This is a genomic window from Paenibacillus sp. D2_2, from assembly GCF_031199965.1.
Taxonomy (GTDB): Bacteria; Bacillota; Bacilli; order Paenibacillales; family Paenibacillaceae; genus Fontibacillus.
Map to the genome: position 1 here is coordinate 67,501 of NZ_CP133605.1, position 461,373 is coordinate 528,873.

339 protein-coding genes, 20 tRNA genes, 4 rRNA genes, 1 other RNA gene, 78 pseudogenes, 2 riboswitches and 1 other annotated feature (1 of these 445 only partly in view) are annotated in these 461,373 nt (G+C 45.5%); of the genes and pseudogenes, 311 read left to right on the forward strand and 131 right to left on the reverse strand.

What is annotated here, in order from left to right; all coding sequences use genetic code 11:
- The 16 genes from RE628_RS00330 to RE628_RS00405 all read left to right on the forward strand — a co-directional run.
- Positions 1 to 1,694, forward strand: a 23S ribosomal RNA gene (locus tag RE628_RS00330) (it extends 1,236 nt beyond the left edge of the window).
- A 63-nt stretch (positions 1,695 to 1,757) separates the two neighbouring features.
- Positions 1,758 to 1,849, forward strand: a tRNA-Ser gene (locus RE628_RS00335).
- A 33-nt stretch (positions 1,850 to 1,882) separates the two neighbouring features.
- Positions 1,883 to 1,959, forward strand: a tRNA-Met gene (locus RE628_RS00340).
- Positions 1,960 to 1,968: 9 nt separating this feature from the next.
- Positions 1,969 to 2,044: transfer RNA gene (locus tag RE628_RS00345), tRNA-Val, on the forward strand.
- Between the two features lie 13 nt (positions 2,045 to 2,057).
- A tRNA-Thr gene (locus tag RE628_RS00350) sits at positions 2,058 to 2,133 on the forward strand.
- 15 nt (positions 2,134 to 2,148) lie between these two features.
- Positions 2,149 to 2,225: transfer RNA gene (locus RE628_RS00355), tRNA-Asp, on the forward strand.
- Positions 2,226 to 2,306: 81 nt separating this feature from the next.
- A tRNA-Phe gene (locus RE628_RS00360) sits at positions 2,307 to 2,379 on the forward strand.
- A 40-nt stretch (positions 2,380 to 2,419) separates the two neighbouring features.
- Positions 2,420 to 2,504 (forward strand) — tRNA-Tyr (locus RE628_RS00365).
- A 7-nt stretch (positions 2,505 to 2,511) separates the two neighbouring features.
- Positions 2,512 to 2,584 (forward strand) — tRNA-Lys (locus RE628_RS00370).
- A gap of 218 nt (positions 2,585 to 2,802) precedes the next feature.
- A complete protein-coding gene (locus tag RE628_RS00375; protein ID WP_309156896.1) occupies positions 2,803 to 3,909 on the forward strand; it encodes a PucR family transcriptional regulator in 1,107 nt (368 codons plus the stop codon).
- A 125-nt stretch (positions 3,910 to 4,034) separates the two neighbouring features.
- Positions 4,035 to 5,156 (forward strand): ABC transporter ATP-binding protein, encoded by a 1,122-nt coding sequence (locus RE628_RS00380; RefSeq protein ID WP_309156897.1) that lies wholly within the window; start codon positions 4,035 to 4,037, stop codon positions 5,154 to 5,156.
- 246 nt (positions 5,157 to 5,402) lie between these two features.
- A complete protein-coding gene (hprK, locus tag RE628_RS00385) occupies positions 5,403 to 6,344 on the forward strand; it encodes an HPr(Ser) kinase/phosphatase (protein ID WP_309156898.1) in 942 nt (313 codons plus the stop codon).
- Positions 6,345 to 6,355: 11 nt separating this feature from the next.
- Entirely contained in the window at positions 6,356 to 7,411 is a 1,056-nt protein-coding gene (lgt, locus tag RE628_RS00390) for a prolipoprotein diacylglyceryl transferase (RefSeq protein ID WP_309156899.1), read from the forward strand.
- A 9-nt stretch (positions 7,412 to 7,420) separates the two neighbouring features.
- Positions 7,421 to 8,071, forward strand: a complete 651-nt coding sequence (gene ppaX, locus RE628_RS00395) for a pyrophosphatase PpaX (protein ID WP_309156900.1) — start codon at positions 7,421 to 7,423, stop codon at positions 8,069 to 8,071.
- Positions 8,072 to 8,590, forward strand: coding sequence for an acyltransferase (locus RE628_RS00400; protein ID WP_309156901.1), 519 nt, complete (start codon positions 8,072 to 8,074; stop codon positions 8,588 to 8,590).
- Positions 8,591 to 8,796: 206 nt separating this feature from the next.
- Positions 8,797 to 10,017, forward strand: a complete 1,221-nt coding sequence (locus RE628_RS00405; RefSeq protein ID WP_309156902.1) for an acyltransferase — start codon at positions 8,797 to 8,799, stop codon at positions 10,015 to 10,017.
- A gap of 161 nt (positions 10,018 to 10,178) precedes the next feature.
- Here the strand turns inward: RE628_RS00405 and RE628_RS00410 are convergent, their stop codons facing one another.
- A complete protein-coding gene (locus RE628_RS00410; protein ID WP_309156903.1) occupies positions 10,179 to 10,814 on the reverse strand; it encodes a LysE family translocator in 636 nt (211 codons plus the stop codon).
- A gap of 262 nt (positions 10,815 to 11,076) precedes the next feature.
- On the opposite strand from RE628_RS00410, the pseudogene RE628_RS00415 reads away from it, so the two are divergent.
- The 13 genes and pseudogenes from RE628_RS00415 (at position 11,077) to trxB (ending at position 23,101) form a co-directional block, all read left to right on the forward strand.
- Positions 11,077 to 12,231: pseudogene (locus RE628_RS00415) on the forward strand (ATP phosphoribosyltransferase regulatory subunit).
- Between the two features lie 93 nt (positions 12,232 to 12,324).
- A pseudogene (hisG, locus tag RE628_RS00420) lies at positions 12,325 to 12,952 on the forward strand (ATP phosphoribosyltransferase).
- 97 nt (positions 12,953 to 13,049) lie between these two features.
- Positions 13,050 to 14,259, forward strand: a pseudogene (gene hisD / locus RE628_RS00425) (histidinol dehydrogenase); the annotation flags it as partial.
- Between the two features lie 114 nt (positions 14,260 to 14,373).
- Positions 14,374 to 14,988, forward strand: coding sequence for an imidazoleglycerol-phosphate dehydratase HisB (gene hisB, locus RE628_RS00430; protein WP_309159319.1), 615 nt, complete (start codon positions 14,374 to 14,376; stop codon positions 14,986 to 14,988).
- Positions 14,989 to 14,990: 2 nt separating this feature from the next.
- Complete coding sequence (hisH, locus tag RE628_RS00435) at positions 14,991 to 15,623, forward strand: imidazole glycerol phosphate synthase subunit HisH (protein ID WP_309156904.1); 633 nt, start codon at positions 14,991 to 14,993, stop codon at positions 15,621 to 15,623.
- An 88-nt stretch (positions 15,624 to 15,711) separates the two neighbouring features.
- Entirely contained in the window at positions 15,712 to 16,449 is a 738-nt protein-coding gene (hisA, locus tag RE628_RS00440) for a 1-(5-phosphoribosyl)-5-[(5-phosphoribosylamino)methylideneamino]imidazole-4-carboxamide isomerase (protein ID WP_309156905.1), read from the forward strand.
- A gap of 42 nt (positions 16,450 to 16,491) precedes the next feature.
- The gene (gene hisF, locus RE628_RS00445) at positions 16,492 to 17,250 is read left to right on the forward strand and encodes an imidazole glycerol phosphate synthase subunit HisF (RefSeq protein ID WP_309156906.1); all 759 of its coding nucleotides are present in this window, start codon (positions 16,492 to 16,494) and stop codon (positions 17,248 to 17,250) included.
- A pseudogene (gene hisIE, locus RE628_RS00450) lies at positions 17,247 to 17,947 on the forward strand (bifunctional phosphoribosyl-AMP cyclohydrolase/phosphoribosyl-ATP diphosphatase HisIE). The gene hisF and the pseudogene hisIE overlap by 4 nt, the downstream one beginning before the upstream one ends.
- An 18-nt stretch (positions 17,948 to 17,965) precedes the next feature.
- On the forward strand, positions 17,966 to 18,802 hold the full coding sequence (hisJ, locus tag RE628_RS00455) for a histidinol-phosphatase HisJ (RefSeq protein ID WP_309156907.1): 837 nt from the start codon (positions 17,966 to 17,968) through the stop codon (positions 18,800 to 18,802).
- Positions 18,803 to 18,884: 82 nt separating this feature from the next.
- A complete protein-coding gene (locus tag RE628_RS00460) occupies positions 18,885 to 19,832 on the forward strand; it encodes a ribose-phosphate diphosphokinase (RefSeq protein WP_309156908.1) in 948 nt (315 codons plus the stop codon).
- 460 nt (positions 19,833 to 20,292) lie between these two features.
- Positions 20,293 to 21,414, forward strand: a complete 1,122-nt coding sequence (locus RE628_RS00465) for a tetratricopeptide repeat protein (protein WP_309156909.1) — start codon at positions 20,293 to 20,295, stop codon at positions 21,412 to 21,414.
- Positions 21,378 to 22,028: a helix-turn-helix domain-containing protein gene (locus RE628_RS00470; RefSeq protein ID WP_309156910.1), complete on the forward strand. Its 651-nt coding sequence runs from the start codon at positions 21,378 to 21,380 to the stop codon at positions 22,026 to 22,028. Before RE628_RS00465 ends, RE628_RS00470 begins: the two co-directional genes overlap by 37 nt.
- A 124-nt stretch (positions 22,029 to 22,152) precedes the next feature.
- Positions 22,153 to 23,101, forward strand: a pseudogene (gene trxB / locus RE628_RS00475) (thioredoxin-disulfide reductase).
- Positions 23,102 to 23,210: 109 nt separating this feature from the next.
- Here trxB and RE628_RS00480 read toward each other — a convergent pair.
- The 6 genes from RE628_RS00480 to RE628_RS00505 are packed head-to-tail and all read right to left on the reverse strand — an operon-like array spanning position 23,211 to position 26,606.
- Entirely contained in the window at positions 23,211 to 23,813 is a 603-nt protein-coding gene (locus RE628_RS00480; protein WP_309156911.1) for a response regulator transcription factor, read from the reverse strand.
- Positions 23,810 to 24,529: a sensor histidine kinase gene (locus RE628_RS00485; protein ID WP_309156912.1), complete on the reverse strand. Its 720-nt coding sequence runs from the start codon at positions 24,527 to 24,529 to the stop codon at positions 23,810 to 23,812. Before RE628_RS00485 ends, RE628_RS00480 begins: the two co-directional genes overlap by 4 nt.
- Positions 24,496 to 24,933, reverse strand: coding sequence for a hypothetical protein (locus RE628_RS00490; protein ID WP_309156913.1), 438 nt, complete (start codon positions 24,931 to 24,933; stop codon positions 24,496 to 24,498). The genes RE628_RS00485 and RE628_RS00490 overlap by 34 nt, the downstream gene beginning before the upstream one ends.
- A gap of 28 nt (positions 24,934 to 24,961) precedes the next feature.
- Positions 24,962 to 25,699 carry an ABC transporter permease gene (locus tag RE628_RS00495; RefSeq protein ID WP_309156914.1) on the reverse strand — a complete coding sequence of 246 codons (738 nt, stop codon included), beginning with the start codon at positions 25,697 to 25,699 and terminating at the stop codon, positions 24,962 to 24,964.
- Complete coding sequence (locus tag RE628_RS00500; RefSeq protein ID WP_309156915.1) at positions 25,696 to 26,241, reverse strand: AAA family ATPase; 546 nt, start codon at positions 26,239 to 26,241, stop codon at positions 25,696 to 25,698. The genes RE628_RS00495 and RE628_RS00500 overlap by 4 nt, the downstream gene beginning before the upstream one ends.
- An 11-nt stretch (positions 26,242 to 26,252) precedes the next feature.
- Positions 26,253 to 26,606 (reverse strand): ATP-binding cassette domain-containing protein, encoded by a 354-nt coding sequence (locus tag RE628_RS00505; RefSeq protein ID WP_309156916.1) that lies wholly within the window; start codon positions 26,604 to 26,606, stop codon positions 26,253 to 26,255.
- A 169-nt stretch (positions 26,607 to 26,775) separates the two neighbouring features.
- Here RE628_RS00505 and RE628_RS00510 point away from each other — a divergent pair, with 169 nt between their 5' ends.
- From RE628_RS00510 to RE628_RS00535, 6 genes and pseudogenes are all read left to right on the forward strand, one after another.
- Complete coding sequence (locus RE628_RS00510; RefSeq protein WP_309156917.1) at positions 26,776 to 27,414, forward strand: cupin domain-containing protein; 639 nt, start codon at positions 26,776 to 26,778, stop codon at positions 27,412 to 27,414.
- Positions 27,390 to 27,527 (forward strand): annotated as a pseudogene (locus RE628_RS00515) (hypothetical protein); the annotation flags it as partial. The gene RE628_RS00510 and the pseudogene RE628_RS00515, both read left to right, overlap by 25 nt.
- A 92-nt stretch (positions 27,528 to 27,619) precedes the next feature.
- Complete coding sequence (locus RE628_RS00520; protein ID WP_309156918.1) at positions 27,620 to 29,311, forward strand: GH39 family glycosyl hydrolase; 1,692 nt, start codon at positions 27,620 to 27,622, stop codon at positions 29,309 to 29,311.
- A 195-nt stretch (positions 29,312 to 29,506) separates the two neighbouring features.
- Positions 29,507 to 30,853, forward strand: a complete 1,347-nt coding sequence (locus tag RE628_RS00525; protein WP_309156919.1) for an MFS transporter — start codon at positions 29,507 to 29,509, stop codon at positions 30,851 to 30,853.
- A pseudogene (locus RE628_RS00530) lies at positions 30,810 to 33,105 on the forward strand (beta-glucosidase). The gene RE628_RS00525 and the pseudogene RE628_RS00530 overlap by 44 nt, the downstream one beginning before the upstream one ends.
- A gap of 71 nt (positions 33,106 to 33,176) precedes the next feature.
- Positions 33,177 to 35,446: pseudogene (locus RE628_RS00535) on the forward strand (glycoside hydrolase family 3 N-terminal domain-containing protein).
- A 319-nt stretch (positions 35,447 to 35,765) separates the two neighbouring features.
- Here RE628_RS00535 and RE628_RS00540 read toward each other — a convergent pair.
- The 8 genes and pseudogenes from RE628_RS00540 to RE628_RS00570 all read right to left on the reverse strand — a co-directional run bounded on the left by RE628_RS00540 (position 35,766) and on the right by RE628_RS00570 (position 40,300).
- Complete coding sequence (locus tag RE628_RS00540) at positions 35,766 to 36,500, reverse strand: ABC transporter permease (protein WP_309156920.1); 735 nt, start codon at positions 36,498 to 36,500, stop codon at positions 35,766 to 35,768.
- 1 nt (position 36,501) lies between these two features.
- Positions 36,502 to 37,214: pseudogene (locus RE628_RS00545) on the reverse strand (ABC transporter permease).
- Positions 37,189 to 38,124 (reverse strand): ABC transporter ATP-binding protein, encoded by a 936-nt coding sequence (locus tag RE628_RS00550; RefSeq protein ID WP_309156921.1) that lies wholly within the window; start codon positions 38,122 to 38,124, stop codon positions 37,189 to 37,191. The pseudogene RE628_RS00545 and the gene RE628_RS00550 overlap by 26 nt, the downstream one beginning before the upstream one ends.
- A 101-nt stretch (positions 38,125 to 38,225) precedes the next feature.
- Complete coding sequence (locus RE628_RS00555) at positions 38,226 to 38,897, reverse strand: sensor histidine kinase (RefSeq protein WP_309156922.1); 672 nt, start codon at positions 38,895 to 38,897, stop codon at positions 38,226 to 38,228.
- Between the two features lie 18 nt (positions 38,898 to 38,915).
- Positions 38,916 to 38,975 (reverse strand): annotated as a pseudogene (locus tag RE628_RS29380) (hypothetical protein); the annotation flags it as partial.
- On the reverse strand, positions 38,947 to 39,420 hold the full coding sequence (locus RE628_RS00560; protein WP_309156923.1) for a hypothetical protein: 474 nt from the start codon (positions 39,418 to 39,420) through the stop codon (positions 38,947 to 38,949). The gene RE628_RS00560 and the pseudogene RE628_RS29380, both read right to left, overlap by 29 nt.
- Positions 39,421 to 39,446: 26 nt before the next feature.
- On the reverse strand, positions 39,447 to 39,620 hold the full coding sequence (locus RE628_RS00565) for a hypothetical protein (protein WP_309156924.1): 174 nt from the start codon (positions 39,618 to 39,620) through the stop codon (positions 39,447 to 39,449).
- On the reverse strand, positions 39,617 to 40,300 hold the full coding sequence (locus RE628_RS00570; protein ID WP_309156925.1) for a response regulator transcription factor: 684 nt from the start codon (positions 40,298 to 40,300) through the stop codon (positions 39,617 to 39,619). Before RE628_RS00570 ends, RE628_RS00565 begins: the two co-directional genes overlap by 4 nt.
- Positions 40,301 to 40,471: 171 nt before the next feature.
- On the opposite strand from RE628_RS00570, the gene RE628_RS00575 reads away from it, so the two are divergent.
- The 13 genes and pseudogenes from RE628_RS00575 to RE628_RS00635 all read left to right on the forward strand — a co-directional run bounded on the left by RE628_RS00575 (position 40,472) and on the right by RE628_RS00635 (position 53,272).
- On the forward strand, positions 40,472 to 40,699 hold the full coding sequence (locus RE628_RS00575) for a DUF1858 domain-containing protein (protein WP_309156926.1): 228 nt from the start codon (positions 40,472 to 40,474) through the stop codon (positions 40,697 to 40,699).
- Between the two features lie 40 nt (positions 40,700 to 40,739).
- A pseudogene (locus tag RE628_RS00580) lies at positions 40,740 to 41,998 on the forward strand (DUF438 domain-containing protein).
- Positions 41,999 to 42,257: 259 nt separating this feature from the next.
- Positions 42,258 to 43,208, forward strand: coding sequence for an ROK family glucokinase (locus RE628_RS00585; protein ID WP_309156927.1), 951 nt, complete (start codon positions 42,258 to 42,260; stop codon positions 43,206 to 43,208).
- A gap of 126 nt (positions 43,209 to 43,334) precedes the next feature.
- Positions 43,335 to 44,223, forward strand: a pseudogene (gene rapZ, locus RE628_RS00590) (RNase adapter RapZ).
- A 62-nt stretch (positions 44,224 to 44,285) separates the two neighbouring features.
- Positions 44,286 to 45,224: pseudogene (gene yvcK / locus RE628_RS00595) on the forward strand (uridine diphosphate-N-acetylglucosamine-binding protein YvcK).
- Positions 45,225 to 45,229: 5 nt separating this feature from the next.
- Positions 45,230 to 46,159, forward strand: coding sequence for a DNA-binding protein WhiA (gene whiA / locus RE628_RS00600; RefSeq protein ID WP_309156928.1), 930 nt, complete (start codon positions 45,230 to 45,232; stop codon positions 46,157 to 46,159).
- Between the two features lie 89 nt (positions 46,160 to 46,248).
- A complete protein-coding gene (locus RE628_RS00605; RefSeq protein WP_068779183.1) occupies positions 46,249 to 46,518 on the forward strand; it encodes an HPr family phosphocarrier protein in 270 nt (89 codons plus the stop codon).
- Positions 46,519 to 46,654: 136 nt separating this feature from the next.
- Positions 46,655 to 47,407, forward strand: a complete 753-nt coding sequence (locus RE628_RS00610) for an SIMPL domain-containing protein (protein WP_309156929.1) — start codon at positions 46,655 to 46,657, stop codon at positions 47,405 to 47,407.
- 617 nt (positions 47,408 to 48,024) lie between these two features.
- On the forward strand, positions 48,025 to 48,993 hold the full coding sequence (locus RE628_RS00615; protein WP_309156930.1) for an ABC transporter ATP-binding protein: 969 nt from the start codon (positions 48,025 to 48,027) through the stop codon (positions 48,991 to 48,993).
- Positions 48,990 to 49,838, forward strand: a complete 849-nt coding sequence (locus tag RE628_RS00620; RefSeq protein ID WP_309156931.1) for an ABC transporter permease — start codon at positions 48,990 to 48,992, stop codon at positions 49,836 to 49,838. Before RE628_RS00615 ends, RE628_RS00620 begins: the two co-directional genes overlap by 4 nt.
- Complete coding sequence (locus RE628_RS00625) at positions 49,838 to 50,644, forward strand: ABC transporter permease (RefSeq protein ID WP_309156932.1); 807 nt, start codon at positions 49,838 to 49,840, stop codon at positions 50,642 to 50,644. The genes RE628_RS00620 and RE628_RS00625 overlap by 1 nt, the downstream gene beginning before the upstream one ends.
- A 324-nt stretch (positions 50,645 to 50,968) precedes the next feature.
- Positions 50,969 to 52,006 (forward strand): polyamine ABC transporter substrate-binding protein, encoded by a 1,038-nt coding sequence (locus tag RE628_RS00630; protein ID WP_375143086.1) that lies wholly within the window; start codon positions 50,969 to 50,971, stop codon positions 52,004 to 52,006.
- 129 nt (positions 52,007 to 52,135) lie between these two features.
- Positions 52,136 to 53,272 (forward strand): PdaC/SigV domain-containing protein, encoded by a 1,137-nt coding sequence (locus tag RE628_RS00635; RefSeq protein WP_309156934.1) that lies wholly within the window; start codon positions 52,136 to 52,138, stop codon positions 53,270 to 53,272.
- A 71-nt stretch (positions 53,273 to 53,343) separates the two neighbouring features.
- Here RE628_RS00635 and clpP read toward each other — a convergent pair whose 3' ends face one another.
- Positions 53,344 to 53,931, reverse strand: a complete 588-nt coding sequence (gene clpP / locus RE628_RS00640) for an ATP-dependent Clp endopeptidase proteolytic subunit ClpP (RefSeq protein ID WP_309156935.1) — start codon at positions 53,929 to 53,931, stop codon at positions 53,344 to 53,346.
- A 200-nt stretch (positions 53,932 to 54,131) separates the two neighbouring features.
- Positions 54,132 to 54,206, reverse strand: a tRNA-Arg gene (locus RE628_RS00645).
- Between the two features lie 147 nt (positions 54,207 to 54,353).
- Here RE628_RS00645 and RE628_RS00650 point away from each other — a divergent pair.
- The 16 genes and pseudogenes from RE628_RS00650 to ssrA all read left to right on the forward strand — a co-directional run bounded on the left by RE628_RS00650 (position 54,354) and on the right by ssrA (position 73,267).
- Entirely contained in the window at positions 54,354 to 54,848 is a 495-nt protein-coding gene (locus tag RE628_RS00650; RefSeq protein ID WP_309156936.1) for a LacI family DNA-binding transcriptional regulator, read from the forward strand.
- A gap of 13 nt (positions 54,849 to 54,861) precedes the next feature.
- Positions 54,862 to 55,374: a LacI family DNA-binding transcriptional regulator gene (locus tag RE628_RS00655; RefSeq protein WP_309156937.1), complete on the forward strand. Its 513-nt coding sequence runs from the start codon at positions 54,862 to 54,864 to the stop codon at positions 55,372 to 55,374.
- Between the two features lie 105 nt (positions 55,375 to 55,479).
- Positions 55,480 to 56,439, forward strand: coding sequence for an ABC transporter permease (locus RE628_RS00660; protein ID WP_309156938.1), 960 nt, complete (start codon positions 55,480 to 55,482; stop codon positions 56,437 to 56,439).
- Between the two features lie 13 nt (positions 56,440 to 56,452).
- The gene (locus RE628_RS00665; RefSeq protein ID WP_309156939.1) at positions 56,453 to 57,340 is read left to right on the forward strand and encodes a carbohydrate ABC transporter permease; all 888 of its coding nucleotides are present in this window, start codon (positions 56,453 to 56,455) and stop codon (positions 57,338 to 57,340) included.
- 83 nt (positions 57,341 to 57,423) lie between these two features.
- Positions 57,424 to 59,070 carry a type 2 periplasmic-binding domain-containing protein gene (locus RE628_RS00670; protein WP_309156940.1) on the forward strand — a complete coding sequence of 549 codons (1,647 nt, stop codon included), beginning with the start codon at positions 57,424 to 57,426 and terminating at the stop codon, positions 59,068 to 59,070.
- Between the two features lie 126 nt (positions 59,071 to 59,196).
- Positions 59,197 to 60,540: a glycoside hydrolase family 30 protein gene (locus tag RE628_RS00675; protein WP_309156941.1), complete on the forward strand. Its 1,344-nt coding sequence runs from the start codon at positions 59,197 to 59,199 to the stop codon at positions 60,538 to 60,540.
- Positions 60,541 to 60,849: 309 nt separating this feature from the next.
- Positions 60,850 to 61,904, forward strand: a pseudogene (locus RE628_RS00680) (sugar-binding transcriptional regulator).
- An 80-nt stretch (positions 61,905 to 61,984) separates the two neighbouring features.
- Positions 61,985 to 62,995: a type I glyceraldehyde-3-phosphate dehydrogenase gene (gene gap, locus RE628_RS00685; RefSeq protein ID WP_126994661.1), complete on the forward strand. Its 1,011-nt coding sequence runs from the start codon at positions 61,985 to 61,987 to the stop codon at positions 62,993 to 62,995.
- A gap of 245 nt (positions 62,996 to 63,240) precedes the next feature.
- Positions 63,241 to 64,422, forward strand: a complete 1,182-nt coding sequence (locus tag RE628_RS00690; protein ID WP_309156942.1) for a phosphoglycerate kinase — start codon at positions 63,241 to 63,243, stop codon at positions 64,420 to 64,422.
- 38 nt (positions 64,423 to 64,460) lie between these two features.
- A complete protein-coding gene (gene tpiA, locus RE628_RS00695; RefSeq protein WP_309156943.1) occupies positions 64,461 to 65,213 on the forward strand; it encodes a triose-phosphate isomerase in 753 nt (250 codons plus the stop codon).
- 1 nt (position 65,214) lies between these two features.
- Positions 65,215 to 66,761 (forward strand): annotated as a pseudogene (gene gpmI, locus RE628_RS00700) (2,3-bisphosphoglycerate-independent phosphoglycerate mutase).
- 70 nt (positions 66,762 to 66,831) lie between these two features.
- Complete coding sequence (gene eno, locus RE628_RS00705; protein ID WP_309156944.1) at positions 66,832 to 68,121, forward strand: phosphopyruvate hydratase; 1,290 nt, start codon at positions 66,832 to 66,834, stop codon at positions 68,119 to 68,121.
- A gap of 201 nt (positions 68,122 to 68,322) precedes the next feature.
- Complete coding sequence (gene secG, locus RE628_RS00710) at positions 68,323 to 68,556, forward strand: preprotein translocase subunit SecG (protein ID WP_309156945.1); 234 nt, start codon at positions 68,323 to 68,325, stop codon at positions 68,554 to 68,556.
- 224 nt (positions 68,557 to 68,780) lie between these two features.
- A pseudogene (rnr, locus tag RE628_RS00715) lies at positions 68,781 to 71,604 on the forward strand (ribonuclease R).
- 662 nt (positions 71,605 to 72,266) lie between these two features.
- Positions 72,267 to 72,746: an SsrA-binding protein SmpB gene (smpB, locus tag RE628_RS00720; RefSeq protein ID WP_309156946.1), complete on the forward strand. Its 480-nt coding sequence runs from the start codon at positions 72,267 to 72,269 to the stop codon at positions 72,744 to 72,746.
- Between the two features lie 156 nt (positions 72,747 to 72,902).
- Positions 72,903 to 73,267: a transfer-messenger RNA gene (gene ssrA / locus RE628_RS00725) on the forward strand.
- A gap of 342 nt (positions 73,268 to 73,609) precedes the next feature.
- Here the strand turns inward: ssrA and RE628_RS00730 are convergent.
- Entirely contained in the window at positions 73,610 to 74,245 is a 636-nt protein-coding gene (locus RE628_RS00730; protein ID WP_309156947.1) for a DUF8426 domain-containing protein, read from the reverse strand.
- A gap of 1,021 nt (positions 74,246 to 75,266) precedes the next feature.
- Between RE628_RS00730 and RE628_RS00735 the strand changes: the two genes are divergently transcribed.
- The 6 genes from RE628_RS00735 (at position 75,267) to RE628_RS00760 (ending at position 79,619) form a co-directional block, all read left to right on the forward strand.
- On the forward strand, positions 75,267 to 75,536 hold the full coding sequence (locus RE628_RS00735; protein ID WP_309156948.1) for a hypothetical protein: 270 nt from the start codon (positions 75,267 to 75,269) through the stop codon (positions 75,534 to 75,536).
- A 110-nt stretch (positions 75,537 to 75,646) separates the two neighbouring features.
- Positions 75,647 to 76,141: a hypothetical protein gene (locus tag RE628_RS00740; RefSeq protein ID WP_309156949.1), complete on the forward strand. Its 495-nt coding sequence runs from the start codon at positions 75,647 to 75,649 to the stop codon at positions 76,139 to 76,141.
- Positions 76,142 to 76,706: 565 nt separating this feature from the next.
- Positions 76,707 to 77,690, forward strand: coding sequence for an ABC-three component system protein (locus RE628_RS00745; protein ID WP_309156950.1), 984 nt, complete (start codon positions 76,707 to 76,709; stop codon positions 77,688 to 77,690).
- Positions 77,677 to 77,904, forward strand: coding sequence for an ABC-three component system middle component 6 (locus RE628_RS00750; RefSeq protein WP_309156951.1), 228 nt, complete (start codon positions 77,677 to 77,679; stop codon positions 77,902 to 77,904). Before RE628_RS00745 ends, RE628_RS00750 begins: the two co-directional genes overlap by 14 nt.
- A 75-nt stretch (positions 77,905 to 77,979) precedes the next feature.
- A complete protein-coding gene (locus tag RE628_RS00755; RefSeq protein WP_309156952.1) occupies positions 77,980 to 78,315 on the forward strand; it encodes a hypothetical protein in 336 nt (111 codons plus the stop codon).
- Between the two features lie 95 nt (positions 78,316 to 78,410).
- Complete coding sequence (locus RE628_RS00760; RefSeq protein ID WP_309156953.1) at positions 78,411 to 79,619, forward strand: DUF2326 domain-containing protein; 1,209 nt, start codon at positions 78,411 to 78,413, stop codon at positions 79,617 to 79,619.
- 438 nt (positions 79,620 to 80,057) lie between these two features.
- Here RE628_RS00760 and RE628_RS00765 read toward each other — a convergent pair whose 3' ends face one another.
- Positions 80,058 to 80,420: a hypothetical protein gene (locus tag RE628_RS00765; RefSeq protein WP_309156954.1), complete on the reverse strand. Its 363-nt coding sequence runs from the start codon at positions 80,418 to 80,420 to the stop codon at positions 80,058 to 80,060.
- Positions 80,421 to 81,047: 627 nt separating this feature from the next.
- Positions 81,048 to 81,215 carry a hypothetical protein gene (locus tag RE628_RS00770; RefSeq protein WP_309156955.1) on the reverse strand — a complete coding sequence of 56 codons (168 nt, stop codon included), beginning with the start codon at positions 81,213 to 81,215 and terminating at the stop codon, positions 81,048 to 81,050.
- Positions 81,216 to 81,364: 149 nt separating this feature from the next.
- On the opposite strand from RE628_RS00770, the gene RE628_RS00775 reads away from it, so the two are divergent.
- From RE628_RS00775 to RE628_RS00790, 4 genes are all read left to right on the forward strand, one after another.
- Positions 81,365 to 81,853, forward strand: coding sequence for a helix-turn-helix domain-containing protein (locus RE628_RS00775; RefSeq protein ID WP_309156956.1), 489 nt, complete (start codon positions 81,365 to 81,367; stop codon positions 81,851 to 81,853).
- Positions 81,854 to 82,937: 1,084 nt separating this feature from the next.
- Complete coding sequence (locus RE628_RS00780; protein ID WP_309156957.1) at positions 82,938 to 83,810, forward strand: MerR family transcriptional regulator; 873 nt, start codon at positions 82,938 to 82,940, stop codon at positions 83,808 to 83,810.
- Between the two features lie 139 nt (positions 83,811 to 83,949).
- The gene (locus RE628_RS00785) at positions 83,950 to 84,264 is read left to right on the forward strand and encodes a helix-turn-helix domain-containing protein (protein ID WP_309153811.1); all 315 of its coding nucleotides are present in this window, start codon (positions 83,950 to 83,952) and stop codon (positions 84,262 to 84,264) included.
- Complete coding sequence (locus RE628_RS00790; RefSeq protein WP_309153810.1) at positions 84,216 to 85,100, forward strand: IS3 family transposase; 885 nt, start codon at positions 84,216 to 84,218, stop codon at positions 85,098 to 85,100. The genes RE628_RS00785 and RE628_RS00790 overlap by 49 nt, the downstream gene beginning before the upstream one ends.
- A gap of 108 nt (positions 85,101 to 85,208) precedes the next feature.
- Here RE628_RS00790 and RE628_RS00795 read toward each other — a convergent pair whose 3' ends face one another.
- Positions 85,209 to 85,499: an S-layer homology domain-containing protein gene (locus tag RE628_RS00795; RefSeq protein ID WP_309156959.1), complete on the reverse strand. Its 291-nt coding sequence runs from the start codon at positions 85,497 to 85,499 to the stop codon at positions 85,209 to 85,211.
- A 1,085-nt stretch (positions 85,500 to 86,584) separates the two neighbouring features.
- Between RE628_RS00795 and RE628_RS00800 the strand changes: the two genes are divergently transcribed.
- From RE628_RS00800 to RE628_RS00815, 4 genes are all read left to right on the forward strand, one after another.
- Positions 86,585 to 89,236, forward strand: coding sequence for an S-layer homology domain-containing protein (locus RE628_RS00800; protein WP_309156960.1), 2,652 nt, complete (start codon positions 86,585 to 86,587; stop codon positions 89,234 to 89,236).
- Between the two features lie 641 nt (positions 89,237 to 89,877).
- Positions 89,878 to 90,297 (forward strand): NHL repeat-containing protein, encoded by a 420-nt coding sequence (locus tag RE628_RS00805; protein WP_309156961.1) that lies wholly within the window; start codon positions 89,878 to 89,880, stop codon positions 90,295 to 90,297.
- Complete coding sequence (locus tag RE628_RS00810) at positions 90,249 to 91,577, forward strand: fibronectin type III domain-containing protein (RefSeq protein ID WP_309156962.1); 1,329 nt, start codon at positions 90,249 to 90,251, stop codon at positions 91,575 to 91,577. Before RE628_RS00805 ends, RE628_RS00810 begins: the two co-directional genes overlap by 49 nt.
- A gap of 94 nt (positions 91,578 to 91,671) precedes the next feature.
- On the forward strand, positions 91,672 to 92,964 hold the full coding sequence (locus RE628_RS00815) for an S-layer homology domain-containing protein (RefSeq protein WP_309159320.1): 1,293 nt from the start codon (positions 91,672 to 91,674) through the stop codon (positions 92,962 to 92,964).
- 1,128 nt (positions 92,965 to 94,092) lie between these two features.
- On the opposite strand, the gene RE628_RS00820 is transcribed toward RE628_RS00815, so the two are convergent.
- The gene (locus RE628_RS00820) at positions 94,093 to 94,329 is read right to left on the reverse strand and encodes a DUF6953 family protein (protein WP_309156963.1); all 237 of its coding nucleotides are present in this window, start codon (positions 94,327 to 94,329) and stop codon (positions 94,093 to 94,095) included.
- A 109-nt stretch (positions 94,330 to 94,438) separates the two neighbouring features.
- Here RE628_RS00820 and RE628_RS00825 point away from each other — a divergent pair, with 109 nt between their 5' ends.
- The gene (locus tag RE628_RS00825; protein WP_309156964.1) at positions 94,439 to 94,579 is read left to right on the forward strand and encodes a hypothetical protein; all 141 of its coding nucleotides are present in this window, start codon (positions 94,439 to 94,441) and stop codon (positions 94,577 to 94,579) included.
- 142 nt (positions 94,580 to 94,721) lie between these two features.
- Here the strand turns inward: RE628_RS00825 and RE628_RS00830 are convergent, their stop codons facing one another.
- Both RE628_RS00830 and RE628_RS00835 read right to left on the reverse strand, forming a co-directional pair.
- Positions 94,722 to 97,766 (reverse strand): endo-1,4-beta-xylanase, encoded by a 3,045-nt coding sequence (locus RE628_RS00830; protein ID WP_309156965.1) that lies wholly within the window; start codon positions 97,764 to 97,766, stop codon positions 94,722 to 94,724.
- Positions 97,767 to 97,840: 74 nt separating this feature from the next.
- On the reverse strand, positions 97,841 to 98,986 hold the full coding sequence (locus tag RE628_RS00835; protein ID WP_309156966.1) for a hypothetical protein: 1,146 nt from the start codon (positions 98,984 to 98,986) through the stop codon (positions 97,841 to 97,843).
- A 648-nt stretch (positions 98,987 to 99,634) separates the two neighbouring features.
- Between RE628_RS00835 and RE628_RS00840 the strand changes: the two genes are divergently transcribed.
- From RE628_RS00840 to RE628_RS00875, 8 genes and pseudogenes are all read left to right on the forward strand, one after another.
- Entirely contained in the window at positions 99,635 to 100,504 is an 870-nt protein-coding gene (locus RE628_RS00840; RefSeq protein WP_309156967.1) for an AraC family transcriptional regulator, read from the forward strand.
- Positions 100,505 to 100,776: 272 nt separating this feature from the next.
- Positions 100,777 to 101,844, forward strand: coding sequence for an aminoacetone oxidase family FAD-binding enzyme (locus RE628_RS00845; protein ID WP_309156968.1), 1,068 nt, complete (start codon positions 100,777 to 100,779; stop codon positions 101,842 to 101,844).
- Positions 101,750 to 102,091 (forward strand): NAD(P)/FAD-dependent oxidoreductase, encoded by a 342-nt coding sequence (locus tag RE628_RS00850; protein WP_309159321.1) that lies wholly within the window; start codon positions 101,750 to 101,752, stop codon positions 102,089 to 102,091. The genes RE628_RS00845 and RE628_RS00850 overlap by 95 nt, the downstream gene beginning before the upstream one ends.
- Positions 102,088 to 103,449 (forward strand): BaiN/RdsA family NAD(P)/FAD-dependent oxidoreductase, encoded by a 1,362-nt coding sequence (locus RE628_RS00855; RefSeq protein WP_309156969.1) that lies wholly within the window; start codon positions 102,088 to 102,090, stop codon positions 103,447 to 103,449. The genes RE628_RS00850 and RE628_RS00855 overlap by 4 nt, the downstream gene beginning before the upstream one ends.
- Before the next feature lie 331 nt (positions 103,450 to 103,780).
- A pseudogene (locus RE628_RS00860) lies at positions 103,781 to 103,992 on the forward strand (hypothetical protein); the annotation flags it as partial.
- Positions 103,993 to 104,003: 11 nt separating this feature from the next.
- Positions 104,004 to 104,231: a hypothetical protein gene (locus RE628_RS00865; RefSeq protein ID WP_309156970.1), complete on the forward strand. Its 228-nt coding sequence runs from the start codon at positions 104,004 to 104,006 to the stop codon at positions 104,229 to 104,231.
- Positions 104,228 to 108,253, forward strand: a complete 4,026-nt coding sequence (locus RE628_RS00870; RefSeq protein WP_309156971.1) for an S-layer homology domain-containing protein — start codon at positions 104,228 to 104,230, stop codon at positions 108,251 to 108,253. The genes RE628_RS00865 and RE628_RS00870 overlap by 4 nt, the downstream gene beginning before the upstream one ends.
- 99 nt (positions 108,254 to 108,352) lie before the next feature.
- Entirely contained in the window at positions 108,353 to 109,498 is a 1,146-nt protein-coding gene (locus tag RE628_RS00875; protein ID WP_309156972.1) for an Ig-like domain-containing protein, read from the forward strand.
- Here RE628_RS00875 and RE628_RS00880 read toward each other — a convergent pair.
- On the reverse strand, positions 109,449 to 109,658 hold the full coding sequence (locus RE628_RS00880) for a hypothetical protein (protein WP_309156973.1): 210 nt from the start codon (positions 109,656 to 109,658) through the stop codon (positions 109,449 to 109,451). The genes RE628_RS00875 and RE628_RS00880 overlap by 50 nt on opposite strands.
- 1 nt (position 109,659) lies before the next feature.
- Between RE628_RS00880 and RE628_RS00885 the strand changes: the two genes are divergently transcribed.
- The 3 genes from RE628_RS00885 (at position 109,660) to RE628_RS00895 (ending at position 111,283) form a co-directional block, all read left to right on the forward strand.
- Complete coding sequence (locus RE628_RS00885) at positions 109,660 to 110,133, forward strand: S-layer homology domain-containing protein (RefSeq protein WP_309156974.1); 474 nt, start codon at positions 109,660 to 109,662, stop codon at positions 110,131 to 110,133.
- 32 nt (positions 110,134 to 110,165) lie between these two features.
- Complete coding sequence (locus RE628_RS00890) at positions 110,166 to 110,294, forward strand: hypothetical protein (RefSeq protein ID WP_309159322.1); 129 nt, start codon at positions 110,166 to 110,168, stop codon at positions 110,292 to 110,294.
- Between the two features lie 212 nt (positions 110,295 to 110,506).
- Positions 110,507 to 111,283 carry a sensor domain-containing protein gene (locus RE628_RS00895; protein ID WP_309156976.1) on the forward strand — a complete coding sequence of 259 codons (777 nt, stop codon included), beginning with the start codon at positions 110,507 to 110,509 and terminating at the stop codon, positions 111,281 to 111,283.
- Positions 111,284 to 111,414: 131 nt separating this feature from the next.
- Here the strand turns inward: RE628_RS00895 and RE628_RS00900 are convergent.
- Positions 111,415 to 113,339: pseudogene (locus RE628_RS00900) on the reverse strand (endonuclease MutS2).
- A 685-nt stretch (positions 113,340 to 114,024) separates the two neighbouring features.
- Between RE628_RS00900 and RE628_RS00905 the strand changes: the two are divergent.
- The 8 genes from RE628_RS00905 (at position 114,025) to RE628_RS00940 (ending at position 120,726) form a co-directional block, all read left to right on the forward strand.
- Positions 114,025 to 114,690, forward strand: a complete 666-nt coding sequence (locus RE628_RS00905; RefSeq protein ID WP_309156977.1) for a pentapeptide repeat-containing protein — start codon at positions 114,025 to 114,027, stop codon at positions 114,688 to 114,690.
- Between the two features lie 229 nt (positions 114,691 to 114,919).
- A complete protein-coding gene (locus RE628_RS00910; RefSeq protein ID WP_309156978.1) occupies positions 114,920 to 115,465 on the forward strand; it encodes a CcdC protein domain-containing protein in 546 nt (181 codons plus the stop codon).
- Between the two features lie 143 nt (positions 115,466 to 115,608).
- The gene (locus tag RE628_RS00915) at positions 115,609 to 116,505 is read left to right on the forward strand and encodes a CPBP family intramembrane glutamic endopeptidase (protein WP_309156979.1); all 897 of its coding nucleotides are present in this window, start codon (positions 115,609 to 115,611) and stop codon (positions 116,503 to 116,505) included.
- A gap of 184 nt (positions 116,506 to 116,689) precedes the next feature.
- Positions 116,690 to 117,274 carry a TetR/AcrR family transcriptional regulator gene (locus RE628_RS00920; protein ID WP_309156980.1) on the forward strand — a complete coding sequence of 195 codons (585 nt, stop codon included), beginning with the start codon at positions 116,690 to 116,692 and terminating at the stop codon, positions 117,272 to 117,274.
- A gap of 165 nt (positions 117,275 to 117,439) precedes the next feature.
- A complete protein-coding gene (locus tag RE628_RS00925) occupies positions 117,440 to 118,075 on the forward strand; it encodes a VC0807 family protein (protein WP_309159323.1) in 636 nt (211 codons plus the stop codon).
- 24 nt (positions 118,076 to 118,099) lie between these two features.
- Positions 118,100 to 118,372, forward strand: coding sequence for a HEAT repeat domain-containing protein (locus RE628_RS00930; protein ID WP_309156981.1), 273 nt, complete (start codon positions 118,100 to 118,102; stop codon positions 118,370 to 118,372).
- Positions 118,369 to 118,749, forward strand: a complete 381-nt coding sequence (locus RE628_RS00935) for a hypothetical protein (RefSeq protein WP_309156982.1) — start codon at positions 118,369 to 118,371, stop codon at positions 118,747 to 118,749. The genes RE628_RS00930 and RE628_RS00935 overlap by 4 nt, the downstream gene beginning before the upstream one ends.
- Positions 118,750 to 118,875: 126 nt before the next feature.
- Positions 118,876 to 120,726 carry a hypothetical protein gene (locus tag RE628_RS00940; protein WP_309156983.1) on the forward strand — a complete coding sequence of 617 codons (1,851 nt, stop codon included), beginning with the start codon at positions 118,876 to 118,878 and terminating at the stop codon, positions 120,724 to 120,726.
- A gap of 84 nt (positions 120,727 to 120,810) precedes the next feature.
- Here the strand turns inward: RE628_RS00940 and RE628_RS00945 are convergent, their stop codons facing one another.
- From RE628_RS00945 to RE628_RS01010, 13 genes and pseudogenes are all read right to left on the reverse strand, one after another.
- Complete coding sequence (locus tag RE628_RS00945) at positions 120,811 to 121,206, reverse strand: VOC family protein (RefSeq protein ID WP_309156985.1); 396 nt, start codon at positions 121,204 to 121,206, stop codon at positions 120,811 to 120,813.
- Between the two features lie 423 nt (positions 121,207 to 121,629).
- Entirely contained in the window at positions 121,630 to 121,893 is a 264-nt protein-coding gene (locus RE628_RS00950) for a hypothetical protein (protein ID WP_309156986.1), read from the reverse strand.
- A gap of 44 nt (positions 121,894 to 121,937) precedes the next feature.
- The gene (locus tag RE628_RS00955) at positions 121,938 to 122,930 is read right to left on the reverse strand and encodes a sulfatase-like hydrolase/transferase (RefSeq protein ID WP_309156987.1); all 993 of its coding nucleotides are present in this window, start codon (positions 122,928 to 122,930) and stop codon (positions 121,938 to 121,940) included.
- Positions 122,931 to 123,120: 190 nt separating this feature from the next.
- The gene (locus tag RE628_RS00960) at positions 123,121 to 123,426 is read right to left on the reverse strand and encodes a hypothetical protein (protein WP_309156988.1); all 306 of its coding nucleotides are present in this window, start codon (positions 123,424 to 123,426) and stop codon (positions 123,121 to 123,123) included.
- A gap of 160 nt (positions 123,427 to 123,586) precedes the next feature.
- Positions 123,587 to 124,261: an SGNH/GDSL hydrolase family protein gene (locus tag RE628_RS00965; protein WP_309156991.1), complete on the reverse strand. Its 675-nt coding sequence runs from the start codon at positions 124,259 to 124,261 to the stop codon at positions 123,587 to 123,589.
- Between the two features lie 269 nt (positions 124,262 to 124,530).
- Complete coding sequence (locus RE628_RS00970; protein ID WP_309156993.1) at positions 124,531 to 124,986, reverse strand: cysteine hydrolase family protein; 456 nt, start codon at positions 124,984 to 124,986, stop codon at positions 124,531 to 124,533.
- Positions 124,987 to 125,128: 142 nt separating this feature from the next.
- Positions 125,129 to 125,248: a GDP-mannose 4,6-dehydratase gene (locus RE628_RS00975; RefSeq protein ID WP_309156995.1), complete on the reverse strand. Its 120-nt coding sequence runs from the start codon at positions 125,246 to 125,248 to the stop codon at positions 125,129 to 125,131.
- Positions 125,199 to 126,094: pseudogene (locus tag RE628_RS00980) on the reverse strand (GDP-mannose 4,6-dehydratase). Before RE628_RS00980 ends, RE628_RS00975 begins: the two are co-directional and overlap by 50 nt.
- A gap of 53 nt (positions 126,095 to 126,147) precedes the next feature.
- On the reverse strand, positions 126,148 to 126,876 hold the full coding sequence (locus tag RE628_RS00990) for a glycosyltransferase family 2 protein (protein ID WP_309156998.1): 729 nt from the start codon (positions 126,874 to 126,876) through the stop codon (positions 126,148 to 126,150).
- Positions 126,877 to 126,900: 24 nt separating this feature from the next.
- A complete protein-coding gene (locus RE628_RS00995; RefSeq protein WP_309159324.1) occupies positions 126,901 to 128,289 on the reverse strand; it encodes a sugar phosphate nucleotidyltransferase in 1,389 nt (462 codons plus the stop codon).
- Positions 128,290 to 128,479: 190 nt separating this feature from the next.
- Complete coding sequence (locus tag RE628_RS01000) at positions 128,480 to 130,288, reverse strand: carbon starvation CstA family protein (protein WP_309156999.1); 1,809 nt, start codon at positions 130,286 to 130,288, stop codon at positions 128,480 to 128,482.
- Between the two features lie 183 nt (positions 130,289 to 130,471).
- Positions 130,472 to 131,212: a LytR/AlgR family response regulator transcription factor gene (locus RE628_RS01005; protein WP_309157000.1), complete on the reverse strand. Its 741-nt coding sequence runs from the start codon at positions 131,210 to 131,212 to the stop codon at positions 130,472 to 130,474.
- Positions 131,212 to 132,968: pseudogene (locus tag RE628_RS01010) on the reverse strand (LytS/YhcK type 5TM receptor domain-containing protein). The gene RE628_RS01005 and the pseudogene RE628_RS01010 overlap by 1 nt, the downstream one beginning before the upstream one ends.
- A gap of 187 nt (positions 132,969 to 133,155) precedes the next feature.
- On the opposite strand from RE628_RS01010, the gene RE628_RS01015 reads away from it, so the two are divergent.
- Complete coding sequence (locus tag RE628_RS01015; RefSeq protein ID WP_309157001.1) at positions 133,156 to 133,719, forward strand: tyrosine-type recombinase/integrase; 564 nt, start codon at positions 133,156 to 133,158, stop codon at positions 133,717 to 133,719.
- A 94-nt stretch (positions 133,720 to 133,813) separates the two neighbouring features.
- On the opposite strand, the gene RE628_RS01020 is transcribed toward RE628_RS01015, so the two are convergent.
- Complete coding sequence (locus RE628_RS01020) at positions 133,814 to 134,497, reverse strand: universal stress protein (RefSeq protein ID WP_309157002.1); 684 nt, start codon at positions 134,495 to 134,497, stop codon at positions 133,814 to 133,816.
- A 132-nt stretch (positions 134,498 to 134,629) separates the two neighbouring features.
- On the opposite strand from RE628_RS01020, the gene RE628_RS01025 reads away from it, so the two are divergent.
- From RE628_RS01025 to RE628_RS01055, 7 genes and pseudogenes are all read left to right on the forward strand, one after another.
- Positions 134,630 to 137,041, forward strand: coding sequence for a Na+/H+ antiporter subunit A (locus RE628_RS01025; protein WP_309157003.1), 2,412 nt, complete (start codon positions 134,630 to 134,632; stop codon positions 137,039 to 137,041).
- Positions 137,028 to 137,450, forward strand: a complete 423-nt coding sequence (locus RE628_RS01030; protein WP_309157004.1) for a Na(+)/H(+) antiporter subunit B — start codon at positions 137,028 to 137,030, stop codon at positions 137,448 to 137,450. The genes RE628_RS01025 and RE628_RS01030 overlap by 14 nt, the downstream gene beginning before the upstream one ends.
- Before the next feature lies 1 nt (position 137,451).
- A complete protein-coding gene (locus RE628_RS01035; protein WP_309157005.1) occupies positions 137,452 to 137,790 on the forward strand; it encodes a Na(+)/H(+) antiporter subunit C in 339 nt (112 codons plus the stop codon).
- Positions 137,783 to 139,257, forward strand: a pseudogene (locus tag RE628_RS01040) (Na+/H+ antiporter subunit D). Before RE628_RS01035 ends, RE628_RS01040 begins: the two are co-directional and overlap by 8 nt.
- A 15-nt stretch (positions 139,258 to 139,272) precedes the next feature.
- On the forward strand, positions 139,273 to 139,752 hold the full coding sequence (locus RE628_RS01045; protein ID WP_309157006.1) for a Na+/H+ antiporter subunit E: 480 nt from the start codon (positions 139,273 to 139,275) through the stop codon (positions 139,750 to 139,752).
- A complete protein-coding gene (locus tag RE628_RS01050) occupies positions 139,749 to 140,030 on the forward strand; it encodes a Na(+)/H(+) antiporter subunit F1 (RefSeq protein ID WP_309157007.1) in 282 nt (93 codons plus the stop codon). Before RE628_RS01045 ends, RE628_RS01050 begins: the two co-directional genes overlap by 4 nt.
- Entirely contained in the window at positions 140,014 to 140,415 is a 402-nt protein-coding gene (locus RE628_RS01055) for a Na+/H+ antiporter subunit G (protein WP_309157008.1), read from the forward strand. The genes RE628_RS01050 and RE628_RS01055 overlap by 17 nt, the downstream gene beginning before the upstream one ends.
- Positions 140,416 to 140,507: 92 nt before the next feature.
- Here RE628_RS01055 and RE628_RS01060 read toward each other — a convergent pair whose 3' ends face one another.
- Positions 140,508 to 141,698 carry a P1 family peptidase gene (locus RE628_RS01060; RefSeq protein ID WP_309157009.1) on the reverse strand — a complete coding sequence of 397 codons (1,191 nt, stop codon included), beginning with the start codon at positions 141,696 to 141,698 and terminating at the stop codon, positions 140,508 to 140,510.
- A 322-nt stretch (positions 141,699 to 142,020) separates the two neighbouring features.
- Here RE628_RS01060 and RE628_RS01065 point away from each other — a divergent pair, with 322 nt between their 5' ends.
- From RE628_RS01065 to RE628_RS01090, 6 genes are all read left to right on the forward strand, one after another.
- The gene (locus RE628_RS01065) at positions 142,021 to 143,217 is read left to right on the forward strand and encodes an ArnT family glycosyltransferase (protein ID WP_309157010.1); all 1,197 of its coding nucleotides are present in this window, start codon (positions 142,021 to 142,023) and stop codon (positions 143,215 to 143,217) included.
- A gap of 64 nt (positions 143,218 to 143,281) precedes the next feature.
- Positions 143,282 to 143,599 carry a thioredoxin gene (gene trxA / locus RE628_RS01070; protein WP_309157011.1) on the forward strand — a complete coding sequence of 106 codons (318 nt, stop codon included), beginning with the start codon at positions 143,282 to 143,284 and terminating at the stop codon, positions 143,597 to 143,599.
- A 241-nt stretch (positions 143,600 to 143,840) separates the two neighbouring features.
- Positions 143,841 to 144,152, forward strand: coding sequence for a rhodanese-like domain-containing protein (locus RE628_RS01075; protein ID WP_309157012.1), 312 nt, complete (start codon positions 143,841 to 143,843; stop codon positions 144,150 to 144,152).
- A 154-nt stretch (positions 144,153 to 144,306) separates the two neighbouring features.
- Positions 144,307 to 144,570 carry a metal-sensitive transcriptional regulator gene (locus tag RE628_RS01080; protein ID WP_375143025.1) on the forward strand — a complete coding sequence of 88 codons (264 nt, stop codon included), beginning with the start codon at positions 144,307 to 144,309 and terminating at the stop codon, positions 144,568 to 144,570.
- A gap of 232 nt (positions 144,571 to 144,802) precedes the next feature.
- Entirely contained in the window at positions 144,803 to 145,177 is a 375-nt protein-coding gene (locus RE628_RS01085; RefSeq protein ID WP_309157013.1) for a rhodanese-like domain-containing protein, read from the forward strand.
- An 84-nt stretch (positions 145,178 to 145,261) separates the two neighbouring features.
- Positions 145,262 to 146,914, forward strand: coding sequence for an FAD-dependent oxidoreductase (locus RE628_RS01090; protein WP_309157014.1), 1,653 nt, complete (start codon positions 145,262 to 145,264; stop codon positions 146,912 to 146,914).
- Between the two features lie 100 nt (positions 146,915 to 147,014).
- Here RE628_RS01090 and RE628_RS01095 read toward each other — a convergent pair whose 3' ends face one another.
- Genes RE628_RS01095 through RE628_RS01110 form a run of 4 tightly spaced genes read right to left on the reverse strand, consistent with a single transcriptional unit; the run spans position 147,015 to position 149,301 of the window.
- Positions 147,015 to 147,878 carry an MBL fold metallo-hydrolase gene (locus RE628_RS01095; RefSeq protein ID WP_309157016.1) on the reverse strand — a complete coding sequence of 288 codons (864 nt, stop codon included), beginning with the start codon at positions 147,876 to 147,878 and terminating at the stop codon, positions 147,015 to 147,017.
- Positions 147,871 to 148,557 carry a Na+/H+ antiporter NhaC family protein gene (locus tag RE628_RS01100; RefSeq protein ID WP_309157017.1) on the reverse strand — a complete coding sequence of 229 codons (687 nt, stop codon included), beginning with the start codon at positions 148,555 to 148,557 and terminating at the stop codon, positions 147,871 to 147,873. Before RE628_RS01100 ends, RE628_RS01095 begins: the two co-directional genes overlap by 8 nt.
- The gene (locus RE628_RS01105) at positions 148,454 to 148,858 is read right to left on the reverse strand and encodes a Na+/H+ antiporter NhaC family protein (protein WP_309157018.1); all 405 of its coding nucleotides are present in this window, start codon (positions 148,856 to 148,858) and stop codon (positions 148,454 to 148,456) included. Before RE628_RS01105 ends, RE628_RS01100 begins: the two co-directional genes overlap by 104 nt.
- The gene (locus RE628_RS01110; protein ID WP_309157019.1) at positions 148,855 to 149,301 is read right to left on the reverse strand and encodes a hypothetical protein; all 447 of its coding nucleotides are present in this window, start codon (positions 149,299 to 149,301) and stop codon (positions 148,855 to 148,857) included. Before RE628_RS01110 ends, RE628_RS01105 begins: the two co-directional genes overlap by 4 nt.
- A gap of 98 nt (positions 149,302 to 149,399) precedes the next feature.
- Positions 149,400 to 149,597: a binding site (T-box leader), on the reverse strand.
- Positions 149,598 to 150,049: 452 nt separating this feature from the next.
- Between RE628_RS01110 and RE628_RS01115 the strand changes: the two genes are divergently transcribed.
- The 3 genes from RE628_RS01115 (at position 150,050) to RE628_RS01125 (ending at position 154,431) form a co-directional block, all read left to right on the forward strand.
- On the forward strand, positions 150,050 to 150,532 hold the full coding sequence (locus RE628_RS01115; RefSeq protein WP_309157020.1) for a hypothetical protein: 483 nt from the start codon (positions 150,050 to 150,052) through the stop codon (positions 150,530 to 150,532).
- 73 nt (positions 150,533 to 150,605) lie between these two features.
- A complete protein-coding gene (locus RE628_RS01120; protein ID WP_309157021.1) occupies positions 150,606 to 152,519 on the forward strand; it encodes a DUF4855 domain-containing protein in 1,914 nt (637 codons plus the stop codon).
- On the forward strand, positions 152,497 to 154,431 hold the full coding sequence (locus tag RE628_RS01125) for an S-layer homology domain-containing protein (RefSeq protein ID WP_309157022.1): 1,935 nt from the start codon (positions 152,497 to 152,499) through the stop codon (positions 154,429 to 154,431). The genes RE628_RS01120 and RE628_RS01125 overlap by 23 nt, the downstream gene beginning before the upstream one ends.
- A gap of 86 nt (positions 154,432 to 154,517) precedes the next feature.
- On the opposite strand, the pseudogene nspC reads toward RE628_RS01125, so the two are convergent.
- Together nspC and RE628_RS01135 are read right to left on the reverse strand one after the other, a co-directional pair.
- Positions 154,518 to 155,644, reverse strand: a pseudogene (nspC, locus tag RE628_RS01130) (carboxynorspermidine decarboxylase).
- Between the two features lies 1 nt (position 155,645).
- Positions 155,646 to 156,902 (reverse strand): saccharopine dehydrogenase family protein, encoded by a 1,257-nt coding sequence (locus RE628_RS01135; protein ID WP_309157023.1) that lies wholly within the window; start codon positions 156,900 to 156,902, stop codon positions 155,646 to 155,648.
- 711 nt (positions 156,903 to 157,613) lie between these two features.
- Here RE628_RS01135 and RE628_RS01140 point away from each other — a divergent pair.
- From RE628_RS01140 to RE628_RS01150, 3 genes and pseudogenes are all read left to right on the forward strand, one after another.
- Complete coding sequence (locus RE628_RS01140) at positions 157,614 to 158,972, forward strand: erythromycin esterase family protein (protein WP_309157024.1); 1,359 nt, start codon at positions 157,614 to 157,616, stop codon at positions 158,970 to 158,972.
- Positions 158,973 to 159,074: 102 nt separating this feature from the next.
- A pseudogene (locus tag RE628_RS01145) lies at positions 159,075 to 159,766 on the forward strand (response regulator transcription factor).
- A 70-nt stretch (positions 159,767 to 159,836) separates the two neighbouring features.
- Positions 159,837 to 161,261 (forward strand): sensor histidine kinase, encoded by a 1,425-nt coding sequence (locus tag RE628_RS01150; protein ID WP_309157025.1) that lies wholly within the window; start codon positions 159,837 to 159,839, stop codon positions 161,259 to 161,261.
- 346 nt (positions 161,262 to 161,607) lie between these two features.
- Here RE628_RS01150 and RE628_RS01155 read toward each other — a convergent pair whose 3' ends face one another.
- Complete coding sequence (locus RE628_RS01155; protein WP_309157026.1) at positions 161,608 to 162,186, reverse strand: TMEM175 family protein; 579 nt, start codon at positions 162,184 to 162,186, stop codon at positions 161,608 to 161,610.
- Positions 162,187 to 162,291: 105 nt separating this feature from the next.
- Positions 162,292 to 163,026: a DeoR/GlpR family DNA-binding transcription regulator gene (locus RE628_RS01160; RefSeq protein WP_309157027.1), complete on the reverse strand. Its 735-nt coding sequence runs from the start codon at positions 163,024 to 163,026 to the stop codon at positions 162,292 to 162,294.
- 255 nt (positions 163,027 to 163,281) lie between these two features.
- Here RE628_RS01160 and RE628_RS01165 point away from each other — a divergent pair, with 255 nt between their 5' ends.
- The 5 genes and pseudogenes from RE628_RS01165 to phnX all read left to right on the forward strand — a co-directional run bounded on the left by RE628_RS01165 (position 163,282) and on the right by phnX (position 168,667).
- Positions 163,282 to 164,040, forward strand: coding sequence for an ABC transporter ATP-binding protein (locus tag RE628_RS01165; protein ID WP_309157028.1), 759 nt, complete (start codon positions 163,282 to 163,284; stop codon positions 164,038 to 164,040).
- Positions 164,033 to 165,656 (forward strand): annotated as a pseudogene (locus RE628_RS01170) (ABC transporter permease subunit). Before RE628_RS01165 ends, RE628_RS01170 begins: the two are co-directional and overlap by 8 nt.
- A 31-nt stretch (positions 165,657 to 165,687) precedes the next feature.
- Positions 165,688 to 166,679: pseudogene (locus RE628_RS01175) on the forward strand (extracellular solute-binding protein).
- Between the two features lie 75 nt (positions 166,680 to 166,754).
- Positions 166,755 to 167,849, forward strand: a complete 1,095-nt coding sequence (gene phnW / locus RE628_RS01180) for a 2-aminoethylphosphonate--pyruvate transaminase (RefSeq protein ID WP_309157029.1) — start codon at positions 166,755 to 166,757, stop codon at positions 167,847 to 167,849.
- Complete coding sequence (phnX, locus tag RE628_RS01185) at positions 167,846 to 168,667, forward strand: phosphonoacetaldehyde hydrolase (RefSeq protein ID WP_309157030.1); 822 nt, start codon at positions 167,846 to 167,848, stop codon at positions 168,665 to 168,667. The genes phnW and phnX overlap by 4 nt, the downstream gene beginning before the upstream one ends.
- A gap of 257 nt (positions 168,668 to 168,924) precedes the next feature.
- Here the strand turns inward: phnX and RE628_RS01190 are convergent, their stop codons facing one another.
- The 4 genes and pseudogenes from RE628_RS01190 to RE628_RS29395 all read right to left on the reverse strand — a co-directional run.
- Positions 168,925 to 169,380 (reverse strand): hypothetical protein, encoded by a 456-nt coding sequence (locus tag RE628_RS01190; RefSeq protein WP_309157031.1) that lies wholly within the window; start codon positions 169,378 to 169,380, stop codon positions 168,925 to 168,927.
- A gap of 527 nt (positions 169,381 to 169,907) precedes the next feature.
- Positions 169,908 to 170,444 carry a sugar-binding protein gene (locus tag RE628_RS29385; protein ID WP_375143026.1) on the reverse strand — a complete coding sequence of 179 codons (537 nt, stop codon included), beginning with the start codon at positions 170,442 to 170,444 and terminating at the stop codon, positions 169,908 to 169,910.
- A gap of 135 nt (positions 170,445 to 170,579) precedes the next feature.
- A pseudogene (locus tag RE628_RS29390) lies at positions 170,580 to 170,702 on the reverse strand (endo-1,4-beta-xylanase); the annotation flags it as partial.
- Between the two features lie 74 nt (positions 170,703 to 170,776).
- Positions 170,777 to 172,636 (reverse strand): annotated as a pseudogene (locus tag RE628_RS29395) (endo-1,4-beta-xylanase); the annotation flags it as partial.
- Positions 172,637 to 173,017: 381 nt separating this feature from the next.
- Here RE628_RS29395 and ahpC point away from each other — a divergent pair.
- The 3 genes and pseudogenes from ahpC (at position 173,018) to RE628_RS01210 (ending at position 176,833) form a co-directional block, all read left to right on the forward strand.
- The gene (ahpC, locus tag RE628_RS01200) at positions 173,018 to 173,581 is read left to right on the forward strand and encodes an alkyl hydroperoxide reductase subunit C (protein WP_309157033.1); all 564 of its coding nucleotides are present in this window, start codon (positions 173,018 to 173,020) and stop codon (positions 173,579 to 173,581) included.
- Positions 173,582 to 173,592: 11 nt separating this feature from the next.
- A pseudogene (gene ahpF, locus RE628_RS01205) lies at positions 173,593 to 175,123 on the forward strand (alkyl hydroperoxide reductase subunit F).
- 327 nt (positions 175,124 to 175,450) lie between these two features.
- Positions 175,451 to 176,833 carry a glycoside hydrolase family 31 protein gene (locus tag RE628_RS01210; protein WP_309157034.1) on the forward strand — a complete coding sequence of 461 codons (1,383 nt, stop codon included), beginning with the start codon at positions 175,451 to 175,453 and terminating at the stop codon, positions 176,831 to 176,833.
- Positions 176,834 to 176,897: 64 nt separating this feature from the next.
- On the opposite strand, the pseudogene shc reads toward RE628_RS01210, so the two are convergent.
- Positions 176,898 to 178,789, reverse strand: a pseudogene (gene shc, locus RE628_RS01215) (squalene--hopene cyclase).
- A gap of 595 nt (positions 178,790 to 179,384) precedes the next feature.
- The gene (locus RE628_RS01220; RefSeq protein WP_309159326.1) at positions 179,385 to 180,749 is read right to left on the reverse strand and encodes a TrkH family potassium uptake protein; all 1,365 of its coding nucleotides are present in this window, start codon (positions 180,747 to 180,749) and stop codon (positions 179,385 to 179,387) included.
- 209 nt (positions 180,750 to 180,958) lie between these two features.
- Between RE628_RS01220 and RE628_RS01225 the strand changes: the two genes are divergently transcribed.
- The 3 genes from RE628_RS01225 to RE628_RS01235 all read left to right on the forward strand — a co-directional run bounded on the left by RE628_RS01225 (position 180,959) and on the right by RE628_RS01235 (position 183,874).
- The gene (locus tag RE628_RS01225; protein WP_309157035.1) at positions 180,959 to 181,876 is read left to right on the forward strand and encodes a helix-turn-helix transcriptional regulator; all 918 of its coding nucleotides are present in this window, start codon (positions 180,959 to 180,961) and stop codon (positions 181,874 to 181,876) included.
- A gap of 93 nt (positions 181,877 to 181,969) precedes the next feature.
- Entirely contained in the window at positions 181,970 to 182,797 is an 828-nt protein-coding gene (locus RE628_RS01230; RefSeq protein ID WP_375143027.1) for a DUF2785 domain-containing protein, read from the forward strand.
- 240 nt (positions 182,798 to 183,037) lie between these two features.
- Positions 183,038 to 183,874, forward strand: a complete 837-nt coding sequence (locus tag RE628_RS01235) for a YitT family protein (RefSeq protein ID WP_309157037.1) — start codon at positions 183,038 to 183,040, stop codon at positions 183,872 to 183,874.
- Between the two features lie 84 nt (positions 183,875 to 183,958).
- Here RE628_RS01235 and RE628_RS01240 read toward each other — a convergent pair whose 3' ends face one another.
- Entirely contained in the window at positions 183,959 to 184,897 is a 939-nt protein-coding gene (locus RE628_RS01240; protein ID WP_309157038.1) for a helix-turn-helix transcriptional regulator, read from the reverse strand.
- A 289-nt stretch (positions 184,898 to 185,186) separates the two neighbouring features.
- On the opposite strand from RE628_RS01240, the gene RE628_RS01245 reads away from it, so the two are divergent.
- The 23 genes and pseudogenes from RE628_RS01245 (at position 185,187) to RE628_RS01355 (ending at position 201,265) form a co-directional block, all read left to right on the forward strand.
- Positions 185,187 to 185,636, forward strand: a complete 450-nt coding sequence (locus RE628_RS01245; protein WP_309157039.1) for a VOC family protein — start codon at positions 185,187 to 185,189, stop codon at positions 185,634 to 185,636.
- A gap of 506 nt (positions 185,637 to 186,142) precedes the next feature.
- Positions 186,143 to 187,694: ribosomal RNA gene (locus tag RE628_RS01250) — 16S ribosomal RNA — on the forward strand.
- Between the two features lie 217 nt (positions 187,695 to 187,911).
- Positions 187,912 to 190,839: ribosomal RNA gene (locus RE628_RS01255) — 23S ribosomal RNA — on the forward strand.
- Positions 190,840 to 190,938: 99 nt separating this feature from the next.
- Positions 190,939 to 191,055 (forward strand): 5S ribosomal RNA (rrf, locus tag RE628_RS01260).
- Together the 16S, 23S and 5S rRNA genes with 11 tRNA genes alongside form the textbook arrangement of a ribosomal RNA operon.
- A gap of 118 nt (positions 191,056 to 191,173) precedes the next feature.
- A tRNA-Glu gene (locus RE628_RS01265) sits at positions 191,174 to 191,248 on the forward strand.
- A gap of 26 nt (positions 191,249 to 191,274) precedes the next feature.
- A tRNA-Val gene (locus RE628_RS01270) sits at positions 191,275 to 191,350 on the forward strand.
- Between the two features lie 13 nt (positions 191,351 to 191,363).
- Positions 191,364 to 191,440: transfer RNA gene (locus RE628_RS01275), tRNA-Thr, on the forward strand.
- 15 nt (positions 191,441 to 191,455) lie between these two features.
- A tRNA-Asp gene (locus tag RE628_RS01280) sits at positions 191,456 to 191,532 on the forward strand.
- 82 nt (positions 191,533 to 191,614) lie between these two features.
- Positions 191,615 to 191,690, forward strand: a tRNA-Lys gene (locus RE628_RS01285).
- A gap of 30 nt (positions 191,691 to 191,720) precedes the next feature.
- Positions 191,721 to 191,804: transfer RNA gene (locus RE628_RS01290), tRNA-Leu, on the forward strand.
- 4 nt (positions 191,805 to 191,808) lie between these two features.
- Positions 191,809 to 191,883, forward strand: a tRNA-Gly gene (locus RE628_RS01295).
- Position 191,884: 1 nt separating this feature from the next.
- Positions 191,885 to 191,961: transfer RNA gene (locus RE628_RS01300), tRNA-Arg, on the forward strand.
- A gap of 34 nt (positions 191,962 to 191,995) precedes the next feature.
- Positions 191,996 to 192,078: transfer RNA gene (locus RE628_RS01305), tRNA-Leu, on the forward strand.
- A gap of 7 nt (positions 192,079 to 192,085) precedes the next feature.
- A tRNA-Pro gene (locus RE628_RS01310) sits at positions 192,086 to 192,162 on the forward strand.
- Positions 192,163 to 192,170: 8 nt separating this feature from the next.
- Positions 192,171 to 192,241: transfer RNA gene (locus RE628_RS01315), tRNA-Gly, on the forward strand.
- 1,002 nt (positions 192,242 to 193,243) lie between these two features.
- Complete coding sequence (locus RE628_RS01320; protein WP_309157040.1) at positions 193,244 to 194,362, forward strand: DNA cytosine methyltransferase; 1,119 nt, start codon at positions 193,244 to 193,246, stop codon at positions 194,360 to 194,362.
- A gap of 426 nt (positions 194,363 to 194,788) precedes the next feature.
- Positions 194,789 to 195,040, forward strand: a pseudogene (locus RE628_RS01325) (DNA cytosine methyltransferase); the annotation flags it as partial.
- Between the two features lie 50 nt (positions 195,041 to 195,090).
- Positions 195,091 to 195,519 carry a DNA cytosine methyltransferase gene (locus tag RE628_RS01330; RefSeq protein ID WP_309157041.1) on the forward strand — a complete coding sequence of 143 codons (429 nt, stop codon included), beginning with the start codon at positions 195,091 to 195,093 and terminating at the stop codon, positions 195,517 to 195,519.
- Positions 195,474 to 195,914 (forward strand): DNA cytosine methyltransferase, encoded by a 441-nt coding sequence (locus RE628_RS01335; RefSeq protein ID WP_309157042.1) that lies wholly within the window; start codon positions 195,474 to 195,476, stop codon positions 195,912 to 195,914. The genes RE628_RS01330 and RE628_RS01335 overlap by 46 nt, the downstream gene beginning before the upstream one ends.
- Positions 195,914 to 198,451: an ATP-binding protein gene (locus RE628_RS01340; protein ID WP_309157043.1), complete on the forward strand. Its 2,538-nt coding sequence runs from the start codon at positions 195,914 to 195,916 to the stop codon at positions 198,449 to 198,451. The genes RE628_RS01335 and RE628_RS01340 overlap by 1 nt, the downstream gene beginning before the upstream one ends.
- On the forward strand, positions 198,452 to 200,191 hold the full coding sequence (locus RE628_RS01345) for a DEAD/DEAH box helicase family protein (protein WP_309157045.1): 1,740 nt from the start codon (positions 198,452 to 198,454) through the stop codon (positions 200,189 to 200,191). It begins immediately after the preceding gene.
- Positions 200,188 to 200,895 (forward strand): hypothetical protein, encoded by a 708-nt coding sequence (locus tag RE628_RS01350; protein WP_309157046.1) that lies wholly within the window; start codon positions 200,188 to 200,190, stop codon positions 200,893 to 200,895. The genes RE628_RS01345 and RE628_RS01350 overlap by 4 nt, the downstream gene beginning before the upstream one ends.
- Positions 200,896 to 200,971: 76 nt before the next feature.
- A complete protein-coding gene (locus RE628_RS01355; RefSeq protein ID WP_309157047.1) occupies positions 200,972 to 201,265 on the forward strand; it encodes a hypothetical protein in 294 nt (97 codons plus the stop codon).
- A gap of 79 nt (positions 201,266 to 201,344) precedes the next feature.
- Here RE628_RS01355 and RE628_RS01360 read toward each other — a convergent pair whose 3' ends face one another.
- The gene (locus tag RE628_RS01360; RefSeq protein WP_309157048.1) at positions 201,345 to 201,593 is read right to left on the reverse strand and encodes a helix-turn-helix domain-containing protein; all 249 of its coding nucleotides are present in this window, start codon (positions 201,591 to 201,593) and stop codon (positions 201,345 to 201,347) included.
- Positions 201,594 to 201,767: 174 nt separating this feature from the next.
- Here RE628_RS01360 and RE628_RS01365 point away from each other — a divergent pair, with 174 nt between their 5' ends.
- The 5 genes from RE628_RS01365 to RE628_RS01385 all read left to right on the forward strand — a co-directional run bounded on the left by RE628_RS01365 (position 201,768) and on the right by RE628_RS01385 (position 205,654).
- The gene (locus RE628_RS01365; protein ID WP_309157050.1) at positions 201,768 to 202,112 is read left to right on the forward strand and encodes a DUF6809 family protein; all 345 of its coding nucleotides are present in this window, start codon (positions 201,768 to 201,770) and stop codon (positions 202,110 to 202,112) included.
- A gap of 365 nt (positions 202,113 to 202,477) precedes the next feature.
- Positions 202,478 to 203,341, forward strand: a complete 864-nt coding sequence (locus RE628_RS01370; RefSeq protein ID WP_309157051.1) for an MBL fold metallo-hydrolase — start codon at positions 202,478 to 202,480, stop codon at positions 203,339 to 203,341.
- Between the two features lie 128 nt (positions 203,342 to 203,469).
- On the forward strand, positions 203,470 to 204,162 hold the full coding sequence (locus RE628_RS01375; RefSeq protein ID WP_309157053.1) for an HAD family hydrolase: 693 nt from the start codon (positions 203,470 to 203,472) through the stop codon (positions 204,160 to 204,162).
- A 97-nt stretch (positions 204,163 to 204,259) separates the two neighbouring features.
- Positions 204,260 to 204,979, forward strand: coding sequence for a 3-ketoacyl-ACP reductase (locus tag RE628_RS01380; RefSeq protein WP_309157054.1), 720 nt, complete (start codon positions 204,260 to 204,262; stop codon positions 204,977 to 204,979).
- A 132-nt stretch (positions 204,980 to 205,111) separates the two neighbouring features.
- Positions 205,112 to 205,654, forward strand: coding sequence for a GNAT family N-acetyltransferase (locus RE628_RS01385; RefSeq protein ID WP_309157055.1), 543 nt, complete (start codon positions 205,112 to 205,114; stop codon positions 205,652 to 205,654).
- A gap of 23 nt (positions 205,655 to 205,677) precedes the next feature.
- Here the strand turns inward: RE628_RS01385 and RE628_RS01390 are convergent.
- Positions 205,678 to 206,977: pseudogene (locus tag RE628_RS01390) on the reverse strand (arsenic transporter).
- 197 nt (positions 206,978 to 207,174) lie between these two features.
- On the opposite strand from RE628_RS01390, the pseudogene RE628_RS01395 reads away from it, so the two are divergent.
- Positions 207,175 to 209,649: pseudogene (locus tag RE628_RS01395) on the forward strand (helix-turn-helix domain-containing protein).
- Between the two features lie 119 nt (positions 209,650 to 209,768).
- Here RE628_RS01395 and RE628_RS01400 read toward each other — a convergent pair.
- Entirely contained in the window at positions 209,769 to 212,768 is a 3,000-nt protein-coding gene (locus RE628_RS01400; RefSeq protein WP_309157056.1) for an efflux RND transporter permease subunit, read from the reverse strand.
- Between the two features lie 406 nt (positions 212,769 to 213,174).
- On the opposite strand from RE628_RS01400, the pseudogene RE628_RS01405 reads away from it, so the two are divergent.
- The 9 genes and pseudogenes from RE628_RS01405 to RE628_RS29410 all read left to right on the forward strand — a co-directional run bounded on the left by RE628_RS01405 (position 213,175) and on the right by RE628_RS29410 (position 220,797).
- Positions 213,175 to 214,409 (forward strand): annotated as a pseudogene (locus RE628_RS01405) (PTS sugar transporter subunit IIC).
- Positions 214,410 to 214,539: 130 nt separating this feature from the next.
- Positions 214,540 to 215,418 carry a glycoside hydrolase family 3 protein gene (locus RE628_RS01410; RefSeq protein ID WP_309157057.1) on the forward strand — a complete coding sequence of 293 codons (879 nt, stop codon included), beginning with the start codon at positions 214,540 to 214,542 and terminating at the stop codon, positions 215,416 to 215,418.
- A gap of 17 nt (positions 215,419 to 215,435) precedes the next feature.
- The gene (locus tag RE628_RS01415; RefSeq protein ID WP_309157059.1) at positions 215,436 to 216,797 is read left to right on the forward strand and encodes a glycoside hydrolase family 3 C-terminal domain-containing protein; all 1,362 of its coding nucleotides are present in this window, start codon (positions 215,436 to 215,438) and stop codon (positions 216,795 to 216,797) included.
- Between the two features lie 392 nt (positions 216,798 to 217,189).
- Positions 217,190 to 217,831, forward strand: coding sequence for a YIP1 family protein (locus RE628_RS01420; RefSeq protein WP_309157061.1), 642 nt, complete (start codon positions 217,190 to 217,192; stop codon positions 217,829 to 217,831).
- A 16-nt stretch (positions 217,832 to 217,847) separates the two neighbouring features.
- Positions 217,848 to 218,918, forward strand: a complete 1,071-nt coding sequence (locus RE628_RS01425) for an efflux RND transporter periplasmic adaptor subunit (protein ID WP_309157063.1) — start codon at positions 217,848 to 217,850, stop codon at positions 218,916 to 218,918.
- Positions 218,915 to 219,604 carry an ABC transporter ATP-binding protein gene (locus RE628_RS01430; protein WP_309157065.1) on the forward strand — a complete coding sequence of 230 codons (690 nt, stop codon included), beginning with the start codon at positions 218,915 to 218,917 and terminating at the stop codon, positions 219,602 to 219,604. Before RE628_RS01425 ends, RE628_RS01430 begins: the two co-directional genes overlap by 4 nt.
- A 67-nt stretch (positions 219,605 to 219,671) precedes the next feature.
- Positions 219,672 to 219,875, forward strand: a complete 204-nt coding sequence (locus RE628_RS29400; protein WP_375143028.1) for an ABC transporter permease — start codon at positions 219,672 to 219,674, stop codon at positions 219,873 to 219,875.
- 139 nt (positions 219,876 to 220,014) lie between these two features.
- Positions 220,015 to 220,305: pseudogene (locus RE628_RS29405) on the forward strand (ABC transporter permease); the annotation flags it as partial.
- A gap of 177 nt (positions 220,306 to 220,482) precedes the next feature.
- The gene (locus RE628_RS29410) at positions 220,483 to 220,797 is read left to right on the forward strand and encodes an ABC transporter permease (protein ID WP_375143087.1); all 315 of its coding nucleotides are present in this window, start codon (positions 220,483 to 220,485) and stop codon (positions 220,795 to 220,797) included.
- 80 nt (positions 220,798 to 220,877) lie between these two features.
- On the opposite strand, the pseudogene RE628_RS01440 reads toward RE628_RS29410, so the two are convergent.
- The 5 genes and pseudogenes from RE628_RS01440 to RE628_RS01460 all read right to left on the reverse strand — a co-directional run bounded on the left by RE628_RS01440 (position 220,878) and on the right by RE628_RS01460 (position 227,827).
- Positions 220,878 to 221,425: pseudogene (locus RE628_RS01440) on the reverse strand (flavodoxin family protein).
- A gap of 84 nt (positions 221,426 to 221,509) precedes the next feature.
- Positions 221,510 to 223,957 (reverse strand): glycoside hydrolase family 38 N-terminal domain-containing protein, encoded by a 2,448-nt coding sequence (locus RE628_RS01445; protein ID WP_309157066.1) that lies wholly within the window; start codon positions 223,955 to 223,957, stop codon positions 221,510 to 221,512.
- 92 nt (positions 223,958 to 224,049) lie between these two features.
- The gene (locus tag RE628_RS01450) at positions 224,050 to 224,970 is read right to left on the reverse strand and encodes an ROK family protein (protein ID WP_309157067.1); all 921 of its coding nucleotides are present in this window, start codon (positions 224,968 to 224,970) and stop codon (positions 224,050 to 224,052) included.
- Complete coding sequence (locus tag RE628_RS01455; protein WP_309157068.1) at positions 224,960 to 226,789, reverse strand: class I mannose-6-phosphate isomerase; 1,830 nt, start codon at positions 226,787 to 226,789, stop codon at positions 224,960 to 224,962. Before RE628_RS01455 ends, RE628_RS01450 begins: the two co-directional genes overlap by 11 nt.
- A 129-nt stretch (positions 226,790 to 226,918) precedes the next feature.
- A complete protein-coding gene (locus RE628_RS01460; RefSeq protein WP_309157069.1) occupies positions 226,919 to 227,827 on the reverse strand; it encodes an AraC family transcriptional regulator in 909 nt (302 codons plus the stop codon).
- A gap of 176 nt (positions 227,828 to 228,003) precedes the next feature.
- Here RE628_RS01460 and RE628_RS01465 point away from each other — a divergent pair, with 176 nt between their 5' ends.
- The 14 genes and pseudogenes from RE628_RS01465 (at position 228,004) to RE628_RS01530 (ending at position 241,040) form a co-directional block, all read left to right on the forward strand.
- On the forward strand, positions 228,004 to 228,591 hold the full coding sequence (locus RE628_RS01465; protein ID WP_309157070.1) for a PspA/IM30 family protein: 588 nt from the start codon (positions 228,004 to 228,006) through the stop codon (positions 228,589 to 228,591).
- 40 nt (positions 228,592 to 228,631) lie between these two features.
- Positions 228,632 to 229,726, forward strand: coding sequence for a TFIIB-type zinc ribbon-containing protein (locus RE628_RS01470; protein WP_309157071.1), 1,095 nt, complete (start codon positions 228,632 to 228,634; stop codon positions 229,724 to 229,726).
- Positions 229,659 to 230,461: pseudogene (locus RE628_RS01475) on the forward strand (TPM domain-containing protein). Before RE628_RS01470 ends, RE628_RS01475 begins: the two are co-directional and overlap by 68 nt.
- 209 nt (positions 230,462 to 230,670) lie before the next feature.
- Positions 230,671 to 231,682 (forward strand): annotated as a pseudogene (locus tag RE628_RS01480) (SPFH domain-containing protein).
- Between the two features lie 212 nt (positions 231,683 to 231,894).
- Entirely contained in the window at positions 231,895 to 232,188 is a 294-nt protein-coding gene (locus RE628_RS01485; RefSeq protein WP_309157072.1) for a hypothetical protein, read from the forward strand.
- Positions 232,128 to 232,499, forward strand: coding sequence for an alpha/beta fold hydrolase (locus tag RE628_RS01490; RefSeq protein WP_309157073.1), 372 nt, complete (start codon positions 232,128 to 232,130; stop codon positions 232,497 to 232,499). The genes RE628_RS01485 and RE628_RS01490 overlap by 61 nt, the downstream gene beginning before the upstream one ends.
- Positions 232,496 to 232,855: a hypothetical protein gene (locus RE628_RS01495; RefSeq protein ID WP_309157074.1), complete on the forward strand. Its 360-nt coding sequence runs from the start codon at positions 232,496 to 232,498 to the stop codon at positions 232,853 to 232,855. Before RE628_RS01490 ends, RE628_RS01495 begins: the two co-directional genes overlap by 4 nt.
- A gap of 154 nt (positions 232,856 to 233,009) precedes the next feature.
- Entirely contained in the window at positions 233,010 to 233,915 is a 906-nt protein-coding gene (locus RE628_RS01500; protein WP_309157075.1) for a helix-turn-helix domain-containing protein, read from the forward strand.
- A gap of 99 nt (positions 233,916 to 234,014) precedes the next feature.
- Positions 234,015 to 234,455 carry a MarR family winged helix-turn-helix transcriptional regulator gene (locus RE628_RS01505; RefSeq protein ID WP_309159327.1) on the forward strand — a complete coding sequence of 147 codons (441 nt, stop codon included), beginning with the start codon at positions 234,015 to 234,017 and terminating at the stop codon, positions 234,453 to 234,455.
- A gap of 22 nt (positions 234,456 to 234,477) precedes the next feature.
- Positions 234,478 to 235,326, forward strand: coding sequence for a DUF6544 family protein (locus RE628_RS01510; protein WP_309157076.1), 849 nt, complete (start codon positions 234,478 to 234,480; stop codon positions 235,324 to 235,326).
- 560 nt (positions 235,327 to 235,886) lie between these two features.
- Positions 235,887 to 236,849 (forward strand): ABC transporter permease, encoded by a 963-nt coding sequence (locus tag RE628_RS01515; protein ID WP_309159328.1) that lies wholly within the window; start codon positions 235,887 to 235,889, stop codon positions 236,847 to 236,849.
- A 15-nt stretch (positions 236,850 to 236,864) separates the two neighbouring features.
- A complete protein-coding gene (locus RE628_RS01520) occupies positions 236,865 to 237,764 on the forward strand; it encodes a carbohydrate ABC transporter permease (protein WP_309157077.1) in 900 nt (299 codons plus the stop codon).
- Between the two features lie 33 nt (positions 237,765 to 237,797).
- Positions 237,798 to 239,441 carry an extracellular solute-binding protein gene (locus RE628_RS01525; protein ID WP_309157078.1) on the forward strand — a complete coding sequence of 548 codons (1,644 nt, stop codon included), beginning with the start codon at positions 237,798 to 237,800 and terminating at the stop codon, positions 239,439 to 239,441.
- Positions 239,442 to 239,474: 33 nt separating this feature from the next.
- Positions 239,475 to 241,040 (forward strand): hypothetical protein, encoded by a 1,566-nt coding sequence (locus tag RE628_RS01530; protein ID WP_309157079.1) that lies wholly within the window; start codon positions 239,475 to 239,477, stop codon positions 241,038 to 241,040.
- Between the two features lie 98 nt (positions 241,041 to 241,138).
- On the opposite strand, the gene RE628_RS01535 is transcribed toward RE628_RS01530, so the two are convergent.
- Positions 241,139 to 243,466: a helix-turn-helix domain-containing protein gene (locus RE628_RS01535; RefSeq protein ID WP_309157080.1), complete on the reverse strand. Its 2,328-nt coding sequence runs from the start codon at positions 243,464 to 243,466 to the stop codon at positions 241,139 to 241,141.
- A 161-nt stretch (positions 243,467 to 243,627) separates the two neighbouring features.
- On the opposite strand from RE628_RS01535, the gene RE628_RS01540 reads away from it, so the two are divergent.
- The 12 genes from RE628_RS01540 to RE628_RS01595 all read left to right on the forward strand — a co-directional run bounded on the left by RE628_RS01540 (position 243,628) and on the right by RE628_RS01595 (position 253,713).
- Positions 243,628 to 243,942: an RNA polymerase sigma factor gene (locus RE628_RS01540; protein ID WP_309157081.1), complete on the forward strand. Its 315-nt coding sequence runs from the start codon at positions 243,628 to 243,630 to the stop codon at positions 243,940 to 243,942.
- Positions 243,825 to 244,127, forward strand: a complete 303-nt coding sequence (locus RE628_RS01545; RefSeq protein WP_309159329.1) for a sigma factor-like helix-turn-helix DNA-binding protein — start codon at positions 243,825 to 243,827, stop codon at positions 244,125 to 244,127. Before RE628_RS01540 ends, RE628_RS01545 begins: the two co-directional genes overlap by 118 nt.
- A gap of 3 nt (positions 244,128 to 244,130) precedes the next feature.
- Entirely contained in the window at positions 244,131 to 244,592 is a 462-nt protein-coding gene (locus tag RE628_RS01550; protein ID WP_309157082.1) for a hypothetical protein, read from the forward strand.
- Positions 244,593 to 244,852: 260 nt separating this feature from the next.
- Positions 244,853 to 245,695, forward strand: a complete 843-nt coding sequence (locus RE628_RS01555) for a TolB-like translocation protein (protein ID WP_309157083.1) — start codon at positions 244,853 to 244,855, stop codon at positions 245,693 to 245,695.
- Positions 245,695 to 246,003, forward strand: coding sequence for a hypothetical protein (locus tag RE628_RS01560; protein ID WP_309157084.1), 309 nt, complete (start codon positions 245,695 to 245,697; stop codon positions 246,001 to 246,003). Before RE628_RS01555 ends, RE628_RS01560 begins: the two co-directional genes overlap by 1 nt.
- Before the next feature lie 106 nt (positions 246,004 to 246,109).
- Positions 246,110 to 246,847 (forward strand): hypothetical protein, encoded by a 738-nt coding sequence (locus tag RE628_RS01565; RefSeq protein ID WP_309157085.1) that lies wholly within the window; start codon positions 246,110 to 246,112, stop codon positions 246,845 to 246,847.
- Positions 246,820 to 247,854, forward strand: a complete 1,035-nt coding sequence (locus RE628_RS01570; protein ID WP_309157086.1) for a sensor histidine kinase — start codon at positions 246,820 to 246,822, stop codon at positions 247,852 to 247,854. Before RE628_RS01565 ends, RE628_RS01570 begins: the two co-directional genes overlap by 28 nt.
- A complete protein-coding gene (locus tag RE628_RS01575) occupies positions 247,851 to 249,404 on the forward strand; it encodes a response regulator (protein WP_309157087.1) in 1,554 nt (517 codons plus the stop codon). Before RE628_RS01570 ends, RE628_RS01575 begins: the two co-directional genes overlap by 4 nt.
- 190 nt (positions 249,405 to 249,594) lie before the next feature.
- Positions 249,595 to 250,875, forward strand: a complete 1,281-nt coding sequence (locus tag RE628_RS01580) for an extracellular solute-binding protein (protein ID WP_309157088.1) — start codon at positions 249,595 to 249,597, stop codon at positions 250,873 to 250,875.
- Between the two features lie 158 nt (positions 250,876 to 251,033).
- Positions 251,034 to 251,867 carry a carbohydrate ABC transporter permease gene (locus RE628_RS01585; protein WP_309159330.1) on the forward strand — a complete coding sequence of 278 codons (834 nt, stop codon included), beginning with the start codon at positions 251,034 to 251,036 and terminating at the stop codon, positions 251,865 to 251,867.
- Positions 251,867 to 252,703: a carbohydrate ABC transporter permease gene (locus RE628_RS01590; RefSeq protein WP_309157089.1), complete on the forward strand. Its 837-nt coding sequence runs from the start codon at positions 251,867 to 251,869 to the stop codon at positions 252,701 to 252,703. Before RE628_RS01585 ends, RE628_RS01590 begins: the two co-directional genes overlap by 1 nt.
- A gap of 86 nt (positions 252,704 to 252,789) precedes the next feature.
- Complete coding sequence (locus RE628_RS01595; protein ID WP_309157090.1) at positions 252,790 to 253,713, forward strand: bacteriophage abortive infection AbiH family protein; 924 nt, start codon at positions 252,790 to 252,792, stop codon at positions 253,711 to 253,713.
- Between the two features lie 8 nt (positions 253,714 to 253,721).
- Here RE628_RS01595 and RE628_RS01600 read toward each other — a convergent pair whose 3' ends face one another.
- On the reverse strand, positions 253,722 to 254,363 hold the full coding sequence (locus tag RE628_RS01600; protein ID WP_309157091.1) for an HD domain-containing protein: 642 nt from the start codon (positions 254,361 to 254,363) through the stop codon (positions 253,722 to 253,724).
- A 275-nt stretch (positions 254,364 to 254,638) separates the two neighbouring features.
- Between RE628_RS01600 and RE628_RS01605 the strand changes: the two genes are divergently transcribed.
- From RE628_RS01605 to RE628_RS01620, 4 genes are all read left to right on the forward strand, one after another.
- Positions 254,639 to 255,982 carry an NRAMP family divalent metal transporter gene (locus RE628_RS01605; protein WP_309157092.1) on the forward strand — a complete coding sequence of 448 codons (1,344 nt, stop codon included), beginning with the start codon at positions 254,639 to 254,641 and terminating at the stop codon, positions 255,980 to 255,982.
- 44 nt (positions 255,983 to 256,026) lie between these two features.
- The gene (locus RE628_RS01610) at positions 256,027 to 256,308 is read left to right on the forward strand and encodes a DUF3973 domain-containing protein (RefSeq protein WP_309157093.1); all 282 of its coding nucleotides are present in this window, start codon (positions 256,027 to 256,029) and stop codon (positions 256,306 to 256,308) included.
- Positions 256,309 to 256,531: 223 nt separating this feature from the next.
- A complete protein-coding gene (locus RE628_RS01615; RefSeq protein WP_309157094.1) occupies positions 256,532 to 257,155 on the forward strand; it encodes an EamA family transporter in 624 nt (207 codons plus the stop codon).
- 108 nt (positions 257,156 to 257,263) lie between these two features.
- On the forward strand, positions 257,264 to 257,398 hold the full coding sequence (locus RE628_RS01620) for an EamA family transporter (protein WP_375143029.1): 135 nt from the start codon (positions 257,264 to 257,266) through the stop codon (positions 257,396 to 257,398).
- Positions 257,399 to 257,453: 55 nt separating this feature from the next.
- Here the strand turns inward: RE628_RS01620 and RE628_RS01625 are convergent, their stop codons facing one another.
- Complete coding sequence (locus RE628_RS01625; protein WP_309157095.1) at positions 257,454 to 258,506, reverse strand: Gfo/Idh/MocA family protein; 1,053 nt, start codon at positions 258,504 to 258,506, stop codon at positions 257,454 to 257,456.
- 157 nt (positions 258,507 to 258,663) lie between these two features.
- On the opposite strand from RE628_RS01625, the gene RE628_RS01630 reads away from it, so the two are divergent.
- Positions 258,664 to 259,506 carry a LysR family transcriptional regulator gene (locus tag RE628_RS01630; protein WP_309157096.1) on the forward strand — a complete coding sequence of 281 codons (843 nt, stop codon included), beginning with the start codon at positions 258,664 to 258,666 and terminating at the stop codon, positions 259,504 to 259,506.
- Positions 259,507 to 259,792: 286 nt separating this feature from the next.
- Here the strand turns inward: RE628_RS01630 and RE628_RS29415 are convergent, their stop codons facing one another.
- The 4 genes and pseudogenes from RE628_RS29415 to RE628_RS29430 form a co-directional block, all read right to left on the reverse strand.
- Positions 259,793 to 260,116 (reverse strand): IS3 family transposase, encoded by a 324-nt coding sequence (locus RE628_RS29415; RefSeq protein WP_375142946.1) that lies wholly within the window; start codon positions 260,114 to 260,116, stop codon positions 259,793 to 259,795.
- Positions 260,029 to 260,640, reverse strand: a pseudogene (locus RE628_RS29420) (IS3 family transposase); the annotation flags it as partial. The gene RE628_RS29415 and the pseudogene RE628_RS29420, both read right to left, overlap by 88 nt.
- A complete protein-coding gene (locus RE628_RS29425; protein ID WP_375143030.1) occupies positions 260,628 to 260,969 on the reverse strand; it encodes a transposase in 342 nt (113 codons plus the stop codon). The pseudogene RE628_RS29420 and the gene RE628_RS29425, both read right to left, overlap by 13 nt.
- 211 nt (positions 260,970 to 261,180) lie before the next feature.
- Positions 261,181 to 262,299 (reverse strand): annotated as a pseudogene (locus RE628_RS29430) (DUF4261 domain-containing protein).
- A 226-nt stretch (positions 262,300 to 262,525) separates the two neighbouring features.
- Here RE628_RS29430 and RE628_RS01655 point away from each other — a divergent pair.
- The 23 genes and pseudogenes from RE628_RS01655 to RE628_RS01770 all read left to right on the forward strand — a co-directional run bounded on the left by RE628_RS01655 (position 262,526) and on the right by RE628_RS01770 (position 287,318).
- Positions 262,526 to 265,015 (forward strand): GH39 family glycosyl hydrolase, encoded by a 2,490-nt coding sequence (locus tag RE628_RS01655; RefSeq protein ID WP_309157100.1) that lies wholly within the window; start codon positions 262,526 to 262,528, stop codon positions 265,013 to 265,015.
- 305 nt (positions 265,016 to 265,320) lie between these two features.
- Positions 265,321 to 266,608: pseudogene (locus RE628_RS01660) on the forward strand (MFS transporter).
- Positions 266,609 to 266,616: 8 nt separating this feature from the next.
- On the forward strand, positions 266,617 to 268,275 hold the full coding sequence (locus RE628_RS01665; protein ID WP_309157101.1) for a glycoside hydrolase family 3 protein: 1,659 nt from the start codon (positions 266,617 to 266,619) through the stop codon (positions 268,273 to 268,275).
- Positions 268,269 to 268,918, forward strand: a pseudogene (pgmB, locus tag RE628_RS29435) (beta-phosphoglucomutase). The gene RE628_RS01665 and the pseudogene pgmB (RE628_RS29435) overlap by 7 nt, the downstream one beginning before the upstream one ends.
- Positions 268,919 to 269,067: 149 nt before the next feature.
- Positions 269,068 to 270,177: a helix-turn-helix domain-containing protein gene (locus tag RE628_RS01680; RefSeq protein WP_309157104.1), complete on the forward strand. Its 1,110-nt coding sequence runs from the start codon at positions 269,068 to 269,070 to the stop codon at positions 270,175 to 270,177.
- Between the two features lie 119 nt (positions 270,178 to 270,296).
- Positions 270,297 to 271,637, forward strand: a complete 1,341-nt coding sequence (locus RE628_RS01685) for a glycoside hydrolase family 2 protein (RefSeq protein WP_309157105.1) — start codon at positions 270,297 to 270,299, stop codon at positions 271,635 to 271,637.
- 31 nt (positions 271,638 to 271,668) lie between these two features.
- Positions 271,669 to 272,736 carry a DUF4982 domain-containing protein gene (locus RE628_RS01690; protein WP_309157106.1) on the forward strand — a complete coding sequence of 356 codons (1,068 nt, stop codon included), beginning with the start codon at positions 271,669 to 271,671 and terminating at the stop codon, positions 272,734 to 272,736.
- Between the two features lie 125 nt (positions 272,737 to 272,861).
- The gene (locus tag RE628_RS01695; RefSeq protein ID WP_309157107.1) at positions 272,862 to 274,220 is read left to right on the forward strand and encodes an MFS transporter; all 1,359 of its coding nucleotides are present in this window, start codon (positions 272,862 to 272,864) and stop codon (positions 274,218 to 274,220) included.
- A gap of 239 nt (positions 274,221 to 274,459) precedes the next feature.
- Positions 274,460 to 275,266: a tyrosine-protein phosphatase gene (locus RE628_RS01700; RefSeq protein WP_309157108.1), complete on the forward strand. Its 807-nt coding sequence runs from the start codon at positions 274,460 to 274,462 to the stop codon at positions 275,264 to 275,266.
- A 14-nt stretch (positions 275,267 to 275,280) separates the two neighbouring features.
- Positions 275,281 to 275,922 carry a TetR/AcrR family transcriptional regulator gene (locus RE628_RS01705; protein WP_309157109.1) on the forward strand — a complete coding sequence of 214 codons (642 nt, stop codon included), beginning with the start codon at positions 275,281 to 275,283 and terminating at the stop codon, positions 275,920 to 275,922.
- A gap of 268 nt (positions 275,923 to 276,190) precedes the next feature.
- Positions 276,191 to 277,120 carry an ABC transporter permease gene (locus RE628_RS01710; protein ID WP_309157110.1) on the forward strand — a complete coding sequence of 310 codons (930 nt, stop codon included), beginning with the start codon at positions 276,191 to 276,193 and terminating at the stop codon, positions 277,118 to 277,120.
- 18 nt (positions 277,121 to 277,138) lie between these two features.
- Positions 277,139 to 278,022: pseudogene (locus RE628_RS01715) on the forward strand (carbohydrate ABC transporter permease).
- Between the two features lie 64 nt (positions 278,023 to 278,086).
- Positions 278,087 to 279,220, forward strand: coding sequence for an extracellular solute-binding protein (locus RE628_RS01720; RefSeq protein WP_309157111.1), 1,134 nt, complete (start codon positions 278,087 to 278,089; stop codon positions 279,218 to 279,220).
- Entirely contained in the window at positions 279,193 to 279,627 is a 435-nt protein-coding gene (locus RE628_RS01725) for a DUF3502 domain-containing protein (RefSeq protein WP_309157112.1), read from the forward strand. Before RE628_RS01720 ends, RE628_RS01725 begins: the two co-directional genes overlap by 28 nt.
- Before the next feature lie 264 nt (positions 279,628 to 279,891).
- Positions 279,892 to 280,012, forward strand: a riboswitch (glycine riboswitch).
- A 174-nt stretch (positions 280,013 to 280,186) separates the two neighbouring features.
- Positions 280,187 to 281,577: pseudogene (locus tag RE628_RS01730) on the forward strand (alanine/glycine:cation symporter family protein).
- Positions 281,578 to 281,783: 206 nt separating this feature from the next.
- On the forward strand, positions 281,784 to 283,115 hold the full coding sequence (locus RE628_RS01735) for a sensor histidine kinase (protein ID WP_309157113.1): 1,332 nt from the start codon (positions 281,784 to 281,786) through the stop codon (positions 283,113 to 283,115).
- Positions 283,112 to 283,867: a response regulator transcription factor gene (locus RE628_RS01740; protein ID WP_309157114.1), complete on the forward strand. Its 756-nt coding sequence runs from the start codon at positions 283,112 to 283,114 to the stop codon at positions 283,865 to 283,867. The genes RE628_RS01735 and RE628_RS01740 overlap by 4 nt, the downstream gene beginning before the upstream one ends.
- A gap of 229 nt (positions 283,868 to 284,096) precedes the next feature.
- Positions 284,097 to 284,767 (forward strand): annotated as a pseudogene (locus RE628_RS01745) (ABC transporter ATP-binding protein); the annotation flags it as partial.
- On the forward strand, positions 284,744 to 285,514 hold the full coding sequence (locus RE628_RS01750; RefSeq protein WP_375143088.1) for an ABC transporter permease: 771 nt from the start codon (positions 284,744 to 284,746) through the stop codon (positions 285,512 to 285,514). The pseudogene RE628_RS01745 and the gene RE628_RS01750, both read left to right, overlap by 24 nt.
- A gap of 11 nt (positions 285,515 to 285,525) precedes the next feature.
- Positions 285,526 to 286,040 (forward strand): annotated as a pseudogene (locus tag RE628_RS01755) (DUF4097 family beta strand repeat-containing protein).
- Complete coding sequence (locus tag RE628_RS01760) at positions 286,031 to 286,282, forward strand: DUF4097 family beta strand repeat-containing protein (RefSeq protein ID WP_375143089.1); 252 nt, start codon at positions 286,031 to 286,033, stop codon at positions 286,280 to 286,282. Before RE628_RS01755 ends, RE628_RS01760 begins: the two are co-directional and overlap by 10 nt.
- A 129-nt stretch (positions 286,283 to 286,411) precedes the next feature.
- Positions 286,412 to 286,630, forward strand: coding sequence for a hypothetical protein (locus RE628_RS01765; protein ID WP_309157116.1), 219 nt, complete (start codon positions 286,412 to 286,414; stop codon positions 286,628 to 286,630).
- Between the two features lie 91 nt (positions 286,631 to 286,721).
- Entirely contained in the window at positions 286,722 to 287,318 is a 597-nt protein-coding gene (locus RE628_RS01770; protein ID WP_309157117.1) for a DUF1349 domain-containing protein, read from the forward strand.
- A gap of 152 nt (positions 287,319 to 287,470) precedes the next feature.
- Here the strand turns inward: RE628_RS01770 and RE628_RS01775 are convergent, their stop codons facing one another.
- On the reverse strand, positions 287,471 to 288,127 hold the full coding sequence (locus tag RE628_RS01775; RefSeq protein ID WP_309157118.1) for a TetR/AcrR family transcriptional regulator: 657 nt from the start codon (positions 288,125 to 288,127) through the stop codon (positions 287,471 to 287,473).
- A 364-nt stretch (positions 288,128 to 288,491) separates the two neighbouring features.
- Between RE628_RS01775 and copZ the strand changes: the two genes are divergently transcribed.
- From copZ to RE628_RS01790, 3 genes are all read left to right on the forward strand, one after another.
- Positions 288,492 to 288,692 (forward strand): copper chaperone CopZ, encoded by a 201-nt coding sequence (gene copZ / locus RE628_RS01780; protein ID WP_309157119.1) that lies wholly within the window; start codon positions 288,492 to 288,494, stop codon positions 288,690 to 288,692.
- Between the two features lie 28 nt (positions 288,693 to 288,720).
- On the forward strand, positions 288,721 to 291,135 hold the full coding sequence (locus RE628_RS01785) for a heavy metal translocating P-type ATPase (protein WP_309157122.1): 2,415 nt from the start codon (positions 288,721 to 288,723) through the stop codon (positions 291,133 to 291,135).
- 106 nt (positions 291,136 to 291,241) lie between these two features.
- Positions 291,242 to 291,445 (forward strand): heavy-metal-associated domain-containing protein, encoded by a 204-nt coding sequence (locus RE628_RS01790; protein ID WP_309157124.1) that lies wholly within the window; start codon positions 291,242 to 291,244, stop codon positions 291,443 to 291,445.
- Positions 291,446 to 291,522: 77 nt separating this feature from the next.
- Here the strand turns inward: RE628_RS01790 and RE628_RS01795 are convergent.
- The 3 genes and pseudogenes from RE628_RS01795 to RE628_RS01805 form a co-directional block, all read right to left on the reverse strand.
- Positions 291,523 to 292,567 (reverse strand): annotated as a pseudogene (locus RE628_RS01795) (LLM class flavin-dependent oxidoreductase).
- Between the two features lie 87 nt (positions 292,568 to 292,654).
- Positions 292,655 to 293,467: an ABC transporter permease gene (locus RE628_RS01800; protein ID WP_309157126.1), complete on the reverse strand. Its 813-nt coding sequence runs from the start codon at positions 293,465 to 293,467 to the stop codon at positions 292,655 to 292,657.
- Positions 293,464 to 294,492 carry an ATP-binding cassette domain-containing protein gene (locus RE628_RS01805; protein WP_375143031.1) on the reverse strand — a complete coding sequence of 343 codons (1,029 nt, stop codon included), beginning with the start codon at positions 294,490 to 294,492 and terminating at the stop codon, positions 293,464 to 293,466. The genes RE628_RS01800 and RE628_RS01805 overlap by 4 nt, the downstream gene beginning before the upstream one ends.
- Positions 294,493 to 294,722: 230 nt before the next feature.
- Here RE628_RS01805 and RE628_RS01810 point away from each other — a divergent pair, with 230 nt between their 5' ends.
- From RE628_RS01810 to RE628_RS01880, 15 genes and pseudogenes are all read left to right on the forward strand, one after another.
- Positions 294,723 to 295,085, forward strand: coding sequence for a hypothetical protein (locus RE628_RS01810; protein ID WP_309157128.1), 363 nt, complete (start codon positions 294,723 to 294,725; stop codon positions 295,083 to 295,085).
- Between the two features lie 157 nt (positions 295,086 to 295,242).
- Entirely contained in the window at positions 295,243 to 296,634 is a 1,392-nt protein-coding gene (locus tag RE628_RS01815; RefSeq protein ID WP_309157130.1) for a BREX system ATP-binding domain-containing protein, read from the forward strand.
- Positions 296,604 to 299,546: a GAF domain-containing protein gene (locus tag RE628_RS01820; RefSeq protein ID WP_309157132.1), complete on the forward strand. Its 2,943-nt coding sequence runs from the start codon at positions 296,604 to 296,606 to the stop codon at positions 299,544 to 299,546. The genes RE628_RS01815 and RE628_RS01820 overlap by 31 nt, the downstream gene beginning before the upstream one ends.
- Positions 299,543 to 300,250 (forward strand): sensor histidine kinase, encoded by a 708-nt coding sequence (locus RE628_RS01825; RefSeq protein ID WP_309157134.1) that lies wholly within the window; start codon positions 299,543 to 299,545, stop codon positions 300,248 to 300,250. The genes RE628_RS01820 and RE628_RS01825 overlap by 4 nt, the downstream gene beginning before the upstream one ends.
- Positions 300,251 to 300,311: 61 nt before the next feature.
- Positions 300,312 to 300,964 (forward strand): annotated as a pseudogene (locus tag RE628_RS01830) (response regulator).
- Between the two features lie 416 nt (positions 300,965 to 301,380).
- Positions 301,381 to 301,581: a cold-shock protein gene (locus RE628_RS01835; protein ID WP_068779348.1), complete on the forward strand. Its 201-nt coding sequence runs from the start codon at positions 301,381 to 301,383 to the stop codon at positions 301,579 to 301,581.
- An 89-nt stretch (positions 301,582 to 301,670) separates the two neighbouring features.
- Positions 301,671 to 301,892 (forward strand): cold-shock protein, encoded by a 222-nt coding sequence (locus RE628_RS01840; RefSeq protein WP_309157139.1) that lies wholly within the window; start codon positions 301,671 to 301,673, stop codon positions 301,890 to 301,892.
- A gap of 319 nt (positions 301,893 to 302,211) precedes the next feature.
- Positions 302,212 to 302,983 (forward strand): annotated as a pseudogene (locus RE628_RS01845) (AAC(3) family N-acetyltransferase).
- Between the two features lie 214 nt (positions 302,984 to 303,197).
- On the forward strand, positions 303,198 to 303,638 hold the full coding sequence (locus tag RE628_RS01850; protein ID WP_309157141.1) for a molybdenum cofactor biosynthesis protein MoaE: 441 nt from the start codon (positions 303,198 to 303,200) through the stop codon (positions 303,636 to 303,638).
- Positions 303,639 to 303,678: 40 nt separating this feature from the next.
- Positions 303,679 to 304,695 (forward strand): GTP 3',8-cyclase MoaA, encoded by a 1,017-nt coding sequence (moaA, locus tag RE628_RS01855; protein ID WP_309157142.1) that lies wholly within the window; start codon positions 303,679 to 303,681, stop codon positions 304,693 to 304,695.
- A 163-nt stretch (positions 304,696 to 304,858) separates the two neighbouring features.
- Complete coding sequence (locus RE628_RS01860; protein ID WP_309157143.1) at positions 304,859 to 305,848, forward strand: substrate-binding domain-containing protein; 990 nt, start codon at positions 304,859 to 304,861, stop codon at positions 305,846 to 305,848.
- Positions 305,845 to 307,314: a sensor histidine kinase gene (locus RE628_RS01865; RefSeq protein ID WP_309157144.1), complete on the forward strand. Its 1,470-nt coding sequence runs from the start codon at positions 305,845 to 305,847 to the stop codon at positions 307,312 to 307,314. Before RE628_RS01860 ends, RE628_RS01865 begins: the two co-directional genes overlap by 4 nt.
- Complete coding sequence (locus tag RE628_RS01870) at positions 307,289 to 308,032, forward strand: response regulator (RefSeq protein ID WP_309157145.1); 744 nt, start codon at positions 307,289 to 307,291, stop codon at positions 308,030 to 308,032. Before RE628_RS01865 ends, RE628_RS01870 begins: the two co-directional genes overlap by 26 nt.
- A gap of 243 nt (positions 308,033 to 308,275) precedes the next feature.
- On the forward strand, positions 308,276 to 308,635 hold the full coding sequence (locus tag RE628_RS01875; protein WP_309157146.1) for a helix-turn-helix domain-containing protein: 360 nt from the start codon (positions 308,276 to 308,278) through the stop codon (positions 308,633 to 308,635).
- A gap of 236 nt (positions 308,636 to 308,871) precedes the next feature.
- A pseudogene (locus RE628_RS01880) lies at positions 308,872 to 310,247 on the forward strand (sugar porter family MFS transporter).
- A 301-nt stretch (positions 310,248 to 310,548) separates the two neighbouring features.
- On the opposite strand, the gene RE628_RS01885 reads toward RE628_RS01880, so the two are convergent.
- The 5 genes and pseudogenes from RE628_RS01885 to RE628_RS01900 all read right to left on the reverse strand — a co-directional run bounded on the left by RE628_RS01885 (position 310,549) and on the right by RE628_RS01900 (position 314,602).
- The gene (locus RE628_RS01885; protein ID WP_309159333.1) at positions 310,549 to 311,481 is read right to left on the reverse strand and encodes an IS3 family transposase; all 933 of its coding nucleotides are present in this window, start codon (positions 311,479 to 311,481) and stop codon (positions 310,549 to 310,551) included.
- 10 nt (positions 311,482 to 311,491) lie between these two features.
- The gene (locus tag RE628_RS01890) at positions 311,492 to 311,803 is read right to left on the reverse strand and encodes a transposase (protein ID WP_309155764.1); all 312 of its coding nucleotides are present in this window, start codon (positions 311,801 to 311,803) and stop codon (positions 311,492 to 311,494) included.
- Positions 311,804 to 311,978: 175 nt separating this feature from the next.
- Positions 311,979 to 312,827: pseudogene (locus RE628_RS01895) on the reverse strand (IS3 family transposase); the annotation flags it as partial.
- Positions 312,815 to 313,156 (reverse strand): transposase, encoded by a 342-nt coding sequence (locus RE628_RS29440; protein ID WP_375143030.1) that lies wholly within the window; start codon positions 313,154 to 313,156, stop codon positions 312,815 to 312,817. The gene RE628_RS29440 and the pseudogene RE628_RS01895, both read right to left, overlap by 13 nt.
- Before the next feature lie 216 nt (positions 313,157 to 313,372).
- Positions 313,373 to 314,602, reverse strand: a complete 1,230-nt coding sequence (locus RE628_RS01900; RefSeq protein ID WP_309157147.1) for a peptidase — start codon at positions 314,600 to 314,602, stop codon at positions 313,373 to 313,375.
- A 261-nt stretch (positions 314,603 to 314,863) separates the two neighbouring features.
- Between RE628_RS01900 and RE628_RS01905 the strand changes: the two are divergent.
- From RE628_RS01905 to RE628_RS01945, 9 genes and pseudogenes are all read left to right on the forward strand, one after another.
- Positions 314,864 to 315,957 (forward strand): annotated as a pseudogene (locus RE628_RS01905) (threonine aldolase family protein).
- Between the two features lie 246 nt (positions 315,958 to 316,203).
- On the forward strand, positions 316,204 to 316,788 hold the full coding sequence (locus RE628_RS01910; protein WP_309157148.1) for a carbohydrate binding domain-containing protein: 585 nt from the start codon (positions 316,204 to 316,206) through the stop codon (positions 316,786 to 316,788).
- Positions 316,789 to 316,816: 28 nt separating this feature from the next.
- Positions 316,817 to 317,677: an Ig-like domain-containing protein gene (locus RE628_RS01915; RefSeq protein WP_309157149.1), complete on the forward strand. Its 861-nt coding sequence runs from the start codon at positions 316,817 to 316,819 to the stop codon at positions 317,675 to 317,677.
- A pseudogene (locus RE628_RS01920) lies at positions 317,613 to 318,922 on the forward strand (polysaccharide lyase family 8 super-sandwich domain-containing protein); the annotation flags it as partial. The gene RE628_RS01915 and the pseudogene RE628_RS01920, both read left to right, overlap by 65 nt.
- Before the next feature lie 63 nt (positions 318,923 to 318,985).
- The gene (locus tag RE628_RS29445; protein ID WP_375143090.1) at positions 318,986 to 320,371 is read left to right on the forward strand and encodes a CBM96 family carbohydrate-binding protein; all 1,386 of its coding nucleotides are present in this window, start codon (positions 318,986 to 318,988) and stop codon (positions 320,369 to 320,371) included.
- A 210-nt stretch (positions 320,372 to 320,581) separates the two neighbouring features.
- Positions 320,582 to 320,878 carry a hypothetical protein gene (locus tag RE628_RS01930; protein ID WP_309157150.1) on the forward strand — a complete coding sequence of 99 codons (297 nt, stop codon included), beginning with the start codon at positions 320,582 to 320,584 and terminating at the stop codon, positions 320,876 to 320,878.
- Positions 320,871 to 321,152, forward strand: a complete 282-nt coding sequence (locus RE628_RS01935) for a hypothetical protein (protein ID WP_309157151.1) — start codon at positions 320,871 to 320,873, stop codon at positions 321,150 to 321,152. Before RE628_RS01930 ends, RE628_RS01935 begins: the two co-directional genes overlap by 8 nt.
- A complete protein-coding gene (locus tag RE628_RS01940) occupies positions 321,101 to 322,123 on the forward strand; it encodes a polysaccharide lyase family 8 super-sandwich domain-containing protein (RefSeq protein ID WP_309157152.1) in 1,023 nt (340 codons plus the stop codon). The genes RE628_RS01935 and RE628_RS01940 overlap by 52 nt, the downstream gene beginning before the upstream one ends.
- Complete coding sequence (locus tag RE628_RS01945) at positions 322,120 to 324,906, forward strand: CBM96 family carbohydrate-binding protein (RefSeq protein ID WP_309157153.1); 2,787 nt, start codon at positions 322,120 to 322,122, stop codon at positions 324,904 to 324,906. Before RE628_RS01940 ends, RE628_RS01945 begins: the two co-directional genes overlap by 4 nt.
- Positions 324,907 to 325,041: 135 nt before the next feature.
- Here the strand turns inward: RE628_RS01945 and RE628_RS01950 are convergent, their stop codons facing one another.
- Positions 325,042 to 326,421 (reverse strand): Glu/Leu/Phe/Val family dehydrogenase, encoded by a 1,380-nt coding sequence (locus tag RE628_RS01950; protein ID WP_309157154.1) that lies wholly within the window; start codon positions 326,419 to 326,421, stop codon positions 325,042 to 325,044.
- Positions 326,422 to 326,855: 434 nt separating this feature from the next.
- On the opposite strand from RE628_RS01950, the gene RE628_RS01955 reads away from it, so the two are divergent.
- Positions 326,856 to 328,592: a polysaccharide deacetylase family protein gene (locus tag RE628_RS01955; RefSeq protein ID WP_309157155.1), complete on the forward strand. Its 1,737-nt coding sequence runs from the start codon at positions 326,856 to 326,858 to the stop codon at positions 328,590 to 328,592.
- Between the two features lie 152 nt (positions 328,593 to 328,744).
- On the opposite strand, the gene arcC is transcribed toward RE628_RS01955, so the two are convergent.
- The 10 genes and pseudogenes from arcC to RE628_RS02005 form a co-directional block, all read right to left on the reverse strand.
- Positions 328,745 to 329,704: a carbamate kinase gene (gene arcC / locus RE628_RS01960; RefSeq protein ID WP_309157156.1), complete on the reverse strand. Its 960-nt coding sequence runs from the start codon at positions 329,702 to 329,704 to the stop codon at positions 328,745 to 328,747.
- A complete protein-coding gene (locus RE628_RS01965; RefSeq protein ID WP_309157158.1) occupies positions 329,686 to 330,279 on the reverse strand; it encodes an oxamate carbamoyltransferase subunit AllH family protein in 594 nt (197 codons plus the stop codon). The genes arcC and RE628_RS01965 overlap by 19 nt, the downstream gene beginning before the upstream one ends.
- 7 nt (positions 330,280 to 330,286) lie before the next feature.
- The gene (locus tag RE628_RS01970; protein WP_309157159.1) at positions 330,287 to 330,595 is read right to left on the reverse strand and encodes a hypothetical protein; all 309 of its coding nucleotides are present in this window, start codon (positions 330,593 to 330,595) and stop codon (positions 330,287 to 330,289) included.
- A 27-nt stretch (positions 330,596 to 330,622) separates the two neighbouring features.
- Entirely contained in the window at positions 330,623 to 331,888 is a 1,266-nt protein-coding gene (locus RE628_RS01975) for a YlbE family protein (RefSeq protein ID WP_309157160.1), read from the reverse strand.
- 43 nt (positions 331,889 to 331,931) lie between these two features.
- The gene (fdrA, locus tag RE628_RS01980) at positions 331,932 to 333,674 is read right to left on the reverse strand and encodes an acyl-CoA synthetase FdrA (RefSeq protein ID WP_309157161.1); all 1,743 of its coding nucleotides are present in this window, start codon (positions 333,672 to 333,674) and stop codon (positions 331,932 to 331,934) included.
- Positions 333,675 to 333,732: 58 nt separating this feature from the next.
- A pseudogene (gene allD / locus RE628_RS01985) lies at positions 333,733 to 334,779 on the reverse strand (ureidoglycolate dehydrogenase).
- Between the two features lie 60 nt (positions 334,780 to 334,839).
- Entirely contained in the window at positions 334,840 to 335,604 is a 765-nt protein-coding gene (gene allE / locus RE628_RS01990) for a (S)-ureidoglycine aminohydrolase (RefSeq protein ID WP_309157162.1), read from the reverse strand.
- A 34-nt stretch (positions 335,605 to 335,638) separates the two neighbouring features.
- Positions 335,639 to 336,891: pseudogene (locus tag RE628_RS01995) on the reverse strand (MFS transporter).
- 60 nt (positions 336,892 to 336,951) lie between these two features.
- A pseudogene (gene allC, locus RE628_RS02000) lies at positions 336,952 to 338,183 on the reverse strand (allantoate deiminase).
- A gap of 180 nt (positions 338,184 to 338,363) precedes the next feature.
- Positions 338,364 to 340,049 carry a PucR family transcriptional regulator gene (locus RE628_RS02005; protein ID WP_309157163.1) on the reverse strand — a complete coding sequence of 562 codons (1,686 nt, stop codon included), beginning with the start codon at positions 340,047 to 340,049 and terminating at the stop codon, positions 338,364 to 338,366.
- A gap of 443 nt (positions 340,050 to 340,492) precedes the next feature.
- On the opposite strand from RE628_RS02005, the gene RE628_RS02010 reads away from it, so the two are divergent.
- Positions 340,493 to 341,227 (forward strand): alpha/beta hydrolase, encoded by a 735-nt coding sequence (locus RE628_RS02010; RefSeq protein ID WP_309159335.1) that lies wholly within the window; start codon positions 340,493 to 340,495, stop codon positions 341,225 to 341,227.
- 193 nt (positions 341,228 to 341,420) lie between these two features.
- Positions 341,421 to 344,710: pseudogene (locus RE628_RS02015) on the forward strand (chitinase N-terminal domain-containing protein).
- Between the two features lie 98 nt (positions 344,711 to 344,808).
- Here the strand turns inward: RE628_RS02015 and RE628_RS02020 are convergent.
- Complete coding sequence (locus RE628_RS02020; protein ID WP_309157164.1) at positions 344,809 to 346,422, reverse strand: response regulator transcription factor; 1,614 nt, start codon at positions 346,420 to 346,422, stop codon at positions 344,809 to 344,811.
- Positions 346,403 to 348,199 (reverse strand): annotated as a pseudogene (locus tag RE628_RS29450) (sensor histidine kinase). Before RE628_RS29450 ends, RE628_RS02020 begins: the two are co-directional and overlap by 20 nt.
- A gap of 195 nt (positions 348,200 to 348,394) precedes the next feature.
- On the opposite strand from RE628_RS29450, the gene RE628_RS02040 reads away from it, so the two are divergent.
- The 3 genes and pseudogenes from RE628_RS02040 (at position 348,395) to RE628_RS02050 (ending at position 351,532) form a co-directional block, all read left to right on the forward strand.
- Entirely contained in the window at positions 348,395 to 349,279 is an 885-nt protein-coding gene (locus RE628_RS02040; protein ID WP_309157168.1) for a carbohydrate ABC transporter permease, read from the forward strand.
- Positions 349,279 to 350,115: a carbohydrate ABC transporter permease gene (locus RE628_RS02045; protein ID WP_309157169.1), complete on the forward strand. Its 837-nt coding sequence runs from the start codon at positions 349,279 to 349,281 to the stop codon at positions 350,113 to 350,115. Before RE628_RS02040 ends, RE628_RS02045 begins: the two co-directional genes overlap by 1 nt.
- Before the next feature lie 128 nt (positions 350,116 to 350,243).
- A pseudogene (locus RE628_RS02050) lies at positions 350,244 to 351,532 on the forward strand (ABC transporter substrate-binding protein).
- 64 nt (positions 351,533 to 351,596) lie between these two features.
- Here RE628_RS02050 and RE628_RS02055 read toward each other — a convergent pair.
- Positions 351,597 to 352,951, reverse strand: a protein-coding gene (locus RE628_RS02055) for an IS3 family transposase (RefSeq protein WP_309157171.1) whose coding sequence is annotated in 2 segments (ribosomal slippage) — positions 351,597 to 352,501 and positions 352,501 to 352,951 — 1,356 coding nt in all. Because the reading frame shifts where the segments join, the coding sequence is not laid out codon by codon here.
- Positions 352,952 to 353,280: 329 nt separating this feature from the next.
- Positions 353,281 to 354,054, reverse strand: coding sequence for a Cof-type HAD-IIB family hydrolase (locus RE628_RS02060; protein ID WP_309157172.1), 774 nt, complete (start codon positions 354,052 to 354,054; stop codon positions 353,281 to 353,283).
- Positions 354,055 to 354,449: 395 nt separating this feature from the next.
- On the opposite strand from RE628_RS02060, the gene RE628_RS02065 reads away from it, so the two are divergent.
- On the forward strand, positions 354,450 to 354,788 hold the full coding sequence (locus RE628_RS02065; RefSeq protein ID WP_309157173.1) for a DsrE family protein: 339 nt from the start codon (positions 354,450 to 354,452) through the stop codon (positions 354,786 to 354,788).
- A gap of 79 nt (positions 354,789 to 354,867) precedes the next feature.
- Here the strand turns inward: RE628_RS02065 and RE628_RS02070 are convergent, their stop codons facing one another.
- On the reverse strand, positions 354,868 to 355,233 hold the full coding sequence (locus RE628_RS02070) for a hypothetical protein (protein WP_309157174.1): 366 nt from the start codon (positions 355,231 to 355,233) through the stop codon (positions 354,868 to 354,870).
- A 150-nt stretch (positions 355,234 to 355,383) separates the two neighbouring features.
- Between RE628_RS02070 and pyk the strand changes: the two genes are divergently transcribed.
- On the forward strand, positions 355,384 to 356,799 hold the full coding sequence (gene pyk / locus RE628_RS02075) for a pyruvate kinase (protein ID WP_309159336.1): 1,416 nt from the start codon (positions 355,384 to 355,386) through the stop codon (positions 356,797 to 356,799).
- Between the two features lie 198 nt (positions 356,800 to 356,997).
- Here pyk and RE628_RS02080 read toward each other — a convergent pair whose 3' ends face one another.
- A complete protein-coding gene (locus RE628_RS02080; RefSeq protein WP_309157175.1) occupies positions 356,998 to 358,014 on the reverse strand; it encodes a sugar phosphate nucleotidyltransferase in 1,017 nt (338 codons plus the stop codon).
- Positions 358,015 to 358,539: 525 nt separating this feature from the next.
- Between RE628_RS02080 and RE628_RS02085 the strand changes: the two genes are divergently transcribed.
- Both RE628_RS02085 and RE628_RS02090 read left to right on the forward strand, forming a co-directional pair.
- A complete protein-coding gene (locus RE628_RS02085) occupies positions 358,540 to 359,040 on the forward strand; it encodes a ribonuclease domain-containing protein (protein ID WP_375143032.1) in 501 nt (166 codons plus the stop codon).
- Positions 359,037 to 359,318 carry a barstar family protein gene (locus RE628_RS02090; RefSeq protein WP_309157176.1) on the forward strand — a complete coding sequence of 94 codons (282 nt, stop codon included), beginning with the start codon at positions 359,037 to 359,039 and terminating at the stop codon, positions 359,316 to 359,318. Before RE628_RS02085 ends, RE628_RS02090 begins: the two co-directional genes overlap by 4 nt.
- Positions 359,319 to 359,403: 85 nt before the next feature.
- On the opposite strand, the gene RE628_RS02095 is transcribed toward RE628_RS02090, so the two are convergent.
- The 4 genes from RE628_RS02095 to RE628_RS02110 form a co-directional block, all read right to left on the reverse strand.
- Positions 359,404 to 360,261, reverse strand: coding sequence for a SpaA isopeptide-forming pilin-related protein (locus RE628_RS02095; RefSeq protein WP_309157177.1), 858 nt, complete (start codon positions 360,259 to 360,261; stop codon positions 359,404 to 359,406).
- Positions 360,262 to 360,263: 2 nt separating this feature from the next.
- The gene (locus RE628_RS02100) at positions 360,264 to 362,699 is read right to left on the reverse strand and encodes a SpaA isopeptide-forming pilin-related protein (protein WP_309157178.1); all 2,436 of its coding nucleotides are present in this window, start codon (positions 362,697 to 362,699) and stop codon (positions 360,264 to 360,266) included.
- Between the two features lie 119 nt (positions 362,700 to 362,818).
- Entirely contained in the window at positions 362,819 to 364,453 is a 1,635-nt protein-coding gene (locus tag RE628_RS02105; protein WP_309157180.1) for a collagen binding domain-containing protein, read from the reverse strand.
- Between the two features lie 302 nt (positions 364,454 to 364,755).
- Entirely contained in the window at positions 364,756 to 365,892 is a 1,137-nt protein-coding gene (locus RE628_RS02110; protein WP_309157181.1) for a response regulator, read from the reverse strand.
- Between the two features lie 194 nt (positions 365,893 to 366,086).
- Between RE628_RS02110 and RE628_RS02115 the strand changes: the two are divergent.
- Positions 366,087 to 367,473 (forward strand): annotated as a pseudogene (locus RE628_RS02115) (aldehyde dehydrogenase).
- Positions 367,474 to 367,689: 216 nt separating this feature from the next.
- Here the strand turns inward: RE628_RS02115 and RE628_RS02120 are convergent.
- The 6 genes from RE628_RS02120 to RE628_RS02145 are packed head-to-tail and all read right to left on the reverse strand — an operon-like array spanning position 367,690 to position 371,977.
- Positions 367,690 to 368,982 carry a GerAB/ArcD/ProY family transporter gene (locus tag RE628_RS02120; protein WP_309157182.1) on the reverse strand — a complete coding sequence of 431 codons (1,293 nt, stop codon included), beginning with the start codon at positions 368,980 to 368,982 and terminating at the stop codon, positions 367,690 to 367,692.
- 3 nt (positions 368,983 to 368,985) lie between these two features.
- Positions 368,986 to 369,234, reverse strand: coding sequence for a hypothetical protein (locus RE628_RS02125; RefSeq protein ID WP_309157184.1), 249 nt, complete (start codon positions 369,232 to 369,234; stop codon positions 368,986 to 368,988).
- Between the two features lie 6 nt (positions 369,235 to 369,240).
- The gene (locus RE628_RS02130; protein ID WP_309159338.1) at positions 369,241 to 369,705 is read right to left on the reverse strand and encodes a Ger(x)C family spore germination C-terminal domain-containing protein; all 465 of its coding nucleotides are present in this window, start codon (positions 369,703 to 369,705) and stop codon (positions 369,241 to 369,243) included.
- On the reverse strand, positions 369,639 to 370,145 hold the full coding sequence (locus tag RE628_RS02135; protein ID WP_309157186.1) for a Ger(x)C family spore germination protein: 507 nt from the start codon (positions 370,143 to 370,145) through the stop codon (positions 369,639 to 369,641). Before RE628_RS02135 ends, RE628_RS02130 begins: the two co-directional genes overlap by 67 nt.
- 2 nt (positions 370,146 to 370,147) lie before the next feature.
- Positions 370,148 to 370,441: a Ger(x)C family spore germination protein gene (locus RE628_RS02140; RefSeq protein WP_309157188.1), complete on the reverse strand. Its 294-nt coding sequence runs from the start codon at positions 370,439 to 370,441 to the stop codon at positions 370,148 to 370,150.
- Between the two features lie 21 nt (positions 370,442 to 370,462).
- Positions 370,463 to 371,977: a spore germination protein gene (locus RE628_RS02145; RefSeq protein ID WP_309159339.1), complete on the reverse strand. Its 1,515-nt coding sequence runs from the start codon at positions 371,975 to 371,977 to the stop codon at positions 370,463 to 370,465.
- Between the two features lie 87 nt (positions 371,978 to 372,064).
- Here RE628_RS02145 and RE628_RS02150 point away from each other — a divergent pair, with 87 nt between their 5' ends.
- Positions 372,065 to 372,919, forward strand: coding sequence for a hypothetical protein (locus tag RE628_RS02150; RefSeq protein ID WP_309159613.1), 855 nt, complete (start codon positions 372,065 to 372,067; stop codon positions 372,917 to 372,919).
- Positions 372,920 to 373,404: 485 nt separating this feature from the next.
- On the opposite strand, the gene RE628_RS02155 is transcribed toward RE628_RS02150, so the two are convergent.
- Positions 373,405 to 374,454 carry an SIS domain-containing protein gene (locus RE628_RS02155; RefSeq protein ID WP_309157190.1) on the reverse strand — a complete coding sequence of 350 codons (1,050 nt, stop codon included), beginning with the start codon at positions 374,452 to 374,454 and terminating at the stop codon, positions 373,405 to 373,407.
- Between the two features lie 256 nt (positions 374,455 to 374,710).
- Between RE628_RS02155 and nagA the strand changes: the two genes are divergently transcribed.
- The 13 genes and pseudogenes from nagA (at position 374,711) to RE628_RS02220 (ending at position 389,711) form a co-directional block, all read left to right on the forward strand.
- Complete coding sequence (nagA, locus tag RE628_RS02160) at positions 374,711 to 375,940, forward strand: N-acetylglucosamine-6-phosphate deacetylase (protein WP_309157191.1); 1,230 nt, start codon at positions 374,711 to 374,713, stop codon at positions 375,938 to 375,940.
- Between the two features lie 27 nt (positions 375,941 to 375,967).
- The gene (locus RE628_RS02165) at positions 375,968 to 376,675 is read left to right on the forward strand and encodes an ROK family protein (protein ID WP_309157192.1); all 708 of its coding nucleotides are present in this window, start codon (positions 375,968 to 375,970) and stop codon (positions 376,673 to 376,675) included.
- Entirely contained in the window at positions 376,642 to 376,941 is a 300-nt protein-coding gene (locus tag RE628_RS02170) for an ROK family protein (protein WP_309157193.1), read from the forward strand. Before RE628_RS02165 ends, RE628_RS02170 begins: the two co-directional genes overlap by 34 nt.
- Positions 376,942 to 376,989: 48 nt before the next feature.
- Positions 376,990 to 377,855 (forward strand): annotated as a pseudogene (gene fba / locus RE628_RS02175) (class II fructose-1,6-bisphosphate aldolase).
- Positions 377,852 to 378,781: a 1-phosphofructokinase family hexose kinase gene (locus RE628_RS02180; RefSeq protein WP_309157194.1), complete on the forward strand. Its 930-nt coding sequence runs from the start codon at positions 377,852 to 377,854 to the stop codon at positions 378,779 to 378,781. The pseudogene fba and the gene RE628_RS02180 overlap by 4 nt, the downstream one beginning before the upstream one ends.
- 84 nt (positions 378,782 to 378,865) lie before the next feature.
- Positions 378,866 to 379,654 (forward strand): DeoR/GlpR family DNA-binding transcription regulator, encoded by a 789-nt coding sequence (locus tag RE628_RS02185; protein WP_309157195.1) that lies wholly within the window; start codon positions 378,866 to 378,868, stop codon positions 379,652 to 379,654.
- Positions 379,655 to 380,028: 374 nt separating this feature from the next.
- Positions 380,029 to 380,918: pseudogene (locus tag RE628_RS02190) on the forward strand (aldo/keto reductase).
- Positions 380,919 to 381,187: 269 nt separating this feature from the next.
- Positions 381,188 to 382,606, forward strand: a complete 1,419-nt coding sequence (locus RE628_RS02195) for a helix-turn-helix domain-containing protein (RefSeq protein WP_309157196.1) — start codon at positions 381,188 to 381,190, stop codon at positions 382,604 to 382,606.
- Between the two features lie 204 nt (positions 382,607 to 382,810).
- On the forward strand, positions 382,811 to 382,996 hold the full coding sequence (locus tag RE628_RS02200) for an aspartyl-phosphate phosphatase Spo0E family protein (RefSeq protein WP_227011656.1): 186 nt from the start codon (positions 382,811 to 382,813) through the stop codon (positions 382,994 to 382,996).
- Between the two features lie 136 nt (positions 382,997 to 383,132).
- A pseudogene (locus RE628_RS02205) lies at positions 383,133 to 384,811 on the forward strand (alpha-glucosidase).
- 268 nt (positions 384,812 to 385,079) lie between these two features.
- Positions 385,080 to 387,614 (forward strand): annotated as a pseudogene (locus RE628_RS02210) (glycoside hydrolase family 2 protein).
- Positions 387,615 to 387,903: 289 nt separating this feature from the next.
- Positions 387,904 to 388,530 (forward strand): LTA synthase family protein, encoded by a 627-nt coding sequence (locus RE628_RS02215; protein WP_309157197.1) that lies wholly within the window; start codon positions 387,904 to 387,906, stop codon positions 388,528 to 388,530.
- On the forward strand, positions 388,440 to 389,711 hold the full coding sequence (locus tag RE628_RS02220; RefSeq protein WP_309157198.1) for an LTA synthase family protein: 1,272 nt from the start codon (positions 388,440 to 388,442) through the stop codon (positions 389,709 to 389,711). The genes RE628_RS02215 and RE628_RS02220 overlap by 91 nt, the downstream gene beginning before the upstream one ends.
- A gap of 73 nt (positions 389,712 to 389,784) precedes the next feature.
- Here the strand turns inward: RE628_RS02220 and RE628_RS02225 are convergent, their stop codons facing one another.
- Positions 389,785 to 390,219 (reverse strand): hypothetical protein, encoded by a 435-nt coding sequence (locus tag RE628_RS02225; protein ID WP_309157199.1) that lies wholly within the window; start codon positions 390,217 to 390,219, stop codon positions 389,785 to 389,787.
- Between the two features lie 276 nt (positions 390,220 to 390,495).
- Between RE628_RS02225 and RE628_RS02230 the strand changes: the two genes are divergently transcribed.
- From RE628_RS02230 to RE628_RS02265, 8 genes and pseudogenes are all read left to right on the forward strand, one after another.
- Entirely contained in the window at positions 390,496 to 393,930 is a 3,435-nt protein-coding gene (locus RE628_RS02230) for a stalk domain-containing protein (protein WP_375143033.1), read from the forward strand.
- Between the two features lie 207 nt (positions 393,931 to 394,137).
- On the forward strand, positions 394,138 to 395,139 hold the full coding sequence (locus RE628_RS02235; RefSeq protein WP_309157200.1) for a glycosyltransferase: 1,002 nt from the start codon (positions 394,138 to 394,140) through the stop codon (positions 395,137 to 395,139).
- 210 nt (positions 395,140 to 395,349) lie between these two features.
- Positions 395,350 to 396,255, forward strand: coding sequence for a polysaccharide deacetylase family protein (locus tag RE628_RS02240; protein ID WP_309157201.1), 906 nt, complete (start codon positions 395,350 to 395,352; stop codon positions 396,253 to 396,255).
- A 174-nt stretch (positions 396,256 to 396,429) separates the two neighbouring features.
- Positions 396,430 to 396,761: pseudogene (locus RE628_RS02245) on the forward strand (PadR family transcriptional regulator).
- Positions 396,758 to 397,375, forward strand: a complete 618-nt coding sequence (locus tag RE628_RS02250; protein WP_309157202.1) for a DUF2812 domain-containing protein — start codon at positions 396,758 to 396,760, stop codon at positions 397,373 to 397,375. The pseudogene RE628_RS02245 and the gene RE628_RS02250 overlap by 4 nt, the downstream one beginning before the upstream one ends.
- Before the next feature lie 183 nt (positions 397,376 to 397,558).
- Positions 397,559 to 398,089, forward strand: a complete 531-nt coding sequence (locus RE628_RS02255; protein WP_309157203.1) for a sigma-70 family RNA polymerase sigma factor — start codon at positions 397,559 to 397,561, stop codon at positions 398,087 to 398,089.
- Entirely contained in the window at positions 398,086 to 398,355 is a 270-nt protein-coding gene (locus RE628_RS02260) for a hypothetical protein (protein WP_309157204.1), read from the forward strand. Before RE628_RS02255 ends, RE628_RS02260 begins: the two co-directional genes overlap by 4 nt.
- Positions 398,352 to 398,936 carry a hypothetical protein gene (locus RE628_RS02265; RefSeq protein ID WP_309157205.1) on the forward strand — a complete coding sequence of 195 codons (585 nt, stop codon included), beginning with the start codon at positions 398,352 to 398,354 and terminating at the stop codon, positions 398,934 to 398,936. Before RE628_RS02260 ends, RE628_RS02265 begins: the two co-directional genes overlap by 4 nt.
- Before the next feature lie 78 nt (positions 398,937 to 399,014).
- Here RE628_RS02265 and RE628_RS02270 read toward each other — a convergent pair.
- The 11 genes and pseudogenes from RE628_RS02270 to RE628_RS02325 form a co-directional block, all read right to left on the reverse strand.
- Positions 399,015 to 400,163, reverse strand: a pseudogene (locus RE628_RS02270) (IS3 family transposase).
- 143 nt (positions 400,164 to 400,306) lie between these two features.
- A pseudogene (locus RE628_RS29455) lies at positions 400,307 to 402,042 on the reverse strand (putative bifunctional diguanylate cyclase/phosphodiesterase).
- Between the two features lie 317 nt (positions 402,043 to 402,359).
- Complete coding sequence (locus RE628_RS02285) at positions 402,360 to 402,563, reverse strand: helix-turn-helix domain-containing protein (RefSeq protein ID WP_309159341.1); 204 nt, start codon at positions 402,561 to 402,563, stop codon at positions 402,360 to 402,362.
- A gap of 14 nt (positions 402,564 to 402,577) precedes the next feature.
- A complete protein-coding gene (locus RE628_RS02290; protein ID WP_309157207.1) occupies positions 402,578 to 403,969 on the reverse strand; it encodes a response regulator in 1,392 nt (463 codons plus the stop codon).
- A complete protein-coding gene (locus tag RE628_RS02295; RefSeq protein WP_309157208.1) occupies positions 403,944 to 404,246 on the reverse strand; it encodes a sensor histidine kinase in 303 nt (100 codons plus the stop codon). Before RE628_RS02295 ends, RE628_RS02290 begins: the two co-directional genes overlap by 26 nt.
- Positions 404,234 to 404,512 (reverse strand): sensor histidine kinase, encoded by a 279-nt coding sequence (locus RE628_RS02300; protein ID WP_309157209.1) that lies wholly within the window; start codon positions 404,510 to 404,512, stop codon positions 404,234 to 404,236. Before RE628_RS02300 ends, RE628_RS02295 begins: the two co-directional genes overlap by 13 nt.
- Positions 404,509 to 405,855: a cache domain-containing sensor histidine kinase gene (locus tag RE628_RS02305; protein ID WP_309157211.1), complete on the reverse strand. Its 1,347-nt coding sequence runs from the start codon at positions 405,853 to 405,855 to the stop codon at positions 404,509 to 404,511. The genes RE628_RS02300 and RE628_RS02305 overlap by 4 nt, the downstream gene beginning before the upstream one ends.
- 66 nt (positions 405,856 to 405,921) lie before the next feature.
- A pseudogene (locus RE628_RS02310) lies at positions 405,922 to 407,600 on the reverse strand (ABC transporter substrate-binding protein).
- 97 nt (positions 407,601 to 407,697) lie between these two features.
- On the reverse strand, positions 407,698 to 408,588 hold the full coding sequence (locus RE628_RS02315; RefSeq protein WP_309157213.1) for a carbohydrate ABC transporter permease: 891 nt from the start codon (positions 408,586 to 408,588) through the stop codon (positions 407,698 to 407,700).
- An 18-nt stretch (positions 408,589 to 408,606) separates the two neighbouring features.
- Positions 408,607 to 409,541, reverse strand: a pseudogene (locus RE628_RS02320) (ABC transporter permease).
- Positions 409,542 to 409,797: 256 nt separating this feature from the next.
- Entirely contained in the window at positions 409,798 to 410,622 is an 825-nt protein-coding gene (locus tag RE628_RS02325) for a hypothetical protein (protein ID WP_309157215.1), read from the reverse strand.
- A 293-nt stretch (positions 410,623 to 410,915) separates the two neighbouring features.
- Between RE628_RS02325 and RE628_RS02330 the strand changes: the two are divergent.
- A pseudogene (locus tag RE628_RS02330) lies at positions 410,916 to 411,724 on the forward strand (formate/nitrite transporter family protein).
- A 40-nt stretch (positions 411,725 to 411,764) separates the two neighbouring features.
- Here the strand turns inward: RE628_RS02330 and RE628_RS02335 are convergent.
- The 3 genes and pseudogenes from RE628_RS02335 to yedE all read right to left on the reverse strand — a co-directional run bounded on the left by RE628_RS02335 (position 411,765) and on the right by yedE (position 414,534).
- The gene (locus RE628_RS02335) at positions 411,765 to 412,946 is read right to left on the reverse strand and encodes an ROK family protein (protein WP_309157217.1); all 1,182 of its coding nucleotides are present in this window, start codon (positions 412,944 to 412,946) and stop codon (positions 411,765 to 411,767) included.
- Between the two features lie 165 nt (positions 412,947 to 413,111).
- Positions 413,112 to 413,338 (reverse strand): annotated as a pseudogene (gene yedF / locus RE628_RS02340) (sulfurtransferase-like selenium metabolism protein YedF).
- Positions 413,338 to 414,534, reverse strand: coding sequence for a selenium metabolism membrane protein YedE/FdhT (gene yedE / locus RE628_RS02345; protein WP_309157219.1), 1,197 nt, complete (start codon positions 414,532 to 414,534; stop codon positions 413,338 to 413,340). Before yedE ends, yedF begins: the two are co-directional and overlap by 1 nt.
- Before the next feature lie 263 nt (positions 414,535 to 414,797).
- Between yedE and xylA the strand changes: the two genes are divergently transcribed.
- From xylA to RE628_RS02405, 12 genes and pseudogenes are all read left to right on the forward strand, one after another.
- Positions 414,798 to 416,114 (forward strand): xylose isomerase, encoded by a 1,317-nt coding sequence (gene xylA / locus RE628_RS02350; RefSeq protein WP_309157220.1) that lies wholly within the window; start codon positions 414,798 to 414,800, stop codon positions 416,112 to 416,114.
- Positions 416,115 to 416,445: 331 nt separating this feature from the next.
- Positions 416,446 to 417,941, forward strand: a pseudogene (xylB, locus tag RE628_RS02355) (xylulokinase).
- 174 nt (positions 417,942 to 418,115) lie between these two features.
- Positions 418,116 to 418,322, forward strand: a complete 207-nt coding sequence (locus tag RE628_RS02360) for a hypothetical protein (protein WP_309157222.1) — start codon at positions 418,116 to 418,118, stop codon at positions 418,320 to 418,322.
- A gap of 178 nt (positions 418,323 to 418,500) precedes the next feature.
- A complete protein-coding gene (locus RE628_RS02365) occupies positions 418,501 to 420,222 on the forward strand; it encodes a cache domain-containing sensor histidine kinase (RefSeq protein WP_309157223.1) in 1,722 nt (573 codons plus the stop codon).
- Between the two features lie 74 nt (positions 420,223 to 420,296).
- A complete protein-coding gene (locus RE628_RS02370) occupies positions 420,297 to 421,820 on the forward strand; it encodes a response regulator (protein WP_309157224.1) in 1,524 nt (507 codons plus the stop codon).
- Positions 421,821 to 421,975: 155 nt separating this feature from the next.
- A complete protein-coding gene (locus RE628_RS02375) occupies positions 421,976 to 423,457 on the forward strand; it encodes an ABC transporter substrate-binding protein (RefSeq protein ID WP_309157225.1) in 1,482 nt (493 codons plus the stop codon).
- A gap of 209 nt (positions 423,458 to 423,666) precedes the next feature.
- Positions 423,667 to 424,559: pseudogene (locus RE628_RS02380) on the forward strand (ABC transporter permease).
- A gap of 72 nt (positions 424,560 to 424,631) precedes the next feature.
- Entirely contained in the window at positions 424,632 to 425,498 is an 867-nt protein-coding gene (locus RE628_RS02385; protein WP_309159342.1) for a carbohydrate ABC transporter permease, read from the forward strand.
- A 164-nt stretch (positions 425,499 to 425,662) separates the two neighbouring features.
- Positions 425,663 to 427,901, forward strand: a pseudogene (locus RE628_RS02390) (glycoside hydrolase family 3 N-terminal domain-containing protein).
- A 5-nt stretch (positions 427,902 to 427,906) separates the two neighbouring features.
- A pseudogene (locus tag RE628_RS02395) lies at positions 427,907 to 431,025 on the forward strand (alpha-mannosidase).
- 279 nt (positions 431,026 to 431,304) lie between these two features.
- Positions 431,305 to 432,624: a glycoside hydrolase family 125 protein gene (locus tag RE628_RS02400; protein WP_309157226.1), complete on the forward strand. Its 1,320-nt coding sequence runs from the start codon at positions 431,305 to 431,307 to the stop codon at positions 432,622 to 432,624.
- Positions 432,625 to 432,809: 185 nt separating this feature from the next.
- Positions 432,810 to 433,804 (forward strand): annotated as a pseudogene (locus RE628_RS02405) (glycoside hydrolase family 130 protein).
- Positions 433,805 to 433,930: 126 nt separating this feature from the next.
- On the opposite strand, the gene RE628_RS02410 reads toward RE628_RS02405, so the two are convergent.
- The gene (locus RE628_RS02410) at positions 433,931 to 434,494 is read right to left on the reverse strand and encodes a hypothetical protein (RefSeq protein WP_309157227.1); all 564 of its coding nucleotides are present in this window, start codon (positions 434,492 to 434,494) and stop codon (positions 433,931 to 433,933) included.
- A gap of 445 nt (positions 434,495 to 434,939) precedes the next feature.
- Between RE628_RS02410 and RE628_RS02415 the strand changes: the two are divergent.
- Positions 434,940 to 435,655: pseudogene (locus RE628_RS02415) on the forward strand (response regulator transcription factor).
- Positions 435,652 to 436,944, forward strand: a complete 1,293-nt coding sequence (locus RE628_RS02420) for a sensor histidine kinase (RefSeq protein WP_309157228.1) — start codon at positions 435,652 to 435,654, stop codon at positions 436,942 to 436,944. The pseudogene RE628_RS02415 and the gene RE628_RS02420 overlap by 4 nt, the downstream one beginning before the upstream one ends.
- Before the next feature lie 242 nt (positions 436,945 to 437,186).
- On the opposite strand, the gene RE628_RS02425 is transcribed toward RE628_RS02420, so the two are convergent.
- The gene (locus tag RE628_RS02425; protein ID WP_309157229.1) at positions 437,187 to 437,348 is read right to left on the reverse strand and encodes a hypothetical protein; all 162 of its coding nucleotides are present in this window, start codon (positions 437,346 to 437,348) and stop codon (positions 437,187 to 437,189) included.
- Here RE628_RS02425 and RE628_RS02430 point away from each other — a divergent pair.
- Positions 437,332 to 439,698, forward strand: coding sequence for a family 20 glycosylhydrolase (locus RE628_RS02430; RefSeq protein ID WP_309157230.1), 2,367 nt, complete (start codon positions 437,332 to 437,334; stop codon positions 439,696 to 439,698). The genes RE628_RS02425 and RE628_RS02430 overlap by 17 nt on opposite strands.
- A gap of 40 nt (positions 439,699 to 439,738) precedes the next feature.
- Positions 439,739 to 440,680, forward strand: a complete 942-nt coding sequence (locus RE628_RS02435; protein WP_309157231.1) for a discoidin domain-containing protein — start codon at positions 439,739 to 439,741, stop codon at positions 440,678 to 440,680.
- A 44-nt stretch (positions 440,681 to 440,724) separates the two neighbouring features.
- Here the strand turns inward: RE628_RS02435 and RE628_RS02440 are convergent.
- From RE628_RS02440 to RE628_RS02450, 3 genes and pseudogenes are all read right to left on the reverse strand, one after another.
- Positions 440,725 to 441,580, reverse strand: a pseudogene (locus RE628_RS02440) (sugar phosphate isomerase/epimerase family protein).
- 224 nt (positions 441,581 to 441,804) lie between these two features.
- The gene (locus tag RE628_RS02445; RefSeq protein WP_309157232.1) at positions 441,805 to 442,683 is read right to left on the reverse strand and encodes a sugar phosphate isomerase/epimerase family protein; all 879 of its coding nucleotides are present in this window, start codon (positions 442,681 to 442,683) and stop codon (positions 441,805 to 441,807) included.
- 67 nt (positions 442,684 to 442,750) lie between these two features.
- Entirely contained in the window at positions 442,751 to 443,809 is a 1,059-nt protein-coding gene (locus RE628_RS02450) for a Gfo/Idh/MocA family protein (protein WP_309157233.1), read from the reverse strand.
- A 290-nt stretch (positions 443,810 to 444,099) separates the two neighbouring features.
- On the opposite strand from RE628_RS02450, the gene RE628_RS02455 reads away from it, so the two are divergent.
- The 11 genes from RE628_RS02455 (at position 444,100) to RE628_RS02505 (ending at position 452,488) form a co-directional block, all read left to right on the forward strand.
- A complete protein-coding gene (locus tag RE628_RS02455) occupies positions 444,100 to 444,804 on the forward strand; it encodes a helix-turn-helix domain-containing protein (RefSeq protein WP_309157234.1) in 705 nt (234 codons plus the stop codon).
- A 74-nt stretch (positions 444,805 to 444,878) separates the two neighbouring features.
- The gene (locus tag RE628_RS02460; RefSeq protein ID WP_309157235.1) at positions 444,879 to 445,190 is read left to right on the forward strand and encodes a thioredoxin family protein; all 312 of its coding nucleotides are present in this window, start codon (positions 444,879 to 444,881) and stop codon (positions 445,188 to 445,190) included.
- A 200-nt stretch (positions 445,191 to 445,390) separates the two neighbouring features.
- Positions 445,391 to 445,525, forward strand: a complete 135-nt coding sequence (locus RE628_RS02465) for a hypothetical protein (RefSeq protein WP_309157236.1) — start codon at positions 445,391 to 445,393, stop codon at positions 445,523 to 445,525.
- Complete coding sequence (locus RE628_RS02470; protein ID WP_309157238.1) at positions 445,522 to 445,812, forward strand: hypothetical protein; 291 nt, start codon at positions 445,522 to 445,524, stop codon at positions 445,810 to 445,812. The genes RE628_RS02465 and RE628_RS02470 overlap by 4 nt, the downstream gene beginning before the upstream one ends.
- On the forward strand, positions 445,713 to 446,471 hold the full coding sequence (locus RE628_RS02475) for a hypothetical protein (RefSeq protein WP_309157239.1): 759 nt from the start codon (positions 445,713 to 445,715) through the stop codon (positions 446,469 to 446,471). The genes RE628_RS02470 and RE628_RS02475 overlap by 100 nt, the downstream gene beginning before the upstream one ends.
- 153 nt (positions 446,472 to 446,624) lie before the next feature.
- Positions 446,625 to 447,593 (forward strand): AAA family ATPase, encoded by a 969-nt coding sequence (locus tag RE628_RS02480; protein WP_309157240.1) that lies wholly within the window; start codon positions 446,625 to 446,627, stop codon positions 447,591 to 447,593.
- An 11-nt stretch (positions 447,594 to 447,604) separates the two neighbouring features.
- Complete coding sequence (locus tag RE628_RS02485) at positions 447,605 to 448,708, forward strand: DUF58 domain-containing protein (RefSeq protein ID WP_309157241.1); 1,104 nt, start codon at positions 447,605 to 447,607, stop codon at positions 448,706 to 448,708.
- A 92-nt stretch (positions 448,709 to 448,800) separates the two neighbouring features.
- Complete coding sequence (locus RE628_RS02490; RefSeq protein ID WP_309157243.1) at positions 448,801 to 449,670, forward strand: GNAT family N-acetyltransferase; 870 nt, start codon at positions 448,801 to 448,803, stop codon at positions 449,668 to 449,670.
- A gap of 399 nt (positions 449,671 to 450,069) precedes the next feature.
- Entirely contained in the window at positions 450,070 to 450,885 is an 816-nt protein-coding gene (locus RE628_RS02495; RefSeq protein ID WP_309157244.1) for an NAD-dependent epimerase/dehydratase family protein, read from the forward strand.
- Positions 450,886 to 451,172: 287 nt separating this feature from the next.
- Complete coding sequence (locus RE628_RS02500) at positions 451,173 to 451,643, forward strand: hypothetical protein (protein WP_309157245.1); 471 nt, start codon at positions 451,173 to 451,175, stop codon at positions 451,641 to 451,643.
- Entirely contained in the window at positions 451,640 to 452,488 is an 849-nt protein-coding gene (locus RE628_RS02505) for a hypothetical protein (RefSeq protein WP_309157247.1), read from the forward strand. The genes RE628_RS02500 and RE628_RS02505 overlap by 4 nt, the downstream gene beginning before the upstream one ends.
- Before the next feature lie 79 nt (positions 452,489 to 452,567).
- Here the strand turns inward: RE628_RS02505 and RE628_RS02510 are convergent.
- Positions 452,568 to 453,886: pseudogene (locus RE628_RS02510) on the reverse strand (hemolysin family protein).
- A 250-nt stretch (positions 453,887 to 454,136) separates the two neighbouring features.
- Positions 454,137 to 454,237: riboswitch (purine riboswitch) on the forward strand.
- A 55-nt stretch (positions 454,238 to 454,292) separates the two neighbouring features.
- Here RE628_RS02510 and RE628_RS02515 point away from each other — a divergent pair.
- Together RE628_RS02515 and pulA are read left to right on the forward strand one after the other, a co-directional pair.
- Positions 454,293 to 455,723, forward strand: a complete 1,431-nt coding sequence (locus RE628_RS02515) for an NAD(P)/FAD-dependent oxidoreductase (RefSeq protein WP_309157248.1) — start codon at positions 454,293 to 454,295, stop codon at positions 455,721 to 455,723.
- A gap of 338 nt (positions 455,724 to 456,061) precedes the next feature.
- The gene (gene pulA, locus RE628_RS02520) at positions 456,062 to 458,017 is read left to right on the forward strand and encodes a type I pullulanase (protein ID WP_309157249.1); all 1,956 of its coding nucleotides are present in this window, start codon (positions 456,062 to 456,064) and stop codon (positions 458,015 to 458,017) included.
- A gap of 185 nt (positions 458,018 to 458,202) precedes the next feature.
- Here pulA and RE628_RS02525 read toward each other — a convergent pair whose 3' ends face one another.
- A complete protein-coding gene (locus RE628_RS02525) occupies positions 458,203 to 460,518 on the reverse strand; it encodes a glycoside hydrolase family 65 protein (RefSeq protein WP_309157250.1) in 2,316 nt (771 codons plus the stop codon).
- Positions 460,519 to 460,616: 98 nt separating this feature from the next.
- On the reverse strand, positions 460,617 to 461,276 hold the full coding sequence (gene pgmB, locus RE628_RS02530; RefSeq protein ID WP_309157252.1) for a beta-phosphoglucomutase: 660 nt from the start codon (positions 461,274 to 461,276) through the stop codon (positions 460,617 to 460,619).
- Positions 461,277 to 461,373 lie beyond the last annotated feature (97 nt).

Below are 461,373 nucleotides of genomic sequence, written 5' to 3' on the forward strand. Positions count from 1 at the left end.
AGGGGAGCGTTGTATGCGGATTGAAGTTGGACCGGAAGGACTGGTGGACTGCATACAAGTGAGAATGCCGGTATGAGTAACGAAAAGATCAGTGAGAATCTGATCCGCCGAAAGCCCAAGGTTTCCTGAGGAAGGTTCGTCCGCTCAGGGTAAGTCGGGACCTAAGGTGAGGCCGAAAGGCGTAATCGAAGGACAACAGGTTGAAATTCCTGTACCACCGTAAGCCGTTATGAGCAATGGGGTGACGCAGGAGGGTAGTGACGCGAGCTGATGGATGCTCGTCCAAGCAGTGAGGCTGATGTGTAGGCAAATCCGCACATCGTTAAGGCTAGGCTGTGATGGGGAGGGAAAATTTATAGTACCGAAGGTCATGATCTCACACTGCCAAGAAAAGCCTCTAGCCAGGTGAAGGTGCCCGTACCGCAAACCGACACAGGTAGGCGAGAAGAGAATTCTAAGGCGCGCGGAAGAACTCTCGTTAAGGAACTCGGCAAAATGACCCCGTAACTTCGGGAGAAGGGGTGCCCCGGTAGTGTGAATAGCACGAGGGGGCCGCAGTGAAAAGGCCCAAGCGACTGTTTAGCAAAAACACAGGTCTGTGCGAAGCCGCAAGGCGAAGTATACGGGCTGACGCCTGCCCGGTGCTGGAAGGTTAAGGGGAGTGGTTAGGGGTAACCCGAAGCTATGAACCGAAGCCCCAGTAAACGGCGGCCGTAACTATAACGGTCCTAAGGTAGCGAAATTCCTTGTCAGGTAAATTCTGACCCGCACGAATGGCGTAACGACTTGGGCGCTGTCTCAACGAGAGATCCGGTGAAATTTTAATACCTGTGAAGATGCAGGTTACCCGCGACAAGACGGAAAGACCCCATGGAGCTTTACTGCAGCTTGATATTGGACTTTGATACGATTTGTACAGGATAGGTGGGAGCCTAGGAAGCCGGAGCGCCAGCTTCGGTGGAGGCGCCGTTGGGATACCACCCTGATCGTATTGGAGTTCTAACCTGGTACCGTAATCCGGTACGGGGACAGTGTCAGGCGGGCAGTTTGACTGGGGCGGTCGCCTCCTAAAGAGTAACGGAGGCGCCCCAAGGTTCCCTCAGAATGGTTGGAAATCATTCGAAGAGTGCAAAGGCAAAAGGGAGCTTGACTGCGAGACTGACAAGTCGAGCAGGGACGAAAGTCGGGCTTAGTGATCCGGTGGTACCGCATGGAAGGGCCATCGCTCAACGGATAAAAGCTACCCTGGGGATAACAGGCTTATCTCCCCCAAGAGTCCACATCGACGGGGAGGTTTGGCACCTCGATGTCGGCTCATCGCATCCTGGGGCTGAAGTAGGTCCCAAGGGTTGGGCTGTTCGCCCATTAAAGCGGTACGCGAGCTGGGTTCAGAACGTCGTGAGACAGTTCGGTCCCTATCTGTCGTGGGCGTAGGAAATTTGAGAGGAGCTGTCCTTAGTACGAGAGGACCGGGATGGACGCACCGCTGGTGTACCAGTTGTTCCGCCAGGAGCATAGCTGGGTAGCTAAGTGCGGAAGGGATAAGCGCTGAAAGCATCTAAGCGTGAAGCCCCCTCAAGATGAGATTTCCCAATTAGTAAGACCCCTTGAAGACGACGAGGTTGATAGGCCTGAGGTGGAAGTGCAGCAATGTATGGAGCTGACAGGTACTAATCGGTCGAGGGCTTATCCAATATTAAAATGCAAATGTAGTTTCGTATCCAGTTTTCAAGGATTAACCTTGAATTTATGGCTTTGGAGAGATACCCAAGTGGCTATAAGGGGACCCTCTGCTAAGGGGTTAGACTGCGTAAGCGGTGCGAGGGTTCGAATCCCTCTCTCTCCGCCATTTCTATACAAGCTATAAATATATAATTAATGTGGCGGTGTAGCTCAGCTGGCTAGAGCGTACGGTTCATACCCGTGAGGTCGGGGGTTCGATTCCCTTCGCCGCTACCATATTTACCTGGAGGCTTAGCTCAGCTGGGAGAGCATCTGCCTTACAAGCAGAGGGTCAGCGGTTCGATCCCGTTAGCCTCCACCATTTAACTTCATATGCCGGTGTAGCTCAATTGGTAGAGCAACTGACTTGTAATCAGTAGGTTGGGGGTTCAAGTCCTCTCGCCGGCACCATTTGTTTCACAGCGCGGAGCCGTGGTGTAGAGGCCTAACATGCCTGCCTGTCACGCAGGAGACCGCGGGTTCGAATCCCGTCGGCTCCGCCATTTAATTCAATGCATGTTTCCACAATGAAGTGGGAAAGTTATCAATACTTACCCCTTTATTTTTTTGACCAAATTACATATGGCTCGGTAGCTCAGTCGGTAGAGCAGAGGACTGAAAATCCTCGTGTCGGCGGTTCGATTCCGTCCCGAGCCACTTTTGTAAGTTTCAGGACAAGCCTGAAGCTCACATATATGGAGGCTTAGTGAAGTGGCTAAACACGGCAGACTGTAAATCTGCTCTCTACGAGTTCGGTGGTTCGAATCCATCAGCCTCCACCATTTATTTGAGCCATTAGCTCAGTTGGTAGAGCACCTGACTTTTAATCAGGGTGTCGAAGGTTCGAGTCCTTCATGGCTCATCTCAACAAGAACCCTTTCCAAGTAGTAAGTTACTACTCGGAAAGGGTTTTTCTTCATATCCATCTCTACATTCGTTTTTCTTGCATATCAAGCATAAGATTCGGCAATATTGAGTTTTGTGATTTCAATGATAAACTGGAGAAAATTTTTGTGGCCTTGTTTGTGATACAATAAATTCATACAATCAAAACCTATAGATCAGAGAGGCAACTTAGCTATGGATATTAAAGAGCTGAAGCGACAGTTAGAAGAGATTATAGGATCATCCTTATCTTTATTAGAGATGGATCAAGAGAATTGGACTGGCTTAGTAAATGACAAGAGCTTGGATCAACCTTCTTCCGGGATGACTGAGTTGCACGACCAGCCTCGATGGCTATGGAAAACTGATTCTTCCAAGGTTTATGTTTTTGAGTCCGAAACTCCATTGACTGAACGGGAAATTAGATTGATCGACCTTCTACTGTCTGCGAACCGTGAGAAGTCGAATCATCATCCCTATCCCTCAAAACGAGATGAGGAATCCCGCAGTATAGAGCTGGGCAAATGGCTGCAAGAGCAAATTAATAGCGGTAATATACAGAATACTGTTCCAGATGATATGGCGATGAAGCCCAAGCTGACGGAAAATTTATTCCCTTTCCTGTTGAGCTCTGAGGATCGTACGAATCAGGAAGTACCATTTTCCAAGCTATATAAATTGCTTCGCAGTTATTTTGGGGGTGAGGTTGTTCTCGTTCCCATGACTAAGTCATGGCTTGTTTTGGTTCGGGAGGAGCTGCTGCTGGATGTACAGGATGAGAGCAATGAGGGGATTGAGACAGAACGTGATATGTTAGGTGCTCTTTGTCAGGGTTTGTATGAGCTGATTGCCAATGAATGGGGTGGAGGAGGATTCCGCTTAGCTGTAGGGGACAAACAGATCAGCCAGGAGCACCTTTTACCGACGTTGATCGCTTTACGGGAGACACTATTGCTTGGGCGGATCTTTCAGGTATCAGAGCATATCCACCTGCCTTGGGATTTGGAACTCGAACGACTTATCTATCACATACCGGATGATCGGCGGCAACAATTCATAGAGGAGAATGGGGTCAACTCCCATCTGCTAGAGGATGAAGAGACGCTGGTTACACTGGAGACCTTCTTTCAACTGGATTGTAATGTAAGCGAGACAGCAAAGCGCTTGTATATACATCGTAACACTTTACTGTACCGGCTTGATAAGTTCAAACAGGAGACCGGGCTTGATGTTAGGAGCTTTCAGAATGCGGTTTTGGTCAAGCTCAGAATCCTATTGTATAAAGTTACGAAAAGGCTTTAATATTTTTGTGCAGTTTGTGGATGGCAGTTTGTTAGGCTTATAGGTTACTATATATACAGAAGTTGTATCCGATTACATTTAAGCAAAGATAGTTCATAAATCATTTATTATTAGGAGGAAATCACATGGCAGGCGTACGCTTAGAACACATTTTCAAGAAATATGCAGGTGCTGATAAAGCAACCGTTATGGACGTTAACCTTGATATCGCAGATAAGGAGTTCCTCGTACTCGTAGGTCCTTCCGGTTGTGGTAAATCTACAACTCTTCGTATGATCGCTGGTCTTGAAGAAATTACAGAAGGTAAATTGTATATCGGCGACCGCGTCGTGAATGACGTAGCTCCGAAAGACCGTGACATCGCGATGGTATTCCAATCCTACGCTTTGTATCCACATATGAACGTGTATCAAAACATGGCGTTCGGTTTGAAACTTCGTAAAGTGAAGAAGGATGAAATCGATCAACGTGTACGCGAAGCTGCTAAGATCCTCGACATCGAGCATTTGCTTGATCGTAAACCAAAAGCTCTTTCCGGTGGTCAACGTCAACGGGTTGCCTTGGGCCGCGCTATTGTCCGCGATCCTCAAGTGTTCCTCATGGACGAACCTCTTTCCAACTTGGACGCTAAACTTCGTGGTCAGATGCGTGCGGAGATTACAAAGCTGGTTAAACGTTTGGAAACCACTTGCATTTACGTAACACATGACCAAATCGAGGCTATGACAATGGGTGACCGTATCGTTGTTATGCACGACGGTATCATTCAACAAGCTGCTTCTCCGGAAGAATTGTATAACCAACCAAACAACATTTTCGTAGCTGGATTTATCGGTTCCCCTACGATGAACTTTGTGAATGGTACATTGTCTGAAGAAGGCGGAGAAATTCGCTTCAAGACTTCTAACCTGAACGTAGTAGTTCCACAAGGTAAAGCTACAGTATTGAAGGACAAAGGATATGTAGGCAAAGAAGTAATCATGGGTATTCGTCCTGAGGACATTCATGAAGAGCCAGTATTCCTGGAAGCTTCTCCACACACTGCACTCTCTGCAGACGTATATTTGACAGAGAACCTTGGTCACGAAATGCAATTGTACTTGAACGGTGTAGGTACCTCTTCCTTGATCGCTCGCGTTGACGGTCGTTCCAACACTCGTGAAGGTGACAAGGTTAAACTTGCTATCGATATGAACAAAATTCATATCTTTGACAAAGAAACTGAAAAGAACGTTTTCTATAACTAATTCTTTTATGCATATGGTAATCCTCGGATTATCCCTCAAAGAGCCGTCCCTCGGGACGGTTTTTTGTTTATAGAGCGAGGTCAATCCGTAGCTGTGATTGATTTACGAGGCGTTTTCATTTACGATGAATACATTAGCACGGTATAAATTGGTTTTTGTTGACAGCTTAACATAATCGATAGGTATCCTGTTCAAAGATGTAAATACACTTTGGCGTCGGATGGCTGGTAGGAAAGGAAGAACACCATGGCAAAAAAAGTTAAGGTATCGGAATTGGTGGGTCAATTTGGACTTGAGGTCATTTCCGGTGAACAAGGGCTGAAACGTGTGATCACGGTTGACGATCTATATCGTCCGGGTCTGGAAATGGCTGGTTATTTTGAATATCATCCACCAGAACGCGTACAAATCTTAGGCAAGACCGAATTAGCATTTTATGAGACATTGACAATGGAGCAGCGTCGGGAACGGATGAAGCTGCTGTGCAGCAGCGAGGAGACCCCATGTATTATTGTAACGAGAGCATGGGAGGTACCTGAGGAATTGATCGAGATCAGTGCGGAGAAGAATCTTCCGGTACTGCGCAGTAGTATGGCTACGACAATTCTGTCCAGCCGTATTACGAGCTTCCTGGAGAAGAAGCTGGCTCCTACGGCCACAATTCATGGCGTATTGGTTGACGTGTATGGTGTAGGAATGCTTATTACAGGTAGCAGTGGGATCGGGAAGAGCGAGACGGCGCTTGAGCTGGTAAAACGCGGTCATCGTCTGATTGCCGATGATGCGGTAGAAATCCGCCAGACATCGGACAATCAGCTACATGGTACAGCTCCTGAATTGATTCGTCACCTGCTTGAAATTCGAGGCGTAGGTATTATTAATGTTATGACGCTATTTGGCGCAGGGGCGATCCGCAACAATAAGAGAATTACACTCGTCGTCAAGCTTGAGGCCTGGCAGCAAGAGAAGCAGTATGATCGGCTGGGACTAGATGAAGAGACGACGCGCATCATCGATACCGACGTACCATTAGTAACGATCCCTGTTCGTCCAGGGCGTAACCTTGCAGTCATTATCGAAGTAGCAGCGATGAATTTCCGCTTGAAGCGGATGGGCTATAATGCAGCCTTGCAATTTACATCGAAGCTAACAGAGACGATTGCCGAAGATATCGATGATTTAGATTAGGAGCGTGAACGATGGGTACCTTGTTATTGAACCCGATAGCCTTCTCTATCGGTCCTTTGGCAGTGCATTGGTATGGTTTGATCTTGGGAACAGGTGCACTAATGGGTTTGCTCTTCGCTATATGGGAAGGCAAGAGATTTAAAATCCCACAGGAATTCTTTATGGACTTGCTTCTGTTCGGCGTTCCATCTGCAATCGTAGGGGCAAGGATTTATTTCGTCGCCTTTAAGTGGGAAGATTATAAGAATAATCTATGGGATGTCTTTAAGATCTGGAACGGTGGCATAGCTATCTATGGAGCGCTTATAGGAGCTATTATTTGCGCCATGATCTTCGTGAAGAAACGCGGTTATAACTTCTGGCGAATAGCGGATATTTGCGCACCGTCACTTCTCGTCGGTCAGTTGATCGGTCGTTGGGGAAATTTCGTTAACCAAGAAGCGTACGGTGGCGAGACAACGGAGACATTCCTGAGAGATTATCTACACTTGCCTTCATTTATTGTGAATCAAATGAATGTGGAGGGTATTTTCCGCCATCCGACTTTCCTATATGAATCGGTGTGGAACTTCGTAGGATTGCTCCTACTTTTAGTCTTGCGTAGACGCAAATTTCTACGTGCCGGAGAACTATTCTGTTCCTATTTCATATGGTATTCGATCGGCCGTTTCTTCATTGAGGCACTGCGTACGGATAGCCTGGCCTTCCAAGGCGCCGCTTGGCTGGCATCATTTGTGAATGGTCTGTGGGCACCGATGCAATGGATCGGATTTGAACAGGGATACCTGGCACCGTCATATGGGAATGTGCGGATATCGCAATTGTTGGCCCTTCTGATTGTAGTCGCTGCGGTCTTATTCATAATTGTAAGACGCAAGACGATTCCGAATTTGCCGCATTATCTCGATCCGATTGTATCGACTAAGGCTACGGGAATCGATAGCGCTACCCTGCAAATGCCTGCTCCAGCGGCTAAAACTGCTGCTGAGCAAGACAACAGTACAACCTCGGCTGAGGAAGCAAAGCCGCTACCTGAGCCGGACAGTACGGAGGATAAAAAGGAGTAAATAGACTGCATGATACGCACAGTGTTATTTGATTTGGATGGAACGATCGTAGATACAAATGAGTTGATTATTACTACTTTTATGCATGTGATTGACAAACATATGGACAAGCCCTATACGCGTGAACAGATTATTCCCTACATGGGCATGACGCTGGAAGAACAATTGCAGATATTTTCAGGTCAAGAGGATGTAGCCCATATGGTGAAGGAATATCGTTCTTATAACAATGAACGTCATGATGAATTGGTACGAGAATTTCCTCATGTCCTAGAAGTCATTCGCGCGATGCATGAGAACGGGATTAAGCTCGGCGTAGTGACGACGAAGATTCGGCTCACGGCGATGCGGGCTCTCGAGCTATTTGGTCTTAGACCGTATATGGATGTGATTATTACCGTTGAGGATGTGCAGCATCCTAAGCCACATGCGGAACCGATCCTGACGGCGATGGACCAATTGAATGCGGACCCAGCTAGCACGTTGATGGTCGGAGATAGTGCAGCCGATCTGAAGTCCGCCCAGGCGGCAGGCGTGCGCTCCGCTGCAGTAGCTTGGTCGCTAAAGGGCGCTGAGGAGCTACAAAAGTATAATCCAGATTATATCCTTAATGACATGACCGATCTATATGATCTTGTCGGGATGGGAGCCAATAAATAAGTGAGGAAAGTGGAGCGTTATCCAGTGAACGGTCCGAATGCGCTATGGCAGATCTATCGGACGGTAAGCCCCTGGAAGGGCGTGAAAAACTTCATCTTCATACAAATCGCTAGATATTGTCCGATCTTGTCGCTGAAGAACTGGATTTATCGCCATATTCTCGGGATGAAGGTTGGAGAACATACGGCCTTTGGCCTGATGGTTATGGTGGATGTCTTCTTCCCGGAGAAGCTGACAATCGGTCGTAATTCGATTATCGGTTATAATACGACAATCCTAGCCCATGAATATTTGATTCGCGAGTATCGCCTCGGAGAAGTTCATATTGGCGACGAAGTGATGATTGGGGCCAACTCGACGATTTTACCGGGAGTAACGATTGGGGATGGTGCGGTTGTTGCAGCCGGTTCGGTGGTTCACAAGGATGTAGCGCCCGGAGCCTTCGTAGGTGGGAATCCAATGCGTGAAATAGAGCGTAAAAGCCCGGAGGGAGTCCGCGAATCGGCTGGTCAGGAATAAAATAAATAGGCAATTGGAGCAACCTGGACAGGTGTTCTAGTTGCTTTTTTTTTATTTAAAATTATTAAGGGATGCATAGTAAGACAGGGCTGCTGAAAGGTGGGAAATAAGGTAATATTGCAAACGATCTCCCCAACTCGTCCTATATAAGGTATGATAATGAGTGGAATAAAACGATAGAAATATGATTACTGGGAGTTGATACAGTGAGTCAAAGCATCAAAAAGGAGAGACTGCCGCAACTTGATTTATTCAGGGCGATGGCTATCTTCTGTGTAATACAGGTTCACTCTTCATCATTTGCTACAGTGCAAGCCGTTAACTCATCAATCTTTTATTTTTACAATTGGATGAATATTTTCTTTAAGATTGGTACTCCGTGCTTTATTTTTCTGAGCAGTTTTGTCTTATTTTATAATTATTATGATCGTCCCGTGAACAAGGAGCTAATCGGTCATTTTTATAAGAAACGTCTGACTTATATCATTCTTCCTTATATATTGGTGTCTTGTTGTTATTTTATATTGGTCCACTGGGATAATAGGCAGCTATTTAGCAACTCCAAGATGTACGAGCTGCAACAGCTTGGCATGAAGTTGATTACAGGAACGTCCTATACTCATTTATACTTTGTATTTATCAGTATTCAGTTCTATATTTTGTTCCCGTTAGTGTTGTGGTTGTTTCAGTCGTTCCGGAAGAGCAAAATACTACTTGCCTCGATCATACCTTTGGGTTTAGCGCTCCAATGGGGCTTCTATTTCTGGAACAAGTTCGATCTGCATATTCCTAACAAAGGAAGCTATGCGCCATCCTACATGGCCTACTATTTCATGGGTGCTGCGATAGCGATTTACTTCGGACATATCAAGGGCTGGCTTAAGAGCGACTGGAAGGATATGTCCGGCAAGCAGAAAATGTGGACCGGGCTGCTGTGGGCAAGCTGGTTGGCTGTTGCTTTTACCCATGTGCAAATTTGGTTCTCCTATCGTCAGCATTGGAGTAGTCCAAATTCGACATGGTTTGAAATGCTGTGGAATGTCCACACGCTGCTGTCGGCATTGGTGCTGATGCGAGCATCGTTCCTTATTCAACGGAGAGGTTCAGCATTTTGGAATAAGGCGCTTACCCGATTAGGCGAGCTGTCCTTTGCTGTGTATCTGTTCCATCCGGTAGTTCTATTCTTCTATCGTAAATTGAGAGATCATTATTCAATTCCAGGCGCTTCCGCGATGTACTTCCTGTACATTATCGGCGGTTCCGCTTGTGCTCTGGCTATCTCATGGTTATTTACGCAGTTCTGCTTCAGAAGGCTTCCGTTTGCATCCGTATTCCTCGGCAGTGTTCCATACTCATTAAAGAAAAAGAAGAAAACACCAGACACTCATCGTCCAGGTCAGGATCGTACGGTGAAGATGAATGGTTAAAAATTATAGCCGATTGGGATTTTTTATCAAGTCTAAAATGTAAAAAAGCTATGATCAAATAATGGGGTTACATATTATATATCAATAATAATATGTAACCCCATTATTGTTATAATCTATCGTTCTCCGCTAGTTGAGCGAAGTATGAATGTTTGCCTAATTTATTGGGGTGCTTTCGTTCTAAGTAAATTTAATCCTAAACCGATAAATACCATCCCAGTTAGTTTGCTTAAATAGGCACCAATTCTTTGGTTCATACTTAGTTTCTTGGTGATAAAAGAGGAGAAATAAGCAATAAACAGACACCAAATTAATCCAGTGAACGAAAAGGTAAGCCCTAGAATGATGAATGGGATTGGACTAGAGACCTTTGTATCAATAAATTGTGGAAGAAAAGATAGGAAGAATAAAGATACTTTAGGATTTGTAAGACTGGTCAGCATCCCTTGAATATATGTTTTTCTAAGGTTCTGTTGCTTATCTAATTCCGATGCACTGAAAGTTAAATTTGATTTATCCAATAACATTCTTATTCCTAGATAGACCAAATAAATAACACCAACTATTTTAATAATATTGAATAATATGATCGATTTCGTAAGTATAATGGATAAACCAAACGCAACCAACAAAGTATGGATCAAAGAACCACTAATAATACCGAATACGGAATACATACCAGCTTTTCTACCTTGTGAAATACTTCTCCCAACAATATACATAGTGTCTGCGCCAGGAATTAGATTTAAGAGAATTCCTGAAAGCAAAAATACTTCGTAATTGATTATTCCAAACATGTTGCTACTCCCGCCTCCCCGCTGTGAATATACAAAGGGAAAATTGTAATCTAGAAAAAAACTCATGTCAATATTGATGAAAATAACGTTATGATCTTTGCATCCTTACTGATATGGACAAGCTTTAGTCACCGTTGACGGTTCAAGTGAGAGTATGTTAAGATATGCCATATTCTTTATTTTGGTAGTATGGTAGTACTTTAATGTGATAAAATGAATAAACTTATAATGGATGCATGTTAAGCGACGAGAGGTGAGGACATTGTCAAAACCGAAGGGCTTTGAGAAACCGGCTGGTGTACGTGACTATTTGCCGTTCGCAGTAGATAAGCTGAGAGAGATTGAGCGGCGCGTATTGGATTGTATGGCTGGCTGGGGATACCGCCAAATTATGACCCCGACAATGGAATACTATGAGACAGTTGGGGTAGCTAGTTCTACATCTGATCAAAAGCTGTTCAAATTGCTTAATAATCGGGGGACGACGATGGTTCTTCGTTCCGATATGACAACGCCGATTGCCCGGGTTGTATCTTCTCTATTGAAGGAGGAACCTTTACCGCTGCGTTTGTCCTATCATGCGAATGTCTTTCGCTCTATTGAGGAGGAAGCGGGCAAGGAAGCGGAGTTCTATCAGACGGGCGTTGAGCTGGTCGGGACGATTCAGCAGAGGCGGATGCCGAAGTGGTAGCTCTCGCTGTAGCGTCTCTGCAAGCTGCTGGTGTATCTTCCTTCAAGATTGCACTTGGGCATGTTGGATTCTTGAATGGTCTGCTGGAAGAAGCGATTCCAGGACGTGAGGATATACAGCAGGAATTGAAGGACAGACTGCTGAGACGTGACTTCGTAGGTTATCGTGAAATGTTGGCTCGACTCGATCTATCGACAGGCCAGCGTGACGAGCTAGCAGGGATTCTGAAGCTGCGCGGCGACAAGGGAGTTTGCCGTGAGGCGCTGGAGCTGAGCCGTAATTCGCTCGTTCAGAGCTCGATCGAACATTTGAGCGCGGTGTGGGAGGCTCTAGAAGATTTCGATGTAGCTAGACATGTCATTATTGACCTGACGATGATTGGCGACTTCTCATACTATACAGGCTTGATCTTCGAGGGATACGCTGCTGATATCGGCTTCCCGGTCTGTGGCGGGGGCGCTATGACAAGCTCCTGCAGCAATTTGGCCGCCCGGCTCCGGCAACGGGCTTCTCTCTAAGACGAACCGAATTCTTGATGGTGTCGATGGGTTGAAGGTTAGGCTCGAACTGCCTGTATTGATGCAGTATGATGCATCTAATCGCAGAAGGGCTTATGTTGAGGCGGAGCAATTGCGTGGTGAAGGAAGAAGCGTCCGGATGCGGCTTGTATCTGGGCCGGATGAATTGGAGACAGGAGACTACGTTGTTACGTTGGTAAGTTTCTAAATTGGCTGGCATTCAGGATTGAAGCAGGATTAGACAAGAATGAGATGATATCTATTTCCCAATAAGTCAGTACTGAGAGAGGGGCGGGTCTTCATGAGTGAGATCATTAAGGTTGCCATGCCTAAAGGGCGTATCTATAAAAAAGCTTCAGCACTGTTCAGAGAGGCGGGCTTCCATATCCCGAACGATGTGGATGAGACCCGAAAGCTGGTCATCCCATTGCCGGAGATCGGTATGGAGTTTATTCTCGCCAAGCCTGTCGATGTACCTACTTATGTGGAGTACGGTGTAGCTGATATCGGTATTGTTGGCAAGGATGTGCTGATGGAAGAAGATCGGGACGTATATGAGCTGCTGGACCTTGGCATAGCGCGCTGTCGGATGTCGGTTATCGGACTGCCGGATTGGAAGCCGGGTATTCATCAGCGGGTTGCCACTAAATATCCGAATGTGGCTTCGCGATACTTCCGGGAACAGGGGCAGCAGGTGGAAGTTATCAAACTGAACGGGTCGATTGAGCTTGCTCCATTGATCGGACTGGCCGATCGGATCGTGGATATGGTTGAGACCTGGTCAGACGCTCAGAGAGAACGGACTAGTGGAAATGGAGCGTATATTTGAGATTACGAGTCGGCTTGTTGCTAACCGGGTCAGCTATCGGATGAAAAATGCCGAGATCCAGGCTCTATGTGATGCTCTGGCCTTGGTGATAGAACGGTAACAGGAAGCTCGGTAGAGTGGTTGGGATGGACAGAAGGAGACTATTAATCCCTATGAGCAGGACGAATGTGAAGCAGTATTGATGAGGAGGAGCCAGGATGAAGATCGTAAGGGCACGGGATTTTGATTTGAAGCGGGAAGTCGAGTATGGCTCAGTAGAGCAGAATACAGCTGTACGTCAGATCGTCGCGGATGTGAAGCGAGAAGGTGATTCGGCGCTGCTCCGGTATACGGAGCAGTTTGATAGGGTGAGACTGGATGCTGGAGCGCTGCGGGTTACTGAAGCTGAGCTTAAAGCCGCTTATGATCACGTAGAACCCTCATTCGTTACGGCGATCTCTGCAGCTGCCGCGAATATCCGTGCTTTCCATTCCAGACAGAAGCGGAACTCCTGGATGGATCTACAGCCGGATGGCAGTCTGCTTGGGCAGATCATCCGGCCGCTGAAGCGGGTTGGCGTATATGTCCCTGGCGGCAAGGCGGCCTATCCTTCCTCCGTACTGATGAACGTCATCCCTGCCCAGGTTGCAGGTGTCCCTGAGATCGTCATGGTAACTCCGCCTGCGACAGGCGGTAAAGAAGGGATCGACCCATACATTCTCGTCGCTGCTGCTGAGGCTGGAGTGAATGAGATTTACCGGGTTGGCGGCGCACAGGCGATTGCTGCATTGGCTTACGGCACGGATACGATCGCTCCGGTGGATAAAATCTGTGGACCAGGCAATATTTACGTAGCTTTGGCTAAGCGAGAAGTGTATGGAGTCGTAGACATTGATAGTATTGCCGGTCCGAGCGAGATTGCTGTGCTGGCCGATGATAGCGCCGATCCGGCGTATATTGCCGCGGATTTGCTATCCCAGGCAGAGCATGACGAGATGGCGTCAGCTATTCTGGTCACGCCATCTGCCTCGTTCGCATCCGCTTGTCAGGTTGAGGTGGAGCGTCAATTGGCAGAGCTGCCTCGCCGGGATATCGCAGCGGCCTCAATCGCGAATTACGGGGCAATCATTATCGTGGATTCGATCGACGAGGGAATATCGGTCATTAATCGGCTCGCACCGGAGCATTTCGAATTGATTGTGGAGGACCCGCTCGTCCACCTTGGCAAGATCGAGAATGCGGGCGCCATTTTCCTGGGACCGTACAGCTCAGAGCCGGTTGGAGATTATTTTGCGGGACCGAATCATATCATTCCGACGAATGGCACGGCTCGCTTCTCGTCACCTGGTCGACGTGGATGATTTTATTAAGAAATCGAGCTTGATTTACTATAGCAAGGAAGCTCTCCTCGCGAATGGAGAGACCATTATGGAGCTGGCGCGCCGTGAAGGGTTGGAGGGTCATGCCCGAGCAATTGAGGTTCGGCTCCGCAAAGAAGGATTACAATCTGGCACTGTATTAGAAGGAAAGGTGGGGCATACGATGGCGACAAATGAAGAGAAGGCGGTAACAGTAAGACAAGGGGAGATCAGTCGTGTCACGAATGAGACGCAGATTAAGCTGAGCTTCGGCCTGGATGGCAGCGGTAAGTCCGAATTGGAGACGGATGTTCCATTTCTGAACCATATGCTAGATTTGTTCACGAAGCACGGGCAGTTCGATCTATCAGTACAGGCACACGGGGATATTGAAATCGATGATCACCATACGGTGGAGGATATCGGTATTTGTCTGGGCCAATGTCTGTATAATGCACTCGGTGACAAGCGGGGAATCAAACGTTATGCTAGCGTGTTCGTTCCAATGGATGAGGCGCTGGCTCAGGTAGTCATCGATGTCAGCAACCGCCCGCATTTCGAATATCGGGCTGAGTATCCTTCAGATCGCGTAGGTAGCTTCGATGTGCAGCTTGTGCATGAGTTCCTGTGGAAGCTGGCTCTGGAAGCGCGAATTACGCTGCATGTCATCGTTCATTATGGTCAGAACACTCATCATATGATCGAGGCGGTATTCAAGGCATTGGGTCGTGCGCTCGACGAGGCGACGAGCATCGATCCGCGCGTTAGTGGTGTGCCTTCGACGAAGGGAGTTCTCTAGTCATGAAGCTCGCGATTGTCGATTATGGGATGGGCAACTTACATAGCGTTGCCAAAGCCATTGAGCGTCTCGGTTACGAGGCCGTCGTGAGCGGTGATGCGGCTGTACTTCTGGCCGCGGACGGCATTCTGCTGCCTGGAGTCGGCGCCTTCGGCGACGCGATGGAGCAGCTTATTGCCTCCGGCCTCGATGGTACGTTGAGGCAGGCGGTGGACAGCGGCAAGCCGCTGCTCGGTATCTGCCTCGGCATGCAACTGCTCTTCTCCGCCAGTGAAGAGCATGGCACGCACGAAGGCTTGGGGCTGCTGCCCGGCCGGGCCGTGCGCTTCAGCCCAGAGAGCGGCCTAAAGGTGCCGCACATGGGCTGGAATCGGCTGCAGTTCAAGCAGCCGGATCACCCGCTCCTGGCAGGACTTGACGAAGGACATGTGTACTTCGTCCATTCTTATCATGTGCTGCCAGAGCGGGAGCAGGACCTTCTGGCCGTAACCGATTACGGCCAGCCAGTTACCGCGATCGTAGGACGCGGTAATGTGTTCGGGATGCAATTCCATCCCGAGAAGAGCGGTGAGCTGGGCATGGCGTTGCTACGGAATTTCCTCGCGATGGTTGAGTCAGGTGCAGTGATAAGCTGATTAATGCTAGGTGCAATGGAGAACGAATGGGCAAGTTCAACTTATAACATTTATATAAATCTTAACTAACCAGTGCGGGGGAAAGCAAATGTCATCATTCATCATTTATCCGGCGATCGATATCCGAGATGGGAAATGTGTACGTCTCATTCAGGGCGATTATAGCCAGGAGACAATATATAATGATAATCCGGTTGAAGTGGCTAAGTCATGGGAGAAGCAGGGCGGGAAGTTCATCCATCTGGTTGATCTTGATGGGGCCAAGGCAGGTCATCCGGTGAACGATCAGTTAATTGGGGAGATCGCCCGGGCGGTGCAGGTTCCTGTTCAGGTTGGAGGCGGACTGCGCTCTGTTAAGGACGTAGAACGACTGCTATTACTTGGAGTTAGCCGGGTTATTATCGGAACTGCTGCGATTGAGGACCGTGAGTTCACTGAATCGGTACTGGGTACATACGGCGATAAAGTGGCGATCGGCATCGATGCCCGAGATGGACTTGTTGCCACACGTGGCTGGCTGGAGACATTGGAGGTTAAGGCAGAGGAACTGGCCAAAGAATTGGCCTCCAAAGGGGCCGAGACGTTTATTTTTACCGATATATCGCGCGACGGTATGATGCAGGGCCCGAATGTAGAAGCTATCCGCCGTTTGGCTGAGGTATCGGGGCGCACCGTGATTGCCTCCGGCGGGGTGACAGTACAAGATGACCTGTTGAAGCTGGCTGCTTATGCGAAGCAAGGAATCGGCGGGGCAATTGTTGGCAAGGCGCTTTATACCGGCAATATTGGTCTGGCCGAGGCAATTCAGGCAGTCTCAGTATTGTAAGGCTTGATAACAATACCGTAATTGGAGAGGAGAGCGATGAACATGCTCGCAAAGCGTATTATTCCTTGCCTCGATGTGAAGGACGGACGAGTGGTAAAGGGCGTTAATTTCGTGAATCTTCGTGATGCTGGAGATCCGGTAGAGCTGGCCGCTCTCTACGACAGAGAGGGGGCCGATGAGATCGTATTCCTTGATATCTCTGCCTCCCATGAAGGCCGAGCTACGATGATCGAGGTAGTGCGTCAGACCGCTGGTGAGATCGCTATTCCTTTCACGGTAGGCGGAGGCATATCACAGGTAGATGATATGAAGCGGATTTTGAGGGCAGGTGCTGATAAGATTGCCATCAACACAGCGGCTGTATTAAGTCCCGAGCTGATCTCAGATGGAGCGAGAAGATTCGGCTCGCAGTGTATTGTAGTGGCTGTAGACGCTAAGTACAATGCGGAATGGGGAGATTGGGAAGTGTTCACCCATGGAGGCCGCAAGGCTACAGGAATGAGAGCAATAGCATGGATCCAGGAAGCCGAAGCAAAGGGAGCGGGCGAAATTCTGCTCACGAGCATGGATGCCGACGGCACCAAGGATGGCTTCGATCTTGCACTAACGAAGGCGGTTAGCAGTCAGGTTGGCATACCGGTGATCGCTTCTGGCGGAGCAGGCAAAATGACCGATTTTTATGACGTGTTCACGGAAGGGCAGGCGGACGCTGCGTTAGCGGCGACGATCTTTCATTATAAGGAAATCGCAGTACCTGAGCTTAAGGCAGACTTGAAGGCCAGAGGAGTGGAAGTAAGATGACGATAAATCAGCCATTACAATTGCCGTTATCAATCACGGAACTGAAGCAGAATATAAAGTGGGATGCGGATGGGCTTATCCCTGTGATCGTCCAGGATGCTGCTACGAAGGAAGTGCTGATGCTTGCCTATATGAATGAAGAGTCACTGCAGAAATCGATTGAGACGGGTCAAACTTGGTTCTGGAGCCGCTCTCGTTCTGAACTGTGGAATAAAGGGGCTACTTCAGGTAATACGCAACAGATTCTCTCATTGAATTATGATTGTGACGGGACACACTGTTAGCACTCGTGAATCCGCAAGGTCCAGCTTGTCATACCGGTGAGACAACTTGTTTCTATCGAACGTTGGCTGCTGCAGATCAAGAGGGGCTGGAAGCAACAATCTCCGAAGCAGACAGTCGCTTTACCGTATTAGCCGAATTGGAGAGTCTGATTGCCCAGCGTTATATTGAGCGCCCTGAAGGGGCTTATACGACCTATCTGTTCGAGAAAGGCATCGATAAGATCCTGAAGAAGGTAGGAGAAGAGACGGCAGAATCGATTATCGCTGCTAAAAATCAGGATAACGACGAGTTAAGATACGAGGTAAGTGATCTCATCTATCATTTGCTGGTTCTGCTGCGGGAGAGAAATCTGCCACTGGATGATATTATGACCGAGCTGGAGCGCCGACATGAGCGCCCGCGCCGCGATTAAAGGCGGAGGTGAGGCAATATGCTTATAGATTACCATACGCATCATGCCCGCTGCGGGCATGCCATTGGAACGCTTGAGGAATATATCCAGCGTGGTATTGAAATCGGGTTGTCCCAAATCGGGGTCTCCGATCATATGCCGCTTTTGCATGTGAACCCGCAGACTTATTATCCAGAGATGGCAATGCCACTGGATGAGCTGCCGAGCTATGTGGAGGAAGCATTTGAGCTGAAGCAGAAATATGCTAATTCAATTGCGGTGCGGGTCGGACTCGAGGCTGATTATATTGAAGGCTGGGAGGACAAAATCGAGAAGATTATCAATGATTACCCATGGGATTACGTCATTGGCTCGGTTCATTTCCTTGGGGAATGGGATGTCTCGGATTTCCGCCAAGTTCATCATTGGGAAGGGCGAGACGTATTTAAGGTATACCAAACCTATTATGACGCTGTACAGAAAGCGGCCAGAACAGGTTTCTATGATATCATGGGTCATTTGGACGTGATCAAGCGGTTCAATTATAAGCCGGGGCAGGGGCGTGAGCAGGAGATAATCGAACTTGAGCAATTGACTCTAGCTGCGGTTGCCGAGGCTGGTATAGCGATGGAGTTGAATGCTTCGGGATTAACGAAGCCATGCGCGGAGATGTTCCCTAGTGATCGAATATTGAAGGGTGCGATAGGGTTGGGCATTCCGTTGACGGTCGGCTCTGATGCTCACGACCCAATGAAGCTGAGCGAGAATCTGAATATCGCTCGCAGCGCATTGTACGATCTGGGTATTCGTGAATTGGCAACGTTCGAACAGCGGCGGAGGGTGATGGTACCACTGCAGTCTCAAGAGCGGTTATAAATAATGTTCGACAGTAGTGACATAATAGTGTTAGAAACTTTATAGTTTTTGGCATGCAATTCAATGACTCTAGGAGGGCATTATGGAAGGCAAGTTACGAATTTTTTCAGGCTCTTCCAACCCCGTACTAACGCGGCAAATCTGTGAGCGGTTGGGGGTTGAACCAGGTAGAATCACCTTATCCCGCTTCAAAAGCGGCGAGATTTACGTTCATTATGAAGAGAGCATTCGCAATTGCGATGTGTTCCTGGTCCAATCTCTGGCGCATCCGATCAATGAGCTGTTCGTTGAATTGCTCGTGATGATCGATGCTGCTAAGCGGGCATCGGCCCGGACGATTAATATCATAATGCCTTATTACGGCTATGCGAGGCAGGAGCGCAAGTCGGCTCCGCGTGAGCCGATCTCGGCCAAGATGGTAGCCGATGTACTTACTACAGCCGGGGCGAGCCGGGTTGTAACTATAGATCTGCATGCGGCAGCGATCCAGGGTTTCTTCAACATTCCCGTTGATCATTTGACCGCGCTGGATTTAATGACAGACTATTTGAAGTCACAGAATATCTCAAATCCGGTCGTCGTATCCCCGGATGCGGGACGGGCCTCTATGGCAGAGAAGTTGGCCAGCGGTCTTGATGCCCCGTTCGCGATTATGATTAAGAAGCGTCCGGCCCATAACGAATCGGTCATTACGCATGTGATTGGCGAAGTTGCAGGCTATACACCCATCATTATTGAGGACTTGATCGATACTGGATCGACGATAGTGAATGTGGTTGAGGGACTGAGGGAACGCGGGGCAGGCGAAGCTATTGTGTGTGCGACGCACGGTCTGTTCTCGGATCATGCGGAGAAGAGACTTCGTCATCCTTGGATCTCTCAAGTGGTCATTACGGACTCGATTGCTCAACCGGAACAGCATGGTCCGCATGTTACTGTCCTACCCGTAGCTCCTATGTTGGCGCGGGCAACGCAATACATTCTAGATGGCGGCTCGATCGCTACGCTGTTCAAAGACCAGGGGATATAAGCTGACGCTTTGCCCTGGCTTTGCAGTAAAACCTGGTATGATCTATTTTGAAATCGAATACAGGTATTGTAGAGTAATTGATTCTCAAAATCCCCGCTACTCTTATAGCTTCCTCCTTCTATTTCCGGATCTTAGTAACGAGCAGATACATCAATCCACCAAGACATGCTAGTAAGAATATGATTGCGATCAAGGAAATAATTGTATTCTCCCACACGAAATTCATAAATCATCCCACTCCTTCTAATAAATATATGTTCAATAATTATTTTACCATTTATGTTGAGCTAATCGCTAAACATTTGATTTAACATGCTTTTTCAGTTAACAACCGTAATTCTCCAAATGCATTTTTCATGGGAGGACGGGGTCGGCTGTGTTATACTGTGAGGTGGATAGTTTAGAAGATGTTAATCTGAACATGTATTAAAAGAATGAATTATAGAAGGAGGTGCCTTGTTTGAAGGAGAATCAACAACCCGGGAGGAGCAAGCAAGCCAAAGTGCTACCTATATCTATGGATGCTGGCTTCTTTTTTGAGAGAGCTGTCTCTTCGTTGGATCGTTTTCACTACGACAAGGCATTGAAGTATTTTCGCAAAGCAGTAGAGTATGAACCGGATAATCCGGTCAATCATTGCAATATGGCAGGCATCCTGTCGGAGATGGGCAATTATGAGGATTCGAACACTGCCTTGTCCGTTATTTTGGAGAAGATCGATCCTACGATGACAGAGTGCTATTTTTATATGGCAAATAATTATGCGAATATGGATATGTTTGAAGAAGCGGAGAATGCACTGATTACTTACTTGGAAGAGGACCCGAACGGTCAGTTTCTAGGCGAAGCTGAAGAAATGATGGAACTGCTCCAATATGAATTGGAACGTCCTGCGAAGGTAACGAAGATCAAGTCATTGGCGGGTGTACTGGAGCATGACCGGGCGCGTGAGCTGCTGGAGCAGGGCAAGTTCACCGAAGCAGTGAAGCTGCTGGAGAGTATTGTAGAGGATCAGCCTGATTTCTGGGCGGCGCGCAACAATTTGGCCTTGGGCTATTATTATATGGGGAAATGTTCTAAGGCTATTGAGACGATATATGGGGTGCTTGAGCAGGAACCTGGAAATTTGCATGCCCTATGCAATTTAGCCATTCTGTACCAGCATGAGGGAGAGACGACATTACTGAAGGAGCTTGAACAGAAGCTCCGTAAGATCTTCCCGTTCCATCAAGAGCATCTATTTAAGTTGGCGACGACGATGGGGGTTCTTGGCGCACATGATGTGGCATATAGACATTTCCGGCGTCTGCTCAAGGATGATGAATTAAGGTCGGACCCGGCTCTTTATCACTATACAGCTGTAGCTGCATGCAATATTGGGCGGTTTACTGAGGCGGAGACGCTTTGGCGTCATGTAGGCAGGCTAGACCCGGGCAGTGAGGTACCCGAGTATTACTTAAGTCGGATGGAAGAAATGACATCTGGAACGAGACCGATACCCGTTCATTATCATTATCATCTCCCGTTCGAGGAGCAGATTAAGCAATGGGAGTTGCCGGGGGAAGGAGTCCCGTCGATCTAGCTGATAATCCGCTGGTTCGATCCTCGTTCTTCTGGGCTCTACGTTATGGAGATGATCGGACTAAACTTCAAGTCATTCAAGCCTTTGGGCTTATAGGTGATCACGAAGTGGAAGAGGCCCTGAAGTCGTTCCTGCTGGAGCCGGATGAAGATATCTATCTTAAGGATCTGGCGTTATACGTATTACGCAGTCTCGGCGTTAATTATGAGCTACCTGTATGTACGGGAGAGGCGACTCTGATGATAGACCCGAGCAGGACTTCGTCGCAGCTTCCGATCTGGAAGAACGAGTGGCAGGCCGTATTGGATTTGGCTAGTGAACAGATGCGCAGCAATACAGATATCCAGCAGCAGCATGATTTGGAATCATTATGGGTGCAATATTTGAACTTATCCTATCCTGATACCCCATCGATTTCACATATTGAAGGCTGGGCAGCGGCATTGGAATATTTGACAGCGAAGATGAATCATCGCCCTATGTCCTATGAGAAGGTTGCGGAGCGTTATGGTATATCATCATCGACGGTAAGAAGGTATTGCCGCCGGATTGAAGAGGTATGTGGGGAAAAGGACGCGTTGAAGACGATCTTTCCGATGTGTAATAACAATTGAATCATCATCTTATAAATCAATTCATTTTTATGGGTAAATAGAGTCTAACATGTACAACTTATCTATAGGATAAGGAGTTAGACAACCTGTAAGAATGAATTTTTTTATTGAGAGGGGTATAGCAATGTATAAATCAATTGTTATAGGCACGGGACCTTCTGGCCTGACGGCTGCGATCTATCTGGCGCGTGCTAATCTAAATCCACTAGTGATCGAGGGGGTGCAGCCAGGAGGACAATTAACGACGACGACAGAGGTGGAGAACTTCCCTGGTTTCCCTGAAGGCATTATGGGACCGGAACTGATGGATCGGATGCGCAAGCAGGCCGAGCGCTTTGGTGCGGAGTTCAGAAATGGGTGGGTGGAGAAGGTCAATTTCTCAGGCGAGCCATTGAGACTTGTCTTGGAAGATGGGGAAGAGCTTACAGCGGAGACGGTGATCGTGTCTACCGGCGCCTCTGCGAGATACCTTGGTATTCCGGGCGAGCAAGATAATGTCGGGCGCGGGTCAGTACCTGCGCGACCTGTGATGGTTTTTTCTTCCGCAGCAAGAGAATTATCGTCGTCGGAGGCGGTGATTCGGCGATGGAGGAGGCAGGGTTCCTGACCCGGTTCGCTTCAAGCGTGACGGTAGTTCATCGTCGCGATGAGCTGCGCGCCTCTAAGATTATGCAGGATCGGGTGCGAGAGAATGAGAAGGTGAAGTGGGCGCTTAACCGGATACCGCTTGAGGTGGTTACAGATGATGGAGGCACCGTGATTGGCCTGAAGGTACGTAATAATGCGAACGGACAGGAGGAATTGATCGAAGCTGAGGGGGTGTTCGTCGCCATCGGTCACACTCCGAATACGAAGTTCCTGGAAGGCACCGTGAAGACAGATGAACATGGCTACATTGTCGTTGCACCGGGTACAACCAGGACCAGTATCCGGGGGTATTCGCTTGCGGCGATGTACAGGATACGCGCTATCGTCAGGCGATTACAGCTGCAGGTTCAGGCTGTATGGCTGCGATGGATTGTGAGAAGTATCTGGATGGGGATATGGTCCATGATTGGAGCAAGATGCTCTAGTGCGATAAGAGGTAGTTCAAAAAGTCAGCTTTTAAACGCACGTCGGAAGCATAAGCTTCGGTACTGAAAACCGGCCTTTTGAACACGGATTTATTTTTAAGAACAACCTTTATATCCAGCCTTTTTCTTCGGCGATCCGTACAGCCTCCATCCGATTTTTGGCTTCTAGCTTGTTAATGATTTCCGAAATATAATTGCGGACTGTACCATGAGATAGATGTAAAGAATTAGCGATGTCTGCGGCGCTCTGCCCTTGGGCGGCTAGCTTGAGAATATCGATCTCCCTGGCTGTTAATGGATTCTCATTGTGCAAGCTACCGAAGATGAGCTCCGGTGAAACTTCACGATGTCCTGCCATGACGCGGCGGATCGCCTCAGCCAGTCTGTCGCTAGGCTCGTCTTTTAATAAATAGCCATGTATGTTCGCCTTGATCGCCCGTTCAAAATAACCGGGGCGGGCGAAGGTCGTTAGGATGATGACCCGGCATGGAAGCTCTTGAGCCTTTATTTTTTCTGCGACGTCAAGACCACTAAGCTGCGGCATCTCAATATCCATGAGACAGATATCCGGCTGAAGCTTGAAGATCAGCTCCAGTGCTTCGGCACCGTCTGATGCCTGTCCAACGACCTCTATATCATCTTCTAGATCAAGCAGTGAAGCTAGGGCTCCCCGCAGGAGACGCTGGTCTTCTGCAATAAGAGTCTTGATCATGCTGTCTCACCATCTTCCCGTTCTTTAATAATCTGAGGCACTGTAATGGTCATAGTCGTTCCTTGTCTAGCGCTGGTAGCTACAGACAAGGAGCCTTCAATAAGAGACAGTCGTTCACACATCCCATTCAATCCATTTCCGTACCTTATGCCCTCCTGATCCTGCTGTGCGGGACCGATCCCGTTATCCTCGATTTGAACCGTGATCTTCCGGTCTGTTCTTGTTATGGAAATACGACAATGAGTAGCCTGACTGTGCTTGACGATATTCGTAGTACCTTCTTTGATACAGAGACTAATAATGTTCTGTGTTAAGAGGGCGACATCCTCCAGTCTCGCATCTCCCTCGATCTCTAGCTTGATATTGGCCACTTGTAATATCTCGGCCACCTCCGTCAACTCTTCGGCAACAGTGATGGCTCTCATATCGGAGACAAGCTCTCTCACTTGCCGTAATGCGGCCCGTGAGGTCTGATAGATTTCCCGCGCCTCATTCTGGGCACGCTGCGGGTCTTTGGTCGTCATTTTCTCAACGAGTTGGCTCTTCAGTATGATCAATGACAGAGTGTGGCCCAGCGTATCATGTAGATCACGAGCAATGCGAACCCGCTCCTCCCGCTTGACGAGCTCCTTGATTCGCTCGTTGGCTTGACTCAGCTCTTTCTCCAACTGCTGCCGCCGATTCATAGATCTAATGCCAAATGGTGAGACCAGCATGATGAGGAAAAGGGGATGCTGAACAGCATCTCATTAATCGACAGCTGCTTTAATAGGAAAAGTGCCGGTAATAATTCAACGGCGGAGAAGACGATCATAGCGATCTTGAACCTTCGTTTATTAGTGTACCAGCCGATGAAATTGGCGGTGAAGAAGCCCATGTAGAGATTGTAGAAGCTGTAGAACACACTCATGATGAGGATGATCAGCATCTGAAGACCAAGCCAATAGAAGAAGCTTCTCCCAGTGACCCAATACAATTGACGATAGCTTAGGACGAACAAGCCAATCATCAAGTAACCGATAATCAGCTTGATCCCGGATTCATTCTGAATGTTGATGATCGGCATGATGATATATATCAGCCATATATAAGGGAAGAATCCGTATTTTCTAGGGAACATTCAGAGAACTCCTTCCTACGCATTACGATTAGATCGCTTCCTGCTTCCTTCGTGTATATATGGATATTAACATAAATAGGATAAAGTAGCCTGCCAATATGAGAATATTGCTCCATTCTGGCGGATTTCCTTGGACGAGTTCCCAAGCTCCGTTGCCGAAGTTGAAAGAAGGCAGCCATTTACCGATATTTTGCATGATGTTGGGCAATATTTCGAGCGGCATCCACATCCCTCCCAGAAGGGCCAAAACCAGATATATGGCATTACTTATACCGGAGGCAGTATCGACCCGCTTCATACATCCGACAAGTGTGCCTAATGCTAGGAAGGGCGAGGAGGCGATCAGAAGCCATAGTCCACAATAAATCCAAGTAAGTGCTGGTAATGAGACGCCGTTAATCAGGTATCCTGCTATGAAGATGAAGATGATCGAGGTTAGATGCATAATCGTCTGCCCGAACATTTTGCCCAGGAAATATATTGCTCCCGGAAGCGGGGCAACGCGCATAAATGTGCTCCAGCCGTGGTTGCGTTCCTGCACGATACGTATGCCTAATGTCATAATAGACGAACCCATGATGCTAAACGCAGCCATCGACATGAGATAATGATTATTCCAGGCTGCCGCGTCGGGAGCTCCAGTACTAATGATACGAGTAAAGAGAAAATAGAAGACGATCGGCATAGCCAGTGACCAGAATACATAATAGGGATTACGGAATATCCGTAGTAGCTCCATTTTAAATTGTGTAATTACCTGTTTCATATCGCGGTCTCCTCCTGAGTCGTTGTTAACTGTTCAAATACTTCGTCAAGGCTTCCGGAATGAATCCGTATATCCCGGACAGGTAATTGGTTACCAAAGATTGCGGCGAGTGCAGTATCAGTATCATCGGTAGATATATTAATTCTTCCATCCTTGTCATAGCAATTAATGATAGATGGCAATAAGCTAAGCTTGTTACGTAGTTCTGGCCCGTCTTGATCGGACAGAAAGGATAGAGAACTGTGAATGATTCTCGATTTGATCTCTCCCGGAGTTCCATCGGCGACGATCGAGCCTTGATTAAATAGAATAATCCGGTTCGCTGCATCATCGGCTTCCTGCAAGTAATGGGTTGTGAACAGAATCGTCTTGCCTTGTTTGGCTAGCTTATGCACCGTCTCCCAGAAACGGCGTCTTGCCACCGTATCGAGCCCAACCGTAGGCTCATCGAAGAATAACACCTCCGGATCGCCTGCTAGGGCCATGGCGAAGCCGAGGCTGCGCTTTTGTCCTCCGGACAGTTTCTCTGTATAGCGGTTCAAGTCGTTTGATGTTAACCGGTAAGATGGATGAGAAATTCCATGTCCATCGGATTCGGATAATAGCTACGGGTTAGTTCGAGAATCTCTCGTACCTTCAGACGGTCCATGATGCTGACGTGCTGGAGCATGACACCGATTCGTTCTCTGACGGATCGTTCCTTTGGTGAGCTGCCAAACAGCTTGACGCTGCCTTGCGATGGCTCGAGCAGGCCTAACATCATCGATAGTGTGGTCGTCTTCCCGGCTCCGTTAGGTCCGAGAATGGCAGTAACTGAGCCTTGTTCGATTTGAAAAGAAACATCATTTACGGCTATTCTATTATTAAAGGTTTTGCTTGTGTGATGCAGTTCTATAACAGGATTCAAGACATTCGCCTCCATAACTTAAACTACTTATTCACCTTTATGTCTATAATCTAAAGATATAGAATTTTCAAAAGCCATAGTAGTAAGCTTTGTCATGACTTCAAAGTGACAGTTGTCATAAAGATGAATCGGATGTTCAATTCTTAATTTGATCTCTAGGAGGCTAAGGATGAAGACGAGAAAATCGATATACGAACTGGTGGAGACAAGTGATACTTTGCCGTTTGATGTATCTCTGCATAGTGTGAATTATGTGCCGAGTCATTGGCATAACAGCGTGGAGATCATCTTTGTCCTCCGGGGAAGCCTAGAGGTGACAGTTGGTCATATGCAGCAGACCTTGTCGGAGGGCGATGTGAAGCTGATTAATTCGGGACATGTCCATGAGGTTATTGGCTTCCATAACAATATCATCGCGACTTTTCTGATTCCGGATACCTTCATTAAAGGGAATATCAGAGGTGTGGAGCATGCTTACTTCGACTGTGATTCCAGTACGGCAGGCAAGGAATCTCGTCCTGCACTAGATCGTATCCGTCAGCTGCTGGCGGAGATGGTGCAAATGAATTATAAGCGGGGAGAGGTATACGAGCTCGAGATGCGGATTCGTATGCTGAGCGTATTCTCCACTCTGATGCAGCGATTCCGGACAGAAGAGCCGGAGGGAGAAGGTGCGATCAAGGAAAAATATATGGATCGCATGTTACGTATTATTAATTACATAGAAGAGCATTATCAGGAATCGATCACGCTGCAGGAAATTGCGGAGCAGGAGTTTTATCGGTGCCGTATTTATCGAAGTTTCTGAGTGAGCAGATTGGTCTTAATTTCCAATCATTTGTTACTGGAATACGCTTAAAAAATGCGGTAGACGATATGCTTAATCATACAGAGACGGCGGTCAATGAAATTGCGCTGAAGCACGGATTCCCCAATTCGAAATCGTTCTATATTGCGTTCAAGAATCGCTATCATATGACCCGAACGAGTATCGCAGGCAGTACAATCCGGTTATGGGCAAGACGGATGAGAAAATATCACAGGGCTATCTCGCCTTCAATAGGGCCAGCGCACTTGGAATCATTAATCAGTATTTGCAGCGAAGTCAATCCGGCCAAGAGCTTCAGGTTCTGGGAATTGAGGTCGTTACCCGGGACGTCGACTTATCAGCACAGGGGCGGAAGCTCCGGCATACCTGGAAGAATCTCATCACGATCGGCAAGGCAAAGGAGGGGCTGCATGAGGATGTGCAGAATCAGCTGCGTTATTTGCAGCAGCGTTGTCCTTTTCGGGAGATTCGCTTCCACGGAATATTTGATGACGGTATGATGATTTACCACGAGGACGAAGGGCAACCTTATTATAATTTTCGCTTTGTAGACCAGCTGTTCGACTTTTTATTATCCATCGGATTGAAGCCGTTTATTGAGTTAGGATTCATGCCTTCTGAGCTTGCGGCTGAGCAGAGTAAGTCGGTATTTTTCATCCCGAGTTTTGTGAGCGGACCGCACTCCATAGAGCGCTGGTGCGAGCTGTTGGATCGATTTCTGCGTCACTGCATCAATCGATATGGCCGTGAAGAAGTGCAGAGCTGGAAGCTTGAATTCTGGAACGAGCCGGAGCTGGCTGTATTCTGGCCGGGAACGGTGGATGAGTATAATGAGTTTTATCTGCAGTCGTATCGTACAGTGAAACAGGTCTCAGACAAATTACAGATCGGCGCCCCAGGGCGAATCATCTCGACGGACACAGTAGCGTATTTGCACAATTTCATTGCATTTTGCCGAGAGCATGATTGTTTGCCAGATTTTCTTCCGGTTCATTTCTACCCTCATGAGGATTTGATCGAGAATGATCACCGTAAATTAGAGCATCTGTATAAAATGAGTGACTTGTCCTTCCGTGTTGTCATGGAACAGTTTGTATCGATATCGCCGAACCCCGATATTCTTCGGGATATGTTGGCGCAAGAGAAGAGAATGCTGGATGATCTAGGACTATCCCACCTCGATCTCTATTTGACAGAGTGGAATTCTACGGCGTACCATCGGGAATTGACGAATGATACGCTATATAAAGCGGCCTACATCGCGAAGAATATTACGGAGAATCTGGACAGCATTGAAGGCTTCGGGTACTGGGTGCTTAGTGACAATATCGAAGAGACCCCGGCATCGGAGCAATTATTCCACGGAGGGCTTGGTCTGATTGCCCAGTACGGGATCCCCAAAGCCGCGATGACCGCTTATGAGCTTCTGTCTAAACTCGGGGATCGGCTGATCGCCCAAGGCGATGGTTATGTCGTAACCGAAGTTCGCGGCAGTTATCAAGTGCTAAGCTATAATTACTGTCACTTCGATGATTTGTATGCTCTGGGGGATAACTCATTTATTAACGCAACGAATCGTTATAACGGATTTAAGAATGAGAAGGTCGTTAAGCTGGAACTAGATCTTCAAGGGATTCCGGAGGGAAAATACCGGATGGAAACCTACGCTGTATCGCGTCAGCAAGGTAGCAGCTATGATGAATGGGTCAGGATGGGAGCTCCGGATTATGTAACGGAAGAGGATAGTGTCTATTTGACCGCTGCCTCGCGTCCCCGGAAGCTCATACGGGATGTTGAAATTACTGGTGGGATGACCTATATAGCGCAGCTTGAACCGCATGCATTAGAACTGATGGTACTGACGCCTTTGCTTTAATGGACAAGGAGATTTATTGCGAGTATGTCGTTATTTAATGTCCTTCCCGGATTGTAATGAAGCGCTTGCATAAAAGTGATTAAAAATAACCATACAAGAAGCTAATTAAGCGCCTGTCGGAAGATGGGCGTTATTTTATATCATTAGTATATGAAAGCGCTGTCAAATATTTTGTTATCACAAGGGGGCCTTTAAATGGCTGAGTCCAAGATAAGAGGGCAGGTCGTAACACCGCTAGGAAGATTAACATCCGGTATCATGCTGGGTTATGGATTAATGATGTTAGCTCTAATGACTCCGGCAGTTTTGCTGCTGACTTTTAAAATGATAGAGATTGATCCGGATGGTTACACATCATCCTACGGTCTAGTCGCCGGTATCGGTGCTTTCTTTGCCCTGATTGGCAATCCGCTTGGCGGAGCGATAAGTGACCGGACAAATATCGGGTTTGGCCGTCGGCGCACCTGGATTTTTATCGGTTCTGTGATTGGAAGCCTGGCCTTGCTGTGGGTAGGTACAGCTACTCAGGTGTGGCAGATTATTATTGGCTGGTCGATTGCTCAATTGTTCTTCAATTTTGCAATGGCGGCCTACACCGCGCTGATTCCTGATCAGGTGAAGCAGGAGAAACAGGGAACCATCTCGGGCCTTATTGGCTTAGTTCTGCCGATTGCGATGACAGTCGGGATGGTACTGATGATGCTAATGCCAGGCGTATCCTCGACTACGAAGTGGACCTTATTGAGTGCTCTGGGGATAATCGGACAGGTGATCAGCTGCTTCTTAATCCGCGATGGCAAGATAGAGATTGAACGTACTCCAAAAGAGCGAATTCCATTTGGTGAGAAGCTGAGCAAGATTTATCCGAGTCCACGGAAATTCCCGCATTTCACCTGGGCGCTTATTTCAAAATTTCTGCTTATGATGGGCTATTGCAGCACCCTTTATCTGACGGTCATGCTCGTTAATCGGATGGGCTTCACAGAGACACAGGCAACGAATAGTGTGGGGACAATTAACATTATCGCGATGCTGGCTATGGCGGTTACAAGTATTTTTGGTGGTGTTCTCTCGGATAAATACCGCAAGCAGAAACCGTTCCTGTATGGCTCCGCTTTTATTATGGTTATTGGCCTTCTGATGTTCGCATTTATTCCGAACTACATGATATTCGTTGTCGCTGCAGCGATTATTGGTTTGGGTGGAGGGTGCTTCTCGGCGGTTGATATGGCCCTTGTAGCCCGTATCCTTCCTCGCAAAGAGGACTCGGCCAAGGACTTCGGCTTGATGAATGTCGCAAATGCTTTGCCGCAATCGATCGTTCCAGCGATCGCACCGGTTCTGCTGGGCATCGGCGGCTGGTCATTCTTCTATGTTGTACTGGCGCTCTGCGTAGTACTTAGTATGATGGCGGTTAGACCATTGCCTGAGATCGGCAGAAGTACCAAGAGGCAACTAAAACTAAGGAGGACTTTAACATATGACACATACGAATACTTTGGACAGAAATATCAAATCCATCATCTCCCAGATGACCGTTGAAGAGAAAGCAAGTCTATGCTCCGGCCTGAATATGTGGCAGACCAAGGCGGTAGAAAGGGTCGGTATTCCTTCCATCGTCATGACAGATGGTCCGCATGGTCTTCGTAAGCAAACCAATCCGGGCGATATGTCAAGTAAAAGCGTTCCGGCAACCTGCTTCCCGAGCGGTGCTGCTCTAGCATCATCCTGGACCGTAATCTTATTCAAGAAGTCGGGCGTGCGCTTGGCGAGGAATGTCAGGCGGAAGATGTTCAGATCATTCTCGGCCCAGCTGTGAATATTAAGCGATCCCCGCTCTGCGGACGCAACTTCGAATATTTCTCGGAGGATCCGTTCCTTGCGTCGGAGATGGGAGCCCATCACGTACTGGGTGTACAGGAGCAAGGCGTTGGCACCTCTGTGAAGCATTTTGCAGCCAATAATCAGGAGACACTGCGTAACTCGATCAATACGATCGTGGATGAGCGCACATTGAACGAAATCTATCTACGGTCTTTTGAAGGAACGATTACCAAGGGTGATGCCTGGACGGTTATGTGTGCCTATAACCTCGTTAATGGAGAGTTCTGCTCAGAGAATGAATATTTGTTGACGGATATATTGAAAAACAGATGGGGCCATCAAGGGTTCGTAATGACCGATTGGGGCGCGATTAATGAACGCGTCAAGGGGCTTCAAGCCGGGCTTGAGCTGGAAATGCCGTATAGCGGCCCGGATCGTGATCAGATGATCGTTGATGCGGTAAAATCGGGCAAGATGGATGAGGCTGTGCTTGACCAAGCGGTTGAACGACTGCTGAATGTCATCTTCAAGACCTATGATGCACGGAAGGAAGGCTTCACTTACAACAAAGAGGAGCATCACTTGCTGGCTAGACGGACAGCTGGTGAATGCATGGTTCTGCTTAAGAATGAAGAAGGCTTGCTGCCATTAGATCCGAAGCAATCGGTGGCTGTTATCGGCGCCTTTGCAGCAAAACCACGCTATCAAGGTGGAGGTAGCTCGCATATTTCCCGACACAATTGGATCATGCTCTTGATTCTATCCGCGAGATAGCTGGTGATGGAGTTGATTTTGCGGAGGGTTATCATTTGAATCAGGACGTACTAGATGAGGCACTGATCTCTGAGGCGGTTCAGCTTGCAGCTAGCAAGGATGTAGCGATTATATTCGCGGGGCTGCCAGACAGCTTCGAATCGGAGGGCTTCGATCGTACACATCTGAATATGCCGGAGTCTCATTGTGAGCTGATCCGCAGGGTTGCCGAGGTACAGCCGAATACGATCGTTGTACTGTCGAACGGCGCTCCAGTAGTTATGCCATGGCTGGACTCCGCGAAGGCCGTTCTCGAGGGGTATTTGGGCGGGCAAGCCGGTGGTGGCGCGGCAGCGGATATTCTTTTCGGCAAGGTGAACCCAAGTGGCAAGCTGGCTGAGACTTTCCCGGTCAGTTTGAAGCAGACCCCGGCATACTTGAACTTCCCTGGCGGGAAGAGTGAGGTCAATTACGGTGAAGGTTTGTTCGTAGGATACCGTTATTACGAGGCCAAAGAGGAGCAACCGTTGTTCCCGTTCGGACACGGTCTTAGCTACACGAGCTTTGCTTATGAAAATATCAGGTTAAGCAAAGAAATCATGAGGGATAGCGATACGGTAGAGGTTATTGTTACTGTGCGCAATACCGGAGATCGTGTAGGGAAAGAAATCGTGCAGCTCTACGTACAGCCGTTGGACAGCACGATAGTAAGACCTGTGAAGGAGCTTAAAGGCTTCGCGAAGGTAGAATTGCAGGCAGGAGAATCCGCAGAGGTAAGCTTTACGCTCGATAAGCGCTCCTTCGCCTATTTCAACACGGAAATCCATGACTGGTTCGCGGAGACGGGCTCGTATGATATCGTCGTTGGTTCGTCTTCCGTTGATACGCCGCTAAGAGAGACCTTAAAAGTGTTATCGACGATGATTCCGTTCCGTAAGGTGACCCGTAATACGAAATTCTATGAGTTGCTGGCAATACCAGAAACGGCTGAATTTGCTGAGAAAGCGATGAATGACAGTCTTGAGAGCATCAAGCATATGGGAGCACTCTTCGCGGAGAGTATGGGTGATGGAGGCTTGCTTCTGTTATTTGAAGAAGTAGCTAAATGGAAGAAATATGACGGACTGCGTTCTATGATCAGCTTCTTTGGCTCAGGCATGTCGGAAGCGGATTTTCAGAAGCTCATCGATGATTTGAATCAGAAGCTTGGTCTGTAAATAGTGCCCCGAGTGGACTTGTGAATAGCCTCTGCTCAATAGATAAATACATGATAGGAGGAGCTTGAACGATGGGAGAGCATAATGATATTAAGGAGATTACCGATCAAATAAAGTATGTACAAAATCCAGAAGGTCCGACACTAGGGTATTCAACCTCGTCAGGCGTGCAGATTCTGGAGCAGGATGGCCTCTTCTTCAAGGATCTGAGCAAGGATGGCAAGCTGGATAAATATGAGGATTGGAGATTGCCTGTGGAGGAACGGGCTAAGGATCTTGCCTCGAAAATGACCATAGAGCAAATCGCCGGCTTAATGCTGTACAGCAGTCATCAAAATGTGCCGGGAGCCAGCGGAGGCTGGTTCTCGGGCACTTACGGAGGCAAAGCTTATGAGGAGAGCGGTGCCAAGCCATGGGAGATGACCGATGAGCAGATAGCTTTTCTCGCTAAGGATCATCTGCGTCATATCCTCGTCGCTGCCGTAGAGAGTCCAGAGGTAGCAGCCCGTTGGAACAACCAGATTCAGTCTTTTGTCGAGGGAGTGGGTCTGGGCATTCCGGCTAACAACAGCTCTGATCCGCGACATGGCACGCAGACGAGTTCAGAGTTCAATGCCGGCTCAGGCGGCACGATCTCCATGTGGCCTGAGACCTTGGGGCTGGCTGCAGCATTCGATTCGGAGGTTGTGAAGCAGTTCGGTGAGATTGCATCCAAGGAGTATCGGGCGCTCGGCCTGACCACGGCTTTATCACCGCAAATCGATATTGCGACCGATCCGCGCTGGTTCCGCTTTAACGGTACATTCGGCGAAGATTCCAAGCTCTCGACAGATCTGGCGAGAGCCTATGTAGACGGCTTCCAGAATTCCGAAGGTGAGAGTGAAGTGGCTGACGGCTGGGTCATAATAGTGTTAATGCAATGGTGAAGCATTGGCCTGGCGGCGGTTCTGGCGAGTCCGGTAGGGATGCTCACTTTGGTAGCGGTAAGTATGCTGTTTATCCAGGTAATAACTTTGAAGAGCATTTGCTTCCTTTTGTAGATGGAGCCTTTAAGCTGGAAGGTAAGACAGGGCAAGCTTCGGCAGTGATGCCGTATTATACGATTTCGACGGCTCAGGATACGGTCTACCATGAGAATGTCGGTAATTCCTACAGCCGTTATCTGATCAAGGATCTGCTGCGCGATAAGTATGGCTACGATGGTGTAGTATGTACGGACTGGATGATTACTGCCGATGAGACTAGCCGGGATGAGTTCTTGAGCGGGAAATCATGGGGGTTGAAGCTCTTACTGTAGCTGAACGCCATTATAAAGTGCTAATGGCAGGAGTGGACCAGTTCGGTGGGAACAATGATAAAGGGCCAGTGCTAGAGGCTTATCGGATGGGAGTAGCAGAGCACGGCCAAGCCTATATGCGCGAACGGTTCGAGCAATCCGCGGTGCGCCTATTGCTTAATATTTTCCGCTTAGGCCTGTTTGAGAATCCGTACCTGGATCCGGCGTTAAGCTCTGATACGGTTGGTCGACCGGAATTTATGCAAGCGGGCTATGATGCACAGTTGAAATCTATTGTTATGCTCAAGAACAAAGAGAATGTGCTACCATTAGCATCTAAGAGCAAAGTATATATTCCGAAACGGTATATCGCGGCTGGCTTTGACTGGTTTGGGAACCCTGTCGCTGAGAAGCTGGTAGATCCGGTTAATCTCAATATTGTGAATCGCTATTTTGCGGTAACGGAGAATCCGGAAGAAGCGGATTTCGGGCTAGTATTTATCGAAGGTCCAACCTCTGGGATGACCGGATACAGCCGCGAGGATGCAGAGCAAGGGGGAATGGATATGTCCCACTTAGCCTGCAATACCGTCCATATACTGCAGAATATGCGCGTGAGATGAGTCTGGCGGGAGATGTTCGAGAAGGCGATGTGTTGAACCGTTCATACAAAGGCAAGACTGTAACGTCTAAGAACGAAGCGGATTTGGATACAGTTCTGGAGACGAAGAAACGGATGAATGGCAAATCTGTCATTGTATCCTTGCGTCTCTCTAATCCTGCCGTTGTGGCAGAATTTGAGAGTGAGGTCGATGCGATTCTAGTGAATTTCGGGTTGCAGGATCAGGCGATCATGGATGTCTAAGCGGAGCCTTTGAACCTTCCGGTTTGTTGCCGATGCAGATGCCAGCCCATATGAAGACGGTAGAAGAGCAGCTTGAGGATGTGCCGCATGACATGGAGTGCCATGTAGATTCGGAGCAGCATGTATATGACTTTGCCTACGGGTTGAACTGGAGCGGTGTGATCCAGGACGAGCGGACGCAGAAATACAAGAATCGTTGAAGTTTATATTGTATATCTTATTTTATGAAATGGGCTGTCCTGCACGAAGTTTTTGTGTGGGACAGTCTTTTTTTGCTTAGATTGGTTACTATCATCGGATTAGTGGAAGGAGCATCATCAGGTGTATGTTTCTGAGCAAAACTGCATTTTTGCAGTTCGTGTAACACGGTTCTAAGTTTAAGTGGTTTATCGCCGTATCGATACGTGATCCAAGTCAGTTATTAATATGCATAAAGACGCCTCCGGGAACTGGAAGCGTCTCTTTTGTTCATTCTGAACGTCGAACGGGCGATTTTATGATGATAGCTCCATGAATGCTTTAAATTTCTCTACGTTGAAAGCTGATGAGACCAACGAGCATGAACACAATCAAGCTGCCTACCACAGTAATCATCAGACTCTCCAACGGAAGGTTGAATGCTCCGAATTCTCTTTGACCCGTCGGCATCATCGCCAGCAGAGGTTGTGCCCATGGGTAGAACGGGGCGTATGTCGCTGAATTCACGATCAGCATATTCGGTATCGTTAATGAAACGTTCAGAGCAAGCGGAGCGGCAAAGCTAGCCCAACCCAAGGAGACGCCAAGCTGTAGGGTAGCTAGTGGCAAGCAGGCAACCCATCCGCCGATCAGGCTGGTGGCCAAGGTTGCCCATGGGATATCTCCCAATATACCATGGAATGCCCCGGCAATGAGGAAGGCTCCCAGCATGAGTAACTGGCAGAATGCCAGTAATCCAGCTACGATACTTAGCTTGGCGAAGTATACAGACGTGCGTGACACCGGCATCGTCAGAAGCTGCTTCCAGCCACCACCGTTATGCTCATAGCGGCAAATGGAAGACGAGATTACTCCGGTGATGATCGGCAAGATTAGCAGACCATGGAGCATAACCATGGCAGCGATTAACATCGGCCATGCTAACTGGCCCTTCGGCAGATTGGCGAAGAGACCGATGAGACAGGCAAGGATGGGACTGACGATTAGGATGAGCCACAGACGCGACTTCGACATTTTAAGTAGCTCGGAAGATAGTATACGAGTAAAAGATCGCATCTTAATCCACATCCTTTCTATTGAAATGAATAAGGCCAATCAGCATAATGATAATCCCTACGCCAATCCCAATGCCGATGAACCAGAATTGATGCTCGGAACGAAGGGCCATTATTGGCCAATTCAACGGGAACCATTCGGATAATTGCATGAAGAAGGGCGATACCAGTGAGATCAGAACTCCGAGTGATACCGGCAACGTCTGATTCTGGAACGTAAGCGACAACCATAGTTGCAGGGACAAGACCGGCATAGTAGCCAAGAATGGGAAGAAGCCCATTGTCAGCAGGTCTTTCCAAGGTATATGCGTGCCGAATCCAAGCGACGTACCGAGTATGATAGTTCCGATAGATAGAACGATACAGGACACGAATAGGAGAAGCACACTAAGTGTGAATTTACCGCTAAATACTGATGTGCGCGAGATCGGCAGCGCGAGCAGTTGCTTCCATGAATTCAGCTGATGCTCGACATTGGCAATGAGTGAACTGACTAATGTACAGCCTAGATATAAGGAGATCGGAACGAACATGGTCGTCTCTCCGATGAGTCCTCCCAGAGGTCGTCGGCATATGTTTTACTTAGGTAATCGAGTCGGAGCCCGAAGTTCAGCGCTTCTATAGCTACTACTCCGAGTGGCGCGAGAATGATGAGAAGCCAAATTCCTTTGCCGCGGATTTTCAGGAAGTCAGCCGATAGCGAACGAAGCATCATGGCTAATTCCCTCCCCGATGACCTGCATGAAGATATCCTCGAGCGATTTCTTCTCCTGTTCAACCCGGTAAATATCGTGACCGTTCTCAACCAGATGCTTCACAAGCTTGGCGACCTTGGCATCTTGCATGCCTGGGAAGATGAGTGTATTCTCTTCCAAACTGCCGATGGAACCAAGATCTCGGGCCATCCAGAGTGCTGATTCCGGTTCAGATACGACAAGCTTGATATGATGCGATGCCTTCTGCTGAAGGTTTGAGATCGTATCCTGGAATACCATCTGGCCTTCGCGGATAATACCGACTGTTCCGGCCATTTGCTCGATTTCACCGAGCAGGTGGCTGGAGACCAGCACGGTAATTCCATATTGCTGTGGCATACTTTTAATCAGCTCGCGGATTTCATGAATTCCTGATGGGTCCAGACCGTTCGTTGGTTCATCGAGAATAAGCAATTCCGGATTACCTAACAAGGAAGCAGCGATACCGAGACGTTGTCTCATCCCAAGCGAGTAGCCCTTAACCGGACGGCGCGCTTCGGAAGTTAATGAGACAATCTCTAGCACTTCGTCGATCCGTGATTTAGGGACGTCCAGAATCCGGCGCAGCGCTTCCAAATTGTCGATGGCGTTCAGATGTCCATAGTAGGAAGGATACTCGACCAAGGAGCCGATTCGCTTAAGAATCGCTATTTTATCTTTACGTAAATCGCGGCCGAAGATCGAGATGGAGCCAGATGTCGGTTTAATTAGACCTAGCAGCATTCGAATGGTTGTTGTCTTGCCGGCTCCGTTTGGTCCTAAGAAGCCATATATATCGCCTTGTTTGATTTCAAGATTCAATTGATTGACCGCGGCTCGTCCGCGATATTTCTTCGTTAATCCCCTCGTTTGAATGACCATATCACTCACAATTAATCACCTCGGCTATTATATTACTGGGGTTAGTTTAAATGAAAGGATGCCGAAGTTTAAAAATGGTTTAAATTTACTGGTAAGCTACCCATTAATTATTAAGAATAGTTAGCTGGATAAATATAAATGCTTGTACCAGTTTCGGATGTGTCTATATCCAGAACTAATTTCATTTGCTTCATTATAAGGTCGACGATCGTAAGTCCAAGTCCCGCTCCTTTGGAAGGGGTCTCTGCGTTAAAGCCAGGGCCTCGATCAGCAATTAATAAGGCCGCGTGTCCGTTCCTCTGTACAGTAGCAATACCCACATATTTGCCGGAGCTTGCATAGCGGTTCAGGTTCTGGAACAGATTATCCAGAATCCGACGGAATGCTTGCTCGTCGACCTCCCAGATTAACGGCCCGTCCGGGAGATTTATGTCGATCTCGAGTTCTGATTTTTCCCATATCGGGTACCAGGCTGCAGCGCTCACTCGGACAATACGGAGTATATCTTGAGCTCTCGCAGACATAGCGTACCGTCCGCTGCTGAGCAGATTATATGACAGTAAGTGGTCGATCAGATGATCGAGGTCACTAATCTTCGTCTTCATAAGCTGAACTGACTCATGAGCTTCTTCGGGCAACGGTTGCTTATCAAGCGCGTAGATATGCCCGGACAGCACGGTTAGTGGTGTTCGCAAATCATGCGATAGATTATTAATCAAGTTCTTGCGAAGCGTCTCTTCCTCTTGTTCCCTGCGTTTTCCTTCCTCCAGCTTACCGACCATATGATTGAAGGCCTTCTCTAGGCTGCCGATCTCATCCGCCCGTCCTTCGTCAACTCGTACCCGGCAATCCGTCCTTATTTGTACGCATCATGCCTGACTCTAGGTTAAGCAGCCGTTTGCGGATATTCCGGAAGAAGAGGTAAGAGAGGAGGAGAAATATCGACAGCATCAGTAGTAAGAAGAAACCATAGATACGGTTATCGGATTTTATACCGTGCTTCAAAGAATCGCGTGGGATCCTCAGAACCATGAATCCTTCTCCGTGAGTCGTCTTATCGCCAATAAATGCAACGACACCAAAGGTATTCGTATTGGATACTGTCTTCATATATTGTATGGCGTCCTCGGTGGACCACTCCGCGGGTAGATTGTTCTGCTTAGGAAGCTGTAGACGTGTTCTCTCTTCACCATCTACCCAGAATAGTGAGGTCTCCGGATATTTATTCTTTATCTCCTTCAGCTTGGCATCAATTATTTCAGGTGATTTATGACCACCGAGCTGTCTAGCTTCTTCATGCCACATTTTTTCGAGGTCTGTTGAATTGTATCTCAGCGGCTGCTCGATTTGATGTTGGGGAAGAAGAAGTAGTTAACGCTGTAGGATAAGATGAAGCCGGCCGGAACTGCCACCGGAATGAATAGAAAAGCGATTGCGATAATCAGAACATATCTCGATAACAGCGATTTGCGAAACTTAGGCTTGTTCCAGTGACGCTGTCTCATGACCGCACCCGGTATCCGATACCGCGAATCGTCTCAATAATCTCAGGTGTCGCCGGATCGCGTTCGATTTTCTCGCGTAAATGGCGGATATGTACCATTAACGTCTTGTCTCCATCCAGGTAGGGCTCTCCCCAGACCCCTTCATATATTTGTTCCTTGGTCAGTATTTGCCCGAGATGCTGCAGTAGAAACTGAAAGATATGAAACTGTTTGCCAGTTAGAATAATTTCCTCCCCGGTATCCTGATTCACGATAATGTTCTCCTTCTCATGAATTAACAGATGACGGAGTTGGAGCGGGGTGGCAGAAGGAGTCCCGCTGCGGCGTAGGAGCACCTCGATTCGGGCTACTAATTCCTCCGGATGAAACGGCTTGGTCAAATAATCATCAGCGAACTGCAAGCCATGCAGCTTATCGTCGATGGAGGCCCGGGCCGACAGCATCATGATCGGAACATGAGGGAACTGCTTCTTCAGGCGCTGTCCAACGGTAAATCCGTCAAGACCAGGTAGCATGACATTTAGAATGACCAGATTACTCTTCTCTGCTTCCTCCATCGCACGATCTCCGCTGGTTAACCAGGTAACCTCATAGCCCCGGCTATTCAGTTCACCGCTAATAAAGGTTCCGATTTCCTGATCATCTTCTATATATAATAGGTTTGCATTTGATACTGACATGTTAAATCCCTCCCGTCTCTATTGTGGCAAATCAAAGCCTAAAAATAAACATACATCATTATAGAACAATTTGTGATTCCAGTCACAAGGGGGATATAGAGAGGTATGTTAAGTTTTAGTTGAGAACAGTTCTCACTGATTTTTGATACCTTTACTAAGGTGGGATAGCACATGGGTAAGGTTATAGATTTACGAAAAACAGTCTACGAGCTGTGCTCATCAGACCCGGAAGTAATTGAGGTCATGGCGGAGCTTGGATTTGAGCAAATCACCCAGCCTGGCATGCTGCAGAGTGCCGGACGTTTCATGACCATTCCAAAAGGAGCAAGATTGAAGAAGCTGGATATGGACGTAATTAAGAGAGCCTTTTTAGATAGGGACTATAGCATAGAAGAATAACTACAAGACCTAGATCAGTATAAATTGGAGGGGAAGAATAGTGAGCGAATTAATCAATAATCGCGAGCAGGGGATGTCGGTATGGACGGAACGTCAGGAGATGCTTAAAGGGATCATCAAGGAGTTGCATCAGGGGAAGAGTGTGGATGAAGTGAAGGCCCGCTTCGAAGAGGCGGTAGGCGACGTAACGGTCGCGGAGATCTCAGCTATGGAGCATGCACTTATGGAGGAAGAAGGCATTCCGGTATCAGAAGTTCAGCGATTATGCTCAGTTCATACGGCAATATTCAAAGGATCGATTGAGGAAATTCACCGCTCCAGCAAGCCCGAGGACCAGCCTGGACATCCTGTGCATACCTTCAAATTGGAGAACCGAGAGATTGAACGGCTCGTTAACTTTAAGTTGGAGCTACATTTGGATCAGTTCCGCAAGCAGGATGCTTCTGGGACGATCATCAAGCTGCTCGAGGACTTGGGTCTGCTGCTTGATCTCGACAAGCATTACAGCCGCAAGGAGAATTTGCTCTTTCCTTATCTAGAGAAGTACGGGATATTCGGCCCGACAAAGGTGATGTGGGGGGTCGACGATGTCATTCGCGCTATGATTAAGGAAGTAAAAGGTAAGCTAAGCGATTATAAAGGAAATCAGCAGGAATTGATTACCGATTTGGAACTGATTATTAGAGAAGTCAATGAAATGGTCTTTAAAGAAGAGAATATATTGCTTCCTATGGCTCTGGAGAAGCTTACCGAGGATGAGTGGTTGAAGATCGCCCGGGAGAGCGATCAGGTTGGCTTCTGCCTGACTGCGCCAGAGCAGGAGTGGATTCCGCAGCGGATTCCTTTGGAAATGCAGGATACAGCTGTAGAGTCAGAGCAAGACAACGAAATTCCCCAGGGGTACGTAGATTCCAGACCGGGATCCTCTCTGTACAGCAGCTCGAAGCGGTGTTGAACCATCTGCCAGTGGATCTTACCTTCATTGATGAGAATGATGTAGTACGTTATTTCTCTCACGGGAAGGAGCGAATTTTTGCCCGTACGAAGGCGGTGATTGGTCGTACTGTTCAGAATTGCCATCCGCCGCAAAGTGTACATGTGGTAGATCAATTATTGAAGGATTTCAAATCAGGGAAGAAGGATGCTGAGGATTTCTGGATTCCGTTCAAGGATAAATTCGTATTGATCCGTTACTTTGCCGTACGTAGCGAGGCTGGAGAGTACATGGGAACCTTGGAATTCACCCAGAATATCGCACCGATTCAGGCTATCACCGGACAAAAACGAATCATGTCCTGAGTTTGTTATGTCTGACGATAATAAAAGTCGTTTTATAGGGTTCACAAGTGTGAATCCTTGGACGGCTTTTTATTTTTCCACTATATGTGAATCTGATCACGTCCGTAAAAAGCCTTGTATCTATTGGGCTCTTACGAGGTTGCCTTCTCTTGACCGAAAAGGAGGGTTCGCTTATAGTTGGTACGTAGGTATGTCTTCACAAAAGTCATAATTTAATTTATTCTTGAGGAACATTATAGAGGAAAAGGTGGCTTGTATCATGTCTGAAAAAATCTACATTGGCGTAGACCTGGGCGGAACGGCGATTAAGGTCGGGATTTGCAATGAAGAAGGACAGCTTCTACATACGTATGAGGGACCGACTGAAGTGGATAAGGGTCCGGAGACGATTGTAGATAATATCGAACGTTATGTGCGTCTCGTTGTAGAGCAATCTCCATTCAATTGGGATCAGGTGGCTGGTGTTGGTGCGGGTGTTGCCGGCTTTACCAATGTACGCGAAGGGATCATTATTTTTGCGCCGAATGTAGGTTTGAAAGACTTCCATATTCGCGAAATTTTAGAGGAGCGTCTGGGCAAGCCTGTTAAAATAGACAATGATGCTAACGTAGCGGCTCTCGGCGAAGCATGGGGCGGTGCAGGTAAAGGGATTGATAACTGTGTATGCTATACGCTTGGTACAGGCGTTGGTGGTGGCATAATTATTGATGGTAAAATCTATCAAGGCTTCTCCGGCTTGGCAGGGGAGCTTGGACATATGTCCGTAGTTCCAGATCTTGAAGCGATTCAGTGTGGCTGTGGCAAGATGGGCTGTCTGGAGACGGTCTCTTCGGCGACCGGTATTATCCGTATGGCCAATGATGCGGTAGCTCGCGGAGATCGTACAGAACTGGCATTAGTCGAAAGCATTACAGCGAAGGACGTATTTGATGCAGCCAAGGTTGGAGATGAGGTTGCCTTGCGTATTGTCAACCGTGCAGCTTTCTATCTTGGTAAATCCCTTGCAGCGGTGGCTGTTGTGCTTAATCCGGAAGTATTCATTATCGGCGGTGGGGTATCCAAAGCTGGAGATATTCTATTTAATGAGATTCGTAGCGTCTTTGCAAAACTTACGCCGGAGCCGGTGCAGACTGGTCTGAGAATTGAACCTGCCACACTTGGTAATGATGCAGGTATGGTCGGCGCAGCTGGTCTATTTCTTCGCTCATAAGAAATAGGGGAAACATATATCTATCAGTTGCATAAAATATCATAAGTAGCTGAGTTTCATATAGAGGTTGCTCGGTACGATCATCGTATAGATAGAAGGAATGGAGAATTGCGAGGAGGGAATGTCATGTCGGATAATGAAGGAGCTTCCGTTGCCAATCTTGTAATCATAACTGGTATGTCGGGGCAGGAAAGTCACTTGCTGTCCGTAGTCTGGAGGATTTAGGTTTCTTCTGTGTAGACAATTTACCTCCAGTATTGATTCCCAAATTTGCTGAATTAATTGAACAATCTAAAGGTAAGATCGCTAAGGTCGCACTTGTCATCGATTTGCGCGGCCGTGAATTTTTCACAGCATTATCGGAGTCGCTCGCCTATATCAAGGAGCATTTCACGATGAACAGTGAGATTCTGTTCCTGGATGCAACGGATTCAGTGCTTGTACAGAGGTACAAGGAGAGTCGGCGACGTCACCCGCTTGCTCCAGAAGGGATGCCGCTGGATGGCATCCGGCTTGAGCGCAAGATGCTCGATGAACTGAGAGTATCGGCGACCCAGGTCATCGATACTAGCAATATGAAGCCTTCGCAATTGAAGGAGAAGATTATCTCCAGGTTCTCACATTCGGAGGATGGCAGCTTATCGGTGAACGTGACTTCCTTCGGGTTTAAATACGGGATACCGATCGATGCCGATCTTGTGTTTGATGTACGCTTCTTACCTAACCCTCATTACATTGAGCAACTTCGTCCACACACGGGACAAGATGATGATGTATATGAATATGTTATGAAGTGGCCGGAGACGCAAGCTTTCTTAACGAAACTGCTAGACATGCTGCACTTCTTGTTGCCTCAGTATCGTAAAGAGGGAAAGAGTCAGGTAATTATCGGGATTGGTTGTACCGGGGCAAGCATCGCTCCGTAGCGATAGCCGAGTATTTAGGTCGTATGCTTGGGGCGAGTGAGACAGAGGCGGTTCGAGTCAGCCATCGTGATGCAGGTAGGGATCGATAGTAAGAGGTGAGTTAATTAGTGGCCAATCGGACGAAGAAGAAAGAATTCCACGAATTGTTGTGATGGGCGGAACTGGCCTATCTGTTATGCTCCGTGGATTGAAGCATAAACCTATAGATATTACGGCGATAGTTACTGTTGCCGACGACGGGGCAGCTCCGGGATTCTGCGGAACGAGCTGCATATGCCTCCACCAGGGGATATTCGTAACGTATTAACTGCGCTTGCGGATGTAGAGCCGCTGCTGTCTGATATGCTGAATTATCGCTTCTCATCAGGTTCTGGACTTGCAGGACACAGCTTGGGGAACCTTATTCTTGCTGCCATCACGGACATTTCAGGTGACTTCGTAACGGCAGTGCGTGAGCTCAGCCGCGTATTTGCTGTCCGTGGACGAGTGCTTCCGGCCGCGGACCAGGCGGTGGTCCTGCATGCGGAGATGGAGGACGGTACTATCGTCACCGGGGAATCGAAGATTCCAGAAGCGGGGGCAGGATTAAGCGGATCTTCTTGGAGCCGGAGATCGTTGAGCCTCTACCGGAAGCGGTTGAGGCGATTCGGGACGCGGATGCGATATTGATCGGCCCGGGTAGCTTATATACGAGCATCATTCCGAATCTGCTCGTACCCAAGCTGGCAGAGGCGGTTCTGGAGAACAAGAACGCGATCAAGATCTTTGTCTGCAACGTGATGACCCAGCCGGGTGAGACGGATGACTATACGGTTAGCGATCATTTGAAGGCCGTATACGAGCATGTCGGACATCATCTGTTCGATTATGTGATCGTCAACGACGGCGAAATTCCTACACAGGTGCAGGACTATTACGCCGAGAAGGGCGCCAAGCCGGTTAGATCGATTGGGATGTCGTGACGGGCCGCGGCTATAAGGTAATTGCTGATACTTTGGTTATGTTCCGCAGATATTTAAGGCATGATGCGGATAAACTAAGCCATCATATCTATCAGCTAGTAGAGGACTGGATTATACGAAAGAGGTGAGTTCCTTGTCGTTCGCGGCGCAAACCAAAAAAGAGTTAACCTTGGTTGAGGCGGAACCCTGCTGCGAGAAGGCTGAGTTATCCGCCTTGATTCGCATGAGCGGTTCGGTTCAAGTCTCGAATAAGAAGGTTATTTTGGATATCTCTACGGAAAACGCCGCGATTGCCAGGCGAATATACTCCTTGCTGAAGAAGCATTTTCAGATTCATACGGAATTGCTTGTCCGCAAGAAGATGCGTTTGAAGAAGAACAATGTATATATTGTACGTATCCCGGGTCGTGTTGAGGAGATTCTGAAGGAGCTGTATATTGTCTCTGAAGGTTTTATTTTCACGGATGGGATTAATCCGGAGCTTACCCGGAAAAACTGTTGTAAGAGAGCTTATCTGCGCGGTGCATTTATGGCCGGTGGGTCGGTGAACAATCCAGAAGGCTCTTCGTATCATCTGGAGATCTCCTCTATGTATGAGGAGCATTGTAGGGCGTTAGTCGACTTGGCCAACGAATTCCATCTGAATGCACGCTGCATTGAGCGTAAGAAGGGCTTCATCTTCTACATCAAGGAAGGCGAGAAAATTATCGAGCTGCTGAACATTATCGGCGCGCATCAGGCGCTGTTCAAATTCGAGGATGTACGGATCATGCGCGATATGCGCAATTCAGTGAACCGGATCGTCAACTGCGAGACTGCGAATTTGAACAAGACGATTGGGGCGGCGGTAAGACAGATCGATAATATCAAGCTGTTGCAGCGGGAAGTCGGTCTGGAGAGCCTGCCGGACAAGCTGCGCGAGGTAGCCGAGGTAAGACTGGCTCATCCGGATATCAATCTGAAGGAAGTCGGAGAACTCCTTAAAGGTACAGTTAGTAAATCGGGCGTAAATCACCGTCTGCGCAAAATTGATGAGATGGCGGAAAAAATTCGCAACGCCTGAATTTGTTCTGCTAGTGTGCTACTGGTGTGTATGCTATAATAATATAATAAAAACTGTTGATTGATAATGTAATAGGGGGGTATAGGTTAATGATCAAGAACCCAGTTGTTGTAAAATTGAAGACTGGTCTGCACGCCCGTCCAGCGGCGTTGTTCGTTCAGGAAGCGAATAAATATTCTTCAGAAATTTTCGTTGAAAAAGACGATAAAAAAGTGAATGCGAAAAGTATCATGGGCATTATGAGTCTCGCGATCAGTACCGGTACGGAAATCTACATCAGTGCTGAAGGTGCGGATGCCGAACAGGCTGCAAACGCTTTAATCAATCTGGTCAGCAAAGAAGAATTGGAGAACCAATAATCGCCTTTTTTCTAAGCAGAACCTAAGGACCTCTATTCAAATTGAATAGGGGTCTTTTAATTATATTTATAACTCTGCAACATTTCTCATAAAACTTCGTTTAGTAGTTAGAATTAGCCAAATAATGGAGGGGACAATGATGAGAAAATGGTTGAAGCCCGTAGGAGTAGTTATGATTACAGGAACGTTGCTGCTAGGAGGACAGGTATTCGGCGGAGTATTTCAGGCAACACCAGCCTATGCGGATGAGGTGCAGAAGAACGTGATTAATGTAGTCGGCAATGGAGAAATCACGGTGAAGCCGGATGTCGCTTATCTCTCAATCGGTGTTGAGACACAGGCCAAGACGGCGAAGGAAGCGCAGAGTGCAAATGCTGCCAAGGTTGCTCAAGTGAATAAGCTGCTCAAAGAGACTTGGAAGATCGATAGCAAGGATCTGAAAACAGGGCAGTTCTATGTACAGCCGAATTATACGTATAACGAGAAAGACGGTCAGAAATTGACGGGTTATACGGCGACGCATACATTGAGTGTGACTTATCGTGATCTGGAGAAGGTTGGAGCATTGCTCGACGCAGCTACAGAAGCTGGAGCTAACCGTATTGACAATATTCACTTCAGTGTAGAGAATTCAGACCAGTATTTGGCCGAGGTGATTCAGAAAGCGATGAACAATGCCAATGTGAAGGCTAACGCCATTGCTAAGGCAGCAAATCGTCAGCTGGGTGCGGCGTTGAATATTACCCAGTCGGGTGGCAACGTATCGATGTACGCACAGAATTATGTAATGAAGGATATGGCTATGCCAACTGCTGACGCAGGAACATCTGTTGAGCCAGGTGAGATTACGGTTTCTACTTCTTTAAGTATTTCGTATGAAATGAAATAGGAAGCTGTCGCGAAATGAAAACAGGGTATGCGGCGTATAACGCGGTATACCCTTTTTATATTTTTGCAATTTTGGCCGCTTATTTTTCGTACGGACAGGGGATATTATTAACAAACGAGCTGGGCGTATCCAATTTGCACATAAAGTGGACAAATTATTTGTCGATTCAGTCAATTATTCGGGCAAATCCTGTCCGGAGGCTTAGAAAAGTGTTGTAACTGAGGCTAAAAAAAGGTATAGTGTATATTGCAAAAATGAATCAATAGACCTGTGAAAGCCATACCAATGGATATGGCTTTTTTTCTTAAAGAGGTAGTTCAGAGAGTCCTCTTTTATTCACGAAGCTATTCAGGGAGCTTAATCGGCATCGAATCTTGAATTCAGCCGGACCCTAAGCAGATGCTTACGAAGCCATGTTTCTTACGGAAACATTTCAGGTGCTCACGTACCAACTACGTTCGTTCCGCTCCTTAGACCCTAGCTTCATCCAACTGAAGCGTTTTGAAAAAACGCACATCGGAAGCATAAGCTTCGGGTGCCGGAAATTTGACTTTCTGAACTTTCATTTAAAGAGGACTTTGAGACATTCCATTACTTCTAAAGGAGTTGATGCATACATGATTGAACTGGTCGGGGTCGAAAAGCACTTTGCAGGACAAGTTGTAGTGCATCCGCTATCGCTTACGATTAAGGAAGGGGAATTCCTGACCTTGTTGGGTCCGAGCGGCTGTGGCAAGACGACGATTCTTCGCATGATCGCGGGATTTGAGCAACCTTCGAAAGGCAGAATATTACTCGATGGTGCAGATCTAACAAAACTGCCTCCTAACCACCGGGATTTAAACCTCGTCTTTCAACATTATGCTTTATTTCCGCATATGACGGTAGAAGATAATATTGATTTTGGACTTAAAATGAAAAAGCTGCCTGCTAAAGAGCGGCGTGAACGAATAGAAGAAGCGGTGACCATGACACAATTGGGCCCGCTTACGAAGCGTTATCCGCATCAACTGTCGGGCGGACAACAGCAGCGTGTCGCAATTGCCCGCGCGATTGCTAACAAACCCAAGGTACTGCTTCTGGACGAACCGCTTGGTGCACTTGATCTGCAACTGCGTAAGAATCTCCAGTCTGAATTGAAGCATCTGCAACGCAGCCTTGGGATTACGTTTGTATATGTAACGCATGATCAGGATGAAGCGATGATGATGTCTGACCGGATTGTTATTATGAATAACGGGCAAGTCGAGCAAATTGGCACGCCTCGCGAGGTCTACGCTAAGCCAACGACGCTCTTCTCGGCTACATTCATCGGTGAGAACAATATCTTATCTGAAGATGGACGATTGTTCGCAGTACGGCCGGAGAAGCTTCACGCCACTCGTGATCTAAGTAGTGCGAAGCGTACGGGAGAGATCGTCGACGTACAATATCTGGGAAGCATCCACAAAGTCATCGTTCAGCTAGATGAGGAACCGATGACTGTGTCAATTGTACTCGATTCAGAAGACACCCAAGAATGGGTAGTCGGAGGGAGAATCGGAGTACTATGGGACACCCGGGATGAGGTGAATATCGGGTCATGAGGAAGTCGAACCTAAGCCTCCTGCCGGTATTTTTATGGTTGTTACTGTTCCTGATCTTACCGATGCTGATGGTGGTGGGCATTTCCTTTATGGACCGCGATGAGCTCGGGAATGTGATCTATCATTTCAATCTGAGCTCTTATGCGACGTTCTTCGATCCATTATATCTGGGCATCTATTGGGATACGATCGTATTGTCAGTCGTGACTACGGTGATATGTCTTCTGCTGAGCTATCCGCTCGCCTATTATATCGCCAATGCAGGCCCGAGGATGCAGACCTGGGGACTCGTGATGATTACGATCCCGTTCTGGATCAACTTCTTGATCCGCACGTATGCTTGGGTGCTGTTACTCCGAACCCAGGGCGTCGTGAATTCATTGTTGCTCGATCTAGGCTTCATTCAGGAGCCGCTGCAAATGCTATATACAAAAGGGGCCGTATACCTTGGGATGGTATATACTTTTATCCCTTTCATGGTGCTGCCAATTTATGTGGCTCTGGAGCAAATGGATAAGAAGTTGCTGGAGGCGGCCAGCGATCTAGGGGCTACCCCGTGGAGATCGTTCTGGCATATTACTCTACCGCAGACCAAATCGGGAATTATGACTGGTGCGGTACTCGTGTATGTCTCGACAACGGGAATGTTCGTCGTTACGGATATTCTCGGTGGGGCCAAATCGGCGATGATTAGTAACATTATTCAGAGTCAATTCTTAGGGGCGCGGAACTGGCCATTTGGGTCGGCCTTGTCCGTCATATTCGTTATTACTTCGCTAATTATGATTGCTCTCTTTAACCGGGCAATGACATCTAGACATTTGAAAGTGAAGGAGGAGAGCTAATGAAGAGCAAGAATCATCCGCTTCTCGGCATCCACTCCTTACTGATGATGATCTTTATTTATATCCCGATCATTATCATTATCGTATATTCATTCAACAGCTCTCGTCTGGCTTCAAGCTGGAGCGGTTTTACGTTCGATTGGTATATCTCTTTGTTCGAAAACAGCTACGTTATGGAAGCTTTGACGAATACGCTAATTGTTGCAGTGGTATCCACGTTGGTATCTACGCTGCTAGGTACGCTGTCGGCCTTATCGATTCGCAAGGCAAGGAAGAAAATAAAGGCAGGGATGGGCGGTTTAATATACTTGCCAATCATTATCCCTGATATTATTATGGGTTTGTCGCTGTTAATGCTGTTCACCCAGTTTCATATTCCGCTCGGAAGATTGACGATCATTATTGCGCATATTACCTTTAGTATTTCTTATGTGCATGTCGTTGTCTCCACACGTCTGACCGGGATGAAGGATGGTCTGGAGGAAGCGGCGCAGGATCTGGGCGCTGGGGCGTGGCAGACGTTCCGCTTGGTGACGATGCCGCAGATTCTACCGGGTATCATTTCTGGGGCGATCATCGCATTTACAATGTCACTTGATGACTTCATGGTTAGCTTCTTCGTCAGCGGTCCAAATTCGACAACTTTGCCGATTTATATCTATGGACAGGTGAAACGTGGTATTTCCCCGGAAATTAACGCATTATGTACGATTTTGATTATCGTCAGTGTGACATTGATCTTCCTGGCCCAATTTATCCTGAACAAGGGTAAGGGGCAGAAGAAGCAATCCGTACTTCCTTTCTAGAAGAGGTAGTTCAAAAAGGTCGCTTTGATCACGAGGTAACACTGAGAGCTTATTCGACATCGAATCTTGAATTCAGCCGGGCCTAAGCAGATGCTTACGAAGTCATGTTTCCTATGGAAACATCTCAGGTGCTCACGTACAATCTACGTACGCTGCGCTCCTCACGCCCTAGGCTTCATCCAACCTTCTCGGTGCTGAAAACCGACTTTTTGAACTTTTATTAGAAGAGGAAGTTCAAAAAGATCGCTTTTGATTACAACGTAAGAAAACTATATAAATACAATAATGTTTCATGAAAGAGAGGAGATAAAGGAATTGAAAAGAATGAAGTGGGCTGGCTTGTTGCTGGCAGTAATGATGGTAGTTGGTTTGTTGTCCGGTTGCGGATCGTCTAAGGAGACACTGAACATCTACAGTTGGGCTGACAATTTCGATATGGACGTTATTAAGGATTTCGAGAAGCAATACAATGTCAAGGTGAAGTATGATGTGTTCGCCAACAATGAGGACCTTCTGGCTAAGATTAAGGCAGGGGGCACTGGCTATGACCTGATTCAGCCTTCCGATTACATGGTTGAGACGATGATCAAGCAGAACCTGCTTGCTCCACTCGATATGAACAACATTCCGAACTTTGCGAATATTGCTAATGTCTATAAGAATCCTACATTTGATCCAGGAAATAAATATTCCATCGTCTATATGTCCGGCGTTACTGGTATTGCTTACAATACAAAGTACATCAAGGACAAAATTGATAGCTGGGAAGATCTCTGGGATCCTAAGTATAAGGGTAAAGTCATCCTGCTTGATGACAACCGTGAGATTATTGGAATGGCGCTGAAGAAAGCTGGACTTTCCAATAGCTCGAAGGACGAGGGTGAGATTACCGCTGCTGTCAACGATCTGAAGACACTGCTACCAAGCGTGCTCGCTTTTGATACTGATAATATTAAGCAAAAAATGATTCAAGAAGAGGGCTGGATCGGCACTGTATGGTCCGGTGACGCTTCCTATATTGTTAAGGATAATCCGGATATCGCTTTTGTTGTTCCAAAGGAAGGCAGTACGATCTTCGCCGATAACTATGCAATTCCGAAGGATGCGAAGCATAAGGAACTGGCTGAGAAGTTCATTAACTATATGCTTGAGCCTGAGGTAAGTGCAAAGAACTATGAATCGATCGGATACAGCGATCCGAATACGAAGGCTACACCGTTCCATAGTGCGGAATACAATGCAGATAAGATGATTAACCTGTCCGAGGACGAATTGTCGCGTACAGAATGGCTTAGCGATGTAGGCGATAAATTGAGCTTGTACGACCGTTTCTGGACTGAATTGAAGAGCGGTCGGGACTAAATAATCAGGTAAATATAAGCGGGGCCTTCCCTAGTAGCTTTGACTACTAAGGGAAGGCCTTTTTTTGCATTAATTTATGTTGTCAGGGGAAAAATTGGGATATCCATGAAAAGGAGGATGAGAAGTCCAATGACAACAAAGATCTCAAAGATAATGGCTGTTGCCCTGACGGTTGTATTACTAGCTGCACTAGCTATCAGCGGCTTGGAGGACTCTGTACCCGCATCGGCGGCTGAAGCCGAGCAGGAGACAGGAGAAGCAACCATCGAGCTTCAGAGGGCTGAGGGAGTCTCTGAGCAGGGGCCTGCTTTGGTGCAGATTACTTTAAAGGGAAAACCACTAAAGCTACAAGGAATACAGGGAGAGCAGGACGTTCTGGTTCCACTGGAGCTTATCGAGAATGGATTAAAAGTAAAGGTTAAATATGATAAAGGCAGCAATCGCTATTTCTTGAGACGGGATCATGTTGTAGTTCAACTAACACCGAAAGAGGATGGAGCCTGGGCGGTCGTGAACGGTAGCACACAAGTGCTTCCGTATGAGTGGAAAGAGCTGAATGGTCTGCCTTATGTGTCGTCCAAGGTGTTGACAGACCACTTAGGATTTACTTCGACTTATGATGCGTCAAAGAAGACATTAGACCTCGTTCCGCATAAGCTGAACAAGATCAGAATAACTACCCGTGTAGTTGATAAGTCGATCCCAGAAGCCTCGATTAAGGTGGAGTACCCTCAGGTTGGTGGATTGAAGAATAAGAGTGCAGAGCGGAAAATTAACGATCTTCTGCAGAGCAGAACGGATGACTTTGTTAAACAGTCACTAAAAGAGACGAAGGAAGGTCCTCCAGTAAGCGGACACACTTATCAATTCCTGGGCAACTATACGGTAACCTTCAATCGTGATGGGCTGTTAAGCATCTTGCTGCAGTATTATTCATATACAGGAGGCGCTCATGGCAACCCTGTTCGTGAAGGTCTAACCTTCCGTCTCAGCGATGGGAAGCTGCTGACGCTTGATGAGTTATTAAAGGATAATCCAGATTACCGTAAAATTGTCGATCCAGCGATTGCCAAGCAATTGGAAGCGACTGAGGGGTATTTTGGCGGCTTCAAGACGATCGGTAGCAATCCGAGCTATTATCTGAAGAACGACGGCGTTGTGATCTTCCTGCCACTGTACGAATATTTGCCGTATGTGAACGGCTTCCCTGAGTTTTATTTCCCATTCTCTGAGCTTGGGGTGAAAATGGGGAAGATCGGCAAGTAGAAGCCATTAAAGTCATAAAGAAGCAAAACAGCAGGTCTGGAAGTCCAGACCTGCTGTTTTTGTTGTTCTTATTATGCGTTAGCTTTATCGATAACTTTGTCGACTAGTCCGTATTCCATGGCTTCTATAGCACTCATGAAATTGTCGCGGTCCGTATCACGCTCAATTTGCTCTAGTGGCTTGCCTGTACGTTCAGCAAGGATCTTGTTCAAATTGTCGCGCATTTTGAGAATGCGGCGAGCACGGATCTCGATATCCGTCGCTTGGCCTTCTGCACCGCCGAGTGGTTGATGGATCATAATCTCACTGTTTGGTAGAGCGAAGCGCTTGCCTGGTGCGCCTGCATTTAGCAGGAAAGCGCCCATGGAAGCAGCTAATCCGACACAGATCGTGGATACATCGGATTTGATGAATTGCATCGTATCATAAATGGCCATGCCAGCTGTAATCGAACCGCCAGGGCTGTTGATGTACAAATGAATGTCTTTGCCGGGATCTTCGGCATCCAGGAATAGCATCTGCGCAATAATAGAATTGGCTACGACGTCATTGACCTGTGAACCAAGGAAAATGATCCGGTCCTTCAGCAATCTGGAATAAATGTCGTAAGCTCGTTCACCACGGTTACTCTGTTCAACAACCATTGGAATATAACTCACCGATAAACCCTCCTTATTATTAGCCCCATAGGGAACTCATTCCCTAGCATCAAGCTGTGTTCATATATACTTCGATCAATTCCAGAATTGACGGAATTGATGATTTGTAATCCCATAATAACTAATTTTTTGTCAAAAGTCAAAGATAGTCAAACTCAAGGTAATAAAAAAGCCCACGAAGGGTTTTGTATGATAAAATATGGCGCGCCCGCGAGGAATCGAACCTCGATCTCAGGCTCCGGAGGCCTACGTCATATCCATTGGACCACGGGCGCATGAATTTTGTGCAACAAAGATGATTATACGGTATCTCTTTATAGATTGCAAGCAGTTAATACGACAAATAAATCTATTGTCTTTGAAAGCGTTTTATGATAATTTAAATTCATAAAAACGTTTTTGTTAAAAAAGGACGATCACCGATGACTAAAGTTACAATTAAAGATGTGGCTAGAGAAGCAGGAGTATCTATTTCCACTGTTTCCAACGCATTGAATGACGTGGATGTGCTCACTCCGGAGACGAAGTCGCATGTGCTTAAGGTAGCAAAGCGCATGAATTATGTACCGAACTTGAACGGGAAGCTGCTGAAGACAGGCAAGACGAAGATGCTCGGCTTCTTTACGACCAGTGTGACGGGACCCTATTTCTACATACTGGTCGAATCAATGGCTCGTGAATGTGAGCGTCTCGGTTACGGCTTGAACGTATTCGTGACCAAGGATAAGCAGGTCATCATGAGCAATATTCTAGGTCGGCGTGTCGATGGAGTAGTGATTTACGAAGAGCTCAAAATTGATGAGAATGACATCGTCTCTATGGAGAAAGACAAGATTAAGGCGGTCTTTCTGGACCGGGTTATTGAGAACGAGACGATGGGAAGCGTGATATTCGATTCCTACGTCAGCCGGTTATGAAGCTACCAAATATTTGATCAGTCTGGGACATAAGAGAATCGCTTATATATCAGGTGTTGACACGATGTATGATAGCGTTCAGCGGCAAGAGGGCTATCTGGCTGCCCTACGGGAGCACCAGCTGGAGATAGATGAAGATTACATTCTGCAAGGTTATTTTGAGGAGGAAGGCTCTTATAATGTCGTGAAATCATTCCTCCGTTCGCATCATGATAAAGTACCGGAAGCTTTTCTGGCCGGGAACGACCTTAGTGCAATCGGATGTATTCGCGCTTTGAAGTCAGAAGGTTACCGGGTTCCGGAGGATGTTAGTGTCATGGGCTTTGACGATATTGAAATTGCTCAATATTTCTCGCCTCCGCTGACGACGGTTAGGAACCAAATTGCTAGACAGGGGATGCTCGTCATCGATCACCTAGTACGCCTGATTCAGAAGAAGGAACAAGGCAAGCCACAGAAGCTATCCGGCGAAATTGTAGTGCGTGGTTCATGTCAGGTTAGAATAAAGCGGGATGATCTTATATAGATAGAAAGATATAGGGTCATTCCTATTTTTTCAATCGGATAGGTAAATTTATTGTAAAAATAAAAACGTTTTTATGGGTCTGCTATCTAGAAGGGGGAGTCGTAAATGGAGAAATTAGGCAGTGCACCCGCCAAGAAGCCTGTAGGGCAAAGGATTAAGGAGTTTTGTGTAGATTTTAAGAATCAGTGGGAAATTCAGTCGATGATTATCCCAGGCATTATTTTTATGATTATTTTTTGTTACATACCTATTTACGGATTGACGATCGCTTTTAAGAGTTATACGGTCATCGATACGCTGGATTCTGCTCCATGGGTAGGTTTTGAGAATTTCAAAATTATCCTGTCGGATAAATTTTTCTGGGATTCTGTTGTCAATACACTGGGCATCAGCTTCTTGAAGCTATTGATCGGCTTCGTTATCCCAATCATATTGGCGATCATGATTCATGAGCTGGGCATGGGGCGGTTCAAGAAGATGGTACAGACGATCTCGTACCTTCCGCACTTCCTGTCCTGGATCGTACTGGGCGGTATGCTGATCACCTGGCTCGCAACGTCGGGCTTGTTCAATCAGATTCTTCTTGATCTCGGAATTATTTCTAATCCGCAAAATATTTTGCTCGATCCAGGTAAGTACTGGTGGATTGCTACGTTGTCTGATATCTGGAAGGAAGCAGGCTGGGGCACGATTCTTTATTTGGCGATCATGTCCAAGATTGATCCGACTTATTATGAAGCGGCCAAAATTGATGGCGCGAGCCGGATGAGACAGATTTGGAACATCACGTTGCCGAACATGAAGATGATTATCAGCTTGAACTTGATCTTGACTGTAAGCGGTTTATTGGGGTCTAACCTCGATCAGACTCTCGTTCTGATGAACTCGCAGAACCGTGCCAGAGCGGAAGTCATCAATTCCTATGTGTATCGTATGGGGATGACGCAAGGCGACTTCTCATATGCAACTGCGGTTGGTTTAGGCATCTCCATCGTCTCTGTTATTCTGCTTGTTGCTGCAAACAAGGTGACGAGTAAATTAAACGATAACCAATCGGTTTTATAGAGGGGGCATTCTTGTGAATCGAAATACGCTTAAAAAAGACATTGACAGTCGAATATTTGACACCGTGAATGCGACGCTGCTCCTTATCTTTACCATCATTATCATCGTTCCGTTATGGAATGTTATTGTATCGTCCTTCAGCTCAGGTAAGTCGATCTCCGAGGGTGGCTTCATTTTCTGGCCGAAGGAATTCTCAATGGAGAACTATGAAGCCGTATTCAGAGATTCAACCATCTGGCAATCCTTCTTCATATCTGTTGCTAAGACGGTTGTCGGGGTTGTTACTCACGTGTTCTTCTGTGCGATGGTCGGATACGGGCTTAGCAAGAAGAAGGTTCGCGGCCGCAAGCTGTATGTCACGATGGGCGTGATCACCATGTTCTTCTCCGGCGGAATGATTCCTACATACTTGCTGATCAAATCGCTAGGGTTACTGAATAGCTTCTGGGTCTATATCATACCGGCATTATTCAGCTATTACGACGTAATCATTCTGATGAACTTCTTCCGCAATGTACCTGATTCATTAGAAGAATCGGCGAAAATCGACGGTGCAGGGGACTGGCGTGTGTTCCTGAAAATATTCATCCCTCTGTCCATGCCAGCGATTGCGACGATTGCCCTGTTCAACGGGGTAGGCCAATGGAATGACTTCATGACGACGAAATTGTATATCACCGACAAGACTCTCTACCCGTTGCAAATGAAGCTCTATGAAATTATCGTTCAGTCGCAAGTCCAATCGATGCAAAATATCGGGGGGTCAGCGGTAATTGAGACGACGACGAAAGGGGTCCAACTAGCAACGATCGTGATTACGACATTGCCGATTGTTGTGATGTATCCAATATTACAGAAGTACTTTATTTCAGGGATGATGCTGGGGGCGGTCAAAGAGTAAAAATACTTCTGAATAGTTACATGTAAGAACGTAAGGTGCAGCTCAAAATTAATACTCTATTTAAATCAAAGGGAGGTAACAAAATGAAAGAGAGCAAGAAGAGTATTAGAAAGACAGGAATCAAGCTTAGTCTTGCCTTGATGGCTGTGGCATTAATGATTAGCGGTTGCGGGGGTTCCAAGGGCGACAGCGGTAAGAAGGGCGAATTGGTCTCGATTGAAGACCGTTATACACCGAGCGCAGATACACCAGCATGGAAGCTAGATAAGAAGGAAGAAGCAACCGATCTGACCTGGTATGTGAACGCAGACTGGTGGAACACGGACTTTGGTAATGACGTGGTAACGAAGAAGATCAAGGAAGATCTGAACATTAATATCAAGTTCATCACTGGTGATGATACCAAATTGAATACATTTTTTGCCGGTGGTGAAATGCCGGATATGATCACTACTTTTGGTGCTGACTCCGCTGTAGTACAAAAGGCTAATACATGGGCATATTCCTTAAATGATCTGGCTGATAAGTATGATCCATATTTCTATAAAGTAGCGGCACAGGATACGTTGAACTGGTTCAAGTTGAAGGATGGCAAGACCTATGGATATCCTGACTACTCCAACACGCAAGCCGACTATGACAGTGGGGAAATCCCAGCTAAGACGGCGTTCGTGATCCGTAAGGATGTATACGATGCACTAGGTCAGCCAAGCATGGGGACGCAAGAGGAATTCCTGAAGGTATTGAAGGATATCAAGGCAAAATTCCCTAGTCTGATTCCTCTCGGCTTCAACTCGATCGGCGAGGGCGCTGGCTCCTTGGGCGACGTATTCCAGGACTTCCTTGGCGTACCACTTGAAGATAACAATGGCGACTTCTACAACCGTAACCTGGACGAAGGCTATTTATCCTGGTTGAAGACTTTGAATACGGCTTACAGGGACGGAAGCATTAGCGATGATAGCTTCGCTGATGACGGTCCAGCTTTTGAAGAGAAGGTCAAGTCCGGTAAGTATGCAACGATGCTTCTCGACGGGACACCGCAACAAGGCGGTCACTTGCAAATCTTCATGAGTGCTAATCCAGGCAAAGAATATATCGCGATTGATGGACCACAGAGCACAGATGGCAACAAGCCAAAGCTGAACCAATCCGGTATTACAGGCTGGATGATTAACTTCATTACGAAGAATTGTAAAGATCCTGCCAAAGCGATCCAAATCTTCACTTACCTACTTAGTGACGAAGGTCAAATGCTAGTGAACTACGGGATCGAGGGTCAGACCTATAAATCGGTGGGCGACGGCAAATATGAGTTGTTACCTGAAGTGAAGGATTTGCAATTGAACAACTCTGATAAATTCAAGAAGGAATATCGGATGGGTGAATTCATTTTCTTCGGCCATGACCGCTACAAAGCGCTGAGCACAGACTCCTTCCCAGAATCAATCAAGCAAATGCAAGAATGGGGCAAAGGCAAACTGGTACCGCACTTCATTCTGGAAAATATCAATCCGGATCAAGGTACTCAGGAAGCACGTTCACTGAGCGCTATCAATACGAAGTGGAATACAACGATGGTAAGCATGATCCGTTCGAAGGATGATAATGAATTCAATAATAACCTAGCGTCCTACAAATCCTTCCTGGATGAGAATAACTGGGATAAGATCGTGAAGGCTCGCAGTGAAAAAATGAAAATTAATAAAGAAAAATTGGGTATTAAATAGTAGCTTATAGTTTCTGAGCGGGCCCCTTAAACAGGGGCCTTCTTCTTCAAATCGCAAGATATTGCACCCTAGTGAGCGTGATATGGATAGACAGACCAGATCACAACAGAAACGGAGGAAACAGACATGCTGAAGCTAAGCATCTATCAGTCGAATGGTGAGAACGAATTGTTCGTGAACAGAGCTCCAGAGCAGCTAACACCTATTTCGGCGGAGTTGCCGGTGAATACGGTGACGATTGATGAGCAGGAGGCCTATCAGGTGATGGACGGATTTGGCGCCTCTTTTACCGATTCGGCGGCTTATTTGATTCATCAAGTATTGGACGAGGAACAAAGGCGGGAATTGATGATCCGGTTGTTCGACTCCAATAAGGGCATTGGGTTATCGGTTCTGCGCAACCCGATGGGCGCATCCGACTATGCCCGCAAAATATACAGTTATAACGATATGCCGGAAAATGAGACGGATCTTGAACTAGAGCAGTTCTCGATAGCTCACGACGAAGAGGACATTATTCCTCTGTTGCAGGAAGCCGTGAAGCTGAATCCCGAGGTTAAGCTGATGGCTTCGCCATGGAGTCCTCCAGGATGGATGAAGACGAGCGGGCATATGATCGGTGGGGAGCTTAAGAAGGAGTACTATCAAGTTTACGCGGAATATTTCGTGCGTTATATTAAAGCCTATGCATCTCACGACCTGCCGATATACGCAGTAACGCCACAGAATGAAGCTCTATTCGTGCCGGGGCATTATCCTGGTATGCTGATGCTGCCAGAGGCGCAGAGTGATTTCATTAAGAACTATCTGAAGCCTGGGTTCATCAGTAATCAGATCGATACGAAAATATTGTGTTATGACCATAACTGGGATCGGCCTGATTATCCACTGACCGTGTTCGAACAAGCACATGATGAAGTGGATGGAGTAGCATGGCATTGGTATGGTGGAGTCCCATCTGCACAGAGTGACGTCCTGAACGCATTTCCAACGAAAGAGGTTCATTTCACTGAAGGGTCCGGTGGCGAGTGGATTCCGGCCTTCGAACCGGCTTTCTCCAATGTGATGAGAACAGGGATCGAGATTCTGAGGAATCATAGTAAATCATTCGTGTTATGGAATATGGCTCTGGACGAGCACAACGGTCCTACGGTTCCTGGCTTTGGAGAGAGTACTTGCCGCGGGATTGTGCTAGTAAATCAGCAGACTCGTGAACTGACTTATACTCTGGATTATTACGCTCTAGCTCATTTCAGCAAATTCGTACGCCCTAAGGCAGTTCGTATCGCTTCTAGCAGCTATGACAATATCCGTTCGGTTGCATTCAAAAATACCGATGGCACAATTGCAATTATTTTATTCAATGATAGTGAGCAAGCAGGTAATGTAGATCTGAAGTTACAGGAAGAATCTGTATTAAGCTTCCAACTGGAGCCGAAGAGTGCGATGACGGTGTTCATTCGTAGATAATAATATGAAGTGTCATAACGGGAGTCTCTCTTATTGTGAATAGATGCACAATCTATTTGCGATTGAGAGGCTCTTTTTGCGTGTGAAATGGGCCTTTGTGCAGTTTGAAAGGCTCCGACCATACTCTTGAGTATTAAGATATATTCATTTGCATGTATAAGTGGAAAGAGGATTGAGAAATATACGTTCGTCAGGCTTGCAACTGGAATAAAAATTGGTTAAAATGACAGTGGGACTTAAAAAGTTAACCCGGGACATTTTAAGACCAGGAGAAGGAGAGAGAAGACGAAGCTTGCAGGAGTGGAAAGCATGCGTGATATATTAGAAATGCAAAGGCAGCTTCTTCCTGATCTCATGGAAATTCTCAAGAAAAGGTATACCATTCTTCACCAGATCATGTTGTCGGATGTGATCGGCCGCAGAACGCTAGCGGTCTCACTGAACATGACGGAGCGTGTGTTGCGGGCCGAGACGGATCTCCTGAAGGCTCAGGGCCTGATAGAAATCGAGAATATAGGCATGAGAATCAGTGATTCGGGCAGAAAACTATTGGAGGATTTGGAGCCGGTAGTGAAGGAAATCTTCGGTCTGGCCAATCTGGAGGAGACGATCCGCAAGGCTTACGGGCTCCGTAAGGTTGTGGTGGTTGCCGGTGATAGTGAGGTCTCCCCGCTCACCAAGCGCGAACTTGGGCGAGCTGGTGCTAGGGCTTTACTCCATGCGATGCAAGGTGATGATGTGGTCGCCGTGACCGGCGGTACGACGTTGGCAGAAGTTGCAGAGCAGCTTACTCCGCCAGCGAATATATCACTGAAGCAGAGCTGGTTCGTTCCAGCAAGGGGCGGACTTGGCGAGAGTCTGGAGATCCAGGCGAATACGATCGCCTCTGGAATGGCTAAGCGGGTTGGAGCCGGATATAGGCTGCTGCATGTACCTGATCTTCTGGGAAAAGACGCATATGATTCATTGGTACATGACCCGAACATCCATGATATCGTGGATATGATCCGCCAGGCGCGGATTATTGTACACGGCATCGGAGATGCTATGCAGATGGCTCGGCGCCGTAAATTAGAGCAGCCGGTCATTGAAGAGCTACAGGGGACGGGGCCCTTGCTGAATCTTTTGGCTACTATTTCAATAAGGATGGCGTTGTCGTTCATAAGATGTTAACTCTCGGACTTCGTCTGGAAGACATCATGAAGGCCGACACGGTCGTGGGCATTGCCGGAGGCAAGGCCAAAGCGGAAGCCATTCACGCCGTACTCAAGTTTGGACATGAAGATATTCTTGTCATCGACGAAGCTGCAGCGGTTGAAATTGTGGGAGAGATTGAGCGGCAGGGGACAATTAGCAGCAAGTAAGTAATATAACTATGGTTTACTCATGACAGGCTTATTTGCCTAGTCTTGAATAATAAAAAAGAACACTGGGAGGATCAATCATGAGTGTAAAAGTAGGTATTAATGGATTTGGACGTATCGGACGTTTGGCTTTCCGTCGTATTCAAAATGTTGAAGGCATCGAAGTAGTAGCTATCAATGACCTGACAGATGCTAAAATGTTGGCTCATTTGTTGAAATATGATACTACGCAAGGTAAATTTGACGGTGAAGTTGAAGTTCATGACGGCTTCTTCAAAGTTAACGGTAAAGAAGTTAAGGTTCTTGCTAACCGCAACCCTGAAGAATTGCCTTGGGGCGAGCTTGGCGTAGACATCGTTCTTGAGTGCACAGGCTTCTTCACAACAAAAGAAAAAGCTGAACTTCACCTTAAAGGCGGCGCTAAAAAAGTCGTTATCTCCGCTCCAGCTACTGGCGACATGAAGACAGTTGTATACAACGTTAACCATGAAATCCTTGATGGCTCTGAAACTGTTATCTCCGGTGCTTCTTGCACAACGAACTGCTTGGCTCCTATGGCTAAAGTACTTCAAGACAAATTCGGCATCGTAGAAGGCTTGATGACTACGATTCATGCATATACTGGCGACCAAAACACTTTGGATGCTCCTCATGCGAAAGGCGACTTCCGTCGTGCTCGTGCAGCTGCTGAAAACATCATCCCTAACACAACTGGTGCTGCTAAAGCAATCGGTCTGGTTATTCCAGAATTGCAAGGTAAATTGGATGGCGCGGCTCAACGTGTTCCAGTTGCAACTGGTTCCTTGACTGAGCTCGTTACTGTTCTTGAGAAGAACGTAACTGTTGACGAAATCAACGCAGCAATGAAAGCAGCTTCTGATCCAGAAACTTATGGATATACTGAAGATGAAATCGTATCTTCCGACATCAAAGGTATGACTTTCGGTTCCCTATTCGATGCTACGCAAACTAAAGTATTGACAGTTGGCGACAAACAACTCGTTAAAACTGTAGCTTGGTACGACAACGAAATGTCCTACACTGCTCAATTGGTTCGTTCCCTGGAGTACTTCGCTAAGAAAGTTAAGTAATTCCTGTTTATTGAAATATCACATACCAAAGAGGAGTGACCTGCTATAAGGACTCCTCTTTGGTTCATGGATTGATTATTATTAATTTTGTAAATCTAAGTTTTTTAGATGGACATTCACACACACATATATATTAAATAGAGAGCAATACCGCTTAGGAGAGAAATCTAAAGACATATTTGGATTTGTGAGGGACCGGCCACTGAGGAGCGGCACCGCGCATATTTAATAGGAGGAACGTGGAGATGAACAAGAAAAGCGTACGTGATGTAGAAGTAACCGGCAAACGCGTATTTGTGCGTGTAGATTTTAACGTGCCTATGCAAGATGGTCAGATTACAGATGATACTCGTATTCGTGAGACTCTACCAACGGTTAAGTACTTGATCGAAAATGGTGCGAAAGTAATTCTTGCCAGCCACCTTGGTCGTCCAAAGGGTCAAGTGAATGAATCGATGCGTCTGACTCTTCCAGCTCAGCGCTTGTCCGAATTGCTCGGCAAAGAAGTTGCCAAGGCTGATGAAGCTGTAGGCGATGCAGTTAAAGCAAAAGTTGCTGCTATGAACAACGGCGATGTATTGGTACTTGAGAACGTTCGTTTCTACCCAGGTGAAGAGAAAAATGATCCTGAACTGGCTAAGCAATTCGCAGAACTTGCTGACTTGTTCGTGAACGATGCGTTCGGCGCGGCTCACCGTGCACACGCTTCGACAGAAGGTATCGCTCATTTCTTGCCTGCAGTATCCGGTCTCTTGATGGAGAAAGAATTGTCCGTACTCGGCAAAGCATTGTCCAATCCAGAACGTCCTTTCACCGCGATTATCGGTGGATCCAAGGTTAAGGATAAGATCGACGTAATCGACAACCTGCTTAACATCGCTGACAACGTATTGATCGGCGGCGGTCTGACTTACACCTTCTTCAAGGCACAAGGCCATGAAATTGGTAAATCCCTATTGGATGACACGAAGCTGGACGCTGCTCTCGGATTCATTGAAAAAGCGAAGAAGCTCGGTAAGAACTTCTATCTTCCAGTAGACTGCATCGTAGCTGATGATTTCAGTGCTGACGCTAATTTCGAAGCTGTAGATATCGATAGCATTCCTGCAGATTGGGAAGGCGTTGACATCGGACCGAAGACACGTGAAATTTATGCTGATGTAATCAAAAACTCCAAATTGGTTGTATGGAATGGACCAATGGGCGTATTTGAAATCGACAACTTCGCGAACGGAACCAAAGAAGTTGCTGAAGCTTGCGCAACAACTGAAGGCTACACAATTATCGGCGGCGGTGATTCCGCAGCAGCAGCTGAGAAATTCCACCTGGCTGATAAAATGGATCATATCTCCACGGGCGGTGGCGCTTCCCTGGAATTCATGGAAGGCAAGGCACTTCCAGGCGTAGTGGCTCTGAACGATAAATAAGCTGGTCTAATTTAAGTAACATAAAGGAGTTGAGCCGCATGAGAACACCGATTATTGCAGGGAACTGGAAGATGTTCAAGACTGTTCCTGAAGCAAAAGCATTCTTCGAAGCGGTGAAAGGTAAAGCGGAAGTAGAAGGCGTGGAGAGCGTAATTTGTGCTCCATTTACGAATCTTCCGGCTTTGGTGGAAGCAGCCAAAGGAACGTCGATCAAGATCGGCGCTCAAAACCTACATTTCGAAGATGAAGGTGCATTCACCGGAGAAATTAGCGGAGGAATGCTGAAAGAGCTAGGCGTAGATTATGTCATTATTGGACATTCCGAGCGCCGCGCTTATTTTGCAGAGACCGATGAGATTGTAAATAAGAAAGTACATGCTGCATTCAAGCATGGCTTGACACCAATCCCTTGCGTAGGCGAGAAGCTGGAAGAGCGTGAAGCTGGCAATACGAAGGATGTAGTCAAGGTGCAAACCGAGGCTGCTCTGAAAGGATTGACTGCTGAGCAAGCTGCCGAGGTTGTTATCGCTTATGAACCTATCTGGGCGATCGGAACAGGCAAATCTTCAACTTCCGCAGATGCTAATGAAGTAATCTCTTACATTCGCAGCCTGGTACAAGGCTTGTACAATGATGAGGTTGCTAGCAAGATCCGTATTCAATACGGTGGTAGCGTGAAGCCTGAGAACGTGAAGGAATATATGGGCCAAAGCGATATCGATGGCGCGCTCGTTGGCGGTGCCAGCCTGCAGCCAGCTTCTTATATTCAATTGGTTGAGGGGGCAAAGTAAGATGACGACTCCAAAACCGGTAGCATTAATCATCATGGACGGCTTCGGACTTCGCAAGGAAGTAGAAGGCAACGCAGTTGCTCAAGCGAATAAGCCTAACTATGACCGTTATCTGAAGCAATATCCGAACACTACACTGACAGCTAGTGGTGAAGCGGTTGGTCTTCCTGAGGGTCAAATGGGTAACTCCGAAGTAGGTCACCTTAACATCAGCGCCTGCCGGATCGTATATCAAGACTTGACCCGGATCTCGAAGTCGATTCGCGAAGGTGAATTCTTTGAGAACGAAACCTTGGTGAATGCGGTACGCAGTGCCAAGAACAAAGGTAAGAAGCTTCATCTGTATGGCCTTTTGTCCGATGGCGGCGTGCACAGTCATATTAACCATATGCTTGCGATGCTTGATCTGGCTAAGAAGAAGATATGAATGAAGTTTATATTCATGCCTTCCTCGATGGCCGTGACGTAGCTCCGGACAGCTCAAAGAGATATCTGGAGATTCTAATCAACAAGATCAACGAAATTGGCATCGGTAAGATTGCTACAGTACAAGGTCGCTACTATGCGATGGACCGCGATAAGCGTTGGGAACGTGTAGAGAAATCCTACCGTGCTATCGTATATGGCGAAGGACCGAAATATACCGATCCGATCAAGGCGGTTACGGAGTCTTACGAGAAGTCCGTATTTGACGAATTCGTAATGCCGACGGTCATCGTAGATGAGAATGATCAACCTGTCGGTTTGGTTGAATCGGAAGATTCCGTAATCTTCCTGAACTTCCGTCCTGACCGTGCGATTCAATTGTCCAATGCATTTACGAACGAAGATTTCCGTGGTTTCGACCGTGGACCAAAATGTCCGAAGAATCTTCACTTCGTATGCTTGACGCTCTTCTCGGAGACAGTCAACGGATATGTTGCCTATTCCCCTAAGAATCTGGATAACACATTCGGTGAAGTGTTGGTACAGAACGGTAAGAAGCAACTTCGTATTGCTGAGACCGAGAAGTATCCGCACGTTACGTTCTTCTTTAGCGGAGGACGTGATACTGAGCTTCCTGGCGAGACTCGCGTACTGATCAATTCGCCGAAGGTGGCAACTTATGACCTTCAGCCAGAGATGAGCGCTTATGAATTGGCTGAGGCTTGTGTGAAGGAAATTGAGAAGGATGTGCACGATGCAATCATTCTCAACTTCGCTAATCCGGACATGGTTGGTCACTCCGGTATGCTGGAACCTACTATTAAGGCGGTTGAAGTAACCGACGAATGCGTAGGCAAGGTTGTTGATGCAGTTAAAGCTAAGGGCGGCGTAGTTATTATTATTGCTGACCATGGTAATGCGGATATGGAATTCGACGAGCTCGGACGTCCGCATACAGCTCATACAACGAACCCAGTACCATTTATCGTGACTGACGAGAATGTTGTACTCCGCGAGAGCGGTATTCTGGCTGATGTGGCTCCAACGCTGCTTGACCTGATGGGACTTCCTAAGCCGGAAGAAATGACTGGTCAATCCATGATTGCCAGCCGTAAAGCATAAATATTAGGGTCTTATTGCAAGATACCTAAATATATACCAAAACAAAACAATCAACAAAGGAGATATCTCAATGACGATTATTTCTGACGTATACGCTCGCGAAGTCCTTGACTCCCGCGGTAACCCAACTGTAGAAGTTGAAGTTTATCTTGAATCCGGTGCAATTGGCCGCGCTATCGTTCCATCCGGCGCTTCCACTGGTGCCCATGAAGCTGTTGAGCTTCGTGACGAGGACAAATCCCGTTACCTTGGTAAAGGTGTTCTCAAAGCTGTAGAAAATGTAAATGAACATATCGCTCCAGAAGTTATCGGTATGGATGCTCTTGACCAATTGGGTATCGATAAATTGATGATCGCTTTGGACGGAACTCCTAACAAAGGTAAATTCGGCGCTAACGCAATCCTGGCTGTATCGATGGCAGTAGCTCGCGCTGCAGCTGACGCTTTGGATCTTCCTTTGTACGTTTACCTTGGCGGATTCAATGCAAAACAATTGCCAGTTCCTATGATGAACATCGTTAACGGTGGCGCTCATGCTGACAACAACGTTGACGTTCAAGAATTCATGGTATTGCCTGTAGGCGCTCCTACTTTCAAGGAAGCTCTTCGTACTGGCGCAGAAATCTTCCACAACTTGAAATCCGTATTGAAGGCTAAAGGCCTTAACACAGCTGTTGGTGACGAAGGCGGATTTGCTCCTAACTTCACTTCCAACGAAGATGCATTGTCCTCGATCATGGAAGCTATCGAAAAAGCTGGTTACAAGCCAGGCGTTGACGTATTCTTGGGTATGGACGTAGCTTCGACTGAATTCTTCAAAGATGGCAAATACCATCTTGAAGGCGAAGGCAAATCCTACACTTCTGCAGAATTCGTTGATTTGCTTGCTTCTTGGGTTGATAAATATCCAATCATCACAATCGAAGACGGATGCTCCGAGGATGACTGGGAAGGTTGGAAGCTTCTTACTGAGAAGCTTGGTGACAAGATCCAACTCGTTGGTGATGACTTGTTCGTAACGAACACTGAGCGTCTTGAAAAAGGTATCAACGAAGGTATCGGTAACTCCATCTTGATCAAAGTTAACCAAATCGGTACTTTGACTGAGACTTTCGATGCAATCGAAATGGCTAAACGTGCTGGTTACACAGCAGTTATTTCCCACCGTTCAGGTGAATCCGAAGACAGCACAATTGCTGACATCGCGGTTGCTACGAACGCTGGCCAAATCAAGACTGGTGCTCCTTCCCGTACAGACCGTATCGCGAAGTACAACCAATTGCTTCGTATCGAAGATCAATTGGGTGAACTTGCTCAATACAACGGCTTGAAATCCTTCTACAACTTGAAGCGTTCCTAAGATATAGAGGAATTCAGCTAGTTCCAACATCATAGTCAGTCATAAGAAAGGATCTGTCCGAGACGTCGGCAGGTCCTTTCCTCGTGGTGCAGTTGTTATTCTCTGGGTGTTGTGCTACAATAATAGTGCTGTTTTTATATCTAAATTTAAGTTGGCAGGAAAATAAATTTTGTTTCGTTCTGACTTGGGAGGTGGATTTGGATGAATGTCTTTTTAGAGGTACTGCTCGTTATTTTCTCTGTAGGTCTGATTGTAATTGTATTGCTGCAGGAAGGGAAGAGCGCAGGGCTCGCCGGCGCCATCTCCGGGGGTGCAGAACATCTCTTCGGGAAGAAGAAGGCACGCGGTATGGAACTGGTGCTTGAACGGACCACAGTGGTATTAGCTGCCGGTTTCTTCATTATGGCGATCGTCGTGGCTGTTTTCGCGAAGTAGTCTGTTACTTAACTAATCTAATGAAGGGTTGTCCTTATCGTTAAGATATAAGGGACAACCCTTTTTGTGTATACCGATCCTTGGTGGTTCAGGAAAAAGGGATGTGGAAATCGCATTTCGTGTATACTAGAGTAAGGAGAAGGATTGGAAATTATTTTCTGGTAATGATCGAACATTTAAATACATACCGGTAAATTGGATAGGCCGGCTGAAGGTGGGATTTTATGATAACAGAAGCAGATTTGCTCGCGTTCATGCGCGAACAGGCATATAAACCGATGACGTATCAGGAATTGGAGGAGTATTTTCAAATTTCTGACGCTGCGGAGTTCAAAGAATTTCTGAAGCTGTTGAATCGATTAGAACAAGAAGGAAAAATTGTATTAACAAGAAGTCAGCGATATGGGATTCCCGAACGGATGAATCTGGTGAAAGGGCGTCTACAGGCACATGCCAAAGGCTTTGCATTTCTGATTCCAGAGGACCGCGAGCATCCCGATGTATATATTCATGCCAATGATCTAAAAAGCGCGATGAACGGCGATACGGTATTGGTACGAATCAATTCGAAGAGCGTAGCTGGAGGTAAGCTAGAAGGCGAAGTAATTCGCATCGTTACACGTGCGGTTGTTCAGGTTGTCGGCGTCTTCCAGAACTTAGAGGCTTACGGTTTCGTATTACCGGATGATAAACGGATTAATCGGGATATTTTTATTCCGAAGGAGTCTTTTGCCGGGGCGGTCGATGGCGAGAAGGTTGTCGTTCGTATCGTGAATTATCCGGAGGGGAGATCGGCTGCGGAAGGTGAGATTATTGAAATTCTCGGACATAAAGACGACCCGGGTATTGATATCCTATCGATTATCCGCAAGCATCAATTGCCTGAGGCATTCCCTGATGATGTGATGGCGGAAGCGACGGAAGCACCGGATGAGATTGCCGAGGAGGATATCGTTAAGCAGGGACGACGTGATTTGCGCGATAAAGTAATTGTCACGATCGATGGCGAAGACGCCAAGGACCTGGATGATGCGGTCAATGTGGAACTGTTGCCTAACGGGCATTATAAGCTTGGGGTGCATATTGCCGATGTAGGCTATTATGTCAGAGAAGGCTCCAAGCTCGATCATGAGGCTTATAACCGTGGTTGCAGTGTATACCTGGTAGACCGGGTAATTCCTATGCTGCCGCATCGGCTGTCGAACGGGATTTGCTCTCTAAATCCGAAGGTAGATCGGTTTACGCTGTCCTGTGAGATGGAATTCGATGAGAAGCTGCATGTCGTGAAGCATGATGTTTTTACAAGTGTGATTCGGACAACGGAGCGAATGACCTACACCAATGTCCGCAAAATAGTACTCGAAGAAGATCCAGAGGTGACTGAACGTTATAGCGATCTGGTCGATATGTTCAAGACGATGCGTGATCTAGCGATGAAGCTGCGCTCGAAGCGGATGAAACGGGGCGCGGTAGACTTTGATTTTGAAGAATCAAAGGTGCTAGTGGATGAGAACGGTAAAGTAACTGATATCGTCAAACGGGAGCGTTCGATTGCTGAACAGATCATCGAAGAGTTTATGCTGGCGGCCAATGAGACGGTGGCGGAGCATTTCCACTGGTTGAAGGTACCGTTCATTTATCGGATCCATGAAGACCCTGATCAGGAGAAGCTAATGAACTTCATGGCATTTGCCGCTAACTTCGGTTATGCCGTCAAGGGTGGCAAGAGCAATAAGATACATCCACGTGCTCTGCAGACGCTGCTTGAGGATATACAAGGGACGAAGGAACAGACAGTTATCAGCACGATGATGCTGCGGTCGATGAAGCAGGCGAAGTATGATGCCGAGAGCACGGGGCATTTCGGATTGGCGGCAGAGTTCTATACGCACTTCACATCGCCGATTCGCCGTTATCCTGACCTTGTGATTCACCGCATTATCCGTGAGGTAGTCGAACATAATGGCGTGCTGCCTGCGGATCGGCAGGAGTATCTCGCCAGCCGGATGCAGGAAATTGCGCAGCAATCGTCCGAACGTGAGAGAGTTGCGGTTGAGGCGGAACGAGATACTGAACAGCTTAAGAAGGCAGAGTATATGCTGGACAAGGTCGGGAAGTATTCCCTGGCATGATCAGCAGTGTTACGAGCTTTGGGATGTTCGTTGAACTGGAGAATACCGTTGAAGGTCTGATTCACATCAGTACGATGACGGATGATTATTACCATTTCCATGAGCAACATATGGCGCTGATCGGGGAGCGGACCTCGCGGATCTTTCGCATCGGAGATGAAGTGGAAATCCGGGTGGCTCGGGTAAATATGGACGAGCATACCATTGACTTCGAGCTTGTCGATATGAAGCCGCGGAAGCGGGAGGGCTCTTCGGAGAAGGCGGCGGCGGTCGTGATTCGCGTGGCCCGCGTGACGGATTCAGAGCGGGCAAACGGAGCGGTGGACGAGCTGGTGATGGTGATGGTAGAGGTGCTCGTGCAGGAGCTGGCGGGAAATCGAGTGGTAAGCAGGGAAGAGCCGGCAAAGCTGGTGGACAGACTGGCGGCAAGACCGGTGGCAAGAGTGGTAAAGTAGGTAAAACGGTTAAGTCGGGCGATAAGAGTGGTAAGTCGGGTAAGGGCCCGGCACTGGCTAGCGCGAATCAGGCTGGTTCTGGAGAGAACTGGATAGACAGTATACCTGTTGATAATGGTACGTATAAGGGGAGACGAAGCAAGCGCAAGGGTTCCACTGGCGATGGCGTAGGAGATACGCCTGCGGTGAGCTTTGGCTTCGGCTCCGGCAAGGGTGGCTATGCCGCTGGGTCGGTTGCCGTCAGCCGTGATGGCGGTGGCTATCGAACCGGCGAGAAACGTTCACGGCGTGGACGCACGAGCGAAGAGAACACTGGCGGCGGAAGCGGGGGCAATGTTGCCGATGAGACCGTGACTCCGCCATCGCGTAAGGGGCGTGGCGGCAAGAGCAGTGGCAGCAGTCGCAAAACCAAGTCTGGTGGAAATAGCACCGCCGCCTTCGTACGCAAGAAGAAAAAATAGTCTGATATAGATTGCTTGCTTGTACTTAAGTAGAGCGAATGGAGCCTGGGGGCTACATTCGCTCTTTTAGTTAGTGAGTCGGATATTTGGATATTTGGATATTTGGATATTTGGATTGACCTGTAGTCTCGCTTGAACTGTCCTGTGTAAATGTATTTTTTATTAAAATGTCTTTCAGAAGGTGGACACTTATGTAGAGGTGTGACAAGTAGCTTCCAATGTAGAAGACCATATATATAGAGGTATTATTGTTTCAAGCCCTATATATTGATTTTCTGGATCAGATCTGAATATACCCCTAGTGTCCACTTTTGAAAAGACATTTTTCGAAATTGTCCATGTAGAGGAGACGAAGAAGGGCTCTTGTACATCATAATTGTATATATAACGATATTCATAAATAGATATCTATAATGAAATACTCATTTTATTTACTAATTGATGAATTTGATGTACGTTCTGGTGTACTAAAAGTGAGCGATTGGATGATATATTGTTTTTTCAGTGATTGTGAAAGTAATTTGATTCAGTGTTATTAGATTTAAGCTTTATCGGTGATGATGGGGAACGGGGCGATTTCTTGATTTTAGCCTGTAGAGTTGGTACAATAAATCTCTAGTGTACTTGATCGAATGGGTTGAACGATGAGGAGGAGAATGGACATGGGTAAGAAAAATGATGGCAAGGTTTTGGCGCAGAATAAAAAAGCTTCCCATGACTACTTCATTGAAGAAACCTTTGAGGCAGGTATGGTGCTGACGGGCACGGAGATTAAATCCGTCCGCAATGCCCGGGTGAATATTAATGATGCTTTTGCGACGATTCGTAATGGTGAGATTCATATTCATAACATGCATATTAGCCCTTTTGAGCAGGGAAATCGGCATAATCCAACGGATCCGACTCGTGCTCGCAAGCTGTTGATGCATAAGGTACAGATTAATAAGCTGCTTGGTCTCTCCAAGCAGGAAGGCTACTCGATTATTCCGCTGAAGATTTATGTTCGCAACGGATACGCGAAGCTGTTGATCGGACTAGGTAAAGGTAAGAAGCAATACGACAAGCGTGAGGCGGCCGCCAAGCGGGATGCACAACGCGATATTCAACGTATTTTACGAGAGAAGCAGAAAGTGGCAAGATAAACATTTATGTCATTGGATAGGCTATTTATTGCCTGTTCTTCCTTCAAGTCCATAAGCATTACGGATTCGAAGTGTGTTATACTAAGTGATGTAAGCAAGTAATGATTTTTTTAAGCACCTTTGCCGGATACTCTTGAGATCCAGCCTTTATAATACGGGGGCGTTTTTGGATTCGACGGGGGTAGTTCGAGCATGGGTAGCGGGTAGTGGGGACGCGTCCGCTTCATCAACGCTAAAGCCTATTAAACGGCAAACAACAAAACAACTTCGCATTAGCAGCTTAATAACCTGTTAGCGAGCTCCTACCCTGCATCGCCCATGTGCCGGAATAGGGGCCCAACTTTAGTGGGATACGCTGTCACATCTCCGCCTGGGGTGTGCTGAAGAAGACAATCAGGCTGACCTTAACGATAGCCGGTTACGGGGCGCTTGCTAAGGTGACATCAAAACTGTGACTACACCCGTAGACACCTATGTGGCGTTGCCTTCGGACAGGGGTTCGACTCCCCTCGCCTCCATTGTGAAAACCCAGTCCTGATAAGGGCTGGGTTTTTGTTATACCCAAAAATGTAGACAGATTGTAGACATCAGAAAATATACTATTGTTTTATCGGCTATGTTGTAGACAATTTGTCTACAACATTTTTGGTATCGGTTCTAAACACACGTTGACACGGCTGTCAGGATAGAAAGAGGTTTTGGTTTTGAGGGTGTCTAGTGCGAAATGAAGTTGTTTTATGTTCTCTATCGCAAAAGGTAAATTGCTAAGACCAATGTTTGCGAGGAATTCCAACTCCAATGTATATATTTTTTTTGGCATAAAAAACAGGCATACCACTTGGGCATGCCTGCTAATGTAGATATTATAATTTCGAGTGCTGTAATATAATTTCAGCAGCTCGTAGGGAGACAGTTACGTTCTGGCTAGTTAGTGCCTCTTCTAATACTTGAATGGCTTTATCAATTAGGTGTTCAACATTAGGACCAGGCAATTGCTCAGAGTCAATTAAATCTGTATCACCTATAATTTCAGCAATTAAGGGTAGATGCTTAGTGAGATCAGCAGTTGCTCCTGGGAATCGAAGAGACTTTAACAAAGCTTCTGGTAATTCATTTCGTAAGACAGGTTGTTTATCAAAGAACCACTTTACCCCGCGCTGATGAGGGAACCCAATACCATCTTGATCTACGTCTAAATGTGACTCATAAATATAGTTACTGTTAATTTCCGCAAGGTAAACATCGCGAGCGTTTTCATCAGGAACAACAACGAGGTCCCCAGAATTCATAAATCGAACTAATCTCTCGACATTGCCAATACCTGACTCCCAGTTTTGGTTTTTTGGTGCATTTCTGAGTCGTTCACGAAGTTCATCATTAGAGAGATTTTCTAATGAACCGCCTACTGGGTATCCAACAGCTATTCTGTTGTTGTCCAAAAAGTATTGCATTTGATTTGTACCGTGAGGCATTGGGCGAAGTAGCCATAATTTAGTCATAGATAACACGCTCCTAATGTGTTTTTTATGTGCACAGTTCTGATTCACATTTAAAATATATCATGACTTTAAATCGCTTGTCAAATGTGTTTATTATGATCACAGATGTGGATCACATTCATTAAAGAATTATTATGTCTCGTTCATAAAGCTATCATCGGAAACAATTACATTAGATGAATTAGCAAGACAAGACTGGTAGAAAGGAGCTTATGAAATCGAAGAGATTATAGTGTTTGATGGGCGATACTCGGGTGATATCATAACCGTGACTACACCCCTCGCCTCCATCTTGAAAAACCCGACCTTATAAGGTTGGGTTTTTGTTTTGATTGAAAATTGTAGACGAATTGTAGAAGTAGGGTCATTTGACTTCTTTTTTCTGAAAATATTGTAGACAACTCGTCTACGACTTTTATAACTGCACACGACTTTTTTGATAAGTTGTCATAAACTCTATACGGGAACATGGGTTATTGGTTCACTCTACCGCAGCAGGCCGATATCTTGTGCCACGGCGACGCAAATATAATCAAATACGCCGATGAATACGTGAATTGTTTTCTATACAAGGAATATAGATCGAAAGTGAAAGCATTCAAAAAATGGTTGAAAACAGAACTCCATCGAAACGTGAAGGAATGGATCATGAGTACAAACCTGGAATGATGAAATGAAGAGCCGTATGCCTTAATTGGGTTCGTACGGAACGGATCTGTGAGGCTCATGTCTACTAGACTGGACTAGCTTAAATTACTGAATAGACCCTTGATGAGTGTAATGTGGTCTGCTAATTGAGGTTGCTACATTCTTTTATATCGAAAAACTCTTTTGCGGTTATTTAGGTTCTTTTGTAACATTTTTTAAAATCAGATCCTATGTCCTTAATTTTGCAATTTTTATTGTTTGGAGCTAAGAAAAGCTAGTTATATTCAATGTGGTAATTATTGATTAAAAGGAAAATATAGTCTACTCTGTAGAGGGTGATTTGTGATTGTTATGAATTCTAGGGGGGATTTGATTGAAAACCCAATTTATCGATTTATGTTCTTTAATACTAGGATGTAAACCTTTAGAAGGGGATATTGGGAATTACAAAGATCGTATTTTAAATAAAGTTAAGCAATATAATAATAAATTTAACTTACGAGGAGACAATGAATTCAGGGGCCATGATGGCGAAGTTTTGGTACCGCCAGTTCCGTTTGCGAGTACGGGAAAAATTGTAAAATCGCCATTGTCGGACTCAATCCAAAGTTTGACAAAGGAGATGCAGCTGAAGAGAAGCTAGAAGCTGGTATTGAATGGGATAGTTACTCTGAATTTTATACCACATCACGCACGTTTAGGTATGTAATGGAACAAAGGGGATCAAGATATTATACGAACAAAATCAAACTATTGAATGCTTTGAAAACAAAGAAAGTACAAGGTATCAATGATATCAAAAGGTTTTATAATAATAGGAATCAATATACCATTTTTTCGGAGTTAACTGATAGAAATCCAATTCTCTTTGCAGAATTTATTCCGTTTCACTCGAAAAAATTTAGTATTAGTCCATCTAATATGGAAAGGGCTTATAATTCTGATTCTCTTGGTTTTGGTCATTACTTCGATGGAATTATTGAAGTAATAAAAAATTCATTGGATACAAATGGATTAATTATCATGGATGGAAGCAAACCATCAGAGTTATTTAAGAAGATGAAGGAGAAAGAATTAGAAGAACTATACTTATGCGAAAAATATGGTATTTACGAATGGGCAGGTAAGAAGGTGTTACTTACTAGCGGTGTCATTTTCGGAATGAGTTCCCCATTTAATAACCATGATTACATACAGGAAATGATTGATAAACTATTTGAGATTTGTCCCGAATTTGTAATGCTGTAACTAAGTAGGGTAAGGAAAGAAAAGAAAAGTATTAAGTAAAACTCTTGGATAAATTTTCCTGTATCACCAGTGAAGTCTGCATTCGAACTGGGTACCGTCTGAAAGAAAGGATTCTAAAGGTAAGGAAGAATATTATGTGCTACGATTTAATTGGACACAACTTAAGTTTCAGGCTAATTCCAGCCTGAAACTTTTTTATGTTGCGTTCCCGGAGGCACGTATTATCTAGTTGGTGAAAGTCATACTGAAGGAGGAGCCTAGGATATCTGCGTATGGCAATGTCTGTGTTTAGGAGCGTATCGATGAAGGTACCTGTCAGACGGGGTGAGCAATAAACAATGCTGTAACATAAAGTGAATTCTGCCTCGTGTCCATAGGGTCACACAAGAGGGAAATAGGAATTTCGAGTTCCTTACCAACGGATAAGGCGCTCATGGAATGGAAGGATATATTAAACTACAGGTAAAATTTTCCTACCAGATAGACTATTAGAGCATTATAATAATTAAAATAATGATTGAATCGGCGCCAATGCTTAAAGACATTGAGAGGTGAAATGTTGTCGATGAAGAGACAGAGGTATTACAATGAAATTTCAGAGAGACTGGAGATACTATCCAATAGAATTAAAACTAATGGTAAATTAAATGTTTTGGACTTAAACATTCATGCCGAAACATTTTATAGGGATTTGTTAAATTGTATCTATGGGTACAAACTGGAATCTGGGAATGTATCAAGTGCAAATATGGAAGCTATCGACTTAATCGATACTGAGAATAAACTAGTTATTCAAGTTTCTTCAACCGCCACTAAACAAAAAATAGAAAATACATTGAATAAAGAAAAAACTTCCGAATATGCTGCTGAGAATTATAAAATTAAGTTTCTTTTCATTGCGGATGAGGCAAAGAATTTACGAAGTAACAAGTATTCCAATCCGCATAATATTTCTTTTTCACCTCAAGAGGATATTATAGATAAAATAAGCTTATTAACCACAATTTCCCAGTTAGCTATAGGATCGTATATTCTAGTACATGATTTATTTATTATGGAATTTGGAGGAGCACCAAATCCAAGTAAAATCACTACCAATTTAGCAACAATTGTGAACTTACTAGCAGAAGAAGACTTAGACGAGGGTGGAACCTCTACTAATCTTAACCTGTATAACATTGATGAAAAAATAGTTTATAATGAATTGGGTGTCATAAAAGAAACAACTATAAATGAATACATGCCCTACTACTCCAAATTGGATAGGTTATACAAAGAGTTTGAGCATGAAGGAAAGAATAAAAGAGTGTCAGTATTAAGAAAATTAACATCCTTTTATGAGAAAGAACTTTGTAATAATAATATTAGCAACGTTGAAAAATTTTTTAATGTTGTAAGTAACGTTGAAGAATACATATTCAACAGTAATAACTTGAATGACATCGAGGAAGATGTGGTTGAAATGTGTGTAAAGATCATTACAGTGGACGCTTTTATTAGATGTAAAATTTTCAAAAATCCTAAGGGGTATAATCATGTTGCTTCCTAACGATATAAAACCTGAATCAACTATTTTCTATTATGCATCTTTAGTTTTAAAAGAAATTCAAAGTAGTGAAGAAAGTCAAATAGTGATGATATTTCAGTCTTTAAAAGAACAATATGATATCTCACTAAAAGTATTTTCATATTGTTTAGATTGGTTATATCTCATTGAAGCAGTAAAAGTAGATGAGGAAGGACAAATTTATATATGTACTTAAAAGAACTAATAATATCCTCCTATTCTGAGATAATCCGAAAGATAGAGTTTCACATCGGCACAAATCTAATAGTAGATGAGACAATTGGGAAAAGCAATGTTGAGACCTGGTAATAATGTTGGAAAAACAACTGTGCTTGCATTGATAGACTATTGTTTAGGTGGAGATGCAGAACAAATCTATATTGACCCAGAAACAAAAAAAGAAATAGAGTATGTGAAAAATTACTTGGTCGACAAAGAGGTTTTAATTACCTTGATTTTAAAAGAAGATCTTTCGGATGAATCGTCAAATGAGATTGTGATAAAACGTAATTTTCTGCAGAGAAACAAAAAAATCATGTCTATTAACGGTGAAAATCTGCCCAAAGATAGGGGAGGGATTTCGAAAGAAGGCTCGATCAGTTATTAATCGGGGACAGAGAAGTTCTGAAACCTTCTCTCCGTCAGTTAATAGCGCATTATATTAGGTATCAGAACAATAAAATAAATAATACTTTAAGAGTCTTGAATACATTTACAACAAATATTGAGTATGAAACTTTGCATTTGTTTATGTTTGGTCTACCTGTTTCAGATAGGTCTCACTTAAATACAAAACTAAAAGGTGAGCAAGAGTATAAAAAACGATTAGAAAAGCAGCATTCCAAAAATGAACTAGAATTACAATTAGATATTGTAAAAAATAATATCATTATCTTAGAAAAAAGAAAAAATAATTTGAATATAAATGAAAATTACAAGCAAGAATTAGAAGAACTAAATGATCTCAAGTATAGAGTGAGTATTGTTAGTTCAAGAATAAGCGAGTTGAGTCTACGAGAACAACTTTTAATTGAAACAGAAACTGAATTAAAATCAGATATGTCTGAAATAAATCTACCGGAATTACGAGAAATATATAAAACAGCGAAGAAGAATATTAGTAACATACAAACCACTTTTGAACAACTTGTTGAATATCATAACAAAATGATATTAGAAAAGATAAGATTTATAACTCAGGATATTCCTAAAATACGTTCTTCGATAGAAGAACATAAGAGAACTCTTGGAGACTTTTTGGATAAAGAGAAACGGTTGTCTATAAAAATTTCAGCTAGTGATACTTTTCAAGACCTGGAGAATATTATAAGTGATCTAACAAAATCTTATCAGCGAATTGGGGAATTAGAAAGTGGAATTGAACAACTGAATTCTGTAGAAAAAAATATAAAAAGTTTAAGTGAAGAAATTGAAGTCTTGGATGGAGATAGGTTCTCTGAAGAGTTTCAAGAAAGATTAAAGAGTAAATTGAAAGGATTTAATGGGATTTTTGCTGATGTTTCCAATGAATTATACGGTGAACAATATGGTCTATCGTTTACGATCAAAGAAGATAAGAAGACCAAGCAAAACTATTATCATTTTGAGAGTTTTAATGCGAATACAAGCTCGGGGAAGAAACAAGGGGAAATAATTTGTTTTGACATTGCTTACATCTTATTCGCCAGAAAACAAGACTTACCTTTTTTGAATTTTATTCTTAATGATAAGAAAGAGTTAATGCATGGAAATCAACTAAAGAAGGTAAGTAAGTATGCAAATGATAAAAAGATCCAGCTAGTGTTCTCAATTTTGAAGGATAAATTGCCGAGTGAAATAAATAACAATGAACATATTGTTCTTCGTCTCTCTGATCAAGACAAGTTGTTTAAAATAGAAAGAAGCAAATGATCTATCTGGCTGAATGTCTGGCTGTAAATCATCATCGAAGTTAGAGTCATTAGAGTTTTTTGTAAACGAAAGTATCCGGTAGGTACGGTTAGACAACCAAACGGAGCCATCTTAAAAAAACCGACCACATGTGATCGGTTTTTTGTTTTTATTGTAAATTGTAAACGATTTGTAGACAACTCGTCTACGACTGTTATAACTGCACATGTTTTCTTGATAGGTTGTCATGAACTGTATGCGGGAACATAGGCTGTCACCCTCTACCGTTTTATTCAAAATCATTCAGCGAACAGCTTCTACCACTCATTATGAGTTGGCACATGTTGTTTGGACAAACGAGTGCCTATGGAAAGATGGACGTATTACCGGATATACTACAGCATAAGATTTAGACAATGCACTTGGCTACATATGAAAAGGATCAATAATTCTAGATCATTACTTGAGCACATGAATCTTAGCGTTTTTACGCAAGCTCTTCTTGTGCACATGCAACACTTCGTTTAGCTTTATCAAGAGCGGAGTATACCGAGTATCTTCCTCACTTAATTGGACAAACCACAGTACCAACATCTTCTCGGTATCTCTTCCATCCTTTCCATCGCCCTTATGGTAATCTTCACTCGTCATACCCTTGTAACCAATGAACTTACTTGGGCCGAACATATCAAGTTCTGAGATGTAATACCAATGCTTGAATTGGCTAAGCTGCTCGGTCACATCCTTACCCGCTTCCAAATCATCATTGAACTGCTTTACGTTCTCCACTACTTCTGCATATTCATTCACCAAATCTGTCACTATAATTCCCCCAATTAGCTATTAACTTAACTGATTAAGAAATTCAACATGCAACCCATTATTCCTTTATTGCTTCACACAGGTATGCCCTGACGGTGTACCTGTTTTTTTATTTTCAATTTTCACAAGACGAGAAGGAAATTATCAATTCAATTTTAAGTTAAAGCTATCCAGCAGTATTGTCAGGAACATGGATACATCATCGTTAGTGAATACATTGTGAAAGAAAACTCAGTCAAGGCCGATGACCGCTAATAAATCCTAGAAGATGGTTACCGTAGCCAAGCACAGCAATCGGCCCTTCGAACAGAAGGGAACCAGCAGTATATTTGCTAGAAGTTGTCGAGAAACCAGTCGCGTCTCAGCAGAAGCTCTTAAGATCAGCCAAGATAGTCGTTATACAATTCGGAGTTCATGATCCAACCTTCGGCACGTGATAATGGAGAGCGGAAAATTCTCAAAGAAAGTCAAGTGAATATCTGCATAGTTAGTTCTCCTCTATGTGAAAGACTAAACAAACTAACAATATGGTAATAACTCATATATCTCATCAACAATGTATAAAGTTCTCTGCATCTTAATTCATTAACTCAACGTGTGATTCATTTGAAACAGATGTTGAGAAGGTTAGGGATACAAAGCTTTCAAATTGCCAAGAAATTTACTGATTAAAAGCTCAGTAAAACCAGTTAAAGCAACAGAGCAAAATTTGCCCAATTGTTCAGGATATTTCACTAATAAAAATAACACAGCAAGAAGAAGTATTATTTTCATAAGATCAGTTCGAATCGCCATTTAGTTCACCTCCCACTTAGTTTGTTGTCTAAATAAAACAATGTTGTTTTAATGAGACAAATCTATCATGAAGGTAAGTGGTTGTCAAATAAAAACATCAGTTGACTTGTTATGACAACGACTTTATCATTATTAATGAGGTGGTAACCATGTTGTCTTATAGTGAACTACTTAAAAAGTACATTGAGAATTCAGAATTATCATTAAGTCAGATTGAAGTGAAATTGCGTGAAAAAGGGCTATCCACAAATAAGGCTTACATTAGTAAACTACAGAATGGTAAGCTACCTCCAGCTGGAGACGAAATTAACAAGGCATTAGCGGAAGTATTAGGAGGCGATGAAGAAGAACTTATCCTGGTCTCTTATGCAGAAAAGGCACCTATTCTTAAAGAAATAATTGATAAGTTATTTGACTCTTTTAAGATAATGCTTCTTAGTAATAAAGAGTTATTTATTGCGATAACGGGGCAAATGTATAATATTGAGGACCAATTAAATGAAAATTATGGGAATATAATAGAATATGTAATGACGACAATGAGCTTTAAAGATAAAATTGAAATGATAAATTCTCTTTCTGATAATCTGAAAGGAGGGGGATTTGTGGAGGCTACTCAATTTCAGGATGGGTACTAAAAATTGATCCAAGTAGTCTCTTTAGTGAGGAAGAAGATCAGAAAAGATATCGTGAATTATATAGCGATACTAAAAGTGAAATATTATCTGATCTGACTTCTGACGAAAACCAATTCTTAACAAAACAACTTGAGTTATTTAGAAGTTTGAAACTAAGTACTTCAAAATAGAATAGAAAAAGAGTGCCTACCCTCGAAACAAAGAAGACACTATTTGGATCAGATTCTACTTATAGAAATCAGCTGGGGCTAAATCGTGATGGTTGAATGATACTCCGCTCCGTTCGTTATAATAATGGATAAACTCGGATACAGTCTCGAAGTCCTCGCCACAAGAGGAAAAATCATAATAATCAATCATCTTAAAGAATCCCATGGGATTGGCGGTGTACCTGTTTATGTTCATTTCCGAAAGCTTTTACAAGCAAATTAAAAGGTATGAGAGGCGAATTGAGCGATATTATTCGAGTGGAAAACCGACTTTATAGGTGACTGTATCAAAAACGAGTAACGTATAGGTATTTTAAACAACTATGTGATATAACAAGGGAAATGTCACAGTGTTATGCAAAATGTCAAGAAGACAAAAGATGGAGTGAGTACTGAGCTTCAGGACATTTCAATTTTCAAGAGTTGTTGAAAAATCGAGGAAGAGGAGCAATGATGAAAAAATATAATAAAAGATTAGCAGTCATTGTAATGATCCATGCTCCAAATGTCCATGCTAGGTAATTTCTCACTGATACCGTAGCGGATGTAGCAAGTACAGGTCCGACTGTTATCGCACTAAGATCATTCAGGGCATCGGCGATAACCAATTGCTCCGAATAAGGACGCAACACCAGAGGTAATAACGCTGATCCTGCGTTTATTAAGGTTAGATCCTAAGATCAAAGCTTTGTTGGATAATGTGTAATAATTTTAAGCAGCCAGTCGTTGATATCCTATCGGCGACTGGCTATTTAGGTTAGCCTTGGTTGTACTATTAAAGTGAATAAGAATGTTGAGGAAATGTATTGACCCTCACGTATCGTGATAGTGTAGTTTAATACTTAGATATAAGGTACGAGGAAAGGAGAATTGGAATGAGAACAGTAAAACAAGTTTCTTTGTTGACAGGCGTCAGTGTACGAGCTCTTCAATTTTATGATGAAATTGGCCTGTTGAGGCCAACAAGAGTTAATGACGCTGGGTACAGGTTATATGATGATGACTTGCTGGAAAAGTTGCAACAAATCTTATTTTTTAAAGAGCTGGATTTTACCCTGAGTGAGATTAAAGCATTTATGGACAATCCACAGTTTGATAAGAAAAGTGTATTTGAAAAGCAGAGAGGGCTAATTCAGATGAAGTGTGATAGATTAAATGCTCTGTTGGGCCTTCTAGATAAGTTAATAAAAGGAGAGAAATGTATGGATTTCAAAGATTTTGATATGAGTGATTATTTCCGCGTCATGGCCAATTTCAAGAGAACACACACGGATGAAATAATTAAGCAGCTTGGGAGTATAGAGGATTTTGATAGTATTTTCCTTAAAATGAATGATAATGAGGCTGAGATTACTAAAATGGCCATTAAGGAATATGGTAGTGTCGAAAACTATACAAAGGCGATGGAAAAGAATTTCGAAAAATTCTTATCGGGAAAATTACTCCCTCCCAAATCTGAAGTTGATGATCTTATTGAAAAGGGAGAGTCCATTACTAAAAGACTTACTGCTGATTTAAGCAAAGATATTGCTTCCTCCGATATTCAAGGGATCGTAAGTGAAATGGTATCCTTTACCGATGATGTGAATAGGGGGATTGATGTGGGGGATAGCTATTGGCCTTTTATGGTTGAAACTTATTTGTCCAATCCAGTATTTACAGAAGCTACAGACAAGAAATATGGTCAAGGAGCAGCTCGATTTATTGGCTTGGCTTTGAAAGAGTATCTAGATAATCATCACCTCTAAGTGATATAAAGAACCTAGTATAACGTCTTCTGGTTCTAAAACTGATAACAAAGACCCTCCCCTTGCTGACGTGCACCCTTTAGAATAGACATTGGAAAAACCCCCTGGGTAAACCGATGAATTCTGGGGGTGTATTTTTGTGTCAAACAAAGGGAAAAAGTTTAAATCATATTCTGAAGAAACCAAAATAGAAGCGATTCGATTACATGTTGAGGAGAAATGGACCTATCGACAGATAACCGAGCATCTTGAAATTCAAGATAAAGACAGAGTGAAAAGGTGGATGAGGAAATACCGTGAGCAAGGGGAGTTTGGTCTGCTGGATCAACGAGGAAGACGCAAAGAATATGTGGATCAGAATCGGTATGTTCAACAATTAGAACGGGAGAATCTTATGCTAAAAAAGTGTTTGAAAATCTGGATGCGGGAGGTACGAAAGAGAAGTTTTCTATAATCAAAGAATTAGCCGATGGATCAAATGTTTATGCACTATGTAAGTTATTGAAAGTCTCAAGAAGTGGATATTATGCCTATCTGAAGCGAGGAGAAACAGATCGGGATGAGTCTTGCAAAGCCTTGATCCAAGCCGTATATGATCGATATGAAGGCAAGTACGGATACCGGCAGATCCAATTATTTCTGCTCCAAGACCATCAGGTGTGGTGGAATCACAAGAAAGTATTGCGTCTTATGCAAGCCTTGGAATTACAAGCTAAAATACGTCGTAAGCGGCGTTATAACTATTCCTCCTCTGTTGGTGGACGCTTTGCAGATAACCTCTTGAGTCGTAATTTCAAGGCGGATGAGCCCAATCAAAAATGGGTAACAGATGTGACCCAATTCCGAGTTTTGGACACCTGGGTTTACCTTTCGGCAATCAAAGACTTGTTTAATAACGAAATTGTAGCCTACCATATGAGTTTGCGAAATGATAACGAGCTGGTCTTACAGACATTCAGAAATGCCTTTGAAAAGACTAAGGACGTGTCTGGATTGATCGTTCACAGCGACCAAGGGTTCCAGTACACGTCCTATGCTTACCACGACATGCTGCCACAGGTTGGCGCCCAAATCAGCATGTCTCGCAGAGGCAATTGTTATGACAATGCCTCGATGGAGAGCTTCTTCTCACATCTAAAGACGGAAGGACTCTATCCCTATGATATCCGAACTTTGGATGAGGTACAAAGGAGAATTGAGACATATATCCAGTTTTATAACCATAATCGACCACAAAGAAAACTAAACAAGCTGACGCCAGTACAGTACCGACGCCAGCTCGTGGCCTAAGGGCTTTTTCAATGTCTACAAAATAGGGGCTTGACCATGCTCACTTGGAGCAAAAGGAGGGTCTTCTAATTTCACATGCTATTGACTATCATACTTGACCGTTATAGCTTACAGGTTAAGCCCCAGGTCAAGCACGATGTTCAGCATCCGTATGATGATTGCTGCCGACTGAATCGGCGACGGCAAATTCGCACCAGAACCGTTCACGATACCTGCTTGGCTAAGCTGATTGATATATTCAGCAGCCCAGTTACCGTTGATATCGGAGAACTTCGTTCCGTTAGCTGCGCTCATATTCAGAAGACGAGCTAAGATGGCAGCCATTTCGGCGCGAGTAATCTTTTGATCCGGCTTGAAGTTGTCATCACCTGTACCGTTCAGGATACCTGCACGATGCAATACTCTAATGTTAGCATCCGCTGACCATCCGTGTCGGAGAAGGAACCATCCGATCCTGTCGTGTCAAGACCTAGCGCACGAACGATCATCGTAGCGAATTCTGCGCGTGTTACATAGTGCAGATTTGTTATAATAGAGGTATCTGAGTTATTACTAAGGTATGTACTCCAAATAATATAGTATAACACGAGCTAACATATGGATGATTATATAGCGAAACTCCTGTCCGTTTTCTGTAGACAGAATATAGACAAGAGCCATAATGCATCTTAAATCAAAATGGAATGAAGGAATATAAAATAACATAAGAGGTCCCACAAAGCCTTACAGAACAACGCTTTGTGGGATGAGATAGGATCAAACGAAATCCGGAGAAACATGCAGGACCAGAGTTCGACTCCCCTCGCCTCCGTTTGAAAGACCCGCTGATAATGCGGGTCTTTACTGATTTGTGGACTAATTGTGGACAAAATGTAGACAACATAAATTTTGTGAGGGTTAAAGTACCATTATTGTTTTTTAATTATTTATTGGACGATACAAGATAATTGTAAAGTTATTTCAGTTTGTCACATGACAATATGGTGACAGGAGTAACTATTATTTAAAGTGGATTATTTCTATAATTAATTGATTATTCAAAGATACAGCCATAAAATACAGGGCTTAGAGCCTAACGAGAAGGAAATTATTAGCTTGATCAAAGTACTGAAACTGAAGAAAATGATAGCTTGATTATTAGGGTGATGATATTTCTGATGAGTTCAGGGATTTCTTCGTTTGCAGAGTCTAATGAAAGTAGAGGCGCGATTGAGGAAAGTGCTTCTTTAATAATAAATTGATGAAATTTTTGGAAAACGAATACGCACTACACAGGCATCCTCGATGCTCCAAACAATTCAAAATCTTGGCTTAGTCGATTCTAATGGTCAATTTTAATTCATCCCATCTACTTAGATGGCAAGGGCTATACATTAGATGAAACATAGATTTAACCCAATTAGTCGAAATTGACGGTGAACATATCAGTCTGGAAACGCTAAAAAAATTAGAGTTTGATTATGTGAAATTTGGAGGAATTAATAGTGGGAAAATTATTATTACTAACGAGAAAGCGGCTATACACGAAGAGTTTTCTATTACTTGTTATTATTGCGTATGGGTTCAGTTTTTTTTCGGGTGAGACTTATGCGGCAAATCCTGTAAGTGTATCTCTGACAGGGAATGCGGTCACGATTGCTTATGGACAAAGCGTGACATTGAGTTCAACGGTTACAGATACTTCGGATAGCAGCAATTCCCCTGTGGGTTCTGTTACGTTTGTCGATAATGGTACTACGATTCAAACGTCTCAGCCGTTGATTGAGCAAACACCTGAGATTATTGTATTAGCTTCGCCACCAGGCATTATTCCAAGTGGATACAAACAAGCGTGCATGATTGATGGCAGAGATTCTAATCCGGTTGGGTCTCCAACCTGTCCAGTTTTGAAATGGGGAGAGTATACGTTCTGGGGATACAGCGATTCAAATAATATGGATAATTTCAATATTGTGCAATACGATAAGGAAAGCGTTATCGTCAACCAAGATATCTTCGAGTTAGGCGTTCGATACTTGTATAAAATCGAGCTGGACAACACGAACCATACGGTTTCCTTTGTTGGGCAATCGGAAAAGAGGATAACAGTAAACTTAAACTCGCTGAAAGTAGCCAGCGGTATCGCTTCAATAACGACTCCTCCACTATCGGTTGGCGTTCATGAGTTTAAGGCAGAATTTAATTCAAGCGATGGCAACCATAATAATAATGTGTCATCGATATTTACGGTAAATGTCTCCAAAATAACGCTTCCGCTTTCATTGACGAGCAGCATTACATCGTCGGTTTATGGGGAGAGGGTGTCATTTACAGCAGAAGTCCCTTCTGTAAGTGGCCTTGTTCCTAGCGGGGATGTCGTTTTTTACGATGGGAACGTAGAGTTAGGCACCGTAACGTTAGGGCATAGCAGCGTAACCTCGGCTGTCTATGAGACGGCAAGTCTTACGGCAGGCGTTCATACTATTACTGCGAGCTACAGCGGTGATAGTAACTATAAGTCTGCCACGAAGAGCACGCTACAAATTGTGAATAAAATAGGGTCTCAAATCAATATGAAGGTCTTACAATCTACTGTGGTGGGGGACTCAGTTTCGGTCGATGTACAAGTCGGTACGCTCGGCAATATCATCCCTACGGGTACTGTTGATATCATCATCGATGATCAGACGGTCACTTCGTCCGTGCTTGAGGGGAATGGTAGTGTTCGTTTGAATATACCGCAGCTTTCTGTTGGATCGCACAAGATTCAGGCAGCCTATCGAGGCACTGATAATATCGAGAGTATCGTGTCGCCGGCACAGGTATTGAACGTGCTGAATAATACTGCAGACTTGAGCGGAATTGCTCTGTCTAGCGGCAATCTATTTCCTGTATTTTCGACCAGTATAACCTCTTACAGTGCTAATGTTGCTAATCATGTATCCAGCATAGCCGTAACACCTAGCGCTTATGACAGCAATGCCACGATGAAAGTGAACGGAGCACAGGTTTCTAATGGCGAAGCAAGCAAAGCCATCAATTTAGAAGTAGGCAGCAACACCATCACCATCGTAGTGACGTCGCAGGACGGAACACTGAAGACATATTCAATACTAGTGACACGCGAACAAGGTTCATCCAGTAGCGGCGGCGGTTCATCATCGACGCCCTCAAGCGATACAGTTACCTCGACAGACGGTACACTAAAGCTTCCCGTCGGTAAAACGGGTCAGGTTAGCTTGAACGATGCAGTCAAGATCTCGATTCCTGCTAATGCTACAGACAAAGAGCTGATATTAACGATTGAGAAATTGACGGACTCGTTAAATCTGATTACGAAAAACGATATTTTGGCTAGCCCGATATTCGAAATTCTGAAGAACTTCTCGGAGAATTTCAGCAAAGAGATTACGATGGCCTTTACCTTCGATCCGAATAGCTTGAAGGGCGATCAAGAGCCTTGCGTATTCTACTATGACGAATCGAAACAGGTTTGGGTGAAAGTCGGCGGCGAGGTAAACGGCAATACCATCACCGTCAAAGTTAATCACTTCACGAAGTTCGCGGTACTCGGTGTAGAGAAAGATTCAGATTCCACATCAAACACGAAGCAGCCGACAAGCTTCAGTGATATCTCCGGACACTGGGTGGAGAATAACATCAAGCAAGCGGTTAACGCCGGTATCGTCAGTGGCTATCAGGACGACACGTTCAAGCCAGATCGTACCGTAACGCGAGCGGAATTTGCGGTCATGCTGATGAATACCCTCAACCCGCAAGGGGATGAAGTGGCCCTGACGTTCACCGATAAGTCGAAGATCGGCGCCTGGGCACAGAAATCGGTTATGCAGGCGGTGTATGCAGGCATCATTACAGGCTATGAGGACAGCACGTTCCGTCCGAATGCCGAAATTACACGCACGGAAATGGCAGCGATGATCGCCAAAGCTTTGGCTCAGTCGATAGAAGAGAAGACAGCAACGGGCTTCGCGGATGACAAGTACATTCCGGACTGGGCGAAAGGCGCAGTGACGGCCATGAAAAAGCTGGGTATTATCGAAGGTAAAGGCACGAACCAATTTGCTCCGAACGATAAAACGACAAGAGCAGAAGCGGTAACCGTACTGCTGAGAATGCTGGCGCAAAAGAGCATGTAAAGCGAACCTTTCAGTTCACGACATTTATCGAGAAGCTTTGGTCCGCCTTAACCGATTACCGATTCTCGACAACAATTTCGATGGACAGTCGGTTTCACGATTTCAGATCGAGGTTGGAAACATGGATTACGGTCTAGAGATTGGCGAACATCCTCATCATCAAGCTCCGGAGAATTATGGTTTTGCACAGCCACGGTTCGCCTCCATATGTTAAATCCACAAAAATGAAAAGGAGCTTTGCCACTGAAGTGGCAGGCTCCTTTTCATTTTTGTGCCTGAGCCCCAATTGCTAGATACAATTAGGTGCAGTTTTTCTAGTCAAGTTTAGTACAGATTGATCCCCGCTTACAATGCAAAACAGATCTATGACCCCTCTACTCTTTTTTAATTATATATTGAACGATACATGATAATTGTGAAATTATTGTAGTTTGTCACATGACAATATGATGACAGGAGTAACTTTTATTTAAAATGGATTACTTTTATAATGAATTGATTATTCAAAAGATACAGCCAGTAAATATAGGTTCTAGAGTCTAACGAGGTCTCGACAAGAAGCTGTATCGCTTCAATAACTACTCCTCCATTAGTGGATTTTGGGGAAAAGAGAGGTTGAGTATAAAATGAAAGAGAAACAAATGAAGAAACGAGTATTTGTGGCGGTGATGAGCTTTTTGTTGGTTGCCCTCCCTATACTCCAGCTAGCTGCGGGTGGGAATTTAGCATTTGCGGCAGCTGGAACGTGGACGGACATTACCGGATCTGAAAGCTTTGGTTATCCTTTCAGTGTAGCAATAGACAGTGATGGCAATGTGTATGTGACGGATTATGGCATTGCTCAAGTAAAAAAACTGTCAATGGCCGGTTGGATGGACATTACCGGATCTGGATCCGGATTCAATGCAACCGTTGGCGTAGCAGTAGGCAGTAGCGGCGATGTAAACAGTAGCGTCGATGTATATGTGACGGATAACTCAGGAAAAAAAGTGTATAAACTGTCGGACGGCAGTTGGACGGACATTACGGGTTCGGAGGCTTTTCAAATCCTATTGGTGTAGCGGCAGATAGCAAAGGCAATGTGTATGTGACGGATACGGATTCCGTCTCGATCAACAGAGTAAAAAAACTGTCGAACGGCAGTTGGACGGACATCACTGGATCGGAAGTCCTTTCTTCTCCTTTTGGCATAGCAGCAGACAATGACGGTAATGTGTATGTGACGAATTACAACAGTCACACAATCAAAAAACTGTCGAACGGCAGTTGGACGGACATCACCGGATCAGAGAGATTTTCAAATCCTGTTGGAGTAGCAGTAGACAGTGCCGGCAATGTGTATGTGGCGGATTCCGGCCATAACAAAATAAAGAAATTGTCTAAAGGCAGTTGGACGGACATCACCGGATCGGAAAGCTTTTCAAATCCGCGGGGGGTAGCCGTTGACAGTAGCGGCAATGTGTATGTGGCGGAATCCAGCGGTAGGAAAATCAAAAAGCTATCTGCAGTAGTTAATAGCGTGAGCGTTAGCCCAAGCAGCCCGAGCGTCGTGCAAGGAGGCAGCCAGCAGCTTACGGCAACCGTGAATGCGAGCGAAGGTGCAGCAACAACGGTCACATGGTCCAGCAGCGACGCAACTAACAAAGTTGCGGTGGATAGTACGGGGAAGGTTACCGTAGCGCCGGATGCAGCGATGCGGGATTACACGATCACGGCCACGTCAACGGCGGATAGCAGCAAAACAGGTACAGCCACGATAACCGTCACGGCAGCACTTACCTTTACGATAGCTGCAATAACGAATCCAACGTTGGCAACACTTACTCAAGGTTATCGATCAGGTACACAAGAGACCAAAATCATCGATGTAACAAATACCGGAACTGGTAATTTAACTAATCTAACGGTAGAGGCAAGCGGTAAGAATGCCGACGATTTTGCGATCACGCAACCCAGCGCAACATTAAACAGCGGGGCGCCTGCAACAAGCTTTAAGGTCACGGCGAATGATGGCTTGCCCGCAGGCACGTACACAGCAATAATCACGGTATCGGCAGACAACATGATACCTGTTACGTTGACCGTAACGCAAACAGTGAACTTGCCGGATGCTCCTGCCAATCCACAAAATCTTTCGGCCGCTGGGGGCGATCGTCAGGTAACGTTAAGTTGGGATACGGTAACGGGAGCGACGTATTACAATATTTATATGGCGACGGCATCAGGTCAATTTAGTGACGATTCAGTTTCCACCGTGGCTTCCACGACCTACAATGTACATAATCTGACAAATGGCACTGCTTATTACTTCATTGTGAAAGCAGGCAACTTGGGGGGCTGAGCGCGGAATCGAATCAAGCGAGCGCGATTCCTTCAACGCTTCCGACAGCAAGCAGCAATGCAGACTTGAGCGGAATTGCCCTGTCGAGCGGGGGATAAGCCCTGACTTCGCATCAGGGACAACAGCTTACGTTTCGAGTGTGGCCAATGGTGTGTCGAGCCTTACGGTAACGGCGAGCGTATTCGATAGCAACGCTACGATGATGGTGAACGGAATTTCAACAGCAAGCGGTCAAGCGAGTGAAGCTATCAGTCTGAATGTAGGAAATAACCCCATCTCCATCGTAGTAAAAGCGCAGAATGGCGCAACGAAGACCTATTTGATTACAGTGAATCGCGCAACGGCATCATCTAGCGGCAGAAGTGGCAGTTCAACAGCATCAACCAATACCATAGTTACCTCTACGGATGGTACATTAACGCTTCCAGCGGGAAGAACAGGCGAGGTTAGTTTGGGAGATGAAGTCACGATCTCGATTCCGGCAAATGCTACGAACAGAGAACTGATAATAACGATAGAAAAAGTGCTGGATACTCAAAAGCTTCTAACGGGTAAAAATGCACTAGCCAGCTCAATCTTCGAGATTCTGAAAAACTTCTCGGAAAATTTCAACAATCCGGTAACGCTGACCTTTGCTTTCGATCCGGCAAGCATGAATGGTAACCAAAAGCCATCTGTATTCTACTATGATGAAGTGAAGGAGTCATGGGTAGAAGTCGGCGGTGGCAAAGTAAATGGAAATCACATCAGCATAGAGTCCAATCACTTTACGAAATATGCGGTATTCGCAGTAGACCTAACGGCAGAAGAGCCAACAAAGAACCCTTCAACCGATACGGAAACGACGGTGAAATTCAGCGATATATCTGGACACTGGGCCGAGAAGAACATTAAGCAAGCTGTAAGCAGCGGGATCGTCACGGGTTATTCAGACAGTACGTTTATGCCTGATAAAACCGTGACGCGTGCGGAATTTGCAGTTATGCTGATGAATACGTTGAAACCGCAAGGAGCAGGAACGGCACTGACCTTCACAGATTCGGCAAAGATCGGAAGCTGGGCACAGAAAGCAGTCGCGCAAGCGGTACAGGCAGGTATTATTAAAGGCTATGAGGATAGTACATTCCGTCCAGATGAAGTAATTACACGCGCAGAGATGGCAGCGATGCTCGCGAACGCTTTGGGTCAGTCTACCGCGGCCAATACGGCAACAGGCTTCGCAGATGACAAAGACATTCCAGCTTGGGCGAAAGCTAGCGTTACTTACGTGAAACAGGCAGGCGTCATGCAAGGGAAAGGAAATAACCAATTCGCTCCTCAAGGCCATGCAACAAGAGCAGAGGCCATAACGGCCCTGTTGAACATGTTGGCGCAAAAGAGCAAGTAAAGTATAAATGATCCTATAACATCAGAAATGATAATTTTCACCAACCAACGCAGCCCCGTATCAAGTCGGGGCTGCGTTGGTTCATTACAATCCTTTTTCGGCCTTCAGATCAATCCAATTCGTTGTAAAGGGGCATTGAGATGAAGGTCGTTATTATCGATGATGAAAAGACGATGCATTTCATTATGTAACGAATGCTTGCCAAGGTTGGGGATGTCGAACTTGTGGGGAAGGTTCATAGAGAAAGGCCACAATCTCCTATTTGGTGAATCTGATGTAGGCCCCGAACTGAGAAAGCAGTTGTCGCAGAGATTCCTCTGTGATGGCTGCTTTTCTTGTGCGCCTGGTATGGGCGGTAGCTAGGTGGTGAAAGTCCACTACAGGCTTGGCAGTAGGAACTGTTAGCTGAAGGCAAGGGTGTCGGTCGCGAGGTCGAATCTGAAGGAAGCCGGAGGCAAACCCTCGATCTGACGAACAGAAATCACATAGAAGGCATGATGAGACGGACGAGCTTGCAAGACAAAGCAAAGTCCAACACTGCCCGAATCTCATCATGTAGATGTGGCAGATGGATGAGAGGAAGGTTATCGCTCTTACCCGGGGAGGTCTCACAGAAGTTGAGTAGGGAAAAAAATCCGAAAGAAGGAGTAAAGTTTGCTGTGAGAAGTCAGCAGACGCCATAGTACGCGATCCACACTGGGCAAAAAATTGAGATTACTTACGATGTAGCCGGAAATCGTACTGAGTCCGCCGAATTGTGGTTTTGAACAACCACGGATCGCCTCCATAAGTAGTACCAGTGACGGACACCATTTTGGTGTCCGTTTTTGCTTGCTCGGACTCGAAGGGGGGGTAAACTGCTCTGGCTCTAGGGCTTCGGGCTACTCTGACGTTGAATACGACATATTTCTGATGATGTACATGGCGGTACCTCTGTACAAACCGTATTGTCATTAACGAAAATACATGTATCGTGTAAAATGCAAAAAGCCCAACTCTGCTAACGAAGCGGAGAAGGGTTTTAATTGAGTGTAGTCAGTTCTGGCTTAAGGCTTACTTTAGTAGAGGATCTTTACTGCTATTATTTAATTGGTACAATTCACACAGTTTGAGCTTACAACAAAAGCTCTAGGTCCAAGCCCAGAAGAAGCCATCACGGTCCCAGGCTACTCTTCCTTTATGGAGTTTCTTGTATAATTTTTTCACTTCTTTATCGATGGATGTATGTCCTAGCTCATTTACATATAAGTATTGAATACCATAATGGTCCTTTATATGAGTAACGACATCCTCTTGTCGTAGTATTCCCTTGTCCATTACCTCACTTAGCATCCATTGTGCAATTTCCTCAGATTTTTCCTGCATCGTTTCACTTCCTACGATTAAATTAATTTTGTTCACTAGCTTATCATATTTTACCCGATGTGTCAGATGACTTCTTAATAGGAGAGGGAATAGTTATCTGTACTTATCCATGCTAATGCTTCGCGGGATTGTCTTGGAGACGATGTCCTTACCGTATACAGCAGATGGAAGCTATCAGGCAGAAGCCGGGGCTTGCCGAGTATGGATTGGTTCGAATGCAAGAGATGTCCAAGTGGTGATTTTGAGTTGATGAACTGAAGGTCTGCTAATTATTAAAGTTATATATTAATATTCGTCCCTCAATACAACAAAGACCCTCCCCTTGCTTACTCTGAGCAAAGGGAGGTCTTATAATTTTAGATGCTATTTACTATCATATTTGACCGTATAGCTTACAAGTCAAGCCCCAGGTCAAGCACGATGTTCAGCATCCGCATGATTATTGCTGCCGACTGATAACGGGAAGCGGTGGCGTCTGGTGCGAACTTACCTTCGCCGACACCGTTCACGATACCTGCTTGGCTAAGCTGGTTGATATATTCAGCAGCCCAGTTACCGTCGATATCGGAGAACTTCGTTCCGTTAGCTGCACTCATATTCAGAAGACGAGCTAGGATTGCAGCTATTTCGGCGCGAGTAATCTCTTGATCCGGCTTGAAGTTGCCATTACCCGTACCGTTCACGATACCGGCACGATGCAATGCTCTAATGTTAGCATCCGCCCAGTGACCATCCGTGTCGGAGAAGGAACCATCCACTCCTGTCGTGTCAAGACCTAGCGCACGAACAATCATCGTAGCGAATTCTGCACGTGTTACATTTTTAGAACCATGGAATGTACCATCAGACTCGCCTTTGATTAGGCCAAGCTGCGAAGCAAGCTTTACTGCCTTAGCAGCCCAGTGCGTAGCTAGTACGTCAGGGAAGTTAATTGGCTCGTTCGCTTGCAACGCTTGCAGTAGAGCAGCCTTTAATTGCTCTGCGTCAACAAGTTTACTATTCAACAATGGCTTCTCCGGAGTTGGTGTCTGCTCTGTAGAGCCAGAGTCCGTTTCCGAATCGGAGTCCGGTGTAGAGCCAGAATTCGCTCCAGAACCGGAGCTCGTCGTAGAACCAGGGCCCGGCTGTGTCGTATCCGTGCTTGTATAGCGCGTCACTAAGATCGTCAGATCAGCAGTGTTCCCCGCACTGAATTCGAAGGTCAGGACATCATTGTTTGACAATGTCGCCAAGTAGCTCTTCTTGATAGTAACAACTTGTGTACCGTTCGCCGAAGCAGCAGCTACGCTGTAGTCTTTGCCTTCGACAAGTAAAACACTGCCCTTCCTTATTGCGCTGAGCGTGTTGCTATTCAAAGTTATGTTCACCGTAGCGTCAGCTTGTGAATTCGTGTAGAACGTTACTGTTGATGGAAAAATTGTGGAAATTGGTGCATCTAAACCTATAACCGCCCAGAATGCCGCCTTTGGCCTATAGCTGTTGTCGAACAGTAAAGGCATTCCCGAACCGCGCCAGCTTTGTACATCGGCCTTGCCCCAGAATGTAACACGGTCGATATTGTCGGCATATTTCTTGTAAATTTCGAACAATGTGCCATATTCTTTCGCTTGTTCAGCCAACTTCGCTTTGTCAAGGTGATAGTTGTTGTTGGCCGAGTAAGGAATGTCAAGCTCAGAAACGCTGATTCTAGCTCCAGTTTCAACGAATCTCTGGATAGCAGTCTCCACTTCTTGAGCGTTCACATCTGGCTTGCTACCAATCCAGAAGTGAGATTGCATTCCAATGCCTTCAATCAACTTACGTTCATCATAACGAGAATCTAGCTCCCATTGTGCGTTAAGGTCTTCAACCATTAGCGCAATTTCCTTGTACTTATAAGTCTCGTTGTAGTCGTTGTAATACAACGTAGCTTCGCTGCCAATTTGTTTTTGTGCTAAGTGTGCAAACACGAATGCATCGTACATATAATCCGCGCCGCTTTCGCCCGTGCTCGCGTCCGCGTCTTTGGCATAAGCTACATACCAAGGTGAACTTGTACGTAAGCCTGTTCTCCAATCATTATCAACGAAATTTGCTGTGTTGTCGTCAAAGGCTTCGTTTACAACGTCCCAAGAAATAAGGTTAGGGCTATCGAAATGCGTGATTACGTTGGTAATAAAAGTTTCCATGTTCGCCTTGGCGGCTGCACGAGTGCCAGAAGTCCCAGTATTAATGAAAGCTGGAGTCTGTGAATGCCACACAAGCGTATGCCCGTGAATGGACTGGTTATTATCCTCAGCCCACTGAACAATTTGATCAGAACCAGCAAAGTTATACTTGCTTGGATCCGACAAATCGTTTGCCGAAGAAATGTTCTTCAATAGATTTTCAGGCTTCATCGAATTTTCAGCGGTTACAGCGTTATACTGCTTGTCGTACATTGCAGTAAGTGTTGCGTCAGTAGTTTGCCCTGGCTCCATGATGTTGCCGACTATAAAGTATTTACTGTAAGCGTCTTTCAGCGATGGTAGAGTAAGATCCCACTTCGCCTCTGGCCATTCATAATCATCGGGCACAAATTCAGAAGATGAGCTACTCCAATTTACCAGAGCTTTGCCACTATCATCAGTGATTTTAATGCTGTTCAGCAAAAAGTCATTACTGCCTGCTGTGCCACGAATACCAATGTTACCAATAAGCCCTTGAGCAGGTTCGTCGCCGCTCATGGTGAAGTCGATAGCATAGTCAATCGCCTGAGCCTTTACAACACCTGCACCAGTGTATGAAGCTGGAAGTCCGTTAGCTGTTACACCAACTTCATATGTGCGTTTAGGATCCGCTGTGACAACTGCTGCATCTCCTGCAGTATAACCGCCATTTTCATTGCCAGTAATCCAACGGATACGATATCCAGTTGTACCTGTGGATGTAGCGTTGAATGTAAGGTGATATTTCGTGTCCTTAACAGGTGTGAAAGCTACTGCGTCGCCAGTAGAGAAAGGCCATACAGAACTATCAGTGCCCAAAATAATGTTAGCGCCTGACCAGCTGTCGCCGTTTGATGTTAATGAAACATGAACACCAGGAACATTTGGCAATGGTTTATGAGGCATTGCTATTCCGCCTTTAACTTTAACAACAAGTGTATCAATTACAAATCGGGACAAACCAGGGTCGGCTTGTATTCTAAGTCCAGATGTTTCGCCTGTGCCTGCAGCCGCCGTTCCGCTATAACTTAATATGAATGTGCGGGCTGCATCAACTGATTTTAAAGTTGCGTAGGAAGGGCCCGCACCACCTAAAACGATTTGTGCGTCGCTAGGAATAGTAACACCATCAGGAATATGCCCTGTCATTTCAACAGTGTAGTCAGCCTCGGCCTTTAAGCCAATTGCGGGTGCTTTAATATCAACGCCATCATAGTTAAGCGTTCTGTTGGAAAGGTTAAGTGACACCATGCCATTAGTATCTGACTCAGCGTCGATTGTTAGGTTGCCTGCACGTGCTAAATAGGTATTTCCACCTTGAGAAACTAAGTCGGCGAGCCCGGTGTCCTGTTGCAAGTCGAGGCAACAACAACTTCATCCGAAGGTGTTGTTGGGGTAGTTGGGGTAGTTCCTGTGGATGTGATAATAATGCTGTCGATAACGAACTTATCAATAGCGCTTTTGGTATCCTGAATCCTTATGTTAGTTGATTTATCCACATAACCACTAAGTGTTGCATAGTCAAAGATATAATCCAATGTAAACGAATCACCTGCTACAGCACCATCCGTAGTCTTCAAATAGTTATAGCCATCATTAGACTTGCCAAGTAACATTTGGTCGCCATCGGGAATGGTTGCATCTGCTGGTATATGGCCTTTTACTTGAAGATGAAATGTTGCGCCGCCAACTGCCTTTATTGGTGCGGTCAGAACATCCACGCCGTTCCAGTTTGCTGTTCTTCCAGAAATTTCGATTGTTTTTACTCCGGCATTGTCTGTTACATTAAATGTAATATCGCCAGATTTTTGCAAGTTGTCTGTAGAATCAAATGCGCCAGCAACAAGCTTGGCATCGTTTTGCATGTCATACAATACTGGAGTTGGTGTTGCTCCTGTGGATGTGATAATAATGCTATCGATAACGAACTTATCAATAGCGCTTTTGGTATCTTGAATCCTTATGTTAGTTGATTTATCCACATAACCACTAAGTGTTGCATAGTCAAAGATATAATCCAATGTAAACGAATTACCTGCTACAGCACCATCCGTAGTCTTCAAATAGTTATAGCCATCATTAGACTTGCCAAGTAACATTTGGTCGCCATCGGGAATGGTTGCATCTGCTGGTATATGACCTTTTACTTGAAGATGAAATGTTGCGCCGCCAACTGCCTTTATTGGTGCGGTCAAAACATCCACGCCGTTCCAGTTTGCTGTTCTTCCAGAAATTTCGATTGATTTTACTCCGGCATTGTCTGTTACATTAAATGTAACATCGCCAGATTTTTGCAAGTTGTCTGTAGAATCAAATGCGCCAGCAACAAGCTTGGCATCGTTTTGCATATCATAAATAACATTCGAGTCGCTTGCATCCACCGCACTTGCCTTTTGCGCAATCCCAATCTGCGGCAAAATCAATGCAACCGCAAGCACTAACATCAAAATCTGCTTAAACCGCTTGTTCATCGTATTACTTCACCTCCAAAAATAATAAATAGCCTCTCGGCATTCACCGAGGCTTGCGGCACAAGGATTTTCTTGTACCACCAAACTTACTTTCCTCACTGTCGCAGGGATTTTCTTATCAACTACATCAAAAAACACTTGGGAAATCCCGAGGTTCTCCAAAACCGTGAGAAGGGGTATAGTCCTTACTACTTGCGATTGGAGCGTGTTTCACTTGAACCAAACTTTGTTCCGCACTCAGATTGTTCGACCTGTGTGCTTGAGCATCTTTATTGATTCGACCTCCTAAAATTTTATGTAGCACAATAATGTAACCGCATACATTCGTGCTGATAATCTATGTATATCAAAAAAGTGGAGGGATAGCCTTGCAGTATATGCACAATAGATATCATGTCTACCTATACGCCTACCAGACATAAGAGAAGACCAGCAGGGCACAGAGCAGGATCAAACAAGCAGATTTCGTTCTCATGCGTTGATAATACATCCTAAAAAATATAGAATAGCAATAAAGGCGTAATCGCTTTCAGGGTCGAGGATAATCTATGTATATCAAAATAAGATATGCATGAGAGATATCATGCTAATTAGTGCAGACGGGAACTCTAGCCGAATGGATAGGATGGGGATAAACATATGAATTCCATGGATCGAATTAATAGTGCGATTGATTATGTTGAAGCCCATATCACAGAGGAAATTGACTTTCAGCAGGTCGCGAGAAGGGCGTGCTGCTCGGTATACCATTTTCAACGTATGTTTTCCTATATAACGGATATCTCGCTCTCCGAATATATTCGCCGCAGGAGGCTTACGCTGGCGGCGTTTGAGTTGAGAGAGGGTGGAGAGAAAGTAATCGACGTAGCTGCCAAGTATGGGTATCAGTCGCCTGAGGCTTTCTCGCGGGCATTCAAAAGTATGCACGGCATCATGCCCTCGATGGCACGGAACCCAGGCGCGCCGCTCAAAGCTTATCCTAGGCTCTCCTTCCACATGTTTGTGGATGGCGAAAGCGAGATTAGGTACCAGATCATGGAGAAGTCGGCTTTCGAGGTATGCGGGATTAAAGCGGATATCGATGTGGATCCGGAACGGATGCACGCCCAGATCACTAAGTTCTGGGAAGATAATATCGACAGCGGCGTCATGGGTCAATTCCACCGTGATATCGGACTGGACTATAATACTCCGTTTAACGCAGCGCTTTTTAATTATTCGCCGGGCATGTTCTCCTACATGATCTGCTACGATTCGCCAAGCGACAGCGTGCCTAACGGATACTTCGTACTACCTGTTCCGTCACTTACCTGGGCGGTGTTCTTTACCGCTAAGCATCCTGGTCATCAGACCACAAGAGTTGTTCGTCGCTTGCGCGAGCGTATTTTATTAGAGTGGTTCCCCACGTCGGGCTACACTAAAGCCGTGGGCCCAGAATTCGAGATGTTCAGTCAAGACAATGGCGTCTTTGTTGTAGAGGTATGGATTCCTATTACAAAAGCAGATACTTATCTATGAGTATATCGATTGATAAATGAAATTAAGCTCGGGCGAATTGTGGTTCTGGACGGCCACGGTTCTCCTTCACCATGCAAATCCATAACCGCACGAGGTTGTGGATTTTTTCTGTTTTTAGGGTATTACTGTAATGAGACGTGATGTCAGGAGTATTCTATCGGGATTATGCGGTGCATACTCCTATGCTATAATTGATATATAACGCAGTATCATTCGGAAAAATCACATTTCCTATATATAAATCTATTGGACAAGGGGTGCATTGACCAACCATGCACGATTATCAGACTTTCTTGCACCACAAGTTGATTATTATTGGTGCAGGCGCATCAGGACTCATGGCTGCCGTTACAGCACGGGATTTGGGTATCGATACCGCCATTCTAGAGGGTAACGACCGGATTGGGAAAAAAATCGCAATGACAGGTGACGGTCGTTGCAATATTACGAACGATTCCACTATGACAGGTACGGACGACGAAGTGGTGGCCTTATCGAGCCAGTACCATAGCAGTCAGGCTAAATTTCCGTTGCCTGTGTTGCAGCAATTCGGCATCCGTCAAACCATTGATTTTTTCAATATGCTTGGATTGCCACTTACAAAATTGAAAGAGGGCTTAATGTATCCGATGTCACTGCAGGCTGCATCCGTGTTGGATATTTTTGAGCTTGCTCTGGAGGAACGGAACGTTCCGGTATATCTTAACAACAAAGTGCTGGATGTTACCGTATCGACGGATCATCCGCGATTCAAGATTACATGCCGCAACGAGACAGAGGAGCAGCAGATTGTCTACACCAGCGAATATCTGTTTATATGTACGGGCGGCCTGACTGGCCAGAATGCGGGGACGGATGGGTCTGGGTATGCGCTTGCCCAAAACATGGGGCACGCCATGGTAGAGCCCGTGCCGGCAATAGTGCAATTAAAGGTGCAATATCCATATATGAAGGCTCTATCTGGCATCAAACTCCAGGGACGAGCCCATATCCTCGTGAATGGCGAGATCGTTCGCAGCGAAACCGGCGAAATTCACTTCGCCGATTACGGCTTTTCCGGCCCACCGATTCTTCAACTCAGCCGAATTGCCGCTGTTCATCTATCGAAAGGGGATTCCGTGACCGTATCCGTCGATTTGATGCCGAGCCGCACGAAGGAGGAAGTTATCGAATTCCTTGAGATGAACTGGGGAACATTCGCCACGCCAGGTCGCGGAATCCTTCGTCGGATTTTTACACAAGAAGCTGGTCCCTGTCCTGCTGAAAGAGGCAGGAATCGATCAAGAGCCAAACCTACTTTGCCAGGATCTCTCGTGGAAAACGAAAGGGATCTTTTATAAAATACTGAAGCGTTGGGAATTCAAAGTAATAGATACCCATAGCTTCGAGAAGGCACAAGCGACAGCCGGAGGCATCGTTACAAAAGAGATCTTCGCCGACACGTTAGAATCCAAGCTGGTGCCTGGTCTTTATTTCGCTGGCGAGGTGATGGACGTAGACGGCGAGTTCGGCGGCTACAACCTGCAATGGGCCTGGAGTTCCGGCTATGCGGCCGCGATGGCATTAGGGAAACATATTTTCAAATGAAGCCATTAGAAAAAGGAATGAATTCAACACATATGTATAAGTCGAAATCTACAATGCACCACGAGCTGTTCATTATCGGTGCAGGCGCTTCAGGTCTTATGGCCGCCGTTACCGCGCGAGACCGAGGGGTCAATGTCGCGATCATTGAAGGCAACGATCGGGTAGGCAAGAAGGTACTAACGACCGGCAACGGTCGTTGTAACATTACGAACCAATCCACGGCGAAGGGTACGGACGAAGCAGTCGCACTATCGCATAAATATCACAGCAACCAAATGGAATTCCCGCTGCCTGTACTGCAGCAATTTGGCGTCCGGCAAACCGTCGATTTCTTCAACACACTCGGCCTTCCGTTGATCGCAATTGAGAATGGCCGGATGTATCCGATGTCGTTGCAGGCTGCATCTGTATTGGAAGTTTTCCGAATTGCGCTAGAGGATCGGTACGTTCCGATACACTTCAAAACCAAAGTATTGGATGTTACCGTATCGAAGGGACATCCGCGATTCACGATTTTGTGTCAAACGGAGGCAGAGGGCGAGGTCGTGTATACTAGCGATTATCTCTTTATCTGTACGGGCGGCCTTACCGCACCAAAGACAGGAACGGATGGATCTGGTTATACGCTTGCCCAGCGACTGGGACATACATTGATCGATCCTGTACCTGGAATTGTACAATTGAAGCTGCAATATCCGAATCTAAAGGAGTTGTCCGGCGTCAAATTTGAGGGATTGGGCCATATCATCGTCAACGGCGAAGTTATCCGCAGCGAATATGGGGAAATCCTGTTTACAGACTACGGCGTCTCCGGCCCGCCGATTCTCCAGCTAAGTCGGAAGGCTGCATATCAACTCAAAATGGGAGAAACAGTAACCCTATCTCTTGATTTGATGCCAGACCGCACGGAGGAAGAAGTTGTCGATTTTCTGGATACGCATTGGGGAACGTTCGGATACCGGACTGTTGAAGCTTCCTTGATCGGCATCTTTAACAAGAAGCTGGTTCCCATTCTGTTGAAAGAGGCGGGAATCGATCAAGAGTCGAACCTCCTATGTCAGGATTTATCGTGGAAAACTAAGAAAATCTTGTGCCAACTCATAAAGCGTTGGGAATTTATCGTAACTGATACCAATGGCTTCACGAATGCACAAACGACGGCCGGTGGCATCGATACAACAGAGTTAAAAGAAGGAAAGTTAGAATCGAAGCTAGTACCTGGACTCTATTTTGCCGGCGAAGTGATGGATGTGGATGGAGATTGCGGTGGCTATAACCTGCAATGGGCCTGGAGCTCCGGCTACTCCGCCGCGATGGCACTTGCTGATCAACTTATAGGCATCATGGAAAAAGATTGATAGTTGTTTGCTCCTCGCACGCAGGGAACACACCGGCGAATTGTGGATTTGCAAAGCCACGGTTCGCTTCCACTAAATATAAAAAGGACACCTCTGAGGTGTCCTTTTTATATTTAGTGGAGCATTGCTCGTTTGAAGTGTTCCTTTAGGTTTCTATACCATGAATTTTTGAAAAGGGCGGTTAATAGGCTGTAGCTGCACCTTCATGTAGCGAGCTTTGTTACAGACGGGAAGTAGTCGCATTTTAGGCGGAAGGGGTTCGTGATGTTCAAATTCGGTTCAGATTCGATGTGTAATATGTCGAATTGGGAATACAATTATCGAAATCCCTGAGATTCGTAAGCTCATATATACAACGAATGTTATCGAGAGCTACCATCGTCAGATGTTCTCTTAAAATCTCTATATCTAGCAACGATGGATATTACAGGCAAGTGGACTAGACGAGTTCAGAACCGGGGGCTAATGATCCTCCAACAGTCTTTTTTTCAGATTGTAATCAACAAAATTAAAATAATGAACATACATAAAATTTTAGATTAAGGATGTGGACTATGAAAAGCTTCAGGATATTGTCGGTAGCATTATCGCTTCTTCTCATTATGCAATTGCAGCCTTGGTATGTTTCTTATGCAAAGGCAGATCCATTGCTGATTAAGACACCTGTTGAAGATGGTACTTGGGATAAAAGTGGGAAATATAACGATCTGCCCAGAATTTTGCGGGTTACTCGGCGGACAGTCAGTATGGGATCCAGAAATCCGCCATTCGTTTCTCGTTGACTGATGTCGTGGGTAACATCAAGAAAGCCACCCTGCGCATTCATATCTACCGTGTAACTGACTTAAATAAGAACGATGCGTTCGACCCTTTTCTTACGCTGTATGGTTCTTCCGTGAAGGACTGGAAATCGTGGAACACTCAAAATCCGAACAAAGTACCGCTAAGGGATACCGACCCGATGATCGGGGATAGGGATTATGATCTGGCAAATGACAAATGGAAAGTATATGATGTCACCCAATATGTGAAGGACCAGATGAGCTTGGATAAGAACGTGACGTTTGTACTGCGTAGTGAAGAGATCATACCCGGCGTCATGTTTGAGTATGATTCGATAAACAGTCAAACACCTGCTTACTACCCGCAGTTGGAGTTGGAGACAGGGCCTGCCGCACCGGCAGCACCAAGCTTGGATAAGAAGACGACCACGAGCATTACTTTGCAGGCGGTAGTCGGTCAAGAATACAGTAAGGATAACGGTGTTACGTGGCAAGACAGCGCGACGTTCAGCGGCTTGACGCCGGATACGGACTATACGTTCGTGACGCGTGTGAAGTCACCAGCTTCAGACGTTAGCGTGGGAACGACGATTCGTACCAATGCGCTTCCCGTGCTTGGAGGTACGGTCACGATCAGCGGCACCGCGAAATATGGAGAGACGCTGACAGCAGACTTGTCAAGCGTGACCTATACACCTCAAGTCGTAGGCGATGTGCCGACATACCAGTGGAAGCGCAATGGATCGGCAATTGGCGGCGCGACAAGCACAAGCTACACGCTGACACAAGACGATATTGGCAAGGTGATTACCGTCACTGTAACGGCAGATGGCACGCATGCGACGGGAAGCGTGACAAGTGCAGGTACTGCAGCGGTAGCCAAAATGGATGGGCCTGCAGCACCTGTAGCGCCAAGCTTGGATAAGAAGACGACCGCCAGTATTACTTTGAAGGTGGTGGCTGGACAAGAATACAGTAAGGATAACGGTGTAACGTGGCAAGACAGCGCGACATTCAGCGGCTTGACGCCGGATACGGACTATACGTTCGTGACGCGTGTGAAGGAGACGGCTACGCAGGAAGCTTCGGCAGTGAGCTCGGGAACGAAGATCCGTACCGATGCGCTTCCTGTGCTTGGAGGCATGGTCACGATCAGCGGCACCGCGAAGTATGGAGAGACACTAACGGCCGACTTGTTAGGCGTGACCTACACACCTCAAGTCGTAGACGATGTGCCGACATACCAGTGGAAGCGCAATGGATCGGCAATTGGCGGCGCGACAAGCATAAGCTACACGCTGATGAAAGACGATATTGGCGCGGTGATCACCGTTGCTGTTACGGCAGATGGCACGCATGCGACGGGAAGCGTGACAAGTGCAGGCACGGCAGCAGTAGCCAAAGTGAATGGTCCTGCAGCACCTGTAGCGCCAAGCTTGGATAAGAAGACGACCGCCAGTATTACTTTGAAGGTGGTGGCTGGACAAGAATACAGTAAGGATAACGGTGTAACGTGGCAAGACAGCGCGACATTCAGCGGCTTGACGCCGGATACGGACTATACGTTCGTGACGCGTGTGAAGGAGACGGCTACGCAGGAAGCTTCGGCAGTGAGCTCGGGAACGAAGATCCGTACCGATGCGCTTCCTGTGCTTGGAGGCACGGTCACGATCAGCGGCACCGCGAAGTATGGAGAGACACTAACGGCCGACTTGTTAGGCGTGACCTACACACCTCAAGTCGTAGACGATGTGCCGACATACCAGTGGAAGCGCAATGGATCGGCAATTGGCGGCGCGACAAGCATAAGCTACACGCTGATGAAAGACGATATTGGCGCGGTGATCACCGTTGCTGTTACGGCAGATGGCACGCATGCGACGGGAAGCGTGACAAGTGCAGGCACGGCAGCAGTAGCCAAAGTGAATGGTCCTGCAGCACCTTTAGCGCCAAGCTTGGATAAGAAGACGACCGCCAGTATTACTTTGCAGGTGGTGGCTGGACAAGAATACAGCAAGGATAACGGTGTAACGTGGCAAGACAGCGCGACGTTCAGCAGCTTGACGCCGGATACGGACTATACGTTCGTGACGCGTGTGAAGGAGACGGCGACGCAGGAAGCTTCGGCAGTGAGCGCAGGAACGAAGATCCGCACCGATGCGCTTCCCGTGCTTGGAGGCACGGTCACGATCAGCGGCACCGCGAAGTATGGAGAGACACTAACGGCAGACTTGTCAGGCGTGACCTACACACCTCAAGTCGTAGGCGATGTGCCGACATACCAGTGGAAGCGCAATGGATCGGCAATTGGCGGCGCGACAAGCACAAGCTACACGCTGACACAAGACGATATTGGCAAGGTGATTACCGTTGCTGTAACGGCAGATGGCACGCATGCGACGGGAAGCGTGTCAAGTGCAGGCACGGCAGCGGTAGCCAAAATGGATGGTCCTGCAGCACCTGTAGCGCCAAGCTTGGATAAGAAGACGACCGCCAGTATTACTTTGAAGGTGGTGGCTGGACAAGAATACAGCAAGGATAACGGTGTTACGTGGCAAGACAGCGCGGCGTTCAGCAGCTTGACTCCGGATACGGACTATACGTTCGTGACGCGTGTGAAGGAGACGGCGACGCAGGAAGCTTCGGCAGTGAGTGCGGGAACGAAGATCCATACCGATGCGCTCCCTGTAATTGGAGGCAATGACACGATCAACGACACTTCGAAGTATGGAGAAATACCATCGGTTCCTACAACATCTGCACCCTCTGACACAGGGGTTGATGTACTGGTAAATGGCAAAGCAGAGCATGCGGGGACGGCAATGACATCAAAGCGTAATGATCAAATCGTTACAACGATCTTGGTCGACGAGAAGAAGCTGGATGATAGACTTGTGGCGGAAGGCAAGCATGCAGTGGTCACCATTCCAGTGAATATCAAATCCGATGTTATCGTAGCCGAGCTGAACGGACAGATGATTCGAAACATGGAGGATAATCAGGCTGTTTTGGTGCTAAAAACAAGCAGCGCATCGTATACGCTGCCAGCACAGGAAATTAACATAGATGCCATTTCCAAACAAGTTGGAACATCGATAGCCTTACAGGATATTAAGATACAGATCGAAATTGCCTACTCAACAGCGGACACAGTGAAAATCGCTGATAATGTGGCAACGAAAGGCATGTTCACGCTCGTAGCGCCTCTAATCGACTTTACGGTCAAAGGTTTACATGAAGACAAGACTATTGTAATAACCAAATTCAACGCTTACGTGGAACGTACGATAGCGATCCCAGACGGCGTCGATCCGAATAGAATAACGACAGGCATCGTTGTTGAACATGGCGGAACGGCGCGTCATGTACCGACGAAGGTCATATCAGTTGATGGCAGGTATTACGCAAAAATAAAAAGTCTTACAAACAGTACGTATTCGGTTGTCTGGCATCCAGTTGAATTTGGCGACGTCGCCAACCACTGGTCGAAACATGCAGTCAATGACATGGGATCCCGCATGGTCATTGCAGGTACAGGAGACAACATGTTTAGTCCTGATCTGGACATTACGCGGGCCGAGTTTGTCGCCATTATCGTTCGCGGTTTGGGACTCAAGCTAGATGAAGGTGCTTCACCATTCTCGGATGTAAGAACATCCGACTGGTACAGCAGCGCGATTAATACCGCTTATACGTATCAACTGATCCATGGATTTGAAAACGGTACATTCCGTCCGAACGACAAGATCACACGAGAAGAAGCGATGATTATCATCTCCAAAGCGATGAAAGCCACCGGACTGAAAGACAGTCTTCCCGCTCGAGTAGCTGAAACAACTCTTCATTTGTTTACGGATTCGATAGAAGTATCTAGCTGGGCACAGAGCGGCATTGCCGATTGTGTGCAAGGAGGCATCGTATCGGGAAGAGAAGGAGCGACGCTGGCACCGAAGGCTTATATGACGAGAGCCGAGGTTGCAGCGATTATACAGAGGCTGCTTCAGAAATCGGATCTCATTTAGTTTCAAATACGAACGGAATACAATTATCGAAATATCGCAGTTTTGAGGAGGCAGTACAATGAAACGATTTTCATCATATAGCATAGCTCTTTTTCAATCTTGACATTATTTTTCATAAGTGGATGTGTTGCTACTGGTCTAGATTCTATTACTGTAAACAAAGTAGATTTTCCTAACAATCCTTTTTCAAGCTCTGATCATGTATATATTCGGTATTCGGACGGAACCGTTGATGGAACAACGGAAGATATATCACAAATAAAGCAATTTTCGGTCAAAACGGACCCTGAGAAAACAATTGTAGGTGGCTACATAAGCGACGGAACCAATAGTTGGGTTCCCAGCGGGTTTGGATATGAATTTTCTTGGGTTGATGTGTATGGACAAACAACAAAGCCCACGCACCCTGTAGCTTATTATGCTCAAGTAGGCGATCCTGTGGCGAATGCCGCTCATCCTGGTTTTGTAAATGTATTATATGCTATATATGATGCTAACGGTCAGTCTGTTGATGGCAGGCCGGAAGTGTTTGCACATTCAATAGGAACCACATTCTATAATGATGATCCACTTGATCTTGATAGGAGCGGGAATTACCTACGAACTGATTTTGTCACGGATGGATACTCTTGGTTTGCCAACCATGGGGAAGTCATTTTCGTTATTAATTCTAATGATTTTGAGACAAAGCCTATTTCTCTTTACTCAGGCGATACATTGCTATCTCTTAAACCGTCAATCAGCGTGAGCGTCAGCCCGAGTAGCGCGAGCGTTGTACAAGGAGGCAGCGAGCAACTGACGGCAACCGTGGATGCGTTTGGTGGAGCAGCAACGACGGTCACGTGGTCCAGCAGCGACGCAACGAACAAAGTAACGGTGGACAGCACGGGTAAGGTTACAGTAGCGTCGGATGCGCCGACGGGAGATTACACGATTACGGCTATATCAACGGCAGATAGCAGCAAAAAAGGAACGGCCACGATTACCGTCACAACAGCGCCAGCCGTCACTGGCGTGAGCGTCAGCCCGAGCAGTGCGAGCATTGTACAAGGAAGCAGCCAGCAGCTGAAGGCAACTGTGGATGCGATTGGGGGAGCAGCAACGACGGTCACGTGGACCAGCAGCGACACAACGAACAAAGTAGTTGTGGACAACACGGGCAAGGTCACGGTAGCGTTGGATGCAGTGCCGGGGATTACACGATCACAGCCACGTCAACGACAGATAGCAGCAAAAAAGGAATAGCAAAGATTACAGTTACAGCAGTATCAACGAAACCATCACCTCCAGCAAGAGGAGAAGCGTCATCACCTACTACGGTACCGCCTGTAACACCTGTAACACCTGCCCCAGTACCGACTCCTGAGCCTATAGAACCTACAGTTGATGTATTCAAGAGCAACATAGTGAATGTAGGCAATGTAGTTAAAGCAATCGAATCCAAGGTAGCGGAAGCTAAGAAAGTTAATGTTAAGATTGAACTATCTGATATTCATGGGCACTGGTCTGAAAAGACTATCGATATTTTCGTAAAATTGCATGTGATTGAAGGGTATGAGGATGGCAAGTTCAAGCCGGACGGTAACATTACACGCGCTGAGTTCGCAGTGATCCTAAATCGCGTATTCGATATTATTAAAGGTGGTGACAATACTAGAGTTGCGCTGAAGGATATTAGTAGTCACTGGGCAAAAGATGCAATTGAGAGGCTTCAAGAGGCAGGGGTTATCAGCGGCTACGAGGACGGTACGTTTAAGCCAGATAAAACGATCACACGCGAGGAAATGGTTCTCATCTTGTCCCGCATAGTAAACCTTAACAACTTGGCTAAGGATAATACCAAAGGCAATTTCAATGATCTAGAGGGTCTTATGCTGTAAACGAGATTAAGGCAGCAGCACAGGTTGGAATCATTAGTGGCAAAATGGAAGGGAAATTTGAAGTTAAAAGCAATGCCACACGTGCAGAAGCTTTACAAATCATCTTGAATGCGCTGGAACTCGACCCGCATTTGAAGACGTTGTTAGATTCACTTAACTAATATCGGTCGAGCACATACAAAAAGACACCTGAGAGGGTGTCTTTTGTGTTAGAGAAGGAATTCTACTCTTTGCATACCATGTCAATAGCACGGTCCTAGTCTAAAGTCTAGCTTTCAGATACCCCTTAAGACCGTTATGTCAGCCGAATAAGGTGGATATAATGGATTTATAACTCAGAGCGTGATTTATGAAGTCAAGGGAGTGTTTGAACATGAAGGCAACAGAAGCGACTGCAAAGGCGCGGGCAGGTAAGGTGAATTGGGTGCTGTTTAATCCAAAAACCTATGCAACGATCCTCTATTTACTGCTATCTCTCCCGCTAGGGATTATCTATTTTACAGTAGCGATAACGGGACTTGCACTATCAATCGGTTTAACTCCAATATTTATCGGAATACCGCTGTTTTTTGGAGTGGCTAAGCTGTTGAATGGGATTGTGAGTTTTGAACAAAACATGATTAGACAAATTTTAGGTTTACCTACTCCTCCTGTTTCGTATACCCACAATCGACAGTCTGAAGCGGGGCAGAGCTGGTTTAAGCGAATGATGGGAAGTTTTGACGGAGGGTTATTCATTCGAAACCTACTGCTTGTATTACTAAGATTTGTAACAGGCATTGTATTCTTTACTATTATGGTAACTGTGATTTCACTAGGACTAGGATTTATTGCCCTTCCAGTCGTGCATATCATTTTGATGAATGAAATGCAGCTAGATATTCTAGAGAATAGCTTATTTAATTACTTTCATATAGATTGGACTTATAATCAGCAATATATGCTGTACGTAGGAGTTGGCCTTGTACTTTTTTGGGTCGCGCTTCGCGTTGTGAATGGACTCATGCAAATTCAGCGCAGAATCATGTATGTGGATGAGCCATATCAGCAGCCATCAGTGCATGTGGAAACACAAATGCATGCGACGGTTCAGCCGGAATATTATGATTATCACGAGGATCAGTCTACTCAAGGAATGATAATATCCTGAAGAAAGATAATAGCCTAGTCCTCACGAGGACTAGGCTTTCTTATATATAGACGTGTATTCAAGTCTGTAGCCATGAGTATTTAAGAACTACGATGGTTGAAAGGGGCGCTCATGCTCCCTATCCAGAAGCATCAATCCTGCCCTTTAGTCTCTTGTCGACGCTGATTCCGCATCTCCTTCTGCACCTTCCGGAGCGCCTTTTCGAGCCACGCTGCATATCATGCTGGAATTTACGTTCCTGGTAGCTGTTAAAGAGGGTGTTCAGATCATATCCCTCAGGATATAGATCACTTGCTGGCAGCTCCAACGCTACACGTTTGTAATGAACCTCCAGCATCGTGCCCTGAACAAATACGACCAGATTGTTAAGGGAATCAAGTCCACGATACACGATAGCACTCTCATTCCGATCTAGCAGCTTAACCTTATCGCCCGTGGTATAGGTAGGAATCACCGCTTCAGCAGTGATCTCTATTTTTTTTGGCTTACTAACCTTGCTATCTTGAAGTCGGTCCAAGCGATATTCTTTTTGCTGCATATAGTTTTTGGCTCGCTCTAGCACATGCTCCTTTAGCTTCATTTTCCGTGAAATCCAAAGCGCATTGCTGTCACCCGATTGGCCAATCATGAGTCTATATTGAGGCTCCAAGGTCTCTTGATTAAATTCCATCGCGGCATTCATGAAATCACTGTGCATTTCCGAATACTGCTTGATCTCGCCATAATGTGTGGTCGCTACTGTGATACAGCCCATATGATAAAACTCCTCAAGAATGGCAATCGCCAGTGCTGCGCCTTCATTCGGCTCGGTGCCGCTTCCGATTTCATCGAATAGCAGTAAGGTATGACGATCTGCCGCATACATAATCTCTGATATATTTTTCATATGGGATGAAAACGTACTGAGCGCATTCTCAAGGCTTTGATTATCACCAATATCTACAAAAACATTTCGAAACAATGCAACTTCGGTACCCGGAGCCGCTGCAATATGGAAGCCTGACATCGTCGCTAGGGTAAGGAGCCCAATCGTTTTCAGCACCACAGTCTTTCCGCCAGCATTCGGTCCCGTAATAATGAGACTGCGATAGGAATCACCAATCTCAAAGTCAAGCGGTACAACCTTACCAGCAAGCAGAGGATGCCTGCACGACACCAGATTCATATAGCCATGATCGTTGATGAGAGGCTCTATACCATTGATGTTGCGGCTGAATTTACCCTTAGCAAAAATCATATCGTACTGGCTGATTAATTCAATATTGATATTCATGCTCTGTGCATGATCGAATATTAAATTAGATAAGTCTGCAAGAATCTGATATTCCTCCATCACCTCTTCGGCTTTCAAGCTCGCTAATTCCGCATTATATTTCGAAACAGCGATCGGTTCAATAAACACCGTAGCACCTTTCGAAGATACCTCCACAATCGCACCCGGCACATGATTTTTATAGGCTGCTTTGATAGGAATCGTAAATCGGTCATTCTTTTTGCTTACAAAAAACTCTTGAATATATTCCTTATTTGCACCGTTTTTCAAAAACCGCTGTAGCAGTTCTTCAATCTTTGCCTCTGTTATATCGATATGCTTGCGAATTCGCTTAAGCTCTTTACTTGCTCCAGAGTCCACCCGATTTGCTTTGATACTTTCATGAATCCGATCCTCAATAGTTGCGAACTCCGTCATGGAATAGACATATGCGCTAATTTTAGGCGCCAAAAGCTCCCACTCCATCATAAAGCTTCTCATTTTGCGGCAGCCGCGCAAGAAATCTGCAATGGCTACGAGCTCAGAAGGATCAAGAATCATACCTTTCTCAAGCTTTTCCATGAAGCTCTGGATATTCGATATGCCAACTAACGGAACATGACTTCCTGTATCGAGAATCGCTCTAGCCTCTGTCGTCTCATTCAGACGAGCTTTCACTACACTGAGGCTTGCGCTCGGTTGTAATTTATCGATTAATTGTTTACCTAGTCCGCTAACGCAATAGCTTTTTACGATTTCTTTTAGCTCATGATATTGCAATTTATCAAACGTACTTATATTCATTGGTTTATTCTCCTTACGTAAATTAATCACGACGAGAAGAACCCTACCCCAATAGATTTCAACAAATATGTCTAAGAGGTTGTTCAAAAAAGTCCGCTTTTGATCACGAAGTAAATCAGGAAGCAGTTCGGCATCGAATCTTGAATTCAGCCGGGCCTTCCGGTACTCACGTACCCAAAACGTACGCTCCGTTCCTCAGTCCCTAGCTTCATCCAACCTTCTCGGTCCTGAAAACCCCCTTTTTTGAACTCACACTATAAATAGACAGCAAAAAAAGCTGCAGGAATCCCACAGCTTTACATTCATGTTCTAGGCATATTTGATCTGGGAATCTCCACAAGAATAGAGATCCGTTCCATCCAAGCCTCATGACGTATCGTAGGGTTCTTCATAGGTAACACAAATAAACCTACAATATAGGAAAATTTCACACGTCCATCGTTCGTGCCTATATCGTACCGTTTATTTATTCAATTACGACTATTTAGAACCTAACACACTCATAAAGCACCTCATATTGTTCAAAAGATATTTATCGAAATCTAATGATGGCATTATCATATAACAATCGTGAATCCATGTAAAGTAGCTGTAGACCCGCCCTTAGACTGCATCATTTTCTTCTTAGTCCCTATCCTGTACAATGAATACGATATGATTCACTAAGAATAAGGATGTGCTTATATTGGCTAAAAAACCTACGATTCAAGCGCCAAATCTACCTCGGCAATTAGAAATCAAGGAATGGGATTTGGAATCTGTCCTTGCTGAACATGAGCTGGAGGAAGCCGAAATTCAGGAACCGATTATTGAAGATCTAAGACTTGAAAAAGGGCGAATAAATAACGTTATTTTTTCTAATGTCGCCTTTTTGAATTCATCATTTACTTATACGGAATTCGTTGATGTTATCTTTGATAAATGTGATTTATCCAATGTTGATTTCAGCGATGCCGTCATGCATCGTGTAGAATTCCGAAACTGCAAGCTGATGGGTATTAACTTTTCCAGCGCATTACTCAAAAACATTGTCTTCACTGAATGCTTTGCAGACTATGCGACCTTCGGTTTTTCCGATTGTAAACAGGTGAGATTTCAGCAATGTTCTATGAATCAGGCTGACCTGTACGAAGCTAAGATGCTACAGGTTGAATTTAACGACTGCACGATGAATCAAGCTAATTTTGTAGGAGTAAGCCTCAAAAATATCGATCTTAGTACCTGTAGCTTCGAGCATCTTATGGCATCACCCGATAAACTTGAGGGCTGCATCATCGATTCGAGTCAAGCCGCCGGCTTTGCCAAGCTCATGGGGCTGATCTTCAAGGATGAATTGGATGAAGAGAGCTAAATATCGATCTCAAATGTATATATCCTAAAAAAACCTCCATTTATTATGCTTAGATAAGCTATGAAAATGGAGGTTTTTTATTTTACCGAAAGCATAAAATTTTATTCAATCCACTCTTGACGTACCGACCGACGGTATGTATACTAAAATCATCAATAAACCGACCGACGGTATGTTTCGATAAATCAACTTAGAAAAAGGTCGTTCACTTTACAAAGGAGCGATATCAATGACACAACATCAATGGGATTTAATTGGTTATGCAGTTTGGGCACTTGTGATCTGGGTAACAGTGAAGCAATTTATGCAATCACGCAAGGAGGTTAAAGGGAAGGGGCTTCGGCTATTGTTAGGAGATTGGTTAATGTTCGCCCCTGTACCTTGGATCGTGTACTGTCTGGCAAGTCGCGGAACTTGGGAGCAAGTTGGTTGGACGCTTGGTCTCGGCGTCGTATTAGCAATTCCATATGTTTTAACTACGAAATTTATGAAGAAGGCGGGCGGAGGGATATACTTCGAGTTCAATTTACTCTTCTATATTTTCCTTTTTGGATTTCCGTATCTTCGTTATATGATCCGTGATCGTGTGTTCCACACCTATCCGATTCTAACGCCAGATTATCATCCAGATATTGAGCTTATGCTAGCCATGTATATCGGTGTGCTTGTCTTCTATACCTTTGTATGGCGTGTCTATATGTATATGAGTTTCAAGCGGCTTAAGCAGCAATCGGACATCAACGCCTTGAGAATGGAGGAAGGGCAGCATGTCTAGAGCGGTATCTGAGGTAGGGAGGATAGTACTCGTGATAGCAGCCAGTTTTGCGGTATTACTCCTTCTGCTCGTATGGCGTGCCTATCGGTATATGACCACAATGAACCTTTCAAATGACATGTAAAGGAATGGAGGATAGCTTTATGCCTAGAATAGCTTCACCTGCATGGCGAATAGCACTCGCAATTGTCGCTAACATCACAGCGCTGCTCACGATTATGCTTCCGTTTGTGTTAACAGGAACACTGAATTTTGTACTGGAGAATTATGGTGTTCAATCCGTTATGAATATCGTTGTTGGGGTAATAGGAACAGTAGTGACTTTTATGATTTATCGGTATGTGGATCGTAAGCCGGTACGTAAGCTTGGTTTTACTTTTCGAAGAAAGGATGTTTTATTTTCAATCGGAGTATTGGTATTAACGCTTTTGAACGCTTTAGTAGGATTGTGGTTTATACAGGGCGTTCACAGCTATATTACGGTACAATTTGATGCTTCTCGAATTTTAAATGGCACGTATATTTCCCTGCTGCTATTGGCTTTCGTCGCTTGGATCATCGCATCGATGCAGGAAGAGGTATTGAGTCGGGGGTATTTACTAGCTCAATTGCAGCGTCTTGGATTAAAAAATGCAATCTTGATTTCTTCGCTGCTCTTTCTGCTTGTGCATATTCCTTTTCGCGGACTTCATCTGTATCATGCCATTAGTATTGTGATGGGAGGCATCGTGTATGCCTATATGTACCTCAAATCCGGCTCCCTATGGGTATCCTGTGTGGCACATGGGATTTATGATTTTGTAGATGCAATCCTGTTTAATGTGAATGATGTATCCTTGTTCGTACTCCAAGATTCAATCTCGATGGGAGATAAGCTCCCTTATAAAATCGTGCTGGCGCTGTGTATGCTTGGATTCACTTACTTGATCTATGGAAGGAATAATGGCGTAATGACACCAAGCGAGAATTTACAGCAGCTGTGGGGGCTGCGTACACTAAGCGCTACTCCTACACCATCACTGGAAGCACAGAAATTGTAGACCATGATCAGAAACGTATAGAAACGCTGGACGTCCTTACTGGATGCTCTAGGCGTTTCTATTATGCTTAACTTGACCATACCGACAGTTGGTATAGAATAAAAGGAATGGAGCCTATGGAACGACTTTGTTTGCTATCTCACGACATTCGCGGGCTTATATGATACCAGAAGGAGGAGCGTTGATGTCGAAATCATCGCAACGTACCGCAAGCTTTGAGCTCATTCTCGAAACCGCAGAGCAATTAATTCTTGAAAAAGGCTGTCGACAAACGACCCTGCAAGATATTATTGAGCGTTCTGGATTATCCAAAGGTGCAATTTATCATTATGTATCTGGAAAAGACGAGTTGTTCGGATTGATACTAAAATCAAAGTTCGAGGCACTTCATGATCGGTTTACATCCGCGGTCGCGGAGACAGCTGTGGGAGATGCAGTTCCACCCATTAAGCTGATTACCGGAGGAATGATGGATAGCGGCAGTGTAACGAACAAAATATTTACGTATCTGTTAGGACAATGCGATAATGAGAAAATTATGGCCATATTGCGGGAGCTGTATCAATTTTCGCTGAAAATGGCAATAGACTGGATCGAGACCGGACAGAAGGCCAATGCGATTCCGAAAACGGTCGATGCTCATAAAATTGCTTCGCTGTTTATTATTTTTACTTATGGGATGCGTGTGCATCATGTGATTGCAGAAGTAGGAGATGAAGGCATTCAATTCGATGATGTATTTCGATTTATCTCGGGTGCATTACATTAAAGGGGACTATGCCCAAGCTTATAAATTGAACTATCCAAACTATCAGAAGGTCTTCCGTCAGGAAGGCCTTTTTGCATATTTTTTATCGTTCTGCATAGCTTATTTTTTGCTATAATAGCGTAGACTCATGGAAAATTTAGGGTGGAGCTGAGCGCTGTGAAGAAAATGCATTCCCCACAGAAACATTCAGTCATAATCAGTATTGCGATAACCATTTGTTGCAATGGAATTCTCCCATACTTGATATATATATGGCTCAAAGATGACATGTCTAGTCTCACAGCGTTAATTATCGCCACCACGGTACCGCTTCTTGAGAATATGATTTATTTTGCAAAATATCGCAAGCTGGATACCTTTGGACTTTTGATGATCAGTACATTTCTTCTCTCGATTATACTCGCGATCAGTGGAGGTAACGAGAAGATGGTACTGCTGCGAGAATCATTTGTGACGGGGTTCGTAGGTGCTTTGTTTATTAGTTCTCTCGCCTTTGAAAAACCGCTGATCTATCAGTTTGCTCAACGCTTTGTGTCGCAAGTAAAAGCAAATATATTTGCAGAAAGATGGTCACATCCGTATATTCGCTTTGTTTTTCGGCTAATGACGGTCGTCTGGGGGCTGATGATGCTGGGTGAAGCTATGCTTCGTATTTACTTGATTCAACGATATACGACAAAAGCTTTTTTATGGATATCTCAGCTGCTGTTTTATGGTGTAATAGGTACGACGATCCTATGGACACTGTTCTATCGCCGTTATGCTAGTCAGAAGTATTTACGTTTGATGCAAATAAAATAAAGAGAAGTAAGGTGGAGAAAAACAATGACCATAATTGATAAATTGGCAACTTCACTTCATCGCAAAGATGAAGGCCCTAATCAGGAACTGGCAAAAGAGATTGCTAACCGAGATGACCGTGCTGCCGTGAAGGAGCTGGTTGACAACCTGCATCACAGTGACAAAAACATTCAAAGCGATTGCATTAAAGTGCTCTATGAAATTGGGGACCTCCAACCGTCTTTAATTGCTGAATACATTCAAGAGTTCGTAGCAATGCTTGATCATAAAAACAATCGGCTTGTATGGGGGCTATGACTGCACTTGATGCAATCACTCTTGAGAATCCGGAAGCCATTTATGGAGTGCTTACAAAAATTATTGATACAGCTGACAAAGGATCGGTCATCACCAAAGACCACGGAATTAATATCCTGATTAACCTTTGTTCTGTCCAACCATATGCTGATCATGCATTCGCTTTACTCATCAAACAACTGAAGAGCAGTCCGATAAATCAACTGCCCATGTATGCGGAGAATGCCATATCCATCGTTAATGATACAAACAAAGCGCTCTTCATAGAGACGCTTTCCTCACGGCTCGATGATATTGAAAAAGACACCAAGCGAAAGCGGGTGGAGAAAGTGATAAAGAAATTGAACTCGCGACTTCATGAGGTTTCTAGTACATAAATTTAAACCGAAAGGTAGAGGAGGTAAGGAGGTAAAATGTTTTGTAATCATTGCGGGTTCAAACTAGCCAATAACGCTAGATTTTGTTCGGGTTGCGGGACTGCTGTACAAGGGAGGCCACAGCATTTGGTACAATCAGTACATAATGAGACGCCAGCGCTTGTCCAGAAATTTCAGCAAAATACAGAGGTTTTTAATTTGTTGGGTTATGAAGTATCAATACCGAAAGCGACAGGGGCTTATGTCTCGATTCGTAACGAATTTCAGCAATTAGCTCAAGAAGCTTGGAATCGGATGTCTTGGAACTTTGATACTCAGTACCGTAGTCTGGATGATTTAGTTTGTTATGGGGAAGACGATGCGGATGACATTTTTGATTCTGCCTGTGAATATGCAATCAATTTGCTGAGGAGCAAAGGCGTTTACAACATAAATATGAATCGATTTATTGAAGTATCTTTGGGATATATCGGTTATTGGGAGACTAATTTTGATGATATCCAAGAGGAACTCGCCAATGCATTAGGTAATGCGTCCACTAGCGCGGAAGTGAGCAGAATAAAAAGCGAAATTTTTAAGGATCCAGAGACTAAGAGAATACTTTGCATGTCCGTATACTTTGATGTTTTTTTCTTTCATCGGGCCGTGATAGAGTGTCTTAATGACAGTGAGCTGCTGAAAATAGCAGAGTCATACACTAGTAGTGAACAAGAAGAGGCTATGATCATATATAGTAATATTATGAATGGAAGTGTGAGGAACGAAGATCTTGGGCGCATGATTATAGAGATCTTAAAGAAATACCCGTTTGAGCTGGACTTCTATGAACTTGCCCTGAAGTATACTTCGGAGGAAGTTCATTATGGTCTAATCGATTACGCCCGCTATTTTAATATGCCTATTGATGAGTTGATCCAGAACCTCCATACAGATGCTGAGAATAGGGAACGTCTAGCAGATTTCTTCGGTGAATTTACGGTGGAGCTGGAGAATAGGCTTCAGTATAATAATCTATTTCAATCCATTAAATTTGAGTTGCCGGAAGACCCGATACGCGCCATACAGAAAGTATTCTTCTCCCTTCAAAATGAGTCAATTATATCCTATGTGTTCCTATTACAAGGAGATCTCGACGAGAGGGCTGCGAAAAAGTTAGAAAATGTGAAGGGTTCATATGCACCTATTCAAGATGAGAATCCGATACTTCTGTTCGATAATACTGCCTTCGGAAGTGCCAAAGATGGCTTCTTAATTACTGACCAGAGGATATATGTTCATAATATGCTGGAGAAGGAATGGAGTAGTGACTTACAAGAGATCCAGGAGATGTATCTATCGGATAACTTAATGTATATTGACGGGAAATCAGTGGGTATTAATCTAATTAGCAGCAAAGATCGAGACGACTTCTATGAGTTTGTAGAACTTTTGCTGTTCGTTCTGAAATACAATGATAGGATTGGCATAAACAACAGATACTTGGATTATAATTGGACTCCTTCTGCGGAACAATCTATGAATTATGAGGTCATGGGCACAGTATCTACTACTTCTAATTGGGTGATGAATACAGATGAGGTTATTGAGGATATTAAGAACAGAGTCTTAGGTATCAGGAATGTAGATATCCGCAAATATGTATTTATCGAGAACGAAAACGAGAAGGTTATTAAGAAGTTCCAGAATGCCCTTGAATCATATGCTAATCTAGAATTCGATGAGAGACCTGTAGTTCTCTTCGATAATACTGTCTTTGGTAGTGCCAAGGATGGCTGCTTAATTACCAATCGACGAATTTACATACATAACATGCTTCAAAAGCCAGTTTCCATTGATATTAGAAGTATAATATCGGTGGAATTGAAGGATACCGACTTATTGATTAATCAGTATGCAGTGGGGATTAATATGATCTCTTCATCCGATAGGGCTGAGTTCAAAGCTCATATGGAGGATTATATAAATAGATTGAAGTAAGCAAGTTGTTAATTTGCATAGTCCAGTTCGCCTACTCCATCGAAAACCCGACCTTAAGAGGTCGGGTTTTCGATGGAGTAGCATTTATTTCGCGTTCTTATCAGGCTGATGAATACCAAACGTATTTCCTTCGGTATCAATGTAATACCCTTGCCAAGCCATTCCGGGCAACGCATACTTGGGCAATGCGAGTTTGCCTCCGAGATTAAGGATTTTCGTCTCGGTAGAATCGTAGTCTTCCACTCCCATCGTACATGCATAGCCGTTCATAGATTGTCCGGGTTGTGGGGATGCGCCATGACGTTGCATCAAAGCGCCGTTGATTCCTAATTCATTTGCATCGCCTGTCACAGCTCCGAAATAGGGCATTCCGGCATACTCGCTCCAATCCTCAAACGTCCATCCAAATATTTCTCCATAAAATTTCTTAGCGCGTTCCATATCATCGACATGAATCTCGAAGTGAACTAATCTACCCATGATTACCTCCTACGTTTTCGCTTACTTACATTTTTTGTGTTATATTGGCTATCTCCATCTTTATTTCCTTCATCATTATTGTAATTATTTAAAATAATTATTCAGTTTTGCATCTCCCAAATTACACAATATACCATTTTGTAACATGACAAAAGTACTGACAACGCTCACTATTTGAACGTCGTTTTTTGTAATATATTAGTTTTGAAGTATTTTAGGTAGCTGATCGCAAAACATTGGTAGTATCCATCAAGGAAGGATTCTTTATACGAAAGGACGGAAGAGCGGTGACAAGAGCAGAAGTCACTATCATGCTGCAACAATTGTTGAAGAAGTCTGATCTGATTTAATTGGTGAAGCAACTAGCAGAGAAAGACCGCCTGAAAAGGCGGTCACTTTGCTTTTTATGATATTTACTTACGCTCAGGCCTCTGCCATTAACTGCTCATACCAGGTACGGACATCATGCTCGAGTCGGCTTGCGATTTCCGGGAAATCATCCTTTACATTCACTCGTTCTCCTGGATCGACTTCTAGGTCCGAGAGATGTATGTCATCAGGCTGCAAACGGTCAAAATCCAGTTTTCCGCCCAGTACCAGCTTCCATTTGCCTTCACGAACGGCAAGCTGACTGCCATATTCCCAGAAAATTTGTTTATGCGGCGTTTTTTCGCCTTTTGTGATCATGTCCACCACACTAACCCCATCGATTTTGTCAGGTGAAGGTACACTCAACCGGCAAAATCCATCACGGTAGGGAGAATATCTGCCATCATGCCGACTTCGTCGCAGATCTGTTCCGCAGGAATCACTTTAGGATATACGAGGATTGCAGGTTCTCGGATTCCGCCTTCGAACAGGCTTCCTTTATGCCCGCGGAAGATCCCAGCGCTGCCACCATAATATACGTCTTCCGTACCATCCAGGAAATTGCGCGACTCCGAAGACGGACCGTTGTCACTGGAGAAAAAGACAAGAGTGTTCTCGTCGATGCCGTTCCGCTTCAAAGCAGCCATGATATCCCCGACACCGTCATCCACGGCGGAGATCATCGCCGCCATGAGCTGGCGGTCCCGCGGCAGATGCTTGTAACGATTCATGTATTTTTCCGGCGCATGCATCGGGTAATGAGGAGCATTATAAGCAGCATATAGGAAGAACGGCTTGTCCGCCGCCCGGTTCCGTTCGATGAAATCCACCGATTTATCCGTAATCAAATGAGTCAAATATTCGCCGTCATGCCAAACCTCATCCTCATTGCTCCACAGATCATGTACGGGATTCGTCTGCGGCATTCCCCAATAAAAAATATGGGAGAAATAGTCCACGCAACCAGCCTGGAAACCAAAATATTCGTCGAAGCCGCGTGCATTCGGCTTTGTTTCTTCCGCTGAACCTAAATGCCATTTTCCGTATAAGGCCGTGTTGTAACCGAATTCCTTCAAGTGTTCCGCTAGTGTCTTCGCTTCTGGCTTCAGCCCTGCTGTGCCTCTCTTGCCCTCCAAAATATGGCTCACGCCCGTTTTTGCGGGGTATAGCCCCGTAAGAAGGGAAGCCCTGGACGGAGAACATACGGGAGAGTTAGAATACCAGTTGGTAAACCGGACGCCTTTCTCGGCAAGCGCATCTAAGTGAGGGGTACTTATCGCGTCCGATCCATAACATCCTAAATCACCGTATCCCAAATCATCACAATAAATGACTACAACATTCGGTTTCGTCATTGAAACTCATACCTTTCTTTTTATTGTGTTATGTCCCAGCGGTCATAGGCATCCTGAGTTTCCTGTTGTTAGCGCCTCATTTATGATTGTATTTCAAAGGAGGATGCTGAGACTGCTTGTCTTCATTCTTCCATAAAGCGTTTTCTTTTTCAAGATTCATAGATTCTTGTTATGAGTAAGGCCGCTTTGATCACCAGCCGAAAGTTATAAGTATTACTAACGCGAGCACCCATAGCAGTGGTAGATTCGCCGTGATATAGGCCCATTTAATAGAGGTATATTTGTAGAACAACCAGCAAAAATACGACAGAAGGGGTCCCAACGGATAACTGATTAGAATTATTGCAAAGGCGTAGTCGGACCAGTGTAAGGTTCTGCTGGAGGGACCATCACCTGAAAAGGCAACAATGATGAGCATCACAGGATATAGCAGTAGGCTTAGGCCATAGAGAATATTCAAACTAAGCAAAATACTAAATGCTTTTGGATTTTTCAATAAGAGTCCTCCCGATGGGAACAAAGTCTTAATGCTACATGTTATTATAGGGTCACTTGGAAAATCTGACAATCCGTGCATATATCTTAAAGAATCCATAAAAAAACCACTAGACCTAACGTTTAGTGGTTTTTTTACGGAAGAGATCCGACCGCAAGTTTTACTTTGTGGGAAAAGATACGGAACTAATCCCGTGGCAATAACTCGAATGTCCTCGATCATTGGGATGGATGGGTAAATGTCCGCTCAACGCATCTTCTATTTTCCCATTTTGATATCCATATATAAGGTCTGCCTGTTTTCCTTCAAACCACTTATGGGCGGGAACGACAATCACATTAAAATGATGGGCTAGTTCGGTAATAATTTGGTTTAGTCCGCTTATCGATTCGACGGCAAGAGGGCTGTTTGGAAATGGATTGTATTGCGTGCAGCAAATGATCCGGGCACGACTTCCTTTTCTGATGTGAGTAAAGATGCCGCCTAAATTACGCTTATAGCTGGCAACAAATTGATTTATGGCTAGTGGCTTTTTACTTTTAAGAGAAGCTAGTGCCGTATTGGCTAAATCTACTCCTCCGATCCATACAGATACGACAGAGGAATGATGGATGACAGGGTCTCCCCGCCATATCACCGCATCCAATAGTTCGCGGCTGGTCCAGCCAGGCTGAGCCAGAACGAACCCACGAACCCTGCATGAGTCTGAATTTATGGCAGATACGGCTAATCGTGGATAGGACTTTGCCAACGAAGAGGCATTTTCCCCATAGGTGATGGAATCTCCAAGAGCTGTATAGATCATAAGAACATCATCAACCCCACCCTTAATCATATATACAACGTAATTAGAACATCTCAGAGATAGTATATTCAATCATGCACAGGTGGTTTGGACATTCATAATGAGTGCTTCGTTAAGAGCAGCTCTTTTATTTCATGAATAGCGATTTGATTCAAATCTGGTTGCTTCAAGGCGATTATGCAATATAGTAGGAGTGCGATTATGAATCATTTTAGCATCTAAGCGTCAGTATAAAAAGAAGGAGCTATCGGCTATATCCGATAACTCCTAGTATTCTGGCTATTCGCCGTTGGCTGGTTTCATTTTGCAATTGTTATTAGATCAGTCCGCGTTAATACAGCCTGGTTGCGTGATCCAGGACTATTAAGCAGATGCCATGCTGTGTACTGTTCAGGATATAGAGTGGAGGCAGGCATCCCGTCAACGGGAACCGCGACATGATATCCACGGAATGCAGCAGCTACAACGGTATGCAGAACGGCCCCATTTGCTGCGTAGCCCGTTATAATAACGGTTTGTATATGATTTTTCTGCAAAATACTGTCCAAATCCGTGTTATAGAATTTATCTACGTTTGATTTAACAATCGGATCTGTAGGGGAAGGATCTAATTGCTGATTAATATCAGAAGGATCTCCGGTATGTGTAAGACTATAGACAACTAACATTCCTGCCTCACGTGCCTTAGTCAATAAGTTCTTGATTCTAGGGATGGAGGCCATACAACGGTGATTGTTACATATCGAATTCTCCATATCCAAAATAAGGAGTGCAGTAGTTCTAGGGTTAATATAGATTGCTTTTAACTCGGGTGCAGGTGGGGGATGACAGCGTTCCATTCGTCGATGATTGTATCGTCAGATCGCCATTTACCACATTCAGGACAATAATATCCCTTCATGTGTTTTGACCGTATTTTTCTAGATCGTGGTCCACCATTATTTTCACTAACTCTTGGAAGGGAATCTTAGGCTCCCATCCTAGTTCTCTTTTTGCCTTCTCGGGATCCCCGAGCAACAGATCTACTTCTGCCTGGCCTTATAAATGCAGGATCCTGGACGACATAATCTTCCCAGTTCAATCCAGCATGAGCAAAGGCAGTTTCAACAAGATCGCGGACCGTATGAGTCTTTCCCGTGGCCACCACATAATCATCCGGTTTTTCCTGGTGAAGCATGAGCCACATGGCTTTAACATAATCGCCCGCAAAACCCCAGTCTCGTTTGGCATCAAGATTTCCAAGGCGAAGCTCCGTTTGAAGGCCAAGCTTAATTCTCGCTACAGCATCCGTTACTTTCCGTGTAACAAATTGTATCCCTCTTCGCGGTGATTCATGGTTGAATAAAATCCCTGAGCAGGCAAATAAGTCATAGCTCTCGCGGTAATTTATAGTTATCCAATGCCCATATACTTTCGCAACACCATAGGGACTTCGAGGGTAAAATGGAGTAGTCTCCTTCTGAGGTGTCTCTATCACCCGTCCAAACATTTCAGAACTTGAAGCTTGGTAGAAACGGGCATCTGGCTTGACCTGCTTAACTGCTTCCAGCATTCTAAGTACACCAAGACCTGTAACCTCTGCCGTAAAACAGGCTGGGGCCATGAATCTGCTACAAAGGACTGGGCACCAAGATTGTAAACTTCATCTGGATTAGATTGTTTTACGGCTTGTATTAATGATGATAAATCATCCAAATCACCGGAAATAAACTCAATTTCCCTCTGTATATGCTTAATATTTTCATAGTTTTCTGTGGATGTTCTTCTTTTTAAGCCATATACCTTATATCCTTTCTCGAGAAGAAGTTCAGCCAGATACGAACCATCCTGACCGGTTATGCCCGTTACTAACGCTCTTTTCATGGATGTCCTCCCTAACTTTTTCGTAAGAATCTATATACAGTTATGGGCTTTTCTCAGGAGAAAGTGAGAGTTCCATAGTCACGACGATTGTCGATATACTGGGGAATACCTAACTTTCTTAATACATCGCTAAAGATGACATAATCATATCGGTAACTTCCATCGTCATAGCTGACTTGATCCAGCACCTCACTCCGAACCAAATAGGTGCAGTGAATAACTTCTACTTCAATTAATCCTTTGATATGTCCATAGTAAATATCGAAATAATAATTTGAATGTTTATAATACCCGTTCTCATCCGTAATGTAATGATAGTTCGCATAAAGGCTAGTTGGACTATCGCTGTTTTTCAAGAGCGGTCCAATAACGGGCAGATTCGTATCCAGTAGAATTTCAAGTGTTTCTGGAATCACGAAGTTATCACAATCCACAACGAAATAGTGGGTTCCTCTTTTACAGGCCCATTCTATGGATTCTTGACGCAGACGACACAGTACTTGTAATTTCAGTGGATTCCAATCATGAGGAGCATATTCTTGAACCGGTTCTTCTACATCACTTGCATCGTAAAATATTTCTGAATACTTATCCTTCACTTTTTCAATCCAGGTTTCAAGGACTTCTGCCGTATTATCGTTATTATTATTCGTACGTATATAAAGCTTGATTTTAGAAGCAGGGTAGGTTTGTCGTTCAATTAAATCAAGATATTTTGGTAAGACATGTGCTTTATCCTTAGCAAGGATAGCAATAGTGACAAATTCCGAAGGCTCGACCATTTAAATCCCCTTTCTTCGTACTTATCATTTTGAATTTTTGACAAAGGCTTCAATGTCTTCCCATTTCATAAAGATCCGGACTATATCTTCTTCAATAAGTTCCGTTCCTGCCTGTACTTCGATAAACTCTAAGTCTGTTATAGCTTTAAGGCCATGTAATGCTCCTGCTGGAATGTGTAACACATTACCCTCTTGAATTTCGAGGATTTCCCCATCCAATACAAATAACCCTTTACCATTGATAATGGTCCAAACTTCACTACGATGGTCATGCTTATGATAGCTGAGATTTTTGCCAGCAGTTACTCCAATTCTTCTCGTTAAGACTTCTTGCGTTTCATTACTTTTAGTGAAATCTAATACGCGGTACCAGCCCCAACGACGTTCTTCATACATCGGTCTATTTTCGAATTGATTAGCTATTTCTTTAACTCTCGGGCTTTCTTGTTTATCTGAGACAAGGATTCCATCAGGACTTACGGCTACTATTAAATCAGATAGACCTAATACGGAGACAGGAATATCGAGTTCATTGATGATATGGATATTTTTACAATCAGAACTCATAATGCCCTTTCCAATGATAGATGCGTCCATTTCCTCTGTGAGGGTATTCCAGGTACCAAGATCTTTCCACTCACCATTATAGGTAACGACAACAATTCTCTTCGTATTTTCGACGATTTCATAATCAAAACTTCTTGCTGGTAGATGTGAATATGTTTGTAATAAATCAGCGTAGCTTAAGGCTAATGCGCGTTCTTTCAAATGATTTAGAATATAATCTAATTTAAATGCAAAGACTCCGCTATTCCATAGCCCTCCTTCAGAAATAAGTTGTTTCGCCTGCCCATAAGTCGGCTTTTCTTTGAAACAACGAACAGCTTGATATTTTTTATTTTGCTCTGGCTTGTTGAATTCGGAAGGAACAATATAGCCATATTTTTCTGATGGAAAAGTAGGGTTTATTCCAATTAATGCGAGATCGGCCTCGGAGTCTTGCAAAATTTCCTCTAAAGTCCTTACATACTGAAAAAACTCATCCTCTACATATGCATCAACGGGCATAACGACTACAATTTCATCCTCCGTTACACTTTCAACGGAATATAAATATAAAGATGATAACGCAATGGCTGGATAAGTATCTCTCCGACAAGGCTCAATAACTAAAGGGACGCTGGTTCCTATTTGATTATGGATCATATCAATCTGTGATTTACTTGTAGATACCACCGTACTTCCTGACAGATTTGCCTTTTGAAGCTGCTGCCAAGTACGTTGGAGCATAGAAATGGGCCTATTCAGCTTGTTGTCGGAAGGCAGTAGTTTTAAAAATTGTTTTGAGCGTGAATCATTGGATAAGGGCCAAAGACGTTTTCCTGAACCGCCAGATAATAATATAAGATGCAGAATTTAACACCCCTCTTTTGGTGGTACGCCTAGTTTTCATTATCTTATGTGAATCGAGTAGAGAGGGTGTGGTACTTACGCCCAAATAACTAGGCAGTCATAGAAAAATGAGCCTCTAGAATCGCTTCTAGGGCTCATTTCACGTTTAAGGAGATATATTCGCATCCCCTAATTCAAGCAAAAACGGAGGTTATATCCCATATTTTCTTGCTAATTCGGTCTGAGGTACTTTCCAAAGCTCAATCCACTTCTTGATAGCGGTAATCATAATGACTAACCCTAGGATCAGCATGACGATGGAAAGAATGCCATTTAACATGCTATAACTATTGGAAGCTGGGTTCAGATACACATTCTTAACCATCCAGTAGCCTGCTACGTTAACAGTTACGTAGAGGTAGGCTAGTGGAACCAAGCATGTGAGCACATACCAACGTTTATCTGCAATTTTCAGAACAATGGTCGCGCCGATAATTAACCCAATGGATGCCATCAGCTGGTTGGAAACTCCGAACAGTGCCCAGATCGAGCTAATATCGCCAGAATAGAGAAGGTAGCCCCAGACGAAACACGCCAACGCACTTGCAAAAATGTTACCAGGTAGCCAATCCGTTCTCTTTAATGGTTTATAGAGATCTCCAAAGAAATCTTGAATCAAATAGCGTGCTACACGAGTACCAGAGTCGATTGCAGTTAGAATAAAGACTGCTTCAAAGAGAATAACAAATTGGTAGAAGTAAGAGGCTAAGTGTGCAAACCAAGGAAGTTTAGTGAAGATATAAGTCATACCCACCGCTAGTGTGACCGCTCCACCCGTACGTCCTTCTAAATCCATTCCAACCTCTGCAGCTAAATCTTTCAGATGAACGGTATCCATCCCAAGGGCTGCGAATGCTTCAGGAGAGGAGTTAATGGCAAAGTAGTCTCCTGGCTGAAGGGAAACAGCAGCGATCAAAGCCATAAGGGCCACAAGACATTCAACGAGCATTGCACCGAAGGCTACAGGTTTAATATCTTTCCAGCGATTTATCATTTTAGGTGTAGTTCCTGATCCTACGAAAGCGTGGAATCCTGAAATGGCACCACAAGCAATTGTGATGGAGATAAATGGCCAAACGGGACCTGCGACGATGGGACCTCCACCATTAATGAAGTCGGGAATAATAGCTGGGAATTGAACCGTCGGATTCACATAAAACACCCCAACAATTAATGCTCCGAAAACTCCAATTTTCATGAAGGTACTTAAATAATCACGAGGTGCAAGTAATAACCAAACGGGTAATGCTGCAGCAAAGAATGCATATATGGGTAAAATAATGGCAAGCGTGCTTGCATCAAGGGTTAAGAAATCCCCAAACGCTGTACCCTGGATACTTGGTCCAAACAGAATTCCGGCCATAATCAAGATAAAACCGACTATGGTTGCTCCTTTTAAGTGACCTGTAATACGATGGTGGATTCCTACGCCCATAGCAATTGGGATCGTGATACCAACTGAGAAAACGCCCCATGGATTGTGCTCTAAGGCATGAAGTACTACCATAGAGAGCCCTGCCATTGTTATTGTAATGATGAATAACATGGCAAGCCCAGTACAAAAGGCTGCAACAGGACCCAGTTCCTCTTTGGCTACTTCAGACAGTGATTGTCCATTTTTTCGCATGGAAGCAAATAAGACAACGGCATCATGTACGGCTCCGCCGATCACGGCCCCGACAAGTAACCAGATGAGTCCCGGTAAATAACCGAATTGCGCGGCCAAGATTGGACCTACTAATGGACCTGCGGCAGCTATGGCTGCAAAGTGGTGACCGAACGTGACCCATTTATTAGTGGGTACATAATCTTTGCCATCCTCCAGCTCATTGGCAGGAGTCTCCTTAGCGGCATCCATCGCCTCAAGCTTTAATATTTTTGATGCCATGAACGTACCGTATAGACGATAAGCAATTAACAAAATACAAATTGCCCCTACTACGATTGTAACCGCGTTCATGTTAATCCCCCCATCGGATTAAAATATTATATGAATTTGAGATAATCATACCCAATGAAAGCTGGATTTTGTGATTTTCACTCTAAGACACAGAAAAGAGAGGGTGGATTACAAATATGGAACGGCGAGATACAAAAGCGCTTACATTTTCGCATAATCAAGAGAACTGAACAGATTCTTACGCTAGAAACCTAATACATTTTTCAAATCCTTCACATAAGTACGGCTTACTGGTATTTTCGATCCTTCTTTCATGATCAGATTGTAGGTTGAATTAAACCAAGGCTGGATTTCAGATATGTGATCCATATTAACGATAAATCCACGATGAACTCTAATAAATTGCTGGGGATTGAGCTTCTTTTCTAACATCGTGAGCGAATCGCCAACCTTGTATTCACGTTCTAATGTCTTAATTGCACATTTACCTTCACACGAGCCTAAATATGCGATCTTTTGATAATCGATTAAGACAATTCGTTCATCAACTAGGACAGCTATTTTCCCGAATTGTGTGGCCGGTTTGAAGGATGGAACAGCCTGACTATTCTCCTCCGGAACTCTTTGCATTTTCTGGACTTTCTCTAATGTTTGCTGGATTCGCTTCTCATTAAATGGCTTTAAGATATAATCAACCGCATTTACTTCAAATGACTTAAGGGCATATTCGTCATAGGCCGTAGCAAATACGATTGCAGGAGTTGGATTTAAAGTAAGCAACTGTTGGGCTAACTCAAGCCCGTTATCTTCGGCAAGTTCTATGTCCAAAAATACAACATCTGGTCTTACCGATGGAATTTGTTCAAGTGTGTCTTCAGCGCAATCTGATTCACCGACGATTTCTACTTGTTTACTACGAAGTAGTAGATATTTTAGCTCATCCCTGGCAAGTGGTTCGTCATCTACGATAAAAGCCTTCAGCATTACTCATTCTCTCCTTTAAGGGGGATAGACATTGTGATGATGGTTCCCTTTCCAACTTCACTTCGGATCGTTAATGAGGCTCGCCCATTATAAATGCCTTCCAAGCGTTCGGTAATATTATAAATCGCCGTTCCAGTACCTTTTTTGGAATCAACAGTTTGCCCACCGAGTATACGCATCCTCTCACTGTCGATGCCTGTCCCATTATCTTCAACTACAATATTCATGAATTCATTTTCGGTATAGATGCGGATGATTATTTTTCTGTTCTCTTTGATATTTGAAAAGGCATGGTGAATGGCGTTCTCCACTAATGGCTGTAAGGAAAATGGAGGCAGAAGGACTTTTTCTAGACCGGATTCGATTTCCCAAACAATTTGATACTTATCCGGAAAGCGGGCCTGCTCTAGTGATAAATAGGCTTCAACATGCTCTAATTCTTTTTCCAATGGAATGAGTAATTGACGTGCCCCCTGCAAATTACTGCGGAAGAAATTACTCAGATCGATGAGAAGCTGTCGCGCTCTTTCAACATCAGTACGGCATAAAGCAGAAATCGTATTAATTGCATTAAAGAAGAAATGTGGATGTATTTGGGCTTGTAAGGCTCTGATTTCCGCATCCTTCAATAGTTTTGTTTGATGCTCAGCTTGGGCTAATTCTAGCTGGGTGGAGAATAAATTGGCTAATCCTTCAGCTAATTCTTGCTGAACTTCAGTTAATTTATCAGGGTGTGTGAAGTACATTTTAAGTGATCCAACGGTTGCACCATGGACTTTTAATGGAATCACAATAGCGGCTTGCAGTGGGCAGTCATCTTGGTAACAATGAATATCTTGCTTTGATCTCGCTACATGAATTACGCCTTGTTCAAGCACTTTTTTAGTTAGCTTTGTGGCCAGTCCCTCAAGAGGCGTATGATGATCGGAAGCAGCACCAACATGTGACAGTACCCTGTGGTCGTCAGTAATAGCAACAGCATCTGCATCCGTTCCTAAGAGCAGAATTTTGGAGATTTCTTTACACGAATCCGGATTTAATCCCTGTCTAAAAAAGGGCAAAGTTTGTTCAGCAATTTGAAAAGTACAATTAGTTTGGAATGCGCGAGTCTTCTCTTTATCATTTAGCACCGATTGAATGATGACGACAAATAACAACGTCCCAAAGCCGTTTCCAATTATCATAGGAAGTCCAATTAATTTAACAAGCTCCCAGGCATTTACGAATGGCTTGGCCATGATTAAAATAATGATCATTTGGACAGCTTCTATTGCCATCCCTACGGTTACGGTAAAAAAAGGAGTGACTTTCCTAGATTTCCTGCGTCGCCATTTTCCTATATATCCGCAGTAATGCCTGCCAGAATGGTAGATATGGCACAGGCTGCAGCAGTAAAACCCCCAAGTGAATAACGGTGTATACCCGCAATTAGTCCAGCTCCCAATCCAACGGCGGGTCCTCCTAGCAAGCCTCCAATGAAAACACCCATGATTCTCGTGTTAGCGATGGCATTGTCAGAACCAACAGTAACTAGCCAATGCCAATTATGATGGGCAATTGTACTCTGGTGGATTTCGATGCCTGTGTAGTTACTTATAATTCCAAATGCTCCAAACAGGATAGTGAGTTTAATTTTCTCACTTGTTTTGTGTTCCCCTTGTACAATTTGACGGAATGATTTCATTTGAGAGAGTAAAAAAGCTGCGATCACAATGATTCCTATTTTCTCAATCATGAAAGGCAGTAGCTGTAGCATAATCACCATCCGTTTCTTTTTTATTCTTTACAACAATTTGTACCTTATAACAAAATAAAAGGATTTGTCGAATTTTGTTTTTTAACTAATTAGTTGAGAATACCCTTGGTAACAATTCTGTGGTTTGATTATGTTACTTAATATATGTTAGACTTCAATTATGTAACATTATTTCGGAGGGATACCTGTGCAATATGTAAATCCGATTCGAGACGTTGAGACGATTCAAGCGATGAAAGAGGAGCTCCGAAAGAGTTCAATACGAGACCTGTTGCTGTTTGTACTAGGGATTAATACAGGAATTAACCTTTTTGATCTACTTCACCTTACTGTACAGGATGTTTGGGATGGCCAGAGTGCTAAACAATTTCTCTATGTTAAGGATGAGAAGACAGGGGAAGAAAAGGCTTATTACTTAAACGGCAAAATCGCAGAAATTTTAATGGAGTATTTGTCCAGTATGAACTGGAAGGCAGAGGATTATTTGTTTAAGTCGAAGAAAGATTGCCAGCCAATTACTCGCCAGCAGGTCTACCGTATTATTAATCATGCAGCTAGGGAGGTAGGGATTTCAGAGAAAATCGGGGCACATACGCTGAGGAAGACATTTGGTTATCATGCGTATTATAAGGGAATTGCCATTTCCATCATCAAGTCGATCTTGAATCATCATTCTACAGCAGAAACATTAAGGTATTTAGGAGTCGAACGTGGCGAGAAGCTGCCTATTAAATTAGATGTGAATTTATAAGGGGTTCGTCTTAAGACATAATCAAAACTCCCCGTATAAAGGATACGGAGAGTTTGATAACAACACATGAGGCATAGCGACTGATTATCAGTTATTATTCTTCTGCGGAGCCTAAATTCATTGCTGCTTGAATGTCCACGTTTTTTAATTCGGTAACTATTCCATCATCAACTAGAACTTGCAGGGTTTCAGCGTCTTTCATAAAACGGAAAATTCCGTTATCAAAATCAGTATCAACTTCTTTGAAGAAGATGCCTTCATATACGGTATCTTTATCATGATTGAAGCTAAGTTGATATTTATCTCCATCCTTCATTAAATAAGCACGAATACCCTTTTCGTATATCCCTTCTTCATCCCGAATATAACGGGCAACAGAAATAATGTGCAAGTCAACAAACGGGACATCACGTACCAAAGAATTAATAATCGATCCTCTCGTGATTTGTTCCCAACGACTATGAGCTGTCTGGCCGAGAATGATCTGCGTAATGTTTTGCTCTCTAGCTACCTCTGCAATGACTTTGGAAATAGGGCGGCTTTCATTATCCTTAATAATAAATTGTGCTGATTCGTGAGAGTTGGCAAACTGCTTCCACTGTTCAATATAAAATACCTTCTCGGCATCGAGTTCATCGAACGGTTTCGGATCAATTGTCAGTATATAGAGTGGGGCTTGGAGCATGTTAGCGATCTTACAACCGCGCTTGATTAGCCTTTCTCCATTTGGTCCATAATAAACGCAGACAAGAATACTCTCGTTATACAAATTATTCATTTTTAACCTTTTCACCTCAAGTTTAATAGTAGGGCTCCTTTAAACTATGTAAGACTATAATTGATGTTAACCAAAGAGTCAAACCATATAAAACAACATGATTAATAAAACTCATTAGTGGGGAGGAGTACTTTGATTACATTCTATAGCTTTATTTTCCTTCCGTTTATCTTCGCGTTGCTTGTCCCCTTTTTGTATAGGTATTTGAATCGCCAAGTGCATACAGGGTGGTTTGTATTATTAGTACCATTAACCATCTTTATCTACCTGGTGAAATATATACCTGGCGTGTCATCTGGGACAACATATGAATACACCCTGTCGTGGATTCCGACCTTCGGGATTAGCATTACGTCCTATATTGATGGTCTCGGATTACTATTTGCTCTGCTTATTACGGGTGTAGGTACCTTAGTTATCATTTATTCTATCTTCTATATGTCTAAGGTGCGTGAGGCACTCCATAACTTCTATGTATACTTGCTCATGTTCATGGGTGCGATGTTAGGGCTGGTATTCTCGGATCATTTATTAGTTCTGTATGGGTTTTGGGAGTTAACCAGTGTATCCTCATTCTTGCTGATCGCCTATTGGTATGAGCGAAAAGGCTCTCGCCAAGGCGCTTTAAGGGCGTTATTGATTACCGTATTTGGTGGATTCGGTATGTTAGCCGGGTTAATTATGCTGATCATGATGGGGGATACCTACAGTATTCGAGAGATCATCGCGAATATTGATGTCATACAGGGGCATGCGTTGTTCATTCCTGCGCTGCTTTGTATTTTGTTAGGAGCTTTTACGAAGTCAGCTCAGTTTCCATTTGGAATTTGGCTGCCGGGTGCGATGGAGGCGCCAACTCCCGTGAGTAGTTACCTTCACTCTGCAACCATGGTCAAAGCAGGCATTTATTTAGTGGCGAGAATGACTCCGATTTTCGGTGGTAGCGCTGTGTGGTTCTGGCTTGTGGCTGGAGTTGGCCTTGTTACGCTTCTCTACGGTTCATTGACGGCTCTGAGACAGACGGATTTGAAGGCTTTGCTGGCTTATTCTACGATTAGCCAATTAGGACTGATCATGTGCCTGTTGGGGATCGGTTCTCTAGCGGTCTATTTTGGACCGAGTGAGGCTGGAACGGTGTTCACGGTGGCTACATTCGCGGCCGTATTCCATCTGTTTAATCATTCGACCTTTAAAGGAAGCTTGTTTATGGTCGTCGGAATTATTGACCATGAGACGGGCAGACGGGATATCCGCTATTTAGGCGGTCTAATGCAAGTGATGCCGATTACATTCACAATTGCTTTGGTCGGCGGATTATCTATGGCGGGATTGCCGCCATTTAATGGATTTCTGAGTAAGGAAATGTTCTTTGGAGCGGTAACTGAAGTATCCCATGCCGGTATTTTCGGGTTGAGTAAGATTGGCATGCTGTTCCCGATCATTGCTTGGGTAGCTAGCATATTTACGTTTGTATACTGCATGATCTTCATATTCAAGACCTTTGGCGGGGCGTATCGTCCCGAGAAGCTGACACGGAAAGTGCATGAGGCACCTCTCGGTATGCTGATTGCTCCAATCGTATTAGGTTTATTAGTTATAGTTACTTTCTTCTTCCCAAATGTGTTGGGGAAATACATTCTTACCCCAGCATTGACTGCGATTTTACCCATGATGCCAATTTCTGACTATGATGTAAAAATAAGCGCTTGGCATGGGTTAAATATGGAGCTCATTATGACGATCGGGGTCGTTGTTATTGGTCTGATTCTTTTCAAGACAGCGAAGCGGTGGATCCAGACCATGCGAAATTATCCGCAAGGGCTAACATTAAATCATTTATACAATGTGGGCTTATCAGGTACGGAGAGGCTATCGGCATCGCTGACCAATCGATATATGACAGGATCGCTGAGACATTATTTGATCTACATCTTTTCGTTCTTCGTTATATTACTGATGGGTTCGCTTCTGCTGCTGCATGGTATCCAGTTCGATTTCTCAAATGACGCAGCTATCAGTATTTATGAAGCTGGGCTTGTGATCGCAATGATTATCGCCTCGTTAACCGTATTGCTCGCAAGCAATCGAATCCTGGCTATTGTAGCGTTAGGTGCGGTAGGATACATGGTTTCTATGTTCTTTGTGATCTTCCGGGCTCCGGATTTGGCACTGACACAAATGGTCGTCGAGACAGTAACGACGGTACTGTTCTTGCTGTGCTTCTATCATCTGCCGAAGATGACGAAGAGGATCGAACGTATCCCTTTTAAATTAACGAACCTGATCATATCGATCGCTGTGGGATTAACGGTGACCATATTAGCCTTGTCCGCGAATGGACATAAGCTGTTCGAACCTATTACATCCTTTTTTGAAAATGCATATGAGTTGGCGGGGGCAAAAAATATTGTTAATGCGATATTAGTAGACTTCCGCGGCTTTGATACAATGCTGGAGATATCCGTTCTAACGATTGCTGGTTTGGGGGTATACATCCTGGTTCACCAGCGTTCTAAAGGGAGGGAACAACGTGAAACCGAATAATGTGATCTTGAAAAGTGTAACAAGGGTCGCGGTCGTGATTATTTTGACCTTCTCGTTCTATTTATTTATGAACGGTCACCATCATCCGGGTGGCGGATTTATTGGTGGGTTAAGTATGGCTGCAGCTATTGTCCTGATGTATCTTTCCTTTGGAGTCGAGAAGGTCAGGGAGAATATACGGATGGATTTTAAGAAGCTTGGCGCCATCGGCGTGCTCATTGCAATTGGAACCGGAACGGTAAGCGTCCTCTTTGGTAAACCATTCTTAACCCAGACCTTTGGTCATTATGATCTGCCCATATTCGGTGATACTGAGCTTGCTTCTGCTTTAATCTTTGATACCGGGGTTGCTCTAGCTGTTATAGGAACCGCAGTCAACATTATTTTAAGCATAAGTGAGGACCACTAATATGGAGACGCTCATTGTCATACTTGTCGGTATTTTAGTATCCATTGGAACCTATTTAATTCTGTCGAGGCAGTTACTCAGGATTGTACTTGGTGCATCTCTTTTGAGTCATGCCGTGAACTTATTGATTATGACTTCCGGAGGTCTGAAGACGGGGAGTGCTCCTCTTCTTGGAGAGAAGGTGGCCACCTATACAGATGCGATCCCGCAAGCATTGATTCTAACAGCCATTGTCATCAATTTCGCTGTGACAGCGGTAGTACTAGTCTTATGTTATCGTTCCTATCAGAAATTTGGGACGGATGACATGGAGCAATTAAGGGGAAATGAGCATGAATAATTTATTGATTACTCCAGTCGTCATTCCTCTGCTAATAGGAATGGTGCTCATTATTTTTCAAAGAAATATCCAGCTTCAGCGGGCGCTTAGTTTGGTTGCCTTAATAGCTACAAGTGTTGTTTCCGTTCTGTTGATGAATCAGATTAAAAAGAACGGTATTCAGACTCTGCAACTGGGCGGTTGGGAAGCGCCATTTGGCATTAGCTTCGTCGGTGATATGTTCAGCGCGTTGCTGCTTCTGGCCACCTCAATTGTCTCGATATGCTGTCTGATCTATGCCTTTTCATCGATCGGCCGCAAGCAAGAGAAGCTTTATTTCTATCCTTTGTTTTTGTTCTTGGTTACAGGCGTCAACGGCTCGTTTTTAACGGGAGACTTATTTAATTTATATGTCTTTTTTGAAGTGTTCCTAGTTGCCTCTTATGTGTTAATCACGATGGGTGGAGGCAAGAGACAGCTTGGGAGTCGCTCAAATATATTTTTACAAATATTATTTCGTCGGCCTTCTTTCTAATAGGTATTGCTTATTTATACTCCATGACAGGTACACTCAACCTCGCCCATTTATCGATCCGAATCGCTGAGGTGGGTCAGGATGGGTTAATTACAACAGTCGCCTTTTTATTCTTGATTGTGTTCGCTTTAAAGGCCGGGTTGCTGCTGTATTACTGGTTGCCAGGATCCTATAGTGTGCCACCAACGGCCATCGCTAGTATCTTTGCTGCGCTGCTCACCAAGGTTGGGATCTATGCCATCTTTAGAATGTTCACGCTGATCTTCTATCACGAGCCTCAGATCACGCATTTGCTTATAGGGATATTAGCTGCGATTACGATGGTTCTAGGCGGGCTCGGAGCAATTGGTTATTGGGATTTGCGAAAAATATTAACGTTTAATGTGGTCATCAGTGTCGGATTTATAATGGCTGGACTTGTCTCATTAACACCTGCAGGCATAACGGGCTCAATCTATTATTTGATTCACGATATGCTGATTAAGGCACTTGTATTTTTGATCGGCGGAACCATTATCCATCTGACTGGGACGAGTAATCTGAAGGATATCAGCGGCTTGATTCGCCTTCATCCTCAGCTGGGCTGGATGTTCTTCATTGCCGCATTGTCCATGGTAGGGATACCTCCATTAAGCGGGTTCCTGGGTAAAGTGTTTATCACGCAGGGTACCTTTGAGGCCGGTTACTTCTGGCTTGGAGGAATCGGTTTGCTGGCAAGCTTGTTTATTCTATACTCCATGATCAAGATCTTTATGAATGCTTTTTGGGGCGAGACGATTCTGAGTGTAGAGGAAGAGAAGGGGACAACGAAGGGCTTGCTGCTTCCGATTGCTTTATTGACCATCGCTAGTCTTACCTTAGGGATAGGTGCCGAAGGGCTTGCCGACTATGTGGCCCAAGCTGCAGAGGAATTGCTCGATCCAAGTTTCTATATTAATGCAGTGTTTGACTAAAGGGGGGAGATTACTTTGCCCGTTCAGGTTTTACTCAATATATTTATAGCCTACTTATGGATGTTTCTTCAGGATAGCACGAGCGTCATTAACTTTATCAGTGGTTATTTTGTCGGCTTGTTAGTTCTATTCTTCATGCGTCGGTTCTTTCAAAAGCCGTTCTATCTCTTCACGCTGGCTGCGGTTGGCAAGCTACTAATTATTTTCATCCAGGAGCTGGCCATTTCCTCATTGATGGTTCTGAAGCATGTGCTCCGTCCTAAGATCGATGTTAAACCGGGGATTTTCAAGGTGGAGACGGATTTGGAAGGGGATTTGGAAATTACACTCCTGTCCCTATTGATCTGCTTAACACCAGGATCTGTCGTGATGGAGATCACCCCTGATGAGAAAGTGATGTACATTCATGGTCTGAATATGCCGGAGTCTAAAGAGTCTGTATTAAAGTCAAAATTAGTGTTTGAAAAAGCGATAAAGGATGTGACGAGAAAATGATCTTTGAGATCATATTGACGATCGCTTTATGTCTGTTAATGCTGGCGATTATGGCTAATTTATATCGGGTCATCAAGGGGCCATCCAGCGCGGATCGCGTTCAAGCCTTAGATTCGATCGGCATTAATCTAATCGGTAGTATTGCCGTGTTCTCTGTGCTGCTGCACACCCATGCTTTCTTTGATCTTATCTTGTTGATCGGAATTCTGTCGTTTATAGGAACGGTGGCCTTTGCCAGGTTTATTGAAAGAGGTGTTGTCATTGAGCGGAAGCAGTGAAGTCGTCGGCGCGGTCTTTATCTTGATCGGGGCTGTTATTAGCTTGGTCAGCGCTATTGGAAATGTCCGACTGCCGGATGTGTATACGAGATCTCATGCTGCATCTAAAAGTTCTACGCTTGGCGTGCTATGTACGTTGGTTGGAACATTGTTGTACTTTTTGATTTCCGACGGTTATTTCAGCATCCGCCTCATCTTGGGTATCTTCTTTGTATTTTTGACAGCTCCGGTGGCGGCCCATGTGATCTGCCGGGCAGCCTATCGTCATAAAGTACCTTTGGCAGCGGAGAGCGCTCAAGATGAATTGAAGGACTATTATATGGAGAATGAGAGTTTGGATACAGATCATAAGGCGAACCTGATCCAAAAAAAAGCCGGGACGTAATGTACTGGGGTATGGTTCGTTATACAGCAAAAGACACCCGTAAAGGTGTCTTTTGCTATGTTTTGTCAAAGGCACTAGAACACCGTCTGATACTATTGGGCGGCTTGGACTCCACGGATAATAGCTTGTTCCAAAACTATCGCTGCAGCAGTTCCTACCGCAGTTACCGCCTCGTTGCCGACAAGCCCGCTGGTGTCGGTACCTGTAGCTAGACAGAAGATGGTGTCGCCGTCGCCCTGGGTGTGCACAGGGGAAATGGCTCTCGCCATTCCATCGTGGGCGAGTGTCGCGATACGGCTTGCTTCGGCCTTGGTCAGCTTTGCGGTGGTGGCTACGACGGCAATCGTCGTATTTCTGCTCTGGCCTGCTGTCGGCGGCACTCCTTCAAGGATTGCCCGAGTCTGGTTAACGAAAGTTCCATTTGGCTGGAGCGCTCCGGCTATGATGCGGTCATGGTTCCAGATATCTCCTAGGGCATTAACGACCACTATGGCCGCTACCATAGGACCTCCGGGAATTTGCCATGAGGCCGTTCCTACTCCGCCCTTCATCGGCGTGCCGTAGATTTTCCCGACCGTGGCCCCTGCTCCTGCTCCTACGCTTCCTTGTGCTACCGGCCCTGCATTGGCCGTCTGGCTGGCTGCGTAGCCCATCGCTGCATCAGGCCTACGAGCGCCTTTGGCATAAATAAGGTCGAAAATGACGGCTGCAGGTACCGTAGGAAGCACCCCACCCGCTGTCGGGGCTCCAAATCCCCTTTCTGCAAGCCAATTCATTACGCCCGCTGCCGTTGCCAGACCAAAATTGCTACCGCCCGTAAGGAGAACGGCTTGAACTGTCTCCGTAGCAGTTCCTGGGTGGAGAGCGTCGGTTTGTTCCGTACCTGGAAAGCCTCCCCTTACGTCTACGCCAGGGACGGCCCCTTTGGGATACAATACCACGGTGCAGCCCGAACGGCCGCTTTCATCTTCCGCGTGTCCGACCAGGATTCCCGGAATATCGGTTATTCCTCCTTTGCATGTGTCGGTATGGCCGATCAGACTTTCAGGACTCGGTCCGATTGGCTGATTAGAGATACTGTTGTCGCCCCTGAAGCAGTCTTTCCTCCGGTGGTGCGGGTTAACGTTGATAGCGGACAGACTTTTGTCGATGTAGAACTGCGATCTTTTAATTTTTCGGATAACACTACTATTCTTGCGATGCCTTACCGCATACCTGGCACTGCGCAAATTGTGGATAGCGGCATTTAACTGGCGGATGGCCTGTTGTCCCTGGTGGTGCATGGCGCACACCTCCTCATCACATTTGGGTTTATAAAATGGTATGTTAGTCCTTGATTATAGGAATAGGCGAAAGCAAGCGGTCATTCGCACATTTCAGGTTTTTGACACTGGAGGACATTATCATCAACTTGTGATATCTTCATTTTATTGAGAACATGTGATGAAATAACTTAACGAGGCTATATAATTGCCAAATGTTAAGATAAGTAGAATGGAGAGAGAGTCTTGTTTTCTTATGTAATTAAAGATTCGAAGGAAAGACGAATTTTGTTCGGGTTGATGGTTTTCGTGTTGGTGCTGTCTGTGTCGATCGTGATGTTTTATGGCGATTACTTTTTCTGGGGACCCGAATGCCCCGAATAATGATGATGTGAAATATATTCAGACGGCCAAAATCTTGCTGAACGAGGGGACGCTTGCCTATAATACCGGAACAGAGCCATCTTCGTTTATTATGCCGGGATTTCCGCTGATCTTGGCGGGGTTTCTAGCGATCTTCGGGCAGGATGGCGGGGGAGTAGTGGCTTTTCGGTTGTTTCAGTGCCTGCTCCAAGCGGGTTCACTCTATTTAATCTTCATTATTGCCCGTTATGTGTTTAACTCGAGGATCGCCTTCATTGCTTGTATACTAAGTGCGCTGTATCCTCCGGATTACTTCTCTTCGGGCGTCATTCTCTCGGAGTCGATATTTCGAATAATTGTATTGCTGCTAGTCTGTGTGCTTATCACCGCCGTGCAGTCCAAACGATGGGAGTGGTACGCACTGATCGGTGTGCTTACTGCCGTCGCGGCATATTTTAAACCACAGGCTTCTTTGTTCCCGGCCGTTCTACTTATTCTATGGTGGAGAGAGAAGTATACGTGGAAGGAAATGCTGCGATTCACATGTCTGATCGGTATGGTGTATATTGCTCTGCTATCTCCATGGTGGATCCGCAATATGATCACATTCGGTCACTTCATTCTGTTCACAGAATCCGGGGGTAGCCCATTTTTGCTGGGAACTCAGATTTTTCATCTGATGCCGCCAGACGGGTTCTTTGAAGCTTATCCGCAATACACCCCTGAGACGCTCTTTCAAGGTCACGATGCTGCTGCAGCAGCCAAGGGGATCGACATATTAAAATACGGCTTCACTCATAATCCGCTTCTGTACCTGTTATGGTATACGCTGGGCAAATTCATCGGGCTGTATTTCGAGGCTTATTACTGGCTTCCGATATTCGGTCTAGATCTAGTAACCGCGCATGTGATTCAAGCTCTGCTAATCGGATTAGGCATCGCCGGATTGGTGCTGTCGCGAAAATCAGATGGCCGTCAGCGTCGTTTGCCTGTTCTGCTGACGATCCTATATTTTACGGTGATTTATGTTCCGTTTATCGCTTTTTCGAGGTATGGTTACCCGACAGTGGTGCTCCTGCTTATGTATTCTGCGTTGGCTGTGGATCGGATCATTCTGAAGATCAGGTTGAGAAGACGGAAGGAACAGGTTACGACACACCAAAACACCACCTATTGACAAAGATGAGTTATCGTCCTAATATAATACCCATAGGGGTATACGTATAAAAGGAGGAAATAAAATGTCTATAGTAAACGTAACTGACAGTTCTCTTGAACAAGTCATTCAGAACAATAAATTGGTCCTTTTGGACTTTTGGGCTCCATGGTGTGGTCCTTGCCGTATGATCGCTCCAATTCTTGAGCAATTGGCGGACGAACTAGGAAGTGAGGTTCAAATCGCAAAATTGAACGTTGATGATAATCAGGTCTCGGCGGCGAAATATCGGATTCAAGGGATTCCTACATTGAAGCTGTTTCACGAAGGAAAAGAAGTTCAGACCTTTGTTGGAGTTCAGCCTTTACAAACACTCAAGTCAGCGATCAAACAATACGTGTAAAGTCCGCTTTTGATCACGAAGTAACACACTGAGGGTTATTCGACATCGGATTTTGAATTCAGCTGGGCCTAAGCAGATGCTTACGAAGTCATGTTTCCTGCGGAAACATCTCAGGTGCTCACGTACCCAAAACGTACGCTCCGCTCCTCAGGCCCTAGCTTCATCCAACCTTCTCGGTGCTGAAAACCAGACTTTTTGAGCATAAACTGTATTAACATATAATAAGGAGCGTTTAATTATCATGGCTGGTAAATACTCGAAGGCGATTATGCCTGAAGACGTTAATGCTAAATTGGAAATGGGCGAGAAACTTAGCATTTTGGATGTCCGGGAGATCGATGAATGGGAATCGGGGCATATACCGGACGCGAAGCATATTCCTCTAGGTTACTTGACTCAAAGACATACTGAATTGGATAAAAATAAGGAAATGATCGTAGTTTGTCACAGCGGTAATCGTAGCAGTGTCGCCTGCGAGTTTCTTGAAGAAATGGGTTATAACGTTGTCAACATGACCGGCGGTATGTCTCATTGGACAGGTCCGAGAGAATAATAATTGCAAATCAATGTGTAAAGCGGACACTATGATGTGTCCGCTTTTATGAATCATTGTAATTAATAAGGGGAAGCTGTATAATTTTTATACCCACATGGGTATAAATTAGTATAATACATTTTAAAATATATTGTTGAATGGGGGGAATCGGATGATGGAATATGATGAAGATGTGATACGACGGCTTAAGCGCATGGAAGGACAAGTAAGGGGGGTCCTGAGAATGATGGAAGAGGGCAAGGGCTGCAAGGATGTCATTACGCAGCTTTCAGCTGTGCGTAGCGCCGCAGATAAAGCCATGGCCTACATCGTAGCGACTAACCTCGAACATTGCATTCTAGAGCAACAGGAACAAGGGCAGGACTCTGGGAAGCTTGTTAAAGAAGCCGTAGAATTACTATTGAAGAGTCGCTAAAGCATCCGGATGATCGGATGCTTTTCTTTTATATACCGTAATGAGTCTAAGTGTTGACAAACAGAACTATTCATATTAATATCATTGTATACCCCATGGGGTATACAATGAGTTGATAAAAGATGCGTGAAACGAAGCACTATTTTTTTCTTGAAAATATACCCCTATAGGTATTTTGTCAAGTGCGGTTCACAATCACGAATAATATTAAATAAAAGCAGGGGGAAATAAGATGAATTATGGCCTTTATGCATTGATCCTTGTTCTGATCGCTTGGATGCTGTATAAGCGATTTGTTCCGGTGAAGGGAATGAGGAATCTAAATCTAGGGCAGTTCAAAAGTAAGTACAAGGGACATAAGTTAGTCGATGTTCGGGAAGTCCAGGAGTTCAAACAAGGTCATATCGCCGGAGCAGTAAATATACCACTTAGTCAGATTGAGCGGCGTCTGAATGAAATCCAGAAGGATGAGCCTGTGTATCTTTACTGCCGCAGCGGGATGAGAAGCAAGCAGGCAGCGAAGCTGCTGAGCAAACATGGATACAATCAAATTTTCCAGCTGAACGGCGGCATCTCAGTATGGGATGGCCCGACCACGAAAAAGTAAAAATCATAACTTAGTAAACCAGCGAGGAATCATTATGGGTTAAATAATACCCTACCGGGTATTTAAATCATAGGAGGGATTGTTATGGGTAACAAGATACTCATCGTCGGCGGGGTTGCTGGAGGAGCATCGGCGGCTGCGAGACTTAGAAGATTAGACGAGAATGCGGAAATCGTTATGTTCGAACGGGGTACTTATATTTCGTTCGCCAACTGTGGACTTCCTTATTATATCGGAGAGACGATCAAAGACCGCTCCAAGCTGATGGTGCAAACACCTGAAAATTTGAAGGCAAGATTCAATATAAATGTCCGTATTAATAGCGATGTCATTGGGGTCGATACACATACTAAGAAGGTTAGAGTTAACAGTCTGGATAAAGGGACGTACGAGGAATCTTATGATTACTTGATTCTATCCCCGGGAGCGAAGCCAATTAAGCCTCCAATCCCGGGTATCGATAGCAAATCCATATTTACGGTACGCAATATTCCTGATACTGACCGGATCAAGTCTTATGTTGATCAAGCAGGCACCAGAAGCGCAATTGTTATTGGAGGCGGCTTTATCGGAATAGAAATGGTTGAGAGCTTGCGTGAGCGAGGATTGGACGTTACATTGATTGAAGCCGCGCCTCATATTCTCGCGCCATTTGATTCTGAAATGGTCGCATTCGCAGAGAAGGAAATGACGGACCATGGAGTTAAGCTCGTCCTTGGGGACGGAGTTGAATCGTTCCATGAGAAGGAGCAGGGGATTGAAGTTTCGCTCAAGAGTGGGCTGCAGCTGTCTGCAGATTTAGTGATTCTGGCCATCGGCGTAACGCCAGATACCGAGTTTATCAAGAACTCTGGGTTAGAACTGGGCGCACGGGGCCATATTATCGTGGATGAATATATGCAAACAAACAGCGATGGTGTATATGCTGTGGGGGATGCAGTAGAAACGACGGATTTGGACGGACAAAGAGCGACTGTACCACTTGCTGGTCCTGCTAACAAACAGGGAAGAATTGCTGCGGATAATATTTACGGATTGAACACCGTGTACAAGGGAACGCAAGGAACATCTATTATCAAAGTGTTCAGTCTTACAGGCGCAAGCACAGGATTCAACGAGAGAACATTGCAAAGAATGAATATTCCATATCGGACGATTTATGTGCATCCGAACTCACATGCCGGATATTACCCAGGCGCGAAGGCAATAGCGATGAAACTGTTGTTCAACGACGAAGGTAGAATATTAGGAGCACAGGCATTTGGCTCCGAGGGAGTGGACAAACGAATCGACGTCATTGCTACGGTACTTCGCTTGAAGGGAACCGTTCATGATTTGGCCGAGCTTGAACTCGCGTATGCACCTCCATTCTCTTCTGCGAAGGACCCGGTTAACATGGCAGGTTATTTGGCGGAGAACGTTCTTTCGGGACAATTGGATATCTTCACGGTGAAGGACTTAGAGACACTGCAGCCGGAAGAGCAGATCCTGCTGGACGTAAGAACCGTCGCGGAGTATGAGCAAGGACATATCGATGGGGCAGCCCACATTCCGGTTGATGAACTGCGGGAACGTCTTAATGAGCTCGATAAAAATAAAGAAATCTATGCTTACTGTGGTGTAGGAATCAGGGGATATATCGCAGCCCGCATTTTGACACAGCACGGTTATAAAGTAAAGAACTTGACCGGGGGTTATCGCACGTACGAGATGTCGAAGTATTCGTCTCAAATATAAAAGAGAGTACCAGAATATGAAGAAGATCGCCTACCACCTGCTTTTTGAGGTGGTAGGCGATCTTCTTGGTTTTGTATGATTTAAGCGATTTGCTCACAATTTATAATTTCAATTCCATTCCATCTTCAGCGATGTAAAATGCTCTGTTTTGAACAAGCTGTGCGAAGGCACTTGCTTGATCGTTGACAGGGTTCGTATGATTGAAATGCGTAAAGTAGATTTCGGTATGCTCTGCCAAGCCCTGCAGTCGATCCATTGTCTCCGTCATAACAGGATGGGGGATCTCTTTATAATTGCGTCCCATCTGTTCTATCTCTTCAATAGAATGAAAAGTACCGTCTAATAAACAAATGTCCGCTTTCTTGGCCATATCAAAAATGTCTCGATCCCACTCATCCCAACGGTCAATATCTGGGATATAGAGCAGCTTGCGTCTCGGTCCTTCAATCCAGAAGCCGAATGTCTCCGATAGCTCATTGCGATGAGGTACTTCAATCGGCGTGATGCGTACAGAAGAGGACAGCTGTTCCTGTCGCTCGTGCCCAATGCCGTTCAATTGAATATTATTCAGTTCCAATAACTGTGACCAAGGCGCATTCGTTTCAAGCATCTGTTTCATGTGATCCCCGCAGAAGACCGGAACTCCTTGTGCTCCGATGGCCTCTCTTCCCAGAAACATCAATCCGGGGTAGTGACCGATATGTGCATGGGTTAGCCAAATGCTGTTCATGATCTGACCTTGAAGATGGTATTTCATTTGAATGTTTGCCATCTGCTCGCGCATGTCCGGTGTTGCATCAACAAGATGCCATTGCTTCCGACCAGGCTCAATAATGGCTAAGGAAGCAGCGAACCTGCGCGTTCCATTCTGCATGGCGCTCATGCAATTCTGACAAAAGCAGTTCGGATGTGGCACGCCTGCATCCTGGGCTGTTCCGATAATATTGACGATGACTTCATTCATGACTCATTCCTCCTACTGCCGCATTCTGTTGCTGTTGGAACGAACGCGCCGGGTATTCCTTCTTCACGATCGTCCAACCCGTAATCCCATAAATAATATTGATAAGCGGAACCAGGAAGGCGAAGAAGATGTAAGGGATGAATTGTTCCGGGCTTACGCCGAGCATACTAGCTGCGAATACAGCAGGAACTCCCCATGGAACTAATGTAATGCCGACCGTACCAGCCGCCTCGACACATCTAGATAAATTTTTCGTATCTATATTCATGTCCTTGTAAGTTTGGACAAAGGTTCTCGTCGGCAATATAATCGCAAGGAACTGTGCTCCGCTAGCGAACGCGACAAGGAAGGTTGATGCAATCGTTGTCGCTATAAGTGAGCTTGGAGTCTTGATTCTAGCCACGATTGGCCGAACAAGAGCTTGGAAAATTTGAGTGCCCTCCAGCAATCCCCCAAGCGCAGTCGCGATCGTCAACAAACCGATCGTACCCAGCATGGAGAGAAGACCACCTCGATTCAACAAGGAATCGACCGCCTCTACTCCAGATTCCGCATGGAACCCGTTCGTCATTGTGTTAACCATCGATGTGATGGAATCTCCTTGTACCACGATGGAAATGACCCCACCAATGATGCCTACCAACAGTAGTGTCGGCAATGCCGGTAGTTTCTTGATCATTAGGAAAATCGTCAGTACCTGGCAGCAACAACAGCAGCGGGTGAATAATAAACGTATCTTGAATCCCATTCAATATCATATCGATATTAGCAGTATCCACCGAGCCTTGTACCGAGTGGGTACCGAACAGCGCGTAGAGCGCAACGGCGATGGTGAATGCAGGAATCGTATCCCAGAGCATATGCCGTACATGGCTGAATAAATCTGTTTCCGCCATGGCTGGTGCAATATTCGTTGTATCGGATAAGGGCGACAATTTATCGCCAAAGAATGCGCCGGATATTACCGCTCCCGCAATCAAGCCGGGAGAAGCCCATCCCTTCGCCGATGACCATGAACGCTAATCCAATCGTCGCGATCGAAGTGAAGGAGCTGCCAAGCGTAATTGCCACGATACCTGGTGACAACCGCAACTGCCGGAACAAAGAAAGAGGGATGAATAAAGGATAAGCCGTAGTAGATCATGGTCGGAATAACTCCGCTTGAGATCCACGTTCCGACGATCATCCCAATGACAAGCAAGATGAATATCGCAGGCAATGCTTTAGATACGCCGCTAACCATCATTTCTTCAAGTTCCTTCCAACTATATCCGCTCATCACCCCTACGAGAACGGTGACGATGATGCTAATGATTAAAGGGATAAACATGCCAGCCTTCCAAATGAAGATAGAGGCAGCACCTGCAGCAATAAGCGCCAAAATAGGCAAGAGCGCTAAGCCAATTGATACTTGTCGTTTCATGTTCGTTTCACTCCTTTATGTCGTAGTTGTAATGGTTCATGTTCATCAGTCGACTTGTTGAACAATCTCTATAAAATAAAAAAGAACCTCCATCCCCAAATAGGGACGGAAGTTCCGCGGTACCACCCTGATTAACAAAAAATAAGCTTTTGTTCACTCAATTATTTAACGGCATTGCCGGACGTTAGTCAGCTCCCTAATTGTAATTCACTGCATGCCCCGGCTTAGTTCGCACCAACCACCAAGTCTCTGATTTTCCGCTACAGACAGCTACTGTATTAGTTCAACACTTTTGCGATATTCACTTTTATACTTCCATGCTTTTTTGCTTTCTTGCGTTAAATGACATGATAGTCTTCCTAAAATTGTTTGTCAACATCCATTTGATGGAATCTGATCACAATCATTGAGCAATGGAATGCCATAGTTCTGTATGCCCGGTAGGTGTTCCCTTAAACATTCAATGTCTGGTTGTATCGTCTTAGGAGGTTCGGAGGGAGGGAGACGTTAGACGTCGTTTTTCTGGGACTGGTAAATAAATGTATATGGAAGGTAATGATTTATCTATTTGAATTCAAGGCTAAGTTTCTTACTGTTACAGTAGGCCATATTTTAGGCTGCTCAACAATGGTACGAGATCACGGGAAGGAGGTAGGGGGATCAAACTTAGCTTGTAAAGGTATACATGGTTGATGAGGTTTCTTGATGGATGCAAAGGATAGGGAGTAAAAGAAAGGGGCTAGCATGTATGAGAAGGAGTAAACGATGGTTATCTGTTGTTATAATTACAGTCATGCTATTCACACTTATTCCGGTTGCGCAAGCGAGGGAGGCAGCGCCGTTACAGGCGGGCAAGCAGGCCGGCGCAAATCAAGATAGTCGTGTAGTCCTGAATTCAGAGCAGATCACACAACCTGATGGTCAAGTGCCAGAAGATCAGGAAGGTGAGGTTCAGATCGATCCTGCAGACGAGGTTGCTCAAGATCCGGATCTGGCCATTCCCCCTACTGAGCAGGCTCTGGAAGCAGAGCCACAAAGCGTGACCACGGCGGTATATGAAGAGCCGTACAATTTGGCTCAAGGTCTCCCATATGAATGGTCGGAAGCGCCTGAAGCGGCTTATCCGGATGATAGTAATAAGTTGACGGATGGTAAATACGGGGAGCTAGACATTTCCGATCCAGCGTGGGTAGGACATTCTCAAGAAGAAGACACGCGAAGTCGTATTTGATCTCGGTGACCGGAAGTCGATCACGAAGATTAAGGCCAATTTCTTACAGGACTGGCCGAATAATAACGTACTAATGCCGTTGACGGTCTCGATGTATGTCTCCGACGATAAGCAGAACTGGGGGCTGCTCTCGCACTATGCTACCCAGACATTATGGAAGGACGGACAATACAAGGAGACCTATGAATGGGATGGAAGCAAGGATGGCATCAAGAGCATAGGTCCTGATGCGAAGATCGCTTATGCCCGTTATGTGAAGGTCATGTTCTCGATGCATACCAAGGCGATGAGCTTCGTGGATGAGATTGAAATTTGGGGTAACGATGGGCAAGTCACAGGTGCGGTAACCGTTCCGACGCAGCAGCCGGCATTTCTAGCTCCAGGTGAAGCGACAGCCGGGATTAAGCATCTTGGATTGCTCTATAATGGGTATTACAGCAATGATCTGGGAACCTGGAAGAAGGAGCGGATCATTCCGAACATCAGTTACGTTGATAAAGCCGGAGAGCCGACCGATTGGCTTTTTGACGGTGTTCTGTATCTGGGAACCTTCTCAGATCAAGGCCGTGGGTTTGGTGCAGGATCAGGTAACCCGTCTCTGAAAGAGGATTGGGAATGGTATTTGAATAAGACATTTGCTCCCGAAGGAGACATGTACCAGCTTAATGAAGCAACTAAGGAAGTTGGTGTCAAGCTGAACCAACCGAATCAGAAGGAGAAGGTTGTTCTGATGATCCCTTATCCGGATGAGGGAGTGACCAATTTCGGCGATGTGGACGGGGATAATAAATCCGAAAATTTTAAAGCGCTTACAGATCGTGCGAAGGCGGTTCAATGGTATTTGGATGAAGTAAAGCAAAGATGGGAAGCAGCGAAGTATTCTCACCTTGAGCTTGTAGGGATGTACTGGCTGGAAGAGCAGATCGGTGTTGATCAAAATGGACCAGGGCTGGTACGCTTAGCCAGCGATAAGGTTCATACGATGACTGTCTCTGGCAACAGCAATATGAAATTTTTCTGGATTCCTCATTTCCTGGCCTATAAGAGCTTTATGTGGAAGGATGTTGGGTTTGATGCCGTAGCCTTCCAGCCGAACTATTTCTTCGAGCCGATGGACTATGGCCGTCTGGAGGACGCGGCGAATATAGCGAAACGGTATGGAATGACCAATGAATTCGAGTTCGATGACCGGATGTTGACCGATGGGGTTTTCCGCGAACGGTATATCGATTACTTGAACAGTGGTGTTGAGACCGGTTTGATGACGGGTGGCCTTAACGCATACTACCAAGGAAATAACGCCGTATATAACAGTGCGGTGAGCACGGATCCAAGCAACAGGGTTCTATATGATTGGCTATACCAATATGTGAAGGGAACATACCAGGTTAATAATGCGGCACCTCCTGAGATAGACGTGTTGATGAATGGAGAGCCGTTCCAGAGCGGAATGGTCCTGCCGGATACAAAATCTGTTCAGTTTACGTGGAAGCTAAGAGAGGATGACGGACTGACTAAAGTAAATGCTCTGTTCGATGGGAAGGCTTATACCGCGGGAACAGTCTTACCTTTGTCTGGTAAGTTAGGGAAACATGAGTTGCTCATTACGGTAACCTCTGGCAAATCGGTTAAAACCTCATATGTAGTAGAAGCATCCACGAATGCAATGGGAATCAGAGCATACGTCGATCGGTTCGAACAAGAACAACAAATTACAGATACTACAGCGGCACACTCCTTAAATAACTACTTAGAAATGATGGCACGTTATGAAGGAAAGGACGCAGCACAAGTTACCAAGTATCTTAAAGGCTTCAACGCCAAGCTGGATCAATTTATGAAGGACGGGATGATGAAGACTGAGGCATACCGCACTTTAAAGGAGATCGTATATTACATCACAGGCAACTTGGCACAGGATAAAGCAGTTGAGGCATCGTCAACAGAGGGGGGCAATCCGAATTATGTGCCAGGCAAAGGCCGTTGATGGATTCCCGGCCTCAAGATGGGCCAGCGACTATGTGGACAATACCTGGTTCCAGGTCGACTTGGGCGAAACACAGGAGTTCGATACGATCCGGATCGATTGGGAATATGCCCGGGCCAAGACCTATAAGCTGCTTGTATCCGATGATAAGAAGACCTGGACTAATATCATGCCAAATGACGGAGTTATTACAGCGCAGGACGGTAAAGATACGGTGCAATTCTCCCCGGTAACTGCGAGATATATCAAATTCCAAGGGATTGAGCGGAATACGGATTATGGCTATTCCTTCTACGAGTTCGGAGTATATAAGCTCTCCGGAGACGTGGAGGTGCCAGCTATTGACGGCTTACAAGCCATAGTAGATGCTGCAGCGAGGAAGGTAACGATTGACGGGCTGCTAATGAATGGCGATGATCAGGCTACAGTAAGCTTGAAGGTGTTGGATCCGCAAGGCAAGGTTCATTATGAAGAGCAGAAGATAAGTACCGCAGAGGGGAAACTCCAATTCGTATTTACACTGAAGGGCCAATTGGAAGGAACCTATAAGGCTTATGTATCGACTGACGGCATGGTGACGCCTGCCAAAGTGAGCTTCGAATACAAGAAGGCAGATCCAGGAAATGGTAATGGCAATAACGGTAACAATGGCAATGGTGGGAACGGTGGCGGTTCCTCTGTTCCGACTTCTCCTTCAACCCCAGTACCTGTTGAGCTAAAGCCACAAGCCGATGGCTCGGTCAGAGCAGTAGTGAGCACGAAGCTGGATTCCGATGGGAAAACAGCGCTGGGCACGGTAAGTGAACAGGATCTGCAGAAAGCGATAGCCGAAGCGAAGCCGGATGCAGATGGTAAGCTAAATATTACGCTTGAGATGAACGGTACTAGCGATGCAGCGAATTATGCGCTGGATCTTCCGGCCTCCTTCTTCTCCGAGCATCCAAATCTGTTGATTAAGGTGATCACGCCAAAAGTGTCGATTGTTCTATCTGGGCAGATGTTCGACAAATCTACAGAACTGGGTAAGCAAATGCGATTGATTATTGGTGAAGGAAATCGCCAATTACTGAGTAGATCAGCGCAGGCTCAAGTCGGCAGCAGGCCTCTCATCCTGTTGGAAGTGAAGATGGACGGCAAGAGTATTGCCTGGAAGAATGAGAAGGCGCCAGTGTTAGTGACGATTCCGTATATTAGAGCTAATTCTGAGGCCGTTTTAGGCATTGGCATTCTGTCGATTAGTAACCAAGGTACGGCTAGCATCATTCCTGCAGCATCTTACTCCGATGTAAGCAAGAATATTCACTTCCAGACCAGTTATACCGGAACGTATGGAGTATTTTTCGAGCGGTCCACAGTGCAGTTCACCGATCTGGGCAAGTATGTATGGGCTCAGGAAGCTGTTGAACAATTGGCTGCGTTAGGGATTGTAAAGGGAACATCAGCCACAACATTTAGTCCGACAGAGCAGGTAAGCCGTGCAGACTTTATCGTTATGCTGGTGAGAGCATTGGATCTGAAGGCAGACGTAAGCAGCGCATTCTCCGATGTTCAAGCTCAAGATTATTATTATGACGCGGTCTCAATTGCAAAGCAGCTCGGAGTCGTCACGGGGGTGGATGGTGACAGGTTCGCTCCACAAGGGAAGATAACGAGACAAGACATGGTGGTCATGGCAGTCCGGGCGATCCAGGCTGCGAAAGGGCAGGGGATTTCGGGTAATCTAGCATCGCTGGAGGGCTTCAAGGATATAGATAAAGTATCCGATTATGCTGTGGAAAGTATCGCAGGGATGGTTGAGCTGGGACTGATTCAAGGAGATGGGGGAATGCTCCGACCACACAGCCAGACGACCCGTGCAGAAGCAGTTGTATTCTTGTATCGTTTGTTGAATAACTTGACGACAGTTCAATAAATAACAAAAGGACTTGGCATTCGCCAAGTCCTTTTTGTGTCAGATCATAAGTGCTAATATGCAAGTATATGTGTTCTATACAATGTCTAAGCCAATCTCATCTTGAAATCCTCATAGCCGAACTCGTGGACGACCTGGTAGTCGCCGTTCTTGTCGCAGAGGACGAGGGCTGGCAGCGGCATACCGTTGAAGGTGGTGTTCTTCACCATGGAGTAGATCGCCATATCGCCAAAGACAAGACGGTCTCCGCTCTTCAGCGGTTGATCGAACGAATAGTCGCCAATGTTGTCGCCCGAGAGACAGGTAGGCCCGCCAGCCGGTACGTATAAGGCTTCTCGCCGGGTTCCCCGGAGCCGAGCAGCGGCGGACGATAAGGCATTTCCAGCACGTCTGGCATATGGCAGGAAGCGGATGTATCCAGGATGGCGATATCCATTCCGTTCTGCATCGTATCGAGCACCGTAGTAACTAGGAAGCCGGCGTTCAGAGCCACAGCTTCTCCAGGCTCAATGTAGACCTCTAGGCCGTACTTCTCCTGCATCCGGCGGATGCATTGCTCCAGCAAGGGAATATTATAATCTTCCCTTGTAATGTGGTGCCCTCCGCCGAAGTTGATCCATTCCATTTGCGACAGCCAGGGTCCGAATTTCTCCTCTACCGCATCCAGCGTCGTCGCCAGATCATCGGAATCCTGCTGGCACAGCGTATGGAAGTGCAGACCAGAGATCCCCTCTAGCAGATCCGGGCGAAAATGCTCACGGGTCACGCCGAAACGGGAACCGACGGCACAAGGATTGTAAATGTCATGCCCAACCTGAGTCGAACACTCCGGATTGATACGCAGACCGAACTTCTTGCCGGCAGCCAGCACTTTATCACCGAACTTCTCTACTTGGGAGAAGGAGTTAAAGATAATATGATCGCAGAGCTCAATGATCTCGTCGATCTGATCTTCACGGTAAGCCGGGGCAAAGCAATGATTCTCCTTACCCATTTCCTCATGGCCTAACCGGGCCTCGTACAATCCGCTCGATGCCGTTCCACTCAAATAGCGTCCGATTAGCGGATAGGTCGTATACATCGAGAATGCCTTCTGCGCCAGGATGATCTTGGCGCCGGTGCGCTCCATAATACCGCCTAATATTTCAAGGTTCCGTTCCAATAGAGCTTCATCTACTACATAGCATGGGGTAGGCAGTTCCTCAAAGCGCATCTTAGCGAACTAGCTCCGTTTCCCGTTCTTTGACAGATGCTGCTTCGTCTTCTGGATAAGCATCAACAAGTTCAGGGTTGAAGCTCTCTTGCCATGGCAGTCCCCATTTGTTCAGTGCATCCATGAATGGATCTGGATCGAACTCTTCGATGTTGTAGACGCCCGCTTTGTTCCACTTGCCAGTCATCACCATCATAGCGCCGATCATGGCAGGAACGCCTGTTGTATAAGCAACGGCTTGGGAACCGACTTCTTTATAGCATTCTTCGTGGTTGCAGACGTTGTAGACATAGTACATCTTGTCTTTTCCATCCTTTTTGCCTCTGAAGATACAACCAATATTCGTCTTGCCCTTGGTGCGTGGACCGAGGGAAGAAGGATCCGGCAATACAGCCTTCAGGAACTGCAAAGGAATGATTTGCTTGCCTTCGAATTCAATCGGCTCGATCGAGGTCATGCCGACATTTTCAAGGCATTTCAGGTGAGTCAGGTAGCTCTGACCGAAGGTCATGAAGAAGCGGATGCGCTTGATGCCTGGAATGTTCAGGGCCAGCGATTCGATCTCTTCGTGGTGCAGCAGGTACATATCCTTCTCCCCGATTTCTGGGAAGTTGTATACGCGTTTGATCTCCATAGGTTCAGTCTCAACCCACGCGCCGTTTTCCCAGTAGCTGCCGTTCGCCGTTACTTCACGGATATTGATCTCAGGGTTGAAGTTAGTTGCGAACGGATACCCGTGGTCGCCAGCATTGCAGTCAAGAATATCGATATATTCAATTTCGTCAAAATGATGCTTCAAGGCATGAGCGGAGAATACGCCAGTTACGCCTGGATCGAAGCCGCTGCCCAGTAGGGCGGTAATTCCCGCTTGCTCAAAGCGCTCACGGTAGTCCCATTGCCATTTATATTCGAATTTCGCCGTATCTTCCGGCTCATAGTTAGCAGTATCCATGTAGTTGGTCTTGGTTGCTAGGCAAGCATCCATGATCGTCAAATCTTGATATGGCAGAGCCAAGTTCATCACGATATCTGGTTTAACTTCGTTGATCAGGGCGATCAGCTCGTCGACATTGTTAGCATCGACTTGAGCAGTCGTGATTTTTGTCTTGCCACCATCGAGTTTAGCTTTTAGTGCGTCACATTTGGATTTCGTACGACTTGCGATACAGATTTCTTCGAAGACCTCACTGTTCTGACAGCATTTATGGATAGTTACCGAAGCCACACCGCCACAACCGATAATAAGCGCTTTTCCCATTGTTCATTTCCCCTATCGTGAGTAATTTTTTTGTGGTCAACACGCAAAAAAAGCAAGTGAATACATGCGCTTAGCGCACACATCACTTGCTTTTGATATATCGATATTAAGTATATTCTCCAATAGAAATCGGACAAATATCATCATGCCATCGCAAAATACACACAAAAAAACAGCGAAGCACAAAGATCCCTTAATATTCAAATATATCCTGCTTGATCAGAGTCTATATAGCAAATAATCGCCTTTACCACTCTTATTGACCGTTTCACAAGTTGATGTGCATAATGCACTGGTTGTAAAGTAACCAACTTATAAAATTTGAGCTTTTAACTCAATCAATAAGGCAACGCAAGGTTGCCGATCGGCATTTGACCCGGCTGTCCGTATGGCCTTAACTCCCGGGAAGGAAGTGGTCAAAAAATTATCTGCTTGGAAAGACTCGCAAAATATATTGAATACTGACTTTCCAAATCGCTCCTTTATATTAGCAGGAACCTATTCATTCGGCAATATAAATTTTTAAATTTTTTTTAACTGTTTTTGGGAACCCCTGCAGGCAATGATGCGAAAGCTAATGTCTAATGAAACTACAGATCGCTATTTCCGTTAGACATCCAACCTTATAAATTCCTTAGAAATTGTTGTTACGATATCCGGGAAGGTGGATATGAGAACAATTCAATGGATTTATAGGGAGGAAGAAAATCAATGAAAGCAAGCAAACGATTTACTGGCATTGTGGCTGCAGGGATGGCCCTGACGATGCTGTTGTCGCCGATCAGTGCTTCAGCGGCCGGGCAACAGGATACGGGGTTTAAGGACAATTTTCGCGAGATCAAATCGGTAACGTCAGAGGATTATAGTGACCTGGAGTTTCTTAAACCGCTGTTGGAGGATAAGACGGTTGTGAGTCTGGGTGAGAATTTCCACCGCGTAGCGGAATACAGCAGTATGAAGACGAGATTGATTAAGTACTTGCATGAAGAACTAGATTTTGACGTCGTTATGTTCGAATCGGGACTGGGCGACTCCTTTATGGCGTATGAGAATGCAGACGCTTTAGGCTCCAAAGGAATGATGGAGGGCTCCATCTTCCCAATCTGGCACTCTAAGGAGACGCTGGAGCTGTTCGATTATATCAAAGAGCAGAAGAATACAGATCATCCTTTGTACCTTGCAGGCTACGATATGCAGTTCACATCGGCATACTTAACCCAGTTTATTGCAGGGTGGATTGCCAAGGTAGATGAGAAGCAAGGTAAGGATTACTTCAACTTCGAAATGCAGGCGATAACCGATTTCTACACGGTGATTAACCAATATGGCCTAGACTTCGACGACAATCCTCAAGCCAAGCAGGAGATTCAGAAAGTATTGAATGAATATGAACCGAAGTACAGAGCTCTCATTCAATTCATCCAAGATAATAAAGAGCATCTTGCGGCAGCATATCCGCAAAATACACAAATGGTTGATATTGCTCTGAAAACTTTGGAGGACCGGATCAGTTTCATCAAAATGGGATTGTACGGTACTAAGGAAACCTATGAATTCAGAGACCGCATCATGGCCGATAACGTGGAGTGGCTGATGCAGGTCATGTACCCAGGCAAGAAGGTGATTCTCTGGGCGCATAACGACCATTTGGCCAAGAATACATCGGGAATCATGACGAAGGAGCAGGGCAAATGGATCCACAGCTTCACTAGCATGGGAGAACTACTGCATAAAAAGTTTAAGGACAAGGGATATGTGATTGGCCTCTATATGAACAGCGGAAGAGCGAGCACGATCACAACGCAGCAGTTATTCGATATCAAGCCGATGCCGAAGGGCAGCCTGGAGCAGATCGTCATGAGCAGCGGTTATAAGATTGCCTTTGCTGATCTGTCTCAGCACAAGACGCCGGACAAGAGCAACTCCTGGATGTTCAGGATGAACTATGCCGCTGAGGATGGAATGACCTCGGAGATCATTGCCCCGAATGTGATGAGATTTATCCCGAGAGAACAGTACGACGGCATTATCGTCTTCGATCAAGTGAAGGAGCCTACAACGAAGTATTAATATTTGTTCCCCCTGAAGTGGCAGCGATGTTACATTTCAGGGGATTTTTGGCATGTGAGCATGTACAATGAACGGATAGATGTTGAAAGGATACATACGCATATGAGAGAAAAGATATTGATTGCCGACGATGAACGGGAAATTGTAGAATTCATGCGCGATGCGCTGGAGGATGAAGGTTATGAAATGCGGATCGCTTATGACGGTGAACAAGTGCTGGACCAGCTTAACGACCATGAACATCTTGATCTAATCATTCTAGATATTATGATGCCTCATCTGGACGGGCTCGAGGTGTGCCAAGTGATACGGGATCGAGTATCCTGCCCTATTCTGTTCTTAAGTGCTCGTTCTACCGAAGCGGATCGCATCCGAGGGCTGGCTGTTGGCGGTGACGATTATATCGTCAAGCCCTTCAGCATGCAGGAGCTGAAGGCGAGAATCAAGGCGCATCTTCGCCGCGAGCAGCGGAGTCATTTAGGATATCGGCCGAAGCTGCTGCATCACGGTAATCTGACCATCGATCTTGACAGCCTGCAGTTATTTTATAAGAACATTGCTATCCCCCTAACCAGTCGGGAATTCGAATTGTTCCAGCTTCTCTTCATGCATCCAAACCAAGTATTCTCCCGCGAGCAAATGTATGAGAAGATTTGGGGCTATGATGCCGAGGGGACTCGGCTGCAGTGACAGAGCATATCAAGAATATCCGCGCCAAGCTGGCGGGGGTGGCACCCGAGCAGACATTTGTGACAACGGTATGGGGGGTAGGATACAAATTCGACAGACAGTAAAGACAAGTAAAAGGCCGCTGAGCAGGCAGTTTATGAGCGCGTTTGTACTTGTCCTATTTTTTAGCTTCCTATGCTCACTGGTAGTATGGGGGTTACACTCTATTTTCTGATCAATCAGACGGGTAAGGGAGTTCTTCCAGCTAATCATTACGAGCAGCAAATCCCGAAGATTCTAGACTATGCGGCTAAACAACAGGAGGCTTTGCTGTCTCCTCAGATGCAGGATGAGCTGGAGAAGGTGATTCCACTACAGGGCATACAATATCAAGTTATCGATCTCCAGGGACGGATTATTTACGGATGGAAGGGAGAGAGCTACGTCAACGGTCCGGAGGACTTGATCGGGAAGCTGAACAGGACAGATGGTTATAATGGCAGGTACGTTAAGTTCAATCCTATTCTTGATGGGCAAAAACGGCTGAAGGGAATGCTCTTGCTCCGCTATAGCCTTAATGTGGCTGCAAATAATCCAGGAAACGGGATGATCGTTAGTCTCGTACTTGGCAGCTTGACTGCCCCGTTCGGTTTTATCATCCTGTTCTCGGCGATCTTCGCCAGAAGATTAGGCAGGCGGCTTGAACCGTCGATTACGCGGATTATTGGGGGAGCCCAGCGAATTCAGCAGAATGATCTTAATTTCTCAGTCGCTGGAGAGGGCGGATCGAAGGAACTGACCGAGCTCTCGATTGCCTTTGAAGAGATGCGCAGTGCCTTGGAGCAGTCCCTGAAACGGGAATGGCGGCTGGAGCAGGAGAGACGCGATATGATCTCGGCAATTGCCCATGATCTACGGACACCGCTGACGATTATCCAAGGACATGCGGATAACCTGATTGAGAACGGTGCACGCCACCCTGAGCGACTAGAGAGATACCTGCTGACCATTCGGAACAGCACCCAGCGGGCCGATAGGATGCTGACCGAGCTATTGTTCCTGAACCGGATCGACACGCCTGATTTCATCCTTCAGTATATGCCGACGGATTTGGCCGCCTTCTGTGAACGGAAGAGACAGGAATTCGATCTATTATGCCAGGAAAAAGGGGTTAGGCTTCGTTACTCGGAGGAACATTGGAATTGCAATGCAGAGCATATACCGCTTCTCGACACTGCGCGAATAGAGCAAGTTATCGATAACGTGATGACGAACGGCTTGAGATTTACACCGGCGGGTGGAGAAATAGAGTGGTCGATTTATGTAGATGATCAACAGATTACTTTTGAATTGAAGGATACGGGGCCAGGCTTTAGTGATCAAGATCTACGTTGTATGTTTGATAGATTTTATTCCGGGGATGCGTCCAGATCTCAGGATCAGGGCCAAGGTCACTCTGGACTAGGATTGTATACGGCGAAGCTGTTAGTGGAGAAGCATGGCGGAAGGATCAGGGCCGGGAATCGTCCTGAAGGCGGTGCCTGGGTGAGCATCACTGTGCCTTATGAATGTGCAACTCGCGAAGCATACGAGGAGAGCGAGGAGCAATCTCCTGCATGAGAGCACAGAATTCTGTAACCAACTTGCTTGTCACTTATCTTGCGGTCAAAAATGTCCGTTAGAGCAAGAAAAGAACCACTTCTCCCTTCTAACGGACACTTTTGACCATTAGAAGCAAAAAATATGATTCTCCACGACATTTCTCCGTGTAACGGACATAATTGTCCGTTACACGTTCAGAGTATCAAAGGATCAACGCTAACGGCCAAAAATGACCGTTAGCTCAGGTCAATATATGGACCTACCAACCTAATGGCACGCAAAAGGGGCATCTCCAAAGTCGGAAAATCTACTTTGGGATAGCCCCTTTGACTATCATTCAGCTGTTATCAGTTGTTCAGTTGTCCTACCCGTTATTTCTCTCTAACAACTCCTCGATTCGTCTATCTGGCACGAACCAAATGATAGCAACGAGGATGATGAAGAAACCAGATACCCACGGGCTCAGATACGCCGTCACGACCGTAAGGAGGTAGAGAATTGGGGAAAGCTTGGCCTTCCATCCTCTTCCTATAGTGTGGAAATGAGAGTTCTTTGGGTGTTGGTTGATAATTGACCGTTGAAGCAGCCAGTACGACATGGATGCGAGGGTTAGGATGATGCCGTACAATGCCATCGGAGTAGGGGCAAAATGGCTCTCCCCCATCCAGGCGGTGGTGAACGGAACCAGGGATAACCAGAAAAGCAGCAGGTTGAGCCACATCAATCGGCCGTTCATCGTCCGGATCATGTGCAGCAGATGGTGATGATTATTCCAGTAAATGCCGACATACACGAAACTGAAGATGTAGCTGAGAACCTTGGGGAAAAGATAGGTAAGTGATTTCCAATCATGGCCTTCAGGCAACTTGAATTCCAGAACCATAATGGTAATGATAATGGCCAGTACGCCGTCGCTGAACGCTTCCATTCGATTTGCTTTCATAAGGAACCCTCTTTCCGCGACTTGTATTATTTTCCTTATAGTAATATTTCTTGATCGACATAAATACATGCAAAATTTATGCATAGGCCGCAGGATTAGGATGGGTTATGCCTCCGCGATCTCCAATTTCGTGCCAGCCTTCTTGAACTTCGCTTGGTAACTCCGGTCCACATTTGCGTCCGTCACGATGGTGCCGATTCGCTCCAGCGGTGCGATGGAGACGATGACATCTTTGCCGAATTTGGTGCTATCGGCGGCAACGTATACTTCGCTAGCGAGCTCAATCATCTTTTTACGTGTGACAGCTTCCTCCATGTTATAGTCCGAGATTCCTCTCTCGATGGTGATGCCACTGCAGCAGATGAATGCCTTACGGATATTCAACTCGTGAAAATTGAAGATATAGTCGTAGGCTACTACGGACTGTTCTTCCTTTCGAATTTTCCCTCCGATGATGATGAGATCAACTTCACTATGAATAAGCTCTTGGATGACCGGGATCGAGCTCGTGATAACCGTGAGCTTCTTTCTATTCTTTAAGTACCTAGCTATTTGGTAAGTCGTGGACCCACTATCAATATAGATACAGTCGCCATCCTCAATGAATTCACAGCATTTACGGGCAATCTGTTCCTTCTCCTCTAGATGATTGATCATCCGCTCATCCATCGAGGATTCTCCGAACCGTCCCGCTAGCTTGATGCCGCCGTATATTTTCTCGATCTTCCCTTGCTTGGTTAGCAGATTGATATCCCTTCGAAGGGTGTCGATCGATATATCCAGTTCTTCGGTCAGATCATTGATCTTGAGCACTCCTCTGACGGTTAATAGATCAAGCATTTTCTTTTGCCTCTCTAATGGTAGCATCTCTCTCACCCACTAATTTTTACTTGATAGAAGCAATTTCAGTGTATCACTAGCTAATCAAGATTCAATAGAGTTTACAAAGATCGACATGTTCAGGCACTAATATGGGCTAAAGTTATGCAAAAGTGATGAATCACTTATGCAAGATTTACTCAAATTTTACATAGTCGCTTATTCCGGATGACATACGGTTTCTATACTGAGAGTGTGTTGAAGGAGGTGGGCGGCTTGTTGAAGCTGCAGCATATTAGCAAACAATTTGACGGTAAAACAGTTCTTGATGACATCAGTTTCGAGATCGGTTCAGGTGAGATTATGTCGCTCCTCGGTCCAAGTGGAAGCGGGAAGACGACGCTGCTTCATCTCATCCTTGGCCTAACGGGAGCCGACCACGGGAGCATCATCTTCGATAAAGAGGATCTGACCCATGTTCCGATGAAGAAGCGCGGATTCAACATCGTGTTCCAGGACTACGCCCTGTTTCCGAATCTGAGTGCGTATGACAACATTGTATACGGTTTGCGCAATAAGAAAGGTACGGCAAGTGAACAAGAAGTTAAGGATTACATCGATTTTCTAGAGTTGACTCCGCATCTGAATAAAAGAATAGGCGAGCTGTCCGGTGGACAGAAGCAGCGGGTGGCACTGGCGAGAACGCTGGTGACGAAGCCGAGAATCCTTCTGCTAGATGAGCCGCTGAGCGCGCTGGACGGAGTTATTAAGGAATCTATCAAACAGCGAATTCAATCGATTGCTAGAGAGTTCAAGTTGACGACGATTATTGTGACGCATGATCCTGAGGAGGCTTTAACGCTGTCTGACAAAATACTAATCATCGACCAAGGGAAGATCTCGCAGTTTGGATCACCGCAGCAGATTATTAACCAACCGGACAATGAGTTCGTGAAGCAGTTCATTATTAAGCAGCTACTGATCAAGCGGCAGAACATCTACAACCTATTCGGTGAAATGTATGCACATGCATAGAATTAAGCCCGAGATGCGGGCGGTCTTCATCCTAATTTTGCTGTTATTCGCTGTGTTCCTGTTCTTACCGTTGATCATATTATTGATTCATTCTTTTGAGACTGATCAAGGAATCTCTCTCGAATTATGTCGCAGTTTGGAAAGAGCAAGGCATGCTCGGGGCGGCTTGGAACAGTGTCAAAGTCTCGGCTGCTGCTGCGATCATTGCCACGGTGCTAGGATTCATTCTAGCTTACTCGATTCACTGCACTAGAATATACAGTCCAGTCAAGGGCGTACTGAGAACAGCGATTATTCTTCCGATGCTGTTGCCGACGATCACTTACGGCTTTGCCATTATGTACTCGTTCGGCAACCAGGGATTGCTGACGAAGCTTTTCGGAAGGAATCTGTTCGAAATTTATGGCTTTAACGGCCTACTGACAGGCTATGTCATTTACACGCTGCCCTCAGCATTTCTGTTGATCCATAACGCCTTTGGCTATATCGATAAGAAGTTCATTATCGTCTCCCGGCTGATGGGGGATGGAACGATGAGAAGTTTCGCGAACACGATTGTGCGGCCGCTCGTTGGGGCGCTAGGCGGAGCGTTTGTACTCTCTTTTATTCTTAGCTTCACAGATTTTGGTATCCCAGCTTCGGTGGGCGGGACCTACCCGGTCGTTGCCACACAGCTCTATCAGGTCATGCTCGGCTCCATTCCAGATTTTAACCAAGGATCAGTCATTGCTGTGCTGATGCTGATTCCAGCGGTGTTCGGGATCTGGCTGCTGCATTACCTGGAGAGGCTTAACTTCCATTATGACAAAATTACTGACATCGAGCTGCCGAGACATCGCATTCGTGATATTGCATTGGGGACGATCTCTTGCGTGATTGTGCTAGGACTATTATCGATCTTTGCGATCATGTTTATCGCTCCGTTTTTGAACAGCTTCCCGTATGATCTGCACTTTACCTTCAAGCATGTCAGCGATGTGCTTACATCCCGTGATCTAACGGGGGTATATAAGAACTCACTCTGGGTTGCGGCTCTGACCGCGCTGTTCGGAACTGTTATCGCATATGGCTCTGCGCTGCTGAATGTACGAACTAAGCTCAAGGCGCGTAAGGCAACAGATATCGTGTCGATGATCACCAACACCGTGCCAGGTATGGTACTCGGTATAGCGTATCTGCTTCTGTTCAACGGCAGCAGCTTGAAGGGAACGTTCACGATCATCGTACTTTGCAATATCGTCCATCTGTTCACGACACCGTATCTCATGGCTAAGAACTCCTTAGCTAAGATGAATCCTTCTTGGGAGACGACAGGAGAGCTGTTAGGAGATAGTTGGTTCAAGACGGTATACCGGGTCGTTCTGCCGAACTCGGTCTCAACGGTGCTCGAGATGTTCAGCTATTACTTTATCAATTCGATGGTGACGATCAGCGGGATTATATTCCTTGTATCGGCCCAGACATCTGTCATGGCCAGCAAGATCAAAGAACTGCAGCACTTTGCCAAGTTCAACGAGATTTTCGTGCTGTCGCTGCTGATCTTCCTCACCAATCTTGTCATAAAGATCATTTGTGATTGGCTGCAAAGAAGAAATGTTAACCTCAAAAAACTATGAAAAGAGAGGGATTATTATCGTGTTCAAATCCATGAAATCCATGAAAGTCATGTTACTCACACTTCTGGCGATCAGTCTGGTTCTTACAATGGCCGGCTGCGGCAGCAGCAAAGCAGGGGAAGCGAAGAAGGTCGTCATCTACACGAACGCCGATGAAGAGGCGGTTACCTCTATGGAGACTGCGCTAAAAAATGCAGGTTATGACGGTAAATACGTGCTACAAACGTTTGGCACCTCGGAGCTTGGCGGTAAATTGCTGGCTGAGGGCGACAAAATTGAAGCTGATTTGATCACGATGAGCTCTTATTTCATCGAAAGCTCGCAAAGCAAGCACGCGATGTACAAGGATCTCTCTTTTACAACGGATGCCCTAGAGCAGTACCCGTCCTACTATACGCCGATTTTGGCGAATACGGGTCCATCTTCGTGAACACGGAAGTACTGAAGGAGAAAGGGTTGCCGATGCCAACATCCATCAAGGATTTGACCCAGCCTGAGTTCAAAGGACTGGTCTCTATCCCGAACATTATGGATTCTTCTACAGCATGGCTGCTTGTTCAAGCGATTATCGGTCAATATGGGCAAGAGGAAGGCAAGACGGTTCTGCATGACTTAATCGCTAATGTAGGTCCACATCTGGAAAGTTCCGGTTCCGGTCCGCTCAAGAAGGTTCAAGCGGGTGAGGTAGCTGCTGGATTCGGTCTGCGTCATCAGGCGGTTAAGGCGAAGGCGGCGGGTGCACCGATTGATTATGTGGACCCGGTTGAAGGGAACTTCTCGCTGACAGAATCCTTGGCAGTTGTGGATAAGAAGAATGCTACGACAGATCTGGCTATGAAAATGGCAGAAGTAATTATCAAGGACGCACGTAAGGACCTGATCGCCAACTATCCAGTAGCCCTATACAAAGGCGAGAGTGTGGAGGATGTGAACAAACCGGCTCGATCCTTGAAATTTGAGAAGCCTCTGACAGTTGAACTGCTTAAAGAACATCAGGACTTCTTTAAAAGCGCTCAGGAATAATAGATTGGAAGATCATCCCGAATAGATATTGTCTAGGCAAAGTGTTAAATCCAACAGACAAGGGAGTAAGGCAAAATGAATGCATATAAGTTGTTAACCCCAGGCCCGCTAACTACGACTAGCACGGTTAAGGAGCAGATGCTCCTGGACCGTTGTACATGGGATGATGATTATAAATCGATCACACAGAAGATCAGATCGCAGCTCTTGGCTATCGCCGGGGCTGATCCCGAGCAATACACGGCTGTACTGATGCAGGGCAGCGGCACCTTCGCAGTGGAATCCGTCATGACCTCGGCCGTATCTGATGAAGATAAGCTACTGATTGTAACTAACGGTGCTTATGGCGAGCGAATCGTACAAATGGCGAAGTATATTGGCCTAAATTATACAGAGCACCGCATCAGTTATAACAAACAGCCGGAGGAAGGCGAGCTTAGAGCTCTGCTGGCTGAAGATCCAGGGATTACACACATCGCTATGGTGCACTGTGAGACGACGACTGGTATCTTGAACCCGATTGAAATGGTTGCAGGGCTGTCCCGCGACTATGGGAAAACCTTAATTATCGATGCGATGAGCAGCTTTGGCGGGATTGAGATTGATGTAGCTGGACTAGGAATTGATTATTTGATCAGTAGTGCAAATAAATGCATTCAGGGTGTACCTGGCTTCGGCTTCGTCATTGCCAAGTTGGAGCGGCTGAAGGCCTGCCAAGGTGTGGCACGCAGTCTATCGCTCGATTTGTACGATCAGTGGAAAGGAATGGATAAGGATGGCAAATGGCGGTTCACATCGCCGACGCATGTCGTAGCAGCTTTCTCCAAGGCCATTGACGAGCTGATCGAAGAGGGCGGAGTATCCGCGCGGAACGTGCGCTACAGCGAGAACAACCGTCTGCTGCGCAGCAAACTTGCCGAAATCGGTATTGAAGCTTATATTTCAGAGGATAAACAGTCGCCGATCATTACGACCTTTGTATTTCCAAATTCAAGCTTTGATTTCGCTGAGTTCTACGAATATGTGAAGCAACAGGGATATGTGATATATCCGGGTAAGCTGACAGACGCGGACACGTTCCGAATTGGCAATATCGGAGAGATCTATCCGCAAGACATCGAGCAATTATGCAGCATCATACGCGATTACATGGGAGGAACGGGACGATGAACCAAATTGAGGGCGTTATTCTGGATTGGGCTGGTACAGCAGTAGATTTTGGCTGCTTTGCCCCGGTGAATGTATTTGTCGATATCTTCAAGCAGGCTGGCATTGAGGTCACAATGGAGGAAGCTAGAGGCCCGATGGGCATGCTGAAGATCGATCATATCCGCGCTATGCTATCCATGCCGAGAGTATTGGCATTATGGGAAGAGAAATACGGGAGAATGTTTAACGAGGAGGATGTGAATCGCTTATATGGCGAATTTGAGCCTGTGCTTATGGCCTCCTTGTCCGAATATACAGATCCAATTCCAGGTGTGATCAGCACGATAGAAACGCTGCGTTCCCAAGGTCTGAAGATCGGTTCTACGACGGGTTACACCAATTCCATGATGGAGGTCGTCGTTTCTAGCGCCAAAGCCAAAGGCTACAGCCCGGATCATGTTGTAACACCGAATGACACGAATTCTCACGGAAGACCTTATCCTTATATGATCTATCGCAATATGGAAGCTTTGAAGCTGTCCGCCGCATGGAAGGTCGTGAAGGTAGGGGATACTACCTCCGATATTAAGGAGGGTGTGCAAGCTGGCGTATGGTCGGTCGGCGTTGCAGTCGGCAGCTCAGAGATGGGACTTAACGAGCAGGAGTACCAAGCCTTGTCCGATACGGATAAAGAGGCGGTTATTGCTAGGACGAAGCAAGGCTTCATGCAGCAAGGGGCTGACTTCACGATCGATACGATGGCGGAGCTGCCTCAGTTGATTGAGCGCATCAATGGGTTGCTGGAGGAAGGCAGAAGACCTGGTACTATAAATATGTAATTATAGAGGTTGTTTAAAGAACGGACTTATTATCTTGATTTAAATAACCATTGAAGCACCTTCAAGAATGAAGCCATGTCGCAAGAGATGGTGGAACCTTGGGGCTATGCCCCGCCTCATCATCCTCATGGAACCGTACATGAGACCAAGGCTATTGCCATGGCTGAAGAGGGAGAAGGGAAGTAAATCTGCAACAATATACAGAACAGCCAGTTGCCCGCTGATTGCGGCGACTGGCTGTTCGAATTTAATGGATATTATTTGGCTGTTTTAAATTGACTGCGCATTTGATCGTACAATTCTTGAGACTCGGCGTTCTCGGATGCTGTATAACCAAAGGCCACTTTATCATCGATAATCAGTACAATCATTTCTTTATCGTCTGCCGCTTGAATGAGTACTGCTGATCCTTTTGAATCCTCGTCTTCATAGGGTACCGATTCTACTGCCTTCGGATTATTCAGTTTCTCGCCTTCAGATACCTCTCCAAGAGCCCCTAAGCGGAATAGAGCTTGCACATCAGGGTGCACATTCTCATCAACAAACTTCTCTCGGTCTTCTTTCGTTCCATTGTAGAAGTCTGTGATATAAGATAGAGCCAGCTTCTCATCCGAAGATAGTTTCTTCGAATCCGCAGATTTATTACTAGAACATCCAGATAAAATAATAACTGCGGCGAATAAAATAGATAGAAATTTTGTAAAGTTTTCCATGATTTCCCTCCTGGATTATATATACGTTTGTTAGTCTATCAGCTACAGGAAGGATATGGTAGTGAAGTTAAGGACGATTTTATTTATTAAGTAATATTTTGAAAAAAATGATAATTTAAACTTTTTATTTCATGGCGTCAAAAAAGGTGGGGAATCACCTATGCCATGCTTAACGGACACCACAGTCACTTAAAAGCGAAAAACAGCCGTTCTCATATTGTAACGGACATCAGAGACGCTTAAATGCATCGAATCACACCAAAAGAGGCAGTTCTATCAAATAAGATGCAGCCATGTCCGTTAGGAATCTAAATGATGGAATTACTCTCCTAAGCGTCCGTGATGTCCGTTATGACGTGCTGTATGAGCGTGACAAGCAGTATGGGCACGGCAAGTGTATGGGATGACATACTGTATAGGTACGGCAAGCTGTACTGTTGGTGCCCATCGCACGTCCGTTGTCGGCCTGCACTACCGGTTTGATCGTAACCACGCCGACGCCGCCTTGATTTCTACTCACCGCCGTTCTAAGGCTTGCCGGTGAGAGTAAGAACACCAAAAACGGACGTGTCCTGATACCCATTGCCTGTCGTGTCATTCCAAGCTGCGACGCTTTGACGGGAGCCATTCTTGGCATCATTGATCTGTGTATCGAAGCCTATTTTCGTGTTATTAGCTGGAGTGATCATCTTGAACGGGATCTTCATTTCAACGGTATAGTTGGCACCCGATACCTTAGTCGCCGATTTGAACCCAGTGGCGACACTTGCAGGGTTGAAGGAGGTCTCGTTATCGAAGTTCACCCTATATTGCCCGTCGTCATCCTGATAGACGAAAGTCTTGGCATTGTTCTCATCAACGAATACTTCAATGGAATCCTGCTCCCATGCGTTAGCACTAGTCTTATCAAGCTCTGAGTCGCTTACTTGAATCAATACATACAGGTTCTCATCGTCCCATAGCGCTTTTGCTACACCAGTAGCTCCCTGCCAAGCCGATTGATACCGGTTTATTGGCATCTCAGGGGCATCGTTCCAGACCTCGTCCATCGTTCCGTCAATCACAGGAGTAGCATATTTCGCTGTTGCTTGATTGACTTCCGTCTTCCCAGACTGATGCTCTTTGATGAATTGATCTGGATCAATGACGCCATAGTAGGCTGGCTTGGCCTGCAGATTCTTATCAAACAGCAGTGGATTTGTCGCAGATCTCCAGCTCGTACCGTCATCCAATCCCCAGAACGTAACACGTTTGATGTGATCAGAGTGTGCTTTATAGATGTTAAATAACTTTGCATATAGCAGCCCTTGGGCATTGCCCAGATTGTCGGGAAGCTGATAGTTGCTTCCTGCCGAATGTCTAACTCGGTGATACTGATCTCAACGCCGAGGGAGATGAATTTCTCCAGCGATGCCTCTACACTGGCCGGATTGGTATTCACCGAATAGTGGCCCTGCATGCCTACGCCATCAATGAGTAGCTTACCTGGATGAGTTTTGGCGTAATTATCGTTGAGCTCTTTGACCATTTGATAGATAGCCTCGGCTTTATTTGGGTTGTCATCATTGTAGTCGTTGTAATACAACTTGATATCCAACTTATTATCATCTACGGCCTTTCTAGCAGCAAGGAAGGCCTGCTCAATATAATCCTCACCGATAGCTTGATACCAAGGCGACTTGCGCAATGCATTTTTCCAATCAGAAGGGTTACTCGGGTTATCATTCATTGCTTCATTAACGACATCCCAAGATATCACCTTGTCCCCGAAATGTTCCACCACGGTCTTAATATGAGTCTGCATATTCTTAAGCGCTTCGTCCCGGCTTAGAGGAATCGTATTTCTGTTCGCATCTCTGGTCGTATTCATCCATGAAGGCGATTGTTGATGCCACACCAGGACATGCCCGTGCATCTTCATTCCTGCAGCCAGAACTTTATTCACTAGGATATCCGCCGCGTCAAAAGTAAATTTGCCTTTCTCACGCTGTAGCGCATCCGGCTTCATAGCATTGCCAGCTGTAGCAACATTGAAGAGTTCGGTTAGCAGATCGAACCGTTTACCGTCCAAATCCTCCATCGATATGGCACTGCCGATCAGAAAGTCGTTCTGGTATACATCCTTCATTGAAGTTAAATCGCTCTGGACATGGATCGGGCCCGAGATTTTCACAAAGCTGATATCATCGATATAGAAAGAGGCCGTCGCATTGTTCGAACTCTCGATATAGATCGTTAGATATTCGTCCCCGTCACTGTTATAACGGTAGGTTCCTTCGAACTGAACCCAATCGTTACTTGTATTGATTGTTTTGGGAGCAAGGGTTACATAATTTGCGCTACCACCGTCACCAATCTGCGAGGACAGTTGAATCTGTGAACTGGCGGGCTCGATCAGCTTGATCCAGGCTGACACCTTATATTCGCTGCCTTTGTCGACATACTTCTCGACGCGCAGTGACGGACCGTGCCATGTCTCTGTTCTACCTTCAACCTTCAAAGCGTAGGAACCGTTCTCGGTATGATTGGCTTCATTTGAAATGGTCAATTTCTCTGAGCCTGATCTACCTACAAAACCGCCTGTTGTTTGGTCTTCAAAGGTGATCGTAGTGAAATCCTTCGCTGTTGGTCTAGGTTGTTCAGGTTCATTGTCGCCGGGTTCCTCGGTGATCAGGATATCTCCGATGTAGAAAGGGACAGAAGCTCCATTGTCGTTGGATTGGACACGAAGAGCCCGATTCTTGGACGTATCAACGATAAACTTTTTGGACAAGGTAAAGGCCTTCCCTGCTTTAAAATTGGCGCCGTCTAGCCAGGCATAACTATCTACCATTTGCAAATAAGCTTGGGCGTCACTCGGTACATCTACATCTGTATCAACATATCCCGTTACGGTTGCTATGTAAGTCTTACCGTTTTTCAGACCTATGTCTGCAAAATTGAAATCAGCAGCATCCCAATTATCTTTTCGGTTGCTTACATATAAAGCCCCGCCATCTTCATTTCCTTCAAAATACTTACCCGTGACCTGCTCCAGCTTGGCGCCGCCTGATTGTGTTGTAACACCTTTGCCGTCAGCAAAGTCCTCGTGATATATGACTACCGGTCCCGGAGCTTCTTCGGTATCAGTCTTTCCTCCAGGATTAGTACAGCCAGAAGGTATGAACAGGATTGCCGTGAGCAGGATTACGATAGATCGATGGATCATGGTTCTCATTTGTTCTTTGCACCATCCCTTATTAATTGAATTATTCATGATGGAACAGGTCCTTCTTCCGAAATCAAATCATATTATTTATCCCAAAATCCTTCTAGTTCGGAATTAAAGAAGGTACCGATATTATTACATATGATTATGAACATACAGACTAGAGGGGGGCTATACGCTGAGGAGAGGAACGGCAATAGTCGTGCTAGGGCTGAGAGATTCATAATGCCTGAGAATGGGATAAGAATTCCTGTGAATAATAAGAATATGAAGACTTGGTGAATTTCATTGACATTGAGAATGATTCACATATAATAATTATTATAAATAAGAAATTAGTACAGACAGTTGAGGCAGTTTGAAGTATTTGTCCTAAACTTCTATACTAACTTATATAAACTAAAATTTACCTAGGAGGTACAAATAATCATGTCATTGATTGGAACAGAGGTATTACCATTTAACGCATCAGCTTATCAAAACGGTGAGTTTCTCGAGGTTTCTGAAGCAAACTTTAAAGGTAAATGGAGTGTAGTTTGTTTTTATCCAGCTGACTTTACATTTGTTTGCCCTACTGAGCTTGAGGATTTGCAAAATCAATATGCTACATTGAAGGACCTTGGCGTTGAAGTATACTCCGTATCTACAGATACTCATTTTGTACACAAAGCTTGGCATGACAGCTCCGAGGCAATTGGCAAAGTTAAATACATTATGATTGGCGACCCTTCACATACGATTTCCCGTAACTTTGATGTATTGATCGAAGCAGATGGCGTTGCAGACCGTGGTACATTCATCATCGATCCAAACGGAGTAATTCAAGCTGTTGAAATTACTGCTGGCGGTATCGGACGTGATGCAAGCATCTTGGTTGACAAGATTAAAGCTGCTCAATACGTTCACAACCATCCAGGTGAAGTTTGCCCTGCGAAATGGAAAGAAGGCGGCGAAACTTTGAAACCTAGCCTTGATCTTGTAGGCAAAATCTAAGGAGAGAGAACATGAAACTGGATGCAGACATCAAATCACAACTGGCGCAATATCTCCAGCTCTTGGAAGGCAATGTTCTGCTGAAGGTCAGTGCAGGAACCGATTCGGTATCTAATGACATGCTGGATTTAGTCAATGAACTATCCAGCATGTCAGATAAAATTACGATAGAGCATACTACATTGCCTAGAACTCCAAGCTTTAGCGTAAACCGTGTAGGTGAAGACACTGGCGTTACATTTGCTGGGTACCATTAGGTCATGAATTCACTTCGTTGGTACTCGCTTTGCTTCAAGTTAGCGGTAGACCGCCTAAGGTTGAGCAGAGTGTCATTGATCGGATTAAGGCGATTCAAGGTGTATATCACTTTGAGACTTATGTAAGCTTGTCTTGCCATAACTGTCCTGACGTTGTACAGGCGTTGAACATGATGAGTGTTCTTAATCCTAACATTACTAGTACCATGATTGACGGTGCAGCCTTCAAGGAGGAAGTAGAGCGTAAGGACATTATGGCCGTGCCAAGTGTCTATCTCAATGCTGAATTCTTCGAGAGCGGCCGCATGACGGTTGAAGATATTCTGAATAAAATGGGTAGCTCGGAGGATGCTTCCGAGTTTGATAATAAAGAGCCATACGACGTGTTGGTTGTCGGTGGTGGCCCAGCCGGCGCCTGCGCAGCGATCTACGCAGCACGCAAAGGCATTCGCACAGGTATTGTTGCTGAACGCTTCGGCGGACAAGTAAACGATACGCTGGGTATCGAGAACCTGATCGGTACGCAATACACAGAAGGTCCTAAGCTAGCTGCTAGTCTTGAGGAGCATGCGAAGCAATACAACATCGACATCATGAAGACTCAGCTTGCGAAGCGTCTGGAGAAGAAGGACCTCGTTGAGGTTGAATTAGAGAACGGTGCTATTCTGAAGAGTAAGACCGTAATTATCTCTACAGGTGCTCGTTGGCGTAATCTGGGCGTACCTGGCGAAGCCGAGTTCAAGAATAAGGGCGTGGCTTATTGCCCGCACTGTGACGGTCCTCTGTTCGCTGGTAAGCATGTTGCCGTTGTTGGTGGCGGTAACTCTGGTGTTGAGGCGGCTATTGACCTTGCAGGCGTTGCAGGCCATGTTACTGTCCTCGAATTCATGTCAGAGCTCAAGGCGGATTCTGTCCTTCAGGAACGTCTGAACAGCTTGCCGAACACAACTGTCATCAAGAACGCTCAGGTGAAAGAAATTACCGGGACCAACAAGGTTGACGGTGTAACTTACATCGAGCGTGAGAGTGGTGAAGAGAAGCATATCGATTTGCAGGGATATTTATCCAAATCGGTCTTGTTCCGAATACAGATTGGTTAGCCGACACCGTAGAACGTACACGTATGGGTGAGATTGTCGTAGACAACCGTGGCGCAACGACCGTTCCTGGCGTATTTGCCGCAGGCGACTGCACGAATTCAGCGTACAAACAGATCATCATCTCGATGGGCTCTGGTGCTACTGCAGCACTTGGCGCATTCGATTATATGATCCGGAATCAATAATCAAATATAACGTTTTTAACGGCCTTGGTCCTGTAGTTTATGGGGACTGGGGCCGTTTATTTTTATAGAACCAAAAGCATTCACTATAGTGCTATACTAATTGTAACTAACATCATGACTGAACAACGAGACCAGGTTGAAATGTTTATTGTAACCGCTATCAAGAATAAATATGGCACACACAGGAGGCTTTTCTTATGTTGATCTCAATGTATGATGATGAATATTGGTATGGTGGCTATGTAAGTCAAGGTACGGCTATGCCTGTAGGTCCCTTGGACCAGGCTTCAGATTGATCTTGCTCCTAATCGGACGGCAAATCAGGCGATGCCGCTCTTTGTCTCGTCTAAAGGCAGGTATTTATGGAGAGATATCGGTTATACGATTCAATTTGATAGCGGAACGATTTCATGTCCTGATGATGTAGAGCTAGCTAGCGGATTCGGAACATTACGAGGTGCTTATCTGGATGCGATGAAGCGCCATTTTCCGTTTGAGCAGATTCAACTATCTAAGTCGTTATTTGATAAGCCGATCTTTAACAGTTGGATTGAACTAACCTTTTATCAAAATGAACAGGATTTATTGAAATATGCGCAAGGTATAGTAGCTAATGGCTTTGAACCAGGTGTATTGATGATTGATGATGGATGGAGCCAATATTATGGCCATTGGAAGTTTCATTCGGGTAAATTCCACAGTCCACGTGAAATGATGGATCAGCTTCATGCCATGGGCTTTTCGGTGATGGTCTGGGTATGTCCATTTGTAACTCCTGATACGATCGCTTACCGGGAAGCACGTGATCTAGATATTCTGATCAAGACGCCGGAGGGGAAACCGTATATTTGTGAGTGGTGGAACGGTTACTCAGCTGTCCTGGATTTCTCTAACCCGGCAGCGGTGGAATGGTTCGATCAACAAATGCAGGAATTACAGGAGGTGGGTGTCGACGGCTTCAAGTTTGATGCAGGTGATAGCTATTTCTATCGAGTGGACAACCAGACCTTTGGCAACGTTACACCGGACGAGCAGTCCCGTCTCTGGGCGCGTTACGGCACTAAGTATGCATTTAATGAATATCGCGTAACATACAGGGCGGGCGGATATTCCCTCATGCAGAGGCTATGCGATAAGAAGCATTCATGGGGTGACCACGGAATTGCAGCGTTGATTCCAGATACGTTATTACAGGGAATCACGGGGCATCCTTTTTGTTGTCCGGATATGGTTGGAGGAGGAGAATACCTGAATTTTCAGGAGGCGAATCATAGTGGTCTGGATGAGGAACTATTCTACCGCCACAGTGAGATTGCCTGTCTGATGCCAGCCATTCAATTCTCTGCCGCCCCTTGGCGTGTATTGTCGGCTGACAGCTTGAAGATCATTCATGAGCATCTCGCATTGCGGAGCAGATTGTCCGCTAAGCGAGAGCGAAGCTATGATCAGGCCGTAACCGACGGTGAGCCAATGGTCAGATATATGGAGTACCAGTTCCCTGGTGAAGGAATGGAGATGGAAATCGATCAATTTATGCTCGGAGATACTCTGTTAGTGGCTCCAATCTATATAAAAGGGGCAACAGACCGGGAAGTCGTGCTCCCCCAAGGGAGATGGCGGTTCGAGGGAGAGATCCTGACCGGGGGCCAGAAGCTTCGGTTGACTCCTTCCTCTGCTGGACCGTTGATTCTGGAGTTAGAAGAGGAATAGCAATCTTAATATAGTTACATATAGAGGACGGGCCGTAGCGATTACGGCGCCGTTCTTTTTAGATCTATAAGTTTTCAAATTTCTGCTTATAGTGGCTTAGCGTGAGGAGCGGCCAAATATAGCGGTAGCTATGATAATGAGAATAAAAGTGTCCGGGAAGGCCGGCACCTGTTGGATAAGTGCTCTTCCAATCGTCTTCATGTAGTAATGAGATAAGTCTGAGGATTCCTTGATCGATCTCTGGCATTGGCTGCGCCTGAACTGCGATTAGAGCATCTAACGCCCATGCGCTTTGAGAAGGAGTGCTCTCCCTAAGGGTACATAGCGCCGCAGCCGATCACTTCGGCAGGATTCTCCCCATCCGCCATCTGGATTCTGGATATCTAAGAGCCAACGTCTTCCTTGTTGTAAGGTATCATGGCTTGGCGGGAGACCGACCGCTGCCAAGCCCGTCAGTGCCGCCCAGGTACCGTAGATATAACAGACACCCCATCTTCCATACCAGGATCCATCCTTCTCCTGATGTCCGATTAACCACTCTGTTCCCCGCTTGATGAACCCATGTCGGGTATCCATTCCGGCAAAGTTCCCGAGATACTCTAGGGTGCGTCCAGTAAGATCCGCCTCCGAGGGATCAATCGCCGCGGATTTGGCTCCGTCGATGGCGAGCCAAGTGAGCATTTGGTTATTCGTATTTTTCTCAAAAGCGGGCCAGCCACCGTCTTTATTTTGCATCGAGAGAACCCAATTGAGTCCGCGATTCCATGCTTGTAGGTAGGCAGGATCTGTATAAGACAAGCTCAGGATCGACCGTAGAGCTGCGGTAGAGTCGTCCACGTCGGGATTAATGGTATTCGACTCTGAGAATCCCCAGCCTCCAGGCGTGGTACCCGAATTGTGGATGCTCCAATCGGCAGTCTTATCCTGCTGTCTGGACAGCAGATACGTGGCGGCACGCCGGATCGCTGGATGATCAGCTGCAATGCCAGCTTCCTGCAAGGCGTAGGCCAATAGGGCAGTATCCCATACGGCTGAGGGCGAATTCTGTATTGTTGTTGTCCCGTCATAGCGGAACTGCATATCGGTAAGTCCTTGAAGGGCATCGGTGATCAGAGGATGATGCTGTTCATACCCAAGGGCCAGCAGAGCGAATATCATGAGAATCGTGCTGTTGGCATAGCTGTAGAGCGTACCATCGGCTTCAATCCGCTTTAGCATGAACCGCTCAGCTTTGGCTGTCGCGGTATCATGAATATGACGAGGAGTACCAATCAACCGACTAAGCCCTTCCTGTATGCTGTTCTGCATTTCCTGGTAACCGCGGGGGAGAGGATCTTCCGCGTCCATTCCTCGTACATAAAGGTCAGATAGATCTGGCGTATGAGCGGTAGTGATAGAGAATTGCTTGTCACCCATAATGAGCATCGGGATCAGATGAACCCTTGAGTATCCTGAGAAATCATAAATATTGATCGGAAAATATTTGGGGAACAACATAATCTCCAGAGGTATGGACGAGATGGAGATAGGCCATTTTCTCTGACCTGTGATAGCGAGAATGGCTTTGGTCAGGATGTTGGTTACTTTTCCTAGACCGCCTTTGGATAAAATATATCTTCTGGCTCGCACAATAGACTCGTCTGTCGTCTGGCTGTACCCGGAATAGAGCAGGGCGTAATAGGCTTCAACTGACGCGGACAAGTTCCCTTCTTCTTCATCGGTGAATAGCCTCCAGCAACCATCAGGCTGCTGGGCAGCAAGAATCCGGTTATGCAGCCGCCGAATCAACTCTTCATCTGGGACGTTCAGCACTCGAAAGAGAATAATCACGTAAGCATCAACAAATGTCCCGTTTTCAAAGCAAAAACGCCATGATCCATCCTGCCGCTGTTGCTCGATCAGGGTCGTCGTCAGCTGCTTAATTTCATCATCCACTGCGCTTAGTATATCGCCCATGTCCTTGGTACCTCCAGGTGGCTTTTTAGAGGTTGTTCAAAAAGTCCGCTTTTGATAAGAAAACCGATCGAAGTCATTCAAGGATGAGCGACCGCGTTGCAAAGGTGGGTTTTCTTGCGATATAGAATTTCATCAGCTGTGCTGATAACGAATAAATTCTATATCTAACACGAAGTGAATCAGGAGGCAAATTCGACATCGAATCTTGAATTCAGCCGGTCCTAAGCGAATGCTTACGAAGTCATGTTTCCTACGGAAACATCTTAGGTGCTCACGTACCAACTACGTACGCTCCGCTCCTCAGGCCCTAGCTTCATTCAACCTTCTCGGTGCTGAAAACGGGTCTTTTTGAACACGCATTTTTAATTATATGAAGGTGGGTGGGGGAAATATCAATAAGTTAAGCTGGTATAGTGCAAGAGACAAATCGGTCAGGATTCTCCCCGATATGAGGCGTAGGAATCCTAGTGTAATCGCACTTAACAAGCGGTCAAAAATGTCCGAGTAATTGGATCAAACGCAAAAGGGGCGTCTCGAAGTCGGAAGATCGACATTTGAGACAGCCCCATAATCCATTGTATAAATTGCTTGTGTATTATCCCGAAATAACCCGCTCTACCGGATAACTAATTTTCGGCTTCTTCTTCTTGCCTCCAATAATAAAGATGAACAATGTCAGACCGATTCTACCAATGAACATGAGCATCATCAGAAGAAACTTGGCAAAGACGCTAAGTCCTGGTGTAATGCCTGTGGACATTCCCACCGTACCAAAGGCAGAGCATACCTCCAAGAGGATTGATATCAGTTGATGTTGTGGATCGGTAATGCTGATAAGAATAACGGAGGCCCCGCACATCATAATGGCAAGGAGCATAATCGCCAGTGATTTCATAACATCATCCGGATGGATTTCTCGGTTAAACACTTTGATCTCACGATTCCCTCTGACGTAGTTATACATAAATAAGATACATACCGCAAAAGTTGTGGTTCGAATTCCTCCGCCTACAGAGTTTGGAGATCCACCAATAAACATGTAAATGCTCATGACAAGTAGGGTTGGTTCTGATAATTGAGTGATATCCATCGTCGTTAATCCTGCGCTTCTGGTTGTAGTGGACTGGAAGAACGAATAGAAGAACCTCTCATGCCATGACATTCCCTTAAAATAATGCTGGAATTCAAGCAAGAAAATAAGAATAGTCCCAATGATCAACAGAATGACATACGTTGATGTCGTTAATTTGGCAAATAGCGAAAAGCGAAATGGTTGTGCTTGTTTGTCTCTTAGTCTCGATAAGAAAGTCTTAATCTCAATAAGTACAGGGAATCCGATGGCCCCAAATATGATCAAGAAACTGGTAACGATTTGCACAAAATAATCATGGGCAAACGGCATCAGCGATTGTCCTGTAATATCCATCCCGGCGTTCGTTGTTGCACTGACTGATGCAAATAATCCTTGTAGAAAGGCTTCATGCCAGGTTGGGAAATATTTAAGGAAATGAATTCCGAAAATAATAGCTCCAATCAGTTCAGTAAACAAAATGATTCTTAAAATTTCCTTGATAAAGTGAACCAGCCCTGATAATTGAAACTGGTTGTTGTCAACCATGATAAGCTGGCGTTCGCGCAGTCCAATTTTACGTCCTATGAGGATCCAGAAGAAGGTGCTCATTGCCATAATCCCAAGACCACCGAATTGTAGCACTAACATAATAATGAAGTATCCAAAGACACTAAAAGTGTCTGCAACATTCAGTACAGCAAGCCCGGTGTCGCTTACTACGCTAACTGCAGTGAACACCGTATCAAAGAAGCTTACCTCTGTGCCACGTCGATAGACGCCTGGAAGGCTGAATAATCCAATAGATATTGATACAGCAAGTAAATAATAGCCGGTTATAACCTGAGCGGGTGAGCGTTTTTCTACCCAACCTCGCATTTTATTTAACAGGGCCAACAATATGTCCTCCAATTCATATATCGTAAAAAGAAGCCAACGAAAGAGGTGGCTCTTCCGACAGCTTCGAAGGATGTTTTAATCGAATTGTGTTTATCATACCCTTGGTGTTACGGCTTGTAAAGGGTAGTAAATAACAATACTTAAGAGTAACTGATTTAATGAGTATGTTATACTCGGCTTATATTCCCAGGGGGTGAAAAATGCGAGTAGATCGATTACTCTCCATGTTACTCATTATCTCAAAAAAGGGTATGGTTACAGGCAAAGAACTTGCGGAGCATTTTGAAGTCTCATTACGAACGATTTACAGGGATATAGAAAAATTAGGTGAAGCGGGAATTCCAGTCGCATCCATGGGTGGTAAGGGTGGAGGCTATTACATGATGGAGAACTATAATGTGGATAATCTTTTTCTGAAAAAAGAAGAGGCTTCTACGTTCATGGCAATCATGGATAATCTAAATCTCCTATTTGGGAAAAACGCACAGTTTAATGCTATGGTTCTAAAGATCGAGAATACATATAACCGAGAGAATACGGATAAGCTCAGCATTAACATGTCCCATTTCAGTATGGAGAATGAATTGAAGGAATACCTATTTCTGATGAATCAGGCCATTGAAGAAAATAGGCTAATGATATTTGATTATTGCAATAGGCAAATGGAGTATTCCGAAAGAACAGTGGAGCCTGTTCAAATTACATTTACCGCCGGTCAGTGGTATCTGGTTGGATTTTGTCGGTACCGGAGCGACTACAGAAGGTTCAAGCTGGTACGTATCAAGAATTTGAAAATAGGCGATAGCTTCGAAAAAAAAGATATTTTGAAGGAAGAAATCGAAGAAATATTTGAGGAAAGCTACCGTAAGCGAAGCATTCAGGTTACTTTGAAATTTTCCAATCGAATGGGTAAGCAGCTAACCGAGTATTTTCAAGAAGAGAATATTCAACAAACGGAAGATAACCAGTACATTGTTGTAGATCATTTTCCGTATGAGGAAGGATTGCTCAAATATATTTTAAGCTTTGGCAAAGAATGCGAGATTATAGAGCCCCGTTATTTAAGAGATGAATTAATGGAATATGTAAAAGAATTATTGCTCCCCTACAATGGCTGACATACTGATGTCAGTCATTTTGTTTTATTGTAGAGGTATACACGAATACATAAGGAGTGGCATAAAGTTGTGGACAATATAAGGTTAAAACTTATGACGGACCTACAAAGAATTGAAAAGGAGCATTACCAGCTTCGTGAAGGCGAGCAGCTGCAGGATTTTCTAACTTTGATGCTGCAATTTATCGGGGACCCTCAGCCGGAATTGCGGGATGACCTGATCTGTACGACATTTTATGAATGGTTTCATGACGAGAACATGTTGACGGATACGGAATTGCACAGTCTTCTGGCTGTTCTGACCGATGAGCAGCATTTGTTCTTTCAGATTGGAAGCGAGGATGATCCGTCTGTATTTACAAGAGCATTCTCCATTCTACCCATTGCGTTGATTGCGGAACGTCATAGAAAACAGCCTTTTCTGGATCAAGCCGAATTTCAGCATCTTAAGCATTCAGTGCTCCGCTACTATAAGGAAGAAAAGGATTTGCGCGGCTACCTACCGAAAGGAGGTTGGGCCCACAGTGCGGCACACGGTGCGGATGCTTTGGATGAGCTGATTCAGTGTCCGGAGAGTGATGCAGCGCTACAGCATGAGGTACTTGCTGCGATTCAAGGGAAGCTGCATAACGGGATGCAGATTTTTAGCGAAGAGGAAGATGAGCGAATGGCCACAATCGTGGATACCATGATTGACAAAAGTCTGCTCCCGCAGCAGGAGATCGCTGACTGGATCTGTGGGCTGACACACTGCGCCGATTTGCCGCAAAGCCGTGGTCCGAGGATCGCCCGCGTGAACAGCAAGAACTTCCTTCGTTGTCTTTATTTCAGAAGGGGACAGATCAGCCGCGGAAATGTGCTTGATGCTGCCATACTTGCAGGTGAGGATAAATTGAACAGATTTACTATAAGACAAGATTGAATGCGCTGAATGATTTCATGAGTATGTTTAAGAAAAAAGGTAAAGAATACAAGGCATAAGCGGCCATAGAACAAAAGAAAAGAACGGGCGGTCAGGGGTTCCCTCAGCACCGTTCGTTCTTTTCTGAGTGAATTAGATAGCGAATTAAAGTGTAGAAGTCATATTGACTTTGGGGTTGTAGGTTAGATACGATGATCTGGTTGTAAGGCTAGAAATGCAGCAGAGAGGATCAGAGTTGATATGAAAAAGAGAATTGCAGATATCTCTACGATAATTGTAGGTGCCTTTTTATTTGCGTTGGCCGTCAATCTGTTCGTCATCCCGAATGAGTTCGGCGAGGGGGGCGTTACAGGGGTCACCATTATTCTGTACTATTTGTTTAAGTGGTCCCCTTCCATAGTTAACATCATAATCAATGGCTTACTGCTGATTGTTGGATATAAATTTCTGGATCGGCAGACGACGGTGTATACGATTCTTGCGGTTGCTTTTAATTCGCTGTTTCTACATTTAACAGAAGGCTGGACAATCGCTTCTCATGAGCTAACCATTAATGCGGTCTTCGCGGGTGTGCTAGTGGGAACCGGAATCGGCTTGATTGTACGGGTCGGGGGAACGACGGCGGGAACTGTCATTTTAGCCCGGATTGCTAATAAATTTCTCGACTGGAATATCAGCTATGCGCTATTGTTTTTCGATTTGATCGTGGCTTTTTCCTCCTACTTTATTATTGGTCCAGAGAAGCTGATGCTAACCATCGTCGCTTTGTATGTAGGCACCAAGGTGATGGACTTCATTATTGAAGGACTGAATCCTAAGAAAGCGATTATGATCATCTCGGAAAAGCAAAACGATATCGCCGAGAAGGTCATTACCGAGATGGACCGCGGGGTTACGGTACTGTCGGGCCATGGGTACTATACGAAGAACCCGAAGGAAGTCCTGTATATTGTCATCAGCAAGCAAGAGGTATCCACGCTGAAGAAGATCGTCAAATCCATCGATCAAGCCGCGTTTCTCACCATTCACGACGTACGCGATGTGTTCGGAGAGGGCTTTTTGGATATTTCGAAGTAAAAAAGATGGGCTTGGTATCGTTCGCCTGTGGTCTTGTGGGTGGACGATACAGTTAATGCCTTGGAGGGCGTTGAAAGCCAAGCCTTATAATTTTTGAAAATGCCTCAATAGCTTTTCCACTCGACCCTGGATCAATTGCCGCAGGAATGCTGGCTCCACGGATACGACATCCTCACCAAATCTCAAGAAGTAATCCGCTATAAACTCCTCTTCTTCCGGATTGTAGAACCCCTTAATAACAGATTTATCGCCCGTTTCTAGTTGCATGGAAGGATAATGCTCCTTATAGAAAAGATCCTCAGCTCGTTCGGAGATCTCGACCTCGAAGCGAATACTATTCTTTGATTGATACATCTCTATGGAGTGACTCAGAAGGTCATCTATAGAAAAGCGGGCCTTCGCGTCCCCATCCTCAATGGAAGTGATCCGATCACATCTGAACACCCGAAATTTATTTGTACTCTGCTCGATTCCAGTGGCATACCATTGACCGAACCTGGCAGAGATTTTGAAGAATTGCACCTCGTAGCTGGTTTCCTGACTATTTTTCAAATATTGAATCCTACAGGGCCTCTCATTAAGAATGCTCATCAGAATTCGATCCAAATAACGGCTCACATGATGATGCTGATACATCTCAAATTGCAGCACCTGCTTCATCTTGCGAATCTGCTCGATCTGCCCGTCAGATAGACAGTGCTCAAACTTCTCATTCAGTTGATTCACACTTAGATGGAAGGGCGTCGATTGATAAGCCTCCAGCGTTAGCATGGCAAAATACAGAGCATACACTTCGTCCATCGTGAAAATAATAGGAGACAGCAATCTGTTCTGCAGGATCCCATACCGTCCATGTCTCCCATGCTCCGAATAAATCGGCATGCCTAATTGCTCTAATGAACTGATATCCCGCAGCGCCGTACTTTTGGATATATTATATTTCTCCATCAAGTCCTGTAAATTAAAGAACTCCCGGCCGTTCAAGTAACGGATCATGTCGTTCAATCTTTCCGATTTCTTCATTAATAATCTCCTTGATGATCTCTTGATTAAAGGTGTCATGTTTTGCTACCTATATGTATTATTATGAATTCAAGGTTAAATATCAAACGAGGATGTAGGCAGCCGGGTGAAATGTTCTTACGATCGCTGTTGTTCGCGGATTTCTTGATTTGATAAATTCAAGCATGGTAGAAATCCGCTCACAAAGGCGAACGCTTCGCTTCTTCAGAATCATTTCACCCTTTTGCCTGACTCGAGTTTAGTTCAACTAATACAGCCTAAATTTACAATAGAAAAGGAGATCGATAATATGAGCACGACACTCGAAGTAGCTATATTTCTATCCATGAACGGAAGAGCCCAAGAGGCCATCGATTTTTACAAAAAACACTTCAACGCTGAGCAATTACTGCTCGTCACCTACGAAGACATGGCCCAACGCGTCCCCTCGTTCCCGCTCACAGAGGAGAATAAGCATCACACTACTCACTCCGTCCTAAGAATCGGAAAGACCAAAATCATGATTGCCGAAGATACCATGGACCCCCATGAAAAATACAACGTTGGCAATAACACCTCCCTGTGCATTCAGAGTGCTGATTTGGAGGAAATCGAGAACTTTTTTGAAAGCTTAACCTCGGATGATCGAGTGAGAGTTATTGTTCCACTAGCTAGCAATGTGTTCAGCAAGGCGTACGGGATTATCGAAGATCCGTTTGGAGTGCAGGTGCAGTTGATGGTGGATGAGAGGTTGGGGTAAGGGTTCGGCCCCCTAGGAATAATGAACCCTTGTCCAGACAAAACCACAATGGTTAATATTAGACAGGGGTTCTTATTATAGAAGATTAATCTTTAGGTACGGTATATACAATGAACGGTTACTTACAGCAGAGTGTTTCTAGGCTCTTTAAGAGACTATTTTGTTTTATATGAGAAAGTACTATGTAAGATCAATCTTTGATATTTTGGATTGGTAAAACTTACAACTTGAAATAGTTGTCCTTAAGAGTTATATTATTAATCCGGCCAATTAAACAAGATCTTTTGCCAGTCAACTAATAAGAAGTGCGGATTTAAAAGAAAAAAACTTAAAAAAAGTTCTTGCGAAATTAGTTAAAAGGTGTTAATATATAAGAGTTGCTGCTGAGAACGCAGCGACGCACGAAAGTGAAGTTGATCTTTGAAAACTGAACAACGAGTGAGCGGGTTTCACATCAAGTGAAATCTAAGAAATAAGTCAGTTTCAAAATGAGCAAGTCAAACACTTTATTGGAGAGTTTGATCCTGGCTCAGGACGAACGCTGGCGGCGTGCCTAATACATGCAAGTCGAGCGGACTTGATGGAGTGCTTGCACTCCTGATGGTTAGCGGCGGACGGGTGAGTAACACGTAGGTAACCTGCCTGTAAGACTGGGATAACTAGCGGAAACGTTAGCTAATACCGGATAATTTATTTTCTCGCATGGGGAGATAATGAAAGACGGAGCAATCTGTCACTTATAGATGGACCTGCGGCGCATTAGCTAGTTGGTGGGGTAACGGCTCACCAAGGCGACGATGCGTAGCCGACCTGAGAGGGTGAACGGCCACACTGGGACTGAGACACGGCCCAGACTCCTACGGGAGGCAGCAGTAGGGAATCTTCCGCAATGGACGAAAGTCTGACGGAGCAACGCCGCGTGAGTGATGAAGGTTTTCGGATCGTAAAGCTCTGTTGCCAGGGAAGAACGTCCGGTAGAGTAACTGCTATCGGAGTGACGGTACCTGAGAAGAAAGCCCCGGCTAACTACGTGCCAGCAGCCGCGGTAATACGTAGGGGCAAGCGTTGTCCGGAATTATTGGGCGTAAAGCGCGCGCAGGCGGCTATTTAAGTCTGGTGTTTAATCCTAAGGCTCAACCTTAGGTCGCATTGGAAACTGGGTAGCTTGAGTGCAGAAGAGGAGAGTGGAATTCCACGTGTAGCGGTGAAATGCGTAGATATGTGGAGGAACACCAGTGGCGAAGGCGACTCTCTGGGCTGTAACTGACGCTGAGGCGCGAAAGCGTGGGGAGCAAACAGGATTAGATACCCTGGTAGTCCACGCCGTAAACGATGAATGCTAGGTGTTAGGGGTTTCGATACCCTTGGTGCCGAAGTTAACACATTAAGCATTCCGCCTGGGGAGTACGGTCGCAAGACTGAAACTCAAAGGAATTGACGGGGACCCGCACAAGCAGTGGAGTATGTGGTTTAATTCGAAGCAACGCGAAGAACCTTACCAGGTCTTGACATCTGAATGACCGGTGCAGAGATGTACCTTTCCTTCGGGACATTCAAGACAGGTGGTGCATGGTTGTCGTCAGCTCGTGTCGTGAGATGTTGGGTTAAGTCCCGCAACGAGCGCAACCCTTGATTTTAGTTGCCAGCATTTCGGATGGGCACTCTAGAATGACTGCCGGTGACAAACCGGAGGAAGGCGGGGATGACGTCAAATCATCATGCCCCTTATGACCTGGGCTACACACGTACTACAATGGTCGATACAACGGGAAGCGAAGCCGCGAGGTGGAGCCAATCCTATCAAAGTCGATCTCAGTTCGGATTGCAGGCTGCAACTCGCCTGCATGAAGTCGGAATTGCTAGTAATCGCGGATCAGCATGCCGCGGTGAATACGTTCCCGGGTCTTGTACACACCGCCCGTCACACCACGAGAGTTTACAACACCCGAAGTCGGTGAGGTAACCGCAAGGAGCCAGCCGCCGAAGGTGGGGTAGATGATTGGGGTGAAGTCGTAACAAGGTAGCCGTATCGGAAGGTGCGGCTGGATCACCTCCTTTCTATGGAGAATCGTTCTCTGCAACGAGAACATTCAAATATTTCAGGTTTAGGCCTGTTGCTCACTCGTTGGTCAGTTTTGAGAGTTCAACTCTCAAAACGACTGAGTCAAATCAGTCATTTGATCCTTGAAAACTGGATATACGAAACGAAATTTGCGTTTTAGAAACATTCCTTTAAGCTGAACTTGTGTTAAAACAAGTTTAAATAAGTAGTGTAGGTTAAGCTACTAAGAGCACACGGAGGATGCCTAGGCACTAGGAGCCGAAGAAGGACGTGGCGAACAACGATACTGCCTCGGGGAGCTGTAAGCAAGCTTTGATCCGAGGATGTCCGAATGGGGAAACCCGGCTGGATTAATACCCAGTCACTCATTGCTGAATACATAGGCGATGAAGAGGCATACCAGGGGAACTGAAACATCTAAGTACCCTGAGGAAGAGAAAACAATAGTGATTCCGTCAGTAGCGGCGAGCGAACGCGGAGAAGCCCAAACCAGGGAGCTTGCTCTCTGGGGTTGTAGGACGTCTCACATGGAGTTACCAAGGATTAGGGTAGGCGAAGAGGTCTGGAAAGGCCCGCTAGAAGAGGTAAAAGCCCTGTAACCGAAATTCTAATCCCTCCGAGACGGATCCTGAGTAGTGCGGGGCACGTGAAACCCCGTATGAATCCGGCAGGACCATCTGCCAAGGCTAAATACTCCCTAGTGACCGATAGTGAAGCAGTACCGTGAGGGAAAGGTGAAAAGCACCCCGGAAGGGGAGTGAAATAGATCCTGAAACCGTGTGCTTACAAGAAGTCAGAGTCCTCTATATGGATGATGGCGTGCCTTTTGTAGAATGAACCGGCGAGTTACGTTTGCAAGCAAGGTTAAGGTGAGAAGCCGGAGCCGCAGCGAAAGCGAGTCTGAATAGGGCGATTAAGTTTGTAGGCGTAGACCCGAAACCGTGTGATCTACCCCGTCCAGGGTGAAGGTGCGGTAACACGCACTGGAGGCCCGAACCCACGTACGTTGAAAAGTGCGGGGATGAGGTGGGGGTAGCGGAGAAATTCCAATCGAACTCGGAGATAGCTGGTTCTCCCCGAAATAGCTTTAGGGCTAGCCTCGGAAAGAAGAGTCGTGGAGGTAGAGCACTGATTGGGTGCGGGGCCCGCCAAGGGTTACCAAGCTCAGTCAAACTCCGAATGCCATAGACTTATTATCCGGGAGTCAGACAGTGAGTGCTAAGATCCATTGTCAAAAGGGAAACAGCCCAGACCATCAGCTAAGGTCCCCAAGTGTGTGTTAAGTGGGAAAGGATGTGGAGTTGCACAGACAACCAGGATGTTGGCTTAGAAGCAGCCACCATTTAAAGAGTGCGTAATAGCTCACTGGTCGAGTGACTCTGCGCCGAAAATGTAACGGGGCTAAACACACCACCGAAGCTATGGCTTGATACTTAAGTATCAGGGGTAGGGGAGCGTTGTATGCGGATTGAAGTTGGACCGGAAGGACTGGTGGACTGCATACAAGTGAGAATGCCGGTATGAGTAACGAAAAGATCAGTGAGAATCTGATCCGCCGAAAGCCCAAGGTTTCCTGAGGAAGGTTCGTCCGCTCAGGGTAAGTCGGGACCTAAGGTGAGGCCGAAAGGCGTAATCGAAGGACAACAGGTTGAAATTCCTGTACCACCGTAAGCCGTTATGAGCAATGGGGTGACGCAGGAGGGTAGTGACGCGAGCTGATGGATGCTCGTCCAAGCAGTGAGGCTGATGTGTAGGCAAATCCGCACATCGTAAGGCTGGGCTGTGATGGGGAGGGAAAATTTATAGTACCGAAGGTCATGATCTCACACTGCCAAGAAAAGCCTCTAGCCAGGTGAAGGTGCCCGTACCGCAAACCGACACAGGTAGGCGAGAAGAGAATTCTAAGGCGCGCGGAAGAACTCTCGTTAAGGAACTCGGCAAAATGACCCCGTAACTTCGGGAGAAGGGGTGCCCCGGTAGTGTGAATAGCACGAGGGGGCCGCAGTGAAAAGGCCCAAGCGACTGTTTAGCAAAAACACAGGTCTGTGCGAAGCCGCAAGGCGAAGTATACGGGCTGACGCCTGCCCGGTGCTGGAAGGTTAAGGGGAGTGGTTAGGGGTAACCCGAAGCTATGAACCGAAGCCCCAGTAAACGGCGGCCGTAACTATAACGGTCCTAAGGTAGCGAAATTCCTTGTCAGGTAAATTCTGACCCGCACGAATGGCGTAACGACTTGGGCGCTGTCTCAACGAGAGATCCGGTGAAATTTTAATACCTGTGAAGATGCAGGTTACCCGCGACAAGACGGAAAGACCCCATGGAGCTTTACTGCAGCTTGATATTGGACTTTGATACGATTTGTACAGGATAGGTGGGAGCCTAGGAAGCCGGAGCGCCAGCTTCGGTGGAGGCGCCGTTGGGATACCACCCTGATCGTATTGGAGTTCTAACCTGGTACCGTAATCCGGTACGGGGACAGTGTCAGGCGGGCAGTTTGACTGGGGCGGTCGCCTCCTAAAGAGTAACGGAGGCGCCCCAAGGTTCCCTCAGAATGGTTGGAAATCATTCGAAGAGTGCAAAGGCAAAAGGGAGCTTGACTGCGAGACTGACAAGTCGAGCAGGGACGAAAGTCGGGCTTAGTGATCCGGTGGTACCGCATGGAAGGGCCATCGCTCAACGGATAAAAGCTACCCTGGGGATAACAGGCTTATCTCCCCCAAGAGTCCACATCGACGGGGAGGTTTGGCACCTCGATGTCGGCTCATCGCATCCTGGGGCTGAAGTAGGTCCCAAGGGTTGGGCTGTTCGCCCATTAAAGCGGTACGCGAGCTGGGTTCAGAACGTCGTGAGACAGTTCGGTCCCTATCTGTCGTGGGCGTAGGAAATTTGAGAGGAGCTGTCCTTAGTACGAGAGGACCGGGATGGACGCACCGCTGGTGTACCAGTTGTTCCGCCAGGAGCATAGCTGGGTAGCTAAGTGCGGAAGGGATAAGCGCTGAAAGCATCTAAGCGTGAAGCCCCCTCAAGATGAGATTTCCCAATTAGTAAGACCCCTTGAAGACGACGAGGTTGATAGGCCTGAGGTGGAAGTGCAGCAATGTATGGAGCTGACAGGTACTAATCGGTCGAGGGCTTATCCAAATATTAAAATGCAAATGTAGTTTCGTATCCAGTTTTCAGGTGATCAAACATCTGAACGATTTTGAAGCAAGCTGTGTAAGCAGTAAGCACAAAATCCCGTTTGGTGGCGATGGCGGAGGGGTTCCACGCGTACCCATCCCGAACACGACCGTTAAGCCCTCTAGCGCCGATGGTACTTGGACCGAAGGGTCCTGGGAGAGTAGGAAGCCGCCAAGCGAAACCCCTTAGGGGGATTTTTTTTGCCTGGATTTCTACATATATAATTGTTTTTAGAATCTATAATTTGCTTCGAAGCATATTCCGATTACTTTCTGGGGACCCCAAATTTAATTATGGCCCGTTGGTCAAGGGGTTAAGACACCTCCCTTTCACGGAGGTAACAGGGGTTCGAATCCCCTACGGGTCACCATTTCCGTTAAATGCCACAAAAAGTATGGAGGCTTAGCTCAGCTGGGAGAGCATCTGCCTTACAAGCAGAGGGTCAGCGGTTCGATCCCGTTAGCCTCCACCATTTAACTTCATATGCCAGGTGTAGCTCAATTGGTAGAGCAACTGACTTGTAATCAGTAGGTTGGGGGTTCAAGTCCTCTCGCCGGCACCATTTGTTTCACAGCGCGGAGCCGTGGTGTAGAGGCCTAACATGCCTGCCTGTCACGCAGGAGACCGCGGGTTCGAATCCCGTCGGCTCCGCCATTATTCTCTTGATCATGAGACAGAATCTATACAGATCTCTGGAAGTAAAGATTTACTTACTTCATCTCAGATTTTCTTATGAGAGCCATTAGCTCAGTTGGTAGAGCACCTGACTTTTAATCAGGGTGTCGAAGGTTCGAGTCCTTCATGGCTCACCAGTATTCTCTAAGAGAATACAGTGTGATTGTGCGCGTGTGGCGGAATGGCAGACGCACCAGACTTAGGATCTGGCGTTTCACGACGTGGGGGTTCAAGTCCCTTCACGCGCACCAAATTGCGGACGTGGCTCAGCGGTAGAGCATCGCCTTGCCAAGGCGAGGGTCGCGGGTTCGATTCCCGTCGTCCGCTCCATGCGCCCTTAGCTCAGCTGGATAGAGCGTTTGACTACGAATCAAAAGGTCAGGAGTTCGAATCTCTTAGGGCGCGCCATTTTTATTTTAGCAGTAATTTAATATATACACATGCCGGTGTGGCGGAATTGGCAGACGCGCGCGACTCAAAATCGTGAGGGAAACCGTGGGGGTTCGAGTCCCTTCACCGGCACCATAGTTATCGGGATGTAGCTCAGCTTGGTAGAGCACCTGGTTTGGGACCAGGGGGTCGCATGTTCGAATCGTGTCATCCCGACCATCTAGTTTGCGGGTGTAGTTCAATGGTAGAACTCCAGCCTTCCAAGCTGGTAGCGTGGGTTCGATTCCCATCACCCGCTTATTACAGATAGCCAATTTATAAAATAATTTTAGAAACGCACTTACCTTGAGAATTAAGAGATCACTTGGAAAGTGTGTTTTTTGTTGCGCGGTACATTAGAATTAATCCACCTCTATTCTAAGTCGTCAGTTTCCTCCCTTCTCATTTATCATCGACTGCACCCCAAACTGATCTTCTATAATCCCGTACGCCTTGCTAAACACAACGGAGCAATGGATCGCTACACTAAGTTGGATAGAAAAAATAAGGTCTTAAGTTGGGGTGAGGGGGAAAGTCAGTAATCTATTTTGACAGGATAAAAGTTCAAAAAAACTAGGCTGCAAACTAGCGCCGATACTGAATCGGTAAACTTTTGATCTTTCTTCAGCCTGGCATAAAAATTCTAAGGGGGCACTCCACCCGAAATGTTTTTTTTCTCCGTACACCTAAAAGTAAGCCGTTTTCCAATGTTAATCGACCGAATCTCTCGGAAAAATATCTTAATCCTTTTTTTACCAATCTTCCACTCGCCAGCTTCCTTAAACATTAGATATAATTCTGGTTTGAAATAAGCCATATTAGAATGGGTAAGGTATGATTCTTCTGTAACGCGTACTTCAGATCAGAAAAATACTCAGAAGGACCATCATAAAAAGTTAGATCAGATAAGTTCGTTATTTTAATTTTCTCCAGATATTCCTAAAGGAGATCGATCCTACGATCGCAACACTAGAAGTAGCTATATTCTTGATGTGAATCGCAAATCAGTAATTAATATTAGCCGGATAAAAATATGAACGAACCAACAAGTAGATCTTAGAAGGGGTTAGGAGATTTACTCGTTGGTTTGTTGACTAATATCGGGAATACGAACTTACGAGTACAATTTTTGTATAACAGTTATTTAACATATTCATTTATAGTACCGAGGGCTGATTTCTCTATCGGGAACTGATATAGTAGTATAGGATTGTCTTTATACAAGTATTTAGGTCGAATCGACAAGAATTGAGGTAAGAGTATGTCAAAAAAACCAGCCATCTTTTCATTTTTCTCAGGTGCGGGCTTCTTAGATTTAGGTTTTGAGAAGAGCGGGTTTGATCTGAAATTTGTAAATGAATTTTATCGTCCCTTTATGGACACTTATATTTATTCTCGTAGGATTATGGGAATACCTGAACCAGAGTATGGCTATCATTTAAGAGATATTACAGACTTTATTACTGATGAGTGCTCTAGTTTGACTTCATTAGTTTCACAGGCAAGAAAGCAGGATAGTCTTATCGGATTTATTGGAGGACCCCCATGTCCTGACTTTTCGGTTGGAGGGAAGAACAAGGGGAGCGAAGGTGAAAATGGTAAGTTAACAGCAACATATGTTGAACTGATATGTCAACAGAAACCAGACTTTTTCCTCTTTGAAAACGTAAAGGGGCTATGGAGAACGAAGAAACATCGACATTTTTATGAGGCAATGAAAGTTAAGCTTCGTGAAGCTGGGTATATAATGACTGAACGCTTAATCAATGCTATTGAATACGGTGTCCCTCAACAGCGTGAACGTATCATATTAATTGGGTTCCAAACAAATGTGTTAAATGGACTTAGAGTAACATCAGATGATGAAGCACTTTCTTCGGTTTTTCCATGGCTTAGCCATACTAAGTATACTCTCGAAGAAGTTACTAATTTTCCATGGGTTACAACAACACCATTTCAAGAAGATAGTGAGATGAAGATGCCCAAAGGTATTCCTGCCGATCTAACCATTGAATATTGGTTTAGGCAAAATGATGTTTCGAATCATTCGAACTCTAATAAGTATTTCACACCAAGAGCGGGATTAGTTAGATTCCAATCAATCCCTGAAGGGGATGATTCAAAAAAAAGTTATAAACGTCTACACCGTTGGAGGTACTCACCGACAGCTGCATATGGTAATAATGAAGTACATTTACATCCATATAAGGCAAGGAGAATATCGGTTGCTGAAGCATTAGCTATTCAGTCTCTACCAAAAGAGTATGCTTTGCCAGATGATATAACACTGTCTGCTGCATTCAAAACTGTTGGGAATGGAGTCCCATATTTAGCAGCAAAAGGACTTGCGGAGTCTATTTTGGATTTTTTAGAGATGTGAAATAATTGAAATTAACCGTTTCTAATTTAGTGCATGAATCGGTAGATTCCTAAAAATAAAATATATATGAAGAAATCCACAACCTTGTAAGTTGTGGATTTCTTCATTATAAAGCTTATATTGTCAATCTTGAGGTACAGCAGTACGTAAGGAGGTTTCATGTCTACGTTCAATCCTATTTTAATTAATTTATTGCAAGAAATATCGTCCTCCAAAAAGTATATAATTTGTTATTAATGCAGACTACTCTTTTAGGCAATATATAAGCTTATCAACAACACAAAACTAAACAGATTATTAATATAACAAGATCGCATGTTCTGATATGATATAAATATATACAGTTGTTCTGGTAACTTATTAAATAAATGTTGTTAACAGTAGAAAGGAGGCTCTGAGGTTATGTCGGAAGTTACAACAATTACAATGTGCGCTTTTCATTCTGAAAATGAATTAAAAGTTTTGCCGATCCCGATACTATCCTTTTTTACTGGAGCAGGTTTTCTTGACTTAGGTTTTATACAAGCAGGATTTCAAGCAGTTTGGTCTAATGAATTAAATCCTCATTTTGTTAAGGCATATGAGTATGGGATAAGTAAAGCAGCAGGAAGTTACCATAGTATTACGAATGTTTCCTCTATTGTTGAAATTGGGCCTAATCAGATAGCAAAAGAGGCTTTTCATAATACTCAGATCCCGGAAACATTTGGAATTATAGGTGGCCCGCCATGCCCAGACTTTTCGGTTGGGGAAAGAATAAAGGATACACGGGTGATCATGGTAGATTGTCTAGAATATATATCGACAAAATCCTGGATCTTCAACCTACATTTTTTGTATTTGAAAATGTTAAAGGGCTTCTTCATACAAATAAACATAGATTATTTTTTGAAGAACTTAGAACGAAAATTTCTGAGCATTATCTTACTGATGTACGTATTTTAAACTCTTTAGATTTTGGGGTTCCACAAGATAGGGAACGAGTATTTATGGTGGGCTTAAATAAAAAATGGCTGAAACGCAAAATAGGAGTCAGAAATATTCCTATGGACTACTGCTGGTTCCAATGGCCTGAGGATTTCCGTTATTCAGGTGCAAAACAACGTTATGTATGGCCACAGGAATCACCTTTTGGGCTATTCCAGAGAAACCTCTAAATATTCCTGAAGAATTAATGGTGGGCCCTTTGATATGTGATATTGAGGAAGTTGCTTCATTACCAAACGGACTAGAGGGATTAATGCCTAGAAGTAGAAAATATCATATTATAGATGAAGGAGATGTTTCCCGGAAAAGTTTTAAGCGGTTGCATCGTTGGAGGTATAGCCCAACGGCCGCTTACGGAAACAATGAGGTCCATTTACATCCGACACAACCAAGAAGACTTACAGTGCGTGAAGCTTTAAGAATTCAGAGTGTACCAGATACATATGAACTTCCGTCCGATATGCCCTTAACGCATAAATTTAAATTAATTGGAAATGGTGTGCCTGTAAAATTAGCTCATGCGCTAGCAGTTGCAGTCAAAAAAATGATAGAGGAGGAAGCCTAATGACCCATTCTGAATACTTTTTTGATTTTACACCTGACCCGAAGGTATTGATCGCATTAACACATACTCCTATGTTGCCAATGGATGCACTTTGCGAATTGGTTGATAACGCGATTGACTCATTTCAAGCTGCCAAACTTACCGGAATAAAAATAGAAAACCCGTTAATTTCAATAGATTTACCAAAAATGGCCGATCTCAACAGGGGCTCTGGAGTTATTAGAGTTCGTGATAATGGCCCAGGTATGACCATGGATATGGCTGAAAGATCAATAAAGGCAGGGTTTTCCGGCAATAATCCTTATGATAGTTTGGGGCTATTTGGAATGGGTTTTAATATTTCAACTGGAAAACTAGGGAGAGTAACTAAATTACTGACTGCAAGAAAAGGAGAAAATTCAGCTATTGATGTTGTAATAGATTTGGATTATATAAATCAGGCGAAGGATTATGAGCTCCCTGTTTTTATCGTTGATAAGCCAAAAGAGCTATTACATGGAACAATTATTGAAGTCAGCCAATGGTGGCCGGATGGAAATGCCAACAGCCAATTTGTTAAGAGATTGGTTCAATATGGACTTCCAAAAGTAAGAGCTGAATTAGGACGGAGGTATGCCTCATTATTATCGAAGAGAGAGATAAGAATTGTAATAAATGGTGAGCCATGTGAGGCATTTGAGCATTGTGTATGGGATTCTAGTAGATTTGTTGAACGTAAGGGTCATGGTCATATTCAGGCAAGATATGATCTTGACCATGTAATTGGTGTTCAAAGACGATGTGGGAGTTGTACTGCACTTGTTCCAACTGATTATATTGAGTGTCCTTCTTGTAAGTCATCAAGTATACGAAGTGTTGAAGAGCGTGTAAGAGGTTGGGTAGGTATTCAGAGATTTGATGACAGCACTGAATTTGGAATAGATCTAATCCGGAATGGCCGCGCAATCCGTATTGCTGAAAAGACAGCATTTTTTGAATATGTTGATGAATTTAAAAAAACGATTAAAGACTATCCTATTGATGGTCCCTACGGAAGAATTATTGGGGAAGTACATCTAAACCATGTTCCAGTGGATTTTTTAAAACAGGATTTTCAGCGGAGTAGCCCAGAATGGCAGCGCGCTGTGTCCTACTTAAGAGGAGACAGCTCTTTGCAGCCTAATCAGCCAGGTACGGATCAAAACGAAAGTTTTATTTATAAGTTATACCAAGGTTTTCGTAGAGTAAGAAAACCCGGTAAGTCTGATTTATACATGGGTTATTGGGATAAGGAATCTAACGAATCTAAGAGGATTTCTAGGGATATTGAGAAAGAATATTATAAAAAGTTTCTTGCTAAATTGCCTGGTTACTATGATGATTCTGAATGGTGGAGATTGGTGGAGCAAGCTGATACGCCTCCTCTCGAAGAGTTGGTCGAATGTCCTGAATGCAGTGCTCAAAATTTAAAAGAACATGATACGTGTGCAGTTTGTGGTTATGTATTGATAGGCAAGCCATGTATCAATCCCGATTGTAAGCGCGAAATACCAAAATCGGCTCAAAGCTGTCCTTTATGTGGCATGTCACAGATGCCTAAAGTTGAAGAGCCATGGACATGTCATGTTTGTAGCACTAAGAACAGAGCGACTGAAAAAAATTGTACCTCATGCAACCAAGAGAAGGGGACAGAAAATACAATTTCACAAGAGTATCTGTCTAAAAACTCCAACAAATCGGATGATCTATCTATTCCTGGATGTTCTATTAGGCTAGCCGATGGTACATATAGTTCACCGATAGATGTTAATGTTTATATTACTCAAATTTCGATAAAAGCCAATCTGCAAGAAGAAGGAATCCCGCTAATTATATTTAAGGGGGAAGAAATAGATATTTATCTCGATAAAACCCACAAAGTATTCAAATCATACCGTATCCGCCCTGAACAAATGATAGCATCGGAAGTTGCGCTTTATATTTATGACATGAACAGAAGGCTCTCAGGAAGACAATATCAAGGGCAACATACCCTTTCTAATATTGAGTGGAAGATATTGAACACAAGATGGGCGGATATACTCGAGGATGACCCAGAGAAGATTAGGGAGGAGATTAGTGCTTTCTTTGCACAATTAAGAGAAAAACTGCCGGAACTTTTAAAGGAAATGTCAGCTGATATCTTTAATGAAATGCCTGAAGAGCAGAAGAAGGCAATGGTTGATAATATGCTGAATTTGAGCATTGATATCAGTCGGCTTGGGGATATGAAGGACAACGGGGATTTTTTGTTGTATATAAATCAGGATACAATTATCGAAATTTTCAAAAAATATACTCCTGTTTTCTTTGATGGAGGAATATGGGATGTTTCTTATGCTAATTTAGTCGAACTTACAGGATCCATTATCCAGCAGGCACAAATAAGAATAAAGAATATTTATTTTAATTGTTTAGATGATATAGCAAACTTTTCAAAGTACCGTTCAAATGAAACTGGTATTGCCCAAAAAACAAGGTTGTCCTTGGATTACTTGCAGCTAAAGGTAGTGAAATAATTGAAACACTTTATTAGTGAAACTAGTTTAAGGCTAGGTACATGGCAGGCTTTTGAAAGGGTTGTTTCTCGTTTATTAGCTCATGAGGGATTTGAGGGTATTAGACTTGTGGGACAGTCAGGTGATCGTGGGGCGGATGTTCTTGCACATCGGGCTGGAAAACGGTGGTTATTCCAAATGAAGCATTGGAAAAATAAAGTTGGTGTTGATGTGGCGGATCAAACACTGGAGGCTATGAGAATATACAGAGCGCAAGTTCCTGTAATTGTAGCTCTAAATGGATTTGATGAAAAACTTAAGGAGCATCAAAGAGTCCTTATGAGCAGAGGGGTCCCTCTTCAGTTATGGGATACAAACTCTCTTGTGCTCAGAGCGGAAAAGCTGTCTGAAATGCCTGTATTTAATAGAAGTCCAAGGGATTACCAAGAGCAAGCTATACGATCAACGATAATGGCGTACAATGAAGGGAAAAAAAGAGCTTTAATTGTTATGGCTACCGGCCTAGGAAAAACATTTATTGCATGTGAGTTAGTAAGACGGATTAATGGAGTATCACCAGTTCGGATTCTTGTAATAGCACATACAAATGAGCTTGTTTACCAAATAGAAAAGTCTTTTTGGCCGTATTTATCTAAGTATCAGGAGACTACAATATGGAACGGCTATGAGCAGCCAAGTGAATACAGCTTAAAGCATAGCAATGCTGTATTTGCGTGTTTAAATACTGTTGCTGATTATGTTCAGCGGGGAAAGGAATTGCCACATTTTGATCTGATTATTATTGATGAATGCCACCATGTAGGTGGACAAATGTACAATACAGTTTTACATAATACGATGGCTGGTTCAGATAATGGCCCCTTTCTGCTTGGGTTAACAGCAACACCTTGGCGTCCTGATAATGTTAATCTGACTGATTATTTTGACAATCCTTTAATAAGTGTAGATATCGTTACAGGTTTGCGCAAAGGATTTTTATCCAATGTCGATTATAGAATGTTCACTGATAATATTAATTGGGAGGCTTTATCAGAGTTAAAAGGTAGCAATTTCTCTCCCCGTCAGATAAACAGAACATTATTTATAACTGAATGGGATGATGCTGTTGTCTTTGAATTAAGAAAGGTTTGGGTTGAGCAGCATAAACCGCGGGCAATAGTGTTTTGCGGTACTATAGACCATGCTGTCACTATGAGGGACAGAATAAATGCACTTGGTTTTTGTAATGCGTCAGCAATATATTCTCAAACTTTAACGGGGCGTATAATGGATCCGGCAGAACGCAATCGCATACTTTGTGATTTTCAAGATGGAGTTATTGATGTACTATGTGCAGTTGATATTTTGAATGAAGGCGTTGATGTACCCGATGTTAATATTATTGTATTTCAGAGGGTTACTCATAGCAGGAGAATTTTCATTCAGCAATTAGGAAGAGGACTGAGATTATCAAAAGGTAAGGAAAAAGTCATTGTTCTAGATTTTGTATCTGATATACGCAGATTTGCAGCGGGCATAGACTTAAAAGATAGTCTTTTAGAAAATAACGGCCCTGCTCCAGGAAATCCGATTAGAATAAGTTTGCCGCATAAAGTAACTTTTAATAAGGCTGGAGAGGAAGACCCTCAAGCCGAGTCGTTCTTGAGACAATGGCTTGAAGATGTAGCTGCAGTTGAAGGAGCAGGTGAGGATACAAGTGTTCTTAAATTTCCGCCGGAATTACCAGGAGGTCGAAAATGACATTTGATGAAGTAATTAATGATATAGAAAAAATGGTTGGGTTAGAATTAGAGAGTATTAAGCCAGGTGCTAACATTACTCTGACAGGTGTTAACAGGACAACAGAAAGAATTGAATTGATTACCTCAGCAGGCAAGGAGAAGACGAGACCTTTTAGCGAATTGAGAAAAATTTGGGATAAATTATGTTTATTACCGGCTGTTCATGTTGATAGTGTTTTGAGAGGTTCTGGCTCAAGCCGGAATCAGCCAGAAACTGTAATGGCCAATTTACCATATATAGAATGGTTCTTTCTAGATAAGAAAAAGCACTTAGCGTTAATGAAGCAATTGACCCACGATTATGGAACTCTTTTGAAAATGGATGAAATTAAAGCTACTGATCTAAAAGATAAATTATTGAATATTGGTAATGTGGCTTGTGAGATTGTTGTTATTACTGAGAATATTAAAGAAACAGCTGCAATATATGAGAAAGTAATGGGAGTATCTCTGAAACCTATCTCGCCGGGTGTTTATGAACAATATATGGGGGAAAATAGATTCCTTTTTGTTACGAAAAACACCTTAAAGGGAGATATTGAGCCTGGAACGTATGTGGTAGTAACGGGGAATGTTATTGGTAGTGGAAATATAGTAGATATTGATGATAGAAAATTTGAAGTATACATACAAGGTGATTTGAAGTTATTGTTCCCTTCTTAGGATATAATAAATGTGGAATATACTGAGAGAGTATGGTGTCGAATAATTCTGTGGTTTCCGAGGTGAGAACATAAATTTGATTAAAGAATTCGAAGAATGGTTAGTTTTTAATAATAAAATAACTGGTCGGAAATTAAGTTCAAGTTCGGCATATAAATATGCTCGCGCAATAGAGAATATTTCATTTGATATGCTAGAGTTAGGACTCTTTAATTATAGTTTTTATATAAATGACTCTATTAAGGAAGTAGAAAAGAATATTGAACTTATTAAATCAAATGATTATTTTGTTAGAAAAGATAGAATTGGTCATAATATGTATAGTGTAGCTCTCAATCATTTAATTTGCTTTCTCCAGGACAAACATTAGGAATTTCTTAAGCATCAGAAAATAATATAGAAGTAGACACGGTTACTTTCCTCAGTGACTTTTAATGAGTCGTATAACTTTATTTACAACCACCCTCATTGGGTGGTTTTCTCTTCCCCTCCACCAACTCAATAATCTCCCGTATATCATTAATATCCAGTGCCTCCGCGATCCTTTCAATATGACTGAAACTAATGCTCTCTCGTTTACCGTTTGCGAGCTCACTTAAGGCTGCATGGCGAACATCAGAAATCCTGGATAATTCCCTCAGAGATATATTGTGTTTCTTGGTTAGCTCCCCGATTTTCACGACAACTTTCTTTCCCATTTTAATCACCTCTAATCAATTTATTCCCAGCTTGACTATACGCATAAGCGTAACGTATAATATTTTTATTAGTGGTACGCTTATGCGTAATGAATCTGCATTTATTTAGAATGATCAAAAGGGAAGCAAATAATTTTGGTCAGGAAATTTCTATTCTGAAAAGGAGGCCACCCCATGCCACCCCTACTCGAATCTCTATACGACGGCCGCCTGATCGCTGAAGAGCAGGTGGTTCCTAAAGATCCGAAATATCGCGAGTGCAGCAAGAGATTGTCTGAGGCAATGGAAGCTTGGAGAAGGAAAATGTCCGCTGAGGAGTTTGCGGAGCTGGAGGAGGTACTGGATTTGCAGCAGGAGATTCAGGGAATGGAGATGGCGGCGGCGTTTACGTATGGGTTTAAGTTAGGGGCTTTGATGATCATCGAAGTGCACTTCGGGGCTGGACCGGAGGGGCCTTTCAAATTGAATCAAAGCGAGTGTTTAGGAAAGCATCGCTGGGGTTCTCCTGAGGACACTTAATAGTTTTTAAGCCTCTATCTAGTAGAAGTACACCCGACTAAAGTACATTAGACCATCCCTGTTAACAGGGAAAAGCCTGGCCAACAGGCCAGGCTTTTCTGTTCCACGCTCCCTTATGCCACGCAGTAAATATCATGCTGCTTGTGGCACACTACCTACACCACGTCCACGTCTTAATACTATGCTATATCTTTGCCCATTCGAAGCACCTATTCCCGAATAACTTCACCATCCCCAGCCTAGACCTTCATTACCTACACAACGCATGGTATATTTACTATGTCATCATGAATGATTAAGATAATCTCAATCATCGTATGGGGGTTCCCTTAGGAATCTTCTACAATTCACATAAGGACGTGATTATGATAGCTACGAAGAAAGGATCCGCATTGATTCAAGAGGTTCATCAGACGGAGGTTCCGTATGGAACTCTTGCGATTTGGTTCCTCGGTCAGGAGAGTGTGATCGTCAAAGGCGATGGAGTAACTATTTACATTGATCCGTATGTGTCGGATTTTCTGGATCGGAACGGGCAGGTGCGGTCGTATCCTGCTCTGATTTGTCCTGAGGACATTACGCAAGCGGATCTGTGCCTGATTACCCATGAGCATGTCGATCATATGGATGAAGGCACGATTACGGTGTTTCACGATCAGAATAGCAGTGCTCCACTTATAGCTCCAACCTGTTGTCATCAGGATCTACGTCGTATGGGAGTAAGTGACTCGTCTATTCTCATGGCAGATACAAGTGAACCGATAGAACTGTTCTCCAAGATGAAGATTACGGTGATTCCTGCTGCACATGAGCAGCTTGAACAGGATGATAGCGGTCATTACCGTAGCGTTGGCTATGTAATTGAGCTTAATGGGGTGACTTTATACCATGCGGGGGATACAGTGATTTATCCTGGGCTAACGGAGCGGATTGCGGAGATTTCGCCGGATGTTGCGATGTTGCCGATTAACGGCGGGGATTATTACCGCAGGGAAGAGGGCATTGTTGGTAACATGAATTACCGGGAAGCTGCAGAGCTAGCAGTCCGGAGCAATGCCGAGACGGTCATACCGCTGCATTATGATGTTTTCGCCGGGAACAGTGAGAAGCCGGGCTATTTCCTCGATTATTTGTACGAGCGGTATCCCGAGCAGAAATGTCATATTATGGCGCGTGGGGAACGATTCGTGTATGTGTCTCCAAGAGCATTTGTTCAGCAACCATCTTAGGACATATCTAGCATAATGAGGGATGTTGTCCGCTGAGATATATAGTCTAACGACGCTGCTAGATTTTCATCAGGAGATTCAAGAAGATAGCAGCGTCGTGTACATATATAGGTTAGGAGGAGTGTTGAATGACCACCATCCAAGTTATCAGCCTAGATATGTTCCAAACCCTAGTTAGCCTAGACAATAGATTCATATCCATGTGGAGGCAGATTCTCAAGGATCGATATAATGAGAGCGAAGCGAGAACCCTCCAAGCCAAGCTGATTGAGCAATATTACATCGTTGCCATGCGCATGCGCGAGAACCACCAGTTTGTTCTAACCAGAGATATCTACAAAGAGTGCTTCGATGAACTACTTCCCAGTCTAGGCATATCTTATGATTGCGCTGAAGTCGTAGATGTTCTAATACAGGAGCATCGGCAAGCAGAGTTATATGAAGAAACGCTGGATTTCTTAGATTTCATTCTTAAGAATTATCGGGTTTGCATTGTTACTGATACTGACGAAGACATGCTGCCGCGTTTTTTTGAAGCTTACCGAATACCTCTGTTTTCCTCAGAGAAATACAGATCCTACAAGAATGATCACGACAACTCCATGTTCCAAGAGATAATCAAATACTACGATATAGAACCCGCGGGAATTTTACATATTGGAGATACCGTGTCCAATGTCGTTGGAGCCCAAAGAGCCGGTATTCAAGCCTGCTGGATAAATAGGCATCAAGAACCTTGGACGCTTGCAAAAACACCTGACTATATCATTCGAAATTTGAATGAGATTCGAAATAACATAAACAAGACAATAAACTGCTAATATTGCATACTACCTCCGCCCTTACTATTCCCTCACATATAATATAAAATAAATAGGTAAACTATATATTAGATATTCGATATGGAGGAAATTAGAGATGGAACTTACTAATAAAACTGCCATCATTACGGGAGCAGGAAAAGGGATCGGAAAATCAATCGCAATTGCGTTGGCCAAGGAAGGCGTAAATCTCGGTTTAATTGCACGCACAGGAGCTGATCTCGAATCATTGCAAAACACTTTGCAGGCAGAGCATTCCGTTAAAGTATTTATTGCGACAGCGGATATCTCGAATCAGCAAGAAGCTGAGGCTGCGGTACTGAAACTTCAAGAGCAACTCGGGTCCGTTGATATTCTGATCAACAATGCGGGTATCGCTCAGTTTGGTACTCTTATGGACATGGAACCAAGTACATGGGAACAAGTTATTCAAGTGAACCTGATGGGAACATACTATGTAACCCGTGCTGCCCTTCCGTTCATGCTGAATCAAAATAGTGGGGATATCATCAACGTTGCTTCCACCGCTGGGGAACGTGGCTTTGCCACTGGTTCCGCGTATTGTGCGTCCAAGTTCGGCGTTCTCGGTTTAACCGAGTCTCTGTTACAGGAAGTTCGCAAATCGAACATCCGGGTAGTTGCTCTAACACCTAGTACTGTTGCTACCGATTTAGCAGTTAATGCTGGATTAAAAATCGGGGATGAAGATCGGATGATGCAACCAGAGGATGTTGCTGAATTGGCTCTGGCAACCTTGAAATTACCACCACGTGTATTTGTCAAAACAGCAGGCATTTGGACAACTAACCCGCAGTAAGATGTATAGACATCAGAACATCAAAACCCATTCCTAGAAATGGTTCAGGCTGTCGACATTCAACAATGTCGACAGCTTTTTAATTTTGAATAAGCTATCATGAATATAAGCTTCTGAGAGGAGATCCCAAAAATGAACGATTTCACGATGAAAGAATTAACGCTCGAGGATTTACATCCCGATTTGTTGCAGTCATTCAATCGCTATCAAGAAGTCCAACGCTGTTGGCGTATGGAGAATGGGGAATGGATACTCAAAGATCTATCTTTTACAGAGCAATGGGACGATAGTTTAAAAAAAGAAATTATTAATGATGATTTCACAAACTGTCTTAAATCCGGTGGCTTTGTTTGGGGTGTATTCAACAATGATAATGAGTTGGTTGCATTTGCAAGTCTGTTGTCAGATTTTTTTGGGAGTGAAAATCAATATCTGCAGCTTATGCAAATACATGTTTCATATGAATATAGGAGTAAAGGAATTGGTAGAGAGCTTTTTGCATTGTGTTCAGAGAAAGCCAGGAAATTAGGGGCCAAGAAGTTATATATTTCTACGCATTCTTCGGAAGAATCCCAGCATTTTTATAAGAAGGTCGGGTGTGTAGATGCTGAGGAAATCAACAAGAAGCTGGCAGAATATGAACCTTATGATCGCCAAATGGAATTTATATTGTAACTTTTACCGATGGAGCCCAACCCCTAAAAAACGACTAACGTCAAATACAACCCCAACAACGTCACAAACAGAATCGGAATCGTTAACACGATCCCTGTCTTGAAATAGGTGCCCCACGAAATACGAACGCCTTTTTTGGATAGGACATGCAGCCACACCAGCGTTGCCAAGGATCCGATCGGGGTGATCTTTGGCCCGAGATCGGCGCCGATGACATTGGCGTATACCAGGGATTCGCGAAGCACACCGGAGGTGCTGGTCTCTGCGATGCCCAAGACGCCGGTCATGACGGCTGGCAGGTTATTCATAATCGATGATAGAAAAGCCGAAATGTATCCCATCGCCATAGTAGATACGAACAGTCCCTTATCTGCGGCAGCCTGAATGACAGTGGCTAGCACTTCGGTCAGTCCGGCGTTTCCGAGGCCGTAGACGACGACATACATGCCAATGGAGAAGACGACGATGTTCCACGGTGCGCCTTGAATGACGGCTTTTGTATCGACAGCTTGACTCCTTCGGGCCATCCGCCAGAAGAATAGCGCGACAACGTCAGCGATTAGGGACACAGGAATATGGATGAATTGGCTGACTAAATAACCGATTAACAGCACCGCGATGACGTACCAGGAGAGACGGAACAGTTGCGGATCCTTGATCGCCTCAGCTGGTTGCTTGAGCTTGGATGCGTCATACTCCCGAGGGATGCTCTTACGGAAATATATGAGCAGCACAATAACAGTAGCCGCTAACGAGAATAGGTTAGGAATGATCATTCTAGCGGCATACTGCACAAATCCGATTTGAAAATAATCGGCGGAGACGATGTTAACCAAGTTGCTTACAATCAAGGGAAGCGAGGTCGTATCCGCAATGAATCCACTCGCTATGATGAAGGGGAAGATCATCTTCTCCTCAAAATTGAGATGGCGAACCATCGCCAGTACAATTGGCGTTAGGATCAAGGCGGCACCATCATTGGCAAAAAAGGCCGAGACGACCGCCCCTAGTAGGCTCACATAGACGAACATCCGAATGCCGTTGCTCTTTGCGGCTCTGGCCATATGTAGAGCGGCCCATTCGAACAAGCCAATCTCGTCCAGAATGAGCGAGATAATAATAATCGCAATGAAAGTTAAAGTGGCGTTCCAGGTAATCTGGACGACTTCCCACACGTCACTGAATCCGACAACGCCGGCTGAATAGAGCCAGCACTGCGCCGCCGCAGGCAGACCAGCCGATGTTCAAGCCCTTAGGCTTCCAAATAACCAAGGTAAGCGTAATGATAAAAATGATGATTGCTGCCGTGATGTCGAACCCCATAATTCTTCATTTTCCCCGAACGTACATAGATAAATTTGCCGCTATCCATTGTCTCACTTCGGTCTTTTTTTGTATATAGAGTTTTGGTTAGCACCAGACTATACAATTCGAAATTTGAATGAGATTAGGGATATACTTAAAATAGATGGCCCCCGAAACCGATGAAACCATATTTTCCAGAAAAGGAGTCCTTGCCAATGAGTTATCTCTATGAATTTATCGACTATCAAGAGGATCTGCCGATTAGGCTGTTCGTGAACAGCGTGGCGTATGTTCCTTTTCATTGGCATAAGGAAGTTGAGATTATCTATGTCCTGCAGGGCGGGATTACGATCCATGTGGATCAGCGGAGTTATGAATTGAGCCAGGACGATATTATCGTCTTGAATAGCATGTCTGTTCATCAGATTGAGCGTACGAATCAGGACAATGTCCTACTTACGCTGCAATTTAACCCGGAGCTGCTGGATGAGCGGCGAGTGGTGGCCTGCAATTCTCTGTATCAGACTCCGCAGAACCAGGAGATGTATGATCGCATCCGCCATTATCTGGCCCAGATGGCCTGGGAAGCGAGCAAGAAGACGCAAGGCAGCCGGAATTATTCGATGGGTCTGCTGTACACGTTGGCCGGGCACCTTATGCGTTACTTCTCGATGGTGATGTCCGAGGAGAAGCAGAAGAATGTCAAGGACTACGATTATCAGCGGCTGAACCGCGTCCTGCAGTTTATCGACCGGAATTACAGCCAGAAGATTACGCTGCAATCGATTGCTGATCAGGAGCATCTGAGTCTGCATTATTTCTCTCATTTTTTCAGTGATAAGATCGGTATTCCGTTCCAGAAATATCTGACTTCGGTTCGTTTGGAGAAGGCAGTTGACGCGTTGATAAGCACCAACGACAGTGTAACTCAGATTGCACTTGATTGCGGCTTCGCCAACGTCAAGCTGTTCAATAAATATTTTAAAGAGAAATACGATTCGACTCCCGGTACTTTCCGCGAGGCTGTTACAACGGTAAAGTCTGCTGACCCTGCGCGTAAACCATTGACCTATGATGAATCGCCAAGTGCCGATTACTATGAGGTCGATACGATTCAAGCGATGGAGTCGCTCTATCGATATTTAGAGCCGTCCCAGGAATCGATAGCTATAACCTCCGTATCCAGTGTCATATCCGATCATGTGGAGATTCACATCAATGAACAAGTAGAGGGTACTTCATTCAAGAAGCATTGGAACTGGCTGACTACGGCGGGCAGAGCGGTTGAAGGATTGCGTGCCGATTGGCAGGCGCATTTTCTTGAGCTTCAGGGCAGGCTCGGGTTCTCGCATATTCGCTTCCACGGCATTTTCAATGATGAGATGATGGTGTATACGGAGACGGAGGACGGTGAGCCGATCTATAACTGGGCTTATGTAGACAAGCTGTACGATTTTCTGCTCCAGGCAGGGGTTCGTCCCTATGTGGCGCTAAGCTTCATGCCGTCGGCGTTGGCCCGTTCGAAGGAGACTATTTTTCTATGGAGAGGTCATATCGCTCCGCCGCGGGATCAGAAGAAGTGGAATGCACTTGTCCGCGAATTCGTGCGCCACTGTCTGAACCGATATGGTATGGAGGAAGTATCCACATGGTACTTTGAGGTATGGAATGAGCCTGATCTCTCCGGTGTATGCTGGGCGGGCTCGAAGCAGGAGTATTTCGAGTTCTATGCCGAGACGGCGAGCACGATAAAGTCCATCTCACAACAGTTTCGCGTAGGCGGGCCTGCGATGGGCTACGGCTCTCTCTGGAATGACAACTGGGCTGAGGAATTCATCGACTACTGCAGCAGCAGACAAGCTCCGATCGACTTCTTCTCATTTCACGTCTATTCGGAATACCCAAACCAGAAGGAGGAGCAATACAAGCTCACGACGCTTATGCCACCAACCTTCTACTTGGATAGCGTAAAGCGTTTGAGATCGAAGCTGAAGGGGACGGCCATGCCGGAACTGGAGCTTCATATGACGGAGTGGAACTTCTCTCTACGACCGCAATTTGATTCACGATACGACGTTTATGGGTGCGTTTGTCATTCACCAAGCGCTTCAGACGTTAGGTACATTAGGATCACTTGCATACTGGTCGTTTACCGACGTATTTGAGGAGAGTCGGTGCCAACCTCGATTTTTTATGGCGGATTCGGTTTGATCAATCGTAATGGGCTGAAGAAGCCGAGTTATTACGCTTTTGAGCTGTTGGCTAAGCTGGGGGATCGTATTTTATCCCAAGGAGATGGATATATAGTCACGGGCGACCAGAATGGAGGCCTGCAAATTCTAATGTATAACTACACTCATGTGGATCAGCTCTTCGCTAGCGGTGATTGGTCGGGACTAACTGAGACAAGTCGATACACCATTTTTGAGGAAAAAGGAAACCGAGCATTCCATTTCAAACTGAATGATCAGGAGCGTCTCTATAAAATGACCAGCTACAGACTGGATCGCGAGCACGGTTCTGTCTTTGATGAGTGGATTCGCTTAGGGGCACCAACCTATCCGACGGAGGAAGAGTTGCAATTTTTACGGCACAGAAGTGTTCCGGAAATGCAAACTGGATGGCTGGATGCGGCAGCAGAGGATCTGGGGCAGACCTATATCGTGCCCCGCATGGCATTCTGCTATTAAGCTTGCAGCCACAGTATTAGATATTTGATATGTATGTATGGAAAAAATCAAAAAAAGGAGCGATTTTCCCATTATGAGGAAATGTCGCTCCTTTTCATATACAATCTAGCGCCAGATACTTATGCCGCCTTCTTCAGCATCTGTCTACGTTGCTTGGCAGACCGACGGAAGTAGAACAGTTCATAGATCACCGGTACGATGATCAACGTAAGTGCTGTTGCGGCGGTCAGGCCGCCGACTACGACAATAGCCAAGCTCTGCGAGACGATGCTTCCTTGCTCGGAATGCCCGAACAGGAGTGGTAGCATAGCACAAATCGTCGCGATGGCCGTCATCAGGATCGGCCGCATCCGTGTGCTGGCCGCTTCAAGTAGTGCCTCGCGGATCGTCATATGCCCCTCGTTATGCTTGACGCGGTCGATCAGCACGATGGCGTTTGTGACGACGATGCCGATCAGCATCAGCGCTCCGAATATAGCGGTGAAGTCCGGTGTTACACCGGAGATCAGCAGGCCAACGACGGCGCCGATCGCCGCAAGTGGTAAGGAGAACATGATCGCCAGCGGAGCACGCAGCGTCTTGAAGGTGATGACCATGATCAGGTAGACAAGGCCAATGGAGATGATTGCAGTCATGCCCAAGTCCTTGAAATCTCCGGCTTGGTCAACGGAAGCACCACCAGCATAGAGATTTACACCTGTTGGAAGCGTAATGGCATCGGTCTCCTTCTTAATAGAGGCTCCAATTTCGGATACCTTCTTCGGATCGACTTCCGTTGTGATACGTACATACGGTTTGCCTTCCTTGCGAAATAGTGTAGCTGGCTCGTTGCGGACTTCAAGCTTCGCTAGCTGGGACAGCGGCTGTGGTCCTGTTGCGGTCATCAGCGTTATTTTCTCCAGATCCTGCTGCGATTTTGGTTCACTGAGCGGAGATAGTACGACACTCGCTGGCGAACCGTTCAGTTCCATTTGCCCGAGCGGTATCGGATTCAACACAGCGGCCAGTTGCATGGTGATTTCCTTAGCGTTGGCCTTAGCCGGATCTACTCGGAAGGAGAAGACGGGCTTCGTATCCTCCATGTTGCTGGATATTTTGCGGACGCCCTCAATATCTTTTACTTTATCCTGTACTTGGTTCGCTACCCCCGTAAGTTCTGACACATCATCCCCAGTGATATCGATATACTCACTGGTCGAGCCTCCGCCCATGAAGCTCGTCGGGTTCGCCGATAGTACGGCTCCAGGATATTGGTCTTGAAGTCCGCGAATCTTGTTCACAAAGGCGTTGGTATCGACATCCTTCTTCATGACAATCGTGAAGTTAACTAGGGTCGTTGAGCTTACGCTGCCCCACTGGGCCATATCAGCACTGTTTCCGGACTGCATGATGACCGTTTTCGCTTCAGGTTGGTTCATCATCTCTTGCTCGAGCTTTTTACCTTCGGTCAGCACTTCAGACACTGGTGTGTCATTTGGATATTTTAATTTGACTGAGATATGACTAGCGTCGGAAGCGTCGAGCGCTCCCTTCGGCATGTTGATATAGACGGCGATGGAGCCGACCAGAATGATCAGGCCGAGCGAGAGAGACACCCACTTGCGGCTCAGGTTCCAATCCAGGAAGCGGCGGAACCACTTGGATGGTTCATGCTCCTTCATGGTCGTATTCCGCAGCAACCGTGAGCTGAGAAGCGGAACAACGGTCAGGGCTACGATGAGTGAAGTCAGCAGGGAGTAAGTTACCGTCAGAGCAAAAGGCAGCAGGAATGCCTGCAGGCTGCCCCGCAGCAAACCCATCGGAAGGAACACCGCTACGGTTGCTATTGTTGAGGCGGTAATCGCACCAGCGACCTCTTTCGTTGCACTGATCATCATATCGATCGAGAACGGTTCTTTTTGCAGTCTACGATAGATGTTCTCGATTACCACGATGCTGTCATCTACGAGACGACCGACCGCTACAGCTACCCCGCCTAGCGTGATGATGTTAAGGGTAACGCCCGAAAGGTTTAGTAAATATAGCGTAACGGCCAACGATAGCGGGATCGATACGACGGTCACAAGAGTGGCGCGGAAATTACGCAGGAAGATCAGAATGATGATCGTAGCAAAAAGCGCGCCGAGCAGCACCTCCCGCATCATACTATTTACGGAATCAACGACCATTTCAGAGGTGCTGACCACAACTTCGGCTTCGGCACCTTTGACGTTCTTGTTGATACCTTCTAAAGCGTCTTGTACTTTTTTGCCAACGTCCACCGCGTTAGCATTAGCCTCTTTCATGATAATAGCGAACAGCACATCCTTGCCATTCGAGCGGCTGACGCTCTCCTGATCGGCTTTGACCTCTACTGATGCAATATCCTGTAGCTTCACTCCGTCAGAGACGGGCAGAGCCTTCAACGTATCTACGCTGTCAATAGAGGAGACGACGCTGACGTTGCCCGCTTGCCCGCCTATCGTTTGCTCCCCGATGGAAGCTGATACGCTGCGGCCTTGGAGAATGCCCATCACCTGAGCGACGGATACGCTTTGTGCCGCCATCTTCTGCGGATCAAGCTTGACCTGCACCTGTGGTGTGGCTTTGCCGTACAGCGCTACGCTCGCGACACCGTCAATCTTTTGCAGTTCGGGAATAATCACCGTCTCCGCTGTCTCTATCGTATTCTCGGTGATCCCCTCGTCGAAGGCCAGCGTGATTTCGGACACCGGAATCATTGAAGTGTTCAACTGGAGCACATAGGGCCTCACTACTCCCTCAGGGAACTGCAGGGCGTCCACTGCCTTTTGCACCGCCTGCGAGGCGTCCTTCATATTCGTCTTGGAGTCAAAGTTAATATTCACCTGCGAATAGTTGTCTCCTGAAGAAGACATCATCTCCGTCTTTCCTTTGACCATAGTTACTGCCGATTCAATCTGCTTAGTGACGTTCTCTTCCATGGCTTGAGCGTTCTGTCCCGGCCCGAGCGTCGTTACCGTCACCTGCGGATTATCGGCCTCCGGCAAGAATTCCATCGGTAGGGAGGTATAACTCATCACTCCCACGACAAGCGCCAATACGATCAGCAGTCCCGTAGCTGCCTTATTGCCGAATGCCAATTTAGCTAACCAAGTCATTGATCATTTCTCCTTCTACTCCTTTTATTTGGTTAAGCCATTGTCGATTTGTTATGTAAGGTTGAGATCGTCCGAACTTATGTATCTCGACGGATATAAGTGTAGATGTTTTATGGGCATGACAAAACGGCCATGCGAATGGTTTTAACCCTACATCTTCGGCAGGAGATGATCCCCTACCAGAGACTAGGGAACTGTGATGGCTGTAGAATCTTTCTTTTTGAATGAGGAGGTGTTTTTTGCTGTATATCTTAGCCGTGCTTATATCAGACTAGAAATCGAACTATTAACACAACAAAAAACGTACCTGCTTAAGACAAGGAACAACAAGAAAGCGCTATCAGAGCTTGTTTATAATAAGCATGTAAGCGATTTACACCAAGCTTAACAATATAGGGGAATCATAATGCAACGTCTAATGAAGTGGATGGAAGAGAATTTCGCGCCACGATTAGAAGCATTTACGAAGAATGTCTGGGTCGATTCCATACAGGAAGCGATTATGGTGGCATTACCGATGATCTTCATTGGTTCATTGATAACATTAGTGTCCATTCTGAATGACTTCATCCCAGGCATGCCTGATTTGTCGCCGATTACGACGTTCAGCTTCGGATTGCTTGGAATCTTTATTGCTTTTCTGACACCATATACTGTCATGCAGAAGAAGGGCCACGACAAGATTAAGCTCATAGCTGGAGCAACAGGCTTATCCTTGTTCATGATGCTGCTTAAGCCCACTATTAATGACGATGGAACGGTACAATTCGTTCTTGAACGCTTCGGGCCATCCGGGATGGTTACTGCTCTTTTGGTGGGTGCATTTGTAGCTGTTATTTTTAATATTTTTAATCGATTCTCTTTCTTCAAGAAAAATACGACACTGCCTGAATTCATTAAGGATTGGTTCGATTTCCTCGTTCCAATTGCTCTTATTCTCGTGATCGGCTGGGTTCTGACCTACCAATTGCATTTTGATATGTTCGCACTGATTGTAGACATTTTCAATCCGCTGCAAAAGATTAGCCAGAGCCTGATTGGCTTTGTCTTGTTCAACTTTATTGGAGTTCTGCTCTATTCCTTCGGTGTCAGCCCGTGGGTGATGACTCCAATCTTCTACTCGATCTGGATTCCGGCGATTGAACAGAATGCTTCGCTCGTTGCTCGAGGCTTGGATCCGGTCAATATCAACACATTCGAGACGTTCTTCTCCGGCTGGGTCGGCGTTGGTGGTCTCGGGCGACTCTGCCACTGATCGTCTGGTTCCTATTCGCGAAGTCGAAGAAATTGAAATCGATCGGGAAAGCGACGATTGTACCTTCTCTATTCAATATCAATGAGCCAGTTATCTACGGAGCCCCGGTTGCTTTTAACCCGATCCTGATGATTCCGATGTGGATCAACGGTATCATTACGCCGATTATCGTCTACATCGTGCTTAATCTTGGGTGGGTGGACATTCCAAGTAAAGTGTTCCAGCTCTGGTATACACCAATTGGTATCTCCACGTACATCTTGACCGGATTCAAGGGCGTCCTACTTCTGGTGGCCGTGTTGCTACAGATGTTCATCGTCTGGTTCCCGTTCGTCAAAGTGTACGACAAGCAAGAACTTAAGAAGGAGCAGCTTGCGGCTGAATAAATCTAAATACGTGATCATAAACCGATTTTTCGGCACCGAAGCTTATGATTCCGATGTGCGTTTCTTTGAAACGCTTCAGGTTGGATGAAGCTAGGGATTGAGGAAAATATCGATATAAGGGGAGAGAACTATGAGACCAACACAAGAACTACTCGCAGCTATGACTTTGGAAGAGAAAGCGGCCATTTGTGCCGGACTAAATATGTGGATGACAAAAGGCTTCGAACAACACGGGATTCCAGCTCTTCAAATGTATGATGGCACGAACGGTATCCGTAAGACGAACAGCAATGAAGAGATGGGCATTACAGGGGAGAATATTCCTGCGACCTGTTATCCTACGGGTTCAGCGATCGGCTCTTCGTGGAACACGGATCTGCTGCATGAACTCGGTGTCGCTCTGGGGGTGGAAGGACGCGAGATGGAGGTTGATCTGCTTTTAGGGCCAGGGATCAACATGAAGCGTACCCCGCTTGGTGGGCGGAACTTCGAATATTATTCTGAGGACCCTTGTCTGTCGGGCGAGCTTGGAGCCGCCTTCGTGAACGGATTGCAGAGCCAGGGTGTTGGCGGTTCCTTGAAGCACTTCGCTGGGAACAATCAGGAATTTGAGAAGATCGTCACGAGCTCTGAGATCGATGAACGGACATTGCGTGAGATTTATCTAGCTGCCTTCGAGCGTATCGTGAAAAAAGCCAACCCATGGACCATCATGTGTTCCTACAACCTGCTTAACGGTTCCTATACGAGTGAGAACGAGCACTTGTTGAACGATATTTTGCGTGAGGAATGGGGCTATGACGGAGTTGTGATCTCTGACTGGACTGCCGTCAATGACCGGATTCGCGGCCTGGCTGCAGGTCTGGATCTTGAGATGCCAGGGCCGGCTTACTACAATACGAAAGCGATTGTGAAGGCGGTTGAGGAAGGCAAGCTAGATGAAGCGGTTGTTAATAAATCTGCGGTCGTATTCTCGAGCTTGTACGCAAGGTCAAGGAAGCAAATATAGAATCGACTCCTGCGAACGTGGATTATCATGAACTGGCTCGCCGAGCTGCGGCGGAGAGTATTGTGCTGCTGAAGAATGACAATGGCATTCTGCCGCTTGATTCCGAGAAGATGTCCAAAATGGCCGTCATCGGTAAATTTGCGAAGCAGCCAAGAATTCAGGGAGCAGGCAGTGCGAGAGTTACACCGACACGCGTCGATATTCCGTTGGAGGAACTGCAGAACATTGTAGGCGATCAGGTTGAACTGGTCTATGCCGACGGATATCCGCAGGATGACCGCATCGATGAGCAAATGATCCAGGAGAGTGCTGCGCTCGCGGCATCCGCAGACGTTGCTGTGCTGTTCGTCGGTCAGCCGGAGTATGTCGAATCAGAAATGCATGATCTGGAGACGATAGAATTGCCTCTTCATCAGCAGAAGCTTATCAAGGCAGTAACAGAGGTTCAACCGCATTGTATTGTCGTGACTAGCAGCGGATCAGCGCTGGCGATGAACTCCTGGATTCAATATGTACCAGGCGTGCTTCATTCTTGGCTGACAGGCCAGGGCAGTGGCCGGGCGATTGCTGATATTTTGTTCGGACGTGTTAATCCATCCGGTAAACTGTCGGAGACTTTTCCTGTCAAACTATCCGACAACCCATCGCATATGCGAATTCGCGGTGAGAACGGCAAGCTCTACTATCGCGAAGGGCTCTACATCGGATATCGTTACTATGACCGTAAGGAGTTGGTGCCGCAATTCTCATTCGGACACGGGTTGTCGTATACGACATTTGCTTACTCTGATTTGAAGGCCGTCCAGCAAGATCGGAATGTAAGTGTAACTTTCACTGTCGAGAACACCGGGACAATGTCAGGTAAAGAGGTTGTACAGCTCTATGTTCACGACGAAGAGTCCAAGTGGAGCCGTCCGGAGAAGGAACTCAAGGCATTTGCGAAGATTGAGCTCGCACCTGGAGAGAAGCAACAAGTTCATTTCATGCTGGAGGAACGCGACTTCGCCTACTACAATACGAAATATAATAAATGGGTTGCTGAGACAGGGTACTTCCAGATTGTAGTCGGCAGCTCTTCCCGAGATATTCGCTTGCGTGAGCGTGTCTATTGCGACTTCGGTCTTGAGCCAATTTCCTTCCATAAGTTCAGCCTGCTCAACGACTGGATCAGCACGCCGAAGGCAAAGAGCATCTTTGAGGCTTACCTTGCGGAGATGAACAAGCATGTTAGCGAGCAAGTGGTCCTAGACGAAGTGTTCATCGGCTTCTGGGGCGATTTCCCGGCCATTAAGGTCTTCCAGATGTTTGGCCAGACCTGGTTAGTCGATCGTTCGCCGGACGATGTGATCGCAGAGATGATCGCGAAATTTGAACAGTAATAAGCAATAAGCTATTACAGGGCTTTGATGCTCTGAGCCAGATCTCATCGTATAAATTGAAACACCTCCATGAGAATATCCTTTATTTTATTAGAAATAAGGGCAGCTCTGGAGGTGTTTTATTTGTCCGGTCATGTAGTCCGATAGTTGCTTACTCTCTATATTTGCCTCAATAACGTCAACCACAACCGTAGAATTTCAAAAGCGACTATTCCCTGTAATAACCGCTGTCGCAACCGTAAGAACCTAATCGTCCACATATTAGTTGTGAGAAAAATATCCAATACATGAATCCCCATGAATGGTATTATCGTACATATAGTAACGATGTAACGAATACATACATACAGCGACTACAAGCAATGAACAATTAGCCATTAGGAGGGATTTGTTTGAAAGAACTGTTTACGATTTTTGTATCGCCGGAAAGTACCTTTCAAAGACTTAAAAGCAGTAAGCTGGCTTGGCTGACATGCATGATTGTGTTAATGGTACTATCGTGTCTAGTTATTTATCTGCAAATGCCGATTTTAGAACAAACTGTGCTTAATGGTCTGAAGAGTAATCCTCAGCTTTCTTCTGATTCTTATGATGCCGTTCTTGCTGTAAGCAGGATAACTAGCTATGTAATGGCTGCTTTCTCTGTAGCATTGCTGATGTTCCTTGGTGGCCTTCTGTTCATGCTGCTGAACTTGATTGTTCGTGGTGAAGCAAAATATATGCAATTGGTTACAGTTGCGGCTTTTGCTGCTTTACCTGGGATGATTAACGGGATATTAACAGGGGTTCTGCTTAAGGTTGCGAATGCTCAGACTTTAACAGATATATCGATCAGCTTAGGGGCGTTCGTTCAGGATAAAGGTAGTTTCCTGTACAAGGCCTTATCTGTCATTAATCCATTTGGTATTTGGACTTTGATCCTATATATCATTGGCGCTTCTGTAATGATGAACCGTCCTAAGAAACAGGTTGCTGTGTGGATCATTATTTTTTGGTTAATTATTTCATTCGGTTCATTGCTGCTGGTTAAATGATAGATAGAGGATGGGAGTGAGGGATTTGTTTAAGAAGAAATGGGTATGGGGCGTTATATTGGGCATTGTCCTCGTCGTACTTGTCATGGTCAATTTAAAAGGGTTAAATCGGACACAAAGTGTAAAAGTGGATGAGGTTACGGAAGGTAAGATCATTGAGCAAATCTACACGAATGGTAGGCTGGAGCCAATAAAATCGGTTGAGATGTTCACACCTGTTGGCGGTGTAGTACAAACGCTTAAGGTAAAAGAGGGCGACACCGTGGCCGAAGGCCAACCACTGCTGACGCTTAAGATGGATAGCGTGAAGGATCAGCTGGAGAAGGAAAAGATCAATTTGGAGCTTACAGAAGCAGATAGACTTGCCGCTAAGAAGCAGCATTTTGCGAAATTCAAGCAGCAAGTGACGGAGGACCCTGAGCAGACAGTCGAAGAATTGGACTTAACCTCCTACGATCTGAGAATTCGCAGCAGCCAATTGACGATAACTTCTTTGGAGCAGCAGTTAAATAACAGCACGGTATATGCGACAGCAAGCGGTATAGTGACACAGGTATCCGTCAAAGAGGGGCAGCTTATGGCTGAGGGCAGTCCATTCGTAACATTAGCCGATCTGTCCTCCTTTAAGGTTAAGGCTAATCTAACTGAGCTTGATGCAGGTAAGGTAACCATGGGGATGAAGGCAGTCGTAACCGGTGAATCGATCTCGGGTACATATCATGGAGAAGTTACTTATCTATCCCCGACCGCCGTGTTGAATGATGTGACCTCCAAGGATGCCTCGGTTGAAATGGAGGTTACACTTACAGATAAAGCCGCGGAGCTACGTCCCGGTTATAATGTGGCCATCGAGATGGAAATACCGGACAAGCCTCGTATTCTTGTTCCGATCGAAGCTGTGAAATATGAAGGCGAGGAAGCCTACGTATTTAAGATTGAGGAAGATAAAGCCGTCAAGTCAATCGTAAAGATCGGTAAAGAGGGTGACGAACAAGTCGAAATCACTGCAGGGGTCGCCAAGGGAGACCGAGTTGTCGTGGGAGGCGCAGATCAGCTTCGGGATGGCGATAAGGTGAAGGTCGAATGATTACTCTAACGGATATTACCAAGATTTACAAAAACGGTCCCCTCGAAGTTCAAGCACTCAGCCCGATCACCTTACAGGTAGAACGTGGTGAATTCGTAGCTATTATGGGTTCTTCGGGTTCCGGTAAGTCCACGTTGATGAATATTATCGGTTGTCTTGATGTTCCCACATCTGGCACCTACAGTCTGGATGGTCAGGAAGTTCATACACTGAATGAAGACCAGCTGTCCAGAGTACGGAACCAGAAGATTGGCTTTGTGTTTCAGAGCTTCAACCTGCTCGGACGGCAGACGGTTCTGCAAAATGTCATGCTCCCAATGATGTATGCAGGTATTCCCCGGGAGACCAGAAATGAGAGAGCGATGGAGCTGTTGGCTAAGGTTGGCCTGGCGGACCGCGTGAAGCATCGTCCGACCGAGCTCTCCGGTGGACAGAAGCAGCGCGTCGCCATTGCCCGTGCCTTAACGATGAAGGCGCCGATTCTATTAGCCGATGAACCGACTGGAAATCTGGATACGAAATCATCCTATGAGATTATGGATTTATTTAAGCAAATTCATGCGGAAGGGACAACGATCGTACTTGTCACTCATGAGCCAGATATCGCTGAACACGCTGACCGTGTGCTTCTCTTCGGCGATGGCAAGCTGCTCAAGGATACGCGCAAAGGAAGTGTACGTCCATGAGTATCTGGGAGAGTATCCTTATCGCACTAGACAATCTTCGAATCAATAAGCTGCGTTCTTTTTGACAATGATCGGGATTGTGTTCGGGGTTGCTGCTGTTGTTACCGTGGTATCAATCGGACAGGCTGGCCAGAAATCGATAATTTCCACCGTATCGAACTATAAGGATGGATATTTTGTCATCTATAACAATTATTCCAGCGGTTCAGCTGGGGCGGATGTGGAGATTCGCCTTAGGGATTTGAACGAGGTTGCCAAGCTGCCCGGGTAAGGTATGTGTCTTCATCGGTCACTTATTCGATGACAACGAAGCTGAAGAATGAGAATCTTCGGTTCTCCATCACTGCGACGAAGTCGGACATGACGAAAATGATGAATCTCGATATTGTGGCCAGCCGTTTTTTAACGCTCAAGAAGAGAGAGGCCGTCAGAAGGTTATTATTGTGGACAGTAAATATGCGACGAAAGCATTCGGTTCAGAAGCAGGAGCGGTGGGGAGAAAACTCGTTAGTACGATGGGAACTTATCGCATTATTGGTGTGTACAAGCCGCAGGAGAGCATTCTGAGCGGGATGGAGGGAGAACGTTATTCGAGCTATGCTCCCATTACCACCATGCCTCGGGGTGATGACGGGGATAATATACGTCTGGGTGTTATCGAAGTTCTCGCCTCATCACCGGATCACATGGATCAGACCGTGAAGGATGTTAAGACGTGGTTCGCCAAGAAGAAGAATACCAATGTCGGGCAATATTTATCTCAGACAGGGAAAGAAGCCGAGCAGATGGTGTCTAGTACCTTTAGTATTTTGCAGACGATCATTGGTTCCATAGCGGGTATCTCCTTGCTGGTTGGCGGTATCGGGGTCATGAACATTATGCTGGTATCGGTGACGGAACGTACGAGGGAGATTGGAATTCGCAAAGCGATCGGCGCTACACCGGGGACAATTATGGTGCAATTTATGATTGAGGCGGTCATATTATCCTTTATCGGCGGGGCGCTCGGAGCACTGTTGGGGCTGCTAATCGCCTTCGTGTTCGCCATGATCACCGGTTGGCCATTCGTCATTAGTATTTGGGCGATGGCACTAGCCTTTGGCTTCTCAGCTGCAGTGGGCATCTTCTTCGGCCTTTACCCGGCCAATAAAGCGTCCAAGCTGCATCCGATCGAGTCGCTACGGTATGAATAGGGAATCATGCATAATGGCAGGTTTATATGAATGTCCCCTGATCTTCGTCATATGACTCTGGATCAGGGGACATTCAACAGTTATTTGCTGTTACTAAGAGTTTTCTGAATTTGTTCGGCGGCGAATAATGCTTCAGTATCTTCCATAATGTCCCCGGCTTATTTCCCTCACCAATAACATACCCCGCGAAGGATATCCCCATGAAGTCGAAGATATATTGGAACTGCTGGATTAGAGGCAGTCCCTTTATATAGGGATTATCTCCTCCAACTACGATGACATAGGCTTCTTTCGAGGACATGGTATCTTTGAAATTGGAGTATTCTTGATCTCGTAATGTCTGCGACCAGCGATCAATGAACAGCTTCATCGTTCCTGACATGCTGTACCAATAAATGGGCGTGGCGAATATGAGAGTATCCGCATCCATAATCCGATCGATAACCGAGTTATAGTCATCGTTAATTTCAAGGAATCCGCCCTCATTATGGCGCTGATCCACTAGAGGCACAATCGTATGATCCTTCAAATAGATCTTATCCACGTCCAGATTGTGAATTACCTTCTCAGTAAGCAGTTCGGTGTTACCTTGGTCTCGAGTTCCTCCGTACAGGACTGCTATTTTCATTTATTAACGACTCCCATATCGAATTTAGACTTGCTGCTATTATTATCATCAAATAATACGGAATCAATGAGCTCCATTCAAAATTTAATGAACCCTCCAGGTCAGAATACCAGCGTTCATGCTGCGGCACGCATCCATGGCGGCTTTAGCAGTCTGATATTGCTCTCCCCAGGCAACGAGATATCGGAATTCATAGAATCCGCCCAAAGTGGCTGCAAAGTTGGTCTCCCAATAATTATTCATCGGCCAAGCATATAAATGTCCTGGGTCTTGCTGTAGCTTGGTATCGCCATTAAGTAGACGAAACTCATGATTCAACGAACCAAGTTGAATGAGTGGCGTATCTGGCATGGCAATCACGGTACCATTGTGAGCTGATACATAAGCTGCACCTTCGCCTACGCAGTAGTAATCCGCCAAGCTGCCTGTTAATTGATCTTTGCGTGGACGTGTCAGTGCATCCATTTTATCGATCCATAATTCCTCAGCTTCATTCATTATTGGGCTTCCGAAAGGAAGAGAGATATACAAGTTCTCCGGATCCCATACGCTGTCTTTATGGATACGAACCGCTACATCAACCCGAGGATGCTTGGCATAAGCGGTAACAAACAATGAATAATGAGAGCAGCCTGCTACCTCGAATGTCAATTCAACGGTACCATACACATCACCTTCTGCAATAACCTCTGCTTTTGTTAGAATACCCGTTGAAGTAACCGCATCAGGGCCTTTACGGTTGCGGCCCATTTTGCGTCGCACTTCGTACTGATCCTCAACCTTAGCTGCTCGGGTCACGTCATAAACGGGTGTAAAGGCATGGTGATTGCGATCCTGCCGCAGCATTTCCTTGTTCATGCGTTTATCGACCCAAGAGGTAATGCCGTCTCCTTTGGCCCATTTGATGTGGACGAATGGGGTGTCAATATAGGTTGATGTCACCTTGAATGCCCGCGCGTTGCTTGTCACATCCAGATCCATCATTCGGTCCGATCCGACATAGTCGTTGCGATACGCCGTTCTAACTTCGGTGGATTTAACGGCTTGAATATGGACGATCTTCTCTTCGCCTGCCTGAAGTGTAACTGGAATACTTACAATTACACCGCGCGAGGCAAGTCTGAGCTGAGAAGGGTACAATTCGCCACTGTCTACATCACGCACCTCAAATCCATCTTTAATTAGGCTGTAGTGCCAACCCTCCATAATAAGATGGGCGAAATCCTCCTGAACGAAGTCGAATGGATTAGATAGTTTAAATTTCATCGGCCGATTTGGGGATAGAAGTGCATCCCCCTTATGCTCAAGAATGTCATAGAGCGCGCGATGTGCAGCAGTGCTCGCATTTGCCGCGAAAGCCTCTTTACGCACGCCTAATTCCTGAACAAATGGATTCCACGGTTCGGTGACTGAGGAATGATAGCCCCAGGTATGCTCTGCAAATAACGTGAGTTGATACTCTATATCCTTAATGGAATCAGGGGATACGATCTCGCAATGAGGATCTAATCTTTTCACCTTGTGATACGCACGCACAGCTTCGCGGTATACCTGCACATGCTTAGGCGTCGAGCCCGTACCATCTGTCCACCAGTCCGGCCAGTCACCGCGATGGACAGGGATATCCTCGGGATAGCTTGCAGCATGTTCACGGACTTCCGTGAAGAAGTCCTCTAAGGTCGAAGATACGATCATGATCTGTTCCCCATGCTTGGCATTCCACTGCTGAATGAACTCCATGATCTGTGGATTAGGTGAGCCATTGTCCGTCGGCAAGCCGGAGAACATAACCGGTGCAAAGTGGAATGAATAGCCATCTTGCTCTAAGCGATTAATATAACGCTGTATTCTCGTCTCCGCGATCTCGAAGGTAACGCCTTGGCTAGTATCTAGTTCATCCTTGATTGTATAGGAGCCGCCAATTCCCGGGATGAGTCCTAAATCATTGCCGAACATATAGTGTTCACCATTCCATGCTAGCAGCCGTTCACCGCTTGGCATCTCCCACCAAAAGGGCTGCTGTTTCTTCCATAGCGGATACATAGAATGATGCGTATGAATGCAGGTGACCAAGTTCTGAATGCCCGCATCAAGCAAGACTTGGCCATATCCCCAGCTAAATCCGGTAATATCCGCAGTCATAGCGGATGTCACTGGAGCTTCTATAGAATTCCCATAGCTTTGAATGCGCCCGATCATCGACTCTAGCAGTTCTTTGTTCATCAACTCGCTCATATTGAGGTAAGTCCCTGATAGTCCAATCTCACCGCGGCGAACGGCTTCGGCAAATTCAGCCTTTTCTTGCTCGCTGGCTCTTCCCATAAAGGACTCAATCGGCCAAAATGTCTCACATACCCACTTAAAGCCTGCCCATTCTGGATGGCGACCTGATTGGATTTCACGCAAAATCTGCAGGGCCTGACGTATGAAATTTATATGGTATTGCTGGATTTTCTCTTGACGTTCTGTATAGCCGACATCGGTATGAGAATGATGTATGGCGTAAATTTTCCATGGTTTTTGACTTGGCATGTAGATCTCTCCTTTAAGTTCGTGATCAAAAGCTGGTTCAACCGGCTGAATTCAAGATTCGATGTCGAGTTGCTTCCCGAAATACCTCGTGATCAAAAGCGGAACATATGTGAAATACCTAGGAATGTGTTTTCTAGCATCCGCTCTGAAGTGTGTATTTGAATTTGATGCAGATCAGCGAAGCCTTGAAGAGCGGCACTGAATAAATGAAAGCTCTTTGAGAGTTGCCCTCCGAATACGAGAAGATTTGGTTGGAATGCCTGAATGTACGGAATGAGCATGTCTGCAAGGCGAGTGCCAAACTCCGTAAAAACCTCTCTGGATAATACATCACCGGCTATAGCGTCTTCAGCCAGTTCTTTCACGTCGAGATCGTGATTCATCACCCCCAGGCTGTGGGCAAGCTGAAGGATACCGCGCTTGGAGAAAGCATCATCAATGATTCCATCACGGTAGGGCTGATTGTACAGCCAGCCGTTAGCCGGAATACCCACGAAATGATCAATAATGGTTGATTTGTCGATAAAAGCAGAACCTAGCCCGGTACCTAAAGTTAGCGCAATGAAGCGATCCTGCGGATAATTCGTGCTGAAGCCTAGCGCAAATAGTCTGGCATCATTCTCAAACCTAATTTCTGCCGATTGAAGCGGTCTCACCCATGAACCTTGTTCTTGTGCAAGCCGTTCATAGAAGGCCCTTTTGACATTAAATCCGTAAAGTGATTCGAATTTCTCCAGCCCCTGAATGTAACAAATTCCTTGCTCGTAATCGAAAGGGCCGGGAAAAGCCAAACCGATATGCCAATGGCTGTCTTGTTCAATGAATTGTGAATGGTAAAAATCTACTTGGTATTTAAAAATATGAATAAATTGCTCAATAATCGTCTCTTTATCTTGGTCTGCTAACGAAGGGAATTCCTTCTGGCTAGCGGGGATAGGGACATGGTTCAGCATGATGCAGCTTTTGATAAATGTTCCTCCTACATCAAGCGCGATAACGATATTACGCTTCAATGAGGCTCACATCCCAGGTTTTGGATACACCCGCTTTGATGAGTTTACATGGTCCACTACCAAGATTTACGATTCGGTAAGCTCCGAAGTTGGCAGGTAGAATATAGGATTCGGCATATTTAAACTCTACATAAATAGACTCATCCGCGCATGATATGATCCGCACCTGTTCGCCCTCGACGAGATTGTACATCACCATTTCAGCGTTTGTGTTATCCTCCCAAGTAGTATGCAAGTGCACCCGATGGACATAGAACAGTAGATCATCATGCTGACCTAATAAATACTCCTCATTCTCACCTTGCGACTGTAGCAGGGTAGGGAGTGGAATGAGATGTTCCTCAACCCACTTGGTCTTCTTGAAGAAGTCGATATTCTCAAACGCATGATCGATGTTAATAGGACGTGGTTTTCCATCTAAGCCCTGACGTAGATAATCATAGATTTTGAAGGTGAACCACCATGTGGTGGATGAGATTTCAAGCACTAGATTATCCTTACCTGATGCATGTACTGTTCCGGTTGGGATGAGGTAGAGATCACCCTTCTTCGCAGGATAGGAATTAATATAATCCGTTATTTCAATCGGGACTCCGGTATCTTGAGCGGTCTGTACGGCAGTATAGAAACCTTCCTTGGTACATGGCTCCGTCAGCCCCAGGTACACCTCGGAGTTGCCCTTGTTCTCCATAATATAATAGGATTCCTGCTGCGCCATGAACTCGTTGAACTGGTTACGAATGTATTCCTGATTCGGATGAACCTGACAGGATAGGTTACTGCCATCCATCGTATCCAAATAGTCAAAGCGAATCGGGAAATAATCGCCAAATAGCTTAACGAGCCGTTCTCCGAGAATCGAGACATGTTCATAATGCATGACAAGGAGAAAGGGAATTTCAATCTGCTTGCCTTCATATTCCATAATGATAGAGTTCTCTGGAGCAATCGGTTCAAAGCTCCATGCGCAGTTAGCCCAATCGGCGGGTAGGTCGGCGAATTCTTTGAGAAATTGACCACCCCAAACCCCCGGAGCAAAGAACGGTTTCACGCGCATAGGTGCTTGAGCGATACTGGAGATCATTTGACGAAGCGTACAGGTTGTGGTCATCACGGGAGCATTAGGTTGATTCATATCGATGTAGTAGTGGACAGCGTTCAGAATTTGCTTGCGATAGGTCTCAAAAATAGGCCATTCCACAAACAGAGATATTTTGTACTTCTCTGTGTCATCTTCGTTCCAATTGAATCCAAAATTCAGCAACTGCTGCTTGTATCCGATTTGCTGATTCTCACGTGAGACATCCAAGAAGTAGGTAATGTCGAAATTGCTGTCGCCTAGCCAATAAGCGCCTGGACCACACGTGATGACACAGAGCGGAAGCCTGGAGGGCCTGGTAGCTGTGGTCGCATCATGTAGGGTACTTGCGGCTTCATGCTTGGCATTGGGTCGAAAATAATCTTCAATCGTCCCTTTCGTGAAATAACCGAATGCGCGGTTATCCGTAATATTCTGCCCAAAATGCTGACGCAGCTCTTCACTTGTTTTGATAAAGCTGCTGGTTTCCATGACGAGAGTGGAGTATCCCTGTTTCTTAATTGCTTCTACCATGCTTTGCAGAACCGGCTGGAAATGGGCTCCATGAGTCCCATCAAGAGCGATGCGAATGAGGCTAGGGTGGTCCTGTTCGGCTAGAGAGATTAATGGTGCGAATATCGTCCCATACCCTTGCTGCAAACCTGCCTTAGCATAAGGTACCGCTGAATCAGGTCGGATCGGATGATAGCGAACGGGGTTGACAGGCCTTTTCTCAAACATTCAAGCCACACTCCTATACAAATGATTAGCTTCATTGTAAGAAGATTTAAGGCGTAAATCTTTAGAAACAGGCTCCTGTTTTTTGTACAATTCGGACATTATGGGGAGAGCGGCTGGGGGAGGATCGAGTTATGTCTGTTTCCTGTTTTGCCGCCCATCTGTAAATTGAGCCTTTCGGAACTTGGCAGGGGCAACGCCCAGCTTTCTTGTAAATACACGGGTAAAATAATGGACAGATTCAAATCCAGTACGTTCGGCGATATCCTTAATGGCAATGTCACTGTTAAGCAGCCAGTCTTTGGCCTTCTGTACTCTACGTTCCTGTACATAATGCACAAAGGTTTGACCTAGCTGGGTGTGAAACAGTCTTGATAAGTGCCGCGAGGAAATCCCCAGCTCTTGAGAGACTTGTTCAATTCGTAGAGGTGAAGAGAGATTATCTTCTATATATAGCTTGGCTCGTCTCAACTGGCGGTGCTCCTCGGTGTCCTCATTTAAGGCATCACCACTTAAATTCGGCGTAGAAGAGAGACCATGCAGGAAGGAAAGAAGCAGAGAGAGAACAAGGTGCTGCAGCATATCTCTAGGGATGGGCTGTGCACTCTCGATCAGGCCTAGAATTGTCTGCCAAATCTGCGCTGTGATCTGGGAGTCTTCCGGGTCTGCGACAATCTTGCCATGGTGAGCTATGCTGCGGAAGCCTCTCGTATAAGCCTCGGAGGTCTGCGATTCATTGACTTCAAAAGCTACGAAGAACAAGGCAAGGCCCTGTTCACTGCGAATTTGATGCCATACCCCGGGCTTTGAACAGAACAGGGTTCCAGCCTGCAATGGATAATCGACGCCATCGTCTGTGTATTCACCTGAACCCTCAAGCACGTAGCAGATTTCGAAAAAAGAGTGCCGATGTGGAGAGTTATTAAAATGAAAGGGCATGAATCCCCAATAATGAATTCGGAATGACGCCTGATCTCCGCTAATTTGCGTGATTTGTTGATTGAGAAGGGCATTTGCTCTTCTGAAGGCTTCATAAGACATGATGAATTCCTCCGATTAAACATAAAGTATAATAAACTATGTATTATTTTTGATTCTAGCAAATATGTTCTGACTTCACCAAGGTATGTTGAAATTATGTCACCTAAATGAAACCTTTTGCCTAGAATTGCTGTATTATATGGAAAGATGGACTTCTGGGAAGGGAGTGCTTAGCGGTGGGGATTTTTTCAAGGATGAAGAATATAACAAGGGCCAATGCGAACTCTTACAAGGACCAGGCAAATGATCCGGAGAAGGCGATTGACGAGTATTTGCGCAGCTTGAGCAGCGACCTGGGCAAGGTTAAAGCTGAGACAGCTTCCCTACTTGCGGAAGAGCGAAGGGCAAAGACGGCGCTGGACGAGTGTAGTAGCGAGATCAGGAAAATGCAGAGGTATGCAGATAAATCGGTAGAGGCAGGAAATGAGGATCAGGCACAGAATTTTCTGGACCAACAAGCCAAACATGTTGAGAGGTTAAGTGACCTTCAGACTGCCTACAATCTAGCTTCTTCTAAGGCTGTCGGCATGAAGCAAGTGCAGGATAAGCTGATAGCTGATCTGGCAGAGCTGGAGCATAGACGGATTGAGCTGAAGGGGAAGCTGGCGGAGGCCAGGCTCCAACAAGGGATGAATTCAGACGGCCAATCTTCGGGTCAGGCCTCGTTCAGAGAGATTGAAGAACGGATGACACAGGCGATCCACGAGGCGGAGGCGTTGGCTGAGCTTCGAGCAGATCGGGAGAATGATCTGGATAACAAGTAACAGATGTTTTTGCTATTTTTAATGTCATTGAGGTGAGCAGATGAACGTTATTGAGTATAAGTGTCCGAATTGCGGCAGCGGTATGGTCTTCGATTCGGAGAAGGGGACACTTACCTGCCATAGCTGTGGCAGACAGGATAATATCGAGCAGTACCAAGACCCTCTTAGCCAGCAGGCCTTCTCGTCAGATGAAGTGCAGGAGTATCATTGCACGAGCTGCGGTGCGGTCATTATCGCTGATGTGGAGACGGCGGCCACTATGTGTAACTTCTGCGGTTCGGCGGTTGTTCTCGGCGATCGCTTGAGTGGGAAGCTAGCTCCATCGCTAATCATTCCTTTCTCGATCAGTAAGGAGCAGGCGACGCAGGCTTTTAAGAAGTGGTGCAGGAATGGTCGACTGACTCCGAGCGGATTTATGGCTGCGAATCGGATCAAAGGGATGACAGGAGTGTATGTCCCGTTCTGGTTGTATGAATTACATAATAAAGTGGATGCACATGGGCATGCCACGATAGTGCGAACTTACACCAGGGGAGATTACCGCTATACGGAAACGCAGCATTTTAATATCTATAGGGGCCTTCATCTGAACTATCTGCGCGTGCCGATTGACTCGTCGAAGAAGATGGATGATGGGCTGATGGATCGGCTAGAGCCTTTCCCTTATGATCAGTTACGGAACTTTAAGACCCCATATCTGGCCGGTTATGTTGCGGAGAAGTACAGTTATACGGATTCAGAACTGTTGCCGCGGGCCAAAGATAAGATCAGGAGTTATATCGAGGAATCGATCTCATCATCGGTATCGGGATATTCGACCTTCCTGTTTACTGATAAGCAGATTGATACGAAGGTGATGAACGCAGAGTACTGCATGGTACCGGTATGGATGTTCCAATATGACTACAACCGGAAGAGCTATACCTTCGCGATGAACGGCCAGACGGGCAAAGTGGTAGGCAAGCCTCCGCTTAGTATGGGGAAGATGGCGGCATGGTTCGCTGGGATTGCTAGCGTCTCATTTCTGTCACTCAAGATCATCTCATGGGCGATGGAGGAGGGTTCCTGTGAAAAGAAAAGGTGCATTACTAGGTTTGACAGCTATATTGCTGCTTCTAGTAGGTTATCTAATTAGCCCTGCTCCATTCGCTGCAGCAGCTACAGAAAATAAGAAGTTGATCTATGATAAGGCGAATCTTCTTACGGAGGACGATTACCTCGAACTGAATAAGATGGCTAATGAATACGGGGTCAAAAGAGACACCGATATCATAATTATTACGACGAACAATGATCAGAACCTGGACGTCGTCGCGATTACGGAAAATTTCTATGATAATCAGGCGCCCGGATATGATAAGCCACATGGCAATGCGGTCCTTCTGACATTAGATATGAGGAATCACGAAGTGTATTTAGCCGGATTCTATAAAGCTAAGGAGTATCTGGATGATGGTAGGTTGGATAAGATCCGCAACAAGATTACATCGTATCTCTCACAAGGTGATTATAAACAGGGATTCGAGGAGTATATCAAGACATCCTATAAATATATGGGCTTCAAGCCTGGAGTGAACCCGGACAATATTCTGTTTAGTATCTGGTTCCAATTGGGCGGGGCGTTGGTGATCGGAGCCTTGGTAGTTGGGGTTATGGCTGCTCGCACTGGCGGACGCGTCACCGTGAACCGGCACACCTATGAGGATGCCAGCACTTCAGGGATCGTTGGCAAGCAGGATCAGTACATCCGGACTACGGTCACGAAGCAAAAGATCGAAAAGAGCTCCGGCAGCTCTAGCTCCGGCGGCGGTGGCGGTGGAGGAATTACCGGCGGGGTCACTCACATAGCGGCAGCAGAGGCTCGTTCTAATATAAGAGGAAGTTCAAAAAGTCCGCCTTTGATCACGAAGTAACACTGAGAGCTTATTCGACATCGAATCTTGAATTCAGCCGGGCCTTCCGGTGCTCACGTACCCAAAACGTACGCTCCGCTCCTCAGGCCCTAGCTTCATCCAACCTTCTCGGTGCTGAAAGCCGTACTTTTGAACAAGATTATAAAAGATTTCGGAGGGGATTTATATGGAATTTTTTAAGAATCAATTTGCTAACGTTGTGGAATGGGAAGAGTTCCGAGATGATATGATCTTCTGGAAGTGGAACAATCGGGAGATCAAGAAAGGCAGTAAACTGATTATTCGTGCTGGTCAGGATGCTATCTTTATGAATAGCGGCAAGATCGAGGGGATTTTTCAGGAAGACGGGGAATACAACATTGAATCTGAGATCATTCCATTCTTGTCTACACTGAAGGGCTTCAAATTCGGCTTCAACAGTGGTATGAGGGTAGAAGTCCTCTTCGTGAACACCAAGGAGTTCACCGTAAGATGGGGGACGCAGAATCCGATTCTAATCCCAACTCCGCAGCTTCCAGGCGGCATGCCGATTCGTGCGAACGGTACGTTTAATTTCAAGGTGAATGATTATGTGACGCTGATCGATAAGATCGCCGGGATGAAGAGAGCTACCTTGTTGATGATGTGAAAATTCGCATCACTTCCGTACTGGATCAGCTGTTAATGAAGTGGATCAGTAAAGAAGGCAAGGACATGTTCAATCTTCAGGCCAACGCGGGCGATATTGCTAAAGGGGTTCGTGAGGATCTGGATATGGAGGTCCTGGCGAGCGGTATGACGATCACAGGCTTCCAGATCATGAGCTTCAACTACCCGCAAGAAATTCAGGATATGATTACGAAGAATGCATCCTATGAGATGATCGGCAACCTGCAGAAATACCAGCAGGTCAGTATCACAGATGCTATGGCCTCCGGTAACTTACATGGCGGCGGAGCTGCTTCGGATATGGCCGGAATGATGATGGGAATGAACATGGCGAATGAAATGATGAAGAATATGAATCAAGGTACGAATCAGAATGCGAATTCACAGCCGGCAGCGTCCGGAAATCAGCCACAGCAGCCTGCAACTCCTCCGGTGTCTGAAGGCGGCGCCAAACCGAACTTCTGTCCGAACTGCGGCGCGAAGAACGAAGGGGCTAATTTCTGCCGAATTGTGGTCAGAAGCTGGGTTGACGGTGTGGTTCTCTCCATAAGTAAGCTAATTTAGAAAAAGACAGGGTGTATAAAATGCACCTTGTCTTTCTGTTTGTGTGATAGACGTAAGAGGAATTTCTGATGACTCTATATTTAAAGACAACTGCTCGTCCCTTACTTTTCTTGAAGCAGAGTAACATAGAAGGTATGTTTATATTAATAGCATCAAAATAGTGTTTTCCGGAGGTCGAATGGGACAAGTTCTGAAGAGGATTAGCTGGGTGTTCGTCACCATCATAAGTATTTTGCTGCTAGTTATCGCAGTCAGCTTCATTAATCATCGGATTCAATTGAATAGAGAGGCGGGCCTGATAACTCCGCCAGGAACAATGGTGAATGTGAAAGATCACCAGATGCATGTGTATGCTGAGGGGAGCGGTCCAAGGACGCTGGTCTTCATGTCTGGGGCGGGACAGCTTCGCCAATGCTTGATTTCAAGGGCTTGTATTCCAGGCTATCAGATCGTTATAGAATCGTCGTTGTAGAGAAAGCGGGCTATGGCTATAGCGACACAGCAACGATATCCCGAGATATCGATACGATTTTGGAGGAGACAAGAAGTGCTCTGAGCTTGGCAGGCGAGCAGGGGCCATATATTCTGTTTCCACATTCCATGTCCGGGATTGAAGCTCTGTATTGGGCGCAGAAATACCCGGATGAAGTTATTTCTATTATCGGACTGGACCCTGCAATACCGGAGGCCTATGAGAAATATCCTCTGCCGTCTAAATTTATGATGGGACTCACTGGCTTTGGAGCCCGGATCGGAGTTACTCGTTTCTTCCCGGGATTGTGAATTCCTCAGCTGCGATTCAGGAGAATCTTCTAACCGAGCAGGAGAAGAGCGTATATCGGGCGATCTTCTATCGAAAGACGCAAACCTCCAATATGAATGAAGAGGTGAAGATGATCGCAGATAATGCTAAGAAGGTAGCGGAGGCCGGTATTCCCGAAGTGCCGATGTATTTCTTCATATCAGATGGAACAGAGATCCCGTTAGCCGATTGGAAGGAACAATTAATCAGCTATGCGAAATCGTCAACTCATGGTCAGTATATGATTCTTGAATGTGGTCATTATGTACATGATTATGAACCCGAGCTCATTGCGGAAGAGAGCACGAAATACATAGAAGGACTTTACGGGAACTGATTTTATAGTTGAGTATGGGATGATTTAGATGGATTACTAGCCTATATATTTTCCCTGTGAAGCAATGTACTTTGATCCGCGCAGCATTGCAACTCAGGTCAAATCACGGAAGATGCGCTCTGATATTATCAAACGTGAAGGGAGGCATACTTCCATGTACGAATGGAATGAGACGGTGCAGCTTATGGTGGATTGGGTAGAGCGTCATCTTACGGAAGATCCATCGCTATTGAATATGTCCAAGCAACTCGGTTATTCGCCCTATTATTGCTCTCGGCAGTTTAATGCCATAACAGGTACGACTTTGCGGGACTATATATGGACGCGGAAGGTCAGCCGTGCGGCCTTGGAGCTTCGTGATACGGATGAACGGGTGTTGGATATCGCTATCAAGTATGGATTTTCCTCGCAAGAGGCATTTACGAGAGCATTTGTAAGAGCCTTTGGCGTCACCCCTTACGTTTACCGCAGAGCACCGAAGCCAATTCCATTGGCTATGCGTGTGGAGGTATTCTCGCCTTATCATTATTTCATGAAGGAGCGGGATCAGATGGATCAGGGTCAAATGCAGCAGGTGGAGGTTCGTAAGGAATTTATTCAGGCACATAAGTTCATTGGGATATGGGACATTTCCTCTCAGAATTACGGACAATTTTGGGAAAACGGCCATAGTTGTGATGATATCTGCGGGGTTTTGGAGAGTATGTCCCATCAGGTGCTCCCAGGGCATCTGGTGCAGATGGCTGGCTGGTTTTACGATAAGGGGCTAAAAGGATATTTATACGGTATTCCAGTTCCGGCAGACTATCAGGGTGAGGTTCCTGATGGAATGGAGTGCAGGGAGATTCCTGAGTCGGAATATTTGGTGTTCTATTATCCACCCTTTGATTATTTGAAGGAAAACGGTACGGTAATGGAGATGGTGGAACAGAAGGCATGGAATTTTGATCCGACAAGCATGGGTTACGAATGGGATGAGGACATCAAGCAGGATTACCAGCGGCATTTCGCGGAAGGTTACGGATATGCAGTTCTTCGTCCAGTGAAGAAATTAGTTTAAGGGTGTGAAAGGTCGTCATTTGACAAATGGTAACTGGTTACGTATTATATATGTAACTAGTTACTTTATTTTGTATTGGAGTGATTTGCGTTGACCGATATGGAGAAACAAGCATATATTTTTGGTGGTATTCTTACCTTGGCTAATCGGCTGCAGGTTCTAGGAGACAAGCTGGATGACCATATTACGTTGAAGCAGTGGCTTTTCATCGCAGTGATTTCGAAGCTGGAGCAACCGACTCCAACCATAAGCGAAGTGGCTAAGGTGACTGGAAACTCCCGGCAAAATGTTAAGAAGATGGCGGCCTTGCTTGAGAAGCAGGGGTTCATATCGCTAACGAAGGATGAGCAGGATGCAAGAATCGTTAGAATCCACCTTACTTCAAGATGTATCGCTTATTTCCAGAATAGAAGTGGCAAGGAGAACGAGTTCATGGCCAACCTGTTCGACGCCTTTGATGACAAGCTGACGGATGGGCTGTACGAAGGAATGATGAAACTGGCCGACAATGTGAATAAAATGGAGAATGCGCTTGAATAGAAGGACAGGGGGTAAGAGACTCATGTGGACGGTCGTTGTGATTCTCGCAGTAATATTAGCAGGGATCATTATATTCTTAAACATATCTTATTCCGGCACTAGAACAAAATTCGAGCGGACAGTTGCAGAGCAGATCGCTGCTTCTCCAGCTATTTTAGCTTCTGATGGTATTTTTACAATGGACGATATTAAGGAATTACCGGAGCCTGTTAGAAAATATTTCGAATATAGTGGATATATCGGTACTCCGAAAATATCCTACATGAAAGCCGCGTTCAAAAATGTCGATTTCATCATGTCTCCGGATAAGCCATCTATCAAAATCGATTACACGCAGTACAATTTCGTAAGCGAGCCTGTAAGACTCGCTTACATTGATACCTCTATGTATGGGATTCCATTCGAAGGGTTTGATTCTTTTGTTGATGGTCATGGTGGCATGAAAGGAGTTCTCGGCAAAGTCATTCCCCTCTTTAATCAGACAGGAGAGGATATGAATCGAGCTTGTCTCGTCACCTTTCTCTCAGAATCCCTGGTAGTTCCAAATGCTGCCTTACAGCACTACATTACATGGGAAGCCGTGGATGATACCCATGCCAAAGCGACAATAACTTATAAAGGTATAACGGCCAGTGGGATATTTACCTTCAGCGAGAACGGGCAGCTTCTAGCCTTTACGACAGAGGACAGGTCAGTCATATCTTCCGATGGGACCATTCAACAAGTGACCTGGTCGGCTATATTCAAAGATTACAAGACGATCAGTGGTATCCAGCAGCCGACTCATTTACAGGCCGTATGGAATTACGAGCAAGGAGATCTTGTTTATTTTGATAGTGATGACTTTATGATTGAGTATGCTGCGAATTAAGGAATTAAGCACCTGAACTCTGTTTATGCCAAATCTAACGGACACCACGGACTCTTATTCGTGAAAAACAGCCGTTTTCAAATTCTAACGGACACTACAGATGCTTAAATGCTGAAAACCACGCCCAAATGAGTATTTTCACTAAATATGCTTCATCTATGTCCGTTAGAAATCCCAATGGTCGAAAATACCCGTTTAAGCGTCCACTATGTCCGTTAGAGTTTGAGCTCCATAAAAAATGTCCCAAACTATGTGGGCATTGTACAAAACCAGACCAATCCAATCCAGAGCGATTGGTTTTTCTTTTTGAGAAGACGAGATGAGATTCCCATTTGATGATACTCTCTTGTATGAGCGAAAATAGCGACATTATATGCAGAGTGCCCCCGTTCGTAAACGATCATCATTTAAGCTAAACTTTCATTTTTTAATATTTTAAATTTTGAGCGTTGGGGTTAAATAGTGGCAATTTACGGGTTCCACGGGGCCCTTATGATTAGGGCAAGTTATCTCACGGATAGCGGCCTTATACATAAACAACAGGAGGGGGACAATTCTTGATGTTTGCGAATGTGAAGAAGCAGCAGCGTGCTCCTGCAAGAACGGCGACGGGGAAAAATTATAAATGGTTGATGGTGAGACGTAATAAGGCCCTATACTTATTTATTCTGCCGGCATTCTTATACTTTTTTATTTTTGCTTATGTTCCGATGTACGGTGTACAGATCGCTTTTAAGGATTTTATTGCTACGAAGGGCTTTGGTGGCAGCCCGTGGGCCGATCCGTTATTTAAGCATTTTATTACTTTCTTCAGTTCGGTACGGTTCAGCGAGATTTTCTGGAATACGATCCGGATCTCCTTCTATTATTTGCTCGTCAGTTTCCCGGCTCCGATTATATTGGCGCTGATGATCAATGAAGTCCGGAACACCCGGTTCAAGAAGCTGGTACAGAATGTTACCTATATGCCCTACTTTATTTCCATGGTTGTTCTGGTAGGCATGATCGACCTATTCTTCTCCAACTCAGGACTGGTTAACCAATTGACAGGGCTGTTCGGGATGGAACCAGTGTTATTTTTGCAAAAGGAAGCATTATTCGATCATATGTATGTGTGGTCAGGTGTGTGGCAAACCACCGGGTACGGCTCGATCATCTATTTCGCAGCGCTAGCAGGTGTATCACCCGAATTGCATGAAGCGGCAACGATTGACGGTGCGTCCCGCTTACAGCGGATTATTCATATTAATCTTCCGGCGATCATGCCGACTATTATTATCATGCTGATCATTAGTGTCGGCGGAATTATGAACCTCAGCTTCGAGAAAGTATTGCTGATGCAGAAGGATATTAACATCGGTAGCTCAGAGGTTATTTCCACCTATGTGTACAAGCTGGGGATACAGAAGGCACAGTACAGTTTGTCATCCGCGGTCGGCTTGTTTAACAATATCATTAATCTGATCTTGCTTATTATGGTTAACAAAATTTCGCGCAAAGTTGGCGAGACATCATTGTGGTGAGGTAGGGATGATTCCATGCAAGTGAAAGAGACGAATTCGGATAAGCTGTTCAACATGGTCAATATCACGATCCTGGTTGTAATCCTGCTGCTTACCATGTATCCGTTATGGTTTATTGTAAGTGCTTCCATTAGCAACCCGGACCTGGTGAACTCCGGCAAAATGCTGCTGTTGCCCAAAGACATATCCTTTATCGGTTATACGAGCATCTTTAATGATAACAGTATTTTAAGAGGGTACCTCAACACGATCCTTTACACGGTTGGCGGGACGGCGGTCAATGTTGTCGTGACTGTGCTGGCGGGATACGCGCTGTCACGCAGAGATTTTGTAGGGAATAAATTCTTCACGATTATGTTCCTCATCACGATGTTCTTTTCTGGGGGCCTCATTCCGACGTTTATGACGGTGAAGAGTGTAGGGTTATACAATTCGCCCTGGGTAATGGTCATTCTGGGGGCCACATCGATGACCAACATTATTATTACGAGGACCTTCTTCCAGACGACGATACCGACAGAGATTCAGGAAGCGGCGCAGATTGACGGCTGCTCCAACTTACGTCTGTTCCTGCAGGTCGTGCTTCCGCTATCTACGGCGATTGTGGCCGTCATGGCACTGTTCGGCGCTGTCGCCCATTGGAACAGCTATTTCACCGCCCTGATTTACATTCGGGATGAGCAATGGAAGCCGCTGCAGATTGTACTGCGCGAAACCTTGCTGAAGAGTCAATTCAACGCGAATCTCCTGCAACAGGGTGGGGATACGGCGGGGCTGCTGAAGGAAGAGCTGCGAACGGCAGAGCAAATCAAGTATGCACTGATCGTGGTTGCGTCTTTACCGGTTATGGCGATGTATCCTTTTGTACAGAAATATTTCGTCAAGGGAGTCACACTCGGATCGGTTAAAGGCTGATTATATAACCATTAATAAGAGGAGGAGCAAAGGATGAAAAAAGGGGTAAAAGTAAGAAGCTTCGCATTGTTCATGGTCACAATTCTGGTGTTGGCCTCACTGATGGGCTGCTCGACTTCGACTAAAGACAATCCCTCAGCCTCGAATAACAAGGAAGGGACGGACGCAGGACCGGATTACTTGAATCCAGTTGGTGTATACCCGATTACGAAGGAAAAAATTACATTGACAGTGTTGGGCATGAAGGACCCTGGTGGTACCGACTGGAGCGAACTGGAGATATTCAAACGTTTGGCAGAGAAGACGAATATAGAACTGAAATTCGAGCTGGCGGAGGAAGATACCTTTAATGAGAAGAAGAATATCGCTCTCGTTGGTGGGGAATATCCTGATATCATCCTGAGAGGCGGGGAGAAGATCGATGAGGAGACTTATGGTCCTCAAGGAATTTTCCTTGATCTGACCGATCTGATCGATAAGTACGCACCGAACTTTAAGGCACTGCTCGACAAGAAACCAGTCGTTAAAGCCTCTGTCACCTCGATGGATGGGAAAATCTACGGCCTGCCTTACTATTTCAAGACGGCAACTACGCAAGGGCATCTCGGCTTCTTCGATTCTCAATGGATGAAGAATGTTGGGATCGAGACCCCTCCGACTACGACTGATGAGCTATATGAGATGCTGAAGGCATTTAAAGAGAAGGATGCCAATGGCAATGGAGACCCGAATGATGAAATTCCGTTCTCGGGCGTTGGTTTAACTGCATTTCAAAATCTGCTGATCCCTGCGTTTACCGGGATGACTGGCGGCATCGGCTTCGATGTGAACGATGCTGGTGAAGTAGTCTACGTTCCAGCGATGCCTGAGTATAAAGAGGCCCTGGCCTACACTAACAAGCTATATAAGGAGGGCTTGATTGATCGAGAGTTCTCCACCCAGACGTCTCAGCAGTGGCAAGCTAAAATAAAGGGTGGATTGGTTGGCGTATATAACGGTTCTCCGACCCTGCTCGATCCGGAGACGACCAAGACGGAGCAGCTTAGCCTAGTTCCGCTCACTTCACCGACAAATGATAAGCGAGTTGTTAAGACCCCGGATTATCTGTATACCAGCAGAGGTATAATTACAAATAAATGCAAATATCCAGAAGCGGCGATGCGATTGCTGGATATGTTCTATGCTACAGAGGAAAATGCGGTTGACGGATTTTATGGTAATACGGTCTTCCTCGGTTACGAGGAAGAGCAGTGGAAATATACAGACGATAGCAAAACGCATTATGAATGGATTGAGCCGACCACCGGATTTGCCGACATTAATAAGTCAGTTTCTGTGAATATGGGGTTGCCAGGATTGTTAGAGTTCCCTGCCATCCCTGCAAATTATCCTTTGATGGAAAACAAGGTCAATCAAGTGAACGAGAAACAGGTGCCTTATTATAGAGATGCGTATCCGGTTAACGCCCGCTTTACGGCGAAAGAGTCGGAGAGAGGGAACGTAATCGAGAATGACCTCTTCACCTATGTTAACATGATGACCACGAAGTTCATTATTGGCGAGGAAAGCCTGGATAACTTCAACAACTATCTTGCAACGCTAGATAAAATCGGGCTTCCAGAGCTGATAGAAATTAAGACGGCAGCACTACAAAGATGGAACGAAGCGATTAAATAAATTTGTGTTCCACCGAGCGAACGGAGGGGACTAGTGATCTATCACATCCATTCGATCAGGGATTTGATGGCATTGCCAGCGGGGGAGCTCCAGGCTGGTGATGCCGCCATCCTGCTTGGTTACGATCACCCGGGAGACATCGTTATGCAATTGCTATGGCAACCGGATTGTACGTACAGTCATAACGGAGGAACTATCATTGCGCCTGCGCTGAGTGTTGACAGGACAGAACTTTGCGGGCAGGAGGTAGCTGGAATGCTTCCCGGACAGGTAAGCGCCCAGCCCCCTCCCGGCCGGTGGCTGCTGCTTCATAACGGGATAGGCGACTTCCGTTATTTCGGTATCTTTGGCTCCGAGCACCCTGCTGACGAGGCGCTCGAAGCTATGGTTAACGATCCAGCGATCAAGCGTATTGATGCCTATACGGATTTACGCTTTAAGCAGCGTCACAAGTTTTACAGAAGCGAACTGGATTTGGACTTCCATAACTGTACGGTTACCGCAGACGGTATTCAGCAGGCGCAACACAATGATCCGTTCGGGGCTGTAATGCACTTCAGTGGCACACTCACGGAAGACATACAGCAGTTAACGCTGACAGCTCCCTTAAAAGAATTAGAGGATATGTTCGAGGTTAAGGATAGCGGCGCTTTTCAACTGTATGACTGGTGGGTCGTGTCTGTGAACCGGTTAACGGGCAGGGAAGAGAAAGAGATCGACAAGCTGCTGATGGTGACGGAGATTCTCGACGCGACACATGTGCGGTTTAACTACAAAATGGGTTGGGAGCTTGAGCAAGGGCGCGTTCTTACTTATCAGAAGGTAGAGCCTGTGCGGCGGGTGAATGTGCGCAATATGGTATTCTGGGGCAATGATGGTGGCGAAGAGCGGGGAGCACAGCCACTTGCGCTTGAATATGCGGTGGAGTGCAACGCTTCGGGGCTTCAGGCTTATCATACTTATTGGCCAGTCATTATGAGGAGGCACAATACGCATTATGTGACCGAGCGATGTTCACTTACGAATCCTGTTGAAGTCGTCGTAGGTGGTACCGGGTACTTGACGCAGCAAATTCATTGTCTATATGGAAAGGTACGTGATTGTACGACCAGTAACGCACGCCATCTTAACGACTTTACCGGGAGCGCGTACTGCATGGTTGAAAACTGTCATGGAGATGGAGATTATCATGGTGCTTTCGTAACTCACGGCCAGTTCGAGCATGATTTGACGTATATCGGAAACTCAGGCCTGATCTCTTTTGCCAACAGTGGTTCGCCATGGGGAGAGAGCGCTAGAAGAATCGCGGTTAAACGCCATTCCGGCTGCTGGATGATCGCACATGCGAAAGTGTCCGACCTAACGCTGGAGGACGTACATGTTGTGAAGACGCTGAACTACCCTCAATGCGGCACAATGTTGATCAACGCAGACGGCGTACAAATCCGCGGCTGTTCTGCGGATAAGCTTATTTTTACGCAGCGAAGTGTACGTTCGAGGCGTCCGAATATAGTTCAGGACTGTCACTTTACAGATGGGATCGAGACGGTTAGTCAGGGGGAGAATGCCGTAATATCCAACATCACGATCCGAGAGTAACGATAAGAAGGCGGTATCGCGAGAATCGAAATATAGCAAAACAGGACCTCAATTCCACGGAAATGTGGAGTTTGAGGTCCTGTTGTCTGTGTGCCCCCTTATGGTTCCTTACGGTAAGCTTCGTTCGCATCATTCCTGCATTTCTGCCGATAATCTCCCGGCGTCATGCCCTCATATTTCTTGAATAGGCGGGTGATGCCGACCTCGTTCGCATAGCCTAATTGCAGGGCGATCTCGCGTACGGGGAAATTGGTGGAGACGAGCAGTATTTTTGCTTTGCCCAGCTTGTGCTTGGCGATATAATCCTTGACGTTTTCGTGCTTATATTTTTTAAACACATTAGAAATATACTGCGGCGTCACTTCGAATTTCTGCGACAATTGATTCAAATCGAGCCAGTGCTCGCCAGCGTTCTCATCGATATAATCTGCGATTCGGTTGACGAGTTTTTCTGTTTTGCTGATCACTCGATTTTCCGATAGCTCGGCGATTTTATCGATCATGTCGATAAACCGTCGCCTTGCCACATCGATGGAGGAATTTTGGATCATTTGCTCAACGATCTGCTTATTGGACACGGGCTCCTCGTTCCGGGACAACAGGAAGAAATTCATCACCTTCAGCAGGGTGGAGGCTATCTCGTAGAGCAGCAATTTGGCTGCACCGACACCGATATTTTTGGACGTATTGATCTCAAAGATTGTATTTAGGAATTCCTTGGCTCCTACATATTGTCCTCTTTTCAGCAAATCAGCGAGTTGGTACTCTGTTTCCATTGAATAATAGTAGTCGAAATGCAGGTCACCTAAATCACCGAAGCAAACGGATTCATCCACATCCCGCAGTCTACTATATTCCATTGCCTTCTTTGCTTCGTCATAGCAATTTTGCAGGTTGATGAGTTCTGAATGTGGGTTACTGATGCCGAAATTCAGATTTAACCGATAATGTCTGGACGCAAATTGGATAAGGGCATCTGCTTGCTGCTTGGCCATCTTGATGGCTTCAGCAGGATCTGAATCCTCCTGCGGATTCAGCAGATAGATCGATTGATTGCGGCCCGCATCGAGAAAATAACAAATGAAATATTCGCTCATCAGCTCGCAGCCGACATTTTCCACGACGACACGTGTAAGGGACAGGCTCTTCTCGGATAAGTTGGCATGGTCCATAAAGAACGAACTGTCCATATCGATCTCCAGTGCTCCGATCAGAAACGTATCACTGGTAAAATGAATGCCAATCGAGGAAAGCTGCAGCGCCGCCTTATCGTAATCCGCCATCATTCCCCGGATCAAGTTGAGTAAATAATCACGCCGAACGATGGGGACTTGCTTCTCAATAACCTCATTCAGCTCTTTGCCGTTCTTGATTTGACTAAGGAGTGTATTTTTAATATTCTCATATTCATTCTGGCTATCGGCAGGTGTTTTTGCATGGGATTTTATCAAATCGTTGATTTCTTTTAGTGGTTTATAGCTGCGTCTGGCCAGGAAGCGAACGATGAATAGTCCTCCGACCAGGTAAACTAGAAATATGATGATAAAATTCATAAAGTACTTCGTGTTTTCTTGAAAGTAAAGACTTTTCGGCGTCGAAGAAATATAGATCCAGCCGTTTTTGTCCGACACGACCTTGTTTATAATTTCATGACGCGTGTTCGAGCCGTTAACTGTTAGGTCCACTTTCTGCATATCGAGTGCCGGTGCGTTGTCAGAACTGATGATTATGCGGTTATTTTCGTCCAGTATATAAATGTCTGAGTTCGTTACTTGATGCATTTGATTCACGAGGGTGAACATATTATGGGCATCGATGAGAAATATGACTTGTCCTGACGGTCTAGAGCTCGTCGTCATCGGAAATGACTGAATATAAGGCAGCACTTCAATGGTGTTGCTCTCGTATTGATTCATTTTCTGAATCGGCATGTATTCCTGAAAATGATTACCGTGCAAGTATTCCTCGGCAAAGGTAGCGTAATCCAAATCCGTAAACTCATACATAAGATGAAAAAACTTCTCGGCATCCATTTGTATATTGGGCGTAATAATCTCATCTCTAGCACTCATGTAGACAAAGTAGTCGAACAGGAGCTCACGGGGCTTACGTTTGCTCGCCATATCCTTCATTAGCTCGGTATTGCTGTCGGTCGCACCCTTGGCTGCCAGATCTAATTTTTTATTAAATACAATTTCATTGCTCAGCTCTTTAATATAGAATAGATCATCTTCAATTCTGATCTTCATTTGATTCAACAGAGTCACGGTGGAGAGCTCGGTTTGCTTCGTAATTCGCTGGTTAATCTCTGCATAATAGATGAATGCGCTGGACAGCGTCAGGATCAGAATTGCAATATAAGACAAAAGAAAGATGGCATAGACGCTATTTTTCTTTTTGAGTCTTGGCTTGTACGATGCGAACAATGGCTCACTCCCTTGTGGTAATAATAACCATGTACTTATTTTTAAGCGTAACATGTAATTAAAGCGTTTTCAAAGGATCTACAAATATTTTTTGTACATGTATGATACAAATACGAGGTCTTCATCGTTACATCCCATGAAGAGCGAGAGGGAGTGAGAGAGTGGACGCATTTTTGGAAATATATGATCGTTATTTTGACGATTTGTATCGATATGTCCTGTTCCGGGTCGGCAATCGTTGGGATGCAGACGATCTGGTTAGCGATATTTTCCGCAAAGTGCTGGAGTACAGCTGTAAGAACGGGGGACGATCCCGGAATATGACCGGGCCTGGTTATTTGCGATCGCACATAATCGGATTGTCGATCATTATCGTCGCAAGAAGGAGGCGACTTACGGCGTTGATCTGGAACGAAGCGGCTACGAACATATTAAGGAGATGTTCAAGGAGACGTCAGTTCAGAACGAATGCCTAGAGGAAGCACTGATCCAGTTGGAGCAGGGTGATCGGGAGATGGTGCATCTGAAGTATATGATTGGCTTTGCCTATCAGGAGATGAGTCGGATGCTGGACAAGACGGAAGGGTGGCTGCGTACGCGCATGCACCGGATACGGAAGAAACTTGCGGTTGACATTGATCGCTGTCTGGAGGAGGGATGATTCATGTCTGAACAGAATCCGAAGTGGGTGGATGACTTGAGAAAGGTTCACGAGCGATTGAAAGTCGACGAGATGTTCAAGGCCGAGTTGCGGAGTACCCTCATTGAGGAAGGGCAGAAGTATCCGAAGCCGAGGCGTTCGCAAGACAAATGGAAGCGGAAATACTTAGCTTGGGGCGCTGCAGCAGCGGTGGTTGCTACAGTTGTGCTGCTCTGGAATCTACTCCCCGGCCAGACCGTGCCGCGCGTTAACGCCGCAGATTTGAAGCTGAAGCTACAGTTCAATACGGTACAGCAGCTCGGACAGGAGACGAGTGTAGCTGTGGCGATGGGTCAGGACACGGCTTATTACGCCGTGCCTAAGCAGGGTGTCTATCGTCAGCAAGGACTTACGTATGAACAGATCGTGACGGGGATGTCTCGGCTATTGCGCTCTCTCCGGACGGAAAGCAGCTCGCTTATGTAGAGGATCGCAAGCTTCATATCTGGGATGCAGATACGAGGCAGACGAAGCTGGCTGTAGAAGCTCCTGTTCCGCTGAGTCAGCCGGCTTGGTCGCATGACGGGAAGCAGCTCGCTTATGTACGGCATGATCCGGCCACGGATACAGTCTGGGAGACACAGCTCTCATCCGGTGAGCAGCGATATCTGGCCAAGGGCAGTTCTCCCTCCTATTATTCGAATGGAAAACAGATTCTGTATGCGAAGCAGGAACGGATTTACACGTTGGATCTGAAATCCGGCACAGAGAAGCTTTGGGGTGATGGATATTCACCAGAGATCTCCCCGGATGGCAAGTATGTGCTCTATGTGCGGAAGGATGGCGATGACCTGAAGCTTGAGGATGCCTGGATCGCCGATTTGGATCGTCAGACGGAGCAGAAGATTACGCGTAACCGCCCTATGGATGCCTGGGAGAATGGTCAGCCGAAGGAAGGGGCGCTTCAGCCTTCATATAACCTGGAAGGTCTCGCTTGGAGCACCGATGGCCAGAGTGTAGCCATGTATCAGGTGACACAGACCAATGCGGTATGGAGGCAGCTTGTTCGGTATACACTGGCGGAGCAGGAAGCAAAGCCGGAAGAGGTAGTGGGCCAGGCAATAGAGGCGCTCATTTATCGAGATGAACGACATGCTCATGAGTATTTCAGTTATGATCCCGGTTATTTGAAAGGGACATCTCCGCGTCAGGTTAGCTATACAATCGTGAATACAAAGGCTGAAGCGGACGGTAAGACGACGGTGACTGCAAAAATAGATTATTCCTATTTCGATTCGTACTATGCGGTGGAGACTTATCAGTTCACACTCTCAAGAGGAAGTGACGGGTATTTAATCGACAACATGGAGGGGACCGATAGCATCCACATTACGGCATGGAATGATGAATTTGTGACGACAGTGGATGATCAGCGTGATCAATTGATCTTCCGCCCGATCAAGTCCCGGTTGACAGTGGTTGGACGAATGTCGGATATGGAAATATCGTCTACCGTGAGTCGGATAGCGGTCGACAGATCTGGTTCCTGGTTAAGCAGCAGCAGGGTGATCTCCATCGGATGCACCTGATGCGTTATGATTGGGATAAGGGAGTGTTCCATTCATTAGGCATTCTTGATGGAGTGGCTGAGTCCTCGATGATGATTATCGATGAAGCTAAGCAGTGGGCTGCGATCGATGTTACACTAGGCGAAGACAATTATGACGTTGCAGTGCTACCACTAACGGCTACAGACTCCTCTCCAGTTTATCTGTCAGCCAAACTGCAGGGGCTGGAAAATTATCAGACTATAAATACTCGCTTATGGAAGGGAAACAATCTTAGTTTCTATGTGGAATGGAACGGGCGCGATGTGTTTTTTGATTACAAAGAATAACTGATGTACAATATGGGAGATTCTTCCGTTACGGAGGAATCTTTTTTGTTTAGAATAGAAGATAGTATCGACATGAATTCAACATAGAAGCTAGGAGAGGGTTACGATGTTCCTGATGAAGCGAAGTTTGTTTGCCAAAATCCTGCTAAGTATGCTGATAACGACCACGGTTCCTCTTTTGATATCCAACTATTTGTCTTATCAAATTATTGGGCGCTCGGTGAAAGAGCAATTGGTGCAGCTTAACCAGAGTTCGATGGCCATTAAGATGTCGAGCATCACGAAGTATATTCACGACGTTTCGGCCCTCCCCTATACCTATTATGGAGATCCTCAATTAATGAGGCTCTTGTCCAAGGAAGAGTTGCAGACACCAGCAGAATCTGTATATATTAAGCAAAAAATTGAATCGAATTATGCCAGCTATCAGGAAGTCAGATCGATTATTTACAAGAGCGCTCTGACCAACAAGCAGTTCACGATCAAGTCTGATCTGAATGAACGCATACCGATGCCCGATTATACGCTGGATGGAATAGGAGGCAACGAAGATTCATTTCATCAGGAGTATTCGGTCGTGCAATATAATGGTGAGCGAAGACTGCGGATTAATAAGGACTTAATAGATACGTCGAACCAGGAACTGCTCGGCATGACGACGTTGATCGTCAGAGACACCGCATTGAAGCAATTGATTAATCCATTAGCGACGACGGAAGAAGACAGCCGGACATATATTTTCTTGCAGGACAATCTGCAGCTTCTATTCGCAACACCCGGTCCGATACCGGAACAGATTGGATCGATCGGCTACGCGTGGAGTCAGGGGCCATCAAAGGGCTGATCAACGATTCTAAAGGAATCTATATTTACTACAGAGATGATGCCTACAACCTTCCGATTACCTTGGTCAAATTCATTCCCCAATCGGTCATTGACCAAGCGGGGAAGCAGGCGCTGAATAAATCATTTACGATCCAATTGATTGTAACCGTTTTTATTACGATTATGGCAGGGGTTATATCGTACTTCATTTTGTTCCGAGTCAAGCGGATTCTTAGACATATCAAAAATATTCGGATGGGTAACTTCGATATTCAAATTGAGCCTACAAGCTCCGATGAGCTTGGTGTTCTGGAGGACAAGTTCCAGGATATGACCAAGCAGCTAGATATTCTATGGAACCAGCAATACCGCTATCAGTTAGAGGTCTCGACGGCTCGCTTGAAAATGCTACAGGCCCAGATTAATCCTCATTTTCTGTTTAATACACTGCAGTCGATCGGCTCGCTCGCGATCAAGAAGAATGTACCGGAAGTCAGCGATAAACTGGCTGAGCTCGGAGCGATGTTCCGTTACAGCATGGATATCGATACGGAAGAGGTTAGATTGCAGGACGAGCTCGATCACTTGAATCATTATATCTCCTTGCAGCTCGGGCGGTTTCAGAACCGAATTCAATTTACCCAGAAATGTGCCGAAGAGGCCCTTGATGTCCTTATTCCGAAAATGGTCTTGCAGCCACTGATTGAGAACAGCATCGTCCATGGGATCGAGAAGGGGGAGGGTATCGGTGAGATTAACCTTGAAATTGAAGCTGCTGAGAAATTGCTAATCCGTGTGATCGATGACGGACGCGGCTTCACTGAGGAGACGATTCGGGAAATACGCAATCTGTACGGGGAGTCGATGATCGATCGTGAACCTCGCACGCGGATTGGTCTGATCAACGTATTCAAACGTCTGCAATTATATTTTAGCGAAGGCTTTGCCTGGACCATTGAGAGTGAGCCATTTGTAAGGACTATCGTAACTTTGGAAATCCCATATTGCCCGCAAAAAGGAGCATGATGATGATGAAAGTATTGATCGTGGATGATGAACAGCATGTTAGAGAAAGTGTTGAACTATCTATCAATTGGTCGAAATACGATATAACCGAAATTTATATGGCCGGGGATGGGGCCGAGGCACTGGAGATTGTTCGGCGAGAAGCCCCGGAGCTAATTATTTGCGATATGAGCATGCCTCGGATGGACGGGATCGCCTTTCTGGAGGTTCTTCGGGAAGAAGGCTGGGATTCTAAAGTCATTGTATTAAGTGGTTATCAGGAATTTCGGTATACCAGAGCTACCTTACTGGCGAACGGGTTTGATTATTTGCTGAAGCCATTCAAAATAGATGACCTGGATAAGACCATATCCAGAGCCGTCAAATCGATCGAGGAAACCAAGCAGAATGAGAGCGAGGCGCTGAGAAAGAACCATCAGGTTCATGAGGCGAATACGCTGCTGAGCGAACAGAAAATGGTGACGTATCTGCAGAGTGAGGTTACGAACCATGAAGGTGTTCGTCAACTGCTGACGGAGGCAGGTTTTCCTTTAGACCACTTTTACGTCCTCTTGTTCTTGCCGCGGAACGGGGCTGTGGTGGTCGATCACAATTTTATGGGGGATGAGGCGTTATTCCAATTCTCCGTCAGGAACATTATAAGAGATATTCTTAGGCCGCTAACGCACTACTATGTCTTCCGCTTGGACGCCTTCCTCTGTCTCTTGACCGTGGGGGATGTGTCGGTAGCGGAGATGGAACATTACCGTAAGAAGCTGGCGGGGTCCTGGTTGAACACGATCAGAATTGAGACGCTCTCAGGGTTCCAAAGGAAAAAGTACAGCTATACGGACATCCTGGCTGGTGTAAAAGAAGCGAAGACGGAGATTCTGAAGTCCAATATTCTAGGCGATCAGCAAATTATTGTCGATCTGCCGAAGATTCCTACTTTCATGGATAAAGAATTATTAGTGCTCGAAGCTCTAAAAAAACAAGATAAAGAATATTTGGAGGAATTGATTCGTTCCTTTGTACAGGAATTGAGGGACCTAGGTTATTTGTCATTAAAGGAGCTTCAACATTATACGATCGAAGTCAATTTACTAATTATGCGCGTCTCCCGTCAGTTAGATCAGGAACTGCATATTGAACCGCTATCGTTATGGATCAGTGATCTGGTGGAATGGGAAAAAGCTCTGACACATCTTTTCTGGTTAATGATTGAGTCGGAGGGGGATAACTTATCTTCGCTTCGGAGCATAGATGCGATCCGGCACTATATTGAATCCAATATTGGTGAAGATATTAGTCTGACTTCTCTGGCGGACAGGTTCTACTTTAGTCCTCAATATATTGCCAAGAAGTTCAAGGAAACTTATGATACGACGATCATGAATTATCTCACCGGGTTGCGGATGGATAAGGCGAAGTCTCTGCTTAGCTATTCGGATATTAGCATTGTCGAGATATCTCGAATCGTAGGATACGAGGATGATAATTATTTTGGCAAGGTGTTCAGGAAGCATGTTGGCCAATCTCCTACGCAATATCGGAAGCAGCAGGACCTATAATCCGTCTACTGGATTAGATTCATATTTTACCTATTCAGGCGAAGATATCACCTATTTGATGCGATAGGGTTCGAAATATAATTGAGGCATAAGCAGTTAGAGAGCAATAGTCTGAAACCGTTGTCATTTCAGGCCGATGATTCTCACTATTGCTACAGTTAGCACAATTTATCTAACGGGGCGAAAGTATATGAGAAAGACTAGAAAAGCTTTGGGGTTACTCGTAATGGCTGCATTGATCATTTCTCTCGTAGCTTGCGGCGGCAAGACAAGCAATAATTCCGCGGCGAATACAGGTTCCAATTCTTCTGGAAAAGGGGATGCCGGAACTTCGGAAAAACTGCCTAAAATCTCGCTTTTCCAAAGTAAAGTAGAAATCGCTGAAGCATTGGAAGGGTTAGCGAATAAATACAAAGAAGAAACCGGAAATGAAATCGAAGTATGGGGCTCCGCTGGCGATGCCTACATTACGCAGCTGCAAGCTAAGCTGGCAGCCAAGGAAGGTCCTACAATCTTTACTGTAGCAAGCGGGGCGGAAGCAGAGAAATTCAAATCATACTACTATGACATGAGCAATGAGAGCTATGTGAAGAACATCGCTCCAAATATGGCACTGGAATCAGACGGTAAAGTGGTTGGTGTTCCAGTAGGCGTTGAAGGATTTGGTCTGGTCTATAACAAGAGCCTGGTCGATCCGAAGGACGTAACGGACCTCGATTCCTTTACGAAGACGTTGCAAAACCTGAAGGCTGAAGGAATTAACGGCTTGAGCCTTTCTCAGGAGGCATATTTCCTGATCGGGCATATTCTGAATACTCCATTCGCACTGCAAGCAGATCCGCAAGATTTCATTGATAAGCTGAACAAAGGCGAAGTGAAGATGGCCGACACGAAGGAGTTCCAAGAGTTCGCCAAGTTCATGGAAGCGATCAAGGAATATTCAGTGAATCCGATGGAAGTAACCTATGATACGCAAATGGGAGACCTGGCAACAGGCAAGACAGCGATGGTGCACCAAGGTAACTGGAGTTACGGCATGCTGGCTGATTATGACGGCCTCGATGTCGGAATGATGGCATTGCCGATTGCAGGCAACAAGAAGCTCTCCGTTGACATTCCAAGTGGCTGGGTCATCAACAATGGAGCAAGCGCTGATGAGATCAAGGCTGCTAATGCATTCCTGGATTGGATGTACAACAGTGAGACAGGCAAGAACACGATCGTTAATGAATTTAAATTTATTCCAGCTATGACCAATATCGATGCTGACTCTTTGGACCCGTTGTCACAGGCTGTATTCGAGGCAACGAAGAGCGGCAATACGATTCCGTGGGCAATGAATTACTTCCCGCAAGGCAGTATTGTAAATGACTTGGCACCAGCAACCTCTGAATTCTTCCTCGACCCTAATCAGACGAGCGAGCAGTTTTTGCAGAATCTCGATGCTGCATGGGCCAAAGCTGTTAAATAACAGAATTTGAACATCCAGGATACAACACTAAAGCCTAGCCTATATTTCCTAGTGTTAGGCTTTTGTGTTTTATTCTCCCCGCTTCATCCTTAAATCGTACTGGAGAGGGAGTGTATTAATTGAAAAGAAAAGACAATCTGTGGTTCGGATTGTTTACGATGCCTTTGTTCATTATTTTTACAACCGTCGTAATCATTCCATTTATTATAGGTATCGCTTATTCATTTATTAGCTGGGACGGTATTCCGGCGAACCCTAAGGTTTTTGTCGGTCTAGATAATTACACGGCTATTTTTCACGATCAGCGGTTCTTCTCTTCCGCGGGCCATACACTCAAATTTACATTACTAGCTCTTATTTGCGTTAACACGTTAGGCTTAGTATTTTCGCTGTTTGTAACGAATGGACTGCGTACGAGTAAGCTTGCCCGGACTTTCTTCTTTATGCCGAACCTGATTGGCGGCTTAATTCTGGGTTACATTTGGAAGTTTATTTTTACGGATGCATTCAAGTTTCTTGGCAGCAAGACTGGGATGGAGGGAATCTTCTTCAACTGGCTCATCAATCCGGATTTTGCTCTATACGCTCTCGTGATTGTATTTACCTGGCAGATGGCCGGATATACGATGATTATCTATATTGCGGGTATACAGGGGATTCCGGATGAACTGCTGGAGGCGGCCAAGGTGGATGGAGCGAATTTGTGGCACAGATTGACTAAGATTACTTTCCCATTGCTAATGCCGTCCTTCACAATCTGCTTCTTCATGACATTGTCGGGTGCGTTTAAAATTTACGATGTAAACCTGTCATTAACGAATGGTGGGCCGGTTCACTCCACAGAAATGTTTGCGATGAACATCTTCAATGAAATATTCGGTTATGGCCGATACGGGCTTGGCCAGGCCAAAGCGATTCTGTTCTTCCTTGTCGTAGCTCTTGTAACGTTGACACAGGTGATCATTACGAAGAAGAAGGAGGTGCAGATGTAATGAGACGAACAGGCAGAGCGATTTCTTCCATTATGCTGGCACTTCTTGCATTAATGTTCTTATCACCAATTTATATTATGATCGTCAACTCTTTCAAGACGAGGGCGGAATTGTACGATAATGCCCTGACATTGCCGCAGTCTTTCAGCTTTCAATATTTTGAAGCGGCGATGAAGAAGATGAACTTCTTAACTGTCTTGGGGAACTCTACATTTGTCACCGTAGTTACCGTTATTTTTGTCATTGTATTATCCTCCATGACAGCGTGGATGCTCGTTAGAACGAATAACAAGCTGAGTCAATTTATGTTCATGGCTTTTATTTCTACGATGCTAATTCCTTTTCAGACACTGATGATGCCGCTCATGCAAGTTATGGACTGGATCCGTACGTATCTTCATATCCCGATGCTGAATACGCATGGCGGCTTGATCTTTATGAATATTGGCTTCCATGCCAGTATTGCTGTGTTTCTGTATCACGGGTTCATCAAGTCGATCCCGATTGCACTTGAGGAAGCAGCGACGTTAGACGGATGCAGTAAGTTCGGGGTGTTCTGGAGAATTGTGTTCCCGATGCTGAAGACGATTACCATTACGGTAGCGATATTGGATGTCATCAGTACATGGAATGACTACCTGCTTCCATCATTGACTCTCTCTGACAAAGGGTTACGAACAATCCAACTGTCGACGTTCTATTTCTTCGGTGAGTTCACCATCGTATGGAATCAGGCGATGGCCGGTCTGACCTTGACCATTATCCCTGTCGTGATTTTCTATGCGGTCGCCCAGAAATATATTATTAAGGGAATTGCAGAAGGAGCCGTGAAGTAATCCGAAGTAGAGGAATGATTCGCGCTAAATCTGTTAACGATGGAATAAGTGTGGGATATTACTGTTGGAGAGGAAGGGGGATGGGTATGAGTAATTTGTTCATTATAGGCAACGGATTTGATCTTGCTCACGGAATGAAAACATCGTACGAAGATTTTCACCAGTATCTGAAAGATACTTACCCGGATGCTTCCTTCTCCAGCTATGTCATACCTGATGCTAAGTTAATGCCTGATGGCAGCGAGAATTACGATGATTTTGATGTCGTAGGTTTGTTATTAGAGGTCATATCCGATGTTGAGCCGCATGGCGACAGGTGGAGTGATCTGGAGACATTGCTTGGTTTTCTGGATCTGGATGAATATCTTAATAACCGAATTGAAGACGACGATGATAACGGCGGGGATAGAGTTTATAGTCATCAGGATTTAACGGTTAACCTCGTTGGAGCCATATTAGAGATTAAAGATTATTTCTCCGAATGGGTTGGAAAGATTGATATCTATAGTAGGTCTCCCAAAAGTGACTTTATGAAACTAATAGATCAGGATAATGACTTATTCTTGACTTTTAACTATACGAGAACATTAGAACTACTGTACCAAGCCAAAAATATTTGCCATATCCATGGCGAGCAAGGCGGAAAATTGTTGTTCGGCCATGGTAACGAGAATGATTATACGGAAGAGTATATGAAGCGACATATGGGCTCTGAAGATCTAAGACAAACGATGCTAAATCAACTTAGAAAGAATACAGAGGCTGCTATTCAAGGAAAACAGGACTTTTTTAATAACATTGCAAAATCGGTTGATAAAATATACTCCTTCGGATTCTCATTTTCCAAAATTGATGAAGTATACATTATGGAGATTTGCAGCAAATTACCCACCGCTCATGTGACATGGTATTTAAATGATTACGATGATATTTCAAAACGTACCGAATATACAAAAGTGATTAAATCCTGTGGTTTCGAAGGGACATTCGATACTTATCATATATCATGAGTGGTCCATTAAGGGCAGGAGACAGATGCCAGCGCTTCATTCGTAATCTGTTCAATATCGACAGGAGATTGTGATCCCTCGCGAACCAAATCGGGCAAAATATCGTTAAGAAAATAATCGACGCAATGTAGCTTGATCTTTTTAATTTTGATTAGCGCGCTACGGTACATCGTAACAAATTCTTTCTCCGTATTTCCGCGCTGCAGCTCTGAGAAGGCTTCATAGATCTGATCCATTTTATCGGCAACCTCAAGGATTTGCCCTTCTACGGAATCGTCTTTGCCTTCGCGCAGTTGTCTACGAAAGATATGTTGAAACTCCTCAGGAATATGCTCGTCAATGAAATGAGCGACCATTCCTTCTTCAACCTGTTGCAGCATGGCCCGAAGCTCTAGCGAATAGTGTTTCACGGGCGTCTTGATGTCCCCGATAAATATTTCCCCATAATCATGACTGCTAGTTATTTCATATAGCTTCTTCCAGTCCACTGTGACCCCGTTGCTCTCTTCAATATCCGCCAATGTCTTGGCATACTGAACGACCTTCCAGGAATGGGCCGAGACGCTATGCTCTTGAAATTTGAATCTTCCCGGGCAGCGAATGATCCGCTCTAAATCCGTTAGCGATTGGAAGTACGTATGGATTCCCATATATTTTGCATTCCTTTCTTCGAATAGTGTGCTGTACGTACAGTATATATCTGGTTTGTTAATGGATCGTTAACTTGAAATAGAAGTTTATAGATAGTATTTTCTAAATGTAAAGGAGCAGGCCGCTTTAGTCAGCGGTGTTGCTTCTTTTTGTTCATTTATAGAGGAGAGTGTTGAGATTTTTTCAACAATGTTGAGGTGGCCATGCACATGTCTCAACGCTCCGCAATAATATATCCATGTAACGACTACAACATATGGGAAGTGATAAGTGAATGAGCGAAGTGCAATCGGGTGTAGCTCCTTCAGAGGAAAGTCAATCAGACATAAGTATTTCCTTTCGAGAGAAGGCGACCAAAGGCAAGGTGGGATTTAAAAGAAAGCTGTGGCTGTTCTGGGCACTTCTTGGACCAGGTATTATTTCTTCACTGTCTAACAATGATGCCGGAGGCATGATCAGTTATACGATGACTGGAGCTGTGTTTGGCATAAGCTTCTTCCTCCCGTTATTGTTTCTGCTCGCGCCGATTGACTATAACATGCAGGAGATGTCGATGCGTCTAGGGGCGGTCACCAAGACCGAATACAGGGAACTGCTGCTTCGTTATTTCGGGAAGTTCTGGCATTACACCAGTGTAGCAGCCTTAGGGCTGGCAAATTTGATGTACATTATAACCGAGTTTGTGGGAATGACGGCTGGACTGACCCTTATGGGGCTGCCGTTATGGTTAGCTGATCTCATCAGTTTTGCCTTTGTCAGTTTTGTAATGTTCTTTATGGGATATTGGTCTAAGGAGCGATTAGGGATATTGGTTGGCGTAGTCAATGTCGTATTCATCATCGTCGCCTTCATGACTCATCCCGATCCTGCTGAGATCGGTAAAGTATTTACCAGCTGGCCGAGTATAACATGGGACCTAAAATCAGATGGGATGCTGATATTTATCCTAGCGACCATCGGAAATGCCATCGCTCCATTTATGCTGTATTACAACAACAACACGACGCTAGACAAAGGGTTAACGCGCAAGGATTTGCGGTTAGGACGTATCGATATTGCCCTCGGCTCTTTGCTTCAGCCGATCTTTGCGGCGGCCGTTATGATCTGCGGTGCTGCGCTTATGGGCCATGTGGCTAATATCGACGACTCCAATCCGGCGGATTTGATTACCGCATTCGTGCCGGTTACCGGTCGCATAGGTAGCATTTTGTTCGCCTTGGGATTGTTTAATGCCGGTTGGCTCGCTGCCATTACGATCTCCTTTTCTTCAGCCTATACCGTTGCCGGAGCCTTTGGTTGGAAGAGGAGCCAGAATAATAAGATATCGGAGGCACCGAAGTTTTATGGTCTCTACTTTGGCTGTCTGTTACTAGGAGCTGTAGTTATATTAATTCCGGACTTACCGCTCAGTATGCTGGCCGTCTTTACGCAGATTTTTGCGACCATGTTGTTTGTTCCGGATTTGATCTTCCTAGTTCTGCTTACCAACAATCGAAAGGTTATGGGGGAATACGCCAACTCAGGATGGAAACGCCTGCTTGGATGGGGAATCGTATCACTTTATTCGGCGGTGTCGGTGGTAACGATTATTTTAACATTAAACGGAACTATGTCTTAAACATGAAGAAAGTTATCAATTTCATAAGGAGAGGTGAAGAGGTAATGTATTATTATTGCATCGTGTGTCAGAGTCTTCATGATGATAGGTATACGGCGGGGGAAATTTTCAAGAGGGGATATTTTATTGATGATACAGGTACGGGAACCAAGTTTCATCTTGGAATGTGTGATCCGATCGTAAAAGGAGAACATTTACACATAAGAAGAGATTGCGCATTGGAGACGGGAGATCGTTGGATGCCCATTTATGAGTTAATCAAACCTGACCGGGAGTTCGGAGGGGCAATCAGCGCAATAAAAGAGACGGCCGCTTGGTCGGGGTGATGGGGATGGGAACCTAACCGACATAATAATACGATGAGGATTAAAGAAAAACCAACATCATAATACGGGGCTGTCCCAAAAGGGATAGCTCCTTCTTGTTACATAACGACTGGTAAGGATCGAGTTTGCGTTTAGACCGGTATATAATAGGTTTGTACATAAATACGGCTAATAATTGAGCTGTCCTGTTCAAACGAACAATCATTATAGGGAAGTGATATATATGTGGCTCCTATTCGCTTTTGGTTCGGCGTTATTTGCAGGTATGACGTCTATTCTTGCCAAAATCGGAATCAAGAACACGGATTCAAACCTGGCCACGGCGCTGCGGACGATCGTTGTCCTACTGTTCTCCTGGCTTATGGTTTTCATTGTCGGCTCACAGCATACGATAGATACAATAACCTCACGCACACTTCTGTTTCTAGTCTTATCCGGCGCAGCTACCGGTGCTTCCTGGCTATGTTATTTTAGAGCACTACAACTCGGAACGGTGAATCAGGTGACTCCGGTCGATAAGAGCAGCACGATCCTGACGATTCTTCTGGCTTTTATGTTCCTTGGGGAAGTACCTACGATATTTATGGGTATCGGGATTGTCTTGCTTGCACTGGGGACATTTTTGATGATCCAGAAGAAGGCGGATTCTGCGGAATCCACGGGCACAAAGCGAAGAAGCTGGTTGATCTATGCGCTGCTGTCCGCCATCTTCGCTGCTTTGACCTCGATCCTTGGCAAGATCGGCATTCAAGATATCGAATCCAATCTGGGCACGGCCATTCGTACCGTTGTTGTGTTGGTCATCGCTTGGGGATTGTATTTTTCCAGAAGAAGCATACACAAATGAAGGAGATCGACAAGAAAAGCTGGCTGTTCATAGGGCTGTCGGGCTTGGCGACCAGGTCTGTCCTGGCTTTGCTACTATCGTGCACTGCAGGCTGGTAAGGCCAGCCTGGTGGTACCGATCGATAAGCTGAGTATTGTCGTTACAGTTATATTTTCTTATCTAGTTCTTAGGGAGAAGCTTTCTGTCAAAGCCTTCATTGGCTTATTGTTCGTAGTTGGCGGTACACTGCTGCTGCTGTTCTAGATTAGGCCAAGTTAATAAAGCATAAGAGGACACCCGGAGGGGTGTCCTTTTTTTGTTAAATGCAGTGTATTCTCTCTCCAGTCTCCGCCGATCGCTCTATAGCAGTGATCAATCGATGCAAATATGCGGCATAGTGAAAGTCGGGAGTTTCCTTGTTATTTAGCAGGATGTCTTTAGCGAAGGTTTGGTGAGCCCGGAATACATTGGTGAAGGGGGACTCATTCGTGTCCTCCATGATAACGGCGAAGTCATTCGATTGACTTGTGATAATCGACCTTGTTGAATCGTATTTCACCAGAGAGATACTTAGACCGCCGTATTGCGGATGGCCAATGGAGCAATTTTGGTACAGCCGTATAATGCCTCGTTCCCCCTGAATTTCCAGCATGAATTGAGGATAAGCTCCGCCCTGTAGATGGATGGAGATAGGAATGTCACGGTTGATTTTGCCTTGGATAAGATACTGATCTTCTATGTTTTTGTTGATGGTATGATCCTGATCCGTAATGTGAGCTTTGGTGTAGTGTGTATGGCGACTGGCCTGAACCTCGGTAAAATGACCGAACAGGTAGCTCACAATATCCAAGGCATGCCCACCGTTGATTGTCAGTAATGTCGCTCCATTGTTGCGTTCCAAAATATAGCTACTTCCAGAGTCTACCCAGTTGCCCTTGGCCTGTGTCGAAGACTTCACATTAACGGCTAAAATCTTGCCAATCTCTTGTTGATCGATTATCTCCTTGACCTTGCTTACTTCGTCGGCTTGGCGTGACTGTAATCCGATAGCATGCCGGACCGAAATGCCGTTGATCTGTGCCATAATCCCGTCGACTTCGCTTGTCGTGACGGCCAGAGGCCATTCACAGTAAATATGCTTATTGGCACGGATCGCATTAAGCACGATTTCGTGGTGATAAGGGGCTTTCACGCTGACAATAACCATGTCGACATCGCAGGATTCGAGCATTTTAGTGTAATCGTCATACGCGCTGACATTTCCAATCTGATTTGCCGCTTCCTGGGCCGAAGTCATATTTGTAGTCGCTATTGCTGTTATTTCATGCAGCTCACTTTGGAGCAGAGCCGGATATGCGTTGAACTGGCCCACCGGTTTCGAATCGATCCTCCGATAATGCCTGTTTTTATTTTCTTCATCCTATAACCTCCCTGTCTTTAGCAGTAGTATAATATTGCTGTGATATTAAAAATAATGTATATATTTAATCTATATATCAGAAAAAATGATACGTAAGGGATGAGGTCTGTTGGATATTGAGAATATGAAGGCGTTCATCACGGTCGCAGAGCACGGAAGCATATCGTCTGCTGCGCAGGAGCTGCATCAGTTGCAATCCAATATGACGGCCAAGATCAAGAAGATCGAGAGCGAATTTGATTCAGAACTATTCTATAGAAGACCCAGAGGGATGGAGTTAAATGAAGAGGGTAAGAAGCTCTATGCCCAATTCAAGAAGATCGTATTGTTGTGGGAAGAGACCCGGAGCATGATGAGCCAGGAGAGTCCGGCGCTGAGAATCGGCCTTATGGTGAGTAAAAATCCACCTAATTTCAATCAAGCGATGGGAGCATTATATGAGAAGTATAAGCATCTGACGGTAACGATCAGGACCGGAAATACGCAAAAGATCGAGAATGAGATTACCGATGGAATGATCGACGTAGGCTTTCTAGTTGGAAAAACGGATGCGAAGGGGCTTCATTACAAGAAGTACGGAACTGAGAGATTAGTATTAATCGGTAGAAATATCGATAAACCACTGGATAAGATTCTGGAGAGCGAGAATCTGATTATTTCCTCTAGCAATTGTTATTACAAGAAGGTGTTCGATCAATTGCAAGAGGATCATCAAGTAACGCGCACAGATTTTGTGGAAATTGCCGCTTTGGAGTCCTTGGTTAGTATGTGCCAGCTGGGCATGGGGGTAAGTCTTATCCCCGAGTCTGACACGGCCGTGCTAGGAATCAGAGATTATCGGGTGATTGATCATCCCGCTTGTGAGCTCGAGAAATTTATCTGTTATAGAGTGAGCCATAAAATTACCGGAATTGAGCAGCAGCTCATGAATATGATTGTAACTGCTGATTAACAGCGGGCGGGGCAGGGGTGGAGAGTACCACCGAGGAGCGAAGGTTCTATAGTTGACGGCGATCCTTGGGCCTGATTTTGCCCTACCTATGCTGAAGACTGACAATTTTTCGGCCCAAAGGAGAAATTCCTGCAAAAATGCAGTTTTTTATCGGGATACCGCTCCACATCTCGGAAATTCCTGCAAATATGCATCTTTTTCTCCCGTTCCAGCTCAATTTCGAAGAAAAGAACAAAAAAGCCTGCATATTTGGTCATACCCCTGTCAAGTAGACATATAAAAAAAGCTAAGCTGCTAGCGCGCACCGGTACTCAATCGGTGCGCGTTGTTTCAATTTGGCTTGAAAACGGTGATAGTTGTAGAAATAAATATAATCTTCTACTGCTTGCTGAATTTCTGCTCCTGATCTACACTGTTTAATATACAGCTTCTCTGTTTTGAGATGCGAAAAGAAGGATTCGATGCATGCGTTATCCAGGCAGGTTGCTTTGCGAGAGTGGCTGCCTTTAACGCCGAGTGCTTCTAATTGCGTGTTGTATGCCTGAGACGTGTATTGGAAGCCCTGATCCGAATGGAGCACGGCTTCCGAAACGTCTCTTTCTTTGCCCATTCTTTTACTGTATCTAGTACGAGTTCAACATCGTTACGTTCTGACAAATTCCAGGCGACAATCTCGTTGTTAAATAAATCTTGGATGACGGATAAATAATAAAATTTCTTTCCGTCGGAAATATAGGTAATGTCAGTGACCATTTTTTGCTGCGGTGCTGTAGCATGGAATTGGCGCTTTAAGCGATTGGGATAGACAACAGAAGGCGTATAATTGGACTGTTTTCGCTTTCTCCGTATCACCGATTGGATCGATAATTCACTCATGATCCTCGATACTTTTTTATGATTCACCTTGTAACCGGCTTCCCATAAGGCGGTCATCATGCGCGGGTAGCCAAACTCTGGGTGTGCAAAATGGATAGCCATCATATGTTCTTTAATTCCATGATCCTTGTCTCGCCTTGCCTCACGCTCAGGGTTTGTGGCTCGCCATTTGTAATAACTGGCTCTTGGTATTCCTGCAATGGTTAGCAAACGTGTAATGCCGTGAGAGCCGCGTAGTTCTTCCACTATTTTATAGTTCTCTTGCTGGCTGGGGGCTTCTCCTTTACTAGATTTGGATACCGCTTTTTTAAATAATCTACCTGTGCTTTCAGGTAATCTCGCTCTTCTTCGACACTTCCAAACGACGTACGTGGACGTCCCTTCAGTGGATTTACTTCACCTTTACTCTTACCAAGTGACTCACCGTTTTTCCACTTCTTCACCCAAACCTTTAGCTGCGAACAATTACGAATTCCCTCTCGTTCGGCCACTACCTTGTAACTTGCAGAGCCTTTCAAATAAGCTTGGACTGCCTTTAATTTGAATTCTTCAGTATATGTGTTGAATGTTTGTCCCTTTCTAGCCATAAAATATCCCCTCCAAGTGTCACTCCAACCTCCATCTTAACATGGAGGTTTTTTTGAGTGTCTACTTGAAGGGGATAATACCAATTTGCAGGCTTTTTCTAAAAATAGGCGATTTCGCATGTAAAAAACTGCATTTTTGCAGTTTTTTAATCCCATTGTCATTGTAGGCAGCGGAAGGAATACGTGTTTGAGATTAAGCTATTAGGCAACCTCAGAATTTAATCTTCAGAGTATCCCCTTCAACGTATACACCTTCGGAACGGGTGATGGCCAGCTTCTGTTCTTCAGAGAAGCCAATCGTCTCCCCGTCTCGTAGAGTGACATTATTCGTAACGACATAATCGGAAATATCGATTAGGAAATCACGCAGGTCGCCCGGTGTGGCCTGACTGTCAATGATCTCAATCTCACTTTTGCCGAATGCTCTCAAGCCGTAGGTGTATGCCCCATACCGGTCTCTGTTCCAACCAGACCAAAGTAGACAAGGTTTAGCAGTGGCAATATGTCATCTTGCTTCATGAGTTCAGCCATTTCAATATATGGTTCTGGCTGGAATACGGTTCCTGCAGTATAAATTCCAATCGCATTAGGTAGCTTCAAGCAGCTTGCCGCTAGCTTCGAATACAGCTTACCACTATCGAGAGATGAGCCGGAACGTGTAAAGACAGCTAAGATAATTTGCGCGACATGTGTCTTTGTTACCTGAGGGGCCTCTTTCCAGAGATAGTTCGTCTTTGCGTTATGTTCGGCTTCCCCATCTGGTACGGGCGCATCTACGAAACTGAGTGCTAGGGTGAAGCCATCTGCTTCAAAGACTAGAGTCCCCTCTCTCCGCCGCAGAACTCGATTCATCTTCATCTGTCGGTGGACAGACGATGCCCCAGTCTTCCAGTAAATTCGCCTTGATCTGTTCGAGATCGCATTCATGAGTATTCAACAGCACGAATCCGTTAAAAATGCCGGATGGGCCTTCTTCCTCCTCCGTATCCTCGTGCTCTGCCTCAATGGCCGCCGCCTGCTTCATCCAGTATTCCCTGATCATCTCTACCATCGCGATGGCTTCTTGTTCTGCAGTTGCCGAATCATAAGGCTGCATCTCGCTGAAGATATGACCGCAGTGCTCTGTATCGGATGGATCCTCATATCCGCCGCAGACTCCGAGTAACCATTTTCCTAGCATGGATTTCTTGTACTTGAAAATATAGTAGTGCATATTGTGCAGCTGAAACTCTCCTGCAATCTCTATTTTGCTAGGCTTTCGACCAAGCTCATTTTCATGCTCCAGCCACTCAATCATCGACTGCAAGGCTGCTTGCTGCTGAATCGTCATTAATTCCTCTCCTTTATCAGTATGGTTTCCTAATATCTTCCTAAATAATTGTATATTACTAGGAATAAGAATGATAGGCAATGGTCCTTGACGGCTAATTACAATAGATTGATCTGAACATTTAGTCGCAAGCCAGAAATCTTTGCTATTGCTATACAACTGTTTTTCTAAGATAGTAGAGAGACAAATGGGATGATAGTTAACCTGCAGACCAGGAGGGGAATATATGCAATACGAGAGCATTGTACTACCGCAAAATTACACGGTTCCTTATAGATTACTAATCCACCAGGTGCAGGTTGTACCCTATCATTGGCATGATTTCATGGAGATTATTTTCATTATCAAAGGCTCGATCAAGCTGGAGATAGAGAAGCAGGAAATGGTGCTCAGCGAAGGGGAGGTCGCCATTGTTAATAGCTGTTACCGTCACTCTATCCAGTCGCTGACAAGCGATAACATCGTCTATGCGCTGCAGATCCGTGAGGATTTTCTGCGCAGCGAGATGGGGAGCCTCGATTCGATGACCTTTGGAATTGCCCATCAGACGACAGCGAATGACATCGCTCTATTGAAGAGATATTTATCGGAATTAGCGCTCATGGACATTAAGAAGCAGAGAAATACTCATCTTCTCCGCAAGGTGAAGGTGCTAGAAATATTGAACTTGATCGAGCAGCGTTTTTCGCGGGAGAAGCAGGAGCAAGAGGGCGTTCTCTCCCTGGATAGAAAAATCATGGATATTCTCTTATTTATCAACAATAATATCGCTGAGCCTCTCACCTTGGAAGATACTGCGCGTGAGTTTAGCATGAGTCCGGCCTATCTGTCGAAGCTGTTCAAGAAGAGCCTTGGCATCAATATGATGACTTATATTTTTGAGTATCGGCTGCAGCTTGTATGCTCCGATCTCGTGATTACCGACCGGAAGATTAGCGATATAATTTTTGCTAGGGGCTTCAATTCGATCAGCTCATTCAATGATAGGTTCAAGAAACATTTTGGCATGGCGCCCAATCAATATCGGAGTCTAAATAAACAGGGGCTTGCGATCAAGGAAGAGGATATTACCCATTCCCTGTACAATTACATCAATTTGATGAGAGAGGATTCACTGAGCGACTTATTCAGACCGGAGCATCAAGAGGATCGGTTTACGAATGAATCCTTCCATTCTTCTAGCTATGAGGAGAGAGTCATTGATATGTCTAGCAATCTTGCACCATATGATTCCTCGATTACCCGAATGATCGGCGTTGGGAGAGCGAAGGAACTGCTGGATGCCGACTTGCAGAATCAACTGCTTCAGGCATGTAAGGAAGCAGGCTTGAACCGCGTAAGATTCCATGGCATTTTCTCGGACGATTTAATGGTCTACCATGAGGAGAATGGGGTTAAAGCATACAATTTCAGATATATCGATAAAATATTTGACTTCTTCACCGAGCATCGAATCCTTCCTTTTATTGAGCTGGGCTTCATGCCAAATGCTCTAGCGAGTGGGAAGCAGACGATGTACCGATGGGAGGCGAATACGTCTCAGGCGAAAGATATCCATGATTGGACCCGGCTGGTCGGGCAATTCATCCGTCACCTAATCAATCGTTATGGCCAGGCGGTTATCCGAACATGGGATTTTGAGATCTGGAATGAGCCTGACCTTGAAGGATTTTATTGGCATGGGACGCAAGATGAATATTTACATTTCTTCAAGGAGACCTATCAGACTATCAAAAAAGTAGACAGTAAATTGAAGGTGAGCGGCTTCAGCGGCACAAGCTGGTCTGTAGTGAATACCGAATGGACGAGTAAAGCCCTGAAGTTTATGGAGGAGAATGACATTATCCTCGATAGCTTCACTTACCATATTTACCCGATCGAATGGAATCTGGAGGCAACCTACTTCAACTTATGGACGGCGAGTCGAAAAGGGTTGTATTCTTACGCTGACTCCAATTACATCGTATCGACTGTGAAGGAGATACATCGGCTGATTCACGCAGCGCCTAGTGTAAATCAGGGAAGAACGATTATTACGGAATGGAACTCTTCCTCCGATCCGCGAGATCTGCTGCATGATACGGTGTTTATGGCTTCTTTTATCGTCAAAAATGTAATTAGCTCTGTGGGTTATGTTGATGTTATGGGGTTCTGGACTTTATCGGATATTTTCGACGAGCATCTGTTATCCTTGGATACTTTCCATGGAGGATTCGGGTTAATGACGGTTGAGGGTATCCGAAAGCCTAGCTATTATGCGATAGCTTATCTGAATCAGCTGGGCGATACGCTTGTATATCGTGATGAGCAATTGATTGTAACGAAAGATGATGAGGATAACTATCAAATCTTGATTCATAATTACCAGGAATATGATGAGCTGTACAAGACCTTCAATACATCACATATATCTTTAAAAAATAGGTACGGCGTGTTTGCGGAGGAAGCGGATAAGCATCTCAAGCTTACATTGCAGAATGTGTACGGTTCATATACGATCACGAAGCAGCAAGTGAACCGGATTTATGGCTCTACCTATGATACGTGGGTCGATTCCGGCGGGGCAGAGATGAACCCTGAGTATGTGAATTATTTAAAGAGTATTTCCGTTCCACGGATGAAGATTCAGAAGGAGAGAATTCAGGGCGATTTCGTCTTCGAGCTTAGTCTCGAGCCTCACGAAATCGTATTCCTCAAGATGGACAAGACAATATAATATTCCTGGCTTAACGCGCATGCCTGGTTTCCTGATTTTAGGAAGCTGAGCATGCGTTTCTTTGTGATTTGCAGGACAAATAAAAAAACAGGAAGTGTTTGTGCAACAATACGTAGGTTTTGCTCCGAAAAGATGGCCCATGGCAATAATCGACAAGGGTTAGGTCAAAAACCTGTTAGCGTGGTGCCATTAAAAAAACTAAGATTTAACTATAAAAAGAAAGGGGTTACATTATGCTAGATTTTAAAAAAGTGAATAGACGATTCGCGCTTGGTGGCTTGGGTCAAAACCTGGTGTATGCATTGATGTCTACAGGTTTTCTTTTTTACTTCACTGAGGCCGCCGGATTCTCTGCTGCAACAATTGGAACACTTCTATTGGTTGTCAGGATTTACGGATTAATTGCCGACCCCATTATTGCTGTCATTATAGAGAAGACGAATACAAGATGGGGAAATATAGGCCGTATATTACGGTGATTCCGCCCATTATTAGCTTACTGTTCGTGGCATTGTTCTTTAATCCATCCCTATCTCATGGTGCCCATCTAGTATATGTTTATGTGATTACTATACTTTTCTGGACGGCGTATGCGTTTTTCGATATTTCCTTCTGGTCGATGGTTCCTTCTATTACGAAGGAAGAGGATAAGAGAATGAAGCTGCTGACGACTAGTAAATTTATGATAATGATCGCTGCGTTTGGTCTTGGAATGGCACAAATGCCGTTGGTCAAATTGCTAGGTAACAACGATTACTCAAGAGGCTTCTTCCTAATAAGTATCATCCTCGGTGTCATCTTTACAGCGTTAGGGCTCTTGCTCACACAAGCTTTGACTTTTATGAACCGAAATTCGGAGGATGTTGCTGCGAGAGCGGAGAGTACTCAAGTGAAGGGCAAGGACATGGTCAAGTCGCTTCTTGCTAATAAACCGTTGATATCCGTCATTCTAGGTAAACTGTGCATCTATATCCCGGTTACGTTTAAAGGAAGCATTGCGATTTATTTCTATAAATATACCTTGGGCAACGATATTCTGGGCTCGTATGCTTCGATGATCTCACTGCCGGCTACTCTGCTGCTGGTGGCATTCGCACCGAAGCTGATCAAGAAATTTGGCGATAAGAAAGTAATGTTATTTATTATCATTGTGCATGCTGTACTGTCATTTGCCTATATCGTCAGCACAATGTCTCCGCCTTCTATGTTCTACTCGACGGACTTTCGAACGCAGCTATGGGGATCTATTCTTTGATTATTACGAACATGGTAGCTTCAGCAGTAGAGTATGGGGAGTGGAAGACAGGCGTAAGAATGGAGAGCATTATTTTCTCAACGAATACAATCAGTTCCAAGCTTGCTACAGGTCTCTCGGCTGCAATCGCTGGTTGGGTTCTGTCGGGTATTGGTTATGTATCGGGTGCTGAGCAAAGTGCGCAGACCTTGAATGCGCTGCATCAAATCATGGTATGGGTGCCTACAGTCGGTTGTATTCTGGGGGCTCTAATATATATGGGATATAAAATGAACTCCAAGATGTATTCCGAGATTTTGGCTGACTTAGAGAGTAGAAAGCAAAATGCAGGAGTGTGAGCTAGTCAATGATTAACACAGATATTTTGATGGAGAAACCATTCTATCTATCCGAGGGGCAGCGGAAGAAGGTTACTAATCAGATTGAACAAATGTCTTTGCAGGATAAGGTAGGACAATTATTCTTCCTGGCGTATTATGGACAGTTCATGAGCGATGAGAATGTATTACAGATGGTACGGAATATACAGCCGGGCGGAATGATGCTACGGCCGACCCCACAGGCGAAAGCCGCAGAGATCATTGATCTGATCCAGGCTAACAGCCGGATTGCCCCATTCATTTCCGCGAATCTGGAGAATGGAGTGAACGGTCTGGTGGAGGGCGGAGTCAGCTACGGAAGTCTGATGCAGCTCTCCGCGACAAATGACCCGCAGTTAGTTAACCTTGCTGCTAGTGATATAGGGAAGCAAAGCCGTGCTCTTGGAGCGAATATGGCCTTCGCTCCTGTAGTGGACCTTAACTATCATTGCTTGAACCCGATTACCGGCACACGTGCGTTCGGTGAGGATGCTGAGCATGTTAAGGATATGGCTTTGAGCTTCTGTAAAGGGTTTATGGATAACGGTATCCAGCCGGTGATCAAGCATTTCCCTGGTGACGGCGTGGATGATCGAGATCAACATGTTCTCGCTTCTGTGAATAGTCTCCCCTTCGAGCAGTGGGAGGAGAGCTATGGAGCAGTCTACAAGGAACTTATTGATCAGGGAGTTCCTTGCGTGATGGCCGGTCATATTCTGCTTCCGGCCTTTGAGAGAATGGTTCAGCCGGGCATTAATGATCAAGAACTGCTGCCTGCGACATTATCCAGGCATTTATTGAAAGGTCTATTACGGGATCGTTTAGGTTTCAATGGCTTGATTATTACGGATGCCTCGGGTATGTGTGGATTTACTAGTTTTGCTACGAGACAAGAGACGATGGTCAATGCGATAAATGCGGGTTGCGATATGCTGCTGTTCACAAAGGATCTGGAGGAGGATTATTCAGCCGTTCTGCAAGCGGTGATGCGCGGTGTAATTTCGAATGACCGATTAAATGAAGCATTAGTGCGTATTCTGGGCATGAAGGAGAGCATAAATACGAAGATGGTTGCTGAGATTGAACTGTCGCCATCTGTACACCTAGTGGAGCGGGTCTTCGATCAATCAATTACATTGGTGAAGGACAACGATCGAATTCTACCTATTAACACGGAAACCTATCACAAAATACTGCTGATCTCGCTTGGAAATGAGGACAAGAGCGGTGATATTTTAGCCAAAGAGCTTGAAATGAAGGGCTTCCAGGTTACAGTGTTCGATACAAAGAAAATGGATCTCAGCCTTATATTTGGTAAGGTAGCGGATTTGAGAGCCAATTATGATTTGGTTATTTACGCTTGCGACTATCAGGTCAAGAGCAATCAGACCTCGAACCGTATCGAGTGGGGGATGCCTGCGGGGCAGTATATGCCTTGGTTCGTGAAGGAACTTCCGGTGATCATGATCTCGTTCGGCAACCCGTACCATCTTTACGATGCACCGCGGATTCCGACTTATATCAATGCCTATAGTAATGCAGACAAGAATATCGAGATGGTCGTCAAGAAGCTGGTTGGCGAGAGTGAATTCAAAGGGGTTAGTCCTGTTGATGCTTTCTGCGGGATGTTTGATACAAGATGCTAGAGATTAAGGGCATTATATTTGATCTGGACGGAGTGATTACGGATACGGCGGAATTTCACTTCTTGGCCTGGAAACAGCTTGGCGAAGAATTGGGGATTCTGGTGAACCGGGAGCTTAATGAGCATCTGAAGGGTATTTCCCGCATGGAGTCCTTGGAGAGGATATTGGAGTCAGGAGATAAGGCAAACTCTTATACCATGGATGAGAAAATAGAGCTGGCCGCTCGAAAGAATGGGTACTATCTGCAATTGATCAGTTCCATTACTCCTAAGGATATCCTCCCGGGGTGGAGTCCCTCTTGCAGGAGCTGAGGCAAGCCGATATTCGCACAGGTCTGGCCTCGGCCAGCCATAATGCACCGTTTATATTGGATAAGTTAGGGCTCCGCCATTATTTTGATGTTATTGTTGACCCGGGTACGCTTCAGAATGGCAAGCCAGACCCAGAGATTTTCCTGACCGCGGCTAAACTGCTACAGCTCTCTCCAGATAACTGCGTCGGCATCGAAGATGCCGCAGCTGGAGTGGAGGCGATCAATCGGGCAGACATGTATTCGATCGGTGTTGGCGATCCAATCATTTTGTCACATGCGGATTATGTAGTGAAGTGCTTGTTGGAACTGCGTCTGCAAGACTTGAGCTAGATTCTTAAGAGAAGAATAATGAGAAGATGACTTCCTGGATAGGGGTCATCTTTTTTATTGTGGTAAATTCAGAAGGTTTACATGAACGATGAACTCGATTATTTTGTTGATAAGCCGATAGTTAGGCAGATGCATAGGAGGAGAAGCAATTGACTGTATTCTTATACCCCGATTTGATGCGGAACATTTGGGAAATAACGAATAATCAACCTTTAAATAATTATGATTCGAATGATCTTAATAAGAGTTATCCCATGAGTGTTCTCCATACTAAGGGTGATGAAGAATATATCATGAGCTTGAATGCTCCGTTTTGTATAACCTTGATGGACAGTGGTCTTTATAACAAAAAGAAGTTGTTCACTTATGATCTTCTTGGAGATGATAATAATTTCCGAATCGAAAAAAATATGAAGTCGATCAAAGAGGTAGTAGAAGAGAATAACCATTTCCATAAGCATGACTATTTTGAATTGATGTACGTATTGGAAGGTGAAGTAGAACAACGTATTGAAGGCGGACATTATCTATATAAAAAAGGACACGCTAGTCTGTTGAATCGTAATACCCGCCATTTGGAGATATTTGGACAGAATTATTTGCTGATCTTTCTATGTTTTTCAAAAGATTTTATACGGAGATTAATAGATGTCAATGCAAAAGGGAACATGGTAAGCGAAGTATATCAGTTTTTTGCCCAGAATTTAGAAGATCAAGCGCAGTATCAAAAGGACTATCTCAATTTTGCCCCTGTGATTTCTGAAAAAGAACAGTCTGAAACGGCAGAGGTCCTTAAGTCCATCGTACAGGAATTATTAAATAAGCAAATTGGTTATACGTATGTAGTACAAGGACTTCTTAATCGTTTTTTGTGGTATCTCCAAAATACTGAATATCATAGTGTCTCACATATAAAACTAGATTCTCCAGCCGAAGGGGTTCTATTTGAAAAAATAACAAGATACATGGAGCAACAAGAAGGCAGGGTAACTCGTGCTGAACTCGCCGAATATCTGTCTTACAATGGCGATTATATTAATAGAATCATCAAAAAGCATACTTGTATGAACATATCCGAGTACAACCAAATGATTTGTCTCAAAAAAGCGGAGCAAATGCTTATCGACACAAATCTCAGTATTACAAGCATCATATCTTCTTTAGGTTTTGAAAATCGAACCCATTTCTATAAGTTATTTAGCAATAAACATGGGATGACCCCGTTAGAATATCGTAAAAGGAAACGTAGAATCCGTTAGAAACTGGATAGTCTGATCAGGATACAGTTTCAAATGTTAATACTTATCTAAGTTAATGTGTCCATTACTTCAATGGGTTACTATGATCAGTAGAATGTGGAGAGAAAGGTGATGGACACGTGATCAGACATTCATTTAACGACAATTGGTATGTTGTCCCTAAGGAAAGTTATTTCTCGGGAGTGTTAGGAACTTCAGAACAACCGAAAGAGGTTACTTTACCTCACGATGCGATGATTGAACAGAAAAGAAGAAGCAATACTGCAAGCGGCAGTGCTACTGGTTATTTTCCTGATGGCGTCTACAAATATTCGAAGAAATTTATTGTACCACCAGAATATAAGAACAAGCGGATTACTATTGAGTTTGAAGGCGTATACACGAACGCAAGGGTCTACATCAATGGCGATTTTGCAGGACAATGCCCATATGGCTATTCCAACTTTTATGTAAAAGCTGACCAATTCCTTAAGTATGGAGCAGAGAATGAAATTGAAGTGGTAGCTGGTACTTATAATGATTCCCGTTGGTATTCTGGAGCAGGAATCTATAGAAACACAAAAATTATGGTAGCTAATCTTGTGCATATCTTGTTTGACGGAGTGAAAATCTCTACTACCGATATCGATTCCAATCGTGCAGTAGTCACTTTGTCAACGGTTATAGAAAATGAAGGATTCCATCCTCAAGCGACCAATGTCTTGACTGAAATTATAGATGCGGAAGGAAACGTAGTTGCTAGTGATAAAGCTCCCATAACTCTATTTGCGGGTAAGAAAGAAATATTGCGCCAACGTGTATATGTTAAGCAGCCTATACTTTGGAGTGTGGAACAACCGTATCTTTATAGATGTAAGACTACCGTTATTGCAGGGGAAGAAGTGTTAGATGAGGAACTCACCACTTTTGGTATTCGTTCTCTTACAATCGATCCGGACAAAGGGCTTTGTATAAACGGAGAAACGGTAAAATTACGTGGGGCTTGTATCCATCATGACAATGGTGTGATTGGGGCTGCATCCATTGACCGTGCTGTTGAACGTCGTGTTGAAATTTTGAAGGAAGCGGGTTTTAATGCGATCCGCAGTGCACATCATCCTATAAGCAAGGCTTTTCTGGATGCATGTGATCGTCAAGGAATGTTGGTGATGGACGAGGCCTTTGACATGTGGACCAATTCTAAATCTTACTATGATTACTCGCTTAACTTCCCTACATGGTGGGAACAAGATGTCCAAGCGATGGTGGACAAAAATTATAATCATCCTAGTGTAATTTTATATTCACTGGGTAATGAGATCCCAGAGTCAGGCAGTGCAATGGGTGCTTCATGGGGGAGAAAAATCGCAGAGAAAGTTCGTTCGATTGATAATACTAGATTTGTAATGATTTCAACAAATGGACTTCATTCCGTGATGGACAAGCTGTTGAAGATGAAACCTGGCAGACCATTCGAATAGCAGCGAGAGTAAGGATGAGAAGACCAGTTTCATGAATGCCGATCTTATTAAGGAAATGAATGAGATTATTATTAGCGATATGGTGGGCAACGCAACAGCGGAGTCATTTGCGGCTGTGGATATTGCTGGCTACAACTACATGGATGCGCGCTATTTGGTGGATAAGGAAAAATACCCAAATCGTATCATTTGCGGCAGTGAGACCTTCCCAGGAAATATTGATAACAATTGGGGACTTGTGAAGAGGCACAGTCATATTATTGGCGACTTTACATGGACGGGTTGGGATTATCTTGGGGAAGCAGGTGTAGGAAAGGTTCTGTATGACATTCCGAATCTAGGGAAATATGACAGTCCGTTCCCATGGTTAACGGCATGGTGCGGGGACATAGACCTTATTGGGAATCGGCGTCCAATATCGTATTATAGGGAGATTGTATTTGGTTTACGTAGTAAACCTTATATTGCGGTTCATCGGCCAGAATTCTATGGCAAAGAGCAACTTAAGACGAACTGGAGCTGGAGCGATTCCGTCTCTAGTTGGACGTGGACAGGTTATGAGGGGAAACCGATCAAGGTAGAGGTTTACTCTGATGCCGACGAAGTTGAGCTTCTGGTTAACGGTCAATCCGTAGGGAAGGCCGAAACTGGTGAAACCAACCGATTTATGGCCGTCTTCGACACGATCTATGAAGCTGGTGAAATTGTAGCTATCGCGTATACGGATAACAAGGAAATCGGACGTACCGTATTGCACTCTGCAAGTGGTGCTGTACTGCTAGATGTGGATGTAGATCGGACAGAGATCGTAGCGAACGATAAAGACCTTTCTTTCATTACGATTACCCTTGTGGACCAAGAAGGGAATTTGTACAACACTGCCGATCGCAAAGTTTCTGTAAGGGTAGAAGGGGCGGGAATGCTTCAGGGATTTGGGAGCGCTGATCCTAAGTCGGATGAGGAATTCTTTGCTACAGAACGAACAACCTTTGACGGCAAGGTGTTAGCAGTGATTCGACCTACATCAGTGGGGACGATTGCGGTGACAGTGTCTGCTGAGGGTTGCGCTTCGAAGAGTGTGAAGATTGAGGCACGTTAATTCAAATGACACGGCTAGAGGGTCTAAAGACTCTCTAGCCATAAAATAACGAAATAGTACAGTCGTATAGAATACGGCTTTAAGATCAAATGATAGCGCTTACATTATTGAAGGGGGTCACACATATGGACTTCAAAAAGGTGAACAGACGATTCGCGCTTGGTGGCTTGGGTCAAAATCTGGTGTATGCACTGATGTCTTCAGGTTTTCTATTTTATTTCACTGAGGCTGCAGGGTTCTCTGCTGGAACAATCGGAACTCTTCTATTGGTGGTCAGGATTTATGGATTAATTGCCGATCCTATTATTGCCGTCATTATCGAGAAGACGAATACAAGATGGGGAAAATATAGGCCATATATCACGGTCATTCCGCCGATCATCAGCTTACTGTTCGTGGCATTGTTCTTTAATCCATCACTATCCCACGGTGCACATCTGGTATATATCTATGTGATTACTATCCTGTTCTGGACAGCGTATGCCTTCTTCGACATTTCATACTGGTCGATGGTTCCTTCGATTACGAAGGAAGAGGATAAGAGAATGAAGCTACTGACAACGACTAAATTCATGATTATGATCGCTGCGTTTGGTCTCGGTATGGCACAAATGCCGTTAGTCAAATTGCTCGGTAATAATGATTACGCAAGAGGTTTCTTTCTTATAAGCATTATCCTCGCTGTCATCTTTACCGTGTTAGGGCTCTTGCTTGCACAAGCTTTGACTTTCATGAACCAAAATTCGGGGGACGTTGCTGCGAGGGCAGTGGACAATAAAGTGAAGGGCAAGGACATGGTTAAGTCACTTCTTGCTAATACACCATTGATTGCCGTCATTCTAGGCAAACTGTGTATTTACATCCCGGTTACACTCAAAGGAAGCATTGCGATTTATTTCTATAAATATGCCTTGGGTAACGATATTCTGGGCTCGTATGCTTCGATGATTTCCTTACCAGTCACCCTGCTGCTGGTGGCATTTGCACCGAAGCTGATCAAGAAATTCGGCGACAAGAAAGTGATGCTGGCTATTATTATTGTGCACGCCGTACTGTCATTTGCCTATATCGTCAGTACAGATACTTCCACCTTCTATGTTCTTCTCGACGGACTTTCGAATGCGGCTATGGGGATCTATTCCTTGATTATTACGAACATGGTAGCTTCAGCAGTAGAGTACGGGGAGTGGAAGACAGGCGTAAGAATGGAGAGCATTATTTTCTCTACTCATACGATCAGTTCCAAGCTTGCTACAGGCCTCTCGGCTGCAATCGCTGGTTGGGTTCTGTCGGGTATTGGTTATGTATCGGGTGCTGAGCAAAGTGCGCAGACCTTGAATGCGCTGCATCAAATCATGGTATGGGTGCCTACAGTCGGTTGTATTCTGGGGGCTCTAATATATATGGGATATAAAATGAACTCCAAGATGTATTCCGAGATTTTGGCCGATTTAGAGAACAGAAAGCAGAATACAGTAGCATAAGTCATTTGTCGTCCTTATACTGCTTGTTATCGGAGCCGATGCTTTACGCATCGGCTTTTTTCGTTCTAAATCATGCAAGTTTATCAATGTTTTACATGGATTTGACGAACCGCTAACATTTCGATTGTAAACTGAAGCTGTTAACTCATAGTAAATTCATATTTACTCTTGATTAATAAATGATGATAAGCGTTCAGGGTAACAATCCTTACGCTAAATTTTATAAAGAGGTGACGAATATGCAGCGAGTAATTGCTTTGGAAGGTGCGCATAATTTTCGAGATATGGGTGGCTATGAGACTACGGATGGCCGTAAAGTAAAGTATGGAGTGTTTTACCGTTCTGATGAATTGTCAGGGTTGTCTCCAAAAGACATAGAGATGCTGAAAAGCTTGAACATTAAGACAATATTCGATTATCGCAGTAATCAGGAAGCACAGCTTAAGCCGGACCCAACTCTCCCCAATGTGATCTATGAGCTGCAACCTGCTATCGCGGAGGATCAACATCATCGAATGAATATGTCATTTGGGCCTGAAGGCGAAGAGAAGCAAGGGAATTTCCTTGAAAGCCTGGCTCAAAATGATTTCTTCAAAACTTTCCGCGCTGATGCATATATGCGGGAATTGTATAGTAAGCTGCCGTTGAACAATGCTTCGTACAAACGCTTGATGGAAATCATTCAAATGCCAGAACATTTGGGTATTCTGCATCATTGCACTGCAGGCAAGGATAGAACGGGAGTTGGGGCAGCACTCATACTGCTTGTGCTTGGCGTATCAGAACAGGCGGTAATGGAAGATTATCTCTTAACTAATGAGACGATGAGAGACTTCAATCAGAAATTATTAGGACAAATCGCTGAACATGCCAATGATGCGGTATTGAACAACTTTAGTCATCTGCTTGATGTTAAGGAAGAACTTATGGAAGCCGTCTTCAGAACGATTAAAGAGAATTATGGAACCTATGACGCTTATTTCGCAGAGGAGTTCGGTTTGACTGAAGAGAAGCGAGAGCTCCTCAAAGCTAATAGTCTACAATAGAGTAGGGGAATCGGATGGAACCCAAATGGAAAGAACAATTAGAACAGCATAGACATAATCGACGAAATGATATTATTCAGACTGCAAAGGAATTATTTATTGCGCACGGACTCTCATCCGTTACGCTTAAAGACATTGTGGAGTCGTGCGGCATCAGCAAAGTAACGTTATATAAGTATTTCCGCTCCCTGGAGGAGATTATCTTCGAGGTGGAGATAGATCTATTGAGTACTTTCGGGGAGCAGGTGGCCAGAATTGCCCATCAGGGTAGTAACGGGTATGAGAAGCTGCAATCCCTGCTCGAAGAGCAGATAATCGTCTCCAAACAGAGTATGGACATTATTCGGTTTATTGCTATGTTTGATACACTGTATCAGGAAGAGTACCCAACACCAGAATTGGAAAGGAAATTCCGTACGTTTTTGCGGAGCGGACAGCACCCTTTCTTATCGATACTTGAGGAAGGTGTAGCTGATGGATCGATGCGGCAGGACTTGGATGTCAAAGCAGTAGGCTATACGATCAGTAATATCGTGAACGCAACTCTACAACGGATGATGCTGCGTGGTAAGCTGCTGCATTTGGATCAGGATATAGACCCTGCTATTGTGCTGAGAAATATGGTAGATATGATCCTTGCATTTGTGAGAGCATGAACAGAAATTATGTACACAAAGCCTTGTACAATAGTAAAGAGAGACGTTTTCTTCTATAGAAGAAGGCGTCTTTTTGTTACTGTAAATGATCGTTTAGTTACATAAACGGAGTATCTTGATTTTTAACAATTCGTTTACCTAGTTTTAATGGGACACTGACAGATCGATTTTATACTAAAGGTGTTTACTGCTGGTAAACCAAAGTGTACTGCCAATAAATAGGGGGATATTCTTTGATCATCATTTGAATTAGGAAAGGGTATGGGTCATGACACAATCGATTACAGGCAAAAGGAAGAAAGGCAGAAAATCCGGCATGCTGCTTCTGATGATGCTGCCGGGCATCATTTATTTAATTATCAACAATTACTTGCCGATGTTTGGAGTCGTTATCGCATTTAAGGATTACAACTATACCAAGGGCATTTTCGGAAGTGACTGGGTCGGATTTAAAAATTTCGAATATCTCTTTAAGACATTGGATGCCTTCGTCATTACAAGAAATACGATACTTTATAATGGCGCATTTATTATTCTCAATCTGTTTATCGCCGTTGGCCTAGCCATCTTGCTTAATGAAGTGAAGCAGCGATTCTTGTCACGTTTCTATCAAAGCGTCGTCCTACTTCCTTATTTGATCTCCATGGTCATTATCGGATATCTAGTATTTGCTGTTTTGAGTATGGATAACGGACTGCTGAACAAGAGCATTCTGCCGATGTTGGGTCTTTCGGAGATCTCCTGGTACAGCGAGGCAAAATATTGGCCCTACATTTTGACGTTTGTGCATACCTGGAAGAGCAGCGGCTATTTATGTGTAATCTATCTGGCAGCCATTATTGGAATCGATCAGGAATACTATGAGGCGGCAACCATCGATGGAGCGGGGAAATGGAGACAGATCAGAAGTATTACTTTTCCACTGATCATGCCTGTAGTTACGGTAATGACACTGCTACAGATCGGACGAATCTTCTATTCCGATTTCGGCTTATTCTATCAGGTACCGCTGAATACTGGGGCGTTGCAATCAACAACCAATGTCATTGATACGTACGTATACCGTGCGCTTATGACGACTGGGGATATCGGAATGTCATCAGCGGCAGGACTATATCAATCGTTGGTCGGCTTCCTGTTAGTATTCATTTCAAATTATGTAGTTAAGAAATTAAGTCGGGACAATGCCCTGTTCTAGGCTAAAGGAGCGAATAAGTTGAAACTCAAAAATTGGATATGGCAATGGAGCATCCACATCATATTGACCATTGTTGCTATTACTTGCATTCTGCCCTTTATATTGTTATTCACTTCATCGATTACGGACGAGCAGGAGATCTACAAGAACGGGTACGCATTGATCCGCACAAGATCAGCTTTGCAGCCTATTCTTATTTACTGCAGGATGCCGAGAAAATTACGCAGTCGATCGGCATTACCTTAGTTATTACGTTAGTCGGAACGCTGCTTGGTCTGATCATTATTGCTTTGTTGGCTTATCCATTATCACGCAAGGATTTGCCTGGTAGGAACTTTTGGTCTTTCTTTGTATTCTTCACGATGCTATTCAATGGCGGATTGGTCCCTACCTATCTGGTATATACTCAGCTGTTTGATATCAAGAATACGATTTGGGCGCTTATTGTACCGGGATTATTGTTGAATGCCTTCTATGTTATGCTGATGCGCACTTTTTTTGCCACTTCTATTCCGGAAGCAGTCATTGAATCAGCCAAAATAGACGGGGCTGGGGAACTCAGGACTTTTGCCAAAATGGTATTGCCGCTGTCGCTTCCTATTATGGCCACGGTCGGATTGTTCCAGACCATCAATTACTGGAATGATTGGTTCAATGGAATGATCTATATAACGGACAGCAAACTATTCAGCTTACAGAACCTACTTAATAGAATCTTGCTTGATATTCAGTTCCTGGCGAGCAGTAACTTTGGAAGTCAAGCAGATGTTACAGCAAATGCACCGATGGAAACCGTACGAATGGCGATGGCGGTAATTGGGGTAGCTCCGATCTTGGCAGCATACCCATTCTTCCAAAAGTATTTTGTTAAAGGACTCACTGTTGGTGCAGTCAAAGGGTAAGGCTACGTTCAGTCTTGAACTGGTTAGCATATATAATCAAACCATGGATTGGGAGGCTTCAAGGATGAGAGGGAACACAGAAGTAAAAAGAAATAGAACGTGGCAAGCCGTATTAACATTGGTCATTGCTGTATCCGTCGTATTAGCTGGATGTGGCTCTAAGAAAGAGGCGGGAGGAGACAATTCCACAGGTGGTAGCAACGGATCTGCGCCATATGAAGTCACGGTAGCTTTCTTCGGAAATGAGCAGAAGGATATGCTTGAAGTTCAAGAGGCCATGAGCAAGATTACCAAGGAGAAGATCAATGCTACTGTCAAACTGATGCCGATTGCGCTTGGCAACTGGCAGCAACAGACCAATCTAATGATGGCAGGAAATGAGAAGATGGATCTGATGTTTACTTCCTCGGGTTTTGGTTACGGTTCACTTGTAGCCAAGGGACAGTTGAATCCACTGAATGACCTGCTCGATAAATATGGTCAAGGAATTAAAGAGGCGCTAGATCCTGCTTTTCTCACAGCTTCACAAATCAATGGCGAGATTTACGCAGTTACGCCTGTACGCGACTTGGCTTCAGATTACGGAATCTTGATGCGTAAGGATCTGTTGGACAAGTATCATATCGATCCTGCTAATATCAAATCGCTGGATGACTTGGACGCTGTGTTCCAAAGTATAAAGGATAATGAAGAGAATATGGTTCCTCTAGTTGCCAAAAACCCGGGAACTGCTCCGTTTGATGCTGGTTATATCACCTATGATCCGCTGGGTGGGGGAGTGGGCGTTCTTCCGAATTATGACAACAATCTGAAGGTAGTTAACTACTTTGAAACTAAAGAATATGCTGATGAGTTGAATCTGCTTCGTCGCTGGTATCAACAAGGATTTATGTTGAAGGATGCGGGAACGGGTAAATACGATGGTCGGGAGATGGTCAAGGCAGGAAAGGCCTTCGCTTATTTCTCGAATCTCAAGCCAGGAACAGAAGTCGAGGCGTCGAGAAAAAGCGGCAAGGAAATGATAGCAGTGCGGTTAACCGAGGCTTATTCGACGACGGACTCGATCACGGGGATGATGTGGTCAATCCCCAAAAACTCTCAGGATCCTGCAAGCTCTATGAAGCTATTGAATTTATTATATACAGACAAAGAGCTGTACAATCTGTTCACATGGGGATTGAAGGGAAGCATTATGTGAAGGTTTCTGATAACGTCATTGATTATCCTCAAGGGCAGGATATTCAGAACTTGGGCTATAACTTCGGTACGCCGTATATGTTCGGTAATCAGTTCCTGTCCTATACTTGGAAGGTAGAAGATCCGGATATCTGGAAGAAGATGGACGAATTCAATAGAAATGCGAAGAAATCCAAGGCATTGGGCTTCAGCTTCGATGTTAGCAAGGTGAAGAACGAAATGGCTGCCGTAAACAACGTATTATCAGAATACCGTGTGGGTCTGGAGACAGGAACACTTGATCCAACAGAAAATCTGCCTAAATTCATCGAGAAATTGAAGGCTGCAGGCAGTGATATCATTGTTAGCGAGAAACAGCAACAGCTTGACGAATGGCTAAAACGCAGAAATAATCCGCGCGAACATTAGTGTATGAGGACGTAGAAAATAGTCTATAAGATAGTGAGAAGATGGCTCTCATGATAGGGTCATCTTCTTCTCTTTGTGGTAATTATCGTCAATATAGCGAACTTCCTTGTCAAATCACTCAAGAGAATCTATAATGATTAGCGTCTAATTGCATATACACTGGATGAAGTTTACGGGAGATAAGCGGAAAGCTTGGCCGAAGGGGCATTAAACTCTCAGGCGCTATAGGGATGGGAACACCCAACCTTAGGCAGGACCGTAAATGGACAGGACTCTGGAGAGACTCCGTTAATGGAGCACCGAAGGGGCAATACGCGCGCAGGCTGGGTAACCAACCAATGAGCGCCGCGTTAAAACTCTCAGGTAAAAGGACAGGGATTGCGGGATCGGTATCGGAATTTATATGTGGTATATAACTTCAACCTATATGTGCTTAGTTTCACATATATAAAGGTTGACGTACCGACAATCTGCAAAATGTCCCAGAGTCAAATCCTTCGGATTTGACTCTTTTCATGTCTACTCTAGGAAAATGCAACATCATGAGGGGGAGAAGCAAATGCAAGTATTAGAGCAGATTAACCAATGGGTGTGGGGAGCGCCTTTGCTCATCTTATTAGTTGGAACAGGAATATGGCTGACTTGCCGGCTCGGGCTGCTACAAGTGATAAGGTTGCCGCTCGCCTTAAGGCTGATATTCAAAGCCAAGAACGAAGGTGAAGGTGACGTATCGAGCTTTGGCGCTTTGGCGACGGCACTTGCAGCGACAGTCGGCACGGGAATATCGTTGGGGTTGCCACTGCGATTCAAGTCGGAGGTCCAGGAGCGTTGTTCTGGATGTGGATGGCTGCATTCTTTGGGATGGCGACGAAGTATGCCGAAGGCTTATTAGCTGTGAAGTACCGGACGACGGATGACAAAGGACAGGTTTCCGGCGGACCGATGTATTATATTGAGCGGGGGTTGGGGAGTAAGTTCAAGCCGCTAGCTGTATTTTTTGCTATAAGTGGAGTTCTAGTTGCACTCTTCGGGATTGGTACGTTCCCGCAGGTGAATGCCATCGTATCGTCAACGCAGTCGAGCTGGGGAGTTCCAGCTATCGTGACGGCGGGGATTATGACGGTGTTAACCGCTTTGGTTACACTTGGCGGGATTAAGAGTATATCCAAGGTATCGACGAAGGTTGTTCCCTTGATGGCTGCCCTCTATATCATTGCTGCTTTAGTTGTCTTGTTCACCTTTGCCGATCAAATTCCGCATGCTGTGGCGCTGGTCTTCGAGAGCGCGTTCCAGCCAGCGGCGGCAGGTGGAGGATTCCTGGGCGCTACGGTGATGATGGCGATCCGTAACGGGGTTGCGCGCGGGGTATTCTCCAACGAATCGGGCCTGGGAAGCGCTCCGATCGCTGCTGCGGCTGCTAAGACCAAATGGCCGGCAGAGCAGGGGCTCGTATCGATGACAGGAACCTTTTTTGACACAATAATTATTTGTACACTAACAGGATTAACCTTAATTGTAACGGGAGTGTGGCAGGGTGCCGAGCGTGGGGCGATAATGACCCAAGCGGCATTCGATGCTGCGATCCCATTCGGATCGATGATTCTTACATTATGCCTGATCCTGTTTGCATTCACGACGATTCTAGGCTGGAACTATTACGGTGAGCGCTGTATCACTTACTTGTTCGGTGTGAAGTCGATCCTGCCTTACCGCGTTGTATTTATCCTCTTGATTGCTTTTGGCGCATTTATCAAGCTGGAGGCTATATGGCTGCTTGCGGATATCGTGAACGGGTTGATGGCACTTCCGAATTTGATCGCCCTATTAGGCTTATCAGGAGTGGTTGTAGCAGAGACCAGGCGGTATCTACAACATATGAAGGAACAGAAGCATTCAGAGCGTTCAGCTTCGAAAGCAGCCATGCAGCCAGTTTTGGCGGAGGAAGAATAAGGGTTGCAGTAATATTAAGGACACCTCTATTTCGGGAACGTGGGACTTTGTCTCATTTATTCCCGATATAGGGGTGCTTTTTGTTTTCTTCGAACGAGACATTTTCTGACTTTAGTCTTAGAATGAGAAGTAATGTAACAAAAAGACCGACTTAGGGAATAGCTACTTGGATTTTTGAGCGGTTTTATCGGCTGGTGGTGCATGTAATGTTCAATCTGATTATGGCGATTCAAATTTTAAGCTTCTTCTTTATTTTCAAATCCGTTTCACGCTACTCATTTACGATTAGAGAAATGATCGTGTGGTTAACGGTCTTTTTGCTGATTGGCTGGGTCTCAACATATTTCATCGGGGTCTGGGGGGCAGTTTCGCTATTTGCCTGCTTTGTCTGCATCTCCTACTTTAAGAATCATAAACAAATTTCCGCTTTGGGTATTTTTTACGGGGCATATGCCTTGATTATGAATTCGTTCTTGGGCTATTTGGCCGCGATTCCGATCACTTGGCTCGTTCAGTTAATCTTCCGACAGTCATCAGCCAATATCGAGTATCTCCCGTATCTTTTTACGGCGATGGCGCCGCCCATTCTCAATGAAGTTCTGCTTCGGCTGGTACGTCGCTTTGTTCCGCAGATAGGTAAACAGCTCATACGGGAATACGGTAAAATCATTTTTGTCCCCGTGATTGTATTGTTCATCATCATTATTGTTTTGGTATATCCGATATTGTCCATTAGCAATCAAACGGGTGATTACAGCTCCTATCAACGAATGATCCTCTTGAGCATGTGGCTGCTGGTTGTTGTTGCTTTGTTGTATATGCAGTTTCAGTATCATCATATCCGAAAAAAAGAGCTGGAAAGGTCCAAAAGTGAGCAGTTGGTGCAGCTTAAGGAGTATGCCGCGCAGCTGGAGAAAATCTATGATGAATTCAGAGGCTTCCGCCATGATTATGCGAATATTCTTCTGACGCTGGAGGACGGGATTTACAGGGAGGATTGGGACCAAGTCAAACATGTATTTGAGAACACAGTCAAGCCAACGGGGCAGTTCCTGCGTAAGAACGAATACAGCTTCGTGAAACTGCGGAACCTTCATATCTCAGAGGTAAAGAGCATCCTAGCGGCAAAAATTATGCTGGCACAGCAAATGAAAATCGATGTTTCGCTGGAGATCGAGGATCCTGTCCATTCGATCCCGATGGAACTGATTTCTTTTACCCGGATCCTGTCCATACTGCTCGATAATGCGATTGAGTCGGCAGCCGCTACGAAGGAGCGTAGGCTTTGGATCGTATTGCTGGAGGACTCTGAAGCGCTGCGGCTGATCATCGAAAATAGTAGTGAAGAACGGATCGACCTGCGAAGTCTGGGGGAGCGGGGATACTCAACCAAAGGTGAGGGGCGAGGCTTAGGCTTATTTAATGTGCAGCAAATGCTAAATGACCATAAATATGCTTCACTGCAATCGGAGAGCCAGCCTCATTTATTCTCGCAAACCCTTATATTAAGAAAATCAAAATCTGGAGAACGATCATGAATATATTCATATTGGAGGATAATCTGATCCAGCAACAGCGGCTGGAACGAATCGTCAAGGAGTTATGCCTCAAGCATCAAATCCGTTATCGGAACCTGTCCTCGACAGCCAAACCGAATCATTTGTTGGCGCAAATCGAGAACGCTGCCGATCATCAGCTGTATTTTCTGGATCTGGAAATTAAAAATGAGAAGCACACCGGGCTTGAAGTGGCGCAGGAAATCAGGCGAATCGACCCGTATGGAACAATTGTGTTTGTCACTACGCATTCGGAGCTGGCGCCCAAGACGTTTGCTTACCGGGTAGCTGCTCTGGATTTTATCGAGAAGGATTTGCCGGAGGCTGAGTTTATCCAGAAGGTCGAGGCTTGCTTGCTGCTTGCTGATGAACGCAGGACCGTGCCTGTAAGCCCTGATCTGTTCTCTTTCGAGAATAAATATACCAGCTTTCAAATTCCTTTTTCGGAAATTATATATTTTGAAACGATGGAAATCGCACATAAAATCAGATTGATCGCGAAATCCAAAACGTTCGAATTTTACGCTGAAATGAATGAAATCGCAGAGCATGATGAGCGGCTCTTCCGGTGTCACCGGGCATTTGTCGTCAACCTGGCGAATATCAGATCGATTGATAAGAAGAACAGGATCGTCTTGTTTGACCATGGCGTGAGCTGTTCTGTCTCGAGAAGATTACAAAAGGAAACGATTAAAAAAATGGAGTCCTTGAGGCAAAGAGAATTCCCAAACTAACAATCCATATGAAGCGCCGAAGCTATTTCTAAATAGCAGCTGGCGCTTCTTTTTTATTAAAAAATACCGTTTATGAAGGTTAGAGGACTGTTGGCGATATAAGCATCCCAAACGGGAGAGAAAAGCCTTACCCTATGAGTGAAGCAAGAGGCAGGCGGGAATCTTTTCACATCTTATAACTGGTTTGGCCTGGCGCTTCATCTAAACAGGATTAAGGAGAGAACAGCTGATGGACACAATGATCGAAATTGATCGACTATCAAAAGCATATAAAGGCGAAGAAACCGTGTCGGATGTCACCATGCATATCGAGAAAGGGGAAATCTATGGTTTCCTCGGACCGAATGGCGCAGGAAAAACGACCATCATGAAAATGATTCTGAATTTGGTCAAGCCCACATCAGGCGAGATTCGTATACTTGGGAAGCCTATAACCCACTTGTCATATCAATACTTGAAGGATATTGGCAGTATCATTGAATATCCGGTATTTTATGAACGGCTCTCAGCGGCTGACAACTTAAAGCTTCATTGTAAATATATCGGCAACCAAGGTGAGGGCGTATTCAAGAGGTGCTTAGAACCGTTGAATTAAATGGGGTAGAACATAAAAAAGTACACGAGTTTTCATTAGGAATGAAGCAGCGATTGGGAATCGCCAGAGCGATCATTACAAACCCAGCCATTCTAATTCTGGACGAGCCGATCAATGGCTTGGATCCCGTGGGGATCAGAGACATCCGGATGCTACTGCTGAAGCTGAAGAACGAGTACGGCATGACCATTCTAATCTCCAGCCATATTGTTTCAGAGATTGAATCGGTTGCGGATACGATCGGGATTATTAATCAAGGGAAGCTGCTTAAGGAAGTGAAGTTGTCGGAGATCCGGGAAGAGAGCAATCTGGAGGAATATTTTCTAAAACTGATTCATGGGGAAGCATGCATGTTTAAACTGATAAAAATCGAGCGGGAAAAAAATCAGATAGCAGGATACGGGATCAAAGCCGTGATTAGTATGGCAATTATTTTTGTACTGGTAGCTGGGATGGCTCTAATGTCAAATGCCCAGGATGAGCCTATGTTCTATAACTTTACAGATTTCATGTCGCTTGCGAACATCTTCATCCGCATTACCTTTGTCGTTTTCTCGGGCATTCTGATTTCTAGACTGGTGATAGAAGAATATAAGGGCAAGACGATGCAGCTCTTGTTTACGTATCCCTTACAGCGCAAAAAGATCATCCAGGCCAAGTTAATGATTGTTCTCGGTTTCTGCTTCACCAGTATTGTTATTACCACCTTGCTTATAGAAGGAATGACGGTTTTATTGAATCCACAGCTTCATTTTTTCGAGACCTCTGCAACGATGACGGACTTACTCGCTACCGTTCCTTCGATCCTGATTGCTTCTGCCATGACAGCTGGATTAAGTCTTATCTCATTGTTTTTCGGCATGCGTAAAAAGTCTACTGCGGCTGCTATTACAAGCTCTGTCATTATAGGAACGCTGTCCAACGCAATGGTCTCTGACGGGAGCAGCTCCGTCAATATGTTTCAATTTATCGTCATACCAGCGATTCTCTGTTTGTTAGGATTAACCGTAGCTTATTTATCGTATCGTAAGATTGATAGAATTGATATTTAGAGGAGAACATGATGAGAACTAATAAATGGATTTTGATATTTTTGGTGGCTGCAGTAGCGGGAGTACTTGTGATCGGTTTGTCGGTTGGCTCAGAGAAGCTCGAGATAGTTAAGCAGATTCCGGCGGGTGAAATTCAATACATTGAAATCTTTAATGATTCATGGGATGTTGAATTGAAGCCATCGACAGACAATCAAGTACATGTAGACATAACGGGGAAGCAGAAGGATAAGAATAAGACTCCGGTGACAGTAACTTATCAAGATCATAAATTGATCATTCAACAGACTAAACAGATGGGAGGAGCTTTCTCAGCCTTTACTTGGGGAAAGAGGGAACGATTCAAATTTCTATTCCCAAAAATACAGTAGAGCAGGTTGCACTGACGAGTGGTGATGGAGATATTCATATTAGTGGGTTAGCACTCTCTAGCCTGATGGTTCAAGATCGTGCGGGTTATGTAAAGCTTGATGAAGTGGAAGCAGACGTTTTGACGACTTCTCCAAGACGGGAGATATCGTGTTAAAAAGAGTCAATGAACACGGCGAAATGAATATTGAAACCGAGACAGGGGATATTCAAGTCGTATATCAGACTGCGCCAGCCAGCTTGAAGCTGAAGGCAGAGAACATCAAAGGAGATACAACGGTACACTTGGAAAATCTCTCACGTACGACGAATACGGATAAGGAAATCAGCGGAATCATAGGCGCTGGGGAGAACTCATTAACCGTCAGAAGTCGTTCGGGAAATATCGATATTAAATAGGGGATCATTGCTGGTTCCCATCCAAATGCTAGATGTGATAAATGTCATCGGAAGAAATAGCTTAAATTTTGAATAATAGGAGGTGACAGTTTAATGAGAAAAGTCACATAGGAAGGGAGCGTCAGATCATTGGCACTTAATCGTGGAGCAGCAGATCAAGACTATATCATTGAGCAGGTAGTCCAATTATTTCAATGCAGAGTGTTGTGGAGTGAAGGTCGCCCATGCCTGGAATATAGCAGTTTAGAAGAACTGGACAAGGTATACGAGTATGTCAGAACCAGATTTGATATGGATATGTTGGACGTATTTTTTACAGCTGTAGAGAGCCTTCCTCAGGATGACTGATGAACTAATAAGAGAATGAAGGGATTCCTGACATTTCCATGGAAGCATCTGTTAGTATATTCAGATATAAGCTATAATGGGAGCAAACTTCATGTTAGGAGAGATGATCTTGCATTTATTTAATCATTGGTTGAACGAATCTCAGCTTGAAATGAATGGTAATTTGCTGCAAATCTCGGCCCCAGGGAAGACAGATTATTTCATTAATCCAGAGAGTGGCGATGTTAAGAACAATGCGCCTTTCTTATATGCTGATGTGCAAGGTGACTTCATACTTCGCGCTAAAGTAAGACATGACTTCATATCTACTTTTGATGGAGCTGCTCTATTTATAATGGATAGCGAACGTGAGGATTGTTGGGCTAAGCTCTGTTATGAATATACGGATCTCAATACATATGCGGTTGTAAGTGTCGTGACCAATGGGGTATCTGACGATGCCAACGGCCAGAATTTAACCGATAAGAGCGTATGGCTGCAAATCGGTCGTAAGGGCGATGCTTTTGCCATGCATTACTCGACAGATGGCTCTCATTATCAAATGGTCAGAGTGTTCAACTTGAAAGCCTCCGATACCTTTAAAGTTGGACTGGTCTCTCAATCTCCAACAGGTGAGGGATTGATTAGTGACTTCTTGGATGTTCAGCTTGAGCAGGTGACGATGGAGAGCATTAGGGGCGGGAAATAGGCCGATTGATCCCATAGGAAAAATGTCAAAAAAGCCTGCAGATATGCAGGCTTTTTGCTGTTCGTGGCCTTTTTGGGGATAAAAAGATGTATATTTGCAGGCTTTTCAATCATGCAGGGTCGCCGGTTGTATTCTGAATGCCCGTTTTCTCTCTAAGCTTGGCTCTTAAGATAACTTAGTAGGATATCCTTTAGAATCAGTAGCTGTTCTTTCGGATCTAGGTCAGGTTTAACAGTAAGAATATTTTTTTGTAGGGACAGCTTTCTTGCGAAATTCCCGAACGTGTTGATGACCGTTGTCAGTATTTTGTCCACTGCACTATCGGTTCTTATGGAACCATCCTCCACTCCTTGTTGGATAATGGTCGAGAAGACGGCTGAAATTTGGCGATATACCGTGTTGAAGGTATCAATATCCTCAAGTGGTTCTTTGTAATTGGCAGCATAGCCCTCGAAGTTTTCTAACAGCTTCACATTGGAGCCATCATCACTATCGAGCAGAGCCATAAAATCATCAAAGAGAAGACTAATCTTCTCATAACAGGACACCGGCATTTCGGCGATCGCTTGGAAGGTCTGGAGAATGATCTCTAGATTTCTCGTCGCCACGGCGACGACAAGCTTCTCCTTCTTCGGGAAGAAGCGGAATACGGTAGCTACGCCAACGCAAGCTCTGTCCGCGATATTTTGCATCGTCGTCTTATCGATTCCTTTTTCTATAAACACTTCTTCAGCCGCCTCGATAACAAGCTGAATTCTATTTTGTTTGCCGCGCTGCAATTCGTTCCTATGCCTCGTTTTAGGATCCATTCGGAAGCCTCCAAAATTGTCGTTATCATATTATTATACCTATCCTAAATTTGACGGACAATGATTGTTGTTATTTTGAGGCGGAGGCTCTAAGTGGGACCGCTGAGCAATTGACCCAAATTATAGAGATTCATCAGGTGAAAGCTTAGAATCCTCGTTAGGACGGGCGCCAATCGGCGTCCGTTTTTTGTTTGCTTTAATTTCTCGTTGAAATTACAGGAAAATATACGTTGACTGAATATAGGGTAGGGGGGTATACTATATTTGTGATTAGGAATCGTATTACAATGATTTGAAATGGAGAAAGTTAAAGATAACGGCCATACTTAATGGCAGTTTTGAAAAAAACCAGGAGGTAGTCAATATGCAAAATGTATTGCTTAACGTAAAGGGAATGTCCTGTGGTCATTGCGTCAATTCGGTGGAGGGTGCTCTTAAAGAGATCGGGGCACAAGGAAAGGTTGATCTGAAGAAAGGAACTGTTGCAGTAGAATTCGACGACAGCAAGCTCTCCCTAGACAATATTAAGGAAGCCATCGAGGATCAAGGCTACGACGTTGACTAAAGTATCCTACTTTAAGCGGGTGATATAAATGGAAGGAACGAAACAGACGTCTCTGCAAATCACGGGGATGACTTGTGCAGCTTGTGCGAATCGCATTGAGAGAGGTTTGAATAAGCTCGAAGGCGTCTTAGAAGCGAATGTCAATTTCGCAATTGAACGAGCGACGGTCACCTATGATCCTGGCGTCGTTGATGTTGCCAAGATGGAGCAGAGCATTCAGAAGCTTGGTTATGACACCGTCAAAGAGAAGGTGGAGCTCGAATTAAGCGGCATGACCTGTGCGGCCTGTGCTACGAGAATAGAGAAGACATTGAATAAGATATCGGGTGTGAGTCAAGCGACTGTGAACTTTGCGATGGAGACCGCTCATGTGGAGTATAATCCAGCTGAAGTCAGTGTCTCCGATATGCAGCAAAGGGTTGAGAAGATAGGGTATAAAGCCTCCCTGAAGCAGGAGCAAGCTGATCCTGGCGAGCATCGTAAACATGAAATTACACGGCAGAAGCGCAAATTAATCGTATCTGCAATTTTGTCACTTCCGCTTCTGTGGTCGATGGTAAGCCACTTTTCATTTACGTCATGGATTTGGATGCCGGATATATTTATGAATCCTTGGTTCCAATTGATCCTAGCAACACCGGTACAGTTCTATATTGGCAGACAGTTCTATATTGGAGCTTATAAAGCACTTCGGAACGGCAGCGCCAATATGGATGTCCTTGTCTCGCTTGGAACGTCAGCAGCCTACTTTTATAGTTTGTTCCTAACCGTTCAATGGGCTATCAACGACGGCAATGTTCATCATGGACCATCAATGTATTATGAGACTAGTGCTGTGCTTATTACGCTGGTGCTGATGGGGAAATTGTTCGAGGCACTCGCCAAAGGACGTTCGTCGGAAGCGATCAAGTCTCTTATGGGCTTACAAGCAAAGACGGCTCTAGTCGTTCGTGACGGTCAGGAATTAAGCATTCCGATCGAGGAAGTGATTGCCGGAGACGTTGTTCTCGTTCGTCCAGGCGATAAAGTTCCGGTTGACGGCGTAGTCCTGGAAGGAATGTCATCGGTAGATGAGTCGATGCTGACAGGCGAGAGCATTCCTGTGGAGAAAAAGGCGGGCGATACCGTTATCGGCTCGACCATGAACAAGAATGGTATGTTAAGAATAAAAGCAACCAAGGTCGGTAAAGAAACGGCACTTGCGCAGATCATTAAAGTTGTAGAAGAGGCACAGGGCTCGAAAGCCCCAATTCAGCGTGTGGCGGATGTAATTTCAGGCATCTTCGTGCCGATAGTTGTTGGGATTGCAATCGTGACTTTTCTAGTGTGGTACTTCCTGGTCACACCTGGTGATTTTGCAGGTTCCTTAGAAAAAGCGATTGCGGTTCTCGTTATTGCTTGCCCTTGTGCACTCGGATTGGCAACTCCAACCTCGATTATGGCCGGGTCTGGCCGTGCAGCTGAATTCGGTATCCTGTTCAAGGGTGGCGAGCATCTGGAACAGACGCACAAGATTGATGCGATTATTCTGGACAAAACAGGTACTGTGACCAAAGGTAAACCTGAGCTTACGGATGTACTGACAAATGGAGATGAAGCTAGATTCCTCCGGCTTGTTGGCGCAGCAGAGAAAAACTCAGAGCATCCGCTTGCAGATGCAATCGTTGAAGGAGTTAAGGCGAAGAACATCGAGCTGCCGACTACGGAATCTTTTGAAGCCATTCCAGGTTACGGAATTAAAGCTGTAGTCGAAGGCAATGAGCTGCTCATCGGAACGCGTCGCCTGATGGATAAATATGAAGTGAATGCAAATAGAGCTTATGAGACCATGTCGAAGCTAGAGGAGTCTGGCAAAACTGCAATGCTTGTCGCGATTAACAACGAGTATGCAGGTATGGTAGCTGTCGCGGATACAATTAAGGAAAGCTCGGCGGCAGCTGTAAGCCGTCTGAAGGAAATGGGTATTCAGGTCATTATGATTACCGGGGATAATGAGCGAACAGCTAAGGCGATAGCTGCGCAAGTTGGTATTGATCATGTTCGCGCCGAGGTGTTACCAGAAGGTAAGGCGGAAGAAGTGAAGAAACTTCAAGCGGAAGGCAAGAAAGTGGCCATGGTCGGAGATGGTATCAATGACGCACCGGCACTTGCCACGGCGGATATCGGTATGGCAATCGGTACAGGTACAGACGTGGCTATGGAAGCGGCTGATGTCACCTTGATGCGTGGCGATCTGTCGAGTATCCCGGATGCCATTTATATGAGCCGGAAGACGATGCGTAACATTAAGCAGAACCTGTTCTGGGCACTTGGCTATAATACGCTTGGCATTCCGATTGCAGCTATCGGCCTACTGACTCCATGGGTGGCAGGTGCAGCGATGGCATTAAGCTCGGTTTCGGTCGTATTAAACGCACTTCGTCTGCAACGTGTGAAAATCTAAGGGCAGGTATGAAAAAAGACCCGTTTGCCGGTTTTCAGCATGTGCGTTTTTTTCAAAACGCTTCAGTTGAATGAAGCTCGGGGCTGAGCGGAGAGGAGGTGGAAATATGCAAGAAGTAACGGTGAAAGTTGAAGGCATGAATTGCGGTAAATGTGCCAAGAAAGTCGAGGGCGCGCTAGAGGCCATCGGTGCCGAGGGGCATGTGAATCTTGAAGAGCATAACGTAAATGTGAAATATGACTCATCCAAGTTGGATCTTTCAGATATAAAGGCAAGTATTGAAGCCAAAGGCTATCATGTTGTCTCCTAAAATAATTGAATAACCCCCTTCAAGTCTAGTATCGCGAGATACTTAACTTGAAGGGGGTTATTTTATTTGTTAGGGTATTAATTATTTAAACGCCCGATCTCTTCTCGAACAAGAGGAGCGACCTCTGTTCCGAATAGTCTGATCGCATTCATTACTTCTGCATGGGGCATCGTACCGTGTGGAACATGCAGCATGAAACGCGTGATTCCAACATGTTTGTACAAATCAATGATTTTATTAGCGACGGTTCTCGGATCACCAACATATAGAGCTCCCTCCGAACTGCAAGCCGCATCATAATCTGAACGATGGTAAGGAGCGGACCCTTTTTCAACGGCTCGCACATTGGTTCTAGCAAAAGTTGAAGGGAAGAATTTCTCGATCGCGGTCTGCGTGTCCTCTGCAACGAAACCATGGGAATGCGATGCAATCGTCAGTTTGGATACATCGTGTCCGGCACGAGTTGCCGCTTCCTTGTATAACCGCACTTGTTCCGCATAATCCAAAGGATGGACAGGTCCAATAATTGCCAATACAAACGGTAGTCCGAGTGAACCTGCACGGACTGCAGATTCCGGGCTTCCTGCACTGCCGATCCATATTGGAAGGGGATCCTGAACAGGTCGCGGATAAATCCCTAGATTCTGTATAGCCGCTCGGTGCTTACCGCTCCAGGTCACTTTCTCGGATTTCTGAATTTTCAATAATAGATCCAGCTTCTCATCGAACAGCTCTTCATAGTCCGCCAGATCGTATCCGAACAAAGGGAACGACTCTAAAAAGAGCCCCGGCCAATCATAATCTCTGCACGTCCGTTTGAAATTCCATCCAGCGTTGCGAAATCTTGAAAGACACGTACTGGGTCGTCTGAGGAGAGAATCGTGACCGCACTGGTCAGGCGAATTCTTGTCGTCATCGCTGCCGCTGCACCAAGAACGACGGCGGGGACGAAGCGGCATAATCATGACGATGATGTTCACCTATTCCATATACATCCAGTCCAACCTGATCGGCGAGCACGATCTCCTCAACGACTTCCCGTAACCGTTCTGCATGACTTATTGTCTTACCTGTCTCAACATCAGGTGTTGTCTCAACAAAGCTGCTTATTCCAAGTTCCACTAATTACTGCCTCCTGCTTGTTTACACATGGGTTGTGATTTTTGTCATTTAACAGTAACATAAGTGATTTGTATTTTCTAGAATGCTTTAAGTCCGCCGCATATAGGCACTTACTGTAAGCGGCGCGAAGATGGCTACAATAACAGCAGCACCGATGAGGGAGATGGCTAGATCCCAGCCGACGGTACCCGAATTGGCCAAATTCCTAACGGCAGTGACGAGATGCGAAATCGGATTAATCTTCACGAACCATTGCAGCCAGTTAGGCATCGTGTCCACAGGAACGAATGCGTTGGAGAGGAACGTGAGCGGGAACAGAACGAGCATCGAGATTCCCTGTACACTTGAGGCCGTACGGGCAATGACACCGAAGAAAGCGAAGATCCAGCTGATGGCCCAGGAGCAGAGAATGACGATAATCGCGGCCAAGGCTACATGCTCCAGGCCTCCCTCTGGTCGATAGCCCATAATATATCCCATGGTAAAGGTCAGCGTGGTCGCAATCGTATAGCGAATTGTATCAGCGAGTAGCGCTCCTGCAAGCGGGGCGATCCGTGCGATCGGTAGTGACTTGAAGCGATCAAATACCCCTTTATCCATATCCTCGCGAAGCTGAACGCCAGTAACGATAGATGTCGTAATTACAGTCTGTACGAGAATGCCGGGAATAATAACAGGTAGATAGCTAGCCACATCACCGGAGATCGCCCCACCGAAAATATAGGTAAACATCAGTGTGAAAATGATTGGCTGCAGCGTGACATCGAACAATTGCTCTGGTGTGCGGCGGATTTTGAGCAGCCCCCGATAAGCCATCGTTAACGAATGGCGTAGCGATTGTGTGAAGCTGGTATGGTTCTTTAATTTGCGTTCAGATACAGGTTGAATGGAAGCTCTCATATGGTTGTTCCCTCCATGCTCTTGGATTCATAGACTGGTGCAGAGGCAGCCTCCGCATCAGTTGGACGTTGGCCGGTGATCGTTAGGAAGACCTCGTCGAGTGTCGGCTTCTGCACGCTCATCTCGGACAGAGCAATTCCTTCGCTGCGCAGCGCGATCAACAGATCGGTGACGAGATCGGCATTCGCCATCGGCGCAGTAATCTCCCCGGCTTCCGAGGAGATGCCGGACGGTACTTTAAGCACCCGCTCGATCAGGCGGCGAGCCATCTCGATATCCTGCGCCTGCTCCACTCGTAGATGCAGGGACGAAGTGCCGACGGACATCTTCAATTCATCGGCAGTGCCTTCAGCGATGACCTTACCGTAATCAATCACGGCGATCCGGTCAGCTAGTTGGTCGGCCTCTTCTAGATATTGCGTTGTAAGTAGTACGGTCGATCCTGTATCCACTAATCGGCGAATCGTATCCCACATCTGGGAGCGTGTACGCGGGTCGAGCCCGGTCGTCGGTTCATCGAGGAAGATGAGCGGCGGCTGCGCGATCAAGCTGGCGGCCAGATCCAATCTGCGCCGCATGCCGCCGGAGAAATTTTTGAGCGGACGTCTTGCCGCCTCGGATAAGCCGAATTCCTCCAGCAGTTCCTCTGATTTACGCTTTGCCTCTTTACGTGACAGGCCGAGCAGTCGCGAGAAGATAATCAGGTTCTCAGTAGCACTGAGCGATTCGTCGACGGAAGCGTATTGCCCTGTTACGCCAATCAACTGCCGCACGATTTGAGATTCTTTTATCACGTCATGACCGAAGATCGTTGCTGTTCCGGCATCTGGCCGCAGTAACGTGGCCAACATGCGGATCGTCGTCGTCTTACCCGCTCCGTTAGGTCCGAGTACACCATAAATCGATCCGGCCCGCACCTTCAAATCCACACCATCCACTGCGCGGTTATCTCCGAATGTTTTGATAAGTCCATGAGCCTCTACGGCCCATTCACTGTTGTTTGATTTATTGTTTATCTGTCCCAATGTGATTTCCTCCATTCCATAACACTCACTTGTTATCGTAACCGGATCATATCACTGGTTTTTAAACAGAATGTAAACGATGATTCGTCGTATAAAAAGATAATTCCATATCAATGTAGGGTAATAATTTTTGTCATATGACAAAAGTGATGACAATACTCACTATTTTGTCGAACCGCAGTACATTACTATGAACGTATAGCGATGAACGGGAGGCGATTACCTGCGCCATGATGAAGCTGATAACTATGGTAACCAATACTACTATGCTGGGAAAGGCCGGAGGGAATCTTGCCAGCGGAGTATTCGAACTTAAGGATATCCCGGATGATTTGGCTAGGCCGATTGTATTAACCCTGAAATTCGATCCATCGAAGATTGGAGAAGGGCAGCAGGCTGCCATACATTATTTCAATGAGACGAACCAGATATGGGAAGAGCTCGGCGGACAAGTAATGGGTAGTTTGATTACAGTTCAGGTCAATCAAATGGGGAAATTTGCTGTACTAGCCGTAGAGAATCAGATAGGTCCATCAGATCATTCAAGTATTGTGGACATCACCAGGCATTTGCGGTTTCAGCTAATTCAATAACCGCAGGATGAGACAAGGAAGGCGGGTTATCCCAAGGGGACTGTCTGCCTTCTTTGCTATAGGTAAGGTGTATTTAACTGTATAATCACGGAGGATTCTGATGATATAATGATTAATATTTCCTCGAATTATCGGAAGCTCCAAGGAGGATCGTGCTATGTTCGAGTTATCGGGTTACGAGACCATGGGCAGACTGAACGGCAATGAAGAGATTGAGTTGTATCGGCTGCGTCGTCTTTCGGACGGACAAAATGTGATTGCTAAGACGACTTGTGAAGAGTATCCACAGCAGATACTAGTAGATTCTTTTCACTACGAGTTAGATCTTCTTCTTAAGCTGGACGGGAGAGGGACGGCAGAGGCTTACGGACTGCAAATGCTGAGAAGTCGGCCTGTTTTGCTTCTGCAGGATCATGGTGGCTTAACACTCGATCAATTACTGCGATCTGGTATCGAGTCATTTGATTTAACAGCCTTGCTTGAGATAGCTGTAGAGATCGTCCGGTGCCTTACTCATCTTCAACGTGAGAATATTACGCTCCATGAGATTATTCCTCTTCATATCTATGTAAATCCAGCTACGAAGGCTGTCAGATTTATTGATCTTCGCTCATGCTCTACCGATCTGAATAAGAGCCCGCTCTCCATTACAAGCAGCAGACCTGAATCGGTATTACCATATATGTCACCCGAACAGACAGGAAGAACGGGGAGAAGTTCCGATTTCCGCTCCGACTATTATTCACTTGGTATCATATTGTATGAACTGTTATCGGGCAGCCTACCATTTGATCCTCAGGATGTCTCGAACATTGTCTATCGCCATATTGCCCGTGCTCCAGACCCTGTACATCTCAAGTTCCCTTCCATACCTGTAACGGTCTCGGATATTCTCGGAAAATGTATGCAGAAAATGCCGGAGGACCGGTATTCCAGTGCATATGGGATCAAGTATGATCTGGAGGAGTGTCTGCTCCGCTATCAAGCCTCAGGGAAGATCGATCCCTTTGTTCTGGGCAGCCATGATGTTCCGGAGAGATGGGGTGCCCCCATAGGATACTATGGACGGCAAGAGGAACAGCGGCAGCTATTAGTAGTATTAGAGCAGGTGTGCGAGGGAGAGGCGCAAGGGGTATGGATACGAGGGGAGTGGGGGATCGGGAAGACCTCTTTTGTTCAGAGGACGATTCTAGATACAGCCTCCTATGAAGGGTTCTTCGCTCAAGCCAAGTCGGCCTCTAATTCGTCTGCGCCCCCGTTTGATGTGTGGATACAGCTCATTGATGAATTAATAGGCAGGTTATTCATGGAGAGTAAGGTACATATTGAGATTTGGAGACTTCGTGTATTGGAGGTATTAGACGGTCTAGGACAATTGCTAATTGAACTGGTTCCTAGACTTGAACTGTTGATTGGCGAGCAGCCTCCGGTACAGCCACTGCCGTCGTTAGAGGCGCAGCAACGACTCCATCTGCTAATGAACGGTTTATCCAGGTATTCACGCAGAAAGGCCAACCGTTGGTTCTATTCATCGATGACCTGCACTTGATTGATGAAGCTTCTTTGCAATATCTTATTCATTTATTAAAGGATTCCGAGCTGAAGCATATATTAGTGATCTTGGCTTGCAGAGATATTGAAGAATCGGTCCCAGATTCCATAATGCTACTGAAAGATTGTCTGGAGGCATTTCATTTTAAGATGAGTGGTATTCATCTACAGGGGCTTAGTCAAGTTGATTTACGGCAATTACTCAAGGATACGATCCACTATGATGAGTCCGGAGACGAGCGGCTGGTCCAGACATTATTCCATAAGACGGGAGGAAACCCACTGCTCCTCCAACGTCTTCTACAGGACTTGATTGCAGAGAGAAGGATCATTTTTGATGAAGAGATTCGCGGATGGCGCTGTGATCTGCAGTATATAACCAGTATGAATGTGCCGGGAAATGCGGGATCTTACGTAGCGGATAAACTGAAAACCCTTACGGAACAGCAAGTGGGTATATTGGGACAGGCGGCATGTCTAGGGGATAGATTTAGCTTGGAATTGCTCAGTCTCATCTCTGAATGCTCCATAGAGGAAGTTAAGGAGATATTGGGGTTCGCTATTCAGGAACACTTCATTCATCTTATTGGGCATGGACAGGCATATCAATTTCTAAATGATTACGTAAGGCAAGAAGCTTATGGGCTAATTCCCGAGTCAGAGCGTCAGAAAATACATTTGAGATTAGGCATTCATTTAGCGGAACAATTGCCTAATGGAGATGAGTCCAGTGTGTTTACTGCGGTGAATCATTTGAACAAAGCCTTGAATCGGCTCGGTGACCCTAAGCATAGAAGACATGCGGTAGAACTGAACCTGCAAGCTGGCTTGAGGGCCAAGCAAGCTACGGCCTATGAGACAGCGCTCGTCTACTTACGAAATGCAACAGGTCTGCTGACAGAAGAGTATTGGGAACGCGATTATGCACTAGCCTTTCAGATTTATCGGGAACGCGCTGAAGCAGAATTCCTCTGCTCCCATGTGGAAGAGGCGGAACGATTGTTTAGCCTGCTGCTCCATCGTACAAAAAGTTCTCAAGATAAGGCACTTGTATATATGATCAAGCTTCAATTGGAGTCCTCCAATGATCATCATGAAGAGGTCATATCTTTGGGTGCAAGAAGTCTGGAATTACTAGGAGTAAAGCATACCTTTGAACCAAGCCAAATCGGACTTATAATCCGCCTTCTAAGGGTAGGCTTGAGGCTGCGTAAGCATTCGCCGGAGACTTTGTGCGAGCTACCAGCCATGACAGATGAGGCCAGTAAGGCGGCCATGGTGACATTGGTATATACAAACAATGCCTGCTTCCATGTGAATCAGAAGGGCTGGGTCTCTTCCATTTGTACGATGATCGAGATGACATTGGATCATGGAATAACCCCGGAGGCCTCTATCGGTTTTTCAGGATATGCGCTGTTACTTAGCTTTCAATTTCAACGTGATGAAGAGGCCAATAAATGGGGAATGATGGCCAGCGAGTTGGCCAAGCCCTACCCTGTGCTCTATTCTAAAGTGCTTACTTCCTTCTCACTCTGCACAGAAAGCTGGCGCCAATATGATCCGGGATTACTTGATACTTTTCGCGAATACGCAGGAAAGGTCGGGCTCGAGTCCGGAGATTTATGGCAGGGAAATCAGAGTGTTCTGATTAGTGGGGCGATGCTTCTGACCTACGGGCATCCCCTCGGGGATATCTATGAGAGACTACTCTCTCACTCAGGGGATTTTCTGAGGCATAACAATAGCTATCATCTGAAGCTGATAGCGGTATTTACCGCTGTTCTTGAACGTTTGACAGGATATAGATCTACAAATGACCCCTTTGCGTCGATAGATATAACCAGCAGAGAATTCGTCCAGTTTGTCCATGGTGATGAGTTAAATATGGTCCAGGAGCTAGTCTACATCCATCAATACTTGTGCGGATATATTTTTGGAGAATATCAACAAGCGCAGGAGGCACTAGAACAAGCTGCGGTTATTGCGGAATTTCGCTTAGAAAAGTTTGATTATATAATCCAGGATACTTATGAATCATTGGTGTGGGCCAAGCTATACGAGCAAGCATCTGTAACTGAGCAGCGACAATATAGAGCAGGTATACGCAAGCGGTTGAAGAAATTGAAGAAGTTCGCCGATCGCTGCCCTCACAACAATTTGCACAAATATCAGTTGGTAAGAGCAGAGTTATACCGGATTAGCGGCAAACGGCATGAGGCGGAAGAATGGTATGAGCTGGCGATTGGAACCGCACGCAAATATGGTCATATCCATGATTTGGCTATGGCTGCAGAGTGTTGCGGTCAATATTGGATCGGAAGAGACAGGCTGCAATTAGCGAAGCTCTACCTATCAGAAGCTTATGAAGCATACAGTAAGTGGGGAGCGACTGCAAAAGTGGCTTCTATGGAGCGGCAATACGGCTACCTGCTGCATAGAAGACGGGAACAGGGCCTGGAGAATATCGATTATGTATCCGTCATGCAGTCGGCACAAGCGCTATCAGGAGAGATGGAAATGAACCGTCTGCTTCATAAGCTGATGCGTATTATGTTGCATAATGCCGGTGCAGATTCAGGAGCGCTTCTATTCGTTCAGGATGGGAAATGGGTGATTGAAGCATACGGGACCCCTGAGGATCTCCATATCCAATCTATCCCGTATGAGGAGGATTCAGCTCTTATTCCATCAGCTATTATTGGCTATGCAGTCAGAACCAAGGAAGAGATCGTGCTTCATGAAGCCTCAAAAGAAGGGATGTTTGCGCGAGACCGTTATATCCGTGACCAGGGATTGAAGTCGGTCATATGCTTACCTATCATGTATCAGAATAAACTGATCTGTCTGCTCTATATGGAAAATAAGCTGTCTGCCTGCATATTCACCCAGAGCGGCTTGATATATTGAGGCTGCTTGGCTCACAATGTGCAATTTCCATTGTCAATGCCAGGCTGTTTACCGGGATCCAGGTTCTTAAGGATAGTCTGGAAGAGCAGGTTGCCGAGCGTACCAGCAGCCTGGAACTATCGATGCATGAGACAGCTGTCGCTCTGGCCGAAGTATCGATCTATGAAGACCGGAATCGGATCGCCCAGGAAATTCATGATATTGTGGGTCATACGCTCACTTCGACGATTTTGCAGATCGAGGCGGGGAGACGATTGTTCCATAAGGATGCAGAGGCTGCTTCCGGGCGCTTGAAGGAAGCGCAGGAACTGGTCAGACACAGTCTGAATGAAATCCGCGGAGCTGTACATATGCTGAAGGATGACAAGCATGCGGATTTCATGCCGATCCTGAAGCAGTTGATCCGTGATACAGAGCGTAATACGGGAGTGGCTATTCAGGCCTCCATTTACGAACTGCCTGAGCTGTCTACGACTCAGAAGAAGACGATCTATCACGCTCTGCAGGAAGGTCTAACGAATGGAATCAGGCATGGTGGAAGCACGGAGTTCCATTTCAGCCTACGAACGGTGGGTTCTAACATCGAGTTCAAGCTTAAGGACCGGGGTCATGGGGCAGAGCATATCAAAATGGGTTTTGGACTGAAGGCAATGAAAGATCGGGCCGAGCAATTAGGGGGAGCCTTGCTATCGAGACGCAATTGAATCAAGGCTGTGAGATCGTGATAAATTTGCCTTACGCATCGCGTTGGATTGGGGAGAAGGTATGAAGAGAATTTCAATAGTGATTGCTGATGATCAAATGCTGACGCGGGAAGGTCTGCGGACGATCCTCGATCTTGAGGATGATCTTGAGGTCATAGGTGTTGCTAGAAATGGCGAAGAAGTCTGTGATATGGTTGAGACACTACGACCGGATCTTGTGCTGCTCGACATCCGTATGCCGATCATGGATGGAATTAGTGCGCTTAAGCGAATTAAGCAGAGTCACCCAGATGTATTTATTCTTATTCTGACGACTTTTATCGAGACGGATTATATTGTAGAAGGCTTGGCTAATGGGCGAGCGGATACATGCTGAAGGATATGGACGCGGATAAAATGATTGCTTCAATCCGTGATACTGTAGCTGGACAATTTGTTCTGCCCGCAGCGGTTGCAGCGAAACTTGCGACACGGATGAGCCGGTTCAATGAGGAATATGAGAATTGGCAAAGATCGACCCAAGAGCATATTAAGCTAACGGAGCGAGAGGAAGAGCTGGCTCAGCTAATTATCAAAGGCTTGAATAACCGAGAAATTGCTGATGCACTGCATATTGCCGAAGGTACTGCCCGGAATTATATTAGTAATTTATACAGTAAGTTAGAGGTTGTTGATCGGGCTCAGGCGATCGTTCGTTTGCAATCGATCATTTGATGTTATCTCGTATAATACGGGTCTTCCCGGGATATGTATAATCGGGTACTGGATAGTATACGTTGATTTTTTACATAATCAGGTATAAATTCTCCAGTCCCCGACTATATTATAAGAGTGTGTTTCAAGCACACTAGGAAAGTTAGAAATGGCCTCAGTACGGTCCATATTTTGTTACAGGCGTTAATGATGGTGACTTGAATCATTCTTTACACAGAGTTGTAGGCAAAAGAATTCAAATTATTACAGTTGATTATTTTGGTGAAGTCAACTAGAATGAAAGTAATTGGAATTTTGACCTGAACTCACATATTGTAGAGGGTTATGATTTTAAGCGCGTAGCCTTGTGCAATATGTGATTTTTATTTTTAACAAAATATAGAGGTCATATAAATTTATTTTTGGAGGTAATATTCATGGAAACAGGAACAGTAAAATGGTTTAACGCAGAGAAAGGTTTTGGCTTTATCGAAGTTGAAGGCGGCAATGACGTATTCGTGCATTTCAGCGCGATCGTTGGCGACGGTTTCAAATCTTTGGACGAAGGCCAACGCGTTGAGTTCAACGTGGTACAAGGTAACCGCGGTCCTCAAGCTGAGAACGTTGTTAAACTGTAAGCTTGCCTGAAGATAATATGCCCAGACGTTCAAGTTTGGGCATTTTATTTTACCAGCTAATCATTCCAGATAGGAAAGAGGGATGCTTCATGTACAACTCGCGAAAAAAGCAAATGGAGGAAATTCCTGAGGAAATCACGGCCATATGGTCTTGCTCGAATGAAGATTGCAACGGTTGGATGAGACGTAACTTTGCTTTTGTGAATCACCCTACTTGCCCTCAATGTGGGTCTACCATGGTGGAAGATGAGCGGATGCTCGCAGTATTGACCAATACCAGCTTCAATTCCCATGCACAAATCCCAGAATAGCGTAGTAAACTACTTCGAACGAAATGCGAAGAGGAGGTAAGTGCCGAATTAATCGGTCAAACCGAATCTGGACTTTGGATATTGAAGCAAGAAACCTTAGAAGACGGAGTAACAAATTATATGATTAATTCTAAGAATTAGACTGATGCGCGGTACAATTTCCGGTGTCAGTTTTTTTGTTGTCTACATATTACGGCTTACGGTACCATGGCTTCGGAATGGATGCACTAATCGTGATCTAAAGGCTTGTTATTACAGGCAACTAGGATATAATGAGCCATAATGGTCTTGCATCACGAAATATGGGAGGCTCATAATAATGCATACATGTCACAGTCTAATTAATCAACTTGCGGCGGCCAATATCGATCGTCAAGGAACCTTGCTCGTTCATTCATCCATGAAGAGTATTGGTGAAGTGGATGGAGGAGCCGATACGGTTCTGGCCGCACTGAGCGAATATATGCAGGAGGGACTGCTCGTTCTTCCGACACATACCTGGTCTTACATTAATGCAGATAATCCGAAGTTCTATGTGGAGTCTTCTCCATCCTGCGTCGGCATTCTACCCGAACTGTTCCGGGGCGCGACGGTGTTATTCGTTCTTATCACCCGACACATTCCGTAGCAGCACTAGGCGAGGACGCGGTTGAGTTCGTAGCTGGGGCGGAATTATGCGATACGCCTTGCCATAGGGAATCCCCATGGGCAAGCTGTTGGACCGACAAGCGACGATTATGCTTCTAGGCGTAGATTTAAGACGTAATACCTTCATTCATGGTATCGAGGAGTGGATAGACATTCCTGGCAGGATTACGGACAGCCATGAGCAGCTATTCGTTGTGCTTGGTGATGGAACGGAAATTTCGGTACCTTCCCGGCGTCATTTTGGTTTATCGTGGTCTGAGCATTTCTGGAAGGTAGAGAGCATACTTGAACGAGAAGGGGCTATTCGTAAGGTGAAGTTCGGCGACGCCGATGCCTGGGTATGTGATACAGTGCAGATGACGGATATATTAACGGAGATGCTGCGTGTAAACCCGGATTTGTTTTCGGATAATGAGCCACTGCTTGAAGAAGTAGCCCGTTAATGGATATATACCTATAGATGTTGTTCAAAAAGTCCACTTTTGATCACGAAGTTAATCAAGAAGCTATTCGGCATTGAATCTTGAATTCAGCCGGGTCCTCCGGTGCTCAGGTACAAACTACGTACGCTCCGCTCCTCAGACCCTAGCTTTATCTAACCTTCTCGGTGCTGAAAACCGACCTTTTTGAACACGCACTTATACAGGGGGAGGGACAATGAAGCAATTTGAAATTGTTGAGCAGCCAATTGAGGTACAGCCTTATATCGATTACGTACTGCATCCGGGTGCGGGTGCGGTGACGGTCTTTACGGGACATGTTCGTGAATGGACTCAAGGCGTGAGGACTCTATACTTGGCTTATGAGGCATATATTCCGATGGCCGAGAAAATGCTGGCCCAAATCGGCAGAGAGATTGAAGAGAAGTGGTCAGGCTCCCGTGTTGCGATCGCACATCGTATTGGGGAGCTGCATATTTCTGATATTGCTGTGGTCATCGCGGTCTCTTCTTCGCATCGTAAGGCAGCATATGAGGCGAATGAATACGCGATTGAGCGAATTAAGGAAATGGTGCCGATCTGGAAGAAGGAAATTTGGGAGAATGGTGAAGAATGGATCGGTGATCAGCGGAAGAAGCCGGAGCCAGATTCGAGATAAGATACACCCACCCTGGCGTGGATGAAGAAGGGAAGCGGCCATGAAAATAGAACCGATGCGCGATCAACTGCAGAGGCCGATACGAGATTTGCGAATATCCGTGACGGATCGTTGTAATTTTCGTTGTACCTATTGCATGCCCAAGGAGATCTTTGGGGATGACTACAGGTTTTTGCCGCAAAGAGAGCTGTTAACCTTCGATGAAATCACTATGGTGGCCGAGCTGTTTGCTTCTTTAGGCGTGAAGAAGATCCGTTTGACAGGTGGTGAGCCGCTACTGCGCACCGATTTGCCATCTTTAGTAGGGAAATTAGTGAGCATCGACGGAATCGAGGACATCGGCCTTACGACTAACGGACTTCTATTGAAGCAATATGCGGAGCCACTGCTTGCTGCAGGATTGCGCCGGGTCAATGTCAGTCTAGATGCGCTTGATCCGAAGCTGTTTGGTCATATTAATGGCCGAGGCATCAAGCCCTCACGCATACTGGACAATATTGAATATGCAAGACAGATCGGGCTGCAAGTCAAAGTCAATATGGTAGTAGAGAAAAGTTTGAATGAGCAGGAGATTCTGCCAATGGCAGCCCATTTCAAAGAACGTGGCATCAAGCTATGCTTCATTGAGTTTATGGATGTGGGCAATGACAACGGCTGGAGCATGAAACGAGTCATTACCAAACGAGAGATTCTGGAGACACTCTCTTCCCGGTACAAGCTTGAGCCGCTGGACAGTAATTATTTTGGCGAAGTAGCGCAGCGCTATCGGTATGAGGATGGATCGGCTGAGGTTGGCTTTATTACCTCAGTATCGGAGTCGTTCTGTACCACATGTACTCGTGCTCGTCTCTCTTCAGAGGGTAGGATATATACTTGCCTGTTCGCATCAGAAGGTTTTGATCTGCGCCACATGCTGCGTAGCGGGGCCACTAAGCAGCAATTGCTCAACGCTATACGTGGCGTTTGGGAAGCCCGCCACGACCGCTATTCCGATGAACGAACCGAACAGACGGCGAGAGCGCGCAAGAAGATAAATATGTCCTATATTGGTGGATAATCGAAAAAAATAAAAAGAGCAATCTCTGCATCATCAATCGATGAGCGGGGGGTTGCTCTTTTTTGATGTACAGGGAATTGTAAGATTTTGCATTCGACATTAGTGATATACTAACACCATTGTCTAAAATCGACTTAATATTCAATGCGAAGGATGTGAGCTCATGTCAAACCGTAAATGGTCGCTCGGGCTGATCGTCCTCGTTATCGTGTTCGGTTACATTCTGATCCAATTCTTCTTTTCTACGATGAAAATAAATGATCTGGTACGGCGAATGGGCCCGGATAAGACGGTGGAATCCTCGGTCAAATATGTTGTACTGATATCTCAGGAGCTGGACAACGCGTTCTGGCGGGAAATGGAGAAGGGAGCCGGGAATGAGGCAGAGAAGCTGGGGATGAAGCTTGTCTACATGGGGCCGATCCGGAGCAATGTGTCAGAACAAATTAGGTTGCTGGAGAAATCCATTGCTTTGAAGCCGGATGCGATCATGGTCCAGGGAATTGCCGATCCGGACTATGAACAGCTGATCAATAAGGCAGTTGATCAAGGAATCCCGGTCATTACGGTGGATGCGGATGAACCGTCGAGTCGGAGGTTGGCTTATGTAGGTACGGATAATAGGGCTGCTGGTAAGCAGATGGGTGAACTGGTACTGAAGGATCATGCAGGTAGTGGCAAGATTGGGGTTATTATCGGCAGTGAAATGTCGGACAGCCAGCGCTTGAGACTTGAGGGGTTCCGATCTGTTATCACTTCGGTTCCGGGTATGGAGATTGTGGACATTCGTGCTTCGAATATTTCACATATTGGCGCGGCCAAGCAGACGAGAGATATGCTGAGCCATTATAAGGAGATTGAGACAATTGTCGGATTCAGTTCCTTGGATGCAGGAGGCATTCTTGAAGGAGTAAAAGCGATGGGCAAGCAGGGAGTACGGGTGTATGGATTCGATAATCTAGAAATAACACGTCAAGGCATAGCCCAAGGTGAGATTATCGCTTCTATCGTCCAGCAGCCACAGGAGATCGGATCCAAGTCGATTGATTTGCTCAGCGGTCTATTTAAGGGAGACAAGCTTACCGGACAGTATTTCATTCCGACCTATGTCCTGGATCAAGCACAAATGCAGGGCGGAGGAATCAGCCCATGAATATGCGCAAAATGCTGTTTATCGTCATTCCGGCGTTGTTTATTCTAAATAATGCGGTATCTTTCTTTATTTTTCAGAGCGGGCGCACGGTACAACTCAGCTATAATATGATGCTGGACCGGGTATTACTATACAAGCAAATAGATGAGCAGACGCGGAAAAATCTGAGTGCGATTAATGTATTTCTTATGGATCGTAGTGATAGTAGCCTTGAGCAGTATAGGGAGAAAAATGAGGATCTGAAGCAGTTACAGCTTGACCTATCAGGACAAGAAGGAATTGAATCAGACGGGATGATTATCCGCGGTTTCCGCCACTTGCTGTCGACCTTCATCTCCCAAGAACAGAGCATCCTCAGCGCTCTCGAGAGCCCGGCTCCTCTTGCTTATGCCACGGCTTATACGGAGGCCGAGACGACCGCGGAGTTCATCCGGGAAGAAGCCTACCATCTCATTGACTTGGAGTTAAGTTATTATCAGCCGTTTTACAAGAAGATTCTTGTTCAGACCGAAGTGATGAATCATTGGGGGATTGCGGTCTTTGTTCTGAATACAATTATTAGCGTGATGTTGGCTTATTGGATATCGTTGCGGATTACGAGGCCGATTCAGGAACTGGTGGAGACGGCACAGCAAATTTCCGAAGGAAATCTGCAGGTGAGCCCTCCTTTAATCAGTGCTCATAATGAATTTAGCGTACTATCCGAGGCATTTGGACAAATGCAGAATAATCTCCAGCTGCTGATTGAGAAAGAGAAGGAAGGACTGGAGAAGGATCGGCTTGTGAAGGAACTGGAGCTGGAAGTACTGCAGAATCAGATTAATCCGCATTTTCTGTTCAATTCTCTGAACGTGTTGTCCAAGCTTGCTCTGCTGGAGGGAGCGGAGCAGACGAGCGATCTAACTGTCTCCATGTCCAATCTACTTCGTTACAATCTGCGGAAATTAGACCGTCCGGTGACGTTAAGGGAAGAAGTGGAGCACGCCAAGGAATATTTTCTTATTCAGCAGGCTCGCTTCCGGGATCGCATTCGCTTCGAGACGGAGATCGATGAGGCAGGTCTTGCTGTATTGGTGCCTGTGCTGACTTTGCAGCCTATTCTTGAGAATGGGTTCGTTCACGGCATCGAAGGTATGGAAGAGGGAGCTATGGTTAAGCTGAAGATCTCATGTGAACCCGGTGAGACTAGAGTAGCCATCTCTGATAACGGAGTCGGCATGAGTAAGGAGGTTCGTGATTCGCTGCTGAATTTTGATTCAAATCGGTCCGGATCGCAGGAGGCTCCCGAGAAGGGGCATTCTACAGGCCTTGGCACCCGTAACGTATTCAAACGCCTGGAGTTATTTTATAACAAGAAAGATATGATCGATATTAAGAGCGAGCCGGGAAAAGGGACGACAGTGATCATCCGAATTCCTTTAACAGGAAAGGAGGAGAGGCATGTATCGCCTACTGATAACAGATGATGAAGCTTTGGAGCGGGAGGGAATTGAGTGGATTGCCACTCGGATGATGCCGGACACCTTCGAGATTGCTCATGCGGAGAATGGGAGGATGGCGATTCAGAAGGCGGCCGAGTTCCATCCTCATATTGTCATGATGGATGTAAGAATGCCGGGTATTCAAGGGCTTGATGCCCTGAAGGAGATTAAAGCGCAGAATCCCGATGTTAAAATGGTAATGATCACCGCTTATGAATACTTCGAGTACGCCAAGCAGGCGATATCCCTGGGAGTCCGAGAGTATTTGGTAAAGCCAGCGAAGAGGGCTGAAGTGGCGGCCGTATTGGAACGACTTGTTCAGGAGATTAAAGAGGAGCGAAATACACGGAATGAACAGCTGACGGTAAGAGACAAGTTTCTGCAGCTACTGCCTCTCGCCGAGACAGAAATTGCACTTCATTTGATGGCGGACCAGGTGAATGAGACTGAAGTGGAACAACTGGCCGATATTCTAGGGCTGTCTATCCATAGAGGCTGTGCACTGGTACTTGCTTTTCCTGAACTTGGAGATGAGAAGAAGCGGGTGTATGAAGAAGTCAAAAATCTGGCGCATGAATTGATCAAAGAGCCCTTTACCTCTATTGTCAGCTCGATGGTGCATCATCATATGGCAATCTTTCTACTCGGTAATTCGCAGGGGGAAGACTTCAATACGGGAAGAGTCGGCGCTTCTGGCCGATAAGCTGGCTGAGAGACTTCGCCAACATTGCAGTACGATAATATCGACAGGCATTGGTTCAGTCCAATCAGGGACCCAGGGTATCAAGCGGTCTTATTATGAAGCCGTATTTGCATCCAAGTATGACCAATGGGGAGATATCAACCGCTTCGAGGATTTGAATATCGGCGAGACGGAAGTCTCCGGCAGAATTGAAGACAAGCTATTCTCCCTATTCGTTCAGATGGGGAGAGCTCCTATGTAGACTTGGCCATTCGGCAAATCCGTGAGGAGCGGGAACAGAGCACACACAATATGTTGGAGAAAGCCGTGGCATATATACACAGCAAATTCCAGGAGGATCTCTCGCTTGAAGATGCAGCAGAACATGTTCATCTCAATCCTTACTATTTCAGCAAGTTATTCAAGCAGCAGACCGGAGAGACCTTTATCGACTATGTTACGAGACTTCGCATCGATAAAGCGAAGGTGATGATCAAAGATAGCGGGCTCAGCCTGAAGGAGGTATGTTATTCCGTCGGGTATAAGGATCCCAACTATTTCAGCAGAGTGTTCAAGAAGGTTACAGGGGTAACGCCGTCGGAGTATAGACTGCAGCTTCAATAGATGACAAGTCCATGTGTCTTTAGCGTGGACTTTTTTGTGATGAGAGACGAATTTGTGCTAGCTCATATTCCTTGGGAGGAACAGTGATGGATGGGGGATTAATTTTATGCTGGCATTGCACAATTAAGTGAAGGGATTCGAACGTAACCCAGAATAGTCCCGTGTTACAATGATTCTGGATTTCAAAGAGGTATCTGAAATCAAGAGGAAGTTTAACATAGAAGGGACGTCAGATGATGAACTCAAGTATACCGGAACAAGGCGATCGAGTTAGTATGAAATTCGTGACCTTGGTGTCTATAGTCGCCGCTCTGGGCGGGTTATTATTTGGTTTTGATACAGCTGTAGTATCTGGTGCGATTGGTTTCATGCAGCAGCATTTCGACCTGAATGAGTTCCAGGTAGGCTGGGCTGTCTCCAGCTTGATTATCGGTTGTATTGCCGGAGCCCTGTCCTCCGGAGTGTTGAGTGAGAAGTATGGCCGCAAGAGAGTATTGATAGCGGCGGCGATCCTGTTCATTATTGGGTCCGTCTTCTCGGCGGTACCGAATACGTTCAGCGAGTTCATTATCGCTCGTATGATTGGCGGAATTGGAATCGGGATTACATCTACCCTATGTCCCTTGTACAATGCGGAGATTGCCCCGGCCAAATATCGCGGCCGTCTCGTAGCATTGAATCAGCTGGCAACGGTTACAGGGATTTCGCTGGTGTATTTCATCAACTTATGGATTACCGGCTTGGGAGATGAAGCTTGGGACATCTCGACCGCTTGGCGTTGGATGTTTGCCTTCGGCATCATTCCAGGGTTGTTATTTCTAGTTCTGCTGTTCTTCGTACCTGAAAGTCCAAGATGGCTGATTAAGCAGGGCCGGGCAGCGGAATCCCTCCCGATTCTGGTCAAGATTCACGGTGAGACGTTAGCGAAGCAGGAAGTGCTGGATATCAAGGAATCGTTCAAGGTAGAGAACGGTTCGATCCGCCAGTTGTTCAGTCCAACTCTAAGGCTGGCTCTGATCGTTGGCGTCGGACTAGCAGTACTCCAGCAAGTGACTGGGATCAATGCAGTGCTGTATTATGCGCCGGAAATTTTCAAACAGACGGGTGCAGGTACCGATGCAGCCCTAATCCAGACGATCTTCGTCGGAGTCATTAATCTTCTGTTTACCATTCTAGCAATTTGGCTGATTGATAAAGTTGGCCGCAAAATGCTGCTACTGATTGGATCTTCAACGATGCTGATCTGTCTAATTGTTATTGGAGCTGCATTCCAGACGGGCCATACTTCGGTCCACTGGTACTGATCTTCATTCTGGTCTACGTGGCCGCCTTTGCTCTATCCCTTGGACCGGTAGTATGGGTAGTCATCTCTGAGATCTTCCCGAACCGGATTCGCGGAAAGGCAACGGCGATTGCGTCGATGGCTCTATGGACTGCTGATTATGTTGTATCTCAGGCCTTCCCACCGATGCTCGCCTCTGCAGGCCCAGCACTGACCTTCTGGATCTTTGGTCTTATGTCTCTTATTGCCGTAGTGTTTACTTGGCGTAAGGTTCCTGAGACTAAGGGCAAATCGCTGGAGGAAATCGAATCGATGTGGGTTGCTAAATAGCAATCTTATTATAAGCAAGGAATATCAGAGATAGCAGTTGATATACTATGAAACTTACGAGGGGCTTTCCATTATGGAAAGCCCCTCGTAGTATGTTCTAGCTAGTCTGTAAGACGTCGTCGAACTCTTTCTCTACAAACAATACATATCAAGAGAGATTGAAAACTGCAATAATGCATCTTTTTTGGCATGAAATCGTCTGTTTTTGTGAAAAGCCTGCAAATGCGGTTCGGCCCCCTAAATCTGGAGTCTGACCCGAGTAAAATACTGTATTCGTAGTCTAACGCTATATTTTAAAGTTTTACAAAGATCTATAGAACTGAGACCGATCTTCGAACTGCATAATCCAACTAGAAAATTGGAGTGGAGACATCCGTTTCAGACTGCCATGCATTCTTCGGTTGTTGTAGAAATCGATATAGTTATCTATCGATTCATAGGCGGCCTCCATCGTCTTGTATTCCATTTTGCTGAATAGATTTTTCTCCACAATACTGTGGAACGACTCAATATATGCGTTCATATTTGGAGTTTTAGGAGGGATTCTTTCGTGTGAAATGCCCCAATTTTCACACGTATCTCCAAATAAAGCACTGATAAATTGAGGTCCATTATCTGTTCGGATCGTGGGTAGCGATTCTCCTGGCTGGATCCGGGACTCTAGTGCCTTTCCCAGAACTTGAATTGCATGAGTAGCCTTACATTCAGAGCCTCGGTAATAGCTCACAATAGCGCGGTCGAATACATCAATGATACTGAGCAGGAAAAAGAAGCGGTCACGTCCTGCTACGTAACCATATTTAATATCCATTTGCCATAACTGATTCGGACAGGTGACTAGACGATTTCTAGGCAATCGACGAGGATGCTTCGATCTTCTCTCTCGATACTTTTGGAGAATCCCCAATTCACGACACAAACGGTAAGCTTTCTTATTATTCAAAATGAGACGGTGATCCTTACGGAGGCACTCAGCAAGCAATTTATACCCATACTCGTTCTCTTCGCCTTCTGTAAGCTCTACGAACCACTCTTTAATCTGTTCGTCGCTTATTCTGGTACCGTTTTCCGTTAGCGAATAACCTGGGCATGGACGCCCTTTACGAATGCGTGTTACAGGCTCATCATGTTGGCCTATTCTTTTTTTTCGTGCATAATAGCTTGACTCAGCCAACCCTAAGATTCGCAGTACCAGTGCTGCATAATATCCCTGCTTAATAAACTGGTCTGCTATTTCGAATCTTTCAGATAAGCAGGGTTCTTCTTTTTAAGAGTTCACGCAGGATTTCGATTTCTAATTCCTTTTCGCCTAGGATCTTTACAGCGGTTTGGTATTTCTCTTCGACTTCCTGCAATCTTTTTAATTCCTGTAGCTGTTCATCTGCAGCGGGTATCTCATGCTCTTCGATTTGATCTCGATACTCCCTGATCCAACTACGAATAGTCTCAGGATGAACTCCATACTTACGGGACAATACGGCTACCTTAATCCCTGCTAGTGCCTCACGGACCACCTGTAAACGAACTTCTTCATACGCTTTATTCTTTCGTTTCATTTCGAATCTCCCCTTTATAAATAGTCTAATTTATTGGAGGGCAAGACTCCACTTTTATTAGGGGGCCGTGAGGAATGTGCAGGCTTTTTTCGCCTATATCATTGGATTGTGCTGAAATCAAAAGAAAAGCCTGCATAAATGGTCATACCCCTGTCAAGTAGACATATAAAAAAAGCTAAGCTGCTAGCGCGCACCGGTACTCAATCGGTGCGCGTTGTTTCAATTTGGCTTGAAAACGGTGATAGTTGTAGAAATAAATATAATCTTCTACTGCTTGCTGAATTTCTGCTCCTGATCTACACTGTTTAATATACAGCTTCTCTGTTTTGAGATGCGAAAAGAAGGATTCGATGCATGCGTTATCCAGGCAGGTTGCTTTGCGAGAGTGGCTGCCTTTAACGCCGAGTGCTTCTAATTGCGTGTTGTATGCCTGAGACGTGTATTGGAAGCCCTGATCCGAATGGAGCACGGCTTCCGAAACGTCTCTTTTCTTTGCCCATTCTTTTACTGTATCTAGTACGAGTTCAACATCGTTACGTTCTGACAAATTCCAGGCGACAATCTCGTTGTTAAATAAATCTTGGATGACGGATAAATAATAAAATTTCTTTCCGTCGGAAATATAGGTAATGTCAGTGACCATTTTTTGCTGCGGTGCTGTAGCATGGAATTGGCGCTTTAAGCGATTGGGATAGACAACAGAAGGCGTATAATTGGACTGTTTTCGCTTTCTCCGTATCACCGATTGGATCGATAATTCACTCATGATCCTCGATACTTTTTTATGATTCACCTTGTAACCGGCTTCCCATAAGGCGGTCATCATGCGCGGGTAGCCAAACTCTGGGTGTGCAAAATGGATAGCCATCATATGTTCTTTAATTCCATGATCCTTGTCTCGCCTTGCCTCACGCTCAGGGTTTGTGGCTCGCCATTTGTAATAACTGGCTCTTGGTATTCCTGCAATGGTTAGCAAACGTGTAATGCCGTGAGAGCCGCGTAGTTCTTCCACTATTTTATAGTTCTCTTGCTGGCTGGGGGCTTCTCCTTTACTAGATTTGGATACCGCTTTTTTAAATAATCTACCTGTGCTTTCAGGTAATCTCGCTCTTCTTCGACACTTCCAAACGACGTACGTGGACGTCCCTTCAGTGGATTTACTTCACCTTTACTCTTACCAAGTGACTCACCGTTTTTCCACTTCTTCACCCAAACCTTTAGCTGCGAACAATTACGAATTCCCTCTCGTTCGGCCACTACCTTGTAACTTGCAGAGCCTTTCAAATAAGCTTGGACTGCCTTTAATTTGAATTCTTCAGTATATGTGTTGAATGTTTGTCCCTTTCTAGCCATAAAATATCCCCTCCAAGTGTCACTCCAACCTCCATCTTAACATGGAGGTTTTTTTGAGTGTCTACTTGAAGGGGATAATACCAAAATGCAGGCTTTTCTATATTAAAAGGGGGAGTATCATTTAAAAACTGTATTTTTGTAGGCTTTTCCGTCATCGGCACCTCGAGTATAACATTTCATGCTGATACGACGGATTCTTTGAACACTATCGGTATATTATTGAGCTGCTACTGTATTGTTCTCAGGAGTAACAATGATGACATCTGCATTTGTAATACCTGGTAAGGACTTCGTCATGATTGGCGAATGGTAAACAACGACCTTCATGCCATCTTTCAATTCAGTGTCAGCACCAGGTGCCGGGAGTACAACGGTCTTGTCGGAGATGTTAAGAATAATATCATTCTCTGTTTTATCGTCAGAGCCAACATTGAGATAGACGCGACCTTCGCCTGCACGTTCCGAATTAGCGATGGTTCCTTCTGCTTTGACCGCTTGAGTCGCTTTCACTACGATCTTGTCAGCATGGGTTTGACCAGGGGAGCTCATCGCCATTACGTTGCCGTAGAAGGCATCGATGTAGCTAGCTTCCTTCAATGCATCCGCAGTCAATACAACACCGTTCTCATCGACGATTACCGTATCTTTATCCACATGAAGCATCACATAGTTGGTGCCGCCGCCAAGCTCCATCGGGTTGCCAATCACGGTGATGGCTCCAGTCTTATCATTAACATTCGTAATGACTCCACTAGTACCTGGAGTGAGGTCAGCGATTTCTTCTGTATTTACAACTACATAGTTGGTGGTTGACTGTGCAGGCAGGCTCATCGCTACGGCTGGGCCATAGAATGCTTCTACGCTCATACCAGCCTTGATATCGCCAGCTTCGATAGCCTTATGATTCTGATCGAGGATGGTTACTTTTGGATCAAGATGAAGGATGATTTCATTATTAAATCCGCCATACACATCAGTTCCCTTGACGAAGATGCTGCCGTCTTCTTTCACTTCGGAGACTGTACCTTGAATAGCGCTGAAGTCACTGTCTTGAACGACCAGAGTTAAGGCAGTTCCGCGTGCCGGCATGCTCTTGGTAATGTTCGGTCCGTAGAAAGCTTTAACCACTTTCTGGTCATCGATAATCGACTTCAGGGCAACGGTTTTACCTTTTGAATCGATGATTTTAGTATCCTTGGTGATGGAGAGAATGATCTCGCTTTGGTCGTTTGCAGCCAGACCACGTCCAGTAACAGTAATGAATTTGCCTGTATTATCATTAACGAAATCGGTAATCTTACCCATTGTTCCAGGTACAACCTTGGCTTGAGTGATAGCAACTCCATTAACTGGTGTTACTACTCCTTGTTGTGCAAAAGCTGCTGTAGGTATAGCGGCCATAGCCAGAATCGTTGCGGTTGCTAAAACTTTGAATGGTTTGTTCATTGTAATTCCTCCTAGTTCTATGTGTAGGTTAGTACATACGGCTTGATAAATTGCTAATATGGCATGTCCTTGCATGTTGTTTTCGTACTTATAGACGGAGGCCCTTGAGAAATGTTGCACTAAGAGAGGAAATTTTCATGAGCTGACGTAGAGATATCGTCTCGTGGGCTGTTTTACTGCGATCCTACGTGTGGTACTCTGAATCATAGGATAGCTGCCTAAAAGACGGCTGGATGACAAAAGGAGGCATCATATATGGCAATAAATCAAACGCTCGGATCAGCGTTCAACAACACTACATATCGGCTTTTAGGACATGGACCAAGAAATACCGGAATGCTTCAGTCTGCATTTCATAATATGGATGAGTATACGGACAGCGATATGTATGGTAAAGGGACGCTCATTGAACAATTCCAGACGAAAATGGCTGAATATCTGGGCAAGAGAGCGCTGTGTTCTTTCCTAGCGGGACGATGGCGCAGCAGATCGCACTGCGAATCTGGTGTGACAGGAAGGAGCTGCGTAAGGTAGCTTATCATCCACTCTGCCATCTGGAAATTCATGAGGAAGACGGTCTCAAGAAGCTGCATGGAATTGAACCGATCCTGTTGGCGGATCGTAGCCGTCTAATTACTTTGGATGATGTGGAAAATATGAACGAGAGCATTTCCTGTCTCCTCCTGGAATTGCCGCAACGGGAAATCGGTGGACAACTACCGGACTATGCGGAGCTTGAGGCGATTTCAGCTTACTGTCGTGAGCAAGGTATTAAACTGCATCTTGATGGTGCTAGATTGTTTGAAATCGTACCGTACTATGGGAAGACGGCTGCTGAAATTTGCGCCTTGTTCGATAGTGTATATGTTTCTTTCTATAAAGGGCTTGGCGGTGTAGCTGGAGCCATTCTGGCCGGGGATTCGGATTTTACAGAGGAGTCGAAGCCATGGAAAAGACGGCATGGTGGCGATTTGATTAGTTTATATCCTTATATAATAAGTTCGGATTATTATTTCGAGCAAAGAATCGGAAAGATGACTCAGTACTATGAGGGGGCCAGACACTTGGCCGAAATGTTCAACCGCTGTTCGAAAGCTACGACCTTGCCGGAAGTACCTGTCTCAAATATGTTCCATCTTCATTTTGCAGCGTCTCAAGAGCAAGTGGAGCAAGCTCTGATTGAGCTGTATGAGGAGACAGGGATCGGCATAACTTCGTATCTTCGAACGGTCGAAGAAAACTCATGTTACACAGAGATCAGCGTCGGGGATAAATATGCGGAGCTGTCGCCAGAGCAAATCGAGACATTATTTGCATTGCTGGATCAGAAGTTAAGTTCACTGAGTAATGCATAGTTCTAATTGACTATGAATAAGCAAGCCCACGGCCATGATTGAACTCATTGGCTGTGGGCTTTTTGTCGTCATTCCCACAAACTTCTGAACTATACCATATGTTGAAGTCAAAATTGTCCGTTAATAGGTAAAAATCTAACCTGTATCAAGCCGGATCAGTGACTATGATGAACTACAGTAATTAAAAAAGAGCTGCTCAATGAAAGGGGAAAATCTATATTGAAAGCGCTTTATAAAAGAGTATCAATGGTGTTAATTGTCGGAATGATGCTTCAGGCGCTGGTTCCTGTTCAATCGCTCGTAGCTAAGGTGTCGGCGGATGATGGGATAGAGTCCAATCTTGTTCCAAATGGCGGTTTTGAAGTTGTGGTTCCGACAACGGATAATTCCTGGATTGGCGGGATGAAACCGGAAGGATGGGGCGCTTGGTTAGCCCTCCAAAAGGCTGAGGTGTCTGTTACGGATGCGGTTTACCATTCGGGAGCTTACTCTGTACAGATCAAGCAAAAAGCTGGTGATAGGACAGGACTTTCTATCAATGTACCTGTCTCAGCAGGAGGCAGCTACAGGCTAAGTGCCTGGATTAAGACTGAGGATGTCGTATCTAGCGGCGGGGTTTTTGTCAGAACTAATTTCTACAAGAATGTAAGTGGTATGGATGGCGCCACTAAGGATGAAAAGGTTGGAGATGGGCCGGCAACGAATAAAATGGCGGGAACGAATGATTGGACCCTGCAGGAAACCATCTTATCGGTTCCAGCCGAAGCGAGGTATATAAGATTGGAGCCATTCTTCGAGACCGGCCAGGGACCGTATGGTTTGATGACGTGAACCTTGAACCCTGGGAGGTATAACGGGATTGGACTTGCAACCAAAGTCAGTTTCACTGCGCAAGGGAGATAGTACTGTGTTAACGCCTGTTGTTACGCCACAGGATGCAGAAGCGCAGACGCTTATGTGGACTTCCTCCGACCCGAGTGTAGCCAGCGTGGATGACGGGATAGTTACAGCGAATGAACATGGTAATGCGACGATCACAGTCTCTACACCCGATAGATTAATTCGGGCACAGGCTTTTGTTATGGTGGAATCTACTGAAACGCTGGACGGTTATGATGAACTCAGACAGAGATGGCATGACAAGCTAGTGGGTGGAGTCCAGATGGATATGGACGATTCGGATGTGCAGAACTACATTAGTAATTTTTCAAATCGGATCTCAAATTCTGAAGGGACAGGCATCGCGGACCTGATGGATAAGACATCTGGCGCGCAAAGTCTATGGGCTGGTGTAATTTCCAAAGATAATACCGATTCGGCTGCAATTAGTAAGGCTTATACGATGATTAAGGATATGGCGACGGCATATTCGACAGAGGGAATGGCAAAGTATGGCGATTCTGAGCTGAGGGAAAAGATTATCTCGGCCCTGGATTGGATGTATACCTATCAATATAACGAGAGTAAGAAGATCGTCGGCAACTGGTGGGATTGGGAAATCGGAACCCCACAGGCTTTAATGGATACTCTCGTGCTTATGTATGACGATCTAAGCGAGGAGCAGATTGCCAGATATCTGAAGGTGATCGATACATTCGTACCGGATCCGACGAAGCGTGTGCAGAATGGGAATGTAACTGAGACCAGGTGCGAACTTGCTCGACAAAGCACTGGTAGTTGTATTAAGAGGTGCGGTCGGCAAGCAGAGCTTCAAGATTGATCAGGGTAAAAATGCGATATATGGAGAGTTAAAATACGCTAAGAGCGGTGACGGTATCTATGAGGACGGCTCTTTGATCCAGCATACCAACATTGCTTACACAGGTTCTTATGGTGGAGTATTGATCGGTAGAATGGCCGATTTATTTTATTTGTTCAATGCATCTCCTTGGGAGATCAACGATCCCAGTGCAAATAATGTATATCGTTGGGTTGAGGATTCATTCGAGACGTTGATTTATAAAGGGGCCATACTGGATAACGTTAGGGGACGCGCTATCTCACGGCAGAGCGATTCAGACCACTTAACCGGACGTGCGATCATTCGTACACTGGCACGGTTGGCGGAAGGGGCTCCGGCGGACCAGTCTGCTAAGATCAAGAGCATGATCAAGGAGTGGGTACAGTCTGATACTACATTCTCTAACTATTATGAGAATATGCCAATATACGAGATGAATCTGATCAAAGGGATTGTAAATGATTCTTCAGTTACAGCGCGTGGAGAGCTGGTTAAGCATCAGAACTTTGCGGCGATGGACCGTGTTGTCCACCTACGTCCAGACTTTGGATTTGCGCTTAGTATGTTCTCGCAGCGGATCTCAGCCTTTGAGTACGGCAACGGAGAGAACAAGCAAGGATGGTATACCGGTATCGGGATGACCAGCTTGTACAACAATGATCTGTCGCAGTACAGCAATCAATACTGGCCGACGGTAGATATGTATCGCTTACCGGGACGACCACGGATGGTTATGCACCAGCTGCTAAAGATTGGGCATCGTATTACAATCCGCGAGCTTGGGTCGGTGGGTCAACCCTCGATGGCCTGTATGGAGCAAACGGAATGAATTACTCGCTTAAGGACAGTACGGGAAGCGACTTACAGGGCAAGAAATCCTGGTTCATGTTCGATGATGAAATCGTAGCTATAGGTTCAGATATTTCAGGATCGGCTAACCGTAAGGTAGAGACGATTGTAGAGAATCGGCAATTAAATGACAGCGGTTCCAATAATCTGGTTGTAGACGGTCAAGTGAAGCCTTCTACCCTCGGATGGGAAGAGACGCTGAAGGGAATTAGCTGGGCATATTTACAGGGCAATGTTCAGGGTTCAGATATTGGATATTATTTTCCAGGAAAGACGGACATTTACGGGAAACGTGAAGCAAGAACTGGCTCCTGGAAGAATATCAATGACGACGGCTCGGCAAATCCGATTACGAGGAATTATTTAAGTTTGGCGTTCGAGCATGGCAATGCACCAAAGAACGGGTCCTACGCCTATGTATTGCTGCCTAATAAAGGGGTGGCGGAAACTGAGCAATACAGCAAGAATCCTGACATTGAGATCCTGAGTCAATCGAGTCAGGTCCATGCTGTTCGGGATAAGAAGCTGGGAATTAGTGCGTTTAATTTCTGGGAGGCAGCCAAGTCGGACTTCGTCCGCGTTTCTAATCCGGCCTCCGTTATGGTGAAGGAAGATGGAAATAAACTGACCGTATCTGTGTCAGACCCGACGCAAAGTCAGGACAAAGTCACTGTAGATTTGGGCAAGGTTGTACTGAAGGAATTAATGCAGGATACTACCGTGACTGTCGTACAGACAGAACCTCATCTTAAGCTGGAGATCAATACGGCTGGATCTCTCGGCAGAAGCCATGTGATTCAGTTCGAATATGATCCGCAGCAAGCACCGGAACTGGAGGGAGAACCTGCAGGTCCGGAGCAGGACCAAAAAGCAACCGTATATGTTAGCGAGGATGCCTTTGTAAATGCGGGTACGAAGGCAGCTACGAACTTTGGTACTAACGGTTATATGGATATTAAGAATGGTACCGGTGATTATTTGCGTAAAGGCTTCTTGAAATTCAATATGAGTGGAATTCCTGCAGACAGTAAGATTGAATCAGCCAAGCTATTTGTATATGGCGGGGTCAATGATAGCCGTGTGCAAAATGGTGGAATAAGTGTTCATGAAGTAGGGAGTAACAATTGGAGCGAGACTGCACTTACATGGAATAACATGCCGACGATTGGAGCTCAAATTGGGAAGATCACTGTGGATAAGGATTACGGGTGGCGGCAATTTGATGTCACGTCCTTTGCTGAATCTAGGCTGAAGCTAGACGGGCAAATGAGTCTAGCTTTGCAGGGAGATTCGGATCTGACGGTTACATTTAAGACCAGGGAAGGGGATGGCGGAATTTATAAGTCCTACCTGGAGATTACGTTCAAGCCAAACGTTCCGGTGACAGGGATTAGCTTAAGCAGTGAACAGGCTGTATTGGCGGTAGGCGAAGTCATGAATCTTAAGGCAGTGCTTGCCCCGCTTAATGCTACGAATAAGGAGCTAAAGTGGAGCATCGATCGCGATGATGTGCTGAAGTTAGAACCCAATGGTACTGAGGCGGCGATTACGGCATTGAAGCCAGGAAGAGCCCGTATTACGGTAATAACGGCTGACGGCAAGCTGTCCTCAGTCTGCGAAGTTAAGGTGGTTCTGTCGAAGATCGCTGGCGATTTGAACGGAGACGGGAAAATAACGGTTGGCGATTTGGGCATTGCGGCTGCAAATTTTGGCAAAGACAAGACAAGCCCGGATTGGGATGCTGTAGAGGCAGCCGATATCAACGGGAATGGAATCATTGATTCTGATGATTTGAAATGGTTTGCCGATCAGATGCTGAAGTAGAACTGGAAGTGAGGGGACTTGGCTCCCCCTTACTATTTACCGAGAGAGGGTGTTATGTCATCGTGTGGAAACATAGAATGAAGCCTATCGTCCTTGTATTGATGATTTCTTCACTCATTTTTGCGTCCTTCCCGGTCGCACTAGCTTCAGCTGGACCAGGCTGGACAAACTGATGAGTTCGAGGCACTGCGGATCAAATGGTTCAATTATTTGACGGGTGGTACTGGGATTGATCTAACCGATCAGGATATTAGCAGCATAGTTGAGGCCAATGCCCTGAAAGTGACTAATGATGCTATGAATGGGGTCTGGGATACGCTAGTTAAAGACCAAGGCAGGACTTATCTATGGTCCGATTATAAGAGTACTACGGATTCAAGCCAGATCACTAATTCATATAACCGATTGAGGGATATGGCTATTGCCTATGCGACTCCAGGCACGACATTATATCAGAATGGGTATTTGAAGAATGATATTCTCGCCAGGTCTGGATTGGATGCATGACAATCGTTACAATCCGCAGAAGGCGACTTATAACAACTGGTGGGATTGGGAGATCGGTTCTCCCCAGTCTCTAGCTGATATTATCACTCTGATGTATCCGGTTTTGTCCGCGCAGCAGATCAAGGACTACACGGATACGATTGATCGATTCATACCTGATCCTACTAAGCGGTTGATCGGTTCGTCGATAAAGAGACAGGCGCCAATCTGCTCGATAAATCATTGGCCTATCTCTTACGGGGAGTACTTGGCAAGGACGAGCCTTCTATCGTGAAGGCACGGAATGCAATAAGCTCAGCTTTCCCATATGTAACGAGCGGAGACGGCTTCTATGCAGACGGTTCATTCATCCAGCATGATAATATCGCGTATACGGGCAGCTACGGCAGTGTACTTCTTGGAGATATCGCGAAGCTGCTTACCATACTGGACAAATCTCCTTGGCCGATTGAGGTTGCTGATTTCGGCAATGTATGGAAATGGGTGACCGATTCCTTCGAGCCTCTCATTTATGACGGAAATATTATGGAAATGGTCAGCGGCCGGGCGATTTCCCGCTATAACAACAATACGCGGGGGGCGGTATGGACAATTCTTCGTCTGGCGCAGTTCGCCCCATCCGAGCAGGCTAATTATTACAAGAGCATGGTGAAGGAATGGGTCATCTCGGATACGAGCACGACGAATCCTTATGCAGGTATGCAGATTAGGGATATTGTAAACTTCAAGCAGTTGTTGGGAGATTCCAGTATTAAGCTACGTGGTGATCTTGTTACACACCATCAATTCTCGGTCATGGACCGGATTGTTCATTCAAGACCGGGATACACGCTGGGAATCAGTATGTCCTCTTCTCGGATTGCCAATTACGAGGAGATGAACGGTGAGCATACGAAAGGTTGGTATACCGGTGATGGTATGACCTACCTGTACAACTCGGATTCAGATCAATTCCGCAATGCGTTCTGGCCAACGGTTGACCCTTACCGGATGCCTGGAACAACCTCCGACGGTTTAAAAAGAACGGCGATCAAGACGACAGGGAAGAACTGGGTCGGCGGTTCATCGATGGATAATCAGTTCGGAATTGCTGGGATGGATTTAGCTCCTCCTGGGAGTAAACTAACCGGGAAAAAATCCTGGTTCATGTTCGATGATGAGATCGTAGCTCTCGGGCTGGCATCACAACTACAGATGCACGTAGCGATGGACGTCAGGTTGAGACAATTGTCGAGAACCGGATGATCAATTCGGCGGGTTCGAACAAATTAATTGTCGATGGACAAGCTATGCCAACGAATTTGAGTTGGTCCGATACATTGAAAAATGTGAAATGGGCCAATCTGGAGGGTACGACGAAGGGGGCCGACATTGGCTATTACTTCCCGGATCCTACCGATATTGGGGCACTGCGCCAAGCGAGAACCGGTTCTTGGAAGGACATCAACACCACAGGCCCGGCCGATCCGATTACGCGCAATTATGTCAGTATGGTCGTAGAGCATGGTGTTAAGCCGACAGATGCCAACTATTCCTATGTGTTACTGCCATCATTCGATGCAGCGGCTACAAAGGCTTATAACGATAATCCGGATGTTCAAATACTAAGCAATACAGCGCAGATCCAAGCTGTACAAGAGAAGAAACTCGGCATCACTGGTATTAATTTCTGGCAGCCAGGGGAAATGAATGGCGTTCGTGTATATCAGCCGGCTTCTGTCATGGTTAAGGAGCAAGGCGACGAATTGACCATATCTGTATCCGATCCGACGCAGACGCAATCGAAGGTGAAGGTTGAGATCGCTGCAGCTTCATTACAGGAGCTTAGTAAGGATTCGACGGTTACAGTACTGCAGACAGCACCGACGATTATGCTCGAAGTTAACACCCAAGGCAGTAAAGGGAAGACCCATGTGATCAAGTTGAAGATCGATCCTGATTCAGAGACGGAACTACCGGAGGTAGGGGCGTTAGAGCCTGATGCCGCAGCAAAGGTTCGGATCGATGTATCAGAGGATACGTATGTAAATGGCGGACAATATGCGGGTACTAACTATGGAGATAAAGGATATTTGAATGTCCGTAATGGAACTGGTGACTATAACCGCAGTGTATTTCTGAAATACGATCTCTCGCAAATTGCTGATGACATCGAACGGGTTACGCTGAATGTATATGGAAAGACCAATGATAGTAACGGTACTAGGTCTGACATCGGTGTATTCGAGATCCGTAATGATAGTTGGAAGGAGAAGGAGATTACTTATAACAATAAGCCTGCAACAGGCGCACAGCTGGATATACAGACGGTTGCATCACCTGACCAATGGTGGCAATTCGATGTAACACCATTCGCTAAGGAGAAGCTGCAGGGTAATAAAATCGTCAGCTTGTCTCTACAGCAAGTTGGCAAGGATTTAAGCGCAGAGATTCGCAGCCGTAAAAATGAAAACGGATTGTATGGTTCTTATCTGGAGGTGCTTCTCAAGGATACCGTCGCACCGACAACGAAGGTTCAGATTGAAGGTGAAGGGGGAACCGGAGGGGAGCATTATAAAGATGTAACCCTGCTCTTCTCAGCCGAAGATAATGAGAAGGGTTGGGGCGTGCTGAGAACGGAAGCTCGTGTAGATGGCGGCAAGTGGCAAACGATCAAGGACGGCAAGCTTCTCATTCAAGGAGAAGGGGATCACACTGTAGAGTATCGTTCAATCGACAAGGCTGGAAATGTAGAGAAAACACAGCAAATCGCCGTATCTGTAACGCGTCCGGCCGCCGATCTGAAGGGGCCGAATGAAATTGTGGCGGGAGAGCCGTTGGTCGTGAAGTATGCAGTTAATACTTCTATGAAAGACATATATGCTAATCAAATTATGCTCATTTATGATGAGAGTCTGGTGCAATTCGTGTCTGCCGTATCTTTACAGAAAGGGATCACCATCCTGGATACTCGTAAGGATAAGGGACAGGTTCAGATTGTCATTGCGGGTGAAGGAGTACCTATCCAAGGTAAGGCAGATTTGTTGGAGCTCACTTTTAATTCGACCAAGGTAGCATCTGCAACCAAGGGTAAGCTTAATGTGTCCAAGTCCGTACTGGGCAATCTGTCTGGAGACGATATTGATGCGGGACTGGCTTCTCTAGTCTTCACGGTGAAGGACAAATCGGATCCAGGCAACGGAAACGGAAACGGTAATGGAAACGGTAATGGGAACGGTAATGGAAACGGTAATGGGAACGGTAACGGAAACGGTAATGGAAACGGCAACGGCAACGGAAACGGAAACGGAAACGGTAATGGAAACGGTAACGGAAACGGTAACGGTAACGGTAACGGTAACGGGAACGGGAACGGCAACGGCAACGGCAACGGCAACGGCAACGGGAACGGCAACGGCAACGGTAACGGGAACGGGAACGGGAACGGTAACAGTAACGGGAACGGAAACGGGAACGGTAACGGAAACAGCAACAGCAACGAATCAGGAAAGGATGCAGTTCTGAAGGACATCCAAGGGCATTGGGCCGAAGATACTATCCGTCAAGCAGTAAGTAAAGGATTGATTAAAGGTTATCCAGACGAGACAGTTCGTCCGAACAAGCCGATTACTCGCGCTGAATTTACAGCTTTATTGGTAAGAGGCTTGGATTTGCAGGAAGAAGACGAGCTCTCGTTCAAGGATGCGGATCAGCTTCCTAAATGGGCGAAGTCCGACATTGCCAAGGGCATCAAGAGAGGCTTCATCAGCGGATTCCCAGATCATACATTCCGGGCTGATCAAGCGATTACACGTACTGAGCTTGCTGTGATGGCAGCCAAGGCGTTGGGCGTTACCGAGCCGTCACAGGCAAAGTTAACATTCTCCGATGCGGGAAGTATTCCGCTATGGGCACAGGGCTGGATCGCAGTCGCAGTTAACGAAGGTCTGATTCAAGGCCGCGGTAACAATCGCTTTGATCCTCAAGCTGTGGCAACCCGAGCTGAGGCGCTAGTCGTTGTGATGCATCTGCTTGAGGACCAGGGGTAGGGTAGAGATAATCCGAAATTTTACTCTCATATACTAAAAGGTCGAGTTCAGGTTGTAGAATCTTCCTGAGCTCGACCTTTTTACCCATGTGGAGTCTTTTCTCCACCTTGGAAAGTGTGTTACTTCTTTTCGTTTCTAGAACAGCTTCCCTTGGGCATAGAGAATTGTCGATATTCGCATAATGGCATGATCAAAGCAGGTCTGCCGAAGCGATTTGTTCGAATTGAAATAGAGGGGGTAGATCTTATTCATCGTGTTCCCCATTTTACAATGCAACTGCTCAAATACCTCTGATTCGCTATAGTATTGAGTCTCGCGGCCTTGCAGCCATTCGAAGTAGGATACGATTACTCCGCCCGCATTGGCTAGAATATCGGGAATGACCAGGGTACCTTTGGTTGCCAATATATCATCGGCCTCACCGGCGATCGGTGCATTTGCGCCTTCAACAATGATCGGTGATTTTACCCGTTCGACATTGTCTTCTCGGATCTGATCTTCCAAGGCGGCTAAGATAAGCACATCTACATCCAGATATAGAACGGCTTCCCGATCCAAGATCTCAGCTTGGATGCCGGCTTCAACAATTTGCTCCTTGGTGAAAGGGAGATCTCCTCGATTGATTGCTGCGTATTTGGCGAGTGCCGGAACGTCCAACCCATCTGTATTATATAGTGTCACATTACGGTCACTAACCGCGACAATGGTATTGTTTATGTACTGACAATGATAAGCCTCGGTTGCCGTTACCGAACCTACATTACCGAAGCCCTGTACAGCCAGAGTGATCGGTCGGTTCAGACAGCTCTGAGCGACTGCAGCCTGCGGACTCGGGGAATGGGCTAATTGATGATGGTTCTCCTGTAGATAATCATGAAGCAAATACCGGAGAGTGTAATAGACGCCTTTGCCAGGTCGCTTCTTGCGCCCCAGGGAGCCTCCATTAAGTACACTTTTGCCCGTAAAGCTGCCCAGATAAGGCTTGCCGTAATGAATACTCTTATATTCGCTCATCATCCAATCCATCTCACGCGCGCTGGTTCCAACATCGGGAGCAGGAATATCCTTGTCCGGGCCGAGGATTTCGTTGAAATATTGAACGTATTTCGTACAGATCTGATAGAGTTCTTTGGTGGAGTAATCTCTTGGGTTGATAGCAACACCGCCCTTGCCGCCGCCGAAGGGAACTTCATGGAGAGCGTTCTTCAACGTCATAAGAGCTGCGAGATTAACCACCTCAGCTTCATTCACGGATTCATGGAAGCGAATGCCGCCTTTATAAGGTCCTAATGTGTCATTATGCTGCATGCGGAAGGCAGGGATACGTTCAATGACTCCATTGTCCCTGGCGATTCTTAGGTAAGATTTATGAATATGGTTAGGGGTTGATAGAATGGTAATTAGCGAGTGAATCGCTTTATCTCTTGCATCTTCTTTGAGTTCAGGCAGGAAATTGGGCTCATTCAGCAGGTTATGTAAGGATTTCTCAATAATGTCTGTTGTCTGTTTAGCCATAGCTTCGATCACCTCAAGGTTTATTTTGAAACGTTCTAAATAGGGGCCTAGTCAACAGCGAATTGAAAAGTGACACCTCCGCTTTCTATAAGCAATGCTGCTCATATCATAAAATACTGTATATGGCAGGTATACCTCTAATCGACAAAACCGTCAATGCAAAGTACCAATATTATACAATAAATTTTTAAATTTTTCCTGTTTATCGGAAAATACCGGCGAGTATTAAATAGACCATTGACACGCTGTAATCGGTTGGTTACCTTGAATACAATACAGTTGATTGTCTTTCAGGTGGGATAGAACTATAGACGCAGTAAGGGATAGAGATTTTTGTAACCGTTAACATCGACCGTTGTAGTTGAATTAGTTAAGCGGGAACGAAGGAATAGATCTTGACGATAATTTATTAAGAGGAGGTAAGAAATTAACCAATGGATAATAGAACTAAGGATGTAAAAGGGCCTCTAGATTTGGCACGAATCGGTGTGTGGTTGGATCAAGAGAGGATGGAGCGCAGGCATCGGTATGGAGTTAATGTATTCCAAAAATATATTACCGAGATGATGGATCATTGCGGCTTCACGTACATAACACTCGATCATGCGGACCAGATTCACCACGGAACGGTTGATATTGTTATCGTGGCCGTAGCTAGTGAGCGGCAAGCGGATCAGGATGTCCTCTGGAGCTTCATGGAGGAGGGAGGAATTGTTGTCTCTTTTGCCGGATTGACTGCATTATCTTCTAGACTAGGGTATACACCGATCAGAGAAATTCCAGTCGCTTACGCGGATTTGAAGACTCCGTGGTATGAAGACTTCATGCTGCGCGGCTTCGATTATAGCCCTTGGGTTCGCAAAGATTCAGTGGAGTCCGGTCTTGTAAGTAAAGGCTACGGTTCGATCCGTTTTGGAAATCCTGACGGGGAAGTCATTGGTGAGGTGATCCAGAGCTTCTACATCGGAGCAGGTCGGTTGGAACGCTGGGCGCTGGATATTCCGGCGACAATTGTTCGGCTTCAGCAGGGCAAATCGCCGATCGTAACAGACGGCCTTCCGGCACCGGACGGAACGGGTGCTGTAGATGAATGGATTCTCAAGGCGGACGACGATGTGCAGCAGGATTGGGAGTATGACCGGCTGATGACTGAGACAGGGATGAAGTATTTCGCCCACCCGTATGCGGACTTATGGAAGCAGGCTTTTGCGGGGCATTTGCTGCATGTTGCTGTAGAGCAGGGGCTCGTTCTGCCATTTGTGGATTATTGGCCAGACGGGATTGAACAAATCGCGATGATTTCTCATGATAGCGACTTTAATATAGATGAATCGGCCGAGATCACCTTATCTATTTTGCGTGAGCATGATGTTAAGAGCACTTGGTGCATGATCGAGCCTGGATATTCCCCACACCTGCATGATCTGATCAAGAAGGAAGGTCATGAGCTCGCCTTGCATTTCAATGGATTGCCTCTGGGGGATGGGCGTTGGGATCAGGATGAATTCGGTAGACAGCATGAATGGTTCAAATCCATTGCGGGGATGGATCATGCCATATCTAACAAGAATCACTACACTTGCTTCGAAGGATGGGGGGAATTGTTCGATTGGTGTGAGGAGCATCAGATTGCAGCAGATCAATCCCGAGGACCGAGCAAGAAGGGGAATATCGGCTTCCCGTTCGGGACCTGTCATCCTTACTTCCCGATTGCCTGGTCCGACCAGCATAACCGGATTTACGATGTGCTGGAGACGGCCTTTATGACCCAGGATCTGAATCATGATGCTCTAGCTGACATCAGTGTGCTCGCTCCGTTCTTGGAAGGGGTAAGAAGAGTAGGCGGAGTAGCTCATTTCTTATTCCATCCGCTACATATTTTGAAGCAACTGCCTGTCCGTGAAGCATTTCATGAGGTTATAGTGGAGGCGAAGAAGCAGGGCTTCGTATTCTGGACGGGGCAGCAAATTAACGATTGGGTGAGAGCTAAGCGTCAGATAACGATTCACGGCTTGCTGGAGAACGGTCAGGTTGAATACAGCAACCCGGGTCAGGCTGGCCAAGCGGTTGTTTGGGTTCCCCTACTGTCCGATGAGCAAGTGGATAATGGTGAGGTCAAAAGCAAGTTTGGAATACGCTGTAAGAAGCAAGTGTTAACTAGTAATAGATGAGCTGAAGTTTGTTTATATTTAAACAACTGGCCCACAGTATGATACGTTCCCATCGGTCTTTATTTAATTCAAACTACATTCAGAATAGAGCACGACACAAATAACCCCCATCGGTCAAATTAGTACCAATGGGGGTTATCCATATCGAGTGATTAATTGCAATGAACTAGATTTTCCTGTGTGATCCGAGTACCTGCTTTTCCTTCCAGAGCTAGATCGGCTTGATCCAATGAACAAATGATTGCCGTTCCGCCATTCTCAGTAAAGCGGATCGCGGATTCCATTTTAGGTCCCATGCTTCCGGCACTGAACTGGCCTTCGGCTGCATATTGCTGGGCTTCCGTAAGTGAGATCGTTCCTAATGACTTCTGCTCCGGCTTGCCATAGTTCACATATACGTTCTGAACATCCGTTAGAATCATAAATACGTCGGCATTGACATCAAGGGCGAGCTGGTAGCCGCTGCGATCTTTATCGATTACCGCTTCCACGCCAGACAAGGTTCCATCTGCTTGTCGGCACACAGGAATTCCCCCGCCCCCCGCGGCAATGACAATGGCCTGACTGTCGGTCAGAGACTTGATCACATCTGCACCGATAATCGATTTCGGCATTGGAGAGGGAACGACACGGCGCCAGCCGCGGCCAGCATCTTCCTTGACGATCCATCCTTTCTCAGCTGCTAACCGCCGGGCTTCATCCTCTTGGTAGAACACGCCAATCGGCTTAACCGGGTTAAGGAAGGCAGGGTCATCCATGGAGACCTCCGTTAGGGTAAGCATGCTGATTACAGCATTGTCCAGTCCACGCTTATGCAGGGCGTTTTTCAGACTTTGATCCATCATATATCCGATGAAGCCTTGGGACTCTGCACTGCACACCTCGAGTGGGAATGGTGGAACCACTTCCTTCGCTTCCTCCTGCTGACGTAATATATTGCCCACTTGAGGGCCGTTGCCGTGTGTGATTATTACTTCATAGCCCTGCTGTACAATCCGGGCGATAATCTCACAGCATTGACGTACATTCTCTATTTGATTCTCATAGGTAGCTTGCTGCTTGGGTTGAAGAATAGCATTACCGCCAAGCGCAATTACGACTTTCTGTGCCAAGTGGGATTCCTCCTTAAGATCAACATACCAATTAGTATGCCGAATGCTGTATCCAGACCTGAGCTATGACCAACGCACAGCAGTTCGTGGGTCCGCTTTATTATTTCTTCGCGATCTTCTAAGGCAAGGGCGTTCAACAAGTTTGATATCACGGAGCTGAACTCCCCTCGTAGTCCATATCTCAGGTATTCCAGGCTAATATCTGTGGTCAGGGTCTCTCGTTCTATCAATGTAGATAGATGGAGGCGGAACTTATCCGTGAATATTCCCGCCACTGTATCCACCGCGAGCATTCCAGAGAGCATGTCATCTCCGGCTGGGGTCAGGCCATTGCCGCGGCCAATCCAGTATCTGAGGGTCTCATTGATATGGGGCAAGCTTTCGCTCTGTGCTGCATCCATTAACTGTATAACTTTATGCTCATGCTCTGAATAGGATGATTCAGCTTCGCTGATGAAGCATTCGATGAAATGGCTTACTAGAATGCCTGTGCCTGTATACTGGTCATGCGTACATAATTCGGATGTAAATACGTTCAGACCAGACAACAAGGACTGCGCTTCTATGGGGCCCATCTTTGAATCATGAGCTTGGCTGGGTCCAGCTTAATACAAAATGAGGAGAAGAGGAGGGTGGATGCATCTCTGTCATAGAGGACCGTCTCTTCCATACTAAGCAAGGAAATAAGCCAGGGTACCAGATCATCTTCCAAATGGATGCCGAAGGGAAGTTCTCCGTTCTTTCGACTACCGATGAAGATAAGTCCGCTTCCGCTTCGGATATTCCAGCCATTTTTAAAGATGCTGTGTACATAACACGGCCCATCATTCGCTTGAAGGAGAGGGGGACAGCTAAACTGTACGCCCCGCTCACTTGTAAGAGATGCCTCATGCTGATCCCCTCCTATTTGTCACTGTACTAGATAAGTCCCAGCTTTTGAGCATACGCTTCAATGGCCTTCTCGAAGCAAGCCAGAGGCGCGCGGACGGTACCTGCCCCGATCTGACCAACTCCAGGCTCTTTATGGGCGATCCCGGTATTAATAACTGGTGTGATTCCCGTCTCGACTACTTTACGGGCATCAATCCCGAGGCATGTTCCTTGGAAGTTCCAGGTTGGAATTGAGAAGTTCGGATTGCGATCAATGCAGATTTCCGTCATTTCGTTGCTGGTTGCCAGTGCATCATCAAATCCACCTGCACCAACAAATCTCGTTACACCCGGCGCGGCTACCATCGCCATACCGCCAACGCCAAATGCTTCGGTAATGGCACTATCGCCGATATCTGGGTTAGCCATCTCCTGGGAGTAGCCTGTGAAGAATAATCCTTGCGGAGTATTTACAGGCGCAGTGAACCATTCGTCACCCATTCCACTGATGCGGATACCGAAGTTCTGGCCATTTCGGGACATCGCTGTTACTACGGTACCGTACTCAATTGTTCTGGCTGCATCGAGAACTGCTTTTGATGTGGCCATGGCGATATTCAGGAAGAACTGATCGGTATCAGCCAGGAATTCCACGACAGCGGATTTATCTTGTTCGGACAAGTCTGTACGTAGAATATAAGGAGTAATCTCTTTCAAAAATACGAGCGAAGCGGCAATATTGCGTTGATGGAATTCGTCTCCCATTGTGATTGCTTTTGCGATCATTACATTAATATTCAATCCATTGCCAGTGAGAGATAACGCTTTAGAAAGGGTAGGGGCGAGTACATCCCGCATCCATTTCAGGCGATTGATGACCTCATCAGAATAAGCACCGAAGCGCAGTACCTTGCCGATTCCTTCATTCATCGTACAATAAGCGCGGTTGCCGTCCGTGCGGTTCTCGACGACTAGCACCGGCATATTAGCGGATGTAATCCCGCCCATTGGTCCAACAGCCTTCACGTGATGGCATGGAATGAAGTTGATCTCACCTTGCTTCAGAAGAGTCATCGCTTGCTGTTCATCCTCGGCCCAGCCTTCGAATAGGCAGGCCCCGACACAGGCACCTTGCATAGGTCCGGTCATATCTTCAAATTGAATTGGTGGGCCTGCATGTAGAAGTACTCGTCCGTTCAACTGTTCTACTACGGATTTAGCGGGGACTACATCTACCAGAAAAGGAGCGCCGGCTACAATTTTTTGAATAACCGCCTGATTCGCTTCATCGATTGTTTTATAGGGTCCGTACATGCTGCATCCTCCTAATTGTGTATTTCAAATTGTGTGGTTGCATTTATTTGAGAAGGCTCAATATTTTTCGCATTCTCTCATTGCCTCCGGCGATCGGCCGCCAGTCGTATTGGACGGTCTGTCCGCCGTAGTTATTGATCGTATTAGCGAACTTTTTGAGTCCGATATTTACGACTCTTGGTTTACTACTAAGCAATTCAACAATAGCTTCTGAAACCTGGAAATTTGCTGGCTCCGTCCCGGCTGCTGGCGAGACCGTCTTGTTATTGTCCTGCAGCCAGATGCCCATCATGGCCAGAGCGGCCCGAACCGCTCGATTGTTGCTGTCTTTGACAATAACTCCAGCCTGCTCTAGCTTAGCCTTCTGCTCCTGATAATTCTGCGGATCTTGGGCCGTTCCGCATACGGCTGCCACGAAATACAGATTCTTGCCTTTCGCTACGGCTTCGCTTCTGGTACTCTCAATGACTGGCAGCAAAGCCCCGGCCATATCATCATGGGAACCATATCCTAGTACGATATCGAGTAGGATGATGGATGTGGATTCATCCTTGGCAGCTTGCTTAATATATTGAATTCTCGTCTCTGGATCGATCATCGGGTGAGGCTTGCCTTGGGTGTACTTGTCGTCACCCAGGTCGATGATTTCATGACCGTTTGCTCTCAATAAGTAGCCGTCTTCGTGAATAAGCTGTCCGAGATCCAGACCTTTGGATAGCAGGACTGCGGCTTCATAGGCGAGTGTACCGCCTGAGTAAAGCCCTTTAATTGATGTTTGCTCTGGTTTCAGTACAGCCTTCGGAACCTTTCCATTCGACATGCTGTAGTTGGTTAGAATGACTCTGCCTTTGGACAGATCAACGGCAATCATCGCCGTTTCTTCTAATGTGGAGGCATAGTATATATTACCTTCATGAGCAGTAGGCTCCTCGCCGACGAAGATCGCAACAGCTGGTTTCGACAGTCCATGCAGCAGTTGTACGACCTGATCTCGCACTTCTTTAGCAGGCGGTTTGGATATAACTACAATGACCTCAGTAGCTTTATGCTTCTCAAGCCCCTGGATGGCACTTAGCATCGTGATCGCTCCGACAGTATCCGAGAGGTCGCGTCCTCCGGTGCCGATGGCATGGCTGATTCCTCCGCCTAGGCGGTCAATAAGGCTGGTGACTTCTTGAATGCCTGTGCCTGAAGCACCGACAACGCCGATATTGCCTTCATTAATAACGTTGGCGAAGGCGATCGGAATATTGGAGATGATTCCGGTTCCACAGTCGGGTCCCATAACCAGGAGCCCTTTGTCACGGGCTTTCTGCTTCAGCCGCAATTCATCCTGGATATCCATATTGTCGCTGAAGATAAAGGCGTGAAGCCCATGGTCCAAAGCTTTTTCTGCTTCCTCCGCGGCATATTGACCCGGTACGGAAATTAAGGCAAGATTGGCATTCGGCAGTGCTTGCAGCGCTTTATCCCAGGTACGTACCGATTCAAATGCTTGTTTGCTGCTGCTCACAGCCTGGTTCTTGAGTTCTTCCTCGATAGTAGCCAGCACTTCGGCCACTTTCTCTTCATGATCCGTGCGGATCACGATACACATATCATTGGGGCCAGCGTGTTCTAGTTCGTCCGTATACATGCCGGTATTCTGGAAGATTTCTTTATTCGCAGGTGTTCCCATCATAATAGAGGCTTGGTCTACACCTTCCATTGCGGTTATCTTGTTCGTAAGGAGCATAAGGTTGACGGAATCTTGATAGGAATTCGCTTGAATAATGGAATATAGCATTAAGATGCGCACCTCTCTCGTTCAGATAGAGTTTTCATATTTCAGATAGCCAGTTAGATCATTTAGCAAAAGGATCCTTGTTATCGTATTGATTGCGATGAACTGTATCGGATACTAGATATTCATAAATCTCATCAACCATTTCGATGCCATTTCTTTCGTACTCTTCTTGAATCAGATCATTATTCTGTCCCGGGAAGAGGACTTGCTGAAGCCCGGAGCTGGCTTAATCTGGTTCAATTCATCCATGGTCTGTGAAATATGCTGTCTAAATAGAACAGGATCTGTAAAGAATGCAGGGTTTATGACGAGATGGAACTGTCCCAAATTGCGGTATTCGGTCAGATCATGGTACATCGATGACACTTTTTTCCGAATGGGAGGCCAAGTAGAATACCAGACAGCACATCTACCATCATCATTAGTCCATACCCCTTAGGACTGGCGATCGGAAGCAAGGCATTCACTTTGAAAGGATCCGTCGTCGGATGTCCTTCCTTATCCACTGCCCACGAAGCGGGGATCGACTCATTCCGGGATCTGGCGTGAAGAATTTCCCCCATGCCTGTACGGTAGTGGCCATGTCCAAGGTGAGAAGACGGTCATCATTGCTTGGAGCGGCAAATGCGATTGGGTTGGTTCCGTAATAAGGCTCTGAGCCACCGAAAGGAACGACCATTGGATCGGATTGGCATACAGAGATTCCAATCATTCCGGCTTTGGCAGCCTGTCGTACAAAATAGGACAAGGCACCGCTATGACCGATTCTGCGGACACCGACAGCGGCTATACCGCTGTCCTGCGCCATTTTGATCGCTTCATCCATCGCTTGCTTGGCAGCTACATGGCCTACCCCGTTGTCCCCATCGAACACGGCTGTGCTCGGTCCGGTGACTTCAAACTTAAAATTTGGTTCTGTATTCATTCCGCCTTTGGCGATTCGTTCTGCGTAATATTCCACTCTCATGGCACCATGGGAGTGAATTCCTCTCATATCGGCATGGACCAAGACTTCTGCTACTCCATCGGCATGTTCCTTGGACAGACCGGCTTTATGCAGTTTCACAGCTATCAGTTGATTTAAATCGGATCTGCTTACTCTCACCTTCAACACCTCTGTTCAGTTAGGTTATATGCATTCGGGTATCCGTGTTATGCGACAAGCTTAGAGGTCTGCATCCCGGTTGCAGTCTTTGGAATATACGTAAGCGAGCTTCTCTCGACCGACGGCGTAACAGGCTTGCTGTACATAAGGACCCATGAAGATATAGTCGCCTTTCTTGACGGGAATCCACTCATTGTCTAGATTGTATATTCCTTCTCCAGAGAGCAGATAAGCTCCGTGTTCCTGTACATGCGTCTCGATGAATGGATGGCAGGCACCGGGATCAAAGGTAAGAATATGGAAGTTCATATCAAAAGCAAGCTCTTTTGGCAGCAAATCCTGGATCCGCATATCTGTCATACCGTCATAATCAACTTCGGGAATATCATTCGAGTTGCCAGATACGACCCATGGCTTCAAATCCTTCAGCGGTTTATGCTTCTGCTTGTACAGGAACAATCTGCTGTCTCCATCCTTCAGGTTCTCAAGGAACATCGTCATTCCCGGAGGGCAGTAAAGATAGCCACCGCTTGTAAGCGTATACGTCTTGTCACCTGCGGAGGCCTTGACTTCTCCTTCGAGTACATAGACGAAGGTCTCGATATGCTCTTGTCCGCCGAATCCGTCCTTGTTCACGCCTCCTTGATGCATGGTTACTAAATAATCAACAAAGCTTGCTCCAAGCTTCGGTGTAGCCAGGATAGATATAGAGCAGTTTTCAAAGCCGGGAACTACGTTATTGACAAGACCTTCCGGAGCGATTAGGGCGTATTTTCCATGTTTAATGATAGAACGGCTAGATAATAGATCAGTTGGGTATCCCATTGAGATTATCTCCTTTGTTTATCGAGTATTAAGATTAATGTTTAGTTTGCATTTTAGTACGCTTGATCATATTAGCTATGAACAAGAATGCGGTTCCAACAATAATGATGGCGATGGCCAGGTAGAAGCCCAGAATCTTGCTTCCTGTAGCGTCGGAGATCACTCCCGTGACGAACGGAGCAATGACGGAGGACATCATGCCGAAGAAGTTAAATACGCCAAATGTAGTGCTGTAGCCTTGCTTAGGTGCAAGGTCTGCTACATAGGAGATCATGATCGGGTCCACAGCCAGCTTGCCGAAGAATCCGTACATAATCAGGAACAGGATTAGCAAATTATTGTTTTGAATAGCAACCGTCAGATATAGGGTTAATGCGGCAATGATCTGTAAAATAATGACGACCATAATCTTTCTGTTCTTGAATTTGTCGGACAGCTTGCTGAACAGTAGAGCGCCAGGGACAGATGCAAATGCGACTAGTGCTGAGGCGAAGCCTATAGAGGCACCTTGGAAGCCTCTCTCCATTTGCAGGTAACTCGGCAGCCAGGTCACAATCATGTAATAGCCGTAACAGATGGCGAAGTAGATAACATAAGCCGAGATCATCCGAATATCGCCAAATAGTGTCTTGAATGTAGCTTTGTCTCCAGCATCTTTCTCCCTACTGGCATTCGCTGCAGGTTCCGGTTTTTTATCCTTAATGACCTTGCCGAATGCGATGGCGACGGCAATAATCAGGGCAGTTGTGACAAAGAGAAGTGGTCTCCAGTCCCAGCCAAGCCCTTTGACCAAGTAAGAGGAACCGATGTATCCGATCGCCATGCCTAGAGCTGAACCACTGTTGATGATGGCTGTGGAGAAGCTCCGTTTCTCATTTGGAATAGAGGAAGAGGAGATCGAGTAAGCCTGTCGTAGTAGGTTCCTTGTCCAAGTCCTGCGAGGAAGCTGCCCACAAGCAGGAATAACAGGGAAGGAGCGATTCCGACCGTGAAGGCCCCAAATGCGAAAATTAAAAATCCCGGGATCAGCATAATTTTTCTGCCGAATTTATCAGCTAGGAAGCCGGAAGGAATCTGCATGGACGTATAGGCCAGGAAGAATAGACTGGAGATAAGACCCATGCTGGCATCGGATTCGATTCCGAGTTGCACTTTGATTTCAGGTAAGATTGGATTCAATACAGTTCTGTAAATCCAGATGACAGTCCATCCAAGACAGAATAGGATGACGATTTTCTTCCAGTACTCCATTCCGCCTTTTGGATTGGCTGAAGCTTGTTTGTTCATCTCTTGTATCCTCCTTAATAGTGAAGGGCTCGGGATGCTGCTACTTGCCTGAGTAATGCTCTATTCTTCGTATGCCAGCTTATATAGGGTTCCGATCAAAGCTTTAACGCCTTCAGCCAAATCGTATGGCTCGGTATATTCCGCTGGATTGTGGCTAATTCCGTCTTTGCTTGGCACGAAGATCATCGCCGTCGGGGCGAGGCCCGCTAAGATTTGTGAATCATGACCCGCTCCGCTGTGCATCAGCTTGTAGTTCAAGCCGATCTCCTTGCACTGCTGTTCAATGACTTCTACGATGCCTGTATCCATTGGCACGGGATCAGCATCCATCCACATATTGATGTCAAGTCCGACGTTCATGTCCTTCGCGATTTGATTCAAGGACTCGGATATCTCTTCGGTGAATTGAATCAGCATGCTTTTCTCGGTATGTCGAATATCCATCGTGAATAGAGCGTGGCCGGGTACAACGTTAACTACATTCGGTTTGACCTCGATTTTGCCGACGGTAGCTACTAATGGATCTCCGTGCACACGGGCCCGGTTCATTACATCACAGATCATGGCGCTGGCCGCATGAACGGCATCCCTCCGGTAACCCATCGGAGTCGTACCCGCATGGTTGGCTTCGCCGCTCACTTCCACAGTGAATCTGCGCTGTCCAACAATGTTGTTCACAACCCCAACTGATTTGCCTTCCTTCTCTAACACGCTACCTTGTTCGATATGAATTTCTACAAACGCTTTCAGATCCTGGCGTATTTGTACTGACTCATTACGGAATTGAAAGCCGCTGTTTCTCATAGCGTCCACGAATGCAATACCGTCAAAGTCGGCGATGTTCTCTACCTCTTCACGCCGGGCTGTTCCCACTATATTTTTGGAGCCCCAGAATGCATAAGGGAATCGGCTTCCTTCTTCCTCCGCCATAGATACGAGCTGCAGATTGCGAAGTGGTTGCCCGTAGTTCTCCTTCAAGTGCTTCAAGGCGAGCAGTCCGGCGACAATTCCAAATTGGCCGTCGTAAAGGCCGCCATTGCGTACCGTATCCACGTGCGAGCCGGTCATGATCGTCTCATTTGGATACTTCGATCCTTTCAGGCCCCCGAACAAGTTCCCACGTCATCGAAGTGAACATCGAAGCCTTCCGTATTCATCCAATGTTCTAGAGCCTTCTGGGCTTCTAACCACTCTTTGGTATAGAGCAGCCGGGTAACTCCCCCTTCAGGGTCATTACCGAAGTATCCGAGCCATTCCAGTAGCTGCATGATATCTTTGCTTAATTCTGTCATGCCCATCGTTCCTTTCTAGTTGGTGATGAAAAGTGTTTACTAAGCTTAGTCAGTGCAGAATGTTTCTTACATGAAAATTGTAAACGCTTCCTAAAATGAGATCATTAACAGAAGTGGATAAAAGTCCGACGGACGTTTTATCCACTTTGGGTAAAAACGGGCATGTGCCTATATAAGTTTTTAGTTGAAACTATCTTTTTTTAGCAAATTTAGAATCTTCAGGCCAACCCGAGTCTCCAGCATTTCTTCCGGGTCTTCGAAATCCATATCGGTGATTTCCTTGATTCGTTCTAATCTGTACATGACGGTCTTGTAATGAACGAATAAATCCTGGGCCGCTTTGGCTGCATTCTGATTATGCTGCAGGAATACGTCAAGCGTATGGATTAGATCGTTCTTGATGGCATTTTTGCTCTCAACTAATTTGCATAATGGCGCAGGAATGAAAGAGGTGAGCAGCTTTGGGTCCGGGAATTGACAGAGCAGCCGGAACAGACCAAGCTCGGAGAATGCAGTAATTGCTTCATCGCCGAAGAGCATAGCCCCAAGTTCCAGAGCCTCCTGGGCTTCCTGATAGCTTCCCGAGACATTCATAGCCTTTTCCGCCACACTACCAATGCCGACCTGTACGATCATATCTTTCGTCTTTATGTGGATCGATTCTTGGATTTTGCGCGCTTTTTTCTTGGTCGTCGTCAACCATTCTTTACTCTTAGCCTTCGATGGGTCCACCGGCAGAAGGAGGATAATCATATCGCTACGACTGCGCATGATGCCGTCAAAAAAGTTGGAGCGAATCGCATCATGCAAATAAGTAAAGGCTTTACTCTTCAACATGCTTAAACTTTGGGGCTTGCCTATTTCTTTCTCGTCTGGTGAGGAGAATTCTCCTTTTACATGGAACAATAGCACCGCATAGGAGCGCTCCAGATCCCAACCAATCAGGTTAGCCCGATGATAGACTGTCTCTAGCATTTGAGCCTTACCGGCAAGAAGATCATCGATGATGTCGTTCTTATATTCCCGCTCCACCTCCGCAACGGCGAACTGCTTGACCAATTCCAGAGACAAGGCTGTAGCTGCATTCTCTATCGCAATGAAATCGAGCTCTTCCAACGGTTTTATAGCTTCAGTAATGACCAAATGTACCTTGATACGGTTCACGGTTCGGATTGGAACAACGACTTGATCGACCGTTTTGACAGCAGGTTCTAGTATTTGCGTCTTGCGCCAGAAATAAGGGAACTTGGTCTCGAAGATCTTCTTACTCTCGAAGTCCGACTCTTCGTGCTCTATAGGGATTGCGGAGAGAGAATCGGGTATCATGCAGGCGAAATTGCGATCATAGAGGGCCACGGGATTGCCGATCAGCGACTGTAATGTAGCGATGATAGGCTCCAGCCCCGCTGCATCGGTTAAGGATAGGCTGGTGAAGCGATCATGCACATCCTTGAAATACTTGAGCTTCATAACCTGGGTATTGAAAAGTTCCTCCATAACCGGATAGAGTACATCAACATAAGGAATACTCTCAGGAATTTGAATGATTGGCAGAGCGGTCTCTTCACCCGTCTTCACGATAACATCCGGAATATTTTTGACAAAGCGGTGATTTTTGATCATTAGAGCACTGACTCCCTTGTCAGCCAAGCGCTGTATGAATACTCTCTGCTCTTCCTCTGTGTAGTTGAGAATTGGATAGAGGCTCGTCAGCAGCATTTCTCCGCCTTTCAGCCAGTCGGCGATGTCGGGAGCTTCCATAATCGTGATGCCTCGGATTACATTGGACAGACCGGCCTTGCCTCCAAGGACTTGTGCATTATGCAATCCATTCATTCTCAATACATGCTCGACTCTAAATTCCATATTCACGTCTCCTTTGAAGCGAATAATGTATAATTATTTACTTTAAATTTAAGACATTAAAATAATCCCCATCTTGTAGAAGACGGGGATCTATTCCGGGATTATCATCTAAAGTGGTGATGATCATATCGTGGTGTGTATAAAGCTCTATTTAACTCTCTAGTCTTCGACATATCCGGTTGATCTCCTGCCCAGTTGGATAGGATGTTGAACGGGACTTATTATGTCAGTAATATAAAGATACGAATCCTAGTGTCTTCCGGGCAATTGAATATATCATAATTACATTCGAAGCGGAAAAGGGGAAAAAAGATGGAAACGGTTTGCTATAAAACAGTTGGGGAAGTACGTTTATTAGGAGATTTCTATAGTACCGGTCAGACTAATTCGCCTGTTGTCGTCTATATTCACGGGGCGGCTTCATCTTTGGATCTAGGAAGGAGATTCAGAAGGATCAGGTAGAGCGGTATAATGCGGCCGGATTCCACGTATTTTCCATTGACTATCGGCTAGCACCTGAGACTAGGCTCACGGCTATTGCTGAGGATATTCTCGATGCACTTCAATGGCTACAAAGCCATGCTTCTGCAGAGCTTGGAGTCGAACCGTCTTCCATCGGTGTAGTGGGCCATTCGGCAGGCGGATACCTCGCGCTTCTGGCTGGAGCAAGGGAACCGAAGCTTAGGGCAGTTGTCTCCTTCTATGGCTACGGGGATATCCTGGCAGTTTGGGCTACTGGGGCAAGCTCGCATTATCTACAGAAGCCTCTAGTTCCTCGCACGTTGGCTGATCAATTGATCACGGGAGAGGTACTGACGGAAGCCTCTGTCCAACAGAGATTCGGTCTCTATTTATACCACCGTCAGCAAGGAACTTGGGTTCAAGAGGTCACAGGGCTGGATCCTGCATGGGATCTAGCAGAACTGGAAGCACTCTGTCCAGTGGAAGCTGTGACTGCTCAATACCCACCGACACTTCTACTACATGGGGAACAGGACAATGATGTACCTTGTACGGAATCGGTCCGGATGGCTGAACGGTTAGAACATATGGGGGTGGCTCATACGCTGATTACGCTGCCTGGTGAGGATCATTTATTCGATATGCAGAAGGATAAGGAGAATGTCCGGCATGTTTTGGACAAGGAGATAGACTTCCTCCGAGGACATTTACTGTAAAATCATATACATCCCTAGTTACAAGTGATACCGGGAAGAGTGGGCCGAATGCCTATCTCTCTCGGTTTTTGTGGTTCTATAGGTCTAAAATCTATTAAATTTACATAAATACGTAAATTATTATACCATCCTATAATATTCCAATGATAGAATTAATATGTTGTACAAGCCATTTACAAACGGGAGGGAAATAATGAAAAAATTACATGGGGTCATATCCAAATGGTTAAAATCTGGAATTGCTCTATCCTTGGCATTATCGATTCAATTAGGATTCGGACAAGAGGTTCCGTCAGCTCATGCGGAAGGACCAAGCGATCCTGCGCCGTTTATTGCGGCCAAAGTTATTAATGAGAATGCCGGCAAAAAAGTACTCTTCGATAACACGCACGCACAAACGGCGGGGGCCGCGGATTGGGTCATTGACGGTGCCTTCTCAGATTTTGGTAATGCGTTGGCCAATCGTGGCTATGATGTGAAAGAGCTTCGCAAGTCTACTCCGTTTAATTATAGCGATCTAAGCAGTTATGAGGTGTTCGTCATTGCCGAGCCTAACACTCCATTTAAGCAAAGCGAGCAGCAGGCAATGAAGCAATACGTAGAGGCAGGAGGCAGCATCTTCTTCATTGGCGACCATTACAATGCGGACCGTAACAAGAATCGCTGGGATGGCTCTGAAGCTATGAACGGCTATCGCCGCGGAGCCTGGGAAGATCCTGCGAAGGGAATGAGCACGGAGGAGAGGAATTCGGCCGCGATGCAAGGTGTCGTGAGTTCCGACTGGCTTGCTGACAATTTTGGCGTGCGCTTCCGCTATAATGCACTTGGCGATATTATAGCCAATGATATCGTCGTGCCAAACCAAGCCTTCGGTATTACGCAAGGGGTATCCACGGTAGCAATGCATGCCGGATCGACCTTGGCGATCACCGATCCGAACAAGGCCAAGGGCATTGTCTATCTTCCGAAGACAAAGGAAGCATGGGCTAGTGCAGTGGATCAAGGAGTCTATAATGGCGGGGGCAAGGCTGAAGGCCCGTATGTTGCCGTATCCAAACTCGGCATGGGTAAGGCTGCGTTCATTGGGGATTCCTCGGCTGTAGAGGATGCCTCCCCAAATATTTGCGAGAAGAGACAGGAACCAAGAAGACGACTTATGACGGCTTCAAAGAGGAGAACGATGCAACTCTGCTCGTGAATCTGGTGGACTGGCTGTCGAAGCAGGAGAGCTATACAGGTCTTGATCAAGTAAACAATTTGCAGCTTGATGCGAAGACAGAATTACTTGCTTTCGAGACACCTGCCGCTTCGACCGAGCCTCAGGCTGAACCATGGGCTGCTCCAGCTGCTGGCTATAAGTGGTGGGATCCATCGACTTACAAAGCAGGTTCCTACGGTGGACCAGCGGCGACGGCAAATGCGACGTATTCGTTCGTGCATCAAGCGATTCTTCCGAACGCACAAGACTTCCAAATCCGCGTTGCGGTGGATCATCTGCCAGCTAACTCCACGATGTCAGGCTTGAGCGTAGGGATTTACCTGACCGGGGGCACGCAGGTGGCTAAGGTTCAGAATGCAAATGGAAGCTGGCCTTCGGCGTATGGTTATAGTGAGTCATTCAGCGTGACTTCGAACAGTCAAGGCCGTGGATATAAGGATCTGACGGTTAGCATTAAGCCAGGTACAGCAGGGGCTGCCAATCTTCGATTAAGACAGAATGGCAACAATTTATTGACTACGTCGGTATCACTGGCGAATGTGCCTGCTGAACCACTTCCAGATGAAGAAGGCCCTATTCCAGCTCTGAGCACGATTGCAGAAGGAAGAAGCAAAGCGGAAGGAAGCACAGTTACGCTGCAGGGTACAATTACGACTGAACCGGGCGTGTATGGTGGGCAAGCCTTCTACATGCAGGATGAGACCGGAGGTATTTACGTATTTCAGAGCACCAGCGGCTTCCATCAGGGGGATATCATCAAGATTACCGCACCTCTTGCACTGTATAATACAGAGCTAGAGTTATCCGATCCGATTGCGATTGAGAAGGTCGGAACAGCAGAACTGCCTATGGCGAAGCAGGTTGCTTCCGTTAATGGCGATAATCAAGGTCAACTGGTCGAATTGAAAAAGGCTAAGATTCAAAATATCATCACTGCTACACCAGCAGGGTCTTTTGAATTTGATGCGGTAAGTGACGGCATCAGCAATCATGTCCGCGTCGATGCAAGAACAGGTATACAGCTGGCGGATTTCCCTTATAAGGAAGGTCAGACTGTGGATATGCGGGGGATTTCCTCGATTTTTAAAGGCGTATATCAATTGAAGCTGCGGGGAGCGGCTGATATCTCCCTTGCCGAGGTGGCTACGCCGCCGGTGACTACGGCATCACTGTCTGAAGTGCCTAACGATCACGGTTGGTTCAATCGGGGTGTCGTGCTTACTTTGACTGCTGATCATCAGGGATCCGGCGAAGTGACTACGAAATATGCTATTAATGGTGGATCAGAAGCTGTCTATACAGGGCCAGTGTCTATCGCTTCCGAAGGAATGAATACGGTTCGTTATTATTCAGTTGGTACGAATGGTCTTGTAGAAGAAGCAAAATCAGTTGAAGTCAAAGTGGATATGACCGCGCCATCGGCTGTTCTCACTCAATCGGGAAAAGCAGTAGGCGATGTACAGGAGCAGGATGTGCTGAAATTTGAGCTGACCAGCTCGGATACAGGCTCTGGTGTAGCTACTCAGCAGTTGTGGGTAGATGGAAAAGAAATTCAAAGTGGGCAAACGGTATATGCGAAGGACCTTGGTGTCGGCGCTCATACTGTGAAATATGCGGTAGCCGACTTGGCCGGAAATGTAACGCAGAAGAGTATTACTTTCCAGGTTGGTAAGCCACTTGCGAGCGGTGCTCCAGGTACTCCGGTATTATCTGATAATAGCGGACATGCTAACGGGCTTCGTGATGGCAATTACAAGATCACAATGAATCTGTGGTGGGGCAATAACGGTACGGAGTTCAAGCTGTATGAGAATGGCGTACTGATTAGCACAAAAGAATTAAAGGATGCATCCCCTTCGGCTCAATCTGTGAGCGTTGATATTAACGGCAGACCGAATGGAACTTATGTCTACACGGCAGAGCTGATCAATTCGCAAGGAACAACGAAGTCCAATCCGTTGACTGTCGTGGTTACTGATGCAGCACCTGGCAAGCCGGTTCTGTCACAGGACAACTGGGATGGCGATGGCAATTATAACGTATCGATGGATATGTGGTGGGGAACGAACGGTTCAGAGTATCGCTTATACGAGAATGGGGTATTGGTCGATACGCAGATTCTATCGATCAACACACCTACTGCTCAGAAGGCAGTTACCAAGGTAACTAATAAAGCGATCGGGACCTACGAATATCGGGCCGAACTGGTTAACGCCACAGGGGTGACCTCCAGCGAGATCATTGTAGTTCGTGTAACGAAGTAGGGAGAGTCGTATCTAATAGAGTAATCAGTAATACTAGATTAGCTATAACAAGGGAGTGGCTGCGGCCACTCCCTTGTTATGCTCAGAGACATATCTATCTACAAAACAAACTCTTTCCTGTAATCATTTGGAGTGCGGCCTTCGAGCTTCTTGAATACTTTGCTGAAGTATTTCTCATCGTGATAGCCAACCATTTCCGCCACCTGAATAATACGCAGGTGAGGATTCATGAGCAGTAGCCTGGCCTTCTCAATCCGGATACTGCTCAGGTAGTCGAGTACTGTAACGCCGAACTCCTGCTTAAATTTACGGGAAATGTATTCTCGGCTAAGGAAGAAGCGGGAGGAAATGTCCTGTAGTGAGATATCCTCACTGTAATGCTGCTCCAAGTATTTAGCGATATCGTGAATGATATGAATATCTTTAGAGTGGGCATGAATCAGCGTTTTGGAAGCGGCCGAGAGTCTGCTGACGATCTGTCTTCTCCAGTGCTCCCGGTCTAGAAGCCCATACTCATCCAGCGGCAAAGAGATAGAAGGTAGCTCTGGTTCATTGTTGTCAATCGCCTTGTGGTTGCTGGTAGAGTCCGGATCAGACCAATGTCGTTGCATGGAATCCCATTCTTTTGTCCACTCCAAGAGCTGCTTCGGAGAGAGCGATCCGGATGTAAATATTTGATCCATCCACTGCTGTGCAGCAGATTCCATTTGCTCGGATACTCCGCTGAATGCGGCAAGACGGAACTTCTCCTCTTGCGGTGTATTTCTTAAAGAATGAATCCCGGCGTGATCACGGGGAGTCCCTTCATGAATATAGGACTGGCTGCTAAGTAGATCCCTTCTCCATAGAGCATCAGTTGCTTCGGCGTATGCACGCGGAATCTCAGTGATAATCGCCTCACGTTTACTTATCCCGAAGTGGGCACGGCGATGGAGTGTATTATTCATACCGGAGTTAATGTCCTCTAGGACCGCATTCAACGGTCTTGATTCACCCCAATATAAAATTACGATCTCACCCGGTTGATCCAGATTGCGGAAGGCGATGCCTGTATTCTTCAACAACTCACTGCATATATTAATCAGCGCAAAATCCAATAAATGGCGTCGGTTGCGGAACTTCTGCAGCAGCTTCTCGTCAAAATGGGTATTGCTGAGGACTGCGGCTGTACAATAAGTTACCGAGGCCGGGATCAAGGAACGTTCCTGAAGCTGAACCAGTAAGTGCTTGCCAGAGCTATGGCCCGTTACCAGATCGGTTAGAAGCTGATCATCATATAATGGCTTCATTTGGTTCATTTCAATATTGAGGCGAGTTACTTGCTGTCGGCTCTGTTCCTCACTGCGCCAGGCGGATACCGCTTTATTTAACGCTTCATCCAAGGCCCCGGGTTCCACCGGCTTCAAAATATAGTCCATTCCCCCATGGCGGATAGCATGACGTACCAATTGGAAGTCGTCATACCCGCTTATGACCAGCGCTTTGATATCAGGACGGTGGGCTTGAAGCCATGAGAGCAGTTCACAACCATCCTTGCGGGGCATCCGCATATCCGTCATGACGATTTGTGGCGAATATCGCTCTATGATGTCCATGGCCTCCTCCCCGTTAGAAGCCTGAAGTACTTCGGTTATTCCATGCTTAGGCCAATCAGCAAGTAGATTAATCGCATCTCTAACATGTAGTTCGTCATCAACGATCAGTGCCTTCATGTGTATCTCTCCCTAAAGTAATAATTTCTAAGGTGACGATAATTCCGTGTGGCTGTAAATTCTCAATAGACAACGATGACCGATTATCCGAGTATAATTGCAGTCGCATCAGCACATTTCTCAAGCCGATCGATTCACCATCCTCCAGATCACTACTCTCACCTGTCTGCTGTAACATGCTCTGCAATGCTGTCAGTCTACTAGATTCAATGGAGGCACCATTATTTTTAATCGTAATCATGACCCTCTGGTCATCCACTCTATGGGTTGCTATAGATAGCTTCCCGGCCTCCTGATATTGCTCCATGCCATGCTTGAAATAATTCTCGGCAATTGGCTGCAGGATCATCTTCGGTACCCGGCACGACAGGCTATCCGGTTCAATGCTCCATTCAACCTCCAACTGCTCTCCAAATCTCTCCTTCTGCAAGTTAAGGTATAGCTCTAGATGCTTGACCTCGTCGCCAAGTGTAACCATCGCTTCACTCGTCCTCATGTTGTAGCGCATAATGCTGGCCAGTGAAGATAACAGATTATAAATTCGGGGCACTTTGTGATGCAGCGCCAAGGTTCCTATGGATTGCAATGAATTGTACAGGAAATGCGGGTCAATCTGAGCTTGCAGCGCCTTCAATTGATTGGTCTTGTTAGCTAATTCGAGCCGATATTCCTTCAGGATGAGGTTGTTGATCGTGTCCATCATTTGCCTGAAGCGGCGCGAGAATACCGATTTCATCGGGACTAGTTACCTGAATATCCACGTCAAGATTACCTGCTTGAACGACATTAATATAGTTCGTTAGCTGCTTAATCGGACGCGTAATGCGAATTGAAATGTACAGAGTTCCAATAATAACTGTAAGTAGTGCTAATACGGCTATTATTGCGTTAAGACTCACTAACTGAGTTGATTGCTGATACAACGTTTTATGGGGAATTTGCTTGACTAGAATCCAGGAAGCAAAGCTGGTATCTAATTTCTCAAAAATATTCATGGCGTCCTTATCATCGAAATACCCTTGTTCCCCGTGTTGTTTGACCATGCTTAAGATCTTGAGATTGGGCATAGGACTGCCGATCTCCTCTTCATTATGGCTGTATATGACATTACCTTTATCATCGATCAGATACAAATTCTCCGAGCTGTTCTCATAGAGCTGATCGCAAATCGCGTTGATTCCGTCCAGCCTTACATCAATGGCCAATAGAGCTAGTTGCTTGGTATCTGGGATATTGACGATCGAACGATACAATGTAATGACCTTGCGGTCGGTATAGTTGGATGGCGATGTAGGGAATCCATAGGAATGAAGCGGATGGACGGATTCAATCGCTGTGACACCTTGTCCGAATTTTTCGATTTTTCGATAGGCTTCAGATCGGTAAGCCCTTTGCGGCGAACTGCTCGTAATCAGCGTAGACTGATTGGTCAAATTGTTATGCAAATATACTTGATGAATATCCGGTGTAGTCACCTGAATGGATTGTAGAGTCGTGTAGATTTCTGATAATACCATGTAATCATTAGGTCGAAGTGCAAGGTTCCTTAGAAAGTGAGGGTCTGAATAGACCGAGGAGAAGCCCGGTTAATGCCATTCAAATAATTGTCTAGATTGGTCTTTCCCTGATAAATCAAGCGAATATTCTCGTTAACGGTCTGCTCTTTGACCGATTCCCGGGTGTGCAGCAGTGTAATAACTAGCGATAGAGTTAACGGAATAATCGTAGCAAACAGCATGAACTGGATCAGCCGTGTTCGGATACTGCGGAACTTCAATCTACTCACCTCGGGTCAGTTAATAAATAAATCATCGACAGGAACGATGGTCAATATTTTACTCCAAACGGTTCAGGATTCTCCATTACTATTATGTGTCATCTATCGCATACTAATTTTACACACTAATTAAAGTTGTTCAAGAAGTCCACTTTTGAACACGACTTTATGACTCTAGAAAAGGGGGAAACAAGGATGAACCGTACCAAGGGTTCGCGATTGCTCCAACAAATCGTTTTTGTCGGGCCGTCGGCTTTCTTCTTCATCCTTATTATGCTCGTTCCGTTCATTCTCGGAATATATTATTCTTTTACCAATTGGAACGGGGTTGGAGCAAGTCATATTGATTTCATAGGATTTGATAATTATAAACAAATATTTATGAATGACTCAAAATTTAAAGCGGCTTTCTGGTTTACAACTAAGTTCACCGTGCTTGGCGTGGTGCTGACGAATCTGCTTGGATTCCTTCTCGGCTACTTGTTGACTAAGCCGCTCAAGACACGCAATGCGCTGCGCACCATATTCTTCATGCCGAACGTGATCGGTGGTCTGTTGCTCGGCTTTATCTGGCAATTTATCTTCATCAAAGGCTTTGCGTCGATCGGCGATGCAACCCAATTCAAGTTCTTTACGCTTCCATGGCTTGGTACAGAGAATACAGCCTTCTGGGCTATCGTTATCGTATTTGTCTGGCAGACAGCTGGTTATTTGATGGTTATCTATATTTCCTCCTTCAATAACGTACCGAAGGATATCCTTGAAGCCGCTGAGATTGATGGCGCGAGCCGGGGACAGGTACTAAAGAATATCATCATCCCACTCGTGATGCCGGCCATTACAGTCTGTCTATTCCTGGCTATTTCCTGGTCGTTCAAGATGTTCGACCTGAATCTCTCGCTCACCAAAGGCGGGCCGTTTGGCTCAACGGAATCGGTAGCGATGAATATTTATAACGAAGCGTTCGCGAATAATAGGCTCGGACTCGGTACCGCCAAGGCAGTTATATTCTTCATTGTCGTAGCGGTTATTACCAGCCTGCAAGTTAAATTTACGAAGAGCAAGGAGGTTGAGGCTTAATGAAGACAGCTGCCAGAAGACATTTTAGCAACTACCTGCTCGAGCTGGTCTTGATTATCGTCGCCTTGATCTTCCTAGTTCCTTTTTATTTCCTGTTCGTGAACTCGCTTAAAACCTTTGGCGATCTATTGACTAATGCGGCAAGCTGGCCTGCTTCCTTTGAGTGGAGCAACTATACTCGCGCCTGGAATATTACGAAATTCCCAACTGCCTTCACGAATTCACTGATCATTACAGTATTTAGTAACATACTCTTAGCTCTATTCAGCGCCATGGCTGCTTACCAAATGGTGCGGCGTGATATTAAGTTTAACCGTATCCTGTTTACTCTCTATGTAGCGGCGATGGTTATTCCATTCCAATCGATTATGATTCCGCTGGTGAAAGTAACCTCTTCGATTGGCCTTAGTGATAGCATCCCTGGATTAATCGTTTGTTATCTGGGTTTTGGGATTCCGTTGTCCGTGTTCCTGTTCCATGGATTTATTAAATCGATCCCGTTAGAAATTGAAGAAGCAGCCACGGTCGACGGTTCTAACGTATATGGAGTATTCATCCGTGTCGTTCTCCCATTGTTGAAGCCGATGTTCGTAACTGTTATTATTCTGAATACACTTTGGATCTGGAATGACTATCTTCTGCCATCTCTGATTCTTCAGTCGCCACAGCTACGTACGATACCAATCGCAACGTTTGCATTCTTTGGACAGTACACGAAACAATGGGATCTGGCGCTTCCGGCACTCGTTCTAGGCATACTGCCGGTAATTGTATTCTTTCTATCCATGCAGAAATATATCGTAGAGGGAATCACAGCAGGTGCTGTTAAGGGATAATAAGGTGGTCAATTTCATCTCCCTGTTATATCAATATAGTACCTGTAATTGTTTGAAGAGACTTTTTATACTAAAGAAGTAAAGGCTTTCAAAAAAACGAAGTACAAGCATAAAAGGGAGGACTCACAATGAAAAGATACGGTAAGTTAGCTTTGATCACATTGCTCGCTTTTTCGGTTATCATGGCTGGCTGCGGTAAGAAGAAAATAATGCCGCGGACAAGGGAAGCAATACTGCAGCAGGTGGCGGCACAAAGACAATTAAAATATTCCAGTTCAAGGTAGAGATTGCCGAGGCCCTAAATAAATTGAAAGCGGATTATGAAGCAGATCATCCGGGAATCAAGCTGGATATTCAAACTGTAGGTGGCGGTTCTGACTATGGAGCTGCTTTGAAAGCGAAATTTGCAGGTAACGATGAGCCTGATATCTTTAATGTGGGTGGCTATCAGGATTTGGATACTTGGTTCAACAATCTTGAAGATCTGTCCGACCAACCTTGGGTATCTGATGTTACGGATGTTGCGAAAGAACCGATGACGAAGGATGGCAAACTTTACGGTCAACCGATGAACGTTGAAGGCTTCGGCTTCATTTATAACAAGGACTTGTTCGCAAAGGCTGGCATTACAGAATTGCCAAAAACATTGTCCGAATTAGAAGCAGCGTGTAAGAAGTTACAGGATGCCGGCATTACACCGTTCGTGAATGGATACATGGAAGGCTGGGTGCTTGGCAACCATGCTCTGAACATTGCTTTTGCTCAACAGGACGATCCTAATGCATTTATCAAAGGATTGAATGATGGTTCGGCTAAAATTCCTGGTAATAAGGTGTTTGATGAATGGGTTAAATTGCTCGATTTGACGGTGAAATACGGTATGAAGAATCCGTTAACGACAGACTACAATACAGAAGTCACTGCATTTGCCAATGGTGAAGCAGCGATGACGCAGCAAGGTAACTGGACTCAAGTTCAGATTGACGGTATCAATTCTAATCTGAATATCGGTTTCTTACCGATGCCAATCAATGATGATGCGGAGAAGAATGACAAGCTTCCTGTCGGCGTGCCTAACAACTGGGTTATCAACAAGAACTCTGCTGTCAAAGCTGAAGCAAAAGAATTCTTGAACTGGCTCGTAACTTCTGAAAAGGGTAAAAAATATATCACCGATGATTTCAAATTCATCCCTGCATTCAAGAGCATTCCTGCAGGCGATGGGCTCGGTCAACTCGGTAACGATATTCTGAGCTATAGCCAGGCAGGCAAGACGCTTAGCTGGGAATTCAACAAGTATCCGGACGGTGCAATGAACGAGTTCGGTAGCCAAATTCAAGCCTATATAGCTGGCAAGTCCAACAAGGATCAAATGCTTGATGGTTTACAGCAAACTTGGGATAGCTTGAAGAAGTAAAATTAATAAAGAGGCTGCCTTCCTAGATCTGAAGTGACCCGAAAAGTTAGACAGTTTATTTTCATTAAGCAGTTTGTTGGGCATGAGTCCGGTATTGTACCGGACTCATGCCTTTTAATTTTGATTTAATCCGCTTGTAATTATAGTAGTTAATATACTTGGATAATTCCTCTTTAAAATGTTCAATACTTTTAAATTCCTTTATATAAAGGAATTCTGATTTGAGAATACCGAAGAAGTTCTCCATCACAGAATTATCATAACAGTTGCCCTTTCGCGACATACTCTGCGTGATTTGTTTTCTTTGTAATGCCTGACGGTATTGCTTCATCTGATAGTGCCATCCTTGATCTGAATGCATGAGAAGCTTGCCTTCTATCGTTAGCCTTTCAAAAGCTTGCTCTAGCATATCTGATACAAGAGAGTAGGTAGGTCTAAATCCTATCGTATACGAAATGATTTCACCGTTATATAAATCCAGAACAGGTGACAGATACAGTTTTTCTCCCAGTAATTTAAATTCTGTAATGTCTGTCACCCATTTCTGATTTGGTCTCTCTGCTTTAAAATTACGGTCTAATAAGTTCGGTGCAATCTGACCGACCTTACCTTTGTACGAGCGGTACTTTTTCACACGGACTATTGATATTAATCCTAGCTCTTTCATAATACGTTGGACCTTTTTATGGTTCACCTGATGCTCACGATTCCTTAATTCATCACGAATACGACGATAACCATAGCGGCCTTCATGCTCGTCATAAATGGATTGAATGAGTACCTTTAGCTCGCCATCTGGATCGGGACGTCCGAAGCTTTTAATCACGTAATAATAGGTGCTGCGCGGAATACCTGCAAGCTGCAGAAGTGCTATCACCGGAAATTCACGCCTTAATTCATAGATTACTTGCGCTTTGTCTTGTTTGGTGATTTTTCCTTGTTTTGAACTAAGGCATTCAACTTTTTTAAATAGGCATTTTCCATACGTAAACGTTCGTTTTCTGCCTGTAGTTTCTCAAGTGACCCTTCATCTTGTTTTGTTGGTTTCTTTGTTTCTTTGTTCATGGATGTACGCCCCTTTTTCTTTGCTTTGAAGGCGTCAAATCCCTTTCTTTCAAACTCTTTAACCCATCTTTTGATAGGTGAAGGTGAGGGAATACCAAAATGCGCAGCGATATCTACATATGAGGCCTTCGTTTTTAACCGATATTCAAGTACCTCTAGTTTAAACTCTGGTGAATATGAAGCATAGTCTTTTATTCGAAAACCTTCAATCCCCCACTCGCTGTACAGCTTTGCCCAAGAGTAAATTTGAGTTTTGGATACACCATATTTTCTTCCAATGGATGGCGCAACTTCGTTACCTTCCAAATATCTTAATACAATTTCGAGCTTCTCTTTTACAGAAAATTTCCACATAAAAAACTGCACCTCCAATTGTTAGTTGTGTCTAACAATTGGGGTGCAGTTCAATCGGGAGGCAGCCTCTTTTCTTATTTGTGAGGGTAGAAGTTGTTTAGGAAGTTGTTAGAAAGCCGTATGGGTCTATAGCTTAACTAAGGGTCGCTGTTCGTGTCGTTCGTCGTCAGGAAAATCACTCAGACGGGCACAAAACTGCAGAAATCATCCTAAATTCCTGCACTTTTGCAGTTTTCCTCAGGTTGGGCTAGGTACTATCACGTGATGACCATGTGAGAGTCAGAGTATTTACACATTTGGAGCTACAAAAGGCAGCACGCACCAACCTCTTACAAAATTTGCGCGTATTTCAGCCCGTTGAGGATGCCGCAGTCATCAACATGAGTAGTTACATAGTTCGCATAGGGAATCAACTCCGGATGGGCGTTCCCCATAGCGATACCGAGTCCTACAGTAGCAAGCATCTCTTTATCATTCAGGCCATCGCCGAAGGCGATAGACTCTCCGGGAGAGAGGTTCAACAGGCTCAGCATAGCGTTAATTCCTGTGGCTTTGGAGGATTCGACAGGCAGAACATCCATAGCGGATTTATGCCAACGTATATAACGCAGTCCTTGAATCTGTTCTTGGTATAAATGTTCGTCTGTCTCCTCACAATGAAGGAATATTTGATAAATGTCCTCTTTTGTCCAGAAGTCAGGGTCATAGCCGGGAAGATTGACCTTCAGAGACTGAACAGCGGTCTGGACGGAAGGATCGATATCATTATTCGTGTAGAAGGTAGAACTCCCCTCAAAGACAAGGGAATGACGGTGCTCCATCGATAGTTTGACCAACGCTTCTACATCGGCTCGACGTATAGGGTGTTGATAGATCGGTTTTCCTTGATATACAACATAGCCTCCGTTCAGACTAACGTAGGAATCGATAGCCAATTGCTGGGCCAATTTCTCAAAAAAATACGGCGGTCTGCCTGTAGCGATAACCGGTTCAACCCCGCGTTGTTTGACCTCGGCGATTGCCTCAATGGTATCCTGCGGAATCTCCTTCTCATCGTTCACTAGCGTACCGTCAATATCAAAAAAGGCGATTTTATAGTCCATTCATTCGTTTCTCCTATCCTATGAAATCTCTCTACTAATAGAGGTTGTTCAAAAAGTCCGCTTTTGATCACGTAGTGAATCAAGAAGTAACTCGGCATCGAATCTTGAATTCACCCGGGTCTTCCGGCGCTCACGTACCCACTACGTACGCTCCGCTCCTCAGACCCTAGCTTCATCCAACCTTCTCGGTGCTGAAAACCGACCTTTTTGAACACACACTAATATGGTCGTAATATAACATCCGTTTGAATAGGTGGCAAGCTAGGGCCAAGTGGGAAAATATGATATATACTATAATATTATCGTAGCAAGTATAAATGTACACCGACTAAGGTTATATAGATATAGTACAATTATTATCTAATAGATGATCTATTCGTGAAAGGATGAAAAGCATGAACAACAAAGTTATTTTTCTGACGACGGACAGTCTTGGAGATGGAGATAAGGAGCTTGGAGCTCAGTTGTTAGAGACCTTCGTAAATCTGTTGAAGCAGCGTGAGGTCCTGCCTGCAGCTGTTTTCTGTGTGAATCGGGGGGTTCTAGCATTAACGGAGCAGTCTTTCGCATCTCTGCATTTGAAGGAGCTTGAAGACAAAGGGGTGCCAGTACTCGCTTGCGGTACCTGCGTCGACTATTATAATATTCGCGAGCAATTGGTTGCCGGAGAAGTGTCCAGCATGGGACATTTCATGGAGTTATCCGAGAAATACGAGATCATGACAATCTCCTGATAGAGGTCAAAAAAACGAGTATATAGCGAAGAGACGAAACAGCGTGAGCTGGAGTAGTCTCTTTTTATATATGGACTCATTAATAAGGATTTTCCACCGCTTGAATCAATTCAGCGATTACTTCGTTCTCTTTCGAGCTACGCTTAGTGCGGGTCTGCCATTTCGTTAATTCTTGTTTTATTTCTTTTGGGTCTTTATAGCTCAGATTGTACGCGATCTTTGAGATTATTGAGCTGCGCTGCTTCGTGTCAGTCATTTCAGTCAGTGTATCGAGAAACTCATTTTTATGATTTAAGAACAATTCGCCGGTTTGTTGAAGGGCATTCTTGTTATGTTCCGAACAGGATGCAAGCAAAGCGCTTAAAGTCAGTAAGAGACAGCAGCCAATGAATAAGGAAATCCATTTTATTCCATATATTATATTGCGATGATACTCTTTAGTCATCTCAAATCATTCATTTTAGCCGCAGGATCTTTGTGAACTGAAGTTGGATCAGAATAGTGGTCCGTTCTTTAGGTAACCCTAACATTAGAAAATTCAGAAAATAGGGAGACGAATGTCGGAACCCTGAAATAGTGTAAAAGGAGATCGATGATGCTAAGAACAAAAATCATTTGTACATTAGGACCTGCATGCGAGTCACCGGAAACGTTAAAAGAAATGATTAAGGATGGAATGACGGTAGGGCGGCTGAACATGGCCCATGGAGACTTCGAGGAGCATGCGGGACGCATCCGGAATGTACGACAGGCAGCTCAGGAGACGAATACATATATTCCGCTTATGCTGGATATTAAAGGGCCGGAGATACGTATCGGCAAGTTACGTGAGCCATCCTGTCAGCTTATCGCTGGTGAGGAGTTAATGTTGACAACGGAGGTGATCGAAGGGGATGCCCAGCGAATTTCAGTGAATTATCCAGACATGACTGAAGTGGTTCATGTTGGTGATCGTATACTGATTGACGATGGTTTGATTGAGCTTCGTGTTACTTCCGTGGAAGGTACTGAAATCCACTGTAATATTATTAACGGAGGTACACTTAAGCCAACAAAGGGAGTAAACCTACCAGGAGTGAAGACGACATTACCGGGAGTAACAGAACGGGATATTCGTCATATTCATTTTGGATTGGAACAGAAAATTGAGATCATCGCTGTATCATTCGTTAGAAACGGCGATGATATAAGAAAAGTTCGGTCTATTCTACAAGAGAATAACGCCGGACATATACAGATTATCTCCAAAATCGAGAACAACGAAGGTATTGATGATATAGATGACATTATTGAGGCCTCGGATGGAATTATGGTGGCCCGCGGAGATCTCGGCGTAGAGGTTCCTATTGAAGATGTACCCATCATGCAGCGAGATATCATCGAGAAATGCAATCTAGTAGGCAAACCGGTTATTGTCGCCACGCAAATGCTGGATTCAATGCAATCCAATCCGCGGCCGACCAGGGCTGAAGTAAGTGACGTTTTTAATGCGGTTCTTCAAGGAGCGGATGTGGTGATGCTGTCGGGCGAATCAGCGGCAGGCAAATATCCGGTTCAATCCGTGAAGATGATGGCCGCAGTAGCGCGCAAAGCCGAATCGATCATTGATTACCGCAGTCAGTTCATCAAGCGACGTCTGCGCCATACCAAGACGATTACGGAAGTGATCAGTCAGAGCGCAGTTAGCGCATCCCTGGAGCTGGAGGCGAAGGTCATTATAACTTCTACCGAGAGCGGTTATACGGCGCAGATGGTCTCTAAGTATCGACCTAAAGCCCCGATTCTGGCGATCACACACCACCCACATGTATTAGTCAAGCTCTGTCTGCTTTCCGGAGTGTTTCCATTTTTAAGCGAGAAAGTCTTTACTACGGATGAAATGTTCCAAACGGTGACGGAGCATGCTTTAAAGACCGGATTTGTACAGTCTGGGGATACTGTCGTCTTGTCAGCAGGGTTACCGTTAGGTCAGGCAGGCACGACGAACCTGATCCAGATTCAAGAGGTATAGACAAACGGTTTTAGTATGTACTCTGACACTCTGTAGAATATGAAAGGTCGGGTTGGGCTCCTGCGAATGTTCGCACAAGCCCAACCCGACCTAAGAAATTTTTAGGATGGTCAAGTTAACGCGAGCGACTGCTTATACTGCGAATTTGTGAGTGGAGAGCGTGTATGTTACGAGATAAAGGAGGAGAGTAAGCTGGTTTTAAATTGTATGAACTGACGATTTATCCCCTAGTATGAATTGGGATGGTACGTTTGGAAGAGAGAGATTGGAGAAATATGCATTTGTACCAAACAGGCTATCTTTCGCATTTATATTAGACAAACTTACGTTTTCCATAAGGATGCTGTTTTCAATTTTACATTGGTGAACGATTGATCCTGGCCCGATATATACATAAGGCCCAATAATACTCTGAGAGACTCTGGCCGTCGGATGGCAAAAGACTGGGGGAATCACCTGAACATCAGTACCTTGCTCGATACCATCGGAGTTATTAAATGAATCTTGGCCCATTAAATATTGATTTGCTTTCAGCCAACCATCATAAGTGCCAATGTCAAAGAAAGGCTCTGTCGTTATGCTGTAAGTAATTCTTTTTCCTTGGCATAGAAGCAACTGAATGGCATCCGTTAGTTCGTATTCTCCACGCGAAGAAGGCGCCAGTCCATCAATCAAGGGCCAAATATCTTTGTTGAAAGCGTAAGCGCCTACGATAGCTAGATTGGATTGTGGTGTTTGCGGCTTTTCCTCCAGTTGTACGATCTTGTTGTCTTCAATCGATGCGATACCAAACATACTAGGATTGTCTACGGGTGCAAGGAGCAAGGAAGCAGAGGCTTCTTCCGAAACCACCGATTGAACCAGTTTCTCTAATGGTCCTGCTATGAGATTATCTCCCAGCATGAGCAGAAAAGGTTCCGACTCGATGAAAGAGTATCCGCTTCGGACCGCATCTGCCAATCCCAAAGCCCTCTTTTGAAAAAGATAAGTGATCGATGCGCCCATTTTCTCGCCATTTCCAACTGTATCTTGAATGCTCTGACCTTGCGATTCATTCACAACAATTCCAATCTCCGTAACTCCCATCTTGACCAAACTCTTCACCGTGGAAATAATAATGGGTTCTCCGTTAACCGGCATCAGACATTTCGGTCTCGTATATGTGAATGGCTGCAGCCGTGTTCCTTTTCCAGCACATAAGATTAACCCTTTCATAATTACCTCCGATCGTTGAAGTACGACACATTTCAATCACTTTTTCATCTTCAACTATATTGATAATGTCGAAGCAACAAGACTCTTATTCTTGTTGCTGATCATTGTTTATACAAATAGAATCTCCTAGGTTAAATTGCTCGTTAGATGGGACGACGGTATTAAAAATGCGCTATCAGATATTTTCTTCACCTCCTCATCTGCAAGTTTCATTGATAGAGATAAGTAACCGGAATCGTGCTGCAATTCCTGTTCTTATCTTTCTTTCACAATATAATATGGAGTTTAATTTATTAAGTGCTAGATTATATTCCTATTTTTATAGATACTAGAATACACTTTAGAGATCGGATGTTATAGGAGAGGACTTCCTCTCTTTTATCGTTCCGTTCATTGCTACCTTTTGCTGAATGAATTTGTTACACTGGTTACAGAAAATCAAGGAATAGTCTTCATGGTACTGATTTAACAAGCAACAAGAACAACCGCTCGGTAGAAACGAGGAATACGATGTTAGATGTATGGATGAAACAAATGGGCCGCTGGTCACGTTCGTGGTTGGCAGCGATGATTGTAATGCTGGTGATTCTGCTGACTGGCTGCGGGGATTTAAGTGCGGTCAATCCACCAAGCCCTACGACATCTGGCTCCAGCCAGACAGAACAGAAGCAGCAAGCCCCGCTTACCAATTTTACGGATGTATCGGATTACATTCGAACACACCAGGAACTCCCGGAAAATTTCATTACGAAGAAAGAAGCCGAACAGCTCGGCTGGGTTCCTTCCAAAGGGAATTTGGATAAAGTAGCACCTGGTAAAAGTATTGGTGGTGACCGCTTCGGAAATAGGGAGGGACTGCTCCCCAAGGCAAAAAACCGGATTTGGTATGAAGCGGATATCAATTATAAGAAGGGGCCACGCGGAGCAGATCGAATCATCTATTCGAATGACGGATTGATCTACATGACAACCGATCATTATAAGTCATTTACGGATATTACGAAGGAAGGCAGTGTCCCCGAATGAGTAGTGTTGTAGAGCTGAGACAATCAGAGGCGGATCGTTATGAGAATGTCCATGATTGGCTGAAGCAGGAGCTTAACTTGCCTGAATGGTACGGACATAATTTGGACGCTCTATGGGATTGTGTCACTGGATATTTGCCTAGGCCATTGAACATTCGATGGATTGCAGATTCTGAGCATGAAAATCGCTATTCCGCGATAGTGGAGGTTTTTCAGGATGCTGCGGATCAATATGATGACATAAGCTTTGAGTATGTGACTAGTCGGCAAGAAGGCTGAAATAATGCTAGTATACAAAGAACGAATACAATTGGAATTAAGAAACTGACACCGGTAGAGTACCGACGTCAGTTTTTTTCTGTTTCTATTTATGTTGCAATTGTCTCTTCCTTAAGAAGTACAGAACAGCACCAAGTGCGATTAGTGCCAAGCCTGTTAATTGGAATGGAAGGAGGCTTGATTCTCCCGTCTTTGGAAGCAGCTTTCCGTTGTTCGCTACGTGCGAAGCTCCATCAGTACCATGCAAGACATCAACGGATACTTCGTATTCAACCTCGTTGCCGAGTGCGTCTGTGACCTTGACCTTAAAGGAGTCTTTACCCTCAAAGCCGCTATCAGGCGTGTATACCCAGTTCCCTTTTGAATCCACGGTGACCTTGCCGTGCTTAGGATTCTTGCTGATTTTTGGTGTGCTGTCCTTAGGAACTTCAACCTTGCCTTTGATCGGTTTCTTATTCGTTGCAGGAACCTTATCGGTTGGTTTGGTCGGTTTGGTTGGTTTCTCTGGTTCAGGTTTAGGTTCTTCTGTCCCTGGTTTTGGTTCTTCAGGCTGAGTCGGATCTGGGTTCTCACCAGGATCTATTTCCTTGTCCGGATCTACCGGAGGTGTTGTCGGATTCGGACCTACTGGAGGGGTGCCACCGCCACCACCGCCACCAACATAGCGATAGTTCTCGATAGTCACAGCCGTTTCTTCATTCTTAACGATTTCAAACTCTGTTAGTTTTGTCTTGATCGTATAGCCTTGCGGCGCTAACGTTTCCTCGAAATAGTATTTACCTGGTCTGAGGTCTGGTACAATGACTTGCCCTTCTTTGTCTGTTGTAAGACCTTTCAGTTCATTGCCATCATGATCGATAACGACCTTTTTGTCTTCGTCCAGGATACTAAACTGTGCACCTTGCAGCTTGTTATTCGGTTGTCCGTTTGCTATCTTTGTCAATTTTACGGATCCGGAATTTGTTTGTTGGTCATTGATACCTTCACAGTTACGCCATCGTGAACAATCTCAAATTCTGTTGGTGTTTGATCCAGAATATAATCAAGGAGTGCTTCTTCTTCGATAAATTGGTATTTACCAACTTTCAAACCGGATATGAGAATTTTACCATCTTGATCCGTTGTATAGTGTCCATTTTGAATCAGATTACCATCTAGGTCCTGAATTTCAAATCTAACACCTACAAGTGGATCACCACTGAACTCATCGGTTTTTAGCAATTCAACAGAGCCCAGATATGGATCGTTTTCGATAGTCACATCCGTTTCTTCGTTTTTAACAATTTCAAACTCAGTAAGCTCTGTCTTAATTTTATAGTTGTTTGGTGCGAGTGTTTCCTCGAAATAGTATTTACCTGGTCTAAGATCTGTTACAATGATTTGTCCATCTTTATCCGTAGTAAGACCTTTCAGTTCATGACCATTCTGATCAATAACAACATTGTTCTCTTCGTCCAGGATACTAAACTGCGCACCTTGTAGCTTGATGCTCGGCTGTCCGTTTTCTATCTTGGTTAATTTTACGGAACCCGGAATTTGTTTATTTGTCATTGATACGTTGACCGTTACGCCATCGTCAACAATTTCAAAATCTATTGGCGATTGATCCAGAATATAATCTGGAAGCGTCTCATCCTCAATAAATTGGTACTTACCTGCTCTTAAATCAGATACTGATATCTTTCCGTCTTGATCCGTTGTATAGTATCCATCTTTAACTAATTTTCCTGCAAGGTCTTGAAGCTTAAACACAATACCAGCAAGTGGAGTTCCATTAAACTCATCGGTTTTTAGTAGTTCAACTAAACCCTTATTAATCTCATTAACGAACTCGTAAGTCTTTGCTTTATCCTGATTTTCGTCAATTGTAAATTCATGTGGTTTTGGATCAAGTTGGTAGCCCTGAGGTGCTTCAGTTTCAAATACTCGATACTTCCTACCCTTTTCTAGCCCTTTATATGAAATGGTACCGCCAAAGATAGTGATCATATCAGAATATTCAGGAACGTCTACGTATCCAGTACCTTCCAGTATCTGCAGTTTAAAATGGGCACCTTCTAAAGGAAGCTTAGTTTCACTATCAATCTTTGTTAACTCAAAGTCCCAAACGCCTTTTGTATTTTTAATAGGCATTATTGGGGTAGATGCTTTAAAATCAATTACCTTTCCTGCCTTATAGTTGGGATCGATGATATACCCATCTGGAGCTGCATTTTCTCTTAGCATATATTTCTTATATCTAAGATTTTTGAATACTACTTGTCCATCATCGCCAGTCTTAAGTGTTTGGATTAGTGTTTTTCCAGTTTCATCATAAAGCTCAAAGGTGGCTCCTTCCAGTAAGGCTCCGGTTTTAGCATCGACCTTTTCAATGGTAAGGTCGCCTTTTGGAATTGTTGCTCCAGCTTGCAGTCCTGAAATAACTACAGCAAAATCGGCCTTATCACTATTATTAACTGTTCCAGAGGAATGACCGGCAAATTTGGCATCATTGCTGATCTTATCACCGTTTTTCTTTACATTGATGAATGATGTATATTCCAAGATATAGGCTCTACTAATCTCATTGAGAAAAGTAAGAGTGAACGTATTCTTGTTATTCTCATCAAATGTTAACGTATAGTCTGTTTCAGGGACTTCGTCCTTTTTGTTTAGTTTTCCTTCTGAATCTGTCGTATAGAGCTTGAATGAGTTCTGCAGCAGCTCTTGATTAGAAGATAAGGTATCGGTCAGTACCGATTCAGCTGCAATTGTAGACTGACTATTATTAATGTGCACTGTCCAATAAGCAAAGTCTTCGTTGGCGTCTTTTCCTTGATAGCCCTTTTTGTTAACATATTCATCCCCGTGTGGAATTTCAACGTCAACACTTTTATTAAATAAGTTATTAGATGCCTCTTCGTTAAACATTACAGCGGTATTAGAATATTTCTTCTTAACGGGATGCCCTTCAAGACTTGTAATATATGTGATTTGATATGCAGTCTTAATCTCATTTTTGAATTTCAATTCAAAACCAATTATTTCATTATTATCATAAATATAATCAACATCGTAGAGTGAGGGATCAACACTTGGCCCTTGGCTTACATTATTGTTCCCGCTATCACCAATATTTAACTGATAGACTTCTACTGAGGCTTTGTCGAAAGTTTGCTCACGTGTAAAAGTGTCCTGGATAACAGCATTAGGAATCGTATGGCGATTATAGTTCACGTCAATCGTCCAAGTGATCTCTTTCGTACCAGCATTATATTTACCGGTCTTGTTACCGTTGTCTGTCGTATAACTGTCTGGATCAGCATAGGCAACATCAGTCAATGTCTTATTAGTGTCAATGGTTTTAATGGTTTCAACCCAATCTAGTGTTGCGTTATTCACATACCTAGCAACCTTAATCGTAGAATCGAATTTCGTTGTATAGGTTATTAGGTGGCTTTTTTCGATGGCTTTAAGAAAAGTAATAACAAATCCATTAGTATAACTGCCGTTTAGAGCTATTACAGTATAGTCCTCTCCTTTTCTAAACCACTGATCTCCAGCGAGCTTTCTTCAAAGGTGAGACCTTGACCGGTGACAAAGCTGTCAGTAATAACGGCATTTTTCATTTCATATTCGTCTTCATTCAGGGTCATGGACCAAGTGATTTTCTTAGCATTAAAATTTACAGCTCCATCATATTTATGGAAGATTACTTGACCAATATTCTGATTAGCTGTTTTTGATTCGCCATTATAAGTGACTGTATTCTTAATACTGCTATTACCATATACACGTTCTTTTGATTTGGTTTTATAGACGATTTTATAGGCTGAATCAATATCTTCGTTAAAATTTAACTTAAAACCGTTCTGTATTGAATCATCTACCAAATAATTTGTAAAATTTCCATTTTCACTAGCGCTTCCGTTATCATTAATTTTCATTTTGGTTACTTCGAATGAGCCAGGTATTAGTTCTTGAACCGCATCAAAGGTATCATTCAAATACGCATCGGCTTTTTTGATCTTTTGTTCATTGTAGTTATAGCGTATTTCCCACTTAATAGTTTGGGTTTTTGGATCATATCCTATTGCATCTTTCTCAAGCGGCTTACTATATGTTACATTTACATCTTTCAATGTCTTCTGCAATTCGGTCAAATTATCTCCAGAGACTGTCACATTATTGGAGAACGTCTTATCCTCAGTTCCAATAATATCTGTACTGTATGTCACTCTGTAGGCACCATCAATACTACCAGCGAACTTAATTTCAAATCCGTCTGAAGTGGACTGTTTAGTAAATCCTGAGGTAATTTCCCCTGAATTTTTTACAGTTCCATTCAGTTGAACCTCTAGCTGATACACTTTAATAGACGTGAGATCAATTTTGAGCCCTGTTGGAAGGGTGTCCTCAAACACAGCATTTTCAATCTTTTTCTCGCCTTTGTTAAATTCAACCGCCCAGTCGATCCTACTAGCGTTCATACCTTTATTCGCTTTGCAGGTCTTGTCTATTTCGCTATCGGAGCTGCTCTGGAAATGGACGGGAATTGTTGTTTTATCCCCATGAATGATAAAATCAATATCCTGGTGTGTGCCTCCGTTAAAACTACCTTTGTTGAATTGCACCCATACACCAAAATAACCATTCGTTACTGGAGTATCTTCAATGTTCTCATCAAATGTAAAAGTAACCTGGCCGTCTACGGTGACAACAACTGTTCCATATCCACCTAAATTGCCTTTCATTTCTTTCGGCACTTTGAGGTTTTTCGGGAGGTTGAATGTGAATGTAGATCCAGCTTCATACCCATGGCCTGCGGGAAGCTCCCATGTAAAGTCAACTTCTACTGATGCATCTTGAGCGGGTCTGATCTCGCTTATTTTATTACCGGTGTTGGTTAAGACTCCATTGACTAGCTTTGACTCTTGATCATACATTTCTATACTTGTAATGATATTCTCGGTAATCTCGCCAACTGCGTTCAATGGCTTGATATCCCCATACACATCATCTGTCACACTCTCCTGAGTTGACACTACAGCATCTTCTGTCTCACCTTCAGCAAAGGTAATCGAAGAAGGTAGAACGATGTTCAGCATAAGAATAATAGCTAGAAATAGAAATATTGGTTTTTTAAATATCTTCATGGTTAAGTGATTTCACCTCTAAATAGTTTGTTATTGGCTTTCATATGAATGCTATGTACTACGACAACGTCACAATCTACCCCCTTTACTGAACCTATTCTTTGATATGAGATTCGTGTTGATTTCTGTTGAGGATACTTACAGGAACTGCAATGTTTCCAGAATATGTCGATTTAAGTCGATGCTTATCCAACCTACTATAAAATATGTCACTGAATATTTTCTAAATATCGGCTTTATCGACAAAAACAAAAGCGATGTGCTCCTTTAGTGGAAGACACATCGCTTCATAGTATGATTTGCTAGATTGTATTGTTCCATTTAATATACCAATCGGTTAGTTCCTTGCTGGGGGTAACATCAAAATCCTCCCGCAGCTTATCTCTAAGGAGTTGGTACATCTTTCTGACTTCAACTTGATGATTTAATATCGAATAGATTTGCATTAATCCGAAATATCCATCTTCCATATGGGGTAATGTATCTACTATTCTCTGGTATAGTGTTATTGCCTCTCTATACATCGCCCTCTGCTGGTAAAACTCAGCAATTTGCTTGATATGAGTTAGCCAGACTAAACGGAGACGTTCCTGTTCGTATTCGGCCCATGCATAACGGTGGTCTGCGAGATAATCCCCGCTATATTGCGACAAGATCGATAAATGCTTCTCGATCGTCTCGGGAGTGACAGGTGGAGCCTGCTTAACCTGGGATTCCCAAACCCCGACATCCAATTGCTGGTTCCCCAGCAACAGACTGTACCCGCTATCCTTGTACTTAATTTCAAGCTCAAATCCAGCTTCTTTGAGTACTTTGCGAATCTGATATATTGCTGTATGTAATTGCGCAGTTGACTTATCAATATCGTATTCGGGCCATAATAAGTCAATTAAGGCCTGCTTGGTCACGATCGTATCATGGTGATAGAGTAAATAAGCGAATAGTTCCGGAGCTTTCAATGTTCTCCAGGCAAAATCTTTCGCTGCCCCACTTGCGTCTATATAATGAATATTCTGAAAACAGTTAAGCTGGATTAAGCCGGCGTTGTTCATGCCATCGGAGATTTGTGAGGCTGATGCGATGCGCTGTAGAGTGATGGATAACCTATCCTTGCTCACAGGCTTTAACAGGTAATCCAACGCGTTAATTTCAAATGCCTTCAAAGCATATTCCTGAAAAGCGGTAGTAAAGATAATTTGAATATATGGATGGATGTTCATTAATTGGTTGGCCAATTCAAAGCCATTGATTTCCGGCATTTCAATATCCAGAAAAGCGAGCTGCAGAAATTGACGTTGGGCTACTTCAAGAGCTTCATGAGGATTGATATAGGAACCAATGATTTCTATATCCTGGACTACCGTCTGTTCCTTCAGCAACTTTTCCATTTTTAATATGGCAAGGTTTTCATCATCAACGATAATTGTCTTTAGTCCCATATCTCTATTTAAGCACCTCCGGTCCCTGCTTCCTTCATTTTAACAAGCACAAGGGACTTCTGTCCAAGGAATTGCTCCTATTTCTTCGTTCGGTGTATGGTTTATTAAGAATTTATGTATATTGATGATTTATGAGATCGTGAAATGTAATATGGTATTAGTGGATTATTCGTTAAGAAGGGGAAGTGAGCAAGATGGCGGAGTTAAATCCTGAGACGATTGCACATGTACTAAAACAGCAGAAGAGCATCATAAATGCGGGATCGACCAAATCGCTAGAGTTCAGGCTGCAGCGGCTTCAAGCTTTGAAACGATCTGTTCAGCAGCATGAGCGCGAAATTATTCAAGCTTTGCATCAGGATTTGCACAAGCCTGAGTTCGAGGCTTATTCGACAGAGATCGGGTATCTCTACGATAGCATTGGTTATGTGATGAAGAACCTGCATAAGTGGATCAAACCGGAGCGTGTCCGCAACCCGCTTGTTCATTTTGGCTCTCGGAGTTATATATATGCGGAGCCGTATGGCTCGACGTTAATTATTGGACCGTTCAATTATCCGTTTATGCTGGTGATGGACCCATTGGTCGGTGCGATTGCTGCCGGGAATTGCGCGGTAATTAAGCCTTCCGAATTTACGCCGCATGTCTCAGCGGTTATCTCAAAATTGATTAGCGAGTGTTTTGATGAGACCTATGTACAGGTTATTCAGGGTGGGCAGGAGACTACCTCTACACTTCTTCAGGCTCCATTCGACATGATCTTCTTCACGGGAAGTGTTCGGGTTGGCAAGATCGTAATGAAAGCCGCCGCCGATCATCTCACACCGGTTGTTTTGGAGCTCGGAGGCAAGAGCCCGTGTATCGTTGATAAGGACGTGAATCTGGATGTAGCGGCACAGAGAATTGTATGGGGAAATATTTAAATACAGGTCAAACCTGTGTTGCCCCGACTATGTGCTTGTTCATAAGGATATTCGTGCAGAGTTAATAGCGAAGATGAAGGAATATATCATTTCCTTCTACGGAGCGGACTCACAGCCCAGTCCAGACTATGGTCGCATCGTCAATCAGGCACATTGGGAACGTCTAAACGGAATGTTGGATGGGGCTGTCATAGTTGCAGGAGGGCAGACAGACCGTGAGGATCTATATATCGCTCCCACGTTGCTTGATGAAGTGAAATGGAGCGATAAGGTGATGGAGGACGAGATATTCGGACCGATACTACCGGTATTGGAATACGATGATCTTGATCAGGTTATTGAGGCAGTGAATTCCAGACCGAAGCCGTTGGCGCTTTATTTATTTACGAATAATAAGCAGATAGAACAACGGGTAATGAGTACGGTATCTTTTGGTGGAGGATGCGTGAACGATACGATTATGCACTTGGTTAGTCCATATCTCCCATTTGGAGGGGTAGGCTCATCGGGGATGGGGGCTTATCATGGGCGGCATAGTTTCGAGGCCTTCTCACATAAGAAGAGTGTGCTGAACAGGCCGACACGTATTAATCCAAGCTTCTTGTTCCCGCCATACAATGCTAAAAAACTAGGACTTGTGAAGAGGTTTCTGAAGTAGTAAAAGTGGCCATCTGTCTGAATGGAGATTCAGGCTGAGGCCACTTTTTGTGTTTCATATAGGTAATGTCGATCGGGCATTAAGATGAACCCGATGAACCCGACGAGTTCGATGAACTTGAAGAACTCGATGAGTCCGACGAGTTTGATGAGTTTGTTGAATTTGATGAATCCGATGAACCCGATGCACCGGATGAACCCGACGAATCTGACGAACTCAACAAGTCAGACGAATCAGACGAGTTTGAAGAGTTCGATGAACTCGCTGAGATAGACGAATCCGAGGAGAGGGCGACACCTTTCCCGATGAACCCGATGAACCCGATGAACCCGACGAACTTTGCGAATTGGACGAATTTGATGAATTAGATGGGCTGGACGAGTTGGACGACGATTCAGTGGCTCCGTTTGCCCCTATGTTACGAATCATGTGGGTAAACAGCATGATGACTGGCAAGAACACAGACAGAACCACTGTGTAGGACAACCATGTCTCGCTGTCCCAGCTCTGCTGGAACGTGACATTAGGGTAGATAATCTCTGACAAGCTCACTAGGATCATGCCAAGCGGCATAACCAGAGAACGATAGTCGCGAAGGTTCAGTATATAAGTTAGGCTAAGAGCTGTGAAATATAAATAGATGGCGATCCTAAAGAACAATGTCACATACCACATAATTCCCATAATAACCTCGATACGCTGTAGGAAGTTGCCGATGTTTATTTTTTGGGCTAACAGATAACTTGGATACATACTGAGGGAGATTATATCAGATCCGAATACCAATATGGTTAGAGCGACGATCAGAGTGATTGCCAGGCCTCCGATCATGCTTCCTATGAGCAGAGCTCTTCGTGCTTCCTTAGGCTTTTTCACTGCCGATGAATGGAATATTAGCAGACAGAAATGCGGAAGAAATACGGTTGCCAGAAAACTCAACGTGGCAGGCCAAATCGGCCTCATTCCGTTCTCCATGATCGGTAGAATATTCTTCGTCTGCGTCTGATTTAGGATTAATATGATGAATGAGATGAGCAGAATGATGAACGGGAAGAACATCAGCTCAGAGGAGCGAGCAAGCGTCTCGAGTCCAAGCTTCACACCCATGATGATTACAACGATAAATAGGATGTTGATTGCCTGCGTCGGCGTCTCTGGCATGATCTGTGTTGTCACAAAATTACCCGTATAATAGAGCGCCGGGGATGGGCAGGTGAGAAATAACGTCACGACGACCATTAAAGCAAGTGCTTTACCTAACCATTTGCCGAAGATCGCCTCCATCATCTGTACTAGGTTTAACTGGGGGTAGGCTTTAGTCAATAGGTTGTACATGCTCAGTATCACGATTCCGATGACTAGTCCCACAAGACAAGCGATCCACGCATCATGTTTCGCTAGCGAAGCCACACTGGATGGAACGATAAGTATGCCGCTGCCGATTGTGAAGAAGACGGTCATCGTCGTCAATTGCCTTGCCGATATATTGGATTGGCGATATTTGTCCATATTTCACCTCTGAGATTGAATTAGCCCTATATTCTCCAACATTTGATTGAGCGGAGCAAGCAAGGTTGTCAAAGCATTAAGTGGCGAAGGGACGCCTTGGAATGCACTTACAATAACGTTCATCGTGATACCAATGAGCAGGAGAATGGAGAATACCCACAGCTCTTTGGTATATTTGCCCTTAATTAAAGTGGGAACCTCGAACCCAATAATCATGATGGTTACCGCAAGAATGATCACAATGTTGAGCATGGTGGATTACTCCTTCATATCTTTGAGAAAAGAATCCTTAGTCGTGCCAAGTCGTTGTATATTGACAGATACACGGATGTTTACAGGTAAAGTACGGAAGTACCGCTCATCCCAATCATGTCTTAGTTCCTTCCAGGCGCGTGGATTGGAGCGGTGGATGATCTCGCCGAAACCAAAAATATCGGCGCCAAACTTCTGTTGAACGGTATGGATGGAAGCTTCCATGATCGATTTGATTCGGTCATTGAACAGCTGTTCGAGCATCTTGATCGTTTTGATATCTAGTAGATTCAGATCTCTGCACTCTACTTCAGAAATATTACCGTTAATCTGCACGTTAATGTCTATTTGCGGCTTACCTTGAACAACCTTGCCGCGTGATTTGGTCTTCGAATGGATAATTTCTAGGCTAACATTACCTCCATCCGGACACTTGGTATGTTCCAACGTGCTTTTAATATTATCGCGGATGAAATTGTATCCTTTACTCTCATCCTCATTGAGCCAGCCGCGATCTTATCGCCCTTAAATCCAGCGATTCCCGAGAATTTCAGCTGTGTTGGTGTATCGATTCCCTCGACATTCTGCTTCTTTGCACCGACCTCAGGGTCACCCAGTATACGAATCCCGGGAAGTATAGGATGTTTACCATCGCTAAGAAGATCGCTGATCATCTCATTTAATGTTTCTGTCAAGCTGGGGGCCCAGTTCTGCTCCGAGGTCTCGAGCGATGCGAACAATTTACTGGCCGGAATTTTTTGCAGCGGAGTCATGATCTTGAGTGCGTCTTCCGCGGCGGCATCCCTTACAACAGCCAAATAAAAATCGGTTCTCATCTCGTGATCCCGCAGCAGGAAATCGAGTGATTCAGCAACGCCTTCGTCAGCCAAGGATTGCCCGATCAACACCATTCTTAATTGGGCGACATAGATCTTTCGCGGGCTGATGTTGCTGACTCTACGGAGAGCCTCGGAGATCGTATGGGCTTTAGCCGTATATAAGGTGGCTGGGGCTTGGGCCCCCCTTTACCGTTTGATACTTCACTAGGATTCACGACTTGAATGGATACCTGATATTTGTCTCCGTCTTTGTCAAGTCCAAGTCCAACGGCTATGGCAAGTTCATTTAATTCGCGGCGGTTCCAGCATCCTGTCAAGAGTGTAGACGCCATAAGAAGTAGGAACAGGCAAGCTGTAAATCTCTTCATAGCCTTGGATTTGCCACCTTTCTATCTTGGCTGCGGAGGCTTCTGTCCCGAGCCGGGAGTTTCTCTCTGGAGATTCTTCTGATTGATAAGCCGTGGTCGTGTGATCATGAAGCGATGCGGGAAACGTAGGAGAGTATCCTTGTTATCGCTTGGAATAATCGGACCTAATGGCGTCATATACGGGACACCGAAGGTGCGCAGGCTGCATAGGTGAAGAATAATCGCCGTACATCCAGCAAATATACCCACTAACCCGAATGAAGCAGCTAATCCCATGAGAGGGAAGCGTAGCATGCGGAAGGCAATGGACATATTGTAGGAAGGCAGCACGAAGCTGGAGATCGCTGTGAGGGACACGACGATAACCATAGCGGCCGAGATGATTCCGGCCTGAACCGCAGCCTGGCCTATAACGAGAGTTCCTACGATCGAGACAGCAGATCCGATATATTTAGGCATCCGTACGCCAGCCTCGCGTAGAATCTCGAAGGTCAATTCCATCAAAATCGCCTCGATAAAGGCCGGAAAGGGCACAGATTCACGTTGTGAGGCTATACTCATCAATAAGGCGGTGGGAATCATCTCTTGATGAAAAGTCGTCACTGCGATATAGAATGATGGGCTCAGTAGAGAGATGACAATGCCTATATATCGGAGAATACGGATGAAGCTGCTGATATCGGCCCGTTGGTAATAATCCTCTGCCGCATGCATAAAGGAGACGAAGGGAGCCGGTACAGCCAGCACAATCGGGGTACCGTCGACGAATATAGCGACCTTCCCCTCCAACAATTCGGCGGCGATGACGTCAGGTCTCTCCGTATAAAAAACCGTGGGAAAAGGGGTCATTGTCTCATCTTGGATTAGTTCCTCGATATAACCGCTCTCCAAAACAGAATCAATATCGATTCGATCCAGTCGGGAATGCACTTCTTGCACGATCATATCGTTGGCTAGACCTTTGATGTACATAATCGCTACATCTGTCCGGGAGACATGGCCAATCTGCTGAGATTCTATCCATAGGGAGGGGTCCTTGATCCTGCGCCGTACCAATGCGGTATTCGTACGTAGAGATTCGGAGAATCCTTCCCGCGAACCACGGACGACATTTTCAGATGAGGTCTCAGTAACACCACGGTCTTTCCAGCCTCGGATGTTGGCTGAAATGGCCGAAGTCTCTCCATCTACGAATAGGATAGCGTCCCCCGACATCAGAGAATGGAACAGCGTATTGTAATCATGCAGATCATGAATGTCGCAGAAGGTGATTGCATGATCCTTAATCAGTTGGTATACGTCAGTGTTATTAATCTTCTCCTTATCGAGCTGAGCCAGAGCCTTCCCTTTAGGCTGCATTAACGGTTCCATAACGTATTCACTAACTATTGAGCCGTCGCATAACCCATCGATGTATATTACTGCGATGAGCCGATCATTTGCTGGGTTAAAAGGGAATTTTCTTATAATCAGATCAGTGCTGTTACCAAGTGTAGATTCAATGAACCTAACATTTTTATCCAGACTTTTATCGATAGGTGGAAGCTGAGCATCAAGATCTGTTTCTAAATCCTGTGTTTGCTGGGGATTCTGGTTACTTTGTTGGTTTTGTTGTAGCTGTATTTGCAGGTTTCCGTTACTTCCAGAACTGTTGCTATTGCTATTGCTGTTGTTATTGCTGTTGCTGTTGTTGCTATTGCTATTGCTGTTGCTGTTGTTGCTATTGCTATTGCTATTGCTGTTGTTATTGCTGTTGCTGTTGTTGCTATTGCTATTGCTATTGCTGTTGTTATTGCTGTTGCTGTTATTGCTGTTGCTGTTGTTGCTATTGCTGTTGTTGCTATTGCTATTGCTGTTGTTGCTATTGCTATTGCTGTTGTTGCTATTGCTATTGCTGTTGTTGCTATTGCTATTGCTGTTGTTGCTATTGCTATTGCTGTTGTTGCTATTGCTATTGCTGTTGTTGCTATTGCTATTGCTGTTGTTGCTATTGCTATTGCTGTTGCTGTTGCTGTTGCTATTGCTATTGCTATTGCTGTTGCTGTTGCTATTGCTATTGCTGTTGCTATTGCTATTGCTATTGCTGTTGCTATTGCTATTGCTATTGCTATTGCTATTGCTGTTGCTGTTGTTATTGCTGTTGCTGTTGTTGCTATTGCTATTGCTGTTGTTGCTATTGCTATTGCTATTGCTGTTGTTGCTATTGCTATTGCTATTGCTGTTGTTGCTATTGCTATTGCTGTTGTTGCTATTGTTTGTATTGCCGTTTCCATTGTGGGCATCGGCACTAGCATTGCCTTGATTATTGGTGCCCTGATGGGTATTACCGTTATTATTGCCTCTATTGGTTTCACTACCGCCACTATTACTACTGACATTATTGTTTATATTGCTTTGATTATTATTTCCGTTGTTTTGGCTGTTTTCATAGCTTTCATTTTTCTGCACTGCCGGTGTCTCGTTTTGGTGATTCTGTGATCCCTGAGAATCTTGGGTTCCCCCAGCATTTTGCCCATTTTCGATTCCCATGATATCTAGTGTCTTCTGCTTGTTCTCGCTATCTTGAGTTTGCTGGTTAGTCTGTTCAATCTGGATATCCTGACTATCTTGACCATCCTGGGTATTCTGGCTTGCATTGTTTTCTTGCCCATTTGCCATTTGGGTATTTCTTTGATTCCCTTGCTCCTCAGGAGACTGTCCTTTATTTTGCATATCCGGCATTTCTTCAGATTTTTGGTTGATGGGATCGGAGGATGCTTTTTTTGATGAAGGTCTTTTCTTCTACGCATGCGCATGGCTGTTCACCCTCTTACGGTATATTAGCAATCATTATTGCCAACGAGAGTAACCCATAAACCATAGTTCAAAGCGATCATTCTCCCGACAAAATAAAAAGCAGGCCCAAGGAATTTCAGTTCCCGGCCTGCTTCTTTGCATACATATTTTTCTCAGAATTCGATGAATTACAACTTAACCCAAGCAACCAGTCCATCTGGCTGATCCGGATCGATACCTAACTGCTCGGCTTTGCTCAGGGCTACAATCTGCGGAATGAAAATGAATGGAATACCGCGTGCTGCAGGGTCAAGTCTGTTCTCAGAGACAATCGCAAGGTCAACGTATTCCGAAGGGATGACCTCTGCCTGATCCGCGAAGGCAATAATTTTAGCTCCCCGGTTCTTAATATCACGCATAAGTTTGCTCTGATGCTCTGCTCCCTGCTCGGAGAGCGCTGCGATAACTAGGGTGTCTTCTCCTACAGTGACCATTGGGCCATGCCGTACATCGAGTAGATGGAAGGAATGAGCCTGAATTTTCGCAATCTCCGTCAGAGCAATGGCTCCTTCGGAGGCGAGGCCCTGTAGTTCTCCATCGGCCAGCAAAACGGCGTTGGACCAGTTAAAGTCAGCTGCTCTGCGAATGCTGTCCTCTACGGCGTTCATATAGGCTTCACCCTGATGAATTGCGGTCTGAAGATCAGCGATTAGCTTGTCATCTTCACCCAAGAATGCGCTAACCAGTAGATTGGCCACATACAGATTGGTCACTGTTCGGGTTTGGCAGACACTATGGTCGAAGGCCCAAGGCAATTCTAAGGCAAAATCGGCTTGCTTGGAGAGTGGTGAATCACTGACACAGGACAGAGACAATACCGGAAGATTGCTGTCATTACCTTCTCGAAGCAGACGGAGGGCCTCGACGACTTCACTGGTGCTGCCGGAGCGCGAAGGAGCAACGAGCAAAGTGTTCCTCAGCATAGGGCGATATTGTTCATAATTCAGCATCAGGTCGCCACCAGCTAGAGCATAAGCAGGTAAACCAGCCCGCAAGGTGACAGACATCGCAGCGGAGCGGCTAAGGCAATAGCTTGAACCGCAACCGACGAAGGTGATCGAAGTAATGGCCTGGGCCTGAACGAAGTTAATGATATGTTGTCTTTGGCTCATCATGTAGTCATAGGTTTGTTGTAGAGCAGCGTATTGCTGCTTAATTTCACTATAAGTCAAGCTCATAGACGCTTAAACCTCCTATTAGATTAATTCGAATGATCATTTATAGCGTATGAGGACAGTTTATATCAATATAATGATTTTTTCAATCAAAATAAATTTAATATTGATCATAAAACCAAATTATCAAGCATATTATTCAATATATTTTCATTTTATGATTAAAAATATATTGATTTACTCATTAAATGAGAATATTATAATCATAAAATGATCGATTCAATCAAAATAAATAACAACGATATGGGAGGGTGCATCTATGAAGTCCAGCTCGATTCAAATTCATCATGCACAGATTCTTACGCCGAGTGGCTGGATTAACAACGGAAGCCTGTTCATTAAGGATGGGAGGATTGTCGGCATAGACCATGGCGATGGAAGAGAAGTGGAGAGCGACGGACAAGAGACCATCGCCGAAGGACCATGGATTCAGATTGATGCTGGAGGAAGGATGCTCCTGCCTGGTTTTATCGACCTGCATGTGCATGGCGGCGGAGGATACGACGTTATGAAGGGAAGCGCCGATGAGCTGTACGGGATGTGCCGGTTCCATGCTTCAAGAGGTACTACTTCATTATTGGCGACGACGTTAACTGCATCGCATGAGGAGATAATCTCTGCGCTGGAATCGGCGGCCGATGCGGTTCAAGCCACCGATCGCGAGCTGGACGGCGCTCATCTTCTAGGGGTTCATTTAGAAGGGCCATTTTTGAATCAGACAAGGTGTGGAGCACAGAACCCAGATGATCTTCGTGAGCCGTCAATCGAAGAGTTCGAGAGCTTCTGGTCCGCCTCCCAAGGGACGATCAGGCTAATGGCCATTGCTCCTGAGCTTCCTTTTGCTGAAGAAGTGATCGTCCACGCAGTTGGTAGAGGGGTTACGGTCTCATTGGCTCATACGGACGCTGATTATATGACGATGAAGAAGGCTGTGGAGTGGGGAGCGACGCAGGTTACGCATTTGTTCAATGGTATGCGTCCGCTACATCATCGTGAACCCGGTGTTGCCGGAGCGGCGCTTATGTTGGATGAATTAGCGGTGGAGCTGATCTGTGATGGTTATCATGTTCATCCCGATTTAGTTAAATGGGTGTTCGACATCAAGCCAGAGGGCAAGGTGATCATGATAACCGATAGCATGTGCGCTGCCGGTTGTCCAAATGGAGAGTATTTTCTCGGCAAGCTCCCGGTTCTGATGCATAACGGACAGGTGCATTTGAAGCTGGCTGACGGTTCTTTAGGCAGCTTGGCGGGAAGCTCGTTAACGATGATCGATGCGTTATCCAGAACCCTCGCATTTACCGGTAAAGAGATCGCTGACATCGTTCCTGCACTAACGATTCATCCGGCGATTCAGATCGGCGTACAGGATCGGAAAGGAACGATCGAACTGGGTAAGGATGCTGATATCGTCATCATGGATGAGGGATTTCAAGTCTATCAGACCTATGTGCAGGGGCACCGGGTCTACGAAGCAGTAAGCCGTTAAGAGCCAGCCAATGAGTAGTTGAAGGGAGTGGAGTTCATCTATGAGATATGCCATTGGTGTCGATGTGGGGGAACCAATATCGTCTGTGGATTAGTCGATGAGGAAGGGAACATCGTCGCCCAGCGGAAATATCCCACTGACGCACATGAAGGTCCTCAGTCCATCCTAGCTAAGATCAGCATGACAATTGAGCAATTAATAGAAGAAACGGGTATACCCGGGGAGCAATGTATCGCGGTGGGGATGGGAATCCCCGGATTGGTGGACCCGGTGCTGGGCTTCAGTATGAGGGCGGTTAACTTGAATTGGCGCGACATTCCTGTTGCTGCCGGGTTAAGTAAGCTGATTGGCAAACCGGTCTATATCGATAATGATGTGCGCATGTATGTCTATGGAGAAGCGGTTGCGGGCGCGGGCAGAGGTTATGACTATGTGTACGGAGTCACGATCGGTACAGGCTTAGCGTCAGCCTTTGTGCAGCATGGCAGTTTACACCACGGACATCGCTATATGTCCGGGGAGATCGGGCATGTTCCTGTTGAGCATGTGGACTTCCCGTGCAACTGCGGCCGGATCGGCTGTCTGGAGACAATTGTGTCGGCAACCGGTATTGCCAAACAGGCCCGCGTCAGAATTGCAAAGGGAGAAGCGAGCCTGTTAACGGAATGGTACCCGATCCGTCAGATATATCGGCAAGCGCGGTGTCAAAAGCCAGCGATGCCGGTGATGCATTAGCCCGAGATGTTCTGGCACAGACGGGCAAGACATTCGCTAATGCATTAGCCTGGGCCGTTCCGCTGCTCTCGCCGGATGCCATCGTGATTGGCGGAGGTGGGGCACTGGCCGGCGAAGCACTATTTGCCCCAATAAGGCATGAGCTGGACCGCCTGCTGCTTCAGGATTATATCGGTCAGTTCGTGATTAAGCCGGCTGAACTGAATGACCATGCTGGTATTATCGGGAGCGCTCTATGGGCGCTCAAGCGTAGCAATCAAAATTAACACGCCTATTTTCATATCAATTCAATCACATATTTAGGAGGACTTATTATGCCACTTATTTCGTCTACTTCTATGCTTCAGCAAGCAAGAGAGAATGGTTATGCCATCACTGCATTTAATGTTCACACTTTGGAAATGCTGCAAGCCGTCGTTGAGGCTGCTAGCGAGACTAATTCCCCACTTATTATTCAATCAACAGTGGGAACTGTTAAACATTTAGGACCTGAATATATTGCTGCCGCGGCTACGGTTGCAGCGAATCAGACGGGCCTACCTATCGCATTGCATCTGGATCATTGCACGGATTTTACAACCATCATTCAATGTATTCGGGCAGGTTATACATCTGTCATGATCGACGCTTCTATGCTTCCTTTTGAAGAGAATGTGCAGCGCACGCAAAGTGTTATGGAAGTAGCTGCGGCTGCGGGAGTGAATGTGGAAGCGGAACTAGGCAAAGTGGGCGGTGTGGAGGATGATATCGTCGTTGATGAGCGCGATGCGATGCTGGCTGATCCAGATGATTGCGAGTTGTTCATTGAGCGGACGAAGGTACTGACACTGGCCCCGGCGATCGGTACTGCGCATGGTATTTATAAAGGAGAACCTAACATCGATTTTGAGAGAATCGCTAAGATTGCTGAGAAGGTTGAGGTCCCCCTTGTTCTTCATGGTGGCTCGGGAATTCCAGCTGAGCAGGTTCGTAAGGCTGTCGCACTGGGCATGTCTAAGATGAACGTAGCGACTGAGCTAAGAATCGCATTCTCAAATGCGATTAAGGATGTATTTGCTAAGTCCCCTGAAGAGAATGACCCACGCAAATATATGGTACCGGCAAAGAAGCTGTGAAACGTCTAGCAATTGAGAAGATGGAATTGTGCGGATGCATCGGTAAAGCAGGAACGTTAAAATGATCACGACCGTCACCTTGAATGCGGCGATTGACAAAACCTATTATGTTCATTCATTCATCTCTGGTGAAGTGCACCGAGTTGCCCGGCAGGTTGCTGAACCGGGTGGCAAAGGGAACAATGTGGCCAAGGTTATTCGGCTATTGGGCGGTAAGGTGACAGCATCGGGCTTTATCGCTGGCAACAATGGGACATTCATTGAGGCGGGGCTGCAAGCTCGAGGGATTGATACGGCATTCATTGCCGCAAATGGTGAATCACGCGTATGCCTGAATATTATGGATGAATCGAGCGGGTTATCAACTGAGCTGTTAGAGCAAGGGCCAGCGGTAGGGCGGTCGCAGATTGCACAGCTCAAGCAAAATTTGCTGGGGCTGGCGCGAGATTCAAGCATCGTCGTCTTGTCCGGAAGTTTGCCTCCGGGGGCTCCGGCTGAGCTGTATGCAGAGTTGATTAGCATTGTGAAAACGGCAGGCGCACGAGCATATTTGGATACAAGCGGAATTGCATTTAGTGCAGGAATCGAGGCCAAGCCGCATTTTGTGAAGCCGAACGAACATGAACTAGCCGTCTGGCTCGGTAAAGTGAGTTTAACTGAGAATGAATCCATCGAGGCGGCGCATAAATTGTCCGACGAGGGCATTTCGCAGGTATGTGTCACACTGGGCGAGCGGGGAACGATTGCTGTTATAGATGGGCAAGGCTTCCGCGTTAATCTTCCGATGATTCAGGCGGTGAATACTGTTGGCTGCGGAGATTCCTTTGTAGCTGGCATGGCATACTCAGAGTCACGCGGGGACTCACCGGCGGAAAGGCTACGCATCGCAACGGCTGCGGCTGCAGCAAATGCGATGTCGGAGAGGGCAGGGCATATTGAGGATGATGTATTTCAGCGTTTCCTTCACCAAGTGAAGGTTGTGCCATTGTAAGTTGCCGCTTGCATTCTTGTCCTTCATCCTCCAAAATTATGTTAGAGTTGTTGACGGACCATAAGAGTACTAGAGGAGAAGGCTATGGAAATTTCTAAGACTGGACTTCGCAGGGCGAAGATTCTGGAACTGATCAAAGTGAGCGGTAAAATATCGATCCAGGAAATCATCGAAGCGACGGGTTGCTCGGAAGCGACAGCCAGACGCGATCTCGACTCTCTGGAGAAATCGGGAGAGATTATCCGTACGATCGGCGGTGCTATATATGATGGGGATCGCACCATGGCTTCTGAGGCATCCTTTGCTGATAAACGCTTCTCCCGTCTTCAGGATAAGGAACGGATTGCCCATATGGCGGCTTCATTAGTGGAGGAGGGCGATGTGATCGGTTTAACCGGTGGCACGACAACCTTCCTGATCGCCAAGGAGCTGAAGAAGCATCGCAATATTACGATTGTTACCAATGCGGTTAACATCGCTGCCGAGCTGGTGGATGCGGAAGACATTCAAGTAGTTGTGACAGGCGGAGTCATGCGTACGAAGAGCTATGAATTAATCGGGCCACTAGCTGAGAGTGTAGTCGGTAAGATCAACATTACGAAGATGTTCCTTGGTGTGGACGGCGTGTCTCAGGAGCATGGATTTACGATGCATTCCGAGCTAGAGTCGCGGATCGCCCAGCAGCTTATTGAACGATCTAGTCAGGTTTTCGCTGTGTTCGATGACAGTAAGCTGCGGAAATCGGCTTTGTTCACGATTGTTCAGCTCTGCCAAGTAAAGGGGATCATTACGAATCGGCTGCCAGAGGGATGGAACACGCCCGAATGTGGAGAGCGTCAGATTGAAGTTCATATCGCAGCGGATGAACCATAAATACGGACAGCTTCTAACGAAACTACAGATCGCTAATTCCTCAAAAACAGCCGTATTTTAAATCTAACGAATCTCCATATCGTTATTTGGGAGAAATATAGGCTTCAAACGCCTAATTGACTTAAATAGCGATACCTAGTTTCGTTAAAATTCCCAACGGCCCTTTTTGGCTCAAATAGCGATATCCAGTTTCGTTAGATTGGGAAAATATAAGTAACGGGATTGCCTTTGGGCAATCCTTTTTTATATGAGAGGGAATGTATAGAAAAAGACTTAATCTCCTAAACTGCGGATATAGAAAAACACGGTTATTTAAGGTATGATCCAGTAGAGTCAGTCTGCTCAAAAATTAGTATTCACTCAGGAGGGGTAATATGAAATATCGTACACTTGGAAAGACGGGGTTGGACGTATCCGTAATCGGCATCGGGACTTGGCAGTTCGGTGGAGAATGGGGATTCAATTTACTCAGGATGAGGTGGATGCTATTCTCGATAAAGGCCAGGAGCTTGGCATCAATCTGATCGACACAGCGGAGTGCTATGGCGATCATCTGTCAGAATCCTTCATCGGCAATTATATCGGCCGGCGCAAGCGTGAGGACTGGGTGATTGCTACGAAATTCGGACACCATTTCCACGAACGTTTTACCCGTACAGATGTATTCAATGCTGACGGTGTTCTCAAGCAACTGGACGCTTCTCTAAAATCGTTAAATACAGATTATATCGACTTGTATCAGTTCCATTCTGGTCCGGATCAGGTATTTGATAATGATGCACTGTGGACGATGTTGGATAAGCAGGTACAGGCCGGTAAAGTGCGGCATTTGGGTACTTCGATCGGCAGCAACGATAATCTGCACCAGACCGAACAATCTACCAAGGTGAACTCACAAGTGATTCAGGTCGTATATAACCGATTAGATCGCAAGCCAGAAGAGCGAGTATTCCCTTCTTGCGAGAAGCAGAATCTTGGCGTGCTTGCACGTGTACCGCTGGCGAGCGGTTATTTGAGCGGTAAATACAAGCCAGGTGCTGTGTTCGATAATACGGACGTACGCCATCGCCATGATCCTGAGAACACTCGCCTCAAGCTGGAAGAGGTAGAAGAAATTCGCCGTAATGAAGTTCCCCAAGGTGTCAATATGGCCCAGTGGGCATTGGCATGGTGTCTCAAAAATCCAATTGTGACCGCAGTAATACCGGGCTGTAAGAATCCGGCGCAGGTTGAATCCAACGCAGCGGCAGCCAACCTATTATAAGTCCGCTTTTGTTCACGAAATTTTATTAGAATCGGTGTGATCGTTATAATGACGCAGCACCGGTTCTTTTGTTATTTTAATAGAAAGTAAGCATCTATTCGACAATAATTAACAGACAAAAAGTTTTACGATTTGGGAAAAGTTGACGAAAAAGTGAGTTTTTCAATTGACCTATTCCAAAATTAGCCGTAGTATTAAATTATAGTTTTTTTTCAATATTATGGCTTTTTTCAGTTATCCAGTACTTCCATAAGGGGGGGTGAATCCTTTTGGTTTCCACCGTCACCATTCGCGCAGAATTAGAAAGTTTCATCAAGAAGGAGGGGATAACACTTCATCAATTTGCTGAACGATCCGGAATTAATGTAGGTACCCTAAGCGGCATAATTAACGGGAACAGGCCAATATCGATTGGACAATTGGACGTGATTACCGACGTAATGGGTCTTCCGGTGGGCAGCTTTTATGAAATGTATGCAGATGAGGGTTTTGCTTCTAAAGCTGCTCCTCATTGGCGTAGATTACGTCCCTTTCTGCTTCGCTGCGCGGAACTGCGGAGGCATGATTGCATTCAAAAGACGCTTGAGCTTCTTATTGAAGATATTAAACAAGTGGCAGGCATTTTTGAAACGGCGGAAATCATGTTTGAACAAGGTCTGATCGAGTCAGCTATTCTTCTGTATGAATGTGTGATCGAGAGTGAAAGATCAAGTCATAGCGAACGTTTAGCTATTAGTTACTTTAGGTTGTTTCAGATCTATCAAAAGGATCGACATAAAGGATTTACTGCGGCGGTTCAATTTTTACCTTATCGACATCGTTTGCCCGAAGCATTGGTATTGGACGGGCTTGTCATGTTGATAGATTTATTTGCTGTAAATGAGAAGTGGGATGAAGCAGAGGATTATGCAGATGAATTATGTCATATAGCTTATAAGCTATATGAGAATAAAATTTGGAAAGATCCGAACTTCAATCCAAGCCGTCCCCTTGTTTATTACTATGGAAGAGGATACTTATCTAAAGCAGGAGCTTATGAATATCGTAGGATGTATGCTGAATCCAGGGTTTGGATTTCCAAATACGAAGACTTAAGCTGGTTCGAAGGTCTTGATGAGGCTGGTAACCTGGAAGTGGAAAGATATAAGATGTTTGCGGAAGCAAACCTTCTATCGATTGACATCAAGGAGGGGAATCGATCTAGAATCTCCGAGTATATTGCATTCCTTGAGGAAAATCCCAGTGAGGTTTTGGAAGGGTTAACAACCTTGCTAGAATCAGCTAATAGGCATAAGTTTTTTGTGGATGAGTATCTGAACCGATTTGCTGAGGAAATTAAGTACTACAGTAAAGTGACACAAAAGGGCTGGGGCAATCAAAAGAATAATCAAGTTTCCTATAATGATTCTTATCATACATTTCGATGTGCTATATTTTTTCAAAAGTATGCTATTTATTGCTTCAGAAAAAAAATAGTCGATGATGGAATCGAGAATATACTAAACAGCCTCAGGTTTTCCAACAAGATCAATAGTAAAAGCACAATATCAAACAATATGATTTTATTTGAATTCTTCCGCCATTATTCAACGGAAGAACAAAAATCAACATATTTAAAACTATGTGAGGAGGCGTGGGACTATGAAGAAGAGCTTAATTTGGGCGAGTGTGCAAATTCTCTCGGTTAGTATTATTGCTGGAGGACTTATTACAACGTTAACTCATGGTATGGGTATTAATTCGAATTGCTAGGAAGCAGCAGGATAAGGAGTCGGCTCAATCATGAGTCGATTCTTTATTTTTAACCATAAATGGAATTTTTATGTATGCACAAACGTGCAATATGCATTATTTAGCAACACACCCTAAAATATAACATAGGGTGATTGACATTGATTAGAAGAGAGACTATAACAACTATTATTGAGCAGGAACGAGAGGAATTAAACCGACTGGCAGCGCAATATGGTTTGTTGGACAAGCGTGTGCTTGAACAATCTATAGAGCTCGATGAATTAATAAATAAATATAATAAAGTCAGGTATTATGACTCTCAGAAGAAGAAGCCGATTGCTTAGAGCGAAATGGCTTCTTCTTTGTTTTATTGGAATACAGACTTACACAAGTTTCTATATTTACCGCATTGGGTAGAATATAAATGGAAATCCTGATAATAATATTTCGGCCTAATGCTTGCATTTTATGGAGGGCGATATGCGTAAAGTATGGTGGAAAGAGGCTGTTGCATACCAAATATACCCGCGAAGCTTCATGGATTCAAATGAAGACGGTATTGGTGATCTACAAGGGGTTATTTCCAAGCTCGATTATTTGAAGGATCTCGGGATCGATGTGATCTGGATCTGCCCTATTTATAAATCTCCAAATGACGATAATGGTTATGATATCAGCGATTTTTACGGTATTCTGGATGAATTTGGGACGATGGGTGATTTCGATATGCTGCTTACGGAGTGCCATAATAAGGGCATTAGGCTAGTTATGGATCTGGTATTGAATCATACGTCGGATGAGCATCCCTGGTTCATTGAATCCCGTTCTGCTCGGAATAATCCCAAACGGGATTATTATATTTGGCGAGAAGGCAAGGGAGGATCAGAACCTAACAATTGGGAATCGATGTTCAACGGATCTGCTTGGGAATATGACGGGCATACGGAACAATATTATTTGCATCTGTATTCCGTAAAGCAGCCTGATTTAAATATGGAAAATCCGGTCGTGCGTCAGGAGTTAATCTCCATGATTCGTTGGTGGCTGGATAAGGGCATAGACGGTTTTCGAGTGGACGCGATCACACATATCAAGAAGCTGCCGGGACTACCGGACATGCCGAATCCGAAGCATTTGCGTTATGTTGATGCCATGGACGGTCATCGTAATGTTGAGGGGATTCATGACTTTCTACAGCAATTCAAGCAGGAGGCCTTCGCCGACTACGATATCATGACGGTCGGTGAAGCGAGTGGAACACCGATCTCAGAAGCAGATAAGTGGATTGGTGAGAAGAATGGCGCGTTCAATATGATCTTCCAGTTCGAGCATGTTAGCCTGGATTTTGGACCGGAGGGACGTTGGGACTGTGGACCGTGGAGTCTAGCTAAGCTGAAACAGATTATGCAGAAGTGGCAAATTGGACTGGACGGAATCGGTTGGAATGCTCTGTATTTGGAGAACCATGATCAACCTCGCAGCGTGTCCCGATTTGGTGATCCCGTACATTATCATAAGGAATCTGCCAAAATGCTGGCTACGTTCTTCATGTTGATGCAAGGTACTCCCTTTATTTATCAGGGACAGGAGATTGGTATGACCAATGTTCATTTCCATAACCTTAACGAATATCGGGATGTAGAGATCTACAACTATTACCGTGAACGGCTGATGGATGGCCAGGATATTGATGAGACGATGCGCAGGATACGATTCCGGCACGTGATAATGCGAGAACACCTATGCAGTGGAGCGATTCTCAGCATGGTGGATTCTCGGGTGTTGTACCATGGATTCGCGTCAATCCCGACTATCATCGTTTTAATGTGGAGCAGCAGCTATCCGACCATGACTCGATATTGAATTATTATAAGAAACTGATCGTGCTTCGTAAATCAAATGAGACACTTATATATGGCAAATACGGTAGCTTTATGGACAAGCATCCAGAGATATTTGCTTATTCCCGTTCACTTGGCGGTAAGATCTATTTGATTGTACTTAATTTCTACGGTAATACCCCACCATTTGAAATGCCGGACGAGTTAAAAGGATATACCTCTCACGTTGTTCTCTCCAATTATGAGATGGACCAGAGCCGATTGGACAATACATTTGAGATGAAGGCTTATGAAGCCATTGTGTATCAACTCGATTAGTTCAACTAATATATCACAATAGAAGGGGAGTTTCTCCGCGCATGTGCAGAGGTGCTCCCTTTTTGGGTTACCGTCATTTGTTTCTACTTATTTCCCATGCTTACGTAAGGGGTTTGTTAGCGAAGTCTATTCAGCCCAATATGGTGATGGATAGTTATTTAATGTGTTTTGTTGTATAAATATAATAACAATTAATATAACAAATATATTGAAGTAGATTGAAATGTTCGTTGTATATTGAATCGGGCGTTGACTACATTGGAGGCGAATGATGAACCATCAGCATATTCTAAGTGATTGGAAGTTCAAAGCTTGTGATGAAGAGGAGTGGCTGCAGGCTCAGGTACCGGGAACGGTGCATACAGATTTACTGCGGCATGGTATCATAAGTGATCCATTCTATGGGTCAATGAGCATAATTTGCAGTGGATCGATAAGAAGGATTGGGAATACGAGGCGAATCTGAAGCTTACCGATGACATGGCCCTACTAAGTCATTTGGAACTTGTATTTGAGGGGTTGGATACTTATGCGGATGTGTATGTGAATGAGCAGCATATATTGTCCGCTGATAATATGTTTCGCGCCTGGCGGGCCGATGTGAAGCCCTATATTCATGTCGGTGATAATACGGTCAGAGTGGTATTTTGTTCCCCAATCGTCAGGGATATGGTCAAGCTACATAAGCTGGGCATGGAGATGCCAGCCCCTAATGATCAATCTGATCTGGGGGAGTGGTTGATCATAAGCTCAGTGTGTTTGCCAGGAAAGCCCCTTACCATTACGGCTGGGATTGGGGACCAAGATTTGTGACATGCGGGATTTGGCGCGAGGTTAGGCTGGAAGGCTGGTCAGCGCCGAAGATTACCGAGTTTTATATTAGACAGAATCAAGTGTCTGCGGAGATCGCCGACTTGACGGCTGAAGTGGAGGCCTTTGTACCAGCTGCCTGGACTGGCCGCTTGAAGATCGTTGCTGGTGAGCAGATTTGGGAGAAGACGGTTGAACTTACCACCGGAGTTCAGGTGATCAAGTTGGATATGCATATTAGCAAGCCTGAGCTATGGTGGTGCCGCGGGCTTGGGGAACCATCCTTGTATACTTTTAAAGCAGAGCTTCTGGAACAAGACTATTCTGTGTCCGAGAAGCAGGTTAAGACCGGCTTACGTACCATTCGCCTTATTCGCGAACGTGACACGGCGGGGGCTTCATTTTATTTCGAGCTGAATGGTGTTCCTGTATTTGCGAAGGGAGCCAATCATATACCAAATGACAGCTTTATTCCCGAAGTCACTTATGAGCGTTACCGCCATGAAATAGCGACGGCTGCGGCCAGTCATATGAATATGCTCCGTGTGTGGGGCGGTGGATTTTATGAGGAGGATATCTTCTACGAGCTATGTGATGAGTATGGTTTGCTTGTCTGGCAGGATTTCATGTTCGCTTGCAGCATGTATCCGGGGACGAGGCCTTTCTATCCAATGTTGCTCAGGAAGCGGAGTATAATATCCGGCGCTTGCGCAATCATCCTTGCATTGCCTTATGGTGCGGGAATAATGAGATCGATTCAGCTTGGGCTCATTATATAGAGAATAGTGGCTGGGGCTGGAAACAAAATTACGATACGCTTCAGCGGGAGAAGTTGTGGGCGGACTATGAGGTTCTATTCCACCGTATATTACCCGAGGCGGTATCTCGCTTGGCTCACAATATCGCTTATTGGCCATCCTCTCCGCTCCGTAGTTTGAGCCGGGATGAAAATCAGCATGCCAATGCATTATCTGGCGAAGGGGATATTCACTATTGGGGAGTATGGCACGCCGTAGAACCGTTCGAGAACTACAACAGCTATATAGGTCGTTTTATGAGTGAATATGGTTTTCAATCTTTTCCTGAGCTTAAGTCCGTTCTTAGCTACGCTCCGGAAGAACAGCTTGAATTAGAATCAGACATTATGCTTGCCCATCAGAAGAACGGCAACGGTAATCGGCTGATCAAGGAGTATATGAAGCAGTATCTACCTGATCCGAAGGACTTCAAAGCCTTTCTGTACATGAGCCAGATCCTGCAGGCCCAAGCGATGGAGACGGCTATAGAAGCGCACCGTAGGAACAAGCCATACTGTATGGGTACGTTGTACTGGCAGATGAATGATTGCTGGCCAGTTGCTTCCTGGGCGGGTATGGATTATTACGGGCGCTGGAAGGCGCTGCAATATACAGTTCAGAGAAGCTATCGTGATATTATACTGTCCATCGTTAGAACAGAGGATGGCATCGATATCTATGTTGTGAATGACAAGAGGAACGTGGTCTCCGGTAAGTTGGATCTGCAGTTGTTCGATTTCAACGGGAACAGGTTGTATGAGAATACGGAACAGGTCATGCTTGCCGCGGATTCATCTGCTAAGATCAAATCTATGCATCTGGGAGGATTGCTCCAGTCCTGGGATCAGCAACGGACAGTGCTGGTAGTCAGCTTGAAGCAGGGGAATGAGTTGCTCGACCGCAAGCCGTATTATTTCACCTCATTAAGAAATATCGAACTGCCGCAGTCAAGCATAACGTTACATGAAGTATCGGGAACGAATGGAACCTCATTCACATTGGGGTGCGATACTTTAGCTCGGCAGGTATGGCTATCTGCGGAGGAGGAAGGGATATTCTCGGACAATTTCTTCGATCTAATCCCGGGTATGCCGGTTACAGTACAATTCTATCGCCGTAGTTCAGGAGATAAGGCCTTTGTTCAGGATTCTCCGGGCCATGTCACTGTAAGGTCCATGAGAGATTTTATATCGTAAAGGTTGCCTTGAAGGTAACGAGCTGATGTCGCTGTTATAGCGGTGTCAGCTTGTTTAGTTTACGCGGTGTCTGATGATATCTCTACAGAGTATTTCACTATTTTCCATCCCTAACAAGTTAGATAATCTCGTTCATTGCTGTTATAATGTTGACTTGACCAATACTAGAAAGAGATGAAATGAGGATGGAAAATTATCGGATTATGAACCGATGGAAGTTTGCTGTTACGTTTTTGCTTATATTATTAAAAATCGGCCTGATGCGTTATTTCTTCTATGATGGAATTCATTGGGGGGAGTAGCTGCCGAAGCGCTGTCCGCATTGGCTCTTTTTTGTCTTGTTGATTTGTTGTTCCCTATTAAGAGGAAGGGGATCGTATACACTAGTTTTAATTTCATATTTTCTCTGACACTGTTTGCGGCAACTCTATATTTCGCCCACTTTGGGACGATTCCGACCTACGCTGTACTGGGTGAACTGAACCAGGTTCCGCAGATTCGGGGTAGTGTGAACGCGCTGCTGCGACCGGACCAGTTTTTGTATTTTGTTGATTTTGTAGTGCTATTTATCGTGTATATCGTTCGCAAGATTGTCTCCTACCGTCGAAGTCGCAGTCTCAGCTTCTCTATGGAACGTCGTGATTCAGGCGGCAAGAGTCGTGGTTGGATCATCGGGGTCGCTGTTTTGTTAGTACTCTGTGTCGGTGCATCGACGCTTTATGTTCGCTCCGGCAAAGGTATCGATAACGAATTGGTTCGCGGCGAGAAAATAGGCTTCTTGAACTATCAGATCGATGCGGCCCTTCGTAATCAAAAGAGGAGAAAATGCTCCAAGAGGGGAATCTGGAGGAGACAGCTGGCGAGATTCACGCTTTGCAGAATTCCTATTCTTACCACGACCAAAAGGCAGCAGTGACACCGAATTATTTTGGTGCGGCCAAGGGTAAGAATCTGATTGTCATTCAGATGGAGTCCTTTCAGAATTTCCCGATTAATCTCAAGATTGGTGATCAGGAAGTAACACCGATATTGAACGGGCTTGCTAAGGAAGGATTTTATTTTCCATATGTCTTCCAACAGATTGGCCAGGGAAATACATCGGATGCGGAGTTCATGTCGAACACATCGATCTACCCTACGGCAGCGGTAGCGATGTCTACCGGATACGGAAACCGTGAATTACCAAGCCTGCCTCGGTTGTTGCAGAAGCATGGTTATGTGGCGAATACGTTCCATATCAATGATGTAACATTCTGGGACCGGAACAAGCTATATCCGGGGCTTAATTTTGACAAGTATTACGACAAGCCTTACTACAATAATGATCATTTTAACGATTTTGGTGCCTCGGATGAGGAGATGTACCGGGTTGGTATCGAGAAGCTGAAGGAGATTCAAAGCGAAGGCAAGCCATTTTATGCTCAATTCGTGACAACATCCAGTCACTCTCCATTCGTTGTCCCTGAAGACAAGAAACAAATTCAGCTTCCGCAGGATATGGATGGGACGAATCTAGGGAATTATATTACGGCAATTAACTATACGGATTATGCGATAGGGAAATTGATAGATCAGTTAAAAGAAGCTGGAATGTGGGACGACACGATGCTCGTCATCTATGGTGACCACTTCGGAGTGCAGCCGAGTGATACGAGTTCCAGCGAGATTGAGCAGAAGCTGGGCATCGCTTATGATGACCGGGTGAGCCGCTTCAATATTCCGCTCATTATGCATATTCCCGGACAGCAGCCGGGTATCCGTGCAGAACGTGTCGGCGGTCAAGTAGACATTATGCCGACGACGGCGAATTTGCTAGGTATCTCTTTGAAGGATGAGGGCTTTACAGCAATGGGGCAGGATCTGCTTAATATCGACCGCAATGTAGTTGGTATGCGATATTATTTGCCAACCGGGTCCTTCTTCAATGACGATGTGATGTTCGTTCCTGGTCAAGGCTTCGAAGATGGCTCGGCTGTATCGATCAAGACACTTCAACCTGTCGCGGATTTCTCGAAGTATCGCAGCGACTACGATTATATTATGAAGCTGATGGGCTTGTCCGATCAGTATGTGAAGCTGCTGCCCAAGAGGGGATAAACGGTCTATATAATACAATAAGCCCCGCTGGAGGAATATCTCCAGCGGGGCTTATCGTATAGGTTTTGGTAAGCTAGAATATATGGTACTTCTTGGAGACGCTTTCGCTAATAATCGCTACAAGCTCTTGTGATTGTTGTTGGTAGGCTTCGATGGAGATATGCCCGTCGGCCAATCTCTGATCTAGCTGCTCTTGTAGCTGTGATACTTGCAGGCTGATGACGGAGTCTACATCCTTCTGATTGGATATGGTGATGTCAGCAAGAGAGTTGCCCGCTGCCAGTGCTTCATATAGAGCATCTGTGCAATCCTCGTTATTGACGATACCTATTGCATCAATAAGCGGGTCATTGCTCCTTTGTTTGGAATTGCTCTTATTTTGATCAGCCTGCTTGGCTGGAATAAGAGCCAACGCTTTCGCCGCAGCTGCAGTTTGTCCCGATATGCCTGAACCCAGCGTAATGAAGCATGCCATCGTCCCTACGATAACGATTCGTTTTATAATCATAGAAAAGTAATCCTCTCCATTCGTACTATCAGAGGTTATTCATGTACTAAGGTTAATACGTTGAGGGAGCCAAGGAGGTTTCATTTATTATTTTATATTGCAAAAAAGATACAATTAACGAGCGAAATAAGGCCGAATGGTATCAATGTTGTACCTCCTCGGTTAAATTTTCTTTACGAGGAAAAAAGAAGAAACTTTTCTGCCTGTTATTGCGTTAAATTAGACGAGGATAATTATCATGCCAGATCAACCCTAGGCATGAGAGAGGTGGATTTTTTGAAGAGATTATGGACTATACTTCTTGCAGCGATACTTGTTGTACCGTTATTGCTGCAACCGGCGACAGCGCAAGCGGCCAAAGACATCACTATTTATGTGGATGGAGTTCAATTGAAGACCGACGTACCACCAGTGATGGTTCAAGGGCGTGTTATGCTGCCGCTTAGGGCCATTTTTGAGGCCTTGGATGCACGAGTGTATTGGGATCAAAAGAGTCAAACCGTTACTGGGATTAAAGGGGATACAACGGTAGTTCTCAAGATTAAATCGAAGGTAGCTACCATTAATGACCAAACAGTTACGCTTGATGTACCAGCACAGACATTGAGAGGTAGAACGATGGTACCGGTCCGCTTCGTCAGTGAAGCGCTCGGTCAGGAAGTTGGCTGGAATTCAAAGGATCAGATCGTTACGGTTAAATCCGACACTCCTAGCAACATCAGCATCTCCCCGGTGAGCTATGTAACGCTTCGTGATGTTGGTAATCAAGGAGATGGGCGTGACTTAGAGGTGAGCTTCTCCAAATCATCTACTGAGTCACTTGTCGATCATTACCGGGTTATGGTTGTGAAGGCTTCAAAAAACTTAAATCTGGCGTCAGCTCTAAATGTCTCCGCTTCGAATTATACGATCGTATCGCCTACCGGCTCGGATCGTGCGGTAACATTATCGCAGAGTTCACGGGATGTGGACGGAGACTATATTAGAAATGATCAGCCTTATGTGGCTTATGTGCTTGCTGTTGGGAAAGGTTCCTATTCCAGCGTATTATCGAGTCCTTCTCCGAAGATTACTCTAGAGAACTTGTCTTCGGTTGCAGCGGTAACGAATGTGAAGATTAGCGATGTTAGCGATTTCGGCGATGGACGCGATATCTCATTCAGCTTCACTCGTCCGCAAAGTGACAACAATATTTCGAATTATCGTGTGTTTATCGTAAAGACTAAGGATGCTAACAATTTCAGTCTTACTACAGCAAATAATTTATCCAGCAGCTACTATACGACAGCCAATAAATCGGGAAGCAATGGCGGCACGATGACAGGAACTCTATCCTCTTCGTCGCGCGACACTTCCGGCGATTATATTAAGAACGGCGTACCGTATACAGCATTTGTTCTGTCTGTAAGCAACAGCAGCTCAGCTGTTAATAAGCTGTCGTCTGCTTCATCGTCAGTAACACTTAGTCCGAATACCGTGACTTCTCCGGTTGTTACTCAAGTTGATGATATCAATGACTATGGGGATGGACGCGACCTGCGGGTTAGCTTCAATAAAGTGTCTGATGAATCTAATATCAGCTCGTACCGGATCTTTGTAGTTCGGGCCAACAACTATTCGAACTTCACATTGACGAAGGCGAACGGTCTGTCCAGCTCGTATTACACACAAGTGAACAAGACGGGCTACAATATTACTCAAACCCTCTCTTCAGGGGCAAGAGATACAGATGGCTATACGATTCAGAACGGAGTTAGCTATCGTGTATTCGTAATGGCTGTGGCTAGAAACTCGGCAGACAATAGCTTATCGTCTGCATCGAATTCGATTACGTTGTACAGCAACAATGTAGGTACAGTATCGAATCTGTATGCCAGTGATGTGAATGATTATGGGGATGGTCGTGATCTCTATGTCTCTTTCACTAAGGCGCCAGATGAGTCCAATATTAGTCAATATCGGATCATGGTTGTACCAACAGCGTATTACAGCAGCTTCAGTCTGTCGGATGCTAATAACGTGTCTAGCAGCTATTATACGACCGTGAACAAGTCGGGGAATTCCACTTACGGGCAGGCACTTTCGTCATCTGCACGGGATGTGCGTGGCAATAATATCAAAGACGGTGTAAATTACCGCGTCTATGTTCTCTCAGTAGGCTATGGCAATTATTCCGGCAGCAATGCGCTGTCCGCACCATCGTCAACGATTACGCTCGGTAAGAATTACAATGTGCAAGCTGTATCCAACCTGAATGTTGCTGATGTAAGTGATTATGGAGATGGCCGTGATTTGCAGGTATCGTTCACGAAGCCTTCCGATGAGACGAATGTCAATCAATATCGGATTTTCGTTGTGCCGACTGCTTATTACAGCAGCTTTAGCTTGGCGCAAGCCAATAGCAGCTCTTATTACACGATCGAGAACAGAGGCGGGAATAGAGCGGTAAATAGAACGTTAGATAGTGCTCGGGATGTACGCGGTAATTACATTACGGAAGGAACTAGTTACAAAGTTTATGTATTGACTGTAGCAAACGGGAATTCCTCGGATGCCAATGTGTTATCTTCTGCGTCATCGGTCATTACGCTTAGTAAGAATAAAGCCGTTCAAGCAGCGAGTTATGTTAAAGCAAGTGATATAGGTGATAACGGGGATGGCCGTGATTTGCAAGTATCGTTCAATCGTGCTTCTGACGAATCGAATATAGCTAATTACCGTATCTTGGTTGTGCCTGCTTCGAAGGCAAATAATTTTGATGTAAATACTGCCGCTAAAGCATCTTATTATACGGATGTAAATAAAGATAAAAACAACTTGACCCTGGATAGCAATGCTAAAGACACTGATGGCTCCAAGATTACAAACGATACCGAATATCGGGTGTACGTATTGTCTGTAGGTACAGGAAGCTCCAAGGGAATGTATAACTTGTCCGCTCCTTCCGATATCATTAAGCTGGTTAATCGTGCAAAAGTTGATGATGTAGGATCAGTAACGTTAAATGTTAAAGGTAGTAAATATAGCGATATCGAGGTTAGTTTTAAGAAGGTTAAGGATGAACAGAGTGTAGAAGAGTATCGAGTGTTTATGATTCCAGAGGGCTGGGCCAATTCTTTTAACCAAAATAGTGCGGATAATATCACGGATAGCAGTTATTACTCCAGAATTGGAAAGAATAATAATGATATCAGACAGACTCTGACTACAGAAAAAGATGCCTCTGGGCGTCCGCTCGAAGCAGGAACTGCTTATGTGGCTAAAGTGCTAACTGTGGCTAAGACAGGAGCCGGGACAGGAGGCAATGCGTTGTCAAAACAATCTAACGCGGTATCCCTCTTGCCAAATCCCGATGATGTCGCTGTAGACGCGGCAACAATTACAGCTGCGACAGCTGGAGTTAACGAAATTACACTTACATTTAACACGCCAAGCAAGAAGGATTATATTAGTGGGTACGAAGTTTATGTTGTTCCGAGTAATGTAGCGGATTTCAGTCTAAACAACCTTAATTCGGCTTATCTGTCTTATACAGCTTCTAATGCGTATTCTGGGGAATCCATCAAGTTTAATGTAATGACATCTGGATCCTATAAGCTCTACGTTTTATCGAAACCGGATAATGTAAAAGCTAAAAAGGCAGCCTTATCCGCATCTTACTCAATAGATGTGGGGACTGCTGCCCCATCTGATACTCAACCTCAAGAATAGGCTAAAATAATTTTTTCAAAGAAGGGACTCCTTAACGGTTCATCATGGACCATAAGAGGAGTCCCTTCTTGTTATGTGCGTAGCACAGCACATTCTATGACCGCATCTCGCAATAAATGATGTAAACTGGCACAGAGCAATCAAGTAGATGTACAATAGTAAGACAAGCTAGAGTACCAAAATTTAGGATAAGGTGGACATGGATTGATGACGAAGGTCGGTTTAGTGATGCGTAAAATTCAATTTGCGGAGGCACAGGGTCCAAGGGTATTTGCCGAACGGCTGCGGAATATCGCCAAAGAGCTGGGAGTCGAGATCGTCTTTATCTCCTCCGAACGGCATGTCAGCGGTCATGATTGGATTCCAGGCTACGAGCATGAGAAAGGGGATCTGGTCAATTATGATATTGTCCTTGATCAGATTTACGCAGAGCGTATCGAGCATGTGATCTATACGGTGTCCGGGTTCACCTTTCTGAAGATGTTCCTGAAGAACAGCGTGCTGTTCCCTCACAGCTTCCCTGATCCTGCTCTTACAGGCTATGAGATGATGAAGCCCTTCTATAGCATCGTAGACAAGGCGATCGTGCAGACGGATTTTCTGAAACGTCAGCTGGATACGGTATTTGGTGTAAGTGACGTGGACGTGATCCCCATTGGCTTCAGTGAGGAGTTAGCCCATCGCTATTACGATCCGAGTGCTGTCGTAGCTAATCGCATATTATGGATCGGTCGTGATGAAGAGAATCGCCGCCCGGATCTCGTATTGGAATATGCCAGACAGAACCCAGACAAAGAGGTTTATATGGTGTTCGGCGGGACGCGCTACAAAGAAAGCATGAAGAAATACGATATCCCGCATAATGTGAAGCTTAAGTTTGCTCTAACCCAGGAGGAAGTATTTGAACTGATGAATTCGGCCAAGGTGTACTGGAGCTGCTCAAAATTCGATACTTTTGCGATGCCGTTAACTGAGGCACTGGCGATGGGGAAGATTGTGGTTAAGCCCGAGCATCCTTGCTATGATCACATAAGCTCACGGCATGCTTTTGCGGGCAATGAGCAGAATTGGTTCGAGCTGGTGAATATGGCGGCGGCTCTGCCGCAACAGACATCTACATACAACCGGGATTACGCATTTGGCAAATTTTCGTCTACCGTAATGAAACAAGGGTATGAGAAGTTTTTTGATCAGTGGTTGAGCAAGTAAAGGCAAATTATTTGGTGAATAAGCGAAATCATCCGAATTGAGGAAATTGGGAAAAGGTTATTTCATATGTATAGAGTAACCCCCTTTTTAAGGGGATGGTTAGAGGAACGTCGTACGCACTCTCGGGCAGATCGCCCGTAAGAGTGATTCTTATTTTGTAAGCGCTATAATTTTAGGATGATAAGGTTATTGGCGGGAGGAGAATGCAGGATGAGTTTGAATCAAAGCTTGGGGTACGATGATGATGCAAAATTATTAATTTTAAATGCGGATGATTTCGGCATGTGTCATGCGGAGAATCTGGCGATTCAGCGGCTGTTCCAGGAAGGAGTCATTTCTTCATCGACGATTATGATGCCCTGCGGATGGGCGAAGGAAGCTGCGATCTGGAGTGCGAATCATCATGAATTTGATGTTGGCGTACACTTGACCTTTACTAGTGAATGGAGCGGTTATAAATGGGGGCCAGTGACAAGGAATGGCGATGTAAGGTCCCTTGTTACGAAGGAAGGGTACTTCCCGACCGATTGTAAGATGTTTGAAGAGCAGGCTGAGCCGGAGCAAGTGCGCTTGGAGATCGTCAATCAGATTGAAGCTGCGCTGGCGATGGGGGTTAATCCAACTCATCTCGATAATCATATGGGCAGTTTATATGGCTTAGCAACCGGTAAGCAATTCCTTGATGTTGTCTTTGAGATTTGCGCCTGGTACGGACTACCTTTCCGTATGCCAAGAGCGCTGCCGAATATGGAGAAAGCACCTCCCGAAGCAATAGAAGTAGCGAATCAGGTCACGGCCCTAGCCGATCATATGGGCGTCGTTATTCTAGATTATTTGATTGGGCTGCCCTTTGGAAAGTTACCAGGGGAGACGTATGATAGCTATAAACAGAGCATGATTGAGGTACTGCAGAATTTACAGCCTGGGGTGTCGGAAATACTAATCCATCCGGCGATCGCGAGCGAGGAGCTTAAGGCGATCCATCACGAATGGGAGAAGCGGCAATGGGATTATGAGCTATTCCGTGACAGAGAAGTTCAGCAGGTGCTAGAAGAGCAGGGAATCATTCGGACCTCATGGAGTGCATTGCAGAAGGTGCAAAGACAGGGAAAATAAACCGGAAAGCAGGAGCCTTTACCGTTTACGGCGGTAAGGGCTCTTTTTTCGTGTAGACAGTAATTTTTAGAGGATTCGTATTTTCCTATTGCATTATACAGTCGCACTATATATAGTATAACTATACAGTTAGACGATATATAGTACGACTGAATAAAAGGAGGGCAACGTAAAGTGATACGGGACAAAAACTTACCGCTGACAGAGACGGTTTATTATATACTGCTAGCCTTGCTTAACCTGCCCATGGCTATTTGATTATTCAGAAGGTTGAAGAACTAAGCGCTGGACAAGTACGTATGGCAGCCGGAACGTTATATGGAGCGATAGACAATCTTCTGAAGCAGAAGCTGATCCAGCCTGTGCCCAGCGAAGATAGCCGCCGCAAGGTTTATGTAATTACCGAATTAGGCCGTGATATTCTGCATCAGGATTATTTCCGTATGCGGCATATGATCGAGATGACGGCAATGATTATGGATGGTGGAAGAGGGGGAGCAATATGAGGAAATACAAGTTTTTCACCAATTTTGATCGTGAGGAGCAGTGGCTGAATGAGATGGCCCGCTCGGGACATTTGTTAGTGAATAAAGCTTATAGCTATGAGTTCACAGAAGGAGCGCCAGAGGATGCGAATTACCGAATTGACTATCGGACCTTCAAAAGCAGACAAGACTTTGAGGATTATCGGACGTTATTCGAGGATAGCGGCTGGAAGCATATTGCGGGGACAAAGAGCTCGGGGGCACAATATTTCAAGCAAGTGAATGAGCAGGGGAATGAGGATATATTCTCGGATGTAGACTCCAAAGCGGCACGTTATAAGCGTCTCTCGGAAATGTGGCTATCGCTGGCCGGCTGCTTCATCCCTTTGTTTGCGGTATTGATATCCACGGGTGCGATTAACATCACTGCTTTTGTTAAACCGAAGCTTCTCTATTATACGCCGGGACTTTGGGAGATGAACGGGTCTCATTTCTGGAGAGCCTTTCTGTTCGAGACACCATTTGCTCTTCTCCGCGGCTTCGGCTGGGTGATTCTTCCGGTATTCATTCTGGTGTATATGACTTTCGCTTATAAAGCGAAGAAGCAATATGCGGCGACACAGCAAGGACGCTAAACTATCCTTAATAAAAGAAGAGCCTCCCAGAGACCGATATAATGGTTCTGCGGGGGCTTTTTGCATATTTACAGCTCGTTACAGAAAAAATGAAAGAAGTTTTGAAACTTTTTCTGCACCTTCTTAGTCTAATGAGCACAACAGCAAGCCAAGCTTATAACAAGCGAATGATTTGCGATCCAAATGGGGGTGAACCAACTGAATAAAGAAATGGCGAATATGACCGAACAACAGTTCAGCGAACGGATCGGAGCGTGTAAGGAGAAGCTGTACCGCTTTGCCTTCTGTTATGTGAAGAATGAGCAGGAGGCGCTGGAGATCGTATCTGAGGCGACCTATAAGGCATATCTAGCTTACAGAAAATTGGACAATCCGCAGTATTTCGAGACCTGGATAAGCAGAATTGTGATCAATTGCGCTATGGACCATATGAGAAGACATAAGAAATATACTTACATGGAGGACAGCGTGGTGGAGTTCTCTGCCAAGGAGGACCCGATCTCACTAGAGGAGAAATGGGATCTCTATGAGGCGCTGGATCGGCTCAAGCCGGAGGATAAGGCCTTTATAATTTTGAAATATTTCGAGGATCAGCGGTTTAAGGATATGGCTGAGGTTCTCTCGATGCCGGAGAGTACCGTTAAGACCAGACTATACCGGATACTAGACAAGCTGAAGAAACAACTAATGAAGGAAGAGGCTGATATACTATGACAGGAAAAGAACGCTATGACAATATAGAAATACCCTCCCAGCTCTCAGATGTTATAGAGAAGGCTACCCAGCGTGGGCGGGCTCACCAACGGAATAGAAGATTGTTCCGCGGAACTTCCACCCTTGTCGCGGCATGTGCTGCCCTCATGATTGCCGTTAATATACCAGGTGTGGCTATGGCCTTATCCGATGTGCCCGTAGTAGGCTCGATCGTCAAGGTTCTGCAGGTTGGAGGCGGGGAGAGCGTACGGACGGGGCCACGGTGAATACATCAGCTCAAGAGAATACGCTGGATATTCACTTTACCATCGCTGGCGAGCAGATCGCTAACGTACCTGCATATACAGTAGATTACAAAGAAGCACCGAACCGGTTGATCTTTAGCTTCAACGGCGTCCGGGATTTGGACTTGCAGAAATTGCAGCAGGATATTCGTTCTCTTACAAATGTGAAAGACGTGTACAGCAATGTTATACTTGATGACTCTGCAATCCGCTTCGTGGTCGAACTTAAGGATAACATCGATTATTCTGTATCTGAATATAAAGAGCCTGGTTATATTCAATTGAAACTGTTCGGTGCTGCGAAACAGGTAGAACCTCATGAGGTCTTCTATGTCCGTAGCCAGGAGATGGAGCAGGGTGAATCGTTAGGTATGCTGGATGAGCAATATGCCCAGGATGGCAGCTCGGTTATCAAGACGAAGAGTGGAAAGTACGTACTGGCGATGGGTGGCTTCAAGTCTCAAGCCGAGGCCGAGGAAATGCTTCATAAATTGTCTGATCGTGAGGATTACAATGAACCTCTGCAAGTAGATAGCTGGATGAGCAATGAGAATCCACAGTAATTAGTAACTGTCCGATAAATAAAAAGAGACCCGGAGGTGGTCTTACCCCCGTCAAGTAGACATTTAAAAAAGAGGAATTTATGCAGCGGTCTTTTCCCGGTATTCCACCGGGGAGAGATCGCTGAGCTTTTTTGAAAACGTTCATGGTTATAGAACGTTATGTATTCAGCAATCTGGACCCGAGCTTGTTCCTCATTATTTGGTCTTTCAAGATACAACTTCTCCGTCTTGAGATGAGAAAAAAATGACTCAACGCAAGCATTATCATAACAATTTCCACGTCTTGAGTGACTGCCCTTAAGCCCTTGCTCTTCTAAGAGATTACTGTACTTCTTTGTCGTATATTGAAAGCCTTGGTCCGAATGTAGCACTGCCTCTTTTGCGTTTAATTTCTTCACTGTATTGAGCACAAGATCGAGATCGTTTCGTGCAGATACTTCCCAGGCAACGACTTCGTTGTTGTACAGATCCAGGACGACGGACAGATAGACGAAATCATGCCCCGTTCTTACATAGGTGATATCGGTCACAAATTTCTTAAGGGCAGCTTCAGCTGTAAACTGGCGGTTCAGGACATTAGGGAAGACCACAGACGGTTTACGGCCCGCAAACGGTCGCTTCTTACGAATGACAGAACGGATTCCAAGTTCCCGCATTAGCCTCCGTACCTTCTTGTGGTTCACCTGAAGCCCTTCCTTACTCAATGCGGTACGCATGCGTATGTAGCCAAAGTATGGCCGTAAGCGATGAATGGCCAGAATATGTTCCTTGATATCCGCGTCCAGTTCTTGACGGATCTGGCGGGTATCAGTGGTTGCTTTCCACTTGTAGTAGCCCGCTCTTGATACCTCTGCAATCTTACATAACATTATGATCGAGTGGTTCTGATTCATTTTTTCGATGGTCCTGAACCGGGCTTGCTTATCCAACTTCCCTCCCGTGTAGATTCGGATTGAGCTTTTTTAGGTATTCGACCTGCGCTTTTAAATACTCATTTTCTTCTTCAACACTGCTAAAATGCTTCTTATTCCAACGTCCGCGATAATCATCAAATGATTCCCCGTTTTGATGCTTCTGAACCCAATCTATAATCTGTACATCACTTTTAATCCCTAGCTTTTCTCGGATCTGAGAGTAACTCCATTGCTCCTCAACACGTAAACGAACAGCCTCTCTTTTCGTCTCTTCATCGTACCGATTAAACTTCTGCCCTTTCTTTGGCGGCATAATAAAATCCCCTCCGGTCAACAGTCTTTGAATCCATGATATCATGAACTCTTTTTCACTGTCTACCGTAAGGGGATAATATCAAGGCATGCCTTCAGGTCTCTTTTTGTTATTCTAGAAGATGTGCTTCGTGAAGCAACAAGCTACTTCAGTAATATCGTCTCTTTATGTAGTAAAGCTTCTATGTTCTCCTTACTTAAAGGCGGACTATAATAGTATCCCTGTATTTGATCACAGCCATTGTCCTGAAGGAACTTGAGCTGCTCTTCTGTCTCGACTCCTTCGGCAAGCACGGTTAAGCCTAGTGATTTGCCAAGTTGAATAATGGATAGGAGCAGCGCGGTATCCCTCGGCTCTGCTGGAGTCTGTGTGATGAAGGTTCGGTCGATCTTGAGCACTTGAAGAGGTAGCTCTTTCAAGTAATAGATCGAAGAATAGCCTGTCCCGAAGTCATCGATGGATAGTGAAATTCCCCGCTCCTTCAAGTAATCTAGTTTATTCTTAATAATCACAGGATCATTTAGAATGGATTCGGTTACTTCCAGCTCGAGGTACTGCGGTTCTAACCCAGTCTGCTTTAGTGCTGCTTCTACGATATGTACGAATCTAGGATGCCGGAATTGTATCGCTGAGACGTTGACGGAGATTGGCAACTTAGGATAACCAGCCTCTTGCCAAGCCTTATTCGTTCGGCATGCTTCACGCAAGACCCACTCTCCAAGTTGCACAATAAATCCGGTGTCTTCCGCCACAGGGATGAAGGTAGAGGGTAATATCCGTCCGTGGTCGGGTCGTTCCAGCGAATAAGTGCCTCGTAGCCGGTCAAGGTTAGACTAGATGAATCCACCTTAGGTTGGTAATATAGTTCAAATTCACCGTTCTCCAATGCACGCGGCAATTTCTTCTCGATCTGAACTCTTTCAAGCAGCTTATCCATCAGATAATAATCAAAATAGTGCGGTTCTTGCACGGAGGCAAGCTTCGCCTCCTTCATCGCCAACTCAGCATGCTTCAATAATTGGGTTACATCGGTACCATCATCCGGGAAGAGGCTAATTCCCATACCAAACCCTATATGAATCTTCTCCCCATTAACGAGGTAGGATGGTCGAAGTGCTTCACTTAGACCACAGGCCATCTTATGTATTTGCAGTGGATCAGATAACTCGGATAACAGAATGATGAACTCATCGGCGAAGCTGCGACAGATCGGTGTTCCTTCAGGGAAGGAAGCACGCATGCGATCCCCGACTTCCTTCAATAGTTCATTGCCGGTACGCTCTCCATAGCTTTCATTAATATAACGAAAGCGATTTAGATTTACCCTAAGTACAGCTGCTGTCTTCTGCTCGTTTTTAGTTCGCTGTAGACTGGATTTCATCACTGCGTTGAATCGGTTCATCGTCAGTAGATCTGTAACAGAGTCGAAATAAGTGAGCTGACGGATTCTTTGCTTGGAGGCGTTACGATCTTCAATCTCCTCCGTGACATCGAACTGCAGGCCGATGAAATAGATTAACTCTCCATCGGAATTCAGAATCGGGCTAATAATGAACTGATTCCAGAACGTGGTCCCGTCTTTGCGGTAATTCTTGATGGTTACCGTATCGGCCCGTCCTTCCTTAATTGCCTGTCTGATTACTCCTAGATGCCGTTTGTCCGTCTCTTCCCCCTGTAAGAACCGGGAGTTGCGCATTAATACGTCTTCTCTCTTATAGCCAGTAATCTTCTCGAATCCCTGGTTGACATATACTAAGGGATTATCCTTAAGCTTAGGGTCCGTAATAGCAATACCAACACCCATCATATCGATGGATCGGAGCAGGGCTGAGGAATTGATAATTGACTCAATATGCGTTTGATCTGACGCTTGGTCCATACTAATACCCCCCAGAAGACCTTAATGAAATATGTATATAGAACCAATTTCATAGTATAAGACATGTAGGCCGATGATCAAATTGAATCTGAAATTGACTCTATTTCAGAGAATGTTCGGTTCGGGAGCACCTCTCTTCCACATCATACATGCTGGACCGAAAGGAAATCAATGGTATACCTTATCTTTCTCCAGCGAAATAGTGTATTTTCCAAGTTGATATTACCATACTCGGGGTAATTAAGAGTTAGATAGTTCTGAACAGTTTGTAAATGCAAAATGCGATTTCTCGCATTTAGCGAGAAACCGCATTCGGATTATTCTTTTTCCGTTTGCTCTCGATTTGTAAACCGCTCACTCTCTACAAACAGCTTACCTCGGTATTCAAAAGGTGAAATACCCTCTAATTCCTTGAACACTCGCGAAAAATGTCTTGTATTCTCAAATCCGACCGCCGCGCTGATTTCCGATAGTTTTAGCGAACCCTTGCTGATTAGTTCTTTGGCGTTGCGAATGCGCACCTTCTTCAAGTAAGTCACGAAGCTTTCCCGGTGAAAGTCTTGAACACTTCACTAAAATAGGAATAATTCAGAGAAACATGATTGCTTACGATGGCCATATTCAGTGGACGATGATAATTTTCTTCGATAAAAGCTATGGCTTCCTTCATATCCCCGTGCTCGCTATGTGCGGAACGGACTTCCTTGATGTATTTGTCCAGACTTAATAGTAGATGCTCTAATGACCGGAAATAATTGTGGAAATGGTCAAAATTATATAGGTCGCCTACCTTGCGATACAACTTAATCACTTCAACAGAAGCTTCCCCATATATCCGGAATACCTCATCAAGAACCTGTTCATTGATGAGCTTACTGACAGTCTCCAAATAATTAATATCAATTCCTGCCAACTGCTCTATCCGAAAAATATGATGCAAGATCGGTCCGATTTCCTTCTCCCGATCCGTACCCAGAATGTTACCCAGCTTGCGTATTTCTCCCATGGGCATAGCATGGAACTGTCGTTCTCCCGGCAATTCATCGAACCAGACCAGACGAGTCTTTGGATAAATAAAGGTGTAGCTCAGAGATTCGCTTGCTTGTCTGTAGCACTTGGCGAGATCCTCCAACCGAGTTCCCTCTTCACTCACGCCGATTAATAACCCATCAAGCCCTTTGTCGCTGGCCAAAAGCAACATTTCCGCAAATTTCTGCTGCGGTTCTCCCACGAGTACGACTCTTCCTTCACGATCTAGTAGAGAAGCGCTTAGCTTACCGTCCACGCTCCTAAACAGATCCTCGGCGAGCGCCTTCAAACCCTCCTTCTTGACCCGGTTGCTGCCTTCATTTTTGCAAGTCAGCACAGCGACCGAGAAGGGCAAAACATACTGATCGAAGCCGATCTCCTTAGTCCATAATCGTACTTCTTCATCCGAGAATTCACGCTGTATTAGTAGATCCTGCAAGCGTTCCAGTTGGATTTGCTGTCTGTAGCCTTCCGTAACGGCCAACTGCTTGGCGATTTGAGAGTACTTGTTCAGTTGATCCTCGCATTTACGCAGCGTATCGAATAATTCATCTCTGCGGATCGGTTTGAGCAGGTAATCGATCACCTGATACTTGATCGCTGCTTTGGCATATTCAAAATCCTCGTACCCGCTTAAAATAATGATCAGCGGACGCTCACCTTGTCCGGTTGGCAGTGGTTCTGCTGCTAATCTCTCAATCAGAGCGATTCCGTCCATAATAGGCATCCGGATATCGGTAATAATAATTTCGGCACCATGATCCCGATACAGCTCGAGCGCCTCAGCACCCTGAGCGGCCGTTAACAAATCATACTGGCCCGGAAACTCGCGTTCAATCATCGTTTTTAGACCCAGGCGAATATTTTTCTCATCATCGACGATTATCAAATTTGTCATTCATGCCTACCCTCCCCGTTAGCAGTACCTTTGGCAAGGACATAACAACCGTTGTAAACTTTCCTTGCTCGCTAAATACTTTCAGTCCGTATTCATTCCCATAATATAATCGAATACGCTCTTGTACATTTCGAAGGCCAATTCCATTACGATTCGACTCAGGTCCAGAGCTGCGGAAAAGCTTATCATTCATTCCTACAGACCGTAGTTCCTGATTTAACCGAGACAGGGCCTCTTCATGTATTCCTATGCCATTGTCCGTAACTACGATCTGCACGTCGTGATGCTGCCAATCATGCACCTGAATCGAAATTTCTTTGCAGGACTCTTCTCCGTCCAAGCATGCTTTACAGCATTTTCGACAATCGGCTGAAGGGACATCTTGAGCATTTCCAGCTCCATGGCTTCTTCTGGAATATCGAGCTTAAGGAGAATTGGTTCGTCAAACCGAATATTCATCACTTTCGTGTAATTCTCGATATGCCGAATTTCGTCGCGCAGCTTCGCATATTCTCCAGACCATTTAAAGTTATAGCGCATCATTCCCCGAGGGAAGTTAACGAATCGGAAATCGTCCGTTGGTTCTCAATCTCGGCTAGCATTTTTATGTTTTCCAATGTATTAAATAGAAAGTGGGCGTCAATTTGATTATGAAGCGAACGCAGTTCAGCCTCCTTCGTCAGCGCTTGCTTGTATACCGCTTGAGCGACCAATGTATTAATCGTATTCATTAGTTTGGAGAAATGATGTGCGAGTTCTCCAATTTCGCCACCGCCACGAATCGTGATTCCACTATAAGCTTCTCCTCGCCGTACCTTTTTCATCTCCTCCGTTAATAGTTGAAGATTTTTCAGAATAAAGGCATTAAGAATATAAGCGATCAGGGTTACCAGCGTAATAAAAACGATATTGGCTCCGATGAGGAGATTACGTGTACGGGATATATCCTGGATCACACCCTCCATGGATACGATATTGATCAGATTGGCATTAATCCGTTCAATTCGCTGATGCAATAATAGAAACTGTTTTCCATTTTCCTTATAATGAATCTCCCATTCTCCCGTATCTTGATAACGCTGAAGGCGTTCTTTAATAATACTCTCCATTTCCGGGTTAGCTTGCAGAATGGAGTCCATCTCCCGTGTGAATATCTGTGCTTCGCTGTCCGCAAGCAGCATCTGCGACTTGCTGTCCTGCATGACTGAATAAGTCCTCGGACTGAATTTCTCTAATAACATGTCTACCTGAACCATACCGACATGATGGCCCGTTGGAATGCTCATTTCACGCAGCAACGACACCTTAGGGGTAGGAGCAGGGAGTTGCCCGATGTACCGCTCCACCACATCTGGATCGTTATATTGGAAAGACCAGGACTCCGTTCCATTCATCTGTTCTGCCTTCTTATACCATGATTCATTGGCTACACGATATTCACGGAAGAAGATCGGCCAGATTTCAACGATGTCGCTGCTAGAGAACAATCGAAGATGCGTCACATTGGGATTGTAATACTGAATACGAGTCAGACTCTTAAAGCTATAGTAGTTGAAGTTTACCAGTTCATCGGTGTCCAGATCGCTGGTATGAGCCAAATAATCCCTCACATCCGGATCGTCATAAGCAACCTGTGCCGCCCGGACCATAGATTCAATTTGCGTATCGATATGTAGCTGTTCCATTTCTAGCAAGGACATGCTCTTTTCCTGGGCATCACGTAAATACATGTTATTGATTGCTTTATAAGAATAAAGGGATACTATCAGGCAGGGCCCTAATATGATAAAAATATAAGCGGCGATCAGGCGGCTCTGAAGCGAGCGGCGCCCAAGCCAATACATAAATGAATCCCAAGTTGCGTGGAGGCGCTTCCACCTTGTCATAGCTAGTGACTCCTTTATAAATACCCAAACGCCCGCGGTTAGCGGGCGTTTTGGGCAGAGCTATACTTACATGCCAAGTTTCTTCTTATTTTCTTCATACTTCGTTTGTTGGAAGGCTTGCACTTTAGCAAGTCCATATTCATCTTGTTTCTTAAGGTAATCCGCCCAGATCTTGTCGAATTCAGCTTCGGACGGTGCCATCAACAGCTTAGGAAGCGTTTTACCGCGCAAATCCTTAATTTTGCCAAGGGCTATACCTTCATCAGAGTTGGCAAGTGGATCAAGTTCATCGAACTCGGAGAAGCTCTTCGCTTTACCGCGAGTCCAATCTTCCAATTGTTTGTACGGTTCGACCGACTTCGGTGTCCATTGCTCGGTAATATTCGTATTCATCAGCATCCAGAAGGTGAACGAGGAGCCATATTGCTTATCGAAAGCGGAACGGTCTGTGTTCATCAGGTCAAAGGCTTCAGGCAAGAATTGATCTTTGCCGTCAATTGTATCATAACTTACGCCTTTTTCGCCAAGGTAAAGGTCTTTGTTCCCTTCTTCACTATTCAGATAGTCCAGGAATCTAATGGCACGTGCTTTGTCCTTCACATCTTTAGAGATCAAGGTTAATGTCCATCCGGAGATGCTTGGGCCGTTCAAGGTAGGTGCGTCAAGATTGGCGTTCGCAGGACCATCGACGGCAATGTAGATTTTGTTAGGATCTTGTTGGTATAAAGTACCAAGTTGTGCCGCGAAATCAGTACGTTGGTACAGCATGGCGAAGTAACGGCCTTGAGCAATTTTTTCTTCCATTTGAGCGCGCTTGTCGATAAAGATATCTTTTGCCAGTAAACCGTCCTGGTTGGCTTGACGTAGCACCTTCAACCATTTGACGTATTCCGGATCTTTTTCACGGTCATATAGCTGGCCGTCTTTTTCCCTTGGAATCGCCAGGAAATTCTGAATATAGCCTTCCAGGGAGTCATTACCTGTTGGGTGAATTCATGCAGACCAAGTGGAATGATCGGTTGTCCGTCGATGTCAGGGAACTTCTCCTTAGCAGCTTTCAGGGCGTTCAAGAAACCTTCTGGAGTACGCATGTCGGGACTGCCGATTGCCTCATAGATATCCTTGCGGACAACAAACGTTTGGTTGGATGTATAGGTATCACCAAATTTTGCGTAGTCTTTAGGAGACGAGGAAGCGTTAGGATAGCCATATACGTTACCATCTGCTTGGGTGTACCAGCCCAATTTGTCAGGGTCGGATACTTTGTAGAAATAAGGGTCGTATTGATCAGCCAATTCGTTCAGCGGAAGTACGAGACCTCCTTCGATCATCTTCTTCACACCATCTTCATACCAGCCAAGCGTAATGAAATCAGGCAGCTTGCCGGAAGCAATCAGTGTATTCAGCTTTTCGTTTTCGTTACCAGCGGGAACAATGAAGTTAATATCAACGCCCGTCTTTTTAGTTATATATTGGGATGTTGGGTCAACTCCCCATTTATTGGGGAACCAGGCAAAGTTCAAATACCAGTCAAACGTAATAGGAGATGTGTCTGACTTCCAACCTGGCTCGTCTTCGGATAGAGCTGGTTGGTCAGTCGATGTTGTCGTGTTCGCCGGAGTGTTACTGGAGTTTTGCTTTTTGGCGCTATCATTCCCTTTACCAGAACAAGCTGCCAAGGATAGAACCATGATACATGCCATTAGAAGCATCATCACTTTTTTGGACTTATTATTCATGCCCATGCTTTTTTATCCCCTTTTCTCAATGTTATGAATGCTATAAAATGCAACTCCAAAGCCGCCAAAGCGGCCTGGAGGAGTTACCGTTAGTGATGCAGACTTATCCCTTAATGGAGCCAATCATCATTCCCTTTACGAAGTAGCGCTGTAGGAATGGATAAGCGAACACGATTGGAAGTGTGGTTACGACCATCGTTGCTAGTTTCACGGATTGAGAGGTTACCGTCTTGGTTACTGCGCTACCCTGTACGGCTGTAGTCATGATATTTGAACTGGACTGAGCTACTACCCGGTAAAGGAAGGTCTGGATCGGTTGCAACGACTCTTTATTGATGTAGATAATCCCGGTAAAATAGTCATTCCATTGGTATACCCCGTGGAACAAGGCAATCGTAGCAATAACAGGCATGGATACCGGAAGCACGACTCTGAGAAAAATCGTCCAATCGTTGGCTCCATCGATCCTGGCCGCCTCATCTAGTCCGTCAGGAATTTCCCGGAAGAAGGTCATAAAGATGATAAGGTCAAAGAAGCTGAACAGGACCGGAATAATGAAGACTGTAAATGTATCAAGCATATGTAAATCGCGAATCAGCAGATAGGTCGGAATGAGGCCCCCTGAGAAGATCATTGTAACTGTTCCTAGAAAGATATAGAATCTTCCAAAGATCAACTCTCTACGTGAGAACGCGTAAGCAACCATTGCGGTGAAGAATACGTGAGCTACCACGCCCAAGAGGGTCTTGGCAACGGTGAGTAGCATGGCAGTCATAATACCGGGACTGGCGAATACCGCTTTGAAGTTCTCCAGGCTGAACATTCGCGGCCACCAGTAGATGCCTCCCAGCATTGCATCTTTGCCATCGTTGAAAGCATTAATCAGAACATACCAAATTGGATACAGTGTAACAAAACAAATGAGCAGCATTCCTATATTGTTTAAAATATCAAAAGCGACTTCGCCTATAGTTTTGCGTTTTGTTAAAGACATGTGTAGTTCCTCCTTGGCCTAAAATAACGAAGTATCGTTGAGTTTTTTGGATACTTGGTTCGCAATCAACAGCAGCGTAATAGCAATAACGGATTTGAACAATCCGACCGCTGCAGAGTACGAGTAACGGCCTTGAGAAATCCCTGTATAGTAGACATAGTAATCTATAACATTACTAGCACTGTCGTTCAGTGAATTACGCAGCACCAGGATCTGGTCAAAGTTGGAGCTCATAACACCGCTGACAGCTAATATAAATAGGATACTGATCGTAGCTTTGATCGCAGGAACTGTGATATACCACATCTTCTGGAAGCGTCCAGCACCATCAATAGTCGCCGCTTCGTACATCTCAGGCGAAATGCCTGTGATTGCCGCCAGATAAATTATCGCCGACCAGCCAAGCTCCTTCCAAATATCTGATGTAATGACAATTGTCCAGAAATATTTAGGTTCGGCCAGATAAGATATCGGCTCGTCAATCAAGTGTAGGCCCATAAGGATGTGGTTGATGATCCCTATATCCGACAACCATGTGGCCAGGATCCCTCCGAGTACTACCCAGGATAAGAAGTGGGGGAGGTAAGAAATGGTCTGGATCGCTCGCTTGAATCGCAGAGAGCGTACTTCATTCAGGAAGAGAGCAAATATAATTGGAAGCGGGAATGTCAGTAATTTAATCAAGCTGATTCCTAAAGTGTTTTTCATTACATAGCCAAAGTTATCATCCAAGAAGAATTCCTTGAAGTGCTTAGTCCGACCCAGGGTGCTTCAGAGATCGTTCTAATAATGTCATAATCCTTAAATGCAATAATAACGCCGTACATAGGGATGTAATTGAATATGATCATCCATGTGATTCCTAGCAAAGCCATAATTTGAATATGCCTTTGAGATACAAGTTTCTTCAGCCATTTCTTCTTCGCAGATGGTGGAATATTTGGTTTAACCATAGCTGCGGGCTGTGTAGACTTTTGCATTTTTATCTAACCTCCAAATGATGCAGTATCTTGTTTGTAAGCGTTTTCCATAATCTCTTTATTATTATAATTGGATAGCTAAGCAAGTATAATGCCTCAGATTTCGTATCGATGTACTCATTTTTCGGATAAGAGACAAAATTTGTAATATATATTTTTGCGCACATTGAAATAAGTAGAAGCCCCGGGAACTTTGGTTTCCGGGGCTTCTTGTGTATTAGGTACTGATTCAGGGCAGCATACTATTAGCCCGCTGGATAATAGAAGATATTTTTGATTCATGATTATAAATGTTTTGCTTCTTCGTATTGATTTGTGTCGATAGAGTAATTAGTCTCGCTAGGGTATCTTTCGTCCGGTCAGCATCGTTTTTCTTTACCGCCGCTTTAAAATTGGACCATTCGGTGGTTAGCTGTTTGTTGGGGGTAGAGATAGCACTTTTCTCGGCCTTGATCTTCGTCTTGACGGCATCAATTTCCGATAGCACACTGCGGATCTGTTTTTGCTTCTTCGTTCTATCCGCTTTGGCGGTCTTCAATGCGGCCTCCTTCGACTTGAGGTCCTGCTTGGTGATATCGACAACTAATTTCATTCCGTCGGCTTGTGCTTTCAACACCTTGTAAAGTGATTTGTCCTTCAATTTATTAGCGGCGGCTACCTGTTTATTGAGTGAGGTATATGAGGTGTATAGAGGTTGGTACTTCGATTTAGCTGTCTTGACCTGCTCCTCCAGTTTACTGATCTTGCTTGCATCGATATTACTGATAGCCTTGCTTACACTGGATGCTTTGCTCTCATTGTCGTAATGTAGGGACGCTGTTCGGTCATCCAGGCTTATGATCTGCGTACGGCTGCTCTTGAAGTCTGTGAATTGCTTGCGGAGCGTGGTCCCGTTCTTTCCAGCCTTATCTGCTGTTGCGTCGAGTTGAGCGTTGATTGAGTCGGTGAACTCGATGGCTGCAGCTGATGCCTGGCTCGGTGGAGATAGAGCAGTAATCCCTGCGGCGATGATAAGTGCTAATACAAGTATGCCGGTTCTAAGATGGTTTACCATAGAGCATCTCTCCTTAATAAGATTTTGCCGCAATACGAAACTTAATCATTTCTATACGTACACGCCAAAAAGCACCCGCAGGCCAGGCTCATCAAGAGCCAAGCTTACGGGTGCTTCCAACGTAAGATTGATTATATTGCAGCTTCGTTCAATATACACAAAAATGGGGGATACTGTCAATTGATGCGTTTATTACGGATGAAGTGTATAATCCGTTCACATAATTGTAATATTTATCTTGACTTCGAGCAGAAAATATGGAAAATGGGGGAAATAATACACTTGGAGGGTTTATGGAGACAGAATCGCTATTGAAGGTTGAAGAGTTGGCATTGAAGAAGTATAAAATCTTCCGGCAAAGTCAACTTCGTTACATCGCCAGGGCAATGCTGGCAAGTATGTTCATTGGATTTGGAGTTATCGTTGCCTTTAAGACCGGAAACTTCTTCTATATGGAGCATTCCCCGTTCACGTATCCAATGGCGGCGATCACTTTTGGGGCGGCGATCATTTTGATAGCTTATGGCGGGGAGATTTATTTACCGGAAATACATTCTACTACACCTACGCAGCTTTGCGTAAGAAAATGCAGTGGTCCGAGGTCGTGAAGCTATGGGTGTTCAGTTACATAGGTAATATTATGGGAGCCGCGGTATTCGCTCTGCTTATTTTTCTGACAGGTCTCTTTACTGATGCTTCGGTGAATAGCTTCCTGTTAAATGTCGTAGAGCATAAGATGAATACCTCGGCGCTGGAACTATTCTTCCGGGCTATTCTATGTAACTGGCTCGTCTGTCTGGCCTTCTTCATTCCAATGTCGCTCAAGGGCGATGGGGCCAAGATGTTCGCGATGATGCTGTTTGTGTTCTGCTTCTTCATATCTGGTTACGAGCACAGTATTGCGAATATGTGTACCTTTGCGATCGCACTTGTGCTAAATCATCCGGGAACGATCTCCTTCTATGGAGTAATCCACAACCTCGTTCCAGTTACGATCGGTAATTTGATCGGTGGTGTTCTGCTGATGGGCTTCATGTATTATTTCGTGAACAAGCCATTTCTAGATGTTATAGAGAAGGGGAAGGATGATTCCCCGCAATAATCTCTAGAGTTTGAAATACGATATCGTCTGATTAGTGGTCTTATACCGATTCTGGAATGCTAACGTCCGGATCTGCTAGAAATGCAGTGATCGGCAAAGAAGCGGCTCCCATCGCTGTTGAGCGGATGCCCAATTTGGCGAAATCGACATGGGTCTGTTTGCGATGATAGGAGAGGCTGCGCTGGCCGAGTGTACTTAACATTGCTTGTCGCAAATAGTCGCCGGCCAGTGAGAGTCGATTGCCAATTACAATGAACTCGGGATTAAGAATATTCACGAGATTAGCCAGTCCGACGCCTAGCTGGGAGCCAATCCGTTCAAGCAGAGCAAGGATCTCTTCATTTCCCTGCTCAGCCTCTTTCAGAATATCCTCTAAGCTCGGAGCATGATCCTGCCATAGTGCTCCCGCTTGATCAAGCAAGGCTTTCTCGGAAGCGAGTGTCTCCCAGCATCCTCGATTCCCGCAGCGGCATAGCGGCCCATTCTCGGCAACGGTCATATGGCCGACTTCACCTGAGAAGTTGGAGGTGCCGCGGTATAAATCCCCGCCTACGATGATGCCCGATCCGATCCCTATACCGATGCTTAGATAGATTAGGTCCTTCGAATCTCGACCTGCTCCGTACAATTTCTCCCCGATTGCTCCAGCGTTTGCTTCGTTATCAATATGAATATTAGATCCGAATTCAGCGCTCAGAGCTTCATATAGATCGACATTGTCCCAGCCTAGGTTAGGGGCAGAGATGACTCGGCTCTTCTCATCGACCAGACCTGGTACGCCAATGCCGATTCCAACAACCCCATAGGGGGATGCAGGTAGCCTTCTCATAAGACCGCGGATCGTCTTCCTGATTTGATCAAGCACTTTATCCAGGGAGTAGTCTTCTAGTGGGACGGTCTTCTCCCGGATCACGTTCCCTTCCATATCTACCAGGACAGCCAGCAGATCATTAACACGGATATCTACACCGATAGCGAATCCCGCGCTTCGATTGAATAAGAGCAGAGTGGGTTTACGTCCTCCGCTTGATTCGCCCGGTCCGATCTCAGAGACAAGCTGACTCTCGATCAATTCGGAGACAAGGGAAGAGACGGTCGCTTTATTAAGCCCGATCACCGATGAGATATCTGCTCTGGATAGAGGCTGCTGTTGTCTGATCGTATTCAGGACGATCGTCTTATTCATCTTCTTGATTAACTGCTGGTCGCCCGTAATTTTCATGATTAATCCTCCAGAAATTATTGAACATGGTACTATCATAACACAAGGTGGGGAATAAAAATAAACAACTTAGTTAGTTTGACCAACAAATTAACGATGGGTAAAAAGGAGCAGACCAAGTGAGTGTAGATCTACTCATAGGCCTGCTCCTTACCTGGAATCAAATTACTTTTGAATATAGAAAATTAGTTCCTGACCATTCTTTACGGGCTCTTGCACAAGTGTATAGCCGTGCTTTACGACCTCTTCTGGTACGTTCTTGAAGGCAGCTGGACAATCGGCAATGACTTGCAATATTTGCCCCTTTTCATGTCCTGTAACGTTTCTAAAGAGTAGATCACGGGATATGGACAAGGTTCTCCTCTAAGATCCAATGTGAAATCAATCGTCATTATTTTGCATCTCCTTTTTTGAATCCAACGCCAAAGCGATAATTTTTTTGCCAGTAGCTAGCTACGGCATAACCAATTGCAAGCAGTACGAGTGTAATAATGAGTGCCCAAGCAGGCCCCATTACGGAGATCAGATTAATCTTCGCTCCGCTCTTCACGAGCAGGTCGAATACGCCAAGATGATCCCAAGCGTAGGCGATGAAGGTAGCCCCGATGATGTTGCCAATAAATACAGGCAGGAAGATTACTTGCCCTTCCATTAAGCGATACATCATTCCCGTCTCGCAGCCCCCAGCAAGCACGATGCCAACGCCAAACAAAATGCCGCCGATGAATGTGCTCGGTGCAGCCATTTTCGTAATCGGATCAACGCCGTTCACGAGAATAACGATGAGCGTCAAAACAGAGCTGATTGCCATCCCGAGAATAATAGCTTTCGTCATCGTGGCGCGTCCACTAATCCACAGATCACGAAAGGCTGAGGTGAAGCAGATTTGTCCTCTTTCAATCAGGATGCCGAAGGCAGCCCCAAAAACTGCTGCTACTCCAAGCATTGTCTTACCATTAAGGAAGAAATACACGATGAGTCCTGCGTAAGCCAGTGCAATAAGACCGCCGACATAAGGCTGAACCTTTTTCGACTCGCGCACTGCAGGTGCTACATTTCCTTTTTGTAGAATGGGCTTGCCTTTCCACCATCTAGTTCCAACAATTTTTACACCTACATAAGTGCCGACCGCTGTAGCTGCCATGAAGATCCAGGCATGAAAAGAGAACTGCGGTACGCCCGTGAAGAAGGCGGCCAGATTGCAACCAAGCGCCAATCTTGCGCCCATACCTGCGATAATGCCGCCAATCAAGCCCTGTACCAGGCGGCGCTTTTGCTTAGGCATGCGAATCTTGAAGTTGTTGCTGAACAGAATCATGATCAGCGCTCCAATGAACATACCCCAGACGATCCATCCGTCCGTACGATCGAACGTTGAGCCCTCCATGTGTATCAATTTGAAGTAAGCCCAGTCGGAAATATCTACGCCGAAGAGCTGGAGGATATGTCCTCCAAAGCGAGTGAACTCGCCAGTCACAGCCCATACCGTATTGGTAATGCCGAAGTACAGTGCGCTGAGTACACCTGCAATACCGATCGCAACGTAAGGGCTCCAATAGTTAGTGAACAGCTTCCGTAATGTTGTCATACCTTTCTACCCCTCTAATCCATCATAGCAATTAAAAACCATTCTTCATTCTACTACAATCTTCGGAAAATGTGGTGCAATACCATTATAAGTAAATGAAAAACACTTATGACCAACAAGAATATTTGTCATAAAAATAATCTTAGTTAGTTTACTAGACAAACTAAGTCTAACGTGATACGATCTAGTTACAGAAGGAATCATTCCTTTAACCGATAGGATGTAAATGCTTTCAAAAAACCTTATTTAGGGAGGACTTTAGCGTGAGTTATTTCAAAAACATTAGCAAAATTCAGTATGAAGGCGCAGGTTCCGATAACGCGTTGGCATTCAAACATTATAATGAAAATGAAGTTGTGCTCGGCAAAACAATGAAAGAACATCTTCGTTTTGCCGTAGCTTATTGGCATACAATGACTATGAATGGTAGCGATCCATTCGGTCAAGGCAACATGATTCGTCCTTGGGAGACTGTATCCGGTATGGATTTGGCGAAAGCCCGTGTAGAAGTAAACTTCGAGTTCCTCGAAAAAATTGGTGCTCCTTACTTCTGCTTCCACGATGTTGACGTAGCTCCAGAAGGCGCAACACTGAAGGAATCTAATGAAAATCTTGATGTGATCATCGCTAAAATTAAAGAAGGCATGAACGCTACAGGCACTAAATTGCTCTGGAACACAGCTAACATGTTCTCCAACCCACGTTATGTACACGGTGCGGCAACGACTAACAATGCTGACGTATTCGCTTATGCAGCAGCACAAGTGAAGAAAGGTCTTGAAACTGCAGTTGAACTTGGCGCTGAGAACTATGTATTCTGGGGTGGCCGCGAAGGTTATGAATCCCTGCTTAACACGGACATGGGCTTAGAGCTCGACAACCTGGCAAGATTCTTCCATATGGCTGTTGACTATGCGAAGGAAATCGGCTTTACTGGCCAATTCCTGATCGAACCTAAACCAAAAGAGCCAAGCAAGCATCAATATGATTTCGACGCAGCAACAACGATTTCGTTCTTGCAAAAATATGGCTTGGACAAACACTTCAAACTGAACCTTGAAGCGAACCATGCTACATTGGCTGGTCATACATTCGAGCATGAACTTCGTGTAGCTCGTCTCAACAATATGCTCGGCTCGATCGATGCGAACCAAGGCGACATGCTGCTTGGTTGGGATACTGACGAGTTCCCTACAGACATTTATGCTGTAACGCTTGCTATGTATGAAATTTTGGAAAATGGCGGTATTGGTGCAGGTGGTGTAAACTTCGACGCGAAAGTAAGACGTACTTCTTTCGAACCTGAAGATTTGTTCTATGCTCACATCGCTGGTATGGATACTTTCGCTAAAGGCTTGAAAGTAGCTGGCAAAATGATCGAAGACAAATTCTTCGAGAACCTTCTGAACGATCGTTATGCAAGCTTCAAGACAGGCATCGGTGCTGATATCGTATCCGGTAAAGCAAACTTCAAGACTTTGGAAGCCTATGCGCTGGAAAATAGCCACATCGTGAATAAATCGAACCATCTTGAGCTCTTGAAGGCTCGTCTGAACGAATATATTTACGGAAACAAATAATAGCCACTGACGAACATCGTCAGTTTGGTGATATAGATTGTGCAATAGCAAACAAAAAGGGGCGCTGGGTCGTCCCTTTTGTTAGGTAATAGTTTAGAAGCCTAGATAAGTTGAACTAATGATTGTACGGATTGTAGGCAGCCGGGTGAAATGTTCTTACGATCGCTGTTGTTCGCGAATTTCTTGATTTTATTAATTCAAGCATAGTAGAAATCCGCTCACAAAGGCGAACGCTTCGCTTCTTCAGAATCATTTCACCCTCTTGCCTATTCCCTGCTCCTTTCTTTAGTTCAACTTATATAGATGAAATGATTGAAGGGAGAAATACGAGATGAAGTACGTAATCGGTGTCGATCTTGGCACGAGCTCCGTAAAGACGCTGCTGGTAAATCAGGATGGAGAGATCAAAGGTGAAGCAACGGCCTCGTATCCGCTTATTCATGAACGTCCTGGTTACAGTGAGCAGAATCCAGAAGAATGGGTGAACGGAACGATTGCCAGTCTACAGCAATTGCTGAAGGAATCTGGCATATCTCCAGAGGATGTTGAAGGTGTATCATTCTCCGGACAAATGCATGGACTTGTACTGCTTGATGAACAGAATAATGTACTGCGCAATGCGATTCTATGGAATGATACGCGCACGACGAAGGAATGCCGTGAGATTGAGCAGAAGCTCGGCGACGGGCTGCTGAATATTACACGGAATGCCGCTTTGGAAGGCTTCACGCTTCCTAAGATTCTGTGGGTACAGAAGCATGAGCCAGAGTTGTTCGCCAAAGCGGCTCATTTCGTGCTACCGAAGGATTATCTGCGTTACCGTATGACTGGTCGGGTAGAGATGGAAATTTCCGATGCGGCCGGAACGTTGCTGCTTAATGTACCGGAAGGAAAATGGAGTGAGGAAATTGTTCAGGCATTTGGTTTGCCGGATGGATTCTGTCCGCCGATTGTCGGCAGTACAGAAGATACAGGCACGATTCTGCCGAATTTGCCAAGCTGAGTGGTTTGTCCACAGCGACACGAGTATTCGGCGGCGGTGCTGATAACGCTTGTGGAGCGGTTGGTGCTGGTATCGTCCGCAAGGGTGATGCCATGTGCAGTATAGGAACGTCCGGTGTTGTGCTTTCTTATGAAGAGGACAAGAACAAAGATTTTGCGGGTAAAGTACACTTCTTCAACCATGCGCATCCAGGCACTTTCTATGCGATGGGCGTAACACTGGCTGCAGGTTACTCCTTGAGTTGGTTTAAGGAATCGCTCGCACCAGAGCTCAGTTTCGATGAAATGCTGAAGCCGGTTGCTGATCTTGCTCCAGGCGCGGATGGACTCTTGTTTACACCGTATTTGGTGGGCGAACGTACGCCGCATGCTGATAGTGTGATTCGGGCTAGCTTTATTGGTTTGTCCGGTACACATCGCCGTGAGCATATGGCCCGTGCGGTAATGGAAGGCATCACGTTCTCATTGGCTGAATCATTGGAATTATTCCGTCAAGCGGGGATTAATGCCCAGCGAATTATTTCCATCGGAGGCGGCGCGAAGAATCCGGTATGGCTGCAGATGCAAGCTGATATTTTCAATACACCGGTCGTCTCACTCAAGAACGAGCAAGGTCCTGCCATGGGCGCTGCGATGATGGCTGCTGTAGGTAGCGGCTGGTTCAGTAGCCTTAAGGAATGCGCCGATAAGTTTATCGACTATGGTAAGACGTGTGAACCGATTCCGGCAAATGTGGCCACGTATGCCCGCCTGTTCAAACTGTATCAGCAGGTTTACTCGGCGACCCGCGAACTGAATCAAGGATTGCAGGAGTTCCGCGGTTAATCGCACAATCGAGTTATTGAATTATAGCCTGTAGACAAAGCTCCGAATGGGGCGGGTTCTACAGGCTTTTTAAGCGAATAAAACGAAAGACAATATATAAGTAGATTTATTATAGTAGTAAAGCAGAATATAATAGTAGTAAAGCAACATAGAAAGGAACTTAGAACATTAGGTATGAAAAAGTCAGAACACGCAAAAAAATTCATAGATAGTTTAATACCAATGGGATTGATTTTTGGGTGTGCTATTGGTGTAATTGTGGGTATATTTTTCAAACCAAGTATTCTAGTATTTACAGTGAGCATAGGATCGGGAATAGGTCTTTTACTTGGAGCTATTGCTTATGGGATTTATGGTAAGAAGAATCATAGTGATAACTAGATGCATGAATAGGTTCTAGGAGCAGAGCAGCGATCGTAAGGACATTTTAAAGCGCCCATGTCTTCAGTCGACTCTGAAGACACGGGCGCTTGTTCTATGTGTGGGTTAACGGTTATGATAATTCTGCTGGCTATCATCCGGATAAATGGTTCCAGATCGAAGGAGGACATGATCATCAATGAAGATTTATCGTAAATATTTCAAAAACAAATTGTTTCTGAAGATCATTTTTCTCTTTTCGATGATTACGATCGTAACTATTATCATATTCTCCTATTTGATGTTTCGTTCTATGTCTAATGCGGCAGTGGAGCGGCAGTTGGATATTCAGCGTAGTGCAATGCAGAATATCAACAGATATATTAACAACAAATACGAATCTGTACAGAACATGATGCGCGACACCTATAGGGACGCTGATTTGGCTTCCAACACCTCTTATTTCCTGGAGCATTCATATAAAGAATACATTGAATACAGGCTGAACCGTAATGATAGCGGCTTAACCAGCGATACCGTGCAGATATTTAGAAATCGATTCGAGGATGATCCGGACATTGCAAGTCTGATGCTGTACAGTGCTTCCTTACAGCAGTTGCATGTATATAACAATGCGAATTTTAAAATCATCACCACCAATGCAGCGAAATCTTACGTCCCAGATGCGATGTATATTGGAGAGAACTCGAAGGTCTCTGCTCCTAATGTATGGGTAAGAAAGACCATTGATATACCAGAATCACCGATGTTCTCCGTTCGCATTCCGATTAACAATAACATCACACTGCGCAATATCGGTCAATTAGAGGTATATTTTAGCTCAGAGAAAATATGGAACAGTATTGAGAATTACAGAGAGAATATCAAGGGGCGAATCCTTGTATTATCGAGTAACGGTGACGTCATTTTCGATACGGATGGAAGCTTCTACGGAGGCAGATATCCATATATGGAGCAGATCAGCACGGTCTACGATAATGATGTGACAGGGGATGGGGACTCGATCATTAAGTTGACGGATACCCAGGGAGGTTATACCGTGCTCAGCCTAGTCCCTAAGAAAGAACTTGCCGCAACCTACCGTGGAGTTCGAAATACGATTGTATTGGTGAGCTCGGTTTGTATTCTGTTCGCGATCCTGCTAGCTACGCTGTTCATTATGAGTTTCGCAAGACGGACCCACAGTATTATCCAATTTACGCGTAAGGTGAAGAATGGAGACTTGGATGCGAGAATTGCCGAGGAGAAGGATGATGAGATCGGACAGATTGCTAAGAGCTTCAACGAGATGCTGGTAGACCTGAACTTGTATATCGACCGGGTCTATAAAGCAGAGATCAAGCAGAAGCATACCGAGATCGCTGCGCTCGAAGCAAGGGTGAATCCTCATTTTCTATACAATACGCTTGAAGTCATTCGCATGCGTGCCGTCTCCCAAGGAGCAGCGGATGTAGGGGAGATGATCTACAGTCTGTCCATGCTGTTCAAGAACTATGTCCAGCAGAAGCCGCACTATACATTGAAGGATGAACTTGAAGCCTGTCGAATGTACTTGGAGTTGTTCCGAATCCGCTATAAGGATAAGTTCTCTTATGAGATTATTTGCGATAAGCTGTTGAAGAGCAGAACTTGGCTGAAAATGTCTCTGCAACCGATTATCGAGAACTATATTCTGCACGGAATGAGATTGGACGGGACCGATAATGAAATTACGATAAAGATCACGAAAATAGATGTATATCTATGCGCTGAGATTACGGATAACGGGCAGGGTATCCCAGAGGATCGCTTAGGACAAATTAAAGAAGGACTAGCCAATCCGGATGAATATTCAGGCTCTTTTGGGCTGCGAAGCATACATGAACGACTTAAATTGTTGTACGGGGCCCGTATGGTTTAGATATCAAGAGTGAATTAGGGAGAGGGACAGTGGTCACCGTATTGTTCCCTGATCTGGGGGAGGATGAATAGACGATGTTCAAAGTGTTCCTTGTAGATGATGAACCGTTTATTATTGAAGGTTTATACGATATTGTGGATTGGGCAGAGCTCGGAATGGAGATTGTTGGCCAAGCTGGGAATGGGTTAGAGGCGTTTGAAGCGTTGAAGCATATCCCAGCGGATATACTCGTCACTGATATCTCGATGCCCAAGATGAATGGGCTTGATCTGATCCGCCAAATTCGCGAATCACAGCCGGAACTTAAAGTAATTGTCCTGAGTGGATTTAATGAGTTTGATTATTTAAAAGAAGGCATGATGCTCGGTATTGAGAATTACTTACTGAAGCCGATCAACATTGAGGAATTCAAAGCTACACTGAATACAGTTGCCGAGAAATTGAATGCCTCCAGAAGATCTTTAAACGATCTGAGCGAACAGAGCATAATGATCTTGAAGGATCATATTATGTATCGCTGGATAAGAAATCAGATTAACCCTCAGGAGTTTCAAGAACGTGCCGACTTGCTAGGGATTCATTTGGACAAGCATTACGTCTTGGTATCGCTGCTACGGTCCAAGGAATCGAGTCAATCGTTGTTCGATGCTGTGCTGCATCAATTGTGGGGTAAGGAGGGAGTGATCCCTTTTTGCGATATGGAGGGAAATATTGTACTGGTGTACAATTTTGATGATTTGGAGGAAGGCCTGGAGGAAGCGAAACTGATGAATCAGCAGCTGATGGGTGTTCTGTTATCTTTTCGTCCGCTTCAGATGGCGATCGGCAGTATCCAGGAGATGGAGGAAGAGCCTTTCTTAAGCTATACTCACGCCAAAAAAGCACAGGAATACTTCATGATCTATCCGGAGCAGGATATTCTCCATTATGACCAGTTGAAGGATCATCAGGATAATGCCGAGCGTAGCATTCCTATGAATTGGAGTGAATATTCCAAGCTGATCATGGCGAGAGATACGGCTGGGCTAATAGCTCATATAGATGAAGATTTCGGGACACTGCGGCAGGTGCAAGGGATATCGCCTAGGCTCCTACAGGAATTGGCTATGGAGTGGATTATTCGTTTCAAAATGCAGCTTGAGGAGATCAGGCATGATGAAGAAGCTGATCTCTACAAGGATCAGTTCGCGAGAATCCGCACGACGTTTTCAGTTGAAGAACTGGTTCAAATTATGTATGAGGTCGTAGAAATTACGGTCGAATCATTAACGAATGATATGAAGAGTCCGGTCGTTCAGCAGGTGCTCCATTATATCGACCAGTCCTACAATGAGGACATTTCGCTGAAGACGCTTGGGGCGTTGTACCACATCCATCCGGTCTATCTTGGTCAGCTGTTTCACAAGGAGGTCAATCAGTCTTTTACCGATTACATTAACTGGTACCGGATTGAGAAGGCCAAGGAGCTATTGAAGCACAGTCCTATGAAGGTACAAGAAATTGCACGAGGCGTTGGTTACTGGGAGACCGGATACTTTTATAAGCAATTCAAGAAATATGTCGGTATCTCACCGACTGAATATAAAGGGCTTAGCTAGAAAATAACGCTAGCAAGCCTTTTTCTTTATTTTGTACATGGATTTATTTATTTTCACTTCTATTTGAAAATGCTTTCATAATTTAAAGTTAAGGTAGTCCTTGAATACAGAACAGATAAATAGTCAAGGTTAAATTAAAAGGAGGGTATTCAACAATGAGTTCCAAAAGAAAAAAATTCTCTCTAATGTTGGCCTCGCTGATGGCACTTACACTTCTCGTTAGCGCCTGCGGAGGAAAAAATGCAAGCAATAACGCAGCCGGCGATGGTAAAGGTGAGAAGCCAGTTGAATTGCTTTGGTACACGATTGGTACGCCGCAAAAAGATACTGACAAAGTCATGGAAGAAGTCAGCAAATACACGAAAGAAAAAATCGGGGTAACTGTTAAGATGAAACAGATTGACTTCGGTGATTATACGCAAAAAATGCAGGTTATGGCTGCATCCGGCGAGCCGATGGATATCATGTTCACTTGCTCATGGGCATTTGATTATGTACAAAACGCACGTAAAGGCGCGTTCATGGAGCTTGATGATCTGCTGAAGACTCATGGTCAAGACATTGTGAAAACACTTGATCCTGCGTTCTTGGAAGGTTCTAAGGTAGATGGACATAACTATGGTATTCCAGCTAACAAAGAATTGCCAGCACAAGAAGTATGGCGTTTCAATAAAGAATTTTTGGACAAGTACAACTTGGATATGAAGAATGTACGCTCCCTGGAAAGTCTTGAGCCTTTGTTGAAGACGGTTAAGGAAAATGAGCCAAACATTACTCCTTTCGCAATGGACAAGACTTACATGCCTGTGATTCCATATGACTATGTTATCGAGAAATTACCGATGGCTGTTTCAATGGATACGAAAGACTATAAAGTAGTTAACGTTTTGGAAAGCCCTGAATTAAAAGCTGCTCTGAAAACGATGAACAAGTACTACAAAGCAGGCTATATTTCTGCAGAAGCAGCTACGACAACATCTACTGATGATCTGATGAAGTCCGGTAAATGGTTCTTGGACCGTGCGAGCACACAGCCTTTTGCTGATAACCTCTGGTCCGCAAGTTATGGATACCCTGTAGTATCCACACCAGCTGGCGACCCTTACATTTATAACTGGTCGGTAATGGGTTCCATGCAAGCAATCTCTGCTAACTCGAAATACCCTGAGAAAGCTATGGAATTCCTGAACCTTCTCAACACAGATCCAGTACTTCGTAATATGGTTGACTCCGGTATCGAAGGGGTTCATTACGAAAAAGTTGGCGACAACGTTATGAAGAACTTGGATGAATCCAAGAATTACGACATGCCTACCTTCTCCCTTGGTAACATCATGATTACTTACTTGAATGAAGGTGACCCTGCTAACAAGTGGGATGAATTCAAGAAATTTAACGATTCTGGTATCAATGCTCCATTGCTCGGATTCAACTTCGATACTTCGAAGGTAACCACTGAGCTGGCTGCAGTTCAAAACGTGAAGGAAGAATACTGGTCTGCATTGATGACAGGTACTGTTGATCCTGATCAATACCTTCCAAAAGCGATTGAGAAGTTCAAAGCCGCTGGCCTTGATAAAATCATGGCTGAAGCTCAAAGACAAATCGATGAGTGGAGAGCAAGTACTGGTAAGTAAGCTTAAATAAGGATTGATTCCTTGATAATAGAGAAGATCGGGCGGGTGATTTGCCTATGCCCGATCTTTTTTCGTTCAAACGTACGGCCGTCTTTAAAAAGTTGTCCAAGGCCGACTATCTATCAACAGTCATTTTATTTCATTACATTCAGGAGGGATAAAACGTGAAAAGGGTCGGCGAGTTTTTTCAGAATATCGTCAGAAATAGAATGATGCTGCTTATGGTGCTCCCTGGGCACTCTGGTTCCTTTTCTTCTCATACCTACCGATGCTCGGTACGGTAATTGCATTTAAGGAATACCGCTTCGACCGGGATGGCTTCTGGGCCAGTATCGTTAATAGTAAATGGGTTGGATGGCAGAACTTTAAGTTTCTGTTCAGTACGAATGATGCGTACATCATTACAAGAAATACGTTGCTGTACAACATCGTATTTATCTTTTTAGGCTTGATTTTATCTGTATTGTTGGCCGTTATTTTGTCGGAAATCACGAACAAGCGGCTCTCAAAAGTTTATCAGACCGGGATGTTCCTTCCGTATTTTCTATCATGGGTCATCGTCGGTTATTTCACATTCAGCTTCCTTAGCTCGGATCGCGGTTTGCTGAACGGAGTGTTCAACTCATTAGGAATTCCTCCAATTCAATGGTATTCAGAATCAAAATATTGGCCGCTAATTCTTGTATTGGTATACCTGTGGAAAGCGGTAGGCTATAACAGTGTTGTATATTTGGCATCGATTATGGGTATCGACAAATCCCTTTATGAAGCAGCAATGATTGACGGAGCTAGCAAAATGCAACAAATCCGTGCGATTACATTGCCGATGTTGAAACCGATCATTACGATTATGACTCTGCTGGCGATCGGGAAAATATTCTATGCAGACTTTGGTTTGTTCTATCAAGTACCAAGAGACTCCGGTACATTGTACGGGGTAACGAACGTTATCGACACTTATGTATATCGTGGACTGAAAACAACAGGTGAAATTGGCATGAGTGCTGCGGCAGGCTTATATCAATCCGTCGTAGGTTTCACACTCGTCATGACATCGAACTATATCGTACGCAAATTCGACAAGGATAACGCCTTGTTCTAAATATACTGCAAGGGAGTGAGCAGAGTGTCTAAAAGAAAGAAAGAACGCGATTTTCACAATCTATCGACGCCTATGAATATAACTTTTAACCTGATTGCCGGGATTTTTGCAATTCTGTGCGTGTTCCCTTTTCTATTCGTGGTTATCATTTCCTTGACGGATGAGGGAACGCTGGCTAAGAACGGCTATCGGTTAATTCCGGAGAAATGGAGCTTGGGTGCTTACCGCTACATGTTCGACATGGGTGATACGCTGCTTCGTTCGTACGGAGTAACGATTTTCGTCACCGTGGTCGGTACAGTCATAGCCCTATTGTTCATGGCATTCTATGCTTATGCTATCTCCAGAAAGACCTTCCGTTACCGTAATTTCTTCTCCTTCTTTGCGTTCTTTACGATGCTGTTCAACGGCGGTCTCGTACCGACCTACATCATCGTAACGCAATTGATGGGGCTTAAGGATACGGTCTGGGCATTGATCCTGCCACTGGCCGTTAACGCCTTCTACATTATGATCCTGCGGACGTTCTATTCAACAAGTGTTCCGGATGCTATCATCGAGTCAGGGAAAATTGACGGCGCGGGCGAGTTCCGCATCTTTATCAAGCTCGTTCTTCCATTGTCCTTGCCTGGTCTTGCGACCATCGGCTTGTTCAGTACACTTGGCTACTGGAACGATTGGTTCAACGCGCTGCTATACATCGACAATCCAAATTTAGTACCGCTGCAATCGATGCTGATGCGGATTGAGACCAGTATGCAGTTCATTATGCAAAATGCTCAGAACAGTTCGCTAAGTCTTGAAGCGATGAGATCTTTACCACAGGATACTTCACGTATGGCGATGGTTGTTATGGCGACTCTGCCGATCATCTTCGCGTATCCATTCTTCCAACGCTATTTCATCCAAGGCTTGACTGTAGGGGCTGTTAAAGAATAAGTTCTTCATAAAAGTGCGAGTTCAAAAAGGCCGAATTACTCCTGATTCACTTCGGGATCCAAAACGGGCTTTTTGGACTTCCTCTGGAAGGAGAGTAGGAAAGCGTGATCTATAAGGATCGTAACTATTCCAACTCAGAACGGGCTCAACATTTGCTCAGTCTGATGACGCTTGAAGAGAAGACCGGGCAGTTGGTTCAACCGTTCGGCTGGCAGGTCTACGAGCATAGGGACGGTAACATCGAACTGACCGAAGCTTTCAAGAAGCAGATTGAAAGCGGAGGAGTTGGCTCCCTATATGGTGTGCTTCGCGCTGATCCATGGACCGGTGTGACGCTGGAGACTGGATTATCGCCAGAAGAAGGCACAGCAGCCGTCAACGAAATCCAACGTTATGCGATCGAACATTCACGATTAGGTATTCCGATCCTGATTGGTGAGGAATGCTCGCATGGTCATATGGCGATTGGTGCTACTGTATTCCCGGTGCCACTCAGCCTGGGGAGTACCTGGAATGTGGAGCTGTATCGTGAGATGTGCCGCGCTGTGGCTCGCGAGACGCGCAGTCAAGGTGGGGCAGCAACTTATTCGCCGGTACTTGATGTTGTCCGTGATCCGCGTTGGGGCCGGACTGAGGAGTGCTTCGGCGAAGATGCTTACCTGATCAGTGAGCTGGCAGTAGCCTCAGTAGAGGGGCTGCAAGGTCAGTCGCTGGATCAGGAAGATAGCGTAGTTGCTACATTGAAACATTTCGTCGGCTATGGTAGCTCGGAAGGCGGCAGAAATGCTGGACCCGGTGCATATGGGTAAGCGGGAACTACTTGAGGTTGACTTGCTTCCTTTCAAGAAAGCGGTGGAAGCAGGAGCGGCATCGATTATGCCAGCTTACAATGAGATCGACGGTATTCCTTGTACAACGAATCGTGAACTGCTGCAGGACATTCTCCGCAAGGAGTGGGGCTTTGAAGGCATGGTCATTACCGACTGTGGGGCGATCAATATGTTAGCCGCAGGTCATGATACTGCAGAGGACGGAATGGATGCAGCTATTCAGGCTATTAGCGCCGGTATTGACATGGAAATGTCCGGTGAAATGTTCGGCAAGCATCTGATCGAGGCTGTACGGCAAGGCAAGTTGGATGAGGCGATCATCGACACTGCAGTCCTCCGCGTACTCGAATTGAAGTTCAAGCTCGGCTTGTTCGACGCTCCGTATGCAGATCCTGAGCGAGCGGCAAGCGTCATTGGCAGTGAAGAACATATTATGCTTGCTCGGAAGCTTGCTGAAGAGGGCATTATTCTATTGAAGAATGAAGATCAGACTCTTCCGTTATCGAAGAAGTCTGGTAGGATTGCCGTAATCGGACCGAATGCCGATATCGGCTATAATCAGCTTGGAGATTATACTTCTCCACAGCCGCCTGCGAATGTAACGACTGTACTAGGCGGAATTCGCAGTAAGCTTACGGACGAGCCGGAACGCGTGCTCTATGCTCCAGGCTGTCGGATTAAGGATGAATCGAGAGAGGGCTTTGATTATGCCCTTGAATGTGCAAGACAAGCTGATACGGTCGTGATGGTTGTTGGCGGGTCCAGCGCGCGTGACTTCGGTGAAGGAACCATTGATCTGAAGACGGGAGCCTCGAAGGTGACGGATCGCTCCTCGAGCGATATGGATTGCGGCGAGGGAATCGACCGTATGTCACTCAAGCTGTCCGGAGTGCAGCTTGAATTGATTCAAGAAGTATATAAGCTTGGCAAACCTGTAATCGTTATCTATATTAACGGCCGTCCTATAGCGGAGCCATGGATTGAAGACCACGCGAATGCGATTCTTGAAGCTTGGTACCCAGGTCAAGAGGGAGGACATGCCATCGCGGATATCCTGTTTGGCGATGTGAACCCTTCCGGCAAATTGACCATTTCCATACCGAAGCATGTCGGACAACTGCCAGTTTATTATAATGGCAAGCGCTCAAGAGGTAAGCGTTATCTAGAGGATGATTCTCAGCCGCGCTATCCGTTTGGCTATGGACTGAGCTATACGAAGTTCAGTTATTCCAATCTTACTGTACAGCTGCAGACAATTTCTGCGGAGGAACAGCAAAGGTCAGCGTTGAAGTAAGAAATATCGGCGATCGTGTTGGCGCGGAGGTTGTGCAAATGTACATCTCCGACGTTGCTAGTACTGTAACTAGACCGGCTGAAGGAGCTTAAGGGTTTTCACAAAATAACTCTGGCTCCAGGTGAGAGCAGGACGGTAGAGTTTACAGTCGGTGCAGAGCAATTGCAATATATCGGAGCGGACTATAAACCGGTCGTTGAGCCGGGAGAGTTCCGTGTGCTGGTAGGTAAGCATGTGAACGACACGTTAAGCGCCCATTTACTTGTGCTGGAGGATTAATTGGGATGGAACGGATCAGGCGTTTTATTCGGGAACTATCTGAGTGTCAATGGTTGGAGCAGCGTGAGCTGCGTGATTGGGAAATCGTATCATCTAAGTACGAACTGCCAGGACAATATGTCGATGCAGCTCCTTTTACAGAAGGGCAAAATTTCGAGCTTTTTCCTAGTAAGCAAGGAACGACATACTTTTTCTGCAAGCAGCTTGATATTCCGCAGGAATGGATGCAGCAGGGGCAGCATATCGGCCTGATCTTCCAATCCGGGGGCGAAGGGCTGCTGCGTATCAACGGGAAGTCTTATCAAGGTCTGGACCGCAATCATACTTTTGTTACCTTAAGCAATGACGTGATAGGTCGTCCGCTGGAGCTTGAAATCGAATTGTTCGATCCGATTCCGGAACCGGTAGATCCGTTGAATCAACAAGCCGTGATCCAGCCGCCGATCCGCTCGATTTATAGCTCGATCGTTAGCGTGAATCACCCGGTGCAACAGCTGATGTATACAACGACGGTGATCCGCGATTCGGCGGTACTGCTGCCAGAGCAGGATTTTCGCAGAGTTCGTTTGATTGAGGCGTTATACCAAGCCATGGATGAATTTGTCTCACTTGATCGAGGGGCTATTCGTGAAGGAGGCCTGGTAGCGGCCATAGATGAAAAGCTCAGACACAGCATTTTTGCGATCGGTGGAAACGCCGAAGGTTTGATCCACATGGTTGGTCAGTCGCATATCGACATTGCCTGGTTATGGCCGGCACGTGAGACGGTGCGCAAGACGAGTCGCACTTTTTCTACGGTCGATGCGTTAATGAATGAGTATCCAGAGTACCGATATGCCCAGAGTCAGCCGCAGTTGTTTAGCTACCTGAAGGACAATGATCCTGAGTTGTATGAGAGAGTGAAGCTCAGGATTCAAGAAGGGCGCTGGGAGCTTGTCGGCGGAATGTGGGTTGAACCGGATTTGAACATTCCGAGCGGTGAATCGTTAATGCGCCAGATGTTGTACGGACAACGTTTCTATGAGGAAGAGTTCGGACGCAGCTCCAAGATTGAATGGCTGCCGGATACCTTCGGATACTGTGCATCACTGCCGCAGATTCTGAAGCATGGTGGCATTGAATATTTCATGACGACGAAGCTTGGTTGGAACGACACGAATGTATTCCCTTATGATCTGTTCTATTGGGTAGGTATCGACGGAACGCCAATGTTGTCTTATCTGAATCATGGCGTTAATGAGAATACGCTACCTAAGGATGTTCACGATCATTGGCAATCTTTCCGGGAGAAAGCAAGGTATAATGAGCAGATGCTGCTGTACGGGCATGGCGATGGAGGCGGCGGAGTCACTCGGGAAATGCTGGAGTATATTAGGCGTTCTGAGTTGATGGTTGGCCAGCCTTCTAGTCAATTTAGCTCAGCGGCTGACTTCTTTGCAGGTATTACTGAGGCCTCGCCGCAGCTTCCAAGATGGAGGGGCGACCTATATCTGGAACTGCACCGTGGGACCTATACGACCCATGGACGTAATAAACGGAACAACCGGAAGGCTGAGGTTCTGTACCGGGAGGCCGAATTGTGGAATGCGTTGGCGGCGTCGGAGTTAGTGGCCGATCAGAAGCAGGAGATCAGCCGCTCACTGCATGACGGCTGGAAGCTTATTCTGCTTAACCAATTCCATGATATCATTCCAGGCTCTGCGATTACGGAGACTTATGAGACCTCAATGAAGGAATATAGAGAGATATTTGAACTTGGGAACAACGGTTTGCAGCAAGGTCTGAAGGCTTTGACTGATTGCGTAAATACAGAAGGCGAAGGCCAGCCTTATATCGTATTTAACAGCCTGGGCTGGAGCCGGGATGCTATCATAGAAATTGCAGGTCCTGATCGGAGTAATTTACTAGCTGTATATGATGGGGACGGACTTCGTCTTGCTCATGAAGCTATTGGTACTGCCGAAGGAAGCCAGGCGATACTGGTTCAGGTACCGGATGTTCCGGCATTCGGCTATAAGACGGTCTGGGTGAAGCAGGAAGTATCCGAAGCTCCGGCCTCATCAGACAAGATGTCTGATGATCTCCTGACGCAGGGTTGGGAGACCGGGTACTACCGGATTTGCTTCAATAACCAGGGCGAGATCATCAGTTTGTATGACAAGTCAGCTGATCGGGAGATCATTCAGGCCGGGAGCGTGCGAATCGCTTCCACTTCTTCCATGACCGTCCTACGCTCTGGGATGCCTGGGATATCGATACCAGATATGAGGAGCAGCCTGCAGGTGATGCGGAGCTGTTGGAGATGAAACTGCATAGTACAGGTCCCATCCAGGACGTGCTTCGTTTCCGTTGGAAATTGAATGAATCAGAGATTACGCAGGAGATGATCCTGTATCATCAAGACAGGCGCATCGATTTCAAGACGAGAGTACATTGGAACGAAGCCCATAAGCTGCTTAAGGTAGGTTTCCCTGTCGATATCGTAACGGATAAAGCAACATATGAAATTCCGTTTGGTGCGCTGGAGCGACCGACCCACCGCAATACGAGTTGGGAGCAGGCGCAGTACGAGGTGTGCGGCCATCGCTTCGTCGATGTGTCGGAGCATGGGTATGGTGTCAGCCTGCTGAATGACTGCAAGTACGGTTATGATATTCAAGGCAGTACGATCCGTCTGTCACTGCTGCGAGCACCGAAGTGGCCGGACCATTCCGCTGATCTTGGCGAGCATGAATTCACTTACTCGCTGTACCCGCATAAGGGAGATTGGCGTGAAGCGCATACGCTTAGAAGAGCAGCGGAACTGAACCATCCAGCTGAGGTGACTGAAGTGGAGCGCGGGCAAGGAAAGCTTCCAAGCGTGCAGTCCTTGATCCAGTTTACAGGACAGCATGTCGTACTGGATTCAATTAAACCATCGGAGGATGGCTGGGCAAGTATTCTACGCCTGTACGAATCCTCTGGCGGACGGGAGAGAATCACCCTGCAATGGCCGCAGTCATGCAAGGAGATATTCCTCTCGGATGCCCTGGAGCATGAGCTTGAGGCTATAGAGCATCAGGACGGCTTGATCGAGCTGCAATTTGCACCTTATGAGATCAAGACGATCAGGATTCACCACTAGATAAGTTGAACTAAAGAAAGAGCTGGGCACAGGCAAGAGGGTTCGACATTCTAAGGAAGATACATTTTAGAATATCGAACCTAGGTGAAATGATTCTGGAGAAGTGAAGCGTTCGCCTTTGTGAACAGATTTCTACACTGGTTGAATTTATTAAATCATAGAAATCTGTGAACAACAGCGATCGGAAGAACATTTCACCCGGCTGCCTTCATCGGCCAATTATTAGTTCGACTTATATAACAACTATTTTATCAGACTATAGGAGCGTGACGTGACGACATGGAACAATTTAGACTCCCGAAAATACCGATGCCTAAGCTGGAGCTCCCGGCTGCGATAAAGGATGTATTAGCCGAAGCTGAGGTGAAGCTGGCACATCGTCCGAAGCTGTTGCAATTGTTCAAAAATTGCTTCCCGAATACGCTGGAGACGACAACTAAACTGATGGACGATGGAACGACCTTCGTTATTACTGGTGACATTCCAGCTTCCTGGCTGCGCGATTCGGTTGAACAGGTGATTCAATATGTACCGTTCGCGAAGCAGGACGAGGATTTGCAGCGCATTATCAGCGGCTTGATCAAACGCCATATTCAATATATCCATATTGATCCGTATGCGAATGCTTTCAATGAATCGGCAAATGATTGGCATTGGAATACGACCGATGAGACCGATATGTCCCCATGGGTGTGGGAGCGCAAATTCGAGATCGATTCCCTATGCTTTGTCATACGCTTAGCTTATACGTATTGGAAGGAGACCGAGCAAACTGATATCTTTGACGCTGGCTTCAAAGCGGCGATGAAAAAGATTGTGGAGGTCTTCAAGACCGAGCAGCATCATTTTGAGAATTCGCCTTACCGCTTTACTCGTAATAATGGAATCCCTGAAGACTCACTGCGTAACAAGGGTCTTGGCATGCCTGTCAACTACACGGGTATGATCTGGTCTGGCTTCCGTTCCAGCGATGATGCTTGCGACTTCCATTACAACATTCCGGGCAATATGTTCGCAGTTGTAGCACTGCGTCAGATGCAGGAATTTGCAGAATGGGTATTCCGTGATATGGACTTCCTGGCCGAGCTGAAAGAGCTGGAGTTCGAGGTAGATTACGGCATCAAGCTGTACGGTATTTACCGCCATCCGGAATTTGGTCCGATCTATGCATATGAGACTGACGGCTTTGGCAACTACTGCCTGATGGATGATGCGGGTACACCAGGTCTGATCTCCATTCCTTATCTCGGCTATGTAACAGCTGATGACCCGATTTATCAGAATACGAGACGCTTTGCTCTAAGCAAGGAGAACCCGTTCTATTTTGAAGGGAAAGCAGCTAAAGGAATCGGCAGCCCGCATACTCCAGAGAATTATGTATGGCATATGGCGCTGTCGATGCAGGGAATTACGGCGCAGACGAAGGAAGAGAAGCTGGAGATGATCGCGATGCTGGAGAGCACGGATGCGGATACCGGATTCATGCACGAGGGCTTCCATGTCGATGATCCAACAATCTTTACGCGGAAATGGTTCGCTTGGTCGAACAGCCTGTTCTCACAGCTCGTATACCGGGCGATGAAGGAAGGCATTCTGTAAACATGAGGTACAGGCTGCTAAGGCGTGCGAATCCGCGTGCCGAAGGCGGACCCACGACTTGATGTCGTGATTCTTCAATTGCAAATCAGATATCCGTCACTTACAATTCGTAGTGCGAAGATGATCTTAAGTATGTTTTCTCATTACTCGAAACTTATCGTTTTTATATGAAAAGGAGAATTGAAATGAGCAGAATTATTGGCGAAAAACTGACGAACATCCCTTGGCAGGACAAGCCTGCTGGCAGCAACGCTCCAGTATGGCGCTATTCCGCTAACCCGATTATCCAACGGAATGCGATTCCGAATTCCAACAGCGTATTTAATTCGGCCGTAGTGCCTTTTGAAGATGGGTTTGCCGGTGTATTCCGTTGTGACTCTAGATCCGTTAGCATGGACATTTTCGCTGGCTTCAGTAAGGACGGCGTGAACTGGGAGATCAATCATGAACCGATCCAATTTGAAGGAGATCCAGAAGTAACTAAGCGGGAATATCGTTACGATCCACGGGTTGTTAAGATTGGAGATCGCTATTATATCAACTGGTGTAATGGCTATCATGGGCCTACGATTGGAATCGGCTATACGACCGACTTCAAGACCTTCCATCAATTAGAGAATGCCTTCTTGCCTTATAATCGTAATGGCGTACTGTTCCCTCGTAAAATCGGTGATAACTATGCAATGCTTAGCCGTCCAAGCGATACAGGACATACTCCGTTCGGCGATATTTTCTACAGTGCGAGTCCCGACCTTACTTTCTGGGCAAACACCGTTATGTGATGGGTACAATCAATGGTGATGCCTCTGCTTGGCAATCCAAGAAAATTGGCCCGGCTGGTTCAATTGAGACCGATAAAGGCTGGCTCTTGATCTACCACGGCGTTATCAATACTTGCAATGGCTTCGTATACCGTATGGGTTGTGCATTGCTTGATATCAACGAGCCTTGGAAGGTGCTGGCGCGTTCCCGTAACTATATTCTTGGACCTGAGACGTTGTATGAGTGCGTTGGCGATGTTCCGAACGTTACCTTCCCTTGTGCGGCTTTAACTGATGCGGAAACTGGCCGTATCGCTATCTACTATGGTTGTGCGGACACCGTAACTGGACTTGCTTTCACAACTGTGGATGAACTGCTCAGCTACATGGAAGAGTATCCTTTGGAGACTGAAGCTTAATATTTGAAAATAGAACAGGGCTGGCCCTTAGTCATCGACATGACGGGGCCAGCCTTTTTTTAATATGACACTGCAGTTTGCTTTATTTATATGGCAGTGTAATGGTTCAACGGGGCTGTTAACGTCTTATTCTCCCACTGCTTCCCGCTCTCGCTCTGCGTTAGCCAGTTTGAACTGCTCTAGCAGTCCGTCCAGAGCTTCTCGGATAGCGGTGGAATCTTTGGATTCTTCAGCCTTGACCAAGGCGGCCCAGGCCTTCGAGAAGGCATCCTCTGCTACAGTGGCCTCGTCTTTGGAGACGAATACAGCGATTGAGGCCTGTCCGGGCAATGTTTTTACTTCCTCATTATCACTTATTTTGATTTCAGACAGGCTTTTTACTGGAGTTAGCTTCGCAGCGATTGTTTTTGTGGGTGCAGTGACTTTCCCCCTCTGTTCCAGTACTTGCTTCCAATCCTCTACCGTATCAGGAGCATATTGCTTGGCCAATTCCAACGGATCAGCCATTTTGACAATGGTGATATTCTGCGATTTTCCATCCATGCTTACCATAGTTGCAGCCTGTGTTTTCACACTTGGAATTACTGTTTTCGCTGCGTTGTCTGCAGCATGGGTGATTCCCGGTACAGCGGCTGCGGATAACATAACGGCGGAAAGAACTGTCTTTTTGATTACATTTTGCATGTTCATGAGTGAACACTCCTTTGAAAGATAGATTTTCAAGCCTCCGTAGGTTCGCGACAGCTTGGGTTCGGTTCGTCTTAAGCAGAAGAGCTTTCTATATTTCCGCTAATGGCCGAGACCACCCCATATCACGTCGTAGGTTAGTATTGCGGCCCTGGAACAGGCCAGAAATACGAACCAGCATATCAGCATAAGACGGCTATTAGACATACCTTTTTCATCGTTGCAGTTATATTTCGACTTGAATTCCATCTGTTTTTTGGCACCGTCTATTCTCCTATAGCTGAAGTGATATTGCCTCGCTTGATGTTCCATAGGCGCTTGCATGTATTAGTGTAAGAAACGTCTATGTCAAGCCATTGGTGGATTTGTGGAAAAACGATGGCATTCACCCTGCCGATCTGAATTCGTTGTTATACTGATGTAGGAGAAATCGCTGGAGGACATGAAAATGAATAATCAATATGTGATTGCCGTCGTCGATGACGATTCAAATATTCGAAATCTGGTAGAGGCTTATCTACAGAAAGAAAATTATCGTACCGTTGGTCTGAGCAGTGCGGAGGAAGCATGGAATCTATGGAGAGACCATCCGCCCGATTTATGGGTGCTGGATATTATGCTGCCCGGCATGGACGGGTATGAATTTTGCAGACGTATCCGCAATGAAGCGGAAGTGCCTATTATTATGATTTCTGCACGAGATAGCGAAGTTGATAAAATCCTGGGCCTGGAGCTGGGCAGCGACGACTATTTGGTCAAGCCGTTTAGTCCGCGCGAGCTGGTGGCCCGTGTCAAAAGACAGCTTCAGCGCTGGTATAAGCTAAATCAGTCAGAGGAGCCCGCAATCCCTTCTCCACCTATACAGATTGAACTTGGCCGACTGCTGTTGCTGCCGGATGAGCGCCGAGCTTTTTGGGACGGAGAGGAAGTGGATCTGACTAGCAAGGAGTTTGCAGTACTGCGGGTGTTCGCGGAGAATCCCAATCGCGCCTTCACGCGGGATGAATTGCTGGCTTATGTATGGGGGATGATTACTTCGGCAGTGATCGAGCAGTAGACCATTTGATCAAACGGGTGCGCAAAAAAATTGGAGAGCTCCCCATTGAAGCGATATGGGGACATGGTTACCGAATGAGAAATGATGGAGGTGGAAGGACGGAATGAAACTCGTACATCAGATCAATCTGGCTTTTGGCATTGCAATGGTGCTGGTATTGTCGGTTGCTGGAATCGTCATTCACTATGTATTGTTAGATCATCTGATCGGAGCGCAAAGGGAGGATCTAACAGCAATGAGTATTGAAATGACAGCTTCACTCAGGGAGGATTATCCCCAGGTGACCGACGTCACGATGAGAAAATTGCCAATAGAGCTTCCAATCACTGCTCCCTCCCCGAACATTAGTGCCGTTCTGACCGATCAGACGGGCAGTGTGATTGCGGCGTCTCCAATAGCCTATACAACCAAGAAGGTAGAGACGCAGGCCGCAGTTACAACCAACATGGCTTCCAACGTTCAGAGCATCCAGGCTGGATCGGATAAAAACTTCATCTCGGTAGAGAAATTAACGCCTCAAGGAAAACTGACGCTGTACACGCCAATCAGCAAAGTCCGAACTATTGAACAGGCTCTGCTGAAGCGACTGCTTATTATTTTTAGCGCTGCCGGTTTCGCCATGATTCTTCTTAGTATTTTCATTACAAAAAGGCTGATTAACCCGTTAATCCGACTTCGTAATGAACTGAATAAAGTCAAACAGCGCCAGTTCTCGGACGTGGCCCTCATTAAGGCGGGAGGGGAGATCGGCTCGGTCGCTCAATCGGTGCATGAAATGGCAACGGAGTTGAATCACTTTAATCAAGTACAGAAGCAGTTCTTCCAAAATGCATCCCATGAATTAAAAACGCCGCTGATGTCTATTTCCGGTTATGCGGAGGGGATCCGCGACGGCGTCTTTGAGGGAGAGAGTGTCCGGAGAGGATTGGACATCATTATGGATGAGAGCGCCCGACTTAAGAAGCTCGTGACCGAGATGACGCTTCTAGCCAAACTGGATAGTGAAGAGGATGTGTTCAGAAGCGAGGAGATTTCCCTGGAGGAACTGCTGACGGAAACCGTAGAGAGGCTGAATCCACTACTTGTTAAGCGGGAGATCACTCTTCATACGGAATACGGGAGTCTCGGAACAGTCAAGCTGCGCGCAGACCGAGACAAGCTTCTGCAGGCGATGTTGAATGTTGTCTCCAATGCAGTGCGTTATGCGCAGCATCATATTTATATTCATGCCGAGCTATGCAAGGGGCAGATCATAATCAATGTTAGCGATGACGGACCAGGAATACCGGAGGAACTGCTGCCGTATCTGTTCCATCGCTTTGTCAAAGGCAAAGACGGCGAATCCGGGCTAGGACTTGCCATCTCGCGTGCGATTGTTGAGCGCTGCGGGGACTAATTCAGGCGGGTAATGGAAGTAAAGGTGGAGCGGTCATTTCGTTGAAGTTTCCGGGAATAGTCTAGATTATTCCAGGTATAAGTGCAGGGTTGGTTGTTGATCATGGAACATGAAGGAGCCAGCCCTGTTAACTTTTAGCAGCATATTTTCGTACATAAATATAGTGACGCCCAACCACCTGACTTTTCGGATGGTTTTTTTGTGATGTAAAGAAGTGTATATTGTCGGCGGAAAAATTCCTGTTATATGATAATGGTGGGATTTTCACCCATATTTTTTGAAGTGTGATGGTTTTTTTCTGCATCTATGCCAAGCAAGGCCGTTTCATCAAATCCAAGAGCATATGGAGGGACTATGAAGAAAATCTTCTTGAAAGCCATTTCAACCATGCTTGTGTTGGCCATGATGTTGACACCTGTTGCTCAGCCGGCAGCCGTTCATGCCCAGACTACTTCTAAGCAAGCTGTGAAAGAGGTGCCTTTGCAGACGAATCTGGCTCTGCATAAGAAAGTCGTCGCCTCAGGTAATGAAGTGGATGCTTTGAAGCCGGAGCTAGCTGTTGATGGGAAGGGGAATACCAGATGGTCGTCCCCTTACAAGGATGATCAGTGGTTTTACGTGGATCTCGGTGCGAAGATGGATATTGACCGCGTTGTGATCCGTTGGCAGACACCGGCGGAAAGCTACAAAATTCTCGTATCGGATGACGCTAAGCGCTGGAAGAATGTAAAAGCAGACGGTGGTGTCATCAAGAGTAAGGGTGGGGTAGAAACCGTTGATTTCCCGCTGCTCAAGGCAAGATACGTGAAATTCCAGGGGGTCAAGCGAGCGCCGGTTGAAGGCACGTTGTACGGCTACTCTTTTTATGAATTCGAAGTATACCAATTGCATGATTTGCGGACGATTGTGGACAATGTAACCGCAGCGCTTAAGGTAAATGCCGGACAGACAAAGCTCGATTGGTCTGCGGCTCATGTCCCTGAAGATTATGAGGTCACCTTGTATGGCAGCGACCGCCTGCCCGTGATTGACCTGGAAGGGGATATCCGCGAGCCCTTAGTAGATGCCAAGGTGAATCTGATTATTCAGGTCACGGACAAGAAGAATCCAATTCGCAAGCTACTCTCCGATAATATTACGGTCTTAGTTCCGGGACAGCATAAACAAACTTCGGACCGTAATTCCGAACCGGACGTGATTCCATCGCTACGTGAGTGGTACGGTGGCAAGGGCAATTATTCACTGACGGAATCATCGCGAATCGTCGTGAATGCGAAGGATCATGAGATTCTTCAGAATGCCGCCGAATTGACGCGCCAAGATTTGCAGGATATTACCGGATTAGATATCAAGATTGAGTATGGAGAGCCGAAGAAAGGCGATCTGTTTATAGCTATTGATCCATCTTTGACATGGCTAGGCGATGAGGGGAACCTGTTCAAGGTCGATGAGTACGTCTCTATGACTTCATCTACCGCTCAGGGAGTCTTTTTCGGTACAAGAACCGCCCTGCAGATTATCAAGCAGCATCCGGACCGCACCATTCCACGAGGGGAATCAAGGGATTATCCCAAATACGAGCAGCGCGGGCTTATGATCGATGTGGCGCGTAAGTTTTATACGATCGATTTCCTGCAGAGCTATGTGAAGCTACTGTCTTGGTACAAGATGAACACATTCCAGATTCATTTGAATGATAGTGTCGGAACACCGTTCAAGGATGGAACGAGGGCGGCCTTCCGGCTGGAGAGTAGCACTTATCCGGGATTGGCTAGTCCAAACGGCCATTATACGAAGCAGGAATTTAAAGACCTGCAGCTTATGGGGAAGGAATATGGCGTGAACATCATTCCGGAAATTGATACACCAGGGCATTCCCGTGTATTTACTTCGTATAATCCGTCCTTGGGTAATCCGTCCACAGGAGACGACAATATGCTCGACGTATCCAAACCGGAGACGGTGCAGTTCGTCAAATCCCTACTAGATGAATACCTGGACGGCAATGATCCGACCTTCATCGGACCTGATATTAACATCGGTACAGATGAATACAATGGCGATACAGAGGTCTTCCGCGGGTATATGGATACCCTTATCAAATATATTAACAGCAAAGGCAAGCACCCCCACTTATGGGGCGGGCTGACGCATTATAACGGAGTGACGCCGATTAGTACAGATGCCACAATGGATATTTGGCATGAACCTTATGGTGCTCCGCAGCAAGCGGTGGATCTCGGCTATGATGTCATCAATGCCCAGAATACTTACATGTATATCGTTCCTACCGTATATGGGAACTATCTCAATACCCAGCTCCTATATAATGAATGGGAGCCTGTGAAATGGGAGACAACGACGCTTCCACTCGGCCATCCCCATGTCAAAGGTGGTATGTTCTGCTTATGGAATGATGCTTCTGAAGTTAACGGATTGTCGATGGATGATTCACATGACCGTATGCTCCCTGGAGTTCAGGTTGTTGCGGAGAAAATGTGGACCGGGACGAGGGAAGATAGGTCCTTCGAACGATTTGAGCAGCGGAAGAAGAAGATCGGTGATGCACCGACTGCGAATCTATCCCATAAGGTTGCCGTCAACAATGAAGATAACAGCGTCATTCAATATCTGTTCGAGAAGGAATTTGAGGATGCTTCTGGCAATCATTATGATGGCAAGGGCGTGAATGTCGATATTACCCAGGGAAAATATGAAAACGGTGTGCGGTTAAACGGGGAAGAGCTATATTGAGACTCCGGTTGAGGCCGTTGGCTTTGACTGGACGGCCTCCATGTGGATCAAGCCCGATCCGGGTAATCCGGCGGATGCAGTTCTGATGGAATCGCCGGTAGGAACACTGAAGCTGAAGCAGGGCAGCACAGGCAAGCTGGGCTTTACGAAGGAGCATTACGACAGCACGTTTAACTACTCCGTTCCGGAAGGCAAGTGGACACATCTAACGTTCAAGGGCGACAATAAAGGTGTGACCTTATTCGTTAATATCGATGAGTATGTAGAACGGATGGAGGAGACCTACCCTAAAATGAATACTCTAGTTTTGCCAACGCTTCGGATCGGCAGTGCAACAAATGCTTTTAAGGGTGTGCTGGATAATGTCATGATTTACAACAAGGCGATCGATTTGCAGAACAGCGACAATCTGGCCCTGCATCAAAAAGCGGAATCTTCCGCCACCGAATTTCCGTACTACTCGCCGGACATGGCAGTTGATGGGGATGTCTCCCCAACCTCCAGATGGTCCAGTGCTTATGTAGATGATGCCTGGTTTTTGGTCGACTTAGGCGATGTCAAGGATATCAGTAAGGTGATTATCCGCTGGCAGGCGGCTTATGCCGAGAAATTCAAGCTGCTGGTGTCCACGGATAAGACCAATTGGACCAGCGTATCTGGTGATAAGGACGGGGTGATCCATTCCAAAGGAAATCTCGATATTATTACCTTTGACGCGAAGCAAGCGCGTTATGTTAAATTCCAGGGTGTTAAGCGGGCAACGGTGTTCGGTAACTCCTTTTTCGAGTTCGAGGTCTACGGAGCGGATCATATTCAGGAGTATAAGCAACTTATCGCTCAAATGGAGGACCTTCTACAGCAAGTCGACAATAATAGTAAGCTGCACGAGCTGCTACTTCAGGTATTGAATCGTTATCCTTACGACGTTAATCGTGAATTGCGGCCGATGCAAGATCTGATTAAGACGTCTCCAGGCAAATAAAAGATAGGGGCTGTACCCGTTGGGTATAGCCCCATTTCTATTAGCTACAATTCATTCCAGATGCGCTTCGCGTTATCGAAGGCGATCTTCGTCCCGCGTTTGCAGTCTTCCATGCCTTCATACTCGATCGACAAGTATCCGTCGTAGCCGGAGCTCTTGACGATACCCAGCAGAGCTGGCACATCGAGGTCTCCTTGTCCGGCGATGGCTCCGCGCAGGTAACGGCCTGCTGCACTTGGGAACCAGCCTTCTCCCGGATTACGATCGGCAGGACGGATATAGAAATCCTTCACGTGCACCATAGAGGCGATGCTGATATTATTCTTGACCGCGCGAATCGGATCTTCATCAACACAGACGAAGTTACCGATATCGAGCGTCGTCTTGTAGTTATCCCGGCCAACGGTATGAACCAGCGTCTGAACCCGGTCGCTGGCTTGTACGTAATAGCCATGGTTCTCCACGCTTGTCGTAATGCCAAAGCCGTTGGCATAATCAGCGATTTTACGGCAGGCGTTCGCGATTCGCTCTAGGTCGGCATTGAAGTTCACGATCGAGGTGTCGGGCGGAAGCAACGTCATGGCGCATCAGCTTGACGCCAAGTCGGTGAGCGACATCTACTTCCTTCATTACTCGTTCGATTTCAGCCTCGTAGGCTTCCTCCGAATCAGTAATGAAGTTGGCGCCGATGGCGTAGTTGGAGATATCGATTCCAGCCTTTGCGGCGCGCTCAACGATTTGATCTATTAGTTCGGGACTCTCTACTAAGCTGAAGCCAAGTGGAACGATCTCGATATGCTCGGCTCCTAGCTCCTTCACCCAATCAATAACACCTAGAATATCCATAGACCCTGCCTGCATGGCCTGATACAAACTATAAGAGCTGATTCCCAGCTTCATGACAAGTCATCTCCTTCTCTCTGTAAAGCAATATAAGTTGAACTAATGATTGTACGGATGAAGGCAGCCGGGTGAAATGTTCTTCCGATCGCTGTTGCTCACAGATTTCTTGATTTTATAGAATCCAACAAGGTAGAAATCCGTTCACAAAGGCGAACGCTACGCTTCTCCAGAATCATTTCACCCTTATGCCTATTTCCTGTTACTTCTTTAGTTCAACATCTCTAATTGCGGTAAGCTTTAATAAACTTAACGGCCTTCTCAATGTCAGCGGCAGGGTTATCCCCGACTTCTCTCTCAATGGTTAGGTAGCCTTTATAGCCGATCTCCTGCAGAGCAGCGAAGTAGGCAGGGAAGTCCACTTTGCCTTCCCCGAGCGGAACTTCTTCGAAGGCTGCTCCGGAGCTGGCCATTTCGGCAATCTTCTGATGATCCATTGCATCATAGCCGAGATAGCCGTAAACGTCCTTAGGATCGACAAGGCGCAGACGGTGTCCGTCCTTGACATGCGTATGCACGATGTAATCCTTGAGCGTCTTGACGCCTTCTACCGGGTCATCGCCTGTAACCATGACCATATTGGCAGGGTCGAAGTTAACAGAGACGCCGCGTGTACTAAGCGTATCCAGGAAGCTCTTCAGATGGGCTGCTGGTTCTGGTCCGGTCTCTATAGCGAAGTACGCATTCAAGCTGTTCGCATAGACGCCCAGCTCTTCGCAGGCTTCTTGCATCGCCGTGTAAATCTTACTATTGCGGTCTTCTGGGACGATTCCGATATGGGTAGTCACTACGTTGGTGCCAAGATCCATAGCCAGGTCGAGAATTCTCTTGGATTTCTCGATTTTTGCCGGGTTGGCGGCTGCATCCTGGAAGCCATGACCGGCCAGATCACCGCATAACGCCGAGATCTCTAACCCAAGGTCAGCGATGTATTGGCGCAGTTCCTTGCGTTGGGTTGGGCTAAGCTGATCCGGGTCCATTTCGCCCGACACAGCGTAGATTTGTACGCCTTCCGCTCCAACTTCCTTCGCTTTCTTTAAGCCTTCACGAACACCGATTCCGAAGCTGTCTACAATGACACCGATTTTGTTCGTCAATTTCACCTTTATTCACTCTCCTTGATATTTTTAGGCTGTCGGCACTCTACCTAACAGGTGCAGAACCAATTTATTAGAATTGAATTTCTCGTCCCTCTGCAGCCGATTGATAGATAGCATTCAGAATCTGGATCAACTGAGTTCCGTCTTCTACAGGGCAGATCGTCTCGGTATTTCCTAGACAACATTCTACAAAATGATTGACCTCACGGTTGAATGCACCCTGGAAGTCGAATCCTGGATATGTGATTTGTGGATCGATATTAATCATCGTATTATGTCGTTCTGTGGTGATCTTCAGCTGCGGTTCGAGCTCGGCACCGCCTTTATCGCCGAAGATGCTGATCGATTGCGAATCCTGCGTCGCATGGAGATTGAAGCTGACATCAACCATCAGGGAAGCTCCATTCTCGAAGCGGATCAAAGCGTTAGCCATATCCTCTACCGTATTATGGGAAGCATCATAGTCTGCTGCTTTATAGAAATCATAGTTCAGAACATTGGAGCGGTTGCCTACCTTACGATACGTATTGCCGGTTACCAATTTAACCTTTGGCTTGCCCATCAGGTACCAGCACAGGTCAATGACATGAACGCCGATATCGATCAGCGGTCCGCCGCCAGAACGTTCAATATCGGAGAACCACCCACCGGGATTACCGATTCTGCGGATCAAGCTGGCTTTGGCAAAATAAATTTCACCCAGATCGCCTGCATCAATGAAACGTCTCAGTACTTCAATATTGGAAGCATGACGGCGAACATAGCCGACCTGCAGCGTCTTGCCAGTGCGATGTACGGCTTCCTGTACGCGAAGAGCCTCATCTACAGTTTTACAGAGTGGCTTCTCGCAAAGTACATTCTTGCCGGCTTCAAGAGAAGCAATACTGATCTCTGCATGGGAATTGTTCCAGGTACAGATGCTGACAGCATCTATTTCCGAGTTAGCCAACAGATCGCGATAATCGGTATAGACATGAGGTACGTTATACTTTTCTGCAGCTTTTTTGGCTCTTTCCTCGTTCAGATCGCAGACCGCGTACAGTTGGACATGAGGATTTGCTTGATAGGCGTTCAAATGACATTCTGAGATGGATCCGCAGCCGATGAGACCGATTTTTACCTGTTTCATTGTTTACGCTTACATCCTTTCATCCCCGCAGCGAATTTGCTACAATATTATGTACTTCATTCACAGCGGCATGGTTTATTTGTTCAATTACCTACAATCTATCACAAGAATTTGTAAGGGAGAATGTTCAGGATGACAAAATATATGGATTATATGATCAGCCCATATCCGATTCGCACCTATGAGCCACTCGTCGATCCGAGCAAGCTGAGGCATAAATCATTGGCCTTCCATAGCGCCGGACATTTACCTGGGAGGACACTGCAAAGAACCAATTCTGAGTTCGCTCATTGGGCGTTTGTCATGATAACGGGTGGGGAAGGCTTCTATCAGGTCAACGATGGGGAGAGGCAGAGGGTCTTACCTGGATCCTGGTTCTGTCTATATCCCGGGCAGTATTTAATTATGGACCAAATAGTGGTGGTTTTTGGGATGAGTACTATTTCACGGTATCAGGCGAGCGGGTCGACGAATGGCTGCAGAACTGGCTTCATAATCCTGAACTGGTGAAGCATGGCGTAGTTGATGATGCGCTGCTGCATCGGATGGAAATGATGCTTATGATGATTGATAGCAACCAACCAGGCAACTTGGACAGAGCAGCTATGATGCTGGAGCTATTTTTGTACGAACTTGTGGTGCAGGTAGAGCAGACCCAGGCTGGTCATCGTGGAACATTTACGCTAAAAGTCATTGAGGACCTGGCCCGTTCTATTTATGTTGAGCAGCAACCGGAGGAAATCGCGGACAGACATCATATATCCGTATCTACGCTGCGTCGAATCGTCCATGAACACAGCGGATATCCGCTCAATGAATTTATCCATCGTTTAAAGATAGCTGAAGCCAAAAATTTACTACTGAATACAGAAATGAGTGTTAAAGAACTCGCCGAGGCACTGGGTTATCAGGATATGTTCTACTTCTCTCGCGTGTTTAAGAGAGTTACGGGGATATCGCCAAGTGGATATCGCAAACGGGGAGGTAGCAGTTAAGATCTGCTAGCAACTAGATCAATACTAAGACAAATAAGATAGTTAATTTTTAATAATGTTAAGGAGCATATGATATGGCCGTGCAGGAGATTTCTGAGAAAGAACTGAAGGTTCGTTGGAATGAGACGGGTTCTAGAGAGGCGGTACTGTTCTATACACCGTTATGCGGGACCTGTAAGCTGGCGGAGAGAATGCTGAACATAGTTCTCGAAGCAGGCGGGACGATTCCGGTATCCAAAATAAATATCAATTATGCGCTGGATCTGACGCAGGATTGGAAAATCTCCAGCGTCCCAGCGTTAATTATTTTTCAAGCAGGCTCGCTGATACAGAAGGAATATGCGATTCGCTCTGTTGTGGAGCTACAGCAATGGCTGAAGCTATGACCTTGCTATTTAAATGTACTGCTGGGTCAGGGGCAGATCAAGTTATCACGTGTCCTCGGGGTTGATCTCTAGGTTAAGCGGATCCTGGTTCTCCTTTTTCGTGAATCTTACCGTAAGTTATAGGCAAACACACAGTCGTAACCTGATGCATAAAGTGTAGGGTACTGATTTTCGGTAAAGAGAAAGGGGCAGAACTGGGAATGGCAGAGCAGGATCTTCATTATTTCATGCGTGGTAATACAGCGCAGGGATTAGTCAGTTTGGCGGATTCGGTATTTCAAGGACTCAGCACCATTTATGTGCTGCAAGGCTTTCCGGGGGAACGGAAGCGATGATGGGGCGGATTGCTGCGGCATTAGAGCAGCGGGGCTTCTCCCTGCAGAGAATACATCAACCTCTTGATCAGGAGTTCCTTGAGGGGATTATTGTTAAGGATCTATCATTCGGGATCGTCGATGGAGATGCTTGGACGGTAGATGCGGAACCGGCGGAGCGGACATTAAATATATCGACCTCTGCTCTGTGCTTGATGCAAGCAAGCTGGAGGCTTCGTCCGAAGAGATCGAACGGCTACAAGAGCAGATCGACACGGCTTATGAGCAGGCGTATGACACCTTTCTGAAGACGCTTCGTATCCATGATGATTGGGAGAAGATTTATATTGATCACCTTGATCGCGAGGCGATGAATACGCTGGCGGCGGAGTGGTCGGAGCAGTATTTGCTGCCCGTGAGAGCGGGCAAGAAGGCGCAAACTGTACATCGCTTCCTTGGTGCTGCTACCTGGAGTGGGGCCGTTGATTTCGTTCCTAATCTGACTGACCGTCTGAAGACGCGCATATATGTAAAAGGCCGTCCGGGTTCGGGCAAATCGACTCTATTTAAGAGTTTGGCTGCTTCTGCCGAGTTAAAGGGAATTGACACAGAAATATATCATTGTGGCTTTGATCCGAATAGTCTGGATATGTTGGTCTTTCCGGAGCTCGGTCTTGCAATATTCGATAGCACGGCACCACATGAACATTTCCCTGCCCGTCAAGGGGATCAGATTCTCGACGTATATCAACTGGCTATCGATGAAGGAACAGATGAGAAGTTTGAGGATGCCATTTTAACGGTCAAGAACGGCTATTCCACTTCGATGAAGCATTCGATCTCTTATTTGGCTGAAGCGAAGGAACTGCGCGATCAGCTCAAAGATATCTACCAGGAAGCTGCAGGTGAGGGTAGCCTGTTCCCACTGGAGCGTACGATATTAAGTGGTGTTGAAGCCAGAGCATAAATTTATAATCATCACGAAGGCCCGTTGAATCGCAGCGGGCTTTTTTGTATGGAAATCTTTAAGTCATAGTTGTTCATCCTTGAATGGTCACGTTAGAGATTTTCTTATATGATAATAGGAGGAAGAATATACATATCTAGGCGGTGATGATCAATGGACTTGCAGGAAGCAATATCGATATCGAAACGGGTTCATGCCAATGTCAGTGAAGTTATCGTAGGGAAGAGTGAAGTCATTGAACTGTTGTTGGCTGCCTTGTTCGGTAATGGACATGTGTTGCTGGAGGATGTACCAGGTACAGGCAAGACGCTGTTGGCTAAGTCTCTTGCCCGTTCTCTGAATGGGCAATTTAAGAGAATTCAATTTACTCCCGATTTATTACCTTCAGATTTGAGTGGGATTAATTTCTATAATCAGAAGACGAATGAGTTCGAATTTAGGCCAGGTCCTGTGTTCACGGAGGTACTGCTAGCCGATGAGATCAACCGGGCAACGCCGCGGACCCAGTCCAGTCTGCTGGAATGTATGGAGGAGCGTCAGGTGACGATAGACGGCATGACACATGATCTCGGTAGTCCGTTCTTCGTGATGGCCACACAGAATCCGGTCGATAACCAGGGGACATTCCCGCTTCCTGAGGCTCAACTTGACCGCTTTCTGATGCGGATTGAGGTCGGTTACCCTACGCATGAGGAAGGCGTCGACATTTTGCAACGATTCCAGGTGAAGAACCCGCTAGAGGAACTAATTCCAGTGGTTACAGGTGAGGAAGTTGCTGCTGTGCAACGGTTTGTCGCAGGGATCACTGTGTCTATGGATCTGCTGAGCTATATCGTCCATATTACGGAGGCAACTCGGAAGCATCCCGATGTAAGGCTTGGTGCTAGTCCAAGAGCAAGTACCGCTCTGATGCGAGCCGCACAGGGGATCGCTCTGCTTCAAGGTCGGGATTATGTGACTCCGGATGATATCAAGCGGGTCGCAGAGCCGGTGCTCGCTCATCGCCTAATCGTTCGCCACGGCCTTCGACCTGATGATCGGCAAAGTGATGCCGTGGTGCGCCAAGTACTAGGGGAAGTGGAGGTTCCTGCGGAAGATGTGCTGATAGGTAGAGGGAAGTAGGTGATTAGAGCATGCAATTAACTTGGTTAATTGTTAGTGCCTCCATCCTGATCGGATTGTTGGCGCTTGTATATCAGCGAAGTGCGATGAAAGGCCTGACCTATACCCGTTATTTTACTAGAGATACGGTGTTCGAAGGGGATACGGTCGAGATGGTCGAGGTTATCTCCAATGCAAAATGGCTGCCGCTTCCCTGGATGCGGCTAGAATCAAGCATCCCGACCGGGCTCCGGTTCGGCGATCAGACTAACCTGAATATTTACTCCGGTGATATCTATCAGAATCATATCAGTCTATTCTATCTTCGTTCCTATCGTCGGATAAAGAGACATCATCAGGTTATATGCTCGCGGCGAGGCCTATACCATCTGGAGACTGCCACGCTGACAACGGGTGATCCACTTGGTCTGATCTCCAAAGCGCAGAAATTCCCACTCAATCTAGAGCTGCTTGTATATCCGGAGATTCTTGCTTTGCAAGAGCTTCCGCTGCCGAATCATAGCTGGATCGGAGAGCTTGCAGTACGACGCTGGATTGTGGAAGACCCGTTCTTGACCTCGGGGGTCCGTGAATATCGTGCAGGTGATGCTATGGGATCGATTAACTGGAAAGCGACTGCGCGTACAGGAGCGCTGCAGGTCCATAAACGAGATTATACGGCGGATCATCGGCTTGTCATCTGTCTCAATCTCGAGGATAGCGATACGATGTGGCGTAATATTAATGACGCAGAGCGGATTGAACTGGGAATCAGATATGCGGCTACGGTCGCCGATCAGGCGCTGCGCAGTGGGGTCGAGACTGGATTGATCTGCAATGGTCATCTGATCTATGGCCCGCGTGAGTCCATTAGAATTGAGCCCTCCGCTGCGGCCGGCCAGCTGGAGCTCTTACTAACGACGCTGGCCAGACTTGTTCTGGATCGAACGGTCTCTATGTCGACCCTGCTTGAAGAGGTGCTGAATGAGGATCCAGTGGATACCGATTTTCTACTGATTTCCTGTCATCAGGGTGAGAAGCTGAGAATTACAGCAGATCAACTGTTACGGCGGGGCAACGGAATCGAATGGATGGAGATTCCCGGGACTGGGAAGGCAGAGTCAGCGGCTTCATAGCAGCGAGGAGCGCTGCTAGAAATAACCTTTATTGGTGGGTGCCATCCTCTAAGGAACGGGAAGATGAATGATTGCATGAAGGAGGTAAGAAGATGCTCAAATATTATCGCGGTACGGAACAGGATATGAAGGTATTATTCACTGCTTTTCAAGCTGGATTTGTAGATTATATGGTCAAGCTCGATCTTACCGAAGAGCAGTTCGCCGCCCATTTTTTCGGTCAGGAAGGGAATGCGTTGGAGCATTCTTTTGTAGCGTTGTATGGAGGCGAGGCGGTCGGTATTATACTTGGTGGCATCAAGGAGTATGAAGGGATACGGACGATGCGTTGTGGTGCGCTCGCCATCCGTCCTGATCTGCGCGGGCAAGGGGTAAGCAAAGAACTATTCCGGTTGCACCACCAGGAGGCTGTCGAGCAGGGCTGCCGCCAGCTTTACCTGGAGGTTATTAAGGGGAATGAACGGGCGATAGCCTTCTATAACCATGTTGGATATCAGCAACTATATGATCTTGCTTACTATACTCTGGCGGATGTATCTGGTTTAATGACACTGCCACATATGGATGAGTCAGGGCGCGACAGGCCTAGTATCGTGCAGATTAATAACGAGCAGTTTATAGAAGCAGTACAGGGTCGAGAGTACTTCCATATGAACTGGCAGAATGATCTCGACTATATCAGTCGATCGAATAAATATGTGTATTATGGGGCCATGATGAACGGCAAATTAGTAGCTGTTATGGCTATTACCCGCCAGGGGCGGATCAGTCTATTGGTCGTTGATAAGAACGAACGGGGTCACGGAGTAGCGCAATTGCTACTGAATAATGCTATTCATGAATTGGCTCTGACGCGGCTTCAGATATCGTTCTCTAATAATGCCGGGGTACATGGATTCCTACAACATCTTCGGTTTCAGAAGGACCCGATCCAACAGTACGAAATGTACCGATTTATCTGATTTGGATAACTATCAATCAATGACAGCACCTGCTACCCTTGGATGAATATTCAGGGACGGCAGGTGCTGTTCTGTTAAACCTGCACTATGAATATATGTGTAGAGCATATTTTAACCCTCTCATTCATAAAGTGTTAAGACGGATTATATAGAAGTGTGTGTTCAAAAAGGCTGGTTTTCAGCACCGAGAAGGTTAGATGAAGCTAGGGCCTGAGGAGCGGAGCGTACGTAGTTGGTACGTGAGCACCTAAGATGTTTCCGTAGGAAACATGACTTCGTAAGCATGAGCTTAGGCCCGGCTGAATTTAAGATTCGATGCCGAATTTGTTTCCTGATTCACTTCGTGATCAAAAACGGACTTTTTGAACGACCTCTTGATGAATGGGAGAGTAGAAGAAGATGAAGGTGTTAGTTACCGGGGGGCCAGGTTTCATCGGTCGCCACACAGTAAGCCATTTGCTAGAACAGGACTGTCAGGTAATTGTAGTCGATCAACGGAAAGATCCTAAGCTGCCCGAGGACAAGTCGGTTACCTACTATGAGACTGATATTGTATCGGAAGATCTGGAGCAAATTTTCGCCGTTGAGCAGCCTGACTATTGTATCCATCTGGCCGCCCACGTAAGCGTACCCCGCTCCTATGAGAATCCGCATCTGGATGCCGAGATTAATATTATGGGAACGATAAATGTACTTCGTGCATGTGTCAGGTACAAAGTTAGGAAAATCGTGTTTTCGTCTTCGGCAGCGGTATATGGGAACCCTGATATTTATCCGATTGAGGAGCAGTGTGCGCTTGACCCGCAATCCTTCTATGGGATGTCGAAGTATGTGGCAGAGAGTTATATCCGTTCATTCTCCACTCAGTATAATCTTGATTATACTATCCTTCGTTATGCGAACGTTTATGGTATACGTGAGCATCGAACCGGCGAGGACGGTGTGATGACGGCGTTCATCGAGCGAATGGCAGGAGGAATGCCGATGATCATATATGGCGATGGACGCCAGACAAGGGATTTTGTCTATGTTCGGGATGTCGCAGTCGCGAATGCCCTAGCTCTGAGCGTAGGTTCGTATCAGACGTTCAACATAAGTAGTGGAGTAGGACTTTCTCTGCTTGAGTTAAGTGGAAGATTGCAGGAACTGTACGAGAAGACAAATTCCGTACAATTTATGCCTCAGAAGCCGGGGATATCGATCGTAGCATTCTAAGCAATGATAAGGCCAAAAACTTACTAGGCTGGTCTCCATCATATTCATTAGAAGATGGCCTTCGGGCGATGATAGTGCATGAGCATGGGGTCAAAAAGAACAGTGGACAGCCATTTGCGCCAAATCTCCAAGACTATAACTCAATTACAGCGATCTAGGAAGTGGGATCTTTCCCGATGCGGGGCAGGATCCTTTGTTATTGTTTGGAACTCCATGGCTATGCTATGCTGTTCATAAAGCACCCATTTGATGAATATGCGATGGTATTGACGATGGAGGGCATTTTAGTGAGAAATGAAGATACCGCTTACATCATAAAAACGTTGAAATTATGCTTGTCCTGTCTTGGCGAGATGGTAGTGCTGATGCCGCTCTATCTTGTCGGAATTATCCTTCTAAGTCCGCAATATTTGCCCTTCTCCTGGCTGGTGATATTACCGTTTGTCTCTTTTCTCGGCGTAGCTATTCTCAGTTATGTACCTGTATTGTGGAAGAAGCTTGGGGCCGCCGCTCTGATCGGAGCTGTAAGTGCCGTTGTTTTCTTAGGGAGTGGGGCAGTAGGCTTCTCCCCCTTGATTGGACTATGCGCAGCGCTCTTCGCATTACAAGGCATGACAGCTGCGGATCGGTCGGGCGAGTCTAAATTTTACTGGTATGGAGTTGCGCTTTATTTTGTGGCCGGGATCGTCTATTCCAAAGTCGCTCTGCTGCGTGGAGAGCTTGGCCTGATTACCTGGCTCGGGCAGGATGTCTGGTGATCGCGCTGTTCATAACGAATTATGAATACTTGCGTTATACGACGATGTCTGACCATTCCCCGCTACCAAGGGGCTTGCGCCGGCATAATACGGTTTTTATTCTCATTATTCTGGGGCTGGTCGTTCTGCTTGCTGCAGGAGCCGGGCGTTGGATCGGCAATAGGTTAATACAAGTCGTAAGATATATCGTTGCTTGGATCACACGCCCATCTGGGAAGCCGGAGGTCCCGCAGCCCGAAGAAGTTCAGACGCCGCCGGCGATGTTATTTCCAGAGGGAGTGCAGAAGCCAGGCCTATTATCGCAGATTTTGGATATCCTCTTCTATGTGATTGGCGGCGTCGTGATCGCAGTCATGATTGGATTTGCGATCTACTGGCTCTACAAAAATGCAGGTGGCTTCTGGAAGCGTGGTATCGATCGCTTACTCTCTTTACTGCGCAGACAGGATCTGTCCGGTCAGAATAAGGCTTATCGTGACGAGGAGACCTCCATCTTCTCCTGGAAAGAGGAGAGGCAGAAATGGGGGCGTTGGCGGAATGCCTTGACCCGGTTGGGTCGGCGTCAGGAACGATATGAGGATATGCATAACAATCAGGAGAGAGTACGGTTCATGTATCGCCGCTTGCTCTCGCTTAGTCGTGATGAAGGCTATGAAGTAAAGCCTGGGCTGACTCCTCAGGAGACGCTGCAGTACATGCAACTCAATGATGATAGAAGTTCGAAGGGGCAAGGCAAGAGAGCAGCGAGACCGGGCTATAAGGAGACCGTGGAGCCGTTCATCGGTATATATTATCGGGTGAGATACGGGAGCAGGAGCCTGATGATGAAGAGGTATCCGACATAAAGAGGCAGTTGAAATTATAAGAGGTTGATATAAATAAAGACCCCTCAGGTGCAGCCTGAGGGGTCTTTGCATGAATAGGCTAGGCTCTGATTTGTTCAGGCTCTAGCTTGATAATCTCCAGCTTACGGAAACGGTTAGGCTCTTTCTCAAGTAGCTTGAAAGTCAGTTCTTCATGCTCGAGTGTCTCCCCAACCTTCATTTCGGGATTCGTCCCGAACAGCCAGCCGCCGATTGTATCGACATCATCTGTGCTGAGATCAGCCATGAATAGATCATTAATATGGTTAACCGTAACCTTACCATCGACGATGACATGGTTCTCTTTGACCATTACGAGCGGTTGCTCTTCTTCTTATCGAATTCGTCACGAATTTCTCCAACGATCTCTTCGAGAATATCTTCGATGGTCACGAGTCCGGCGGTTCCGCCATACTCATCGATCAGGATCGCCATATGGGTACCCTCGCGCTGCATTCTCTTCAGTAGCTCATTCACCGGAGTTACTTCCGATACCGCCATAGCAGGCTGTAGAATTGAGGCGATATCCAGATCTGGATTATCCTCGGAGGCAAGGAAGAACTGCTTCGTATTAATAAATCCGATGATATTATCCTTACTCCCTCTAACGACCGGGAAGCGCGTATACTGCTGTTCCTTGATAATGTCCAGATTCTCCCGGCGGGATTTTTCTGTATATAAACACACCATATCGGTACGTGGCACCATAATTTCTTTGGCTAATAAATTGTCAAAAGCGAAGATCCGGTTTACATAGCCGTATTCACTTTGATTGATCTTTCCGCTCTCGAAGCTCTCGTTAATAATGATCTGTAATTCTTCCTCCGAGTGGGCTTCTTCATGCTCTGAGGCCGGTTTAATACCGACCAGCTTAACGAGCTGATTAGCAGATCCGTTCAAGGTCCAGATAAAGGGACGCATTGCCTTGTTGAACCAAATGAGCGGTTTGGCTGTTAGCATGGCAACAGTCTCTGCCTTACGGATCGCGATCGTCTTGGGAGCCAGTTCTCCAACGACGACATGCAAATAAGTGACGACCACAAATGCGATAATGAATGATAGCACTTTGCTGATTGCTTCAGGTATTTGGAGGCTGTGGAATAGAGGGTGCAAAATTCTTTCCACCGTTGGTTCCCCTAGCCAACCGAGTCCGAGAGCTGTAATCGTAATTCCCAGCTGACAAGCAGACAGATAGTCATCCAGATGAGTAATAATCTGTTTGACGCCGAGCGCCTTCTTGTTCCCTTCCAGAATCATTTGATCTATTCTGCTCTCTCTTACACGGACGATTGCGAATTCCACCGCAACGAAGAACGCCGTTAATCCGATGAGAATCGCCACCATAACCAAATTTAAACCCAATAGCCTGTCACTGTCCATTCTCTACATCTACTCCTTCAACTAATAAAATATAAAATATGAATATCAATATTATTATATAATATCACTCGACATAAAGCGAATTAACATGATAAATCAAGGGTTTGGCTCTATATAATGTTCGTGTTTTTGGGGATTAATACGATAATTAAGTGAGATAACTATGAATTATCTGTGAAAATACGAATATTAACATATTTCTTTTATTGACTTATTCGCGTGATTTGGTAAGCTGTAATTGTTGATGAAATTAAATGTTTAGCTCATAAATCGTATATCCTCAATGATATGGTTTGAGGGTCTCTACAAGGAACCGTAAAAGTCCTGGCTACGATAGGCATGTTTCGCATACCTATCTGTAGATCCAGGATTTTTTGTTATTTTTTCAACTTCAGGAGGGACATAAATGAGTAAATATGATGTGATCGTCGTTGGGGCAGGACCTGGTATTTTTGCTTGCTATGAACTTACGAGAAAGGCACCGCATTGGAAGGTGCTGCTGGTGGACAAGGGACATGACATTTATCGTCGTCGCTGTCCGATTCTTGAGGAGAAGATTACGCTCTGTCCGCCTGCTGCCGGTCGCAAGGAGTTTGCGGGTTGCCTGCCAGCCTGCTCGATTACGGCTGGGTTCGGAGGAGCAGGGGCTTACAGTGACGGGAAGTTCAATATTACAACGGAATTCGGCGGCTGGTTGAATGATTATTTACCTCCGTCCAAAGTGCTTGAACTGATTAAATATGTTGATCAGATCAACCTCGACCATGGGGCGACCACGACGATCACTGATCCGACGACCGATGCGATCAGCAGCATTGAACAGCGCGGTTACTCGGCTGGATTGAAGCTGCTTCGTGCCCAAGTACGCCATTTGGGAACAGAGCAGAATTTAGAAATATTGATGTCCATTTATGAATATTTAAAATCACGGATCGATATGCTATTCAAAGCAGAAGTTGAAGATATAATCACTGTCAAACAGGATGGGCAGCATCAGGTACAAGGTATTGTTCTGAAGAACGGTGATGTATACGAAGCGGATAAGGTTATGGTAGCTCCAGGGCGGGATGGCTCGGTATGGCTGTCGGACATCTTGAAGAAGCGCAGATTGAAGATGACGAATAATCAAGTGGATATCGGTGTGCGTGTGGAGACCTCCGACATTGTCATGCGTGAAATTAACGAACATCTATATGAAGGAAAGTTCATATTCAACACCTCAGTGGGGACCCGAGTTCGTACCTTCTGCAGCAATCCTTCCGGCCATGTGGTCGTAGAGAACCATACGGGAGTGATGGCGGCAAATGGTCATTCATATAAAGATCCGGCACTGGGCTCAGCGAACACCAATTTTGCCTTGCTGGTCTCTCATAAGTTCACCGATCCATTCGACAAGCCCAATGAATATGCCCGTGAGATTTGCCAGAGAGCGAACGACCTATCGAATGGTGGGGTGATTGTTCAGAAATATGGTGACATTCTGCGTGGCAGGAGATCGACAACGGGGCGGATCGGAGAGGGCTTCCTGGAGCCGACTTTGAAGGAGGCAGTACCCGGAGATCTTGGGCTTGTCCTGCCGTATAATACGATGAAGAGCCTGATCGAAATGATCGAGGCGCTGGACAAAGTAACCCCAGGGATCGCTTCAGAGCATACACTATTCTACGGAGTAGAAGCGAAATTCTATTCCGCGCGTCCGAAGCTCTCAGATAATTTGGAGACGGAGATCAGCGGCTTGTTCTGCGGAGGGGATGGAGCGGGAATCACCCGAGGACTGGCGCAGGCAGGCGCTGCGGGAGTCTGGATCGCCCGGGGTATGATGGAGAAGATGGAATAGCCTAATTGTCATGTAAACATCATAAGGACCGCCATCATTTGAGAAGCAAGTGATAGCGGTTCTTTTTAGCATATCGGTGGAGAGGGAATATATACATGGCGACAGATAACACTTTGTGCAAACGATTGCTCAAAGTGTGGATCGATGCTAGAATGCATGATATACAGTCTTTTGGACAACCTGTCTGGTAACTTTTATTTGCAGCTGATTCCTCATTAGACAGGTTGTGTTGGTGCGGAACGTTTTGGGGATTTGTTGCCATATGATACAGTGGCATCTAATATGACCTTTCTCGATTTCACGCACCTTCACACTTTGATGAGATAGGAGTGAAGCCAGTGTCGGTACAGAAAGAAATAGACGTAGTTACGGATTATGGGGATCTTGCCGTAACGAATGGAATTTCCGTGTTTGATGAGAAATTTGATGGAATGTTCTACTATGATGGCGATGATCTAGGGGTTACTTATACCCCGAAACAGACTTCGTTCAAGCTGTGGGCGCCAACAGCCTCAGAAGCGAGCGTTATGATCTATGATAGCTGGGACGGCGCGCTTGTAGAGAGTAAGCCAATGGTCCGTGACGTTCGTGGAACCTGGGTGCTTACCGTAAGCGGGGATTGTAATCATTGGTATTATACGTATGGTGTGAAGGTAGGTAGCCAGTGGAATGAGGCGATTGATCCCTATGCTAGAGCTGTAGGGGTCAACGGGGATCGCGCGGTTGTTATCGATCTGCGTAGTACGGATCCACAGCGGTGGACGGAAGACAGGCCTTCATTGGCGGCACCAGTAGATGCAATTATTTACGAGTTACATGTCAAGGATTTATCGATTCATCCGCAGAGCGGAAGCAGCTATCCAGGGAAGTTCCTTGGCCTTTCGGAGAGCGGAACGACTGGACCGGAGGGGATTCCAACGGGGCTTGACTACATTTCCGGACTTGGTGTAACCCATGTTCAACTGCTACCGATATATGATTATGCGACGGAGAGCGTAGATGAGACAAAGCTGGAGCTTCCGCAATATAATTGGGGCTATGACCCGAAAAATTACAATGTTCCGGAAGGCTCATATGCCACGGACCCGTATATGCCGAAGCTTAGAATCAAGGAGCTGAAGCAGACCATTCAGGCGCTACATGACCGCGATATCCGGGTCATTATGGATGTCGTGTACAATCATGTCTATGATGGGTATTTGATCAACTTCACTAAGCTCGTTCCTGGCTATTATTTAAGATATAAAGAGGATAGAACTTTCTCTAACGGCAGCTTCTGTGGGAATGAATGTGCTTCGGAACGGGCGATGATGTCCAAGTTTATCGTCGATTCGGTCGTATATTGGGCCCAGGAATATCATATGGACGGCTTCCGCTTTGACCTGATGGGACTAATGGATATTGCTACGATGAATGAGATCAGGCGTCGTCTCGATGAGATCGACCCTTCCATTATTATGATCGGCGAGGGCTGGATGATGAATACGGTATTACCGGAGGCCAAGCGTGCCAATCAGAGAAATGCCGATCGCCTTCCACGTATTGGTCAGTTCAATGATGACTTCCGGGATGCGGTGAAGGGCGATATTTTCGAATATGAGCTGAAGGGCTTCATCAGTCTAGGACGTAGCTTCGAAGCGAAAGTGAAGCGGGGAATTGCCGGCGGAATCAAGTACGAGGGAGCAATTGCACAATATGCCACGGAGCCGGATCAGACGGTTAATTATGTAGAATGCCATGATAATCATACGTTATGGGATAAGATTGTACTCTCTACGGACGGCCATACGGAAGAGGAGCAGCGCAGTATGCATCGGCTTGCTTCAGCGATGATCTTAACGAGTCAAGGAATTCCATTCATCCACGCCGGACAGGAGTTCATGCGTACAAAGCAAGGGGTGGGGAATAGCTTCAAGTCTTCGATCGAGATTAACTGGATGGATTGGCAACGCTGCGAAGAACGTCAGAGCGACGTACTGTATATGTGCAGTCTAATCAAGTTACGACAGTCACACTCTGCCTTCCGCTTGAGAACGGCGCGGGAGATTAGAGAGCATCTTCATTTTGAACAGGCGCCAGATCATGCGGTTGCTTACACATTGCGTAACCATGCCGGAGGTGACTCCGATCGCCATCTGTACGTTCTGTACAATGCCAATCCGGAACCCATTACGCTCGAGCTTCCAGAGCTTGGGGATTGGGAAGTGCGATTTGGTAGTGAAGATGTATTCTTCCTGAAGCAGCATCAACTTCAAGTACAAGGAGTAGGCATGATTGTGCTTGCCATATCATAAGCAAAAGGCCTGCCTGAATCATTGGGATTCAGGCAGGCCTTTTTGTGTTTCTCGTCGGATGTTGAACGGATTTCTACCTAATTGGATTCTGTTAAATCAAGAAATCTGTGAAGGGCAGCGATCGGAAGAACATTTCACCCGACTGCCACTATCCGTATTATCATTAGTTCAACATATATATTATTTTATTTTGTGGAAGAGTTCTGATGCTTGATCTCGCCATGTCCGTCCACGGTATAGCTCGTGTCATAAACGCAGATTGCCGCAGGTGTATCCGTCTCATTAATGACATGAATAATGTCTCCAGTTACGTTCACCTTCAGGCGAGAGTCACGGAACATAACTTTGAACGAGAAATTGTCCCAATGAGAGGGTACAAAAGGACGCAGAACCAATTCGCCGTCTGTAACGCGTAGGCCGCCGAAGCCCTGTACGATGGACATCCAGGTACCCGCCATACTGGTGGTATGACAGCCGTCCTCGGTATCGTTGTTGTAATTATCCAGGTCGAGTCTGGCTGTCCGCAGATACATCTCATAGGCTTTCTCCTGATAACCGAGCTCGCAGGCAATAATGGAATGCACGCAAGGGGACAGGGAGGACTCATGCACCGTCATTGGCTCGTAGAAATCAAAGTTGCGCTTCTTCGTATCGAGATCATAGCGATCGCCAAGGAAATACAAGCCCTGAAGTACGTCAGCCTGCTTGATGAAGCAGGAACGCAGAATGCGGTCCCAAGACCAGTTCTGGTTGATCGGCAGATTACCAGCCGGTAGATCCTTCACGGCGATCAGTTCTTTGTCCAGGAAGCCATCCTGCTGCAGGAATACGCTGCGCTCTTCATCGTATGGATAATACATATTGTCGATGATATGCTGCCATTGCTTAGTCTCTTCTTCCTGCAAATCGAGGTTGGCGATCAGAGCCTCGTATCTGTCTGGCTCGTTAGCCTTCAGATATTCAAGTACCTCCAGCGTGTATTCGAGCGTCCAGGAAGCCATCCGGTTCGTATACCAGTTGTTGTTGACGTTGTTCTCGTATTCGTTCGGTCCAGTAACGCCGAGCATAACATATTTGTTTTTGGCCTTGGAGAAGTTCACGCGCTGCTCCCAGAAGCGGGAGATCTCAGCCAGCACTTCGAGTCCATATTGGCCAAGATATGCAAAGTCCCCGGTATAGTTCACGTAGTTATAGATGGCATAGGCAATCGCACCGTTACGGTGGATTTCCTCAAACGTAATCTCCCATTCGTTATGGCATTCCTCACCGTTCATCGTTACCATCGGATAAAGGGCGCCTTTGGTGAAGCCAAGCTTCTTCGCATTCTCCTTGGCCTTCTCCAAATGCTTGTAGCGATAGATCAAGAGATTGCGGGCAATATGGGAATCCGCGGTGCTGAGATAGAAAGGAATGCAGTACGCTTCTGTATCCCAATAAGTGCTTCCGCCGTATTTCTCACCAGTGAAGCCTTTCGGGCCAATGTTGAGGCGGTCATCCTCGCCGCTATAGGTCTGATTCAATTGGAAAATATTAAAGCGGATAGCCTGCTGAGCAGAGACATCACCTTCGATGATAATATCGCTGTCTCTCCATTTATCAGCCCATCCAGCAGCCTGCTCGCTGAGCAAAGTATCAAAACCGGCTTGCTTCGCTTCAGTGAGCAGGCTTGTGCCAGCTTCGATCAATTCGCCGAGGCCATGATCGCGGGATGTAACATTAGCTACGTATTTGAACAAGGTAACGGCCTCATTAGCTTGTGCCTCAACGCTAACTTCGCCGGCCACGTATTTTTCCTTTTCACTTACAGAAGGTTGGATATCCAGCTTGGAGCCATTCTTAAATACATCAAAAGACATCACCGAGGTCGCATGGAAGTCCAGCTTCTTCGTCTTCACAGTCAGATAGTAAAGCTCAGGTGCCGCGGATTTCTCCACCTCCAGCCAGAATTTCTCCTCATAGTTGGAGTCCTTATTCTGTACATCGCCGTCCAGATAAGGATTCAGCGTGATTGTTCCGGCAAAATTGAGCGGCGTTACCGTATAACGGATCGCTCCGATCTCATGGCGCTTAACACTGACGAAGCGGATCGTGTCCACAGCGACTTCTTTACCATCCTTCATCACAGCGGTGAAACGGCGGGACAGATAACCTTCCTTCATATTTAGCTCGCGTACGAAGTCCTTCACTTCACATTCTGCTAGATCAAGGGTGGTGCCATCGATCGTGACATCGATACCGATCCAGTTCGTACTGTTCAGTACTTTGGCAAAATACTCAGGATATCCGTTCTTCCACCAGCCTACACGGGTTTTGTCAGGGTAGTATACTCCTGCCATATAACTGCCTTGCAGGCTTGCACCACTGTACTGCTCTTCGAAATTGGCCCGCTGTCCCATATATCCGTTGCCGATACTGAAGATACTTTCGGATATTTCATGGTTTTGCGGATCGAAGGACTCTTCGATGATGGACCATTCATCTAACTTCAAATATTGCTTCACGGTGATCTTCTCCTTTTTGTCACAGTCAATTTATGTTTAATAGTGGTGAACGAAACTATGCATTCTTCACATCATTAATTTCCATTGCTAACGATTGCTTAAGCTTGTTCAAGCTGCTTTAGACGTTCCACGGTCATATCAGCCAAGGAAGCGATTACGAAGTCTGCTTGACTAAGCGTCGTTGGTGATCCGATACCGATACAGCTCATACAGGCCCGGCGCGCCGCTTCAATCCCGGCTTCAGCGTCTTCGAAGACAACGCACCGTTCCGGGGATACGTTAAGCTCTTGGGCACCAAGTATGAACACTTCAGGATCAGGCTTGGCGCTGGAGGTACGGGTACCGTCGATGATGGCATCGAAATAAGGGATCAGTCCCGTATTGTTCAGAATGGTCATTGCATTTTTACTGGCTGAACCTAGAGCGGTCTTGAGCCCGTTATCCCGGCAGGCTTGTAGAAACACCAGCGCTCCGGGCAGGATTTCTGTATGATCCATCTGGGATATCGATTCGACATACCAGTCGTTCTTGCGTGCAGCGAGTTCCTGCTTTTTAGCTTCACTTAATGTGAGCTTCCCAATACTTAGTAAAATGTCGAGCGAGGCCATACGGCTAACGCCTTTTAATCTCTCGTTATCCTGCTCTGTAAAATCGAAGCCTAGCTCATTGGCTAGCCGCTTCCAGGCTAAATAGTGATATTTGGCGGTGTCTACCAAGACGCCGTCAAGGTCGAACAGACAGGCTTGAATGTGAGTCATTATTTCTCCTCCTCCATTAGCGCAAACGTTTGAACAAGCAGTTAAAAATAAAAGAAGCGGTGAGCTTCCATTATTTTTTGCAAGATATTAGCTGAAT

Excerpts from the sequence above, each read along its gene's own strand:
- RE628_RS01725 (WP_309157112.1), top strand. The coding sequence starts at position 279,193 with ATGGGGATTGAAGGGAAGCATTATGTGAAGGTTTCTGATAACGTCATT.
- RE628_RS02120 (WP_309157182.1), bottom strand. The coding sequence starts at position 368,982 with ATGGACAAATATCGCCAATCCAATATATCGGCAAGGCAATTGACGACG.
- RE628_RS01560 (WP_309157084.1), top strand. The coding sequence starts at position 245,695 with ATGCGTTATGATTGGGATAAGGGAGTGTTCCATTCATTAGGCATTCTT.
- RE628_RS02470 (WP_309157238.1), top strand. The coding sequence starts at position 445,522 with ATGATGGGGCGGATTGCTGCGGCATTAGAGCAGCGGGGCTTCTCCCTG.
- RE628_RS01970 (WP_309157159.1), bottom strand. The coding sequence starts at position 330,595 with ATGAGGCATCTCTTACAAGTGAGCGGGGCGTACAGTTTAGCTGTCCCC.
- RE628_RS02365 (WP_309157223.1), top strand. The coding sequence starts at position 418,501 with ATGAAGATTTATCGTAAATATTTCAAAAACAAATTGTTTCTGAAGATC.
- RE628_RS29440 (WP_375143030.1), bottom strand. The coding sequence starts at position 313,156 with ATGGCTAGAAAGGGACAAACATTCAACACATATACTGAAGAATTCAAA.
- RE628_RS02135 (WP_309157186.1), bottom strand. The coding sequence starts at position 370,145 with ATGGTGTTGATCGGGCAATCCTTGGCTGACGAAGGCGTTGCTGAATCA.
- lgt (WP_309156899.1), top strand. The coding sequence starts at position 6,356 with ATGGGTACCTTGTTATTGAACCCGATAGCCTTCTCTATCGGTCCTTTG.
- RE628_RS01110 (WP_309157019.1), bottom strand. The coding sequence starts at position 149,301 with ATGAAACGACAAGTATCAATTGGCTTAGCGCTCTTGCCTATTTTGGCG.
- RE628_RS02155 (WP_309157190.1), bottom strand. The coding sequence starts at position 374,454 with ATGAGCTTGACTTATAGTGAAATTAAGCAGCAATACGCTGCTCTACAA.
- RE628_RS00690 (WP_309156942.1), top strand. The coding sequence starts at position 63,241 with ATGAACAAGAAAAGCGTACGTGATGTAGAAGTAACCGGCAAACGCGTA.
- RE628_RS01590 (WP_309157089.1), top strand. The coding sequence starts at position 251,867 with ATGAGACGAACAGGCAGAGCGATTTCTTCCATTATGCTGGCACTTCTT.
- RE628_RS02420 (WP_309157228.1), top strand. The coding sequence starts at position 435,652 with ATGAAACTCGTACATCAGATCAATCTGGCTTTTGGCATTGCAATGGTG.
- RE628_RS00585 (WP_309156927.1), top strand. The coding sequence starts at position 42,258 with ATGTCTGAAAAAATCTACATTGGCGTAGACCTGGGCGGAACGGCGATT.
- moaA (WP_309157142.1), top strand. The coding sequence starts at position 303,679 with ATGAAAATAGAACCGATGCGCGATCAACTGCAGAGGCCGATACGAGAT.
- RE628_RS00970 (WP_309156993.1), bottom strand. The coding sequence starts at position 124,986 with ATGGAGAATTCGATATGTAACAATCACCGTTGTATGGCCTCCATCCCT.
- RE628_RS01115 (WP_309157020.1), top strand. The coding sequence starts at position 150,050 with ATGAGAAGGAGTAAACGATGGTTATCTGTTGTTATAATTACAGTCATG.
- RE628_RS01890 (WP_309155764.1), bottom strand. The coding sequence starts at position 311,803 with ATGAAACGAAAGAATAAAGCGTATGAAGAAGTTCGTTTACAGGTGGTC.
- RE628_RS01770 (WP_309157117.1), top strand. The coding sequence starts at position 286,722 with ATGTTAGGAGAGATGATCTTGCATTTATTTAATCATTGGTTGAACGAA.
- pyk (WP_309159336.1), top strand. The coding sequence starts at position 355,384 with ATGCTAAGAACAAAAATCATTTGTACATTAGGACCTGCATGCGAGTCA.
- RE628_RS01400 (WP_309157056.1), bottom strand. The coding sequence starts at position 212,768 with ATGACTTGGTTAGCTAAATTGGCATTCGGCAATAAGGCAGCTACGGGA.
- RE628_RS00560 (WP_309156923.1), bottom strand. The coding sequence starts at position 39,420 with ATGTGGCATGAAGAAGCTAGACAGCTCGGTGGTCATAAATCACCTGAA.
- RE628_RS00770 (WP_309156955.1), bottom strand. The coding sequence starts at position 81,215 with ATGGCGATTCGAACTGATCTTATGAAAATAATACTTCTTCTTGCTGTG.
- RE628_RS02385 (WP_309159342.1), top strand. The coding sequence starts at position 424,632 with ATGAATATAACTTTTAACCTGATTGCCGGGATTTTTGCAATTCTGTGC.
- smpB (WP_309156946.1), top strand. The coding sequence starts at position 72,267 with ATGGGTAAGAAAAATGATGGCAAGGTTTTGGCGCAGAATAAAAAAGCT.
- RE628_RS01020 (WP_309157002.1), bottom strand. The coding sequence starts at position 134,497 with ATGAATAATTTGTATAACGAGAGTATTCTTGTCTGCGTTTATTATGGA.
- RE628_RS29425 (WP_375143030.1), bottom strand. The coding sequence starts at position 260,969 with ATGGCTAGAAAGGGACAAACATTCAACACATATACTGAAGAATTCAAA.
- RE628_RS02300 (WP_309157209.1), bottom strand. The coding sequence starts at position 404,512 with ATGATGCGCTATAACTTTAAATGGTCTGGAGAATATGCGAAGCTGCGC.
- RE628_RS00950 (WP_309156986.1), bottom strand. The coding sequence starts at position 121,893 with ATGATCACAAAAGGCGAAAAAACGCCGCATAAACAAATTTTCTGGGAA.
- RE628_RS01240 (WP_309157038.1), bottom strand. The coding sequence starts at position 184,897 with ATGAAGAAATCGGAAAGATTGAACGACATGATCCGTTACTTGAACGGC.
- RE628_RS01490 (WP_309157073.1), top strand. The coding sequence starts at position 232,128 with ATGCTTGATTTCAAGGGCTTGTATTCCAGGCTATCAGATCGTTATAGA.
- RE628_RS00845 (WP_309156968.1), top strand. The coding sequence starts at position 100,777 with ATGCACGATTATCAGACTTTCTTGCACCACAAGTTGATTATTATTGGT.
- RE628_RS02090 (WP_309157176.1), top strand. The coding sequence starts at position 359,037 with ATGAGTAGTGTTGTAGAGCTGAGACAATCAGAGGCGGATCGTTATGAG.
- RE628_RS00380 (WP_309156897.1), top strand. The coding sequence starts at position 4,035 with ATGGCAGGCGTACGCTTAGAACACATTTTCAAGAAATATGCAGGTGCT.
- RE628_RS01135 (WP_309157023.1), bottom strand. The coding sequence starts at position 156,902 with ATGGGAAAAGCGCTTATTATCGGTTGTGGCGGTGTGGCTTCGGTAACT.
- RE628_RS01775 (WP_309157118.1), bottom strand. The coding sequence starts at position 288,127 with ATGGATCCTAAAACGAGGCATAGGAACGAATTGCAGCGCGGCAAACAA.
- RE628_RS00910 (WP_309156978.1), top strand. The coding sequence starts at position 114,920 with ATGACACAACATCAATGGGATTTAATTGGTTATGCAGTTTGGGCACTT.
- RE628_RS01865 (WP_309157144.1), top strand. The coding sequence starts at position 305,845 with ATGAATATGCGCAAAATGCTGTTTATCGTCATTCCGGCGTTGTTTATT.
- RE628_RS01340 (WP_309157043.1), top strand. The coding sequence starts at position 195,914 with ATGACCCATTCTGAATACTTTTTTGATTTTACACCTGACCCGAAGGTA.
- nagA (WP_309157191.1), top strand. The coding sequence starts at position 374,711 with ATGAAGTCCAGCTCGATTCAAATTCATCATGCACAGATTCTTACGCCG.
- RE628_RS02180 (WP_309157194.1), top strand. The coding sequence starts at position 377,852 with ATGATCACGACCGTCACCTTGAATGCGGCGATTGACAAAACCTATTAT.
- RE628_RS00375 (WP_309156896.1), top strand. The coding sequence starts at position 2,803 with ATGGATATTAAAGAGCTGAAGCGACAGTTAGAAGAGATTATAGGATCA.
- RE628_RS01580 (WP_309157088.1), top strand. The coding sequence starts at position 249,595 with ATGAGAAAGACTAGAAAAGCTTTGGGGTTACTCGTAATGGCTGCATTG.
- RE628_RS02250 (WP_309157202.1), top strand. The coding sequence starts at position 396,758 with ATGAGGAAATACAAGTTTTTCACCAATTTTGATCGTGAGGAGCAGTGG.
- RE628_RS00575 (WP_309156926.1), top strand. The coding sequence starts at position 40,472 with ATGGGTAAGGTTATAGATTTACGAAAAACAGTCTACGAGCTGTGCTCA.
- RE628_RS02105 (WP_309157180.1), bottom strand. The coding sequence starts at position 364,453 with ATGAAGATATTTAAAAAACCAATATTTCTATTTCTAGCTATTATTCTT.
- tpiA (WP_309156943.1), top strand. The coding sequence starts at position 64,461 with ATGAGAACACCGATTATTGCAGGGAACTGGAAGATGTTCAAGACTGTT.
- trxA (WP_309157011.1), top strand. The coding sequence starts at position 143,282 with ATGTCTATAGTAAACGTAACTGACAGTTCTCTTGAACAAGTCATTCAG.
- secG (WP_309156945.1), top strand. The coding sequence starts at position 68,323 with ATGAATGTCTTTTTAGAGGTACTGCTCGTTATTTTCTCTGTAGGTCTG.
- RE628_RS00935 (WP_309156982.1), top strand. The coding sequence starts at position 118,369 with ATGACTGCACTTGATGCAATCACTCTTGAGAATCCGGAAGCCATTTAT.
- RE628_RS01230 (WP_375143027.1), top strand. The coding sequence starts at position 181,970 with ATGACGGACCTACAAAGAATTGAAAAGGAGCATTACCAGCTTCGTGAA.
- RE628_RS01350 (WP_309157046.1), top strand. The coding sequence starts at position 200,188 with ATGACATTTGATGAAGTAATTAATGATATAGAAAAAATGGTTGGGTTA.
- RE628_RS01075 (WP_309157012.1), top strand. The coding sequence starts at position 143,841 with ATGGCTGGTAAATACTCGAAGGCGATTATGCCTGAAGACGTTAATGCT.
- RE628_RS01510 (WP_309157076.1), top strand. The coding sequence starts at position 234,478 with ATGTGGACGGTCGTTGTGATTCTCGCAGTAATATTAGCAGGGATCATT.
- RE628_RS01455 (WP_309157068.1), bottom strand. The coding sequence starts at position 226,789 with ATGTTTGAGAAAAGGCCTGTCAACCCCGTTCGCTATCATCCGATCCGA.
- hisJ (WP_309156907.1), top strand. The coding sequence starts at position 17,966 with ATGCTTATAGATTACCATACGCATCATGCCCGCTGCGGGCATGCCATT.
- RE628_RS01575 (WP_309157087.1), top strand. The coding sequence starts at position 247,851 with ATGATGATGATGAAAGTATTGATCGTGGATGATGAACAGCATGTTAGA.
- RE628_RS02430 (WP_309157230.1), top strand. The coding sequence starts at position 437,332 with ATGCTTGTGTTGGCCATGATGTTGACACCTGTTGCTCAGCCGGCAGCC.
- RE628_RS01150 (WP_309157025.1), top strand. The coding sequence starts at position 159,837 with ATGCTCACTGGTAGTATGGGGGTTACACTCTATTTTCTGATCAATCAG.
- RE628_RS00635 (WP_309156934.1), top strand. The coding sequence starts at position 52,136 with ATGACAACAAAGATCTCAAAGATAATGGCTGTTGCCCTGACGGTTGTA.
- RE628_RS01900 (WP_309157147.1), bottom strand. The coding sequence starts at position 314,602 with ATGAACAAACCATTCAAAGTTTTAGCAACCGCAACGATTCTGGCTATG.
- RE628_RS01155 (WP_309157026.1), bottom strand. The coding sequence starts at position 162,186 with ATGAAAGCAAATCGAATGGAAGCGTTCAGCGACGGCGTACTGGCCATT.
- RE628_RS01470 (WP_309157071.1), top strand. The coding sequence starts at position 228,632 with ATGAACGTTATTGAGTATAAGTGTCCGAATTGCGGCAGCGGTATGGTC.
- RE628_RS01385 (WP_309157055.1), top strand. The coding sequence starts at position 205,112 with ATGAACGATTTCACGATGAAAGAATTAACGCTCGAGGATTTACATCCC.
- RE628_RS01605 (WP_309157092.1), top strand. The coding sequence starts at position 254,639 with ATGAGCGAAGTGCAATCGGGTGTAGCTCCTTCAGAGGAAAGTCAATCA.
- RE628_RS00555 (WP_309156922.1), bottom strand. The coding sequence starts at position 38,897 with ATGGTCGGTAAGCTGGAGGAAGGAAAACGCAGGGAACAAGAGGAAGAG.
- hisB (WP_309159319.1), top strand. The coding sequence starts at position 14,374 with ATGGCGACAAATGAAGAGAAGGCGGTAACAGTAAGACAAGGGGAGATC.
- RE628_RS01800 (WP_309157126.1), bottom strand. The coding sequence starts at position 293,467 with ATGAGAGCTTCCATTCAACCTGTATCTGAACGCAAATTAAAGAACCAT.
- RE628_RS00630 (WP_375143086.1), top strand. The coding sequence starts at position 50,969 with ATGAAGTGGGCTGGCTTGTTGCTGGCAGTAATGATGGTAGTTGGTTTG.
- RE628_RS01210 (WP_309157034.1), top strand. The coding sequence starts at position 175,451 with ATGCCGCTCTTTGTCTCGTCTAAAGGCAGGTATTTATGGAGAGATATC.
- RE628_RS01190 (WP_309157031.1), bottom strand. The coding sequence starts at position 169,380 with ATGGAAAACTTTACAAAATTTCTATCTATTTTATTCGCCGCAGTTATT.
- RE628_RS02255 (WP_309157203.1), top strand. The coding sequence starts at position 397,559 with ATGGGGGTGAACCAACTGAATAAAGAAATGGCGAATATGACCGAACAA.
- RE628_RS02325 (WP_309157215.1), bottom strand. The coding sequence starts at position 410,622 with ATGGTAAACCATCTTAGAACCGGCATACTTGTATTAGCACTTATCATC.
- RE628_RS02060 (WP_309157172.1), bottom strand. The coding sequence starts at position 354,054 with ATGGACTATAAAATCGCCTTTTTTGATATTGACGGTACGCTAGTGAAC.
- RE628_RS01700 (WP_309157108.1), top strand. The coding sequence starts at position 274,460 with ATGCAGCGAGTAATTGCTTTGGAAGGTGCGCATAATTTTCGAGATATG.
- RE628_RS00625 (WP_309156932.1), top strand. The coding sequence starts at position 49,838 with ATGAAGAGCAAGAATCATCCGCTTCTCGGCATCCACTCCTTACTGATG.
- RE628_RS01060 (WP_309157009.1), bottom strand. The coding sequence starts at position 141,698 with ATGCACCACCAGGGACAACAGGCCATCCGCCAGTTAAATGCCGCTATC.
- RE628_RS01120 (WP_309157021.1), top strand. The coding sequence starts at position 150,606 with ATGCCGTTGACGGTCTCGATGTATGTCTCCGACGATAAGCAGAACTGG.
- RE628_RS00830 (WP_309156965.1), bottom strand. The coding sequence starts at position 97,766 with ATGGTGTCACTTAACCTTTCCAACAGAACGCTTAACTATGATGGCGTT.
- RE628_RS01085 (WP_309157013.1), top strand. The coding sequence starts at position 144,803 with ATGAATTATGGCCTTTATGCATTGATCCTTGTTCTGATCGCTTGGATG.
- RE628_RS01225 (WP_309157035.1), top strand. The coding sequence starts at position 180,959 with ATGCGAGTAGATCGATTACTCTCCATGTTACTCATTATCTCAAAAAAG.
- RE628_RS02485 (WP_309157241.1), top strand. The coding sequence starts at position 447,605 with ATGCAATTAACTTGGTTAATTGTTAGTGCCTCCATCCTGATCGGATTG.
- RE628_RS01550 (WP_309157082.1), top strand. The coding sequence starts at position 244,131 with ATGTCTGAACAGAATCCGAAGTGGGTGGATGACTTGAGAAAGGTTCAC.
- RE628_RS00470 (WP_309156910.1), top strand. The coding sequence starts at position 21,378 with ATGGGAGTTGCCGGGGGAAGGAGTCCCGTCGATCTAGCTGATAATCCG.
- RE628_RS01740 (WP_309157114.1), top strand. The coding sequence starts at position 283,112 with ATGAATATATTCATATTGGAGGATAATCTGATCCAGCAACAGCGGCTG.
- RE628_RS01870 (WP_309157145.1), top strand. The coding sequence starts at position 307,289 with ATGTATCGCCTACTGATAACAGATGATGAAGCTTTGGAGCGGGAGGGA.
- RE628_RS01935 (WP_309157151.1), top strand. The coding sequence starts at position 320,871 with ATGCATGACAATCGTTACAATCCGCAGAAGGCGACTTATAACAACTGG.
- RE628_RS01720 (WP_309157111.1), top strand. The coding sequence starts at position 278,087 with ATGAGAGGGAACACAGAAGTAAAAAGAAATAGAACGTGGCAAGCCGTA.
- ahpC (WP_309157033.1), top strand. The coding sequence starts at position 173,018 with ATGTCATTGATTGGAACAGAGGTATTACCATTTAACGCATCAGCTTAT.
- phnW (WP_309157029.1), top strand. The coding sequence starts at position 166,755 with ATGAATGCATATAAGTTGTTAACCCCAGGCCCGCTAACTACGACTAGC.
- RE628_RS02335 (WP_309157217.1), bottom strand. The coding sequence starts at position 412,946 with ATGAAAATTACGGGCGACCAGCAGTTAATCAAGAAGATGAATAAGACG.
- RE628_RS01835 (WP_068779348.1), top strand. The coding sequence starts at position 301,381 with ATGGAAACAGGAACAGTAAAATGGTTTAACGCAGAGAAAGGTTTTGGC.
- RE628_RS00480 (WP_309156911.1), bottom strand. The coding sequence starts at position 23,813 with ATGATCAAGACTCTTATTGCAGAAGACCAGCGTCTCCTGCGGGGAGCC.
- RE628_RS01065 (WP_309157010.1), top strand. The coding sequence starts at position 142,021 with ATGGCGATTACTTTTTCTGGGGACCCGAATGCCCCGAATAATGATGAT.
- RE628_RS00835 (WP_309156966.1), bottom strand. The coding sequence starts at position 98,986 with ATGAACAAGCGGTTTAAGCAGATTTTGATGTTAGTGCTTGCGGTTGCA.
- RE628_RS00855 (WP_309156969.1), top strand. The coding sequence starts at position 102,088 with ATGAAGCCATTAGAAAAAGGAATGAATTCAACACATATGTATAAGTCG.
- RE628_RS01090 (WP_309157014.1), top strand. The coding sequence starts at position 145,262 with ATGGGTAACAAGATACTCATCGTCGGCGGGGTTGCTGGAGGAGCATCG.
- RE628_RS01365 (WP_309157050.1), top strand. The coding sequence starts at position 201,768 with ATGCCACCCCTACTCGAATCTCTATACGACGGCCGCCTGATCGCTGAA.
- RE628_RS01370 (WP_309157051.1), top strand. The coding sequence starts at position 202,478 with ATGATAGCTACGAAGAAAGGATCCGCATTGATTCAAGAGGTTCATCAG.
- RE628_RS00895 (WP_309156976.1), top strand. The coding sequence starts at position 110,507 with ATGAAGGCAACAGAAGCGACTGCAAAGGCGCGGGCAGGTAAGGTGAAT.
- RE628_RS01080 (WP_375143025.1), top strand. The coding sequence starts at position 144,307 with ATGATGGAATATGATGAAGATGTGATACGACGGCTTAAGCGCATGGAA.
- fdrA (WP_309157161.1), bottom strand. The coding sequence starts at position 333,674 with ATGCTATATTCCATTATTCAAGCGAATTCCTATCAAGATTCCGTCAAC.
- RE628_RS01610 (WP_309157093.1), top strand. The coding sequence starts at position 256,027 with ATGTATTATTATTGCATCGTGTGTCAGAGTCTTCATGATGATAGGTAT.
- RE628_RS01520 (WP_309157077.1), top strand. The coding sequence starts at position 236,865 with ATGCAAGTGAAAGAGACGAATTCGGATAAGCTGTTCAACATGGTCAAT.
- RE628_RS02305 (WP_309157211.1), bottom strand. The coding sequence starts at position 405,855 with ATGACAAGGTGGAAGCGCCTCCACGCAACTTGGGATTCATTTATGTAT.
- RE628_RS00955 (WP_309156987.1), bottom strand. The coding sequence starts at position 122,930 with ATGACGAAACCGAATGTTGTAGTCATTTATTGTGATGATTTGGGATAC.
- RE628_RS01665 (WP_309157101.1), top strand. The coding sequence starts at position 266,617 with ATGATTAACACAGATATTTTGATGGAGAAACCATTCTATCTATCCGAG.
- RE628_RS01975 (WP_309157160.1), bottom strand. The coding sequence starts at position 331,888 with ATGTACGGACCCTATAAAACAATCGATGAAGCGAATCAGGCGGTTATT.
- RE628_RS02465 (WP_309157236.1), top strand. The coding sequence starts at position 445,391 with ATGGCAGAGCAGGATCTTCATTATTTCATGCGTGGTAATACAGCGCAG.
- RE628_RS29410 (WP_375143087.1), top strand. The coding sequence starts at position 220,483 with ATGCTGGTATCGGTGACGGAACGTACGAGGGAGATTGGAATTCGCAAA.
- hisH (WP_309156904.1), top strand. The coding sequence starts at position 14,991 with ATGAAGCTCGCGATTGTCGATTATGGGATGGGCAACTTACATAGCGTT.
- RE628_RS00675 (WP_309156941.1), top strand. The coding sequence starts at position 59,197 with ATGCTGAAGCTAAGCATCTATCAGTCGAATGGTGAGAACGAATTGTTC.
- RE628_RS01850 (WP_309157141.1), top strand. The coding sequence starts at position 303,198 with ATGAAGCAATTTGAAATTGTTGAGCAGCCAATTGAGGTACAGCCTTAT.
- RE628_RS02140 (WP_309157188.1), bottom strand. The coding sequence starts at position 370,441 with ATGAAGAGATTTACAGCTTGCCTGTTCCTACTTCTTATGGCGTCTACA.
- RE628_RS00460 (WP_309156908.1), top strand. The coding sequence starts at position 18,885 with ATGGAAGGCAAGTTACGAATTTTTTCAGGCTCTTCCAACCCCGTACTA.
- RE628_RS02460 (WP_309157235.1), top strand. The coding sequence starts at position 444,879 with ATGGCCGTGCAGGAGATTTCTGAGAAAGAACTGAAGGTTCGTTGGAAT.
- RE628_RS00650 (WP_309156936.1), top strand. The coding sequence starts at position 54,354 with ATGACTAAAGTTACAATTAAAGATGTGGCTAGAGAAGCAGGAGTATCT.
- RE628_RS00965 (WP_309156991.1), bottom strand. The coding sequence starts at position 124,261 with ATGATTAAGGGTGGGGTTGATGATGTTCTTATGATCTATACAGCTCTT.
- RE628_RS00915 (WP_309156979.1), top strand. The coding sequence starts at position 115,609 with ATGCCTAGAATAGCTTCACCTGCATGGCGAATAGCACTCGCAATTGTC.
- hisA (WP_309156905.1), top strand. The coding sequence starts at position 15,712 with ATGTCATCATTCATCATTTATCCGGCGATCGATATCCGAGATGGGAAA.
- RE628_RS01380 (WP_309157054.1), top strand. The coding sequence starts at position 204,260 with ATGGAACTTACTAATAAAACTGCCATCATTACGGGAGCAGGAAAAGGG.
- eno (WP_309156944.1), top strand. The coding sequence starts at position 66,832 with ATGACGATTATTTCTGACGTATACGCTCGCGAAGTCCTTGACTCCCGC.
- RE628_RS01810 (WP_309157128.1), top strand. The coding sequence starts at position 294,723 with ATGATGAAGCTGATAACTATGGTAACCAATACTACTATGCTGGGAAAG.
- RE628_RS01335 (WP_309157042.1), top strand. The coding sequence starts at position 195,474 with ATGGCCACAGGAATCACCTTTTGGGCTATTCCAGAGAAACCTCTAAAT.
- RE628_RS02490 (WP_309157243.1), top strand. The coding sequence starts at position 448,801 with ATGCTCAAATATTATCGCGGTACGGAACAGGATATGAAGGTATTATTC.
- RE628_RS01655 (WP_309157100.1), top strand. The coding sequence starts at position 262,526 with ATGCAATACGAGAGCATTGTACTACCGCAAAATTACACGGTTCCTTAT.
- RE628_RS00615 (WP_309156930.1), top strand. The coding sequence starts at position 48,025 with ATGATTGAACTGGTCGGGGTCGAAAAGCACTTTGCAGGACAAGTTGTA.
- RE628_RS02515 (WP_309157248.1), top strand. The coding sequence starts at position 454,293 with ATGAGTAAATATGATGTGATCGTCGTTGGGGCAGGACCTGGTATTTTT.
- RE628_RS01955 (WP_309157155.1), top strand. The coding sequence starts at position 326,856 with ATGGATAATAGAACTAAGGATGTAAAAGGGCCTCTAGATTTGGCACGA.
- RE628_RS01860 (WP_309157143.1), top strand. The coding sequence starts at position 304,859 with ATGTCAAACCGTAAATGGTCGCTCGGGCTGATCGTCCTCGTTATCGTG.
- RE628_RS01600 (WP_309157091.1), bottom strand. The coding sequence starts at position 254,363 with ATGGGAATCCATACGTACTTCCAATCGCTAACGGATTTAGAGCGGATC.
- RE628_RS00510 (WP_309156917.1), top strand. The coding sequence starts at position 26,776 with ATGAAGACGAGAAAATCGATATACGAACTGGTGGAGACAAGTGATACT.
- pgmB (WP_309157252.1), bottom strand. The coding sequence starts at position 461,276 with ATGACTCACATTCAAGCCTGTCTGTTCGACCTTGACGGCGTCTTGGTA.
- RE628_RS01525 (WP_309157078.1), top strand. The coding sequence starts at position 237,798 with ATGAAAAAAGGGGTAAAAGTAAGAAGCTTCGCATTGTTCATGGTCACA.
- RE628_RS00925 (WP_309159323.1), top strand. The coding sequence starts at position 117,440 with ATGCATTCCCCACAGAAACATTCAGTCATAATCAGTATTGCGATAACC.
- RE628_RS02315 (WP_309157213.1), bottom strand. The coding sequence starts at position 408,588 with ATGTCTTTAACAAAACGCAAAACTATAGGCGAAGTCGCTTTTGATATT.
- RE628_RS00920 (WP_309156980.1), top strand. The coding sequence starts at position 116,690 with ATGTCGAAATCATCGCAACGTACCGCAAGCTTTGAGCTCATTCTCGAA.
- RE628_RS02225 (WP_309157199.1), bottom strand. The coding sequence starts at position 390,219 with ATGATTATAAAACGAATCGTTATCGTAGGGACGATGGCATGCTTCATT.
- RE628_RS01125 (WP_309157022.1), top strand. The coding sequence starts at position 152,497 with ATGTGCCAGGCAAAGGCCGTTGATGGATTCCCGGCCTCAAGATGGGCC.
- RE628_RS02080 (WP_309157175.1), bottom strand. The coding sequence starts at position 358,014 with ATGAAAGGGTTAATCTTATGTGCTGGAAAAGGAACACGGCTGCAGCCA.
- RE628_RS01000 (WP_309156999.1), bottom strand. The coding sequence starts at position 130,288 with ATGAACGCGGTTACAATCGTAGTAGGGGCAATTTGTATTTTGTTAATT.
- RE628_RS01840 (WP_309157139.1), top strand. The coding sequence starts at position 301,671 with ATGTACAACTCGCGAAAAAAGCAAATGGAGGAAATTCCTGAGGAAATC.
- RE628_RS02360 (WP_309157222.1), top strand. The coding sequence starts at position 418,116 with ATGAAAAAGTCAGAACACGCAAAAAAATTCATAGATAGTTTAATACCA.
- RE628_RS02260 (WP_309157204.1), top strand. The coding sequence starts at position 398,086 with ATGACAGGAAAAGAACGCTATGACAATATAGAAATACCCTCCCAGCTC.
- RE628_RS01095 (WP_309157016.1), bottom strand. The coding sequence starts at position 147,878 with ATGAATGAAGTCATCGTCAATATTATCGGAACAGCCCAGGATGCAGGC.
- RE628_RS00495 (WP_309156914.1), bottom strand. The coding sequence starts at position 25,699 with ATGAAACAGGTAATTACACAATTTAAAATGGAGCTACTACGGATATTC.
- RE628_RS01945 (WP_309157153.1), top strand. The coding sequence starts at position 322,120 with ATGATCAATTCGGCGGGTTCGAACAAATTAATTGTCGATGGACAAGCT.
- RE628_RS01140 (WP_309157024.1), top strand. The coding sequence starts at position 157,614 with ATGAAAGCAAGCAAACGATTTACTGGCATTGTGGCTGCAGGGATGGCC.
- RE628_RS00745 (WP_309156950.1), top strand. The coding sequence starts at position 76,707 with ATGAAGAGACAGAGGTATTACAATGAAATTTCAGAGAGACTGGAGATA.
- RE628_RS00605 (WP_068779183.1), top strand. The coding sequence starts at position 46,249 with ATGATCAAGAACCCAGTTGTTGTAAAATTGAAGACTGGTCTGCACGCC.
- RE628_RS01615 (WP_309157094.1), top strand. The coding sequence starts at position 256,532 with ATGTGGCTCCTATTCGCTTTTGGTTCGGCGTTATTTGCAGGTATGACG.
- RE628_RS02040 (WP_309157168.1), top strand. The coding sequence starts at position 348,395 with ATGAACCGTACCAAGGGTTCGCGATTGCTCCAACAAATCGTTTTTGTC.
- RE628_RS01430 (WP_309157065.1), top strand. The coding sequence starts at position 218,915 with ATGATTACTCTAACGGATATTACCAAGATTTACAAAAACGGTCCCCTC.
- RE628_RS01965 (WP_309157158.1), bottom strand. The coding sequence starts at position 330,279 with ATGGGCCCCATAGAAGCGCAGTCCTTGTTGTCTGGTCTGAACGTATTT.
- yedE (WP_309157219.1), bottom strand. The coding sequence starts at position 414,534 with ATGACAACATTACGGAAGCTGTTCACTAACTATTGGAGCCCTTACGTT.
- RE628_RS02370 (WP_309157224.1), top strand. The coding sequence starts at position 420,297 with ATGTTCAAAGTGTTCCTTGTAGATGATGAACCGTTTATTATTGAAGGT.
- hisF (WP_309156906.1), top strand. The coding sequence starts at position 16,492 with ATGCTCGCAAAGCGTATTATTCCTTGCCTCGATGTGAAGGACGGACGA.
- hprK (WP_309156898.1), top strand. The coding sequence starts at position 5,403 with ATGGCAAAAAAAGTTAAGGTATCGGAATTGGTGGGTCAATTTGGACTT.
- RE628_RS01460 (WP_309157069.1), bottom strand. The coding sequence starts at position 227,827 with ATGTCTTATGAAGCCTTCAGAAGAGCAAATGCCCTTCTCAATCAACAA.
- RE628_RS01100 (WP_309157017.1), bottom strand. The coding sequence starts at position 148,557 with ATGATCAAGAAACTACCGGCATTGCCGACACTACTGTTGGTAGGCATC.
- RE628_RS02450 (WP_309157233.1), bottom strand. The coding sequence starts at position 443,809 with ATGAAACAGGTAAAAATCGGTCTCATCGGCTGCGGATCCATCTCAGAA.
- RE628_RS01910 (WP_309157148.1), top strand. The coding sequence starts at position 316,204 with ATGGTGTTAATTGTCGGAATGATGCTTCAGGCGCTGGTTCCTGTTCAA.
- RE628_RS29415 (WP_375142946.1), bottom strand. The coding sequence starts at position 260,116 with ATGGGCAAAGAAAGAGACGTTTCGGAAGCCGTGCTCCATTCGGATCAG.
- RE628_RS01735 (WP_309157113.1), top strand. The coding sequence starts at position 281,784 with ATGTTCAATCTGATTATGGCGATTCAAATTTTAAGCTTCTTCTTTATT.
- RE628_RS00410 (WP_309156903.1), bottom strand. The coding sequence starts at position 10,814 with ATGTTTGGAATAATCAATTACGAAGTATTTTTGCTTTCAGGAATTCTC.
- RE628_RS01160 (WP_309157027.1), bottom strand. The coding sequence starts at position 163,026 with ATGCTTGATCTATTAACCGTCAGAGGAGTGCTCAAGATCAATGATCTG.
- RE628_RS01005 (WP_309157000.1), bottom strand. The coding sequence starts at position 131,212 with ATGCTGAAGGCTTTTATCGTAGATGACGAACCACTTGCCAGGGATGAG.
- RE628_RS00620 (WP_309156931.1), top strand. The coding sequence starts at position 48,990 with ATGAGGAAGTCGAACCTAAGCCTCCTGCCGGTATTTTTATGGTTGTTA.
- copZ (WP_309157119.1), top strand. The coding sequence starts at position 288,492 with ATGCAAAATGTATTGCTTAACGTAAAGGGAATGTCCTGTGGTCATTGC.
- RE628_RS01320 (WP_309157040.1), top strand. The coding sequence starts at position 193,244 with ATGTCAAAAAAACCAGCCATCTTTTCATTTTTCTCAGGTGCGGGCTTC.
- allE (WP_309157162.1), bottom strand. The coding sequence starts at position 335,604 with ATGGGATACCCAACTGATCTATTATCTAGCCGTTCTATCATTAAACAT.
- RE628_RS00565 (WP_309156924.1), bottom strand. The coding sequence starts at position 39,620 with ATGAGACAGCGTCACTGGAACAAGCCTAAGTTTCGCAAATCGCTGTTA.
- RE628_RS01500 (WP_309157075.1), top strand. The coding sequence starts at position 233,010 with ATGTACGAATGGAATGAGACGGTGCAGCTTATGGTGGATTGGGTAGAG.
- RE628_RS00930 (WP_309156981.1), top strand. The coding sequence starts at position 118,100 with ATGACCATAATTGATAAATTGGCAACTTCACTTCATCGCAAAGATGAA.
- RE628_RS01785 (WP_309157122.1), top strand. The coding sequence starts at position 288,721 with ATGGAAGGAACGAAACAGACGTCTCTGCAAATCACGGGGATGACTTGT.
- RE628_RS01445 (WP_309157066.1), bottom strand. The coding sequence starts at position 223,957 with ATGCCAAGTCAAAAACCATGGAAAATTTACGCCATACATCATTCTCAT.
- RE628_RS01375 (WP_309157053.1), top strand. The coding sequence starts at position 203,470 with ATGACCACCATCCAAGTTATCAGCCTAGATATGTTCCAAACCCTAGTT.
- RE628_RS00570 (WP_309156925.1), bottom strand. The coding sequence starts at position 40,300 with ATGTCAGTATCAAATGCAAACCTATTATATATAGAAGATGATCAGGAA.
- RE628_RS02425 (WP_309157229.1), bottom strand. The coding sequence starts at position 437,348 with ATGGCCAACACAAGCATGGTTGAAATGGCTTTCAAGAAGATTTTCTTC.
- phnX (WP_309157030.1), top strand. The coding sequence starts at position 167,846 with ATGAACCAAATTGAGGGCGTTATTCTGGATTGGGCTGGTACAGCAGTA.
- RE628_RS02400 (WP_309157226.1), top strand. The coding sequence starts at position 431,305 with ATGGAACAATTTAGACTCCCGAAAATACCGATGCCTAAGCTGGAGCTC.
- RE628_RS01360 (WP_309157048.1), bottom strand. The coding sequence starts at position 201,593 with ATGGGAAAGAAAGTTGTCGTGAAAATCGGGGAGCTAACCAAGAAACAC.
- RE628_RS00840 (WP_309156967.1), top strand. The coding sequence starts at position 99,635 with ATGGATCGAATTAATAGTGCGATTGATTATGTTGAAGCCCATATCACA.
- RE628_RS00825 (WP_309156964.1), top strand. The coding sequence starts at position 94,439 with ATGCTAATGCTTCGCGGGATTGTCTTGGAGACGATGTCCTTACCGTAT.
- RE628_RS02125 (WP_309157184.1), bottom strand. The coding sequence starts at position 369,234 with ATGCTCAACATTGTGATCATTCTTGCGGTAACCATCATGATTATTGGG.
- RE628_RS01595 (WP_309157090.1), top strand. The coding sequence starts at position 252,790 with ATGAGTAATTTGTTCATTATAGGCAACGGATTTGATCTTGCTCACGGA.
- RE628_RS01565 (WP_309157085.1), top strand. The coding sequence starts at position 246,110 with ATGTTCCTGATGAAGCGAAGTTTGTTTGCCAAAATCCTGCTAAGTATG.
- RE628_RS00490 (WP_309156913.1), bottom strand. The coding sequence starts at position 24,933 with ATGTTCCCTAGAAAATACGGATTCTTCCCTTATATATGGCTGATATAT.
- RE628_RS00820 (WP_309156963.1), bottom strand. The coding sequence starts at position 94,329 with ATGCAGGAAAAATCTGAGGAAATTGCACAATGGATGCTAAGTGAGGTA.
- RE628_RS01485 (WP_309157072.1), top strand. The coding sequence starts at position 231,895 with ATGGGACAAGTTCTGAAGAGGATTAGCTGGGTGTTCGTCACCATCATA.
- RE628_RS02070 (WP_309157174.1), bottom strand. The coding sequence starts at position 355,233 with ATGACTAAAGAGTATCATCGCAATATAATATATGGAATAAAATGGATT.
- RE628_RS01330 (WP_309157041.1), top strand. The coding sequence starts at position 195,091 with ATGCCCAGACTTTTCGGTTGGGGAAAGAATAAAGGATACACGGGTGAT.
- RE628_RS02410 (WP_309157227.1), bottom strand. The coding sequence starts at position 434,494 with ATGAACATGCAAAATGTAATCAAAAAGACAGTTCTTTCCGCCGTTATG.
- RE628_RS01950 (WP_309157154.1), bottom strand. The coding sequence starts at position 326,421 with ATGGCTAAACAGACAACAGACATTATTGAGAAATCCTTACATAACCTG.
- RE628_RS01245 (WP_309157039.1), top strand. The coding sequence starts at position 185,187 with ATGAGCACGACACTCGAAGTAGCTATATTTCTATCCATGAACGGAAGA.
- RE628_RS01815 (WP_309157130.1), top strand. The coding sequence starts at position 295,243 with ATGTTCGAGTTATCGGGTTACGAGACCATGGGCAGACTGAACGGCAAT.
- RE628_RS02480 (WP_309157240.1), top strand. The coding sequence starts at position 446,625 with ATGGACTTGCAGGAAGCAATATCGATATCGAAACGGGTTCATGCCAAT.
- RE628_RS00540 (WP_309156920.1), bottom strand. The coding sequence starts at position 36,500 with ATGCGATCTTTTACTCGTATACTATCTTCCGAGCTACTTAAAATGTCG.
- RE628_RS01585 (WP_309159330.1), top strand. The coding sequence starts at position 251,034 with ATGCCTTTGTTCATTATTTTTACAACCGTCGTAATCATTCCATTTATT.
- RE628_RS00990 (WP_309156998.1), bottom strand. The coding sequence starts at position 126,876 with ATGGTCGAGCCTTCGGAATTTGTCACTATTGCTATCCTTGCTAAGGAT.
- RE628_RS02085 (WP_375143032.1), top strand. The coding sequence starts at position 358,540 with ATGAAACAAATGGGCCGCTGGTCACGTTCGTGGTTGGCAGCGATGATT.
- RE628_RS02235 (WP_309157200.1), top strand. The coding sequence starts at position 394,138 with ATGACGAAGGTCGGTTTAGTGATGCGTAAAATTCAATTTGCGGAGGCA.
- RE628_RS02495 (WP_309157244.1), top strand. The coding sequence starts at position 450,070 with ATGAAGGTGTTAGTTACCGGGGGGCCAGGTTTCATCGGTCGCCACACA.
- RE628_RS00610 (WP_309156929.1), top strand. The coding sequence starts at position 46,655 with ATGATGAGAAAATGGTTGAAGCCCGTAGGAGTAGTTATGATTACAGGA.
- RE628_RS00525 (WP_309156919.1), top strand. The coding sequence starts at position 29,507 with ATGGCTGAGTCCAAGATAAGAGGGCAGGTCGTAACACCGCTAGGAAGA.
- RE628_RS00670 (WP_309156940.1), top strand. The coding sequence starts at position 57,424 with ATGAAAGAGAGCAAGAAGAGTATTAGAAAGACAGGAATCAAGCTTAGT.
- RE628_RS02065 (WP_309157173.1), top strand. The coding sequence starts at position 354,450 with ATGAACAACAAAGTTATTTTTCTGACGACGGACAGTCTTGGAGATGGA.
- RE628_RS01690 (WP_309157106.1), top strand. The coding sequence starts at position 271,669 with ATGAATGCCGATCTTATTAAGGAAATGAATGAGATTATTATTAGCGAT.
- RE628_RS02375 (WP_309157225.1), top strand. The coding sequence starts at position 421,976 with ATGAGTTCCAAAAGAAAAAAATTCTCTCTAATGTTGGCCTCGCTGATG.
- RE628_RS00730 (WP_309156947.1), bottom strand. The coding sequence starts at position 74,245 with ATGACTAAATTATGGCTACTTCGCCCAATGCCTCACGGTACAAATCAA.
- RE628_RS00880 (WP_309156973.1), bottom strand. The coding sequence starts at position 109,658 with ATGTTGCTCTTGAATACATCAACTGTAGGTTCTATAGGCTCAGGAGTC.
- RE628_RS01505 (WP_309159327.1), top strand. The coding sequence starts at position 234,015 with ATGGAGAAACAAGCATATATTTTTGGTGGTATTCTTACCTTGGCTAAT.
- RE628_RS01035 (WP_309157005.1), top strand. The coding sequence starts at position 137,452 with ATGGAGACGCTCATTGTCATACTTGTCGGTATTTTAGTATCCATTGGA.
- RE628_RS29400 (WP_375143028.1), top strand. The coding sequence starts at position 219,672 with ATGATCGGGATTGTGTTCGGGGTTGCTGCTGTTGTTACCGTGGTATCA.
- RE628_RS02220 (WP_309157198.1), top strand. The coding sequence starts at position 388,440 with ATGCTCCAAGAGGGGAATCTGGAGGAGACAGCTGGCGAGATTCACGCT.
- RE628_RS02110 (WP_309157181.1), bottom strand. The coding sequence starts at position 365,892 with ATGGGACTAAAGACAATTATCGTTGATGATGAAAACCTTGCCATATTA.
- RE628_RS01235 (WP_309157037.1), top strand. The coding sequence starts at position 183,038 with ATGAAAAAGAGAATTGCAGATATCTCTACGATAATTGTAGGTGCCTTT.
- RE628_RS01705 (WP_309157109.1), top strand. The coding sequence starts at position 275,281 with ATGGAACCCAAATGGAAAGAACAATTAGAACAGCATAGACATAATCGA.
- RE628_RS02005 (WP_309157163.1), bottom strand. The coding sequence starts at position 340,049 with ATGGAATTTAGAGTCGAGCATGTATTGAGAATGAATGGATTGCATAAT.
- RE628_RS02045 (WP_309157169.1), top strand. The coding sequence starts at position 349,279 with ATGAAGACAGCTGCCAGAAGACATTTTAGCAACTACCTGCTCGAGCTG.
- RE628_RS02290 (WP_309157207.1), bottom strand. The coding sequence starts at position 403,969 with ATGACAAATTTGATAATCGTCGATGATGAGAAAAATATTCGCCTGGGT.
- RE628_RS00775 (WP_309156956.1), top strand. The coding sequence starts at position 81,365 with ATGTTGTCTTATAGTGAACTACTTAAAAAGTACATTGAGAATTCAGAA.
- RE628_RS00780 (WP_309156957.1), top strand. The coding sequence starts at position 82,938 with ATGAGAACAGTAAAACAAGTTTCTTTGTTGACAGGCGTCAGTGTACGA.
- RE628_RS01710 (WP_309157110.1), top strand. The coding sequence starts at position 276,191 with ATGACACAATCGATTACAGGCAAAAGGAAGAAAGGCAGAAAATCCGGC.
- RE628_RS02435 (WP_309157231.1), top strand. The coding sequence starts at position 439,739 with ATGTGGATCAAGCCCGATCCGGGTAATCCGGCGGATGCAGTTCTGATG.
- RE628_RS01515 (WP_309159328.1), top strand. The coding sequence starts at position 235,887 with ATGTTTGCGAATGTGAAGAAGCAGCAGCGTGCTCCTGCAAGAACGGCG.
- RE628_RS00750 (WP_309156951.1), top strand. The coding sequence starts at position 77,677 with ATGTTGCTTCCTAACGATATAAAACCTGAATCAACTATTTTCTATTAT.
- ppaX (WP_309156900.1), top strand. The coding sequence starts at position 7,421 with ATGATACGCACAGTGTTATTTGATTTGGATGGAACGATCGTAGATACA.
- RE628_RS02020 (WP_309157164.1), bottom strand. The coding sequence starts at position 346,422 with ATGAAGGCACTGATCGTTGATGACGAACTACATGTTAGAGATGCGATT.
- gap (WP_126994661.1), top strand. The coding sequence starts at position 61,985 with ATGAGTGTAAAAGTAGGTATTAATGGATTTGGACGTATCGGACGTTTG.
- RE628_RS00485 (WP_309156912.1), bottom strand. The coding sequence starts at position 24,529 with ATGCTGGTCTCACCATTTGGCATTAGATCTATGAATCGGCGGCAGCAG.
- RE628_RS00865 (WP_309156970.1), top strand. The coding sequence starts at position 104,004 with ATGAAAAGCTTCAGGATATTGTCGGTAGCATTATCGCTTCTTCTCATT.
- RE628_RS00805 (WP_309156961.1), top strand. The coding sequence starts at position 89,878 with ATGAAGAAACGAGTATTTGTGGCGGTGATGAGCTTTTTGTTGGTTGCC.
- RE628_RS01790 (WP_309157124.1), top strand. The coding sequence starts at position 291,242 with ATGCAAGAAGTAACGGTGAAAGTTGAAGGCATGAATTGCGGTAAATGT.
- RE628_RS00755 (WP_309156952.1), top strand. The coding sequence starts at position 77,980 with ATGAGACAATTGGGAAAAGCAATGTTGAGACCTGGTAATAATGTTGGA.
- RE628_RS02240 (WP_309157201.1), top strand. The coding sequence starts at position 395,350 with ATGAGTTTGAATCAAAGCTTGGGGTACGATGATGATGCAAAATTATTA.
- RE628_RS00660 (WP_309156938.1), top strand. The coding sequence starts at position 55,480 with ATGGAGAAATTAGGCAGTGCACCCGCCAAGAAGCCTGTAGGGCAAAGG.
- RE628_RS02185 (WP_309157195.1), top strand. The coding sequence starts at position 378,866 with ATGGAAATTTCTAAGACTGGACTTCGCAGGGCGAAGATTCTGGAACTG.
- RE628_RS01695 (WP_309157107.1), top strand. The coding sequence starts at position 272,862 with ATGGACTTCAAAAAGGTGAACAGACGATTCGCGCTTGGTGGCTTGGGT.
- RE628_RS00945 (WP_309156985.1), bottom strand. The coding sequence starts at position 121,206 with ATGGGTAGATTAGTTCACTTCGAGATTCATGTCGATGATATGGAACGC.
- RE628_RS01410 (WP_309157057.1), top strand. The coding sequence starts at position 214,540 with ATGAGACCAACACAAGAACTACTCGCAGCTATGACTTTGGAAGAGAAA.
- RE628_RS01050 (WP_309157007.1), top strand. The coding sequence starts at position 139,749 with ATGATCTTTGAGATCATATTGACGATCGCTTTATGTCTGTTAATGCTG.
- RE628_RS00520 (WP_309156918.1), top strand. The coding sequence starts at position 27,620 with ATGGGCAAGACGGATGAGAAAATATCACAGGGCTATCTCGCCTTCAAT.